This window comes from Pseudonocardia sp. P-1 (assembly GCF_058111925.1).
Window position 1 is genome coordinate 4743292 of record NZ_CM176614.1, and the last position, 452106, is coordinate 5195397.

The 452106-nt window shown below is 74.6% G+C and carries 424 protein-coding genes, 7 tRNA genes, 3 rRNA genes, 8 pseudogenes and 1 riboswitch (1 of these 443 only partly in view); of the genes and pseudogenes, 238 read left to right on the forward strand and 204 right to left on the reverse strand.

What is annotated here, in order from left to right; all coding sequences use genetic code 11:
- Positions 1–94 precede the first annotated feature (94 nt).
- The 3 genes from AC0GKK_RS23335 to AC0GKK_RS23345 form a co-directional block, all read right to left on the reverse strand.
- On the reverse strand, positions 95–1258 hold the full coding sequence (locus AC0GKK_RS23335; protein ID WP_482638005.1) for a DUF1990 family protein: 1164 nt from the start codon (positions 1256–1258) through the stop codon (positions 95–97).
- 44 nt (positions 1259–1302) lie between these two features.
- On the reverse strand, positions 1303–1425 hold the full coding sequence (locus tag AC0GKK_RS23340; RefSeq protein ID WP_489882521.1) for a DUF4177 domain-containing protein: 123 nt from the start codon (positions 1423–1425) through the stop codon (positions 1303–1305).
- 97 nt (positions 1426–1522) lie between these two features.
- Entirely contained in the window at positions 1523–2248 is a 726-nt protein-coding gene (locus tag AC0GKK_RS23345) for a MerR family transcriptional regulator (RefSeq protein WP_489882522.1), read from the reverse strand.
- Between the two features lie 138 nt (positions 2249–2386).
- Between AC0GKK_RS23345 and AC0GKK_RS23350 the strand changes: the two genes are divergently transcribed.
- From AC0GKK_RS23350 to AC0GKK_RS23390, 9 genes are all read left to right on the forward strand, one after another.
- The gene (locus AC0GKK_RS23350; protein ID WP_100878273.1) at positions 2387–3022 is read left to right on the forward strand and encodes a DUF3159 domain-containing protein; all 636 of its coding nucleotides are present in this window, start codon (positions 2387–2389) and stop codon (positions 3020–3022) included.
- Positions 3019–4299, forward strand: a complete 1281-nt coding sequence (locus tag AC0GKK_RS23355; protein ID WP_357439729.1) for an MFS transporter — start codon at positions 3019–3021, stop codon at positions 4297–4299. Before AC0GKK_RS23350 ends, AC0GKK_RS23355 begins: the two co-directional genes overlap by 4 nt.
- Positions 4300–4345: 46 nt before the next feature.
- Positions 4346–6262, forward strand: coding sequence for a S9 family peptidase (locus tag AC0GKK_RS23360; RefSeq protein ID WP_489882523.1), 1917 nt, complete (start codon positions 4346–4348; stop codon positions 6260–6262).
- Between the two features lie 61 nt (positions 6263–6323).
- Positions 6324–6782, forward strand: coding sequence for a GyrI-like domain-containing protein (locus AC0GKK_RS23365; protein ID WP_489882524.1), 459 nt, complete (start codon positions 6324–6326; stop codon positions 6780–6782).
- Positions 6783–6869: 87 nt separating this feature from the next.
- The gene (locus tag AC0GKK_RS23370; protein ID WP_489882525.1) at positions 6870–7832 is read left to right on the forward strand and encodes a DUF8129 domain-containing protein; all 963 of its coding nucleotides are present in this window, start codon (positions 6870–6872) and stop codon (positions 7830–7832) included.
- A 10-nt stretch (positions 7833–7842) separates the two neighbouring features.
- The gene (locus AC0GKK_RS23375; protein ID WP_489882526.1) at positions 7843–8493 is read left to right on the forward strand and encodes a HemK2/MTQ2 family protein methyltransferase; all 651 of its coding nucleotides are present in this window, start codon (positions 7843–7845) and stop codon (positions 8491–8493) included.
- Positions 8483–8698 carry a CDGSH iron-sulfur domain-containing protein gene (locus tag AC0GKK_RS23380; RefSeq protein ID WP_489882527.1) on the forward strand — a complete coding sequence of 72 codons (216 nt, stop codon included), beginning with the start codon at positions 8483–8485 and terminating at the stop codon, positions 8696–8698. The genes AC0GKK_RS23375 and AC0GKK_RS23380 overlap by 11 nt, the downstream gene beginning before the upstream one ends.
- Entirely contained in the window at positions 8695–9717 is a 1023-nt protein-coding gene (locus AC0GKK_RS23385; protein ID WP_251786521.1) for an iron-containing redox enzyme family protein, read from the forward strand. The genes AC0GKK_RS23380 and AC0GKK_RS23385 overlap by 4 nt, the downstream gene beginning before the upstream one ends.
- Positions 9714–10565 (forward strand): L-histidine N(alpha)-methyltransferase, encoded by an 852-nt coding sequence (locus tag AC0GKK_RS23390; protein ID WP_489882528.1) that lies wholly within the window; start codon positions 9714–9716, stop codon positions 10563–10565. The genes AC0GKK_RS23385 and AC0GKK_RS23390 overlap by 4 nt, the downstream gene beginning before the upstream one ends.
- Before the next feature lie 113 nt (positions 10566–10678).
- Here AC0GKK_RS23390 and AC0GKK_RS23395 read toward each other — a convergent pair whose 3' ends face one another.
- A complete protein-coding gene (locus AC0GKK_RS23395; protein ID WP_405416064.1) occupies positions 10679–11578 on the reverse strand; it encodes an NADP-dependent oxidoreductase in 900 nt (299 codons plus the stop codon).
- A 90-nt stretch (positions 11579–11668) separates the two neighbouring features.
- Here AC0GKK_RS23395 and AC0GKK_RS23400 point away from each other — a divergent pair, with 90 nt between their 5' ends.
- Entirely contained in the window at positions 11669–14155 is a 2487-nt protein-coding gene (locus AC0GKK_RS23400; protein ID WP_489882529.1) for an FUSC family protein, read from the forward strand.
- Positions 14156–14315: 160 nt separating this feature from the next.
- On the opposite strand, the gene AC0GKK_RS23405 is transcribed toward AC0GKK_RS23400, so the two are convergent.
- On the reverse strand, positions 14316–15050 hold the full coding sequence (locus tag AC0GKK_RS23405) for a helix-turn-helix domain-containing protein (RefSeq protein WP_489882530.1): 735 nt from the start codon (positions 15048–15050) through the stop codon (positions 14316–14318).
- Positions 15051–15105: 55 nt separating this feature from the next.
- Complete coding sequence (locus tag AC0GKK_RS23410) at positions 15106–16068, reverse strand: helix-turn-helix transcriptional regulator (RefSeq protein ID WP_489882531.1); 963 nt, start codon at positions 16066–16068, stop codon at positions 15106–15108.
- Between the two features lie 86 nt (positions 16069–16154).
- Here AC0GKK_RS23410 and AC0GKK_RS23415 point away from each other — a divergent pair, with 86 nt between their 5' ends.
- From AC0GKK_RS23415 to AC0GKK_RS23425, 3 genes are read left to right on the forward strand one after another with little or no spacing between them, the layout of a single operon-like run.
- The gene (locus AC0GKK_RS23415) at positions 16155–16598 is read left to right on the forward strand and encodes a cupin domain-containing protein (RefSeq protein WP_489882532.1); all 444 of its coding nucleotides are present in this window, start codon (positions 16155–16157) and stop codon (positions 16596–16598) included.
- 44 nt (positions 16599–16642) lie between these two features.
- Entirely contained in the window at positions 16643–17578 is a 936-nt protein-coding gene (locus AC0GKK_RS23420; RefSeq protein ID WP_489882533.1) for a ketopantoate reductase family protein, read from the forward strand.
- Positions 17575–18879 carry an aspartate aminotransferase family protein gene (locus AC0GKK_RS23425; protein WP_489882534.1) on the forward strand — a complete coding sequence of 435 codons (1305 nt, stop codon included), beginning with the start codon at positions 17575–17577 and terminating at the stop codon, positions 18877–18879. The genes AC0GKK_RS23420 and AC0GKK_RS23425 overlap by 4 nt, the downstream gene beginning before the upstream one ends.
- A gap of 45 nt (positions 18880–18924) precedes the next feature.
- Here AC0GKK_RS23425 and AC0GKK_RS23430 read toward each other — a convergent pair whose 3' ends face one another.
- Positions 18925–20460: an acetyl-CoA acetyltransferase gene (locus AC0GKK_RS23430; RefSeq protein WP_489882535.1), complete on the reverse strand. Its 1536-nt coding sequence runs from the start codon at positions 20458–20460 to the stop codon at positions 18925–18927.
- The gene (locus tag AC0GKK_RS23435) at positions 20457–21584 is read right to left on the reverse strand and encodes an NAD(P)H-dependent flavin oxidoreductase (RefSeq protein ID WP_357440680.1); all 1128 of its coding nucleotides are present in this window, start codon (positions 21582–21584) and stop codon (positions 20457–20459) included. The genes AC0GKK_RS23430 and AC0GKK_RS23435 overlap by 4 nt, the downstream gene beginning before the upstream one ends.
- 77 nt (positions 21585–21661) lie before the next feature.
- Between AC0GKK_RS23435 and AC0GKK_RS23440 the strand changes: the two genes are divergently transcribed.
- Entirely contained in the window at positions 21662–22276 is a 615-nt protein-coding gene (locus AC0GKK_RS23440; protein WP_208826650.1) for a TetR/AcrR family transcriptional regulator, read from the forward strand.
- Here the strand turns inward: AC0GKK_RS23440 and AC0GKK_RS23445 are convergent.
- A complete protein-coding gene (locus tag AC0GKK_RS23445; protein ID WP_357440677.1) occupies positions 22261–22953 on the reverse strand; it encodes a DUF899 domain-containing protein in 693 nt (230 codons plus the stop codon). The two genes, AC0GKK_RS23440 and AC0GKK_RS23445, sit on opposite strands and share 16 nt — an antisense overlap.
- Positions 22954–23192: 239 nt before the next feature.
- On the opposite strand from AC0GKK_RS23445, the gene AC0GKK_RS23450 reads away from it, so the two are divergent.
- Positions 23193–25148: an ArnT family glycosyltransferase gene (locus AC0GKK_RS23450; RefSeq protein ID WP_489882536.1), complete on the forward strand. Its 1956-nt coding sequence runs from the start codon at positions 23193–23195 to the stop codon at positions 25146–25148.
- Positions 25149–25330: 182 nt separating this feature from the next.
- Here the strand turns inward: AC0GKK_RS23450 and AC0GKK_RS23455 are convergent, their stop codons facing one another.
- The 7 genes from AC0GKK_RS23455 to AC0GKK_RS23485 all read right to left on the reverse strand — a co-directional run bounded on the left by AC0GKK_RS23455 (position 25331) and on the right by AC0GKK_RS23485 (position 31410).
- On the reverse strand, positions 25331–26638 hold the full coding sequence (locus tag AC0GKK_RS23455) for an HNH endonuclease (protein ID WP_489882537.1): 1308 nt from the start codon (positions 26636–26638) through the stop codon (positions 25331–25333).
- 376 nt (positions 26639–27014) lie between these two features.
- On the reverse strand, positions 27015–27464 hold the full coding sequence (locus AC0GKK_RS23460) for a VOC family protein (RefSeq protein ID WP_405416089.1): 450 nt from the start codon (positions 27462–27464) through the stop codon (positions 27015–27017).
- A gap of 9 nt (positions 27465–27473) precedes the next feature.
- Entirely contained in the window at positions 27474–28679 is a 1206-nt protein-coding gene (locus AC0GKK_RS23465) for a CoA transferase (RefSeq protein ID WP_476652105.1), read from the reverse strand.
- 35 nt (positions 28680–28714) lie between these two features.
- Entirely contained in the window at positions 28715–28924 is a 210-nt protein-coding gene (locus AC0GKK_RS23470) for a hypothetical protein (RefSeq protein WP_405416094.1), read from the reverse strand.
- A 221-nt stretch (positions 28925–29145) separates the two neighbouring features.
- Positions 29146–29376 carry a hypothetical protein gene (locus AC0GKK_RS23475; protein WP_208825390.1) on the reverse strand — a complete coding sequence of 77 codons (231 nt, stop codon included), beginning with the start codon at positions 29374–29376 and terminating at the stop codon, positions 29146–29148.
- Positions 29373–30638: a S8 family serine peptidase gene (locus AC0GKK_RS23480; RefSeq protein WP_357440673.1), complete on the reverse strand. Its 1266-nt coding sequence runs from the start codon at positions 30636–30638 to the stop codon at positions 29373–29375. The genes AC0GKK_RS23475 and AC0GKK_RS23480 overlap by 4 nt, the downstream gene beginning before the upstream one ends.
- An 88-nt stretch (positions 30639–30726) precedes the next feature.
- Complete coding sequence (locus AC0GKK_RS23485; protein WP_405416098.1) at positions 30727–31410, reverse strand: ANTAR domain-containing protein; 684 nt, start codon at positions 31408–31410, stop codon at positions 30727–30729.
- A gap of 350 nt (positions 31411–31760) precedes the next feature.
- Between AC0GKK_RS23485 and AC0GKK_RS23490 the strand changes: the two genes are divergently transcribed.
- Entirely contained in the window at positions 31761–33386 is a 1626-nt protein-coding gene (locus AC0GKK_RS23490) for a long-chain fatty acid--CoA ligase (protein WP_224401926.1), read from the forward strand.
- On the opposite strand, the gene AC0GKK_RS23495 is transcribed toward AC0GKK_RS23490, so the two are convergent.
- Positions 33301–35532 (reverse strand): WD40 repeat domain-containing protein, encoded by a 2232-nt coding sequence (locus AC0GKK_RS23495; protein WP_489882538.1) that lies wholly within the window; start codon positions 35530–35532, stop codon positions 33301–33303. The genes AC0GKK_RS23490 and AC0GKK_RS23495 overlap by 86 nt on opposite strands.
- A 168-nt stretch (positions 35533–35700) precedes the next feature.
- Here AC0GKK_RS23495 and AC0GKK_RS23500 point away from each other — a divergent pair, with 168 nt between their 5' ends.
- The 4 genes from AC0GKK_RS23500 (at position 35701) to AC0GKK_RS23515 (ending at position 38824) form a co-directional block, all read left to right on the forward strand.
- Positions 35701–35976 (forward strand): hypothetical protein, encoded by a 276-nt coding sequence (locus AC0GKK_RS23500; protein WP_346103426.1) that lies wholly within the window; start codon positions 35701–35703, stop codon positions 35974–35976.
- Between the two features lie 67 nt (positions 35977–36043).
- Positions 36044–36673, forward strand: coding sequence for a TetR/AcrR family transcriptional regulator (locus tag AC0GKK_RS23505; RefSeq protein WP_489882539.1), 630 nt, complete (start codon positions 36044–36046; stop codon positions 36671–36673).
- 124 nt (positions 36674–36797) lie between these two features.
- Positions 36798–37403: a TetR/AcrR family transcriptional regulator gene (locus tag AC0GKK_RS23510; protein WP_489882540.1), complete on the forward strand. Its 606-nt coding sequence runs from the start codon at positions 36798–36800 to the stop codon at positions 37401–37403.
- Positions 37400–38824 carry a DHA2 family efflux MFS transporter permease subunit gene (locus AC0GKK_RS23515; RefSeq protein ID WP_357440657.1) on the forward strand — a complete coding sequence of 475 codons (1425 nt, stop codon included), beginning with the start codon at positions 37400–37402 and terminating at the stop codon, positions 38822–38824. Before AC0GKK_RS23510 ends, AC0GKK_RS23515 begins: the two co-directional genes overlap by 4 nt.
- Here the strand turns inward: AC0GKK_RS23515 and AC0GKK_RS23520 are convergent.
- From AC0GKK_RS23520 to AC0GKK_RS23550, 7 genes are all read right to left on the reverse strand, one after another.
- Positions 38817–39404: a L,D-transpeptidase gene (locus AC0GKK_RS23520; protein ID WP_489882541.1), complete on the reverse strand. Its 588-nt coding sequence runs from the start codon at positions 39402–39404 to the stop codon at positions 38817–38819. The two genes, AC0GKK_RS23515 and AC0GKK_RS23520, sit on opposite strands and share 8 nt — an antisense overlap.
- Positions 39405–39519: 115 nt before the next feature.
- Positions 39520–39957, reverse strand: coding sequence for an MOSC domain-containing protein (locus tag AC0GKK_RS23525; protein ID WP_489882542.1), 438 nt, complete (start codon positions 39955–39957; stop codon positions 39520–39522).
- On the reverse strand, positions 39954–41774 hold the full coding sequence (gene glmS / locus AC0GKK_RS23530; protein ID WP_489882543.1) for a glutamine--fructose-6-phosphate transaminase (isomerizing): 1821 nt from the start codon (positions 41772–41774) through the stop codon (positions 39954–39956). The genes AC0GKK_RS23525 and glmS overlap by 4 nt, the downstream gene beginning before the upstream one ends.
- Before the next feature lie 21 nt (positions 41775–41795).
- Entirely contained in the window at positions 41796–42053 is a 258-nt protein-coding gene (locus AC0GKK_RS23535; RefSeq protein WP_083658930.1) for a hypothetical protein, read from the reverse strand.
- Positions 42054–42115: 62 nt separating this feature from the next.
- The gene (locus AC0GKK_RS23540) at positions 42116–44002 is read right to left on the reverse strand and encodes a maleylacetate reductase and hydroxyquinol 1,2-dioxygenase domain-containing protein (protein WP_489882544.1); all 1887 of its coding nucleotides are present in this window, start codon (positions 44000–44002) and stop codon (positions 42116–42118) included.
- Positions 43999–45762, reverse strand: coding sequence for an FAD-dependent oxidoreductase (locus AC0GKK_RS23545; protein ID WP_489882545.1), 1764 nt, complete (start codon positions 45760–45762; stop codon positions 43999–44001). The genes AC0GKK_RS23540 and AC0GKK_RS23545 overlap by 4 nt, the downstream gene beginning before the upstream one ends.
- Positions 45763–45783: 21 nt before the next feature.
- Positions 45784–46569, reverse strand: coding sequence for a MerR family transcriptional regulator (locus AC0GKK_RS23550; protein ID WP_357547671.1), 786 nt, complete (start codon positions 46567–46569; stop codon positions 45784–45786).
- A gap of 174 nt (positions 46570–46743) precedes the next feature.
- On the opposite strand from AC0GKK_RS23550, the gene AC0GKK_RS23555 reads away from it, so the two are divergent.
- Complete coding sequence (locus AC0GKK_RS23555) at positions 46744–47868, forward strand: ferredoxin reductase (protein ID WP_489882546.1); 1125 nt, start codon at positions 46744–46746, stop codon at positions 47866–47868.
- A gap of 39 nt (positions 47869–47907) precedes the next feature.
- On the forward strand, positions 47908–49056 hold the full coding sequence (locus AC0GKK_RS23560; protein WP_489882547.1) for a fatty acid desaturase family protein: 1149 nt from the start codon (positions 47908–47910) through the stop codon (positions 49054–49056).
- 1 nt (position 49057) lies between these two features.
- Here the strand turns inward: AC0GKK_RS23560 and AC0GKK_RS23565 are convergent, their stop codons facing one another.
- From AC0GKK_RS23565 to AC0GKK_RS23580, 4 genes and pseudogenes are all read right to left on the reverse strand, one after another.
- On the reverse strand, positions 49058–50077 hold the full coding sequence (locus AC0GKK_RS23565; RefSeq protein ID WP_489882548.1) for an ABC transporter permease: 1020 nt from the start codon (positions 50075–50077) through the stop codon (positions 49058–49060).
- 661 nt (positions 50078–50738) lie between these two features.
- On the reverse strand, positions 50739–52262 hold the full coding sequence (locus tag AC0GKK_RS23570; RefSeq protein ID WP_251786479.1) for an ABC transporter substrate-binding protein: 1524 nt from the start codon (positions 52260–52262) through the stop codon (positions 50739–50741).
- 34 nt (positions 52263–52296) lie between these two features.
- A complete protein-coding gene (locus AC0GKK_RS23575) occupies positions 52297–52971 on the reverse strand; it encodes an ABC transporter ATP-binding protein (RefSeq protein ID WP_489882549.1) in 675 nt (224 codons plus the stop codon).
- A gap of 391 nt (positions 52972–53362) precedes the next feature.
- Positions 53363–53851, reverse strand: a pseudogene (locus tag AC0GKK_RS23580) (ATP-binding cassette domain-containing protein); the annotation flags it as partial.
- Positions 53852–54367: 516 nt separating this feature from the next.
- Here AC0GKK_RS23580 and AC0GKK_RS23585 point away from each other — a divergent pair.
- The 5 genes from AC0GKK_RS23585 (at position 54368) to AC0GKK_RS23605 (ending at position 61140) form a co-directional block, all read left to right on the forward strand.
- Positions 54368–55887: ribosomal RNA gene (locus AC0GKK_RS23585) — 16S ribosomal RNA — on the forward strand.
- A gap of 324 nt (positions 55888–56211) precedes the next feature.
- Positions 56212–59294 (forward strand): 23S ribosomal RNA (locus tag AC0GKK_RS23590).
- 143 nt (positions 59295–59437) lie between these two features.
- A 5S ribosomal RNA gene (gene rrf, locus AC0GKK_RS23595) occupies positions 59438–59554 on the forward strand.
- The 16S, 23S and 5S rRNA genes sit together here, the layout of an rRNA operon.
- Positions 59555–60063: 509 nt before the next feature.
- The gene (locus AC0GKK_RS23600; protein WP_405416140.1) at positions 60064–60465 is read left to right on the forward strand and encodes a zf-HC2 domain-containing protein; all 402 of its coding nucleotides are present in this window, start codon (positions 60064–60066) and stop codon (positions 60463–60465) included.
- A gap of 159 nt (positions 60466–60624) precedes the next feature.
- Complete coding sequence (locus tag AC0GKK_RS23605; RefSeq protein WP_346106103.1) at positions 60625–61140, forward strand: Rv2732c family membrane protein; 516 nt, start codon at positions 60625–60627, stop codon at positions 61138–61140.
- A 9-nt stretch (positions 61141–61149) separates the two neighbouring features.
- On the opposite strand, the gene AC0GKK_RS23610 is transcribed toward AC0GKK_RS23605, so the two are convergent.
- Together AC0GKK_RS23610 and AC0GKK_RS23615 are read right to left on the reverse strand one after the other, a co-directional pair.
- Complete coding sequence (locus AC0GKK_RS23610) at positions 61150–62373, reverse strand: glycosyltransferase (protein WP_489882550.1); 1224 nt, start codon at positions 62371–62373, stop codon at positions 61150–61152.
- A 39-nt stretch (positions 62374–62412) separates the two neighbouring features.
- The gene (locus tag AC0GKK_RS23615; protein ID WP_179762271.1) at positions 62413–62856 is read right to left on the reverse strand and encodes an Lrp/AsnC family transcriptional regulator; all 444 of its coding nucleotides are present in this window, start codon (positions 62854–62856) and stop codon (positions 62413–62415) included.
- A gap of 151 nt (positions 62857–63007) precedes the next feature.
- On the opposite strand from AC0GKK_RS23615, the gene AC0GKK_RS23620 reads away from it, so the two are divergent.
- Both AC0GKK_RS23620 and AC0GKK_RS23625 read left to right on the forward strand, forming a co-directional pair.
- The gene (locus AC0GKK_RS23620; RefSeq protein WP_489882551.1) at positions 63008–66466 is read left to right on the forward strand and encodes an indolepyruvate ferredoxin oxidoreductase family protein; all 3459 of its coding nucleotides are present in this window, start codon (positions 63008–63010) and stop codon (positions 66464–66466) included.
- A gap of 64 nt (positions 66467–66530) precedes the next feature.
- Positions 66531–68717 (forward strand): transglycosylase domain-containing protein, encoded by a 2187-nt coding sequence (locus AC0GKK_RS23625; RefSeq protein WP_489882552.1) that lies wholly within the window; start codon positions 66531–66533, stop codon positions 68715–68717.
- A 6-nt stretch (positions 68718–68723) separates the two neighbouring features.
- On the opposite strand, the gene AC0GKK_RS23630 is transcribed toward AC0GKK_RS23625, so the two are convergent.
- Positions 68724–69239, reverse strand: coding sequence for an isochorismatase family protein (locus AC0GKK_RS23630; protein WP_489884054.1), 516 nt, complete (start codon positions 69237–69239; stop codon positions 68724–68726).
- A 37-nt stretch (positions 69240–69276) separates the two neighbouring features.
- Positions 69277–69783 (reverse strand): MarR family winged helix-turn-helix transcriptional regulator, encoded by a 507-nt coding sequence (locus AC0GKK_RS23635; RefSeq protein ID WP_405416150.1) that lies wholly within the window; start codon positions 69781–69783, stop codon positions 69277–69279.
- 47 nt (positions 69784–69830) lie between these two features.
- Between AC0GKK_RS23635 and AC0GKK_RS23640 the strand changes: the two genes are divergently transcribed.
- The 3 genes from AC0GKK_RS23640 to AC0GKK_RS23650 are packed head-to-tail and all read left to right on the forward strand — an operon-like array spanning position 69831 to position 73374.
- Positions 69831–70217, forward strand: coding sequence for a DUF5313 family protein (locus tag AC0GKK_RS23640; RefSeq protein ID WP_224401945.1), 387 nt, complete (start codon positions 69831–69833; stop codon positions 70215–70217).
- Between the two features lie 26 nt (positions 70218–70243).
- Positions 70244–72121, forward strand: coding sequence for a helix-turn-helix domain-containing protein (locus AC0GKK_RS23645; RefSeq protein WP_489882553.1), 1878 nt, complete (start codon positions 70244–70246; stop codon positions 72119–72121).
- The gene (locus AC0GKK_RS23650; RefSeq protein WP_489882554.1) at positions 72118–73374 is read left to right on the forward strand and encodes a kynureninase; all 1257 of its coding nucleotides are present in this window, start codon (positions 72118–72120) and stop codon (positions 73372–73374) included. Before AC0GKK_RS23645 ends, AC0GKK_RS23650 begins: the two co-directional genes overlap by 4 nt.
- Before the next feature lie 211 nt (positions 73375–73585).
- On the opposite strand, the gene AC0GKK_RS23655 is transcribed toward AC0GKK_RS23650, so the two are convergent.
- Both AC0GKK_RS23655 and AC0GKK_RS23660 read right to left on the reverse strand, forming a co-directional pair.
- On the reverse strand, positions 73586–73819 hold the full coding sequence (locus AC0GKK_RS23655) for a hypothetical protein (RefSeq protein ID WP_405416156.1): 234 nt from the start codon (positions 73817–73819) through the stop codon (positions 73586–73588).
- Between the two features lie 49 nt (positions 73820–73868).
- Positions 73869–74117, reverse strand: coding sequence for a three-helix bundle dimerization domain-containing protein (locus tag AC0GKK_RS23660; RefSeq protein ID WP_489882555.1), 249 nt, complete (start codon positions 74115–74117; stop codon positions 73869–73871).
- 193 nt (positions 74118–74310) lie between these two features.
- Here AC0GKK_RS23660 and AC0GKK_RS23665 point away from each other — a divergent pair, with 193 nt between their 5' ends.
- The 4 genes from AC0GKK_RS23665 to AC0GKK_RS23680 all read left to right on the forward strand — a co-directional run bounded on the left by AC0GKK_RS23665 (position 74311) and on the right by AC0GKK_RS23680 (position 77541).
- Positions 74311–74517, forward strand: coding sequence for a hypothetical protein (locus AC0GKK_RS23665; RefSeq protein WP_350591249.1), 207 nt, complete (start codon positions 74311–74313; stop codon positions 74515–74517).
- A gap of 131 nt (positions 74518–74648) precedes the next feature.
- On the forward strand, positions 74649–76067 hold the full coding sequence (locus AC0GKK_RS23670) for a fatty acid desaturase (protein WP_476652069.1): 1419 nt from the start codon (positions 74649–74651) through the stop codon (positions 76065–76067).
- Positions 76067–76258: a ferredoxin gene (locus AC0GKK_RS23675; protein WP_062396337.1), complete on the forward strand. Its 192-nt coding sequence runs from the start codon at positions 76067–76069 to the stop codon at positions 76256–76258. The genes AC0GKK_RS23670 and AC0GKK_RS23675 overlap by 1 nt, the downstream gene beginning before the upstream one ends.
- A 71-nt stretch (positions 76259–76329) precedes the next feature.
- Positions 76330–77541 carry a PucR family transcriptional regulator gene (locus AC0GKK_RS23680; RefSeq protein WP_405416165.1) on the forward strand — a complete coding sequence of 404 codons (1212 nt, stop codon included), beginning with the start codon at positions 76330–76332 and terminating at the stop codon, positions 77539–77541.
- A gap of 172 nt (positions 77542–77713) precedes the next feature.
- On the opposite strand, the gene AC0GKK_RS23685 is transcribed toward AC0GKK_RS23680, so the two are convergent.
- The 8 genes and pseudogenes from AC0GKK_RS23685 to AC0GKK_RS23720 all read right to left on the reverse strand — a co-directional run bounded on the left by AC0GKK_RS23685 (position 77714) and on the right by AC0GKK_RS23720 (position 85348).
- A complete protein-coding gene (locus tag AC0GKK_RS23685; RefSeq protein WP_489882556.1) occupies positions 77714–78619 on the reverse strand; it encodes a hypothetical protein in 906 nt (301 codons plus the stop codon).
- A 298-nt stretch (positions 78620–78917) separates the two neighbouring features.
- A complete protein-coding gene (locus AC0GKK_RS23690; protein WP_157818271.1) occupies positions 78918–79100 on the reverse strand; it encodes a hypothetical protein in 183 nt (60 codons plus the stop codon).
- Between the two features lie 80 nt (positions 79101–79180).
- Positions 79181–80281 carry an MSMEG_0565 family glycosyltransferase gene (locus AC0GKK_RS23695; protein ID WP_489882557.1) on the reverse strand — a complete coding sequence of 367 codons (1101 nt, stop codon included), beginning with the start codon at positions 80279–80281 and terminating at the stop codon, positions 79181–79183.
- A 3-nt stretch (positions 80282–80284) separates the two neighbouring features.
- A complete protein-coding gene (locus AC0GKK_RS23700; protein ID WP_178374015.1) occupies positions 80285–81127 on the reverse strand; it encodes a carbon-nitrogen hydrolase family protein in 843 nt (280 codons plus the stop codon).
- 1 nt (position 81128) lies between these two features.
- Positions 81129–81995 carry a carbon-nitrogen hydrolase family protein gene (locus AC0GKK_RS23705; protein WP_208824309.1) on the reverse strand — a complete coding sequence of 289 codons (867 nt, stop codon included), beginning with the start codon at positions 81993–81995 and terminating at the stop codon, positions 81129–81131.
- Between the two features lie 292 nt (positions 81996–82287).
- Positions 82288–83550: pseudogene (locus AC0GKK_RS23710) on the reverse strand (MSMEG_0567/sll0787 family protein); the annotation flags it as partial.
- Positions 83520–84668: an MSMEG_0568 family radical SAM protein gene (locus AC0GKK_RS23715; protein WP_489882558.1), complete on the reverse strand. Its 1149-nt coding sequence runs from the start codon at positions 84666–84668 to the stop codon at positions 83520–83522. The pseudogene AC0GKK_RS23710 and the gene AC0GKK_RS23715, both read right to left, overlap by 31 nt.
- Before the next feature lie 161 nt (positions 84669–84829).
- Complete coding sequence (locus tag AC0GKK_RS23720) at positions 84830–85348, reverse strand: MSMEG_0572/Sll0783 family nitrogen starvation response protein (RefSeq protein WP_178374012.1); 519 nt, start codon at positions 85346–85348, stop codon at positions 84830–84832.
- 293 nt (positions 85349–85641) lie between these two features.
- Between AC0GKK_RS23720 and AC0GKK_RS23725 the strand changes: the two genes are divergently transcribed.
- The 5 genes from AC0GKK_RS23725 to AC0GKK_RS23745 all read left to right on the forward strand — a co-directional run bounded on the left by AC0GKK_RS23725 (position 85642) and on the right by AC0GKK_RS23745 (position 89423).
- A complete protein-coding gene (locus tag AC0GKK_RS23725; RefSeq protein ID WP_489882559.1) occupies positions 85642–86976 on the forward strand; it encodes an MSMEG_0569 family flavin-dependent oxidoreductase in 1335 nt (444 codons plus the stop codon).
- A complete protein-coding gene (locus AC0GKK_RS23730) occupies positions 86977–87699 on the forward strand; it encodes an SH3-like domain-containing protein (protein ID WP_489882560.1) in 723 nt (240 codons plus the stop codon). It begins immediately after the preceding gene.
- The gene (nthA, locus tag AC0GKK_RS23735) at positions 87696–88283 is read left to right on the forward strand and encodes a nitrile hydratase subunit alpha (protein WP_337825846.1); all 588 of its coding nucleotides are present in this window, start codon (positions 87696–87698) and stop codon (positions 88281–88283) included. The genes AC0GKK_RS23730 and nthA overlap by 4 nt, the downstream gene beginning before the upstream one ends.
- Positions 88280–88678 (forward strand): nitrile hydratase accessory protein, encoded by a 399-nt coding sequence (locus tag AC0GKK_RS23740; RefSeq protein WP_489882561.1) that lies wholly within the window; start codon positions 88280–88282, stop codon positions 88676–88678. The genes nthA and AC0GKK_RS23740 overlap by 4 nt, the downstream gene beginning before the upstream one ends.
- 184 nt (positions 88679–88862) lie before the next feature.
- A complete protein-coding gene (locus AC0GKK_RS23745) occupies positions 88863–89423 on the forward strand; it encodes a hypothetical protein (protein ID WP_489882562.1) in 561 nt (186 codons plus the stop codon).
- 6 nt (positions 89424–89429) lie between these two features.
- On the opposite strand, the gene AC0GKK_RS23750 is transcribed toward AC0GKK_RS23745, so the two are convergent.
- Positions 89430–89957 carry a PaaI family thioesterase gene (locus AC0GKK_RS23750; protein ID WP_489882563.1) on the reverse strand — a complete coding sequence of 176 codons (528 nt, stop codon included), beginning with the start codon at positions 89955–89957 and terminating at the stop codon, positions 89430–89432.
- The gene (locus tag AC0GKK_RS23755; protein ID WP_405416192.1) at positions 89954–90436 is read right to left on the reverse strand and encodes a winged helix-turn-helix transcriptional regulator; all 483 of its coding nucleotides are present in this window, start codon (positions 90434–90436) and stop codon (positions 89954–89956) included. Before AC0GKK_RS23755 ends, AC0GKK_RS23750 begins: the two co-directional genes overlap by 4 nt.
- A 158-nt stretch (positions 90437–90594) precedes the next feature.
- Here AC0GKK_RS23755 and AC0GKK_RS23760 point away from each other — a divergent pair, with 158 nt between their 5' ends.
- A complete protein-coding gene (locus AC0GKK_RS23760) occupies positions 90595–91173 on the forward strand; it encodes a type 1 glutamine amidotransferase domain-containing protein (protein ID WP_346106007.1) in 579 nt (192 codons plus the stop codon).
- 64 nt (positions 91174–91237) lie between these two features.
- Here the strand turns inward: AC0GKK_RS23760 and AC0GKK_RS23765 are convergent, their stop codons facing one another.
- A complete protein-coding gene (locus AC0GKK_RS23765) occupies positions 91238–91597 on the reverse strand; it encodes a TraR/DksA family transcriptional regulator (RefSeq protein WP_208824327.1) in 360 nt (119 codons plus the stop codon).
- A gap of 279 nt (positions 91598–91876) precedes the next feature.
- Between AC0GKK_RS23765 and AC0GKK_RS23770 the strand changes: the two genes are divergently transcribed.
- Entirely contained in the window at positions 91877–92674 is a 798-nt protein-coding gene (locus AC0GKK_RS23770; protein ID WP_073574461.1) for an SDR family oxidoreductase, read from the forward strand.
- A 40-nt stretch (positions 92675–92714) separates the two neighbouring features.
- Here the strand turns inward: AC0GKK_RS23770 and AC0GKK_RS23775 are convergent, their stop codons facing one another.
- Together AC0GKK_RS23775 and AC0GKK_RS23780 are read right to left on the reverse strand one after the other, a co-directional pair.
- Entirely contained in the window at positions 92715–93530 is an 816-nt protein-coding gene (locus tag AC0GKK_RS23775; protein ID WP_489882564.1) for a sigma-70 family RNA polymerase sigma factor, read from the reverse strand.
- Positions 93531–93825: 295 nt separating this feature from the next.
- Positions 93826–94008 (reverse strand): YegP family protein, encoded by a 183-nt coding sequence (locus AC0GKK_RS23780; RefSeq protein ID WP_178374004.1) that lies wholly within the window; start codon positions 94006–94008, stop codon positions 93826–93828.
- A 206-nt stretch (positions 94009–94214) separates the two neighbouring features.
- Between AC0GKK_RS23780 and AC0GKK_RS23785 the strand changes: the two genes are divergently transcribed.
- Positions 94215–94487 carry a hypothetical protein gene (locus AC0GKK_RS23785; RefSeq protein WP_226357961.1) on the forward strand — a complete coding sequence of 91 codons (273 nt, stop codon included), beginning with the start codon at positions 94215–94217 and terminating at the stop codon, positions 94485–94487.
- Here AC0GKK_RS23785 and AC0GKK_RS23790 read toward each other — a convergent pair.
- The gene (locus tag AC0GKK_RS23790) at positions 94484–94888 is read right to left on the reverse strand and encodes a MerR family transcriptional regulator (protein ID WP_226366344.1); all 405 of its coding nucleotides are present in this window, start codon (positions 94886–94888) and stop codon (positions 94484–94486) included. The two genes, AC0GKK_RS23785 and AC0GKK_RS23790, sit on opposite strands and share 4 nt — an antisense overlap.
- 122 nt (positions 94889–95010) lie before the next feature.
- On the opposite strand from AC0GKK_RS23790, the gene AC0GKK_RS23795 reads away from it, so the two are divergent.
- On the forward strand, positions 95011–96153 hold the full coding sequence (locus AC0GKK_RS23795; RefSeq protein ID WP_489882565.1) for an SDR family NAD(P)-dependent oxidoreductase: 1143 nt from the start codon (positions 95011–95013) through the stop codon (positions 96151–96153).
- Between the two features lie 299 nt (positions 96154–96452).
- A complete protein-coding gene (locus AC0GKK_RS23800; protein WP_489882566.1) occupies positions 96453–97541 on the forward strand; it encodes a TerC family protein in 1089 nt (362 codons plus the stop codon).
- On the opposite strand, the gene mgtE is transcribed toward AC0GKK_RS23800, so the two are convergent.
- Complete coding sequence (mgtE, locus tag AC0GKK_RS23805; RefSeq protein ID WP_489882567.1) at positions 97505–98830, reverse strand: magnesium transporter; 1326 nt, start codon at positions 98828–98830, stop codon at positions 97505–97507. The genes AC0GKK_RS23800 and mgtE overlap by 37 nt on opposite strands.
- Positions 98831–98971: 141 nt before the next feature.
- On the opposite strand from mgtE, the gene AC0GKK_RS23810 reads away from it, so the two are divergent.
- On the forward strand, positions 98972–99370 hold the full coding sequence (locus AC0GKK_RS23810; RefSeq protein ID WP_168172112.1) for a DUF3040 domain-containing protein: 399 nt from the start codon (positions 98972–98974) through the stop codon (positions 99368–99370).
- 39 nt (positions 99371–99409) lie between these two features.
- Here AC0GKK_RS23810 and AC0GKK_RS23815 read toward each other — a convergent pair whose 3' ends face one another.
- The 6 genes from AC0GKK_RS23815 to AC0GKK_RS23840 form a co-directional block, all read right to left on the reverse strand.
- Positions 99410–100753, reverse strand: coding sequence for an NtaA/DmoA family FMN-dependent monooxygenase (locus tag AC0GKK_RS23815; RefSeq protein ID WP_405416213.1), 1344 nt, complete (start codon positions 100751–100753; stop codon positions 99410–99412).
- 108 nt (positions 100754–100861) lie between these two features.
- Positions 100862–102097 carry an acyl-CoA dehydrogenase family protein gene (locus AC0GKK_RS23820; RefSeq protein ID WP_405416216.1) on the reverse strand — a complete coding sequence of 412 codons (1236 nt, stop codon included), beginning with the start codon at positions 102095–102097 and terminating at the stop codon, positions 100862–100864.
- A 152-nt stretch (positions 102098–102249) separates the two neighbouring features.
- A complete protein-coding gene (locus AC0GKK_RS23825) occupies positions 102250–102348 on the reverse strand; it encodes a putative leader peptide (protein ID WP_376772675.1) in 99 nt (32 codons plus the stop codon).
- 167 nt (positions 102349–102515) lie between these two features.
- Positions 102516–103412, reverse strand: coding sequence for an ABC transporter permease (locus tag AC0GKK_RS23830; protein WP_357439653.1), 897 nt, complete (start codon positions 103410–103412; stop codon positions 102516–102518).
- On the reverse strand, positions 103402–104202 hold the full coding sequence (locus tag AC0GKK_RS23835) for an ABC transporter ATP-binding protein (RefSeq protein ID WP_489882568.1): 801 nt from the start codon (positions 104200–104202) through the stop codon (positions 103402–103404). Before AC0GKK_RS23835 ends, AC0GKK_RS23830 begins: the two co-directional genes overlap by 11 nt.
- A gap of 28 nt (positions 104203–104230) precedes the next feature.
- Complete coding sequence (locus AC0GKK_RS23840; protein WP_489882569.1) at positions 104231–105325, reverse strand: ABC transporter substrate-binding protein; 1095 nt, start codon at positions 105323–105325, stop codon at positions 104231–104233.
- A 669-nt stretch (positions 105326–105994) separates the two neighbouring features.
- Between AC0GKK_RS23840 and AC0GKK_RS23845 the strand changes: the two genes are divergently transcribed.
- The 8 genes from AC0GKK_RS23845 to AC0GKK_RS23880 all read left to right on the forward strand — a co-directional run bounded on the left by AC0GKK_RS23845 (position 105995) and on the right by AC0GKK_RS23880 (position 114300).
- On the forward strand, positions 105995–106093 hold the full coding sequence (locus tag AC0GKK_RS23845) for a putative leader peptide (protein WP_350667701.1): 99 nt from the start codon (positions 105995–105997) through the stop codon (positions 106091–106093).
- Between the two features lie 142 nt (positions 106094–106235).
- Positions 106236–107492, forward strand: coding sequence for an LLM class flavin-dependent oxidoreductase (locus AC0GKK_RS23850; RefSeq protein WP_489882570.1), 1257 nt, complete (start codon positions 106236–106238; stop codon positions 107490–107492).
- Complete coding sequence (locus tag AC0GKK_RS23855; protein ID WP_489882571.1) at positions 107489–108862, forward strand: NtaA/DmoA family FMN-dependent monooxygenase; 1374 nt, start codon at positions 107489–107491, stop codon at positions 108860–108862. The genes AC0GKK_RS23850 and AC0GKK_RS23855 overlap by 4 nt, the downstream gene beginning before the upstream one ends.
- Positions 108859–110490, forward strand: a complete 1632-nt coding sequence (locus AC0GKK_RS23860) for an ABC transporter substrate-binding protein (RefSeq protein WP_489882572.1) — start codon at positions 108859–108861, stop codon at positions 110488–110490. The genes AC0GKK_RS23855 and AC0GKK_RS23860 overlap by 4 nt, the downstream gene beginning before the upstream one ends.
- A complete protein-coding gene (locus AC0GKK_RS23865; protein WP_346104032.1) occupies positions 110487–111434 on the forward strand; it encodes an ABC transporter permease in 948 nt (315 codons plus the stop codon). The genes AC0GKK_RS23860 and AC0GKK_RS23865 overlap by 4 nt, the downstream gene beginning before the upstream one ends.
- On the forward strand, positions 111431–112345 hold the full coding sequence (locus AC0GKK_RS23870) for an ABC transporter permease (protein WP_489882573.1): 915 nt from the start codon (positions 111431–111433) through the stop codon (positions 112343–112345). Before AC0GKK_RS23865 ends, AC0GKK_RS23870 begins: the two co-directional genes overlap by 4 nt.
- Positions 112327–113967, forward strand: a complete 1641-nt coding sequence (locus AC0GKK_RS23875) for a dipeptide ABC transporter ATP-binding protein (protein WP_489882574.1) — start codon at positions 112327–112329, stop codon at positions 113965–113967. The genes AC0GKK_RS23870 and AC0GKK_RS23875 overlap by 19 nt, the downstream gene beginning before the upstream one ends.
- A 129-nt stretch (positions 113968–114096) precedes the next feature.
- Positions 114097–114300 carry a hypothetical protein gene (locus AC0GKK_RS23880; RefSeq protein WP_208821978.1) on the forward strand — a complete coding sequence of 68 codons (204 nt, stop codon included), beginning with the start codon at positions 114097–114099 and terminating at the stop codon, positions 114298–114300.
- Positions 114301–114367: 67 nt separating this feature from the next.
- Here the strand turns inward: AC0GKK_RS23880 and AC0GKK_RS23885 are convergent, their stop codons facing one another.
- The 7 genes from AC0GKK_RS23885 to AC0GKK_RS23915 form a co-directional block, all read right to left on the reverse strand.
- Positions 114368–114619, reverse strand: coding sequence for a hypothetical protein (locus AC0GKK_RS23885; RefSeq protein WP_489882575.1), 252 nt, complete (start codon positions 114617–114619; stop codon positions 114368–114370).
- Positions 114620–114692: 73 nt separating this feature from the next.
- Positions 114693–115091, reverse strand: a complete 399-nt coding sequence (locus AC0GKK_RS23890) for a VOC family protein (RefSeq protein ID WP_208821987.1) — start codon at positions 115089–115091, stop codon at positions 114693–114695.
- 85 nt (positions 115092–115176) lie between these two features.
- Positions 115177–118341, reverse strand: a complete 3165-nt coding sequence (locus tag AC0GKK_RS23895) for an arabinosyltransferase domain-containing protein (protein ID WP_489882576.1) — start codon at positions 118339–118341, stop codon at positions 115177–115179.
- Between the two features lie 50 nt (positions 118342–118391).
- Positions 118392–119933: a molybdopterin-dependent oxidoreductase gene (locus tag AC0GKK_RS23900; protein ID WP_489882577.1), complete on the reverse strand. Its 1542-nt coding sequence runs from the start codon at positions 119931–119933 to the stop codon at positions 118392–118394.
- A gap of 69 nt (positions 119934–120002) precedes the next feature.
- On the reverse strand, positions 120003–120677 hold the full coding sequence (locus AC0GKK_RS23905; protein WP_405416248.1) for a fasciclin domain-containing protein: 675 nt from the start codon (positions 120675–120677) through the stop codon (positions 120003–120005).
- A gap of 129 nt (positions 120678–120806) precedes the next feature.
- Entirely contained in the window at positions 120807–122333 is a 1527-nt protein-coding gene (locus tag AC0GKK_RS23910; RefSeq protein WP_489882578.1) for a molybdopterin-dependent oxidoreductase, read from the reverse strand.
- Between the two features lie 136 nt (positions 122334–122469).
- Entirely contained in the window at positions 122470–123420 is a 951-nt protein-coding gene (locus AC0GKK_RS23915) for a LysR family transcriptional regulator (protein ID WP_489882579.1), read from the reverse strand.
- A 326-nt stretch (positions 123421–123746) separates the two neighbouring features.
- On the opposite strand from AC0GKK_RS23915, the gene AC0GKK_RS23920 reads away from it, so the two are divergent.
- Positions 123747–124889, forward strand: coding sequence for a Glu/Leu/Phe/Val family dehydrogenase (locus tag AC0GKK_RS23920; protein WP_489884055.1), 1143 nt, complete (start codon positions 123747–123749; stop codon positions 124887–124889).
- Between the two features lie 94 nt (positions 124890–124983).
- Here AC0GKK_RS23920 and hepT read toward each other — a convergent pair whose 3' ends face one another.
- The 5 genes from hepT to AC0GKK_RS23945 all read right to left on the reverse strand — a co-directional run bounded on the left by hepT (position 124984) and on the right by AC0GKK_RS23945 (position 127274).
- A complete protein-coding gene (gene hepT / locus AC0GKK_RS23925) occupies positions 124984–125370 on the reverse strand; it encodes a type VII toxin-antitoxin system HepT family RNase toxin (protein WP_405416253.1) in 387 nt (128 codons plus the stop codon).
- Positions 125370–125771: a type VII toxin-antitoxin system MntA family adenylyltransferase antitoxin gene (mntA, locus tag AC0GKK_RS23930; protein ID WP_489882580.1), complete on the reverse strand. Its 402-nt coding sequence runs from the start codon at positions 125769–125771 to the stop codon at positions 125370–125372. The genes hepT and mntA overlap by 1 nt, the downstream gene beginning before the upstream one ends.
- 94 nt (positions 125772–125865) lie before the next feature.
- Positions 125866–126288, reverse strand: a complete 423-nt coding sequence (locus AC0GKK_RS23935; RefSeq protein ID WP_062396199.1) for a DUF5313 family protein — start codon at positions 126286–126288, stop codon at positions 125866–125868.
- Positions 126289–126321: 33 nt separating this feature from the next.
- Positions 126322–126987, reverse strand: coding sequence for a DUF1990 family protein (locus AC0GKK_RS23940; protein ID WP_251785197.1), 666 nt, complete (start codon positions 126985–126987; stop codon positions 126322–126324).
- 56 nt (positions 126988–127043) lie between these two features.
- The gene (locus AC0GKK_RS23945; protein ID WP_062403384.1) at positions 127044–127274 is read right to left on the reverse strand and encodes a hypothetical protein; all 231 of its coding nucleotides are present in this window, start codon (positions 127272–127274) and stop codon (positions 127044–127046) included.
- 103 nt (positions 127275–127377) lie between these two features.
- On the opposite strand from AC0GKK_RS23945, the gene AC0GKK_RS23950 reads away from it, so the two are divergent.
- The gene (locus AC0GKK_RS23950) at positions 127378–128085 is read left to right on the forward strand and encodes a DUF1990 family protein (RefSeq protein ID WP_224402004.1); all 708 of its coding nucleotides are present in this window, start codon (positions 127378–127380) and stop codon (positions 128083–128085) included.
- A gap of 11 nt (positions 128086–128096) precedes the next feature.
- On the opposite strand, the gene AC0GKK_RS23955 is transcribed toward AC0GKK_RS23950, so the two are convergent.
- Complete coding sequence (locus AC0GKK_RS23955; protein WP_405416255.1) at positions 128097–128783, reverse strand: hypothetical protein; 687 nt, start codon at positions 128781–128783, stop codon at positions 128097–128099.
- Positions 128784–128928: 145 nt separating this feature from the next.
- Here AC0GKK_RS23955 and AC0GKK_RS23960 point away from each other — a divergent pair, with 145 nt between their 5' ends.
- The 5 genes from AC0GKK_RS23960 (at position 128929) to AC0GKK_RS23980 (ending at position 135171) form a co-directional block, all read left to right on the forward strand.
- Positions 128929–129837 carry an enoyl-CoA hydratase-related protein gene (locus AC0GKK_RS23960; RefSeq protein ID WP_251785194.1) on the forward strand — a complete coding sequence of 303 codons (909 nt, stop codon included), beginning with the start codon at positions 128929–128931 and terminating at the stop codon, positions 129835–129837.
- A gap of 204 nt (positions 129838–130041) precedes the next feature.
- Positions 130042–130806: a 23S ribosomal RNA methyltransferase Erm gene (gene erm, locus AC0GKK_RS23965; protein WP_489884056.1), complete on the forward strand. Its 765-nt coding sequence runs from the start codon at positions 130042–130044 to the stop codon at positions 130804–130806.
- A gap of 177 nt (positions 130807–130983) precedes the next feature.
- The gene (locus AC0GKK_RS23970; protein WP_346009826.1) at positions 130984–132321 is read left to right on the forward strand and encodes an MFS transporter; all 1338 of its coding nucleotides are present in this window, start codon (positions 130984–130986) and stop codon (positions 132319–132321) included.
- A complete protein-coding gene (locus tag AC0GKK_RS23975) occupies positions 132318–133685 on the forward strand; it encodes an LLM class flavin-dependent oxidoreductase (protein ID WP_405416259.1) in 1368 nt (455 codons plus the stop codon). Before AC0GKK_RS23970 ends, AC0GKK_RS23975 begins: the two co-directional genes overlap by 4 nt.
- Positions 133686–133917: 232 nt before the next feature.
- Positions 133918–135171: a phosphodiester glycosidase family protein gene (locus tag AC0GKK_RS23980; RefSeq protein ID WP_476652034.1), complete on the forward strand. Its 1254-nt coding sequence runs from the start codon at positions 133918–133920 to the stop codon at positions 135169–135171.
- Here the strand turns inward: AC0GKK_RS23980 and AC0GKK_RS23985 are convergent.
- The 6 genes and pseudogenes from AC0GKK_RS23985 to AC0GKK_RS24010 form a co-directional block, all read right to left on the reverse strand.
- Positions 135129–135779: a TetR/AcrR family transcriptional regulator gene (locus tag AC0GKK_RS23985; protein ID WP_246352729.1), complete on the reverse strand. Its 651-nt coding sequence runs from the start codon at positions 135777–135779 to the stop codon at positions 135129–135131. The two genes, AC0GKK_RS23980 and AC0GKK_RS23985, sit on opposite strands and share 43 nt — an antisense overlap.
- A 27-nt stretch (positions 135780–135806) precedes the next feature.
- A complete protein-coding gene (locus AC0GKK_RS23990) occupies positions 135807–136856 on the reverse strand; it encodes a PDR/VanB family oxidoreductase (protein WP_476652033.1) in 1050 nt (349 codons plus the stop codon).
- Positions 136853–137767 carry a metal-dependent hydrolase gene (locus AC0GKK_RS23995; protein WP_489884057.1) on the reverse strand — a complete coding sequence of 305 codons (915 nt, stop codon included), beginning with the start codon at positions 137765–137767 and terminating at the stop codon, positions 136853–136855. Before AC0GKK_RS23995 ends, AC0GKK_RS23990 begins: the two co-directional genes overlap by 4 nt.
- Before the next feature lie 20 nt (positions 137768–137787).
- Positions 137788–138723 carry an SDR family NAD(P)-dependent oxidoreductase gene (locus AC0GKK_RS24000; protein WP_489882581.1) on the reverse strand — a complete coding sequence of 312 codons (936 nt, stop codon included), beginning with the start codon at positions 138721–138723 and terminating at the stop codon, positions 137788–137790.
- 79 nt (positions 138724–138802) lie between these two features.
- Positions 138803–139573 (reverse strand): annotated as a pseudogene (locus tag AC0GKK_RS24005) (alpha/beta fold hydrolase); the annotation flags it as partial.
- A 167-nt stretch (positions 139574–139740) separates the two neighbouring features.
- A complete protein-coding gene (locus AC0GKK_RS24010; protein ID WP_405416264.1) occupies positions 139741–139941 on the reverse strand; it encodes a hypothetical protein in 201 nt (66 codons plus the stop codon).
- Between the two features lie 495 nt (positions 139942–140436).
- Between AC0GKK_RS24010 and AC0GKK_RS24015 the strand changes: the two genes are divergently transcribed.
- Both AC0GKK_RS24015 and AC0GKK_RS24020 read left to right on the forward strand, forming a co-directional pair.
- Complete coding sequence (locus tag AC0GKK_RS24015; protein WP_489882582.1) at positions 140437–141327, forward strand: alpha/beta fold hydrolase; 891 nt, start codon at positions 140437–140439, stop codon at positions 141325–141327.
- A 9-nt stretch (positions 141328–141336) separates the two neighbouring features.
- Positions 141337–142140: a crotonase/enoyl-CoA hydratase family protein gene (locus AC0GKK_RS24020; RefSeq protein ID WP_489882583.1), complete on the forward strand. Its 804-nt coding sequence runs from the start codon at positions 141337–141339 to the stop codon at positions 142138–142140.
- 1 nt (position 142141) lies between these two features.
- On the opposite strand, the gene AC0GKK_RS24025 is transcribed toward AC0GKK_RS24020, so the two are convergent.
- From AC0GKK_RS24025 to AC0GKK_RS24045, 5 genes are all read right to left on the reverse strand, one after another.
- Positions 142142–143410: an Nramp family divalent metal transporter gene (locus AC0GKK_RS24025; RefSeq protein WP_073574325.1), complete on the reverse strand. Its 1269-nt coding sequence runs from the start codon at positions 143408–143410 to the stop codon at positions 142142–142144.
- 95 nt (positions 143411–143505) lie between these two features.
- The gene (locus AC0GKK_RS24030) at positions 143506–143991 is read right to left on the reverse strand and encodes a GNAT family N-acetyltransferase (RefSeq protein ID WP_489882584.1); all 486 of its coding nucleotides are present in this window, start codon (positions 143989–143991) and stop codon (positions 143506–143508) included.
- Between the two features lie 4 nt (positions 143992–143995).
- On the reverse strand, positions 143996–144622 hold the full coding sequence (locus AC0GKK_RS24035) for an IMPACT family protein (RefSeq protein WP_482637934.1): 627 nt from the start codon (positions 144620–144622) through the stop codon (positions 143996–143998).
- Between the two features lie 311 nt (positions 144623–144933).
- Positions 144934–145230, reverse strand: a complete 297-nt coding sequence (locus AC0GKK_RS24040) for a hypothetical protein (protein WP_251785183.1) — start codon at positions 145228–145230, stop codon at positions 144934–144936.
- Positions 145231–145243: 13 nt separating this feature from the next.
- On the reverse strand, positions 145244–146929 hold the full coding sequence (locus AC0GKK_RS24045) for a sodium:solute symporter family protein (protein WP_251785182.1): 1686 nt from the start codon (positions 146927–146929) through the stop codon (positions 145244–145246).
- 315 nt (positions 146930–147244) lie between these two features.
- Here AC0GKK_RS24045 and AC0GKK_RS24050 point away from each other — a divergent pair, with 315 nt between their 5' ends.
- A complete protein-coding gene (locus tag AC0GKK_RS24050; protein WP_208822112.1) occupies positions 147245–148036 on the forward strand; it encodes a DeoR/GlpR family DNA-binding transcription regulator in 792 nt (263 codons plus the stop codon).
- A gap of 35 nt (positions 148037–148071) precedes the next feature.
- Positions 148072–149130 (forward strand): galactose-1-phosphate uridylyltransferase, encoded by a 1059-nt coding sequence (gene galT / locus AC0GKK_RS24055; RefSeq protein WP_489884058.1) that lies wholly within the window; start codon positions 148072–148074, stop codon positions 149128–149130.
- Between the two features lie 191 nt (positions 149131–149321).
- On the opposite strand, the gene AC0GKK_RS24060 is transcribed toward galT, so the two are convergent.
- The gene (locus tag AC0GKK_RS24060) at positions 149322–150446 is read right to left on the reverse strand and encodes a C40 family peptidase (protein ID WP_489882585.1); all 1125 of its coding nucleotides are present in this window, start codon (positions 150444–150446) and stop codon (positions 149322–149324) included.
- Between the two features lie 742 nt (positions 150447–151188).
- Between AC0GKK_RS24060 and AC0GKK_RS24065 the strand changes: the two genes are divergently transcribed.
- Positions 151189–152523 carry a glycosyltransferase family 2 protein gene (locus AC0GKK_RS24065; protein ID WP_489882586.1) on the forward strand — a complete coding sequence of 445 codons (1335 nt, stop codon included), beginning with the start codon at positions 151189–151191 and terminating at the stop codon, positions 152521–152523.
- A gap of 111 nt (positions 152524–152634) precedes the next feature.
- On the opposite strand, the gene AC0GKK_RS24070 is transcribed toward AC0GKK_RS24065, so the two are convergent.
- Both AC0GKK_RS24070 and AC0GKK_RS24075 read right to left on the reverse strand, forming a co-directional pair.
- The gene (locus AC0GKK_RS24070; RefSeq protein WP_489882587.1) at positions 152635–153303 is read right to left on the reverse strand and encodes an enoyl-CoA hydratase-related protein; all 669 of its coding nucleotides are present in this window, start codon (positions 153301–153303) and stop codon (positions 152635–152637) included.
- 87 nt (positions 153304–153390) lie between these two features.
- On the reverse strand, positions 153391–153603 hold the full coding sequence (locus AC0GKK_RS24075) for a hypothetical protein (protein ID WP_345652137.1): 213 nt from the start codon (positions 153601–153603) through the stop codon (positions 153391–153393).
- Between AC0GKK_RS24075 and AC0GKK_RS24080 the strand changes: the two genes are divergently transcribed.
- A complete protein-coding gene (locus AC0GKK_RS24080) occupies positions 153587–154603 on the forward strand; it encodes a heterodisulfide reductase-related iron-sulfur binding cluster (RefSeq protein WP_405416279.1) in 1017 nt (338 codons plus the stop codon). The genes AC0GKK_RS24075 and AC0GKK_RS24080 overlap by 17 nt on opposite strands.
- A 4-nt stretch (positions 154604–154607) precedes the next feature.
- Positions 154608–155378: a fumarylacetoacetate hydrolase family protein gene (locus AC0GKK_RS24085; RefSeq protein ID WP_489882588.1), complete on the forward strand. Its 771-nt coding sequence runs from the start codon at positions 154608–154610 to the stop codon at positions 155376–155378.
- A 26-nt stretch (positions 155379–155404) separates the two neighbouring features.
- On the opposite strand, the gene AC0GKK_RS24090 is transcribed toward AC0GKK_RS24085, so the two are convergent.
- Entirely contained in the window at positions 155405–156592 is a 1188-nt protein-coding gene (locus tag AC0GKK_RS24090) for a glycosyltransferase family 4 protein (protein ID WP_251785173.1), read from the reverse strand.
- Between the two features lie 211 nt (positions 156593–156803).
- Between AC0GKK_RS24090 and cobF the strand changes: the two genes are divergently transcribed.
- The 4 genes from cobF (at position 156804) to AC0GKK_RS24110 (ending at position 161364) form a co-directional block, all read left to right on the forward strand.
- Positions 156804–157610 (forward strand): precorrin-6A synthase (deacetylating), encoded by an 807-nt coding sequence (gene cobF / locus AC0GKK_RS24095; protein ID WP_489882589.1) that lies wholly within the window; start codon positions 156804–156806, stop codon positions 157608–157610.
- A gap of 30 nt (positions 157611–157640) precedes the next feature.
- Complete coding sequence (locus AC0GKK_RS24100) at positions 157641–158132, forward strand: SRPBCC family protein (protein ID WP_251785172.1); 492 nt, start codon at positions 157641–157643, stop codon at positions 158130–158132.
- Positions 158133–158534: 402 nt separating this feature from the next.
- Positions 158535–160340, forward strand: coding sequence for a hypothetical protein (locus tag AC0GKK_RS24105; protein ID WP_489882590.1), 1806 nt, complete (start codon positions 158535–158537; stop codon positions 160338–160340).
- A gap of 40 nt (positions 160341–160380) precedes the next feature.
- Positions 160381–161364, forward strand: coding sequence for an SDR family NAD(P)-dependent oxidoreductase (locus AC0GKK_RS24110; protein WP_489882591.1), 984 nt, complete (start codon positions 160381–160383; stop codon positions 161362–161364).
- On the opposite strand, the gene AC0GKK_RS24115 is transcribed toward AC0GKK_RS24110, so the two are convergent.
- Entirely contained in the window at positions 161354–161938 is a 585-nt protein-coding gene (locus AC0GKK_RS24115; protein WP_405416288.1) for a TetR/AcrR family transcriptional regulator, read from the reverse strand. The two genes, AC0GKK_RS24110 and AC0GKK_RS24115, sit on opposite strands and share 11 nt — an antisense overlap.
- 172 nt (positions 161939–162110) lie before the next feature.
- Between AC0GKK_RS24115 and AC0GKK_RS24120 the strand changes: the two genes are divergently transcribed.
- Positions 162111–162650: a DUF5709 domain-containing protein gene (locus tag AC0GKK_RS24120; RefSeq protein ID WP_174525494.1), complete on the forward strand. Its 540-nt coding sequence runs from the start codon at positions 162111–162113 to the stop codon at positions 162648–162650.
- A gap of 77 nt (positions 162651–162727) precedes the next feature.
- Here AC0GKK_RS24120 and AC0GKK_RS24125 read toward each other — a convergent pair whose 3' ends face one another.
- Positions 162728–163153 carry an SsgA family sporulation/cell division regulator gene (locus tag AC0GKK_RS24125; protein WP_062396127.1) on the reverse strand — a complete coding sequence of 142 codons (426 nt, stop codon included), beginning with the start codon at positions 163151–163153 and terminating at the stop codon, positions 162728–162730.
- 243 nt (positions 163154–163396) lie between these two features.
- Entirely contained in the window at positions 163397–164053 is a 657-nt protein-coding gene (locus tag AC0GKK_RS24130; protein ID WP_476652009.1) for a hypothetical protein, read from the reverse strand.
- A gap of 217 nt (positions 164054–164270) precedes the next feature.
- Between AC0GKK_RS24130 and AC0GKK_RS24135 the strand changes: the two genes are divergently transcribed.
- Complete coding sequence (locus tag AC0GKK_RS24135; protein ID WP_251785168.1) at positions 164271–165968, forward strand: AMP-binding protein; 1698 nt, start codon at positions 164271–164273, stop codon at positions 165966–165968.
- Positions 165969–165985: 17 nt separating this feature from the next.
- On the opposite strand, the gene AC0GKK_RS24140 is transcribed toward AC0GKK_RS24135, so the two are convergent.
- The gene (locus AC0GKK_RS24140) at positions 165986–166618 is read right to left on the reverse strand and encodes a flavin reductase family protein (protein ID WP_208826306.1); all 633 of its coding nucleotides are present in this window, start codon (positions 166616–166618) and stop codon (positions 165986–165988) included.
- Positions 166619–166677: 59 nt separating this feature from the next.
- Here AC0GKK_RS24140 and AC0GKK_RS24145 point away from each other — a divergent pair, with 59 nt between their 5' ends.
- Positions 166678–167640, forward strand: a complete 963-nt coding sequence (locus AC0GKK_RS24145) for a cobalamin biosynthesis protein (RefSeq protein ID WP_346103487.1) — start codon at positions 166678–166680, stop codon at positions 167638–167640.
- 444 nt (positions 167641–168084) lie between these two features.
- On the opposite strand, the gene AC0GKK_RS24150 is transcribed toward AC0GKK_RS24145, so the two are convergent.
- Entirely contained in the window at positions 168085–169008 is a 924-nt protein-coding gene (locus AC0GKK_RS24150; protein ID WP_489882592.1) for an SURF1 family cytochrome oxidase biogenesis protein, read from the reverse strand.
- Positions 169009–169066: 58 nt separating this feature from the next.
- Between AC0GKK_RS24150 and AC0GKK_RS24155 the strand changes: the two genes are divergently transcribed.
- The 9 genes and pseudogenes from AC0GKK_RS24155 to AC0GKK_RS24195 all read left to right on the forward strand — a co-directional run bounded on the left by AC0GKK_RS24155 (position 169067) and on the right by AC0GKK_RS24195 (position 179323).
- Positions 169067–170596: a cobyric acid synthase gene (locus AC0GKK_RS24155; protein WP_489884059.1), complete on the forward strand. Its 1530-nt coding sequence runs from the start codon at positions 169067–169069 to the stop codon at positions 170594–170596.
- Positions 170593–172832 (forward strand): annotated as a pseudogene (locus AC0GKK_RS24160) (putative cobaltochelatase). Before AC0GKK_RS24155 ends, AC0GKK_RS24160 begins: the two are co-directional and overlap by 4 nt.
- 12 nt (positions 172833–172844) lie before the next feature.
- Positions 172845–173459: a cob(I)yrinic acid a,c-diamide adenosyltransferase gene (gene cobO, locus AC0GKK_RS24165; RefSeq protein ID WP_251785163.1), complete on the forward strand. Its 615-nt coding sequence runs from the start codon at positions 172845–172847 to the stop codon at positions 173457–173459.
- A pseudogene (locus AC0GKK_RS24170) lies at positions 173453–174815 on the forward strand (cobyrinic acid a,c-diamide synthase CobB). The gene cobO and the pseudogene AC0GKK_RS24170 overlap by 7 nt, the downstream one beginning before the upstream one ends.
- 14 nt (positions 174816–174829) lie before the next feature.
- Positions 174830–175369: a cobalamin biosynthesis protein gene (locus tag AC0GKK_RS24175; RefSeq protein ID WP_489882593.1), complete on the forward strand. Its 540-nt coding sequence runs from the start codon at positions 174830–174832 to the stop codon at positions 175367–175369.
- Positions 175366–176585, forward strand: a pseudogene (gene cobA / locus AC0GKK_RS24180) (uroporphyrinogen-III C-methyltransferase). The gene AC0GKK_RS24175 and the pseudogene cobA overlap by 4 nt, the downstream one beginning before the upstream one ends.
- A 51-nt stretch (positions 176586–176636) precedes the next feature.
- Positions 176637–177146: a MarR family winged helix-turn-helix transcriptional regulator gene (locus AC0GKK_RS24185; RefSeq protein WP_489882594.1), complete on the forward strand. Its 510-nt coding sequence runs from the start codon at positions 176637–176639 to the stop codon at positions 177144–177146.
- Positions 177143–178732, forward strand: a complete 1590-nt coding sequence (locus AC0GKK_RS24190; protein ID WP_489882595.1) for a chloride channel protein — start codon at positions 177143–177145, stop codon at positions 178730–178732. Before AC0GKK_RS24185 ends, AC0GKK_RS24190 begins: the two co-directional genes overlap by 4 nt.
- A riboswitch (cobalamin riboswitch) is annotated at positions 178730–178916 on the forward strand. Its footprint overlaps the gene before it by 3 nt.
- Positions 178917–178951: 35 nt before the next feature.
- Positions 178952–179323, forward strand: a complete 372-nt coding sequence (locus tag AC0GKK_RS24195) for a hypothetical protein (protein ID WP_251785157.1) — start codon at positions 178952–178954, stop codon at positions 179321–179323.
- Positions 179324–179342: 19 nt separating this feature from the next.
- Here the strand turns inward: AC0GKK_RS24195 and AC0GKK_RS24200 are convergent, their stop codons facing one another.
- The 3 genes from AC0GKK_RS24200 to AC0GKK_RS24210 all read right to left on the reverse strand — a co-directional run bounded on the left by AC0GKK_RS24200 (position 179343) and on the right by AC0GKK_RS24210 (position 181851).
- On the reverse strand, positions 179343–180803 hold the full coding sequence (locus AC0GKK_RS24200) for a DNA polymerase IV (protein ID WP_482637914.1): 1461 nt from the start codon (positions 180801–180803) through the stop codon (positions 179343–179345).
- 7 nt (positions 180804–180810) lie between these two features.
- Positions 180811–181518 (reverse strand): 4'-phosphopantetheinyl transferase family protein, encoded by a 708-nt coding sequence (locus AC0GKK_RS24205; RefSeq protein WP_489882596.1) that lies wholly within the window; start codon positions 181516–181518, stop codon positions 180811–180813.
- A 123-nt stretch (positions 181519–181641) separates the two neighbouring features.
- Positions 181642–181851, reverse strand: coding sequence for a hypothetical protein (locus tag AC0GKK_RS24210; protein ID WP_489882597.1), 210 nt, complete (start codon positions 181849–181851; stop codon positions 181642–181644).
- A gap of 254 nt (positions 181852–182105) precedes the next feature.
- Here AC0GKK_RS24210 and AC0GKK_RS24215 point away from each other — a divergent pair, with 254 nt between their 5' ends.
- A complete protein-coding gene (locus AC0GKK_RS24215) occupies positions 182106–183236 on the forward strand; it encodes an NAD(P)/FAD-dependent oxidoreductase (protein ID WP_489882598.1) in 1131 nt (376 codons plus the stop codon).
- Between the two features lie 35 nt (positions 183237–183271).
- On the forward strand, positions 183272–184480 hold the full coding sequence (locus tag AC0GKK_RS24220; protein ID WP_489882599.1) for a cytochrome P450 family protein: 1209 nt from the start codon (positions 183272–183274) through the stop codon (positions 184478–184480).
- Positions 184481–184600: 120 nt separating this feature from the next.
- Here AC0GKK_RS24220 and AC0GKK_RS24225 read toward each other — a convergent pair whose 3' ends face one another.
- The 4 genes from AC0GKK_RS24225 to AC0GKK_RS24240 form a co-directional block, all read right to left on the reverse strand.
- Complete coding sequence (locus AC0GKK_RS24225; protein ID WP_251785152.1) at positions 184601–185227, reverse strand: 3-oxoacid CoA-transferase subunit B; 627 nt, start codon at positions 185225–185227, stop codon at positions 184601–184603.
- 2 nt (positions 185228–185229) lie between these two features.
- Positions 185230–185973 carry a CoA transferase subunit A gene (locus AC0GKK_RS24230; RefSeq protein WP_062396104.1) on the reverse strand — a complete coding sequence of 248 codons (744 nt, stop codon included), beginning with the start codon at positions 185971–185973 and terminating at the stop codon, positions 185230–185232.
- 304 nt (positions 185974–186277) lie between these two features.
- Positions 186278–187174: an MOSC domain-containing protein gene (locus AC0GKK_RS24235; protein WP_251785151.1), complete on the reverse strand. Its 897-nt coding sequence runs from the start codon at positions 187172–187174 to the stop codon at positions 186278–186280.
- Positions 187175–187318: 144 nt separating this feature from the next.
- Positions 187319–187969: an HAD hydrolase-like protein gene (locus AC0GKK_RS24240; protein ID WP_489882600.1), complete on the reverse strand. Its 651-nt coding sequence runs from the start codon at positions 187967–187969 to the stop codon at positions 187319–187321.
- Positions 187970–188044: 75 nt separating this feature from the next.
- Between AC0GKK_RS24240 and AC0GKK_RS24245 the strand changes: the two genes are divergently transcribed.
- The 6 genes from AC0GKK_RS24245 to AC0GKK_RS24270 all read left to right on the forward strand — a co-directional run bounded on the left by AC0GKK_RS24245 (position 188045) and on the right by AC0GKK_RS24270 (position 194601).
- Complete coding sequence (locus tag AC0GKK_RS24245) at positions 188045–189196, forward strand: lyase family protein (protein WP_476651994.1); 1152 nt, start codon at positions 188045–188047, stop codon at positions 189194–189196.
- Complete coding sequence (locus tag AC0GKK_RS24250; protein WP_224402033.1) at positions 189193–189996, forward strand: IclR family transcriptional regulator domain-containing protein; 804 nt, start codon at positions 189193–189195, stop codon at positions 189994–189996. The genes AC0GKK_RS24245 and AC0GKK_RS24250 overlap by 4 nt, the downstream gene beginning before the upstream one ends.
- 67 nt (positions 189997–190063) lie before the next feature.
- Positions 190064–191200, forward strand: coding sequence for an LLM class flavin-dependent oxidoreductase (locus AC0GKK_RS24255; protein ID WP_489882601.1), 1137 nt, complete (start codon positions 190064–190066; stop codon positions 191198–191200).
- Positions 191201–191216: 16 nt separating this feature from the next.
- A complete protein-coding gene (locus tag AC0GKK_RS24260; RefSeq protein WP_476651990.1) occupies positions 191217–192278 on the forward strand; it encodes a winged helix DNA-binding domain-containing protein in 1062 nt (353 codons plus the stop codon).
- 14 nt (positions 192279–192292) lie between these two features.
- Positions 192293–193156 (forward strand): PaaI family thioesterase, encoded by an 864-nt coding sequence (locus AC0GKK_RS24265; RefSeq protein WP_405416320.1) that lies wholly within the window; start codon positions 192293–192295, stop codon positions 193154–193156.
- Positions 193157–193215: 59 nt separating this feature from the next.
- Positions 193216–194601 carry an FAD-dependent oxidoreductase gene (locus AC0GKK_RS24270; RefSeq protein ID WP_489882602.1) on the forward strand — a complete coding sequence of 462 codons (1386 nt, stop codon included), beginning with the start codon at positions 193216–193218 and terminating at the stop codon, positions 194599–194601.
- 30 nt (positions 194602–194631) lie between these two features.
- Here the strand turns inward: AC0GKK_RS24270 and AC0GKK_RS24275 are convergent, their stop codons facing one another.
- Positions 194632–194949, reverse strand: coding sequence for a hypothetical protein (locus AC0GKK_RS24275; protein WP_482637905.1), 318 nt, complete (start codon positions 194947–194949; stop codon positions 194632–194634).
- 309 nt (positions 194950–195258) lie between these two features.
- Here AC0GKK_RS24275 and AC0GKK_RS24280 point away from each other — a divergent pair, with 309 nt between their 5' ends.
- Positions 195259–195537: an Lrp/AsnC family transcriptional regulator gene (locus AC0GKK_RS24280; RefSeq protein ID WP_476651985.1), complete on the forward strand. Its 279-nt coding sequence runs from the start codon at positions 195259–195261 to the stop codon at positions 195535–195537.
- 16 nt (positions 195538–195553) lie between these two features.
- Here AC0GKK_RS24280 and trpD read toward each other — a convergent pair whose 3' ends face one another.
- Together trpD and AC0GKK_RS24290 are read right to left on the reverse strand one after the other, a co-directional pair.
- The gene (gene trpD / locus AC0GKK_RS24285) at positions 195554–196597 is read right to left on the reverse strand and encodes an anthranilate phosphoribosyltransferase (RefSeq protein ID WP_251785143.1); all 1044 of its coding nucleotides are present in this window, start codon (positions 196595–196597) and stop codon (positions 195554–195556) included.
- A 23-nt stretch (positions 196598–196620) separates the two neighbouring features.
- Complete coding sequence (locus AC0GKK_RS24290) at positions 196621–197016, reverse strand: response regulator transcription factor (RefSeq protein WP_373324244.1); 396 nt, start codon at positions 197014–197016, stop codon at positions 196621–196623.
- A 249-nt stretch (positions 197017–197265) separates the two neighbouring features.
- Here AC0GKK_RS24290 and ctaE point away from each other — a divergent pair, with 249 nt between their 5' ends.
- The 4 genes from ctaE (at position 197266) to qcrB (ending at position 201650) form a co-directional block, all read left to right on the forward strand.
- On the forward strand, positions 197266–197874 hold the full coding sequence (gene ctaE, locus AC0GKK_RS24295; protein ID WP_489882603.1) for an aa3-type cytochrome oxidase subunit III: 609 nt from the start codon (positions 197266–197268) through the stop codon (positions 197872–197874).
- Between the two features lie 64 nt (positions 197875–197938).
- Positions 197939–198805, forward strand: a complete 867-nt coding sequence (gene qcrC, locus AC0GKK_RS24300) for a cytochrome bc1 complex diheme cytochrome c subunit (RefSeq protein WP_489882604.1) — start codon at positions 197939–197941, stop codon at positions 198803–198805.
- Positions 198802–199938 (forward strand): cytochrome bc1 complex Rieske iron-sulfur subunit, encoded by a 1137-nt coding sequence (qcrA, locus tag AC0GKK_RS24305; protein ID WP_489882605.1) that lies wholly within the window; start codon positions 198802–198804, stop codon positions 199936–199938. The genes qcrC and qcrA overlap by 4 nt, the downstream gene beginning before the upstream one ends.
- Entirely contained in the window at positions 199935–201650 is a 1716-nt protein-coding gene (qcrB, locus tag AC0GKK_RS24310; RefSeq protein WP_489882606.1) for a cytochrome bc1 complex cytochrome b subunit, read from the forward strand. Before qcrA ends, qcrB begins: the two co-directional genes overlap by 4 nt.
- A gap of 84 nt (positions 201651–201734) precedes the next feature.
- On the opposite strand, the gene AC0GKK_RS24315 is transcribed toward qcrB, so the two are convergent.
- The gene (locus AC0GKK_RS24315; protein WP_489882607.1) at positions 201735–203480 is read right to left on the reverse strand and encodes a DEDD exonuclease domain-containing protein; all 1746 of its coding nucleotides are present in this window, start codon (positions 203478–203480) and stop codon (positions 201735–201737) included.
- Between the two features lie 151 nt (positions 203481–203631).
- Between AC0GKK_RS24315 and AC0GKK_RS24320 the strand changes: the two genes are divergently transcribed.
- Positions 203632–205188: an NYN domain-containing protein gene (locus tag AC0GKK_RS24320; RefSeq protein WP_489882608.1), complete on the forward strand. Its 1557-nt coding sequence runs from the start codon at positions 203632–203634 to the stop codon at positions 205186–205188.
- Positions 205189–205192: 4 nt separating this feature from the next.
- Here the strand turns inward: AC0GKK_RS24320 and AC0GKK_RS24325 are convergent, their stop codons facing one another.
- Positions 205193–205525 carry a hypothetical protein gene (locus AC0GKK_RS24325; protein ID WP_251785139.1) on the reverse strand — a complete coding sequence of 111 codons (333 nt, stop codon included), beginning with the start codon at positions 205523–205525 and terminating at the stop codon, positions 205193–205195.
- Between the two features lie 385 nt (positions 205526–205910).
- Between AC0GKK_RS24325 and AC0GKK_RS24330 the strand changes: the two genes are divergently transcribed.
- Positions 205911–207053 (forward strand): glycosyltransferase family 4 protein, encoded by a 1143-nt coding sequence (locus AC0GKK_RS24330; protein WP_489882609.1) that lies wholly within the window; start codon positions 205911–205913, stop codon positions 207051–207053.
- 29 nt (positions 207054–207082) lie between these two features.
- Here AC0GKK_RS24330 and AC0GKK_RS24335 read toward each other — a convergent pair whose 3' ends face one another.
- Positions 207083–208927, reverse strand: a complete 1845-nt coding sequence (locus AC0GKK_RS24335; protein ID WP_489882610.1) for an AMP-dependent synthetase/ligase — start codon at positions 208925–208927, stop codon at positions 207083–207085.
- A gap of 205 nt (positions 208928–209132) precedes the next feature.
- On the opposite strand from AC0GKK_RS24335, the gene AC0GKK_RS24340 reads away from it, so the two are divergent.
- From AC0GKK_RS24340 to AC0GKK_RS24365, 6 genes are read left to right on the forward strand one after another with little or no spacing between them, the layout of a single operon-like run.
- The gene (locus AC0GKK_RS24340; RefSeq protein WP_489882611.1) at positions 209133–209549 is read left to right on the forward strand and encodes a polyketide cyclase / dehydrase and lipid transport; all 417 of its coding nucleotides are present in this window, start codon (positions 209133–209135) and stop codon (positions 209547–209549) included.
- Positions 209550–209551: 2 nt separating this feature from the next.
- On the forward strand, positions 209552–210346 hold the full coding sequence (locus AC0GKK_RS24345; RefSeq protein ID WP_251785136.1) for a metallophosphoesterase family protein: 795 nt from the start codon (positions 209552–209554) through the stop codon (positions 210344–210346).
- 20 nt (positions 210347–210366) lie between these two features.
- A complete protein-coding gene (locus AC0GKK_RS24350; protein ID WP_020623841.1) occupies positions 210367–210804 on the forward strand; it encodes an SRPBCC family protein in 438 nt (145 codons plus the stop codon).
- Between the two features lie 43 nt (positions 210805–210847).
- On the forward strand, positions 210848–212095 hold the full coding sequence (locus AC0GKK_RS24355) for an ArsA family ATPase (RefSeq protein WP_482637901.1): 1248 nt from the start codon (positions 210848–210850) through the stop codon (positions 212093–212095).
- On the forward strand, positions 212092–212472 hold the full coding sequence (locus AC0GKK_RS24360) for a hypothetical protein (protein WP_489882612.1): 381 nt from the start codon (positions 212092–212094) through the stop codon (positions 212470–212472). Before AC0GKK_RS24355 ends, AC0GKK_RS24360 begins: the two co-directional genes overlap by 4 nt.
- Positions 212473–212480: 8 nt before the next feature.
- Entirely contained in the window at positions 212481–213455 is a 975-nt protein-coding gene (locus AC0GKK_RS24365; RefSeq protein ID WP_489884060.1) for an ROK family protein, read from the forward strand.
- Between the two features lie 5 nt (positions 213456–213460).
- On the opposite strand, the gene AC0GKK_RS24370 is transcribed toward AC0GKK_RS24365, so the two are convergent.
- On the reverse strand, positions 213461–213958 hold the full coding sequence (locus tag AC0GKK_RS24370) for a DUF308 domain-containing protein (protein ID WP_489882613.1): 498 nt from the start codon (positions 213956–213958) through the stop codon (positions 213461–213463).
- 187 nt (positions 213959–214145) lie between these two features.
- On the opposite strand from AC0GKK_RS24370, the gene AC0GKK_RS24375 reads away from it, so the two are divergent.
- The 5 genes from AC0GKK_RS24375 (at position 214146) to AC0GKK_RS24395 (ending at position 218045) form a co-directional block, all read left to right on the forward strand.
- Positions 214146–214901: a lysophospholipid acyltransferase family protein gene (locus AC0GKK_RS24375; RefSeq protein WP_062396084.1), complete on the forward strand. Its 756-nt coding sequence runs from the start codon at positions 214146–214148 to the stop codon at positions 214899–214901.
- 431 nt (positions 214902–215332) lie between these two features.
- Positions 215333–215644 (forward strand): nucleotidyltransferase family protein, encoded by a 312-nt coding sequence (locus AC0GKK_RS24380; RefSeq protein ID WP_251785132.1) that lies wholly within the window; start codon positions 215333–215335, stop codon positions 215642–215644.
- A gap of 24 nt (positions 215645–215668) precedes the next feature.
- Positions 215669–216025, forward strand: coding sequence for a HepT-like ribonuclease domain-containing protein (locus tag AC0GKK_RS24385; protein ID WP_345652295.1), 357 nt, complete (start codon positions 215669–215671; stop codon positions 216023–216025).
- An 87-nt stretch (positions 216026–216112) separates the two neighbouring features.
- Positions 216113–216613, forward strand: coding sequence for a polyadenylate-specific 3'-exoribonuclease AS (locus AC0GKK_RS24390; RefSeq protein ID WP_489882614.1), 501 nt, complete (start codon positions 216113–216115; stop codon positions 216611–216613).
- A 28-nt stretch (positions 216614–216641) separates the two neighbouring features.
- Positions 216642–218045 (forward strand): class II 3-deoxy-7-phosphoheptulonate synthase, encoded by a 1404-nt coding sequence (locus AC0GKK_RS24395; RefSeq protein ID WP_405416341.1) that lies wholly within the window; start codon positions 216642–216644, stop codon positions 218043–218045.
- Between the two features lie 175 nt (positions 218046–218220).
- Here the strand turns inward: AC0GKK_RS24395 and AC0GKK_RS24400 are convergent.
- Positions 218221–219111 (reverse strand): annotated as a pseudogene (locus tag AC0GKK_RS24400) (LacI family DNA-binding transcriptional regulator); the annotation flags it as partial.
- A 119-nt stretch (positions 219112–219230) separates the two neighbouring features.
- On the opposite strand from AC0GKK_RS24400, the gene uriH reads away from it, so the two are divergent.
- From uriH to AC0GKK_RS24415, 3 genes are read left to right on the forward strand one after another with little or no spacing between them, the layout of a single operon-like run.
- Positions 219231–220214: a uridine-preferring nucleoside hydrolase UriH gene (gene uriH / locus AC0GKK_RS24405; protein WP_489882615.1), complete on the forward strand. Its 984-nt coding sequence runs from the start codon at positions 219231–219233 to the stop codon at positions 220212–220214.
- Positions 220211–221635 carry a uridine transporter UriT gene (uriT, locus tag AC0GKK_RS24410; protein ID WP_251785129.1) on the forward strand — a complete coding sequence of 475 codons (1425 nt, stop codon included), beginning with the start codon at positions 220211–220213 and terminating at the stop codon, positions 221633–221635. Before uriH ends, uriT begins: the two co-directional genes overlap by 4 nt.
- The gene (locus tag AC0GKK_RS24415; RefSeq protein WP_405416346.1) at positions 221632–222495 is read left to right on the forward strand and encodes a PfkB family carbohydrate kinase; all 864 of its coding nucleotides are present in this window, start codon (positions 221632–221634) and stop codon (positions 222493–222495) included. The genes uriT and AC0GKK_RS24415 overlap by 4 nt, the downstream gene beginning before the upstream one ends.
- Before the next feature lie 73 nt (positions 222496–222568).
- Here AC0GKK_RS24415 and pknB read toward each other — a convergent pair whose 3' ends face one another.
- On the reverse strand, positions 222569–224434 hold the full coding sequence (pknB, locus tag AC0GKK_RS24420) for a Stk1 family PASTA domain-containing Ser/Thr kinase (RefSeq protein WP_489882616.1): 1866 nt from the start codon (positions 224432–224434) through the stop codon (positions 222569–222571).
- Positions 224435–224557: 123 nt separating this feature from the next.
- Between pknB and AC0GKK_RS24425 the strand changes: the two genes are divergently transcribed.
- Positions 224558–224911, forward strand: a complete 354-nt coding sequence (locus tag AC0GKK_RS24425; RefSeq protein ID WP_062396076.1) for an Rv2175c family DNA-binding protein — start codon at positions 224558–224560, stop codon at positions 224909–224911.
- Between the two features lie 18 nt (positions 224912–224929).
- Here AC0GKK_RS24425 and AC0GKK_RS24430 read toward each other — a convergent pair whose 3' ends face one another.
- The 4 genes from AC0GKK_RS24430 to AC0GKK_RS24445 form a co-directional block, all read right to left on the reverse strand.
- Complete coding sequence (locus AC0GKK_RS24430; RefSeq protein WP_489882617.1) at positions 224930–225925, reverse strand: phytoene/squalene synthase family protein; 996 nt, start codon at positions 225923–225925, stop codon at positions 224930–224932.
- Complete coding sequence (gene mptB, locus AC0GKK_RS24435) at positions 225906–227438, reverse strand: polyprenol phosphomannose-dependent alpha 1,6 mannosyltransferase MptB (RefSeq protein ID WP_489882618.1); 1533 nt, start codon at positions 227436–227438, stop codon at positions 225906–225908. Before mptB ends, AC0GKK_RS24430 begins: the two co-directional genes overlap by 20 nt.
- A 158-nt stretch (positions 227439–227596) precedes the next feature.
- Entirely contained in the window at positions 227597–229156 is a 1560-nt protein-coding gene (crtI, locus tag AC0GKK_RS24440) for a phytoene desaturase family protein (protein ID WP_073574433.1), read from the reverse strand.
- Positions 229157–229161: 5 nt separating this feature from the next.
- A complete protein-coding gene (locus tag AC0GKK_RS24445; protein WP_489884061.1) occupies positions 229162–230262 on the reverse strand; it encodes a polyprenyl synthetase family protein in 1101 nt (366 codons plus the stop codon).
- Between the two features lie 189 nt (positions 230263–230451).
- Here AC0GKK_RS24445 and AC0GKK_RS24450 point away from each other — a divergent pair, with 189 nt between their 5' ends.
- Positions 230452–231375: a methylenetetrahydrofolate reductase gene (locus AC0GKK_RS24450; RefSeq protein ID WP_489882619.1), complete on the forward strand. Its 924-nt coding sequence runs from the start codon at positions 230452–230454 to the stop codon at positions 231373–231375.
- 125 nt (positions 231376–231500) lie between these two features.
- Here the strand turns inward: AC0GKK_RS24450 and AC0GKK_RS24455 are convergent, their stop codons facing one another.
- Entirely contained in the window at positions 231501–231923 is a 423-nt protein-coding gene (locus AC0GKK_RS24455; RefSeq protein ID WP_346104343.1) for an ATP-binding protein, read from the reverse strand.
- A gap of 551 nt (positions 231924–232474) precedes the next feature.
- Here AC0GKK_RS24455 and AC0GKK_RS24460 point away from each other — a divergent pair.
- Positions 232475–232666 carry a hypothetical protein gene (locus AC0GKK_RS24460; RefSeq protein WP_489882620.1) on the forward strand — a complete coding sequence of 64 codons (192 nt, stop codon included), beginning with the start codon at positions 232475–232477 and terminating at the stop codon, positions 232664–232666.
- The gene (locus tag AC0GKK_RS24465) at positions 232654–233217 is read left to right on the forward strand and encodes a glycosyltransferase (RefSeq protein WP_489882621.1); all 564 of its coding nucleotides are present in this window, start codon (positions 232654–232656) and stop codon (positions 233215–233217) included. Before AC0GKK_RS24460 ends, AC0GKK_RS24465 begins: the two co-directional genes overlap by 13 nt.
- Here AC0GKK_RS24465 and AC0GKK_RS24470 read toward each other — a convergent pair.
- Positions 233130–233648: a hypothetical protein gene (locus tag AC0GKK_RS24470; RefSeq protein ID WP_489882622.1), complete on the reverse strand. Its 519-nt coding sequence runs from the start codon at positions 233646–233648 to the stop codon at positions 233130–233132. The two genes, AC0GKK_RS24465 and AC0GKK_RS24470, sit on opposite strands and share 88 nt — an antisense overlap.
- A gap of 151 nt (positions 233649–233799) precedes the next feature.
- On the opposite strand from AC0GKK_RS24470, the gene AC0GKK_RS24475 reads away from it, so the two are divergent.
- Positions 233800–234669 carry an SAM-dependent methyltransferase gene (locus AC0GKK_RS24475; protein WP_489882623.1) on the forward strand — a complete coding sequence of 290 codons (870 nt, stop codon included), beginning with the start codon at positions 233800–233802 and terminating at the stop codon, positions 234667–234669.
- A gap of 9 nt (positions 234670–234678) precedes the next feature.
- On the opposite strand, the gene AC0GKK_RS24480 is transcribed toward AC0GKK_RS24475, so the two are convergent.
- Positions 234679–234864 (reverse strand): helix-turn-helix domain-containing protein, encoded by a 186-nt coding sequence (locus AC0GKK_RS24480; RefSeq protein ID WP_489884062.1) that lies wholly within the window; start codon positions 234862–234864, stop codon positions 234679–234681.
- 297 nt (positions 234865–235161) lie between these two features.
- Positions 235162–236166, reverse strand: a complete 1005-nt coding sequence (locus tag AC0GKK_RS24485) for a PucR family transcriptional regulator ligand-binding domain-containing protein (RefSeq protein ID WP_489882624.1) — start codon at positions 236164–236166, stop codon at positions 235162–235164.
- A gap of 214 nt (positions 236167–236380) precedes the next feature.
- Here AC0GKK_RS24485 and AC0GKK_RS24490 point away from each other — a divergent pair, with 214 nt between their 5' ends.
- From AC0GKK_RS24490 to AC0GKK_RS24515, 6 genes are all read left to right on the forward strand, one after another.
- The gene (locus AC0GKK_RS24490; protein WP_489884063.1) at positions 236381–237703 is read left to right on the forward strand and encodes an aspartate aminotransferase family protein; all 1323 of its coding nucleotides are present in this window, start codon (positions 236381–236383) and stop codon (positions 237701–237703) included.
- Between the two features lie 103 nt (positions 237704–237806).
- Positions 237807–240203 (forward strand): glycerol-3-phosphate 1-O-acyltransferase, encoded by a 2397-nt coding sequence (locus AC0GKK_RS24495; RefSeq protein WP_489882625.1) that lies wholly within the window; start codon positions 237807–237809, stop codon positions 240201–240203.
- Entirely contained in the window at positions 240190–241707 is a 1518-nt protein-coding gene (locus tag AC0GKK_RS24500; RefSeq protein ID WP_346103608.1) for an HAD-IB family hydrolase, read from the forward strand. The genes AC0GKK_RS24495 and AC0GKK_RS24500 overlap by 14 nt, the downstream gene beginning before the upstream one ends.
- The gene (locus AC0GKK_RS24505) at positions 241704–243140 is read left to right on the forward strand and encodes a wax ester/triacylglycerol synthase domain-containing protein (protein ID WP_489882626.1); all 1437 of its coding nucleotides are present in this window, start codon (positions 241704–241706) and stop codon (positions 243138–243140) included. Before AC0GKK_RS24500 ends, AC0GKK_RS24505 begins: the two co-directional genes overlap by 4 nt.
- Entirely contained in the window at positions 243137–243931 is a 795-nt protein-coding gene (locus AC0GKK_RS24510) for an alpha/beta fold hydrolase (protein WP_489882627.1), read from the forward strand. Before AC0GKK_RS24505 ends, AC0GKK_RS24510 begins: the two co-directional genes overlap by 4 nt.
- Entirely contained in the window at positions 243928–244803 is an 876-nt protein-coding gene (locus AC0GKK_RS24515) for an HTD2 family dehydratase (protein WP_489882628.1), read from the forward strand. Before AC0GKK_RS24510 ends, AC0GKK_RS24515 begins: the two co-directional genes overlap by 4 nt.
- A 47-nt stretch (positions 244804–244850) precedes the next feature.
- On the opposite strand, the gene AC0GKK_RS24520 is transcribed toward AC0GKK_RS24515, so the two are convergent.
- The 4 genes from AC0GKK_RS24520 to AC0GKK_RS24535 are packed head-to-tail and all read right to left on the reverse strand — an operon-like array spanning position 244851 to position 248951.
- Positions 244851–245591 (reverse strand): Clp protease N-terminal domain-containing protein, encoded by a 741-nt coding sequence (locus tag AC0GKK_RS24520; protein ID WP_489882629.1) that lies wholly within the window; start codon positions 245589–245591, stop codon positions 244851–244853.
- A 49-nt stretch (positions 245592–245640) separates the two neighbouring features.
- Entirely contained in the window at positions 245641–245979 is a 339-nt protein-coding gene (locus tag AC0GKK_RS24525; RefSeq protein WP_489882630.1) for a DinB/UmuC family translesion DNA polymerase, read from the reverse strand.
- Complete coding sequence (gene dinB, locus AC0GKK_RS24530; protein WP_489882631.1) at positions 245880–246923, reverse strand: DNA polymerase IV; 1044 nt, start codon at positions 246921–246923, stop codon at positions 245880–245882. The genes AC0GKK_RS24525 and dinB overlap by 100 nt, the downstream gene beginning before the upstream one ends.
- 54 nt (positions 246924–246977) lie before the next feature.
- Positions 246978–248951, reverse strand: coding sequence for a hypothetical protein (locus AC0GKK_RS24535; protein WP_489882632.1), 1974 nt, complete (start codon positions 248949–248951; stop codon positions 246978–246980).
- On the opposite strand from AC0GKK_RS24535, the gene AC0GKK_RS24540 reads away from it, so the two are divergent.
- Complete coding sequence (locus AC0GKK_RS24540; RefSeq protein WP_489882633.1) at positions 248950–249777, forward strand: hypothetical protein; 828 nt, start codon at positions 248950–248952, stop codon at positions 249775–249777. The two genes, AC0GKK_RS24535 and AC0GKK_RS24540, sit on opposite strands and share 2 nt — an antisense overlap.
- Positions 249778–249824: 47 nt before the next feature.
- Positions 249825–250628 (forward strand): DUF1684 domain-containing protein, encoded by an 804-nt coding sequence (locus tag AC0GKK_RS24545; protein WP_224402059.1) that lies wholly within the window; start codon positions 249825–249827, stop codon positions 250626–250628.
- A 102-nt stretch (positions 250629–250730) separates the two neighbouring features.
- On the opposite strand, the gene AC0GKK_RS24550 is transcribed toward AC0GKK_RS24545, so the two are convergent.
- The 4 genes from AC0GKK_RS24550 to AC0GKK_RS24565 form a co-directional block, all read right to left on the reverse strand.
- Positions 250731–252107: an Nramp family divalent metal transporter gene (locus AC0GKK_RS24550; protein WP_489882634.1), complete on the reverse strand. Its 1377-nt coding sequence runs from the start codon at positions 252105–252107 to the stop codon at positions 250731–250733.
- Positions 252108–252198: 91 nt separating this feature from the next.
- The gene (locus AC0GKK_RS24555) at positions 252199–253170 is read right to left on the reverse strand and encodes a TAXI family TRAP transporter solute-binding subunit (protein ID WP_489882635.1); all 972 of its coding nucleotides are present in this window, start codon (positions 253168–253170) and stop codon (positions 252199–252201) included.
- On the reverse strand, positions 253167–254627 hold the full coding sequence (locus AC0GKK_RS24560; protein WP_489882636.1) for a sensor histidine kinase: 1461 nt from the start codon (positions 254625–254627) through the stop codon (positions 253167–253169). Before AC0GKK_RS24560 ends, AC0GKK_RS24555 begins: the two co-directional genes overlap by 4 nt.
- Positions 254628–254631: 4 nt before the next feature.
- Positions 254632–255288 carry a response regulator transcription factor gene (locus AC0GKK_RS24565; RefSeq protein WP_208821864.1) on the reverse strand — a complete coding sequence of 219 codons (657 nt, stop codon included), beginning with the start codon at positions 255286–255288 and terminating at the stop codon, positions 254632–254634.
- A gap of 158 nt (positions 255289–255446) precedes the next feature.
- Between AC0GKK_RS24565 and AC0GKK_RS24570 the strand changes: the two genes are divergently transcribed.
- Genes AC0GKK_RS24570 through AC0GKK_RS24580 form a run of 3 tightly spaced genes read left to right on the forward strand, consistent with a single transcriptional unit; the run spans position 255447 to position 259226 of the window.
- Positions 255447–257252 carry an NAD(P)/FAD-dependent oxidoreductase gene (locus AC0GKK_RS24570; protein WP_489882637.1) on the forward strand — a complete coding sequence of 602 codons (1806 nt, stop codon included), beginning with the start codon at positions 255447–255449 and terminating at the stop codon, positions 257250–257252.
- Positions 257253–257307: 55 nt separating this feature from the next.
- On the forward strand, positions 257308–258186 hold the full coding sequence (locus AC0GKK_RS24575) for an SCO6745 family protein (RefSeq protein WP_489882638.1): 879 nt from the start codon (positions 257308–257310) through the stop codon (positions 258184–258186).
- Entirely contained in the window at positions 258183–259226 is a 1044-nt protein-coding gene (locus tag AC0GKK_RS24580) for an LLM class flavin-dependent oxidoreductase (protein ID WP_489882639.1), read from the forward strand. Before AC0GKK_RS24575 ends, AC0GKK_RS24580 begins: the two co-directional genes overlap by 4 nt.
- 13 nt (positions 259227–259239) lie before the next feature.
- Here AC0GKK_RS24580 and AC0GKK_RS24585 read toward each other — a convergent pair whose 3' ends face one another.
- From AC0GKK_RS24585 to AC0GKK_RS24595, 3 genes are read right to left on the reverse strand one after another with little or no spacing between them, the layout of a single operon-like run.
- Positions 259240–260745 (reverse strand): tripartite tricarboxylate transporter permease, encoded by a 1506-nt coding sequence (locus AC0GKK_RS24585; RefSeq protein ID WP_489882640.1) that lies wholly within the window; start codon positions 260743–260745, stop codon positions 259240–259242.
- Positions 260746–260748: 3 nt separating this feature from the next.
- Positions 260749–261291 carry a tripartite tricarboxylate transporter TctB family protein gene (locus AC0GKK_RS24590; RefSeq protein WP_489882641.1) on the reverse strand — a complete coding sequence of 181 codons (543 nt, stop codon included), beginning with the start codon at positions 261289–261291 and terminating at the stop codon, positions 260749–260751.
- Positions 261288–262286, reverse strand: a complete 999-nt coding sequence (locus tag AC0GKK_RS24595) for a Bug family tripartite tricarboxylate transporter substrate binding protein (RefSeq protein ID WP_405416390.1) — start codon at positions 262284–262286, stop codon at positions 261288–261290. The genes AC0GKK_RS24590 and AC0GKK_RS24595 overlap by 4 nt, the downstream gene beginning before the upstream one ends.
- 150 nt (positions 262287–262436) lie before the next feature.
- Between AC0GKK_RS24595 and AC0GKK_RS24600 the strand changes: the two genes are divergently transcribed.
- Together AC0GKK_RS24600 and AC0GKK_RS24605 are read left to right on the forward strand one after the other, a co-directional pair.
- Positions 262437–262856 (forward strand): universal stress protein, encoded by a 420-nt coding sequence (locus tag AC0GKK_RS24600; RefSeq protein WP_489882642.1) that lies wholly within the window; start codon positions 262437–262439, stop codon positions 262854–262856.
- 127 nt (positions 262857–262983) lie between these two features.
- A complete protein-coding gene (locus AC0GKK_RS24605) occupies positions 262984–263475 on the forward strand; it encodes a Dps family protein (RefSeq protein WP_405416394.1) in 492 nt (163 codons plus the stop codon).
- A gap of 75 nt (positions 263476–263550) precedes the next feature.
- On the opposite strand, the gene AC0GKK_RS24610 is transcribed toward AC0GKK_RS24605, so the two are convergent.
- Positions 263551–264045, reverse strand: a complete 495-nt coding sequence (locus AC0GKK_RS24610) for a hypothetical protein (RefSeq protein ID WP_161152389.1) — start codon at positions 264043–264045, stop codon at positions 263551–263553.
- Positions 264046–264153: 108 nt separating this feature from the next.
- Here AC0GKK_RS24610 and AC0GKK_RS24615 point away from each other — a divergent pair.
- The 7 genes and pseudogenes from AC0GKK_RS24615 to AC0GKK_RS24645 form a co-directional block, all read left to right on the forward strand.
- A pseudogene (locus AC0GKK_RS24615) lies at positions 264154–264606 on the forward strand (DUF1275 family protein); the annotation flags it as partial.
- A gap of 186 nt (positions 264607–264792) precedes the next feature.
- Positions 264793–265668 carry an alpha/beta hydrolase gene (locus AC0GKK_RS24620; RefSeq protein ID WP_373324246.1) on the forward strand — a complete coding sequence of 292 codons (876 nt, stop codon included), beginning with the start codon at positions 264793–264795 and terminating at the stop codon, positions 265666–265668.
- Positions 265669–265850: 182 nt separating this feature from the next.
- Positions 265851–267071, forward strand: coding sequence for an MFS transporter (locus AC0GKK_RS24625; protein ID WP_489882643.1), 1221 nt, complete (start codon positions 265851–265853; stop codon positions 267069–267071).
- Between the two features lie 199 nt (positions 267072–267270).
- The gene (locus AC0GKK_RS24630; RefSeq protein WP_100878118.1) at positions 267271–267672 is read left to right on the forward strand and encodes a transglycosylase family protein; all 402 of its coding nucleotides are present in this window, start codon (positions 267271–267273) and stop codon (positions 267670–267672) included.
- 17 nt (positions 267673–267689) lie between these two features.
- On the forward strand, positions 267690–268118 hold the full coding sequence (locus AC0GKK_RS24635) for a pyridoxamine 5'-phosphate oxidase family protein (RefSeq protein WP_489882644.1): 429 nt from the start codon (positions 267690–267692) through the stop codon (positions 268116–268118).
- 75 nt (positions 268119–268193) lie between these two features.
- Positions 268194–269423, forward strand: a complete 1230-nt coding sequence (locus tag AC0GKK_RS24640) for a DUF418 domain-containing protein (protein ID WP_489882645.1) — start codon at positions 268194–268196, stop codon at positions 269421–269423.
- 79 nt (positions 269424–269502) lie between these two features.
- Positions 269503–270522: a hypothetical protein gene (locus AC0GKK_RS24645; RefSeq protein WP_489882646.1), complete on the forward strand. Its 1020-nt coding sequence runs from the start codon at positions 269503–269505 to the stop codon at positions 270520–270522.
- A 64-nt stretch (positions 270523–270586) separates the two neighbouring features.
- On the opposite strand, the gene AC0GKK_RS24650 is transcribed toward AC0GKK_RS24645, so the two are convergent.
- Positions 270587–271885, reverse strand: a complete 1299-nt coding sequence (locus AC0GKK_RS24650; RefSeq protein ID WP_489882647.1) for an MFS transporter — start codon at positions 271883–271885, stop codon at positions 270587–270589.
- 180 nt (positions 271886–272065) lie between these two features.
- Between AC0GKK_RS24650 and AC0GKK_RS24655 the strand changes: the two genes are divergently transcribed.
- The 3 genes from AC0GKK_RS24655 to AC0GKK_RS24665 all read left to right on the forward strand — a co-directional run bounded on the left by AC0GKK_RS24655 (position 272066) and on the right by AC0GKK_RS24665 (position 273979).
- A complete protein-coding gene (locus tag AC0GKK_RS24655; protein ID WP_405416421.1) occupies positions 272066–272209 on the forward strand; it encodes a GNAT family N-acetyltransferase in 144 nt (47 codons plus the stop codon).
- A gap of 63 nt (positions 272210–272272) precedes the next feature.
- The gene (locus AC0GKK_RS24660) at positions 272273–272470 is read left to right on the forward strand and encodes a GNAT family N-acetyltransferase (RefSeq protein WP_489884064.1); all 198 of its coding nucleotides are present in this window, start codon (positions 272273–272275) and stop codon (positions 272468–272470) included.
- Between the two features lie 129 nt (positions 272471–272599).
- On the forward strand, positions 272600–273979 hold the full coding sequence (locus AC0GKK_RS24665) for an amino acid permease (protein WP_489882648.1): 1380 nt from the start codon (positions 272600–272602) through the stop codon (positions 273977–273979).
- Here AC0GKK_RS24665 and AC0GKK_RS24670 read toward each other — a convergent pair.
- The 3 genes from AC0GKK_RS24670 to AC0GKK_RS24680 form a co-directional block, all read right to left on the reverse strand.
- Positions 273948–274166: a hypervirulence associated TUDOR domain-containing protein gene (locus AC0GKK_RS24670; protein ID WP_062396049.1), complete on the reverse strand. Its 219-nt coding sequence runs from the start codon at positions 274164–274166 to the stop codon at positions 273948–273950. The genes AC0GKK_RS24665 and AC0GKK_RS24670 overlap by 32 nt on opposite strands.
- A gap of 50 nt (positions 274167–274216) precedes the next feature.
- Entirely contained in the window at positions 274217–276199 is a 1983-nt protein-coding gene (locus tag AC0GKK_RS24675; RefSeq protein WP_489882649.1) for a M13 family metallopeptidase, read from the reverse strand.
- A gap of 152 nt (positions 276200–276351) precedes the next feature.
- Positions 276352–277518: a hypothetical protein gene (locus AC0GKK_RS24680; protein WP_405416429.1), complete on the reverse strand. Its 1167-nt coding sequence runs from the start codon at positions 277516–277518 to the stop codon at positions 276352–276354.
- Between the two features lie 93 nt (positions 277519–277611).
- Here AC0GKK_RS24680 and AC0GKK_RS24685 point away from each other — a divergent pair, with 93 nt between their 5' ends.
- The 7 genes from AC0GKK_RS24685 to AC0GKK_RS24715 all read left to right on the forward strand — a co-directional run bounded on the left by AC0GKK_RS24685 (position 277612) and on the right by AC0GKK_RS24715 (position 284760).
- Positions 277612–278250, forward strand: a complete 639-nt coding sequence (locus AC0GKK_RS24685; RefSeq protein WP_489882650.1) for a hypothetical protein — start codon at positions 277612–277614, stop codon at positions 278248–278250.
- 67 nt (positions 278251–278317) lie between these two features.
- Positions 278318–279250 carry a TauD/TfdA dioxygenase family protein gene (locus AC0GKK_RS24690; protein ID WP_251785077.1) on the forward strand — a complete coding sequence of 311 codons (933 nt, stop codon included), beginning with the start codon at positions 278318–278320 and terminating at the stop codon, positions 279248–279250.
- Positions 279251–279471: 221 nt separating this feature from the next.
- On the forward strand, positions 279472–280137 hold the full coding sequence (locus AC0GKK_RS24695; RefSeq protein ID WP_489882651.1) for an HAD family hydrolase: 666 nt from the start codon (positions 279472–279474) through the stop codon (positions 280135–280137).
- Positions 280138–280259: 122 nt separating this feature from the next.
- Entirely contained in the window at positions 280260–281489 is a 1230-nt protein-coding gene (locus tag AC0GKK_RS24700; RefSeq protein WP_476651936.1) for a sedoheptulose 7-phosphate cyclase, read from the forward strand.
- Complete coding sequence (locus AC0GKK_RS24705) at positions 281486–282262, forward strand: O-methyltransferase (RefSeq protein ID WP_251785074.1); 777 nt, start codon at positions 281486–281488, stop codon at positions 282260–282262. Before AC0GKK_RS24700 ends, AC0GKK_RS24705 begins: the two co-directional genes overlap by 4 nt.
- Positions 282259–283716, forward strand: a complete 1458-nt coding sequence (locus AC0GKK_RS24710; RefSeq protein ID WP_489882652.1) for an ATP-grasp domain-containing protein — start codon at positions 282259–282261, stop codon at positions 283714–283716. Before AC0GKK_RS24705 ends, AC0GKK_RS24710 begins: the two co-directional genes overlap by 4 nt.
- 3 nt (positions 283717–283719) lie before the next feature.
- The gene (locus AC0GKK_RS24715; RefSeq protein WP_476651933.1) at positions 283720–284760 is read left to right on the forward strand and encodes a D-alanine--D-alanine ligase family protein; all 1041 of its coding nucleotides are present in this window, start codon (positions 283720–283722) and stop codon (positions 284758–284760) included.
- Positions 284761–284864: 104 nt separating this feature from the next.
- Here AC0GKK_RS24715 and AC0GKK_RS24720 read toward each other — a convergent pair whose 3' ends face one another.
- From AC0GKK_RS24720 to AC0GKK_RS24730, 3 genes are all read right to left on the reverse strand, one after another.
- Positions 284865–285650: a TauD/TfdA dioxygenase family protein gene (locus AC0GKK_RS24720; protein ID WP_489882653.1), complete on the reverse strand. Its 786-nt coding sequence runs from the start codon at positions 285648–285650 to the stop codon at positions 284865–284867.
- Between the two features lie 62 nt (positions 285651–285712).
- Positions 285713–286195, reverse strand: a complete 483-nt coding sequence (locus AC0GKK_RS24725; protein WP_062396040.1) for a hypothetical protein — start codon at positions 286193–286195, stop codon at positions 285713–285715.
- A 40-nt stretch (positions 286196–286235) separates the two neighbouring features.
- Positions 286236–287462: a threonine synthase gene (locus tag AC0GKK_RS24730; RefSeq protein ID WP_476651930.1), complete on the reverse strand. Its 1227-nt coding sequence runs from the start codon at positions 287460–287462 to the stop codon at positions 286236–286238.
- 147 nt (positions 287463–287609) lie between these two features.
- Between AC0GKK_RS24730 and AC0GKK_RS24735 the strand changes: the two genes are divergently transcribed.
- The 3 genes from AC0GKK_RS24735 to AC0GKK_RS24745 are packed head-to-tail and all read left to right on the forward strand — an operon-like array spanning position 287610 to position 289351.
- Entirely contained in the window at positions 287610–288065 is a 456-nt protein-coding gene (locus AC0GKK_RS24735; RefSeq protein WP_405416441.1) for a DoxX family protein, read from the forward strand.
- A 28-nt stretch (positions 288066–288093) separates the two neighbouring features.
- Positions 288094–288930, forward strand: coding sequence for an Fpg/Nei family DNA glycosylase (locus AC0GKK_RS24740; RefSeq protein WP_489882654.1), 837 nt, complete (start codon positions 288094–288096; stop codon positions 288928–288930).
- A gap of 52 nt (positions 288931–288982) precedes the next feature.
- A complete protein-coding gene (locus AC0GKK_RS24745; RefSeq protein ID WP_405416445.1) occupies positions 288983–289351 on the forward strand; it encodes a hypothetical protein in 369 nt (122 codons plus the stop codon).
- Positions 289352–289356: 5 nt separating this feature from the next.
- Here AC0GKK_RS24745 and AC0GKK_RS24750 read toward each other — a convergent pair whose 3' ends face one another.
- The 4 genes from AC0GKK_RS24750 to AC0GKK_RS24765 all read right to left on the reverse strand — a co-directional run bounded on the left by AC0GKK_RS24750 (position 289357) and on the right by AC0GKK_RS24765 (position 292187).
- Positions 289357–289617: a hypothetical protein gene (locus tag AC0GKK_RS24750; protein ID WP_405416447.1), complete on the reverse strand. Its 261-nt coding sequence runs from the start codon at positions 289615–289617 to the stop codon at positions 289357–289359.
- A 93-nt stretch (positions 289618–289710) separates the two neighbouring features.
- A complete protein-coding gene (locus tag AC0GKK_RS24755; RefSeq protein WP_489882655.1) occupies positions 289711–291066 on the reverse strand; it encodes an MFS transporter in 1356 nt (451 codons plus the stop codon).
- A gap of 26 nt (positions 291067–291092) precedes the next feature.
- Positions 291093–291449 carry a hypothetical protein gene (locus tag AC0GKK_RS24760; RefSeq protein ID WP_073574423.1) on the reverse strand — a complete coding sequence of 119 codons (357 nt, stop codon included), beginning with the start codon at positions 291447–291449 and terminating at the stop codon, positions 291093–291095.
- Positions 291450–291620: 171 nt separating this feature from the next.
- Positions 291621–292187 (reverse strand): hypothetical protein, encoded by a 567-nt coding sequence (locus tag AC0GKK_RS24765; protein WP_489882656.1) that lies wholly within the window; start codon positions 292185–292187, stop codon positions 291621–291623.
- Between the two features lie 285 nt (positions 292188–292472).
- Here AC0GKK_RS24765 and AC0GKK_RS24770 point away from each other — a divergent pair, with 285 nt between their 5' ends.
- From AC0GKK_RS24770 to AC0GKK_RS24780, 3 genes are all read left to right on the forward strand, one after another.
- The gene (locus AC0GKK_RS24770) at positions 292473–292898 is read left to right on the forward strand and encodes a hypothetical protein (protein ID WP_345652480.1); all 426 of its coding nucleotides are present in this window, start codon (positions 292473–292475) and stop codon (positions 292896–292898) included.
- Between the two features lie 186 nt (positions 292899–293084).
- Positions 293085–293393: a hypothetical protein gene (locus AC0GKK_RS24775; RefSeq protein ID WP_073574211.1), complete on the forward strand. Its 309-nt coding sequence runs from the start codon at positions 293085–293087 to the stop codon at positions 293391–293393.
- Positions 293394–293479: 86 nt separating this feature from the next.
- Positions 293480–294445, forward strand: coding sequence for an NADPH:quinone oxidoreductase family protein (locus AC0GKK_RS24780; RefSeq protein ID WP_308819733.1), 966 nt, complete (start codon positions 293480–293482; stop codon positions 294443–294445).
- Between the two features lie 6 nt (positions 294446–294451).
- On the opposite strand, the gene AC0GKK_RS24785 is transcribed toward AC0GKK_RS24780, so the two are convergent.
- The 5 genes from AC0GKK_RS24785 to AC0GKK_RS24805 all read right to left on the reverse strand — a co-directional run bounded on the left by AC0GKK_RS24785 (position 294452) and on the right by AC0GKK_RS24805 (position 301150).
- Positions 294452–296188, reverse strand: coding sequence for a hypothetical protein (locus AC0GKK_RS24785; protein ID WP_489882657.1), 1737 nt, complete (start codon positions 296186–296188; stop codon positions 294452–294454).
- A gap of 285 nt (positions 296189–296473) precedes the next feature.
- On the reverse strand, positions 296474–298279 hold the full coding sequence (locus tag AC0GKK_RS24790) for a BCCT family transporter (RefSeq protein WP_489882658.1): 1806 nt from the start codon (positions 298277–298279) through the stop codon (positions 296474–296476).
- Positions 298280–298413: 134 nt separating this feature from the next.
- Positions 298414–299763 carry a serine hydrolase domain-containing protein gene (locus AC0GKK_RS24795; RefSeq protein WP_489882659.1) on the reverse strand — a complete coding sequence of 450 codons (1350 nt, stop codon included), beginning with the start codon at positions 299761–299763 and terminating at the stop codon, positions 298414–298416.
- A 26-nt stretch (positions 299764–299789) separates the two neighbouring features.
- Positions 299790–300611: a DNA/RNA non-specific endonuclease gene (locus tag AC0GKK_RS24800; RefSeq protein WP_489882660.1), complete on the reverse strand. Its 822-nt coding sequence runs from the start codon at positions 300609–300611 to the stop codon at positions 299790–299792.
- Complete coding sequence (locus AC0GKK_RS24805) at positions 300608–301150, reverse strand: Lrp/AsnC family transcriptional regulator (protein ID WP_405416463.1); 543 nt, start codon at positions 301148–301150, stop codon at positions 300608–300610. Before AC0GKK_RS24805 ends, AC0GKK_RS24800 begins: the two co-directional genes overlap by 4 nt.
- Positions 301151–301323: 173 nt before the next feature.
- Between AC0GKK_RS24805 and AC0GKK_RS24810 the strand changes: the two genes are divergently transcribed.
- The 6 genes from AC0GKK_RS24810 (at position 301324) to AC0GKK_RS24835 (ending at position 308464) form a co-directional block, all read left to right on the forward strand.
- Positions 301324–303624, forward strand: a complete 2301-nt coding sequence (locus AC0GKK_RS24810) for a transketolase-like TK C-terminal-containing protein (protein ID WP_405416465.1) — start codon at positions 301324–301326, stop codon at positions 303622–303624.
- Between the two features lie 68 nt (positions 303625–303692).
- A complete protein-coding gene (locus AC0GKK_RS24815; protein ID WP_476651918.1) occupies positions 303693–304481 on the forward strand; it encodes a sugar phosphate isomerase/epimerase family protein in 789 nt (262 codons plus the stop codon).
- Positions 304478–305545, forward strand: a complete 1068-nt coding sequence (locus AC0GKK_RS24820; protein WP_489882661.1) for an ABC transporter substrate-binding protein — start codon at positions 304478–304480, stop codon at positions 305543–305545. Before AC0GKK_RS24815 ends, AC0GKK_RS24820 begins: the two co-directional genes overlap by 4 nt.
- Entirely contained in the window at positions 305542–306609 is a 1068-nt protein-coding gene (locus tag AC0GKK_RS24825) for an iron chelate uptake ABC transporter family permease subunit (RefSeq protein WP_489882662.1), read from the forward strand. The genes AC0GKK_RS24820 and AC0GKK_RS24825 overlap by 4 nt, the downstream gene beginning before the upstream one ends.
- Positions 306606–307670, forward strand: a complete 1065-nt coding sequence (locus tag AC0GKK_RS24830) for a FecCD family ABC transporter permease (protein ID WP_489882663.1) — start codon at positions 306606–306608, stop codon at positions 307668–307670. The genes AC0GKK_RS24825 and AC0GKK_RS24830 overlap by 4 nt, the downstream gene beginning before the upstream one ends.
- A gap of 2 nt (positions 307671–307672) precedes the next feature.
- Entirely contained in the window at positions 307673–308464 is a 792-nt protein-coding gene (locus AC0GKK_RS24835) for an ABC transporter ATP-binding protein (protein WP_489882664.1), read from the forward strand.
- A gap of 207 nt (positions 308465–308671) precedes the next feature.
- On the opposite strand, the gene AC0GKK_RS24840 is transcribed toward AC0GKK_RS24835, so the two are convergent.
- Positions 308672–309913 carry an MFS transporter gene (locus AC0GKK_RS24840; protein ID WP_489882665.1) on the reverse strand — a complete coding sequence of 414 codons (1242 nt, stop codon included), beginning with the start codon at positions 309911–309913 and terminating at the stop codon, positions 308672–308674.
- A 158-nt stretch (positions 309914–310071) separates the two neighbouring features.
- Between AC0GKK_RS24840 and amiA the strand changes: the two genes are divergently transcribed.
- The 5 genes from amiA to AC0GKK_RS24865 all read left to right on the forward strand — a co-directional run bounded on the left by amiA (position 310072) and on the right by AC0GKK_RS24865 (position 315196).
- On the forward strand, positions 310072–310191 hold the full coding sequence (amiA, locus tag AC0GKK_RS24845; RefSeq protein ID WP_020625778.1) for a streptamidine family RiPP: 120 nt from the start codon (positions 310072–310074) through the stop codon (positions 310189–310191).
- 100 nt (positions 310192–310291) lie between these two features.
- On the forward strand, positions 310292–311128 hold the full coding sequence (locus AC0GKK_RS24850; protein WP_489882666.1) for a hypothetical protein: 837 nt from the start codon (positions 310292–310294) through the stop codon (positions 311126–311128).
- Positions 311125–312732: a CocE/NonD family hydrolase gene (locus AC0GKK_RS24855; RefSeq protein ID WP_489882667.1), complete on the forward strand. Its 1608-nt coding sequence runs from the start codon at positions 311125–311127 to the stop codon at positions 312730–312732. The genes AC0GKK_RS24850 and AC0GKK_RS24855 overlap by 4 nt, the downstream gene beginning before the upstream one ends.
- Positions 312729–314090 carry a YcaO-like family protein gene (locus AC0GKK_RS24860; RefSeq protein ID WP_405416481.1) on the forward strand — a complete coding sequence of 454 codons (1362 nt, stop codon included), beginning with the start codon at positions 312729–312731 and terminating at the stop codon, positions 314088–314090. The genes AC0GKK_RS24855 and AC0GKK_RS24860 overlap by 4 nt, the downstream gene beginning before the upstream one ends.
- Positions 314087–315196, forward strand: a complete 1110-nt coding sequence (locus AC0GKK_RS24865; RefSeq protein ID WP_489882668.1) for a nitroreductase family protein — start codon at positions 314087–314089, stop codon at positions 315194–315196. Before AC0GKK_RS24860 ends, AC0GKK_RS24865 begins: the two co-directional genes overlap by 4 nt.
- Positions 315197–315223: 27 nt before the next feature.
- Here the strand turns inward: AC0GKK_RS24865 and AC0GKK_RS24870 are convergent, their stop codons facing one another.
- Positions 315224–316198: a proteasome assembly chaperone family protein gene (locus AC0GKK_RS24870; protein ID WP_062396020.1), complete on the reverse strand. Its 975-nt coding sequence runs from the start codon at positions 316196–316198 to the stop codon at positions 315224–315226.
- A 147-nt stretch (positions 316199–316345) separates the two neighbouring features.
- Here AC0GKK_RS24870 and AC0GKK_RS24875 point away from each other — a divergent pair, with 147 nt between their 5' ends.
- Positions 316346–317644, forward strand: coding sequence for an MFS transporter (locus tag AC0GKK_RS24875; RefSeq protein ID WP_489882669.1), 1299 nt, complete (start codon positions 316346–316348; stop codon positions 317642–317644).
- A 136-nt stretch (positions 317645–317780) separates the two neighbouring features.
- On the opposite strand, the gene AC0GKK_RS24880 is transcribed toward AC0GKK_RS24875, so the two are convergent.
- Entirely contained in the window at positions 317781–318482 is a 702-nt protein-coding gene (locus AC0GKK_RS24880; RefSeq protein WP_405416486.1) for a PadR family transcriptional regulator, read from the reverse strand.
- A 290-nt stretch (positions 318483–318772) separates the two neighbouring features.
- Between AC0GKK_RS24880 and AC0GKK_RS24885 the strand changes: the two genes are divergently transcribed.
- Positions 318773–319123, forward strand: a complete 351-nt coding sequence (locus AC0GKK_RS24885) for a hypothetical protein (protein ID WP_489882670.1) — start codon at positions 318773–318775, stop codon at positions 319121–319123.
- 16 nt (positions 319124–319139) lie between these two features.
- On the opposite strand, the gene ybiA is transcribed toward AC0GKK_RS24885, so the two are convergent.
- Complete coding sequence (gene ybiA, locus AC0GKK_RS24890; RefSeq protein WP_489882671.1) at positions 319140–319568, reverse strand: riboflavin biosynthesis intermediates N-glycosidase; 429 nt, start codon at positions 319566–319568, stop codon at positions 319140–319142.
- 136 nt (positions 319569–319704) lie between these two features.
- Entirely contained in the window at positions 319705–320169 is a 465-nt protein-coding gene (locus tag AC0GKK_RS24895) for a MarR family transcriptional regulator (protein WP_405416488.1), read from the reverse strand.
- 120 nt (positions 320170–320289) lie between these two features.
- On the opposite strand from AC0GKK_RS24895, the gene AC0GKK_RS24900 reads away from it, so the two are divergent.
- Both AC0GKK_RS24900 and AC0GKK_RS24905 read left to right on the forward strand, forming a co-directional pair.
- On the forward strand, positions 320290–320733 hold the full coding sequence (locus tag AC0GKK_RS24900) for a CBS domain-containing protein (RefSeq protein WP_208824165.1): 444 nt from the start codon (positions 320290–320292) through the stop codon (positions 320731–320733).
- 78 nt (positions 320734–320811) lie between these two features.
- On the forward strand, positions 320812–321207 hold the full coding sequence (locus AC0GKK_RS24905) for a YkvA family protein (RefSeq protein ID WP_062396014.1): 396 nt from the start codon (positions 320812–320814) through the stop codon (positions 321205–321207).
- Here the strand turns inward: AC0GKK_RS24905 and AC0GKK_RS24910 are convergent.
- From AC0GKK_RS24910 to AC0GKK_RS24920, 3 genes are all read right to left on the reverse strand, one after another.
- Complete coding sequence (locus AC0GKK_RS24910; RefSeq protein ID WP_145983027.1) at positions 321183–321653, reverse strand: hypothetical protein; 471 nt, start codon at positions 321651–321653, stop codon at positions 321183–321185. The two genes, AC0GKK_RS24905 and AC0GKK_RS24910, sit on opposite strands and share 25 nt — an antisense overlap.
- Before the next feature lie 113 nt (positions 321654–321766).
- The gene (locus AC0GKK_RS24915) at positions 321767–322591 is read right to left on the reverse strand and encodes a glycerophosphodiester phosphodiesterase (protein ID WP_346108372.1); all 825 of its coding nucleotides are present in this window, start codon (positions 322589–322591) and stop codon (positions 321767–321769) included.
- Positions 322592–322702: 111 nt separating this feature from the next.
- Complete coding sequence (locus AC0GKK_RS24920) at positions 322703–323521, reverse strand: SGNH/GDSL hydrolase family protein (RefSeq protein WP_405416492.1); 819 nt, start codon at positions 323519–323521, stop codon at positions 322703–322705.
- 492 nt (positions 323522–324013) lie between these two features.
- Between AC0GKK_RS24920 and AC0GKK_RS24925 the strand changes: the two genes are divergently transcribed.
- Positions 324014–324997 (forward strand): M23 family metallopeptidase, encoded by a 984-nt coding sequence (locus AC0GKK_RS24925; protein WP_476651898.1) that lies wholly within the window; start codon positions 324014–324016, stop codon positions 324995–324997.
- A gap of 1 nt (position 324998) precedes the next feature.
- On the opposite strand, the gene sthA is transcribed toward AC0GKK_RS24925, so the two are convergent.
- Complete coding sequence (gene sthA / locus AC0GKK_RS24930; protein ID WP_062396008.1) at positions 324999–326429, reverse strand: Si-specific NAD(P)(+) transhydrogenase; 1431 nt, start codon at positions 326427–326429, stop codon at positions 324999–325001.
- 57 nt (positions 326430–326486) lie between these two features.
- Positions 326487–327980: an FGGY-family carbohydrate kinase gene (locus AC0GKK_RS24935; protein ID WP_489882672.1), complete on the reverse strand. Its 1494-nt coding sequence runs from the start codon at positions 327978–327980 to the stop codon at positions 326487–326489.
- A gap of 103 nt (positions 327981–328083) precedes the next feature.
- Here AC0GKK_RS24935 and AC0GKK_RS24940 point away from each other — a divergent pair, with 103 nt between their 5' ends.
- Together AC0GKK_RS24940 and AC0GKK_RS24945 are read left to right on the forward strand one after the other, a co-directional pair.
- Positions 328084–329343, forward strand: a complete 1260-nt coding sequence (locus AC0GKK_RS24940; protein ID WP_251785039.1) for an FAD-binding domain-containing protein — start codon at positions 328084–328086, stop codon at positions 329341–329343.
- 69 nt (positions 329344–329412) lie between these two features.
- Positions 329413–330555, forward strand: a complete 1143-nt coding sequence (locus tag AC0GKK_RS24945; protein ID WP_489882673.1) for a DUF4192 domain-containing protein — start codon at positions 329413–329415, stop codon at positions 330553–330555.
- Positions 330556–330577: 22 nt separating this feature from the next.
- Here the strand turns inward: AC0GKK_RS24945 and galE are convergent, their stop codons facing one another.
- Positions 330578–331546 (reverse strand): UDP-glucose 4-epimerase GalE, encoded by a 969-nt coding sequence (gene galE / locus AC0GKK_RS24950; RefSeq protein WP_062396005.1) that lies wholly within the window; start codon positions 331544–331546, stop codon positions 330578–330580.
- 15 nt (positions 331547–331561) lie between these two features.
- Positions 331562–332278, reverse strand: coding sequence for an iron-dependent transcriptional repressor DtxR (locus tag AC0GKK_RS24955; RefSeq protein WP_405416501.1), 717 nt, complete (start codon positions 332276–332278; stop codon positions 331562–331564).
- Positions 332279–332350: 72 nt separating this feature from the next.
- Here AC0GKK_RS24955 and AC0GKK_RS24960 point away from each other — a divergent pair, with 72 nt between their 5' ends.
- The 3 genes from AC0GKK_RS24960 to AC0GKK_RS24970 are packed head-to-tail and all read left to right on the forward strand — an operon-like array spanning position 332351 to position 337219.
- Positions 332351–333289, forward strand: a complete 939-nt coding sequence (locus AC0GKK_RS24960) for a sulfurtransferase (RefSeq protein WP_489882674.1) — start codon at positions 332351–332353, stop codon at positions 333287–333289.
- A 34-nt stretch (positions 333290–333323) separates the two neighbouring features.
- A complete protein-coding gene (locus AC0GKK_RS24965; protein WP_208826907.1) occupies positions 333324–334496 on the forward strand; it encodes an acetoin utilization protein AcuC in 1173 nt (390 codons plus the stop codon).
- A gap of 8 nt (positions 334497–334504) precedes the next feature.
- Complete coding sequence (locus AC0GKK_RS24970; protein ID WP_489882675.1) at positions 334505–337219, forward strand: bifunctional acetate--CoA ligase family protein/GNAT family N-acetyltransferase; 2715 nt, start codon at positions 334505–334507, stop codon at positions 337217–337219.
- Between the two features lie 166 nt (positions 337220–337385).
- Here AC0GKK_RS24970 and AC0GKK_RS24975 read toward each other — a convergent pair whose 3' ends face one another.
- Positions 337386–339035 (reverse strand): fumarate hydratase, encoded by a 1650-nt coding sequence (locus AC0GKK_RS24975; RefSeq protein ID WP_073574184.1) that lies wholly within the window; start codon positions 339033–339035, stop codon positions 337386–337388.
- Between the two features lie 111 nt (positions 339036–339146).
- Between AC0GKK_RS24975 and AC0GKK_RS24980 the strand changes: the two genes are divergently transcribed.
- The 3 genes from AC0GKK_RS24980 to AC0GKK_RS24990 all read left to right on the forward strand — a co-directional run bounded on the left by AC0GKK_RS24980 (position 339147) and on the right by AC0GKK_RS24990 (position 343541).
- On the forward strand, positions 339147–341522 hold the full coding sequence (locus AC0GKK_RS24980; protein WP_489882676.1) for a xanthine dehydrogenase family protein molybdopterin-binding subunit: 2376 nt from the start codon (positions 339147–339149) through the stop codon (positions 341520–341522).
- Positions 341523–341919: 397 nt separating this feature from the next.
- Entirely contained in the window at positions 341920–342759 is an 840-nt protein-coding gene (locus AC0GKK_RS24985) for a fumarylacetoacetate hydrolase family protein (protein ID WP_489882677.1), read from the forward strand.
- Positions 342756–343541 carry a maleylpyruvate isomerase family mycothiol-dependent enzyme gene (locus tag AC0GKK_RS24990; RefSeq protein ID WP_489882678.1) on the forward strand — a complete coding sequence of 262 codons (786 nt, stop codon included), beginning with the start codon at positions 342756–342758 and terminating at the stop codon, positions 343539–343541. Before AC0GKK_RS24985 ends, AC0GKK_RS24990 begins: the two co-directional genes overlap by 4 nt.
- On the opposite strand, the gene AC0GKK_RS24995 is transcribed toward AC0GKK_RS24990, so the two are convergent.
- Genes AC0GKK_RS24995 through AC0GKK_RS25005 form a run of 3 tightly spaced genes read right to left on the reverse strand, consistent with a single transcriptional unit; the run spans position 343524 to position 344498 of the window.
- Positions 343524–343664, reverse strand: a complete 141-nt coding sequence (locus AC0GKK_RS24995; RefSeq protein WP_489882679.1) for a hypothetical protein — start codon at positions 343662–343664, stop codon at positions 343524–343526. The genes AC0GKK_RS24990 and AC0GKK_RS24995 overlap by 18 nt on opposite strands.
- Positions 343665–343699: 35 nt before the next feature.
- Entirely contained in the window at positions 343700–344326 is a 627-nt protein-coding gene (locus AC0GKK_RS25000; RefSeq protein WP_489882680.1) for a hypothetical protein, read from the reverse strand.
- A 4-nt stretch (positions 344327–344330) separates the two neighbouring features.
- On the reverse strand, positions 344331–344498 hold the full coding sequence (locus AC0GKK_RS25005) for a hypothetical protein (protein WP_179762406.1): 168 nt from the start codon (positions 344496–344498) through the stop codon (positions 344331–344333).
- Between the two features lie 182 nt (positions 344499–344680).
- Between AC0GKK_RS25005 and AC0GKK_RS25010 the strand changes: the two genes are divergently transcribed.
- Positions 344681–345835: a glutamate-cysteine ligase family protein gene (locus AC0GKK_RS25010; RefSeq protein ID WP_489882681.1), complete on the forward strand. Its 1155-nt coding sequence runs from the start codon at positions 344681–344683 to the stop codon at positions 345833–345835.
- Between the two features lie 58 nt (positions 345836–345893).
- On the opposite strand, the gene panB is transcribed toward AC0GKK_RS25010, so the two are convergent.
- On the reverse strand, positions 345894–346748 hold the full coding sequence (gene panB, locus AC0GKK_RS25015) for a 3-methyl-2-oxobutanoate hydroxymethyltransferase (RefSeq protein ID WP_224402110.1): 855 nt from the start codon (positions 346746–346748) through the stop codon (positions 345894–345896).
- Between the two features lie 178 nt (positions 346749–346926).
- On the opposite strand from panB, the gene AC0GKK_RS25020 reads away from it, so the two are divergent.
- The 3 genes from AC0GKK_RS25020 (at position 346927) to AC0GKK_RS25030 (ending at position 350474) form a co-directional block, all read left to right on the forward strand.
- Positions 346927–348555 carry an alpha/beta hydrolase gene (locus tag AC0GKK_RS25020; RefSeq protein ID WP_482637848.1) on the forward strand — a complete coding sequence of 543 codons (1629 nt, stop codon included), beginning with the start codon at positions 346927–346929 and terminating at the stop codon, positions 348553–348555.
- A 93-nt stretch (positions 348556–348648) separates the two neighbouring features.
- Positions 348649–349992 carry a type I glutamate--ammonia ligase gene (gene glnA / locus AC0GKK_RS25025; RefSeq protein WP_073574178.1) on the forward strand — a complete coding sequence of 448 codons (1344 nt, stop codon included), beginning with the start codon at positions 348649–348651 and terminating at the stop codon, positions 349990–349992.
- On the forward strand, positions 349989–350474 hold the full coding sequence (locus tag AC0GKK_RS25030) for a cupin domain-containing protein (RefSeq protein ID WP_226357711.1): 486 nt from the start codon (positions 349989–349991) through the stop codon (positions 350472–350474). The genes glnA (AC0GKK_RS25025) and AC0GKK_RS25030 overlap by 4 nt, the downstream gene beginning before the upstream one ends.
- On the opposite strand, the gene AC0GKK_RS25035 is transcribed toward AC0GKK_RS25030, so the two are convergent.
- Positions 350471–351685 (reverse strand): FAD-dependent monooxygenase, encoded by a 1215-nt coding sequence (locus tag AC0GKK_RS25035; protein ID WP_489882682.1) that lies wholly within the window; start codon positions 351683–351685, stop codon positions 350471–350473. The genes AC0GKK_RS25030 and AC0GKK_RS25035 overlap by 4 nt on opposite strands.
- Before the next feature lie 68 nt (positions 351686–351753).
- On the opposite strand from AC0GKK_RS25035, the gene AC0GKK_RS25040 reads away from it, so the two are divergent.
- Positions 351754–354789, forward strand: a complete 3036-nt coding sequence (locus AC0GKK_RS25040) for a bifunctional [glutamine synthetase] adenylyltransferase/[glutamine synthetase]-adenylyl-L-tyrosine phosphorylase (protein WP_489882683.1) — start codon at positions 351754–351756, stop codon at positions 354787–354789.
- Here the strand turns inward: AC0GKK_RS25040 and AC0GKK_RS25045 are convergent.
- On the reverse strand, positions 354768–355733 hold the full coding sequence (locus AC0GKK_RS25045; protein ID WP_482637845.1) for a MerR family transcriptional regulator: 966 nt from the start codon (positions 355731–355733) through the stop codon (positions 354768–354770). The two genes, AC0GKK_RS25040 and AC0GKK_RS25045, sit on opposite strands and share 22 nt — an antisense overlap.
- 97 nt (positions 355734–355830) lie before the next feature.
- Here AC0GKK_RS25045 and AC0GKK_RS25050 point away from each other — a divergent pair, with 97 nt between their 5' ends.
- The 6 genes from AC0GKK_RS25050 to AC0GKK_RS25075 all read left to right on the forward strand — a co-directional run bounded on the left by AC0GKK_RS25050 (position 355831) and on the right by AC0GKK_RS25075 (position 360495).
- A complete protein-coding gene (locus tag AC0GKK_RS25050) occupies positions 355831–356664 on the forward strand; it encodes a TIGR03619 family F420-dependent LLM class oxidoreductase (protein WP_489882684.1) in 834 nt (277 codons plus the stop codon).
- A 27-nt stretch (positions 356665–356691) separates the two neighbouring features.
- Positions 356692–357405, forward strand: a complete 714-nt coding sequence (locus AC0GKK_RS25055) for a M50 family metallopeptidase (protein WP_083474181.1) — start codon at positions 356692–356694, stop codon at positions 357403–357405.
- A gap of 12 nt (positions 357406–357417) precedes the next feature.
- A complete protein-coding gene (locus AC0GKK_RS25060) occupies positions 357418–357840 on the forward strand; it encodes a nitroreductase/quinone reductase family protein (RefSeq protein ID WP_489882685.1) in 423 nt (140 codons plus the stop codon).
- A gap of 67 nt (positions 357841–357907) precedes the next feature.
- Positions 357908–358342 (forward strand): GlcG/HbpS family heme-binding protein, encoded by a 435-nt coding sequence (locus AC0GKK_RS25065; RefSeq protein ID WP_476651875.1) that lies wholly within the window; start codon positions 357908–357910, stop codon positions 358340–358342.
- A 727-nt stretch (positions 358343–359069) separates the two neighbouring features.
- The gene (locus tag AC0GKK_RS25070) at positions 359070–359336 is read left to right on the forward strand and encodes a GlsB/YeaQ/YmgE family stress response membrane protein (protein ID WP_073574171.1); all 267 of its coding nucleotides are present in this window, start codon (positions 359070–359072) and stop codon (positions 359334–359336) included.
- Positions 359337–359556: 220 nt separating this feature from the next.
- Positions 359557–360495, forward strand: a complete 939-nt coding sequence (locus AC0GKK_RS25075; protein WP_482637843.1) for a cold-shock protein — start codon at positions 359557–359559, stop codon at positions 360493–360495.
- 85 nt (positions 360496–360580) lie between these two features.
- Here AC0GKK_RS25075 and glnA (AC0GKK_RS25080) read toward each other — a convergent pair whose 3' ends face one another.
- Positions 360581–362002: a type I glutamate--ammonia ligase gene (gene glnA / locus AC0GKK_RS25080; protein WP_489882686.1), complete on the reverse strand. Its 1422-nt coding sequence runs from the start codon at positions 362000–362002 to the stop codon at positions 360581–360583.
- Positions 362003–362185: 183 nt separating this feature from the next.
- On the opposite strand from glnA (AC0GKK_RS25080), the gene AC0GKK_RS25085 reads away from it, so the two are divergent.
- On the forward strand, positions 362186–362656 hold the full coding sequence (locus AC0GKK_RS25085) for an RDD family protein (protein WP_350662720.1): 471 nt from the start codon (positions 362186–362188) through the stop codon (positions 362654–362656).
- 11 nt (positions 362657–362667) lie between these two features.
- Here the strand turns inward: AC0GKK_RS25085 and AC0GKK_RS25090 are convergent, their stop codons facing one another.
- Positions 362668–363345 (reverse strand): GntR family transcriptional regulator, encoded by a 678-nt coding sequence (locus AC0GKK_RS25090; RefSeq protein WP_208822377.1) that lies wholly within the window; start codon positions 363343–363345, stop codon positions 362668–362670.
- A gap of 123 nt (positions 363346–363468) precedes the next feature.
- On the opposite strand from AC0GKK_RS25090, the gene AC0GKK_RS25095 reads away from it, so the two are divergent.
- The 9 genes from AC0GKK_RS25095 to AC0GKK_RS25135 all read left to right on the forward strand — a co-directional run bounded on the left by AC0GKK_RS25095 (position 363469) and on the right by AC0GKK_RS25135 (position 372063).
- Complete coding sequence (locus AC0GKK_RS25095; protein ID WP_489882687.1) at positions 363469–364512, forward strand: LuxR C-terminal-related transcriptional regulator; 1044 nt, start codon at positions 363469–363471, stop codon at positions 364510–364512.
- A 219-nt stretch (positions 364513–364731) separates the two neighbouring features.
- Positions 364732–365184 (forward strand): GlcG/HbpS family heme-binding protein, encoded by a 453-nt coding sequence (locus AC0GKK_RS25100; RefSeq protein ID WP_224402122.1) that lies wholly within the window; start codon positions 364732–364734, stop codon positions 365182–365184.
- Positions 365181–366041 carry an MIP/aquaporin family protein gene (locus AC0GKK_RS25105; RefSeq protein WP_489882688.1) on the forward strand — a complete coding sequence of 287 codons (861 nt, stop codon included), beginning with the start codon at positions 365181–365183 and terminating at the stop codon, positions 366039–366041. The genes AC0GKK_RS25100 and AC0GKK_RS25105 overlap by 4 nt, the downstream gene beginning before the upstream one ends.
- Positions 366038–366463, forward strand: coding sequence for a diol dehydratase small subunit (locus AC0GKK_RS25110; protein ID WP_062395983.1), 426 nt, complete (start codon positions 366038–366040; stop codon positions 366461–366463). Before AC0GKK_RS25105 ends, AC0GKK_RS25110 begins: the two co-directional genes overlap by 4 nt.
- A gap of 3 nt (positions 366464–366466) precedes the next feature.
- A complete protein-coding gene (locus AC0GKK_RS25115) occupies positions 366467–368188 on the forward strand; it encodes a propanediol/glycerol family dehydratase large subunit (RefSeq protein ID WP_208822371.1) in 1722 nt (573 codons plus the stop codon).
- Positions 368185–368760: a propanediol/glycerol family dehydratase medium subunit gene (locus tag AC0GKK_RS25120; RefSeq protein WP_489882689.1), complete on the forward strand. Its 576-nt coding sequence runs from the start codon at positions 368185–368187 to the stop codon at positions 368758–368760. Before AC0GKK_RS25115 ends, AC0GKK_RS25120 begins: the two co-directional genes overlap by 4 nt.
- An 11-nt stretch (positions 368761–368771) precedes the next feature.
- Complete coding sequence (locus tag AC0GKK_RS25125; RefSeq protein WP_489882690.1) at positions 368772–370640, forward strand: diol dehydratase reactivase subunit alpha; 1869 nt, start codon at positions 368772–368774, stop codon at positions 370638–370640.
- A gap of 220 nt (positions 370641–370860) precedes the next feature.
- Positions 370861–371022, forward strand: coding sequence for a hypothetical protein (locus tag AC0GKK_RS25130; protein ID WP_489884065.1), 162 nt, complete (start codon positions 370861–370863; stop codon positions 371020–371022).
- Positions 371023–371274: 252 nt separating this feature from the next.
- A complete protein-coding gene (locus tag AC0GKK_RS25135; RefSeq protein WP_405416533.1) occupies positions 371275–372063 on the forward strand; it encodes a (2Fe-2S)-binding protein in 789 nt (262 codons plus the stop codon).
- A 29-nt stretch (positions 372064–372092) separates the two neighbouring features.
- On the opposite strand, the gene AC0GKK_RS25140 is transcribed toward AC0GKK_RS25135, so the two are convergent.
- From AC0GKK_RS25140 to AC0GKK_RS25150, 3 genes are read right to left on the reverse strand one after another with little or no spacing between them, the layout of a single operon-like run.
- Complete coding sequence (locus AC0GKK_RS25140; protein ID WP_062395977.1) at positions 372093–372830, reverse strand: DUF4191 domain-containing protein; 738 nt, start codon at positions 372828–372830, stop codon at positions 372093–372095.
- Positions 372831–372875: 45 nt separating this feature from the next.
- Positions 372876–373880 carry a lipoyl synthase gene (lipA, locus tag AC0GKK_RS25145; RefSeq protein ID WP_405416535.1) on the reverse strand — a complete coding sequence of 335 codons (1005 nt, stop codon included), beginning with the start codon at positions 373878–373880 and terminating at the stop codon, positions 372876–372878.
- On the reverse strand, positions 373877–374797 hold the full coding sequence (locus AC0GKK_RS25150) for an SDR family NAD(P)-dependent oxidoreductase (protein ID WP_489882691.1): 921 nt from the start codon (positions 374795–374797) through the stop codon (positions 373877–373879). Before AC0GKK_RS25150 ends, lipA begins: the two co-directional genes overlap by 4 nt.
- Positions 374798–374882: 85 nt before the next feature.
- Here AC0GKK_RS25150 and AC0GKK_RS25155 point away from each other — a divergent pair, with 85 nt between their 5' ends.
- On the forward strand, positions 374883–375815 hold the full coding sequence (locus tag AC0GKK_RS25155) for an LLM class F420-dependent oxidoreductase (protein WP_489882692.1): 933 nt from the start codon (positions 374883–374885) through the stop codon (positions 375813–375815).
- An 18-nt stretch (positions 375816–375833) separates the two neighbouring features.
- Here AC0GKK_RS25155 and lipB read toward each other — a convergent pair whose 3' ends face one another.
- The 5 genes from lipB to lpdA all read right to left on the reverse strand — a co-directional run bounded on the left by lipB (position 375834) and on the right by lpdA (position 382108).
- Entirely contained in the window at positions 375834–376556 is a 723-nt protein-coding gene (gene lipB, locus AC0GKK_RS25160; RefSeq protein WP_405416539.1) for a lipoyl(octanoyl) transferase LipB, read from the reverse strand.
- Between the two features lie 10 nt (positions 376557–376566).
- A complete protein-coding gene (locus AC0GKK_RS25165; RefSeq protein WP_405416541.1) occupies positions 376567–377832 on the reverse strand; it encodes an NAD(P)/FAD-dependent oxidoreductase in 1266 nt (421 codons plus the stop codon).
- Positions 377829–378719 (reverse strand): TIGR01777 family oxidoreductase, encoded by an 891-nt coding sequence (locus AC0GKK_RS25170; RefSeq protein ID WP_346102720.1) that lies wholly within the window; start codon positions 378717–378719, stop codon positions 377829–377831. The genes AC0GKK_RS25165 and AC0GKK_RS25170 overlap by 4 nt, the downstream gene beginning before the upstream one ends.
- Before the next feature lie 138 nt (positions 378720–378857).
- Positions 378858–380663: a 2-oxoglutarate dehydrogenase, E2 component, dihydrolipoamide succinyltransferase gene (gene sucB, locus AC0GKK_RS25175; protein WP_405416542.1), complete on the reverse strand. Its 1806-nt coding sequence runs from the start codon at positions 380661–380663 to the stop codon at positions 378858–378860.
- A 53-nt stretch (positions 380664–380716) separates the two neighbouring features.
- Entirely contained in the window at positions 380717–382108 is a 1392-nt protein-coding gene (gene lpdA / locus AC0GKK_RS25180) for a dihydrolipoyl dehydrogenase (RefSeq protein WP_489882693.1), read from the reverse strand.
- A 201-nt stretch (positions 382109–382309) separates the two neighbouring features.
- On the opposite strand from lpdA, the gene AC0GKK_RS25185 reads away from it, so the two are divergent.
- Positions 382310–382717 carry an oxidoreductase gene (locus tag AC0GKK_RS25185; RefSeq protein WP_073574153.1) on the forward strand — a complete coding sequence of 136 codons (408 nt, stop codon included), beginning with the start codon at positions 382310–382312 and terminating at the stop codon, positions 382715–382717.
- A 9-nt stretch (positions 382718–382726) separates the two neighbouring features.
- Here the strand turns inward: AC0GKK_RS25185 and AC0GKK_RS25190 are convergent, their stop codons facing one another.
- The gene (locus AC0GKK_RS25190) at positions 382727–383575 is read right to left on the reverse strand and encodes an SDR family NAD(P)-dependent oxidoreductase (RefSeq protein ID WP_489882694.1); all 849 of its coding nucleotides are present in this window, start codon (positions 383573–383575) and stop codon (positions 382727–382729) included.
- A gap of 80 nt (positions 383576–383655) precedes the next feature.
- On the opposite strand from AC0GKK_RS25190, the gene AC0GKK_RS25195 reads away from it, so the two are divergent.
- Entirely contained in the window at positions 383656–384228 is a 573-nt protein-coding gene (locus AC0GKK_RS25195) for an LURP-one-related family protein (protein ID WP_217266848.1), read from the forward strand.
- 21 nt (positions 384229–384249) lie between these two features.
- Here AC0GKK_RS25195 and AC0GKK_RS25200 read toward each other — a convergent pair whose 3' ends face one another.
- Positions 384250–386286: a serine/threonine-protein kinase gene (locus AC0GKK_RS25200; RefSeq protein WP_489882695.1), complete on the reverse strand. Its 2037-nt coding sequence runs from the start codon at positions 386284–386286 to the stop codon at positions 384250–384252.
- Between the two features lie 48 nt (positions 386287–386334).
- Positions 386335–387843: a leucyl aminopeptidase gene (locus AC0GKK_RS25205; protein ID WP_489884066.1), complete on the reverse strand. Its 1509-nt coding sequence runs from the start codon at positions 387841–387843 to the stop codon at positions 386335–386337.
- 216 nt (positions 387844–388059) lie between these two features.
- On the opposite strand from AC0GKK_RS25205, the gene AC0GKK_RS25210 reads away from it, so the two are divergent.
- The 3 genes from AC0GKK_RS25210 to AC0GKK_RS25220 all read left to right on the forward strand — a co-directional run bounded on the left by AC0GKK_RS25210 (position 388060) and on the right by AC0GKK_RS25220 (position 391760).
- A complete protein-coding gene (locus AC0GKK_RS25210; RefSeq protein WP_489882696.1) occupies positions 388060–389418 on the forward strand; it encodes an APC family permease in 1359 nt (452 codons plus the stop codon).
- 19 nt (positions 389419–389437) lie between these two features.
- Complete coding sequence (gene gcvT, locus AC0GKK_RS25215) at positions 389438–390565, forward strand: glycine cleavage system aminomethyltransferase GcvT (RefSeq protein ID WP_489882697.1); 1128 nt, start codon at positions 389438–389440, stop codon at positions 390563–390565.
- A 73-nt stretch (positions 390566–390638) separates the two neighbouring features.
- Complete coding sequence (locus tag AC0GKK_RS25220; RefSeq protein WP_489882698.1) at positions 390639–391760, forward strand: branched-chain amino acid aminotransferase; 1122 nt, start codon at positions 390639–390641, stop codon at positions 391758–391760.
- A 75-nt stretch (positions 391761–391835) separates the two neighbouring features.
- Here AC0GKK_RS25220 and AC0GKK_RS25225 read toward each other — a convergent pair whose 3' ends face one another.
- The 3 genes from AC0GKK_RS25225 to AC0GKK_RS25235 form a co-directional block, all read right to left on the reverse strand.
- The gene (locus tag AC0GKK_RS25225; RefSeq protein WP_489882699.1) at positions 391836–392615 is read right to left on the reverse strand and encodes a type IV toxin-antitoxin system AbiEi family antitoxin domain-containing protein; all 780 of its coding nucleotides are present in this window, start codon (positions 392613–392615) and stop codon (positions 391836–391838) included.
- A gap of 180 nt (positions 392616–392795) precedes the next feature.
- Complete coding sequence (locus tag AC0GKK_RS25230) at positions 392796–393671, reverse strand: adenosylcobinamide-GDP ribazoletransferase (RefSeq protein WP_489882700.1); 876 nt, start codon at positions 393669–393671, stop codon at positions 392796–392798.
- On the reverse strand, positions 393668–395623 hold the full coding sequence (locus AC0GKK_RS25235; protein ID WP_489882701.1) for a bifunctional adenosylcobinamide kinase/adenosylcobinamide-phosphate guanylyltransferase: 1956 nt from the start codon (positions 395621–395623) through the stop codon (positions 393668–393670). The genes AC0GKK_RS25230 and AC0GKK_RS25235 overlap by 4 nt, the downstream gene beginning before the upstream one ends.
- Positions 395624–395665: 42 nt before the next feature.
- Here AC0GKK_RS25235 and AC0GKK_RS25240 point away from each other — a divergent pair, with 42 nt between their 5' ends.
- Positions 395666–396280, forward strand: coding sequence for a VOC family protein (locus AC0GKK_RS25240; protein ID WP_405416553.1), 615 nt, complete (start codon positions 395666–395668; stop codon positions 396278–396280).
- 24 nt (positions 396281–396304) lie between these two features.
- Here the strand turns inward: AC0GKK_RS25240 and AC0GKK_RS25245 are convergent, their stop codons facing one another.
- Complete coding sequence (locus AC0GKK_RS25245) at positions 396305–396970, reverse strand: DUF3043 domain-containing protein (RefSeq protein WP_073574146.1); 666 nt, start codon at positions 396968–396970, stop codon at positions 396305–396307.
- Positions 396971–397008: 38 nt separating this feature from the next.
- Here AC0GKK_RS25245 and AC0GKK_RS25250 point away from each other — a divergent pair, with 38 nt between their 5' ends.
- The 3 genes from AC0GKK_RS25250 (at position 397009) to AC0GKK_RS25260 (ending at position 399681) form a co-directional block, all read left to right on the forward strand.
- The gene (locus tag AC0GKK_RS25250) at positions 397009–398124 is read left to right on the forward strand and encodes a glycerate kinase family protein (protein ID WP_489882702.1); all 1116 of its coding nucleotides are present in this window, start codon (positions 397009–397011) and stop codon (positions 398122–398124) included.
- 125 nt (positions 398125–398249) lie between these two features.
- Positions 398250–398621, forward strand: a complete 372-nt coding sequence (locus AC0GKK_RS25255; RefSeq protein ID WP_062395963.1) for a HesB/IscA family protein — start codon at positions 398250–398252, stop codon at positions 398619–398621.
- Between the two features lie 124 nt (positions 398622–398745).
- Positions 398746–399681 (forward strand): carbohydrate kinase family protein, encoded by a 936-nt coding sequence (locus AC0GKK_RS25260; RefSeq protein WP_251785340.1) that lies wholly within the window; start codon positions 398746–398748, stop codon positions 399679–399681.
- A 67-nt stretch (positions 399682–399748) separates the two neighbouring features.
- On the opposite strand, the gene asnB is transcribed toward AC0GKK_RS25260, so the two are convergent.
- On the reverse strand, positions 399749–401695 hold the full coding sequence (gene asnB / locus AC0GKK_RS25265) for an asparagine synthase (glutamine-hydrolyzing) (protein WP_489882703.1): 1947 nt from the start codon (positions 401693–401695) through the stop codon (positions 399749–399751).
- A 294-nt stretch (positions 401696–401989) separates the two neighbouring features.
- Here asnB and ctaC point away from each other — a divergent pair, with 294 nt between their 5' ends.
- Positions 401990–402940 (forward strand): aa3-type cytochrome oxidase subunit II, encoded by a 951-nt coding sequence (ctaC, locus tag AC0GKK_RS25270; protein ID WP_489882704.1) that lies wholly within the window; start codon positions 401990–401992, stop codon positions 402938–402940.
- A gap of 16 nt (positions 402941–402956) precedes the next feature.
- Complete coding sequence (locus tag AC0GKK_RS25275; protein ID WP_062395961.1) at positions 402957–403355, forward strand: cytochrome c oxidase subunit 4; 399 nt, start codon at positions 402957–402959, stop codon at positions 403353–403355.
- A 169-nt stretch (positions 403356–403524) separates the two neighbouring features.
- Here the strand turns inward: AC0GKK_RS25275 and AC0GKK_RS25280 are convergent, their stop codons facing one another.
- The gene (locus AC0GKK_RS25280; protein ID WP_489882705.1) at positions 403525–404484 is read right to left on the reverse strand and encodes a hypothetical protein; all 960 of its coding nucleotides are present in this window, start codon (positions 404482–404484) and stop codon (positions 403525–403527) included.
- 196 nt (positions 404485–404680) lie between these two features.
- Positions 404681–405838, reverse strand: coding sequence for an acyl-CoA dehydrogenase family protein (locus AC0GKK_RS25285; protein ID WP_476651848.1), 1158 nt, complete (start codon positions 405836–405838; stop codon positions 404681–404683).
- Positions 405839–405977: 139 nt separating this feature from the next.
- On the opposite strand from AC0GKK_RS25285, the gene AC0GKK_RS25290 reads away from it, so the two are divergent.
- Positions 405978–407432 carry a sensor histidine kinase gene (locus AC0GKK_RS25290; protein ID WP_346106455.1) on the forward strand — a complete coding sequence of 485 codons (1455 nt, stop codon included), beginning with the start codon at positions 405978–405980 and terminating at the stop codon, positions 407430–407432.
- A 20-nt stretch (positions 407433–407452) separates the two neighbouring features.
- Entirely contained in the window at positions 407453–408091 is a 639-nt protein-coding gene (locus tag AC0GKK_RS25295) for a response regulator transcription factor (protein WP_226358027.1), read from the forward strand.
- Here the strand turns inward: AC0GKK_RS25295 and AC0GKK_RS25300 are convergent.
- Positions 408088–409863 carry an NHL domain-containing thioredoxin family protein gene (locus tag AC0GKK_RS25300; protein WP_489882706.1) on the reverse strand — a complete coding sequence of 592 codons (1776 nt, stop codon included), beginning with the start codon at positions 409861–409863 and terminating at the stop codon, positions 408088–408090. The genes AC0GKK_RS25295 and AC0GKK_RS25300 overlap by 4 nt on opposite strands.
- A gap of 77 nt (positions 409864–409940) precedes the next feature.
- On the opposite strand from AC0GKK_RS25300, the gene AC0GKK_RS25305 reads away from it, so the two are divergent.
- Together AC0GKK_RS25305 and AC0GKK_RS25310 are read left to right on the forward strand one after the other, a co-directional pair.
- Positions 409941–410747, forward strand: a complete 807-nt coding sequence (locus AC0GKK_RS25305; RefSeq protein WP_489882707.1) for an Fpg/Nei family DNA glycosylase — start codon at positions 409941–409943, stop codon at positions 410745–410747.
- 24 nt (positions 410748–410771) lie between these two features.
- The gene (locus tag AC0GKK_RS25310) at positions 410772–411350 is read left to right on the forward strand and encodes a hypothetical protein (RefSeq protein WP_489882708.1); all 579 of its coding nucleotides are present in this window, start codon (positions 410772–410774) and stop codon (positions 411348–411350) included.
- Between the two features lie 27 nt (positions 411351–411377).
- Here the strand turns inward: AC0GKK_RS25310 and AC0GKK_RS25315 are convergent, their stop codons facing one another.
- Positions 411378–412049 carry a phosphatase PAP2 family protein gene (locus AC0GKK_RS25315; protein ID WP_405416565.1) on the reverse strand — a complete coding sequence of 224 codons (672 nt, stop codon included), beginning with the start codon at positions 412047–412049 and terminating at the stop codon, positions 411378–411380.
- 45 nt (positions 412050–412094) lie between these two features.
- A complete protein-coding gene (gene pgi, locus AC0GKK_RS25320) occupies positions 412095–413765 on the reverse strand; it encodes a glucose-6-phosphate isomerase (protein WP_489882709.1) in 1671 nt (556 codons plus the stop codon).
- A gap of 473 nt (positions 413766–414238) precedes the next feature.
- Here pgi and AC0GKK_RS25325 point away from each other — a divergent pair, with 473 nt between their 5' ends.
- From AC0GKK_RS25325 to AC0GKK_RS25335, 3 genes are all read left to right on the forward strand, one after another.
- On the forward strand, positions 414239–414706 hold the full coding sequence (locus AC0GKK_RS25325; protein WP_482637818.1) for a DoxX family protein: 468 nt from the start codon (positions 414239–414241) through the stop codon (positions 414704–414706).
- A gap of 144 nt (positions 414707–414850) precedes the next feature.
- On the forward strand, positions 414851–415732 hold the full coding sequence (locus tag AC0GKK_RS25330; protein WP_476651841.1) for a HipA family kinase: 882 nt from the start codon (positions 414851–414853) through the stop codon (positions 415730–415732).
- Positions 415729–416160, forward strand: coding sequence for a DUF3037 domain-containing protein (locus AC0GKK_RS25335; protein ID WP_489882710.1), 432 nt, complete (start codon positions 415729–415731; stop codon positions 416158–416160). The genes AC0GKK_RS25330 and AC0GKK_RS25335 overlap by 4 nt, the downstream gene beginning before the upstream one ends.
- A gap of 70 nt (positions 416161–416230) precedes the next feature.
- Here the strand turns inward: AC0GKK_RS25335 and AC0GKK_RS25340 are convergent, their stop codons facing one another.
- Positions 416231–416707, reverse strand: a complete 477-nt coding sequence (locus AC0GKK_RS25340) for an SRPBCC family protein (protein WP_489882711.1) — start codon at positions 416705–416707, stop codon at positions 416231–416233.
- 140 nt (positions 416708–416847) lie between these two features.
- Here AC0GKK_RS25340 and AC0GKK_RS25345 point away from each other — a divergent pair, with 140 nt between their 5' ends.
- Positions 416848–417921: a phosphotransferase family protein gene (locus tag AC0GKK_RS25345; RefSeq protein ID WP_489882712.1), complete on the forward strand. Its 1074-nt coding sequence runs from the start codon at positions 416848–416850 to the stop codon at positions 417919–417921.
- A 103-nt stretch (positions 417922–418024) separates the two neighbouring features.
- Positions 418025–418510, forward strand: coding sequence for a DUF6069 family protein (locus AC0GKK_RS25350; protein ID WP_405416573.1), 486 nt, complete (start codon positions 418025–418027; stop codon positions 418508–418510).
- Between the two features lie 2 nt (positions 418511–418512).
- On the opposite strand, the gene AC0GKK_RS25355 is transcribed toward AC0GKK_RS25350, so the two are convergent.
- Positions 418513–419814, reverse strand: coding sequence for a cytochrome P450 (locus AC0GKK_RS25355; RefSeq protein ID WP_405416574.1), 1302 nt, complete (start codon positions 419812–419814; stop codon positions 418513–418515).
- Between the two features lie 161 nt (positions 419815–419975).
- Here AC0GKK_RS25355 and AC0GKK_RS25360 point away from each other — a divergent pair, with 161 nt between their 5' ends.
- Both AC0GKK_RS25360 and AC0GKK_RS25365 read left to right on the forward strand, forming a co-directional pair.
- Positions 419976–420851, forward strand: a complete 876-nt coding sequence (locus tag AC0GKK_RS25360) for a metallophosphoesterase family protein (RefSeq protein ID WP_489882713.1) — start codon at positions 419976–419978, stop codon at positions 420849–420851.
- A 57-nt stretch (positions 420852–420908) separates the two neighbouring features.
- On the forward strand, positions 420909–422252 hold the full coding sequence (locus AC0GKK_RS25365; protein WP_202417792.1) for an FAD-dependent oxidoreductase: 1344 nt from the start codon (positions 420909–420911) through the stop codon (positions 422250–422252).
- A 65-nt stretch (positions 422253–422317) separates the two neighbouring features.
- Here AC0GKK_RS25365 and AC0GKK_RS25370 read toward each other — a convergent pair whose 3' ends face one another.
- Entirely contained in the window at positions 422318–422620 is a 303-nt protein-coding gene (locus AC0GKK_RS25370) for a hypothetical protein (RefSeq protein ID WP_489882714.1), read from the reverse strand.
- Positions 422621–422641: 21 nt separating this feature from the next.
- Positions 422642–422896: a type B 50S ribosomal protein L31 gene (locus tag AC0GKK_RS25375; RefSeq protein WP_020624102.1), complete on the reverse strand. Its 255-nt coding sequence runs from the start codon at positions 422894–422896 to the stop codon at positions 422642–422644.
- 75 nt (positions 422897–422971) lie between these two features.
- Here AC0GKK_RS25375 and AC0GKK_RS25380 point away from each other — a divergent pair, with 75 nt between their 5' ends.
- Together AC0GKK_RS25380 and AC0GKK_RS25385 are read left to right on the forward strand one after the other, a co-directional pair.
- Positions 422972–423379, forward strand: coding sequence for a hypothetical protein (locus tag AC0GKK_RS25380; protein WP_405416576.1), 408 nt, complete (start codon positions 422972–422974; stop codon positions 423377–423379).
- Between the two features lie 97 nt (positions 423380–423476).
- Positions 423477–424295, forward strand: coding sequence for an SDR family oxidoreductase (locus AC0GKK_RS25385; protein ID WP_405416577.1), 819 nt, complete (start codon positions 423477–423479; stop codon positions 424293–424295).
- 2 nt (positions 424296–424297) lie between these two features.
- Here the strand turns inward: AC0GKK_RS25385 and AC0GKK_RS25390 are convergent.
- A tRNA-Gly gene (locus tag AC0GKK_RS25390) sits at positions 424298–424373 on the reverse strand.
- Positions 424374–424486: 113 nt separating this feature from the next.
- Between AC0GKK_RS25390 and AC0GKK_RS25395 the strand changes: the two genes are divergently transcribed.
- A complete protein-coding gene (locus AC0GKK_RS25395) occupies positions 424487–425233 on the forward strand; it encodes an SDR family oxidoreductase (RefSeq protein WP_489882715.1) in 747 nt (248 codons plus the stop codon).
- A 68-nt stretch (positions 425234–425301) separates the two neighbouring features.
- Here AC0GKK_RS25395 and AC0GKK_RS25400 read toward each other — a convergent pair.
- From AC0GKK_RS25400 to AC0GKK_RS25425, 6 genes are all read right to left on the reverse strand, one after another.
- Positions 425302–425376: transfer RNA gene (locus tag AC0GKK_RS25400), tRNA-Val, on the reverse strand.
- Between the two features lies 1 nt (position 425377).
- Positions 425378–425449 (reverse strand) — tRNA-Cys (locus tag AC0GKK_RS25405).
- A gap of 30 nt (positions 425450–425479) precedes the next feature.
- A tRNA-Gly gene (locus AC0GKK_RS25410) sits at positions 425480–425552 on the reverse strand.
- Between the two features lie 235 nt (positions 425553–425787).
- A tRNA-Val gene (locus AC0GKK_RS25415) sits at positions 425788–425862 on the reverse strand.
- 19 nt (positions 425863–425881) lie between these two features.
- Positions 425882–425954 (reverse strand) — tRNA-Gly (locus tag AC0GKK_RS25420).
- A 156-nt stretch (positions 425955–426110) separates the two neighbouring features.
- Positions 426111–426539, reverse strand: coding sequence for an SsgA family sporulation/cell division regulator (locus AC0GKK_RS25425; RefSeq protein WP_073574127.1), 429 nt, complete (start codon positions 426537–426539; stop codon positions 426111–426113).
- A 278-nt stretch (positions 426540–426817) separates the two neighbouring features.
- Here AC0GKK_RS25425 and AC0GKK_RS25430 point away from each other — a divergent pair, with 278 nt between their 5' ends.
- The 5 genes from AC0GKK_RS25430 to AC0GKK_RS25450 all read left to right on the forward strand — a co-directional run bounded on the left by AC0GKK_RS25430 (position 426818) and on the right by AC0GKK_RS25450 (position 429084).
- Positions 426818–427495 (forward strand): RNA polymerase sigma factor, encoded by a 678-nt coding sequence (locus AC0GKK_RS25430; RefSeq protein ID WP_251784990.1) that lies wholly within the window; start codon positions 426818–426820, stop codon positions 427493–427495.
- Positions 427496–427515: 20 nt separating this feature from the next.
- Positions 427516–427956, forward strand: coding sequence for a hypothetical protein (locus AC0GKK_RS25435; RefSeq protein WP_489882716.1), 441 nt, complete (start codon positions 427516–427518; stop codon positions 427954–427956).
- Positions 427953–428396 (forward strand): anti-sigma factor, encoded by a 444-nt coding sequence (locus tag AC0GKK_RS25440; protein WP_489882717.1) that lies wholly within the window; start codon positions 427953–427955, stop codon positions 428394–428396. The genes AC0GKK_RS25435 and AC0GKK_RS25440 overlap by 4 nt, the downstream gene beginning before the upstream one ends.
- A gap of 26 nt (positions 428397–428422) precedes the next feature.
- Entirely contained in the window at positions 428423–428950 is a 528-nt protein-coding gene (locus AC0GKK_RS25445; RefSeq protein ID WP_489882718.1) for a TIGR02611 family protein, read from the forward strand.
- 62 nt (positions 428951–429012) lie between these two features.
- Positions 429013–429084 (forward strand) — tRNA-Val (locus tag AC0GKK_RS25450).
- Positions 429085–429411: 327 nt separating this feature from the next.
- Here the strand turns inward: AC0GKK_RS25450 and AC0GKK_RS25455 are convergent.
- On the reverse strand, positions 429412–429621 hold the full coding sequence (locus AC0GKK_RS25455) for a hypothetical protein (RefSeq protein WP_489882719.1): 210 nt from the start codon (positions 429619–429621) through the stop codon (positions 429412–429414).
- 48 nt (positions 429622–429669) lie between these two features.
- On the opposite strand from AC0GKK_RS25455, the gene AC0GKK_RS25460 reads away from it, so the two are divergent.
- Positions 429670–430080, forward strand: coding sequence for a hypothetical protein (locus AC0GKK_RS25460; protein WP_489882720.1), 411 nt, complete (start codon positions 429670–429672; stop codon positions 430078–430080).
- Here the strand turns inward: AC0GKK_RS25460 and AC0GKK_RS25465 are convergent.
- Positions 430077–430319, reverse strand: coding sequence for a GntR family transcriptional regulator (locus tag AC0GKK_RS25465; RefSeq protein ID WP_489882721.1), 243 nt, complete (start codon positions 430317–430319; stop codon positions 430077–430079). The two genes, AC0GKK_RS25460 and AC0GKK_RS25465, sit on opposite strands and share 4 nt — an antisense overlap.
- Before the next feature lie 83 nt (positions 430320–430402).
- Between AC0GKK_RS25465 and AC0GKK_RS25470 the strand changes: the two genes are divergently transcribed.
- Complete coding sequence (locus AC0GKK_RS25470) at positions 430403–430870, forward strand: phage terminase small subunit P27 family (RefSeq protein ID WP_489882722.1); 468 nt, start codon at positions 430403–430405, stop codon at positions 430868–430870.
- Positions 430871–430977: 107 nt separating this feature from the next.
- Positions 430978–431307, forward strand: coding sequence for a hypothetical protein (locus tag AC0GKK_RS25475; RefSeq protein WP_489882723.1), 330 nt, complete (start codon positions 430978–430980; stop codon positions 431305–431307).
- A gap of 86 nt (positions 431308–431393) precedes the next feature.
- On the opposite strand, the gene AC0GKK_RS25480 is transcribed toward AC0GKK_RS25475, so the two are convergent.
- The 8 genes from AC0GKK_RS25480 to AC0GKK_RS25515 all read right to left on the reverse strand — a co-directional run bounded on the left by AC0GKK_RS25480 (position 431394) and on the right by AC0GKK_RS25515 (position 437790).
- Positions 431394–432230, reverse strand: a complete 837-nt coding sequence (locus AC0GKK_RS25480; protein WP_489882724.1) for a phage major capsid protein — start codon at positions 432228–432230, stop codon at positions 431394–431396.
- Between the two features lie 155 nt (positions 432231–432385).
- Positions 432386–432883, reverse strand: coding sequence for a hypothetical protein (locus AC0GKK_RS25485; protein WP_489882725.1), 498 nt, complete (start codon positions 432881–432883; stop codon positions 432386–432388).
- Positions 432880–433176: a hypothetical protein gene (locus AC0GKK_RS25490; RefSeq protein ID WP_489882726.1), complete on the reverse strand. Its 297-nt coding sequence runs from the start codon at positions 433174–433176 to the stop codon at positions 432880–432882. Before AC0GKK_RS25490 ends, AC0GKK_RS25485 begins: the two co-directional genes overlap by 4 nt.
- Entirely contained in the window at positions 433173–433454 is a 282-nt protein-coding gene (locus tag AC0GKK_RS25495; protein ID WP_345644907.1) for a hypothetical protein, read from the reverse strand. Before AC0GKK_RS25495 ends, AC0GKK_RS25490 begins: the two co-directional genes overlap by 4 nt.
- Positions 433454–433789 carry a hypothetical protein gene (locus tag AC0GKK_RS25500; RefSeq protein WP_489882727.1) on the reverse strand — a complete coding sequence of 112 codons (336 nt, stop codon included), beginning with the start codon at positions 433787–433789 and terminating at the stop codon, positions 433454–433456. The genes AC0GKK_RS25495 and AC0GKK_RS25500 overlap by 1 nt, the downstream gene beginning before the upstream one ends.
- A gap of 167 nt (positions 433790–433956) precedes the next feature.
- A complete protein-coding gene (locus AC0GKK_RS25505) occupies positions 433957–435864 on the reverse strand; it encodes a bifunctional DNA primase/polymerase (protein ID WP_489882728.1) in 1908 nt (635 codons plus the stop codon).
- 344 nt (positions 435865–436208) lie between these two features.
- A complete protein-coding gene (locus tag AC0GKK_RS25510; RefSeq protein WP_489882729.1) occupies positions 436209–436412 on the reverse strand; it encodes a helix-turn-helix transcriptional regulator in 204 nt (67 codons plus the stop codon).
- Positions 436413–436617: 205 nt separating this feature from the next.
- Positions 436618–437790 carry a tyrosine-type recombinase/integrase gene (locus AC0GKK_RS25515; protein ID WP_489882730.1) on the reverse strand — a complete coding sequence of 391 codons (1173 nt, stop codon included), beginning with the start codon at positions 437788–437790 and terminating at the stop codon, positions 436618–436620.
- Positions 437791–438156: 366 nt separating this feature from the next.
- Here AC0GKK_RS25515 and AC0GKK_RS25520 point away from each other — a divergent pair, with 366 nt between their 5' ends.
- A complete protein-coding gene (locus AC0GKK_RS25520) occupies positions 438157–440469 on the forward strand; it encodes a GmrSD restriction endonuclease domain-containing protein (protein WP_489882731.1) in 2313 nt (770 codons plus the stop codon).
- Here the strand turns inward: AC0GKK_RS25520 and AC0GKK_RS25525 are convergent.
- Complete coding sequence (locus tag AC0GKK_RS25525) at positions 440441–442513, reverse strand: UvrD-helicase domain-containing protein (protein WP_489882732.1); 2073 nt, start codon at positions 442511–442513, stop codon at positions 440441–440443. The genes AC0GKK_RS25520 and AC0GKK_RS25525 overlap by 29 nt on opposite strands.
- Positions 442514–442645: 132 nt before the next feature.
- Here AC0GKK_RS25525 and AC0GKK_RS25530 point away from each other — a divergent pair, with 132 nt between their 5' ends.
- The 3 genes in view from AC0GKK_RS25530 to AC0GKK_RS25540 are tightly spaced (at most 13 nt apart) and all read left to right on the forward strand, a layout consistent with a single transcriptional unit that may run on beyond the window.
- Positions 442646–444592 (forward strand): N-6 DNA methylase, encoded by a 1947-nt coding sequence (locus AC0GKK_RS25530; protein WP_489882733.1) that lies wholly within the window; start codon positions 442646–442648, stop codon positions 444590–444592.
- Positions 444589–450813, forward strand: coding sequence for a protein kinase domain-containing protein (locus AC0GKK_RS25535; protein WP_489882734.1), 6225 nt, complete (start codon positions 444589–444591; stop codon positions 450811–450813). Before AC0GKK_RS25530 ends, AC0GKK_RS25535 begins: the two co-directional genes overlap by 4 nt.
- A 13-nt stretch (positions 450814–450826) precedes the next feature.
- A protein-coding gene (locus tag AC0GKK_RS25540; RefSeq protein ID WP_489882735.1) for a DEAD/DEAH box helicase crosses the window boundary here: on the forward strand, positions 450827–452106 show its start. 1612 nt of this gene lie beyond the right edge of the window; only the first 1280 of its 2892 coding nucleotides appear in the window; the start codon lies at positions 450827–450829; its stop codon lies beyond the right edge, outside the window.

A 452106-nucleotide genomic window follows, 5' to 3' on the forward strand; every position in this document is an offset into this window, starting at 1 on the left:
CTTGCCGGGTCACCCCGACAGAACGGGGACCGTCGCCCATCGTCGCCGGCCGGCCGGCGTGTCACCCGACCGTGCGCCGCCCCCGCTCGCGGTCTCAGCCCCGCCGCCCACCCCGCGGCGGCCAGGACGCGCGCCGCGTCCGCACCCGCACCCCGTCGGTGACCCGCCCACCCGACAGGTCTCCCGCGCGCAGGCAGAAGTGCGTCCACATGTGTAGCTGGATCTCCTTCCCGACCCGCAGCACGTCGAACACCAGCGCCGATGCGCGGTCCCCGGGGCGTGACCAGGCCTCGATGCGGAACTCGAGCCCCCGGCCTGTGTCGCGGGCCGAGAATTCGATCTGACCGGCCTCCAGGTGCCCGGCCAGGGTCGCGAGGCGGAACGACGTCGCGTCACGGTGCACCACGCGCACCGGGCCGTCCCAGGGCGCGGGCATGTGGACGACGTACTCGTCGCCGGGCGAGACCTCCCCGAGCCGGCCGCGCTTCTTGCGGAAGGTGACGACCTCGGAGGGGGCGGCGCGGTCGAGGTCGGCGCACACCCGTTCCATCAGGGCGGCGGCGTCGAGGTCACTGCCGCGGACGTCGACGGTGAAGGTGCGGTGCAGCAGCGGGCCGGAGCCTTCCCCGACGGTCTTGAGGTGCGCGTCGAGGAACTCCTCGGGCAGCGCCGGTGGCAGGTCGGAGGCGTCGCCGGTCTCCGCGGTGCGGTCGACGTGCGGGAGCCGGCGCAGGTAGCGGGTGGAGGCGAGCGCGAGGCCCGCGGGGTAGCGCGCCACCGCACCGGCGCGGCGGACCGGGCCCGGCTGCGGGGTCGGATCCGCCCGGCGTGCGGTGCTGAGCCGGGTCTGCGAGGCGTGGTGCTCCACCGCCGCGGCCAGCCGCTCCGGGTCGGCGACGGTCACCGTCACCCCGGGGTGGCGCAGCGCGCCGAGTGGGTCGAGTGCCGGGACGGGGCGGTGGAACCGGATGCACACCCCGCGCTCGGTGGCGCTGCCGAACGTCACGCCCCGGTCGGCGAGCGACAGCCGGACGCCGAGCGCCTTCACCGCGCGGAACGGGCCGGTGATCTGCGCCCCCGCGAGGTTGCGGACCGGTGTGACGAGCGAGAAGTGGCCGAAGCGGATCCGCAGGCCGTCGCTGTCGAGGTCGACGTGGGCGTCGGATGCGTCGCACACCCCGAACGGCAGCAGCGCCGCACCGAAGCGCGGGTCGAGGTCGAACGGATGCCGGCGGGGTGGTGGGGCGGAGTCGGACACACGCGCGGGTACCCGGTCCGGCCGGATCGACGCCGGCCGTCCGCTCACCCCCGCGCCCGCTTCATGATCACCACGACCTCGAGCGCCTGCCCGTTGCCCGACGAGGGCACGAGGGTCCCCACCGCCTCCCATCCCTGCGTCCCGAGCTCGTTCAGCTCCTGCTCCATCCCGGCGTAGTCGAAGCCCTTTCAGCCGAGCTTGTACTTCAGCAGCTTGTGGTCGAACATCTCTCTCCCTCTCGATCGATCATGTGATGGACAGCGGTCAGTGGTCGGCCCGCAGCAGCGTCGCGAGCCGGACGAGCACGTCGACCTGGGCCGGGTTGTACAGCTCCTGCATCGCCGCGTTCGTCGTCTCGGCGAGCACCCGGGCCCCGCGCGGGGCGTCGTCGTCCGGGCCGCGCAGCTCCGGGTGGGCCTCCTGCACCCGACGCACGTGCGGCAGCATGCGCTCGGCGAGGTCGCGGCGGACGTCCTCCCCGGCGTCGGCGTGCAGCGTGTCGAACTCGCCGTCGGTGGGGTCGGCCGGCATGTCGCGCAGTAGCGCGCCGTACGCGGCGAGCTTGCGCGGCCCCATGACCCGGGTCATGAGCAGTACCAGCGAGCGGTCCGCGTCGGTCAGCGACGACGCCTGCGCGGGTACCAGCTCGACCGGCAGGTCCGCCGGTGCGCGCCGATCCAGGATCGCGGCGAGCTCGACGCGCGCCCGCTGCAGCCGGTCGACGGTGGCGGCCAGCTCGGCATCGAGTGTGCGCAGCGCCTGCTCGGGGTGGTCACGGTCGTCGAGGGTGTCGGCGATCTGCGGCAGCGAGAACCCGAGGTCGGCCAGGCGCTTGATGCGCAGCAGCCGGACCAGGTGCTCGACGCCGTACTGCTTGTAGCCGTTCGCCCGTCGTGCGGGCTCGGTCAGCAACCCCACCTCGTGGTAGTGCCGCACCGCCCGCAGGCTGGTGCCGGCCAGCTCGGCGATCTCCCGGGTGCTCCACGTCATGGGGCGAGCCCACACCGTGCCGTCGCGGCACGGTCAAGCGGGCAGTGACCTGAACCACAGGATGGGCCCTCGGGCTTGAGTGTGCCGTGGCGGCACGGCCTTCCCTCGTTGCAGCACATCACGACGAGGGAGGACGGCATGACCATGACCGAGCCGCAGCACGACAGGACCCGCGACCGAGCCACCCCGAGCCTGCTCGACCAGATGGGCGGGACCGCGGGGTTCGTCTACTCGACGATCCCGGTGATCGTGTTCGTGACGGCGAACGCGTTCCTGTCCCTGCCGCTGACCATCGGCATCGCCGTCGCGACCGGCCTGGCCCTGTTCGGGTACCGGCTGCTGCAGCGGGAGAAGTTCAGCTCGGCGGTCGGCAGCCTGCTCGGCGTCGCGCTGGCGGCCGGGATCGTCGCCTGGACCGGGTCGGCGCGCGACTTCTTCGTGATCGGCATCTGGGCCTCCCTGGCCGGGTTCGTCGTCACGGCCGGGTCGCTGCTGGCCCGCCGGCCGATCACCGGCGTGATCTGGAACGCCGTCCACGGGGGCACGCACCCCTGGCGCTCGACGCCCGCGGTCCTGCGCGCCCACGACCTCGCCACCGGTGCCGCGGCGCTGGTGCTCGGCGCGCGGTTCGGGATCCAGCAGTGGCTCTACGTCGCCGAGGCGACCGGCGGGCTGGGCATCGCCCGGGTCGCCATGGGCACACCGCTGACCGTGCTGGCCGCGCTGGTGGTCGTCTGGGCGTTCCGGCGCAGCACCAAGGCCCTGGTCCGGTGAGCACGCTGCGACGCAGCCCGGCACTGTGGCTCGCCGCCTACGGGCTGACCCTGCTCGGCGGCGGGATCATGGCGGCGGTCCTGCCGCTGCTGGTCCTGCAGCGCACCGGGGACGTGCTGGCCGCGGGCGTGCTGGCGACGGTGACGACCACGGCGTCCGCGCTGACCGGGCTGGTCTCGGGGCTGGTCGTGGACCGGGTCGACCGCAGGCTGGTCACGGTCGTCGCCGGGGTCCTGGGGGCCGCGGTGGTGGCGGCGCTGCCGGTCGTCGACGCGCTGTGGGGGCTCGGCATGACCGCCTTCCTGGTGCTCGGCGTGCTCGGCGCGGTCGTGCGGGTGCCCGCGATGACCGCGCAGGAGGTCCTGCTGCCGGCACTGGTCCGGCTCGACCCGCGGCCCGGCCGGCTGGACCGCCTGATCGCGCTGCGGGAGAACCTGGCCAACGTGCTGCTGCTGGCCGGCCCGGCGATCGGCGGTCTGCTGGTCGCGCTGGCCGGCCCGGCGTCGACGGTGCTGGTGGTGACCGCGTCGACGAGCCTGCTCGCGGCGCTGACCGCGGCGCTGCTGGACCCGCGGGCCGGACGGGTCGAGGGGGTTCTGCGCACCGCTCCGGGGGGTGCGGTGCGCAGGGCCGTGCGGGATCTCGCGGCGTCGTGGGTGTTCCTCGCCGGGCAGCGGCTGGTGCTCGGGGCGACGCTGGTGTCGGCGGTGCTGGTCGCCGTCATCGCGGCCCTGCAGACGACGCTGATGCCCGCCTACTTCACGGCGCTGGACCTGCCCGCGCTCGCCGGGCTGACGCTGAGTGCGCTCGCCGCGGGCGGGCTGGCCGGCTCCGTGCTGTACGCGGCGCTGGTGAACCGGGTGCGGCGCCGGACCTGGTTCGTGGTCGGGATGCTCGGCTTCGGCACCGGCTTCGCGCTGGTCGGGAGCCTGGCCTCACCGTGGGTGGTGCTCGGCGCCGCCGCGCTCGTGGGGTTCACCAACGCCCCGGTCGGCGCGGTGCTCGGGGTCCTCACCATCGAGGCCACCCCGGACGCCCTGCGCGGCCGCGTCCTCGGGGCGCAGAACACCCTGCTGCTCGCCGCGCCCGCACTGACCGCGGCGCCGGTCGCGGCGCTGGCGTCCGCGGTCGGCCTCGGCGCCGCCGGGATCGCGCTCGCCGCGGTCGCGGTCGGCACCGCGCTCGTCGCGCTGGTGGCGCCCGCGTTCCGTGACCTCGGCGAGCCGGGTACGGGCGACGCCGCCGCCCCGGCCCCGGCGACGGCGGGTGCCCGGTGAGCCGACGGCTGCGGCCGCTGCGCCGCCACCGGATCCCGACCGCGTTGTGACCGCCGCCCCGACCGCCATCCCGACCGCCACCCCGACCCCGGAGACCACCATGGCCCTGCCCGACCGGATCCCCGCCCGCGACCTGCTGCGCATGCCCGACCGCACCGCCGCCACGATCTCCCCGGACGGCACCCGTATCGCCTTCCTGGCCCCGTGGAAGGGACGCCTGAACGTGTGGGTGTCCGATGTGGACGGCAGCGGTGAGCGCTGTGTCACCGCCGACGAGACCCGCACCGTACTGCGCTACCTCTGGACCGACGATCCCCGCTACCTCCTCTACCTGCAGGACACCGGCGGCGACGAGAACTGGCACGTGTTCCGCGTCGACCTGACCGCGCCGGACGCGCCCGCGGTGGACCTCACCCCGTTCGAGGGCGCGACGACCTTCGGCCTCGAGCAGCGCCCGGAGCGGCCCGGGACGCTGCTGCTGCAGAGCAACGCCCGCAACCCCGTGGAGTTCGACCTGTGCGAGCTCGAGGTCGCGACCGGGGAGATGACGGTGCTCGCGCAGAGCCCCGGCGGCGGCGACGGCTGGATCCTCGTCGGCGACGAGCTGCTGCGCGAGACCCTCACCGCGGACGGCGTCGCGCAGGTGTGGCGCGGCGACGACCTGGTCGCGACCGTCGACGGTGACGCCCATCCGATCGGCGTGTACCCCTACGAGCCGACCCCGGACGGCACCGGCATCTGGGTCGGCACGTACGGCGACGGCGACCGGCTGCACCTCGGCCGGCTCGACACCACCACCGGCGAGGTCACCGAGGTCGACCGGCACCCCGAGCACGACATCGACATCCGCGCCCAGATCTTCCCCAGCCTCCCGTCGGCGCTGATCCGGCACCGGGCCACCGGGGAACTGCTCGGCGTCCGCTACCTCGGTGCGCGCCAGGAGATCCGGGCCGTCGACCCGGACTTCGCCGAGGTGCTCGTCGCGTTGCGCGACCTGTGCGACGGCGACCTGTCCAGTGTCTCCGGCGACGTCGAGGGCCGACGCTGGGTCGCGACCTTCGTCCACGACCGCGACCCCCAGACCTGGTTCCACGACCGCGCCACGGGGGAGTCGCGGCTGCTGTTCCGCCCGCGCGCCGACCTCGACCCGGCACAGCTCGCGCCGGTCGAGGCGGTCACGATCACCGCCCGCGACGGACGGGAGATGCCCGCCTACCTGACGCTGCCGGTCGGCGTCGCGCCCGAGGGGCTGCCGCTGGTGCTGATGCCGCACGGCGGGCCGTGGGCCCGGGACTGGTGGGGCTTCGACGCGAGCGTGCAGCTGTGGGCGAACCGCGGCTACGCGGTGCTGCAGCCGCAGTTCCGGGGGTCCTACGGGTTCGGCCGCGCCCACATGGAGGCCGCGGTCGGGGAGTTCGCCGGCGCCATGCACGACGACCTGATCGACGCCGTCGACTGGGCCGTCGCCCGCGGGTACGCCGACCCGGACCGGGTCGCGATGTTCGGCGGCTCCTACGGTGGCTACGCGACCCTGGTCGGGGTCGCGTTCACCCCGGACCGCTTCGCCGCGGCGGTGGAGTACGTCGGCATCTCGAACCTGGCGGACTTCCTGCGCACCGTGCCGGAGTTCACCCGGCCCGGCCTGGTCAACAACTGGTACCGCTACGTCGGCGACCCGGCCGACCCGGCGCAGGAGGCCGACATGCTGGCCCGCTCGCCGATCACCCGGGCCGACGACATCCGCACCCCGCTGATGGTGGTGCAGGGCGCCAACGACGTCCGGGTGGTGCGCGCCGAGTCCGACAACCTCGTCGCGGCGCTACGCGGACGCGGGGTCGACGTCGACTACCTGGTGTTCGACGACGAGGGGCACGCCATCGTCAACCCGGAGAACCTGGCCACCATGTTCGAGGCCGCCGACCGCTTCCTCGCCACCCACCTCGCGCCCCGCGCGGACCGATGAGTCCGCACACCCGGCGCGGTCCACCCCGGTGGACCACCCACCCCGCCGGAAGGACCCGTCCATGACCACCCCCGAGCTCCTCGAGGTCACCGCCTGCCCCACCGCCGTCGTCCGCGGCACGGTCCCGGTCACCGACCTGCCCGCGTTCTTCGACCGCGCCTACTCCGTCCTCCCCGGGACCGTCTCGGGGCAGGGGGTGACGGTGACCGGACCGGCGTTCGCGCTGTACCGGGGGCCGCTGACGACGACCGCCGACCTCGAGACGGGGTTCCCCACCGACCGGGAGGTCACCCCGGACGGCGACGTCGTCGCCGGCTCGCTCCCCGCCTGCCGGGTGGCCCGCGTCGTCCACGCCGGGTCGTTCGACGGGCTCGGCGCCGCCTGGCAGCGGCTGGGGGAGTGGGTCGCCGGCCAGGGCCTGCGCGGCGGCGACGTGTTCTGGGAGGTCTACCTCACCGAGCCGTCGCCGGACATGGACCCCGCCGACCTGCGCACCGAGCTGAACATTCCGGTGACCTGACCGGAGCGGCACCGATCGGGAGGAGTGGGACCGCGGATCGCGGGTAGGCGCTGAGCGACCCTGTCGTCGCCGCAAGAGGACGTGTTCGTGACCGATACCGCCGCCGTGGTCGCCCAGCTCCGTGTGCTGGAGCAGCTGACCCGCACCGAGAACCGGATCGCGGGCCTGCGCACCGTGCAGGCCCGCACCGACGAGACCCGCCGCGAGCTCACCGACAACGCCCGCCGCGCCGAGGCCCGCCTCGGCCGCATCCAGGACGCCCTGCGCGAGCTCGACGCCGTACCCGACCTGGTCGGTGCCGTCGGCGGCCGGATCCTCGCGTTCGTGAAGAGCCAGGTCGAGCAGGCCCAGCGCTTCGACGAGGCGCTGCTCGGCGACCTCGCGCTGGAGCGGCAGCTGCAGGACCGCGCCCGCTACCTGCAGGCGCTGACCGCGTCGGGGCCCGACCGGGTGCACCGCCTCGCCGGCGAGCTCGTCGAGGCCCACACCGAGACCGTCGAGTGGCTGACCACCGTGCTCGCCGAGGAGGCCGTCGGCGGGCCCGCGCCGCTGCGGGCCACCCCGCTGCAGGTCGTGCGCGGCGCCGTCACCGACGTCGTGCGGCTCCCGGCCCGCCTCGGCGCCGTCGGCCTGAACCGGGCCGGGCACGAGCTGTCCCGGGCCGGGGAACGGGTGCGGCGCACCGCGTCGGCACTCGGCGACGGCGCCGACCGCGCCGGGCGCGACGCCGCCGACGTCCTCGGCTCCGGGCTGGACGCCGCGCTGGAGCGCGCCGAGGACATCGCCCGCCGCGAGCGGGCCGGCGACGCCGCCCGGGCGCTGCACGACACCCGCCGGTCCCGCGGCGCGCTCGGCGCCGGCGAACTCCCGGTCGACGGCTACGACGATCTGTCCGTCCCCGACGCGGCCCGCGCCGTCCGCGAGCTCGACGCGCCCGAGGACGTGCAGGCCGTGCTGCGCTACGAGGAGCAGCACAAGAACCGGGCGGGCGTGCTCACCGCGGCCCGCACCCGGCACGCCGAGGTGGCCCGCGAGACGGTCGCGCACTGACGTGGCGCCCATGCTCCTGACCCCGCCCGGGGTCTACCGCCCGCAGTCGGACTCGCAGATGCTGGCCCGCGCCGTCGCCGTCTCCGGGCGGGCCCGCGGGGCCGTGCTCGACCTGGGCACCGGCACCGGGACCGTGGCGCTCGCCGCGGCCCGCTGCGGTGCCGGCGCGGTCACCGCGGTCGACCTGTCACGGCGCGCCGTGCTCGCGGCACGGGTCAACGCCCGGCTGCACCGCACTGCGCTGACCGTGCACCGCGGTGATCTGTTCGGCCCCGTCGACGGCCGGCGGTTCGACCTCGTCACCGCCAACCCGCCGTACGTGCCGTCGCACACCGACCGGCTCGTCCGCCACCGCCGGGCCCGCAGCTGGGACGGCGGCCGCGACGGCCGCGCCGTGATCGACCGCATCTGCGACGGCGTCGCCGCCCACCTCGGACCGGGCGGCGCGCTGCTCATGGTGCACAGCGCGGTCTCCGGGGTGCAGGCCTCGCTGGACCGGCTCGCCGCGGCCGGGCTCACCGTGCGGGTCACCGACCGGTCCCGGATCCCGCTCGGCCCGGTGATGCGGGCCCGTACCGCGCTGCACGAGGCCCGCGGCCTGGTCGAGCCCGGCGCCGCCGACGAGGAGCTCGTGGTGATCGAGGCCGTCCGTGGGTCGTGAGACCGGCGCCGGGCCCGCCCGGGTGCGGCTCACCGACGACGGCCCGGTCCTGGTGACCGGCCCGGTGGAGGTCGAGCTGCCCGACGGCACCCGGGTGACGTCGCGGCGCCCGGTCACCGCGCTGTGCACCTGCCGGCGCACCCGCCGTCCGCCGTTCTGCGACACCAGCCACTGCACCCGCGTGCGACAGGAGGACCCGACGTGACCGCACCCCCGCACCCGGGCACCGGGACCGCGCCGCTGCCGGCGGCGCGCGGCCCGCTGTCCGGCGCCGTCCTGGCCCGGCTGGGCGGGGATCCCGCCGCGCTGCCCGCCGCGGGCGACGCCGACCCGTGGGGCGAGGACCTGCACCTGGCCCTGCACTGCTGCTACGAGCTGCACTACCGCGGCTTCGCCGGGGTCGGCGACGAGCACGAGTGGGACGTGGCGCTGCTCGGCCTGCGCGTGGCGCTGGAGGACCGGTTCCTGGCCGCCCTGCGTGCTGCGGTCCCGCCCGGCGACGACGTCGACGCGACCGTCGCCGAGCTGCTCGTCGAGCCGGTCGGGCCGGGCGCGGAGACCGGCGTGACCCACCACCTGCTGCGCCGCGGCGAGCTGTGGCAGCTGCGCGAGTACGTCGTGCACCGCTCGATCTACCACCTGAAGGAGGCCGACCCGCAGGCCTGGGTGATCCCGCGGCTGCCCCCGGCCGCCAAGGCGGGCTTGGTCACCGTCGAGCACGACGAGTACGGCGCGGGCGACGCCGCGGGCATGCACGCCGTGCTGTTCGCCGGCATGATGCGCGACCTCGGCCTGTCCGACGCCTACGGCGCGCACGTCGACGCCGTCGGTGCCGAGACCCTCGCCGAGGTCAACTTCATGTCGCTGTGCGGGCTGCGGCGCAGCCTGCGCGGCGCGCTGGTCGGGCAGTTCGCGCTGGTCGAGCTGACCTCCTCGCCCGGATCGGAGCGCCTGGTCCGCGCGATGCGCCGGCTCGGCTGCGGCCCCGCCGCCCTCCGCTTCTACGACGAGCACGTGGAGGCCGACGCCGTGCACGAGCAGGTCGTGCGCCGCGACGTCCTCGCCCCGCTGCTGCGGACCGAGCCCGGCCTGGCCGCCGACGTCGTGTTCGGGATCCGGGCCGCCGGGCTGCTCGGCGACCGGCTCGGCGGGCACGTGCTGGCCCGCTGGGCGGCGGGGGAGCCGAGCCTGCGCCGGCCGCTCGACGACGGGCCGGGCCGGTGACCGCCGCCCCGGTCGAGCTGGAACAGGGCTCCTTCTGGGACGACACCGACGAGCTGCGCGCCCGCCTCGCCGAGCCGCTGCCGCGGATCCCGCCCTGGTTCGGCTACGACGCGCTCGGCTCGGAGCTGTTCGAACAGATCACCGAGCTGCCGACCTACTACCTGACCCGGTGCGAGCGGGCGCTCCTGGAGCGGTACGGCACCGACATCGCGGCCCGGCTGGGCTGCCCACGCGTCGCCGAGCTCGGGTCCGGGAGCGCGAAGAAGACGCGGCTGCTGCTCGAACACTGCTCGGCGGCCCGGCCGACGACCTACCTGCCGATCGACGTGAGCCGCGAGATGCTCGTGCTCAGCGCCGAACGCATGGCGGACCTGCCGGGGCTGACCGTCACCGGGCTGTGGGGGCGTTACGAGGCCGGCCTCGACCGGCTGCGCGACGACGGCGGCGCCCCGGTGGCGGTGCTGTTCCTCGGCGCCAACATCGGCAACACCACGGCCGACGAGCGCTCCGCGCTGCTCGCCCGGATCGGCGCCACGCTGCGCCCCGGCGACGCGCTGCTGGTGTCCGCGGACCTCGTCAAGCCCGCCGCGGTGTTCGAGTCCTGCTACAACGACCCGCCCGGACACGACGCCTTCGCCCGGTTCCGGCTCAACCACCTCGACCACCTGGCACGCCGGTTCGGCGGGAGCGTCGCCCTCGACGCGGTGCACCCGGCGGCGCACTACGACGCCGCCGCCGACGTCGTCGACGGGCGGCTGTGGGCGCGCCGGGACCAGACCGTGGTGCTGCCGGGCCTGGACCGGACGCTGGAGCTGCGTCGCGGCGACAGCCTCAACGTCGGGTTCTAGGCGAAGTTCGAGCCCGACCGGCTGCGCACCGACGTGGCCCGGCACGGGTTGCGGGCCGAGGCCGAGTGGGTCGACGACGAGCACCGCTACGGGCTGTTCCTGTTCCGTCGGGACTAGAGCACCAGGACGACCTTGCCGGTCACGTGACCCTGTTCGACCAGGGCGAGCGCCGCCCCGGCCTCGGCCAGCGGCCGGACCTCGCGCACCAGCGGGTCGAGCTCCCCGGCCGCGACGAGGGCGGCGAGCGCGTCGAGCACCGCGGTGCTGCGGTCGCGGGTGACGTCGCGGCCGCCCAGCTGCGCGACCAGCGGCTTGTCCGCGATCGAGTACAGCGTCGCGGGCGGGACGAGCCCGGCCACCGCGCGCAGGGCGTCGCCGCCGACCAGGTCCAGGGCGCCGTCGACGCCGCCGGGCGCGGCCGCGCGGATCCGGTCGGCGACGCCGTCGCCGTAGGCCACCGGGACGGCGCCGAACCCGGCGAGCAGGGCGTGCTTGCCGGGGCTCGCCGTGCCGACGACCGTCAGCCCACGGCGGCGGGCCAGCTGCACCAGCGGCAGGCCGACCCCGCCGCCCGCCCCGTTGACCAGCAGCGTCGCCCCGGCGGGCAGGTCGAGGTTCGTGAGGGTGTCCCAGGCGGTGCCCGCGGCGACCGGCAGCGCCGCCGCCTGCTCGGGCGAGACCTCCGGCGGGCGGTGCGCGGCGAACCCGGCGGTGACCCGCGCCCGCGGCGCCCAGCCGCCCTGCATGTCCGGGCAGCCGCCGAACACCTCGTCGCCGGGGGCGAACCCGGTGACGCCGTCGCCGACCTCCAGCACGGTCCCGGCGACCTCGCGGCCGAGCACCGCGGGCCCGGCGACGCCGTAGTCGCCGTCGCGCATCCGCCAGTCGCCCGGGTTGACCCCGGCCGCCCGGACCCGCACGAGCAGCTCACCCGGCCCGGGCCGCGGCTCTGAGACCTCGACGAACCCCTGCTGCTCCGGGCCACCCGCCGCCACGAACCCGTACCCGCGCACCCGCCACCTCCGTGATCGGTCCTGGGCGCCCACGCTACGTCCGGCGGGCCCGGGATGCGCGAAGATCACGATCCGGTATACCGTTAGCATATGCAACGGACTGTGCCGACCGCGTCCGACCGCCTCCTCCGGGCCCGTGACCGGTTCGTCGCCTCCGACCCCGGCCTCGTCCGGCTCGTCTCGGCGGTCCGCGCCGTGCTGGCGATCGCCAGCACGCTGGGTGTGGAGTACCTCGTCGCGACGACGACGGGCACCCCGCCACTGGTGCCGATGATGCTCGGGGCGGTGGTGGCGATGCTGGCCTCGTTCGGGGTCGTCGACGCCACCCGCGCAGGGCAGGCGGTCACGCTGTGCTTCCTGGCCCTGTCGATGCTCGCCGGGATGGGCGTGGCGCTGCTCGTCGACCGGAACCGGCTCGCGTCGCTGACCGCGTTCGTCGTGGTGGTGTTCGTCGCGGTCTGGGTACGCCGCTTCGGGCTGCGGTACTTCGTGTGCGGCATGGGCGGGTTCATGGGCTACTTCTTCGCCCTGTTCCTGAGCCTGCGTCCGGAGATGCTGCCGGGGGTCGCGTTCGTCGTCGCGGTCGCGATCGTCTGGGTGATGCTGCTGACGCTGGTGCTGCTCCCGATCCGCAACGACCGGGTGCTGCGCCGGATGCTGCGCTCGTTCGAGGCGCGGCTCGCCGGTCTCGCCGGGACCGTGCTGGCCCTCGACGGGCACGCCCTCGGCACCGCGGAGCGGGAGCGCGCCGAGGCCCGGCTGGCGAGCCTTCTGGTCCGGGTGAACGAGGCCGCGCTGGTCATCGACGGGCAGCTGGGGACCCCGGCCGCCGTCGCCGACGACGACGCCGCCCGGATCGTCCGCCGGGCGGTGTTCGACGCCGAGCTGGCCGTCACCGCGCTGACCCGGGTCGGCCCCGGCGCCCTGGACTGCGACGACGCCCGCGCGGTCCTCACCGCGCTGCACGGCGGCCGCTGGGACGCGGTGCGCGAGCGGGCCGGACGGGTCGCCGACCGGGTGGCGGCCCCGGGTCCGCGCCGGCTCGCCGTCGACGCCACGGTGCTCGCCGACGCCCGTGCCGACTGGACCGCCGCCCTCGACACCGCGCCGGAGGGCGCCCTCGACACCGCGCCGGAGGGAGGTCCCGCGACGGTCGGGGAGGCAGCCGCGTTCGCCCCCGCGGTCCAGCTCTTCGCGGGCAACCTGCCCGGCTCGGCGGGCACGGTGACCCGGCTGCACCGCCCGCCGGACCCCGGCCGTCCCGCCTCGCGGCTGTCGCTGACCACCCGCCAGGCCGTGCAGGTCGCGGTGGCCACCGCGGTCGCGATCGCGGTGGGCGACGCGCTGTCCGAGCAGCGCTACTACTGGGCGGTGCTGGCCGCGTTCATCGCCTTCACCGGCACCGCGACCGTCGCCGAGACGGTGCGGAAGGCCGCGCACCGCATCGTCGGCACCATGATCGGCCTGGTCGGCGCGATCGCGCTGGTGCCGGTGCTGGGACCCGACGTCGCCGTGGTGCTGCCGGTGATCCTGCTCAGCATCTTCGGCGCGCTCTACCTGTTCCGGCTCTCCTACGCGCTGATGATCTTCTTCATCACGCTGATGCTCGGCGAGCTCTACGCGCTGCTCGGCACCTTCACGGTGGACCTGATGGTGCTGCGCCTGGAGGAGACCGTGGTCGGCGGTCTGATCGGCTGCGCGGTGTCGGTGCTCGTGCTGCCCACCCGCACCCGGTCCGCCGCCGAGGAGGCCCGCCGCGGGCTGCTCGACGCGCTGGCCGAGCTGCTGGGCACGGTCGACCGGGCGCTGCGCCGGCCCGGCCCGTGCGAGGACCTGCGTGCCGGGGCGCGCGCACTCGACGCCGCGCTGCATCAGACGCTGCTGCTGGGGCGTCCGCTGACCCGGACCTGGCTGGGCTCCACCCACCGCGACGTCGTGCACGGGCTGACCGCCTGCACCGCCGTCGCCGAACACGCGCGGCGCCTGGCCCGCTCCGCCGAAGGGGTGTCGGGGACCCCGGCGCTGACCGCGGGCTGTGCGCGCCTGGCGCAGCTCACCGCGGACGCCGTCGCCGGGCGGCCGGTGCCCGCGGGCAGCTGCGCGGCCGTGCTCGACCTGCTGATCGGCCCGGCCGGCGGGACCGGACGCGGCGCCGCGCTCGCCCGCGAGGCCGGGCTGCTGGCCGCCGAGCTCCCGGCGCTGCTGGAGACCGGCGAGAACGGGCCCGCCCCGGCCACGGTCGGGCGGGTCCGCGGACCCGACGGCGCACCCGCCGCGGCGACGGTCACCGTCGTCGACGGGGCGGGCCGTCAGCTGGACCGCGTCACCACCGGCGACGACGGCGGGTTCGCCGTCCGCGTGCCGGCCGGGACGCACCTGCTCGTCGCCGCACCGGCCGTCGCCGGGCCCGCGCCCTTCGGCGAGCACGTGCACCTGGGGCCGGGGACGGTGCTGCCGGACGTGGTGCTGGCCGCGCCCCTCGCCCGTCCGGTGCCGGTGCCCGTGCCGGCCGGGGTCGGCGCCCCGCTGCGCGGACCGGCGCGGGCGGTCGGGCGGGCGTGCGTCCGGCACGCCTGAGCGCGGGCGGGCTCAGGGCGGCGGGGCCAGCTCCGCGTCGAGCCCAGCGCGGAGATCGCCGTCGACGAGATCGCGCTGACCCCGTCGGGGCAGACACGGAAGCTCCTGCCGGCCGAGCGGGCGGAGCGGGACCTGCAGCCCGGCGGCTCAGGCGGGTGGGTCAGTCCGCGTCGCGCTCCGCGGCGAGTGCCTTCCCTGCGCGCACGAGCACGTCGAGCTGGGCGCGGTTGTACAGCTCCCGCATCGCCCGGCCGAGGGTCTGCTCCGCCCGCTGCTCGCCGACGGGTGCGTCGGTGTTCGGCGCGACCAGGCCGGGATGGGTCTCGTAGAGCGCGCGCATGTAGGGCACCATCCGGTCGGCGAGCTCCTGGCGGGTGGTCTCGTCGGCGTCGGCCGGGAGCGTGTCGAACCGGTTCTGCGTCGGGTCCGGGCGGGCGTCGGCCAGCATGTCCGCGACGGCCTGCAGCCGCTCCGAGCCCAGCACCCGCGGAAGGACGAGGGTGAGCGACCGGTCGGCCTCGGACATCGGCTGGTCGGCGGCCGCGGCGAACTCGGTGGGCAGGTCGGTGGGCGCGGCACCGTCCAGGATCAGGGCCAGCTCGGTGCGGGCCTGCTGCAGCCGCTCGATGGTGGCGGCCAGCTCGGCGTCCAGCGCGCGGGCGGCCTCCTCCGGGTGGGCGTCGGCGTCGTTCATCTCGGAGATCTGGGTCAGCGAGAACCCCAGGTCGACGAGCCGCTTGATCCGCAGCAGCCGGACCAGGTGCGCCACCCCGTACTGCTTGTAGCCGTTCGCGCGCCGATCGGGCTCGGCCAGCAGCCCGATGTCGTGGTAGTGCCGCACCGCCCGCAGGCTGGTCCCCGCCAGCTCGGCCACCTCACGGGTACTCCAGGTCACGACGTCCCCCTCGTCCGGTTCCTGCTCCTTCCTGCAGCCTGCCGTATCCGGCGGGTCAGCGTCCCGAGTGGGCCTCGGCGTAGTGGTCGAAGAACAGTGCCGCGGTCAGCTCGCCGCGCCCGGACACCCCGAACTTCGCGAACAGCCGCTTGACGTGGTCGAGCACCGTGTACTCGCTCATCCCGCACTCGCGGGCGATCCGCCGGTTCGACGCCCCCCGGGCGAGCGCGGCGAGCACCTGCCGTTCACGCGGGGTGAGGCCCTTGCTGCGCACCACGAGGTCGGCGACCTGGTGCGGGCGCACCTCCTCCACGACGACGGCGAGCGCCCCACCCAGCGGCGACGCCCGGAACGACAGCCACCGGCCGTCGGTCAGCGGGACCGTGCCCTCGGCCGGCAGGCCCGCGGCCCGGCGCGCCGCGACCGCCTGCACCACCTGCGGGACGGCGTCGCCGCCGAGCAGGGCACGGGCGTCGTCGGACAGGTCGAGCACCCGGCCGTCGGCGTCGGTGAGGATCGTCCCGGCCGGGGCACCGCCGACCAGGTCGCGCCCCGTCCGCACCAGCGTGTCGCGCAGGGCCTCGCCGAGCGGGCGGGCGACCGCCGAGGCCGCGGCGACGTCCGCGGCGGCGAACGTGCCGCCCGCCCGCAGCAGCACCGCCGCGCCCCAGGTGGTGCGGCCGTCGTGCAGCGGTACCCGCAGCTCGTCGGTGAACCCGCGCGGGGCCAGGACGTCGCGGTAGCGGGCGCTGGCTGCCGGGTCGCCGCCGGTGACGGCGCTGAGCGCCCCGGCCCGGCCGGTCGCGGCGACGTCGGTCAGCTTCAACACGTCGTCGACGCGGTACTCGTTGTCGAACACCGCGTTCTCGAACGCCACGTCGCGCTCGACGCCCACCAGCACGCAGTCCGACCACAGCAGCGTCGCCGGGTCCAGCACCGCCCACACCGCGAGGTCGGCGGGGACCCGGCGGGCGAGCGCCGCGGCGGCACGACGACGCAGCTCGGCGTGGTCGGCCACGGGGCCACGCCCCTGGAAGCAGGGATGGGACCGGCACCTGCCGCTCCCTACCGTCGTCCCAGCAGCACACCCCACAGGAGGCCGCCATGGAAGCCAGGATCATCACGACTGACGACGCCGACGCGTTCGGCATGCCGCACACCCGGGCCGTCCCGCTCGCGACCGGCGCCGACACCGGCGACGCCTGGGAGGCACTCGAGCTGACGCTGGGCCCCGGGGCCGCGTCGCCGCCGCACACGCTGTCCGCGGACAAGGTGTTCTACCTGGCCGCGGGCGAGCTCCATGTGGACCTCGGCGGTGTCACCCACCGGCTGCGCGCCGGGGACGTCGCGCACGTCCCGGCCGGGGTGCTGCACCGCTACCGGGTCGACACCGACGCCCGGCTGGTCGTGCTGGTGACGGGGGCGACGCAGGTGCCGTTCCTGCGCGGGATGAGCGAGCTCGGGCGCTCCGGCCCGCCCGCGCCGGACGCGGTCGCCGCGCACGCCGCCGGGCACGGGGTGCGGATCGCGGCACCGTCGGCGGGCTGACCGGACGGTCCCCGTGATGCCAGACTGCGCCGGAGGAGGTCGGCATGGCGGTGGTGGTGATCGTCGGCTGCGGCGCGATGGGCTCGGTGTACGCCGGGCTGATGGCCGACGCCGGGCACGAGGTGCACGCCGTCTGCCGGCGTGCCGGGCACACCGCGGCACTGCGGGAACGCGGCCTGCGGGTGACCGGGCACAGCGGTGACCGCACGGTCGCACTCGCCTCGGCGGTCCTCGACGCCGCCGACGTCGCCCTCGACCGGCCCGCGGACCTGGTGGTCGTCGCGACCAAGGCCTACGACGTCGCCGTCGCCGCGCGGTCGTGCGCGCACCTGGTCGGCCCGGGCACCGTCGTGCAGACCATCCAGAACGGGCTCGGTTCCCCGGAGGTCGCGGCCGCCGAGCTGGACCCGGGGCGGATCGCGGTCGGCGTCGTCGGCGGGTTCGGGGCGTCGCTGCCCGAGCCGGGCGTCGCGCACCACAACGGCATGGAGATGGTCCGCTTCGGCTCCTACGACGGGCTGCCCGCGGCACAGCTGGAGGCCTCGGCGGAGATCTGGCGCTCGTCGGGCTTCGGGGTCGCGCTCCACACCGACCTGGGCCGGATGGTGTGGGAGAAACTGGTCATGAACGCGGCGTTCTCCGGCTCGACCTGCCTGACCGGGCTCACCATCGGCGGGGTGCTCGAGGACCCCGACGCCTGGGCCGTCGCCCGCGCCTGCGCGGCCGAGGCCGTCGCGGTGGCGGCGGCGTCCGGGGTGACCCTGCAGGTCGGCGACCCGATCGACCACGTCCGCCGGCTCGGCGGCGCCATCCCGCACGCCCGCCCGTCGATGCTGCTCGACGCGCTCGCCCGGCACCGCTGCGAGGTCGACGCCATCAACGGGGCGGTGGCCCGCGAGGGCGCCCGGCTCGGCGTCCCGACCCCGGTCAACGACACCGTCGCCCGGACCGTCCGGGCCCGCGAGAGGACCTGGCTGTGACCGAGCACCTCATCCGCTACTCCGGCCGCGGCGGCTTCACCCCCGGCGTGATCGCCCGGGCCCAGGGGAGCACCGTCACCACCGAGGACGGCCGGGAGCTGCTCGACTTCACCTCCGGGCAGATGAGCGCGATCCTCGGGCACTCGCACCCGGAGATCGTCGCGACCGTCCGCGACCAGGTCGGCCGGCTCGACCACCTCTACAGCGGAATGCTGTCGCGGCCGGTGCTGGAGCTGTGCGAGCGGCTGTGCGCCTCGGTCGGCGGCGGACTGGACCGGGCGATGCTGCTGACCACCGGTGCGGAGTCCAACGAGGCCGCGATCCGGATGGCCAAGCTCGTCACCGGCCGGCACGAGATCGTCTCCTTCACCCGGTCCTGGCACGGCATGACCCAGGCCGCGGCGAACGCGACCTACGTCGCCGGCCGCGCCGGGTACGGGCCCGCCGCCCCCGGCAACTTCGCGCTGCCGGTGCCCGACCGCTACCGCCCCGACCTCGTCGACGACGCCGGGGAGCTCGACTGGCGCCGCCAGCTCGACCTCGGGTTCGCCCTGATCGACGCCCAGTCCGTCGGCAGCCTCGCCGCCTGCATCGTCGAGCCGGTCCTGTCCTCCGGCGGGGTCGTCGACCTGCCGCCGGGCTACCTGGCGGCGCTGCGCGACAAGTGCCACGAGCGCGGCATGCTGCTGATCCTCGACGAGGCCCAGACGGGTCTGTGCCGCACCGGCGACTGGTACGCCCACCAGCGCGACGGGGTGGTCCCCGACATCCTCACGCTGTCGAAGACGCTCGGGGCCGGCCTGCCGCTCGCCGCCGTCCTCACCACGGCCGCGATCGAGAAGGTCGCGCACGAGCGCGGCTTCCTGTTCTTCACCACCCACGTCAACGACCCCCTCCCGGCGGCGGTCGGGCTCACCGTGCTCGACGTGCTCACCCGCGACCGGCTCGACCTGCGCGCCCGCGAGTTGGGCACGCTGCTGCAGGACGGCCTGCGGGACCTGGCCCGCACGACCGGGATGATCGGCGACGTCCGCGGCCGCGGCCTACTGGTGGGCCTGGAGCTGGCGGGCTCCGACACCGACGCGCTCGGGGCGGCCGTCACCGCGCGGTGCGCCGAGCTGGGGCTGCACATGAACATCGTGCAGCTGCCCGGCATGGGCGGGACGTTCCGGATCGCGCCGCCGCTGACCGCGACCGAGGCCGAGATCCGCCGCGGCGTGGACATCCTCGGCACGGCCCTGGGGGAGGTGGCTCAGCCCTCGACGGCGGCCGTGCGCCGGTCCGGTGTCGCAGCGACGTGACGGCTCGCGCTCGGCGACCTCGCGGTCACGGGGCCCGGATACCCGTCAGCGCGGCGTGACGATCGTCAGCTTCCCGTCTGGCCGGACCCGTACCGCCGCCCCGGCCGGGTCGCCGGCGAGCAGCTCCGGCAGCTCGTCGTCGCGACCGCACCCGATGAACCGCGCACCGCCGTCGTCGAGCCTGCCGACGACGACCGCGTGCCGGCTGCCGTCGCGGTCGTGGCGCACCGTCCAGGTCTCGACGGTCGCCGCGCCGTCGGCGGCGGTCGTCGTCGGGACGGTGGGAACGGCGTCGAGCCGGGCCTGGAGCGCGGCGCTGTCGTCGTCGCGCCAGGGGGCGGGGCGGGTGGAGTAGACCCCGGCGGAGTACTTGGACAGGAACCCGCCGTTCGCGCCGACCAGGCCGTACGTACCCGGGTCGGCCCGCAGGCGTCGCACGACCTCGGCGACCGCGTGCATCGAGTAGTCGTTCCCCGGCCCGCCGAAGAACGGCAGCCCACCGGTGACCGTGAGCCCGCGCGGGTCGTCGGCGGCCAGCCCGAGGGGGTCGGCGACCGAGGACACCGCGATCGGGAAGCAGGAGTACAGGTCGATCGCGGCGAGGTCGTCCACGCGGGTCCCGGCGCGGTCCAGGGCGTGCCGGACGGCGGCCTCGGCGGCCGGGTAGGCGCCCAGGTCGGGGCGGTCGAGCACGGCGCGCTCGGTGAGGTCGGCGTGGCCGTGCAGGAACACCCACCGCTGCGGGTCGATCCCCAGGTCGTGGGCGGTGCCGACCGAGGTGAGGACGACCGCGGCGCCCTGGTTGACCTGGTCGCGCGAGACGAGGAACCGCGGGTACGGATCGGTGATCATCCGGTTGCGGTCGTCGGTCGTGACGAGTTCCTCGGGCGTTCGGACCCGCGGCGCGGCGGCGTGCGGGTGCCCGGCGGCGACCCGGGTGAACGGAGCGAACAGCTCGCCCATCCCGTGGGCGTGGGCGTCCCGGCCGAGGCCGAGCCGGGCGCGGCGGGCGTTCTCGCACAGCGCGTAGTAGGCGGCGGGGGAGAGCACGCCGTGCGCCTCGGCGACCGGGCTGCGCAGCTCCGAGCCGTACCCGCGGTCCTCCAGCGTGCCGCCGACGTGCTCGCCGTGGTCGGGCCGCTCGGCCTCGGGGCGCGACATCAGGTCCCGCACGGTCGACATCGCCTCGGCCCCGACGAGCAGCACCGCCCCGGCCTCCCCGCGGGCGATCGCGCCGGCGAACTCGCCGACGAGCCGCTGCGGGGACTGCCCGCCGACGACGTCGAGCACCGCCCGCCGCGGGTCGGCGCCGACGCGGCGGGCGACCGCGCGCGGGTAGTTGTCCGCCCGGCCCAGCGGCGCGACCGCCCCGGGCACCGACATCTCGAACTGCCGCACCCCCGCGACGACGGTCAGCGCCGCCGCCACCGCGGCCGGGTCCGCACCGGTGTCGACGAGCGCCGCGGCGGCCGCGGCGGCACCGAGCCCGACCGGTGACAGCGCGGCGTAACCGGGCTCGCCGATCCGCTCGGAGGCCTCCCCGACCCCGACGACGACGGGTGTCCGCGGGTCGAGGCTCATCCGACCAGCCCCGCGAGCGCGGCGATGCGCTGCTCGCAGTCGTGCGCCATCTCCCGGGTGATCTCGCCCGCGCCGCGCAGCTCGGTGAACGCGCCGACGACCTGCCCGACGAAGAACGACTGCAGCTCTGTCGCGCCGGGGTTCCCGGCGTCGGCGGCGGCGTCGATGCTCGACCAGGCCTGCAGGGTCAGCAGCGGCTGCAGCGGCATCGGCAGCGGCGCCGGCGCGCCGGGTGCGGACCACGCGTCGTGGTAGGCGCTGCGCAGCTGCCGGGCGGGCTTGCCGGTCCGGGCGGGGGAGCGGACGGTGTCGCCGCTGCCCGCGGCGAGGAACTTGCGCTTCACCGACTCCGGCGCCACGTCCTCCACACTGGACAGCCACACCGAGCCGCACCACACCCCGGCCGCGCCGAGCGCGAGCGCGGCGGCCATCTGGTCGCCCGAGGCGATGCCGCCCGCGGCCAGCACCGGCCGGTCCCCGGCGACACCGACGATCTCCGGGGTCAGCACCGTCGTCGCGATGGTGCCGGTGTGCCCACCGGCCTCGGTGCCCTGCGCGACGAGCACGTCGACCCCGGCCGCGAGCTGCCGTTCGGCGTGCCTGCGGGTCCCGACCAGCGCGGCGACGACCGTCCCGGCGTCGTGCGCGCGCTCCACGAGGTGCGGCGGCGCGGTGCCGAGCGCGTTCGCGACGAGCGCCGGCCGGTGGGCGAACACCGCGTCGAGCTGCGCCTCGGCGCCGCGCCGGCTCATCCCCGCCGCGATCGCGTCGCGCCCGGGGTCGACCGGCACCCGCGGGATGCCGTAGCGGTCGAGCAGGTCGTCGACGAAGGCGAGGTGCTCGGCCGGGAGCTGCGCACGCAGCGCGGCGACGAGGTCCTCCCGGTCGGCCCCGGTGTCGGCGGTCTTCTCCGGGACGAGCAGGTCGACCCCGTAGGGCCGCCCGTCGAGCTGCTCCTCGATCCAGGTCAGCTGCGCGTCGAGCTCCTCGGCGGTGTAGGAGACCGCGGCGAGCACCCCGAACCCCCCGGCGCGGCTCACCTCGGTCACCACCGCGGGGGACCGGTTGAACCCGACGATCGGGTGCTCGACGCCCAGCAGATCGGTCAGCGCTGTCCTGATCACACCGGTGAGCGTATTACGGACGGACACCGTCCAGAAGTGGGTCGGTGGTCACAGCACCGTCTGGCAGGATCGCCGCCGTGCCCCCGCCGTCGCGCCGCAGCGGACGTCCGCGCGACCCGGACGTCGACCGTCGCGCCCTCGCCGCCGCCCGCGAGGTCTACGGCGAGCGCGGCTGGTCCGGGCTGTCGCTGGAGGAGGTGGCCCGCCGGTCGTCGATCGGGAAGGGGTCGCTGTACCTGCGCTGGCCGACCCGGGCGGCGCTGCTCGTGGCGGCGGTGCGCGACCGGGCCCGCTTCGTCGCCGACATCGACACCGGCTCGCTGCGCGAGGACCTGGTGACCTTCGCCGAGCTGTGGACGGCGTTCGCCACGAGCGACGACGGCCGGCTGGTCGAGCGGCTGCTCGTCGACTCCCACCGGGTCCCGGAGATCGCGGGGGCGCTCGCCGACGACGCCTATCCCGAGCACGTCCGCGGCGCCCGGACGATGGTGCGCCGCGGTATCGAGCGCGGCGAGCTCCCGGCCGGGACGTCGGTGGCGCTGGTCGCGGACCTGGTCGCGGGGGCGGTGCGCAACCACGTCGCGACCACCCCCGCACACCTTGCCGCCCGCGACGACGCCCGGGGTCACGCGGTGGCGGTCGTCGACACCGTCCTGGCCGGGGTACGGGCGCGGGCTCAGCCCTCGCCGTAGGCGGCGGCGATCTCCTGCGGCCCGGCCCACCGGCTGTAGGTGGGGCCCTGCGGCCAGCCCTGCGGCGAGTCCTGCCAGACCTCCTGGCGGCCGTAGGGCAGCACGTCGACCAGCGGGAACAGGTAGGACAGCTGCTCGGTGCCGCGGCCGTCGGTGTGCCAGGTGCGGAAGACGCGGTCGCCGTCGCGCAGGAACACGTTGACCGCGAAGCCGCCCCCGGGCGGGGCGCCGACGTCGGTGCCGAAGCTGCTGTCGGCCGTCGAGTACCAGGTCATGGTGTTGCCGACGCGACGCCGGTAGGCCAGCGCCTCGTCGATCGGGCCCTGGGTGACGATGACGAAGCGGGCGTCGAACTTCTCCAGACCGGCGAGCCGGGTGAACTGCGAGGTGAACCCCGTGCACCCGCCGCACTGCCAGTCGGCGCCGTCGTGCCACATGTGGCTGTAGACGATCAGCTGCGGGTGGCCGTCGAAGATCTCGGCGAGGCGGACGGGGCCGTCCTCTCCGCGCAGGACGTAGTCGGGCATCTCGACCATCGGCAGCCGGCGACGGGCGGCGGCGATGGCGTCGAGCTCGCGGGTGGCGGCCTTCTCACGGACGCGCAGCGCGGCGAGCTCGCGCTCCCAGGTGGCGGTGTCGACGACGGGGGGCAGGGCGGCGGTGATCGGCTCGGTCATGTGAGGCGTGACCGGCGTCGCGCCCGGAACTCATCGCTCACAGACCGCGCACAGGAACCGGACAGGAGTGCGACAGCGCCGCGGACGACGGTGGTCCGCGTACCTCAACGACTCGAGGAGACCCCCGTGAGCACCGCGACCCCGGTCCGACCAGGACGGCACCGCGACACCCCGCCGCCGTCCGTCCCCCACCCGTCCCGCCCACCGGCTCCGGCCCGTCCGTCGCGCCGCCCGGGCGGGTGGCGCGGCTGCTCCGCGGGCCCCACGACGGTCCGCGCTGGGCGCGGCCGGGGCTGCTGGTACTGCTCGCCGCGACCGCAGTGCTCTACCTGTGGAACCTGTCGGCCTCGGGCCATGCCAACGACTTCTACGCCGCCGCGGTGCAGGCCGGGACGCAGTCGTGGAAGGCATGGCTGTTCGGGTCGCTGGACTCCGGGAACGCGATCACCGTCGACAAGCCGCCCGCGGCGCTGTGGGTGATGGTGGCCTCGGCGCGGCTGTTCGGGTTCTCGTCGTGGAGCCTGCTCGTGCCGCAGGCTCTGATGGGTGTGGCGGCGGTGGGGCTGCTGCACTCCACGGTGCAGCGGTGGGCCGGGCCCGCCGCGGGACTGTTCGCCGGTGCAGCGCTGGCGCTGACACCGTCCGCGGTGCTGATGTTCCGGTTCGACAACCCGGACGCGCTGCTGACGCTGCTGCTGGTCGCCGCGGCCTGGGCCGGCTCGCGCGCCGTCGACGCCGCCTCGGTGCGGGCGTCCACCTGGTGGCTGGTCGCGGCCGGGTCGGCGGTCGGGTTCGCGTTCCTCACGAAGATGGGGCAGGCGCTGCTGGTCGTCCCGGCGCTCGGGCTGGTGTACCTGGTCGCCGGCTCGCCGCGGCTGCGGACCCGGATCGTGCAGATGGGCGCCGCGGTGGCGGGGATGGTCGTCTCCGCGGGGTGGTTCATCGCGCTGGTGGAGCTGTGGCCCGCGTCCGACCGGCCCTACATCGGAGGATCGACGACGAACTCGCTGCTCGAGCTCGCGCTGGGCTACAACGGCCTCGGCCGGCTGCTCGGCGGCACCGGCAACGGTGGCGGCCCCGGCGGGGGAGGCGGTGGTGGCAACACCGGCTTCGGCGGCGCGGCCGGTCCGTTGCGGCTGTTCACCGGTGAGCTCGCCTACGAGATCTCCTGGCTGCTGCCTGCCGCGCTGATCCTGCTCGTCGCGGGGCTGTGGGTCACCCGGCGGGCGCCGCGGACCGACCGGACCCGCGCGGCGTTGCTGCTGTGGGGTGGCTGGACGCTCGTCACGGCGGCGGTGTTCTCGATGATGAGCGGCACGATGCACCCGTACTACACGGTGGCGCTGGCCCCGGGGCTCGCCGGAGTGGTGGCCGTCGGCGGGGCGGCGCTGTGGCGGGAGCGGGGTGCCCGGTGGGCGCGGATCGTCGCCGCGACGACGGTGCTCGTCACCGGTGGCTGGGCGGTCGCGCTGCTGGTGGTGAGCGCGGAGTCGTTCTCCTGGCTGTGCCGGCCGGTCGGGGTGGTCACGGTGGTCGCGGCGGGGCTGATGCTCGCGCCCGGCCGGGGGCGAGCGGTGGTGCGGTCCGGTCTGGTCGCGGTGCTGGTGGCGGGGATGCTCGGGACCGGGGTGTACGCGGTGGCGACGGCGTCGACCGGGCACACCGGCAGCATCCCCTCGGTCGGGACGGTGTCGAGCTCGTTCGGCACCACCGCCGGTTCGTCCGGCGGTCCCGGCTCGGGCCCGGCCGGCCCGGGTGCGGCCGTCGGCGCGGACGGGTCCGGTGGTGCCGGGGCAACGCCCCCGGGGCAGGGCGGTGGCGGGCCCGGCTCCGGCGGTGCGACCTCGGTGGAGCTGACCTCACTGCTCGCCGCGACCCGGTCCTCGTCCGGGACGACCTGGGCGGCTGCGGTCGCCACCTCCCAGACCGCCGCGTCGCTGGAGCTGGCGAGTGGGACCGCGGTCATGTCGACCGGTGGGTGGGCCGGCAGCGACTCCGCCGTCACCCTCGCCGAGTTCCGGTCCTACGTGGAGCAGGGCCGGATCGCCTACTACGTGGCGGGCGGCCAGGGCGGCGGCCCCGGTGGGCAGAGCGACTCGACGAGCAGCCGGATCGCGACCTGGGTCGCCGAGCACTACACGGCGACGACCGTCGGCGGTCAGACCGTCTACGACCTGTCCGCCCCGACCTCCTGACCCGCTCGTCGCCACCTCGCGCACCCCGTCGGATCGGTGGGCTGCGCGAGGCGTTGCCGGTGGGTATGTGCCCGGGCGAGGCTGTATCCACGCCCGGGCCCGGTCCCGGCCCATCCCGGCGCAACGTAGCCCGGCCCGGCGTTCACGCCGGCGCCGCGACGGGTCGGTCGTCGGCGTCGAGGTCAGGTCGGTGCGCGCGGTGGTGGTGCGGCCGGCGGTGGTGGTGCCGGACCGCAGTACCTGTGTCCGGTCGGTGTCACGGTGACCACGATGCCGTCGGGCGCGCGGAAGACGTTCCAGCCGGGTTGTTCGCGGACGTGGTTGTGGAACTCGCACACTCCACGTCCGTTCTCCAGCTCGGTGCGTCCGCCGTCGGCATCCCGCCGGATGTGGTCGAGGTGGCGGACGGGTGCGTCGCAGTAGGGCTCGGTGCACCGGTTCTCCGCGCGTGCTTTCACGAGGGTGGCGAGGAGTCCGGTGAAGGTGCGTCTGCGGGAGTCGCCGCCGATCACGAGGCCCTGGTCGGTGAGCAGGCGGCGCAGGGACGTCGTCCCCTCCGGGGTGGCGAGCAGGTCGGCGGGGACGGGTCCCAGGCCGGGGATCTCGGCGGGCAGCGGGGAGGTGGGGTCGAGCAGGGCCTGGACGGGGACGGTGACCTGGACTTCCAGGTTCACGGCGGTCGCGGTGGCCTGCCCGGTGACGCGTTCGACCAGGGTGTCGGCGAGGACCTGTCCGCGGGTGCGGGTCAGGGGCTGCGGGTCGACCTGGATCTCGACGAACGCCTTCTGCAGCGCGGCCAGGCAGGCGGCGCCCTGCTCGACCGGCACGTACGCGGTCAGGTAGCTCATCGCATCCGGCGCGGGCCGCAGGGTGACCCGGCGCTCGACCCTGGCCGCGTGGACGCGGGCGCGGAACCGGTCGGGAGCGATCTCGGCGACCAGACGCCGCGTCATCGCCCGCAGGCGCCCGATGCCGTAGCGGGTGAGGTCGTGCACGGCAGCGAGCCGGGCGTCGACCCGCGCGCGTTGGGTGGGGTCGAGGTCGCGGCACTCGACGGCGATCGCGGTGACCTTGGCGGCGCTGAGCTGCCCGGTCTCATGGAGGCGCCGGACGTCGTCGAGCCCGGCGTGCAGGTCGCGGGCGTCGGCGACGCGGGTGCGGGCCTCGGTGGTGGAGACCCGGCAGGCCAGTTGGATCTGGGCGACGACGCTGCGGTGGACCTTGTCGACGTCGGTCCGGTCATCGACGCGGTGGCTGTCGACATGGGCCTGGGCGAAGGCGCGGATCCGGCTCGCCTGGAGGGCAGCCAGGCAGGCCTGGAGGGATTCGATCTCCTGGATCTGGTCGATCAGCTCGGCTTCGGACAACGTGGAGGTGTCGGCGGCGAGGGCGTGGTCGAGGTGGAACCGGAGCAGGGTGAGGTCACCCGATGGGAACCCACCTGCGAGCACGCCGGTGGCGTGGGCGGGTGGTTCCTGGGTGGCGGTCACACCATCGAGGATACTCGAACGTGTGTTCGATGACCAGTTTCCGTTCGCGATCGCGAATCCGTGGCCTGCGGTGATGCGGACCGCTCGCGACGGTGCCTCGTGGTGTGGGTGACTGCGCACCGTAAGGGGACAGTGCGATGCCGACCGGCTGCGTCGTGAGGTGACGCGAGAGGGACGGCCGCACCGGGTACCCGTCGTGACGGCGTTGCTGCCACCGGCAGGAGGTGGCGAGGACGGATCGCGCACGGCTCTGGGTACCGGTCCGGGTCGGGGTCCGGCGACCGCGCCGGGGGGCGACGCGCGGACGAGTGCGGCCACCGGAGCGACGCCGCCACCCGGCCGACGTGACCCGGAACCGCGGAGCCCGACAGGGCCCTCAGCCCCACTTCTCCCGCACCGAGGTGAACACCTTCTGCCCGTACGAGAACTCCACGACGTTCCCGTCCGGATCGGTCAGCGCGCAGATGTACCCCACCGGCCCCGGCATCTGCCGCGGCTCCCAGTGCAGGCACCCCGCGTCCCGGGCGCGGTCGGCGGCGGCGTCGACGTCGTCGCGGGTCGGCACCTCGATCCCCAGGTGGGCGAAGGGGCGCAGCAGCCCCAGCTCGCCACTCTGCTCGGCGTCGAACGACACCAGGACCAGCACCATCGGTGTCTCCACCTGACCGGCGTTGGACAGCCAGGCGCTCCGCCCGGCGTCGTCGGAGAAGCGTTCGACGACGGTGAGGGGTGTCATCGTCGTGTAGAAGTCGATGGCGGCGTCGAGGTCGCCGGTGGGCAGCGCGACGTGGGTCCACCGCGCCTCGGTCAGCTGTGCGTCGGTCACGGGGATTCTCTACCCGACGACGCCGCGGTCGTGCAGCCCACCGATGGTGCGCGCGTCGAGACCGAGGACGTCGGCGAGTACCTCGTCGGTCTCCCGGCCCAGCTCGGGGGCGGCGCCGGGGTCACCGTGGTCGGCGTCCCACCGGATCGGCGAGCGCGCGGTGATACCGGTGGCGCCACCGGGCAGAGCCAGATCGGCGAGCAGCGGGTGCCCTCCGGCGCGGTGCTCGGCGACGACGTGGGTCATCCCCTGGTAGCGGCCCCACAGCACGCGGGCCCGGTTCAGCTCGGACTCCACGGTCGCCGAGTCGCGCGCGGCGAACCACGGCCGCAGCACCGCCGCGATCGTCTCGCGCAGCCGGTAGCGCTCGGTCTCCGAGGTCAGGTCGGCGTCGAGGGCGGGCTCCAGTGCGGCGAACACGTCACCGGTCCCGGTGACCGACACCAGGGCGTTCCACTGCGCCGGGGTCAGCGCGACGACCATCACCCGGTTCCCGTCGGAGCAGGCGAAGTCGACGCCGAAGCTGCCGTAGACGTGGTTGCCGTGCCGTGGCCGCTCGTGCCCGCGCTCGTCGGCCTCGGAGAGCCAGCCCAGGTTGGCGACGCCGGCCAGCGCCACGTCGGACAGCGCGATCTCGGAGTACACCCCGGCGCCGGTGCGGGAGCGCTGGTACACCCCGGCGAGCACGGCCGTCGCGACCGACATGCCGGTGACCAGGTCCCACGCGGGCAGTACGTGGTTGACCGGGGCCGCGCCCTCCTCGCTGCCGGTGATCTGCGGGATCCCGACCTCGGCGTTGACGGTGTAGTCGACGGCGGGTCGGCCGTCCGGGTAGCCCTGCACGCGCACGTGCACCAGGTCCGGGCGACGCGCGACGAGCGCGTCGTTGGCCATCCAGCGGCGGCCCACGACGTTGTCGACGAGGACACCGCGGTCCGGGCCCGGGGCCGTCGCCAGGCCCAGGACGAGCTCGCGGCCCTCGTCGGAGCGCAGGTCGATGCTGATCGACCGCTTGCCCTTGTTCAGCGAGGCCCAGTAGTAGGAGTCGCCGGTGCCGTGCCCGGCGGCGGGCCAGCGACCGTGGTCGGGGCCGCCCCCGAGCGGGTCGATGCGGATGACAGAGGCCCCGAGCTGCGCGAGCGTCATGCCACCGGTGGGACCGGCGACGAAACTCGCGCACTCGACGACGTGCAGACCGGACAGCGGACGCGACATGGCGACCATCCTGCCCGGCGACGGGGCCGGACGGATCAGAGGTGTTCGATCAGCCGCTGACGGGCCAGGCGCTCGACCATCTCGGGGAGCGCTGCGGTGGAGACGACGTCGAGGTCGCGGCGGGAGCCGCGCACGACGTGGTCGACGAGGTCGGGGGAGAAACGACCGGCGAACTCGGCGGTGAGCCGGTCGACGGCGCCCCGGACGGTGGGGTCGGTGACGGGTGGGTGGACGGAGGCCTGCACAGGAATGGTCGTTTCGGTCGAGGTGGTGTCCGGTACGCGGCGGAGTGCCGCGCCGCGCGGGATCGCGCGGTGCCGGTACGGGGTCGGTGGCACCGGCCGTGGCCGGGACGCCGGGTGGGCGCCTCCCGGGGACGGTCCGGGCGGTTCGTCGCGGCCGGCGTGTCACCGGGCGCGATCGACTGGCACCACCGTATCGGACGTACGGGTCGCGCGTCGACCGATTACGCGGGCCCCGGCTGATCGCGGTCCAGGTGGACCTCGCGGTCGGGCTCGACCGCGGCGACCCCGGTGACACCCCGCAGGACGTCCGGGTCGTCGCACGTCCCGACGACCACCCCGACCCCCGTGAGCACCTTCTCCACCTGCAGCCCGGCGGCCGCGCAGGCCCGCGCGACGTCGTCGGCGACGTGCCCGTCGGCCACCGACACCAGCAGCCTCCCGGTCGTGCTCATCGGCCCGGGGCCCGGACGAGTCCCGCGCCGACGTCGCCCGAGGGCAGCGCCAGCCGCTGGGCGGCCTGCGTGAGCTGGGTCCACAGGTCGCGCCCGCGGGCCCCGGTGCGCTGCGACCACAGCGCCGCGATCCCGGAGACGTGCGGGGTGGCCATCGAGGTGCCCGAGATCGTGTTGGTGCGCTGGGGCATCGGCCACGACGAGTAGACGTCCACACCGGGGCCGGCGATGTCGACCTGCCCGCCCTCGACCGCGGAGCTGGCCGCGGAGAAGTCGGCGATGGCCAGCGCGGCGTCCACCGCGGCGACCGCCATGATCGACGGGCTGTTCGCCGGGACACCGACGAAACCGACGTTCCCGGCCGAGCGCTCGGCGTTGTTGCCGGCCGCGGCGACGATCAGGGTGCCCGCGTCCAGCGCGCGCCGCCCGGCGTTCTCGTAGGCGGCGGAGACCTCGTCGAGGTCCGCGCCCAGCGACATCGAGACGACCTGCGCGCCGGAGGAGATCGCCCACTCGATGCCCTCGAGGATGCCGGCGTCGGTGCCGGAGCCGTCGTCACCGAGCACCTTGCCGACCAGGATCCTCGCCTCGTGGGCGATGCCGTAGCGGCGTCCCGAACCGGGGGCGAGCGGCCCGCAGGAGGTGCCGATGCAGTGCGTGCCGTGCCCCTGCACGTCGGCGACCTCCTGGCCGTCGACGAACGAGCGCGACTCGATCTGCCGCCCGGCGAAGTCGGGGTGGCCGAGGTCGAGGCCGGTGTCGAGGACGGCGACGGTGATCCCGGCGCCGGTCTCGGCGGCGACGTCCGCGCCGGTGGCCTGCAGTCCCCAGGTGACCTGGTCGTTGTCGGCGAACCGGGCCGCGGCGGGCGCGTCGGCGGTCTCCGACGCGGCGGCGCGCTCGGCCAGGAAGCCCGCCGCGTCGGCGAACCCGCGCAGGTAGTCGGCGCTCAGCCCGGGCCCGGACAGGGCGCGCAGCACGCGTTCGGGCTCCACCGACAGCACCCGGCGGTCGGCCCGCACAGTGCGCAGCCGGGCCGGGTCCAGCTCGGCGACGGCGACGCCGAGCCGGGCGAACAGCGTCGGGTGGGCCCCCGGGGTGTCGTCGCGGCTGCTGGTCACCTCGGACAGGCCGGTCAGCTCCGCCACCGCCGAGCGTGCCGTGTCGTGGTCGGCCACCAGGTCATCGCTGAGCACCAGCAGGTACCGGCCGGTCAGCGTGCCTGCGGTCCGGCCCGGGACGGCCGCGTGCGGCTCCACCATGTCGCCTCCGTCGATCGACTCGTGACCACCCATCGTGCCCCAGTGATCGCGCTCCGGCACGGTCTGCGGGCGAACGGGTGGTGACGACTCAGGGCCGCTGCCCGACCGTGTCCGCCAGCAGCGCCTCGGCGACCACGTGCAGCTTCCGGTTCGTCTCGTGCGAGAGCCGGCGCAGCAGGGTGAACGCCTCGTCGGCGGAGCAGCCGCGCTGGGCCATGAGGGCCCCCTTCGCCTGCTCGATGCTGACGTGCCGGGCGAAGCGGGCCCGCAGGTGGCTGTTCTCGGTGTCCAGGGCACGGGCCAGTGCCGCGGCGGGGAGGTCGCTGCCGTCGGCGCCGGGGCTGATCAACCCGGTGACGTCCTCGATGTGGTGCAGCACCCCGATGACCCGCCCGTCCGGGGCGGTCAGCGGGGAGTTCACCGTGACCCACACCCGTTCGACGAAGCCGGGCGTACCCGTCGCCGCGGGCACGTCGTGACGCTGCACCGGCAGGTGGTCGCGCAGCCCGAGGCGCAGCACCCGCGACAGCGACGCCGTCAGCCTGGCGACGCCGTCGGCGCCGGGCCGGTGCGGGTCGTCCGGCAGCGCGGCCGTCAGCGGTCTGCCGACCAGCTCGCCGGACGCGCGCAGGGTCGCCGCACAGAAGGCCGCGTTCGCCCCCACGACCGTGAGCTCCCCGTCGACGACCAGGTACGGGGAGCGCGTGGCACGGAACACGGGATCGTCGCAGCAGGCGCGCAGGATCTGCGCGTCCGAGGGCCCGGAAAGCATCTGACCTCCGCCGCGCCGGAACGCGACGGTTCGGCGGGTGCCGCGGCGAGCGGCACCGGAGACCTGGCCCGGCGCGTCCGGCAGATGATGTCTGCGGAAACGGTTCCCGGGGTGGACCCCGGGATGCCGGGCCGGTTGCTTGACCCTGCGTGCTCGCGTCCGGAACCTGACGGTTCGCGGACGTCGGGAAGAACGTTAGGACAGTGCGTCACGCCTGCTGACAGCGGGTGTCCGATTACTCCGGACGTCGCGTTCGCGACCCCCGGATGCAGTGACCGGATAGTCCAATCCATATCTCGAGTTACGGTAGGGTCGGGCCGACCCCACCCCGGAAGCCCCCAGGAGCAACGATGCTCGGTCTGATGCAGGACCGTCCCCTGACGCTGCCGCACGTCTTCCACCGTGCCGAGCAGTACTTCGGACACAAGGAGATCGTCACCGCCACCCCGGCGGGGACGGTCCGCACCACCACGGTCGCCGAGTGGGCCGTACGCACCCGCCGGCTGGCCACCGTGCTCGACACCCTCGGCGTCTCCGCCGACGGCCGGGTCGGGACGTTCTGCTGGAACACCGACCGGCACCTGGAGCTGTACCTGGCGGTGCCGTGCACCGGCCGGGTCCTGCACACGCTCAACCTGCGGCTGTTCCCCGACCAGCTCGTCTACGTGGCCGACCACGCCGAGGACGAGGTCGTGTTCGTCGAGCGCTCCCTGCTCGGCCTGTTCTGGCCGCACGTGGACCGGATGACCACGGTGCGCCACGTCGTCGTCATCGACGACGGCGCGCCCACCGAGATCCCCGACGACCCGCGCATCCGGCTCTACGAGGAGCTCCTGGCCGCGGCCGAGCCGTTCGCGGGCCGGTTCGTGGTGGAGGACGAGAACACCGCCGCCGCCATGTGCTACACCTCCGGCACCACCGGCAACCCCAAGGGCGTCGTCTACTCGCACCGCTCGACGCTGCTGCACTCGCTCGCGACCCTGTTCGCCGACGGCGTCGGGCTCTGCGAGCGCGACGTGGTCCTGCCGGTCGTCCCGATGTTCCACGCCAACGCCTGGGGCCTGCCCTACGGCTGCCTGCTCGCCGGCACCTCGCTCGTGCTGCCCGGGCCCGGCATGACCCCGGACGCGGTCCTGACACTGATCCAGGACCACCGGGTCACCGTCGCCGCGGGCGTCCCGACGATCTGGATGGGCCTGCTGCCCAGGCTCGGCGAGTACGACTGCTCGTCGCTGCGGGTCCTGCTCTGCGGCGGCTCGGCGGTGCCGAAGTCGATGTCGGAGGGCTTCCGCACCGCGATCGGCCTGCCGGTCCTGCAGGGATGGGGGATGACCGAGACCTCGCCGGTGGCGACCCTGGGCGTGCTGCGCTCCCAGCACGACGACCTGTCCGACGACGACAAGGCCACCGTGCGCGCCCTGCAGGGCCCCCCGGTCCCGCTCGTCGACCTGCGCATCGCCGACCCCGAGACCGGTGCCGAGCAGCCCTGGGACGGCACCACCAGCGGTGAGGTGCAGGTGGCGGGCCCGTGGATCGCCTCGGAATACTACCGCGGCGAGGGCGGCGGCACGCAGTTCACCTCCGACGGCTGGCTGCGCACCGGCGACGTCGCCGTCGTCGACGGCTCGGGCTACGTCAAGCTCGTCGACCGCACCAAGGACCTGGTCAAGTCCGGTGGTGAGTGGATCAGCTCGGTGGAGCTGGAGAACGAGATCATGGCGCACCCGAAGGTCGCCGAGGCCGCGGTCATCGCGATCCCGCACGAGCGCTGGGTGGAGCGCCCGATGGCCTGCGTCGTGGTGAAGGACGGCGAGACCCTCACCGCCGACGAGCTCCTCGCCTTCCTCACCGACCGGGTCGCCAAGTGGTGGCTCCCCGACGCCGTCGAGTTCATCGACGAGGTGCCCAAGACGAGCGTCGGCAAGTTCTCCAAGAAGACCCTGCGGGAGAAGTTCGAGGGCTACTCGCTGAGCTGAGCGGCCGCCTCGCGGTCCGTGGTCCCGGTGCGTGGCGCCGGGACCACGGCCGCGCCGCCCTGCTCGGGGATGACACCGTCCGGGACGGCCGCGGCGGCCCCGGCGAGCAGGTCGAGGCAGTGCACCTCGCCGCACCCGTCGCCGACGACCACCGTCCCGCCCCCACCGCGACCGCGGTCAGCGGCGCGTCCAGCGGCACCCGGCCGAGCGCCGTCGCCGAGGTCAGGTCCCACAGCACCGCCGTGCCGTCCGAGCCCGCGGTCACCGCGCGGCACCGGCCCGCACCGGCGGCCGCGGTCAGGTGCGCCGCGTCGGCGCGCACCGTCGTCACCGCGGCCGACCCGGCCCGCCAGACGTGCACCCGGCCGTCGGCGTCGCAGACCACGCCGTGGCAGCCGTCGTCGTCGACGGCGACGGCGGTGACCAGCCCGGCCGGCAGCGCCGCCGTGACCACCTCCGCCGAGGCGGGCCGCCAGCAGGCCAGCAGGCCGTCCGCGGCGAGCAGCACCGTCGCCCCGCCGGGGGTCGGCGCGGCCACCCGCGGTGCCGACGGCAGCCGGGTGGTGCGGAAGGCCCGCCCGCTGCGCGCGTCGCGCACGGCGACCGTGCCGTCCGGCTCGCCGGTCACGACCAGCGCGCCCCGCCCGGCCAGCACACGGCCGGGCAGCGACACCGCACCGGCCCGGACCCCGGTCGTCGCGTAGCGCTCCTCGACGGTCGCGGTCCCGGTGACGGCGAACAGCCTCGTGCCGGACGGGTCGAACCACAGCGGGCCCGCACCGGCCGGGGCGCCCCAGCGGCGCGCGCCGGTGGCCGGGTCGTGCGCGAGCAGCCCGTCGGAGCGGCGACCGGCCGAGACGACCAGGCCCGAGCCCGCGGCGACCGCACCGACCGCGGGGGAGACCCCGGCGTGCCCGCCGGCACCCGGCCGGGCCCGTGCCGAGTCCCAGACCAGGACGCGGCCGTGGTCGTCCCCGGTCGCGACGACGGTGCCCGCGGCGTCGGCGGTGACCGCCCGCACCGCGGCGCCGTGCCCGGCGAGCTCGGCGACCGGGCCGGGGCCGCTGGTCGGGACGAGCTGCACGGTCCCGTCCACCCGCCCGACGACGACCCGGCCCTCACCGGCGCACGCTGCCGCGGTGGCGGCGACGCCGTCGCCGGGGACGTCGAGCCGTACCGCGTCCTGCGGCACCCCGTCGACCAGCGCGAACACGTGCAGCGCACCGTCGGCGGTGGCCGCGAGCAGCTGCCCCGCGGTCGGCACCACCACGGCGACCACGGCTGGCCCGCCCTCCAGCAGCCCCAGCGGGGCCCCGGTGGCCGGGTCCCAGGACCGCAGCGTGCCGTCCACCCCGCCGGACACGACGGTGCCCTGGCCGGTCGCAGTCAGTGCGGTCACCGGGCCGGCGTGCCCGCGGGCGACCGAGACGGCCGCGCCGCTGGTCACGTCCCACACCCGCACCGCGCCGTCGGCGCCGCCCGCGACCACCCGGGTCGGGGCGGTCCCGGTCACCGCGAGCGCGGTCACCGGGCCGGGCCGCCCGGCCAGGGTCGTGACCTCGGCGCCGCGGGCCGGGCCGTCGGTGGCCAGCACCCGCACCTCGGGGTCGTCACCGGCGAGGGCGACCAGGCCGCCGTCGGGGGACAGGGCGACCGTCCGGGCGTGGACCGCGGAGGCCGGGGGCCGCGGACCGCCGGGCCCGGCGAGCGGGTCCGGGACCGCGTGCCCGGTCCCGGCGTCCCAGGCACCGCTCTCACCGGAGGCGTCGAGCGACAGCAACAGGCCGTCCGGTCCGGCGAGCAGCGCGACGACCGCGTCCCCGTGGCCCTCCAGGACCCGGCTCAGCGCGGCCGACGGCGGCCGGGTGCGCCAGCGGGTGGTCAGCGCGGGGACGCCCTGGGCGGTGAGCCGGGCCCGGGCGGCCCCGGCCAGCGCGGCCTCCCCGGCCAGGACGGCCCCGGCGAGCAGGTGCTGGGCGACCGGCGCGGTGCCGGAGCGGCGCAGGTGGTGCGCCTCGAGGTCCAGGACGCGGCGCAGCGCCTCGGGTGTCACCCCGTCCGGCGCGACGCCCGGGTGCTCCCCGTACGGCGGTTCGCCGGCGGCGATGCGCCGTTCCAGCCCGTCCCAGAACGTCTCGACGGCCATGCGTGTGAGCCCTCCCCGGGGTCGCGTTCGGTTACCTGTCGTGGCCCCGCGCCCCATCGTTAACGCGGGAGGGGGTGTCGCCACCCGAACCGGCGGTGACCGGCGGCGAGCCCTCGGTGACCGGCGCGCGGCCCGTGGGTGTCGGGGGCAGGGGCTACCGTCCGTCCCGTGCCCGCCACCACTCGTGCCGTCCTCTCGCTCGCCGAGATCGCGGTGTTCGCGCCGCTGGTCATCGCGCGTCGCACCGCCCGGATGCTCACCTCGGGCTTCCCGCCCCCGGCGCGTGAGGTCCGCGAGTTCCACCGGATGTGGGCCGAGAAGGTCGACGGGTTCTCCCGGGCCGCGGTCGTCCTGGTCACCTCGAAGCCGGGGCCGGAGACCCTCGAGCGGGCGCTGGAGCCGATCCGCACCCGGGTGCGGGCCAACGCCCGCCGTCTAGGCTGACCGCCCGGCGAGCACTCGGGGGTGCGGTGTGACGGAGGGGACGGCGGTCCGGCGCGGACGGCGGCCGATGAGCGACCGTCGCCGCACCCTGCAGCGCCTGGAGATCTCCCGGGCCGCGATCCGGCTGTTCCGCGAGAACGGCGTCGCCGCGACCGGCGGGGAGCAGATCGCCGAGGCGGTCGGGCTGTCGGCGCGCACGTTCTGGCGCTGGTTCCGCACGAAGGAGAGCTGCGTCGAGCCGGTGCTGAGCCTGACCACCGACGCGTTCACCGCGAGCCTGGCCCGCTGGCCCGCGGGCGTCGGGCTGACCGAGCATCTCGCCGCGGACTACGCCGAGCACCCCGACGCGGGCCCGGACGACGGCGACCTCGTGCTCGCCGTGATCCGGATGAGCCGCGACGAGCCCGCGCTGCGCGCGATCTGGCTGGTCGTGCAGGAGCGGGCCGAGCCGGTCCTCGCCGGGATCCTCGCCGGCCGGTTCGGCCGTGATCCCGGCGACGTCGCCGTGCGGGTGCAGGCCGCCGCGCTCAACGGGGCGCTGCGGGTCGCGACCGAGGACATCGCCGCCGCCACCGCCGACGGGCGCCGTCCACCGGCCGCGCAGCTGCGCGAGCGGCTGTCGGCGGCCGTCGACGCCGCGACCCACGGCGTCGACGGCGAACGCGCGGCCGGTCAGGGGCCGACCCGCACCGCGTAGGTCTGGCAGACACTGCCAAAAAGGCACTGTGAGACGAGCGTCTCGTGGTCGGTCCCGGCCGATCTCATTACTGTCAGGCAGTGACATGAAGACACTCGACGACACCAGACGCGGGCGGGCGCCGATGAGCGACCGCCGGCGCGAGCTGCAGCGCCTGGAGATCTCCCGTGCGGCTGTGGCGCTGTTCCGGGAGCACGGCGTGCACGCCACCAGCGGCGAGCGGATCGCCGAGGAGGTCGGGCTGTCCGGCCGGACGCTGTGGCGCTGGTTCCGCACCAAGGAGAGCTGCGTGGAGCCGCTCCTCGCCCGCAGCATCGACGCCGTCGTCGCGACGCTGCGGCGCTGGCCGGCGGGGGTGGGCCTCGACGAGCACCTGCTCGCCGAGTACCGCCCGCCGGATGACCCGGTCGACGCCGCCGACGCCGACGCCGCGATGGCCGTCATCGCGCTGTCGCGCACCGAGCCCGGTCTGCGGGCGGTGTGGCTGGCGGTGCACGAGCGGGCCGAGCCGGTGCTCGCCGAGGTGATCGCGGCCCGCGCCGGCCGCGAGCCCGGCGACCTGGACGTCCGGGTGCACGCCGCCGCCGTCGCCGCCGCCCTGCGGATCAGCGGCGAGGACCTCGCCGTCGAGCTCGCCGCGGGCGTCCGGTGCGCCGACCCCGTCGACCGACTCGGCCGCGCCCTGCGCGCGGCCACCACGACCCTTCCCCGGGCAGGAGATCCCGCGTGACCACCACCCCGTCCCGTACCGAACCGGTACCGGCGAACCGGACCGGACCGCTGATCGCCGTCCTCGTCGGCGCCGCGTTCGTGATGATCCTCAACGAGACCGTGCTGAGCGTCGCGCTGCGTGACCTGAGCGTCGACCTCGGTGTCCCCGCCACCACCACCCAGTGGCTGACCAGCGGCTTCCTGCTGACGATGGCCGTGGTCATCCCCACCACCGGCTACCTGCTCGACCGCTTCACCCCGCGGCAGGTCTTCCTCACCTCGCTCGGGCTGTTCACCGCGGGGACCGCGATCGCCGGCTTCGCGCCCGGGTTCGCGGTGCTGCTCGTCGGCCGCATCGTGCAGGCCGGCGGCACGGCGATGATGATCCCGCTGCTGATGACCACGATCCTGCGTCTGGTGCCCGCGGAGCGCCGCGGCGCGACGATGGGCACGATCACGATCGTCATCGCGGTCGCGCCCGCGGTCGGTCCGACGATCGGCGGCGCGATCCTGTCCGGTCTGGGCTGGCGCTGGATGTTCTGGCTGGTCCTGCCGCTGGCCGTGCTCGCCACGGCGGCCGGCGCCCGGTGGCTGCGCATCGACGGTGGCGGCCGCCCGGTCCCGCTCGACGTGGTGTCGGTGCTGCTGTCCGCCGTCGGGTTCGGCGGCCTGGTCTACGGGCTGTCCTCGCTGGGCGGCCACGGCGGCGGGGGGCTCCCGCCGTGGGTGCCGGTCGTCGTCGGGCTGGTCGCGCTGGCGGTGTTCGTGCTGCGCCAGCTGCGGCTGATGCGCTCCGACCGCGCGCTGCTGGACCTGCGCCCGTTCCGGCGCCGCCAGTTCGTCGTGGCGCTGGTGCTCACCGCGCTGGTGCTGCTGTCGCTGATCGGCGTCGCCGCGGTGCTGCTGCCGCTCTACCTGCAGACCGTGCTCGGGACGAGCACGCTGGTCTCCGGGCTCGTGGTGCTGCCCGGCGGGCTGCTGCTCGGACTGCTCGGCCGCCCGGTCGGCGCGCTGTTCGACCGCGTCGGCGCCCGCCCGCTGGTGATCCCCGGCGCGGTGCTGATGGCGACCGGTCTGCTGCTGTTCTCCACCCTCGGTCCGGGCACCCCGCTCGGCGTGGTCGTCGGCTTCCACCTGGTCCTGATGGGCGGGCTCGCGCTGATGATGACGCCGCTGATGACCGAGGCGCTCGGCTCGCTGCCCGACGAGCTGTACTCCCACGGCAGCGCGATCCTGTCCACGCTGCAGCAGGTCGCGGGCGCGTTGGGGACGGCCCTGTTCGTCACCGTCGCCGCGCTGGGCTCCGCCGCCACCGGGGCCTCCCCGGACGCGGCCGGGCTGCACGCCGCGTTCGCCGTCGCGGGCGGGGTCGGTGTGCTGGCCGTCCTGCTGTCGCTGCTGGTCCGCCGCCGGACCGTGGCGGAGGCGCCGGTCAGCTGAGGGCGGCGCGGTGCTCGCGCTCGGTGGCGGCGCGGAGCACCTGCACCTTGTCCCCGACCCGGAGCCCGGCGAAGAACTCCTCCGCCGGCTCCGGGTCGAGCTTGACGCAGCCCGCCGAGGCGCGGTCCCGGTCGCCGCCGTGGAACGCGACGCCGCCGTCGGCGAAGAACACCGACCACGGCATCGGGGCGGGCTCTCCGTCGGGGGTGTCGAACTCGCCGCTGCGGTGGTCGGCGGACGTGCGGTACACCCGGAACGAGTGCCCGACCGGGGTCTCCTGGCCCGCCCCGCCGGACGCGACCGGGACCGGACCGTAGGACACGGTGCCGTCGGTGATCAGCCAGGCCCGCTGCGAGTCCAGGTCCACGCACGCCCGTGCCGACACCGAGCACGGCGTGCCGGGCACCGGCGACTCGGCGTGCGTCTGTCGCGCGACCTGGCTGCTCTCGCCCTCGGCGACGTCCGAGGCGGCGGTCGCGCCGGCGTCGGCCGCGGCGACCCCGGCGCTCGCGACCCCGGCCAGGACGACCAGCCCCGCCATCGTCGCCGCCGTCCTCCGGCGCCTGATCGGTTCCGTCACCGGTGCTCCCCGCTCGTCGACGTCCGTCCCCCTCTCCAACGCACGGACGGGGCTCCCGTGACGGTCCGCCCACATCGGTGTGTCACCGACGGGTGACGGCCGGTGACCGGACGGGTCACGTCCCGTCGGGCATGTGCACCGGGTCCCCGACGGCGATCGCACCGGAGGTCAGCACGCGGCAGACCGCGCCGCCGCGGTCGTGCAGTGCGCGCCGCGCCCCCGGCCCGACGGCGGTCTCCATGACCCGGCACGGTGCGGCCTTCCGCGCCACCTCCACCTCGACGTCGCCGAGCCGCAGCAGGGTGCCGGGCGTCGTCGGGACGGTGCCGTGGTCGACGGTGACGGTGCGCCGGGTGCCGCCCGAGGGCACCGGGGCGCCGAGCGCGTCGGCCGCGGCGTCGAGCTCGTCGCGGCTCTGCACCGAGACGTGCCGGTGCCGGGTGCCGAAGTACCGGTCGCCGACGACACCGCTGCCCGCGACCACCTCCACCCGCTCGACGTCGTGGATCGGCGCACCCCGCTCGGCGGCGACGTGCAGCCCGAGGACCCTCACTCCACCGTCACCGACTTCGCGAGGTTCCGCGGCCGGTCCACGTCGCGTCCGAGCGCGACGGCGGCGTGCCGGGCCAGCAGCTGCATGGGGATCCCGAGCAGGACCGGGGCCAGCTCCGGCTCGGTGCGCGGCACCCGCAGCACGGCGTCGGCGAGCCCGGCGGGCAGCTCGGCGTCGGTCACCGCGATCACCGGCCCGCCCCGGGCCCGGATCTGCTCGATCGTGCCGACGTTCTTCGCGAGCAGCTCGTCGTCGGGCACCACGACGACGCTGGGCATGTCCGGGGTGACCAGCGCCAGCGGGCCGTGCTTGAGCTCCGAGGCGGGGTAGGCCTCGGCGTGGCAGTAGGAGATCTCCTTGAGCTTCTGCGCGCCCTCCCGCGCGACCGGGCTGCACCGCGTGCGCCCGACGAAGAACATCGACGACGCGTGCGCCCAGCGCTGCGCGACCGCGGCGACCGTGCCGTGGGCGGCGTCCTCGGCGAGTACGGCCTCGACGTGGCGGGGCAGCGCCGCCAGGCCGTCGAGGAGCCGCCGCCCGTCGGCCACCGAGAGGTCGCGCACCCGGCCCAGCAGCACCGCGAGCATCGCGAACGACACGCTCATCGTGGTGACGGCCTTGGTCGAGGCGACCGACACCTCCGGCCCGGAGTGCAGGAACACCCCCGCGCCGCACTCGCGGGAGATCGCCGAGCCGATCACGTTCACCGCGCCGATCACCCGGCCGCCCTTGCGCCGCAGCTCCTGCACCGCGGCGAGGGTGTCCGCGGTCTCGCCGGACTGGCTGACCGCGACGTAGAGGCAGTCCGGGTCGACGACCGGGTTGCGGTGGCGGAACTCCCCGGCCGGTTCGGCCGTCGCCGGGATCCGGGCCAGCTGCTCGACCAGCCCGGCGCCGATCTCCCCGGCGTAGTAGGCCGACCCACAGCCCAGGAACAGCACCCGGCGGACCCCGCGCAGCTCGCGCGGGTCCATCCCCAGGCCGCCCAGGCGGGCGGTGGCGAACCGGGTGTCGAGCCGCCCGGCCAGCGCGCGGCGCAGGGCGTCGGGCTGCTCGGCGATCTCCTTGGCCAGGAAGTCCGGGTGGCCGCCGAGCGCGTAGTCCTCGGAACCGGTCTCGACGGTGGTCGGGCTGATGCGGGTCGAGCCCTCGATGCCGTCGGCGCGCACGGTGACGATCTCGCCGTCGTCGAGGAACACGACCTTCCGGGTGTGCCGCACCACCGCGGCCAGGTCCGAGGCGACGACCATCTCGCCGTCGCCGATCCCGAGCACGATCGGGCTGCCGTTGCGCGCGACGACGATCTCGTCGGGGGTGCGGGCGTCGAGCACCGCGAGGCCGTAGGTGCCCTCGACGCCGGCGAGCGCCGTGCGCACCGCGTCGGCGAGGGTCGCGGCCCCGCCGGCGAGGGCCTCGGCGACCAGGTGCGCGAGCGCCTCGGAGTCGGTGTCGCTGCGCAGCACGACCCCGCGGGCGGTGAGCGCGGCACGCAGCGCCTCGGCGTTCTCGACGATGCCGTTGTGCACGATCGCGACCCGTCCGGACGCGTCGGTGTGCGGGTGCGCGTTGGCCTCGCTCGGCTCGCCGTGGGTGGCCCACCGGGTGTGTGCGACGCCCGACCGGCCCGGTGGAGGGGCGTCACCCAGCAGCGTGCGCAGGTCCTCCACCCGCCCGGCGGTGCGCCGCACCGTCACCTTCCGACGGTGCGCCACGGCCAGGCCCGCCGAGTCGTAGCCCCGGTACTCCAGCCGGGACAGCCCGTCGAGCAGCACGCCCGCCGCCTCCCGCGGCCCCACATAACCCACGATCCCGCACATGCACGTTCCCCCGTCGTCCGCTCAGCCGTAGACGATCCGGCGCAGCCGCCGCTGGGAGACGTCACCAGGGCCGACCACCCGCGCGGCGAGCTCGGCCGCGATCCGCGGCCAGATCTCGTCGTTGCGCCGGTCGCGGGCCTGCAGCTCGCGGTGCCGGCGGCGGACGAACTCCTCGGTGGTCTCGCCGAAGTAGGCGACGACGTCGGCGACCACGCGGGCCGCCACCGGCTCGGCGAGCCCGGTGGTGGCGGCCACGTGCCGCACGAGATCCGGATCCACGCCGCCGATCCTGACCGGCCGTGAGGCGGAGGGCCAGGAATCTGCCCGGAATCGGGCAGGGATCAGCGATCGCGGGCGATCCGGAAGGTGAACTCCAGCAGCCGCCACTCCCCGTCGGGCTCGACGCCGTCGGGCATCGGGCCGCTGCGCGGCGCGAAGTCCACGACCAGGTCCTCCTTCACACCGAACACCGTGTCCGAGTCGAGGTGCTCCCCACCGGCGACGAACAGCTGCGTGATCAGCTGCCGGTGCCCCGGCGCCTGGATGAGGAAGTGCAGGTGCGGCGCCCGGAAGGGGTGCCGTCCGGTGGCGTGCAGCATCTCCCCGACCGGTCCGTCGGCCGGGATCGGGTAGGCGGCGGGCAGGATCGAGCGGAACCGCAGCCGGCCCGCGTCGTCGGTGCGGAACCGGCCGCGCAGGACGGGGCCCTCGGTCTCGGGCAGCTGCAGGTCGTAGAAGCCGTCCTCGTCGGACTGCCAGATGTCGACGACCGCCCCGGCGACCGGCTCGTCACCGGTGTCGGTGACGACCACGTCCACCCACAGCGGGGTGCCCTTCTTCCCCGCGGAGACGTCGGTTCCCTGGTCCAGCTCCGGCGGGCCGTCGGTGTAGAACGGCCCGAGCACGGCCGAGGACGTGGTGTCCGGGGTGCGGGAGTTGGTCAGCACGTCCACCACGCTGGACAGCCCGAGGGTGTCCGAGAGCAGCACGAACTCCTGGCGCCGCTCGTCGGTGATATGCCCGGTCCGGGTGAGGAAGTCGATCGCGGCCTGCCACTCGTCCTGGGTCAGGTCGTGCTCGCGCGCGTAGCCGTGCAGGGTGGCCGCGAGCGCGGCCAGCAGGGTGCGGAGCCGCTCGTCGGGCCCGCCGAACGACGCGGTGACCTGCGCGGTCAGCGCGTCCAGGGTGGCGCGCACCGGGTCGCCCGGCCGCTCCCCGGCCCAGGCCCGCCCGAGCAGCGCGCGCACACCGTCGCGGGTCACCGGCACCGGGTTCGGGTACGGGCGGGCGACGGCCTGGTCGGCGAGCCGGTCCAGGTCGGCCTCGTCGACGCCCAGCCCGGCCAGCGACGTCGGCCCGCCGGCGGCGACGAGCAGGTCGAACACCGTCCCGGCCGGGTCCGGTCCGAGCGCCTCGGCGATCCGCGGTGCGGCGGCGGCGTTGTGGGCGATCACGTGCGGCAGCAGCACCGCGTGGGTCGGGGCGTGCGGCAGGTCCAGCGAGCCGCCGACGGTGTGGGCGAGCTTGTGCTGCAGCGCCATGCCGGCCCGGTCCAGGCAGGTCCCGGCCAGCCACGCTCCGCGCAGCAGCGCGTCGGTGTCGCCGTCGCGCAGCCCCGCGGTGAGCAGCCGCACCGACTCCAGGGCGGCGGCGTCGGTCAGCGGGTCGCGGTCGGTGCTCCACAGCGCCTCGACGGCGTGTGCCAGCGCGTTCACCGCGCTCGGCACCCCCACCCGCGACGGCAGGTCGGCGACGAGCGTCGTGTCGTAGACGACGGTCTCCGGCCGGATCGCCGGGTCGGTCCGGGTGGTCTTCACCCCCGGCGTGTCCACCCCCAGCTCGCCGAGCACCGCGGTGCACTCCGAGCCCGAGTACGTCGTGGGGACGACGACCTGGTCCGCACCGGTCCGCACCGCGAGCGCCTTGGACAGCCCGATCTGCGAGCCGCCCCCGATCGCGACGACGCAGTCCGCCCCGGCCGCGGTGAACGCCGCCAGCGCCTCGTCGGTCACCGTCACCGGGGTGTGCACGGCGGCCCGGTCGAACCGTCCGGCGAGCAGCGACCCGAGCGCGGCCCGCGCCCGGTCCGCCGCGCCCGCGGGGTGGCGGCCGCCGACGAGGAACACCCGCGACCGGCCGAGCCGCGTCACCTCCGCGGCGAGGTCGTCGAGCGTGCCGGGGCCGAACACCACCCGCGCGGGGGAGGGGTCGTGGACGAAGCCGGTCATGCGGTCACCTCCGGGGTCCGGTCCAGGATGCTCCCCAGCACCTCGCGCAGCGCGGCCGCCGGGTCGGCGACGAGCGCGTCGCTGCGCCAGGCGACGTGGGCGTCCGGGCGGACGAGGACGCAGCCGTCCTCGCCGACCTCGCGCAGCCGGGCCCAGTCGTCGTAGAGGTCGGTGTGCTCGCGGCCCGGGCCGACCACGTGCGCGGCCAGGTCGATCCCCAGCTCGGCGGCGACGGTGTCCGCGGCCGTGGCCCAGGCACCGCCCGCGATGCCGGTGAGCAGGGCGAACCGGCCCTTGCCGGTGATGTCGTGGGTGGAGACCCGGTGTCCGTCGCGGCCCAGCCAGCAGTGCGGCAGCCGGTGCCCGGGCCGGGTGGTCGGCCGGTAGAACAGCTCCGGGTCGCGCTCGGGCGGCGGCTCGGGCGTGCCGTCGGCGACGACGCCGGGGCCGGTGTAGGCCTGACCCATCTCGACGCCGTGCGCGTTGAACTCGTAGTCCTTGGCCTCCAGCGCCGCCCGCAGCTCGGCGCGCCGCCGGGCCCCGGTGGGGGAGTCGTCGGCGCGGGCCGCCATCGAGGCGCGCATGGCCTCGGGATCGGCACCCGGGGTGAGCCCGAGCGCGGTGAAGATCGGGCCGAACTCCTCCACCGAGCGGTTGGCGCGACGCACGATCTGCTCGCCGACGGGGGCGCGCTCGGCGTCGTAGGAGTCCAGCAGCCCCGGCCCGGCGGTGCCGCGCAGCACCATCGCCAGCTTCCAGCACAGGTTGTAGGAGTCCTGGATCGAGGTGTTGGAGCCCAGCCCGTTCGACGGCGGGTGGCGGTGCACGGCGTCACCGGCGCAGAACACCCGGCCCGACCGGTAGCGGGTGGCCCACTGCTCGTTGACCGTCCACACCGAGGTCGAGCGGATCGTCACCGGCACGGAGTCGTCACCGATCAGGTCGTGGACGATCGCCGTCGCCGCGGCGTCGTCGAGCTCCGGCGGGGGACCGGCGAGGTCGTAGCCCCAGATCGCCATCCAGCGGGTCCACGGCCGCACCATGCGCAGCACGCCCATCCCGATGCCGCCGACGTCGGCACCGGGCTGCAGCACCCAGTACAGGACACTCGGCCGGTGCTCGACCAGCGCGGTGAGGTCGGCGTCGAAGACGATGTTCATGCTGCCCGCGAGCTCGCCGCGGCCGTCGAAGGGCAGGCCCGCGTCCCGGGCGACGGCGCTGCGCCCACCGTCGGCGCCGATCACGTAGCGGGCCCGGATCGTCAGCTCCGCCCCGGTGAGCCGGTCGCGCGCGGTGACGGTGACGCCGTCGTCGTCCTGGACGTGATGGCTGTACTCGGTGTCGAAGCGGACCCGGCTGCCGCGCTCGGCGGCCCGGCCCACCAGGATCGGCTCGAGGATGTTCTGGGGCAGGTCGCAGTGCGACGACGGGCTGGCCACGGTGTAGTCGGCGCGCCGCGCGGGGTGGGTGCCCCAGGTCCGGACCCGGCCGAGCTCGTCGCCGCCGAGCGCGGTGCAGAACACCGTCTCGCCCATGAGGTGCGACGGCGTCCCCTCGGCGACGACGTCGGCCTCCACCCCCTGGTCGCGCAGGATCTCGACGGTGCGCTGGTTGGTGATGTGCGCTCGCGGGGTGTCGGCGGTCCACCGGTACTTGGTGATCACGAGGTGGTCCACGCCGAGACCGGCGAGGAACAGGGCGGCCGAGGAGCCCGCGGGCCCGCTGCCGATCACGAGGACGTCCGTCGTCACGGTGCTCACCGGCGCATCATCGTTGAAGAGTCAACGATCGTCCAGGTCCGTCGTCCGGATCCCCATCGCGCGTCCGGCCTCGGGGGAGATGTCGTCGGAGATCCGGGCGATGAAGGCGTCCATCGCGTCCTGCATGCGCGAGCGGAACGACGACAGCAGCGCCAGTGTCGCGACCGGCTGCAGCTGCTCGACGGTCTGCTGGATCCGGGGCGCGTCGCCGGCGGGCAGCCCGGCCTCGACGTGCTCGTCCCACACCTGCCGGGCGAACAGCTCGACGAACATCTCGGCGACGGCGCCGGTGTGGTCGTCGAGGCGCCGGCGCAGCCCCACCAGCGCGGCGGGCGGGATGCCCAGCCGTACGGCCTCCGCGGCGGCCCGGGCGAGGTCGGGCTGCAGGATGCGCAGCCGTCCGTGCGCCGCGGTCTCGACGACGCCCGTCGCGCACAGGTGCCGGACCAGCTCGTCGGCCGACACCGCGTCCGGGTCGAGCCCGAGGTGGGTGGGCAGCTCCGTCCCGTCGACCTCGACGGGCTCCTCCGGCTGCCACGGGGCGAGCATCCCGCGGTAGAGCCGCAGCGCCTCCTCGGCGGTCCGTCCGGGGTCCTGGGTGACGAGCACCTCGATCGCCCCGAGGGAGAAGCCGCGCCGGCGCAGCCCGTTGACCAGGTCCAGCCGGTCGAGGTGGGTGTCGGTGTAGCGGGCGGCCCGGCCGGCCCGCTCGCCCGGCGGGAGCAACCCGCGCGTGATGTAGGACCGCACCGTCCGCACGGTCATCCCCGCCCGGCGGGCCAGCTCCTCGATCGGGAAGTCCGCCACCCGGACGATCCTAGACAGTCGATCTCGACATCGTTGTTGGAGAAACCGATGTAACGTTCCCGCAGGTCGGAGGCCGACGCCGTCGTCACTGGTGACGGGGGTGTCGCCGTCCCAACTTGCCGTCGTCACCGAGATCGGGTCCGATGGTCCCCGACCGCGACGACGAGGTGGGTCATGACCGACGCCGTACTGCCGAGGGGGCTGCGCCGCGTACGCAAGGCGGCCGCCCGTTTCACCACGCCACTGCTGCCCGACGACTACCTGCTGCTGCTCAACCCGCTGTGGTCGGTACGGGAGCTGCGCGGGCGGGTGGTGAAGGTCGTGCCCGAGACGGCCGACGCCGCGACACTGGTCATCCGTCCCGGCCTGGGGTGGTCGTTCGACCACCGCGCCGGCCAGTACGTCGGGATCGGCGTCGAGGTGGAGGGCCGTTTCCACTGGCGTTCCTACTCGCTGACCTCCGAGCCGCGCCGCGACCGCAGGCACATCTCGATCACCGTGAAGGCGATGCCGGAGGGCTTCCTGTCCCGCCATCTCGTCGACGGCGTCGGCCCCGGCACGGTGGTGCGCCTGGCGCTGCCGCAGGGCGAGTTCGTGCTGCCCGACCCGCCACCGGAGCGGCTGCTGTTCCTCACCGCGGGCAGCGGCATCACCCCGATCATGGCGATGCTGCGGACCCTGGACCGTCGCGACACCGTCACCGACGTGGTGCTCGTGCACTCGGCCCCGCGCGACGGCGACGTCATCTTCGCCGACGAGCTCGACGCCCTGTCCGCGCGGCACCCGTCGTTGCGGGTGCAGCTGCACCTCACCGGTGAGCACGGCAGGCTCACCCCCGACGGGCTGGCCGAGTACTGCCCGGACTGGCGCGAGCGCAGCACCTGGGCGTGCGGCCCGGAGGCGATGCTCGACGAGGCCGAGGACCTGTGGGAGTCCGCGGGCCGGGGCGCGGCGCTGCACGTCGAGCGCTTCTCCGCGTCGTTGCGCGGGGGTGAGGCGGAGGGCGGCACGGTCACCTTCGTCCGCCGCGGCTCCGCCGCCACCTCCTCGGGCGACGCCGACGCCACCGTCGACATCGACGGCGCCACCACCCTGCTCGACGCCGGGGAGCAGGCCGGCCTCGACCTGCCCTACGGCTGCCGGATGGGCATCTGCCTTACCTGCACCGTCGGCCTGCGGTCGGGCTCGGTGCGCGACCTGCGCGACGGCACCGAACGCCGCGGCGACCCCGACACCCCCGCCGAGAGGATCCAGACCTGCATCACCGCCGCCGCCGGTGACTGCGTCCTGGAGATCTGACACCGAGACCCGACACCGCTCACACCCAGGAGGAACGTCGTGGCCATCTCCGACGTCAAGGAGTTCGCCCACCTCACCGAGGCCGACGTGGAGGCGATCGGGCACGAGCTCGACGCGATCCGCGCCGACGTCGAGGAGCGTCGCGGCCAGCACGACGCCGACTACATCCGCACGATGATCACCTGGCAGCGGCGGCTGAACGTCGCCGCGCGGGTCACGCTGTTCGGCAGCCGGATCCCGCCGCTCTGGCTCGCCGGCACCGCCATGCTCTCGGTCGCGAAGATCCTGGAGAACATGGAGATCGGGCACAACGTCATGCACGGCCAGTGGGACTGGATGAACGACCCGGAGATCCACTCGTCGACGTGGGAGTGGGACAACGTGTGCCCCGCCGAGCAGTGGCGGCACTCGCACAACTACCTGCACCACACGTACACGAACGTGATCGGCAAGGACAAGGACGTCGGCTACGAGATCCTCCGGGTCCGCGCCGACCAGCCCTGGCACCCCGCCTACCTGGGGCAGCCGTTCTGGAACGTCCTGCTGATGCTGCTGTTCGAGCACGGTGTGTCGCTGCACGACCTCGACGTCGACGGCCTGCTGAAGATGCAGCTGGAGGACCCCGAGGAGTTCCGCCGCAAGCTGCTCGACGTCGGCCGCAAGCACGCCCGGCAGATGCGCAAGGACTTCCTGCTGTTCCCGCTGCTCACCGGCCCCGCCGCGGTCTCGACGCTGACCGCGAACGCCACCGCGAACGTCGTCCGCAACATCTGGTCCTACGCGATCATCTTCTGCGGGCACTTCCCCGACGGCGCCGAGGTCTTCACCGAGGAGGAGTTGGAGGGGGAGACGCGCGGCGAGTGGTACCTGCGTCAGCTGCTCGGCTCGGCCAACTTCACCGGCAACCGCCTGATGCACGTCATGTCCGGCAGCCTCGGTTACCAGATCGAGCACCACCTGTTCCCCGACCTGCCGTCGAACCGGTACCCGGAGATCGCGGTGAAGGTCCGGGCGCTGTGCGAGAAGTACGACCTGCCCTACACCACGGGCCCGTTCCCGCGGCAGTTCTGGCAGGCCACGCGGTCGATCTGGCGGCTGTCGCTGCCCGCGCGCGGGATCCGCGAGTCCGAGCACCGCCGGGAGCGCCGCGGGCTGCGGCGCCGCCCGGCGGCGGCCCGGGCGGCCTGACTCAGCGCGCTCGCGGCCGCCGTCCGGCGGCCGCGAGCGACACCGCCAGTACCGCGACGAGCACGAGCATCCCGGCCGGTGCCAGCACGGCCCAGGGGGCGCGCTCGACGTAGGGCATGCCGTCGGCCAGCAGCCGTCCCCACTCCGGGCTCGGCGGCTGCGGGCCGAGGCCGAGGAACCCGAGCGAGGCCAGCGCGAGCGCGGTGCCCGGCAGCCGCAGCACCGCGTGCCGCACCAGCGGGCCGGCCGCGGCGGGCAGCACGTGCGCCCCGAGCGCGCGGGCGGGCCCGACGCCCAGCACGGGCAGCACCCGCACGTGCGGCTGCGCCCGGATCTCGGCCACCAGCGACGCCGTGTGCGCGGCCAGCGGCGCCCAGCTCACCAGGGCGACGCCGACCGCGGCCCCGACGGCCGAGGGGCCGAGCACCGCGGCGACGACCAGACCGGCGAGCACCGGCGGCGCCGCGTTCGCGACCTCGGCGAACCCGGTCGCGATCCGTGGCGCCAGCCCGATCAGCACGCCGACGACCAGCGCCACCAGCACGACCAGCAGCGCGGTCCCCGTGGTGAGCAGCGCCCCGTGGGCGACCCGGGCGAGCAGGTCGCGCCCGACGGCGTCGCTGCCGAGCGGCAGGGCCGCCGAGGGCGACGCCAGCCGCGGGTGGGCGGAGGTGAACGGGTCGCGCGGCAGCCCGGCGAGCACGACGAGCGCGAGCACCCCGCCCGCGACCCCGGGCACGACCCAGCGGGAGCGGCGCACCGCCGTCACCGCGGTGGGGACGGGTACGTCACCGGTGCGGGCGGCCCGGCCGAGCACCGCCCGGCGGGCGGCCCCCGCCCCGGCGCCGGCGAGCACCGCGACGGCGAGCAGGGCCAGCACCCCGCCCTGCAGCAGCGGCAGGTCCAGGGTGGCCGCGGCGCCGAGGGTCGTGCGCCCGAGCCCGGGCACGGCGAAGACCTGCTCGACGGCGACGGCCCCGCCGGTGAGCCCGACCAGCACCAGCCCGATCTGGGGCAGCACCGGCGCGGTCGCGCGGCGCAGCACCGCCGCGGCGGTCCGCCGGCGGGCAGGCCCAGCGCCAGCGCGGGCAGGACCGCGTACCGCGGGCCCGCCCAGCCGTAGGGTGGCAGCCAGCCGAGCCAGACCGCGACGACCACCAGCAGGAACGTCGCGAGCAGGAACTCCGGCAGTGCCGTCAGCGCGGCGCCGGCCGCACCCGAGCCCCCCGCCGTCCCGGCGCGCGCGCCGCGCACACCGCGGCGCAGGGCCGGGACGACCAGCACCGCCGCCACCAGCGCGGCGACGACGAGCGCGAAGCCCACCAGGGTCAGCGACACCCCGAGCCCGGACAGCACCAACCCGAGCACCGGCGCACCGGAGGCCCACGAGGTGCCCAGGTCCCCGGTCGCGACACCGGACAGCCAGCGTCCGACGACCACCCACGGCCCGGCGTCGAGCCCGAGCTCCGCGCGGATCGAGGCCAGCGCCGCCGGCGTCGCCTCCTGCTCGGCGGAGCGGGCCCGCAGCACGGCGAGCTCGGGGGAGCGCTGCGACAGCCAGGGCAGCACACCGACGCCGGCGACCACCGCGGCCCCGGCCAGCACCCGCGACAGCGCGACGACGGCGCCGTCGCGCGGTCCGGACCGCCGCGGCCGGACCGGCGCCGGGACGGCCACCGCGGTCACGGCGCCCCCAGCACCGTGTCCGTGGTGACCAGATCGCGTTCGCGGGGGTCGCGGGCGACCCCGTCGACGCGCGCGGACTCGCCCTGGATCACCCGCTCGTGCAGCAGCGGGACGGCGGCGTCGGCGGCGAGGACGGCGGCCTCGGCGCGGGCGGTCGCGGCGCGGCGCTCCGGTCCGGCCTCGGTGCCCGCGGCGCGCTCCAGCGCGGCCTGCACACCCGGATCGCAGAACTGGGAGATGTTGAACCCGCCGCCGCAGCCGAAGTCGCTGGCCAGGTAGGCGACGGGGTCGCCGGAGTCGAGCACGGTCGCGCGGGACAGCACGAACGCGTCGAACGCGCCGTCGAGCGCGTCGGCCTCGATCGCCGCGTACTCGCGCACGTCCTGGGTGACGACGAACCCGGCCGCCTCCAGCTGCTGCTCCAGCAGCACCGCGACCTCGGGCAGCTCGCTGCGGTCGGTGAAGGTGCCCAGCGTGATCGGCACGCCGCGCACCGCGGCGGGCGCGGGGCGGGCGGCGAGCGCCTGCGCGTAGGAGGGGTCGTCGCGCAGCGGCGCGGCCCACGGCAGCGCGGGCCCGAGCAGGCCCTGCGCGACGTCGGCGCGTCCCTCGTAGGCGCTCGCGACCAGTGCGGCGCGGTCGACGGCGGCACGGGCGGCGGCGCGCACGGCGGGGTCCGCGAACGGGCCGCGGGCGGTGTTCAGGTAGAGCGTGTTGGTGCGCGGCATGGGGACCTCGTGCACCAGCGCGGGGTCGAGCAGCGGGTACTGGCCGGGCGGGACGGCCTCGACGACGTCGGCGGTGCCGGTGCGCAGCGCCGCCGCGCGGGCGGTGCCGTCCGGGACGAAGGTGACGTCGACGCCGGCGACGCGGGCGGGCTCGCCCCAGTAGCCGTCGTGGCGGTCGAGGGTGGCCGAGGTGGTGCCCTGCACCGCGGTGAGCCGGAACGGGCCGGAGCCGTGCCCGACCGGGTCCACGCGGTCCCCGGTGTAGGCGGCGGGGGCGAGCACGGACAGCTGCGGGCTGGACAGGCGCTGCGGGACCAGCGGGTCGGCCACGCCGGTGGTGACCAGCACCGCGTCGTCGCCGTCGGCGCGGGCGGCCAGGTCGACGCCGTCGAGGATCCGCGGGGGCGGCGAGGCCCGGGTCGCACGGGTGAGCACGTCGGCGACGTGCGCGGCGGTCAGCGCGGTGCCGTCGTGGAAGACGACGTCGTCGCGCAACGTGAACCGCCAGGTCGTGGGGTCGACGCGGGACCAGGAGGTGGCGAGCATCGGCAGGGCGTCGCCGGCGGCGTCGAGCTGCACCAGGGTCTCGGCGGTGCGCCAGCGGGACAGCTTGAACGCGTCGTCGCTGAAGGGGGTCAGGCCGGAGCGGGGCGGCTGCAGCATCGCGACGGCGACGCGGTCGCCGACCGCGCCCGTCCCGCCGGTCTGCGGTGGGGCGGCGAAGCATCCGGTGAGCAGCAGCGCGGACGCTCCGAGCGCGAGGGCTGCCGCGATGCGGCGGGGTCGGGACACAGGTGTCCTCCGGGTTCGTGGGTGGCGGGACGGTTCAGACGGACAGGGGCGCCGTGGCGCCGACGAGCGCGGCGACGGCGGGGTGCTGCGGCGCGGCGAGCAGCTCGGCGGTCGGCCGGTCCTCGACGACCAGGCCGTCGTGCAGCACGACGGTGCGCGGGCAGAGCGCCGCCGCGACCGCCAGGTCGTGCGACACCAGGAGCAGCCCGGTGCCGCGAGCGGCGCAGGTGTCGGCGAGCAGGTCGACGACCTGGTCGCGCAGCGCCGGGTCGAGCCCGCTCACCGGCTCGTCGGCGAGCAGCAGGCGCGGCCCGACGACGAGCGCGCGCGCCAGCGCGACCCGCTGGGCCTGGCCCCCGGACAGCTCGCCCGGACGCCGGTCGGCCAGCGCCGCGGGCAGGCCGACGTCGTCGAGCGCGGCCGCGGCCGCACGGGTCTGCCCGGCCGCGGACCGGGTGGCCGGGCCCCCGAGGCGGCGCAACGGTTCGGCGACGAGCTCGCGCGCGGTCATCCGTGGGTCGAGCGACCCGGCGGGATCCTGCGGGACGTACTGCACGGCGCGGCGGAAGGCACGCAGCCGCCGCACGGGTCCGGGACGGACGTCCGCGCCGTCGGCGGTGACCGACCCCGCGTCGGCGGGCTCGAGGGCGAGCAGGATCCGGAGGAGCGTGGACTTCCCCGCCCCCCGACGTCCCGGCCAGGGCGACACGCTCGCCCGCGTGCACGGTGAGGTCGACCCCGCGCAGCGCGGCCACCGGCGCCGGGCGACGTCGTCCGGGCCCGGGGTGGACGCGGTGCAGGCCACGGGCGACGAGCAGCGGACGACCGGGACCGGGGGACGCCGCGGGAGCGGGCCGGGGAGTGCGCGCCGGGAGGGGGGCGGGATCGACGACGCGCCCCTCGCGCAGGTGCACGGCGCGGTCGCAGAGCTCGTGCGCGGCGGCGGTGTCGTGGCTGATGAACAGCAGAGCGGTCCCGGTGCCGGCCAGGCCGGACGCCAGCAGGTCGAGCACGCGCCGCCGGTTGACCGGGTCCAGGGCCGTGGTCGGCTCGTCCGCGACCAGCAGGTGCGGGCGGCAGGCCAGGGCGAGCGCCAGCTGCACGCGCTGGCGCTGCCCGCCGGACAGCTCGCCGGGATGCCCGCCCAGGACGCGGCCGGGGTCCTCGATGCCGGTCGCCGCGAGGGCCTCCCGCAGGGCCCCGGGCCGGTCGTCACCCCCGTTGGCCCGCACCGCGGCCCGCAGCTGGGTCCCCACCGCCACCAGGGGGTTGAGCGCGGTGCGGGTGTCCTGCCCGACGGCCGCCAGCCGGACCGCGCGGTCCCGCCGCGCGGCCGTGACCGCGCCCACGTCGGTACCGCCCAGCAGGACGCGGCCCCGCAGCGACGCGACGGCGGGGAGGCGCCCGAGCACCGCGGCAGCGGTCAGGGACTTGCCGGACCCCGACGGGCCGAGGAGCGCGACCCGCTCACCCGGTCCGACCCGCAGGCCCACCCCGTCGACGACGTCGCGACCGCCGACGGTGACCGTCAGCGCCTCGATCGCGAGCAGGGGGGTGGCGGAGCCGGGTCCGTCCGAGTGTGTCGACATCACCGGAACGATAACCACGACGGTTATCGTTTGTCCCCGATGTCCCGATCACACGCGCCGGCCCGGTCCCGGACGGGGTGCGACGACGCCGCGCCTGCGGCCCGTCGGCCCGTCGTGCCGGGGTGGCGGCGCCACGAGCCCGCTGACCTGCGGCGATGCGGAAAACCGACCCCCCTGTGAACGGCGTCCGACGGACCGTGTAACTTTCTTTCCGTCAGCGAGTGAGCCGGACAGAACGGGCCCTGAGAGGCCCGGTCAACAGGCCCCGCGGACGGCGACCCCCGGTGGTTCACCGAGTTTCTCGGTGTGGTTACCTTTGTGGGTCAAGGCGATCCGTCTTCAGGATCCTGCTTCCTTGTTGGGGGTGGGTGAGTGTGGTGCGGGTGTCTTTTGAGAACTCAACAGTGTGTCGAGCTATTTTGATTCGGTTTGGCGTTTTGTGCCAAATTGTTTGTTTGGTTGCAGCATTCGATCCCGTCGGGTGTTGTGGCTAGTTGTTTGTTGCAAGTCAGGGTTTTGTTGGAGAGTTTGATCCTGGCTCAGGACGAACGCTGGCGGCGTGCTTAACACATGCAAGTCGAGCGGTAAGGCCCTTTCGGGGGTACACGAGCGGCGAACGGGTGAGTAACACGTGGGTGACCTGCCCTCCACTCTGGGATAAGCCCGGGAAACTGGGTCTAATACCGGATAGGACCACTGATCGCATGGTTGGTGGTGGAAAGTTTTTTCGGTGGGGGATGGGCCCGCGGCCTATCAGCTTGTTGGTGGGGTGATGGCCTACCAAGGCGGTGACGGGTAGCCGGCCTGAGAGGGCGACCGGCCACACTGGGACTGAGACACGGCCCAGACTCCTACGGGAGGCAGCAGTGGGGAATATTGCGCAATGGGCGGAAGCCTGACGCAGCGACGCCGCGTGGGGGATGACGGCCTTCGGGTTGTAAACCTCTTTCGCCAGGGACGAAGAGCGATTGACGGTACCTGGAGAAGAAGCACCGGCCAACTACGTGCCAGCAGCCGCGGTAACACGTAGGGTGCGAGCGTTGTCCGGAATTATTGGGCGTAAAGAGCTCGTAGGCGGTGTGTCGCGTCGGCCGTGAAAACTTGGGGCTTAACTCTGAGCGTGCGGTCGATACGGGCATCACTTGAGTTCGGCAGGGGAGACTGGAATTCCTGGTGTAGCGGTGAAATGCGCAGATATCAGGAGGAACACCGGTGGCGAAGGCGGGTCTCTGGGCCGATACTGACGCTGAGGAGCGAAAGCGTGGGGAGCGAACAGGATTAGATACCCTGGTAGTCCACGCCGTAAACGTTGGGCGCTAGGTGTGGGGACCATTCCACGGTTTCTGTGCCGCAGCTAACGCATTAAGCGCCCCGCCTGGGGAGTACGGCCGCAAGGCTAAAACTCAAAGGAATTGACGGGGGCCCGCACAAGCGGCGGAGCATGTGGATTAATTCGATGCAACGCGAAGAACCTTACCTGGGTTTGACATGCACCAGACATCCCTAGAGATAGGGCTTCCCTTGTGGTTGGTGTGCAGGTGGTGCATGGCTGTCGTCAGCTCGTGTCGTGAGATGTTGGGTTAAGTCCCGCAACGAGCGCAACCCTTGTTCCATGTTGCCAGCACGTAATGGTGGGGACTCATGGGAGACTGCCGGGGTCAACTCGGAGGAAGGTGGGGATGACGTCAAGTCATCATGCCCCTTATGTCCAGGGCTTCACACATGCTACAATGGCTCATACAGAGGGCTGCGAGACCGTGAGGTGGAGCGAATCCCTTAAAGTGAGTCTCAGTTCGGATCGGGGTCTGCAACTCGACCCCGTGAAGTTGGAGTCGCTAGTAATCGCAGATCAGCAACGCTGCGGTGAATACGTTCCCGGGCCTTGTACACACCGCCCGTCACGTCACGAAAGTTGGTAACACCCGAAGCCGGCGGCCCAACCCTTGTGGAGGGAGCTGTCGAAGGTGGGACTGGCGATTGGGACGAAGTCGTAACAAGGTAGCCGTACCGGAAGGTGCGGCTGGATCACCTCCTTTCTAAGGAGTCCCATCATGTGATGGGGCGCCACGATACTCTGTGAGTTCTGCTCATGGTGAGTCTGTGGTTCCTTCATTGAATCGCATTTGCGGCCTCGTTCGTGGGTCGGGTGCGTTGGGTGGAACGCAGTACGTCGGACCGTTTGGCTTGGCACACTGTTGGGTCCTGAGAGGACACCTTGTGGTTCTTCGGAGCTGGGGTTGTTTTCTTTGGCCGCTCTGGTTGAGGGCTTCCTAACGCCTGCGTGTGTGGGTGGTGGTTGTTTCTTGGTTGGGTGTGGTTGTGGGTTGAGTGTTGCATAGTGGATGCGAGCATCTTGTTGTGGTCAAGTTGTTAAGAGCACATGGTGGATGCCTGGGCATCAGGAGCCGATGAAGGACGTGGGAGGCCGCGATAGGCCTCGGGGAGCTGTCAACCGAGCTGTGATCCGAGGGTGTCCGAATGGGGAAACCCAGCGCCCGTCATGGGGCGTTACCCGTACCTGAATTCATAGGGTGCGTGGAGGGAACGTGGGGAAGTGAAACATCTCAGTACCCACAGGAAGAGAAAACAATAGTGATTCCGTGAGTAGTGGCGAGCGAAAGCGGAAGAGGCTAAACCGTGTCCGTGTCAAGCCGGCAGGCGTTGCGGGTGCGGGGTTGTGAGACGTGTCGTTCATCTTCTGCCGAGGGTGGGACAGCAAGTGCCTGTGTTAGCGGAACGACTCTGGGATGGTCGGCCGTAGTGGGTGATAGCCCCGTACGCGAAAACACTGGGTTCTGTTGTGGGCGTGTTCTCGAGTAGCAGCGAGCCCGTGAAATTTGCTGTGAATCTGGCGGGACCACCCGTCAAGCCTAAATACTACCTGATGACCGATAGCGGACAAGTACCGTGAGGGAAAGGTGAAAAGTACCCCGGGAGGGGAGTGAAATAGTACCTGAAACCGTGTGCTTACAAGCCGTCAGAGCCTTTCGGGGTGATGGCGTGCCTTTTGAAGAATGAGCCTGCGAGTTATGCTTCGTGGCGAGGTTAACCTGTGTGGGGTAGCCGTAGCGAAAGCGAGTCCGAATAGGGCGCCATAGTCGCGGGGTGTAGACCCGAAGCGGAGTGATCTACCCATGGCCAGGGTGAAGCGTCGGTAAGACGTCGTGGAGGCCCGAACCCACCAGGGTTGAAAACCTGGGGGATGAGCTGTGGGTAGGGGTGAAAGGCCAATCAAACTTCGTGATAGCTGGTTCTCCCCGAAATGCATTTAGGTGCAGCGTCGTGTGTTTCTCACCGGAGGTAGAGCACTGGATGGCCTAGGGGGCCGACAAGCTTACCGAAGTCAGCCAAACTCCGAATGCCGGTGAGTGAGAGCGCGGCAGTGAGACTGCGGGGGATAAGCTTCGTGGTCGAGAGGGAAACAGCCCAGATCACCGGCTAAGGCCCCTAAGCGTGCGCTAAGTGGGAAAGGATGTGGGATCGCCCGGACAACCAGGAGGTTGGCTTAGAAGCAGCCACCCTTGAAAGAGTGCGTAATAGCTCACTGGTCAAGTGGTCCTGCGCCGACAATGTAGCGGGGCTCAAGCGCACCGCCGAAGCCGTGGCAATGACACTTAGGTGTTGTTGGGTAGGGGAGCGTCCTGCATCTGGTGAAGCCCGGGAGTGATTTACGGGTGGAGGGTGTGGGAGTGAGAATGCAGGCATGAGTAGCGAATGCAGAGTGAGAATCTCTGCCGCCGGATGACCAAGGGTTCCTGGGCCAGGTTGTTCCGCCCAGGGTGAGCCGGGACCTAAGGCGAGGCCGTCAGGCGTAGTCGATGGACAACGGGTTGATATTCCCGTGCTCGTGATAGTGCGTCCATGCCGAGGCTGGTGATGCTAACCATCCGAACCCACCTTCGTTCCTTCGGGAGTGTTGTTTGTGGGGGAGCGTGGGATCCGATCTGGTAGTAGGCAAGTGATGGGGTGACGCAGGAGGGTAGCTCCGCCACGCGGTGGTTGTCGTGGTGTAAGCCTGTAGCCCGAGTCCTAGGTAAATCCGGGGCTCATTTAAGGGTGAGAGGTGATGCGTAGCCGATTGAGGCGAAGAGGGTGATCCCATGCTGTCGAGAAAAGCCTCTAGCGAGTGCTGTTGCGGCCCGTACCCCAAACCGACACAGGTGGTCAGGTAGAGAATACCGAGGCGATCGAGCGAACTGTGGTTAAGGAATTCGGCAAAATACCTCCGTAACTTCGGGAGAAGGAGGGCCGGTTGTCTTGAGGCTCCTTGCGGGCTAGGGACGGCCGGTCGCAGAGACCAGGCCCAAGCGACTGTTTACTAAAAACACAGGTCCGTGCGAAGTCGCAAGACGATGTATACGGACTGACGCCTGCCCGGTGCTGGAACGTTAAGAGGACCTGTTAGCTCTTCGGGGCGAAGCGGAGAATTTAAGCGCCAGTAAACGGCGGTGGTAACTATAACCATCCTAAGGTAGCGAAATTCCTTGTCGGGTAAGTTCCGACCTGCACGAATGGCGTAACGACTTGGGCGCTGTCTCGACCACAGACTCGGCGAAATTGCACTACGAGTAAAGATGCTCGTTACGCGCGGCAGGACGGAAAGACCCCGGGACCTTTACTATAGCTTGGTATTGGTGCTCGGTTCGGCTTGTGTAGGATAGGTGGGAGACTGTGAAATCGCCACGCCAGTGGTGGTGGAGTCGTTGTTGAAATACCACTCTGGTCGAATTGGGTGTCTTAACCTCGGGCCATGATCTGGTTCAGGGACAGTGCCTGGTGGGTAGTTTAACTGGGGCGGTTGCCTCCCAAAGAGTAACGGAGGCGCCCAAAGGTTCCCTCAGCCTGGTTGGCAATCAGGTGTTGAGTGTAAGTGCACAAGGGAGCTTGACTGTGAGACTGACGGGTCGAGCAGGGACGAAAGTCGGGACTAGTGATCCGGCACCACCTTGTGGAAGGGGTGTCGCTCAACGGATAAAAGGTACCCCGGGGATAACAGGCTGATCTTGCCCAAGAGTCCATATCGACGGCATGGTTTGGCACCTCGATGTCGGCTCGTCGCATCCTGGGGCTGGAGTAGGTCCCAAGGGTTGGGCTGTTCGCCCATTAAAGCGGTACGCGAGCTGGGTTTAGAACGTCGTGAGACAGTTCGGTCCCTATCCGCCGCGCGCGTTGGAGACTTGAGGAAGGCTGTCCCTAGTACGAGAGGACCGGGACGGACGAACCTCTGGTGTGCCAGTTGTCCCGCCAGGGGCACGGCTGGTTGGCTATGTTCGGGAGGGATAACCGCTGAAGGCATCTAAGCGGGAAGCCTGTTCCAAGATGAGGTCTCCCACCACCTTCGAGTGGGTAAGGCTCCCAGTAGATGACTGGGTTGATAGGCCGGAGATGGAAGCCCTGTGAGGGGTGGAGTTGACCGGTACTAATAGGCCGAGGGCTTGCCACAACGAGTTGTTCGCATCCACTGTGTGACCCTGAGTCCACAACCGTCCATGTTCCCGGTGATCCGGGGATCGTGGGGTCGGTTTGTGTGCTCGACCCCCGCCTCTCGGGGTTTTCTGGGGGGTGGGGTGATAGTTGGATAGTGTTGTCGGTGGTCATTGCGGTAGGGAAACGCCCGGTCCCATTCCGAACCCGGTAGCTAAGCCTTCCAGCGCCGATGGTACTGCACTCGCCAGGGTGTGGGAGAGTAGGTCGTCGCCGACATTCAACTTTCATGGGATGTGCCCCGGACTGTCGAGTCCGGGGCATTTCTCATTTCCGGACTATTTAGCATCCGATGCGTGATGCCGGCCCGGCCGGGCATGAGTGTGTCTGTTTGTGGTCCCTGGCGCGGGTCCCCCGGGGCCGGTGGTCGGGGCCGTGGAGCTCTCTCGTGGGAGTCGCATTCGGTCCTGTCGTGCCGGTGGGGTCGGCGCAGTTCGCATGCCTTCCTGTGACCTCGCACCCTCTGCAGGGGCTGCGAGGTCGCAGAAAGGTGTGCGACGTGGGGTGCGAGGAGGGGGCCGGCGGGAACACCGGCCGCCGCAGGCGTCAGAGGTCGGCGCCCACGGCGTCGTCGACGCATGAGAAGCCGTCGGCGCGCAGCAGCGCCGCGAGCTCGCGGTGGCTGCGCAACGTCCTCACCGCGCATGTCGTCGGTGTCGGGACGCGCGGACGGAACACGGACGGGGGTCGGGTGGAACCGGACGGGCCTCGTGTACGACAGTGACGGTATGGACTGTCAGGGCTACCGCGAGGTGCTGTCCGCCCGTCTCGACGGTGAGGCGGGCGACGACGAGCGCGCGGCGGCCGAGGACCACCTCGCCGGGTGCGCGTCCTGCCGCGCCTTCGCCGACGGCGCCGACCGCCTCGGACGGCTCGCGCGGGTCGGTCCGGCGGATTCGGTCCCCGATCTCACCGACCGGGTACTCGCCGCGCTCGGCGTCTCCGCCCCGGCACCGGCACCACCGCTCCCGGCCGTCCCACGGCTGAGCTGCCTCGACGGCGGCTGCTGCAGCGGGTCGGCGGGACGTGCCCCGGTGGGCGCGGCGACCTCGGCCTGCGGGTGCGCGAGTACCTGCGGCTGCGGCTGCCAGCAGGGCGCGCCCTGCCGCTGCGCCGTGCGCGCCGCGTAGGGGAGAGGAGACGGCCGGTCCGGTGCGGCCGGAACCGCCGGGCGGCGGGCTCGCCGACCGGCACCCGGAGCCACCCCGTCGGTGGCGCCGCGGCCGGCGCGGTCGTGATGCAATGGCGGTCCCGACATCCCGGCACCGCAGTGACGACGAGGGAGCCGCATGAGCGCACCGCGTACGCCCGGCCCGGGCGCGCTGTCCCCGCAGGCGTCACCCGAGCTCGCCGACGAGCTCACCCGCATCGCATGGCGGGTCGACCGCTGGATCGACCCCGGCCCCGCCTCGGTCGTCGCCGGCGCGGGGGTCGCCGCCGTCGTCGCCGCCCTGCTCATGCCCTGGTCCACCCGCGGCGCCGGGTGGGAGGTCCTCGTCGGCCGGGCCGCGATGGGCCCGCTGCCGTGGCTGTTCACCGTGGTCGCGGTCGTCGCGGTGGGGGTGTCGGTGCTCGCCCTCCTGACCCGGTTCTGGCCGCTGGCCTGGACCGCGGCCACCGTCACCGGCGTCGGCGCGGTCACCGGGCTCTGGGCGGTGTGGTCGCGGCAGACCGCGGTCACCGGCACCGACGACATCGGGCCGGGCCTGATCGTCACCGTGCTCGGGGTGCTCGTGCTGTTCGGCACCTGGGCGCGCACCGTCGTCGCCTGCGGGCCGCGCGCCCCGCACGGCCCGCCCGCCTGACCCGGCAGGTCAGGCCACGAGCGCGGAGACCCGACGCGCGGCCAGGTCTTCCAGGACGCCGACGGCGTCCTCCACCGGCGGCAGCGCCAGCATCGCGCGCTGGGCCGAGCGCATCCGTGCGCGGACGTCGTCGTCGCCCAGGAGCCGGGTGCACGTCGCGGCGACCTCGGCGGCGTCGGGCGTGCAGTGCGCGCCCAGCCCGAGCTCGGCGATCCGGCGGGCGTTGTGCTCCTGGTCCCCGAACTGCGGCAGCACCGCCAGCGGGACGCCGTGCCGCACGGCCTCGCGGACGCCGTTGTAGCCGCCGTGGGTCAGGAACAGGTCCGCGACCTGCAGGAGCAGCGGCTGCGGCACCCACGGCGCGGGATGCACGTGTGCGGGCAGCGCGAGGTCGTCGACCGGCAGGCCGCCGGTGGACAGCACCACCTCGGCGTCGAGCCGGGACGCCGCCTCGGCCACCGTGCGCAGCGCGGCGTGCGGGTCGACGGGGGCGCGGCGCTCGGCACGCCCGGCCATCGCCGGCATCGCCGTCCCCAGCCCCGCGACGACCAGCGGCCGGCTCCCGGGCAGCGCGCCGACCCAGCCGGGCAGCGTCTCGCCGCGGGAGACCTGGTCGTCCTGGCGGAACGCCCGCGCCGGCGCGATCTGCGGCCCCGCCAGCGAGAACTGCGGCGGCATGCAGTCGAGCCGCCCCCACCGGTGCAGCGCAGCCGGGTCGTCCGGGGCGGCGAAGCCGAGCTCGTCGCGACGCTCCGCCAGCGCGTCGGCCACCACGTCCGGCGAGAGGACGTTGCCCGCACCCGACGGCGCCGCCACGCACGGCACCCCCAGGTGCTCGGCCACCAGGAACCCCGCGGTCTCGCCGCCGTCGCGCAGCACCAGGTCCGGCGTCCCGTGCGACTCCACCAGCGCGAGCAGCGCCCGGGCCGAGCCCGTCACCTGCGGACCGGCGAACAGGGTGGGCAGCAGCGCCGTCGTCACCTCGGTCGCGGTCAGCGTCGCCAGCGCGGCGGGCCCACCGAGCCGGGCGAGGGCCGGGCCGAGGTGCTCGGCGGAGTCGGCCATCGTCGCGAACACCTGCTCGACGACGACCGGCGCACCGTCGAACACCCCCGCGATGTCGGGCGGGCACGCCACCACGACCCGGTGGCCCGCGTCGCCCAGCGCGCGGGCGAAGGGGAGCACGGCCCGGCCGTGCGAGGGGGAACCGGTGACACTGCAGAGGACGAGCACCCGATCATGATCGACCCGATCGTTGCGGTAAGCAAATGATCAGGTGCGGGTCCAGCGGCCCAGCACCATCAGCGTCCGGGTCCCGGTGACCGTGCCGTTGCGCCGCAGCCGGTCGATCACCTCCTGCAGGTGCGCGAGATCGCGGACCCGGACCTGCACCAGGGCGTCGAGGTCACCGGCCAGGGTGTAGACCGCCTGCACCTCCGGCTGGCGCGACGCCGAGTCGACGATCTCCGAGACGCTCGCGGTGCCGGCGTAGCGGATCTCGCTGAACGCCTCGACCGGCCAGCCCAGTCTGGCGTGGTCGACCTGCACGGTGAACCCGGTGATCACCCCGGACTCGCGCATCCGGTCGACCCGGCGCTTGGTCGCGGCGGTGGACAGCCCGACCCGCTCGGCCATGTCGGCGTAGGTGCGGCGCGCGTCCTCGTGCAGCAACCGCAGGATCGCATGGTCCAGGTCGTCGACCTCGGTCTCGGGCACGGCACCTCCAGCGCAACGGATCCACGGTCTCGTGGCCTGCTGACGGTATCCGTTGCGTATCCGCGGCGATCGCTACCACAGGCATTGTGTCGGGGCCGTCGTCGCGCTGTCCTGGTGCGGACGCGCCGCCCGACTCGCCGAGGAGCCGAGAATGACCGTGCTGGACGACAAGTACCTCGCCGCCCACGGTCGGGCCCCGATGAGCGGGATCCAGGCGCTGGTCCGCCTCGTGCTCGAGCAGGCCCGCCTCGACACCGCCCGCGGGTTCGACACCGCCTCGTTCGTCTCCGGCTACCAGGGCTCCCCGCTCGGCACCTTCGACGCCGAGCTCGGCCGCGCCCGTGCCCACCTCGACGCCGAGCGCGTGGTCTTCCGTCCCGGGCTCAACGAGGAGCTCGCCGCCACCGCCGTCGCGGGCACCCAGCTGCTCGACGCCGTCCCCGGTCGCCGCCACGAGGGCGTCGTCGGCTGGTGGTACGGCAAGAACCCCGGCCTCGACCGGGCCGCCGACGCGATCCGGCACGGCAGCCTGGCCGGCACCGCACGGCTCGGCGGCGCCGTCGCCGTCATCGGGGACGACCCGTCCTGCAAGTCCTCCACCGTGCCCAGCTCCTGCGAGCCGATGGCGCAGTCACTGGCGATGCCGCTGCTCGCGCCCGGCTCGGTGTCCGAGGTGATCGAGTTCGGGCTGCACGCCGTGGCGCTGTCCCGGGCCACCGGCCTCTGGACCGGCCTGAAGATCATCGCCGACGTCGCCGACGCGTCCTGCACCGTCGACCTCGGTGCGCTGCGCCCGGAACTGCTCGGCGTCCCCGCCCCGCCCGCCACCGACCGCGCGCAGTCCGGCCCGCTCGTCGGTCCCGCCGCCGTCGAGGCCGAGCACGACCAGCTCACCCGCAGGCTCGACCTGGCCCGCCAGTACGCCCGCGAGACCGGGCTCAACCGCGTCACCTTCACCTCCCGCGACCCGCACCTCGCCGTGCTCGCCTCGGGGACCGGCTACGCCACCGTGCTGCGGGCGTGCGAGGACCTGGGCCTGGGCGAGGCCGAGCTCGACGCGCTCGGGGTACGCCTGATCCGCCTCGCCATGCCGTTCCCGGTCGACGCCGACGCGCTCGCCGGGCTCGTCGGAGGCTGCGCGGAGGTGCTTGTCGTCGAGGACAAGGTGCCGTTCCTGGAGGGCCACCTGCGCGACGCGCTCTACGGACGCGACCACCGGCCCACGGTCACCGGCCGCCGCGACGAGCGCGGCCGCCCGCTGCTCTCCGCCCGCGGCCAGCTCGGCGCCGAGGACGTCGCCCGTGCCCTCGCCGCCCGGCTCACCGCCGCCGGGCGGATCCTGCCCGCCGCGGCGACCGCGCACCTGGAGCGCCTCGCACCGCCCAGGCCGTCGCGGATCGGGCTGGACCTGCTCGGGAACCGGACGCCGTACTTCTGCTCCGGCTGCCCGCACAACACCTCCACCCGCACCGGCGACGACACGCTCGTCGGGGTCGGGATCGGCTGCCACGCGATGATCGCCCTCGACGGCGAGCACCGCGGCCACCAGATCGGGCTGACGCAGATGGGCGGCGAGGGCGCCCAGTGGATCGGCCTGGCCCCGTTCACCGACGACCGCACCCTCGTCCAGAACCTCGGCGACGGCACCTTCCACCACTCCGGCTCGCTCGCGATCCGCGCCGCCGTCGCCGCCGGGGTCACCATGACCTACAAGCTGCTCTACAACGACGCCGTCGCCATGACCGGCGGGCAGCGCGCCGAGGGCCGGATGAACGTCCCCGACATCACGCGCTCGCTCGCCCTCGAGGGTGTGCGCCGGATCGTCGTCACCACCGACAGCCCGCGTGACTACCGCGGCATCGCCCTCGACCCGATCGCGAGCGTGCGTCACCGCGACGAGCTCCCCGCGGTCGAGGAGGAGCTGAAGGCCCTCGACGGCGTCACCGTCCTGATCCACGACGACCGCTGTGCCGCCGAGGAGCGCCGACTGCGCAAGCGCGGGAAGCTGCCGGCCCCGGCCGAGAAGGTGCTGATCAACGAGCGGGTCTGCGAGGGCTGCGGTGACTGCGGCGAGGCGTCCACCTGCCTGTCGGTGCTGCCGGTGGAGACCGAGTTCGGTCGCAGGACCGCTATCCACCAGGCGTCCTGCAACACCGACTACTCCTGCCTGAAGGGCGACTGCCCGTCGTTCCTCACCGTGGTGCCCGGCACCCGGCCCCGCCGGGAGATCCCGGCGCTGCCGGTCACGCTCGTCGCCCCCGAGCCGCGGGTCGACCCGGACGCGACCCTGATCCGGATGCCGGGCATCGGCGGCACCGGTGTCGTCACCGCCTCGGCGATCCTGCAGATGGCCGCCCACCTCGACGGGCTCTTCGCCGCGGGTCTGGAGCAGGTCGGGCTCGCGCAGAAGGGTGGCCCGGTCGTCTCGGACGTCCGGATCTCCAAGCAGCCCCACCACGGGATCCTGCGCGCCTCCCGCGGCACCGCCGACGTGCTGATCGGGATGGACCTCGTCGGCACCGCCTCCGACGCGACACTCGCGGTCGCCCGGCCCGGACACACCGTCGCCGTCGTCAACACCTCGCTCGTACCGACCGCGGCCATGGTCATCGGCCGCGTCGTGCTGCCCGGCTCCACCGACGACGCCGTCGAGCGGATCGGCGCGGTCACCCGGGACCTGCTCGCCGTCGACGCCCAGACGCTGTCCGAGGCGCTGTTCGACGACCACCTCCCGACCAACATGCTGCTGCTCGGTGCCGCCTACCAGCACGGGGTGCTCCCGGTGTCGGCCGAGGCGCTGGAGGAGGCGATCCGGGTCAACGGCGCGGCCGTGGAGACCACGCTGACGGCGTTCCGCTGGGGCCGGGCCGCCGCGATCGACGCCGCCGCCGTGCACAGCGCGCTCGTCACCCCGCAGCCGGCCCCGGTCGCCGTCGACGAGGCGTCCGCGGCGCTGGCCCGCTCGATCGCCGCGGGCACCGGGTTCACCGACCTGCTCGCCACCCGGATCGCCGACCTCACCGGCTACCAGGACGCCGCCTACGCCCACCGCTACGCCGAGGAGGTCCGCCGGGTCGCGGCCATCGCCGCCGCGCGGGCCGGGGACACGGTCGGTGAGCGCGTCGGCGCCGCCTACGCCCGCGGCCTGCACCGGCTCATGGCCTACAAGGACGAGTACGAGGTCGCCCGGCTGCACCTGGACCCGGTGGAGACCGCCCGCCGCGACGCCGCGTTCGGGTCCGACGCCCGGGTGTCGGTGATGCTGCACCCGCCGGTGCTGCGCGCGCTGGGGATGAACCGCAAGATCGCTCTCGACGGACGGCTGGCCGCGCCCGCGTTCCGGGCACTGCGCGCGGCCCGGAGGCTGCGTGGCACCCCGCTGGACGTGTTCGGCCGGGCCGGGGTCCGCCGCGTGGAGCGTGAGCTGGTGGGGGAGTACCAGACACTGGTCCGCGCGGCGCTCGACCACCTGGCACCCGACACCGTCGAGGCGGTGGTCGAGGTCGCCGGGACCGCGGAGCTGGTGCGCGGCTACGAGGACGTCAAGCTCGGCAACGTCGAGCGGTTCCGCGAGCAGGCCCGGGCCGCGCTCGATGCCCTGACCGGCTGACTCTCAGCGACTCGCGCGGGCGGGTCTCAGGCACCCCTCAGCGTTGCGGCGCACAATCGCCCGCGTGGGGGAACGCCTGATCGCACAGCACTGGAACGACCGTCTCCGGGAAACCCGCACCCCGAGGCGGTGGCGGCGCCCGGAGCCGTCGGTGCTGCGGCGGCTCGCGATCGGGATCCTGGCCGGCGGGCTCGTCCTCGCCGGGTGCTCGGCGCCCGCCGCGGTCGGCGTCGCGGCGGTCGCCTCCGTCGTGCCGCCGGGTACGACCGGCGACCTGCCGAGCGCCGCGGCGCTGCCCGCGGCCACCGTCCTCACCGACCGCGACGGCACCCCGATCGCCTACCTCGACGAGCAGTATCGGATCCCCGTGTCCTACGACCGGATCGCCCCGGCGATGGTCGCCGCGATCGTGGACGTCGAGGACCGCCGGTTCTTCGACGAGTCCGGGGTGGACCCCGTCGGCACCCTGCGCGCGCTGGTCACCGACGCCGCGGGCGGCGCGGTGCAGGGCGGCTCCACCATCACCCAGCAGTACGTGAAGAACTGGCTGATCGACGTCGTCGACCGCGACGACCCCGCCGCCCAGCGGGCCGACCACGCCGACACCCCCACCCGCAAGATCCGCGAGGCGGTGCTGGCCCAGCGCCTGGCGCACGGCACGTCCAAGCAGGACGTGCTCGCCGGGTACCTCAACACCGTCGAGTTCACCGGCAACGTCTACGGCGTCGAGGCCGCCGCCCGCGCCTGGTTCGGCACCGACGCCGCGCACCTCACGGTCCCGCAGGCCGCGCTGCTCGCGGGCGCGGTCAACAACCCCACCCTGTTCGACCCGTTCCGCCACCCGCGGGCCGCGACCGACCGGCGCAACACCGTGATCGCGGCCATGCGCGACGCCGGGTCGCTCACCCCCGCCCAGGCCGCCGAGGCCACCGCCGCGCCGCTCGGGGTGCGCGCCGGCGGGCCGCAGGTCCCCGGGCACAACTGCTACGGCGCCACCGACGGCGCCGGGTTCCTCTGCAAGTACGCGGTGTCCGAGCTGGAGCGGGCCGGGTTCACCGAGCAGCAGCTCGACACCGGCGGCTACACGATCCGCACCACCCTCGACCCGGCCGCGACGGCGTCGGCGCAGCAGGCGGTCGACACGAACGTGCCGCGCACCCAGGACGGCGTCGCCAACACCCTGGCGCTGATCCGGCCCGGCCACGGCGACGCCGCCACCGGCGACCACCAGATCCTCGCCATGGTCGCCAACCGGCGGCCCGGCACCGACGCCACGGCCGGCGACACCACCCGCGACCTCGTCGCCGCGCCGTCGAACGTCTTCGGCGCCGGGTCCACCTTCAAGATCTTCACCACCGCCGCGGCGCTGGAGGCGGGCACCGTCGGCTACGACAGCACGCTGCCCGACCCGGCGTCGGCGTGCTTCCCCGGCGCCGGGAGCAGCTGCTACCCCGTCAGCAACGACACGCCGGACTACCCGGACCCGATCCCGCTGCCCGTCGCGCTCGCGACCTCGCCGAACACCGCGTTCGTCGACCTGGAGGAGCGCACCGGCATCGCGAAGGTCGTCGACATGGCGCGCCGGCTCGGACTGCGCGACACCCTGACGTCGAACGCGGCGGGCGGGACGCCGGACCCGTCGTCGCCGGACGCGCGGATCTCCCAGCCGCAGTCGGCCTTCTTCGCCGACCTGCCGTCGTTCACCCTCGGGGTCAGCCCGGTGTCCACCCTGGAGATGGCGAACGTGGCCGCGACCGTCCAGAGCGACGGCGTGTGGTGCGCCCCGGACGCCGTGCTGTCGGTGACCGACCGGGACGGCGCCGCGGTGCCGGTGAACCGGCCCGCCTGCGAGCAGGCCGTCGCCCCCGGGATCGCGCACACCCTGTCCGCCGGGCTCGGCGGGGACACCGTGTCCGGTACCTCGGCGGCCGCGGCGCGGGCCGCGGGCTGGACGCGGCCGACCATCGGCAAGACGGGTACGACCAACGCCTCGGAGTCGGTCGCGTTCGTCGGGGGCACCGGGGGCATCGACGGCGTCGCCGGGTCCTCGATGGTGTTCGCCGACGGCCCGAACCCGTCCGAGATCTGCCCCGGGGACCCCGTGCACCTGGGCGACTGCGAGCACGGCGCGTTCGGCGGGACCGTCGCGGCGCCGCCGTTCTTCGCGGCCGTCGACCCGCTGGTCGCCGGGCGGGCCGACGTGCCGCTGCCCGACCCGGACCCGGCCTACCTGCAGCCCCGCAACGGGTGACCGGGCCTACTTCAGCAGCTTCTGGACCTCGCGGAAGCGCGGATGCGCGGCGTCGCGCAGCCACTCGAACAGCACCATCTCCGAGGTGACGATCTCGGCTCCGGCCGCGCGGGCGCGCTGCAGCGCCAGCTGCTCGTCCTCGACGAAGCGGGAGCCGACCGCGTCGGCGACGAGCACCACCCGGCGGTCGTCGGCGAGCAGCTCCAGCACGGTCTGCAGCACGCAGACGTGCGCCTCCACCCCGGCGACGACGATCTCGCTGCGGCCGGGCGGCAACAGCACGTCGTCGTCGGCGGCGAAGCGGGTCTTGGGCATCACCAGGTGCGGCAGCCCGGCGAGCCGCTCGACGGTCGGGCCCAGCTTCTCCGGGACCTGTTCGGTGGCCAGCACGGGGACCTCGAGCAGGGTCGCGGCCTCGGCGAGCCGGGCGGCCCGGGCGACGACCCGCTCGCCGTCGTGCATCGCGGGGACCAGGCGCTGCTGCAGGTCGACCAGCAGCAGGACGGCGTTGCCTGCGTTCATCAACACGCCTCCGACGGTACGGGCAACGCCGTCGCGGTCAGCTCCGCGACGCGTCGATCACCCGGTCCAGCACCGCCCGCAGCTCCTCCAGCTCGGGCAGCGGCATCCCGAGCCGCTCCACGATCGTCGGCGGGATCGCCTCGGCCCGCGCGCGCAGCGCCCGGCCCGCGTCGGTGAGGGAGACCGCCATCGTCCGCTCGTCGCCGGGGACCCGGCGGCGGTCGACCAGCCCGGCCGCCTCGAGGCGCTTGAGCAGCGGCGACAAGGTGCCCGGGTCGAGGGCGAGCGCGCGGGCCAGCTCGCCCAGCGAGCGGGGGGAGTGCTCCCACAGCGCGAGCATCACCAGGTACTGCGGGTGGGTCAGGCCCATCGGCTCGAGCAGCGGCCGGTAGAGCGCGATCACGTTGCGGGCCGCGACGGCGAGGGCGAAGCAGACCTGACGGTCGAGCCGCAGCAGGTCCCCGCCGGTGTCGCCGTCGGTCGCGGCACCGTCACCCGTGTCACCGTCACGCGTGTCACCCTCGTCCGGGGATGCGCTCGCCATGACGGACATCGTACATTGTTGGTGCACCAAGAATTGGGGGACCAACTGTGAACGAGCGGCCGAACCCACTGCGGTGGCTGGCCTACGTCTACGGCGCCGGGCTGCCCGCCCGGCACCGCGGCTGGGTGCTGCACGACGTCACGACCCGGACCTGGCAGCTGCGCCACCTCGTGCGCACCACCGTGCAGCTGCTGCCGGTCGGGGTGCTGCTGTACCTGCTCATCCCCGGCCCCGTGTACGTCCGGGCACTGTCGGTGCTGGCCGGGGCCATCCTCGGCTACTTCTACTCGGTGGCCTACATGTACGAGTCCGCCGAGCACCGCGTCGCGAAGGCCGGGTACCCGGTCGGGCACGCCGCGGCCGTGCGGGAGCAGGCCGACGCGGGGAATCGGGACGCGGCCCGGGAGCGCTACGAGCGGCGCTGGCGCGGCTGAGCCCGGGCGCACGGCAGGATGGACGCGTGCGCACCGTCCTCGACCTGCTCCGGCTGCTGGCCGACCGGGCCGACGGCGATGCCCGCGACGGTGAGCTGGACCGCGTCGTCGCGGAGCTGGCGGCCTCCGAGCCGGAGGCCGGCGCGCTGACCCTGCGGGTGCGGGCGGCGATGGACGCCGGGCGCCGCCGCGAGTCCGAGCTCGCCGCGCTGGTCGGCATCGCCCGCGACCTCGCCTCGGAGCCCGACCCCGGCTCGGTGCTGCAGGCGATCGTGCGCCGGGCCCGCGGGCTGCTCGGCACCGACATCGCCTACCTGACCCTGCACGACCCCGAGCGCGGGGACACGTTCATGCGGGTCACCTCCGGGTCGGTTTCGCACCGCTTCCAGTCGCTGCGGCTCCCGCTCGGGGCCGGGCTGGGCGGTCTCGTCGCGGCCAGCCGCACCCCGCACTGGACCGGCCGCTACGCCGGCGACGGCCGCTACCGGCACACCGAGGAGATCGACACCGCGGTCGCCGAGGAGGGCATCGTCGGCATCTGCGGCACCCCGCTGCTGGTCGACGACGAGTTCGTCGGCGTCCTGTTCGCCGCCAACCGGTCCGCCCGGCCCTTCACCGCCGAGGACGTCGCCCTGCTCGGCTCGCTGGCCGCGCTCGCCGCGGTGTCGCTGGTGCAGACCCGCCGCCTCGCCGACACCGCCACCACGCTGCGCGAGCTGCGCGGTGCGCACGCCGCGATCGCCGAGGCCGCCGACGCCCACGACCGGTTCGCCGGGGTCGTCCTGGAGGGCGGCGACGTCGGCGACATCGCCGAGGCGCTCGGCAGGCTGCTCGGCGGGTGGGTCGCGGTGCTCGACGGCGACGGCGCCACCGCCGCGGCCCACGGCCCGGTCCCGCCGGGCCTGGACGCCCGCGCCGCGGCCCGCCGCGCCGGGGAGCGCGACGGCGGCGGTCGCCCGGTGCCGGTGCCGTGCGCCGGCGGCGTCTGGGTGACCGCGGTGATCGCCGGTGGTCAGCGTCTCGGGACGCTGCTGCTCGGCGGGCTCGGCGCCGGGGACGCCCTGACCCCCGGCCAGGTCCGCACCGTGGAGCGGGCCGCGATGGTCACGGCGCTGGTGCAGCTGTTCGCCCAGCGCGCCGACGAGGCCGACCGGTCCGACCGCGCCGAGGCCCTCACCGAGCTCCTCGCCGCGTCCGGGGCCCCGCGACCGACGACGCTGACCCGGCTCGCCGCGCTCGGGGTGTCGCCCCGGCGGCCGCACGTGCTGCTGGTCTGCCGCTGCCATCCCGCCCGGCGACGGGCGCTGGCCCGGGAGGCGGCCGCTCTCGGCGGCCGTTCCGGGCTGGTCGGGGAACGGGACGGCGCGGTGGTCGTGCTGCTGCCGGGCACCGACCCGGCCGCGGCCGGTGCCCGGCTCGCGCGTCCGGCGTCGGAGCAGGACCCCGACGGGGCGGTGACGGTCGGCGGTGCCGGCCCGCTGCAGCCGGCCGACGGCGCGGACGCGGCGCTGGCCGAGGCCCGTCGCTCGGCGGAGGCGCTGGTCGCGCTGGACCGGGAGGGGGAGTGCGCGTCGGCGTCGGACCTCGGGTTCGCCGGGCTGCTGCTCGGCGAGCGCCCGGACGTCGCCGGGTACGTGCGCGGCATCCTCGGGCCCGTCGCCGAGCACGACGCGCGCCGCGGCAGCGAGCTGCTGCGCACCCTGGAGGCCTACTACGCCGCGGGTGCCAGCCCGACCCGGGCCGCGGCGGCGCTGCACGTGCACGTCAACACCGTGGCCCAGCGGCTCGACCGGGTCGCGTCGCTGCTGGGCCCGCGCTGGCAGGACCCGGACCACGGGCTGGAGCTGCAGCTCGCGTTGCGGCTGCACCGGCTGGGCACACCGCGACCGGAGGGGACACCGTGACCGACCGCAGCACCGACCCGACCACCGACCTCGGCACCGACCTCGCGGCCGTCGCGGCGGGGCTCGACGCCGAGGACCCGCTCGCCGGGTACCGCGACCGGTTCCTGCCCGCCGACGGCGTCGTCGCCTACCTCGACGGGAACTCCCTCGGTCGTCCGCTGCGGGCGACGGCCGAGCGGATGGAGCGGTTCGTGCGCGCGGACTGGGGCACCCGGCTGATCCGCGGCTGGGACGAGGGCTGGGTCGACCGGCCGCGCAGCCTGGGGGACCGGATCGGGGCGGCCGCGCTCGGTGCCGCGCCGGGGCAGGTCGTCGTCGCCGACTCCACGACCGTGCTGCTCTACAAGCTGGCCCGGGCCGCCGTCGACCACCAGGCGGCGGCGGGGCGCCGCGAGATCGTCGTCGACACCGACAACTTCCCGACCGACCGCTACGTGCTCGAGGGCATCGCCGCCGAGCGCGGCGCGGTCCTGCGGTGGATCACCTCCGACCCGGCCTCGGGCGTGACGCCCGAGCAGGTCGCGGCCGCCGTCGGGCCGGACACGGCGCTGGTGCTGCTGTCCCACGTCGCCTACCGCTCCGGGTTCCTCGCCGACGCGCCCGCGATCACCCGGACCGCCCACGACGCCGGCGCCCTGGTGCTCTGGGACCTGTCGCACTCGGTCGGGTCGGTCCCGGTCCGGCTCGACGCGTGGGGCGCCGATCTCGCCGTCGGCTGCGGCTACAAGTACCTGAACGGCGGCCCGGGCGCGCCGGCGTTCGGCTACCTCGCCGCCCGGCACACCACGACGCTGCGCCAGCCGATCACCGGCTGGTTCGGCCACCGCGCACCGTTCGCGATGGGGCCCGGCCACGAACCGGCGCCCGACGTGCGCGCCCTGCTGTCCGGCACCCCGCCGGTGCTGGCGTCGGTGCCGCTGGAGTGCGGGGTGGAGCTGCTGGAGCAGGCCGGGATCGACGCCGTCCGCGCGAAGTCGGTGCGGCTCACCGGGTTCGCCCTCGACCTCGCCGACACCCTGCTCGCGCCGTACGGCGTCACCGTGGCCTCACCGCGCGACCCGGACCGCCGCGGCGGGCACGTCACGCTGCGCCGCGAGGACCTCGCCCAGGTCAACGCCCGGCTGTGGGCGCGGGGGGTCATCCCGGACTTCCGGGCCCCGGACGGCATCCGGATCGGGCTCGCGCCGCTGTCGACCTCGTTCGCCGAGGTCCTCGCCGGGATGACCGCGCTCGTCGAGGAGGTCGCCCGATGAGCGACGGCCGCACGAACACCCGGCCGCCGAACCTCACCTACTTCCCCGAGCTCTGTGCCGTGCGGCCGACGATGTAGCGGGCCCTCACGGACCTGCGCGCGCCGCCGCGCCGACATCCCCGACCGGTACTGCCGAGGGATCGCGTGTCCCGGAAGTCCTGCCGGGACCCTCCGCGGGGTACGGGGGCGGCGGCCCCGGCGGGGGTGCCGGCTCAGTCGGTCGGGACGTCGACCCCGGTCCCGGCGTCGTCCGGCTCCCCGGCGCCCCCGACCGGTTCCGGCTCGGCCGCGCCCTCCGACGTGGTGTCCGCGGACTCCTCGCGACCGGCCTCGGTGTCCCCGGCGTCGATCCGCCGGCCGAGCACCCGTTCCTCGAGCTCGTCGAGTGCGCGTTCCGGGTCGATCGGGGGGCTCTCGCGTCCGGTGTCGTTCTCGTCGTCGCTCACCCGACGGGGATACCCGGACGCCGCGAGGCCCATACCGGGCGCGGACGCCTCAGAGCCCGACGGTCGGCTGGTCCAGATGGACCCGGGCCAGGCGCTCCACGAGCTCGGGCAGCGCGCCCACCGGGCTGCCCCGCAGGTCGTCGCAGGCCTGCGCGACGGCGGCGGCCACGGCGTCCCGGCTGATGGCCGGGCCGAGTTCGTCGACCAGCCGGCTGACGGCGTCGGTGGCCCGGGCGAGCTCCGGCGTCACCGCAGGCCACCGGCGGACCGGCGGCAGGTGGACGTCCGACGACGACACGAACGGAGTCCGGAACGGATACCCATCTGCGTGTCGGTCATGACGATCCTTCCGTCGATCTTCACCCGGCCGAGGGGTGTGTACCCCGGGAGTGGCGCCTCAATCGCGTCGCGACGGGTGAACCCACGACCACGGAGCACGATCGTGACACCCTGTTCCATTCTGGGGTGGGCCGCACGAGGCACTGTCCGGCATGTTCGGCGACCCGCGGAGACTGCCCGGACCGCTCGCCGAGATCGGCGCGACCCTGCCCTGCGGTGCGACGTCGGAGCTGCTCGGGACGGCGTGGCGCGGGGTCCCGCCGGACACCGGCGCCGTCGTCGGGCTGGTCGTCGCGGTGCTGGTCGGTGTGCTGGTCGGGGTGGTGGGCACGGTCCGGTTGTTCCGCTGGGACCGCTGACGGGCTGCGCGTTCGGTCCGCGGGACCGAACGGGGCGCCGATCTTCGGTCCCGACGACCGAGGAATCGTGCGCCGATCTCCCTACCGTCTGCTCCATCGTTCCGTCAGAGCCGACGCGAGGAGGAAATCCGATGCGGACCTATGCACTGTCCGAACCGGTGAACGGCCACCACACCTGGCACGACGGCAAGCGCTACGCCTGGCTGCTGGGCCTGCTGGTCCCGGTCCTGCCGTTCCTCGCGATCGGTCTGCACCTGGCCACCGGCTGGTCGGTGGCGCTGTGGCTGGGTCCGATCGTCGTGCTCGGCATCGTCCCGACGATCGACCTGTTCGCGGGCAAGGACCCGACGAACCCGCCGGACGAGGTGATGGAGGAGCTGGAGGAGGACCGCTACTACCGCTGGGTCACCTACGCCTACCTCCCGCTGCAGTACGCGGGCCTGTTCGCCGGGATGTTCTACATCGCCACCGCCGGGGCGCCGGTGGTCGGCAACATCGGTCTCGCGATCACGCTCGGCACCGTCGCCGGCGTCGCCATCAACACCGCCCACGAGCTGGGCCACAAGCGCGAGGACGTGGAGCGCTGGGCCGCCAAGATCGCGCTCGCCCCGAGCTTCTACGGCCACTTCTACGTCGAGCACAACCGCGGCCACCACGTGCGCGTCTCCACCCCGGACGACCCGGCCTCGGCCCGGATGGGCGAGAGCTTCTACCGGTTCTGGCCGCGCACCGTGTTCGGCTCGCTGACCAGCGCCTGGCGCCTGGAGCGCAAGCGCTACGCCCGCCGCGACCGGCACCCGTTCCGGATCGGCAACGACGTCCTCAACGCCTGGCTGATGTCGGTGGTGCTGTGGGGCGCGATCATCGCGTCGTTCGGCTGGGGCGTGCTGCCCTACCTGCTGATCCAGGCCGTCTTCGGGTTCACCCTGCTCGAGCTGGTGAACTACATGGAGCACTACGGGATGCTGCGCCAGAAGGTCGGCCCGCCGGACCGCCGCCGCTACGAGCGCGTGCTGCCCGAGCACTCCTGGAACTCCAACAACATCGCCACCAACGTGCTGCTCTACCACCTGCAGCGACACTCCGACCACCACGCGAACCCGGTCCGCCGGTTCCAGACGCTGCGCGACTTCCCGGAGGCCCCGGTCCTGCCGACCGGCTACACCGGGATGATGCTGGCCGCGACCGTCCCGCCGGTGTTCCGCCGGCTGATGGACCCGCTGGTGGTGGCGCACTACGACGGCGACCTGCGCTACGCCAACCTGCAGCCCGGCAAGCGTGACGAGCTGCTCGCCGCCTACCCGCCGCCCGCCGACCCGGCCCCGGTCGCTGACACCGCCGCCGACGTCACCCGCCGCGCGCAGAGCGACGCCGTCACCGCGGCCCGCTGCCCCGGCTGCGGGTACACCTACGAGGTCGCCGCGGGCAACGAGGCCGAGGGCTTCCCGGCGGGAACCCCGTGGTCGCAGGTCCCCGACGACTGGTGCTGCCCGGACTGCGGGGTCCGCGAGAAGGTCGACTTCGTCGCGCTGACCACCGAGGAGGTCTGATGCGCATCGTCGCCGACCTCGACGCCTGCCAGGGCATCGGGATGTGCGAGGCCATGGCCGACGGCTGGTTCGAGGTGGGGGAGGACGACGTGGTCGTCGTCCGCGACGAGCACCCGCCGGAGTCCGAGCGGGCCCACGTCGACGCCGCCGTGCGCGCTTGCCCCGCCCGCGCGCTGGCCCTGGAGAACTGAGCACCTCGCCGCGACGCCCGCCCGGCACCGGATCCCCGGAGCCGGGCGGGCGTCGCGCTACGGTCGGTCCCGTGTCGACGGTGACCGCCCTGCTCGCCCGCCTCGCCACCGAGGTCCACGGCGACGTCGAGGCGCTCGGTGCGCGGGTGCTCGTCGAGATCGACGCCGGGCTGCCCGAGCTCGGCCGCGACCCCCGCGTGCGCGAGCTGCTGGTCGCCACCGTGCAGGGCTCGCTGGAAGGGGCGCTGGTCGTGCTGACCGGCCGGGCCCAGGACGACGTGCCGCTCCCCCCGGTCGCCGGGGAGCTCGCCCGCCGACTCGCCCAGCAGGGGGTCCCGGTCACGGTCGTCCTGCGGGCCTACCGGCTGGGCCAGTCGGTGTTCCAGCAGGAGCTCATCGGCCGCATCGCCGGGTCCGGGCTGGGGACGACCGAGGTCGGGGACGCCGTCCGTGCGCTCACCGCGGTCGCCTTCGGCTACGTCGACCGGGTCTCCGAGGAGATGGTCGCGGTCCACCAGGCCGAACGCGACGGCTGGGTCCGCCGCCGCGACGCGGCCCGGCTCGCGATGGTCGACGCGGTGCTCGCCGGGCGCGGCGGCACCGTCACCGAGGTCGAGGCGGCGCTCGGGCACCCGGTCGCGGGGGAGCACCTGGCCGCGGTGCTCTGGGTCGACCCGGACGCCCCCGATCCCGGCCGGGCCCTGGAACGTGCCGTCGCCGATGTCGGCGCCGCCCTCGGCTGCACCCGCGCCCCGCTCGTCGTCGCCCCGGACGCGGTCACGTCCTGGGCCTGGTACCCCGGCACGGGCGGGCCGGTGACCCTGCCGCCCGGACCGGTGTCGGTCGCGCTCGGCGGGCCCGGCCGCGGCCTCGACGGGTTCCGCGGCGCGCACCGCCGGGCCCGCCGGGTGCAGGAGGTGGTCACCGCCGCCGCTCCCGCCGCCCGGCTCCCGGTCACCACCGCCGACGACCTCGGCCCGCTGCTGCTGCTCGACGCGGGCACCCTGCTCGCCGACCGGGTCGCCGAGATCCTCGGCGACCTCGCGATCGACGACGAGCAGCACGCCCGGCTCCGCGACACCCTCGCCGCCTACCTGCGCGGCGGCGGCAGCCTCGTCGCGGCGGCGGGCGAGCTGCACCTGCACAAGAACACCGTGCAGTACCGGCTGCGCCGCGCCGAGGAGGTCCGGGGCCGGCCCCTCGGCGACGACCGGCTCGACGTCGAGGTGGCGCTCCTGGCCTGCCGGGTCCTCGGGGCGACCGTGCTGCGCCCGGCCGACTGACCGGCTCCGCGCGCCGACCCGTCGGCTGCCCCGGTGATCCGCCGGCTGCGTGCCGGCCGCCGCCCCGGCAGCAATCCCTCCTGCCGCGTGCTGATCCCCTGTCCGCGCGGTGATCCGCTCCGCGCGCGCGTCCGGACACGCGCGGGCAACGGATCACCACGCGGGGTACGGATCATGCTGCCCGCGGGAGCCGGTGCGCGACGGCGGCGAAGTCGTCGAGCTCCTCCCAGGTCCAGCGCACGACCGTCCGCACTCCGGGCCGGGCACGCAGGGCGTCCTCACGCCGTTTCTCCCGGACGACGGCGTCGGCCGCGCTCTCTCCCGGGCGTCGCGACCGCCCGTACTTGCCGAGGCCGTCGAACTCCCCGACCACCCCGTGGTCGGGCCACCAGAAGTCGACGACCCCGATCCGGTGGCCCCGCTCGTCGAGCACGGGATGCTGCAGCACCGGGCTCGCCACGTGCAGGCGGGCCATCCGGACGCGACTGCGTGACTCGCCCGGTCCGTCCGCGCGGGCGTCGGCGAACGCGACGACCGCCCGGGCCCGGCCGACGCCGTGGCGCCCGCAGGCGGCGAGTACCGCATCCCGCAGCCGGTCCGGCGTGACGAGGTGGCGGTGCAGGGCCGCGTCGGCGACGGCCACGGCGGTCTCGAACGGTGCCGTGCGGGCCACGTCGACGACGGTGCGGGCCACCGACGTCGTCGCGATGCCGCGGACGTCGACGACCTCGTCGGCGGACAACGGGGAGGCGTGCACGCGCAGCCGTGGCCCGCCGCGCCCGCCGGACGCGCCGTCCCGGGTGACGTGCACCGTGGTCAGAGGCACTCCCCAGACCGGCAGGCCGTGTCGAACGGCGGCGGACGGACCGCTGACCACGGCCCCGGGGGCGAGCGAGGGGACCGTCGCCTCCACCAGGGTCGCGTGCCGCGTCGAGGCGAACCGCAGACGCTCGTCGCCGGTCTCCAGGTACACACCGGGGCCGATCCCCGTCCATCGCCCGCTGCGCAGGGCGGCGCGGATCTCGGCCTCGGTCGTCCCGAGTCTCAGCAGGTCGCGGCGCAGCAGCGGTTCGTCCACGGCCCCGACCCTGCCCGCGCCCGACGCCCGCGCCGGAGCGGATCCGCCACCTGTGGAGCATTCCCGCGATTGTGGACGGGCACCCGATGATCGCCCTGTCGCGCGGTGATCCGCTCGGCGCGTGCGTCCGGACACGCGCGCCGAGCGGATCACCGCGCGCGCAGCGGATCATGGCTCGGGCGGAGGACCGGCGCGCGGGCGACCGATCAGCGTGTGGGCGGCGGGTCGAGGCGGGGGCGGCGGAGCACTGCGGCGGCGGCGGACCGGCGCGCGCGGAGGGGGCCGGGCGGGCGGTGGGTCAGAGCTCGCCCGCGAGCACCTCGTGGCCGCGCAGCCGGGGCAGCCGCAGCACGACGGCGTCGCGGTCGTCGCGGGTGGGGCGGGTGCAGTGCGGGCAGCGGACCCCGGCGGCGTCGCCGTGGCGGGCGGCGCGGCACAGGGGCACGACGGTGGCCGGAGCGGGTGCCTCGTGAGCAGGCATCGGCGTACCCCCGGGACGTCGTCGTCGTGTGGTCACCCCAGGCTAGCGCAGTCGGTGTGGTCCCCGTCACCCCGTCGTCGTCACGCGCGGTCGGCGAGGTGGATGCGGTAGAGGTCGGCGTGCCGGTCCGCAGCCGCCGTCCAGGTGTGGTCGGCGGCCAGCGCGCGACCGGCGGCCGCCCGCCGCGGGTCGGGGGCGGCCAGCGCGTCGGCGAGCGCGGCGGCGAACCCGGCGGGGTCGCGGGCGAACCGTGCCGCGTCGCCGAACACCTCGCGCAGCACCGGCAGGTCCCGGGTCACCAGCGGGACCCCGGCGGCCAGCGCCTCCATCGCGGCCAGGCCGAAGCCCTCCTTGGCCGACGGGAACGCGAACGCCGCCGCACCCGCCATCAGGCCGGGCAGCGCGTCGTCGTCGACGGGGCCGAGGATGTCCGGGACGACGCCCAGCTCGTCGGCCCGGGCGAGCACCCGGGCGCGGTAGTCGCGGTAGTCGAACAGCGTCTCGCCGCCGCCGATCACCAGGCGGGTACCGGGCCCGAGCAGCGCCATCGCCTCGACCAGGTCGGCGGTGCCCTTGCGCGGCTCGATCCCGCCGACCGAGAGCACGTAGCGGCCGAACCGGGCCCGCCACGGCGCGCCGGCGCCGGCGTCGGCGGCCCGGGCGAACCGGGCGGCGTCGACGCCGTTGCCGATCACCGTCGCCTCCCGGCCCCAGCCGGCGCGCACCTCCGCGGCGACGGCCCGGGAGACGCACACCAGCGCGGCCGGATGCACCAGCGCGCGTTCGTGGCAGGCGGCCAGCTCGGGGGTGCTGAAATCGTCGAGGTGGTGCACGGTGCGCAGCAGCGAGCCGTAGCCGTGCGCGCGGCCCTCGGCGTTGGCGGACAGGCAGTCCTGGGCGTGCCGGACGTCGACCGCGGGGGCGTCGGCCAGCCCGGCGGCCAGCAGGTCGATCGAGCGGAGGATGCGGGCGCCGACCGTCTCGCCGTCGATCTCCGGAACCGGGACCAGATGCACCGCGACGCGGGGGTCGACGGCCCGGAAGAAGCCGGTGTCCCCGCCACGGGCGAGGGAGAACACCGCGACCTCGTGCCCGGCGGCGGCGAGCGCCTCGGCCAGCGCAAGGGTGTGCACGACCCCGCCGCGCGGCTTGGTGGAGTAGGTGGACAGCCGTATCCGCACCGCTCAGCCCCGGTACAGGTCGGGTCGGCGTTCCTTGAGATGGTGCAGCACCGCGCGGGCGGAGGCGATCATCTCGTCGGGTTCGACGTCGGCGACGGCGAGCCCGCCCTTGGACCAGGTGCGGGCCAGGATGTCCCCGCCCGGCCCGACGACCTTCGCCCGGCCCAGGAAGTGCAGGGACCCGTTGCGCCCGCTCTGGTTCGCCGAGAGCAGCAGCACCTGGTTCTCGGCGGCGCGGGACTGGTCGTAGAGGTCGAACAGCCGGGCCTGGCGGTCCTGCGCCATCCGGGGGGCCCGGTTGGTCAGCGAGGTCGGCCAGGCCGACAGGCAGGCCAGCAGCTGCGCGCCGTCGAGCGCGAGCGAGCGGGCCGACTCGGGGAAGGTCTTGTCGTGGTCGATGAGCATCCCCATCCGCCCGGCGGGGGTGTCGAACGCGGTGAACCCGTCCCCGGCGGCGAACAGCCCGGCGACACCCGCGGGCTGGTGCACCTTGCGGTGCCTGCCGAGCACACCGTCCCCGGTCAGACAGACCGCGGAGTTCCACCGCACGCCCGGCTCGGGGCCGGCCTCGCAGAACCCCACGCACACCACCATCTCCCGGGCGAGCGCGGCGACCGCGCGCACCTCGGGCCCGTCCGGGTCGAGCTCGGGCGGCAGCACCGCGCCGTCGTCCGGGTCGGCGGGATCGGGGCTGCGCAGGTCGTGCACGTAACCGCCGAGCGCGCCGTCGGGCAGCACCAGCACACTCACGCCCTGCTCCCGGGCGTGCGCGACGATCACACCGATCCGCTCCAGGTCGAACGCGACGTCGCGGGTGAAGTTCGCGGCCGCCGCGGCGACGCGCACCTCACACCCCCGCGCGGACCGGGCCCGGCCCGTAGGCCGCCGGACGGCGGTCACGCAGGTGCCCCATCACGCGGCGGGCCGCGTCCACCTCCGCGTCCACGTCGACGGTCGCGACGGCGAGTCCGGCCTCGCTGCCGGTCGTCGCCAGCACCTCGCCCCCCGGGTCGACGATCTTGGCGCTCGCCACCAGCTGCATGTCGCCGAACGTACCGGCCTGGTTGGCCGAGACCCAGACGAACTGGTTCTCCAGTGCCCGGGAGCGGTCGTGCAGGTCGAAGCGACGGGCCCACCGGTCCTCGGCGAGGACCGGGGCACGGTTGGTCCGCGACGCCGGCCACGCCGACAGGCACAGCACGGTCCGGGCGCCGTCGTCGGCCAGTGCACGGGCGGCCTCGGGGAACGCCTTGTCGTAGCAGATCATCATGCCGGTCCGGCCGTACGGTGTGTCGAACGCGGCGAACCGGTCGCCCGCGGCGTAGCTGGAGTTCTCGTTGATCGGCTGGTGCACCTTGCGGTGGTGGCCGAGCACCCCGTCCCCGGTGACGGCGACACAGGAGTTGTAGGGCCGCCCGCCGGACGCGTCGTCCCCGGTCTCGCAGTACCCGGCCGCGACGACCATGTCCCCGGCCAGCGCGACCAGCCGACGGATCTCCGGCCCGTCCGGGTCCAGCTGCGGCGGGCGGTCGGCGGGGGTGCCGGGCACGTCGTGCAGCGACGACAGGTAGCCGCCCATCGCCGCCTCGGGCAGCGCGAGCACCTGCACCCCGGCCGCGCGGGCCCGGTCGATCGTGGCGGCGATCCGGGCGAAGTCCTCGTCGAGGTCGCGGACGAAGCCCTGCGCGGCGGCGCCGAACGTCGTGGGCGTCATCGAATCTCCTCGGGGTGGTGGACGGGGGAGCCGGCGCGGCCCATGCCGGTGACACCCGCGGTGACGGCCTCGGTCTGCTCGCCGTCGGGCCAGCGCAGCCGGACCCCGGCACCGGCGACGAGCTCGCCGCACTCGGCGGAGACCGCGGGGCCCGCGTCGGGGGCGGGTGCGCCGGGGTCGTCCGCGGTGAGCAGCCCGAACCCGGGGAAGCAGGTGAACCAGTCGCCGGCGGTGGCGCCGTCCGGCCGGGGACGGCGGCGACGTCGAGCACGGCGCCGACGCCGGAGGCCTCGGCGAGCATGCCGAGGGTCCCGGCGAGCCCCGCCATCGACACGTCCTTCGCCGCGGCGGGGCGGTGCGGCGCGTCCGGACCGATGGCGCCGACGGTCGCGGCCAGCTCGGCGCGGGTGCGCGAGGTCGTCGAGTCCCACTGGCGTCCGGTGTAGCCGGGACGCCAGCCGCCGCCGAGATCGGTGGTGAGCCGCACCCGGTGCCCGGGCCGCCCGCCGCCGGCGGGGACGGGGCTGTCGGTGCGTCCGAGCGCGGTCAGCGACAGCGCCGCGGGCACGTCGAGCTGGGTGTGCCCGCCGAGCAGCGGGACGCCGTAGGCGTCGGCTGCCGCGCGTAACCCGCTCAGCACACGGTGGGCGAAGGAGGCGTCCCGGGCGCCGACGGCGTCGAGCAGCCCGACCGGGGCGGCACCCATCGCCGCAAGGTCGTTGACGTTGACCAGCACCCCGGCCCAGCCCGCCCACTCCGGGTCGCGCTCGACCACCGCCGGCACGATCGCGTCGCAGCAGGCCACGACGTCGGTGCCCGGGACGGGGGCGCCGTCGTCGCCGACGAACCCGGCCGGGCCGAGGCCGCCGACCAGCCCACCCAGCGGTGCCTTGGTGGCGACGACGAGGTCCTGGACGCGGGTCACCGGCCACCGCATCGTCACGTGCGGGGCCCCGGCGACCTCGCAGTCGCGGACCCGGGTCCAGCCGAGCCGGTCGAACAGGACCGCGCCCGCGGCCTGGACGTCGGCGTCGAAACGCAGGACGCCGGCGGCCTCGGCACGCGCGCAGGCGGCGCGGACCAGTGCCGCCCCGACGCGGACCCCGGTGCGGCGCCGCGCGGTGGGGGCGACGACCAGCCTGCTGCCGGTCCACCACCCGATGTCGGGGTGGGCCGCCCGGGCCGGGCCGAGGCGCACCCCGCCGAGCAGGGTCCCGTCGGCGTCGTGGGCGAGCAGGACGACGACGCGCGGGTCGGCGTCGTGGTCGTCGAGGTCGGCGGTGGGCCGGTCGGGGAACAGCCCCTGTTCGACGCAGAACACCGCGCGGCGCAGCGCACGGTACCCGGCGACCCCCGAGTCGCCCGCGTCGTCGGCGCGGGCCTCCCGGATCGTCACCGGCGGGGTGTCGGTGCCGGCGACCGGGCGGCCGCCGAGCAGCTCGTCGGCGATCCAGCGGGGGGCGGGGGTGAGGTGACGGGGTGCCCCGCTCACGAAGCGGGGGCGGGGTCGGTGGTGCTCACGGCTCAGCCCCCCGCCGCCGACAGCGCACTGCACGCCCCGCAGGCCGCGCAGCCCGCCGCCTGGTCGGCGCCGCGCATCCCGGCGGCGCGGAGCACCGCGGCGACCCGGCCGGTGACGTCGGCGAGCAGGTCCGGGTCGGGAGCGGGAACCCCGTCGGCGAAGGCGAGGGTGCCGGGCAGCGGCCGGTAGGGGACGACGAAGGGGTACACCCCGGCCGCGACGAGCTCCGCGGCGCCGGCGACGAGCTCGTCGGGGTCCTCCCCGAGCCCGACGATGAGGTAGGTCGACACCGCGTTCGGGCCGAACACCCGCACGGCCTCGTCCCAGGCCGCCCGGTACTGGGACAGCCCGACGGTGGCCTTGCCGGGCATCCAGCGCCGGCGGACGTCGTCGTCGAGGGACTCGACGTGGATGCCGATCGCGTCGGCGCCCGCGGCGGCCAGCTCGGCGAGCACGCCGAGGTCGTCGGGGGCGGGCGGCTCGCACTGGACCTGGATCGGGAGCCCGGGGACGCGGTCGCGGATCGCGCGCACGCAGCGCAGCAGGTGCCGGGCGCCGCGGTCACGTCCGTTGGAGGTGCCGGTGGTCAGCACCATCTGGCGCACCCCGTCCAGGCGGACCGCGGCCTCGGCGACCTCGGCGAGCTGGTCGGGGGTCTTGACCGCCGTGGTCGCGCCGGACTCCAGGGACTGCTCGATGGCGCAGAACCGGCAGCGGTCGGCCTCGCCGTAGCGCACGCAGGTCTGGACCACGGTGGAGGCGAGCACGTCGTCACCGTGCAGCCGGGCGATCTTCTCGTAGGAGACGCCGTCGGCGGTGGTCAGATCGTAGAAGGCGGGTCGGGCGACGGTGTCGACGGCGAGGCCCATGTCGGTCACGCCCCCGCCGGGTTCGCGGCGCAGCAGCCGCCCGTCCCGGAGTCGGTACGGGGAGTCGGCGACGATCGGGACGGTGGTGGCCAGCCCGTCGACGAGCACGTGGCCGTCGGCGGACGGCCCGGCCCCGCCGGGGCGGCGCAGCGGGATGACCGACCCGAGGTCGGTCACGCCGGAGGGGCGCTCGGGCCCGGTGTCGGGGTCGAGCCCCACGCCGCGGACGGCCAGCTCGGCGCGGGCCCGCAGACCGGGCTCGGTACGGGACGGTGCGGACATGCGGACGGACCTCCGGGGATGTGACGGGCCGGGTACGGCGGGGTGCGACCGGCGCACCCGCCCGCGCCGAGATGCAGCCCACGGCTGCCGCGACGGACGACGCGGCGCCCTGAGCTGCATCTCGGTGCGGATGCGGGACGCGGTGGCGTCCCGCCGTGTCCTCAGAGCTGGTACGTCGAGTTGATGATCGCGCCCTTGCGGGCGTAGTGGATGAGCGCGTCCTGGACGTCGAGCGGGTGCGTCGGGATGACGCCCTCGATCAGGTCCTCCTCACGGGCACCGTGCAGCGACAGCCCGAAGCGGCAGCAGAACACCTTGCCGCCCTCGCTCATGAACGTCTTGAGCTGGTCGTTGATGTTGTGCTCGCCGGGGAACGCGGACGTGCCGGTCGTCGGGAAACCGCGGGTGGCCAGGCAGTTCAGCGAGCCCGGACCGTAGAAGTACATGGCCGACTCGAACCCCTTGCGCAGCGCGCGGGTCGCCTGCAGCACGGCCACGAAGCTGACCGAGGACTCGTGCGCGATGCCGTGCACCAGGGTGAAGTAGGTCTCGCCGTCCTCGGCCTGCAGGTCCGGGAAGACCTTCGTGCCGCCGTAGATGCTCGAACCCTCGGGCAGCGAGGGGTGCGGGATCTCCTCGAGGCTCTTCTTCTCGACGTCGGACAGCTCGGCGCTGGTCATGGGGATACTCCTCGTGGTGTGACGGATCCACGCCGGGAATACGGGTGCGTGGGAGCGCCGGGGCAGGGAGAATGCGATGGAATCGAGTCCCACCGTTTCCGGCGAGCACTACGACACCAGTGATCTGTTGCCGGAACGTTGAGAGCGGACTACGACGACAATTCCGGATCCGCTTTTTGTGACCGTCGTGTTGCGTAACACGGGGCAATGCTCCCGTCGTCCGAACGACACGATTCGGTAATACGACAGGTCGACCGCGGGGCCGTTCCCCTGATCCCCCACGAGGAGGCCCCATGACCGCGGTGATCCGGCGCGAGGACCGGCGCACTCCGCCGACCGAGCTCGACGGCGAGCACCGGACGGTGGTCGTCGTCGGCGGCGGACAGGCGGGGCTGTCGATGAGCCGCTGCCTGGACGTGCGCGGCATCGACCACCTGGTGCTCGAGCGCGACGTCGTCGCGTCGTCCTGGAAGCGGCACCGCTGGGACACCTTCAGCCTGGTCACGCCGAACTGGCAGTGCGACCTGCCGGACTTCCCCTACGCCGGGCCGGACCCGCACGGGTTCATGGTCCGCAGCGAGATCGTCGACTACCTGGAGGCCTACCGGGCGTTCGTCGACCCGCCGCTGCTCGAGGGCGTCGCGGTGACCCGGCTGCACCGCGACGAGCGGGGGACCTTCGTCCTGGAGACCTCCGCCGGGACGTGCACCGCCGACCAGGTCGTCGTCGCCACCGGCGGGTACCACACGCCGCTCACCCCGCCGCTGTCCGAGCCGCTGCCGGCCGGCATCACGCAGATCGGGTCCCAGGACTACCGCAACCCCGGCCAGCTGCCGCCGGGGGAGGTGCTGGTGGTCGGGTCCGGGCAGTCCGGCGCCCAGATCGCCGAGGACCTGCACCTGGAGGGGCGCAGGGTGCACCTCGTCGTCGGCCACGCGCCGCGGGTGGCCCGCTTCTACCGGGGCCGTGACGTCACCGACTGGCTCGACGAGATGGGCTACTACCGGATGCCGGTGACTCGGCACCCGCGCCGCGAGGCCGTGCGCGCCCAGGCCAACCACTACGTCACCGGGCGCGACGGCGGTCGCGACATCGACCTGCGTCGATTCGCCGCCGAGGGCATGCATCTCTACGGTGCGCTGACCGATCACGCGGGCGGCCGGCTCACCTTCGCCCCCGACCTGGAGTCCTCACTGGACCACGCCGACGAGGTCAGCGAGTCCATCAAGGACACCATCGACGGCTGGATCGCCGAGCAGGGTGTCGACGCGCCGGTCGAGGAGCGCTACACCCCGGTGTGGCGCCCGGAGCGCGAGGTCACCGAGCTGGCGCTCGACGGCTCCGGGATCACCTCCGTGGTGTGGTGCATCGGGTTCCGGCAGAACTTCTCCTGGATCGACCTGAGCGTGTTCAGCGGCCGCGGCTCGCCGGTGCACAGCCGCGGCGCGACGGCCGTCCCCGGTCTGTTCTTCCTGGGCCTGCCCTGGCAGTGGACCTGGGGGTCCGGGCGGTTCTCCGGGGTGGGCGCCGACGCGGCGTTCCTCGCCGAACGGATCCGCTCGCAGCGCGGCCTGACCTCGACCGGCGGCCGCGGCGACGTCTGCAACGTCCTCGCTCTGGGGTCCTGAGTGGACGATCCCGTCGACCCGTCCGACCTGGGCGGCACCTCCGGCTGGGGGCGGGTCACGGCGCCGGCCGACGTCGAGCCGGAAGCGCCCTTCGGCCAGCCGTGGCAGGGCCGGGCCTTCGCGCTCACCGCGCTGACCATGGGGCGCATCTCCGGGCGCAACCTGGACGCGTTCCGGCACGCACTGTCCCGGTTGGACCGCGCTCGCTACCTCGACGACGGCTACTACGGCCGCTGGCTGCACGCCGCCGAGCTGATGCTCGTCGACTCGGGCGTCCTGGCGCGCGGTGCGGTGGAGGCACGGGCCCGGCGTGGTCGCGGCGAGGACGTGCCCGAGCCGGCCGACCCACCGGTCGCGAAGCCCGACTACGCGCCCACCGCGCCCGGGTCGCTGCGGACCGTCGACGCCGCGCCGCGCTTCGCCCCCGGCGACCCGGTCCGCGCCCGCCGCGAGCCCCCGGACGTCGCTCCGCCCGCACCGTCGGCGGGCCCGGTCGGCCGCGGGCCGTGCAAGCTCCCGCGCTACCTGCGCGGGACGCCCGGCGCCGTGACCGCGGTGCGGCCCGCACACGTGCTGCCCGACACCCACGCGGTGTTCGCCGGTGAGCACCCCGAGCACGTGTACACCGTCGCGTTCGCCGCGCCGGACGTGTGGGGCCCCGGCGCGGATCCGCACGTCACCGTGCACGCCGATCTGTTCGAGTCCTACCTGGAGCCACGATGACCGACGACGATCCCGGTCCGGCGCTGCGCACCGCGGCGCTGGAGGAGCTGCTGGTCGAACGGGGGCTGGTGGACCCGGCCGTCGTCGACGGGTTCGTGCGCACCTACGAACGCGACGTCGGCCCGCTGAACGGCGCGACGGTCGTCGCCCGTGCCTGGACCGACCCGCAGTTCCGGGAGTGGCTGCTGCGCGACGGCACCGCGGCCATCGCCTCGCTCGGGTTCACCGGACCGCAGGGCGAGCACATGGTGGTGCTCGAGCAGACCGAGCAGGTGCACCACGTCGTGGTCTGCACGCTGTGCTCCTGCTACCCGTGGCCGGTCCTCGGGCTGCCCCCGAGCTGGTACAAGGACCCCGCCTACCGCGCCCGGGTCGTGCGGGAGCCGCGGACCGTGCTCGCCGAGATGGGGCTCGACGTGCCCCCGGAGCGGCGGATCGAGGTGTGGGACTCCTCGGCCGAGGTCCGCTACCTGGTGCTGCCGCGGCGGCCCGCGGGCACCGACGGACTCACCGCCGAGCAGCTCGCCGGGCTGGTCGGGCGGGACGCGATGGTCGGGGTCGCCGAGGCGGTGGAGCCGTCGTGAGCGCTTTGCTGCTCGACGTCGCGGGCCCCGCCGCCCCGCCGCGCGCCAACGGCGAGCTGGTGTTCACCGCGCCCTGGGAGGGACGCGCGTTCGGGCTGGCCGTCGCGCTCGCCGAGGCGGGGGTGTTCACCTGGGACGGCTTCCGCGACCGGCTGGTCGCGCGGATCGCCGCCGACCCCGCCGCCCCCTACTACGGCTGCTGGCTCGCCGCCTGCGAGGACGCGCTCGTCGCCGCGGGTCGGCTGGGCGGGGCCGACGTGTCCACCCGGGCCGCGGGCCTCGCCGCCCGCCCGGCCGGGCACGACCACGCCGGGCACGACCACGCCGGGCACGACCACGCCGGGCACGACCACGCCGGTCACGGCCATGGGCACGGCCACGGTCACGGCCGGTAGGAGAACGTCCACCCGTGGTGACGGAATGGTGCGGTGGACGCATTCCGCGCACTACCCCACGCGAATGCGGAACGGAACCGGGCCGACCCGAACGGGGCCGTGCGCGACCCGGCCGGTGTCACCGCTCGATAACCGATCATGTCTTCGCGGGGCCGATGCCCCGATGCGCGGATAGATTGGGGTCATGAGCGGATCCGGGTCGGTGGTCCTGCGGGCCGTCGCCTGGTGTGCCGGGGTCCTGCTGGTGGGTGCCGGAGTGCTGGCCGCCGTCGTCGTCGGGTTCGGCGCGCTCGTCGCGCCGGGGGAGGCGCGCGCGTCCCGCGAGATCGACCCGGCCACCGAGTTCGCCCGGCTCGCCGTCGACGACCCGGCCGCCGCGCTGCGTTCGTGCACCCCCGCCCGCGGGACCCTCGTCGACGCGCTGTCCGGTGCGCTCCCGGTCGGTGCGGTGCCCGGCGCCGACCGGTTCACCGCGACCGACGGGGACCTCACGTTCGTCTCGGCGCCGATCACCGGCACGCTGCGCGGCGCCGGGGACCGCGCCGTCTGGGTGTGGGGGCGGCAGGGCTTCGCCGTCGTCACCGACGACGCGCTCGCCCTCACCCCCGGGCTCCCCGGGCCGTCGCTCTACGCCACCGGCCCGGACGCGGCCGGCGCGGTCCGCTCCGCGACCTGTGTGGAGGCCGCGCAGCGCGCCGACCGCTCCGGCAGCGCGCCGACCCAGGGCCCGGTCGCGCCGCGCTGAGACGGCTCAGCCGCCGGGCAGGATCAGGCAGCTCGACGTGGCCTCGCCCAGCAGCCGGCCCCCGGCGTCGGTCAGCTCGGCCCGGGCCAGCGCGGTGCGGCGCCCGGCCTGCACGACGTGGCCGGTGCACGTCACGGTGCCGGTGTCGACGGTGATCCGGCGCAGGAAGCGCACCGACAGGTCCAGGCTGGTGTAGCCGGTCCCGGCGGGGAGCGTGGAGTGCACCGCGCACCCGCAGGCGGAGTCGAGCAGCGTGGCGTACACCCCGCCGTGCACCGAGCCGATCGGGTTGTACTGGTGCTCGCCGGGCTCGAAGGCGAACGCGACGCGCCCGTGCTCGGCGAAGACGGCCCGGAACCCGACGAGGCTCGCGATGGGCGCCCCGGGGAGGCGGCCGTCGACGATCCGGCGCAGGTACTCCAGTCCGTCCAGACCGGACGCGGCGGCGGCGAGCACCATCGGGTCGGTCCACTCGTGCTCGCGGCGGCGCGTGGCGGTGGCCGGGCCGGTCGTGGGTTCTGCTGCGGAGGTCATCGTGGCTCCTGCTCGGGGACGGGGGCTCCGGGGCCCGGTTCGAGGTGGACGTCGTCGGCGCGGCCCAGGCGGTGTCCGGCGGCGCACACGCTCATCAGGCGCACCGGGGCACCACAGCCGGTGTGCACGCGGACCACGGGCGGGCCGGCGTCGCCGGCGAGGTGCCGGTCGCCGAAGTCCATGAGCGCGGCCAGGACCACGCCCAGGTCGCGCCCGCGGCGGGTCAGGCGGTACTCGGCGCGGGTCCGGGCGCCGGGCTCGCGGTAGTCCACCCGTTCGACGACGCCGTCGCCGACCAGCTCGGACAGCCGCCGACTCAGGACGGTGCGTGCGACGCCCAGGCCGTGGGCCAGCTCGTCGAAGCGGGCGACCCCGCGGCCGAGGTCGCGCACGATCAGCACCGTCCACGGGTCGGCCAGCAGCGCCGCGGTGCGGGCCACCGAGCACACCTGGGACGCCGCCGCCGTCCGTGCGTCCATCCCCGCCTCCTGGGTATCGCTGCGCTACTCAGATGACAGGGTAGCCCGGCGCGGCGCACGGTGACAGTGCCCGGTCCCGTCGTGCGCGATTGATCGTGCGCACAGCGGGAAGTCGGGAGGGGACAACACACGAGCACGAGACCGAGGAGGAACCCACGGTGGCGAACGAACTACAGGGCCGGACCGTCGCGATCCTGGCCGCGGACGGCGTGGAGAAGGTCGAGCTGGTCCAGCCCCGCGAGGAGCTGCGGAAGGCCGGCGCCCGGGTCGAGGTGGTCTCGCTGTCCACGGACCCGATCCAGTCGATGTCGGCCGACATCAACCCGGACGAGAAGCTCGACGTCGACCGGGCCGTCGCGGACGTGTCCGCCGACGACTACGACGCGCTGGTACTGCCCGGCGGCACCGTGAACCCGGACAACCTGCGCGCCGACGCCACCGCGGTGGCGTTCGTGAAGGCCTTCTTCACGGCGGGCAAGCCGGTCGGCGCGATCTGCCACGGCCCGTGGACGCTGGTCGAGGCCGACGTGGTGAAGGGCCGCACCCTCACGTCGTTCCCGAGCATCCGGACCGACCTGCGCAACGCGGGCGCGACCGTCGTCGACGAGCAGGTCGTCAACGACAGGGGCCTGGTCACCAGCCGCAACCCCGACGACCTCGACGCGTTCTGCGCGAAGCTGATCGAGGAGTTCGCCGAGGGGAAGCACCCGGTGCACCCGGAGGGTGCGACCGCCTGACCCGCCCGCACGACGCCGACGGGCCCGGCACCCCGAGCGGGTGCCGGGCCCGTCCGCGTCCGGGTCAGCCCTCGACGGGGCCGGCCATCTGTGCGGCGTCCTCCGGGTGGTCGCGGCACCGGTCGGTGTCGGGGCGCGCCTCCAGCCGCTCGTCGTCGATCTGCTCGCCGCACACGTCGCAGCGTCCGTACTCGCCCTTGTCCAGACGGGTCAGCGCCGCCCGGACCCGCGCGGTGCGGGCCCGGCGGGTGTTCTCGTCGAGGTCGTGGGCCATGGTCTCGTAGGCCCGCGAGCCCTCGTCGCCGAAGTCGAGACCCTCGCCGACGCGGTCGTCACCCGGCGCCGGCCGCTCGGTCACCGCCGAGCTGTCCTCCAGCTGGTCCAGCTCCTCGGTCAGCAGGGTGCGTGCCCGCTGCGCGTCCATCGGGTCTCCTCTCGTGCCGCGCGACCGGACGGCCGCACGGGGACCGGACTACCCCACCGGCGGGCGCGCACACGCACGCCGTTTCGCCCCGGGCGACGCGGGTAGGCGCGGCGTGGCCGACGGGTGCGGCCGTGGTCCCCTTCGGCCGCACCCGCCGGCGCACCGTCCCGGCCCGTCGGCGGGCTCGTCCCGTCGCCGGTCACGGACCGATCGAGAGGGAGCCCCGTGTCCGACAGCCCGCCCGCCCAGCAGCAGAGCCCGCCCGGCGACACCGGCGCGATGGACCCCGGTCCCCGCGACGAGATGCGCGGTTACCAGGGCCGCGACCTGCTCGCCGGCACCGTCGCCCTGGTCACCGGTGGTGACTCCGGCATCGGGCGCGCGGTGTGCGTCGCGTTCGCCAAGGAGGGCGCCGACGTCGCCCTGGCCTACCTGGAGGAGCACGACGACGCCGAGCACACCGCCGGGCTCGTCCGCGCCGAAGGGAGGCGCTGCCTGACCCTTCCCGGTGACCTCGGGGACGCCGCGCACTGCGCCGACATCGTGCGGCGCACCGTCGAGGAGCTGGGCGCGCTCGACACCGTCGTGAACAACATCGCCACCCAGGAACCGGTCGACGCGCTCACCGACATCGAGGACGACGCCTGGCTGCGGACCTTCGAGGTCAACATCCACAGCTACTTCCGGGTCACGAAGGCGGCCCTGGAGCACCTGCCCGACGGCGGCGCGATCGTGAACACCGGATCGATCAACGGCCTGCGCGGGAACAAGAGCCTCATCGACTACTCGGCCACCAAGGGCGCGGTCCAGTCGCTGACCTACTCGCTCGCGCAGTCGCTGACCCCCCGCGGCATCCGGGTCAACTGCGTCGCCCCGGGTCCGGTGTGGACGCCGTTGATCCCGGCGACGATGCCGCCCGACAAGGTCGACGGGTTCGGCGAGCAGACCCCGATGGGGCGTCCCGCGTCCGCGGACGAGATCGCGCCGTCCTTCGTGTTCTTCGCGGCGCCGCGGCTGTCGTCGTACTACACCGGCGAGGTGCTCGCACCGGTCGGCGGGGAGACCCTGCCGGGCTGAGCGTCCGGGCCCCGCCGCGCCGGCGGCACGGCGGGGCTCCTCAGTCGTCGGCCAGCCGCTCGCGCAGCCGCGCCAGGGTCCGTGACAGCAGCCGCGAGACGTGCATCTGCGAGATGCCCAGCTCGGTGGCGATCTGGGACTGGGTCCGGTCGCCGTAGAAGCGCAGGACCAGCATTCGACGCTCCCGTTCGGGCAGCTCGTTGAGCGCCGCACGCATCCCGGGGCCGTGCGCCGCGAGGTCCAGGGCCGGGTCGTCGGAGCCCATCCGCTCGGCGAGCGACAGGCCCTCACCGGAACCGTCGTCGCCGACCGGCGCGTCCAGGGACTTGGCGTGGTGCGACTCCAGCGCGCCGAGCGCATCGACGACCTCGCCGACCGGCACGCCGACCTCGGCCGCGATCTCCGACGGGCGGGGCGGGCGACCGAGCCGCTGCCCCATCTCGTCGGCGACCCGGCCGACGGTGACGGCGAGCTCCTTCAGGTCACGCGGGACCCGCACCGCCCAGGAGTAGTCCCGCAGGTGGCGCTTCATCTCGCCGCGGATGCTCGGGACCAGGTAGCCGAGCGGGCCGCCGGTCGCCGACGACGGATCGTAGCGGTCGACCGCCTTGACCAGGCCGAGCATCCCGGCCTGCTCGATGTCCTCGACACCCCGGCCGGGGGCGGCGAAGCGCCGGGACAGGTTGCGCACGAGTGGACGGAACTCGCGGATCACGTACTCGCGCAATGCATCGCGGCCCGGCGTGCCCGGCGGGGTCCCGGCCAGCTGGTCGAGATCGGGGATCAGGTCGTCGTAGCCCCGTCGGCCGTCGCGGGAGGTCGTCGCGGGCCGGGTGGGTAGAGTGGGACTCTGCATGGTCCCTCGCAATCGCCGATGGCAGGTGCGGGGTCCGCTGCACGGTTGAACGGATCTCGTGTGGACCGGTGGACGGGCGGAACCGCGTCGGCGGTGTCCTGCGTGCCCGGTGCCGGGAGCCCGACCGTAACCCCGGTCCGGGCGGTCCACAACCCCGGGCGGGGGGACCGCGGTGCGGTTCAGGTCCGGTGTGCGACCGTGTGCGACCACCCGCCGGAGGCGTTCCGACCCGTCTCGGAGCGGACGCGTCCGGCGGCTGCCGGTGGGGCCGCGACACCGGCCCCGGCAGGTCCGCTCAGGCGTCGGTCTCGACGACGGTGGCGCCCTCGGCGGCGCGCTGGACCGCCTCGCAGCCCTTGTGGGCGGCCGACTTGCTCTCGTAGGCCTCGCCGACGGCGACGACCTGCCCGTTGCTCGCCTTCAGCCGGAACCGGAACTTCCCGCCCCGGTCCTCGTACACCTCGAACTTGCCTGCCACAGGGGCCTCCTCGGCTTGATCGACCACCGCTGGTTGGTGTGGATGGCCGCGCACGTCAGCCCAGATGGCGTTGCGACGGGCAACGGAGTGTGCCCCTCGTCGGGGCGGGCCGGGCAACCCTCCCGGCGCGTGAGGGTAGAGTCCGGTCCTCCGGCAGTCCGGCCGGTGTACGTGCCGGGCCGTCCCGGCGGGAAGGGGAGGGTGCCGTGGGTCAGGACGACCGTCCCGCCGACCCCGATCGGGTACCGGTCACCCGGGTCGAGGTGCTGGACTTCGTGGGTGAGCTGTTCGGCCACGGTCCGGTGCCCCGTGCGGCGCTGCTGGCCGCGGCCCGCGCCGAGGACGCCAGGGCCCGCCTGCACGAGGTGCTCGACGCCGCCCTGCCGGACCGCCCGCTGACCGGGCTGGACGACCTGTGGCGCCACGTCGACGTGCCCGAGGACCTCGGCGCGGTGCGCGGACTGCCGTCGCCGCGCTAGTCGTCCGCGTCGCCGGTCCGCGGCTCGGACAGCGCCCGCAGCTCGCGGGAGAGCAGCTCCAGCCCGTGGATCCGGGCGTGCAGCGCCTCGATCCGCGACTCGGCGGCGGTGCGGTAGAGCGCCAGCCGGTCCCGGGCGTCGTCGCCGACCGGGCGGCCCGCGTCGAGGTCGGCGCGGGCACCGTCGATCACCGCCATCAGCGCGCGGATCTGGTCCAGGCCGAGGTCGAGCGGCTTGAGCGTCTTGACGAACCGCAGGCGCTCGACGTCGTCCTCGGTGTAGAGACGGAAGCCGCCGGTGCTGCGGGCCGACGGCGTGACCAGCCCCAGCTCGTCCCAGTGCCGGATGGTGCGCAGCGACAGCCCGACACGCGTGGCCACCTCACCGATCTGCTGCACCACACCACCTCCCCTCGACCGTGCGGCCCCGACCGTACCGCCGGGGCGGGGCCGGTCTCAGCGGGCTCTCAGCGGGGCGGGCCTTCTCAGGGGCGCCACAGCGAACCGTCCCTAGCGTCGTCGACATGCCGACTGCACTGGTCACCGGAGCGAGCCGCGGGCTCGGCGCCGTCTACGCCCACGAGCTCGCCGAGCGCGGATGGTCCGTCGTCCTCGTGGCGCGCGACGCCGCCCGCCTCGCCGACGTCGCCGAGCGGATCGGCCGCGCCACCGGCGCCATCGTCGAGATCCTGCCCGCCGACCTCACCGACCCGGCCGGGCTGGCCGCCGTCGAGCGCCGGATCACCGACCGGGACCTGCCGATCGAGCTGCTGGTCAACAACGCGGGCGTCGAGACCGACGCGGTCTTCGCCGAGGCGCCGGTCGAGGCGCTGACCGGCGAGATCGACCTCAACGTGACGGCCCTGATGCGCCTCACCCGCGCCGCGGTCCCGGCGATGACCGCCCGCGGCCGCGGCGGCGTGCTCAACATCGCGAGCTTCGCCGGGTACCTGGCCTCGGGCGGCAACGCCTACGGCGCGTCGAAGTCCTGGGTGCTGGCGTTCAGCGACACCGTCGCGGCGTCGCTGCACGGCACCGGCGTCACCGTCACCGCGGTCGCCGCGGGCCGGATCCGGACCGACGACGACCCGCAGGGCCCGCTGTGGCTCGACCCCCGCGATGTCGTGCGCCGCTCGCTCGACGACCTCGCCCGCGGCCGCACGCTGTCCGCGCCGGGCTGGGTGTACCGGGCGCTGGTCGGCTACCTGGAGGCACCGCGCACCGCGCTGCGGCTGGCCGCACGGGTGACGGGCCGGGGCCGGGAGCGCTGCGAGCGCCTGGAGCGGGGGAGCGGGCACACCCGGCCGTCGCCGGTCCCGACGCCGTTCCGTGACGCGCCCGCCCCGGCCCGGCAGCCGGCTGTCACGGTGCACGAGGTGGGCCCGGCGACGCCGGTGCCGCCGGTCCTGCCCGAGGAGCCGGCGCGGCCCGCGCACGTCGCCGCCGCGACCTTCCCGGCGCCGCGCGTGTCGGGTACCGGCCCGCTGCCCGTCGTGACCCGTCCGGCCGGGACCGGGACCGGGACCGGGGCCGCCCCGGTCCGCCCGGCCGCCGCGCGGGCGGCCGCCTCCGCGACGGCCCGCGCCGCCGTCCGCAGGTTGCCCGCCGCCCCGCGTCCGGTGCAGCCGGCCCGCGACGCCGCGACCGTCCGGCTCGCCGCGGGTTGAGGACCGCGCCACGCTCGCCGGTCCCGCGGCCACCCTGCGGGCCCACGACGACGGCGCCGCCCGCCCGGGAGGTCATCGGCGGAAACGGACAGATGTGACGAGGCTCGCGTACCCCCCACTGTCGGAACCCTGGGCCATGCCCTAGCGTTCTGCACAGTCGAAGGGGAGTACTCCCGAACACGGCGTCGCCGTCATCACGGCACCGGCCCGAGCCGGTCCCGGTTGCGCCGGTCCACCGCGGTCACCGCGGCGGGCGGAGGAGACCTTCAGCGCCCCTACCTGCGCTGGAGGACCCCGCCGTGAACGTTCCCCTCTGGGTGTGGCTGGCCACGCTCGCCGTCGTCGCCGGCATGCTCGTGTTCGACTTCGTCGGGCACGCCCGTGACCCGCACGAGCCCACGCTGCGCGAGTCGGCGATCTGGTCGGCCGGCTACATCGCGATCGCCCTGCTGTTCGGCGTCGGCGTCGGCGTCTTCTCGGGCTGGCAGTACGGCGGCGAGTACATGGCCGGCTGGCTGACGGAGAAGGCCCTGTCGGTCGACAACCTGTTCGTCTTCCTGCTGATCATGACCAGCTTCGCGGTGCCGAAGGTGCACCAGCAGAAGGTGCTGCTGATCGGCATCGCGATCGCGATCGTCATGCGCGGTGCGTTCATCGCGGTCGGCGCGGTGATCATCGAGCAGTTCGTCGCGGTTTTCTACCTGTTCGCGGTCATCCTGTTCTGGCTCGCCTGGTCCCAGATCCGCGAGGCGATGTCCTCCGACGACCACGAGCAGGCCGACGCCGGTGACTCGAAGCTGATCCGCCTGGTCCGCAAGGTGCTGCCCACCTCCACCGAGTACGACGGCGCGAAGCTCGTCACCCGCGTCGACGGCAAGCGGCTCCTCACCCCGATGGCGCTGGTCATCGTCGCCATCGGGCTGACCGACCTGCTGTTCGCGTTCGACTCGATCCCGGCGATCTTCGGCCTCACCCAGGAGCCGTTCCTGGTGTTCACCGCGAACGCCTTCGCCCTGCTCGGCCTGCGCCAGCTGTACTTCCTCATCGGCGGCCTGCTGGAGCGCCTGATCTACCTGGCGCACGGCCTCGCGGTGATCCTGGCGTTCATCGGCGTGAAGCTCACCCTGCACGCACTGCACGAGAACAACGTGCCGTTCATCAACGACGGGCAGCCGGTGCCGGTGCCCGAGGTGCCGATCTGGCTGTCGCTGCTGGTCATCACCGGGACGATCGCCGTCGCCGCCGTCGCGAGCCTGGTCGTCTCCCGGCGCCGCGCCGCGGCCGCCCCGGCAGCCCCGGAGGTCGCCGGACCCGACACCGACGGCGCGGACGACGCGACCGTGGACGCGGATCAGATCCCCAGCACCACCCGGGCGACCGAGAAGTAGATCAGCAGCCCGGTCGCGTCGACGAGCGTCGTGACCAGGGGAGCGGACACCACCGCCGGGTCGATCCCGACCCGGCGGGCCAGCAACGGCATCGTCGCGCCCACCGTCGCCGCCCAGCCGCAGATCGCCACCAGAGTCACCGCCACCACGACGGCGACCTGGACCCCGACCAGCAGCGACGCGACGGCCAGCCCCAGCGCACCGAGCAGGGTGCCCAGCAGCAGCCCGACCCGCAGCTCCCGCCACACCACGGCGGGCAGGTCGGCCAGGCGCACCTCCCCGACGGCGATCGCCCGGACCGCAGCCGACGCCGACTGGGCACCCGCGTTGCCGCCGGTGCCCACGAGCAGCGGGATGAACAGCGCCAGCGCGGTGACCTGCTCGAGTGCGTCCTCGAAGATCTGCAGCACGTTGACCGTCAGCACCGCGGCGAGCAGCAGCACCGCCAGCCACACCGCGCGGGTGCGCGCCAGCTTCGTGACCCGCACGTACATGTAGTGGCCCGACCACGGCGCCGCACCGGACTGGCGGGCGACGTCCTCGGTGTCGGCGCGCTCCAGGATCTCGACGGCGTCGTCGATCGTCAGCAGACCCAGCAGCCGGTCCTCCGAGTCGACGACCAGCAGGTCGAGCAGGTTCGCCTCACCCATCAGGCGTGCGGCGTCCTCGGCGGCGTCGGTGGCCCGCACCCGCGGCGCCCCGTCGTCGACGAGGTCGGCGACGGCGACGTCCGGCCGGGCCAGCACCAGGTCGCGCAGCGAGACGGTGCCGGTCACCCGGCGCCCGGCGTCGGTGACGGCGAGGGTGTACACCGTCTCGGCCTGCGCGCCCTTGCGCCGCACGACGGCCAGCGCCTCGGTCACGCTGCTGTGCAGCGGCACGGCGACGGTCTCCGGCGTCATCACCCGCCCGACCGAGCCGTCGGGGTAGCCGAGCAGCGCCGCGGTCATCGACCGTTCCCCGGCCGACAGCCCGGCCAGCACCCGGTTGGCGACCTTGGCCGGCGCCTCGCCGAGCATCCGGGCGCGGTCGTCGGGGTCCATGTCCTCGACCAGGGCGGTCACCGCGTCGCCGCGCAGCCCCGCCAACAGCTCCTGCTGGTCGACCGGGTCGAGCTCCTCGAACACGTCGAGCGCGCGGTCCTTGCCGAGCAGCCGGAACACCCAGCCCGCGTCGACCGGTTCCATCCGGGCCAGCGCGTCGGCGATCTCGTGGGCGGGCCGTCCGTCGAGCCGGTCGAGGACTCCGGCGGGGTCGTGGCGTTCGACGAGATCGGTCCAGCGTTCCATGCGGACGATCCTGCCGCCGGGTCCTGCCGCGTGCAGCGGCGGGACTATGTCCGTTTCGGTAGGATCGGTGACGTCTACCGCACATCCCGGATGACTGCCCCCGGGAGCGGGAACCCGGTCGGTGGCACCGAGGAGGTCACGATGTCCGTCACACCCCCGCCCCTGCCGCCCCCGTCGCCCGGCGGCGGGACCGGCGACCCCGACCCGCGCCCGGTGGCGCGCCCCCTGGACCGCGACGAGGAGCTCCGGCTCTCCGGCCTCGAACAGGAGCTGCGCCGCTCCGACCCGGACCTGGACACCGAGCTGACCGCACCGCACCGGCCCGCGCGCGCCGCGGGTGGCCGCGCGGACCGGATCCTGCAGGCCGTCGCGATCACCGTGATCGTGCTGGTGATCGTGCCGGGCGACTGGGTCGCCGGGCTGCTGTCGTTCGGGCTGCTGCTCGGGATCCCGGCCGCGATGGCCTGGATCGCCGTCCGTGCACACCGCGAGAACGTCGCCCGGGAGCAGGCCGAGGGCCGCGACGACGAGCGCGCCTGACCCGCACCCGGTGCCGCGGCGCCGGTCACGGGAGCGCGGTCAGGTCGTGGACGGGGCCGCCGTCGCCGCCTCGGTCGGGTCGGTCGTCGAGCGGACGGCCGGCAGCCCGAGGTGCTCACGCAACGTCGTCCCGGTGTACTCGGTGCGGAACGACCCGCGCTCCTGCAGCAGCGGCACGACCCGGTCGGCGAACTCGTCGAGCCCGCCCGGGGTGACGTGCGGGACCAGCACGTAGCCGTCCGCGGCGTCGGACTGCACGGCGTCGTCGATCGCGTCGGCGACCGTCCGCGGGCTCCCGACGAAGGTGTGCCGCCCGGTCACTTCGATCACCGTCTCGCGCAGGGACAGGTTCTTCTCCGCGGCGAGGGCACGCCACTGGTCGGCGACGGCCTTCGGGTCCCGGTACTGGCGCACGCTGGCGCGGCCCTTCGAGACGAGCTCGCCCTCGACCGGGTCGAACTCCGGGAGCGGGCCGTCCGGGTCGCGCCCGGACAGGTCGGTGTTCCACAGCTGCTCGGCGAACACGATCGCGGTCTGCGGGCTGACCTGCTGGGAGCGGATCACCTCGGCGCGCTCGGCGGCCTCCGCGTCGGTGTCGCCCAGCACGTACGTCGCGGCGGGGAGGATCTTCAGGTCGTCCCACGCCCGGCCGTAGCGGGCGAGGCGGCCCTTCACGTCGGCGAGGAACGCGCGTCCGGCCTCCGGCTCGGCGTGCCGGGAGAAGATCGCGTCGGCCGACGCGGCGGCGAACTCGCGACCCTCCTCGGAGTCACCCGCCTGCAGGATCACCGGGCGGCCCTGCGGGCTGCGCGGCAGCGAGAACCGGCCGTGCACGTCGAACTGGTCTGAGGTGTAGGCGAACTCCCCGCGGTCGTCGGGACCGGTGCGCGAGTCCCAGATCGCGGCGGTCGCGGCCAGCTGCTCCTTGGCCCGGGAGTAGCGCTTCTCCTTCGGCAGGAAGCCGCCGCGGCGGAAGTTCTCGCCGGTGAACGCGTCCCACGAGGTCACCACGTTCCAGGCGGCCCGGCCGCCGGACAGGTGGTCCAGCGACGCGAACTGGCGGGCGACGTCGTAGGGCTCGGTGAAGGTCGAGTTGATCGTCCCGGCCAGGCCGAGCCGGTCGGTGACCGCGGCCAGCGCGGACAGGACCGTGAACGTGTCCGGGCGGCCCATCACGTCGAGGTCGTAGATCTCGCCGCGGTGCTCGCGCAGGCGCAGGCCCTCGGCGAGGAACAGGAAGTCGAACCTCGCCCGTTCGGCCGTTCGCGCGAAGTGCGCGAACGACTCGAACTCGATGTGGCTGCCGGACGCCGGGTCGCCCCACACGGTGGTGTTGTTGACGCCCGGGAAGTGTGCGGCCAGGTGGATCTGCTTGCGCGCCATGAACGGCCTCCCGAGGGGTTCAGCGGTCTCCTACCGGTGCAACACCGTGCGGCCGGTCGTGTTCCCGCCCGGCGTGGTCGCGGACGACGGAGGCCCCGACCCCGCGGGTCATCGCTTGCCGGCGCTCCAGGCGTAGGGCAGGTCGGTGCCGTTGAGGACGTGGTCCCCGACCGTCTGCAGCTTGTAGATCAGCGGGTTGTGCGTGGAGATCACCCGGGCGTTGCGCCAGTGCCGGTCCAGGCGCAGCTTCTCCGAGGTGATCGACGCGCCGCCGACCTCGAACAGCTGGGTGGTGGCGTCGAGCACGGCCGGGATGACGGCGGCCTGGGCGTGGGCGACGTCGAGCTCCACGCGGTCGAGCAGATCGGGGTCCTCCCCGCCCGCGTCGAGCAGCCGGTCGAGCTGGTCGGCGATGGTCAGCACCAGGGCCCGCGACGACCACGCCGCGGCGGACAGCCGCCCGACGACCTGCTGGACCAGGGGGTCGTGGCGGGGCAGGTCGGCCGCGGCGTGGGTGAAGGTGCGGGTGCGCTCCCGCACCCAGCCGGCGACGTCGTCGGTGGCGCGACGCGCGATGCCGGCGAGCACGGCGAGCTGGACGAGCTGCAGGTAGGACGTGCCCCAGGACCGGCCGGCGGAGCCGTAGCCCGGACCGAGGACCCGGTCGGCGGACACGGCGACGTCGGTGAACACGGTGGTACCGCTGGCGGTGAGGCGCTGGCCGAAGCCGTCCCAGTCGTCGTGCTGGACGACGCCCTCGGCGTCGCCGTCGACGAGCACCGAGACCCGCTCGCCGTCGAGGTCGGCGGCGACGAGGATGCGGTCGGAGTAGAGGCTGCCGGTCGAGTAGTACTTCGTGCCGTTCAGACGGTAGCCGCCGTCGCCGTCCGGGGTCAGCGCGGTCCGGTAGCGGTCGATCGCGCCGACGCCGGGCTCGGTGATGGCGTTGCCGACGAGCTCACCCCCGGCGACGGCGGCCAGCCGGGCGTCGCGGTCCGGGCCCGGGGTGGCGAGCAGCAGGTCGTCGACGTACCACCAGTGCACACGCAGCGCCTGGGGCAGGTTCGACTCGGCGGCGGCCAGGTCGACGAGCAGCCGGAACTGCTGGCGGACGGTGGCGCCGTAGCCGCCGAGGGCGACGGGCAGCCGCAGCGCACCGAAGCGTTCGGCGCGCAGGGCGGCGACCTCGTCGTGGGCGAGGGTGCGGCCCTGCTCGCGGGTCACCGCGCCCTCGGCGATCCGGGCGAAGACCGGTGCGAAGACGGCGTCGAGCTGCTCGTCGGTCCAGGCGGTCCGGCCCACGACGCCGTCGGTGCCGGCGGGGGCGGGGGAGGTGGTGGTCATGAACGGTCCTTCCGGAGAGGGGCGCGCGGCGGTGGGCGACGACGGCGGGGACGCCGGGCGGGGCCACGGCGGGGTGCGCGGGCCCGACGGGCGCGCGGAGCGGGACGGGTGCCGCCCGGGGACGACTCGGGAGGTCGCCTCGGGACGACGGCTCAGGGTCGACAGAGTGCCGACGCCACGCGCGCGAGGTCGACATGCCCCCGCGTGGTCAGCAGCACCGATCCGGTCACGGTCGCCACGCTAGCCGCCACCCCGGGTGCCGCCCAAGCCTCCGGCGACCCGGATCACTCGCATCCTGCCTGGTGGGAGCCGTGATCGCGGCCGTCCGGACAGGTGTCCCGAGGTGTGAGAGATCTACTGTGGACAGGTCGTGGTCGATGGGTGGGACGTCGTGCCGATCCTGCGGGCGCCGCCCGGGTCAGACGGTGAGCGCCAGCCCCCGGGCGCGCAGCACCCGTCGCTCCAGCGGGCGGAACACCAGCAGCTCGATCCCGATGCCGACGATGAGGATCAGCAGGATCGCGGCGAACACCTGCACGATGTCGTTCACGTCGGCACCGTTCTTCAGGTAGGCGCCCAGTCCGACCCCGAGCGCGGGTCCGGCCGCGATGATCTCCGCCGCCATGAGCGACCGCCAGGAGAACGCCCAGCCCTGCTTGCAGCCGGCGAGGTAGCCGGGCAGCGCCGCGGGGAGCAGGACGTGGCGGGCCATCCGGTACCCCGTCGCGCCCAGGACCTGGCCGGCCCGGGGCAGGATCGGCGGCACCTGGTCGATGCCCGCGACCAGGCCGTTCGCGATCGAGGGGACCGAGCCGAGCAGCACCACGAAGAAGATCGTGGCGTTGGTCAGCCCGAACCACAGCACCGCGGCCGGCACCCAGGCCACCGAGGGCAGCGACTGCAGACCGGTGAGCAGCGGGCCGATCGCCGCACGCACCACCGGCACCTTCGCGACCACCACACCGAGCGGGGTGGCGATCACCAGGGCGAGCAGGAAGCCGAGGGCGGCCCGGCTGACCGAGGTCCACAGGATCGACCAGATCTCGCCGCTGGCGACGGTCTCGCCGAACGCCTCGGCCACGGCGCCGGGGGCCGGCAGCTTGTACTCGGGCGTGACCGCCGAGGCCCAGACGAGCTGCCAGACCACGACGATCAGGGCGAGTGCGACGAGCGGCGGCAGCCAGGTCCGCAGCAGCCGCTGCCACCACGGGGTGGTGCGCTCGACCGGCGTGTCGAGGGCGTCGAGCCCGGCGACCGCGGCGGCGGAGTCCCGGTCGTTCTCGACGACCGTGATCGAGGTGTCCTCACGCGGCATGGCTGGTGATCACCTGCCGCAGTCGTCCGGTGATGTCGTCGTGCAGCTCGGCCTGGGCCTCGGCGTCGTGGCCGTCGGCGGGCACCGTCCACTCCCGCACCACGGTGCCGGGCCGCGAGGACAGCAGCACCACCCGCTCGGCGAGCCGGACCGCCTCGCGGACGTCGTGGGTGACGAACACGATCGTGGTGCCGGTGGCCCGCCAGACGCGCAGGAGCTCGCCCTGCAGGACGTCGCGGGTGATCGCGTCGAGCGCCGCGAACGGCTCGTCCATCAGCAGCAGCCCGCCGGTGGCCTGGTCCTCGCCGAGACCGGTCGCGGCGGCGAGTGCCCGGGCCAGTGACACGCGCTGGCGCATGCCGCCGGACAGCTCGTGCGGACGCTTGCCGCCCATGCCCTCCAGGCGCACCAGCGACAGCAGCTCCTCGGCACGTTCCTGCCGGGCCGACCGGCCGTGCCCGGCGAGCTTGAGCGGCAGCTCGACGTTGCGCAGCGCGGTCAGCCACGGCATGAGCGCGGCCTCCTGGAACATGAACGACGGCCGGGCGGACCCCACTGTGACCTCGCCCGCCGTCGGGGCGTCGAGCCCGGCGAGCAGGTTCAGCAGCGTCGACTTGCCGCAGCCGGACGCGCCGAGCACGCAGACGAACTCGCCGGCGCCGACCTGCAGGTCGATCCCGTTGAGCGCGGTCACCGCCCCCGGCCCGGTGCCGAAGGTCTTGGCGACCCCGGACAGCGCCACCGCGGTGTCGCGGGTCGGGGGACGTCGGGTGGTGAGGTCGACGGTCATCGGTGGGTTCCCCTCGTGGGTGGTGGTGTCAGTTCCGGGAGGCGAGGCCGGCCGTGTCCACGGCGGCCTCCCCGGAGCTCGTCCGGACCGCGTCGACCGCGGTCGGGTCGAGGAAGCCGGTCAGGTCCGCCTCGCTCTTCGCGATGCCCGCCGTGACCGAGTCCTTCGCCAGCTGCGGGAAGGTCGAGGCGAGCGGGTCGGAGTCGAAGGACAGCTCGGTGAACGCGCGGTCGAGGATGTCGGCCGCCAGCGGCTTGCCGGTGATCTCGCCGATCGCCTCGTTGGAGACGGTCTTCGCCTGCGCCGGGTCGTCACGGATGAGGGCGATGGCCTTCTGTTCGCCGCGCAGGATCGCCTCGACGGTCTCGGGGTGCTGCTGCAGGAACTCGGTCCGGACGATGACGACGGTCGTCGGGAACTTCCCGCCGGGCCACAGGGACTTCTCGTCGACCAGGACCTTCGCCCCGGCGTCGACCAGGCGCGAGCTCCACGGCTCGGGCAGCCAGCCGCCGGCCACCTTGCCCTGCTTGAACAGATCGAGGGTCTGCGGGTTCTCGATGTTCTGCACGGTCACCGCGTCCGGGCCCTGCCCGATCGGGAGCGTGTTCTCCGACAGCCAGGTCTTCAGCGCGATGTCCTGGGTGTTGCCCAGCTGGGGCGTCGCGATGATCGTGCCCTTGAGCTGCTCGGGCGAGGTGATGTCGGGCCGGGTGACCAGCTGGGCGCCGGCCGAGGTGGAGCCCGCGACGAGGCGCACGGCCTCGCCGCCCGACTTGGTGAACGCGTTGATCGCCGGGCCGGAGCCGATGAACGCGACGTCGATCGAGCCGCCGAGCAGGGCGTTGACCTGGTCCGGACCCGCGTTGAACGTCTGGGTGGTGAGCGTCGTGCTCCCCAGCTCGGCGGCGAACAGGCCCTGCTTCACACCGACCAGGGCGGGGGCATGGGTGATGTTCGGGAAGTAGCCGAGGCGGACCTCGGTCGCGGGGGAGGTGGCGCCCGCGGCGGTGGTGCTCTCGTCGGCGCGCGAGCAGCCGGCCAGCAGCCCGAGCGCGGTGAGGAGCGCGAGCAGGACGGCGGCGGTGCGCGCCCGGGATCCGGGGCGCAGGACGTGCGGGGACATCGCGGAACGGGGTCCTTCCGTGGGGGCGGGCGGTCGGGGACGACCGCGGCGCGCCGGGGCCGGCCGGCCCTGGGAGGGGCGTGCCGGGGTTCGGGACGGGTGGCGGGCCGGAGTGGTGTCCGGCGGGCGGTTCCCGGTCCGGCGGGTGCGTCGCACGCCGGGGGCGTGGCGTGACGGCCTGCGGGACGGGGACCGGTCAGCGACAGAGTTCGCTGTAGGCGGGGGCGCGCCGGCTCGGCCAGAACGGCTCGAGGCCGGTCGGGCGCAGGGGCACCGCGTGCCACGCGGTGCGCGTCTGCCGCTGGGGGACGGGGGCCGTCGCGTCCCCCACGAGCCGTGCGGTGCGCGAGGGCCGCCGCTGGCTCGTCGTCACCCGTCCAGGGTGCGCGGTGGTCACCTCTCCGGACAACCCGGAGTCCACCAACCAGGAACGGTCGTGGGCTGTCCGGACACCTTTCGCGGCATCCGGGTGGTGATTCCGCAGGTCGGGAGGTCTGCTGCGGTGCGGGTCACTCGATCGCGATGCGGGTTGACACCGTCGGGCACCGGATACCTACAGTCGGGACGCACACCATCCGGAGCGGCCGAGAGACCCGGCTCGACGACGCCGCAGCAACCCCCCGCAGCACGCGGGTGCGGGTGCTCCAGCCGGGTCCGATGGAGGATCCCATGCGCACGGTCGCCGAGCAGGTGCGCGCCGCGCACCATCCCCGGTACCGCCGCCACGTCGACCTGATGCGGGTCGCGGGCGCCACCTGTCGGGTCTGACCGGCGTCCTGCCGGGCGCCCCCGCCCACCCGACCCGCCCCGGCCGTCCACGACGGCCCCCGTCCCGGCCGCCGCGTTCCGCGCCGCCCCGACGTCCTCTTCGTCCCGTCGTGCCCCCCGGGCGACGAGAAAGCGATGCCGTATGTCCACATCGGACACCACTACCGGCGGCCCCCTGCACCTGGCCGTCGCCCTCGACGGCGCCGGCTGGCACCCCGCCGCCTGGCGCGACCCCGCCGCACACCCCCGTGGGCTGTTCACCGCCCGCTACTGGACCGACCTGGCCCGCACCGCCGAGCGCGGGCTGCTGGACCTGGTGACGATCGAGGACGCACTCGGCCTGCAGTCCGGGGACCACCTGAGCGGCGCCGACCGGCGCACCGACCGGGTGCAGGGACGCCTCGACGCCTCGCTGGTCGCCGCCTTCCTCGCCCCGACGACGTCGCGGATCGGGCTGGTCCCGACCGTCACCACCACCCACACCGAGCCGTTCCACGTCGCGTCCGCGCTGTCGACGCTCGACCACGACAGCCACGGCCGCGCCGGGTGGCGGGTGCAGACCTCGGTCCGCGCCGACGAGGCCGCCCACTTCGGGCGCCGCAGCGTCCCCGGCCTGCGCCGTGCCGACCTCGGCACCCCGGCCGCCCGCGAACTCGTCGCCGAGCTGTTCGGCGAGGCCGCCGACGCCGTCGAGGTCGTGCGCAGGCTCTGGGACTCCTGGGAGGACGACGCCGAGATCCGCGACGCCCTGACCGGGCGCTTCGTCGACCGTGACAAGCTGCACCGGGTCGACTTCGCCGGGGAGCACTTCGGCGTCGCCGGGCCGTCGATCGTGCCGCGCCCGCCGCAGGGCCAGCCGCTGGTCGTGTCGCTGGCCCACGGCTACGACCCGGCGCTGCTCGCCGCCCGGGTCGGCGACGTCGTGTTCACCACACCGCACGACGCCGACGACGCCGCGCGCATCGTCGCCCAGGTCCGCTCCGCGGAGGCCGCCGCGGGCCGCACCGCGCCGCCGCTGCGGATCCTCGGCGACGTCGTCGTGGTGCTGGCCGGCACCGAGCGCGCCGCCCGCGAGCGGCTCGCCCGGCTGGACGCGCTCGACCCGCTCTCCTCCGACGCCGCGATCCTCGCCACCACCCCCGCCGCGCTCGCCGACACCCTGCTGTCCTGGCGCCGCGCCGGGCTCGACGGCTACCGGCTGCGCCCCGCCGTCCTGCCGACCGACCTCGACGCCGTCGTCGACGGCCTGGTCCCCGAGCTGCAGTCCCGCGGCGTGTTCCGCACCGCCTACGGCGAGACCACCCTGCGCGAGCGCTTCGGGCTGCCCAGGCCCGCCAGCCGCTACGCCGCCGGGGCCGGGTCCGCCGCCGTCCCGACCTTCTCCGGAGCCACCGCATGAGCAACAGGAAGCAGATCGTGCTCGGCGCCTACTTCCCGGGCGTCAACCACGACACCGTCTGGAGCGACCCGGCCTCGGGCAGCCACATCGCCTGGGAGTCGTTCGAGCACTGGGCGCGCACCGCCGAGCGCGGGCGCCTCGACCTGCTCTTCCTCGCCGAGGGACTGCGGCTGCGCACCCGCGGTGGGGAGATCTTCGACCAGGACGTCGTCGGACGCCCGGACACCTTCACCGTGCTCGCCGCGCTGGCCGCGGTCACCGAGCACATCGGTCTGGCCGGGACGATCAACTCGACCTTCAACGAGCCCTACGAGCTGGCCCGGAAGTTCGCGACGCTGGACATCCTCTCCGGCGGGCGCGCGGCGTGGAACGTCGTCACCAGCTCAGACGCCCCCACCGGTGAGAACTTCCGCCGCGGTGCCTACCTCGGCCACCACCAGCGCTACGAGCGCGCCGGGGAGACCCTCGCCGCGGTCCGCGCGCTCTGGGACTCCTGGAGTTCCGACGCCGTCGTCGCCGACCCCGCGTCGGGCACCTTCCTGCGCGACGGCCACGTCGGCGACTTCGCGGTCTCGGGGAACCAGTTCGACATCGCCGGGCGCTTCACCACCCCGCGCAGCCCGCAGGGCCACCCGGTGGTGCTGCAGGCCGGCGAGTCCCCGGCCGGTCGCGACTTCGCCGCCGCGTCCGCCGACGCGATCTTCTCCCGGTACCAGAAGTTCGACGAGGCCCGCGCCTTCTACGACGACGTCAAGGCCCGGGTCCGCACGGCCGGCCGGGACCCCGACGAGGTGCGGATCCTGCCCAGCGCCGGCGTCGTGCTCGGCGACACCGACGCCGAGGCCCGCGAGCGTCACGAGCACATCCACGACCGGCAGGTCGACCCGTGGACCTCGATCGTGCTGGCCGAGATGGTCTGGAACCGCGACCTGTCCGGCTACGACCCGGACGGGCCGCTGCCCGACGTCGAGCCCACCCCCGAGGCTCCGACGTGGATCGAGGGCCGGGCCCCGCTGACCCAGGACGCGCACGCGACCGTCGCCGCCTGGCGCGAGCTCGCGCAGGCCCACGGGTACTCGCTGCGCGAGACGGTCAAGCACGTCTTCGACCGCGCGGTGTTCGTCGGGACCCCGGAGCACGTGGCCGACGAGATCGACCGCTACGTGCAGAACGACGCCTCCGACGGGTTCATCCTCGGCTCCCACGTCAGCCCGTCCGGGCTCGACGAGGTCGTCGACCGGGTCGTGCCGATCCTGCAGGAGCGCGGGGTGTTCCGGACCGACTACACCCCGGGCGCCACGCTGCGGGAGAACCTCGGGCTCGCGCACCCGTCGCGTTTCGGCGAGCGCCGTGCGGCGGTGGCGTCGTGAGGCGCCGGTTCCGGCTGTGGCGGGACCTGCCCGCCGGCCGCTCGGCCGTGCTGCTCGCCGCCACCGCGCTCACCCTGACCGCCTGCGGCTCCGGCGCCGGTGGCGCCGCCGCCGACGCGGGCCCGCCGCAGCCGGGCGGGACGCTGGTGTTCGCGGTGTCCTCGGACCAGGGCTGCGCCGACCCGCAGCAGGTGCAGAGCAACGACTCGATCTACTCGCTGCGCCAGGTCGTCGACTCGCTCACCGACCAGGACCCGTCCACCGGCGCGATCGTGCCCTGGCTGGCGACCCGCTGGTCGTCGAACGCCGACGCCACCGCCTGGACGTTCACCCTGCGCCCCGGCGCCACCTTCTCCGACGGCGCGCCCGTCGACGCGGCCGCGGTGAAGACGAACCTCGACCGGGCGGTGCAGCTGGGCGCCCGCGGCAGCCTCCCCAAGGGCTACCTGGCCGGGTACACCGGCACCGACGTCACGAGCCCCACCGAGTTCACCGTCCGGTTCTCCAAGCCCAACGTGCAGTTCCTGCAGGGCACCTCCACCCACAGCCTCGGCCTGCTCTCCCCGGCCGGCGCCGTCCGCTCCGACGACGAGCGCTGCGCCGGCGTCGTCGGCTCCGGTCCGTTCACCCTCGAGCGCTACGCCAAGAACGACGTCACCGTGCTCGTGAAGCGGGCCGGCTACGACTGGGGCTCGCAGCTGTTCACCCACCCCGGCGAGGCCTGGCTCGACCGGGCCGAGTTCCGCGTCGTCCCCGAGTCCGGGGTGCGGGCGGGCAGCGTGCAGTCCGGCGAGGTCGACGCGATCGCGAGCGTCGGCCAGCAGGACGAGGCCCCGCTCACCGGGGCCGGGGTCCAGCTCCCGGCCCGGCCGAACCCGGGCCTGCCGTTCGGGATCACGTTCAACCAGGGCACCCCGCTCGGCGCCGACGCCGCCGTCCGCGAGGCGGTGAGCCGGGGCATCGACCGCAACGAGGTCGTCGCCGCGGTCTACCCGACCCAGACGCGGGCGGCGACGAGCCCGCTGGCGTCGACGACGCCGTCCTACGCCGACCAGTCCGCGCTCGTCGGCTACGACCCGGCCGCCGCGACCGCCGCGCTCGACCGCGCCGGGTGGGTGCCCGGCCCGGACGGCATCCGCGCCAAGGGCGGGCAGCGCCTGACCGTGCCGTTGACGTTCGCCCAAAACATCGGCACCACCAAGCCCGCGCTGGAGCTGATCCAGCAGCAGCTGCGCCGGATCGGGATCGACGTGGCGCTCCGCGAGATCCAGATCGCCGAGACCCAGGCCGTCCTCGACGGCGGGGACTTCGTCGCCGCGTGGGGCAACCTGACCCGGGCCGACCCGGACATCCTGCGGTCGACCTACGGCACCGACGGGACCAACCGCTACCGGCTGCCCGCCGGGCCGCTGCAGGCCCCGCTGGCGGAGCAGGCCGCCACGGTCGACCCGGCGCGACGCGCGGCACTCGCCGGGCAGGCGCAGAAGCTGCTCGCCGAGCGGTTCGACTCCGCGCCCGTCGTCGAGCTCACCACCGTGCTCGGCGTCGGCCCGGACGCCCACGGCGTCGCGTTCGACGCGTCCTCGCGCATCCAGCTGCACGACGCCTGGAAGTCCGACGCGCGATGACCGTCCCCTACCTGCTGCGCCGCCTCGGGCTCGCCGCCGTCGTGCTGTGGGCGGCGTGGACGGTCAGCTTCATCGTGCTCTACCTGCTGCCCGGCGACCCGGTCGCGACCATGGCCTCGGGCGACGGCGAGCCGGTGTCGCCGTCCGAGCTGGACGCCCTGCGTGCCCGCTACGGCCTCGACCAGCCGCTGCCGGTGCAGTACGTGACGAAGCTCTGGGCGGCGCTGCACGGCGACCTCGGCACGTCGTTCGCCAGCGGGCAGGACGTGCGGACCGCGGTCGCGCAGGCCCTCCCCCCGACCCTGCAGATCGCCGCCGCCGGGCTGCTCGTCGCCGTCGTCGGCGGCACCGCGGTCGCGCTCGCCGCGACCTGGGCCCGGACGCCGTGGCTGCGACAGGTGCTGGCGTCGCTGCCGTCACTGGCCGTGTCGCTGCCGGTGTTCTGGGTCGGGCTGATGCTGGTGCAGCTGTTCTCGTTCTCCCTCGGCTGGCTGCCCTCGGTCGGCGACCGCGGACCGGAGTCGCTGATCCTCCCGGCGGTCACCCTCGGCCTCCCGACCGGCGCGCTCGTCGCCCAGGTGCTCGCGAAGAGCCTCACCCAGGCGCTGGACTCGCCGTACGTCACGACCGCCCGCGCCAAGGGGGTCGGCGCGGCCGCGGTGCACCTGCGCCACGCGCTGGGCAACGCCGCGATCCCCGCCCTCACCGTGCTCGGCTACGTCGTCGGGAACCTGCTCGCCGGGTCGGTCGTCGTCGAGACGGTGTTCACCCGGCCCGGCCTGGGCCGGCTCACCGTCGCCTCGGTCGGGGCGCAGGACATCCCTGTCGTACAGGGCATCGTGCTGTTCGCGGCGCTCGCCTTCGTCGTGGTCAACCTGCTCGTCGACCTGGCCTACCCGCTGCTCGACCCGCGGGTCGCCGTCGCCTCCGGGAGTACCCGATGACCCTGCTCGACCGCGCCCCCCTCGCCGCGCCCGGCGTCCGCGACACACCGCCCCCGGCCGGTCGACGGCCGCGGGCACGGCTCGGGCGGTTCCTGCGCTCCCGGCCCGGGCTGGTGCTCGCCGGGGCGGTCGTGCTGCTCGTGCTGACCGCGGCGTTCGTGCCGTCGCTGCTCGCGCCCGGCGACCCCGCGGTCGGTGACACCGCGCGCCGGCTCGCCCCGCCCGGGCCCGGCCACTGGTTCGGCACCGACCACCTCGGCCGCGACGTCTGGACCCGGGTCGTGCACGGCGCCTCGCTGTCGCTGCAGGCCACCGTGATCGCGGTCGCCGTCGCGCTCGTCGCGGGCGGGCTGATCGGGCTGCTCGCCGGGTTCGCCGGCGGCTGGGTCGACGAGGTCCTCATGCGCGGCGTCGACGTGCTGCTCGCGATCCCCGCGATCCTGCTGTCTCTGGCCCTGATCACCGCGCTCGGCTTCGGGACGGTGAAGGTCGCGATCGCGGTCGGCGTGGCGAGCGTCGCGAGCTTCGCCCGGGTGATGCGCGCCGAGACCCTGCGGGTGCGCCGCGCCCTCTACGTCGAGGCCGCCCGCGCGGTCGGCACCCGCTGGTACGTCTCGCTGTGGCGGCACGTGCTGCCGAACGCGGCCGGGCCGGTCGTCGTGCTCGCGGTGCTGGAGTTCGGCCTGGCGATCCTGGCGGTGTCCGCGCTGAGCTTCCTCGGCTACGGCGCCCCGCCGCCCGCCTCGGAGTGGGGCTCGCTGGTCGCCGACGGCCGCAACTACCTGGCCGTCGCCTGGTGGGTGTGCGCGATGCCCGGCCTGGTCATCGCCGCGACCGTGCTGTCGGTCAACCGCATCTCCCGCGCCCTGGACGGCGAGTGGGGGCGGTCAGGATGGGGGCGGACACGGTGAGCGCCCTGCTGCAGGTCGAGGGCCTGGAGGTCACCTACGCCGGGAGCGGCGGGCCGGTCCACGCCGTGCGCGGGGTCGACCTGACCGTCGCACCCGGGGAGGTCGTCGCCGTCGTCGGGGAGTCCGGGTCGGGCAAGACCACCCTCGCCGCCGCGGTGCTCGGGCTGCTGCCCGCCGCCGGCGCCGTCACCGCGGGCACCGTCTCCCTCGACGGCACCACCCTCACCGGGCTGTCCGAGCGCGCGTACCGGTCGGTGCGCGGCGCCCGGATCGGGCTCGTCCCGCAGGACCCGGGCGTCGCGCTGAACCCGGTCCAGAAGGTCGGCGTGCAGGTCGCGGAGGTGCTGCGCACCCACGGGCTCGCGGACCGCCGCTCCGCACCGGCCCGTGCCGTCGAGCTCCTGGGGCAGGCCGGTCTCGACGAGCCGGGGACCCGCGCCGGGCAGTACCCGCACCAGCTGTCCGGCGGGATGCGCCAGCGCGTGCTCATCGCGATCGCCATCGCCGCCGGGCCCGCGCTGGTCGTCGCTGACGAGCCGACCAGTGCGCTGGACGCGGCCGTCGCCCGGCGGATCCTCGACCACCTCGACGCGCTGCGCCGCGACCTCGGCACCGCGCTGCTGCTGATCACCCACGACCTCGCCGTCGCCACCGACCGGGCCGACCGGATCGTCGTGATGCGGCACGGGCGGGTCGTGGAGCAGGGCACCCCGGCCGAGCTGCTCGCCGGGGCGCAGGACCCCTACACCCGGGAGCTGCTCGCCGCCGCCCCCGGTCTCGCGCTCACCGCCCCGCCGGTGCTGCCGCCCGTCGACACGGCGGGGACCCCGGTCGCCGAGGTCCACGACCTGGTGAAGGAGTTCCCGCTGCCCCGCGCCCGCGGCTCCTGGACGCGGCGGACCCACCGCGCCGTCGACGGGGTGTCGTTCACGATCGCCCGCGGCGAGACCGTCGCGCTGGTCGGGGAGTCCGGATCGGGCAAGTCGACGACGGCGCGGCTGCTGCTGCGCCTGGAGGACCCCACCTCCGGGCAGGTGCTGCTCGGCGGCGACGACGTGACCCGCGTCCGCGGTGAGGCGTGGCGGGCGTTGCGCCGCCGCGCCCAGCTGATCTACCAGAACCCCTACGCCTCGCTGGACCCCCGGTTCGCCGTCCGCGAGATCGTCACCGAGCCTCTGCGGGCGTTCTCCGTCGGTTCGGCCGCCGAGCAGGCCGACCGTGCCGCGGAGCTCGTCGACCGGGTCGCGATCCCGTCGGGGACGCTCGACCGGCGGCCGGGGGAGCTGTCCGGCGGGCAGCGTCAACGCGTCGCGATCGCCCGGGCGCTGGCGCTGTCGCCGGACCTCGTCGTCGCCGACGAGCCGGTGTCCGCGCTCGACGTCTCGGTGCAGGCCCAGGTGCTGGAGCTGCTCGCCGAGCTGCAGGAGCGCGACGGCCTGTCCTACCTGTTCATCTCGCACGACCTCGCCGTGGTCCGGCGGGTCGCGCACCGTACCGGCGTCCTGCGCGACGGACGGCTCCGCGAGCTGCGGCCCACCGCGGAGCTGTTCGACGACCCGCGCGACGAGTACACCGCAGAGCTGCTCGCTGCGATCGCCGGTAGGAAAGCCGGGGTGTCGTGAGCCGATACATCGACACCGTCCTGTCCCGGCGGCGTCACATCGACTACGTGCGGATCTCCTCGACGCTGTGTCGGCCGGTCGATCGTCCCGACGGATCGACACCGACACCTCGTCACCAGGAGACATCCCATGAGCGTTCCGACCCTGCCCACCGCTGATCCGGGAACCCAGCTGCTCGACGGGCTCGACGCCCTCGTACGTCGCCACCGCGCGCTGCGCGGTGGTGGCGACCCCGGCAACGACGCCCTGCACGCCGAGCTGATCACCGCCGAGGTGGCCCAGCAGCTCGCGGCGGCCCGTTCCGCGTTGCGCCGCCGCCCGCGCGTCGCCTGACCCGTCCCGCCGGGACGCGGCACGCCCGTCGCGTCCCGGCGGACCCGGGACGACACCGGTATGCAGGTCAGGGGGTGCAGGGTGACCCGGGCGCCCGCCGGGCTGCATCTCGGCGGGCGCGGGAGCGCGGCACGGTGCCACCGGGCCGTCCGGCGTGCGGGCCACCGCGCACCCGGGCGTCGGCGAGATGCCGCTGCCGCACCGCGACGGCGGCCGTCGCACCCGTCGCGGCGGGTGCGACCACCGCACTCGGGGTGCGACGGCCCTGCTTCACCGCGGTCAGCCGCCCGGTCGCGACGTCGAACACGAAACCGCGCACGGCGTCGGTGTGCGGGAGCCGTCACCCCGGGTGGCGTGCGGCGGGGCGTGTCCGGACACCCCCCCGCACCGGCTCACTCCGGCCCGGTGAAGAACTCCAGGGCGATGTTGTCCGGGTCGCGGAAGGAGACGCCGCTGCCGTAGTGCGCCTTCTTGACGCCCTCGTGGGCGATGCCCAGGTCGGTCAGCTTCTGCGCCCACTGCTCCAGCTCGGCGTGCGAGCCGACCGCGAAGCCGACGTGGTCGAGGCCGGTGCGCTCCTCGTCGAACGGCTCGCCGGACTCGCGGCCCTGGTGGGTGTGCAGACCGAACAGCATCCCACCGTCGAGGGCGAAGACGGTGTGGTGGAAGCGGCCGCCCTCCTCGTCCTCGTCCAGGACGGGCTCGGCGCCGAACAGCGCCGCGTACCAGCGCGTGCTGCGTTCGAGATCACTGACGGTCAGGGCGACGTGCTGCAGACCGGGGAAGGCCACGGTGTCCCTCGCTTCGTTGCGTGCGGGTGTCCGCATGTGTCTATCAGCCGGATGCGGCCGCGGGGCCCCTCCGACCGGAGGGTCGTCACGGTGCCGGAAGGGCCGGGTACCCGATCGGGGTCCGGTCGCCCTCCCAGCCCCAGCGGCGCACCGGGACCGAGGTGACGTCGTAGGCGTCGACGGCGAGGTCGGTGTCGATCCGGGTGATCGAGCCCCAGTCGGCCTGGTCCGGGTCGTCGGCGGTGTCGATCCGGGTCGCGACGACCTGCTCGGTGGTGGTGCGGCGCATCGCCGCGAAGCTGCCCCCGGCGACGTCGGCGAACGACACGTCCACGGCGAACCCGAGCGACGACGGGCCCAGCACCAGGTAGCGCGGGGTCTGCACCAGCCCGGCCCGGACGGCGGGCAGGTCGCGCAGGCAGGGCGCCGACCAGAGGATCGACCAGTCGACGTAGACCGGGCCGTCGGCGTCGCGCAGCATCGGCACCACCGGCGCCGGGGTGATCATCCGCGGGGCGGCGGCGGCCACCCAGCCACCCGGTCCGACGGCGGTGTCGACGGCGTGCACCCGCACCCGGTCGACGTCCGCCGGGAACGCGGAGACGGGCACCCGCACGGTGCGCCAGCCCGGCCGGTCCAGCGGCACGGCCTCCTGCACCCGCTCGGTGGGGTAGGTGCCGCGGGCACCGGTCGCGGTGTCGTCGAGCGACACGCGCCCGTCCGGGCCCGGCGACCCGGCCCGGGCGTACTCCAGCTCCAGGGTGTTGCCCTGCCCGGTCCGCCCGGCGACGTCGACCGACAGCACCCGGTCGCCCGGCCCCGGCGCGACGGCGAACCATCGGGTGCGGAGCTCGCCGGTGGTGCCCGGGCCGCCGTCGAGACTGCCCCAGGCGAGCCCGCCGCGCGGCGGGTCGTCGACCCAGCCGCGGCCCTCGGTGAACCCGGTGAGGGTGTCGGCGCCGCCGGCGGCGGGCAGCGCGCCCGTGTCGACCGGGACCGTGACGTGGTCGAGGATCCCGCAGGTGTCGCGGCCGGTCAGCTCGCTCCACATCTGTCCGCCGACGCTGTAGCCCCCGCCCTGGCGCACCGGGGCGACGACGAAGGACGCCACCACCACCGACACCCCGGTGACCAGGGCGACCACCACGATCCCGGCGGGCAGCGCCGCCGCGGCCCGGGCCGTGGAGTCCCGCCGTGTCCGGTGTCCTCGGCGTCCCGACCGGTGTACCGCGACGGCGGACACGGCCAGCACCGCCGCCGCCGCCACGGCCCACACCGCGGGCGAGTTCAGCGGCGCGAACGGCCCGTCTGCGCGCGGCACACCCCAGCCCGACCACAGAAACCACTCGTTGCGTCCGGAGAAGGCCAGCGCGACCAGCACGACCGCCGCCAGGGTGCCGGCGGCGGCCGCGCCGCGCACGGTCGGGTCGGCGGGCCGCCGGGCCGCGGTCACCACCAGCACCGCCCCCGCGGCGACGGCGAGCGCCCCGGTCCCGGCGAGCGTCCCGAAGTAGTGGGTCCACTTCGACGGCGCCGGGGTGAGCAGCACGAACCCGAGTGCGAGTCCGGCCAGGGGGACCGGTGTCCACCGCAGACCGGGGCCCCACCGGTGCGCGCCGCGCGCGACCAGCGGCAGCGCCGCGACCAGCATCGCGACGGCGAGCAGCACCGGCACCCGGCGGCCGAGGCCGCCCTGCTCGGTGCCGAACCCCAGCAGGTAGCTCCAGCGGCGCAACTCCTGGAACCACGGTGTGGCCGGGCCGTAGAACTGGTGCATCTCGGTGGCGCGCGCGACCGTGTACAGGCTCTGCCCGGTGAAGACGGGGGTGAGCCCGGCCGCGGCGATCCCGGCCGCGGCGACGGTCGCCGCGACCCCGACGGCGAACCCCCCGCCGCCGTGGCGGGTGACCCGCCGCCACAGCGCCGGGAGCAGCAGCACCAGCGGACCGGCGACGGTCACCGCCGACGGAGTCACCGCCAGTGCCAGCCCCGAGGCCAGGGCGGCGGCCGCGATCCACGTCCCGCCGCGGCGCCCGGGCCGGGCGGCGGCGCGCAGCGCACAGCACAGCGCCGCGGTCGTCGCGAGCGCCGCGAACGGCTCCGGGCGGACCCCGAGGTTCAGCGGCAGCCACCACGCCAGCAGCGCGACGCCGAGCGTGCCCCGCACCCACGCCCGGCGGTGGTGGCGTGCCAGCACCGCGGGCAACGCGACCCGCGACAGCAGCAGCCACACCGCGATCCCGGCGAGCACCGAGGGCACGCGCAGCACCAGCGGCCCCACCCCGGTCTCGGCCAGCGCCCGCACCAGGCGGATCACCAGCGTGTACGGCGCCTCCGAGGCGTTGCCCCAGCGGTAGACGTTGCCGAAGTCGCCGGTCGCGGTGCCCGTCGCGTTGCGCGCGATCGCCTCGGTGAAGCCGTCGTCGGTGGACAGCGGCCCGAGCACCGTCCACACCGCCAGGGTGACGACGACGAGCACGTCCGCGGCGGCCCGTCCGATCCCGGCCGGGGTGGCCACCGCGGCCAGCCGGGCCCGCCGGAGCCGGGCCGCGCCACGGCGGCGCCGGAACCGGTCACCGGCGAGGCGGGCCAGCAGCACCGCGGCGAGGGCGGCGGCGAGCCACTGGGACCCGATCAGCACGGTCTTGGCCGGCGACGACGCGGCGGCGAACCAGTCCGCGGTGCGCGCGGTGACCCGCAGGCCGTCGGCGTCGGCGGGGGAGAGCTGGGTGGTGAACGCGGCGACCGCGCGCACGACGTCGCCGGGGAACGCGAGCGGGGCGGCGTCGCCGAGGGTGACCCGGGACCCGGCCTCGTCGGTGTCGAGGACGAGCCCGCAGGCGTCGCCGGGCGGGACGGGGGCGCGCAGCAGCTCACGGCCCCCGACCAGGACCCGCAGCTCCCCGCCCGGTCCGGTGAGCACGGCGAACCCGATCCCGGTGGCACCGGGCCGCTCCGAGCCCACGACGGTCGTCGCCGTCCCGGTGTCGGTGGAGCGGGCCTGCGCGGTGCGCAGCACCCGGCAGCCGACGTCGACGCGCACCGCCTCCGGCGCGTAGGGCTGGAACGCCGCCGTCGTCGACACCGGCTGCTCGCCCGCCCGGGGCCAGGTCACGGTCGTGCTGCGGGTGTCGACGGGGGCGAACGGCACCAGCGCCGCGAGCAGGCCCGCGAGCAGGCCGGCGAGCAGGGTCGCGACCACCAGGCGGCGGGGGACGGACGGCGGGGCGGGGTGGTCTGAGGGGTGCATCGACTTCCGGATCGACTCGGCGGGGGAGCGCGGCGGGGCCGGCCCGCCCGTCAGACCGCGGTGACCGGCACCGTGTGCCGGCCGGTCGCGCCGTCGGGGATCGAGACCTGTTCCCGTTCCGTCTGCACCGTGCCGGTCCGGTCGGTCGCGCGCACGCGCAGGGTGTGATCGCCGGGTCCCAGTTCGATCTCGGTGCGCCACATCCGCCAGGTGTCGGCGCCGACGTCGGCGCCGAGGCGGGCCGGGACCCAGGTCCCGCCGTCGACGGCGACCTCGACCCGGGTGATGCCCACGTGCGGCGCCCACGACGTCCCGGCGACGACGACCCGCCCGGCCGGGACCGACGCCCCGGCGACCGGGGTGTCGATGCGGGACTGGGTCTTCACCGGGCCCTCGCGGGCCCAGCCGCGTTCGGCCCAGTACGCGGTGGCCGCATCCCAGGTGGTCACCTCGATGTCGGTGATCCACTTGCAGCCGGAGACGTAGCCGTAGAGGCCGGGGACGACCATGCGCACCGGGAAGCCGTGCTCGACCGGCAGCGCCTCGCCGTTCATGCCGAACGCGAGCAGGGCGTCGCGGCCGTCGGTGACGACGTCGACCGGGGTGCCGGTGGTGAACCCGTCGACGCTGGTGGACAGCAGCTGCTCGGCCCCGGGCCCGATCCCGGCCTCGGCGAGCAGGTCGGCCAGGCGCACCCCGGTGAACCGCGCGTTGGAGATCAGCGCGCCGCCGACCGGGTTGGACACGCACACCATCGTGATCGGCACCTCGACGACCCGGCGGGCCCGCAGCTGGTCCAGGGAGAGGGTCAGCTCGCGCTCGACCATGCCGTGCACCCGCAGGGTCCACGAGGCGGTGTCGACCCGCGGGACCTGCAGCGCGGTGTCGATCCGGTAGAAGTCCGCGGTCGGGGTCAGCCAGGCCGGTGCGCCCGGCAGGGTCGCGTCCGGCGGGAGCGCCGGTACCGGCGGGGCGGGCGGCAGCGCGAGTGCCGCCGGCCCCGACGTCGACGGCGCGGCGGCGAGCAGCCGCCCGGCGACGGTCGCCCCCAGGGACACGACGGCGACCCCGCCGGCCAGCGAGAGGGCCTGCCGGCGCGACAGCGGGGCGGCGGCGCCCAGGCCGTCCCGGGCCGCCCGGGTGAACGCGGCGTGCACCGCGAGGAACACCGTCGGCCCGACGAGGAGCGCCACGGTGGGGGCGAGCAGGTCGACCGGCCGGTACGCGGGCGCGAGCACCGTGGTGACCAGGGCGGTCACCCCCATCGCGACGAGGACCGCCACGCCCGGGGCGGGCCGTCGCCGGGCCAGGAGCCCGGCGGCCACGCCCAGCCCGGTGATCACCAGCGCCATCCCGGTCAGCAGCGCGAGCTTGTCGGCGGTGCCGAACGTGGCGATCGCGAACTGCTTCAGCCACTCCGGGGTCAGCCGGACGAACTGGTCGCCGACGGTCAGGAACGGCGACGACGCCGGCGCCACCAGCCCCGCGACGAGGTCACCCACGGCGAGGGCCGAGCCGACGCCGAGCAGACCGGTGACCACCGCCCGCGGCCGGGTGAGGGACGCGGCGGGGTGGATCGGGGTCGCGGTCACAGCAGGGTGTTCGTACGACGACGGGCCCGGGGTTCGCACCCCGGGCCCGTCGTGTCGTGCCGTCGGTCGTCAGCTCGTGGGCATGAGGACCTTGTCGATCACGAACACGGTGGCGTTCGCGGTCGGGATGTTGCCGCAGAGGATGTTGGCGGTGTTGCCCTGCCCGTCGGTGACGGTGGGGGCCTCGGCGGTGCCGCCGATGGTGAGGTCGCCGCCGGCCAGCTCGGTCAGGGTCTTCTTCTCCACGATGCCCGCGGCGTCCAGACGCTCCGGGGTCACGTGGTAGGAGAGCAGGCCCTGCAGCTGGGTGGTGTCGGCGAGCAGGGCGTTGAACTTCTCCTCGCCGAGCTGCTTCTGCACCGCGGCGAAGGCGTCGTTGGCCGGGGCGAAGACGGTGATGCCCTGCTGCTGGTTCAGAGTGTCGGCCAGGCCGGGGACCTTGCCGACGGCGGTGACCAGCGTGGTCAGCAGCGGGTTGGTGCTCGCGGCGGTGGCGACCGGCTGCGGGCCCATCGAGTTCAGCGAGCCGGGCTCGTCGCCCTGCGGCAGCTGGCTGCAGGCCGGGCCGAAGACGTCGTCGTTGGTGGTGACGCCGTCGGCGGCGGCGGTGGTCGCCGGGGCGGAGGAGGAGGCCGGGGCCGCCGCGGGCGGTGCGGAGGTGTCGCTGCCGCCGCCACAGGCGGTGAGGCCGAGCGAGAGGGCGGCGAGCAGGCCGACGGTGGCGAGGGTGCGAGAGGCGCGCATGGCTGATTCCCTTTCGAGGAAACTGTCTGTCCTGTATGGACTTCACTGAATTGTTCGGGCGTTGGGTCCGGGCGGTTCGGCGGTTCCGGAAGTTTTCTCGGATATTTCTTCCGGGCGGGGTGGAACGATTCAGACGACGGTGATGATCGTGCTCGGCCACCCCGTCGCGCCGTCCGGGATCGGGTCGACGCGGACGTCGGTCTGGACGAGCCCGCGGCGGTCGGTGGCCCGGGCGGTGAGGGCGTGGCTGCCGGGGGAGAGGTCGAGCTCGGCCCGCCACATCCGCCAGGTGTTCGGGTTGACCTCGGTCGCCAGCTCGGCCCGCACCCACGGGCCGTCGTCGGCGCGGACCTCGACGGCGGTGATCCCGACCGGCTGCGCCCACGCGACCCCGGCGACCTGCACACGTCCGGCCGGGAGCTTTGAGAAGCCGACCGGGGCGTCGATGCGGCACTGGGTCTTGATCGGGGCGCGCTCGGCCCAGCCCCGATCGCGCCAGTACACGCTGCGCTCGGCGAAGGTCGTCAGCTCGATGTCGGCGAGCCACTTGGTGGCCGAGACGTAGCCGTAGAGCCCCGGGACGACCATGCGCACCGGGAAACCGTGCTCGACCGGCAGCGCCTCGCCGTTCATGCCGAGCGCGAGCAGCGCGCCCCGGCCGGGTTCGAGCACGGTCGCGGTCGGGGTGCCCGCCGTCCAGCCGTCGCGGCTGGTGGAGACGATCTGGTCCGCGGACGGGTCGACCCCGGCCTCCAGCAGCAGCGGGGCCAGCTCGACGCCGACGAAGTCCGCGGTGGACACCAGGTTCCCGCCGACCGTGTTGGACACGCAGGTCATCGTGATCGTGCGCTGCACGAGCGGCCGTCGCAGCAGGTCGTCGACGGTGAGGACGAGCTCGCGCCCGACCCGGCCGTGCACCCGCAGCGACCAGTCCTCGGCCCGCACGGCCGGGATCGTGAGGGCGACGTCGATGCGGTAGAAGTCGGCGTTCGGCGTCACGAACGGGACGGTGCCGAGCTGGGGGAACGCGGCCGACGCGGGTACCGGCGGGGCGGTCTCGGCGAGCGTCGCCGCGGCCAGCCTGCCGGTCAGCGCGGCCCGCGAGGCCGCGATCCCGCTGCCGGAGGAGGACCGCGCCAGGCCGGCCCCGCCCGCGACGAGCGTCCCGGCGGCGACGGCGGCCGAGGCCCCCGCGAGCACGGTGCGCCGGGGGACCCCGTCACCGCTCCCGCCGCTCCCGGTGCGGGTCCCACCGTGACGGCGGGCGAGGCGGTCCAGCCCCCGCTGCACCGCCACGCCCACCACCAGCGCGACGACCGGGGCGGCCAGGTCGGTCGCGGTGGGCACCGGACCCGTCAGCACCGCGGCCACCGCGAGCAGCCCCAGCGCGGCGACGACCGCGGTCCCCACCGCGGGCCGTCGGCGCGCCGCGAGCCCGGCCAGTGCGCCGAGCAGCACCAGCAGCACACCGATCCCGGCGAGCAGGACCGGCTTGTCGGCCGTCCCGAACGCGGACTTGGCGAACTCCACGACCGGCTGCGGCGAGAGCCGCACGACCGCGTCGCCGACGGCCACGAAGGGCGACGACGCCGGTGCCACCAGGGCCGCCACGAGATGCCCCGATGCCACTGCCGCGGCGATCGCCAGCAGTTCCACCAGGATCACCACGGAACGCGACGGAAGGGCCAGGGGCCCGTTTCCCTCGGTCCGGTTCTCGGTCAGCACGACCGTTCTTCGGAACCGGCGGCGGAAACGGTTCGACCGGGTTCCGACGATTCCGCCGCGGAACGGGTCAGGCCAGGCCGAGCGAGTCCGGCTGCACCGGGATCGGGGCGTCGGCGCCGAGCCCCTTCTGCGCCGCCGCGGTCCGGACGGCCTCGATCACCAGCGGCAGCGCGGCCCGTCGTGCGGTGGTGGTGCGGTAGGCCAGTGACACCGTGCGGGTCAGGGCGTCGCCGAGCGCGACGATGTCGACCCCCGGCGGGCGCAGCGCCAGGCCCAGGTCGGTCACCAGGGTGACGCCGAGCCCGGCCGCGACCATCGCCATCGCGGTGGCCTGCTCCTCGACCTCGTGGTCGATCCGCGGCTCGAAGCCCGCGCTCTGGCAGGCCAGCCGGGCCGCCTGCCCGAAGTGCGACCGGGCGGGCGACACGATCCACGGGTGCTCGGCCAGCTCCGCCAGCATCACGCTCGCGGCCGGCACGGCCCCGGCGGGCACCGCCGCGTAGACCCGCTCGACGGCGATGACCGCCCGCTCCAGGCCCTTGTCCCACGTCATCGGGTAGTTCGAGTAGTCGATGACGAACGACAGGTCGAGCTCGCCGTCGCGCACCGCGGCCGCGGTCTCCTCCGGGGCGAGCTCGCGGGTGCGGACCTCGACACCGGGGTGGGTACGGGCCAGCGCGGTCAGCGCGTCGGGCAGCAGGCCCGAGGCGACCGAGGCCCACACCCCGGCGGTGAGCTTGGCCGCAACGGTCTCGCCCGCCTCCTCCAGGGCCTGGGTGGCGCGCTCGACCGAGGCGAGGATCTCCTCGGCGTGCTCGGCCAGCAGGACCCCGAGGTCGGTGAGCTGGACCCGGCGACCTCTCCGTTCGAACAGGCGGGTCCCGACGTCGCGCTCGAGCTGCGCGAGCTGCTGGGACACCGCCGACGCCGTGTAGTGCAGCGCGGTCGCCGCCGCCGTGATGGTTCCCCGCCGGTGCAGCTCGCGCAGCATCCGCAGCCGAGACAGGGACAGCTCCATGTCGCTGAGCCTATTGCGCTGTGCAGGAACGGTGAACAGCGCCGTGAATGATCCGTAAATGGACGCGGGGCCGGGTGCGACCCCAACCTGGGGCCACCGGTCGGGAACGACGGCGGCCGGGGGACGACGAGGTCCGCGATGTCGACGAGACCGGAACGGCCCCTGGCGGCGACGACCGGTGCAGCACGAGCAGGAGGTGGGTCGCCATGACGACGATGCAGAACCCGGCCGGGAGCACCCCGCAGACGGCGGCCACGGCCGCCCCGTACGTCGCCGGCGCCCCGGCGCCCACCGTCGCTCCGGTCGTCCGCCGCCCCGAGCCGTACATGCGCCTGCAGTGGAACGACGCCGTGACCGGCGCCGTCGGCTACCTGGTCGTGCACACCCTGCGGGCGGGCCTCGCCACCGGCGGCACCCGGATGCGGGCCGGCTGCACGTTGTCCGAGGTCGAGGACCTCGCACGCGGCATGGCCAACAAGACCGCCACCTTCGACCTGCCGATCGGCGGGGCCAAGGGCGGCATCGACTTCGACCCGAAGGACCCGCGCGCCGTCGAGGTGCTCGAGCGGTTCTGCGAGGCCATGCGCCCCTGGATCGACGCGCACTGGGTGACCGCGGAGGACCTCGGCGTCCCGCAGCACCTGATCGACGAGGTCTTCGAGAAGATCGGCCTCGGCCAGAGCTACCACGCCGCGATCAGCCGTGCCGCCGACCCGGCCGCCACCCTGGAGCGGGTGCGCACCGGGCTGACCGCCGAGGTCGACGGCGGGTTCGAGCTGGGCGACGTGATCGGCGGCTACGGCGTCGCGCACGCCTGCCTGGCCTCCGCGGTGTCCTGGGGCCAGATCCCGGCCGACACCACGGTCGCGATCCAGGGCGTCGGCACGATGGGCGGTGCGGCCGCCTACTACCTGTACGAGGCCGGGATGAAGGTCACCACGCTGGCCGACGCCGCGGGCACCCTGCACTGTGCCGACGGGCTCGACGTGCCCGCGCTGCTGGACCTGCGCGACGGCTTCAGCGAGATCGACCGCACCCGGCTGCCCGCCGGTGTCGAGCAGCTCCCGCGCACCGCGATCCTCTCCGCCGAGGTCGACATCCTGGTGCCGGCCGCGATCTCCTACGCGATCACCCCGGACAACTCCTACGACGTCCGCGCCCGCGTGGTCGTCGAGGCCGCGAACGCCGCGACCACCCCGGAGGCCGAGGCCATGCTCGCCGCCCGCGGCGTGCCGGTGCTGCCGGACTTCGTCGCCAACGCCGGTGCGGTCGCCTGGGCCTGGTGGCTGCTGCTCGGTGAGGTCGACGACGACCCGCAGAACTCCTTCGACCGGCTGCGCACCGTGATGCACGCCAAGGTCGCGCAGCTGCTGGCCGCGTGGACCGAGGACGGCGTCACCCCGCGCGAGACCGGGCACCGCTGGGCCGACGACCCCGCCCCGACCACCGGGCCGGTCGTCATCCCCTGACCCGCTCCACCCGCGGCGCCCCGTGACGCCGCGCGGCACCCGTGCACCGGGGCCGCGCGCCGGGACGGGGCGCCGCGGCGTACCCGGGGGCCCGTCAGCCGGCGAGGGCGGCGATGCGGGCGGCGAAGGCGCCCAGATCGTCGAGACCGCCGTCCCGGATGCTGCGGGCGAGCAGGTCGTCGTCGACCTCGGCGTAGAGGTGCACGATGAGGTTGCGCGCCCCGGCGAGCGCCACCATCCGGCCGGCGAGCCCGTCGTCGAGCACCCCCACCTCGGCGAGCACGCGGAAGGCGTCGCCGTAGTCCCGCGGGGTCCGGTGGCCGTCGGCGGCGATGACGTGGTTGGCCAGGTCGATGCAGATCTGCGCGGCCGTCTGCACCAGGTGACGACGGCGGAACGGGTCGGGGGCGTCCTCGGCGAGCAGGTCCCGGTAGTGCTCCAGCATCACCAGCAACCGGCGCACGCGGTCGGCGTCGACCATCAGCGCAGCCCTTCCCTCGCGACACGGGCGAGGAAGGAACGGGTCGTCTCCTCCAGGACGGGGCGGAACTCGATCCAGCGCATCCGGGCGTCCACCTCGAACCGGACCCGTGCGACCTCGTCGGCGCTGAACAACAGCCGGCCGGACTCCGCGACCCGGCCGCGCAGCTCGAGGCCCGCCCGCCCGAGGTCGACGACGTCCACCCCGGTCCCGAGCAGGGCGGTCAGGTCGGCGGCGAGCAGCTCGGTGGCGACGGGAGCGGGCTCACCGGCGAACAGCACCGCCACGTCGTGGTCGCTGTCCGGCCGCGCGGTCCCGGTGGCGCGCGACCCGAACAGGTAGGCCACCGCGACGTCGTGCGCGGTGAACACCGGGCCGAGATCGGGATCCACGACGGTCATCGTGGCACACCCCCGCGCCCCGACGTGGGCATCGACCCGGCCCGGCCCGACGGCGCGGCGGGACCGCGGCCGGGGCGCGCCGCGGCGGGGGTGCTCAGCCCCGGCGGTCGTCCCGGTCGCGGTCCGCCCCGAACTCCCGGTCGTGGCGCAGCCGGGCGTCGACGTGCTGCTCGGCGCGTCGCGCCTCCCGGGTCGACGCGGCCGCCCCCACCGGGTAGCCGGCCTTCATCACCCGGGTCTCGCACGCCTCGACCACGTAGACCATCGAGTAGAAGTAGCCGATCACCGCGCCGGAGGCGATGGCGCCCAGCCGCACCCACGCCGGTCCGGGCACCACCAGGAACAGCAGGACCAGCAGCGGGATCAGCTGGACCGTCGTGCGGAGGAGGTGGCGCAGCACCCAGGTGCGGGTCGTGACGTCGTGCAGCACCCAGCGCCGGTTCCGGACCGGCAGCCGGGCACCGAAGGCGTAGGCCACCCAGCGGAACGGGTTCGGACGGCGGATCCGGTCGTCCATCGGACGTTCCCCTCATCGGATCGCGCACCCGGGTCAGACACCCGGATGCCGGACGAGCACGGCGAACGGGTCCGTCCAGTGCCGCCCGCCGTTCTGCGGGGCGACGGTCACGCCGTCGGCACCCGGCAGCGGCTGCGGCAGCGGCCTGCCCGCCGCCGCGTCGGCCACGAGCTCGCGGACCCGCTGCCCGGCCCGATGGTAGAACTCGAGCTGCACCGCGCGGCCGAACAACCCGAAGCCGAGCCGGAACAGGGGGTTCGGGATGTGCGCGGGCCGGGAGAACGCGCGGATGACGAACTCGACGTCGCCGGTCGCGAGGTCCTTGACCACCTCGTAGGTGAGCCGGCCCTCCTCCAGGTGCCCGTGCAGCGTCTCGTAGGTCCAGCCCCAGACGCGCCGGCCGTCGACGGTCTCGTCGACGAGACCGGTCACGCGGACGCCGAGGTGGAAGCGCATCGGCCCGAACCGGCCCTCCAGCAGCATGTCCCGCCCCAGCAGCGGGTCGGACGGGCGGAACACGCCGCGCAGCCGGTTCGGGGCGGTGAACTGGTAGTCGCGCAGCACCGCGCAGGCACGTTCCCAGGGGCCGTCGGGGACCGGGTCGCCGGGCGGCTCGGTGCCGACCAGGGCCCGGCCGTGGTCGACGTGCCAGCGCGGGTCACGGGTGTCGGTGGGGGTCTCGGCGTCGTCGAAGTTCACGCCGCGTGCGGCGAGCCCGTCCAGGTCGGCGCGACGGTCCCCGGGGGCGGGGCGCTTCAGGACCGACGGCCCTTCTCCTCGCGCCGCATCGAGTCGCCGATCAGCCAGAACATCGACGGCCACAGGCCGACGAAGACGGCGCGGCGTTCGGCGTTGCCGCGCTCGTCCTGGTCCACGGTCTTCGCGCGCAGCCACAGCGCGATGGAGAAGCCCACCGAGCCGAGGGAGAACCACTGGAGCTGGGCACCGCGCAACCCGACCCGGTGCAGGACACGTCCGACCGTCATGGCGGTTCCTTCCCCGCTCCCGGCGGATGTAATCCCGCAGAGGGGGTACGTCCACGCCGTGCGGACTTCCAGGACGGCCACGACGAGAGATCGGACCACCCCGGTGACGGGGGACCGGCGGTCCCGGCGGGTGTCGGCGGTGCTGCGCTGGCCGGTGGGCCTGGCGCTGGTGTCGTGGCGCTACTTCTGGCGCACCACACCGATCCACCGCAGCGACGTCGTCGGGGACCTGGGGGACCTGCCACCCGCCTCGCCGCAGGGCGCCGAGGGCGACGACGTCCAGCGCCCGTCGGACGGGGTCGGGACCCTGCTGCACCGGCGCTACAGCGTGCGCATCCGCGGGTCCCGGCTGAGCCCCGAGGAGCTCATGACGCGCCTCGCCGCGGACCCCGACCGCTGGTCACCGGAGTTCGCGGTGTTCCGCCGCACCCGTGGTGAGCCCGGCGGGATGGCGGTCGGCGACGAGTTCCTGATCCGCATGCCCGGCCCGTGGGACGGCCCGGTGCGGGTGGCCGCCGCCGGGCCGAGCGCGTTCTCCTTCGTCACCCTCGACGGGCACCTGGAGGCCGGCCGGATCGAGTTCCGCACCCGTCGCGACCCGGACCACCCGGAGATGCTGCGCTTCGACATCGAGTCCTGGGCGCGGCCCGGGGACCGGCTGTCGCATGTGCTCTACAACACCCTGCGGGTGGCCAAGGAGGTGCAGTTCAACATGTGGACGCACGCCTGCATCCGGGCGGCCGCCATCGCGGGCGGCCGCCCGGACGGCGGCGTGACGGTGCGCACCCGGCGGTTCGCGACCGCCGGATGACGCGGCGGGCCTCACCGGGCGGCCCGCACCTCACGGATCATGACGACCCCGAGCCCGGCGACGGCGATCCCGCGCAGCAGCTCCACGTGCAGCCCGCTGAGCACCGGGGCCTCCGGCAGCGGCACGAACAGCAGCAGCGCCCCGGCCAGCGCGGCTGCGCCGATCCAGCGCGGCACCCCGGCGGTGCGCAGCAGCGCCACACCCGTCAGCGCCAGCCCGGCCAGGAAGACCAGCCCGCCGACCATCTGCAGCAGCGCGAAACCGGGGGCGGCGAGGATGCTGCCGTCGTCGGGGACCAGCTCCGGGGCGGCACGGGCGATCGCGGGCGCCACCAGCCCCTCGACGACGAGGTGGCCCTGCGCGCTCAGCGCGTTGCCCAGGAAGTACAGACCGAACCCGAGCGTGCCGAGCACACCGGCCCGCGGGGCGAACCAGCCCCAGGCCGCGGGCAGGCCCATCATCAGCGCGAGCGCGCCGGCGTAGATCGACAGCTGCGCCCACGGCGAGCCGGGGGCGAGCAGGGACGCGACGGAGTGGGCGTTCCCGTCGACGACGGGGTGGGCGACGCCACCGGCGAGCGACAGCACGGCGGAGGCGAGCAGCATCACGCCGCCGCCCACGACCAGGCGTCGCCGGGCGGGGTCGACGGCGGGGACGGCCGGGGCGGTGGTGGCGGTGGGGGCGTCCTGCAGAGTCACGGTGGGTCCTTCCGGAGGGGCGCGTCCGGTCGGTCCGGCGCGACGGGACCACCGTGCGCCCGGCCGCTTGCAGCCCGCTTGCGGGCGGGCTGCGGGCGCCGCGGGCACTGTCGCCCGGGCGCGGGGCGGGGCAGACTCGCCGATCATGAGCACCGACGCTCCCGCCTTCACCCAGATCTCCTACGACGTCGACGACCGGGTCGCCACGATCACCCTCGACCGCCCGGACCGCCTCAACGCGTTCACCCCGACGATGGCCCGCGAGCTGATCGCCGCCTACGACCGCGCCGACGCCGACGACGCCGTCCGCGCGATCGTGCTCACCGGCCGCGGACGCGGCTTCTGCGCCGGCGCCGACCTGGGCCGCGGCGGGGCGTCGTTCGACCCCACCGACCCGCAGCGCGCCGCCGACCGGGCGGGCGTCGGCACCATCGGCGGCGTCGTCCGCGACGGCGGCGGCACCGTGACCATGCGGATGGCGGCGCTGCGCACCCCGGTGATCGCCGCCGTCAACGGGCCGGCGGTCGGCATCGGGGCGACGATGACGCTGCCCGCCGACATCCGGCTGGCCGGGGCCTCGGCCCGGTTCGGGTTCGTGTTCGCCCGCCGCGGGCTCGTCCCCGAGGCCGCGTCGAGCTGGTTCCTGCCGCGCATCGTCGGCGTCTCCCGGGCCATGGAGTGGGCCGCGACCGGCCGGGTGTTCGACGCCGCCGAGGCCCTCGACGGCCGGCTGGTCTCCCGTGTCCTGCCCGACGACGAGCTGCTCGGCGCGGCGTACGCGATCGCCCGCGAGATCGCCGACAACACCTCCGCGGTGTCGGTCGCGCTGACCCGCCAGCTGCTGTGGGGGATGCTCGGCGCGCCCACCCCGTGGGACGCCCACCGCGCCGACTCGGCCGCGATCGCGCACCTCGGGCAGGGCCGCGACGTCGCCGAGGGCGTCACGTCGTTCCTGGAGAAGCGCCCGCCCGCCTTCCCCGACACCGTCTCCGACGACTACCCCGGCCACGTCCTGCCGCACTGGCCCGCGCCGCCCGCCGACCTGACGGACTGAAATCCGGGTGCGCCGGCGACCCCGTCGCCCCTACCGTCGCCCCGTGGCCTCGATACGCCTGCGCGTCGCCCGACGGCGGCGCCACACCTGATCCCTGCCGATCTCCTGGCGCCGCCGTCCGAGCAGCCGGTCCTCGTACCCCTGCCGGGCGGCGCCCCGCCGCGCCCCCGGCTCCCACCCCGGGAGCCTCCTGTGCGATCCCCCCTGCCCCGCCCGTTCGGCCGTCACGAGCACGGTCAGAACTTCCTCGTCGACGCCTCCGTCCCGGCCGCGCTGGCCGCCGTCGTCGCCGGGTACCCGCCCCGGCCGCTGCTGGAGCTGGGCCCCGGCGACGGCGCGCTGACCGCCGCGCTGCTGCGGCTGCCCGGCAGGCCGCTGACCGCGGTCGAACTCGACCCGCACCGGGTGGCCCGGCTGCGACGGCGGTTCGGCGACGCCGTCACCGTCGTCCACGGCGACCTGCTCGACACCCGCCTGGACCGGCCCGTCGACGTGGTGTCCAACGTCCCGTACGCGGTGACCACCCCGCTGCTGCGACGCCTGCTGGGCGCCCCGCGCTGGGCGCACGCGCTGCTGCTGGTGCAGTGGGAGGTGGCGCGCAAGCGGGCGGCGGTCGGCGGCACCAGCGCGCTCACCGCCCGCTGGTGGCCGTGGTTCACCTTCACCCTGCACGACCGTGTCCCGGCCCGGGCGTTCCGGCCGGTCCCGGCCGTCGACGGCGGGGTGCTGGAGATCGCCCGCCGCGACGTGCCGCTGCTCGACGCCCGGCCCCGGGACCACCACCGGATGGTCGACGCGGTGTTCACCGGCCGCGGCCGCGGGGTCGTCGACGTCGTCGGGCGGCGGTTCGGCCGCGCCCTCGCCCGGGACTGGGCGCGCGAGTGCGGTCTCGGGCCGCGGACACTGCCACGCGACCTCGACGCCGGGCAGTGGGTCCGGCTGCATGCCCGGGTGGCCGGGCGGGGGTGACCCCGGTCCCGCTCCGTTGCGCCGGGCGGGGGTCGTCTGTTCGGGTGGGTGGCGTGGAGCACTCGGAGCTGACCCGCCGGCGGTGGCTGGACCACGGCCGCCTGTCGTCGCACGCCTGTCGCTGACCCCGGCCCCGCGCACCGACTCCCCGCTCCGCCTCACCCACCGGCAGGTCCCGTGTCCAGCTCCGCCGTGTCCGATCCCGCCCCGACGTCCGGTGCCACACCGCGCCGCGCCGCCGTCGCGAGCCTCGTCGGCACCACCATCGAGTGGTACGACTTCTACCTCTACGCCACCGCCGCGGCGCTGGTCTTCGCCCCGCTGTTCTTCACCGACGCCGATCCGGCAACCGGTGTGCTCGCCTCGTTCGCGACCTACGCCGCCGGGTTCGGGGCGCGGCCGATCGGCGCCGTCGTCGCCGGGCACCTGGGCGACCGGATCGGCCGCCGCGCCGTCCTGGTCGGGTCGCTGGTGCTGATGGGCGTCGCGACGACGCTCATCGGGCTGCTGCCGACCTACCCGACCGTCGGGCTGCTGGCCCCGGTGCTGCTCGTGGTGCTGCGCCTGGCCCAGGGGCTCGCCGTGGGCGCGGAGTGGGCCGGTGCGGTGCTCATGGCCGTCGAGCACGCCGAGACCGAGCGCCGACGCGGCCTGTTCGGCAGCTTCCCGCAGATCGGCTCCTCGGCCGGGATGCTGCTCGCGTCGGGTGTCTACACCGCGGTGCTCGCGATCGCGGGCAAGGAGGCGTTCCTCGCCGGGGCCTGGCGGATCCCGTTCCTGCTCAGCGCGGTGCTCGTCGTGGTGGGGCTGGCCATCCGGCTCACCCTCGCCGACCCCGCGGTGTTCACCGCCGCCCGCGACGCCGGGACGCTGTCCCGCCGCCCGGTGCTGGAGGTGCTGCGCACCGACTGGCGCACCGTGCTGCTGACCGTCGGCAGCCGGATCGCCCAGAACTCCGTCTACATCCTGGCGACGACGTTCGCGCTGACCTACCTGGCCCAAGGCGACTCGGGCGCCGCCGAGGGCGCCGGTCTGACCGCGGTGATCATCGCGTCGGCGATCGGGCTGTTCTCGACGCCGTTGTGGGCGGTCCTGTCCGACCGGGTCGGCCGCAAGCCGGTCTACCTGGCCGGCGCGATCGGGGCGCCGCTGTTCCTCGGGGCCTTCTTCCTGCTGCTCGACACCGGGTCCACCGTGCTGGTCGTGGTCGGCATGGTGGTGCTGGTCAACCTCTTCCACGACGCGATGTACGGCCCGCAGGCGGCCTGGTACGGCGAGCTGTTCGACACCCGGCTGCGCTACAGCGGGGCGTCGCTGGGCTACCAGATCGGGTCGGTCATCGGCGGCACGACGCCGCTGGTCGCCACCGCGCTGCTCTACGCCGGCGGCGGGACCCCGTGGCTGATCTGGGGGTATTTCGGGGTGCTGTTCGCGATCTGCGTCGTCTCCACCGTCCTGCTCCCCGAGACCCACCGCGGCGGGCTGCGCACCGCCCGGGAGAAGGTGTCGGCATGACCGGCCGCATCCTGCTCAACGCCTTCGACATGGCCTGTGTGGGCCACCAGTCCGCCGGGCTGTGGCGCCACCCGTCCGACGAGGGGCACCGCTACACCGACCTCGACCACTGGACCTCGCTGGCCCGCATGCTGGAGGACGGCGGCTTCGACGCGCTGTTCCTCGCCGACGTCCTCGGCGTCTACGACGTCTACGGCGGCTCCCGTGACGCCGCCGTCCGCGCCGCCGCGCAGGTCCCGCTCGCCGACCCGCTGCTGCTCGTCCCCGCGATGGCGGGGGTGACCTCGCGGCTCGGGTTCGGGGTGACCGTCTCGGTCGCCTACGAGCACCCCTACGCGCTGGCGCGGCGGCTCACCACCCTCGACCACCTCACCCGTGGCCGGGTCGCCTGGAACGTCGTCACGTCCTACCTGGACTCCGCGGCGCGCAACCTCGGCCGGTCCGGGCAGATCCCGCACGACGAGCGCTACGAGCTCGCCGAGGAGTTCCTGGAGGTCTGCTACAAGCTGTGGGAGGGCTCCTGGGACGACGACGCCGTGGTCCGCGACCGTGCCCGCGGCGTGTTCACCGAGCCGGACCGGGTGCACGACATCGCCCACCACGGCCACTGGTTCGACGTGCCCGGCCCGTTCCTGTCCGAGCCGTCCCCGCAGCGCACCCCGGTGATCTTCCAGGCCGGCGCGTCGCCGCGCGGTGCCCGGTTCGCCGGCACCCACGCCGAGGCCGTGTTCGTGTCCGGCCCGTCGCCCGCGGTGGTCCGCCGCTCGGTCGACGCCGTGCGTGCCGAGGCCGCCCGCGCCGGGCGGGACCCGCGCTCGGTGAAGGTCTTCGCGATGCTCACCGCGATCGCCGGGGAGACCGACGCGGCCGCCCGCGCGACGCTGGCCGAGTACCTGGAGCTGACCGACCCGTCCGCGGCGCTGGCGCTGTTCGGCGGCTGGTCCGGCGTCGACCTGGCGGGGGCCTCGCCGGAGCAGAAGCTCGAGTACGTGCAGACCGACGCGACCCGCTCGGCGCTGGCGTCGTTCACCGGGCCGGACCGCGACTGGACGGTGGGGGAGCTCGCGGAGTTCATCACCGTCGGCGGGCGCGGGCCGCTCGTCGTCGGGTCGGGGGCGGGTGTCGCCGACGAGCTGGAGCGCTGGGCCGACGAGGCCGACCTCGACGGCTTCAACCTGGCCTACGCCGTCACCCCGGGGACGATGGCCGACGTCGTCACCCACGTCGTGCCCGAGCTGCGCCGCCGCGGCCGGATGCCCGCCGCCGCCGACGCGGGCGGCCCCACCCTGCGCGAGCGCTACGGCACCGGCGACGGCGCCCGGCTCGCGAAGGACCACCCCGGGTCGGCGCACCGTACGCTCTGACGCCGTGATCACCGGGAGCGGAGCGCGGGGAGCAGCTTCCGCACCCGGCCGCTCCACTCCCGGTGGTCATGGTGCCGACGGTCGCGTTCCGCGCTGCCGGGTCACCCCGCAGGGGACGTCGCGCCCCCCGACCAGGTGGCACTGCACCACCGACGCGTGACGCCCCGCGCCGTCGCCGTACCGCCGTGTTCACCTCGGTCCCGGCCGGGGTGGCGATCGGGGGAGTGCGGGCATGGTGGGGTGGACGGGCAGCCGGGGCGCGGCGGTGGCGGCGGCGGTCGTGATCGGGGTACTGGTACCGGCCACCCAGCAGGCGTCCGCGGCCCCGGCCCCGCAGGCGCACCCCGTCGCGGCCACCGCGCCCGCGGCAGGGGCCGGGTCCGCCGTACCCGGTGCCGCCCCGGGCCCGGCCGCGGCGCCCGTCGCCCCGGCCCCGCAGGCCCCCGCGATCACCCACCGCGAGGAGCGGGTCGACACCCCGGCCGGGCCGGTGACCGTCGACATCGTCGTCGCCGACCTGAACCGGTCGGAGCTGCGCGCCACCCTGCTCACCGGCGCAACGGTCGGGGAGCGGTCGTCGGTGCCCGCGCACGCCCGGCGCGGCGGCGCCGTCGCCGCGATCAACGGCGACTTCTTCGACCTGGCCCGCAGCAACGCCCCGGCCGGCCCCTCGGTCCGCGACGGCCGGGCACTCACCTCCGCCGTGCCGCCCGGGCGGCGGCTCGCCCCGGGCGTCCCCGGCGCCCGGCAGGGCGACGTCCTCGCCATCGACGACGACGGCACCCCCCGCCTGGACCGGCTCACCCTCGACGCGTCCGCGACCGGGCCGAAGGGCCGCCTGCGCATCGACACCCTCAACGCCTACGCCGTGCCCGTCGGCGGGATCGGGCTGTTCACCTCCGACTGGGCGGGCGACCGGGCCGCCACGCTGTGCGGCAGCGACACCGACCGGGACGCGCCGTGCGCACCGGACCGGTTCGAGGTCGTGGTCCGCGACGGCGCGGTCACCGCCGTCGGCCCGCCCGGCGGGGGAGCGATCCCGGCCGGGGAACAGGTCCTCGCCGGCCGCGACCAGGGCGCCGCCGCGCTGCGCGGGCTCGCCGTCGGCGACCGGGTCACCGTGCGGCAGGCGCTCACCGCCGCGTCGGGGACCGTGCCGCGGACCGCGGTCGGGGCGTCACCGATCCTGCGCGACGGCACACCCGTCGCCGGGCTGGACGCCCGCTCGCGCGACCCGCGCAGCGCCGCGGGCCTCACCGCGCAGGGACGGCTGATCCTGCTCACCGCCGACGGCCGCGAGTCGACCTCGGTCGGGATCACCCTGGCCGAGACCGCCGAGCAGTTGCGCCGGGCGGGCGCCGTCGACGGCGTCAACCTCGACGGCGGCGGCTCCTCGACGATGGTGTTCCGCGACCAGGTCGTGAACAGCCCGTCCGAGGACGCCTACCGGCTGGTGCCCAACGCGCTCGGCGTCGTGGAGAACTGAGCGTCCGGGTCGCGGGCGACGGTGACCCCGAGCATCGCGAACAGCTGCTCCACCAGCCAGTCCCGCAGCTCGGCGTGGGCGGGCACCCGGCCCGCCTCCAGCCACACCAGCACCGAGCCCTCGACCAGCGCGACCCAGCCGCGCAGGGTCATCAGCTGCAGCGGGGTCGGGTCGGGGACGCCGCCGCGCACGCACAGCAGGTCCACGATGTGGTCGCGCACGCCGTCGACCATGGCGTCGGTCTCCCCGGTGGAGACGACCGAACCGCTGCGCAGCAGCGCGATGTAGGCCCGCGAGTGCCGGCCGACGACGTCGAGGAACACGTCCAGCGCGTCGGCCAGCTGCCCGTCCAGCGGACCGTCGGTGGGCAGCGCGACCCGGTCGATGAGCTCCTCGGCGACGCTGCCCAGCGCCGCGACGTGCAGCTCCTCCATCCCGGAGAAGTACCGGTAGAACAGCGCCCGGGACACGTCCGCGGCCCGGGTGACGTCCTCGACGGCCACCTCCTCCGGCGAGCGGGCGCCGTAGAGGTCGAGCGCGGCGGACACGAGCTGTGCGCGGCGGGCCTCGGGCGTCATACGCCGGGGTGGACGTGCGGGTGAGGTCATCACCGACGAGGGTACGGACCCCACGCCTCAGCGCCCGAGATCGACGACGATCGTCCCGTCCGTGGCCCGCCCGACACACAGCGCGGTCAGGCCCGGCCCGGCCGGGTCGCCCACGGTGGTGCCCTCCACGAGCCGGACGTGGCAGGTCCCGCAGAACCCCTGCCGGCACGAGTACGGCACGTCCGGGCGCAGCGCGCGGACCGCGTCCAGCGCGGTGCGGTCGGCGGGGACCGCGACGTCCGGGCCACCGGCGATCCGGACGGTGAACGGGCGGCCGTCGCGGATCGGGGGCGGGGAGAACCGCTCGGAGTGGAACCGCTGCCCTGCGGGGAGCGCCCGACGCAGAGACTCGATCATCGGCGGCGGGCCGCAGCAGTAGACGGCGGCGTCGGCGTCGGTCCCGGACAGCAGCTCGGCCGCCGACGGGACACCCGCGACGTCGTCGGGGCGGCGCAGGACCCGGTCCGGGGCCAGCACGGCCAGTGCGTCCGACAGTGGCATCGACGCCCGGTCCCGGCCGGTGTGCACCAGCCGCCACGGCACCCCGGCGGCGTGCGCGGCCCGGACCATCGGCGCGATCGGGGTGATCCCGATGCCGCCGGCGACGAACAGGTACGACGGCGCCGTGGCCAGCGGGAAGGCGTTGCGCGGGCCGTGCAGCCGCAGCCGCACCCCGGGGCGCAGGGCGTGCATCTCGTGCGAGCCGGTGCCCCCGGGCACCTGCCGTACCGCGATCCGGTACACCGACCGGTCGTCCGGGTCGCCGCACAGCGAGTACTGGCGCATGACCCCCGAGGGCAGCTCGACGTCGACGTGCGCGCCGGGCCGCCAGCCCGGAAGCGGCTCGGCGCCCGCCGGGACGAGGTCGAGCTCGGCGACGTCGGGGCAGGGACGGCGCACGGCGTGCACCTCGACGAGCAGCGTGCGGTCCACCGGGGTGACCGGGCGGCGGCGCCGGGCACCGGCCGTCGCGAGGGTCTGGGTCAGGGCGGTGAGCACCGACAGCGCGGTGGCCCCGCGGTTCGGGTGCGGCGGCGGCGCGGTCGAGCCCGTGCCGGGCAGCAGCGCGGGACTCATGCCGCGGACCCCTCGGCCGGGCCGGCGTGACCCGCCTCGGCGGCGCGGGCGGCGGGGGAGATCGCGAGATAGGCCACCGCGGCGTCGGTGTCGCCGTGCGCGGCCGGGTGGAACCGCGGGCTGAGGTAGGTCAGGACGGCGCGGGTGAACAGCCACGGCCCGGGCACCAGCCCGCGCCGGGAGTCCCGCAGGTAGTCGCGCAGCCGGGCCCGGCGCTGCGGTGTCCCGCGCAGGTGCGGGTCGCGGGCGCACAGGTGCCGGGTGCCGTCGACCCACAGCTTCGCCAGCGCTGGGCCGGCCACCGCCATCGCCCGGATCCGGCGCAGCCAGCGGCCGTCGAGGTGGGTGTAGAGGTCGTGCGCGACGTTGCGGTGCTCGACCTCCTCGGCGCCGTGCCAGCGCAGCATGTCCAGCATGTGCGGGTCGGCCCCGGCCGCGTCCAGCGCGGCGGAGTCGAGGATCCAGGAGCCGAGGACGGCGGTGAAGTGCTCGATGGCCGCGATCAGCCCGACCCGCTCCACCAGCCACTCCCGGGCCGCGTCGCCGGTCAGGCCGCGGTCGCCGAGCAGCTCCTTGAAGATCCACTCGACCTGCTCGACGAAGCGGGTCACGTCGACGCCCGCCTCGACGAGGTGGTCCAGCGCGCCCTGGTGCGAGGTCGCGTGCACGGCCTCCTGGCCGATGAACCCGCGGACGTCCTCGGCCAGCGCCTCGTCACGGACCATCGGCAGCGCGCGGGAGAAGACGTCCACGAACCAGCGCTCGCCCTCGGGCAGCAGCAGGTGCAGCACGTCGATCAGGTGCGAGGCGAACGGCTCGCCGGGGATCCAGTCGGTCCGCAGCTCGGTGAAGTCGAAACGGACGTCGCGGGCCTGGAGTGCGATCCGGTCCTCGGTCGGGTCGGCGGTCATCGTGGACGCTCCTCTCGTACTCAGCGGGTGCCGTCGACGCGGGCGAGCGCGCGGACGAGGCCGGGGGACAGCCGGGACGCGAGCAGCCCGACGTGCGCCTCGGCGGTGACCGGGGCGATCGGCAGGTCCTGCTCGACGGCGCGGACCAGCCGGGCGGCGACGCGCTGCGGGGTGTACCCGCGCCGGGTGTAGGCGGCCGCGGCGTCGCGGCGGCGGACGGCCTGGGTGGCGTCGTCGGTACCGGCGAAGCGGGTCGCCCCGGTGATCGGGGTGTCGACGAACCCGGGGCACAGCGCGGTGACCCCCACCCCGGCGCCCGCCAGCTCGGCGCGCAGGCACTGCGACAGCATCAGCACCGCCGCCTTGGTCGTGGCGTAGGCCGGCAGCGAGCGCGACGGGAGGTACGCCGCCGCCGAGGCGGTGTTGACGATCGTGCCGCCCTCGCCGTGCGCGGCGAGCAGCGCGCCGAAGTGCCGGCAGCCGTGCACGACGCCCCACAGGTTCACGTCGACGATCCGCTGCCACTCCTGCGCCGTGGTGTCGGCGAACGATCCGGCGACGGCGATCCCGGCGTTGTTGACGACGAGGTCGGGCACCCCGTGCTCGGCCGCGACCCGCTCGGCGAGGGCGGCGACGGCGGCCTCGTCGGCGACGTCGACGACCGCGGCCACCGCGCGTCCGGGCCCGTGCTGCCGGGTCACCAGGTCGACGGTCTCCGCGGCGCCGGCCTCGGAGACGTCGGCGACGACGACCCGGCCCCCCAGGTCGGCGACCTGGCGGGCGATCTCGCGGCCGATCCCGCTGCCCGCCCCGGTGACGACGGCGAGCCCGCCCTCCCAGCGCGACGCCCGGCCCGGCCGCCCCCGGTGCGGACCAGGGCTGCGCCCCGGGCCCCGCCCGGGCCAGCGCGGGCGCGGCGGTCCCGCCGCTGCGCTCGGCGACGAGCTCGCGGACACACCGGGCGATCACGCCCGCGCGCTTGCGGACGATCCAGTGCCCGCCGGGCAGGTAGCGGACCCGCAGGTCGGGGGCGTACCCGGCGGCACTCGTCGCCATCGCGGGGGAGACGTAGGCGTCGCCGAGCGGAGCCAGGATCTGTACCGGGACGTCGGTGCGGCGCGGCTGCGGGCGGCCGAGCCGCCGCGGCAGGTTCCGCCGGTAGAGCTCCAGGCCGTTGACCGCGTCGCGCACCGAGGGGCGCGGGATCCGCTCGGTCCGCGCCACCAGCGCGCCGAGCAGCCCGCTGCGGATCATCAGCTCGGGCAGCACCGGCACCCGGAACGCCAGGGTGTACCAGGAGTGCAGCGCCTGGGTGAGCACCGGCCGCAGGTCGCGGAGCCCGCGGCGGCGCAGGAACAGCGCCACGTGGTCCAGGCACGGGCCGGAGATCGAGGTGAACGACGCGACCCGGCCGTCCATCGCCGAGGGGGTGCCGTCCTCGCGCGTGACGGCGTGCCAGGTCTGGATCGAGCCCCAGTCGTGAGCGAGCAGGTGCACCGGGGCGTCGGGGGAGACGGCGTCGGTCACCGTGCGCAGGTCGGCGGCGAGGAGCTCCAGGTCGTAGCCGGCCGGGGCGCCGGGCGCGGCCGAGCCCCCGTGGCCGCGCACGTCGTAGGTGACGACGTGGTGGTCGGCGGCGAGGTCCGCGGCGACGCGGTCCCATACGTGCCGGTCGTCGGGGTAGCCGTGCACCGCGACGACCGTCGGGTGCGACGGGTCGCCCCGCTCCTCCACGACCAGCTCCAGGCCGTCCTGCGTGGTCACCGTCCGGGTGCGGCTCGCGGACTCCACCTCGTTGTGAGACACGCCGTCATCGTAGAAAACGTGTCAACAAGGCGCCACCCCTGGCCCGTCACCCGTCCCGGGCGGCCGGGCGGGACCGGTGATCGCGACGAGCGAGGGGTGCGGTGCCGGATCCGGCACCGCACCCCTCGCAGAAGACGATCACCGCGCCGCCGACGGCTGCGCCCGGGTCAGCCCCGGTCGTCGGCAGTGCGGGTGGGGTGCGGCGCCCGACCGGCCGCCCACATCGTCCCGACCCGGGCGGCCACCGCCTCGTGCGCGGCTGCGGTCGCGGTCCCCGTGGTGCGGACCCCGGCCAGCGCGTAGAGCAGCTCGCCGTCGGCGCCCAGGTCGAGGTCCAGGACGCCGTGCACCCGGGCGAGCTCCAGCACGAGCGCCGGGGCCGTGGTGCCGGCCGCGGCGGCCGCCCGGCGCAGCGGCCCCCGTCGGCGCCGGGCAGCGTCCGGGCGCCCAGGGCGGCGGCGAGCAGGCCGAGCGCGGCGACGTCGGCCGACCCGACCGGGACCAGGCACAGGTCCGGGCACGGCCCCGGGCCGTACCCGGGGCGGTGCTGGGCGGCGCGCAGCGGACCGGCCATCCGGCGCCAGCCGCGCACCGCCGCCGCGGTCCCGGCCGGGGCGTCGACGTCGCGCGCGAGCGACCCCAGCGCACACCCCAGGCGCCGGTCGGTGCGGTCCCACGCCCCGGGGTCGCGTGGCACGGCCCGCACCACCGTCCCCGTCGCCGCACCGGTCATCGCGCCTCCTCGTCGGCCCCTCGGTGACGCAGGTCGCCCGGCCCCGGTACCTCGTTACCCGGCGTGGTCAGAACTGACGAGGGGCGTAGGTTCGAACGGTCGTCCCCGTCCCACGAACAGAGGTCCCCGCGTGTCCACCGCTCCGCCCACCTGGTTCACCGACGCACTCGCCGAGCCGGGGGAGCCCGGCCGCACCGAGAGCGACGGCGTCGAGATCCGCTTCCGGAGCTGGGGCACCCCGGGCGGGCCCGGTGTGCTGCTGGTGCACGGCGGCGCGGCGCACCTGCACTGGTGGGATCACATCGCCCCGCTGCTGGCCGAGGGCACGCGCCGGGTCGTGGCGGTCGACCTGTCCGGGCACGGCGACTCCGGGCGGGCACCGTCCTACGACCTGGACCGCTGGGCCGTCGAGCTGCGCGCCGTGATCGACGCCGCGGGTCTCGGCCCCCGGCCGACGGTCATCGGGCACAGCATGGGCGGGTTCGTGACGCTCACCGCGGCGCTGCGCTACGGCGACGAGCTGGCCGGCGCCGTCGCCGTCGACTCCCCGGTCCGGGACCGGTCGCCGGAGGAGCGGGCCGCCCGTGAGCAGCGGGCGTTCGGCCCGGCGAAGGTGCACCCCGACCGCGATGCGCTGATCGCGCGGTTCCGCACGATCCCCGAGCAGCCCGGCGACCTGCCCTACGTGCACCGCCACATCGCCGAGCACAGCGTCCGCGCGGTCGACGGCGGCTGGAGCTGGAAGTTCGACCCGGCCATCTTCGCGGGCATCTCGCTGACCCCCGGCGATCTCGGGCGGCCCGGTTGCCGGATCGCCCTGTTCCGGGCCGAGCACGGCCTGGTCCCGGCGGACATGGGGGAGATGGTCGTCGACCGGATGGGCCGGGCGGCGCCGGTCGTCGAGATCCCCGGGGCCGGGCACCACGTGATGATCGACCAGCCGCTGGCCCTGGTGACCGCGCTGCGGACGCTGCTCGCGGACTGGGAGCACTCGGTTCCGGTGGTGGCCCCCGCGATCTAGGGTGGCCCCATGACAGAGCAGTCAGAGCTGACTCCTTCCGGACCGGCCGCTTCCGAGGAGGAGGTGCTGGTCGAGCGGCGGGACGGCGTCCTGCTGATCACGATCAACCGGCCGCGGGCCAAGAACGCGCTGAACGAGAACGTCGCGCGCTCGGTCGCCGCGGCCGTCGACGAGCTCGACGCCGACCCGGACCTGCGGGTCGGCGTGCTGACCGGGGCGGGCGGGGTGTTCTCGGCCGGGATGGACCTCAAGGCGTTCCTGCGTGGCGAGCGTCCGTCGGTGCCCGGGCGCGGGCTCTGCGGGATCACCCAGGCTCCGCCGGTGACGCCGATGATCGCCGCGGTCGAGGGCTGGGCCCTGGCCGGCGGGTTCGAGATCATGCTGGCCTGCGACCTCGTCGTCGCCGGGCGCGGCGCCCGGTTCGGGGTGCCGGAGGTGAAGCGGTCCCTGGTCGCCGCCGCGGGCGGTGCGCTGGAGCTGGCGAACCGGGTGCCCCGGGCGCTGGCGCTGGAGATGCTGCTGACCGGCGACCCGATCGACGCGACGCGCGCCGAGGCCGCCGGGCTGGTCAACCAGGTCGTCGACGACGGCGGCGCGCTGGAGGCCGCGCTGGAGCTGGCCGCGCGGATCGCGGTGAACGGGCCGCTCGGCGTCGCCGCATCGAAGCGGATCGTGCGGGAGAGCCCGGACTGGGGCGCCGACCGCTGGGAGCGCCACGACGCGGTCGTCGGCCCGGTCCTGACCTCGGAGGACGCCCGCGAGGGCGCGACCGCGTTCGCCGAGAAGCGCGACCCGGTCTGGCGCGGCCGCTGACTCAGGCGACGAACGCCTCCCAGATCAGGAAGGCGTTCAACCCGACCACGACCGCGGCGACGACGACCGCCGCGGTCGTGGTGACGCGGTGGTTGACCAGGTCGCCCATCACCTCGCGGCGGGCGGTCAGCCACACCAGCGGGACCAGCGCGAACGGGATGCCGAACGACAGCACGACCTGGGAGAGCACCAGCGCCTGCGTCGGGTCGATCCCGATGCCCAGCACGAGCAGGGCGGGCGCGAGGGTCAGCAGCCTGCGCAGCAGCAGCGGGATCCGGCGGCGCAGGAACCCGGCCATGATGACCTGCCCGGCGTAGGTCCCCACGCCCGAGGACGCGAACCCCGAGGCGAGCAGTGCGATCGCGAACCCGTACGCGGCGACGGCGTCGAGCTCGGTGCCCAGCCCGGCGAAGATCCCCTCCAGGGTGTCGGTGCCGGGGACGTCGGTCCCGGCGAACAGGGCGGCCGCCACGACCAGCATCGACAGGTTGACCAGCCCGGCCACGCCCATCCCGAGCGCGATGTCGGTGCGCCCGACCCGCAGCAGGAACCGGGTGTCCTCGGGCCCGCGGGCGACCAGACGGCCCTGGGTCAGCGCGGAGTGCAGGTAGATCACGTGCGGCATCACGGTGGCGCCGAGGATGCCGGTGGCGAGCACCAGCGAGCCGACGCCGTCGAAGCCGGGGACCAGACCCGCGGCCAGCGCGGGCCCGTCGACGTCGGTGCGCAGCAGGGTCGACACCAGCCCGACCAGGATGATCGCGAGCAGGAACACGATCGCCCGCTCGAACGGCCGGTGCCCGCGCGACTGCAGCCCCAGCAGCACGAAGGCGATCACGCCGGTGATCACCCCGCCGGTGAACAGCGGGATCCCGAACAGCAGGTGCAGGGCGACCGCGCCGCCGATCACCTCGGCCAGGTCGGTCGCGATCGCGACGAGCTCGGCCTGGGCCCACATGAACCGGTTCCGCCACGGGGTGAGGTGCTCGCGGCACAGCTCGGGCAGGTTCTTCCCGGTTGCGAGCCCGAGCTTGGCCGAGAGCGACTGGATGAGCATCGCCATCAGGTTGGCGACGACGATCACCCACACCAGCAGGTAGCCGTAGCCGGCGCCGGCGGAGAAGTTGGTCGCGAAGTTGCCCGGGTCGACGTAGGCGACGGCGGCGACGAACGCGGGCCCGAGGACGGCGAGCCTGCCGCGCCAGCCGCGCCTGCGCAGCTGCTCCACGGTGAGCGGTGCCGCCGACGCGGCCGTGTCCGTGCTCGTCATGTGCGCCCCCGCGAGGTGATGAGGTCCGGCGAAGACGCAGTGTAGGCACGACTAACTCCGCTGGTACAGACCTGCGACGGTGCGGGCCGTGCGGCTCACAGGTAGCGGTGCATCACGTGCAGGCCGGTGGTCGTGCCGTCGGGCAGGGTGAAGGCGTCGGGCACCGTGCCGACCGTGGCGAAGCCCAGCGAGTGCCACAGCGCGACCGCGCGGGTGTTGGTCGCCACGACGGCGTTGAACTGCATCGCGGAGTAGCCGTCCGCGCGGGCGAGGGCCAGCACGTGCTCGCCGAGCGCGCGTCCGGTGCCGCGCCCGGCCTCGCCCGCCTCGACCGCGAAGCTCGCGGTCGCGACGTGCGAGCCCGGCCCGGCCTGGTTGGGTCCGGTCTTCGCGGTGCCGACGACCCCGCCGTCCCGCACCGCCACGACGACCCGCGCCGGCGGCGGGAGCATCCACATGCGGGTGACCCAGGCGTCGTCGGCGTCGGGCGGGACGGTGTAGGTCCGGCCCTCGGCGAAGATCGGGCGGAGTACGTCGAGGACGGCGGGGAGGTCGTCGTCGGTGGCGGCGCGGATGTGCATGCGCTCAGGGTAGGTAGAGGTCGCGCGGGCCGGTGTCGAGCGCCTCGACGTCGCCGCCGGTGTGCTCGGCGAGCCAGTCGGCGAAGGCGCCGGTCTCCGGCTCGGCGACGGCCACGGTCAGCGTGACGTCCGTGCCGTGCGTGACGTCGCACAGCCGGTACGGGGAGTGGCGAAGGTCGTGCTCCAGGCGGCCGGCGCGGTCGTGGCCGACGGCGAGCAGCAGCTCCCGGTGCCGGACCCGGCGCAGCTCGCCGACCGCGTCCAGGGCCGCGGTCAGGGCGCCGGAGTACGCGCGGACCAGCCCGCCCGCGCCGAGCTTCGTCCCGCCGAACCAGCGCGAGACGACGGCGACGACGTCGGTCAGCCCGCGCCGGGTGAGCACCTCCAGCATCGGGACGCCGGCGGTGCCCGAGGGCTCGCCGTCGTCGCTGCTGCGGGCGGTGAGGTCCCCGGTGCCGGGGTCGCCGATGCGCAGTGCGGTGCAGTGGTGGGTGGCGTCCGGCCCGGCCCGGCGGACCCGGTCGATCACGTCCTGGGCGGCCCCGACGTCGGCGACCCGGGCGACGGTGCAGCGGAAGCGTGACCGGGCGATCTCGGTCTCCGCGCTCCCGTCGCGGGCGATCACCCGCACGCCGCGACCGGCCTCACACCGTGACCGCGCTCGCGATCGGCAGCGCGTCGGGATCGATTCAGTGCATCCTGGGCGTGTCCGGTGACGAGGCCGCCCGCCTCACCCGGCGGGCTCCCTCGTCCACACCAGGTGGTTCCACCGCCGACATCGAAGGGACCCCCGTCCATGAGCGACACCCTCCGCGTCCTGCGTTCCGGTCTGACCCGCGTGGCGCGCCGGATCGACGACTACACCCTCGCGGCGTTCAACCCGGTCTACCCGACCCCCGCCGACCGGGAGCGCTGAGGGCGCCCCCGGTCGGGGGAGTGCGGTCAGTCCTGCTGCTCCGGTGCGGCCAGCTTCAGCGGTCGCAGGTACACCCACAGCACGAACAACGCCCCGATGACCAGCATGCCGATGCCGGTGTCGAGGTTGAGGTTCGTCCCGCCGGTCTTGGCGAGGTTCTCCGGGTCGTCGCCCGACACGATCCCCATGACCAGCAGGACGATGCCGTAGACCCCGAACAGCAGGGCGATCACCGAGCGCAGGTCGAACAGGTTCGCCGCGGTCGAGGAGACCGGGGCCTCGGTCCCGTGGTGGTCGGGGTGGTTCTCACTCTTCGAGCTCATCGCAGGTCTCCGCTCAGCCGAACACGACGTAGAGGACGACGGTCAGGGCCAGCACCAGCGCGCCGAGGACGTTCGGACTGCGGTACCAGCCCGCGTCGTCACCGTCGGTGGAGTGGGTGCGCGCCTCCTTCGGGGTCAGGCTCCAGGTCAGGCCGACCAGCTCGGCGTCCGGCTTCGGGGTGGTCACCATCGAGACCCCCGCGGACACGCCGACACCGACGACGAACGCCGCGATGGCGCCGACGAAGCTGCCCGCCTGGCTGGACATCGTCCAGACCTCGGTGCGGACCAGGATGTCGACCAGCACCGCCGCGGTGGTGCCGGAGAGCAGGCCGATCCAGGCCGACGGCCCGGTCATCCGCTTCCAGAACAGGCCGAGGATGAAGATCGCGAACAGCGGCGCGTTGAAGAAGCTGAACAGCGACTGGATGTAGTCCATCAGGTTCGCCGACCCGGACGCGATGAACGCGGTGCCGATCGCGAGCACACAGCCGATGATCGTGACCAGCCGGCCGACGCCGAGGTAGTAGCGGTCGGCGCGGCCCGGGCGCACCCAGTCCTGCCAGATGTCGTAGGTGAACACCGTGTTGAACGAGCTGATGTTCGCCGCCATGCCGGCCATGAACGCGGCCAGCAGACCCGCGATCGCGACGCCGAGGATCCCGTTGGGCAGGACCTCCTTCATCAGCAGCGACAGCGCGTTGTTGTAGGTGATGCCCTCGACGGCGTCGCCGCCGCCGGACTTCACCGCGGCGATCTGCGGGACCAGGATCCCGGCGATCATGCCCGGGGTCACGATGACCAGCACGACCAGCGCCTTCGGGAACGCGCCGATGATCGGGGTGCGCCGCGCGGCGGACATCGACTTGGCCGACAGGGCGCGCTGGACCTCGGCGAAGTTCGTCGTCCAGTAGCCGAAGGACAGCACGAACCCGAGACCGAACACGATGCCCAGCACCGACAGGAACGGGTTCGCGATCTCGGTGAGCGGGGTGCCGGGCCAGGCGTTCAGGTCGGCACCGGCGCTGGGACCCTCGGTGACCGCACGGGTCAGGCCGTCCCAGCCGCCGACCCGGTTGAGCCCGGCGACGGTCAGTGGGATCAGCAGCGCGAGGATCACGAAGAACTGCAGGACCTCGGTGTAGATCGCGGCCGACAGCCCGCCGAGGGAGATGTAGCCCAGGACGACGACGGCCGCGACCGGGATCGCCAGGTACAGCGACCAGCCGAGCAGCGCCTCCAGGACCAGGCCCAGGGAGAACAGGTTGACCCCGGCGATCAGGATCGAGGCGACCGCGAAGATCACCGCCTGCACCCGCTGGGTGGTCTTGTTGAACCGCTTGAGCAGGAACTCCGGGACGCTGCGGGCCTTGGAGCCGTAGTAGAACGGCATCATCACGATGCCGAGGAACACCATCGCCGGGATCGCGCCCAGCCAGTAGTAGTGCACCGTCGGGATGCCGAACTGGGCGCCGTTGGCCACCATGCCGATCAGCTCGATCGCACCCAGGTTGGCCGAGATGAACGCCAGACCGGTGATCCAGGCCGGCATCGACCGGCCGGACAGCAGGAAGTCGAGACTGGAGGACACCGAGCGCCGCGCCGCGAAGCCGATGCCGAGCACCAGTACGAAGTAGAACGCGACCAGCAGGTAGTCGACCAGGTTCGGGTTGAGGCGCAGGACCTCCTGGGCGGTCATGCCGCGTCCTCCCGGGACGTCCCCGGGGCCCGCCGGGCCGTCTCGTGATGATCCATCTCGGGTAGCTCCTCGCCGTCGAGTGCGTGTGCTGCCGGTCCGCCGGCCGGTGGTGCACGACGGCACGTTGCGCGGACCAACGCACAAGCTAGACCGCACTCGATCAGAAGTGAACACTTTCGCTCGAATTCGAGACCGCTCGGTGACCTCCGCGCACGGTTCGACCGGGTCCCGACACGCAGGGTCGACCCTTGCCGCACGTTCGGTTGTGTTGCATTCTGTGCGGGTGAAGTCCCGACGGTGTCCGGCCCGGACGCGATGAGCCTGCTCGCCGAGCAGCGGCGCGAGGTGATCGTGGAGCAGGTCCGCACCCGCGGCGCGGTGCGGGTGTCCGAGCTCGCCGACCACCTCGGCGTGTCCGAGATGACCGTGCGCCGCGACCTCGACGTGCTGGCCCGGCGACGCCTGGTGGACAAGGTGCACGGCGGCGCGACGGCCGTCGGCGAGCACACCACCTCCGAGCCCGGGTTCGCCGCGAAGTCGGTGTGCGAGCTGGAGGAGAAGGACGCCATCGCCGCCGCGGCCGCCGAGCTGGTGACCCCCGGCGCCGCGATCGGCCTGTCCGCGGGCACGACGACCTGGCGGCTCGCCCAGCTGCTCGCCGCCGTGCCGCGGCTGACCGTGGTGACCAACTCCGTCGCCGTCGCCGACGCGTTCCACACCGGTGGCGCCGACGCCCGCGGGACCACGGTGATCCTCACCGGGGGCGTGCGGACGCCCTCGGAGGCACTGGTCGGCCCGGTCGCGATCACCGCGCTGCGCTCGCTGAACCTGGAGACGGTGTTCCTCGGGGTGCACGGCATGAGCGCCGCGGCGGGCTTCTCCACCCCGAACCTCACCGAGCGCGACACCAACCGCGCCCTCATCGAGTCCGGCAGCAGGCTCGTGGTCGTCGCCGACCACACCAAGTGGGGCACCGTCGGGATCTCGACGATCGCCGAGCTGTCCGAGGCCGACGTCCTCGTGACCGACTCCGGTCTGGCCGACGCCGACCGTGCGGTCCTCGAGGGCGAGGTCGACCACGTGATCATTGCCCGCCCCGGAAGGTGACGTCCGTGCAGAAGGTGCAGAAGCTGACCACCCGGATGGCCGACGGCCGGGAGGTCATCTGGTTCGACGGCCCCGACCACGCCCCCCGCGACCCGGCCGATCTCGTCGACGCCCGCGACCTCCCGCGGGTCGTGCCCGCCTCCCAGCTGCGCTACGACGCGCTGGCCGGGGAGTGGGTGACGATCGCCGCGCACCGCCAGGACCGGACCTACAAGCCGCCGGCCGACCAGTGCCCGCTGTGCCCCAGCCGCGACGGCCGCCACACCGAGGTGCCGAGCCCGGAGTACGGCGTCGTCGCGTTCGAGAACCGGTTCCCGTCGTTCGGGTCGGCGCCCGGCGCCCCGCTTCCCGAGCCGGGCGCGGTGCCGCAGGCGGCGTCGGGCCGGTGCGAGGTCGTCTGCTTCACCGACGACCACGACACCCCGTTCTCCCGGCTGACGCCCGGCCGCGCCCGCCTGGTGCTGGAGGCCTGGGCCGACCGGACCGCCGAGCTGGGCGCCCGGCCGGGGGTCCGCTACGTCTTCCCGTTCGAGAACCGGGGCGCCGAGATCGGCGTGACGCTGTCCCACCCGCACGGCCAGATCTACGCCTACCCCTACGTCCCGCCGTTCCCGCAGCGGATGCTCGCCCACGTCGCCGCGCACCGGGAGGCGACCGGGGAGAACCTGTTCGACACGCAGCTGGCCGCCGAGCGGGCGGGGGAGCGGGTCGTCGTCGCGGGGGAGCACTGGACGGCGTTCGTGCCGCAGGCGGCGCGCTGGCCGGTCGAGGTGCACCTGTACCCGCACCGTCCGACCCCGGACCTGCCCGCCCTCGACGAGGCCCAGCGCGCCGAGTTCGCGACCCTCTACCTCGACGTGCTGCGCCGCCTCGACGCCCTCTACGACGACGAGCTGCCCTACGTCGCGGGCTGGAACCAGGCCCCGGTGCTGGAGTCCGACGGTCGCTCCGACGCCCGGCTGCACCTGCGCCTGCACTCGATCCGCCGGGCGCCCGGGAAGATCAAGTACCTGGCGGGGTCGGAGTCCGGCGCGGGCGCGTTCATCTCCGACGTGCTGCCCGAGGCGGTCGCGGAGCGGCTGCGTTCGCTGTAGCCGGGGTCGGACGGCGGCTGCGGAACGCGCGGTGATCCGTCGTCCGCGCGCGTCCGGAAGCGCGCGTCCGGCGGATCTGCGCGCGGATCATCGAGCGGGACGTGGACCGCGGACGTGCTCCGCCCCGACGTGCGTCGAGGCCGGTACCCCTCCCCAGGGGCACCGGCCTCGGACGTCGGTGACGCGGTCGGTCAGACCCGGACCGCGTTGTGGAACGGCATCGCGTCGATGTCGGAGTACTTGACCGGCTCGCCGCTGGTGGAGGCGTGGAGCACCTTGCCGTTGCCGGCGTAGATGCCGACGTGGCTCACCGGCGAGTAGAAGAACACCAGGTCGCCGGGCTTGAGCTGGCTCTTGGAGACCGGGGTGCCGTCCATCTGCGACTGCGCGCTGGAGGTGCGCGGCAGGTCGACGCCGATCTGCTCGAACGCCCAGACCATCAGACCGGAGCAGTCGAACGCGCTCGGGCCGGTGGCGCCCCACTTGTAGGGCTTGCCGAGCTGCTGCTTGGCCTGGGCGAGCGCCTGGGCGCCGTCCGAGGAACCGGTCAGACCGCCGACGATGTCACCGAGGCCGCCGCCGTCACCGTCGTCGTCACCGCCGCCGCCGTTGCGGGCGGCCGCCTCGGCGGCCTTCGCACGGGCCTCGGCCGCCTTCGCGGCGGCCTCCTTCTGGGCGACCGCGGCGATGCGGGCCGCGTCGGCCTTCTCGAACGCCTGCGGGACCGACGCGGTGACGTGCTCGAAACCGCTGGTCAGGGTGGACGCGGCGTCGCTGGTGCCGGTGCCGCCGTGCTCGGAGCCCGCGGCCGGGACCAACAGCTTCATCGTGGCCTCGTTGGCCGCGCCGGTGAGGTCCATGTCCGCGGAGGTCTCGGGGGACTGCTCCGGCGAGCTGAGCGTCGACACGACGCCCATGACCGCGGTGGCGCCGACCAGGGTGGCCGACATGGTCGCGACGACCGCGCGCGGGTGACGCCCGAGCGGCCCGGTGTCCGAGGTGCCGCGGAGCAGGCCGATGGCGGTCCGCGAGGTGACGCCGGCGGGGGTGTCCGGCACGTCGCGGGTGATGACGGTGTCGACGCCGGACGCGGCGGGGAGGCCGGTCGCGGGGGTGTCGATGCGCTCCAGGTCCGGGCCGGGGGCCTCGGAACGGCGGGCTCGGCGGCTGCCGGGCGCGGGGGTGTCGAAACCGGCCTCGGAGTACCGCGCGAGCAGATCGGCGGCGGAGATGCCAGCGCCGGCGTCACGGTCCCGGCGACGCCGGGGGACGTCGCTCTCGGATGTATGGAGGTCCGGGGTGAGTGCAGTGGTCATTCGGGGGTCCTCGCCACCCCGGATCCGCCCCGGTCCTCGTGACCGGACACGGCTCCGCCCGCTGCGTGCTGGGTGGGCGCCAGGGGGAGTGTCGGCCAGCGGGGAGCGGGGGACCGACCAGGCGCACCAGCCGACATCTCGTCGACCAGCCAGGAGGGACCGTAACCGCTCCGTGACACGCACACCGACCGGGCTCGCCGGGTGTGCGGCGAACGGCCGGTCCGGAGCGACCCACGCACCGGACCCACGTCCAACGGTGGGTGCGGTGCGCCGTTCGGGTCGTACGGTCGGTGTGCTGCGCCGAACGGTGCGTCCGGGCCGGTGTCGCGGTGCGCACCGTGACCGGGAAAAGCCCCGGACGGACCAGCTCGTCACGAACCCGGCACACCCGCCGGCGGCGCCCGGGCGGCACCCCGTCCGGTGACTGCGCCGGGAGGCGGTCCGGACCGTGGCGGACGGAGCAGCACGCGGGAGGCGTCCCGTGCCTGGTGAGCGCGGGTGCCGGGTGCTCTGGGACGATCGGGGCGCGTGCCGGCCGTGACCGGTGCGGCGCGCACCGGCCGGCTCGACGCCGTGGTCCGGTGCCCGGTGCGGCGCAACGTGACGTCGGCCGCACACGGTGAACCGGGCGGCGGTCCGCGACGTAGGCACACGGGGTCACGTCCGCGGGCGGACGGGTCCCGGGGCCGGACCACCGACACGGACCCACCGACGAGGACCCACGACCCGGGAGGTCGCAGCAGTGCCGGACCGAGCAGGCGGCCCCGTCTGGGTGGGCGAGCTCGCCCACCACCGTGCCGTGCACGGCACGGGTCGTGTGGCCGGTGACCTCGTCGTCCCGCCGCGGTTCGGCTCGGCCCGGCTGCTGGTGACCGACGGCGGCGTGCCCGTCGGGCAGGCCGACGTCCCGCTGCACGAGGGCCGGGCGCGCGCCGCCGACCTGGCCCGCGCCGCCGCGGCCGTCGCCGGGCGTGAGCCGCCGGGGGAGCCTGCGGTGTCGGCCGAGCCGCTCACCGTCGTGGTCGCGACGCGGGGGCGGCCGGAGAGCGTGCGCCGCTGCCTGGCCGCGGTGCTGGCAGGCGACCACCCGGACGTGACCGTGCTCGTCGTCGACAACGATCCGCCCGACGAGCGCACCCGCGAGGTCGTCCGTGACTGCGCGGACCCGCGGGTCCGCTACGTCCGCGAGCCGCGCCGCGGTGTCTCGGTCGGGCGCAACCGCGGCCTCGCCGAGGCCCGCACCGCGGTCGTCGCGTTCACCGACGACGACACCGAGCCCGACCCGCGGTGGGCGTCGCGGATCGCCGGGTCCTTCGCCGAGGACCCGGGGCTCACCGCGCTGAGCGGGCCGGTGCTCGCCGCGCGGCTGGAGACCCCCGAGGAGCGGGCCGCCGACGTCGCGCTGGCCTGGAACAAGGGCTTCCTGCCGCGCCGGTTCCGGCTCGACGACCCGCCCGCGGACTCCCCGGTGTTCCCGTTCTCCCCGGGCCTGTTCGGGATCGGCGCCAACCTGGCGGTGCGCGCCGAGCCGGTCCGTGCGCTCGGCGGGTTCGACGAGGCGCTGGGACCGGGCCGGCCAACCCGGGGCGGTGAGGACATCGAGCTGCTGGTCCGGATCGTGCTCGACGGCGGCACCCTGGCCTACCTGCCCTCGGCGTGGGTGTGGCACCACCACCGGCCGTCGCCGGGGGAGCTGCGCGAGCAGATGGGCGGCTACGCGCTGGGCCTGGGCGCGTTCCTGGGCAAGGTCGCGCTGGACCCGCGGGCGCGCCGGCTCGCGGTGCGCCGGTTCCCGGCCGCGGTCGGGCGCCTGCGTGACATCGTGCGCCGCGAGTCCTCGACGCCGGCGACGGTCGCGCGGGCCCGGCAGGAGCCCGCGCCCGCCGCGGTCGGCGCGCCCGGCCCGACCCCGGGCCGGTCCCGATCGCGACCGAGGAGCGCCCGGCGCCGCAGGACGTCGCCGCGCTGCCGGGCGGCGCGGGCGCCCGCAAGCTGCGCGGGCTGGTGTCCGGTCCGGCGCTCTACCTCCAGGCGCGCCGTCAGGTGCAGGCCGAGGGCGGGACGACCCCGCCGCTGACCGGCCCGGCCCGGCCGCTGCGGCGGCGCTGACCGCGGTCCGGGCCCGGCGGGCCCGCCACCGGGCGCCGGCCCCGGGGTCGGCGGTCCGACGGCGGGCCGGAGCCCGGGATCAGGTCCCGGTCCAGCTCGGGGTGCCGCCCTGCCCGAACCCGGCGACCGTCGTGCGGAAGTCGGTCGATCCGTAGACCCGGTCGACCACCGCGGTGTCGTCGGCGGACCGGTCGTCCAGCAGCCGTTTGGTCGCCCAGATCGTCAGCGGTGCGCCGGTGGTGAGCCGCTCGGTGAGCGCGTCCAGTCCCGCGTCGAGGTCGTCGACGACGGCGTGCAGGAACCCCGGCACCCGCGCGGCCTCCACTGTCTCCAGCATCCGCGCGGTGAGCAGCAGGTCCGCCGTCAGCGGTCGGCCCAGGGCCTCGACCATCAGGTCCAGGGTCCGCGCGGACAGGCAGTTGCCCAGCGTGCGGGCGATCGGCACGCCGAACCGGGACCCGGGCGTCGCGATGCGCAGGTCGGCCGCGCAGGCGATGCCCAGCCCGCCGCCGACGCAGTACCCGGCGACCGCGGCCACGGTGGGCACGCCGACGGCGCGGACCCGGTCGAGCACGGCGGTGACCCGGCGCTCGTAGGCCACCCCGTCGGCGCCCGAGGCGAACGCGCGGAACTGGCCGATGTCGGTGCCCGCGGCGAAGGCCCGGCCGCCCTCGCCGCGCACGACGAGCGCCCGGACCTCCGGGTCGGCATCGGCCCGCTCGCACGCCGCCACCAGCCCCTCGTACATGTCCCAGGTCAGTGCGTTGCGCCGCTCGGGACGGCGGAAAGGTCACGGTGAGCACCCCGGCCGCGAGCTCCGCGGTCACCTCCGGGCTCACGCGTGGCCCCCGCGGGCGGGGTCGGACAGCTCGGCGAGGACGTCGTCGGTCGCCGCGCCGAGCGGGGGCCCGGCGGTGCCCCGCCGCGCGGGGGTGCGGGAGAAGCGCATCGGCGACCCCAGCTGGCGGACCGCGGGCAGGGTCGGGTGCGGGGCGTCCCAGAAGAAGTCCCGGCCGGTGAGCAGCGGATCGGTGAAGACCTCGCCCAAGGCCGAGGCGCTCCACCAGCAGCACGCGGTGCACGGCACGCCGCTGCGCTCGCGGCTGTTCGGCGCGATCCGCACGCTGAACCGGCTCGGGTCGGCGACCGCGCCGCTGTCCAACCTGCCCGGCCGGGTCGGGGTGCTGCGCCGGCTCGCCGAGCGGACCGTCGGGATCACCGCGCGCCGCCCGCTGCCGCGCTTCGACCGGGACAACCTGGTGCGGTGGTTCCGGCGCCGTGACCCCGCGCGGGCCGCCGCACCGGCCGGGACCGTCGTGTGGCTGGCCGACTCGTTCACCACCTTCACCGAGCCGCACATCGGGCGGGCCGCGATCGGCCTGCTGGAGCGTGCCGGGTGGCGGGTCGAGCTGGCCGGCGGCGGCTGCTGCGGCCGGTCCAGCCTGTCCAAGGGACTGCTCGACGACGCCCGTCGCAAGGCGACCGGCCTGGTCACCTCGCTCGCCCGGGACACCCCGGCCGACGCGCCGATCGTCGGCTGCGAGCCGTCGTGCGTGTTCACCCTGCGCGACGAGACCCTCGCCCTGCTCCCGGACAGCGCCGAGGCCCGGTCGGTGGGCGAGCGGGTCCGCCAGGTCGAGGAGCTGCTCGTCGAGGCCCTCGACGACGGCCGCCTGGTCCTGCCGGAGCGGTCGGCGCTGAGCGGGCGGCGCGTGGTCTACCACGGGCACTGCCACCAGAAGGCCGAGGTCGGGACCGCGGCGACGCTCGCGCTGCTGCGCCGCATCCCCGGGCTGGAGGTCTCCGAGATCGACTCCGGCTGCTGCGGGATGGCGGGCTCGTTCGGCTTCGAGGCCGAGCACTACGCGACCTCGATGGAGGTCGGCCGGGACCGGCTGCTCCCGGCGATCGACGCCGAGCCCGCCGACACCCTGGTCGCCGCGACCGGCGTCTCCTGCCGCCAGCAGATCTTCCACGGCGCCGGGCGCACCGCCTGGCACCCGCTGGAGCTGGTGCGCGAGGCACTCGGCCCGGCCGGGACGGTGTGAGCGGATGCGACTGGTCCGCTACGACTCCGGCCAGGGCCCCCGCACGGGGCGGGTCGAGACCGGCGGCGACGGCGACGTCGTCCGCGAGCTGGGCCCGTCCGGGCCGGGGGCGGTCGCCGGGCGGCTCGCCGAGGTCGTCCTGCTCGCCCCCTGCGACCCCCGCACCATCGTGTGCGTCGGGAGCAACTACCCCTGCCAGCTCGCCGAGAAGGGGCGCCCCCGCCCGGAGCGGCCCGCGTTGTTCCTCAAGGCGCCCAACGCCGTCGTCGGGCCGGGGGAGCCCGTGCTGCGCCCGGCCGGGGTGCAGCGGCTGGAGTACGAGGGCGAGCTCGCGGTGGTGATCGGTCGCCGGGCCCGTGACCTGGACGAGCGCGCCGCCTGGTCGCACGTGCTCGGCCTGACCTGCGCCAACGACGTCACCGCGCACGACTACCGCGCCGACGGGCAGTGGGCGCGGGCGAAGAGCGCGGACACCTTCTGCCCGCTCGGGCCGTGTATCGAGACCGAGCCGGGCGCGGGGCCGTGGGGGCTGCGGACCACGCTGAACGGCCGCACCGTCCAGGAGTCCGACACCGGGGCGATGATCTTCGACGTCGCGCGGATCCTCGCCCACGTGACCCGCTGGACCACGCTGCAGCCCGGCGACGTCGTGCTCACCGGCAGCCCCGGCGGGGTCGGGCCGATGACCGCGGGGGACCGGGTCACCGTCGAGATCGACGGCGTCGGGACCCTGGAGAACCCGGTCGCCGACCGGCCCGCGCCCGTCCCGCACTGAGCCGGCCCGGCCCGCCGCAGCTCGGCTCAGCCCCGGCCCACTGGCTCCGGCGTGTCCAGCTCGGCGGGAGCGGGCGCGCCCGCCACCCCGGCGGCGCTGCGGTAGACGTCGCCGAGCCGGGCCGCCCACGGCGCCGCCGCGAACCGGTCGAGGAACCGCCGCCGGGCCCCGGCCCCGAGCCGGGCGCGCAGCTCGGCGTCGCGGGTCAGCCGCACCAGCTCGTCGGCGATCCGGGTGGCGTCGACCGGGGCCAGCAGCCCGGTCTCGCGGGTCACGATCTCCGGGATCCCGCCGACCCGCGTCGCGACCGCCGGGGTCCCGGTGCCGTGGCCGAGCAACAGCATGCGGGGCATCGTGTCGTGCCGGGTCGTGTGCAGCTGCACGTCGGCGGCGCGGAGCAGCGCGACCGGGTCGGTGCTGCGGCGGAACGCCACCCGGCCGGACAGGGCCTCGTCGGCGGCGACGCGCGACTCCAGCCACGGCCGCAGCGGCCCGTCGCCGCCGAGCACCACGGTGAGCGGCTCGTCCGGTCCGATCCCGGCGACGGCGTCGAGCAGCATGTCCTGCCCCTGGCCGCGGCGCATCGGCGCGACCGAGACGGCGACGACCTCGTGGTCGTCCACGCCGAGCCCGCGCCGCAGACGCTCCCGCTCCTCGGGCGTGCCCTCGCCCGGGTCGGCGGCGCCGTCCGGGATCACCGACAGGCCCTCGGTGGACCCGGCGGCGCGGCGGTACCAGTCGCGCTGCAGGGCGGACGTCGCGATCGTGCGATTCATGAACCGCTTGCGCGCCAACGTCTTCGCGGTCCGCCGGAGCTGGTCGCCGCGGTCGGCGGGGTGCTCGTGGATGTGGTGCAGCGTGGACACCGCGGGCACCCGCAGCCGGGCCGCGGCGGCCGAGCCCACGACGTCGGGCCGGGCGCCGTGGGTGTGCACCAGGTCGACACCGTGCTCCCGGAACGCGGCGAGGACCTTCAGCACGGCACGCGGGTCCCACGGCGCGACGTTCAGCTCGACCGGTGGCGCCCCGGCGCGGGCCATGCGCTCGGCGACGTCGGAGTGCCCGGACGGGGCCAGCGCGACGACCACCACCCGGAACCCGGCGTCCGGGGCCGCGGCGGCGAGGTCACCGAGCGCGGCGGCGACGCCGCGGTCGTCGAGCGACTCGACGAGGTGTCCGATCGTCAGGGTCCTGCTGTGTTCGCTGGTGGGCACGGTGACGTGGCCTCCCGGGGTGGCGCTGCGGGGTCGGTCGTCGGCGGTCGGCCGGTGACCCGGTCGTGGCTCGCCGGTCACCATGACACTACCGAGTGACGACGTCGCGTGACGGGGTCGGACGCTGCGCGCATCGGGCGACACCGGGCGGGGGGTACCTGCCGATCGGGGGAGTGCCGGGGAGCGCCCGGGGTCCGTTACGGTCACTCCGGTGCGCACGGTTCTCGTGATCGGGATCGGGGCCGGTGACCCCGACCACCTCACCCTCCAGGCGGTCCGCGCCCTGCGCCGGGCCGACGTCGTGTTCGTCATCGACAAGGGCCTCGACGGCGGGGGGTCGCAGGACGACCTGCTGGCCCTGCGCACCGAGCTCCTGCGGCGGCACCGCCCGGACGGCGGGTACCGGCTGGTCACCGCGCCCGAGGTGGGCCGGGACCGCGGCGCCGAGGTCGAGCGCGACGACGAGCGCTACCGCGACGTCGTGGTCGACTGGCAGGACCGCCGTGCCCGGCTCTACCGCGAGATGCTCGACGCCGAGCTGGCCGACGGGCAGACCGGCGCCTTCCTGGTCTGGGGCGACCCCTCCCTCTACGACGGGACGCTGCGCCTGCTCGACCGGGTCCTCGACGGCGCGGGGGAGCAGTGGTCGGTCGAGTCGGTCGCCGGGATCTCCAGCGTCGCCGCCCTCGCCGCCGCCCACCGGCTGATCCTCAACCGGGTCGGGCACCCCGTCCTGATCACCACCGGGCGCCGGATCGCCGAGGGGATGCCCACCGACGTCGACGACGTCGTCGTGATGCTCGACGGCCGCACCGCCTTCGCCACGCTGCCCGACGAGCAGCGCCGTGAGCTGCACATCTTCTGGGGCGCCTACCTGGGTACGCCCGACGAGCTGCTCGTCGCCGGGCCGCTCGTCGAGGTGACCGACGAGATCCTGAAGGTCCGGGCCGAGGCCCGGGAGAACAAGGGGTGGATCATGGACACCTACCTGCTGCGCCGGGGTGCCGACGAGCGCTGACCCGCCGCGGCCCGACGACGAGGAGGTCGCATGCGCTACGCCGACGGACCCACCACCGAGGCCACCGCCCGGGTCGCCGCACCGCCCCAGGCGGTGTGGGAGCTGGTGACCGACCCGGAGTTCCTGGCCCGGGCGTCGACCGAGATGCAGCGCGCCTCGTGGGGCGAGGGTGACGAGCCGGGCCTCGGCGCCCGGCTGCACGGCCACCACCGCCACGACGCGATCGGGGAGTGGAGCACCGTCTCCACCGTCACCGGATGGGAGCCGGGGCGGCTGTTCGAGTGGACCGTCGAGCCCGGTGGCGACGGGGGAGCGACCGCCGTGTGGCGGTTCGAGCTCACCCCCGACGGCGACGGCACCGTGCTGCGCCAGTGGGCCCGGATGGGTCCCGGGCCGTCGGGCCTCTCGCAGGCGATCGAGCGGTGGCCGGACAAGGAGGAGCGGATCGTCGAGGGCCGGCTGCGCGAGTGGCGGACCGGGATGGAACGCAACCTCGACGCCGTCCGCGAGCGCCTCGGCTAGTTCCCGTCCGGGTGGCAGCCACGCGCCGGGACGTACGAGCGGTGGCCGTTCTGCGACGACCCGTCACCCCGGCGTCGCCCGCTCGTTGAACGGAGGGGACCTCCCGCGATCCTGAGAACACGGAGGGTGTTCGTCGTAGATCGTTGAGCCGTTCGGTCCAGCCGACCTGTCACTCGGCGTCCGGTGCCGACCCGTGATCGCCCGGGTCGCCGAGGTCCTCTCAGGAAAGCAACCTCGACGGGTCACCGTTTCGTACCGTCCCGAACCGGACGAGCCGGGTGACCCGGCACGATCCGGCCGCTCCCCAGGGGTGCCCCCGCACCCCGGCCACGCCGGTGCCCGCGCCGTCCTCCACCGCTCCCCAGCACCCTCGCCCACGGCGAGGCGGAAGGACCGCTCGAGATGGGCAAGCACACCCGGACCGGCCACCGTTCGACCGGCGTCGCCGCGGCGGTGGCCGCCGGCCGGTCCCTCCGCGGACGGCGCAGGCACGCCGCTCCCCCCGCGGGCACCGCGCGCCGGATCGCCGCCCCCGCCGCGCTCGCGGCGCTGCTGCTGACCTCCGGCGGGACGGCCGGGACGGCGTTCGCCGGGACGGGCTCCGACGACGACTCGTCGGGCGCCGCGGCGGACTGCCCCGACGGCACCACCCCGGTCGGCGGGTCCTGCTCCGACTCCCCGGGCTCGTCGGGGTCCTCCTCCGGGGGGCTGGGTGACCTCATGACCGGCGCGGACGTCGTCGGCTCGGTGCTGGGACAGGGCGGCTCGGGATCGGGCTCGCCGGGTTCCTCGGCGGACGGCGGCCCGGGCAGCGACACGTCGGACACGGCCTCGGGGACGTCGGGGAAGGGCTCCGGGAAGTCGGGGAAGGGCTCCGAGAAGTCGGAGAAGGCCTCCGGGAAGTCGGAGAAGTCGGATAAGGCCGCCGGGAAGTCGGAGAACTCCGGGAAGTCGGACCAGGACTTCGAGGAGCCGGACCGGGACTCCGCCGGCTCATCCGGTTCGAAGGACTCCGCCGGCTCGGCCGGTTCGAAGGACTCCGCCGGCTCGGCCGGTTCGAAGGACTCCGCCGGCTCGGCCGGTTCGAAGGACTCCGCCGGCTCGGCCGGTTCGAAGGACTCCGCCGGCTCGGCCGGTTCGAAGGACTCCGCCGGCTCGTCCGGCTCGAAGGACTCCGCCGTCCCCTCGACCGGTCCGCTCGACGCGGTCCCCGGCCTCGGCGACCTCACGAGCGGCCTCGGCACGGGCGTCGACCTGAACACCCCGACGAAGCCCCTGACGTCGCTGCCCGACCCGGCGCAGACCCTGTCCGACGCCGGTTCCTCGGTGCCCGGCGCCGGGCAGGCCGGCTCGCTGGTCGACACCGCGGTGGGCGCCGCGGGCACCGTCGTCGGCACCGACACCGGCAACAGTCCGCTGGCCGGCCCGACCGACACCCTCACCGGTCTCGGCGACGTCGTGCCGGAGCTGCCGTCGGTCCCCGGCGTCACCGACGGCAGCACCGACGAGCTCCCGGACGTCCCCGGCCTCACCGCGGGCGGACCGCTGGAGGGCCTCAACGAGATCGCGGGCCTGCCCGACACCACCCCGCTGACCGGCAGGGACGGCCCACTGCCGGACCTGTCCGGCGTCGCGCGCACGGCGGGCCTGCCCGACTACTCGGGTCTCGGCGGCCTGCCGGACGTGGCCGGGGTCGTCGGCGGCCCGAGCACCGGACCCACGCAGGTCGACCTGGCGTCGAAGAACACCGACGGCGTGGCAGGGACCGCCACCGTCGACTCCGACACCGTCTCCGGCACCGCGACCGGAATGGACCCGGACGCCCGCTACGTGTCGTTCTTCTACGGCGCGACCTCCAGCGCCACCAACAACAACCCCTGCATCCTCGACGGCACCAACCCGCTGCCCGGCGGCCAGACCGTCGGCGAGTGGGAGGTCGACGAGAACGGCAACGGCACCCTGGAGGCGCCCAACCCGTCGGGGAACATGTACAAGCTCACGGGCGGCACCATGTCGATCCGCAAGGTCGAGCACGGCTTCGACAAGGCCACCGCCCCGCCGGTGAACCCGCTGTCGTACTCGCTGTCCAGCTGCGGCGCGATGGAGCGGATCTCCACCGCCGACCCGGTCACCGACGCCGTCCCGAAGCTCCCGACGGCGAACGTCCCCGGCACCCCCTACGTCTCCGGTCCGGGTCTGCAGGGCTGATCGACGCGCGGGCGGCGCGGTGCTGTGGTCGGATCGGTCCGTGCTCGGCAGCGCTCTGGATACCGTCCTCGACCGCACCCTGGTCCCCGGCTACTCACGGATCGGGTACCTGCTGCGGCGCCCGGGGTGGAGCGGTGACCGCGCCGACCCGCCGCGCGGCGCCCTGACCGGGCGCACCGCGCTGGTGACCGGCGCGGGCGGCGGGCTGGGGGAGGCGATCGCGACCGGGCTCGTCCGGCTCGGTGCGACGGTGCACCTGCTCGTCCGCTCCCGGGACAAGGGGGTCGCCGCGCAGGACCGGATCCTGGCCGCCGTCCCCGGCCTGTCCCGCGACCGGCTCCCGGTGCAGGTCTGCGACCTGGGTGAGCTCGCCGACGTGCGCGCGTTCGCGACCCGGTTCGCCACCGAGGTCGACGCGCTGGACGTCCTGGTGCACAACGCCGGGCTGCTCCCGCCCGAGCGCAGCGAGACCTCCGAGGGCAACGAGCTGACCCTGGCCGTGCACGTCCTCGGACCGCTGCTGCTGACCCGGCTGCTCACCGACACCCTCGCGACCGGCGCCGAGCGGTCCGGAACCGACTCCCGGGTCATCATCATGTCCTCGGGCGGCATGTACGCCCAGCCCCTGCGTGACGACGACCTGCAGTTCCGCACCGGTGACTACGGCGGCACCGCGGCCTACGCCCGCACCAAGCGGATGCAGGTCGTCCTGACCGGTCTGCTCGCCGACGAGCTGGCCCCCCGGCACGTCACCGTGCACGCACTGCACCCCGGGTGGGCCCGCACCCCGGGCGTCACCGGGTCGCTGCCGTTGTTCGACAAGGTCGTCGGCCCCGTGCTGCGCACCCCGGCGCAGGGCGCGGACACCGCGGTGTGGCTCGCGGCCGCGCCGTCGTCGGCGGTCGGGACCGGCCGGTTCTGGCACGACCGCGCCCCGCGCCCGGCGCACTACCTGTCGCGGACCCGGGAGACCCCGGCCCAGCGCGAACGGTTCCGCGCCGAGGTGGACCGGCTCACCGGCTGAGCCCGGGCGCCTGCAGCAGGGTGCGGGCGGCGCGCGTGACGTGGTCCAGCACCGTGTCCGGGTCGGCCCGCCCGACCGCGCCGCCGGGCAGCAGCGGCTGGACCAGGCTCAGCCCGAGCAGCCAGGTCAGGACCAGCTCCGCGCGCAGTTCGGCGTCGGCCCGGTCGGCGGCGCCGGTGGCCTGCGCGGCGAACGCCTCGGTGAACGCCCCGGCCAGCTCCACCCGCACGGCCGCGGCCGCCTCCGACGTCCCGGCCGAGCGCACGACGGGCCCGAACAGGTCGCGCTCGGGCCCGTCGCCGCCGTCGAGGATCGACCGCAGCAGGCGGGTCAGGAGCTCCTCGGGCGGGCCGTCGTGCAGCACGGCGAGGGCGCGCTCGGCGGCGACCCGGGCGAACAGGGCGTCCTTGCTGCCGAAGTAGCGGAAGAGCAGCGCCTGGTTCACCCCGGCCCGGTCGGCGATCGCGCGGACCGAGGTGCGGTCGTAGCCGTGCTCGGTGAACAGGTCCGCGGCCGCGGCGAGCAGGGCGCTGCGGGTGCTGTCACCGGAACGGGCGGACGGGGCGGCGGTCACGGGGGAGTGCTCCTTCGTACGACGGGTGCGGCGCGGGAACCGGCCGCGGCGGATCCGGTGTCGGCGACCGTAGCGTCCGGGCGCCGGCGCATGGCGCGGCGCGACGCGGGGTACGCACGGTCGATACCGCACACCGCCCGACACACGGCCACACCGAGGAGACCCGCGACCGATGGCATCCGCTTCAGGTGACGAGAACGAGTTCCAGCCGGAGGCGCCGGACATGGCGTCGGCGATGCAGCTGGACACCGACGAGGCGCTGACCGGTCCGTCGGACACCGACCCGCTGGACTCCGGCTACGTCCCGCCGGACCGTCCCTACGGCGTCGAGGACAACGCGGTGACCGCGGCGGGGCAGGAGGAGGGCGAGTCGCACGAGGCGCGACTGGCCCGGGAGCTGCCCGACGAGCTGCCCGAGGGCGACCCGGGCCGCTCCGGCCGGTTGACCGCCGCCGCCGACTCCGCGGCGGGCGACCCGGCGGTCGACGGCGCCGGGACCGACGTGGGCATCGACGGCGGCGCGGCCAGTGCCGAGGAGGCCGCCGTGCACGACGTCGACGAGGGCATCGTGCCGGTGGTCGACGAGTCCCCGGTCGGGGATCCAGAGGTCAGCGACCAGCTCGCGCGCGACGCCGACCACGCCGACGAGGCGGCGGCCGACGCCGAGTGGGACGCCTCGACCGACCCCGAGTGGGCCGAGCAGAACAGCTGAGCGGCACCCGGCACACACGAGGGCCCCGGTACCGCGTCGTGCGGTCCGGGGCCCTCGTCGTGGGTGGGAGCGTGCGCTCAGGGGGTGGTGGGGCCCGCCGCGCTGCCGGTCAGCCGGGCGATGGCGCCGTCGAGGTCGAGGTGGTCGTGCTCCTCGCCGAGGTCGACGATCTCCAGCGTCGAGTCGACGAACTGGGCCAGCAGGTCGCGGTCGACCTCCAGGACGGCGGACCCGCCGTCGGAGCGGATCTCCAGCTCGACGACGTCGTAACCGTCGATGCGCCGGGGCGCCATCCGGATGTCACCGATGCCGGTGGGCGTGGTCAGGCCCTCGATCACGAGGTCGCGGGCGACGAGCCACTCGATCCAGCGGTCGGAGGACCGGCGCACCGAGAACGAGATCGCGAACGGGTCCGAGGCGCGGTACGCCCAGCGGCTCACGATCGGCGACGCCTGCCCGTGCAACACGGTGAAGACGTCCTGCTGGACCGACTCGCTGGCCATCGTGCTCCGCCTCTCCTGGACCCCCCGACCGCCGCGGTACCGCGACGGCCTCACACGGAACATCGTCGGAACGGCCCCGGACGCTGCACCCGGCGCCGGGTTTCACCCGTTCGCGCCAACTGTCATTCACCTCACGGTACCCAAGGCGCGCAAAGGGTGTAACGCGAGGCCGGGTTCCGCCGAAGGACGCCGTCCGGTACGAGACCCGGTGACGCTGGGTGCCGGTGCGGGCCGACCGTCCCGTCAGCCGCGGTCGACGCGGTCGACCACCCAGATCCCGCCGGTGCCGGAGCGGACCGGCTGGGTGAGCCGGATCGTCGAGCGCTGCGCCGACCGGCCGTCGGTGGCGGCGTACACGCCGTTGCCGAGGCGGGTGACGGTCGGGTTCCGGTAGCCGAGCTCGCTGCCGACGTAGGAGATCGTGACCTCCTCCGGGTCGAGCAGCCACGGGTCGCCGCCGGCGTCGGACTGCTGCTGCATCCGCTTCGCGGTCGCCGCGTCGCCCGCGGGCCACATCGGCGACGCCGCCGCGGCCGCCCCCGGGGCGCCGGTGCGGCCCGTCCCGGTGCCGCCGCCGTCGGTGCCGCCGCGCCCGGGTGCGGGCGCGGCCGTCGTGCGGGACGGGTCGGCGGTGCGGCTCGGCGCGGGGGTCGTCGTCGGCGTGGGCGTCGGGGTCGGAGTCGGGGTGGCGGTCGGCGCCGTCGTCGGGACCGGCGACGGGGTGCGCCACGCCGCGGGGATCTCGCCGTTGCCGCAGCCGGCCAGCAGCAGCACGAGGACCAGCAGCGCCAGCCCCACCAGCACGCCGCGCAGCAGCAGCCGCGGCCCGTACCGGCCCACCCGCAGGCGGGACACCGACACGTCGGGGGTCGGCACCTTCGGCAGGTTCGGCACGGTCACGCGGGCACCTTACGATCACCGGCCCGCCCGGGCGGGCCGACCTCGCCGCCACCATCGCGTGATCGGCACCGCACGGTCGGTGCCCGGCCGGCGGCGGCCGTCGCGCACTGCCGGGGCGCCGGAGGAGTGACTAGGGTCGCGGTACGGCCGCACGGGCGGCCCCGCACGACGGGCCCGGGGCACGGGCCCCCCGCACGAGCCCACCGAGGTGCACCCCATGGCGACCGGCAGCCCGGCGACGGAGAAGTTCCTCGCCGCCCGCGACTTCCTGCTGACCCACCGCGAGGACTACGACACGGCCTACCGCGACTTCCGCTGGCCGGAGCTCGAGGAGTTCAACTTCGCGCTCGACCACTTCGACGTCGTCGCCGCCGATCCCGAGCGGGGCGCGCGGAAGGCGCTGTGGATCGTCGAACAGGACGGCTCGCAGGCGCACTGGACGTGGGCGGAGCTGTCCGAGCGGTCCAACCGGGTCGCGAACTGGCTGCGTGCGCAGGGCGTCGCCCGGGGCGACCGGATCATCCTGATGCTCGGCAACCAGCTGGAGCTGTGGGAGACACTGCTGGCGGCGATGAAGCTGGGCGCCGTCGTGATCCCCGCGACCACCCTGCTCACCCCGGCCGACCTGCAGGACCGGGTGGACCGCGGGCGGGCCGCGCACGTCGTCGTCGGGGCGGACGACGCCGGCAAGTTCGACGACGTCGACGGCGACTACACCCGCATCGCCGTCCGCGGCGCCGTGGCGGGCTGGCGCGACTACACCGGCGAGGCCTACTCGGCCGCCGCCGAGTTCACCCCGGACGGCGCCACGAAGGCGTCGGACACGCTGCTGCTGTACTTCACCTCCGGCACCACGGCGAAGCCGAAGCTGGTGGAGCACACGCACACGTCCTACCCGGTCGGGCACCTGTCGACGATGTACTGGATCGGCCTCGAGCCCGGCGACGTGCACCTCAACATCTCCTCGCCCGGCTGGGCCAAGCACGCCTGGTCGAACGTGTTCGCGCCGTGGATCGCCGAGGCGACGGTCCTCGTCATGAACTACGCCCGGTTCGACGCCGAGTCCGTCCTGTCGGTCCTGGACTCCTGCGGCGTGACCAGCTTCTGCGCCCCGCCGACGGTGTGGCGGATGCTGATCCAGGCCGACCTGTCCGGGCTGGCGACGCCGCCGACCAAGGTCGTCGGGGCGGGGGAGCCGCTCAACCCCGAGGTCATCGAGCAGGTCGAGAAGGCGTGGGGCCTGCGCATCCGCGACGGGTTCGGCCAGACCGAGTCCTCGGTGCAGATCGGCAACCCGCCCGGGCAGCCGGTCAAGCCGGGCTCGATGGGCAGGCCGATCCCCGGGTTCGTCGTCGCACTGGTCGACCCGGCCACCGGGAAGGTCGCCGACGAGGGCGAGATCTGCCTGGACCTCGACCACCGCCCGACCGGGCTGATGGTGGGCTACGCCGACGACCCGGAGCGCAACGCCGAGGCCATGGCCGGCGGGTTCTACCACACCGGCGACGTCGGCTCCCGCGACGAGTCGGGCTACATCACCTACGTCGGCCGGGCCGACGACGTGTTCAAGGCCAGCGACTACCGGATCAGCCCGTTCGAGCTGGAGAGCGTGCTGATCGAGCACCCGGCGGTCGCCGAGGCCGCGGTCGTGCCGTCCCCGGACCCGGTCCGCCTCGCCGTGCCGAAGGCCTACGTGGTGCTCGCCAAGGGGCACGAGCCGACCGAGGAGACGGCGACGGCGATCCTGCGGTTCGCCTACGACAACCTCGCGCCCTACAAGCGGATCCGCAGGCTCGAGTTCTTCGAGCTGCCGAAGACGATCTCCGGCAAGATCCGCCGGGTCGAGCTGCGCGGCCGGGAGGGCGAGATCCACGCCGACCCGGCCGCGACGCCGCCCACCGAGTACACCCTGTAGACCCGGCGGGGGCCGGGTCACCCGTCGCCGAAGTGACCCGGCCACTGCTGGTAGGGGATGCGGGTGATCTCGAGGACCTCGCCCATCCGCGACCACTCGTTGCGGCCCAGGCGGGCCAGCGGGGCGAGCCGGTGGATGTCGGGCAGGGAGTTGCCGCGCTCGTCGGTGACGAACACGCTCTCCTCGATCGCGGCGTGCACGACCCGGCCGATGACGACGGTCGAGTTGCCGAGCTCGATGTTCGCGTGCAGCACGCACTCCAGGGCGACCGGTGACTCGGCGACCCGCGGCGGCGCCACGACCGACGACGCCTCGGCCGTCAGCCCGACCGAGGAGAACTCGCTGATCTCGGCGGGGAAGTCGGTGCCGGTCGCGTTGATCTTCTCGAACATCGGCTCGTTCGCCAGGCAGACGACGAACTCGCGGGTCTCCGACACGTTGCGCAGGGAGTCCTTCTTCCCGACCGACGTGAACTGGATCATGGGCGGGTCCACGCAGGACACCGTGAAGAACGAGTGCGGGGCGAGGTTGTCGACGCCGTCGGCCGAGCGGGTGGAGACCCAGGCGATGGGTCGGGGGACGACGACGCTGGTCAGGAGCTTGTAGAACGGGCCGCTGCCCATCTCGTCCGGCTTGAGGTCCGTGCGCATGCCCATGATCCTGCCCGGCCTGCCCGCACCCTGCGCGCGCGCCGCTCTAGGTTCGGCGCATGGGAACACGTGGCCGCGCGGCCGGACTGGCCGCCGGGATCGTCGCCGACGCACTGCTCGGCGACCCGCGCCGGGGCCACCCGGTCGCCGGCTTCGGCACGCTCGCCGCCCGGCTGGAGGGCCGGATGCACCGCGACGCCGTCGCACCCGGGGTGGCCTACACCGCGATCCTGGTCGGGTCCGTGGTCGCGGCGGGGGTGGTCGCCGAGGCGGCCGCGACGCGTGCGGGGGCCCGGGCCGAGCCCGTCGTGCGGGCCGGGCTGACCGCCGTCGCCACCTGGGCCGTGCTCGGCGGGACCTCGCTGGTGGGGGAGGGCGCCGCGCTGGCCGCGTCGCTCGACTCCGGTGACCTGGCCGCCGCCCGTGCCCGGATCCCGCACCTGTGCGCGCGCGACCCGGAGCTGCTCGACGCCGACGGCATGGCCCGCGCGGGGGCCGAGTCGCTGGCCGAGAACACCTCCGACGCCGTCGTCGGGCCGCTGGTGTGGGGCGCGGTCGCCGGCATCCCGGGGCTGCTGGGCTACCGCGCGGTGAACACCCTCGACGCGATGGTCGGCTACCGCTCCGCCCGGCACGCCCGCTTCGGGTGGGCCTCGGCCCGTCTCGACGACGTGGTCAACCTCGCCCCGGCCCGGGTCACCGCGGTGGTCACGGTGGCCGTCGCACCGCTGGTGGGTGGCTCGCCCGCGTGCGCGCTGCGGGCCTGGCGCCGCGACGCCGCCGGGCACCCCAGCCCGAACGCCGGCCCGGTCGAGGCGAGCGCCGCCGGTGCGCTCGGGCTGCGTCTGGGCGGGCCGACGGTCTACGCCCACGGCACCGAGGACCGCCCGTCGCTCGGCGACGGGCACCCGCCCCGGGTGGCCGACCTGCACCGCGTCGCGCGGCTGTCCCGGCTGGTGGCCGGGGCGGCCGGTCTGCTCGCCGTCGCGACGGCGGCGGTGCTGGGGCGGCGGCGCGGCTGAGCCGGTCGCCCCGTACCTGCCCCCGTCGGCCCGGTCCCGGTGCCGGTTCCGACCGACGTGGCCGTATCCGTCGCCCCGGTCTCCACACCTACCCGGTCGGAGAGGGTGGATCGCCGGGAGTTCGCTTACCGGGTGAGCGAGTCGGGAGAGAGATCGTCCCGGAGGGTGGCGGCCCTGGGCACCGCTGACCGAGCACGGCCGGCGGGATACGACCGACGGGGCCACCCTGTCGGACGGGTGGGTTCGCTTACCGGGTGAGCGAACTCGGCCGGGGCGAACAGGCGGAGGGGACCCGCGCCCTCGGTGAGCGGGTCCGGCGACGCAGTGCTCCGGCGCGGGGAGCCGGGAGCCCGGCGCAGCATCCGGGGAGCCCGGCACGGCACCCCGACATGGCACCGCACCCTGCAGGGCGGCGGCCCGCGACGGGTGTGGCGCGGTGCGGGATCAGCCCGAGCCCGAGCCCGAGCCTGAGCCCGGACCGGACCCGGCGGCGGCGTCGCGGGTGGTGCCGGGGGCGCTGTCGTCGGCACGGTCGGCGGCACGGTCGGCGGCACGGTCGGCGGGGACGGGCTCGTCGCCGAAGCCGTCGCGGCCGGAGAGCTGGTCCCGCAGGCTGCCCGCCTTCTCGCGCTTCCCGCTGCGCTGCAGCAGTTCCAGCCGGATGAACAGCACCAGGGCGACCAGGGCGACGGCGCCGAAGGTCAGCCACTGCAGGGCGTAGGAGAAGTTGCTGAACGGCGCTCCGCCCCCGACCGGCTCGACCGGGATCGGGTCCAGCACGCCGGGCTGGCCGGCCTCCAGCACGACGACGCCCTCGACCGGGGTCAGGCCGGTGGCGGCGGCGACCGAGCGGGAGTCCGACACGTAGACCTGGCGGGTGCCGTTCTCGACCAGCGGGGGGCGGCCCTGCGGGTCGGTCTCGTCCAGGCGCAGCCTGCCCTCGACCGTCACCGGGCCGGCGGGCGCGGCGGCGTAGTCGGGCACGGCGCCCCGGTCCGCGGCCGGGACCGACCCCCGGTTCACCACGACGGTCCGGCCGTCGGTGAGCCGCAGCGGCGTCAGCACCTCGAAGGCGGGCGCGCCGTCGACGACCCGCAGGCGGACCAGGGTCTCCGCGGCACGGTCGAAGGTGCCGGCCAGGGTGACCCGGCGCCACTGGTCGTCGGCGCCGATCGCCGTACCGGGCGGGACGAGCGTGTCGAACCCGACGGCGGGCGTCGCGTCGGCGGTGGCGATGGCCCGGCTCTGCGCGGAGCGCTCGGACTCACGGTCGAACTGCCACGGCGCGAGCAGCGTGTAGCAGGCGACGGCGAAGGCCAGCACCGCGACGACGAACGCGATCCACCCGGGACGCAGCAGGAAACGCACGCGGCCCAGGGTAGCCGCGCCCGCGGGCGGTCCCGCCGGGGCGATACTTCCGGCCGTGGTGGTTCAGGGAGCGGTCCTCGTCGCGGGGACGACGTCGGACGCGGGCAAGAGCGCCGTCGTCGCCGGCATCTGCCGGTGGCTGCACCGGCGCGGCGTCTCGGTGGCGCCGTTCAAGGCGCAGAACATGAGCAACAACTCGGTCGTCACCCCGGACGGCGGCGAGATCGGCCGCGCGCAGGCGATGCAGGCCTTCGCCAGCGGCATCGCCCCCTCGGTCGATCTGAACCCGGTGCTGCTCAAGCCCGGCGGGGACCGGACCTCGCAGGTCGTCGTGCGCGGCCGCGCCGACGGCCAGGTGTCGGCGCTGTCCTACCGGCACCGCACCGCGGCGCTGTCCGACGTCGTCGCCGACTCCCTGGCCCGGCTGCGCGCCCGCCACGACGTCGTGGTCTGCGAAGGAGCGGGCTCGCCCGCGGAGATCAACCTGCGGGCCACCGACCTCGCCAACATGGGCTTCGCCCGGCGCAACGACCTGCCGGTGCTGGTCGTCGGCGACATCGACCGCGGCGGTGTGCTCGCGCACCTGTTCGGCACCCTCGCCGTGCTCGACCCGGCCGACCAGGCGCTGATCGCCGGTTTCGTGATCAACAAGTTCCGCGGGGACCCCCGACTGCTCGACCCCGGCCTCGACCGGCTGCGCGAGCTCACCGGGCGGCCGACGCTGGGCGTGCTGCCCTTCGCCGAGGGCCTCTGGCTCGACGCCGAGGACTCGCTCTCGGCCGTCGCCGACGGGGTGCTCGGACGCCCGGCCCCGCCGCGCGGCGGGCAGTGGCTGCGGGTCGCCGTCGTCCGGTTCCCGCGGATCTCCAACGCCACCGACGCCGAGGCGCTGGCCTGCGAACCGGGCGTCGCCGTGCGGTACGTGACCGAGCCGTCGCGGATCGCCGACACCGACGTCGTCGTGCTGCCCGGGACCAAGGCGACCGTGTCGGACCTGGCCTGGCTGCGCGCGTCCGGGATGGCCGATGCGGTGCGCGCGCACGCCGCGGCCGGGCGCCCGGTGCTGGGGATCTGCGGCGGGTACCAGATGCTCGGGCACACGGTCTCCGACCCGGACGGCGCCGAGGCCGCTCCCGGTACGACCGTCGACGGGCTGGGGCTGCTGGACCTCGAGATCGCGTTCGACCCGGTCAAGCACCTCGCCACCCCCACCGCGACGGCGTGGGGCGAGACCGTCACCGGCTACGAGATCCACCACGGCCGTGTCGTGCGCTCCGGCGACCCCGGCCTGATCGGGGACGAGGGCAGCGACCGCGGCAACGTCCTGGGCACGCACTGGCACGGCCTCGCCGAGAACGACGGCTTCCGGCGGCTGCTGCTCACCCGCCTCGCCGACGAGGCAGGGCGGACCGGGTTCGTGGTGGCGCAGGACACGTCGTTCGCGGCCGAGCGCACCCGGCAGGTGGATCTGCTGGCCGACCTGGTTGAACACCACCTCGACACGTCGTCACTTGAACATGTGATCGGACACGGTGCGCCGCCGGACCTCCCGGTGCTGACCTCCGGTCTGGCAGCCTCACCCGCGTGAGCACGAGCACCGCCCCCGCCGCCGGACCTCCCCGTTTCCCGTTCTCCGCCGTCGTCGGCCACGACGACCTGCGGCTGGCGCTGCTGCTCAACGCCGTGCACCCGGGTGTCGGTGGTGTCCTGGTGCGCGGGGAGAAGGGCACCGCGAAGTCCACGGCGGTGCGCGCGCTGGCCGCGCTGCTGCCCTCGCACGAGGTCGTCGACGCCTGCCGGTTCGGCTGCGACCCCGCCGCACCGGACCCGTCCTGCCCGGACGGGCCGCACCCGGCGGGCGCAGCGGGCGGTCCTCGCCCGGCCCGGCTGGTCGAGCTGCCCGTCGGCGCGACCGAGGACCGCCTGGTCGGCTCGCTCGACCTGGAGAAGGCGCTGTCCGAGGGCCGCCGCGCCTACCAGCCCGGCCTGCTCGCCGACGCCCACCGCGGGGTGCTCTACGTCGACGAGGTCAACCTCCTGCACGACCACCTCGTCGACCTGCTGCTCGACGCCGCCGCGATGGGCCGCGCGCACGTCGAGCGCGACGGCGTGTCCGTCTCGCACGCGGCCCGGTTCCTGCTGGTCGGCACGATGAACCCGGAGGAGGGCGAGCTGCGCCCGCAGCTGCTCGACCGGTTCGGGCTGACCGTGGAGGTGCGGGCCAGCCGCGACGTCGATACCCGGGTCGAGGTGACCCGGCGGCGGATGGCGTTCGAGGACGACCCGGCCGGGTTCGTCGCCCGCTTCGCCCCGGACGAGACCGCCACCGCGGCCCGGCTCCGCGCCGCGCAGGCCCACGTCGCCGCCGTCGCGGTGAGCGACCGGGAGCTGCGGCGGATCGCGTTCGTGTGCGCCCGGTTCGACGTCGACGGCATGCGCGCCGACCTGGTCATCACCCGGGCCGCGGCCGCGCACGCCGCCTGGGAGGGCCGCGACGCGGTCACCGCCGACGACGTGCGCGTCGCCGCCCGGCTCGCGCTGCCGCACCGCCGTCGTCGCGACCCGTTCGACGAGCCCGGCCTGGACCCGGCCGAGCTGGACCGCGCCCTCGCCGACGCCGAGGACCACCTGGGCCCCGAGGACGACCCGGACCCCGACGACGACCCGGACCCCGGCGGCCCGGCCCCGACGACCCGGCCGGGCCGCAGGACGGTCCGGACGGCCCCGACGCCGGCGACGAGCCCGGCGACGCCGACCCGACCGGGGACACGCCCCCCGCCGGCGGCGACCCGCGCGGCGACGGCGGGACCGGCACCGGTGCGCGCGCCGAGGCTCCCGGCACCGACGGCACCGACGGCACCGGCGGCACCGACGGCGGGGACGACGCCACCGACCCGGCGACGCCCGGCGACGACCGGGCCCCGGAGACCGCCGAGGCCCCGGCCGGTGGCGACGGCGGGGACGGCCGGGCCGTCGTCGTCGGGGACGCCGCGCGGCTGCACCGGGCGACGGTCCGGAAGTTCACCGTCCCCGGGCTGGGCGCGGGCGCGCCGGGCCGCCGCTCCCGGGCCCGCACCGACGCCGGTCGCGTCGTCCGTCCGTCCGGGGCCGGGACCACCCGTGCCGCGGACCTGCACCTGCCCGCGACCGTGCTCGCCGCCGCGCCGCACCAGGCCGGGCGCGGGCGCCGCGGGCCGGGCCTGCTGGTCCACCGCGACGACCTGCGCCGCGCCGAGCGGGAGGGCCGCGAGGGGAACCTGGTGCTGTTCGTCGTCGACGCGTCCGGCTCGATGGCCGCGCGCACGCGGATGACCGCCGTCTCGGGGGCCGTGCTGGGGCTGCTCCGCGACGCCTACCAGCGCCGGGACAAGGTCGGGCTGGTCACCTTCCGGGCCCGGTCCGCGGAGCTGGCGCTGCCGCCGACGTCGTCGGTGCCGACCGCCCAGCAGCGCCTGTCCCGGCTGCGCACCGGCGGGCGGACCCCGCTGGCCGGTGGCCTGCTCAAGGCCCGCGCCGTGCTCGACGCCGAGCGCCGCCGCGACCCGCGCCGCCGCCCGCTGGTCGTGCTGCTCACCGACGGGCGGGCCACCGTCGCCGCCCGCGACGGCGGGGACCCCGTCGCCGACTCCCGCCGCGCCGCCGGGCTGCTGGCCGCGGACGGGGTGCACACCGTCGTCGTCGACTGCGAGGCGGGCCACGTCCGCCTCGGGCTCGCCGCGCCGCTCGCCGCCGCCGCGGGCGGCGAGCTGGTGACCCTCGACGAGTTGACCGCCGACAGCGTGGGCGACCTGGTCCGGGAGACCCGGTCCGCCCGCGCCGCCTGAGAGGAGACCACCGTGCCGCAGGGACAGGTGTCCGTCACGCCCACCGACGGGCTCACCACCCGCCAGCGTCGCAACCGGCCGCTGCTGGTCGTGCACACCGGGGTGATGAAGGGGAAGTCGACCGCCGCGTTCGGGATGGCGCTGCGCGGCTGGAACCAGGGCTGGTCGATCGGGGTGTTCCAGTTCGTGAAGTCCGCGAAGTGGAAGGTCGGCGAGGAGGAGGCGTTCCGCGCCCTGGGCGAGGTCCACTCCCGGACCGGGCAGGGCGGGCCCGTCGAGTGGCACAAGATGGGCTCGGGCTGGTCCTGGTCGCGCAAGGCCGGCACCGAGACCGACCACGCCGCCGACGCCGCCGAGGGCTGGGCCGAGATCCGCCGCCGGATCGGGACCGAGGCGCACCGCGTCTACGTGCTCGACGAGTTCACCTACCCGCTCAAGTGGGGCTGGATCGACGTCGACGAGGTGGTCGACGTGCTCACGAACCGGCCCGGGCAGCAGCACGTCATCATCACCGGCCGCGACGCCCCGCAGGCCCTGGTCGACGCCGCCGACCTGGTCATGGAGACCACGAAGGTCAAGCACCCGATGGACGCCGGACAGAAGGGCCAGCGGGGGATCGAGTGGTGAGCACGGCCCGCGCGCTGGTCGTCGCGGCGCCGTCGTCGGGGAGCGGGAAGACCACGGTCGCGACCGGGCTGATGGCCGCGCTGTCGCGGCGCGGCACCCGGGTCGCACCGTTCAAGATCGGGCCGGACTACATCGATCCCGGCTACCACACCCTCGCCGCGGGCCGCCCGGGCCGGAACCTCGACGTCGTCCTGCAGGGCGCCGACCGGCTCGCCCCGCTGGCCCGGCACGGCGCGCGGGATGCCGACGTCGCCGTCGTCGAGGGGGTGATGGGCCTGTTCGACGGCCGCATCGCCGACGGCGCCGGGTCGACCGCCCAGGTCGCGGCGGCCCTGGGGGCGCCGGTGGTGCTGGTCGTCGACGTCCGGGGTCAGTCCCGGTCGCTGGCCGCGCTGCTGCACGGTTTCCGCAGCTTCGACGACTCCGTGCAGGTAGCCGGGGTGATCCTGAACCGGGTCGGGTCCGACCGGCACGCGCAGGTCTGCCGGGCCGCGGCCGAGGAGGTCGGGCTCCCGGTGCTGGGCGCGGTCCCGCGCCGCGCCGAGCTGGCGGTGCCCTCGCGGCACCTGGGCCTGGTCACCGCCGCCGAGCACGGCTCCGCCGCGACCGCCGCGGTGGACGCGATGGCCGCGCTCGTCGCCGAGCACGTGGACCTCGACGCCGTCCTCGCGCTCGCCCGCCCGCTGCCCGGCGGACCCGTCTGGGACCCGGCGGCCGAGCTCGGGACGGACCCGGTGCCGGGTCGTCCGGTGGTCGCGCTCGCGGGGGCCCGGCCTTCGGGTTCGGCTACGCCGAGCACGCCGAGCTGCTCAGCGCGGCCGGTGCCGACGTGACGACCTTCGACCCGCTGCGCGACCCCGCGCTCCCGGCGGGCACGGCCGCGCTCGTGCTGCCCGGCGGCTTCCCCGAGGAGCACGTCGGCGCGCTCGGGGACAACGCGCCGCTGCGGGCGCAGGTCGCCGCGCTGGCCGCGTCCGGGGCGCCGGTGCACGCCGAGTGCGGCGGGCTGCTGTACCTGTGCCGCGACCTCGACGGGACGCCGATGTGCGGGGTCCTCGACGCGTCGGCGGGGATGACACCGCGGCTCACCCTCGGCTACCGCGACGCGGTCGCGGTGTCGGCGTCGCCGCTGTTCGCGGCGGGTGAGCGGGCCGGGGCGCACGAGTTCCACCGGTGCGCGGTCACCCCGCGGGCCGGGGCCGCCCGGCCTGGGCGTGGCGCGGCGGCGAGCCGGAGGGCTACGTCGACGCCCGGGTGCACGCGTCGTTCCTGCACACCCACCCGGCCGGGGTACCCGGCGCCGTCGCCCGGTTCGTCGCGGCGGCCCGCGCCGGGGCCCCGGCCGCGCTCGCATGATCACCGGTCGTGGAGTGGAGCGTCCGCGGGCCGAGCGCTCCGCTCCACGGCCGGTGGTCACCGTCGGGGTGGGGCTGCGGCCGGGCACGTCCGAGGCCGCGGTGCGCGCGCTGCTGGACCGGGTGGCCGCCGCGCACGGGCTGGAGCTCGGGGACGCCGTCGTCGCCACCCTGGACCGGCGGGTGTCGGAACCGGGGCTGCGGGCGGCCGTCGCACCGCGGGAGCCGCACGGGTTCGCGGCCGCCGCGCTGGCCGCGGTCGCGGTGCCGAGGCCGGATGCCCGGGTGGCCGCGGCCGTCGGGACCCCGTCCGTCGCAGAGGCCGCCGCGCTGCTCGCCGCCGGCGACGGGGCCCACCTGGTCGTCGGTAAGACCGCTGGTCAGGGCGTCACCGTCGCCGTGGCCGCCCGATCGGCGGATGTGGGATTGCCCTCCGGGGTCTCCTCCGAAACATGCGGGCCCGGCTATCGTCCGGCGTCGCCGTCGAGCGGGGGGCCCGCGCAGGGAACCGCTGCCACCGCCGGGCGTCGGAGTCCGGGAGAGGAACGTCGTTGAACGCGCACCACGAGCAGTACCTGGTCGGGCTGGACCTGGCCGGCCGCCGGGCCGTCGTCGTCGGTGGGGGACAGGTCGCCCAGCGCCGTGTCGCCCGCCTGATCGCCGCGGGAGCGGTCGTCGAGGTCGTCTCGCCCGAGGTCACCCCGGCGGTCGAGGGCATGGCCTCGGCCGGGGAGATCACCTGGACGGCCCGCCGCTGGACCGACGGCGATCTCGCCGACGCCTGGTACGCGATCGCGGCCACCGACGAGGCCGCGACCAACGCCGCCGTCGTCGCCGAGGCCGAGCGGGACCGCGTGTTCTGCGTCCGCGCCGACGACGGCGACAAGGGCACCGCGGTCACCCCCGCCACCGGCGGCTACGACGGGCTCACCGTCGGCGTGCTGGCCCGGGGCGCGCACCGGCGGTCCGCGGCCGTGCGCACCGCGCTGGTCGAGGCGCTGGCCGCCGGTGTCGTCGACGAGTCGGCCGAGCCCCGCGGGCGGGGGTCGCGCTGGTCGGTGGCGGCCCGGGCGACCCGGAGCTGATCACCGTGCGCGGCCGGCGGCTGCTGTCCCGCGCCGAGGTCGTCGTCGCCGACCGGCTCGGCCCGCGCGACATCCTCGACGAGCTGTCCCCCGAGGTCGAGGTCATCGACGCCTCGAAGATCCCCTACGGCCGCGCCATGGCCCAGGAGCGGATCAACGAGCTGCTCATCTCCCACGCCCGGGCCGGGAAGTTCGTGGTCCGTCTCAAGGGCGGTGACCCGTTCGTCTACGGCCGCGGGTTCGAGGAGGTCCAGGCGTGCGCCGCGGCCGGGGTGCCGGTGACCGTCGTCCCGGGCATCACCAGCGCCTTCGCCGCACCGGCCGTCGCCGGGACGCCGGTGAGCCACCGCGGGGTCGCGCACGAGATCGTCGTCGTGTCCGGGCACGTCGCGCCGGGTGACCCGCGCAGCCTCACCGACTGGACCGCGCTGGGCCGGATGACCGGCACCATCGTGCTGATGATGGCCGTGGAGCGGCTCGGGAAGTTCGCCGAGGCGCTGATCACCCACGGCCGCCCGGCCGACACCCCGGTGCTGATCGTGCAGGACGGCACCACCCGGATCGAGCGGTCGGTCCGCGCGACGCTGGAGACCGCCGAGCAGGTCGCGGCCGAGCAGGAGATCAGCCCGCCGGCGATCGTCGTGATCGGGCCCGTCGCGGGGCTGCAGGCGCCCGTCGGGGGGTGACCCGACAACCCGTTGCACACTGCAAGTTTGCAATGTGCAACGATCGCGGGCGTGACGGACGAGATCGATGACGTCGTCGATGCGGTGATGACCGCGAGCCGGGCGATGCTCTCCGTGGTGGCCCGGTCCCTGGCCGCCGCGGGCGAGCGCACCGGCGGTGACACGGCCGGCGACGTGACCCTGCCCCAGTACCGCGCGCTGGTCGTGCTGGCCCAGTACGGCACCCGGCGACCGGCCGACCTGGCCAGGGCGCTGACCGTGTCGGCGTCGACGGCGACCCGGATGTGCGACCGGCTGGTGACCCGCGGCCTCGTCGCGCGCACCCGCACCGGTGACGACCGCCGCGAGGTCGCCGTCGCGCTCAGCCCGGCCGGGCGGGCGCTCGTCGACGAGGTCACCCGGCTGCGCCGCGCCGAGATGCACCGGCTGCTCGCGACGCTGCCCGCCGCCGAGCGCGCCGCGGTCCGCGACGCGCTGCGCCGCTTCGCGGAGGCCGCGGGCGAGGTCGGCGAGACCGACTGGGCCGTCGCGCCCGTGCCCGCCGAGGACGGTGCCCGGTGACCGCGGTCCGCGCGATGCACCGCGCGCTCGTCGGCACCCGGCCGGGGCTCGTCGGCCTGGCGACGGTCATCGGGATCGGCGCCGGCATCGGGTCGGTGCTGTTCCACGAGCTGATCCTCGGGGTGACCTGGCTGGTCACCGGCCGGGAGGACTTCTCCGACGCCGGCCGGGTCGCCTCGCCGCACCTGCCCGGGCTGGGGGTCTGGTTCCTGCTCGTCGCCCCGGTGCTCGGCGGTCTGGTGTACGGCCCGCTGGTCCAGCGGTTCGCGCCGGAGGCCCGCGGGCACGGGGTTCCGGAGGTGATGCTCGCCGTCGCGCGCCGGGGCGGGCGGATCCCGGCCACCGTCGCCGCGGTGAAGGCGCTCGCGTCGGGGATCTGCATCGGCACCGGTGGCTCCGTCGGCCGGGAGGGCCCGATCGTGCAGATCGGCTCCGCGCTCGGCTCGGCCATCGGGCAGTGGCTGCGGGTGCCCGCCACCCGGCTGGTCCTGATGGTCGCCTGCGGCGCCGCGGGCGGGATCTCCGCGACGTTCGACGCCCCGATCTCCGGGGTGGTGTTCGGCCTGGAGCTGATCCTGCGGTCGTTCAGCGCCGAGGCGTTCGGCGTGCTGGTGATCAGCTCGGTGGTCGCGAACGTCGTCGCCGAGGTGATCGCCGGGGACCGCGCGATCCTGACCCTGCCGCACTTCGACCTGGGCAGCCCCGCCCAGCTGCCGCTCTACGCGCTGCTCGGGCTGCTCGCGGGGCTGCTGGGCTGGGCCTTCGCCCGCATCCTCTACGTCGTCGAGGACGCCTGCGACGCCGTCTGGCGCGGCCCGGAGTGGCTGCGCCCGGCCGTCGGCGGGCTGCTGCTCGGCGCGCTGCTGCTGGCGCTGCCCCAGATGTACGGCGTGGGCTACCCGGTGCTGGAGGCCGCGATCGGCGGCCGGTACGCCGTCGGGTTCGTGCTCCTGCTCGTCGTCGGGAAGATCCTCGCCTCCAGCCTCACGATCGGCATCGGCGGGTCCGGCGGCGTCTTCGCGCCGTCGCTGTTCGTCGGCGGCACCGCCGGGACCGCCTTCGGCTACGCCGCCGCGGCCCTGTTCCCGGCGCTCGACCTGCACCCCGGCGCGTTCGGCCTGGTCGGCATGGCGGCGGTGTTCGCGGGGGCCGCGCACGCCCCGATCACCGCGGTGCTCATCGTGTTCGAGCTCACCGGCGACTACGCCCTGATCCTGCCGCTGATGGCCGCCGTCGTCCTGGCCACCGGCCTGTCGAACCTGGTGTCGCGGGACAACATCTACACGCTCAAGCTGCTGCGACGCGGGATCGACCTCGCCGCCGACGCCCCGACCGACGAGGCGCTGCGCCGGGTCGTCGTCGCCCAGGTCATGCGGCCCGCCGACGGCACGACGCCCGACCCGGAGCTGCCCGCCCTGGACCCGGACGGCTCCGTGCACGACGTCCTCGGGGTGCTCGCCGCGCACCGGGGCGCCGCGCTGCCCGTGCGGGAGGGGCCGGACGGGCCGCTGCTCGGGACGCTGACCGAGCACGACCTGCTCGACCATCTGCGGGGAGTGGCCGGGCGGGGGACGGTTGACCGCTGACCCGGTCGCGTGATGGGCTCCGGCCGACGACGGAACAGGAAGCCGGTGCGAGTCCGGCGCGGTCCCGCCACTGTCACCGGGGAGTGCCCTCCCCACACCGGCGCCACCGCCCGCGAGGGTGGGAAGGCCGGGGAGGGCGTACCGATCCGGGAGCCAGGACACTGCCCGTCGTCGCGGATTCCCACTGATGAGGGCGCGGACCCTCGAGGAGGACATGCGATGAGCCACGACCTGGTGGTGCTCGGTACCGATCCGTCCGGCGACGACGCGTCCCGCACGGGTGCGCACGACCTGCTGGCCGAGGCCGGGACGGTCTTCGCCTTCCCGCAGGCCGAGTCGACCGCCCTGTTCTACGCCGAGGCGTGGCGGGTCGAGCCGGTCACACCGCGCGACGCCGTCGCCCGGATCGGGGCCTGGGCCGCCGCCGGGCCCGCCGATGCCGCGGTGCTGCTGGTCGGGGGCGACCCCGCGGGCGACGCCGCGCTCGGCGCCGTCCTCGACGGTCTGGCCCGCACCGCTCCCACGCTGCGCGTCCGGATCGCCGAGGGCAGCCGCGTCGCACCGCCGCACCGCAGCCCGCTGATCGGCTGAACCCACCCGGGGCCCGGGCTCAGCCCCGCCAGCTGCCCAGCGGGTCGGCCCGGGTGAGGTCCGGGTCGGCGGCGTCGAGCGTGCGGGTGCGGCCGGGGCCGGTGAGCGCGGTCTCGAACCGCACGGTGACCCGCCCGTGCCCGGCGCCCTGGACCCAGCCGTGGCCGTGCTCGGGGTGGGCGACGTCGTCGCCGGCGCGCCAGGGCCGGTCCGGGTCGGGTTCGCGGTCGGGCCGGTCCGGGCGGAGCGGGCCGGGCGCGTCGCCGGACTCCTCGATCGCGCCGGGCCCGGTGGCCGCGTCGTTCTCCGGAGCTGCGTCGAGCACGGTCACCCCCGCCGCGGCGGCCGGGCGGGTGGCCGCGGGCGGGGCGTCGGGGGCCGGGGCCGTCGTCCACCCGCTCTCCGACGGCACCGCGTCGAACAGCGCCAGTGGCGGCTCGTCGCCGAAGCCGGACACCGACACCCCCAGCAGCCGCACCCCGCCCTCGCCGACGGCGCCCTCGGCCAGCCGCCGGGCCACCGCGACCAGGGTCGCCAGGTCCCGGGTCCCGAAGGGGGTCGTCTCGGACCGGGTGTGGGTGGTGAAGTCCCCGGTCCGCGCCTTCACCGTGACGGTGCGGGCGGTCCGGCCGTCGGCGACCAGGCGCCGGTGCACGGCGACGCAGATCGACTCCACCGCGGTGTGCACCGCGCTCATCGCGGTCAGGTCGGCGTCGAACGTCGTCTCCGCGCTGATCTGCTTGGCCGCGCCGCGCGGGGCGACCGGACGGTCGTCGACACCGCGGGCCAGGCGGTGCAGCTCGGACCCGACGGCACCGCCCAGCACCCCGGCGACCTCGCGGGCGTCCATCGCGGCGAGCTGTCCGATCGTCTCGATCCCGATCTTCCGCAGCGCCTCGCCGGAGACCGGCCCGATGCCCCACAGCGACCGCACCGGGAGCGGGTCGAGCACGGCGGCCTGCTCGGCGTGAGCGATCACCCGCAACCCGTCCGGCTTGGCCAGCTCGGAGGCGATCTTCGCGACCTGCTTGCCCGACCCGGCACCCACCGAGGCGGGCAGCCCGGTGCGCTCGCGCACCGCGCCGCGCAGCCGGGTGCCCCACTCCCGCACCCGGTCCGGGGAGGCCCCCACGAGGTCGGGCGGCTCCACGAACGCCTCGTCGACCGACACCGGCTCGAGCACCGGGGAGAACTCGCCGAGGACGGCCATGACCTCCTCGGACAGCGCCTTGTACAGCGAGAACCGGGGCGGCAGGACGGTCGCGTGCGGGCAGCGCCGCCGCGCCTGCCCCATCGGCATCGCCGAGCGGGCCCCGAACACCCGCGCCTGGTAGCTCGCCCCCGCGACGACGCCGCGCGGTCCCGCGCCGCCGACCAGGACCGGCCGGTCGGCCAGGGTGGGCCGGGTCAGCTGCTCGACGGAGGCGAAGAACGCGTCCATGTCGAGATGCAGCACCCAGCGGTCGGCCGCCGCGGTCACCTCACCATCACCCGTGCATCGTGCCCCGGCGCACCGACAGGACCGCGTCGCCGTCGGCGACGGTGACGACCGGGGCCACCGGTCCCGCCCCGGCGACGGCGCCCGGGTGGTCGTCGAGGCCGGTGGCGACGTCGGCGACCCACCAGCTCCCGCCGGTGCCGGTCCAGCCCAGCACCCGGGCCGGGGCGTGCGGCGGGGACAGCGTGATCGCGTCCATCGGGCTCGACAGGCCCTCGCCGGTGGCCTTGAGCAGCGCCTCCTTGCGGGTCCAGGTGACCAGGAACCCGGTGCCGTCGGGCGTGCCCGCGGCGAGCTCGGCGGGGGAGAGGGCGTGCCGGACGAGGCCGTCGAGGCCGGACAGCGGGCGGTGCGCCTCGACGTCGACGCCGACCGGGCCGGTCCCGACCGCGACGCCGACCAGCGCGCCGGAGTGGGTCAGCGAGAAGCCGGGGTCGTCGCCGCGCCCGGCCAGGCGCGGCTTGCCGTGCGGCTCCCCGCAGCGACAGGTCCGGTCCAGGACGAGCGCGGCGGGGTCGGTGTCGAGCCGCTCGGCGAGCACGAGCCGGGCCAGGGCGTGCGCGGCGAGGTAGCGGGCGCGGTCCTCGTGCCTGCGCAGTGCGAGGAGCCGCTCGCGTTCATGGGCGTCCAGCAGCGCGACGAGGTCGGCGCGGTCGCCGGGATCGGCCGGGGCGGCCCACCAGACGGTGACGGTCACGGCGTCCAGCCTTGCACGTCGCCCCCGCGCCGGGCCGCACCGCCGGGAGTGATCACGGATCGGGCACGCGGAGGGTCGCCCGCCGACGTCCCCGGTGCCCGATCGGTGATCGTGCCCGTGCCCTCAGTCGCTGCGGCGGGCGGCGAAGTCCGTGCGGACGTGGGCCGGGCGGGCCTGCGGGGCCGGCCCCGCCGTGCGCGGTGCCGGCGGGCCGCCCGGCGCGCCGGACCGGCCGCGCCTCGCCGCGCGACGCTCGGCGCGGTTGGCGGGGGTGGGCGCCCCGGCGGGACCGGTGTCGGCGGTGGGGACAGGGGTGTGGCGGGTCGTGGGCATACGACCTCCTCGGAGCATCGGATCGGACTCGGACCGGGTGCGGAGGGCCGGTGACGCGCGGGGACGCCGGAAGGGCCGCACGAGGGCGGCGACGGTTCCGGGCCCGGTGGACGTCACGGGCCGGCGGCGGAGGGCGCGGAGGTCGACTCCGCGGGCCGCTCAGAGGAACCGGATCAGCATGGCGGCGACGCTACGACGACCGCCCGGCCGGGGCCACCGGTTTTCCCCGGGGCCGCCGACCTATCGTCGCGGGCATGGAGACGGCGGACGTGCTGGTGGTCGGCGGCGGCATCGCCGGGGTGTCGGTCGCGTGGGAGCTGGCCGCGCACGCCCGCGTCGTGCTGACCGAGGCCGAGCAGGACCTGCCGGTCCACGCCACCGCCCGCTCGGCCGCCACCTACATCCCCGGTCACGGTTCCGGCCCGTTCCGCGCGCTGATCGACGCCTCCGGGCCGCGGTTCGCCGCGCTGCCCGAGCAGCTCGGCACGCCGCCGCTGCTGTCCCCCCGCCCGGTCCTGCACCTCGCCGACGACGAGCAGGCCGCCGACCGCCTCGCCACGACGCTGCGCGAGCAGCACGGCGAGCCCGGCGCCCCGGTCGCCCTGGACCCCGCGCAGGCGTGGCGCCGCGCGCCGGTGCTGCGCCGTGCCCCGCGTGCGGCCGCGTGGACCGCCGGCGCCTGCGACGTCGACACCGCGGCCCTGCACGACGGCTACCGGCGCGGGCTGCGCGCCCGCGGCGGCACCGTGCTGCGCGGCGCCCGGGTGGCCGCGCTGGACCGGGACGGCTCCGGCTGGAGCGCGACGACGACCGGCGGGCACCGGGTGCGGGCGGGAGTGGTCGTCGACGCGGCCGGGGCCTGGGCCGACGCGGTGGCGGCGCTGGCCGGCGTACCCGGCGCCGGGCTGACCCCGTACCGGCGCACGATCGCCGCCTGCCCGGTCGGCGACCCGTCGGTGCTCACCGTCGACGGTGCCGTCCTGCCGATGATCGCCGACGCCGCCGAGCGCTGGTACCTCAAGGCCGAGGCGGACGTCGTGCTGGTCTCCCCGGCCGACGAGACCCCGGCCGAGCCGGGCGACGCGCGGCCCGACGAGCTCGACGTCGCCCTCGCCCTGGACCGGGTGGGCTCGGCGACCACGCTCGGGCTGCGGTCGGTCCGGACCGCGTGGGCGGGGCTGCGGACCTTCGCCCCCGACCGCGCCCCGGTGCTGGGCGCGCGACCGGAGCACCCGGGGTTCTTCTTCGTCGCGGGGCAGGGCGGGTCGGGCATCGAGTCCGCCCCGGCACTGGCGGCGCTGGCCGCGTCGGTCGTCCTGGGCCACCCGGCCCCGGCCGACGTCGAGCTCGACCCGGCTGTGTGCTCGGTCACACGGCTGATGTAAGCGGTCGCTTACCCATGGCTGGCACCATGGTCCCCATGGCGCTGACCACCACCGGCACCGAGACGCACGACCTGTTCTCGGGCGACTTCTGGACCGACCCGCACCCCGCCTACGCGGCCCTGCGCACCGAGGAGCCGGTGCGCGAGCTTGCGCTGCCGGACGGGAAGGCGTGGCTGATCAGCCGCTACGCCGACGTCCGTGCGGCGTTCGTCGACCCGCGGCTGAGCAAGGACTGGCGCTGGACGCTCCCCGCCGACCAGCGCGAGGGCCAGCCGGCCGCGCCGATCCCGATGATGATCCTGATGGACCCGCCGGACCACACCCGGCTGCGCAAGCTCGTCGGTCGCTCGTTCACCGTGCGGCGGATGAACGACCTGCAGCCCCGGGTCGAGGAGATCACCCAGGAGCTGCTCGACGCGCTGCCCGCCGAGGGCCCCGTCGACCTCATGCGCCAGTACGCGTTCCTCGTCCCGGTGCTGGTCATCTGCGAGCTGCTGGGGGTGCCCGCCGAGGACCGCGACATGTTCTCGGCGTGGTCGTCGGTGATGGTCGACGACTCCCCGCAGGAGGAGAAGTTCGCCGCGATGGGCAGCCTGAACGGCTACCTCGCCGAGCTGATCGAACGCAAGCGCACCGAGCCCGACGACGCCCTGCTGTCCGGCCTGCTCGCGGTCAGCGACGCCGACGGCGACCGCCTCTCGTCCGAGGAGCTCGTCGCGATGGCGACGCTGCTGCTCATCGCCGGGCACGAGACCACGGTCAACCTGATCGGCAACGGCGTGCTCGCCCTGCTGACCCACCCCGAGCAGCGCGCCCGGCTGCAGGCCGACCCGTCTCTGATCACCTCGGCGGTGGAGGAGTTCCTGCGCTTCGAGTCCCCGGTCTCCAACGCCCCGATGCGGTTCGCCAGCGAGGACGTCGAGTACTCCGGGGTGACCATCCCGGCCGGGTCGACCGTCATGCTCGGCCTCGCCGCGGCGAACCGGGACCCGGAGTGGCTGGCGGACCCGGAGCGGCTCGACATCACCCGGGACTCGTCGTCCGGGGTGTTCTTCGGCCACGGCATCCACTTCTGCCTGGGCGCGCAGCTCGCCCGCACCGAGGGGCGGGTGGCCATCGGCAAGCTCATCGCCCAGCGGCCGGACCTGGCGCTGGCCGTCGACCCGTCCGAGCTCGTGTACCGCGAGTCGACGCTGGTCCGGGGCCTGTCCCGGCTGCCGGTCACACCGGGCGAGCCCGCCTGAGGGCGCCGCGGCCGGGCGCGACCGAGGGGTGCGCCCGGCGGGCGGTGCCGGACCGGCGGCGGCCGTCGGCGCAGCGGGGCGGTGACGGCGCAGCGGGCGGTGTCAGCGCAGCGGGCGGTGTCAGCGCAGCGGGGCGCCGGTCTTCTCCCGCACCTCGTCGGCGCCGACGCCGGGCGCGGTCTCGACCAGCTCGAGCCCGTCCGGCGTCACGTCGATGACCGCCAGGTCGGTGACGATCTTCGTGACGCAGCCCAGGCCGGTGATCGGCAGCGAGCACCGCTCGACGATCTTGGGGGACCCGTCCTTGGAGACGTGGTCCATCATCACGATCACCGAGCGCGCGCCGTGGACGAGGTCCATCGCCCCGCCCATCCCCTTGATCATCTTGCCGGGGATCGCCCAGTTCGCGAGGTCGCCGTTCGCGGCGACCTCCATCCCGCCCAGGACGGCGACGTCGAGCTTCCCGGCCCGGATCTGACCGAAGCTCTCCGCGGAGCCGAAGAAGGCGGCGCCGTCGGCGACGGTGACGGTCTCCTTGCCGGCGTTGATGAGGTCGGCGTCGACCTCGTCGTCGGTGGGGTAGGGGCCGACGCCGAGGATCCCGTTCTCCGAGTGCAGGACGACCGTCCGGCCCTCGGGGATGTGTCCGGGCACCAGGGTCGGCATGCCGATGCCGAGGTTGACGTACGCGCCGTCGGGCAGCTCGGCCGCGACCCGGGCGGCCATCTCGTCACGGTTGAGGGCCATGGTCAACGCACCGTCCTGAACTCGACCGGCTTCTCGACGCCGGGGACGTGCAGCACGCGGTGCACGTGGATACCGGGGGTGTGCACCGCGTCGGGGTCGATCTCCCCGGGCTCGACCAGGTGCTCGACCTGGGCGATCGTGGTCCGCCCGGCTGCGGCGCAGTCCGGGTTGAAGTTGCGCGCCGCGCGCCGGAACACCAGGTTGCCGTGCCGGTCGCCCTTCCAGGCGTGGACCAGCGCGAAGTCCGGGGTGAGGGCGCGCTCGAGGACGTAGGTCACGCCGTCGAACTCGCGGGTCTCCTTCGCCGGGGACTCGACGGCGACCGAGCCGTCGGACGCGTAGCGCCAGGGCAGCCCGCCCTCGGCGACCAGCGTCCCGACCCCGGCCGGGGTGTAGAACGCCGGGATGCCCGCGCCGCCGGCCCGCAGCCGCTCGGCGAGCGTGCCCTGCGGGGTCAGCTCCAGCTCCAGCTCACCGGCCAGGTACTGGCGGGCGAACTCCTTGTTGTTGCCGACGTAGGAGCCGATCGTCCGCCGGATGCGCCCGGCGGCGAGCAGGGTGCCGAGGCCGAAGCCGTCGACGCCCAGGTTGTTCGAGATCGTCTCCAGGTCCGTCGCGCCCTGCTCCAGCAGTGCCGCGATCAGCACCGTCGGAACCCCGGACATGCCGAACCCGCCGACCGCGAGCGACGCCCCGTCGCCGATGTCGGCGACCGCGTCCGCGGCGGATGCCACCACCTTGTCCATCACGCACCTCCGTCGCCGACGACAGTACGCGGCGTACGACAGACGCACAAGCGTTCGCTATGCGAACACAACTCGACGGGTCGGGACCCACGCTCCGCGCGCCGAGGTGCAGCTCAGGGGTATCCGAGAGGCCGACCCGGGAGCTCCGAGTTGCATCCCGGTGACGTTCCAGGGGCAGGGGTGCCCTCTCACGGTGTCGAGATGCAGCTCAGCGGGGCCCGAGGGTGCCCCGCACCCCGCTGAGCTGCATCTCGGCGACCGCCGCCGTCGCGGCGCACCGTCGGCGGGGCGGGCGCGGCGTGGGTCAGGCGGGGGCGGTGTGCGGGTCCCCGACGGCGATCTCCCCGCCTGCGGCGACCTCGGCGTAGACCCCGGCGCACGCCCAGACCCCGCCGACCTGCGGGATCTCGATGCGGTTGTTCTTCGCGATCGTCCGCAGGGTGTCCGGGTCGTCGGGCAGGTCGCCCTGGGGGAGCGTGGTCATGACACAGCGCATGGTGGCGAAGGAGAACGTGATCCGGGCGTCGTCGCCCAGGGCGCTGGTGCTGCCGGGCCAGTCGTTCTCGACGAAGCCCGTCCCCTCGTCGCGCAGCACGATGTTGGGGCGGTAGCGGAGCGGGTCGAAGGTCGCGTCCGGGTTCAGCTCCCGGAGCCGGTCCAGCGTCGACTCGGTGAGCACGTGCAGCGACGACAGGTCGAAGAACGTGCCCGGCGCCCCGAACGCGGAGATGTCGAACCGGCTGATGACCTCGCCGGAGTCCTCGTGCCGGGTCGTCGTGTCCTCGATGAGCTTGCGCGGCGCGAGCTGCTGCGGGGTGAGGCCCTCGATGTCGGGCCACAGCTCCTCGAAGTAGCTCCCCTCCGGCGGGACCGAGATCAGTGAGACGTCGCGGCCCAGCGCCGCGGAGAGCGCGGTGTCGAGGCCCTCGTCGTCGCTGCGCAGCACCGAGCCGTCCGGGAAGGTGATCTCCACCGGCGGGGTGGGCTCCCCGACGACCGGCTCGGCCACGAACCGCGCGGAGAAGCTCAACAGTCCCAGCCAGCGCTTGGGCACCTTGGCGCTGGCGATGATGCCGGTCCCGTTGTCGAGCACCGCGTAGGCGCGGTCGCCGAGCAGCCCCCGTTCGGTGATGGTGGCCCGGGTCAGGGACTCCCCGAGCATCGACTTGACCGGATAGCGGTAGAGCGCGGCGACCGTCATGTCCGGTGTATATCGGCCCGTCCGTTCGACGTGCACGGCCCGAACGGACGGGCCCGCGGGAGCGGTCCTCAGCTGAGGACGCACCTCCGGTCGACGGCCGCAGATGCGCGGCCTCCGGCGCCCGGTTCACCCGGACGTCGCAGCTCAGCGGCCGAGCAGTGCCGCCCGCAGCTCGTCGGCGGTGGGGTACACCGTCGTGGCGCCCGCGGCCTCCAGCTCGCCCGGCTCGGCGTAGCCCCAGCCCGCTCCGGCACAACGGAGGCCGTGCTCGGCGGCGCCCTCGACGTCGTGCAGCCGGTCGCCGACCATCAGCGGCTCGTCCGCGCCCGCGGGGGACCCGAGCCGGCGCAGCGCCTCGGCGACGACGGCGCCCTTGGTCGGCCGGTCCGCGGCGCGGGTGTCACCGACGATCTCGGTGAACAGGTCGGTCCAGCCGTGGTGGGCGAGGATCTTGCGGGCCGAGGTCTCGCCCTTGCTGGTGGCCAGGGCCATCGTCACGCCGGCCGCGGACAGGGCACGCAGCAGCTCCGCGACGCCGGGGTAGGGCGTGCAGTCCAGGCAGCCGTCCTCGTCGCCGTAGAGGCGCCGGTACACCGGCAGCACGGCGGCGGTGCCCTCGTCGCCGAGGATCGGGGGCAGGCTGCGGTAGAGCGGCGGGCCGAGCAGGTGCGTGCCGAGCGCGGACTCGGGGACGTCCAGGCCCACCTCGTCGATAGCGCGGCGCATCGAGCCGAGGATGCCGGGGGCGGAGTCGACGAGGGTGCCGTCGAGGTCGAGCAGGATGTGGGTCAGCACGTCGGGTCATTCTGCCTCCCGGGAGACCCGGCCGTCCCTTCTCCCTGAACGGTCGCAGGTCGTACACTTGTACGCATGGCGAACACACTGCTCGGGCCGCTGTCCGGCACCGACCGGGTCGACGGTCTGCTCGACGACGGCGCGTGGATCGCCGCCCTGCTGGAGGTCGAACTGGCGCTGTCGGCGGTCGCCGCCGAGCAGGGCGCGGTCACCGAGCACGACGCCGACGCGGTGGAACGCGCCGTCGCCGCCGTCGCGGGCGTCGACCCGCACGCGCTGGCCGCCGAGTCGGTCGAGGGCGGCAACCCGGTGATCCCGCTGGTCAAGCGGCTCAAGGCGGCCGCGGCGCGGATCCAGCCCGGCGCCGAGCGCGCGGTGCACCCGGGCGCCACCAGCCAGGACGTCATGGACACCGCGCTGATGCTGCTCACCCGACGGGCCGGGCACCGCGTCGTCGCCGACCTCACCGCCTGCGCCGACGCCGCGGCCGCGCTCGCCGCCACCCACCGCGACACCCCGTGCGCCGCCCGCACCCTCGGCCAGCAGGCGCTGCCCACCACCTTCGGCCTCGTCGCCGCCACCTGGTGCACCGGGCTGGACCGGGCCCGCACCGGCCTCGACCGGGTGCTCACCGCGCTGCCGGTCTCCTACGGCGGCGCCGCGGGCACCCTCGCGGCCGTCCACCCGTTCGGCCCGGCCGTCGCCGACGCGCTGGCCGCGCGGCTCGGCCTCGCCCCGCAGGGCGTACCGTGGCACACCGAACGCAGCCGTATCGGCGAGCTCGCCGGGGCGCTCGGCGTCGCCGCCGGGGCCTGCGCCAAACCCGCGGGCGACGTCGTGCTGCTGTCCGCCACCGAGCTCGGCGAGGTGTCGGAGTCCGCGCCGGGGGACTCGTCGTCGATGCCGCACAAGCGCAACCCGGCCGCGGCCGTCACCGCCCGTGGCGCCGCGAAGCGCGCCCCCGGCCTGGTCGCGACGCTGCTCGCCGGCGCCGAGCAGGAGTTCCAGCGTGCCGCCGGGGCCTGGCACGCGGAATGGGAGACTCTCGTCGCGCTGCTGCGGGTCACCGCGGGCGCCGCGGCCCGGTTGCGGGTGAGCCTGGAGGGGCTGCAGGTGCACCCCGAGGCGATGGCCCGCAACCTCGACCTCGCCGCGGGCACCCAGGGCCACGGCACCGGGCACGCCGCCGACCTGGTCGACACCGTCCTCGCCGGGCGGCCGGCGTGAGCACCCCGGAGGACGTGGGCGCCCCGCGCACCGAGCAGGTCCGCTCGCTGGCCCGGGGGCTGGCCGTCATCCGGTCCTTCGACGCGCAGCGCCCGCAGCAGACCCTCGCCGACGTCGCCCGTGCCACCGGGCTCACCCGCGCCGCGGCGCGCCGGTTCCTGCTCACCCTGGCCGAGGAGGGCTACGTCCGCACCGACGGCAGGCTGTTCACCCTCACCCCGCGGGTGCTCGAGCTCGGCTGGTCCTACCTGTCCGCGATGGGCCTGCCCGAGATCGCGGCCCCGCACCTGGAGCGCCTGGTCGCCACGGTGCGCGAGTCCGCGTCGGTGTCGGTCCTCGACGGCGACCCGCACACCGGCTACGACGTCGTCTACGTCGCCCGCGTCCCCACCTCGCGGATCATGACCGTCACCATCACCATCGGGACCCGCTTCCCGGCCTGGGCGACGTCGATGGGCCGCGTCCTGCTCGCCGCGCTCCCGCCCGCGACCCTCGACTCCTACCTCGGCGCGCTGGAGCCCGCGGCACTGACCGCGCACACCGTCTCGACGCCCGGGCAGCTGCGCACCGAGCTGGACCGGGTCCGCACCGACGGGCACTGCGTCGTCGACCAGGAGCTGGAGGCCGGGCTGCGCTCGGTCGCGGTGCCCGTCCACGACCGCGCCGGGAGGGTCGTCGCGGCCGCGAACGTCTCCACCCACGCCTCCCGCAACGACGCCGACGGCCTGCGCGCCGACATCCTGCCCGAGCTGCGCGCCTGCGCCGCCGCGATCGAGGCGGACCTGCGCGCCGCCGGGTGACCGGGAACAGACCGCGCCCGCGGTGGGTTGGCCCTCCCAGGAGCTGATCACGAGCGACGGAGGCACGGTGAGCGGACGTCTGCACCTGGCGGTCGAACTCGGAGCGGCGGGGCGTCACCCCGGCGCGTGGCGGCTCGGCGGCGCCGACCCGGCCCGGCTGTTCACCGCCCCGTACCACCTGGACCTGGCCCGCACCGCGGCGCGCGGCGGCCTCGACCTCGTCGCGCTGCCCGACTCGCTGCAGCCGCCCGGGGCCGACCCGGCCGCACTGCCCGGCACCCTCGACGCCGTCGCCGTCGCCGCGCGGGTCGCGCCCGCCGTCCCCGGTATCGGGATCGTGCCGACGGTGACGGTCACCCACACCGAGCCGTTCCACCTGTCCAAGGCCGTCGCCACCCTGGACTTCGTGTCCACCGGGCGGGCCGGCTGGCAGCCCGACGTGTCGCGCACGCAGGCCGAGGCCAACCTGTTCGGCCGTGCGCGCGCCGACCGCGACGCGGCCTCGCTCTGGCGGGAGGCCGGCGAGGCGATCGAGGTCGCCGCCCGGCTGTGGGACTCCTGGGAGGACGACGCCGAGATCCGCGACGCCGCCACCGGCCGCTTCGTCGACCGCGACCGGCTCCACCACATCGACTTCACCGGCGAGTTCTTCTCCGTGACCGGACCGTCGATCACCCCGCGCCCGCCGCAGGGGCAGCCCCTGACCGTGCTGCGCGGCGACGAGACCGAGGCGCTGGCGACCGTGGGCCGCTACGCCGACGTCGTCCGGGTCGCGGCCGACACGGTCGCCGGTGCCGCCGAGGCCCGGGACCGGGTGCGTGCCGCCGTCGCCGACGCCGGGCGCCACCCCGACCAGGTCACCGTGCTGCTCGACGTCGAGACCCTGCTGGGCGACGACGCCGCCGCGCGGCTGCGCGAGCTCGACGCACTCGCCCCCGCCGACGCCGACACCGTCCCGGCGACGCTGCGCCACGTCGGCGACCCGGCCGCGCTCGCCGCCCTGCTGCGCGACGCCGCCGAGGAGCGCGCCGCCGACGGGTTCGTCCTTGTCCCGCTGGCGCTGCCGTCCGGGGTGGACGAGATCGTCGACGGCCTGCTGCCCGCACTCGGCGACGCCTGGACGCCCGCCCCCTACGACGGCACCCTGCGCGACCGCTTCGGGCTCGCCCGCCCCGCGGACCGGTACACCCCGACGGCGGGCTGACCGGCACACTCGCCGGGTGCGCGTCCTCACCGCCGACGACCGGCTGCGGGCCCTGCTCGCCCGCCAGCTCCTCACCGGGCGAGCCGCCCTGACGGTGCCGCGCGCCCTGGAGCGCATCGGTGGGTTGCAGACCCAGCACGCCCCGTCGGGCTACCTCGGGCTCTGGTCGCGGCTCATCGGCTTCGAGCGGTCCGCACTGACCGCGATGCTGCACGACGGACGCGTCGTACAGGCCTGGGCGATGCGCTCGACCATCCACATGCTCAGCCGCCGCGACCACCGGGTGTTCACCGCCGCCGTCCGCGCCGAGCAGCGCGCGGACTGGCTGCGGCTGTCCCGCGACGTCACCGACGCCGACATGACCGCCGCCGCACGCGTCGTCGGCGGGCTGCTGGCCGACGGGCCGCGCCGGCACGCCGAGATCACCGCCGCACTCGCCGACGCGGGCCTGCCCGCGGGTGTCTTCCCCGGCGTGCAGCACTGGGTCGGGCTCGTGCGGATCCCGCCCGCCGGCACCTGGGCGACCCCGCGCGCCCACGTCTACGGCCTGGCCGCGCCCGGCCCGGAGCCCGGCCCCGCCGCGGCACGGGCCGCGCTGGCCCGCCGCTACCTGCGGGCCTTCGGGCCCGCGTCCGCGCCGGACGTCGCGCGGTTCGCCGGCTGGCCGGTCCGCGTCGCCCGCGCAGCCCTGGCGGGGGAGGACCTGCGCCCGTTCGCGGCCGAGGACGGCACCGCGCTGCTCGACGTGCCGCGCGCCCCGCTGCCCGGGCCCGGCGCCCCGCTGCCGGTGCGCTTCCTCGGCCCCTACGACGCGGTGCTGCTGCTCGGGCACGCCGCGGCCACCGGGATCGTGCCCGCCGAGCACCGCCACCACGTGTTCGCCACGACCCGGCCCCGCTCGGCGCCGGTGTTCCTGCTGCACGGCCGGGTCGCCGGCACCTGGGAGCACCGCGACGGCCGCGTCGCCACCACCCCGTTCACCCCGCTCGACGCCGCCGACCGGCGCGCCGTCGACGACGAGGCCGAGCTGCTCACCGCCTGGTACCGGGACCCGGGGCCGGGAGCGTCCCCGGGGTGACGCACGATGGGATCATGACCGGCACGACGCAGCCGAAGCCGACCAGGCCCGCACCGGGCACCCGGGAGCGGCTGCGGCGCGCGCCGGTCGAGTCGGGTCTCGGGATGGCTCCCGACCCGTCGTCGACCCCGGAGCGCGTGGTGGTGCGCGCCCCGCTGCACGACGGCGTCCGCACCGCCGACGGCCGGGTCCTCCCGGTGCTCCCGGCGCTGCTGGCCGACGCGGGCCTCGGCTACCTCGTCTTCTCCACGGCGCGGCTCACCGGAGGCGCGCCCACCGTCGACCTGCGCCTGGACGCGGCCGGGGTCCCCGCACCGGACGCGCGGTGGCTGCGCGCCGAGCTGATGCTGCTGCACCTCGACGACGAGGTCGGCGTCGGCCGGGCCGAGATGCGCGACGACACCGGGGTCGCCGTCGCGCACGTCGTCGCCACCTTCGCGCTGACCGGTGCCCCCGCGGGCCCCGGCGGGCTCGCGACCGCGCCCGCGACGGGGACCACCGCCGCCGGCACCGACGCCCGGGCCGCGCTGCCGCCGTTCGACGCCACCCGGCTGCGGACCGAGCACCTCGAGCGCGACGCCGACGGCGACGTCGTGTTCACCCCCGGCCCGTCGACGACGAACCTCAACGGCACCACCCACGGCGCGGTCCTGTCCGGGCTCGCCGCCGCGGTCCAGTCCGCGCACCCCGGCGCCGCGGACGCCCGGCCGTTGTCCACGACGGTGGAGTTCCTGCGTCCGGTGCAGGTCACCGACCGGCTGCGGGCCCGCACCGTCGCGATCCGCGACGGCCGCCGGTTCCGCACCCTGGGCACGGAGCTGCTGCTGCCCGACGGGCGGACCGCGGTGCGCGCCGTCGGCACCGCGCTGCGCCGATGATCGCCCGGACGGGTCGTCGCTGTTAGCGTCGTCACCGTCCCCGGCTCGGAGGTGCGCACGTGTCGACCCCGCAGGTCCCCGCCCCACGACCCCACCGGATCGCCGTCATCGGGTCCGGACCGTCCGGTCTGTACACGGCCGAGGCGCTGCTGGCGGGTGACCCGTCGGTGCACGTCGACGTGATCGACCGGCTGCCCGCGCCCTACGGTCTGGTCCGCTACGGCGTCGCCCCCGACCACGTGAAGATGAAGTCGGTCATCCGCGCGCTGGTGCGGACCTTCGACGACAGCGACCGTGTCCGGTTCCTCGGCAACGTCCACGTCGGCCCCGGCGGCATCCCGGGGGAGGCGCTGCGGGAGCACTACCACGCCGTCGTGCACGCGACGGGCAGCGCGGTCGACCGCGACCTCGGCGTCCCGGGGGAGGACCTCGCGGGCTCGGTCGGGTCCGGCGCGTTCGTGTCCTGGTACTGCGGGCACCCCGACGCGGTCGGTCCCGGCCCGCTGCTCGACCGCCCCGGCGTGGTCGTGGTCGGCGCGGGGAACGTCGCCGTCGACGTCGCGCGGGTCCTGGCCCGCCCCGCCGACGACCTCGCCGCCACCGACGCGCACGACGCGGTGCTCGACGCGCTGCGGGCGAGCGCGGTCACCGACGTGCACGTACTGGTCCGGCGCGACCCGCTGCACGTGAAGTTCACCCCCGCCGAGCTGCGCGGTCTCGGCGGCCTCGACGACGTCGACGTCGTGGTGCACGACGACGGCCTGCTCGCCGCGGGCGTGGCCGAGCCGGAGGAACGCCGGATGCGCCAGAACATCGAGATGCTCACCGAATGGGCCCGCCGGTCCTCCACCGGCGCGCCCCGGCGGATCCACCTGCGGTTCCTGCGGTCCCCGGTCCGGCTCGTCGACGACGGCACCGGCCGCGTCGGCGCCGTCGAGATCGAACGCAACGCCCTCGGCGACGACGGCCGGGTGCGTGGCACGGGGGAGCGGGAGACCCTGGACGCGGGCCTGGTCGTGCGGGCCATCGGCTACGCGGGCGAGCCCATCGAGGGGCTGCCGTTCGACGCGGCCACCGGCACCGTCCCGCACGACGCGGGACGGGTGCTGCTCGGCGGGGAGCCGGTGCGCGGCAGCTACGTGGCCGGGTGGATCAAGCGGGGCCCGACCGGCGTGATCGGCACCAACAAGGGCGACGGCGCGCAGACCGCGGAGTCGGTGCTGGCCGACCTGCCGACCCTGTCGACGCCGCCGCGGCCGGGCGGCGACGCCGTCGTCGAGCGGATGCGCTCCTACGGCGTCGACCCCGTGCTGTGGGAGGACTGGCTGCGTCTCGACTCCGCCGAGCTCGCCCTGGGGGAGCGGCGCGGCGGCACCGACCGGGTCAAGATCGCGGACCGGGCGGAGATGCTGGACGCCGCCCGCCGCCACAGCTCGCGGTCGTAGCGGCCGGTTCCCGCACGGCCGCCGTACGGCTCAGTACGGGTCGACCGCCATGACGCAGGACATCGCGCCCATGCCGCGGGAGAAGTCGTCGGCCTCGTCGGGGGTCATCGACATGGTGCAGGTGACCGAGCTGTAGGCGACGCCCTCACGGACGTCGACGCAGAACTCGCGCAGCGTGCGGCCGCAGCTCTGCAGCGCCGAGGCGATCTGCATGACCCCGGCCATCCCGTCGCCGGTGACGACGGTGTGCCGGCGGGGCATCCGGGACGCGATGTCCGCGGCGCCACCGGAACCGGTGGGGAAGGAGAAGGTGGTGGTGGTCGTGGGACGGTCGGCGGTGATGCTCATGATCGTGTGGCTCCATGCGTTGCGCGAGAGAGAAGCGGGAACGCGAGCCAGGTCTCGTGGATCCTCACCGCGGTGTGCGGGAGGGAAGCGCCGGGATTGCGGCGCGGGCGCGTCGGCGGCCTGGATCAGCCGACGCGCAGTGCTACTACCGCGAGAAGTCGTGCGGGCAGCGCTGCGGCCGGAGCAAGGGTGTGCTCGACGGTGCGCATGACGATCACAGTAGCAACCGGATGCGGCCTGCGCCACAGGGGATGCCCCCACTAGCCTCATCGGTGTCCGCCACGCCCTGACCCGAGGGGGAGCCCCACCGTGATCACCGCGATCGTCCTGGTGCACACCGCCGCCGACCGGATCCCCGAGACCGCGCAGGCCATCGCGGACCTCGACGGCGTCTCGGAGGTCTACTCCTGCGCCGGTGACGTGGACCTGATCGCGATCGTCAAGGTGCGCGAGCACGAGCAGCTCGCCGACGTGATCGCCAACCGGCTCAGCCGGATCGACGGCGTCGTCGGGACCGACACCCACATCGCGTTCCGGTCCTACTCCAAGGCCGACACCGACGCCGCGTTCGCCATCGGGCTCGACTGAGCCCGGCCCCCGCGGGTCAGGCCGACGCGAGCTCGGTCGAGAGCGCGGCCCAGCGGGCCAGCAGGTCCGCGGCGGCACCGGAGTCCACCGCCTCGGCGACGGCGTCGAGCGCCGCCCCGACCGACGCGGTGAGGTCCGCACCGACCCCGCGGTGCGCGGCGAGCGCCCCGGCGGCGTTGAGCAGCACGGCGTCGCGCACCGGTCCGGTCTTGCCGGCCACCAGGTCGCGGACGACGGCGGCGTTGACCTGCCGGGTGCCGCCGCGCAGGTCCTCGGCGGTGGCCACGCCGACCCCGAGGTCGGCCGGGTCCAGCCGCTCCTCGCGGACGGTGCCGCCGTCGCTGATCCAGACCGTGCTGCGCCCGGTGGTGGTCAGCTCGTCGAGCCCGTCGTCGCCGCGCACCACCAGTACCGACTTGCCGCGCCGGGCGAAGACCTCGGCCATCGTCGCGGCGTGCCGGGGGTCGGCGCAGCCGATCAGGCCGGTCTCCGGCTGGGCCGGGTTGGACAGCGGCCCGAGCAGGTTCATCGCGGTCGGGACGCCGAGCTCGCGACGGACACCGCCGGCGTAGCGCATGGCGGGGTGGAAGGACTGCGCGAAGCAGAACGCGATCCCCAGCTCCGCGGCGCACCGCTCGACCGCGGACGGGGTCAGCTCGATCGCGACGCCCAGCTCCTCCAGCACGTCGGCCGTCCCGCACTGCGACGACGCCGCGCGCCCGCCGTGCTTGACCACCGGCGCACCCGCCGCCGCGACGACGATCGCCGCCATCGTGGAGATGTTCACCGTGTGCGCCTGGTCCCCGCCGGTGCCGACGACGTCGACCGAGCGCCCGGGCACGTGCACCCGCAGCGCGTGGGCCAGCATCGCGTCGGCCATGCCCGAGATCTCCGCGGGCGTCTCGCCCTTCGCACGCAGCGCCACGAGGAACCCGGCGAGCTGCGCCGGGGTCGCGTCGCCGGCGAAGACCTGACCCATCGCCCAGGTCGCCTCGTCGGCGGTGACGTCCTCGCCGCGCATCAGGCGGCCGATCACGGAGGGCCAGGTGGGTGCGCTCACGACGTGAGGTGTCCTCTGTCTCGCTACTGCTGCGGGGTCAGGGTGCCGGGCCGGTGGTCGCGCAGGACCTGCGCGACGACCTCGGCCGCCTCGATCGGGTCGAGCGGGTGCACGAGCACCGCGTCCGCCTCCGACCAGGTGGCGAGCCAGCGGTCGTCGCGGCGGCGGACGGTCAGCACGATCGGGGGGCAGTCGACGATCTCGTGACGCAGCTGCTTGGCCACGCCCATCCCGCCGGTCGGCTGCGCCTCGCCGTCGAGGACCAGCAGGTCGGCCTCGCCCGCGTCGCAGGCGGCGAGGACCTCGGCGATGCCGGCCGCCTCCACCCAGCGCACCCGGCCCACGTCCGGCGCGGGCCGCCGCCCGACCGCCTCGATGATGCTCTCGCGGACCTCGGGACGGTGGCTGTAGACCAGCACCGTGCTGGTCCCCGTCACCGATCCGGCCGCGCTGCCGATCTCTGCCGCTCGTCCGCTCACGCCGGGGATACTAGGGGAACCCTCCGTCGCCCCCGAACGTTGTCGTGCCGGCGGTCCGGGACGGGGCCGTCCGGCGGCCCCCCGGTCGCCCCGACCAGGCGAAGAGTTCGGTGATCATGGGGTCCGTTCGCCGATCGTGATGTGGCGAGGGGTATCCCGACAAGCCGTAGAAGTTCGGCTCGGGTCATAATGCCCGACGTGACGACAGCGGCACCCAACATCAGCGCGCGGATCCATTCGCTGAACCGCCCCAACCTGGTCAGCATCGGCACCATCGTCTGGCTCTCCAGCGAGCTGATGTTCTTCGCCGGGCTGTTCGCGATGTACTTCACCGCGCGGGCGCAGAACGACGGCCCCTGGCCGCCGCCGCCCACGGAACTCAACGTCCCCTACGCGCTCACGATCACGATCATCCTGGTCGCGTCCTCGTTCACGTGTCAGTTCGGCGTGTTCGCGGCCGAGCGCGGCGACGTGTTCGGACTGCGCCGCTGGTACGCGGTGACGCTGGTCATGGGCACGATCTTCGTGCTGGGGCAGGCCTACGAGTACTACGAGCTGGTGCACTCGGGCACGACGATCGCCTCCAGCGCCTACGGATCGGTGTTCTACCTGGCGACCGGCTTCCACGGGCTGCACGTGGTCGGCGGCCTGGTCGCGTTCGTGTACCTGATCATCCGCACGAGGCTCAGCAAGTTCACGCCCGCCCAGGCCACCGCGGCGATCGTGGTGTCGTACTACTGGCACTTCGTCGACGTGGTGTGGATCGGGCTGTTCGCCACGATCTACTTCATCCGCTGACCGATCGCGCCGCCCGTTCCCTGACAGCACCCGCCACGACGTCGAGGTTGGAAGTCCCCCAGCGATGACCGAGAACCAGAACCCACCACCGGCCGCCCGGCCGGACGAGAAGGCCGGGGGCCGCACCCGTCCGCACGGCAAGTTGAAGCGCCGCATCGCCGGCGCCCTCGCCATCGGGCTGGGCCTGCTGTCCGTCGGTTTCCTCTACGCCGCCTTCGCGCCGCAGCCGCAGGTCGCCCAGGCGCAGCAGGACACCGCGCTGATCGCCAAGGGCGAGCAGCTCTACAACAACACCTGCATCACCTGCCACGGTGCGAACCTGCAGGGCGTCGAGAACCGCGGCCCGAGCCTCATCGGCGTCGGTGACGCGGCGGTCTACTTCCAGGTGTCCTCGGGGCGTATGCCGATGGCGCGCCAGGAGGCCCAGGCGGCCCGCAAGCACCCGCTGCCGATCTTCGACCCGGAGACCCAGGAGGGCCGGGCGAACCTCGAGGCGCTGGGCGCGTTCGTGCAGGCCAACGGCGGCGGGCCGGTCACCCCGGCCGCGACCGGCGAGGCCCTGCGCGGCGACGACCCGGGTCGCGGCGGCGTGCTGTACCGCCTGAACTGCGCCTCGTGCCACAACTTCACCGGTGTCGGCGGCGCGCTGTCGTCCGGCAAGTACGCTCCCGCGCTCGAGCCGGCCAGCGAGGAGCAGATCTACACCGCGATGCAGACCGGTCCGCAGAACATGCCGCGCTTCTCCGACCAGCAGCTCACGCCGCAGGAGAAGCAGGACATCATCGCGTACATCAAGTCGGTGAACAACGCCAACGACCCGGGCGGCTACTCGCTGCTGGGTCTCGGTCCGACGGCCGAGGGCATCTTCATGTTCGCCGTCGTGATGTCCGGTCTGGTCGGGTTCGCCATCTGGTTGGGGGCGAAGAGTTGAGCAGCGATGTCAGCACCGGGTCGGACCGTCGTCCGACCAAGGAGGAGCTCGACGCGATGTCGCCCGAGCAGCTGGCCCTTCTGGCCGGCGAGCTCGACGAGGTCGAGGTCGTGCACAACACGCCGGCGTTCCCGATCCCGGGGACCCGCGCGGAGAAGCGCGCCGAGCGTTCGGTCGCGCTGTGGTTCATCATCTCGGCGATCTCCATGATCGCCTTCGTGGTCGCGTTCATCGCGTGGCCGTGGGAGTACGTCAACGCCGGCGAGCCCGGCGTGGAGCTCTACAACCTCTACACCCCGGTCATCGGCTTCACCTTCGGGTTCTCGGTGCTCTCCATCGGCATCGCGGTCATCCAGATGGTGAAGAAGCTGTTCCCGGAGGAGACCTCGGTCCAGCAGCGCCACGACGGTCCGTCCACCGACGTCGACCGCGCCACCTTCCTGGCCCAGGTCGCCGACGCGGGCAAGGGCACCACGATCGGGCGCCGCAAGCTGATCATCCGCAGTGCGGGTCTGGCCGCGGCCGTGGCCGGTATCGGCACCGGTGTCGTCGCGCTCGGCGGCATCATCCGCAACCCGTGGGCCGAGGGTGACGACTCCCCGCTGTGGCACACGGGCTGGCGTCCGGAGAGCGGCGAGACGGTATACCTGCGCACCGACACGGGTATCCTGTCCGAGATCGCGCGCGTGCGACCCGAGGACATGGAGCCGGGTGCCATGATGACCGTCTTCCCGTACCGCGAGAGCGAGCGGGGCAACGAGGAGGAGCTCCTCGCGGCGCAGCGCGCCTCGGACGCGCCGGTCATGCTCATCCGTCTCCGCCCCGGGACCGAGGTCACCAAGCGTCCCGGTCAGGAGAACTTCAACTATGGTGACTACTACGCCTGGTCGAAGGTCTGTACCCACCTCGGGTGCCCGACCTCGCTGTTCCAGGCGCAGGACAACCGCATTCTCTGCCCGTGCCACCAGTCGCAGTTCCTGGCCACGCAGGACGCCGAGCCCGTCTTCGGGCCGGCCGCCCGGCCGTTGCCCCAGCTGCCGATCACGGTGAACGAGGAGGGCTTCTTCGTCGCCCGCAGCGACTTCGTGGAGCCCGTCGGACCCGCGTTCTGGGAGAGGCCGAAGACGACATGAGTTCGATCACGACACCCACCACCTCCTCGGGTGGCCTCGCGGCCAAGGGCGGCGCGGCACTCGACCAGGCGGACCAGCGGTACCACGCGGCGGCGGGGCTCCGGAAGCAGTTCAACAAGGTCTTCCCGACCCACTGGTCGTTCATGCTGGGCGAGATCGCCCTGTACAGCTTCATCATCGTGCTGCTGTCGGGCACCTACCTGGCGCTGTTCTTCGACCCCTCCATGCAGGAGGTCGTCTACAACGGGCCGTACGACCCGCTGCGCGGCGTCCACATGTCGCGGGCCTACGAGTCCGCGCTGGAGATCTCGCTCGAGGTCCGCGGCGGCCTGTTCATGCGTCAGCTGCACCACTGGGCGGCGCTGCTCTTCGTCGCGGCGATGATCATCCACATGTTCCGGGTGTTCTTCACCGGCGCGTTCCGCAAGCCGCGCGAGGCCAACTGGACCATCGGCGTCGTCCTGATCCTGCTGGGCACCTTCGCCGGCTTCACCGGCTACTCCCTGCCGGACGACCTGCTCTCGGGCGTCGGGCTGCGGATCGCCTCGGGCATCACGCTGACCGTGCCGATCATGGGCACCTGGGTGCACTGGGCGCTGTTCGGCGGCGAGTTCCCCGGGACCGAGATCATCCCGCGGCTCTACATCATCCACGTGCTGATCCTGCCCGGCATCATCCTCGCGCTGATCGCCGTGCACCTCGGCCTGGTGTGGTACCAGAAGCACACCCAGTTCCCCGGCCCGGGCCGGACCGAGAACAACGTCGTCGGTGTGCGGATCATGCCGCAGTTCGCGGCGAAGGGCGGCGCGTTCTTCTTCGTCGTCGCCGGTGTGCTGACGCTGATCTCGGGCCTGTTCCAGATGAACCCCATCTGGCACCTCGGCCCGTACGACGCCTCGCACATCTCCGCCGGGTCGCAGCCGGACTTCTACATGCTGTGGTCCGAGGGCATGGGCCGGATCTTCCCGCCGTGGGAGTTCTACCTGTTCGGGACGTACACGATCCCGGCGGCGTTCATCCCCACCGCGGGCTTCCTGCCGGTGCTGTTCGTGCTGGCCGGGGCCTACCCGGCCATCGAACGGCGCTTCACCGGCGACGACGCGCTGCACAACCTGCTGCAGCGTCCGCGCGACGTCCCGGTCCGGACCGCGCTCGGCGCCATGGCGATCTCGTTCTACCTGTGGCTCGTGATGTGCGGGTTCAACGACTGGATCTCGTACTTCTTCCACATCTCGCTGAACGCGACCACGTGGGCCGGCCGCATCGGTCTGCTCGTCGTGCCGCCGATCGTGTACTGGGTGGCCTACCGCTGGTGCATCGGTCTGCAGCGGTCGGACCGCGCGGTGCTGGAGCACGGCATCGAGACGGGCATCATCAAGCGGCTCCCGCACGGTGAGTTCATCGAGGTGCACCAGCCGCTGGGCGGTGTCGACGCGCACGGTCACGCGATCCCGCTGGAGTACCAGGGCGCCTCGGTGCCCAAGCGGATGAACCAGCTCGGGTCGGCAGGTGAGCCGGTGTCCGGTTCGCTGCTCACGCCGGACCCGGTCGAGGAGTCCCGTGCGCTGGCCGTGGCCCGCCACGAGGCCCACGAGCGGGAGCTCGAGGAGTCCCGCCGGCGCCACGAGGCGCGGGCGGAGCTCGAGTCCCGCAGCGGTGAGCTCGCGGGCCGCCCGGACGACGGCGGTCGTCCGCAGCAGCCGCGCGACTGAGCACGGTCCGGGCCCCGGCCCGGAAGCACTCCACGGCGGCCCCGCCGGAGACACGGTCTCCGGCGGGGCCGCCGTCGTACGTCCTCAGACCCCGGCGGGCTCGTCCGGGGAGCGGTCACCGGTGCGGTGCGACGCCTCCCGGGCCCGGTCGGCCCACTCCCGCCAGGCACCCCCGCCCCGTGCCGGCTCCGCCCAGGGCGGGTCGCAGTACACCAGCCGGGTCCCGCCGGTGGTGAGCCAGCGGTGCAGGATCCGGACCTCCTCCGACGGGGCCCCGCGCAGCGGCCCGTCGCCGGGCAGGACCGTCTGCGCGCCGGTCCGCAGCGCCTCGACGACCGGCATCGGCCGCACCCCGCGCGGGGCGTTGCCCGCCGCGGCGAGCCGTCCGTGGCGCAGGACGGCGAGCTCCCAGCCGCCCCGGCCGTCGGGCCGGGCACCGACCAGCTCGTCGATGCCCGCGAGCGCGGCCAGGGTGCCGCCCCGGTCGACCCCGGCGGCCAGCGTGGCCAACCGGTCCCGGGCCCGTGCGGCCGCCTCGTAACGCCCGCCGGCCGACCGGTCGTCGACCTCCGTGGCCAGCACCCGCAGCGGGCCGTCGTCCCGCCCCGCGACGAGGTCGCGCCAGGCGTGCACGGCGGGCGCGTAGTCCTCGACGGGCTGCAGCCCGGCGCACGGGGCCGCGCAGCGGCCCAGCTCGTGCAGCGCGCACGGCGTCGCCGACGGGTTCCGGGCCGGGATCCGGATCGTGCACCGGCGCAGCGGCAGTGCGTCGAGTGCCGCGTCGAGCACGTCGGTCGCGGCCCGCTGCGACCCGAACGGGCCCAGGGCACCCGCCCGCGGGGTGGCGACGACCGACAGCCGCGGGAACGCCTCCGCCGTCGGCGCCACCCAGTAGGCCCGGCCGGGGTTGCGCGAGCGCCGGTTGTACGGCGGGCGGTGCGCGGCGATGAGCGCCAGCTCGCGCACAGAGGCCTCCAGGGCGTGCGCGCAGACCACCGTGTCGACCTTCTCGGCGCGGGCGAGCATGTCGCGGACCCGGCGGCGCTTCTCCCCGGCCGTGAAGTACGACCGCACCCGCCGGTGGAGGTCGCCGCTGGTGCCGACGTAGAGCACCTGGCCGTCGCCGCCGCGGAACAGGTACACACCGGGCTCCGAGGGCACGTCGTTCGCCAGGTGCCTGCGGCGCCGCTGGGTGGTGGTGGGCCGGTGCGGGGCCCGGTCACGGACGAGCTGCAGCAGCTCCTCCAGGCTCTGCACACCCAGGTTCCCGATCCGCTCCAGCAGGTGGTGCAGCACCTCGACGGTCGCCCGGGCGTCGGTCAGCGCCCGGTGGTCCGGGGTGGTGGCGCAGCCGAAGTGCCGGGCCAGCGCGCCCAGCTTCACACTGGGGCACTCGGCGTGCGGGAGCACGGCCCGGGCGAGCCGGGCGGTGCACAGGACCGGCGGGCCGGGCCAGGGGCGTTCGAGGCGCTCGCAGGCGGCCTTGAGGAACCCCGTGTCGAACGGGGCGTTGTGGGCCACCAGCACCGCGCCGCGGAGCATGTCGAGCACCGAGGGCAGGACCGCACCCAGCGGTGGCGCGTCGTGCAGCATCGCGTTCGTGATACCGGTCAGCCGGGTGATGTCGGCCGGGACCCGTACACCCGGGTCGACGAGGGTGCCGAGCTCGGAGATCCGGCTGCCGCCGCGCACCGCGACGGCGCCGACCTCGGTGATGGCGTCGGTCCGGTGGCTGCCGCCGGTGGTCTCCAGGTCGACCACGCAGAAGGTGACGTCACGCAGTGGCGTGCCCAGCTCGTCGAAGGTGAGCTGCGGGGAGCAGGAGGTCACGCCCTGCACCGTAGCCGTGGGGTCCGACAGTATGTTCGAACACCCGGCCCCGGTCCGGGGGAGCCGGGGCGCGGACACCGATCCGGGGACGTCCCGGCTGCGGACGGGCACGCCGACGGCGATCCGGGCCGGGCGGGGATAACCTGGACCGATGGCGTACGACGACACGGAGCGACCGGAGCCCACGTGCTCCGGGGTCCCGTCGTGCGCCGCGGACCCGGCCGCGAGCGACTGGCCGGAGCTGCCCGCCCCGCTGCGGGCCCGGCTCGCCGAGATCGCGGGTACCGCGCTGGGCGGGCTGCCGCCCGGGGACGTCCCCACCCCGCTACGCCGCTTCGCCCGGTTCACCCCCGCCAAGCGGGCCCGTCTCGGCGGGCAGGTACTGGTGGCCCGGTTGCAGCAGGACACGGCGTTCCGGGCGGCCGTGGTGGCGTGGTGGGCCGAGAACCGGCCCGGTGAGCTGGAGCTGCCCGAGCCCGCCACGACACGACCCGCCGGCGACCCGCCCGCCCCCCCGGGCGGACCCGGGGCATCCACCGGGGACACCGGAGCCGCGGAGGCAGCCGGCCCGTCCGGCCGTCCCGCGGCGCAGCACGCAGCCGCATCACCGATGGACGGGTCGGCCCCCGCCGCGGAGGCCGCGTCCGTCGCGGATCCGCTGCCCGCACCCGTCGACAAGCTCGACGCGGCCGCGGTCGCGCTGCTCACCGCCGATCCGCTCGCGCACCGGCGGGTCGCCGAGGTGGGGCAGACCGCGGACCTGGCGAACCTGCGCGCCGAGCGCGACGAGGCCCTGGCCAAGGTCGACAAGCTCACCGCCGAGCTCGAACGGGCCCGGGCCGAGCTGGTCGAGGAACGGGAACGCGCACGGGCGCTCGTCGGGGAGCGGGAGACCGAGTACCAGCAGATGCGCCGCCGGGTCAGCGACCAGGGCGCGCGGCTGCGTGCCGCACTCGACGCCCGCACCGAGCTGGAGGAGGAGGTCGCGCGGCTGCGCGGCGGCGTCGACGACGAGCTCGCCCGCTCCCGTGCCGAGACCGCCGCCGAGCGCGAGCGGGCCGACCGGGAACGCCGCCGGGCCGACGCCGCGGCCGGTCAGGTCGCCGCCGCCCGCCAGGCCGCCCGCGAGGCCCGGCGCGGCGACGAGGTGCGCCTGGAGCTGCTGCTGGACACCGTCAGCGGCGCGATCTCGGGCCTGCGCCGCGAGCTCGACGTCGGCGCGGGCGGACCGCGGCCGGCGGACCTCGTCGCGGGAACGGGCGACCGCGGGACCGGCGCACGCGTCGCGGCCCCCGTCGACGGGCTGGCCGCGCTGGACGCGCTGCTGACCGTGCCGTCGGTGCACCTCATCGTCGACGGCTACAACGTCAGCAAGACCGGCTACCCGGACCTGCCGCTGGCCGACCAGCGCTCCCGGCTGGTGGCCCAGCTCGGCGCACTGGGTGCCCGCACGGGGGCCGAGATCACCGTGGTGTTCGACGGGGCCGCCGTGATCGCCGCGCCGGTGCGCGGCAGCCGCGGGGTGCGGGTGCTGTTCAGCGACGCCGGGGTGATCGCCGACGACGTCGTCCGCGACCTCGTCGCCGCCGAGCCGGCGGGCCGGCCGCTGCTGGTCGCGACGTCGGACCAGGAGATCGTGCGCTCGGTGCGCCGCCGGGGCGCGCACACCGTGGCGTCCGCGGTGCTGCTGCGCCGCCTCGGCGGGTGAGCGCTCACCCCACGTCACGGTGCCGGGGCCCGTGCCCGGCCGGCGGGACCACCGGCATCGGCAGCGCCGTACGCCCGGCTCGACCGGGCGCCGGTGCGCCCGGCTCGACCAGGCGCAGGTGCGGGATGAGGCCGCCCTCGGCCAGCACCTGCAGTGCCCGGCGCTCCGGCTCGGCGAACTCCAGCGGGGCGACGGTCGTGGCCACCGTGCCGGCCGGCAGGTCGACGGGAAGGTAGGGGATCGGCCGGTCGTCCTCCGGGACCTCCAGCAGCACCCCGATGACGCAGACACCGCACGCGGCACCGCGGACCTCGCAGCGATCGCAGTCGACGATCATGGCTCCTCCTTCGTCGGACCCGAGGTGGTCGAGCACCGCGGACGCTAGGGGAGGGGTCCGACAGAATGGCCGCGCCGGAGAAAAACCGGGGCGGGGCCGTCACCGCGGGCCGCCGCGCTCGTTCACCTGAACAGCACGACATCCTCACCAACTGTGCCGTCGAGCGAGCACCACCACTCGTACGGAGCAGTGCCACCCCGGCGGGCGACCGATCCGGTCACGCAACGGTGAGGACGCGGAACTCGTCCGCTCCCCGGAGTGTCGGACGGCGGCCCGCATCCCCGACGCGCAGCGCGCGTGCGGAGCCGCCGTCCCGACCCCCGCCGCCCCGTCCGCCGGTGACCACCGGCGGCCGGCGCCCCGCCGAGGACTAGCGTCGCCGACCGTGGCGCGCACGCTGCTGGTGACCAACGACTTCCCGCCCCGGCCCGGCGGCATCCAGTCCTACCTGTCCGACCTCGCCCGCGCGCTCCCGCCGGACTCGCTCGCGGTCCACGCGCCCGCCTGGCGCGGCGCCGCCGACCACGACGCCGCGCTGCCGTTCCCCGTGCACCGGCACCGGTCGTCGCTCATGCTGCCGGTCCCCGAGGTCGCCCGGCGCGCCGCGGAGCTGGCCCGCGAGCACGACGCCGGGACCGTCTGGTTCGGCGCGGCCGCGCCGCTGGGGCTGCTCGGCCCGTACCTGCGCCGCCGGGCCGGGGTGGAGCGGGTCGTCGCCACCACGCACGGCCACGAGGTCGGCTGGTCGATGCTGCCCGGCGCGCGCCGGGCGCTGCACCGGATCGGCCGCGACGCCGACGTCGTCACCACGGTGTCGCGCTGGACCCGCGGCCGGCTCGCCGGCGCGCTGGGCCCGGACGCGGCGCTGGAGGTCCTGCCGCCCCCGGTGGACACCGTCCGCTTCGCACCCGACCCGGACGCCCGCGCCGCGGTCCGGACCCGGTACCGGCTCGGCGACGCACCCGTCGTGACGTGCGTGTCCCGGCTGGTGCCGCGCAAGGGCCAGGACGTGCTGGTCGCGGCGCTGCCGCGGATCCGCCGCCGGGTGCCGGGCGCCCGGCTGCTGCTCGTCGGCGGCGGACCCTACCGGGACCGGTTGCGCACACTGGCGGCACGGGCCGGGGTGGCCGACGCCGTCGTGCTCACCGGCGGGGTCCCGGCCGCCGAGCTCGCCGCGCACCACGCCGCCGGGGACGTGTTCGCCCTGCCGTGCCGCACCCACCTCGGCGGGCTCGACGTCGAGGGGCTGGGGATCGCGCTGCTGGAGGCCGCGGCGTCGGGGCTGCCCGTCGTCGCGGGGGACTCCGGCGGCGCGCCGGAGACCGTCGAGGAGGGTGTGACCGGCCACGTCGTGCCGGGACGTGCCGTCGCCGCCGTCGCCGACCGGGTCGCCGACCTGCTCGCCGACCCCGCCCGGGCGACGGCGATGGGCCGCGCCGGACGGGCCCGCGTCCGGCGGGTCTGGGGCGGGCCGTCGTCGGCGGCGCGCCTGCACGGCTTCCTGACCGGCCACGACGGGCCGCGCTGAGTGCACGACCCGTCGTCGACGGCGGGGGGTCAGCCCTTGTCGGCGGTGGTCCCCGCGTAGAGCGCCTCGATCTCGCCGGAGTAGGACTCCACGACGACCTTGCGCTTGACCTTCATCGTCGGCGTCAGCTCGCCGCCGGCCTCGCTGAAGTCGTGCGGCAGGATCGTGAACTTGCGGATCTGCTCGGCCCGCGAGACGGCCTGGTTGGCGTCCTCGACCGCGGCCGCGATCTCGCCGCGCAGCTCCGGGTCGTCGACGAGGTCGGCGGCCGAGCTGCCGTCGCCCGCGGGCTTGCCGTTGCGCTCGCGCCAGCCCGGCAGGGCGTCCGGGTCGATGGTGACCAGCGCGGAGATGAACGGCTTCTGGTCGCCGATCACGATGCACTGCCCGACCAGCGGGTGCGCCCGCAGCCGGTCCTCGAGCACGGCCGGCGCGACGTTCTTGCCGCCGGCGGTGACGATGATCTCCTTCTTGCGGCCGGTGATCGTGAGGAAGCCGGCGTCGTCGAGCTCGCCGATGTCGCCGGAGTGGAACCAGCCGTCGGACTCCAGGGCCTCCTTCGAGGCCTCCTCGTTCTTCCAGTAGCCGCGGAAGACGATGTCGCCGCGCAGCATGATCTCGCCGTCCGAGGCGATCCGGACCGCGCAGCCGGGGACCGGGCGGCCCACCGAGCCGACGCGCTGGGCGTCGACGGTGTTCAGGGTGATGCCCGCGGAGGTCTCGGTCAGGCCGTAGCCCTCCAGCACGGGCAGCCCGATGCCGCGGAAGAAGTGCCCGAGCCGGCCCCCGAGCGGGGCCGAGCCGGACACCGCGGCCTTGACCCGGCCGCCGACGGCGGCGCGCAGCTTGCCGTAGACGAGCTTGTCGAACAGCGCGTGCCGGGCCTTGAGCAGCAGGCCGGGCCCGCCCGCGTCGAGCGCCTCGGAGTAGGCGATCGCGGTGTCGGCGGCCGCGTCGAAGATCTTGCCCTTGCCGTCGTTGTGGGCCTTGAGCCGCGCGCCGTTGTAGACCTTCTCGAACACCCGCGGCACCGCGAGCAGGAAGGTCGGCCGGAAGTCCGCCAGGTCGGGCAGCAGGGTCTTCACGTCGGGGGAGTGGCCGACGACCGTGCGGGTGGACAGGCAGCCGCACTGGATGGCCTTGCCGAACACGTGCGCGAGCGGCAGGAACAGCAGCACCGAGTCCCCGGGCTCGAACAGGTGCGGGATCGTCGCCGCGATCGTGCGGATCTCGGCGATCAGGTTGCGGTGGGTCAGCTCGCAGCCCTTGGGGCGACCGGTGGTGCCCGAGGTGTAGATCAGGGTGCACAGGTCGTCGGCGCGCACCCCGCCGCGCCGGGCGTGCACCACGTCGTCGGGGGTGTCCGCGCCGAGGCCGCGCAGCTGCTCGACCGCCGAGGGGGCGTCCGGGGCCGACGCGGCCGGCTCGATCTGCCAGACGGTGCGCAGCTCGGGCAGGTCTCCGCGGACCTTCTCCACCGACGCGGCGTGCTCGGCGGTCTCCACGACGATCCCGACGGCGCCGGAGTCGGACACGATCCAGGAGATCTGGTCCGGCGACGACGTCTCGTAGATCGGCACGGTGACCCCGCCCGCGGCGAGGATCGCGTAGTCGAACAGGGTCCACTCGTACCGGGTCCGCGACAGCAGCGCGACCCGGTCCCCGGCCTGCACACCCGCGGCGACCAGCCCGGCGGCGATCCGGGTGACCTGCTCGCCGAACTCGGCCGCGGTCACCTCCGACCAGTTCCCGTCCGCGCCCTTGCGGCGGTAGAGCACGTCCGACGGGTGCTGCGCGGCGTTGTCGAACACGGCGTCCGAGAGCGATTCCTCATCTCCCACGGACACCGCGGCGGGAACGCTGTACTCACGCACGGGGATCGACCTCCTGGCGGCCTCGACAGGCTGAACGCGGTCGCCGCGACGGCTGCGGCGACACCTCGGAGCAGAACCTACCGGAGAGTAGGGTCCACGTACATCGATTCGGACATAACGGATCGGTCGGTGGTGCCGCCGGTCCGGTCCGGGCCGCGACGGTACCCGTGACCGGCGCCGTCGCACGGGGTGGCACGCTGACCGGGTGCCCGCGATCGACGTGATCGACGAGACCTTCCTGGCCGTGCCCCGCGAGCGGGTCGCGGCGGAGTTCGCCGACCCGGCCCGGTGGCCGTCGTACTGGCCCGACCTGCGCCCCGAGGTCGCGCACGACCGCGGACCGGCCGGGCTGCGCTGGACCGTGACCGGCGCGCTCGTCGGGACCATGGAGGTCTGGTGCGAGCCGGAGGGCGACGGCACCGTCCTGCACTTCTTCCTGCGCGCGGACCCGGACGGCCCGCCGCCCGGTGGCCGGTTGCGGCGCCGCCGATGGCTGCACGCGGAGTCCGACCGGCGGCACCGCGCGTTCAAGGCGCACGCCTTCGCGCTCAAGCGGCGCCTGGAGGGCGGGCGCCCGGCGGGCGTCGCGCCGTCGGCGTTCCGGCCGGACCGGACGGCCTGAGCGTGCGGCTGCACGTCGTCACCGACGTCCACGGCGCCACCGTCCCGCTCGCCCGCGCCGCCGAGGGCGCCGACGGGGTGCTGGTGCTCGGCGACCTGCTGGAGTTCATCGACTACCGCGACCCGACCAACGGGATCATCTCCCGGCTGCTCGGGCCCGAGGTGGCCGCGGAGTTCGGCCGGATGCGCCGGATCGGGGCGCCGCGCGCGCAGGTGCTGGGCCTGCTGGAGCGCTCCTGGGCCCGGTTCACCGACCCGGCCGCCGCCGTCGCCGAGGCCGTCGCCGCGCAGTACGCCGAGGTCTTCGGGGTCCTGGGCGGGCTCGGGGTGCCGGTCTGGGCGATCCCGGGCAACGTCGACGTCCCCGACGCCTGGCCCGACACCGACGGCGTCACCCGCGCCGACGGACGGGTGGTCGAGATCGGCGGTCGCCGGTTCGGCTTCCTCGGCGGGGTGCCGCTCCCGCCCGGGGTCGACCCGCGCCGCACCGGCCCCTGGCGGCCGCACTTCGTGACCCACGAGGACTGGACCGCGCGCCTGGACGCGCTCGGCCCGGCCGACGTGCTGTGCACCCACGTCCCGCCGGCGCACCCGGGCCTGACCTACGACGTCGTCACCCGCCGCGCCGAGATCGCCAGCGCGCCGCTGGCCGCGCGGATCCGGGCCGAGCAGCCGTCGCACGCCCTGTTCGGGCACGTGCACCAGCCGCTGCACCGCCGCGCGCGGATCGGCCGCACCGAGTGCGTCAACGCCGGACACTTCCGCGCGCACGGCACGCCCTACGTGCTCCGGTTCTGACCACCGGATAGCCTCCCGCCATGGCCGACGCGACCTCGTCCTCGATCCACATCGACGCCCCGCCGGAGCGGGTCATGGCGGTGATCGCGGACTTCGCGTCCTACCCCGAGTGGACCGACCAGATCACCAGCGTCGAGATCCTCGACGCCGGTGCCGACGGCCGCGCCCGCCAGGTCCGCTTCGCGATGGACGCCGGGGCCATCAAGGACACCTACACCCTCGACTACGACTGGGCCGCCGACGACCGCTCGGTGTCCTGGACGCTGGTCAAGGGCGGCATCCAGCGCGCCCAGGACGGCGCGTACCGGCTGGTCGGCGACGCCGGCGGCACCACCGTCACCTACGAGCTCAGCGTCGAGGTCAACTTCCCGATGATCGGGATGCTCCGTCGCAAGGCGGAGAAAGTGATCATCGACGCCGCGCTGAAGGGCCTCAAGCGCCGCGTCGAGAAGGGCTGAGCCGGTCGGCGGCGACCCGGACGCGATCGTTAGGCTCCGCGCTGTGCGCGTCGTGCTCTTCACCGGCAAGGGCGGGGTCGGCAAGACGACCCTGGCCGCCGCGACGGCCGCGCACGTGGCCGGGACCGGCCGGTCCGCGCTGGTCGTGTCCACCGACCCGGCGCACTCCCTCGGCGACGCGCTGGACGCCGAGCTGGGCGCCGAGCCCACCGAGGTCACCGAGAACCTGTGGGGCGCCCACATCGAGGCCCGGCACCTGCTCGAGGGCGCCTGGGGCGACCTGCAGGGGCACCTGCGCACGATGCTCGCCGGGGCCGGGGTGGACGAGCTCGTCGCCGACGAGCTGACCGTGCTGCCCGGCGTCGAGGACCTCCTCGCGCTGGTCGAGGTGCAGCGCTACGCCGAATCGGGCCGCTTCGACGTCGTCGTCGTCGACTGCGGGCCGACCGCGGAGACGCTGCGGCTGCTCACCCTGCCCGAGGCGCTGTCGGGCTACCTGGAGCGGCTGTTCCCCGCGCACCGCCGCGCGGTGCGCGGCCTGGTCGCCGGGCTGGCCGGGGCCAAGGCCGACGGCGCGGGCTGGGACCGCACGATCGACGCGCTCGGGGTGCTGGCCGAGCAGCTGCGCGGGCTGCGCGGCCTGCTCGCCGACCGCTCCCGCACCTCGATCCGGCTGGTGCTGACCCCGGAGCGGGTGGTCGCGGCCGAGACCCGCCGCACCCTGACCGCGCTCGCCCTGCACGAGCTGCGGGTCGACGGGCTGCTGGCGAACCGGGTGATGCCCGGCCCGCCGCCGTCGCTGCGCGGGCCCGCGGCGCGCTGGCTGCGCGAACGCGCCACCGAGCAGCAGTCCGTGCTCGCCGAGCTGGGCGAGCTCGGTGCGGACGTGCCGGTGACCGCGGTCCGCTACACCGCCGCCGAGCCGACCGGTGTCGGTGCGCTGCGCGAGCTGGCCCTGTCGGTCTACGGCGACGACGACCCCGCGGGCGCCGCCGACGGCGCCCCGCCGCGGCCGTTGATGGAGCTGCGCCGCACCGCAGGTCACGGCGTCTCCGCCGACACCGAGTTCGAGCTCGACGTGGCGCTGCCCGGCGCGCAGGACGCCCCGCTGGACCTCGCCCGGGTCGGCGACGACATGGTCGTCGGCATCGGGTTCTCCCGGCGCGTGGTCTCGCTGCCGTCGGTCCTGCGCCGCTGCGAGGCCACCGGTGCCCGGCTGGAGGGCCGCGGCTCCGACGCCCGCCTGGTGATCTCCTTCGTGCCCGACCCGGGCACCTGGATGACCTCGTGAGCGGCCGTGACGCGCGGGGCGGCACCCACTGCGGCGATCACGGCGGCATTCCGGAGGACCTGCGGGTCACCGCGGTGGCGCTGCTCGACCGGCTGCGTGCGGCCACCGAGACGATGTCGGACTCGCTGCGGGCCGGCGGGAGCGACCCCGGCCCCGGCGACGCCGGCTCCTGCACCGCCTGCCCGGTGTGCGCGCTGATCGCCGTCGTGCGGGGGGAGCGGTCGGAGCTGGTCACCCGGCTCGCCGCCCACGCCGGCGGGCTGCTCGCCGTGCTCGTCGCGGTGCTGGAGGAGGCCGCCCCGCCCGCGCGCCAGGAGCCCCGCCGCCCGCACGGCGGCGGACGCTCCGTGCAGCGGATCGCGGTGCACCGGACGTGAGCCCCCGGATGTCCGACGTCCGCACCATCGGGGTGGACGTCGGGGGTACCAGCGTGCGCGCGGGCGTCGTCGACGCCGAGGGGGAGATCCTCGACTCCGCCTCCGCGCCGACCCCGCGCACCGACGACGCGCTGGAGGCGGCCATCGCCGGCGCCGTCGACGAGCTGCGGCGCAGGCACACCGTCGCCGCCGTCGGGCTCGCGCTCGCCGGGTTCGTCGACGCCCCGCGGGGCCTGGTCCGCTACGCGCCGCACCTGTCCTGGCGCGACGCCCCGGTCGCCGAGCGGATCGGCGACCGGCTCGGCGGGATCCCGGTCGTCGTGGAGCACGACGCGAACTCCGCCGCGCTCGCCGAGCGGCGCCACGGCGCCGCGGCCGGTGCCTCGGTGGCGCTGGTGATCGCGCTGGGCACCGGGATCGGTGGCGCCCTGCTGCTCGACGGCGAGCTGTTCCGCGGCGCGCACGGCGTCGCACCCGAGCTGGGGCACCTGCGGGTCGTCCCGGACGGACGGGCCTGCCCGTGCGGCAAGCGCGGCTGCTGGGAGCGCTACTGCAGCGGGACCGCCCTCGGCGCCACCGCGCTGGAGATGCTCTCGGGCGGCGACGTGCCGGGCCCGTCCGGGCTGGCCCGCGAGGCCGCCGTCGACCCGGGGCGGGTCACCGGCAAGCGGGTCGCCGCGGCCGCCCGCGAGGGGGACCCGGTCGCCCGCGCCGCCGTCGACGACATGGGGCGCTGGCTGGGGGAGGGGCTCTCGCTCGTCGCGGACGTCTTCGACCCGGGCCTCGTGGTGATCGCGGGCGGGGTGTCGGCGTCGGCGCCGCTGTTCCTCGACGCCGCCCGCGAGCACTACGCCCGCATCCTCACCGGGGCGGGCAACCGGCCGCTGGCCAGGATCCGGACCGCGCAGCTCGGCGCGGCCGCCGCCGTCGTGGGCGCGGCGACGCTGGCCCGCGAGAGCCTGCGGTCCGGCGCCCGGCGCTGAGCGCGCTACAGCCGCGAGCCGTCGTCCCAGGGGTCGGGGCCCTCGTCGGGGTCGGGGCTCCACAGCCGCAGCAGCAGCCAGCCCAGGCCGGCCGCGATGAGCACCAGCCCCAGCGGCAGCGGCCAGGTCCCGCCGACGCCGATCAGCCCCGGCGCGATGCACAGCAGCAGCCCCACCGCGATCAGCCCGCCACCCACGACGGCCGGTGGTCCCGGCCGCGGCAGCGGCGGCGGCTCCGGCGGGTGGTAGTGGTCGTCCGGGTCGGCACCCGTGCCGGTGCCCGGAGGCGGGGCGGCCGGGCCGGGCCGGTGCGCGGGCCGGTCGGCGCCGCCCGCCGCGCCCGCGGCGTCACCGGCGTCGCCGCGGTCCGTGCGGTCGGCGCGCTCCACGGGCTCGGCGGGCCAGTCCGGGACCGAGCCCTCGTCGCGCCAGGCGGCGACGATCGCGTCGAAGTCGTCGTCGGGCCGGTCCTCGCGGTCACGCGAGGGGTCTGCGGAGCTCATACCGGTCCGTCCCTCCCCGCTCGCGGCGGCTCTCATCCTGTCACGGCCCGTGTCCCGCCCGACACCGCCCACGGGCCCGCGCGGGCGCTGCGCGGGGACCGCCCGACCCCGGTGACCACCGCCCCGTTGTGAGGAGGTGTCGACGCTCCGTAGGCTGTCGCCGAAGTCGGTAGGGAGGCAGCGCAGGGTGCTGTACTGGTGGTCCAAGTTCGTGCTGCTCGGCCCGTTGATGAGGCTGTTCTGCCGGCCGGAGGTGCGCGGTGCCGAGAACGTGCCCGGTGGTGCCGGCGCGATCCTCGCCAGCAACCACCTCGCGGTGGCCGACTCCTTCTTCCTGCCGTTGATGCTGCCGCGCCGGGTGACCTTCCTCGCCAAGCGCGAGTACTTCACCGAGCCCGGGATCCGCGGCTGGTTCAAGAAGCAGTTCTTCACCGGCGTCGGGCAGGTCCCGGTGGACCGTTCCGGTGGGTCCGCGGCGCGCGCCGCGATGGACACCGCGGTCCGGCTGCTGAACGAGGGCAAGCTGCTCGGGATCTACCCGGAGGGCACCCGCTCGCCCGACGGGCGGCTCTACAAGGGCAAGACCGGCGTCGCCCGGATGGCCCTGGAGGCCGGGGTGCCGGTCATCCCGGTCGCGATGGTGGGCACCGACAAGGTCAACCCCATCGGCTCCAAGATGTGGCGCCCGCGCAAGGTGAAGATCGTGATCGGCGAACCGCTGGACTTCTCCCGGTACGAGGGCATGGCCGGGGACCGGTTCATCGAGCGCTCCATGACCGACGAGATCATGTACTCGCTGATGGAGCTGTCCGGACAGACCTACGTCGACCTCTACGCGGCGTCTGTCAAGGAGAAGGCCGCGGCCGGTGCTCCACCGCCCGCGCCGTCGCGTCCCGCCCCGCAGCGGCCGGACGCGAACGTGCCCGACTCCCGCGCCTCCTGATCGACTCCGGAAGTGCGTCCCGGCGATCTGACCCACCGATGTGGAGCTGGGCGAAGGCTCCTCTGTCGGTGAGAGCCCGTGGTGGACCGACCTGTCGCCCGGCAGAATCCGGCGGTCGGTGACCTCTCGGGAGGCGAAGCAGGCGACCGAGTCGGCCGGAGCCGGACGGCGGCCCGCTCACCTGTCCGGTCAGTGGAGCTTCCGGCTTGCGACAAGGGCGTCGAGCATGCTCGTTTCGATCCGGTAGGTGGACGACCTCCTCTACGATCGAAGGTCGTCGAGCCGTGGCGAAGCTCAGTGCCGGTTCTTCAACTCGGCGGCGGGGCGGCTGCCGGTGTCGTCCGACGGATGAGCTCGATGCCCGGGCTCGGCCGGTCCCGATATCGCGCGAGCGCAGTACGATCGCCGCACTGTTTCGTATGGGAGGCGCGATGACCGCCGGAACCCACCAGGCCGTCACGCTGGCCGACGTGAGTGCACGTCGGGACTACATCGTGGACGTCGGGCGCCGTCATGGTGTTTACAACATCCGTGTCTTCGGTTCCGTCGCGCGTGGCGAATCGACCCCCACCAGTGATCTCGACCTGCTGGTCGACCTGGAACCCGGCCATGGTTATGTCGACATGGTTTCCTTCGCCCTCGCGGTCGAGGACTCACTTGGGGTTCTTACACAGGTCGCCACGGTGAACGGTCTCAAACGACGTGTCCGTGATCAGGTTCTCGCCGAGGCGGTGGCAGTGTGACTGTCTTCTCGACGATCGCTCGTGATGGAGGGATCCCTGTTGGTCCGACGTGACCGGGAGCGGATCGCGGACATGTTGGAAGCCGCTGAGAAGATCCGGGTCCGGGTTGCGCGCGGCCGCGCGCGGTTTGATGCCGACGAGGACCTGCAGATCGTCTTGACGCATCTGATCCAGGTGCTCGGTGAGGCTGCTGCACGCGTGAGCCCCGAGCTGGCTGCTGCTCATCCGCACCTGCCGTGGCGGGCACTGGCGGGAATGCGCAATCGTGTCGTGCACGAGTACTTCGAGATCGACCTCGAAATCCTCTGGGCTGCTGCGTCTCAGGAAGTCCCGGCGCTGGCGGTCCAGCTGCGTGCGGTTCAGACAACGGAGGACGCCTGACCCGGAGCGGTCCCGATCACGGCAGCAGAGGCACGTACGCTCGTCGGGCGGCACAGCTCAACGACCGAACCCGAGCCCAGGACGGCAATGCGCTTCTTCTACGACACCGAGTTCATCGAGGACGGCACGACGATCGACCTGGTGTCGATCGGGATCGTCGGCGAGGACGGCCGCGAGTTCTACGCCGTGTCCACCGAGTTCGACCCGGACCGGGCCGGCAAGTGGGTGCGGGCCAACGTGCTGCCCAAGCTGCCCTCGCCCAGCGACCGGGCCTGGATGTCGCGGTCCCGGATGCGCTCCGAGATCCTCGACTTCTGCACCGGCGCCCCCGGCGACGTCGAGCTGTGGGCCTGGATCGCCGCCTACGACCACGTGGCGCTGTGCCAGCTGTGGGGTGCGATGCCCGCGCTGCCGCGGCCGATCCCGCGCTTCACCCGCGAGCTGCGCCAGCGGTGGGAGGACGCGGGTCGCCCGGCGCTGCCCCCGCCGCCCGCCGAGGCGCACGACGCGCTCGCCGACGCCCGGCACAACCTGCGGCGCTGGGAAGTGATCGCCGAGACCCTCGCGACGGGGGCCGCGCCCCGGTAGGGATCGGCCGCGGCCTAGGCTGGGCCGTGTGAACTGGTCCGTCGACGCGCCCATCGACGTCCTCCCGGAGCTGCCGCCGCTGCCCGCGGACCTGCGCTCCGCCCTGGACGATGCGCTCTCCCGCCCTGCCGCCCAGCAGCCCGAGTGGCCCGACCCGTCGCAGGTGGGCGACGTGCGGAAGGTCCTCGAGTCCGTCCCGCCGGTGGTGCTGCCGCCGGAGGTCGACCGGCTGCAGTCGCGGCTCGCCGACGTCGCGAACGGTGAGGCGTTCCTGCTGCAGGGCGGCGACTGCGCCGAGACCTTCGTCGACAACACCGAGCCGCACATCCGGGCGACGATCCGCACGCTGCTGCAGATGGCCGTCGTCCTGACCTACGGCGCCTCGATGCCGGTGGTCAAGGTCGGCCGCATCGCCGGTCAGTACGCCAAGCCGCGCAGCTCGCCGGTCGACGCGAGCGGGCTGCCGTCCTACCGCGGGGACATCGTCAACGGGCTCGCCCCGGACGCGCAGGGCCGCATCCCGGACCCGTCGCGGATGGTGCGCGCCTACGCGAACGCCTCGGCGGCGATGAACCTGGTCCGCGGGCTGACCGCGACCGGGCTGGCCGACCTGTCCAAGGTGCACGACTGGAACAAGGACTTCGTCCGCACCTCCGCCGCGGGCGTGCGCTACGAGGCCGTCGCCGCCGAGATCGACCGCGCGGTCCGCTTCATGGACGCCTGCGGGGTGCGCGACCACAACCTGCACCAGGTCGAGTTCTACGCCAGCCACGAGGCGCTGCTGCTCGACTACGAGCGCGCGATGCTGCGCCTGGACCTGGAGCGCGACCCCACCGGCGGGGAGTCGCCGAAGCTCTACGACCTGTCCACGCACTTCCTCTGGATCGGGGAGCGGACCCGTCAGCTCGACGGCGCGCACGTCGCCTTCGCGGAGCTGCTGGCCAACCCGATCGGCATGAAGATCGGCCCGACGACGACGCCCGACCAGGCCGTCGAGTACGTCGAGCGGCTCGACCCGCACAACCGCCCGGGCCGGCTGTCGCTGATCTCCCGGATGGGCAACGACAAGGTCCGCGACGTGCTCCCGGCGATCGTCGAGAAGGTGACCGCCTCCGGGCACAAGGTCATCTGGCAGTGCGACCCGATGCACGGCAACACCCACGAGGCCTCGACCGGCTACAAGACCCGGCACTTCGACCGGATCGTCGACGAGGTGCAGGGCTTCTTCGAGGTGCACCGCTCGCTCGGCACGCACCCCGGCGGCATCCACGTCGAGGTCACCGGCGAGGACGTCACCGAGTGCCTCGGCGGTGCGCAGCGGATCTCCGACACCGACCTCGCCGGCCGGTACGAGACCGCCTGCGACCCGCGGCTGAACACCCAGCAGAGCCTGGAGCTGGCGTTCCTCGTCGCGGAGATGCTGCGCGGCTGACCCGTCCGTCCCCGGGGCGGCTCCACCCGGAGCCGCCCCGGTGGTGTGTCTCAGGCCCCGGTGCTGGCCCGGGCCGCGAGCCGCGAGGGCAGCAGGGGGCGACGGCGCCGTCGCCGTCCCCGGCGAGGACGGCGGCCAGCCGCTGGGCCGCGGCCCGGCCGAGCTCCTCCGCCGGCAGCGCCACACTCGTCAGCGACGGCGCCGTGACCTGCGAGTACGGCAGGTCGTCGAACCCGGCGACGGCGATGTCCCCCGGCACGGCCAGCCCGAGCCGGTGCGCGGCGGCCAGCACGCCGTAGGCCATCGTGTCCGCCGCCGCGACGACCGCGGTGGCCCCGGCCGCCCGCCAGCGCGGCAGCGCCTCGGTGCTGACGTCGGCGGCGGCGTCGAGGGTCAGCCCGGCCCGGGTGCCGTCGTCGAGGACCCGCAGGCCGTGCTCGGCGGCGACCCGGGCGAGCAGCTCACGGCGCACGGTGAAGGTGGCCGAGGGCGTCGAGCCCTCCAGGTAGGCGAGGACCGTGTGCCCGGCCTCGGCGAGGTGCGCGACCAGCGCGCGCACGCCCGGCTCCAGGTCGAAGGTCACCGTGGCCGCGCGGCCCTCGAAGCCGGGGGCGTCCATCAGCACCAGTGGCGGGCCGCCCGGTTCGAGGTCGTCGAGGAACGTCGGCGACGGCGCGTGCACCAGCAGCCCGGCCGGGCGGAACGCCGCGACCCGGCGGACGTCGTCGGCGCCGGGCTGTTCGCCGCCCTCGATCACCGACAGCATCAGCTGGTGCCTGCTGCCCAGCGCCTCCCGGATCCCGGTGGTGACCCGCCCGAAGTAGGGGTTGGGGAGGTCGGGGGCGAGCAGCACGACGAGGTCGGTGGTCCCGCGGGCGAGCGAGCTCGCCGCGTGGTCGACCACGTAGCCCAGCTCGTCGACCGCGGCGCGGACCCGCTCGGTGATCACCGCGGACACCCGTCCGCGCGACTTGCCGTTCACCACCAGCGACACGGTGGACACGCTCGTCCCCGCCCGCCGGGCCACCATCGCCGCGGTCACCCGCCGGCCCACCGGTCCTGCCATCCGGCGAGCCTACCCGGACGCGCCACACATCAAGCGCTTGACGTCATGCGCTTGACAAGTCACAGTCGACACGTCCGGACCGCCCCGGACGACCGCGACGACGAGGTGGGACACCGGAGATGACCGAGAAGATCGTCCTGGACTGCGATCCGGGCCACGACGACGCGATCGCGCTGCTGCTCGCTCACGGCGACCCGCGGATCGAGCTGCTCGCCGTCACCACGGTCGTCGGGAACCAGACGCTGGACAAGGTGACCCGCAACGCGCTCTCGGTCGCGACCCTGGCCGGGATCACCGGCGTGCCGTTCGCGGCCGGCGCCGACCGCCCGCTGCTGCGGGAGATCTCCGTCGCCGCCGACATCCACGGCGAGAGCGGCCTGGACGGCCCGGAGCTGCCCGCACCGGCGTTCGCCGCGGTGGACACCCACGCCGTGGACCTCATCGTGGAGACCGTGCTGGCCCACGAGCCGGGCACCGTCACCCTCGTCCCCACCGGCGGGCTGACCAACATCGCGCTCGCCGCCCGGCGCGCCCCCGAGATCGTCGACCGGGTCAAGCGGGTGGTGCTGATGGGCGGCGGCGTCGCCGTCGGCAACCGGACCCCGGTGGCCGAGTTCAACATCGCCATCGACCCCGAGGCCGCCGCGATCGTGTTCGAGGCGGGCTGGGAGGTGGTCATGGTCGGTCTCGACCTGACCCACCAGGCTCTGGCCGGTCCCGAGGTGCGCCGCGCGATCCGCGCCGTCGGGACCGGTCCGGCGCGCTTCGTCGACGAGCTGCTGGACTTCTTCGCCGCCACCTACCGCGACGTCCAGGGCTTCGACGCCCCGCCGGTGCACGACCCGTGCGCCGTCGCCCACGTCATCGACCCGACGATCGTGCGGGCGTTCCCGATGCCGATCGTCGTCGAGACCGCGGGCCGGCACACCACCGGGATGACGGTCGCCGACCGGCGCGGGCCGGCCCCGCAGGGATGCCGCACGCACGCCGCGCTCGAGCTCGACCACGCCCGCTTCTGGGGGCTCGTCGTGGACGCCCTGCGCGCCATCGGCGACCCCGCCCTCCCGGCCACCACCGTCGCCGCAACGGAGCAGATCGCATGACCACCCCCGACCGCCGCCCGGTCGTCACGCTCGTCGTGGCGGTGCTGGCCGCCTGCGTGGCGTTCCAGCTCAACGCCTCGATGCTCAGCCCCGCGCTGGTCACCATGGCCCGCGAGCTGGGCACCGACGACGCCACCGTCGGCCTGTCCCAGACCATGTTCTTCACCCTCGCGGCGATGTTCTCGCTGTTCCTGCCGCGGCTGTCCGACATCGCGGGGCGCCGGCGGGTGCTGCTGGTGATGCTCGCGGTCATGCTGGTCGGCAGCGTCGTCGCCGCCCTCGCCGTCAGCGTGCCGATGCTGTTCGCCGGCCGGGCCCTGCAGGGCATCACCGGGCCGGTCGTCCCGATCTGCCTGCTCATGCTGCGCAGCGAGATCGCCGACCCGCGCCGCTACGGCATCGTGCTCGGCCTGATCACCGCCGTGAACGGCGGCGTGGCCGGTCTCGACGCGCTGCTCGGCGGCTGGCTGGCCACCCACCACGGCTTCCGCTCGATCTTCTGGGTCATCGCCGCGGTCACCGTCGTCGCGCTGGTGCTCGTCGCCGTGTGGGGCGTGGAGTCCCGCCCCTCGCAGGGCACCCGGATGGACTGGCGCGGGGTCGTCCCGCTGGTCGTCGCGGTCGGCGCGCTGCTGCTGGCCTTCGACGAGGCCGCCGCGCTGTCCGACGCGCGCTGGGGCCGGGTCGCCGGGTACGCGCTGCTCGCCGTCGTCGCCGCGGTGGTGTTCTGGCGGCTGCAGGGCCGCACCGCCCAGCCGCTCGTCGCGCCCGAGGACCTGCGCCGGCGCGCCACCTGGGCCACCCTCGGCACCACGCTGCTGACCATGACCGGCGTGTTCGCCGTGGTCAACGGCCTGGTCGCGTCGATCGCGCAGAACCCGGCGGCCGGGTTCGGGCTCGGAGCGGACCTCACCGCGCTCGCCCTGCTCGCCCCCTACGCGCTGATCGGCTGGCTGGTCGGGCCGTTCGCCGGTCGCCTGGCCCCGGTGCTCGGCTACCGCACCGTCCTGCGGGTCGGTCTGGCCGGGAGCGTCGTCGCCACCGTGCTGCTGGCGGTCGTGGGCGTGCACTCGTTCGCGGTGCTGGTCGTCGCGACGCTGCTGCTCGGCGTCACCTACGCCGGCATCGCCAACATCATGCTCAACGGCCTGGGCGTGCTGCTCTCGCCCGCCGACCGGCCCGGCATGCTGCCCGGGCTCAACGCCGGCGCGTTCAACCTCGGCGCCGGGATCAGCTTCGTGGTGCTGCCCGCGGTGCAGGTCGCCGTCGGCGGGGCCGGGCAGACCGGGGTCGGCGGCTACACCGCGGGCATGCTGGTCGGGGCCGCGTGCACCGCGGGCGCGTTCGCGCTGTCGCTGCTCATCCCGCGCCCGGCCGCCGCCGAGACCGGCGCCGCGCACGACGTGGTGGACGCCCGATGAGCCGGGTGCTGGTCGTCGGCTCGCTCAACGCCGACCTGGTGGTGCGCACCGAGCGCTTCCCGGGGCCGGGGGAGACCGTGGCCGGGTCGGACCTGACCGTGGGCCCCGGCGGCAAGGGCGCCAACCAGGCCGTCGCCGCCGCCCGGCTCGGGGCCGCCGCGGGCGTCGGCGTGGGGATGGTCGGCGCGGTCGGCGACGACGACCACGGCCGGACCGTCCGCGACGCCGTCGCCGCCGCCGGTGCCGACGTCGACGGGGTCACGGTGCGGACCGGCACGGCCACCGGCACCGCGGTCATCACCGTCGACGCCGCGGGCGACAACACGATCGTCGTCTCGCCCGGCGCCAACGCCACCCTGGAGCCGGGGGACCTGCCCTCCTTCGACGACGTCGCGGTGCTGACCCTGTGCCTGGAGATCGGTGTCCCGACGGTGCTGGCCGCCGCCCGGGCCGCCCGGGCCGCCGGGACCACGGTGGTGCTGAACCTCTCGCCCTACGCCCCGGTGCCCGCCGAGCTGCTCGCCGCCACCGACGTGCTCGTGGTCAACGAGCACGAGGCTGCGCTGCTGGGGGAGCACCCGGTGCCCCGGTCGGTCGTGACACGCGGGGCCGCGGGCTGCGAGGTGCACGACGCGGGAGCGGCTACGGTGTCCACAGTGGATGCGATGCGGGCGGACGTGGTGGACACCACCGGGTCGGGCGACGCCTTCCTGGCGGCCGTCGCCGTGCGGCTCGCCGCGGGGGACGACCTGCCGGACGCCGCGCGCTACGCCGTGCGCGCCGGTGCCCTCGCGGTCACCGTCGCCGGGGCGCAGCTGCCCGCGATCGGCGACGCCGAGCGCACCCGCTTCGGGCTGTAGGGCCCCTCGAACGCCGGTGTCCCGGCCGGGCCGCCATCCGGCCGGGGCGCCGGCTCCCACCCGCGACGCGGGCTCAGAGCACGGTCAGGGTGATCGTGTCGCCGGGCTCGGCGTCGCCGCCCGACCCCGGGTCCTGACCGACGACGTGGCCGTCGCGGCGGCCGAAGGGGAAGCTGCGCTCGATGTCGACCTCGAAGCCGTCCTGACGCAGCAGCGCCTCCGCCTCGTCGGCCCGCATGCCGATCACGAACGGCACGGAGGTGGGCGCCGCGGGCTCGGCGGTCGGCGCCGGGAGCGGCGGTGCCGGCTCGGCGCCCCGGCTGATCACCAGGGTGACCGCGGCACCACCGGCGAGCCGGGTCCCGGCGGGCGGGTCGGTGCGGATCACCGCACCGGCGGGGACCTCGGTGCTGAACTCCTCGGCGCTCGTCGAGCGCACCGGGGTCAGCCCGGCGCGGCGCACGGCGTCCTCCGCGGTGTCCACGGCGCTGCCCGCGGGCACGTCGGGCACCGCGGGACGGCCGGTCGACACCACCAGGGTGACCGTGGTCCCGCGCAGCACCCGGGTCTCCGGGGCCGGGTCCACCTGCGCGACGAGGTCGGGCGCCACGTCGTCGTCGGCCCGTTCGGTGACCGTGGGCGTCAGGTCGGACTCGGCGACGAGCGCGGTCGCCCGCTCGCGGTCCAGACCGGTGACCGCGGGCATCGTGGTCCAGCGGCCCGACCCGAGCCACCAGGCTCCCGTCCCGGCCAGCGCGGCCAGCAGCAGGAGCAGCACCATCCACAGCGCGAACACCCGGCGGCCGCGACGGCGGCGCCCGGCCAGCTCCTCGCGGGTCATCGGCTCCGGCTGCCCGGCGGGGGTGACGGCGGTGCCGTGCGCGCCGCGGGCCCGGGTCTGCACCCGGGTGCCGCCGGGGCCCGGCGCTGCGGCATCGAGCGGCCGGTGGCGCAGGGGGCCTGCGGGGAGGGTGGGGCCGTCGTCGGGCGGGGGCGGGCCGGGCGGACGCGGCGTCGCGGTCCGGGGCAGGCCCAGCCGGTCGGCCATGTCCAACAGCTCGCGCCGGAAGTGCTCCGCGTCGACCGGGCGCTGCTCGGGGTCCCGCGAGGTGGCCCGGGCGACGAGCGCGTCCACGGCCGGCGGCAGCCCCGGGACCAGCGCCGACGGCGGCGGCACGTCCTCGTTCACGTGGCGGTAGGCCACCGACAGCGGGTTGTCGGCGGTGTAGGGCGGCTGCCCGGTCAGCATCTCGTAGAGCACGACACCGGCCGCGTAGACGTCGCTGCGGCCGTCGGCGCGACCGGACACGACCTGCTCGGGGGAGAGGTAGGCCATGGTCCCGAGGATCATCCCGGCGTGGCTGACCCCGGCCTCGGCGGCCGCGGTGAGCAGGCCGAAGTCGGCCACCTTCACCTCGCCGCCGGAGGAGATCAGCACGTTCTCCGGCTTCACGTCGCGGTGCACCATGCCGAGCCGGTGCGCGCGGGCCAGCCCGGCGAGGACCGGTTCGAGCACCCGGACCGCGGCCGGGAGCCCCAGCGCACCGCGGGCGCGCAGCACGTCGCGCAGGGTGCCGCCGTCGACCAGCTCCATGACGACGAACAGGCTGGCCTCGCCCAGGGGCCCCGCGGGGACGGTGCCCCGGTCGTAGACGGCGACGACGCACGGGTGGTCGATCCGGGCCGCCAGCCGCGCCTCCCGGTCGAACCGGGTGCGGAAGGCGTGGTCCCCGGCCATCCGCGGGTCCATCACCTTGATCGCGACGGCGCGTTCGAGACGGGTGTCGGTGCCGTGGTGCACCGTCGACATGCCGCCGCGGGCCAGTACCGGGCCGACCCGGTAGCGGCCGTCGAGCAGCACCTCGCCGGGGCCGTCGGCGGCGAGCCGCCCGGCCCCACCCGGGGCGCCGGGATCGACCGGACCGGACGGTGAGCTCATCGCGGGTCAGGTTACCGGTGGGGATCGGGTCGGTCGTGCAGGTGGTCGGCGTAGGACCACACCGCGTCGGCCGGTCCGGTGGGAGTCGGCGCCGCCCGGGGCGGTGTGGGACAGTGTCCGGCTGTGAACGAGTCCCTCCCCGCCGCTGTCACCGAGGAGACGCTGAGCGTCGCCGAGGTGGCCGACCGCCTGTCGATCCCCGTCTCCCGGGTGCACCAGCTCGTCCGCGACGGGCAGCTCCTGTCGTTCAAGAACGGGCACGACGTCGTCGTCCCGACCGCGCTGCTCGACGACGACGGTGTCGTGCGCGGGTTGCCGGGCACGATCGTCGTCCTCCGCGACGGCGGCTACGACGACGACGCCATCCTGAGCTGGCTGTTCACCGAGGAGGAGTCGCTCTCCGGTGCCCCGATCACCGCGCTGCGCGCGGGCCGGCACAAGGAGATCAAGCGCCGCGCCCAGGCCATGGCCTTCTGAGGTTCTCCCCGGCCCGGCTCACCCGCGGGACGGGCGCCCGGCGCGTTCGCGCGCCAGCTGGGTACCGCGGGCGGCCAGCGCCCGGCCGAGCCGGGGCAGCGCGACGGCGGCCCGGCGCCGGTTCGGCACCGCGACCCGGTGGGTCAGCACGTCGTAGCCGGCGTCGGCGATCTCGTCGAGGATCTCCGCGTACAGCACCCGGGCGGCGCCGACGCAGGCCCGCGACACCGGCTCCAGCATCGGGATCCCCGGGTCGGCCCGCCGGTAGGTGGCCCGGGTCCGGGCGACCAGGTGGGCCAGGGCGCGGCGGATCCGCGGGTCCGGGCGCCCGGTGCGCCGGCTCCAGGTCAGCAGCTCCCGGTCGACGCCGAACGCGGCGAGCTCGTCGGCGGGCAGGTACACCCGGCCGCGGTCGAGGTCCTCGCCGACGTCGCGCAGGAAGTTCGTGAGCTGGAACGCCACGCCCAGCAGCGCGGCGTGCGGCTCGGCCTCCGCCCGCGGGACGACCGTCCCGAGCACCGGCAGCGTCTGCAGCCCGATCACGGCGGCCGAGCCGTGCACGTAGACGGCCAGCTCGTCGTCGGTGGCGTAGTCGGAGACGGTGAGGTCCATCCGCATCGAGACCATGAAGTCCCGGAACAGCGACGCGTCGAGGTCGTGGCGGCGCGCGGTCTCGGCGACGGCGAGCACCTCGGGCCTGCTGCCGGGCAGCGGGGCGCCCGCCAGTGCGGCCGCCAGCTCGGCGTCGAGCGCGTCGAGCCGGGTGTGCGGGTCCCCGCCGCCCGCGCCGTCGGGGTCGTCGACGATCTCGTCGGCGAAGCGGGCGAAGCCGTAGAGGGCGTGGATGTCGACCCGTCGTGCCGGGGGCAGCAGCCGGGTCGCCAGGAAGTAGGTGCGCCCGTGCTCGGCGTGCAGCGCGCGGCAGGCCGCGTAGGCGGCGCGCAGCTGCGGGTCGGTCAGGCCGGCGGCGTCGAGCTCGACGCGCCCGGCCCGCTCAGCCGCGGACGCCCGCATCGGTGGTGGGCGCGGTCGACGGTGCCTCCGGGGCGCCCCGGCGCAACCCCAGCGGGTCCGGGCGGAGCAGCGACACCGCGGCCAGGACACCGGCCAGGGCACACGCCAGCAGGTAGTGCGGCACGTAGAGGGCGGTCTCGCCGTCGGGGAAGTACACGATCATCAGCCAGATCGAGCCGACGACCACCCACTGCAGCCCGCGCGCGCTCCACGGGGTCATCGCGAGCAGGCAGAACCCCCAGCTCAGGTACCACGGCAGCGTGGTGGGGGAGAGCACGGCGGCCAGCGCGAGGGCGATCGCGGCGTTGCGCACCGCGGCCCGCGGGTCGTCGCGGCCGCGCCACCACAGCAGGGCGATCAGCAGGCCCATCACCAGCGCGCCGAGGAACCGGAACGTGTCGACGAACGCCTGGGTGTTCACCTCACCGGCGAACATCCCGGCCACGCTCGCGGTCGCCTGACCGAACGCGGTCGGCACCGACAGCCAGTTCACGATCATCGACGGGGCGCTGAGCGCGGGCAGCCAGCCCAGCCCGAGCCCGGTGAGCCAGGTGGCGCCGCCGAACACGACGCCGAACACGGCCACCGACGGCACCCCGGCCCGGACCAGTCGCGACCAGAACCCGCCGGACAGCTTCGCGGCCCACACCAGCACCAGGAACGGCAGCACGATCCCGGCCGAGGCCTTCACCGCCATCGCCAGCGACGCGACGACGATCGCCCACACGAACCGCTGCCGCAGCGCCAGCAGCGCCGCCAGCGGCAGCAGGCCGACGACCAGCAGGTCGTTGTGCACCCCGCCGACCATGTGCACGACCATCACCGGGTTCGCCACGGCCAGCCACAGCGCGACCGCCGGGCGCCCGCCGAGGCGCCGGGTCAGCGCGGGCAGCACCGCCACGAGCAGCAGCAGTCCGGTGACCAGGGTCAGCCGCATCAGCACGACGCCGAGCAGCACGTTCTGGCCGGCCAGCAGGACCACGCCCTGCGCGAGCAGGATGAACAGCGGCCCGTAGGGGGCGGGGGTGTCCTGCCAGAAGAAGTGGACGTTGTCGGTGAAGATCCCGCCCATGGTGTCCGGCCCGACGACGTACGGGTCGTACCCGGCCAGCGGCAGCGCGCCCTGGGCGAGGTAGCTGTAGGGGTCGCGGGTGAACAACGGCGCCGTGACGAGCATCGGCAGCATCCACACCGCCGCCGTCGTCAGCACCGCGCGGCCACCGGCGCGCCGGGCGAGCACGGCGCGGCCCAGCCGCACCCACGCCCACACCATCAGCACCAGGCCGACGTAGATCACGATCGTCGCGAGCATCGCGCCGTGGCCGTAGCGCCAGAACGACAGCGAGGAGTTGCCGATCACCGGGTCCCGCATCGGGATCCCGCCGCCGCCGAACGAGCCGAGGAACATCAGCACGGTCCCGGCCAGCCCCAGCAGCAGGACACCCCGCGGCGGCGAGCCGAGCCGCTCGACCAGGCCGGGGCCCGCGGGCTCCGGTGCGGGTGGCGGGGGCACGACCGCGCCCGTGCCGGGGTCCGGCGTCACCGTCTCGGGTGCCGCCGGGCGGGGGAGCGGGGGCGAGGGCTGAGCCGTCATCGTGTCCGTGTGTGCTGGTCGGGCATCGTCGGGAGCATGATTCCACGCCCCCCGGCACCCGCCCTCAGTGCCCCGTGTCAGTGCCCCGTGCGCGCGGCGGCCCCGCGCCCGGCGTGCTCGGCCGGGCGCGGACCGGTGATCCGCTCGGCCGCCAGCCGCCCGGAGATCAGGACCGGGGGGATCCCGACGCCCGGGGTCGTGCCGCACCCGGCGAGCACCGCGTTCGCCGTCCCGCGGACCAGGTTGCGCGGCCGGAACGGGCCGGTCTGGGCCAGCGTGTGCGACGCCGAGAACGGCGTGCCCGCGGCCATCCCGGCGGCCGCCCAGTCCTGCGGGGTCCACATCCGGGTCCAGCTCGGCTGCGCGGAGGGGTCCACCAGCCCGCGGTCGGCGAGCACACCGAACAGCTCCTCGGCGTACGCCGGGCCGACCCGGTCCCAGTCGATGCCGGGCGCGACCGCGGTGTTCGGACACGGGGCGAGCACGCTCATGACCTCGCGTCCGCCGGGCTGCAGCGACGGGTCGGTCAGCCCGGGCCGGGTGACCAGCAGCGACGGGTCGGACATCAGTCGTCCCTCGTCGATGATCTCGCGGAAGGTGCCCGCCCAGGAGCCGCCGAAGGAGATCGTGTGGTGGTGCTGCGCGGTGCCGGGGGCGGGCGTGGGCATCCCGGCGTGCACGACGACGGCGCTGGGCGACCAGCGCAGCCCGACCGGACGCCGCGGGGCCCCGCCGAGCAGGGCGTAGGCCGCGGGCAGCTCCGGGGTGAGCACGACCGCGTCGCACGGGGTCAGCGACTCGTCGGCGCCGTCGGGACCGGTGTGCCGGACCGCGGTGACCCGGTCCCCGGAGCGGTCCAGGCCGGTGACGGTGCGGCCGTAGTGGATCTCGGCTCCCGCGTCGGCGGCGGCGCCGGCCAGTGCGGTGCCCATCATCCGCATGCCGCCGCGCGGGAAGTAGACGCCCGCGACGGTGTCCATGTAGGCGATCACGCCGTAGGCGCCGAGCGCGTCGCGCGGGGAGACACCGGCGTAGAGCGCCTGGAAGGAGAACACCCGGCGCAGCCGCTCGTCGGGCAGGAAGCGGTCGATCCGCTTCCCGAGCCGCCCGAAGCCGCCGAGGGCGGCGAGCCGGGCCAGGTCGGGGCCGAGCAGCGACAGCGGCGAGTCCATGTTCGCGCCGATGAAGTTGTCCATCTCGGCGCGGTAGAGGTCGGTGAGCCAGTGGCGCAGCCGCCGGTACCCGGCCGCGGAGTCCGGGCCGCACTGCTCGCGTATCTCGTGCTCCATCGCGGCGGCGTCGGTGTGTACCGCGATCGCCGAGCCGTCGGCGAACTCGGCCCGGTAGGCCGGGTCGAGGCGGACCAGGTCGAGCCGGTCCGCGGTCGTCTCGCCGACGGCGGCGAACGCGGAGTCCAGCAGCTCCGGCATGGTCAGCACGGTGGGGCCGGTGTCCAGGGCGTAGGTGCCGTGGTCGTCGGTCACGTCGAGCCGCCCGGCGCGCCCGCCGGGGAAGCTCTCCCGCTCGACGATCGTGACGCGGCGGCCCGCGCCGAGCAGGTGCAGTGCTGTCGACAGCCCGGCCAGCCCCGCCCCCACGACGACGACGTGGTCGGTGTGCCCCTCGATCCGCCGCACCCCGCTCACCAGGCCCGCCGGGTCGCGCGCTCGGCCAGCTCGAACAGGTGCGAGCGGCCCGGTTCGGCGACCGGTGCGGAGTCGAGCGCGTCGAGCGCGGCGCCGGTGAGCGCGGCGATCCGCTGCTCCACCGACTGCACCGCGCCCAGCTCCGACAGCGCGGAGCGGGCCCGGTCCAGGCTCGCGGCGTCCAGGTCGGGGTCACCGAGCGCGGAGAGGACGACGTCGGCTGCGGCCCGGTCCCCGCGCTGCTCGGCGCGCTGCAGGGCCGCGGCGACCAGCAGGGTCCGCTTGCCCTCACGCAGGTCGTCCCCGGCGGGCTTGCCGGTGACCCGCGGGTCGCCGAACACGCCCAGCAGGTCGTCGCGCAGCTGGAACGCGACGCCGATGTCGGCTCCGTAGCGCCGGTAGGCCGCGACGACCCGCGGGTCGGCCCCGGCGATCGCCGCGCCCAGGTGCAGCGGCCGCTCCACGGTGTAGGCGGCGGTCTTGAACCGGTCGATGGTCAGTGCGGTCGACTCGGCGGTGTCCCCGGAGGCCTGGGCCAGCACGTCGAGGTACTGGCCGGACAGCACCTCGGTGCGCATCGCCCGCCACGGCTCGGCGGCGCGGGTGTGGGCGCCCTCGGGGAGCGCGGCGGCGTGGAACATGTCGTCGGCCCACACCTGGGCCAGGTCCCCGACGAGGATCGCCACGGCGGCGCCGAACCGCGCCGGCGGTCCGGACCAGCCGTTCGCCGCGTGCATCCGGGCGAACTCCACGTGCACCGTGGGCCGGCCGCGGCGGGTGGAGGAGGCGTCCATCAGGTCGTCGTGGACCAGGGCGCATGCCTGGATCAGCTCCAGCGCGGCGATCGCGCTCAGCACGCCCTGGGCGTGCGGGTCGGCCGGGTCGCCGCCCGCGCCGCGCCAGCCCCACCAGGCGAAGGTGGGCCGCAGCCGTTTGCCGCCGCCCAGGACGAACCCGGCCAGCGCGTCGGCGGCCGCCGCGACGACCGGGTCGATGCCCAGCACCTCGGTGCGGCGGCGGTCCAGGTACCCGGCCAGCACCCGTTCCACGTGCTGGGGCAGCGCGTCGTCGAGCGGCGCCGGACCTGCCGTGGACAGGCCCGGGGATCCGGACGGACCGGACGGTGCGGACACGGGGGAGACGGGGTCGGCCACGACGACCAGGCTATCGGTGCACCCGGGACCCGGCCCGTCGATGCCGCCGTGGTGCACGTCATGGCGGGGCGCGGGCGGTGCGCGCCGGTCGGTGGACGACCGAACGGCGGTGCGCACCGTAAGGTCGTCGGGGTGACGACGACCTTCGCATCCACGGTGACCGAACGGATCAACGTCGACCGCCCCTTCTTCGCGGTGGAGTTCTTTCCCCCCAAGGACGATCGGGGCGAGGCGGAACTGTGGCGCGCCATCCGCCGCCTGGAGGTGCTCGACCCGGCCTACGTGTCGGTGACCTACGGCGCGGGCGGCTCCAGCCGCGACCGCACCGTCCGCACGGTCGAGCGGATCGCCACCGACACCACGCTCTGCTCGATGGCGCACCTGACCGCCGTCTCGCACTCGACCGACGAGCTGCGCCACGTGATCGGGTCGCTGGCCGCCGCGGGCGTCCGCAACATCATGGCGCTGCGCGGGGACCCGCCCGGCGACCCGCTCGGCGAGTGGGTGGCCCACCCCGACGGGCTCGAGTACGCCGACCAGCTCGTCGCGCTGATCAAGCGGTCCGGCCCGTTCTGCGTGGGCGTCGCCGCGTTCCCCTACGGCCACCCGCGCTCGGCCGACCTCGACGCCGACACCGAGCGGCTCGTCGGGAAGTTCCGGGCGGGGGCGGAGTTCGCCGTCACCCAGCTGTTCCTGGAGCCCGACGGCTTCCTGCGGCTGCGCGACCGGGTCGCCGCCGCCGGTTTCGACCAGCCGATCATCCCCGGCATCATGCCGCTGACGTCGGAGAAGACCTTCCACAAGGGGCCCGAGCTGTCGGGCTCACCGCTGCCGGCGGCGCTCGTCGAGCGGCTCGCGCCCTACTCCGGTGACACGGCGGCGTTCCGCGCCGCGGGCATGGAGGTCACCGGTGAGCTGTGCGAGCGGCTGCTCGCCGAGGGTGTCCCCGGGATCCACTTCTACTGTCTCAACCGGTCGACGGCGACGACCGAGCTGGTCGAGCGTCTCGGGCTGGCGCCGCGCGACGAGGGCACCCGGCTCTCCACGCCGGCCTGACCGTCCACGGCGGGGCCCGCACCGGCCCGTCGCGGTGGGCCCGCCCCGGTGGGCAGGGTCCGGCCACCCGGTCCCGGGCGGGACCGCCCGGCCCGGTGGTTCCGGCCCGCCGGACGGGCGGATGGTCAGGAGGCCGGGCGCACCACGTGCAGGTCCGGGGCCGGGCGGGCGCCGACCGGCCCGACATCGGCCCAGGTCGTCTTGCCGCCGCGGTGCCGGCGCACCCCCCAGCGCTGCGAGAGCCTGCCGACGATCTGCAGCCCGCGTCCGCGGGTCGCGGTGGGGTCGTAGGGCTGCTCGCGTCCGCACACGACCGAGCCGTCGCGCACGCGCAGCCGCACCGCGCCGTCGCGCACCCGTGCGGTCACCAGCATCGGGGTGTGCGCGTGGTCGACACCGTTCGCCACCAGCTCGTGCAGCACCAGCGTCGCGTCGCCGACGGTCACGTCGTCCACCAACGGGGTCAGGAACCGCGTCAGCTCGTGCCGGGCCGTGCGGCACGCGGCCGCGTCGGGCTCCACTGTGAGGATCCAGGACTGCGCGGTCACGGGCCCGCCCCCTCCACGTCCTGCCGGGCCGGCCCGCCCGACGCGACCCGATTACCCGATGTGCCCGCCTCGCACACTCCCGCAGTCGCCCACCCGTGGGCGGAGCGGAGCGGGTACGGTCACGGGTCCGACGCGTAGAGCCAACTGCGCGTGCCCGCAGCCGCGAGCACGACGTGGAGGCTCCGCTTGCGCATCGCCGTCATCCGTACCCCCGAGGTCCCGCGAACGTGCGGCGCGGGGATCACCGCCGCCTCGCTGGCCGCCGCCGGTCACGCGGTCCGGGTGTTCACCGACGTCCCCGACGACCCCGACCTGACCGCCCCGGCCGGAGGCGGCACGCTGCGCGTGCAGCCGTGGGAGGCCGGGCAGGACACCGCACTGGCCGCGGCCTGGTCCGACGACCCGCCCCAGGTGGTGCACGCCATCGGACCGCGCGCCGGGGCCGCCGCCGTCGCGACCGGGGTGCCGGTCGTGCAGGTCTATCCGGCCGACTGCCCGGGCCCGGCCGCGATCCCCGCGGCCCGGACCGGGTCCGCGCAGGGGCGGCCCGCGTGCTGGCCTCCAGCGAGGAGCAGCACACCGCCCTGCTGCGCCGCGGGGTGCCGCGGGCGGTGCTGCGGACGGTGCCCGCCGCCGTCGACACCGACGTGTTCACCCCGACGGCCCGGCGCTGCGCCGGGACGACCGGCCGCGGCTGCTCGCGGTCGGCTCGCTGGCCGACGGCGCCGGGATGGACACGGTGATCCGTGCGCTGTCCCGGATCCGCAGCGCCGAGCTGCTCGTCGCCGGCGGCGCGGCGGACCCGGATCCCGACCGCGCACGCCTGTTCGGCATCGCCCGCGAGGCCGGCGTCGCCGGGCGCGTCCGGTTCCTCGGGCCGGTCGAGGGCGGCCTGATGCCGCGGCTGCTGCGCTCGGCCGACGCCGTGGTCGCCGCACCGGAGCGCGACGTCGGGGTCGGGCCGGTCCTGCAGGCGATGGCCTGCGCGCGGGCGGTCGTCGCGACGAGCGTGGGCGGGCTGCAGGACGTCGTGGTCGAGGGGGTGACCGGGGTGCTGGTCCGCCCGTCCCGGCCCGCCGAGCTGGCGGTCGCGCTGCGCGGCGTGCTCGGCGACGACGCCCTGCGCGCCGGGCTCGGGATCGCGGGCCGGGACCGCGCGGTGTCGCGGTTCGACCGGGCGCGGATCGCCGATGCCCTGACCGTCGTCTACGGCGAGCTGGTCGGTGAGCCGGCCGCCGAGCCCGCCGAGGAGGACGACCCCGAGGACCGCACTCCGGTCGGCGCCGCGGGCTGACCCGACGGCCACGCCGGGGCGCGGAGGTCCCGGACCGCGCCCTCGACGGCCGCGTGCCGGTGCGGCCCGGGTGCCCCGGGCCGGCGGATGACCTGGAAGTGCCCGGTACGGCGGACCCGCCGGGCCAGCGCGACGCGGTGCCGGGGCGGGGCGACCAGGCGGCGGTGCACCCGCTGCAGCCCGGCCCCGCCCGCGAGCGCGACCGGCAGCGCCACGACCACGTGCCACCACGACGTCGCCCAGAAGTGCACGGTCGCGACGAACAGCGCGGTCCAGCCGAGCGCGGCCGTCCGGAGCAGCGTCAGCCGCAGGCGCAGCGGCCGGTCGCGGCAGCCGCGTCGCAGGACCGGGGCGGTGCGCGTGAGCACCCACAGCCAGTACAGCGCGAGCAGGGTGAGCGCGAGGTAGCCGGTGACCCGTCGGAGGTCCATGTGGCCCCCCTCGCCCCTGATCTACGCGGTGTTACAGCTCACACACGCAGTGTCGGTATGGGATGCGGTGTCCGGTACCGCCTGCGCCGTGCGAGTGATCATCCGCGTGACTGATGAGCAACGCTAACCGTCTGCTCCTAGCGTGATCGTCATGCGCACAGCCGACGATCAGTGGGACATCACCAGCAGCGTGGGCGCCACCGCTCTGGCCGTCGCCGCGGGGCGGGCGCTGGAGACCCGCCGCGCCGACCGGCTGGTCGACGACCCCTACGCCCAGCGGTTCGTCGACGCGGCCGGGACGCTGTCGGCGGCGCCGCGGGACCCGGACGACGCCACCGACCCGTGGGTCGTGCAGGCCGGCTACCAGGGCGTGCGCTCCCGGTTCTTCGACGAGGCCCTGACCGGCGCCGGGACGACCCAGGTCGTGCTGCTCGCCGCGGGCCTCGACGCGCGGGCCCTGCGCCTGCCGTGGCCCGCCGGGACCACGGTGTTCGAGGTCGACCAGCCCACGGTGCTGGACTTCAAGGACGGGGTCGTCGCCGAAGCGGGGATCACGCCGACCGCGCGCCGGGTCACCGTGCCGGTCGACCTGCGCCACGACTGGCCCGCCGCGCTCACCGCGGCCGGCTTCCACCCGGACCGGCCGACCGCCTGGCTGGCCGAGGGCCTGCTGCCCTACCTGCCCGCCGCCGCCGAGCGGCTCCTCTTCGAGCGGGTGCACGCGCTGTCGGTGCGGGGCAGCCGGATCGCCGTCGAGCACTTCGGCGACCAGGTGGAGCGCATCGCGGACGATCCGTCGTTCCGCGAGGCGGCCCAGGAGATGCTGCACACCACCGACGTCCGCGAGCTGTTCTTCCCCGAGCCCCGGGCCGAGTCCTGCGACGACTGGCTCCGCCACCACGGCTGGACCGTCACCGCCCGCCCGGTCCGCGAGGTCGCCGCGGGCTACGGGCGGCCGCTGCACGACACGGTCACCGACACCCTCGGCTCGGCGACGCTGCTGTGGGCCGACCGGCCCTGAGCGGCGGGCTCAGCGGGCGGCACGGGCGTCGACGAGCAGGGCCAGGTGCAGCGCGGTCCGCACCTCGGGGTCGGTGAGCTCGAGGCCCAGCAGGCCGGACAGGCGGCGCAGCCGGGCGTAGGCGGCGGGGCGGCCCACCCCGAGCCTGCGGGCGACGTCGGCGACGACCCCGCCCGCCCCGACCAGGGCCCACAGCGTGTCCCGGGCGTCGGCGCGCGCCGGGCGGGCAGCGCCGCCACCGGGCCGAGCACGTCCGCGGCGAAGCCGAGCAGGGCCGGGTCGTCGCCGAGGCGGTGCACCAGCCCGCGCAGCGCGGGTACCCGGACGGGGCCGCGGCCGCCGGTCGCGGCGTGCGCGGCCGCGTCGTCGCGGGCCCGGCGCAGCAGATCCGTCACGGCGGCGAACGGGCCGGGCCCGGCCGTCGCCGCGGCCACCGTGGCGGGCAGCGCGGCGAGCAGCGGGCCGCCGTCGCCGGGCACGAGCACGACCAGCTCACCGGGTGCGGGGGAGACCACCGTCGCCCCCGGCGCGACGACGGCGAGCGCCGCGTCGACGGCCTGCTCCGGGTCGGCGGCCCGACCGGGGCGTCGTCTTCGGCCGGGCGCAGCGCCACCACCGACAGCGGACCCTCGGTGTCCAGCCCGGCGGCGCGGGCCCGCACCGCCAGCCGTCCGGCGTCGGACGGCACCGCGACGGCCAGGTCGGCCACCACCGCGTCGCGGGCGGACCGCAGCAGGCCCTCGGGCGACGGGTCGAGCAGCGACACCGCGTCCGCGGCGGCGTCGAGCAGTGCGCGGACCCGGTCGGCGGTGCCCGGCGTCGGTCGCGACGGCACCGCCAGCCGCCCCACCGTGCGCCGGGCCGCCCGACCGGCGCGGTCGCCCAGCCCTCCGGCCCGGCGGGCCCGGCCAGCCGTGAGCGTGCCGCCCAGTCCCGCAGGTCCGGTCCGCCCGCGGTGAGCAGCACCCGGTGCGCGAGGTCCTCGCACACCACGGGCGCGTCGATCCGGCGGGCCAGCTCGCCGACCACGCGCGCCGGCGGCACCCGGTGCAGGGCGAGCGAGCGGAACGCGGCCTCGACGCCCGGCGGCCCCGGGTCGTCGTCGCGGTGGGTGACCTGCCCCAGCACGCCCGCGACGATCTCGGCGAAGCGCACCGTGCGCCGCAGCTCCACCAGCGGGAACCCGGCCGCCCGGGCGGCCTGCACCAGCCCGGCGGGCAGCGACGGCAGCTGACGGCCGATCTCCACGACCAGCCCGACCGCCCCGGCGGCCCGCAGCGCGTCGACGTAGCGGGCGGGGACGGTGGTCGGGTCGGCCACCGGCACCCCGACCGAGAGCACCAGCACCCCCGGCGGCAGCGTCCCGGCCGGGTCGGCGACCTCGCTGACGTGCACCCAGCGCACCGGCGTGCCCAGCGCCGCCCGCCCGGCCCGTACGGCGGGCGCCCCGGCCCGGACCTCCGGACGGGCCAGCACGTCGGCGATGGTCGGGTGCACCGGGATCCACTCCGTCCGCCGCGCGGTCGAGGACGATACGGATCGTATCCCTGACCGGGGTCGCCGTGGCGCCGACGATCAGAGGCGTACCGCGCCGCTACCGAGGGAGCCCCACGTGACCGCCGTCGAGAACGCGACCCGGACCGAGGCCGGAGCCACCCCGGACGCGCCCGTCCTCTCACCGCACGCCGACGCCGCCGGGCGGCATCTCTGGATGCACTTCGCCCGGATGCACGGCCGGGACGGCGCTGCCCCGATCCCCGTCATCACCCGCGGCGACGGCGTGCACCTGTGGGACGACCGCGGCCGCCGCATCCTCGACGGCCTCGCCGGCCTGTTCGTCGTGCAGGCCGGCCACGGGCGGCGTGAGCTGGCCGAGGTCGCCGCGAAGCAGGCGTCGGAGCTGGCGTTCTTCCCGGTCTGGGGCTACACGACCCCGCCCGCGGCCGAGCTCGCCGAGCGGCTGGCCCACCTCGCCCCCGGCGACCTGAACCGGGTCTTCTTCACCTCCGGCGGCGGCGAGGCCGTCGAGAGCGCCTGGAAGGTGGCCAAGCAGTACTTCAAGCTCCGCGGCCGCCCGCTCAAGCACAAGGTGATCTCCCGGGCGACGGCGTACCACGGCACCACCCACGGGGCGATGGCCGTGACCGGGCTGCCCGCGATGAAGAAGGACTTCGAGCCGCTGGCGCCCGGCGGGTTCCGCGTACCCAACACCAACCTCTACCGCCACCCCGAGTTCGACGGCGACGCCGAGGCCCTGGGCCGCTGGGCCGCCGACCGGATCGAGGAGGCCATCGCGTTCGAGGGCGCGGACACCGTCGCCGCGGTCGTGCTGGAGCCGGTGCAGAACTCCGGCGGCTGCCTGACCGCGCCGCCGTCGTACTTCGCCCGGGTCCGCGAGATCTGCGACCGGCACGACGTGCTGCTCGTCGCCGACGAGGTGATCACCGGCTTCGGCCGCCACGGCGTCCCGTTCGCCAGCGCGAAGTTCGGGTTCACCCCGGACATCATCACCTGCGCGAAGGGCATGACCTCCGGCTACGGGCCGCTGGGCGCGATGATCGCCTCGGAGAAGGTGATCGAGCCGTTCCTCGCCCCCGGCGTCACGTTCCCGCACGGCTACACCTGGGGCGGGCACCCGGTCTCGGCCGCCGTCGCGCTCGCGAACCTCGACCTCATGGAGCGCGAGGACCTCTACGGCAACGTCCTGGCCCACGCCGGCGCGTTCGGCGCGACCCTCGACCGGCTCCGTGACCTGCCGATCGTCGGCGACGTCCGCGGCGACGGCTACTTCTGGGCGATCGAGCTCGTGCGGGACCGCGACACCCGGGAGTCCTTCGGCCCGCAGGAGCGGGAGCGGCTGGTGCGCGGGTTCCTGCCCGGGGCGCTGTTCGAGGCGGGCCTGTACTGCCGCCCCGACGACCGCGGCGACGTCGTGATCCAGCTGGCGCCGCCGCTGATCGCCGGGCAGCCCGAGTTCGACGAGATGGAGCAGATCCTGCGGCACGTGCTCACCGAGGCGCAGAAGATCGTGTGAGTCGGCGGTCGACCGCCGCGTCGGGTTGTTGCCGAACCCGCGGGTAACTAGGTTGACCCCCGCAGGCGCCGCACCGCGGCGGGGCATGCCGACGGGGGGCTCCATGACGACCGACGACCTCACCGGCGGACGCGAGGTCGTGGTGACCCAGGCGCGGTCGCACACCGAACGCGGCATCCTGCGGCGCTGGGCCGAGGAGCGGCACCCGGGCGCGGCGGTCGTCGGGATCGGGGCGAACGGCGAGGTCCCGTCCGAACTGGGAGAGGCCCTGCACGGCGACGACACGGTGATCGTCCCGGCCCGCGTGGCCTGGGTGACCCCCGAGCCCGAGGACGGCGGCCCGGTCCGCAAGCTCACCGGGCTCGCGACGTCGGCGGTGATGCGGATGGCGTGGTCGCCGCTGCACCCGTCGATGGCCCGGCACCGCCCGGACGCGGCGCGCGTCGTGGCGGGGGAGCCGGCGACCGTCGCCGACCTGGTGTCGCGGTTCGTCGCCCAGGAGAGCGGTCGGCCGGGCAGCAACGGCTTCACCCGGTTCGTCGCCCGCCAGGCCGTGCTGGCCTGCGACCGCGCGGAGCGGCGCATCCTCGGCGACCGCTACAAGGTGCCGCGCCGGATGGTCGAGCAGATCACCTCCTCGGCCCGGTTCCCGGCCCTGGTCGAGCGGCTCGCGCGCCAGACCGGCAGCCCGGCCACCGAGGTCGAGCAGCGCCTGGAGTCCTGCCTGCACGAGATGGCCGCCGTGCAGAGCCCGCCCGCCATCGACCTCTTCCGGGCGATGATGGGGCCGATGCACGCCAAGGCCTGGGACGTGCAGGTCGACGAGTCCGGGCTGGAACGGCTGCGCGAGCTGAACAAGGAGCACGCGCTGGTGTTCCTGCCCAGCCACCGCTCCTACGCCGACCCGCTGCTGTTCGCCGAGGTGCTGCACGACCGCAACTTCCCGCGCAACCACGTCCTGGGCGGCAACAACCTGTCGTTCTGGCCGATGGGATCGCTGGGGCGCCGCGCCGGGATCGTGTTCATCCGCCGCACCTTCGGCGGGGACACCGTCTACAAGGCCGCGATCCAGGAGTACCTGGGGCATCTGCTCGCCAAGCGCTTCAACCTGGAGTGGTACATCGAGGGCGGCCGCAGCCGCACCGGCAAGCTGCGCAAGCCCCGCATCGGGCTGCTGCGCTACCTGGTGTCCGCGCTGGAGGAACGCCCCGAGCTCGACGCGGTGCTCGTCCCGGTGTCCATCGTCTACGACCAGCTGCACGAGGTCGGCGCGATGGCCGCCGAGCAGCGCGGCGGGCAGAAGAAGGCGGAGGGACTGGGCTGGCTCTACGGCTACTTCCGCGACCAGCGCCGCCACATCGGCACCGCCCGGGTGCGCTTCGCCGAGCCGTTCGCGCTGCGCCGTGCGCTCGCCGACGCCGGCCCCGGCCGGGCCCAGCTGGAGAAGGTCGCCTTCCGGGTGTGTGCGGGTATCAACCGCGTCACCCCGGCGACGGCGACCTCGCTCGCGACGTTCGCGCTGCTCTGGGCGCAGGACCGGGCGCTGACCCTGCAGCAGGTCCGGGAGGTCGTCGCGCCGCTGGCGGACTACCTGGAGGCCCGCGGCATCCCGGTGCCGATCGCCGAGCTGCGGACCCGGCACGGCCTGCGGATGACACTCGACCGGCTCGCCGAGGCCGGGGTCGTCACCGTCTACGACGGCGGCACCGAGCCGGTCTTCGCCGTCAGCACCGGCCGCCATCACGTCGCCGCGTTCTACCGCAACGGCGCGCTGCACCACCTGCTCAACCGGGCGATGCTGGAGATCGCGCTGCTACGCGTCGGCGACGCCGCCCCCGACGAGGACATCGTCGAGGTCGCGTGGCGCGAGCTGGCCCGGCTGCGCGACCTGCTCAAGTTCGAGTTCTTCTTCTCCACCCGCCGCGAGTTCCGCGCCGAGATCATCGGCGAGCTGGACCTGGTCGACCCGCAGTGGCGGACCCGGGCGGCCGACCCGGCCGACGTGCGCGGTGCGCTCCGCCAGGCTCCGCTGCTGGTCGCGCCGGGCGTGCTGCGGTCGTTCCTCGACGCCCAGCTCGTCGTCGCCGACCGGCTGGTCGCGCTGGGCGAGGAGCCGATGGCCGAGGAGAAGGAGTTCCTGGAGGACTGCCTCGGCGTCGGCCGGCAGATGCTGCTGCAGCAGCGGCTCGACCGCGCCGACTCGGTGTCGCGCGAGCTGTACGCCACCGCCGTGCGTCAGGCCGACAACCGCGACCTGCTCGGCGAGCCGGGGTCCGGCGCGGCCGGGGCGTCGCTGGGGGAGCGGCGCGCCGCCTGGCTGGCGGAGGTCACCGCGGTGATCCACGATCTGGGACGGCTGGGCGAGCTGCAACGCGCCCGCCTCGAGGTGGTCCTCGGCTCCGGCGGGACGACGGCGTCCGAGGCGGTCCCGGCGTCACCGGTGGTCCCGCCCTCCGGGGCGAAACAGCGTGCGGAAGGGGATACGGGTGTCGCCAGCTGACGGGACGCCGGCCGGGGACACCCGGGACCGGCTCCGGGCCATCCGGGAGGCGGAGCCGGGACCGGGGACGGTCGCGTACTTCGACTACGACGGCACCGTCATCGACGGCTACTCCGCGGGGGCCTTCTACCGCAAACGGCTGCGCGAGTTCGACGTCGGGCCGGTCGAGATGGTCCGCACCGTGCTGTCGGGCATGCGCGGGATCCGCACCGACGACGACTTCAAGGAGTTCCTCTCCATCACGCTCGCGACCTGGAAGGGCCGCAGCGAGGACGAGCTCCACGCCCTCGGGCGGACGCTGTTCCGCGACGAGATCGCGGGCTCGCTGCACCCGGAGGTGTGGGAGCTGGTCGCCGCGCACCAGGAGCAGGGCCACCAGGTCGTGATGGCGTCCTCGGCGACGCGGTTCCAGGTGCAGCCGATGGCCGACGAGCTCGGCGCGGACCGGGTGCTGTGCACCGAGCTGGAGGTGCGCGACGGCGTGCTCACCGGCCGGGTCGCGGGCACCTCGCTGTGGGGCACCGGCAAGGCCGAGGCGGTCCGCGCCGACGCCGCCGCGCACGGTGTCGACCTGGCGGGCTGCTTCGGCTACGCCAACGGCACCGAGGACGCGGAGTTCCTGTCCGCCGTCGGCCACGCGGTCGCGGTGTCACCGACCGACTCGCTGCGCGCGCTCGCCCGCGAGCGGGGCTGGCCGGTGCTCGACTGCGCACCCCGCGGCGGGCTGTTCCCCAGCGTCACCGACGTCGCCCGCACGGCCGTCTTCTACGGCGGCATGGCCGGCGGGCTGGCCGCCGCGGCCGGGGCCGGGCTGCTGCACGGCTCGCGCCGCCGGTTCGTCGACATGGCCGGCTCGGTCGGTGCCGACGTCGCGTTCGGGCTCGCCGGGATCGACGTCGAGGTGACCGGCGCGGAGTACCTGTACTCCGCCCGTCCGTGCGTGTTCGTGTTCAACCACCAGTCCAAGTTCGACGTGCCGGTGCTGATGAAGCTGCTGCGCGAGAGCTTCACCGGCGTCGCCAAGAAGGAGGCCGCGCAGATCCCCGTGTGGGGGCAGCTGTTCTGGGCCGCCGACGTCGCGTTCATCGACCGCTCCAACTCCCGCGCCGCCCGCGCGGCGCTGCAGCCGGCCGTCGACAAGCTGCGCGACGAGGGGATCTCCCTCGCGATGGCGCCGGAGGGCACGCGCTCGCCGACGCCCCGGCTCGGCCCGTTCAAGAAGGGCGCGTTCCACATCGCGATGCAGGCCGGGGTGCCGATCGTGCCCGTGGTCATCCGCAACGCCGGGGAGATCATGTGGCGCGGCGCCCAGACGTTGCGCGGCGGGACCGTGCAGGTCGCCGTGCTGCCCCCGGTGGACACCTCGTCCTGGGTCCCCGAGGACGCCGGGAAGTACGCCGAGGAGGTCCGCGGCCGGTTCCTCGACACCCTCGCCGCGTGGCCGGAGCGCCGCATCGCCCAGCAGTACGACCGCAGCGACCACAGCCAGGAGGACCCGGCATGAGCGACGCCCCGGCGGGCTGGGGTTCGGCCCGCGAGATGTCGCCGTTCGAGGTCATGATGTGGCGGGCCGAGGGCGACGACCCCCGTTTCCGGTCCCCGGTCCTGGCGGTCGAGCTGCTCGACGCCAAGCCCGACTGGGACCGGCTCGTCGCCGCCGTGGACTGGGCGACGCGGATGGTCCCGCGCTTCCGCGAGCGCATCCGGGAGCCGCTGGGCGGGCTCGGTACGCCGTACTGGATCCACGACCTCGAGTTCGACCTGCACTACCACCTGCGCCGGGTGCGGATCCCCGGCGCCGGACCGGGCTTCTGGGCGGAGCTGTCCCCGATCGCCGAGCAGTTCATGATGACCCCGTTCGACCGCGAGCGGCCGCCGTGGGAGGCCATGCTCGTCGAGGGGCTGCCCGGCGGGCGTGCGGCGTTCCTGCTGAAGCTGCACCACGTGCTCACCGACGGCCTGGGCGTGGTCCAGCTCCTGTCGCAGCTGCACAGCCGCAAGCGGGAGCACGACGACACCAAGCCGCAGCCCGCCGCGCCCGAGCCGACCTCGCCCGACCCGCTCGCCGAGGTCGACCGGCTGGTCCGCCGCGAGGCCGGGATCGTCCCGGCGGCCGCCCGTGCCGCCCGCGACGTCGTCGGCGCCCTCACCCACCCGCTGTCGGCGGCCCGCGACACCGCCCGCTACCTGGACTCGGCGCTGCGGGTGCTGTCCCCGCCCCCGGGCAGAGGTTCGGAGCTGCTGCGACCGCGGGGCATGTCCTGGCGGTTCGTGGCGCTCGACGTCGACTTCGCCGACCTGCGGGCGGCGGGCAAGTCGGTGGGCGGCTCGTTCAACGACGCCTTCGTGGCCTCGCTGCTCGGCGGGTTCCGGCTCTACCACGAGGCGATGGGGCACCCGGTCACCGGCGACGCGACGCTGCGCACCTCGGTACCGGTGTCGGTGCGCCGCGAGGGCGACGCCGCAGGCGGCAACCGCTGGGCACCGGCCCGGCTCGCCGCGCCGATGGGCATCGTCGACCCGGCCCGGAGGATCCGGGAGGTGGGGGAGCAGATGCGTGCGGCCCGCGAGGAGCCCGCACTGGAGAGCCCCGACGTCGTCGCGCCGCTGCTGGCCCGGCTGCCCGGCCCGCTGCTGACCCTGGTCGCGGGCGGGTCGACGCAGGGCAACGACCTCCAGGCGTCGAACGTACCGGGGCTGCGGTCCGAGGCGTTCCTCTGCGGCGCTCGGATCGACCGCGTCTACCCGTTCGCGCCGCTGCCCGGCTGCGCCGCGATGATCTCCGTGGTCACCCACGGGGACCAGTGCTGCGTCGGCGCGAACGTCGACGCGGCCGCCATCACCGATCGCGAGGAGTTCGCCCGCTGCCTGGCCGGCGGTTTCGCGGAGGTCCTCGCGCTGCAGCCCGGGGCCGCGGAGCCCATGATCGTCGGATGAGCGCGTACCACGTCGGCGGCTCGGGGGAGCCGCTGCTGCTGCTCCACGGGATGACCTCGTCGTGGCGGGCCTGGAAGCCGTTGCTGCCGATGCTGGAGGAGCACCACGAGGTCTGGGCGGTGACCATTCCCGGCCACCTCGACGGCCCGCCGATGCCCGAGGGCGAGTTCAGCGTCGACCTGCTGGTCGACGGCCTGACCGAGCAGCTCGACGCGATCGGCGTGCCCGAGCGGCCGCACGTGGTCGGCAACTCCCTCGGCGGCTGGGCCGCGCTGGAGCTCGCCCGTCGCGGCCGGGCCCGGTCGGTCGTCGCGCTGTCCCCGGCCGGGGCCTGGTCGGTGCCCGCGGACCTGTACCGGCTGCTCGCGACGTTCCGGATCGGGGCGCTGCTCGCCGGCTGGGCACCGGTGCGCGCGCTGGCCTCGTGCGGGGTGATCCGCAGGCTGCTGCTGCTCACCCTGGCCGAGCACACCGACCGCTACACCCCCGAGGAGGTCGCGGAGCTGTTCGACGACCTCGCCGGCTGCACCATCCTGGAGCCGCTGCTGTCCGCGGCCCGGATGGACACCGCGATCGCCCCGTTCGAGCAGCTGCCCTGCCCGGTGCGGATCGCCTGGTCCGGCTCCGACCGCACCATCCCCTACGGCCGCTACGGCCGCCCGATGATGGACGCCGTCCCCGGCGCCGAGCTGGTGGTGCTCCCCGGCGTCGGGCACGTGCCGATGGTGGACAACCCGGCCCTGGTGGCCTGGACGATCCTGCAGCACACCCGCTACCAGGTCGCGTCGTGACCGGCTCCGGCAACGCCCCCGCCGACCTCTCCGCCGCCCTCGACGGCTGGGCCCCCGGACCGCTCGTCGGCACCGACACCGTCACCCCGTGGTCGGTCGCCGCGTTCTCCGGGCTGCTCGACCTCGACCCGGTCGCTGCCGACGGGGACCCGCTCCCGCCGCTGTGGCACTGGCTCGCCTTCCTCGACACCCCGCCGATGTCCGCGCTCGGCGAGGACGGCCACCCCCGCGAGGGCCACTTCCTGCCGCCGGTCCCGGACCGGCGACGCATGTTCGCCGGCGGACGCCTGACCTGGCACGCCCCGTGGCGGGTCGGCGAACCGGTGACCCGGCGCCAGGAGCTCGGCCCGGTCCGGGTCAAGCAGGGCCGCAGCGGCGAGATGGCGTTCGTGACGACGCGGGCGGAGTTCCGCCGCGGCGACACGCTGCTCTGCGTCGAGGAGCAGGACATCGTCTACCGCTCGCAGCCGGCCGGCACCGTCCGGGGCACGGTCGCGCCGGACCCGGCGCCGCGCCCGGAGCACGAGTGGGCCTTCACCGTGCCGACCGGCCCGGAGCTGCTGTTCCGGATGTCGGCGCTGACCTACAACACCCACCGCATCCACTACGACCTGCCCTACGTCACCGGCGTCGAGGGTTACCCCGGCCTGGTCGTGCACGGCCCGCTGTTCGCCCTGCTCGGCCTGGAGATCGCGCGCCGCCACCGCCCGACGGCGTTCGTGCGCGGCTTCGGGTACCGCCTCACCGCACCGGCCTTCGCCGGCGCCGACGTCTGGGTCGGCGGGACCCCGGACGGGGACCGCATCGACGTCGCGGCCGGGTCCGACGGGGCACCGGAGTCGGTGCGGGGGAGCATCGAGCTCGCGACCTGAGCCTGCCCCGGCCCGGCTGCCGGATCCGGTGCGCCACGGCTGCGCAGTCAGCTCTCCCCGGCCCCGGCCCCGGCCCCGGTCATCGCGGCGATCGCCTCGGTGACGGCCTGCTCCACCCGCTCACCGTCGACTCCCGACCGGGTCAGGACACCGTCGCCGTCCTCCTGCTCCAGCAGGGCCAGCAGGACGTGCTCGGTGCCGACGTAGTTGTGCCCCATCCGCAGTGCGTGCCGGAAGGTCAGCTCCAGTGCCTTCTTCGCGGCCGGGTCGAACGGGATGAGGGCGGGCACCGTCGTCGCCCGTTCCGGGAGCGCGGCGACGGCGGTCCCGCGCAGCGCCGTGGTGTCGGTCCCCAGTCCGGTCAGCAGTGCGACGGCCAGCCCCTGCGGCTCGGCGAGCAGCCCGAGGACCAGGTGCGCCGGGGTGATCCGGTCGTTCCCGGCCGTACGGGCCTCGTTCTGCGCGGAGACCACGACGTTGCGCGCCCGCGGGGTGAACCGCTCGAAGCCCTGGGCCATGTTCTCCGGGGCGTCCGGACGGGGGACGAACCGCTTCTGCGCGGCCTGCTTGGAGACCCCCATGCTGCGGCCGATGTCGGTCCACGACGCCCCGGCCCGGCGGGCCCGGTCCACGAAGTGGCCGATCAGGTGGTCGGCGACCTCGCCGAGGTGGTCCCCGGCGAGCACGGCGTCGGAGAGCTGCTCCAACGGGTCCTGGTGGACCGAGGTGATGGCCTGGATGAGGTCGTCGAGGCGGACGGTGCCCCCCAGGGGCGTCGGTGACGTCATGCGTCAACCGTAAGTTGACGACAGTTGTTCGTCAACCTCGGGTTGACGATCATTCGTGTTCGGGCAGCAGGGGCACCTGCAGTCCCTCGTCGTGGCCGAGGCGGCTGGCGCGGCCCACCGAGGCCGAGCCGAACCGGCTCCGGACGGCGTCGAGTGCGGTGTCCAGGGCCGGACCGGCGTGGGCGTCGAGGGGGAGCTCCAGCTGCAGGGCGTCGTCGCGGTCCAGGTTGGTCAGCGACAGGCCGAGCAGGGTGATGCCGCGGGCGTGGATCTCGGGAAGGGCGTCGCTCAGCAGCCGGCGGGCGGCGGAGAGGATCGTCGGCGTGTGCGCGGTCGCGACCGGCAGCGTGTGCGACCGCGTGATCCGGGCGTAGTCGCCGAACCGCACCCGCAGCACGACGGTGCGGCAGACCCGGCCGCCCGTCGCGGCCCCACCCGCGTCACGCGGCCCGGACGTGCCGTCGATGTCGAGGGTCTCGTCCGGCTCGTCGCGGTCGGACCCGCGGGGGCGCGCAGGCGCCGGGCCAGCCGGTCGACGGTCGAGGCCAGGATGCCGTCGAGCTCGGCGTCGGTGCGCGGGCGGCGCCCCAGGGCCCGCTGCGACCCGATCGAGCGGCGTGTCCGGTGCGTGTCCACCGGGCGGGGGTCCCGCAGGTGCGCGAGCGCGTGCAGGTGCCGTCCCGCGGCAGGCCCCAGGTAGGACACGAGCGCGGCCTCGCCGAGCGCGGCGACGTCGGCGACGGTCCGCACGCCCACCTCGTGCAGCCGCCCCGCCGTCACCGCCCCGACGCCCCACAGGCTGCGCACCGGCAGCGGGTGCAGGAACTCCCGCTCCCGCGCCGGGTCGACGACGAGCAGCCCGTCCGGTTTCGACGCCCCACTGGCCACCTTGGCGAGGAACTTGGTGCGGGCCACGCCGACGCTGATCGGCAGCCCCGCCTCCCGGGCCACCCGCTCGCGCAGCCGCGCGGCGATCTCCCGGGGCGTGCCCGCGACCCTCGCCAGACCGCCGACCTCCAGGAACGCCTCGTCGATCGACAGTCCCTCGACCTCCGGGGTCGTGTCGCGGAACAGCGCGAACACCCGGCGGCTCGCCTCGGAGTAGGCCGCCATCCGCGGCGGGACGACGATCGCCTGCGGGCACAGCGCCCGCGCCTGGCGGCCGTTCATGGCCGTCCGCACGCCGTGCGCCTTCGCCTCGTAGCTCGCGGCCAGCACGACACCGCCGCCCACGACCACCGGCCGCCCCCGCAGGCGCGGGTCGTCGCGCTGCTCGACCGACGCGTAGAACGAGTCCAGGTCGGCATGCAGGATGGTGGCCAGGCCGCGCACGAACACATGTTCGCATGCGTCGGGGTCCGCGGCGAGCGGCTGCGGCCCGACGGCTCAGGCGCCCCCGGTCCGGCTGCGCCAGCGTTCCCGGGCCCGGCGTGCGGCCTTGGCCACCGCGGCGTCCGGGTGGTGCTCGCCGAGCGCGGCCAGCACCTCGCCGACCCGCGGGTGGTCCAGCTGCCACACGGCGTCGAACACCTCGAGGGTCTCGGGCGGGAACTCGGCGGCGAACGCGTCCGGCCAGTCCTCGGCGTCGACGGTGTCCAGCGCGACGGCCAGCACGTCGATCGAGGCGGTGAGCAGCAGCTCCGGCTCGACGGCGTCGGCGTCGATCTCGCCGCGCGCGACCAGCCGGCGCGCCACCATGCCGCGGTGCGGGCCGTCGAGGTGGTCGTGCAGCAGGGTGTCGACGACCTCGGCGCCGAAGCGGTCCGCGGCCACGCCGGTCGCGGTGAGGGCGACGAGCAGGGTCTGGCCCGGTGCGAGTGCCGCCGCCACGAACTCGGCCACCGCCCGCGCCGGATCGGGCTGCGCGGCGTGCCAGGCGTCGATGTCGCGGCGCCACTCGTCGGGCGGGACCTCCCCGGCCAGCTCGACGATCTCCGCGGCCGAGGCGACCGCCGGGTCCGGCCGGGTCGGGTAGTGCAGGTCCTCCGCGGCGAGCAGCAGCAGCGCGCACGCGACCCCGCCCGGGGTGAGCTGCACGATCCCGCCGACCCGGACCCCGTCCGCCCCGTCGGGCTCGTGGCGCGACCCGGCCCATTCGACCAACCCGAGCCGCTCCAGCTGCTCCAGCAGCGTCGCGGTCCGGAGCGAGGCGACGTCGGCGTCCCCGTCCGCGTCCTCGGTCCAGTCGAGCAGCACGTCCAGGGCGTGGCGCAGGTCGTCGTGGTCGACACCGTCGTCGACGTGGCGCAGCAGGAACAGCAGGGCCGGGGTCGCGTCCTCCGACGGCGGACCCTCCTCGGCGCGCAGCAGCGCCTCGATCGCCTCGTCGTCGATCTCGCCGGTGAACACCACGTCCGCGTCGGGTGCGGTGTCGTCGACCGGCGCCGGCGCGGCCTCCCGGACGGGCAGGTCCGGGTCCGCGGTGTCCTCGGCGGCGACGTGCGGCCAGCCCGTCGACAGCGCGCCCACCTCGCGGGCGGCGAGCACCAGGTCCTCGTGGGCGGAGGTGTCGTCCAGCCCGGCGAAGCGCGGCACCGCCACCAGCCGACCCGACTCCCGCCGGACGGCGCCGGCGCGCACGCTCGTCTCCAGCACCCAGGTCAGGGTCCGCAGCCGGGTCGAACGGTCGAGGCGGACGACACGGTCCGGCTCGTCGCCGGTGCCGAGCAGACCGACCAGCTCGCGGGCGTCGGCCAGGCGCAGGTTGCCCGTCGCGGTCAGGGACCGGCCGCGCGGGCCGCACCAGCCGGCCAGTGCCCGCGCGTCGTGCAGGATCCGGGCCTGCGCCGCGGACGCCGCCCGGTCGGCGGGCGAGGGGATCCGCACCGGGTCCGGGTCGTCGCCCAGCTCGGTGAGCAGCGGCGACCCGGCCCCGGCCTCCAACTCGTCGTACTCCTCGACGTACTCGCCGCACAGCCGCCGCACCTGCGACGGCCGCGGCGAGCCCGGGGCGAGCAGCCCGCGCTCGTCGAGGAACTCCACGAACGCGGCCACGCTGGCGGGCACCAGCCGCACCGGCAGCCGGTGCTCCAGCACGATGTGCGGGCACCAGCCGTCGAGGAAGGTCTCGACGTGCTCCAGCGGCCAGTCGGCGAGGTCGCCGTCGCCGGCGAGCCACTTGTACTGCAGCAGCAGCTCCGCCGACATCGGTTCGGCGACCACCTCGTTCTCGGTCAGCCACGCCGCGAACCCGTCGAGGAGCTCCTGGGCGGCCGCGTGGAACTCGTCGTCGGAGTCCGGGCCGAACCGCATGCGCATGGCCAGAGTGTGCACGCCCGGCACCGGCCACCACACCCACGGGCGCCGATCGGCGTGTCCGGAGCAGGTCGTGCCGCGGGCGGGCAGGATGGGCCCGGACATGACCACACTGTTCGCCCTGCTGATCGCCGCGACCGCGATGGTCGGCAACACCGTCGCCGCCCTCTGGGAGGCCCGCGGCAGCAGGCTGGCGAAGTACGGGCGCCCGGTGTGGCTGCAGCCGTGGTTCCTGGCCGGGCTGCTCGCCGACGTCGTGGCCTGGGTGCTCACCGTCGCCGCGCTGCGGTACCTGCCGGTCTTCGCGGTGCAGTCGATCCTGGCGGGCGCGATCGCGCTGACCACGCTGGCCGACCACGGCTGGAACCCGTGGAACCTCGTCCGGCGCGACCGGTGGGCGGTCGCCGCGGTGCTGGCCGGGCTGGTCGTGGTCGCCGCGAGCGCCGAGCCGGACCGCCCGGACGCGCTGCCCCCCGTGGCCACCCCGGTCCTGCTGGTGTCGTTCGTGGTGATCCTGGCCGTCGCCCCGTTCGTGTGGCGGGCCGGGCGGCCGATGCTGCTGGCGCTGCTGGCCGGGCTGGGCTTCGGCGGGACCGCGCTGGCCGTCCGCGCGATCCACCCCGGCCCGCTCCGGTGGGAGACCGCGGGCAGCCTGCTGCTCGACCCGTTGGTGTACGGCGTCGTCGCGATGGGGGTGCTCGGGGTGCTGGCCTTCGCCCGCGCCCTGCAGGACGGCGCCGTCGGCCCGGCGACGGCGGTGCTGTCGGTGACCGAGGTGGTCGTGCCCGGTCTCGTCGGGATCGCCCTGCTCGGCGACCGGATCCGGCCCGGCTGGGAGGGGGCGGCGCTGGCCGGGGTCCTCGTCGCGCTCGGCGGGGTGATCGCGCTGACCCGCCCGGACCCGGAGTCGGTCCGCCGCCGCGTGCACTGAGCCGCGGCCCGGGGAACAGCTCCGCCCGGCTGGGGTGTTGCCCCCACATGACGAGCACCCTCACCGCCCACGACGCGTGGCGCGCCGCGCGCGAGCAGACCCTCCGCGAACCGCACGGCTGGCTGTCGCTGACCGCGCTGCACTGGCTCGACGACGGTGACGGTGCCGTCCCCGGGCTGCCCGGGACCTGGCGCGCCGCGGGTCCCGACGAGGTCGCGGTCACCGCCGTCGCGGCCGACGGGGTCGTGCTGCCCGGCGCGACCGGCCCGCTCGACGGCACCGCGCACGTCCGGCCCGTCGACGGCGCCCCCGGCGTGATGGTCGCGGTGGGGGAGCGGGTCGTCGAGATCGCGCGGCGCACCGACTCGTGGGCGCTGCGCGTGCGCGACCCGCAGGCCCTCACCCGGACCGCGTTCACCGGGGTGCCCGCCTGGCCCTACGACCCGGCCGCCGTCGTCGACGCCGTGTTCACCCCCTACGACGCGCCGCGGACGGTGACGGTCGACGCCGTCGTCGCCGGGTTGCAGCACTTCCCGACCGCGGTCGGCGAGGTCGCGTTCACCTGGGCCGGCGCTCCGCAGCGGCTCGTGGCGCTGGCCGGCAAGGACGGCGGCCTGTCGCTGCACTTCCGCGACGCCACCTCCGGGGACACCACCTACGGCGGCGGCCGCATCGTGGCGACCGACGACCCGGCGCCGGACGGGACGCTGGAGGTGGACCTGAACCGGGTGGTGAACCTGCCGTGCGCGTTCACCGCCCACGCCACCTGCCCGCTGCCGCCCGCCGGCAACACCCTGGACGTGCCGGTCGAGGCGGGCGAGCGGACCCCGTCGTCCCCCGGCGCGGCCTGACGGGGCGGACGTCCGGCAGGTCCTGCCCTGCCCGAACCGCCCCGCGCGGGATCGCGGACCTGCCGGCGGCCGGCCGGCCGACGCCGCGACCCCGCGACCCGCTCAGGAGAAGAAGCGCTGGTGGAGGTCGGTCACCAGGAGCGTCAGGAACAGCGCCGAGGAGGAACCGAGCAGCACGTTCGACAGCCACCCGGACCGGCCCGCGGCCGGGATGCGCCGCGAGTTGAGCAGCAGCATCAGGGTGACCGCGAGGAACGGCATGAACACCGAGCCGAGCACCCCGTAGACCAGGGTCAGCCCGAAGGGCCGGTCGATGAACAGCAGCATCATCGGCGGGAAGGTCAGCCAGAGCAGGTAGCCGCGGAAGGGCCGCGACCGCTCGACGACGGTGGAGACGAACGCGCCCTCGCGGCTCCCGCCCGCCGCCTCGCCGTCGGCCGCGACGGTCGCCGTCCCGCCCACGGCGGCCTCGGTGCCGGCGGTCGCGGCGGCCTTCCCGTGCGGCAGGCGCAGCGTGCGGACCAGGTCGGCGAACAGCAGGCTCACGCCGTTCCAGACGCCGAACAGCGAGCTGGAGGTGACCGCGAGGAAGCCGACCAGGAACAGGATGCGGGCCCACTCGCCGTAGCTCGCGCCGAGCGCCTCGCCCAGGGTCAGCAGGCCGCGGTCGTTCTCGGTGAGGTCCTGGCCGAGCAGCATCGTGGAGCCGACGACGAGCATCGCGACGACGAAGACGCCGGTCATTGTGTAACCGACGGCGTTGTCCAGGCGCATCATCGACAGCCAGCCGGTGCCCTTCCAGCCCTTCGCGAACATCCAGTACCCGTAGGCGGCCATGGTGATGGTCCCGCCGACGCCGCCGATCAGGCCGAGGACGTAGACCGTCGACCCGGCGGGCAGCGTCGGGACCAGCCCGGTCGCGAGGTCCCCGAGGTCGGGGGACACCAGCACCGCCACCGACACCACGGACACGAACTTGACCAGCACCAGCACGGTCATGAACTTCTCGAACACGTGGTAGCGCTGCGCCCACACCAGTGCCAGGCCGACGACGCCGGCGATCATCGCCCAGTAGCGCACCGACAGCCCGCCGAACAGCGCGTTGAGCGGCAGCCCGACCGCCGACATCGCGGTGGCCCCGTAGACGAAGCCCCAGATCACGATGTAGGCGGCGAAGAAGCCGGTCGCCCAGCGGCCCAGGTGCCGCCAGCCGTCGAGCAGCGTCGAGCCGGACGCGAGGTGCCAGCGCCCGACACCCTCGCCCAGCGCCAGCTTCAGGACGGTGCCGAGCACCGCGGCCCAGAGCAGCGCCGTGCCGTACTGGGCGCCCGCGACCATCGTCGCGACCAGGTCGCCCGCGCCGACGCCGGTCGCCGCGGCCAGCAGACCGGGGCCCAGGCTGCGGAACCGGGCGCGCCCGGTCGGTGGGATCAGGGGTTCGGACGGGTGTCGCTGCAGTCCGGTGGCGTCGTTGCTCATGCTCGGGCTCCTCGTTGCGCCGGAGGTGGTGACGCGACGGTAGGAGCGCGCCCGGCGCCGCCCGGCGGTTCTTAACCGGGTCTTGGGAGTCTCATCCGTGCAGCTCGCGGTACGCGGCCGCGGCCCCGGGGTGCAGCGGCACGTCGCCGGTGTCGACCAGCGCCGGCTGGTCGAGGTACTGGGTGCCCAGCGCCGAGGCGGGCACGAGGTCGGGGGCACGCTCGACGAGCAGGCGGGCCACGGCGCCGGCGTCGACGTCCGGCAGCCGCGGCGCGGCGACCAGCAGGTTCGCCACCCCGACGGTGGCGACGGGGCCGGGTGCGCCGTACGCCCCGGCGGGGACGGCCGCCGCCGTGTAGGGGCCGGTGCCGAACCGGGCCCGCAGGGCGGGCAGGTGCTCGGCGAGGGGCAGCAGCCGGATCGCCCGGCGTGCCGCGAGCTCCCCGACGGCCGGGGTCGGCACCCCGCCGGACCAGAGGAAGCCGTCGATCCGGCCGTCGGCCAGCGACGCCGTCGCCGTCGCGAGGTCGAGCTCGCGGGCCCGGACCCGGGTGCCGGACACGGCGAGCAACCGGGCCCCGGTCAGGGCGGCGCCGGACCCGGGGGCGCCGAGCGACACCGGCCGGTCGGCGAGGTCGGCGAGCCGGGTGAAGGGCGCGTCGGCCCGCACCGCGAGCTGCAGGTAGTTCTCGTAGACGCGGCCGATCGCGCGCAGCTCCAGCGGCGCGGTGAACGGGGCGGCCCCGGCCCGCGCGGCCAGCACGAGGTCGGTCAGCGCGAGCCCGACGGCCGCCCCGCCGCGGGCGACGAGCACGGCGTTGTCCCGCGACCCGCCGGTGACGACCGGGCGCAGCGCCGGTCCGGCCGCGGCGGCGACCCCGGCGAGCAGCGCGGAGAACTCGGCGTAGAACCCACCCGGCTCGCCGGCGGCCAGCGGCAGCGCGGCGTCCGGGCCGGGGGAGCACGCGGCGAGCAGCCCGAGCAGCCCGAGCCCACCGAGGACCGTGCGCCGGGGGAGCCGGGCGGCCGTGTCCCCCGGGGACGCCGCCCGCGGCCCGGTCACCGCGCCCGCCCCAGGACCAGGGTGGCCAGCAACCCGCCACCCGCGGCGGGGCCCAGGTCGAGGCGCCCGCCGTGCGCCGCGGCGAGCCGGTCGGCGATCGCCAGCCCCAGCCCGGAGCTGCCACCGGCGCCGGGGGAGGCTCCCTGCCAGAACCGCTCCCGGGCCCGGCCGAGGTCGGTCCCGGCGATGCCGGGGCCGTCGTCGGCGACCGAGACCGTGACCCCGTCCGGGCCGCCCGCCCAGCGCACCCGCACCGTCGTGCCCGCCGGGGTGTGCCGGACCGCGTTGTCCAGCAGCACGTCCAGCACCTGTTCCAGGTCGGTGTCCGGCCAGTCGACGTCGGCCCCGTCGTCGGCCCCGTCGTCGGCCCCGTCGTCGGCCGCGTCGTCGGCCGCGTCGTCGGGCCCCCCGTCGAGGCGGCCGGCGCGTCCGTCGAGCACGACCCCGGCGGCGTCGGCGGCCGGGCGCCACGCGTCGACCCGGCCGGCGGCGACCAGCCCGGCGTCGCACCGGGCCGGGTCCGCGGCACCGGCCGCGACCGCCGAGGCCGTCGCCTCCGCGGAGGCCAGCCCGAGCATGCCGTCGAGCAGCCGTTCCAGCCGGTCGACCTCGCCGAGCGTCGAGTCGTAGGCGGCGCGCCCGCCCGGCCCGACGTGCGGGTCCAGGCCGTCCGCGCGCAGCCGCAGCGCCGCGAGCGGGTTGCGGATCTGGTGCGAGGCGTCGGCGACCAGCCGCCGCTGCTCCTCCGCACCGGCCCGCACCGACGCCGACATCCGGTTGAACGACTCGGCGAGCGCACGCAGCTCCACCGGCCCGTCGGACACCGTGATCTGCTCCCCGGCCCGGCCCTGCGCGACGGCCCCGACCCCGCGGGCCAGCGCCCCGACCGGGCGCAGCACCCAGCGGGCGAGCAGCAGCGCGATCGCGGCGAACACCGCCGCGGCGGCCAGCGCCCCGGCCAGCACGAGCACCCACGTCACGGTGACGTCGGACGCGGCCCGCGACGGGTCGGCGCGCAGCAGCACGGCGCCGTCGGCCCTGGTGCCGGTGCCGACCGGCTGCCACAGCAGCACCGGGTCCCGGTCGAACGGGGTGAGCCGGGCGGGCGCGTCGGCGGGCTGGTTGCGCAGTGCCGCGTCGAGCGCCGCGGGCACACCGGGGTCGCCGGGTCCCAGCCCGGCGGACACCACGGTGCGGCGCTGCGCGTCCACGACGAGCACCCCCTCGCCGTACAGCTCGGCGTGCCGGCGGGCGCCGCGGTCCAGGTCGTCGCGCACCGTGTCGTCGCCCCCGGCCACCAGCGCGGCGAGCGCGACGAAGCGGTCCAGGTCGTCGGACCGGGTCAGCGTCCACACCTGGGCCCGCGCGGTGGCGCGCTGGTCGAGCAGGGGGGCGACGAACGCGGCCACGGTCAGCAGGGAGAACAGCGACAGCACCAGCAGCAGGCGGCGGCGCACGCCGTCACCGGCCCAGCCGGAAGCCGAACCCGCGCACCGTCGCGAGCAGCCCGGGCCGGTCGAGCTTGGCGCGCAGCGCGGCGACGTGCACGTCCAGCGACCGGGACGCGGCCATGCTCCCGTCGCCCCACACCTCCTCGAGCACCTGGCGGCGGCTCACCGCGACCCCGGGGCGGCGGGCCAGCGCGGCCAGCACCGCGAACTCCGTCGCGGTCAGCGCGGTCTCGGTGCCGCCGACGGTGACCCGCCGCGCGTCGAGGTCGACGCGCACGTCGTCCGCCTCGACCACCCCGGGGGCCGCCGTCCCGGCCGGGACGCGGCGGGCGACGGCGTCGATCCGGGCCAGCAGCTCGCGCAACCGCACCGGCTTGACCAGGTAGTCGTCGGCGCCCAGGTGCAGGCCGCGGACGACGTCGTGCTCGGCCGAGCGCGCCGTCAGGACGATCACCGGCACCGCCGAGGTCCGGCGCAGGCGGTGAAGCAGGCCCAGGCCGTCGCCGTCGGGCAGGCCCAGGTCGAGCAGCACCAGCTCGGCCTCGCCCAGCAGCTCGGCGGCCTCGGCCGCGGTGGCCGCGTGCAGCACGCCGTGCCCGCGGGCCCGCACGGCGTCGACCACCGCGCCGGCCACGCCCGCGTCGTCCTCGACCACCAGCACCCGCACAGGGCACGAGCTTGCCGCACCGCGCGGCGGTTGCAACCTCCCCGCAACCGGTGTCGCGGATCACGCGTGTGGTGTTCACTCGGCTCCGTTGCCCCGACGACCGCGGCAGGACGGCGAGCGCCGCCCCGGTCGTGGCGAACCGCTCGCAGGAGGTGCCCGTGACCACCACGCAGGAGAAGACGGCGGCACGCACGACCGCGGAGGGCTGGCTCACCGCCTTCGCCGACGCCCTGTCCGCCCGTGACATCGACCGCGCCGTCGCGCTGTTCGCCGACGAGAGCTACTGGCGCGACCTGGTCGCGTTCACCTGGAACATGAAGACCGTCGAGCACCACGACGGCGTCCGCGACCTGCTGACCCACACCCTGGACGCGACCGACCCGTCGCACTGGGAACTGTCGAAGGAGCCGACCGAGGCCGGTGGCGTCACCGACGGGTGGTTCACCTTCGAGACCGCCGTCGGGCGCGGCTCCGGGCACGTCCGCATCGTCGACGGGAAGGCGTGGACCTTCCTCACCACCCTCGACGAGCTCAAGGGGCACGAGGAGCCCCGCGGGGAGAACCGGCCGTTCGGCACCGAGCACGGCGCCAACCCGGACCGGGTCACCTGGAAGGAGCGCCGCGAGGCCGAGCTGGCCGAGCTGGGGCGCACCCGCGACCCCGAGGTCGTGATCATCGGCGGCGGCCAGGGCGGTATCGCGCTGGGCGCCCGGCTGCGCCAGCTCGGCGTCGACACGATCATCGTCGAGCGCAACGAGCGGCCCGGCGACTCGTGGCGCAAGCGCTACAAGAGCCTCGCCCTGCACGACCCGGTCTGGTACGACCACCTGCCGTACCTGAAGTTCCCGGACAACTGGCCGGTGTTCGCGCCGAAGGACAAGATCGGCGACTGGCTGGAGTTCTACACGCGGATCATGGAGCTGAACTACTGGGGCTCCACCACCGCGCGCAGCGCCGAGTTCGACGAGTCGTCCGGCCGATGGAGCGTCGTCGTCGACAAGGCGGGCGAGCAGATCACCCTGCGCCCGCGTCAGCTGGTGATCGCGCTCGGCGTCTCCGGCAAGCCGAACATCCCCGACTTCCCGGGCAGGGAGCAGTTCCGGGGCGAGGTGCAGCACTCGTCGCAGCACCCCGGCCCGGACGCCTACCGGGGCAAGAAGGTCGTGGTCATCGGGTCGAACAACTCCGCGTTCGACATCTGCGGGTCGCTGTGGGAGGTCGGCGCCGACGTCACCATGGTGCAGCGCTCGTCCACCCACATCATCAAGTCCGACACGCTGATGGAGTACGGCCTCGGGGACCTCTACTCCGAGCGCGCGGTCAAGGCGGGCGTCGACACCCACACCGCCGACATGATCTTCGCGTCGCTGCCGTACCGGATCATGCACACCTTCCAGAAGCCCGCCTACGACAAGGCCCGCGAGGTCGACGCGGACTACTACCGGCGGCTGGAGGAGGCCGGGTTCGAGCTGGACTTCGGCGACGACGACTCCGGCCTGTTCATGAAGTACCTGCGCCGGGGCTCGGGCTACTACATCGACGTCGGTGCCGCCGAGCTCGTCGCCGACGGCAAGGTGAAGCTGGTCCGCGGGCAGATGCAGGAGTTCACCGAGAAGGGTGTGCGGCTCGCCGACGGCACCGAGCTCGACGCCGACCTCGTCGTGTTCGCGACCGGCTACCGGTCGATGAACGGCCTCGCCGCCGACATCGTCGGCCAGGACGTCGCGGACAAGGTGGGCAAGGTGTGGGGCCTCGGCTCGGACACGACCAAGGACCCCGGTCCCTGGGAGGGCGAGCAGCGCAACATGTGGAAGCCCACCCAGCAGCAGAACCTGTGGTTCCACGGCGGCAACCTGCACCAGAGCCGGTTCTACTCGCTGTACCTGGCGTTGCAGCTCAAGGCGCGTGAGGCGGGCATCGACACCCCCGTCTACGCGCTGCAGGAGCGCCACCACCTCTCCTGACCGCCGAGCGGGAGAGACCTGTCGGGGACGGTCACCGCCGCACTACGGTGCGGTGGTGACCGTCCCCGACATCGCGGTGCAGGCCGCGCGGGCGCTCTGGGCCGAGCTCGAACCGGTCCACGACGTCGTGTACTTCGCCCCCGAGGCGCGGGCGGCCGCCGAGGCGGCCGGGTTCCGCGGGTTCTGGCGCGGCTACTTCGCGATGCGCGCCGCCCCGCTGGGGCCGGTGGGCGCGGCTCCGGTGACGGCCGCGTTCCACGGCTTCCACCCGTCGATGGTCGCCCGTGCGCTGCCCGGGGTCTGGTCGCTCGGGACCCCCGACGGGGCGCTCGCGGCCCGGCTCGCCGGTTCCGCCGCCGCGCTGCGCCGGTCCGGGCTCGACGGCGCCGAGCCGGCCGCGCTGCACCGGGCCGCGGAGCTCGCCTGGGCCGCCGCCGGGGAGGTCGACGCCGACGGCCGCGTCCTCGCCGCCGCGAACGCCGCGCTGCCCCGCCCCGACGGCGATCTCGAGGCCCTCTGGCAGGCGACGACGACGCTGCGCGAGCACCGCGGGGACGGCCACGTCGCGGTCCTGGTCGCGCGGGGTGTCGGCCCGGTCGCCGCGCACCACCTCAAGATCGCCGCCGGGGAGACCGACGGCGAGTGGCTGCGCACCGCCCGCGGCGTCGACCCGGACGCCTGGGCGGCCGGCGCGGAGGACCTGCGGGCCCGCGGCTGGGTCGACGCCACCGGCGCGCTCACCGCCGCCGGCGCCGAGGAGCACGACGAGATCGAACGGCTGACCGACCGGGCCGCCGCCCGCCCGTGGGACGCCCTGGGCCCGGAACGGACCGCCGAGCTCGCCGCGCTGCTGGCGCCGATGGCCACGGCGGTGCTCGCCGCCGGGGACGTGCCCGTACACGGACCGGTCGGGCTCGTCCGGGACGGCCGATGAGGACGGCCACGACGGTCGAGGCCTCCGGCGGTGACTGGCGCGAGACCGTCGAGTTCGTCGTCGAGGCCGAGAGGCTGGGCCTCGACGACTGCTGGGTCGCCGAGGCGTGGGGGTCCGACGCACCGTCCGCGCTGGGCTACCTCGCCGCGAGAACCGAACGCATCCGGCTCGGTTCCGGGGTGATCCAGGTCGGCACCCGCTCGCCGGTCGCGATCGCCCAGGCCGCGCTGACCCTGCACGACATGTCGCAGGGCCGGTTCCTGCTCGGGCTCGGCCCGTCCGGCCCCCAGGTGATCGAGGGACTGCACGGGGTGCCGTTCGCCCGCCCGCTCACCCGGCTGCGCGAGACGTTCGAGGTGGTCCGGGCCGCCTGCGCGGGGGAGCGCATCGCCTACGACGGCGAGACCGTCGCGATCCCGCTGCCCGGCGGTGAGGGCCGCCCGATGCGGCTGTCGGCCACGCCGGTGCCGGACCTGCCGGTGTTCGTCGCGGCGCTGTCCCCGCGGATGCTGGAGCTCACCGGGCGGGTCGCCGACGGCTGGCTGGGCACGAGCTTCGTCCCCGAGGGCGCCGACGCCTACCTCGCCCACCTCGACACCGGTCTGCGCGCCGCCGGGCGGGACCGGTCGGTGATCGAGATCTGCCAGGGCGCCGAGGTCGCCTTCGCCGCCGACGAGGCCGACCAGGCGGCGATGGTCGACGCCCGCCGCCCCGGCATCGCGTTCAGCCTCGGCGGGATGGGCACCGCCCAGCGGAACTTCTACTTCGACGCCTACCGCCGCCAGGGCTGGGGCGAGCGCGCCGACGCCGTCCGCGCCGCCTGGCAGGGCGGGGACCGGGCCGGCGCCGCGGCCCTGGTCACCGACGAGATGGTGCTGGGGACGACGCTGGTCGGCACCGAGGAACGGGTCGCCGCGCGGTTGCGGGACTGGGCCGCCGCCGGCGTCGGCACCGTCCGGCTCTACCCCGCGGGCGACACCCTCGACGAGCGCCTCACCACCCTGGCGCGGGCCGTCGAGCTGGCCCGCGCCGCGGGGTGATCACACGCCGCCGTCACACGTCGGCGGCGCGCTTCTCGGCGAACCGGCGCCACGCCGTCCAGCCCAGGCCGGCGAGGAGCAGCAGGTACAGCACCACGGTGATCGGGCTCGACACCAGCACCGCCGGGTCGTTGTCGGAGTTGCCCATCGCGTCGCGCAGCGAGTACTCCGCCAGCGGCCCGAGGATCACCGCGATCAGCACCGGCGCGACGGGGATGTCGTAGAGCCGCATCGCCAGCCCGAGCACGCCCACCACCAGCATGATCACCAGGTCGACCTGGCTCGCCCCGGAGGCGTACACGCCGAACGCGGCGAACACCGCGATGCCCGCGTACAGGTAGGACTTCGGGACCCGCAGCAGCTGCGCCCACAGCGGCGCGAACGGCAGGTTGAGGATCAGCAGCACGATCATCGCCAGGAAGAACCCGGCGAGCAGTGCCCACACGATGTCCCCGGAGCGCTCCAGCAGCAACGGGCCCGGCTGCAGGCCGTACTGCTGGAACGCGGCGAGCAGGATCGCCGCCGTCGCGGAGGTGGGCAGGCCCAGCGCGAGCAGCGCGCCCATCGCGGTGCCCGCGGTGGCGTTGCCCGCGGCCTCCGGCGCCGCGACGCCCTCGATGGCGCCCTTCCCGAAGGTCGGCTCGGCCTTGCGCCGGTCGAGCCTGCGCTCGGTCCCGTAGGCCAGGAACGTCGGCACCTCGGCGCCACCGGCCGGGATGACACCGAACGGGACACCGATCGCGGTGCCGCGCAGCCACGCGGGCAGCGCCTGGCGGAACTCCGCCTTCGACAGCCACCATCGGCCGGTCGGCATGACGGCCCTGGTCTCCTCGGCCCGGCCGACCTTCGCGGCCTGGCTGAACACCTCGCCCAGCGCCAGCAGCGACACCGTGATCACGACGATGGAGACGCCGTCGAGCAGCGGGGAGAACCCGAAGGAGAATCGCGGCGTGCCGGTCGGCTGGTCGATCCCGACCAGGGCCAGGGTGAGTCCGATCGCGAGCGCGGCGACGCCGCGGATCGCGGAGTCGGCGACGACGGCGGAGATCGCGACGAAGGCGAACACCGCGAGTGCGAGGAACTCCGCGGGGCCGAACCCGGTGGCGAGCGAGGCCAGGGTGGGCGCGAAGAACACGACGAGCGCCGAGGCGACCATGCCGCCGATGAACGCGCCGATCGCGCCGGTGGCCAGCGCCTGGGCGGCCCTACCGCGCAGGGCCATCCGGTGGCCCTCGAAGGTGCTGGCGATGGCGGTGGAGTTGCCGGGGGTGTTCATGAGGAACCCGGCGATGGAGTCGCCGAACAGGCCACCGAAGTAGATGCCGGTGAACATGATCAGCGCGCTGGTCGGTTCGAGGACGAAGGTCAGCGGCAGCAGCAGCGCCACCGCCATCGCCGAGCCCAGCCCCGGCAGGACCCCGACCGCGGTGCCCATCAGCGCACCGAGGAACACGAACAGCAGTGCGGACGGGCTGAGGACATCGGCGAAGCCGCCGAGCAGGTTGGTCAGCTGTTCCATCGCTCAGAACCCCCCGACGAAGCCGGCGGGCAACGAGATCCCGAGCAGCATGCTGAACACGACCTGGACCGCGGAGGACACGGCGAGCCCGCCGAGCGCCATCGCCGGCCAGCGCCGGTTGCCCAGGGCGGCGGCGACGGCGACGAACAGCCCGGTCGCGGACAGGATCCAGCCCAGGTAGGGCAGGACGACGATGAACGCGGCCACGCCGCCGACCGCGGTCAGCACGGCCGGGGCGTTCACTCCGGTGTCGGCCGGCGCGTCCCCGCCTGCGGCGCCCTCGCCGTCGCCATCACCGGTGCCCGCCGCGGCGGGAGCCGGGGCGTCGAACTCCGGCCGCGGCCGCAGGATGTCGAACGCCAGCAGCGCCGCGACCACATAGCACAGGATCGCGACGATCCACGGCATCGTGGTCGGGCCGAACAGTCCGCCGTCGCCGACGACCTGCATGGTCAGCGTGCCGTAGGTGAGGAAGATCCCCAGCGCGGCGAGGATCGCGGGGACGACGAGCGCGCCCCGGGACAGATGTGCAGGACGGCCGCTCATGCCAGCCCCAGCTCCTTCAGGAGGTCGTCGATGCGGGACTGCTCGGAGACCAGGTAGCGGTCGTAGTCCTCGCCGTAGGTCTCGCTGCGCACCCAGCGGTTGCGGGTCACGGCCTCGCCCCAGGACTCGGTCCCGACCATCTCGCGGGCGATCTGCTCCAGCTCCGCGCGGGCCTCGGGGGTGATCCCGGCGGGGGCGACGAGCCCGCGCCAGTTGACGAGGTCGACCTCGGGCATGCCCAGCTCGACCATGGTCGGGGCGTCGACGCCCTGCAGGCGTTCGGGCGAGACGACGGCCAGGACCCGCAGCTGCCCGGACTCCACCAGGTCGCGGAAGTCGTTGTAGCCGGAGATCCCGACGCCGACGGTGCCGGCCGCGGTCGACAGCAGGCTCAGCGTGAGCTCGCCGCCGCCGGGGTGCGGGGTGTAGACCATCCGCTCGACGGGGATGTCGCGGGCCTGTGCGAGCTGGGCGGCGACCATGTGGTCGATGCCGCCCGCCGAGCCGCCGCCGACCGGCAGCGCGGCCGGGTTCGCGGCCCAGGCGGTGAGCATGTCGTCGAGCGTCCGGAACGGCGACTCCGCCGGGACCGCGACGACCTCGAAGTCCTCCGCGAGCCGGGCGATCGGCGTCGTGTCCTGCAGGCTGATCGCGCTGCCGGACTGGCTGATCCCGCCGAGCATGACGGTGCCGGTGACCATCATGGTGGTCTCCTCGCCGGCGAGACCGGCGAGCTGGTTGAGGCCGATGGTCCCGGCGGCACCGGGGATGTTGACCACCTGCACGGTGTTGACGATGTTCCCGGTGCGCATGGCCTGCTGCGCCTCGCGGGCGACCAGGTCCCAGCCACCACCGGCGGCCGCGGGGGCGATGAGGGTGAGATTGGAGCGCGCCGCCTGTCCCTCCCCGGACCGGGCGGCGTCGGCGAAGGCGGTCACCGCGAGTGCGGCGACGAGGAGGATTCCCAGGGCTGCGATGACCTGCCGTCGTGGCATGAGCGCAGACGTTGGCACACGTCCGCTCCGTCCTCCACTGTCCGGATCGGAAACTCTACGACCTCTGTGACCACAACGAACTTTTCTCCGGTATGTCGGTTCGGCGTGGTTAGTCTCCGTCCCGTCCGCGAACGCCTGATGGGGAGCGACATGACGATCTGTGTGGCCTACGGCCCGACGCCCGAGGGCGACGCCGCCCTGGACCTGGCGGTCCGCGAGTCCCGCCTGCGGGGCGCCCCGCTGACGGTGCTGGCCACCGGGCGTCAGGAGCTGTTCGACGCCGACGGCACCGGGACCCACGACCACGCGGCGCTGGACTCGGCCATCGGCTCCATGCTCGCCGGTCTGCGCGCCGACGGCGACCCGGTCACCGCGGTGCGGGTCGTCGACGACGGCGGCGACCCCGCCGAGGCGATCCTCGACCTGGCCGCGCAGGAGAACGCGCAGCTGCTCGTGGTCGGGGTGAGGCGGCGCAGCCCGGTCGGCAAGCTGCTCACCGGCAGCACCGCGCAGCGGATCATCCTGGACTCCCCGATCCCGGTCCTCGTGACCCACGCGGCGCGCTCGTAGGCTCGACTCTCCCCAGGTCAGGCACGCCTCACCAGGTGTCGGGCGGATCACGAACGGGTGTGGGCGCCCCGAGGGCGGGGCACTCCCGGTACGTCCCGAACCGACATCGGAAGGAGCGGTGGGCACCATGGCCACCCCGATCACGAGCCCGCTCGACAGCGGCGCCACCGACATCACCGGCCGCGTGCTGCAGGAGACCCTCGTCGACCTCGTCGACCTGTCCCTGGTCGCCAAGCAGGCGCACTGGAACCTGGTCGGCAGGCAGTTCCGCGACATCCACCTGCACCTCGACGAGCTCGTCGACCTGGCCCGCGAGCACGGTGACAATGTCGCCGAGCGGGCCGCTGCGATCGGTGTCGCCCCCGACGGCCGGGCGCGGACCGTCGGCCGCGACACCGGGCTGCCCGAGTACCCGGCGGGCTACGTGTCCGACTCCGACACCGTGCTCGCCATCTCGGCGACCGTCGACGCCGCCGTCGACCGGCTGCGTCCGCGCATCGAGCAGGCCGGCAAGGCCGACCCGCTCACCGAGGACCTGCTCATCGAGCTGGGCCGCGCGCTGGAGGAGGCCCGCTGGATGTGGCAGGCGCAGGCCGCCGGCTACCGCGGCGAGGTCTGAGCACCACCCGCACGACCACCGGCCCCGGGCGTCCCCACCACGACGCCCGGGGCCGTGGTGTGTCCGGGGCCCGGCTCAGCGCACCGCCGTTGCGGCCGCGGTGACCGTGGCCCGCCAGATCGCCATCGCCGCCCAGAGCACGAACACCCCGACCGGCAGGGGCAGGGCGTCGGGAAGGTCCGCACCGTAGGACGGCCGTAGTCCGCCGGTCCGCCACACCCGTCCGGCCTCGTTGACGGCGTCGGCCGTGGTGAGCAGAGCGAAGCGGCGCCCGATCCCCGAACCGGTGAGCCGGTAGGTCAGGTCGCCGAGCTCGACGGTCCACCGCGGGCGGGAGAGCGGCCCGTCCGGGTGGTCGACCGATCGCTGGATGTGCGCCCGGATGTCGCCCTCCAGCGCGAACCGGGCGATCCCCTCCGACCGCAGCGCGTAGGGGTGTCCGTCGATGACGAGGTCCCGGTGGGAGTGCCAGGCCCGCGCGCTCCACCCGGTGACGGCCCGGCCGTCGGCGGTGACCTCGTAGCGCACACGGAGCAGGCCCGCCGGGGTGGAGGTCGCACGCAGCTGCACCCGCCCAGCGTGCCACCGGCGCCACCGCCGCGGGAGGATCACGCGGTGAATCGTGCGGTGGTCCTCGCATTGCTGGCCGCGTGCGCCGGGGTGGTGGACGTCTGGGCCGTGGTCGCACTGGGCGGCGCGTTCGCCGGCGTCGTCACCGGCAACCTCGTGACGGCCGGGCACGCCCTCGCCGTCGCCGAGCCGGCCCGGCTGCTGCCGCCTGCGGTCGCGGTGGCCGGGTTCGTCGTCGGCGTCGCGCTGTGGTCGTTGCTGCGACGCCGGTGGCCGACGGCGGTGTCGGTCCCGCTCGTCGCCGAGCTGGTGGTGCTCGTCGTGCTCGCGGTGGCCTGGCCGCTCGCCCCGGGGGCGACGCTCCCGCTGCTCGCCGGTGCCGCACTCGCGATGGGCGGGCAGAGCAGCGTCGCGCAGCTGCTCGGACAGTCCACGACCTACATGACCGGCACGCTGACCGGCGCCGTGTCCGACCTGGCCACCGGCGACGGGCGGCGGTGGGCGGCGCTGCGCCAGCTCGCGGCGATCGTGCTCGGCGCCGTCGCCGGCGGGCTGGCGCTGGCGCACCTGCCGGCCGTCGTCCCGGCGCTGGCGGCACTGCTGGCCGCGGCCGCGGTCGTTGTCCGTGCCGTCGGGGACCGGCGGGTGCAGGATGATCCGGTGGGGCCCTCCGCCCCGCAGGACGACGACGTCGAAGGAGCACCGACCGTGCCGCTGCACCCGCAGGTGGAAGCCCTCCTGAACCTCATGGCCGAACAGGGCGGGGCGCCGCCGGAGACCATGACCGTCGCGCAGAACCGCGCGATGATCCGGGAGATGGCCGCGGTGTCCGGTCCGCCCGAGCCGGTCGCGGCGGTCCGCGACGACCGCGCCGGCGACGTGCCGGTGCGCATCTACACACCCGAGGGCACCGGCCCGTTCCCGGTCCTGGTCTTCTACCACGGCGGCGGCTGGGTGATCGGCGACCTCGACAGCCACGACCCGGTCTGCCGGTCGCTGGCCAACCGGTCCGGCGCCGTCGTCGTCGCGGTCGACTACCGGCTCGCCCCCGAGCACCGGTTCCCGGCCGCCGTCGAGGACGCCGTCGCCGCCCTGGAGTGGGTGCACGCCCACGCCGCGGAGTTCGACGGCGACCCGTCCCGCATCGCCGTCGGTGGCGACTCCGCGGGCGGGAACCTCTCGGCCGTCGTCGCCCAGCACGCCCGCGACCACGGCCCAGCCCTGCGGTTCCAGCTGCTGGTCTACCCGGCCGTCGACGCCGCCGACCAGAGCCCGTCGATGACCGAGAACGCCCAGGGCCCGCTGCTGACCGTCGCCTGGATGGAGTGGTTCATGGGCCACTACCTCACCGGCGACCAGGACGCCCTGGACCCGCGCATGTCCCCGGCCCGCACCACCGACCTGTCCGGGCTGCCGCCCGCGCTCGTCGTCACCGCCGAGTTCGACCCGCTCCGCGACCAGGGCGCCGCCTACGCCGCGGCGCTGAACGCCGCGGGCGTGAAGGCGGAGCTGCGCGAGTCGCCGGGCATGATCCACGGGTTCCTGCAGTTCGGTGCCGCGGTCGACGACAGCCGCGCCCTGCTCGACGAGGCGGGGGCCGCCCTGCGCGCCGCCCTGGCCTGACCCGCTGCGCCCCGACCCCGGGGTTGCCCCCAGGGGAACTTTCGTGGCTTAGAGGGCTACGAGGGTGCCCCTGGGAGCAGCCCGGGCGGGGTGGGGGTGGCCGGCCACGCAGCGGCGTGGGAATGCCCGTCGCGGGCCGGTCGTTGCCGATGCTCAGAAGGCCGTCCGACCCGAGGAGCACCGTGCCCCGCCTGTCCCCGCCGGTGGCGTTCGCCGCCGTCGCAGCGACGTTCGTCTGGTTCCTCGCCGCGTCGTCCGCGCCGTCCCCGCTCTACGTCCTCTACCAGGAGCGGTTCGCCTTCACCGAGTTCACGCTGACCACGGTCTTCGCGGTCTACGTCCTCGCGCTGATCGCCGCCCTGCTCGTGGCCGGGTCGCTGTCCGACCACATCGGACGCAAACCGGTGCTGCTCGGTGCGATCGCGCTGGAGGTCGTGTCCCTGGTGCTGTTCCTGCTGGCCGACGGCGTCGGCTGGCTGCTCGTCGCGCGCGTCGTCCAGGGCGTCGCGACCGGTGCGGCGACGGCGACGCTGCCCGCGACGCTGGTCGACCTCGCCGCCCGCGGTGACCGGCCGGACCGGGCGGGTGCGATCAACGGGACCGCTCCGCTCGCCGGGCTGGCGCTCGGTGCGCTCGGCTGCGGCCTGCTCGTCGAGTACGCGCCCGCCCCGACCCGCCTGGTCTGGGCGCTGCTGCTCGCCGGCCTGGTCCTGGCCGCCGTGCTGGTCGCGCTGATCCCGGAGACGATCGACTGTCGGCCCGGGGCGCTCGCGTCGCTGCGGCCGCGGGTCGGGGTGCCGCCACGGGTGCGGGCCGGCTTCGTCGCGATCGTGCCGATCCTGCTGGCCAGCTGGGCGCTCGGCGGGCTCTACCTGTCGCTCGGGGGCTCGGTCGTCGCGCAGGTGTTCGGGGTGCACGACCACCTGGTCGGCGGGCTCACCGTCGTCGCGCTCGTCGGGACCGGCGCGGTGACGGCGTTTGCGCTGCGCGGGCGGGTGCCGTCGACGCTGCTCGTCCCGGCGGCCGGGCTGCTGGCCGCCGGCACCGTCGTCACCCTGGCCGGGGTGTCGACCGGGCTGCTCGCGCTCGCCGCCGTCGGTGCGGTCGTCGCCGGGCTCGGATTCGGTGCGGCCGCCTACGCCACGTTCGGGACGATGTCCACGCTCGCGGCCCCGCACGAGCGCGGCGAGCTGTTCGCCGCCCTCTACACACTGGCCTACCTGGCGTTCTCGGTGCCGGCGATGGTCGCGGGCGTCGCCGCGACGCTGGGGGAGCTGCGCCCCACGGCGCTGGTGTACGGCGGCGTCGTCGCGCTGCTGGCCGTCGTCGCGGCCGTGCTGGGCCGCCGTGTGCCGGTTCCCGCGAGCGGAGAACCGGTCCCCGCGCCGACCTGCGGAGCCTGATCGGCGGACGGCGCGAGCGGTATGCGTTACCCCGTCCGTCGGTGAACGCGGGCAGGCGACCACTCGTCGCGTACTCCGCGGTGGGCGGGTGTCACGGGTTGTGACCGATGGTCTCGGCGTGGTTACGGTGTCGGCCGCTCCGGGTCCTCCCCGCACTCCGGTCCGGGCGGTACCTGCTCCCCGAGGTAGAGGAACGACCATGGCTGGACGACACCGCAAACCCACCGAGACCGGCCGCCAGGTCGCCCGGATCAGCGCGTTCGCCGCGATGGCGGCCGCCCCGCTGGGCGTCGCCGGGACCGCCTCGGCGGCCGAGTCGACCTCGTCGGCCCCGTCGGCCCCGTCCGTCGAGCGCTCGGCCACCTGGGAGAAGCTCGCGCACTGCGAGAGCACCGGCAACTGGGACGCCGACACCGGCAACGGCTTCAAGGGCGGCCTGCAGTTCACGCCGTCGACCTGGAAGGAGTTCGGCGGCCGCCAGTACGCGCCGAGCGCGGAGCAGGCCACCAAGGCCCAGCAGATCGAGATCGCGAAGAAGGTGCAGGACGAGCAGGGCTGGAAGGCCTGGCCGGCCTGCACCAAGAAGCTCGGCTGGCGCTGACGCGCCACACTGGCGGCATGGATCTGGACGCGGTACGGCGGATCGTCGCCGAGGACTCCGGGCTGTGCACCGTGGCGGTCGTACGCGCCGACGGCCGCCCGCACACCTCGCTGGTCAACGCCGGTGTGCTCGACCACCCCGTCACCGGCGCCCCGGTGGCCGCCTACGTCACCTACGGCCCCGTCAAGCTGACGGCGTTGCGTGCGCGACCCGCGACGTCGCTGCACTGGCGGGCCGGGTGGCGCTGGGCGGCCGTCGAGGGCAGCTCCGAGATCATCGGGCCGGACGAACCGCGGGACGGCGTCGACGTACCGCAGCTCCTCCGGGACGTGTTCGTCGCGTGCGGCGGGACCCACGACGACTGGGCCGAGTACGACCGGGTGATGGCCGAGCAGCGGCGGGCCGCGGTGCTCGTCGTGCCGGAGCGGGTGGTCGGGAACCACTGACCGGACGGCCCACTGCCCGATTTCCACTTGCCTGTCCGGTACGTCACGCGGTGCGATGGTCCGCGTGAGGATGTCGTGACGGCCGGGCAACCGGGCCCGCAGCCGGTCGGCCCGCTCGGGACGGCGGAGCGCGCACCGGCGCCGGACCTCGCCCGCGGGGCGATGCTGTTGCTCATCGCGCTCGCGAACACGCCGTTCTACCTGTACGGACGGGCCCACTCCGAGGCCGGTTTCCACCCGGTCGACGGTTCGCCCGTCGACCGGGTCGTGCAGGCCGCGCTGATCATCGGCGTGGACATGCGGGTGTACCCGATGTTCGCGTTCCTGTTCGGCTACGGCCTCGCGGTGATCCGTCGGCGTCAGGCCGAGGCCGGGGCGCCGGACGCCCGGGCCTTCGCGGTGCTCCGCCGCCGCAACCTGTGGCTGATCGCGTTCGGTCTCGTGCACGCGCTGCTGCTGTGGGGCGGCGACGTCCTGGGCGCGTACGGCCTGTGCGGGCTGGTGCTGACCTGGCTGTTCCTGCGACGCTCCGACCGGACCCTGCTGGTGTGGTCGGCGCTGGGCACCGTCGTCCTCACGGCGTTCGCCGCGTTCTCGCTGTACGGGGCCTGGGCGGTCGTCGTCGGGGGAGTGCCGGTGCAGGCCGGCGGGCTCCCCGCCTTCGTGACCGCGAGCGCCTCGGCCACCGACCCGCTCACGGCGGCGCTGGACCGGATGCTGCTGTGGCCGTTCATTGTGCTCGGCCAGGGACTGTTCGGGCTCGCGGTACCGGTCGCGATGCTCCTCGGGGTCTGGGCCGCCCGGCGCAGGGTGCTGGAACGGCCGGCCGAGCACCGGCGGCTGCTGTGGCCGGTGGCCGTCGTGGGGGTCGCGGTCGGCTGGCTCGGCGGGCTGCCGCACGCGCTCGCCCACGTCGGCGTGCTGCCGGAGCTCGGCACGGTGGTCTGGGCGTTCACCGCCGTCCAGATGGTCACCGGTCTGGCGTGCGGGATCGGCTACGTCGCGGTGTTCGGTCTGCTCGCCGCCCGGCTCGAGGGGCGGCCACCGGGGCGGGTCGGGTCGGCGGTGACCGCGCTGGGCAGGCGGTCGATGACCGGCTATCTGGGACAGTCCGTGCTGTGCGCGCCGGTCCTCGCGGCCTGGGGGCTCGGGGTGGGTGGACTGCTGGGCAGCGCCGGGATGGCCGTCTACGCGGTCGGGGTGTGGGCGGTGACCGTCGTCGTCGCCGTCGGACTCGAACGGGCCGGCCGCACGGGCCCGGCCGAGCAGCTGCTGCGACGGTTGGTGTACCGGCCGGGCCGGTGACCCGGCGGTCGGGAGCGGCCGTCGGTGCCCGACCGCGGACCCGGCGGAACCGCCGCGGCGCGGGCCTCGTCCAAGCCGCATGACCACCTACGCCCACGACCCGGTCGCCTCGACGATCGTCGCCTGCTGGCCCACCGGCGACGGCGCCGTCGCCCACCGGGCCGCCCGCGTCCCGAAGTCCCTCGACCACTCCCTGGCCCGCCGCACCGCGAAGGCGCTGAGCGCCCTGTCGACGCACCTGTGGGCCACCTACGCCGACCAGGCCGCGCACGAGCTCGACCCGGAGGCGCTCGCCGCGGCGGTGCGGCACCCGAACCAGCCGGTCGGGGACCTGCTGCGGGTCATGGAGGACGGCTGTGCCGAGACCGCGCACCTGCTGGGCCGGATCGTGGCGCGGGCACCGGGGCGGGCGTTCCGCGACGCCGTCGCCGCCGACGTCCGCGCCGAGACCGACGCCGTGCTCGACGCCGACGACGGCGTCCTCACCGGACGCTCCGCCCAGGCCGTCGTCCACCCCCGGTGCGACGCCCCGGCCGAGCAGCTCCTCGTCGCCCACGCGCTGCTGCACGACGACCCGCTCGGCCCGCCCGCGATCGTGACGTCGGTCGAGCCGAACGCGGCCGCCGTCGCGACCCTGCGCTGGCTGCGGGCCTCGGCCGCGCTCGTCGCGGAGCGGGTCGGGCACACGGTGCCCGACGTCGTCGCGCTCGCCGAGGCGATCGGGCACGAGGACCTCGCGGTGACCCGGCACGTGCTCTGCACCCTCGCCGGGACCGGTGAGGCGGAGGTGGTCCTCGACCTGCTCCAGGAGGCCGTCCTGGCCCGGCAGGGCTGGTTCGTCGTGTGCCCGGAGCCGGTGCCGGACCCCGAGCGGGGCCACCGGGCGGTCTCGACCGTGCTGGACCCGCTGGACCCGGCGTCGTGCCTGCTCGACGGCCTGGTCCGCGGGCTGCACGGCTGTTTCCGGGTGTGGCTCGACGACGTCGTGGCCCGGGAGACCCCCGGCACCGAGCCGCGTGCGGCCGGGGCCGCCCGGGCCGCGGCGCTGCGCCTGCGCTACGCCGACGAGGTGCGGCGCTCGGTCCGGGCGGGCCGCTGAGCGGCTCGGCCGGCGACGACCGGCCCGGCCGGCCACCGGGCGTCGCCGGGGTGCGGGTGGACGGTCACGCCGTTCCGGGCCGGCGCCCCGCGAGCATCTGTACCGCGGTCCCGGCGACGGGCAGCACCAGCAGCAGCGCGAGCGCCGCGCTCAGCCCGACGACGGCGGCGAACCCGCCGATCACCGCCGCCCCGATCCCGGCGCCGGTGAGGAAGCACAGCGTCGCCACCCCGATCGCGCCGCTGCGCCGGTCCTGCGGCACCGCGGTGCCGACGGCGGCGATCATCGCGGGCTGCCCGGTGCCGAACGCCAGCGTCACCAGCATCGGCGCGAGCGCGAGCACCCACGGCAGGTGGCTCGCCACCCCGGCCACGGCCACGACCAGCCCGACGACGGTCGTCGCGCACGCGCACGTGAGGGTCTGCCGCGGCCCGATCCGGGCCTGCAGGAACGCCGACGCCGCCGGGCACACCAACGCCACCACCGCCGAGGGCACCAGCACCAGCCCGGTGGCCAGCGGGCTCCAGCCGCGCTCGGCGAGCTCCAGCGGGATGCCCAGCAGCAGGGCGAACCAGCTGGCCGGCACCGCCGAGGCGCACAGCGAGCTGCGCACCACCGTCGCGTTGCCGACCACCCCGCGCGGCAGGAACCCGTCGGGCCGGGCCCGCACCCACAGCGCCGTCACCGGGACACCGACCGCGAGCAGCACCCCACCGGCGACGGCCGCGACCGCGCCCGCGCTGGGCGACTGCACCAGCAGCACCAGTCCGGTGACCGCCGTCGCGACGATCACCGCACCCACCAGGTCCACCCGGGCGCCGTCGCCGCGGACCACCGAGTGCCGCCACAGGTAGGGGACCGCGAGCAGCGCCAGCACGGGCAGCGCGACCGCGGCCCGCCAGCCGCCGACCGTCGTCAGCGCCCCGCCGATCAGCGGGCCGAGCGCGGACAGTGCGGCCGAGATCCCGGCCAGCCGCCCGAGCACGCCGCCGCGTCGTTCCGGTGGGGTCCTGGCGGCCAGCAGCGCCGAGGCGAGCACCGGGACCGACGCCGCGCCCAGCCCCTGCACGATCCGGGCGGCCATCAGCAGACCGAAGCTCGGAGCGGCCGCCGCGGCGAGCGCTCCCAGCCCGAGCAGGCTTACCCCGACACACAGCGGCACCCGGATGCCGACGGCGTCGGCGAGCCGTCCGTGCACCGGCGTCGCGACGGCCAGCGCGACCGCGTACCCGCTCACCATCCAGGTCGCGACCGCGGTGTCGACGCCGAGCCCGTCGGCGAGCAACGGCAACGCGACCGTCATCCCCGACGTCGAGGTGCCGGCGAGGCCGAAGAGGAGTCCGAGCACGATCGACAGGAGCACACGTCGATCCTCACCCCCGGACGCGACCGGTGCACCGTGATTGGCTGTGAACCGTGCCGAACCGACCCGTCATCCGCCCGGCGACCGCCGAGGACGCCGACGCCTGCGCCGCCGTCTACGCCCCCCTACGTCCGGGACACCGCGATCAGCTTCGAGGCCGAGCCGCCGGGCCCGGTGGAGATGGCCGAGCGGATCGCCGCCGCCCGGGAACGGCACGCCTGGCTGGTCGCCGTCGGCCCCGGCGGTGAGGTGCTCGGCTACGCCTACGGCGGGCCCTGGAAGTCCCGCGAGGCCTACGCGTGGACCTGCGAGGTATCGGTCTAACTGGCCCCGTCGGCGCAGGGACGGGGGCTGGGCCGGGCGCTGTACGAGGCGCTGTTCGCCGAGCTGGTCGCGCGCGGCATGGTCGTCGCCGTGGCCGGGATGACCGTGCCGAACGAGGCGAGCGCCGCGCTGCACCGCGCCCTGGGGTTCAGCGAGGTCGGGACGTTCCGCGGTGTCGGCTGGAAGCACGGGGCGTGGCGCGACGTGACCTGGTTCCGCCGGGCACTGGTCGAGGCGCCGCCGGACGGCCCCCGAAACTGACACCGCCGGACGCGTGCGAGGATCACCGCCCGTTGCGCCCCGCACCGCTCCGGCCCACCGGCCGGGACCGGCGCCGGCGCGCCCCGCCCGTGACCCGGGCCGGGGGAGCGGTACCGCACGGGGAGCACCATGGACGGCCTGCGCCGTGAACTCGACGGACGCCAGATCGGCATGATCGCCGTGGGCGGCGCAATCGGGACCGGGCTGTTCCTCGGCTCCGGGCTCGCCATCTCCATCGCCGGGCCGGCGGTGATCGTCGCCTACGTCGTCGCCGCCGTCGTCGCGCTGGTCCTGGCCTACGCATTGGCCGAGATGGTGGTGCGCCACCCCGAGGCCGGGGGATTCGGGCCCATCACCCAGCGCTACCTCGGGCACGGTGCCGGGTTCGTGCAGCGCTGGATGTACTGGGCCGCGCAGGTCGTGAACATCGGCAGCGAGGTCGTCGCGGCCGGGCTCTACCTGACGTTCTGGTATCCCGACCTGCCGCTGTGGATCCCGGTCGTCGGGTTCTCGGTGGTGATGCTCGCGGTCAACGCGGGCGCGGTCCGCTTTTTCGGCGAGACCGAGTACTGGTTCGCGATGATCAAGGTCGTGACGATCGTGGCGTTCATCGCCGTCGGCCTCGTCGCGATCGTGTTCGGTCTGCCCGGGCAGCAGCCCGTGGGCCTCGGCGCGCTCACCGCGCACGGCGGGTTCGCCCCGAACGGCCTCGGCGCTATCTGGCTCGCCCTGACCGTGGTGACCTTCTCGTTCCTCGGCACCGAGGCCGTCGCCGTCACCGCGGCCGAGTCCTCGGACCCGGTCCGCGACATCCCGCGCGCGGCCCGGCGCACCGTGGTGCGCCTCGCGGTTTTCTACGTCGGGGCGATGCTGGTGGTGGTGACCCTGTTGCCGTGGAACACCGTGACGACCGGCGACGACGTCACCGAGTCGCCGTTCGTCCGCCTGTTCGCCCTGGCGGGGGTGCCCGCGGCGGCCGCGGTGATGAACGTCGTGGTGCTGACCGCGGCGCTGTCGGCGATGAACACGAACCTCTACGTGACCGCGCGCATGACCTACTCGCTGGCCCGCGACGGCTACGCACCCCGCTCGCTCGCCCGGGTCAACCGGCACGGCGCCCCGCAGCGGGCGCTCGCGCTGTCCGCCGTCGGGCTGGCGCTCGCCTCGCTGGTCTCGGTGTTCGCCGAGGCCACCGCCTTCCCGCTGCTCGTCGGGCTGGCGCTGTTCGGGGCGCTGGTGACCTGGCTGCTGATCTTCGCCGCGCACCTGGCGTTCCGCCGGTCCGGCGCGGGGCAGGAGTCCCCGGTACGGCTGTGGGGCGCCCCGTACACGACCGTCGCGGCGATGCTGTTCGTCGCCGCGGTGCTGGCGACGACGCCGTTCACCACCCAGTTCGCGACGGCGGCGCAGGCGGGTCTGCCCTTCCTGGCCCTGCTCGTCGTGGTCTACCTGGTGGTGCGGCGCCGCCGCCGGCGGGTCACGCCTTCTTCAGTTCCGAGTGGAGCTTGAGGACGGTCTGGCCGTCCTCCTGCTCCAGCACGTAGGCCGGGTTGTCCTCGGTCCCGTTGCGGGACTGCTTCGACCCGTCGATGGTCTTCTCGATGCGGTCGGTGGAGTGGTCCACGACCTTGCCGGTCGGGGTGCCGTTGCCCCAGTTCCACGCGACCCACGTGCCCTTGGCGAACTTCTGCGTCATGGGACCGGATACCCCCGCGCCGGCCGGTCAACCCGGCGCGGGGGAATGCCTCACCAGATCCGGACGCGCCGGTCCGGGTCGGTGTAGAGCCCGTCGTCCTCGGTCACCCCGAACGCCTCGTGGAACGTGTCGAGGTTCGTGACGACCGCGTTGCACCGCAGGTCCGGCGGCGAGTGCGGGTCGGTGGTGAGCCGCCGGATCGCCTCGGCGTCGCGGGTCACCGCCCGCCACACCTGCGCCCAGCCGAACAGCACCCGCTGCTCGCCGGTCAGACCGTCGATCACCGGCGGCTCGGAGCCCTCGTGCGCGATCCCGTAGGCCTTCAGCGAGATCGTCAGCCCACCCAGGTCGCCGATGTTCTCGCCGACCGTCAGCGAGCCGTTGACCTTGTGGTCGGGCAGGCCGGCGGGGGACAGGCCGTCGTACTGGTCGATCAGCATCTTCGCGCGGGACTCGAACTCGGTCCGGTCGGCGGCCTCCCACCAGTCGGTGAGGTTGCCGTCGCCGTCGTAGCGGGAGCCCTGGTCGTCGAAGCCGTGCCCGATCTCGTGGCCGATGACCGCACCGATTCCGCCGTAGTTCGCGGCGTCGTCGGCGTCGGCGTCGAAGAACGGCGGCTGCAGGATCGCGGCCGGGAACACGATCTCGTTGAGCCGCGGGTGGTAGTAGGCGTTGACCGTTTGCGGGGTCATCAGCCACTCGCCGTGGTCGACGGGGCCGCCGAGCTTGGCGTACTCGAAGTCGTGACGCCACTCCGCGGCCCGGCCCGCGTTGCCGAGCAGGTCGGCCGGGTCGATCTGCAGGTCGGAGTAGTCCTTCCAGGCGTCCGGGTAGCCGACCTTCGGGGTGAACTTGCCGAGCTTGTCCAGCGCCCGCTCCCGGGTGGCCGGGCTCATCCAGTCCAGGGTGGAGATCGACCGCCGGTAGGCCTCGACGATGTTGTCGACCAGCTCGGTGATGCGCTCCTTGGCCCGCGGCGGGAAGTGCCGCTCGACGTAGATCTTCGCGACTGCCTCGCCGAGCGCGCCCTCCACCAGCGACACCCCGCGCTTCCACCGCTCGCGCAGCTCCGGGGTGCCGGACAGGGTGCGGCCGAAGAAGTCGAAGTCGGCCTCGACCAGGTCGGCGGACAGGAACTCCGCGCACGACCCGGCGACGGTCAGCGCCAGCCACGCCTGCCACTGCTCCAGCGGGCGCCCGGCCCACAGCTCACCGGCCGCGGTGACGAAGCTCGGCTGGCGGACGATGACCTCGTCGTAGGCGTGCGCGGGCACCCCCAGCGCGGACTCCCACTCGGCCCAGTCGAAGCCCGGGGCGGCGGCGCGGAGCTCGTCGCGGGTCATCAGGGTGTAGGTCTTCTCGGCGTCCCGGTTGAGGACCCGGTCCCACGACGCGTCGGCGAGCGCGGTCTCCAGGTCCATGACCTGCTCGGCGACGCGCTCCGGCTCGGCCAGCCCGACCAGCTCGGCGAGGCGCCGGAGGTACTCGACGTACTTCGTGCGGATCTCCGGGTCGCCCTCCTCGCCGTAGTACGACTCGTCGGGCAGCCCCAGCCCGGCCTGGTTGAGGTTCACCAGGTAGCGGGACGAGTCCTTGAGGTCGGTCGCGATGAACTCGCCGAACAGCGCGGCGCGGCCCTCGCGCTGGCGCCGGCCGAGCACGGTCGCGAGCGCGGCCCGGTCGGTGGCGGCGTGGATCTCGTCGAGCAGCGGGCGCAGTGGCGCGGTCCCGAGCTCCTCGGCCCGCTCGACGTCCATGAAGGACCGGTACAGGTCCCCGACCTTGCGGGCCTCGGTGCCGGGCTCGGACGACGAGGCACATTCCTCGACGATCTCGTGGACCTGGTCCTCGGCCCGGTCGCGCAGGACGCGGAACGCGCCGTCCTGCGAGCGGTCGTCGGGGATCTCGTGGGTCGCCAGCCACCGGCCGTTCACGTGGGCGAACAGGTCGTCCTGGGGGCGGACGTCCGGGTCGACCCAGTTGAGGTCGAGACCGGACGGTCGCGAGTTCGGGGCGGACTCGGTGGTCGTCATGGGTCCATCCTGCCTGTCGGGTCCGACGGTTTCGAGCAGCCGACGACGACACGCCCGCGCCGCCCGGTCCGCTGCGGAAGTGGGAGTGCTGCGCCGGTGGTACCCGGAGGGCGATCCGGCAATCGTGATTCCGGCCGATTCCTCGGGCCGCGTCAGACAGGACGGATCAGACGCATGGTCCCGTCGGGGCGCGAGTCCATCGTGATGGTGTCGGCCTCCACGGAAGTCGGTAGAGCGACCTGTGGTGCCAACGCCGCGGACAGATGGGCGAACAGAGCCTGACTCCGACCGTTCTCGGCGGCCTCGTCGCTGGCGAACGCGGGCAGGAACCGGCCGGAGAAGGTGCTCGCCGTCAGAGGAGTCGAGGCCAGGCGGGTGAACAGCATCCGCATCCGGCGGACCTCGTCGGCGCGTGCCGCCAGATCGGCGTCGACAGTGGCTCGGAATGCCGCGAGCGGCGCGCCGGGGTTACGCAGCTGGGCCTCGGTCGCGGTGAGGACGGTCCGGCGGCTGTCCAGAGCGATCGCCCGGTAGGCGGTGTGGACGGCCAGCCCGAACGAATCCCAGCCGAGTGAGCCGACGTTGCCCAGCTTCTCCCGCAGCTCCGAGCCGGACGTCGTTGCCGCGCACTCCCTGGCGACCTGCTCCCACCCGTCGAGGAGCGCCACGGAGCGGTTGCGGATGACCTGGAGGTCCCGCATCGCGGCGCCGAGCCCGACGCTCTCGGGAATGGACGCACCGTCGAGCAGCGCGGCGTGCGCGGTCTCGATCGTCTGCTCGGCCGTCCTGAGCTCGGCCTCGTCGTCGAGCTCCAGCCGCACGGCCAGCCGGTCGACGCCCTTCTTGATCTCGCCGAGGGTGCGGGTCTGCTCGTCGCCGCCCAGCATCTCCGCAGCGACGGTGAGTGCGAGCAGCCCGACGCCGACCGGGCTCATCGACTTCGCCAGCGCTCCGGGACTCATCGGCAGGAGCCGCACCTGACCGGTGATGCGCCCGGCACCGTTCGTGGTCATCCCGCGATAGCCGCCGCTGACGGCCTTCATCAGCGAGTCGGTGCTGCCGCTGGGCATCTGCAGGATGAAGCGCTGACCGGTGGCGGTGACGGCCTGTCCCGTGCCGGCGACCGCCTTCGCCACGCCGTCGGCCAGCGCGCTCGTCGCGCGCAGGGGCTTGCGCCAGTCCGTGCCCGTCCCCGGGCTGGGCTCGGACCGCAGGATCGCGCCTTCCCCGCGGGCCAGGAGCTCCCACGGGTCGGTCGTGGCCGAGTCCCCCAGCGGGAGGACGACGGCGGTCGGCTCGGACGCTCCGGCGCTGCTCATACTCGGTCAACGGCCGCAGCCGCCCGGGGCAACGCGTCCCTCCGGGTGGTGGCGCGGACCGGAGCCCGCGGCACGCGTGTAGAACCGTCACCGATGACCGACATGTGGGACGACCTGTTCGAACCCCCGGACCCCGCCGACGTCCTCGGGGACCTCCACGAGGTCGCGACGAGCGTCTTCGACCTCTGCTACGACGGCTCCGAGCCGGAGTGGGCGGCGTGGGCCTGGTCGATCCTCACCCGGGCCGGACTGGCGGCCGCCGGCACCGAGTACGAGCGCGGCGAGCTGGTCCTGCGGCTGCTCGCGCTGAACATGTTCCACCGCGAGTTCTGCTCCCGCGCCCTCGACCTGGGCGTGCCGGGGGAGTGGGACGTCGACCCCGACCGCGTGCTGGGCGACCACCCGCGGCTGCACCCGGTGCTGCTCGGGATCATCGCGGAGCGGCGCAGCCTGGACCTCGCCGACTCCACCGACCCCGGGGACCTGGACTTCGACGTCTCGGTCGCCGCGACCGCGCTCGACGCGCTGGTGCGTTCGGAGTACCGGCGGGTGGTTCCGCTGCTGGTACAGGCGGCCGGTCCGGTGGACCTGGCCGCGTCGGTGTGGGCGTCCACCCGGGAAGGGGCGCGGTTCCCGCTGCCCGACACCGCGGTCCGCGAGCTGACGGCCGCGCTCACGCCCGCCGGGCACGCCGCGCTGGAGTGGGTCCGGGGCGGCGCGCGCCGGAGTTGACCGGACAGGACTCCGCCGGGTGGACCCCGCATTGTCGGCCACCGGAGCCGGCGCGCACCATCGCGGTGTGACGATCAACTTCGACGCGCCGGTCACCCGGCCCCGCACCACTCCCGCCATCGACCTGCTGGAGGGCGAGCGCCTGCTCGCCCGTCTGCCGGGCGACGGGCCGGACCGGAGCAGCGCGCGGTACGAGGCGTTCACCGTCACCCCGCTCGGACGCACCCTGGGCGCCGAGATCACCGGGATCGACCTGCGGGAGCAGGTCGACGAGCAGCTGCGGGCCGAGCTGCACCGGGCCCTGCTGGAGTGGAAGGTCCTGTTCTTCCCCGGCCAGCACCTGACCAGCGAGCGGCAGCGTGAGCTCGCACTGCTCTGGGGCGACCTGGAGACCAACCCGATGCTCGACACCGGTGACTCCGCCGACGTCGTCCGTTTCGGCACCGGGAAGCGCACCTACGAGAACATCTGGCACGCCGACACCACGTTCCGCACCGCTCCGGCGATGGGCGCCATGCTGCGGATGGTGCAGACGCCGCCGTTCGGCGGGGACACGATGTGGGCCGACATGGCCGTCGCCTACGACAACCTCACCGACGAGGTGAAGGCACGCATCGACGACGCCGTCGCGGTGCACGACATGGTGCCCGGCTTCGCCCGGTTCCTGGACCCGGAGCGGCTGGCCCGCGGCCACGAGCTGTTCCCGCCGGTGACCCACCCCGTCGTCCGGACCCACCCGGAGACCGGGCGGCGCACGCTGTTCGTGAACGCCTCGTTCACCACCGCGATCGTCGGTCTGCCGCGCGAGGAGTCCGACGCGCTGCTGCGGCACCTGTTCGCCCAGGCCCACGTGCCCGAGTTCCAGGTCCGCTACCGCTGGTCGGAGGGGACGCTCGCGTTCTGGGACAACCGGGCGACCCAGCACTACGCCGTCGGCGACTACCACCCGCACACCCGGGTCGCCGAGCGTGTCGCGATCGCGGGTGACCGACCCTTCTGAGGCTCGGCCGGCCGAGTTCGAGTTGCCGAACACGGGGGCCCCTCGATACTGGGAGGAGGCGGTCCACCAGAGCGGCCGCCACCGCGAACCGGTCGGTCCGGCGTGTCCACACGCAGCAGGATCGGCGCCTCCCACGAGCGTCCGTACGCGCATCCCGCCCCGCCGCCGCCACCCGCGGCGGGGCGTGCGTCGGCATGCTCCGACCGCGAAGGAGCACCCCCGTGCCCGCGATCCTGTTCGGCTCCATCTCCACCCTCGTCGACACCTCCGAGCTGCAGCGCGAGGCGTTCAACGAGGCCTTCTCCCGGCACGGCCTCGACTGGCACTGGGACCGCGACGACTACCTCGCCATGCTGGAGTCCAACGGCGGCGCCCAGCGCATCGCCGAGCACGCCGCGTCCACCGGTGAGACCGTCGACGCCGACGCCGTGCACGCCACCAAGTCCGAGGTCTTCCGGACGAAGCTGCGGGAGTCCGGCGCGACCCCGCGCCCCGGTGTCCGCGAGACCATCAAGGCCGCGCACGGCCGCGGGGTCACCGTCGGGCTGGTCACGACGACCTCCCGCGACAATGTCGACGCGGTCCTCGACGCGCTCGGACCGGACGTGACGCGCGCGGACTTCGCGCTGCTCGTCGACCGCGCGATCGTGTCCGCACCCAAGCCCGACCCGGCGGCGTACACGCACGCGATCGCCGCGCTCGGCGAGACCGCCGACAGCGTGGTCGCCATCGAGGACAACGTCGGTGGCGTCGCCTCGGCGACCGGTGCGGGTGTGCGCGTCGTCGCCTTCCCGAACGCCAACACCGCGGGTCACGACTTCTCCCAGGCCACCGAACGCGTCGAGTCGCTCGACGACGGTGCGCTGCTCGCCGACGTCACCCGCTGACGCCCGGCCGCACCCCTCCCGCACGGCCCCGACGGGCCCGGTCGTACCGACCGGGCCCGGCACGGGCGTGCCCACGAGTCCCATGCCCCGCCCCGGATCGACCTGATCGGAGACCAGAGGACATGAGCAATCCCCAGGCAGCGCAGACCCTGCCGCCGAGCCCCACACTGACCACGACCGACACCGCGTTCCGGGTCGAGAGCTGGGAACGGATCGAGTTCACCCTCTCCTACGTCGACGGCGCCTTCGCCGCGGAGAACACGCACGTCGCGGACCTGTACCGGGACCGGGGCCGCTGCCTGATGGTCGTCGACGAAGCGGTGCACGAGCTCTACGGCGACCGCATCCGCGCCTACTTCGACCACCACGGCATCGCACTGACCACGGTCCCGCTCACGATCGCCGAGACCGCGAAGAGCCTGCGGACGCTGGAGAGGATCGTCGACGCGTTCGCCGAGTTCGGGCTGAACCGCACCGAGCCGCCGCTCGTCGTCGGGGGTGGGCTGACCACCGACGTCGCCGGGTTCGCCTGCGCGTCGTACAAGCGGGGAACGCCCTACATCCGCATCCCCACCACGCTGATCGGCCTGATCGACGCCAGCGTCGCGATGAAGGTCGCGGTCAACCACGGGAAGCACAAGAACCGGCTCGGTGCCTTCCACGCCTCGCACGACGTGCTGCTGGACTTCTCGTTCCTGGCGACGCTGCCCGAGGCGCAGGTCCGCAACGGTGTCGCCGAGATGATCAAGATCGCGACGGTGGCGAACGCCGACCTGTTCGACCTGCTGGAGAAGTACGGCGAGGACCTGCTGGCCACCGGGTTCGGGCACCGGGACGGCACGCCGGAGCTGCGCGAGATCTCCCACCGCGCCACCTACGACGCCGTCCGCACCATGCTCGAGCTGGAGCACCGCAACCTGCACGAGCTCGACCTCGACCGGGTCATCGCCTTCGGCCACACCTGGAGCCCCACCCTGGAGCTGGCGCCGGAGACGCCGATGCTGCACGGGCACGCGATCAGCGTCGACATGGCGTTCTCCGCGACCCTCGCCGAGCGGCGCGGCTACATCTCCACCGGCGAGCGGGACCGCGTCCACCGCCTGTTCAGCGGGCTCGGGCTCACCGTCGACAGCCCGTACCTCACCCCTGAGCTGCTGACCGAGGCCACCGAGTCGATCACCCAGACCCGGGCCGGGCTGCTGCGCGCGGCGGTGCCGAAGCCCATCGGCACCTGTCACTTCGTCAACGACGCCACCCCCGCGGAGCTGACCGCGGCCCTGGCCGCGCACAAGGAGGTCGTCGCCGACCTGCCGACGGCGGCGGGCGGGGTGGACATGTGGTCGCTGAAGTGACCGGCGCACCGACCCGGCCCGCCCGCCCGGTCACACCGACGACGATCCTCGCCGAGCTGCTCGACGACCTCGTCACCCGCGCCGGGGCGGGCGCCGACCCCGACCTCGTCCGGGCCCGGGACCTGGCCGCGGGCCTCGACCCCTACCTCGACGAGCACACCTCGCCGGCGTCGTCGGCGCTGGTCGAGCTGGAGGCGCGCACCCGGTCCGCGGCGTGGACCGGGACCCTGGAGCAGGAGATGCTGTCCGGTCACGTCGAGGGCCGGTTCCTCGCGTTCCTCGTCGCCATGACCGGCGCCCGGCGGGTCCTCGAGGTCGGCATGTTCACCGGCTACTCGGCGCTCGCGATGGCCGAGGCCCTGCCCGACGACGGCGAACTGGTCGCCTGCGAGCTCGACGCCGACGTGGCGGCGTTCGCGCGGGACCGCTTCGCCGCGTCCCCGGCGGGACGCCGGATCCGGGTCGAGGTCGGCCCGGCCGCGGACACCCTGGAACGGCTGCGGGGCACCGCGTTCGACCTGGTGTTCGTCGACGCCGACAAGGCCGGATACGCCGGGTACCTCGACACCGTCCTCGACGGCGGCCTGCTCGCCCCGGGCGGGGTGGTCTGCGTCGACAACACCCTGATGCAGGGCCTGCCCTGGACCGGGGACCGGACGGCGAACGGCGACGCCATCGCCGCGTTCAACCGCCGGGTCACCGACGACCCCCGCGTGGAGCAGGTGCTGGTGCCGCTGCGCGACGGGCTGACCCTGATCCGACGGTCCGCATGAGCCGCACCACCGCCGTGAGGGGCCGGGCCCGTTCGTCGGGCCCGGCCCCGGCGCGGCTCGCCTCGGGCGTCGTCGCGCTCGCCGCCGCCGGGCTCGCCGGGCGTGCGCTGGGCACCGGCCGCGACGGCGCCCCGCGCGAGGGCACGGCGGCGACCCGGGTCCGTACCGCGGGCACCCTCGCCCTGCTCACCGCCGCCCTGCCCGCCGATCTGGCGATCACCGGCGTCGCCGCGCTGGCCGGGCTCCTGCGCCGTCGTGAGCGGGCCCGGCCGCACCGGCCGCTGACCGTGCTGCTCAGCGGCGGGAAGATGACCAAGGCGCTGGAGCTGGCACGGGCCTTCCACCGTGCCGGGCACCGGGTCGTGCTCGTCGAGCAGGCCCGCTACCGCTTCACCGGGCACCGGTTCTCCCGGGCGGTCGACGCGTTCCACGTCGTCCCCGCCCCGGACGCGCCGGGCTACGCCCACGCGCTCGCCGACATCGCCCGCCGGGAGGGCGCCGACGTGTACGTGCCGGTGTGCAGCCCCGTCGCGAGCTGGTACGACGCCGACGCCAAGCGGCTGCTCGAACCGTTCTGCGCGGTCGTGCACCCCGACGCCGACGTCGTCGCGATGCTCGACGACAAGCACCGGTTCACCGCGACCGCCGCCGGGTTCGGCCTGACGGTGCCCGCGGCGCGGCGCATCACCGACCCGGCGCAGGTCGTCGACCACGACTTCGCCGCCACCCCGGGGCGCACCTGGATCCTCAAGTCGCTGCGCTACGACCCGGTGCGCCGCCGCGACCTGACCCGGCTGCCGCTCCCGACCCGCGCCGAGACCGCGGCGTTCGTGGCGACCCTGCCGATCTCACCGGACAACCCCTGGATCCTGCAGGAGTTCGTCGAGGGCACGGAGTACTGCACCCACGCCACCGTCCGCGACGGCGACGTCCGCCTGTACTGCTGCTGTCCGTCGTCGAGCTTCCTGCTCAACTACGACCACGTCGACCACCCGGCGATCGAGGACTGGGTGCGGCGGTTCTGCGGCGAGCTGGGGGTGACCGGGCAGCTGTCGTTCGACTTCATCGAGGCACCCGACGGCCGGGTCCTGGCCATCGAGTGCAACCCGCGCACCCACTCCGCGATCACCCTGTTCCACGACCACCCGGGCGTCGCCGCGGCCTACCTCGACGCCGGTGCCGGCACGCTCGTGCCGGCACCGGCCACCCGGCCGACCTACTGGCTGCACCACGAGCTGGGCCGGCTCCTCGGCGACCCCGGGTCGTGGCGGGAGCGGCTGCGGATCGTGCGCGACGGACGGGAGGCACTGCTCGACGTGCACGACCCGTTGCCGTTCCTGCTGGTCCCGCACCTGCAGATCACCTCGCTGCTGCTCGGCAACCTCCTGCGTGGACGGCCGTGGGTGACCGTCGACGTGAACATCGGCAAGCTCGTCGAACCGGCGGGGGACTGAACCGTGCTGCGTGTCCTGCACCTCGTCGGCTCGGGCGTCGACGAGTTCTTCTGCGACCTGTCCCGGCTCTACGCCGCGGACTGCCTCGACGCGACCGCCGACCCGGCGCGCTACGAGTTCGTCGTCGCGTACGTGACGCCGCAGGGCTGGCGGTTCCCGGCCGGGCTCGACCCGGAGCAGATCGCCGCCGCGCCACTGCGGACCCTCCCCGAGGCGGTCGCCGAGATCGCCCGGGCGGGCGTGGACGTGATGGTGCCGCAGATGTTCTGCCGGCCCGGGATGACCCACCACCGGGCGCTGTTCGAGCTGCTCGGGATCGGCTACGTCGGCAACACCCCCGAGGTCATGGCGCTGGGCGCGGACAAGGCCCTGGCCCGCGCGGTCGTCGCCGAGGGCGGGGTCGCCGTCCCGGCGGGGGAGACGGTGCGCGCCGGGCAGGTGCCGACGGTCCGGCCGCCCGCCGTCGTCAAGCCGGTGGACACCGACAACTCGGTCGGGGTCACCCTCGTCCACGACCCGGACGGGTTCGGGGTGGCCGTGAAGGCCGCCCTGGTCCACGGCGACCGCGCCCTGGTCGAGGAGTTCGTGCCGCTGGGCCGCGAGGTCCGGTGCGCGGTGGTGGAACGCGACGGCCACCTGGTCGGGCTGCCGCTGGAGGAGTACCGGATGGACGCGGTCGACAAGCCGGTCCGCCTCGCCGACGACAAGCTCGCCCGCACCGGCGACGGCGACCTGCGCCTGGTCGCGAAGGACGCCCGGTCCTGGATCGTCGACGCAGGCGACCCGGCCACCGGGCCGGTGCAGGACGCCGCCCGCGCGGCGTTCCGCGCCCTGGGCTGCCGCGACTACGGGCTGTTCGACTTCCGCATCGACCCGGACGGCCGGCCCTGGTTCCTGGAGGCCGGGCTGTACTGCTCGTTCGCCCGCACCTCGGTGGTCGTCACGATGGCCGAGGCCGCGGGGATCGGCGTCGCCGACCTGTTCGCCGACGCCGTCACCCGCGCCGCCGCCCGCACCACCGCCCCACCCGGCTCCGACCGCTGATCCCGGCTCCCGCCGCCGGTGGGGCGCGCCGTCGCACCCCGCAGGTGGCCCGCGCACCCTCCGCGGCGGGTGCGGCGACCGCGTCCGGGGTGCGCGGCGGGAGCTCAGCGGGCGGCGCGGGGCCGGACGTGGTCGCGCACCATGCCGCGGTGCATGACCCGGTCCCCGACGACGCCGGAGTGGTCGGCGCGGTGCAGCACGCAGGCGTTGTCCCAGATCACGACGTCGCCCGGTGCCCACCGGTGGTCCAGCACGTTGTCCGGCCGCGTCGAGTGCTCGATCAGCTCCCGCACGGTCGCCGCGGACTCCTCGGCGTCCATCCCGCCGACCTCGGCGCAGCGGGCCGCGGTCGAGAGGTAGAGGGCGGTCCGGCCGGTGCGCGGGTGCGGGCGGAACACCGGGTGCCAGGCCTCGGTCTCGGTACCGGCGTCGTCGGGGGACAGCCCGGTGACGACGTGGCGGATGCTGCGGCCGTCGAGCCGGGTCCGCAGCGGCTCCGGGAGCGTCTCGTAGGCGCGGTACTGGTTGGAGAACTGCGTCGCGCCGCCCCGGGAGGGGACGGTCACCGCCCGCAGCGCGGTATAGGCGGGCGGGGCCGCGACGTAGCTGGTGTCGACGTGGAACGAGCTGCGCGGCGGGGTGTCGCGGCCGACGTTGGAGATCACGTTGAGGTCCGGGTGGGTCTCCAGCGGCGTCTCACCGGTGGTGAACGCCAGCGGGCCGAGACCTCGGAGGAACGCGAGGAAGCCGTCGTCGCCGACGTCGTCCTGACCGGGCAGGACGAGGACGCCGTGCTCGGCGAGCAGCGCCCCGAGCGCGTCCGGGTCGAGGTCGGGCAGGGACGTCCCGGTGACGCGGGCGCCGACCGGGTGCAGGGCCTCGATGTCCATCACCCGAGTGTGCGGGCGCCCGCGGTCACCCGCGCGCCGGACGCGGGGGCCGGACGCCGGGGTCAGGACGCCGTGCGGCCCCACCGGCGGCGACGCGGGCGGTCGGCGGGCTCGTCCTCCATCGGGGCGGCGATCGCGAGCCGCCCGACCTGCTCGTTGAGGACCTTGAGGTGCACCCGGACGTCGTCGTGGGTCGGGTCCAGCACCGCCTGCTCGGCGATCTCCGCGGCCTGGTCGACCGACTGCTTCAGCGACGCCTTGGCCTTGTTCAGCCGGGCGGCGATCCGCTTCGCGGGCGGCTCGGTGAGCCGGAACCGTGCCGGCTCGATCGAGTCGCCGACGGCGGCCAGGCGCTGCACCGCCTCCAGCTCGGAGTCCAGCCGCTTGCCGATCTCGGTGAGCCACGTCCGCACTTGCATCGCCGAGATCACCGTGGTGATCCGGTGGAAGCGCTGCACCTGCTCGGTGCACTCGGCCACGTAGGTCCGCCAGTACCGCGAGAGCGGTGCGGGTGACGGCTCGGATCCGGGTCGCAGGAGTGACACGTGCGCAGGCTACCGGTGATCACGACGAGGTCGCCGTGGGTCACGGGATGCGCCCGTCCGTCGCCAGCACCGGCGCGTCGGCGGTCACGGTGTCGGGGTAGATCAGGCCGCTGCCGGTGTTCAGCACGACGACCGTCTCCGACCCGTCGAGCCACCCCGACTCCCGCAGCCGGCCCGCCGCGGCGACACAGGCCGCGCCCTCCGGGCAGATCCAGGTGCCCTCGTCGCGGGCGAGGGCGTGCTCGGCGGCGAGCAGCTCGTCGTCGGAGACGGCGACGGCGGTCCCGCCGGTGTCGTACACGGCGTCGAGGACGAGGAAGTCGCCCAGCGCCTTGGGCACGGTGATCCCGAACGCGACCGTGTGCGGGTCGGCCGGGGCCGTCGACTCGCGCAGCCCGGCCTCGAACGCGTCGACGATCGGCGCGCAGCCGGTGGCCTGCACCGCGACCAGCCGGGGCAGGGGGCCGGAGATCCAGCCGAGCTCCCGCATCTCCGCCAGGGCCTTGTGGATCGCGATGATCCCGACGCCGCCGCCGGTGGGGTAGAGGATGACGTCCGGGCAGCGCCAGCCGAGCTGCTCGACGATCTCGTAGCCCATCGTCTTCTTGCCCTCGATGCGGTAGGGCTCGCGCAGCGTCGAGGTGTCCTGGTACCCCGCCCCGACGGAGTTGCGGCGGGCGACGGCGTCGGCCACGAGCCTCCCGGCGTCGCCGATCAGGCCGTCGACCAGGTACAGCTCCCCGCCGGAGACGACGACCTCGCGCCGGGTGATCTCCGGGGCGTCGACCGGCATCGCGATCAGCGCACCGAGCCCGGCGCGCGCGGCGTAACAGGCCCAGGCGGCACCGGCGTTGCCGTTGGTGGGCATCGCGACCGCCCGGACTCCGAGCTCGGCGGCCCGGGACACCCCGACGGCGGCGCCGCGCGCCTTGAACGCCCCGGTCGGGACCAGCCCCTCGTCCTTCATCCGCAGGCCGGGCAGCCCGAGGCGGGCGCCGGCACGGGGGAGCGGGAGCAGCGGGGTCATGCCCTCGCCCATCGTCACCACGTGCGCGGGGTCCCGCACGGGCAGCACCTCGTGGTAGCGCCACAGGTCCGGCGGGCGGGCGGCGATGTCGGCCGGGGTCACCAGCGTGCGGGCCCGGTCGAGGTCGTAGCGGGCGAGCAGCGGGGCACCGGAGGCCGAGGTGCCCTGCACCGTGTCGGCGTCGAGGACCTCGCCGGTACGGGAGCACTCCAGGTGGGTCAGCGTCGAGAAGTCGGGCACGGGTCCAGCTGATCTCCCGCCGTGCCGTGGCGCAACCGGAGGGGTGCGGCGACGCGGGCAGGAGCAGGCCGCCACGACTACGCCGTTGCGACGATCCTGTTAGCCTCGGGAGCGTAAGCGTGAAAGTTCAACAATCGAGAGGAACCCATGCGCCCGCTCCCCGCGCCGCTCTCCGACATCGCACTCCTGCTCGTCCGGCTGCTCGTCGGCGTCGTCCTCGTCGCCCACGGCCTGCAGAAGCTCTCGGGTGGTGTCGGCGGGGTCGCGTCGGGCTTCGCCGGCATGGGCATCCCGCTGCCCACGGTCTCCGCGCTGTTCGTCATCGCGGCCGAGCTCGGAGGCGGTCTGCTGCTGATCGCCGGTGCCGCGACGACCGTGGCGGGGCTCGCCGTCGTCGTCGCGATGGCGGGGGCCTACCTCTTCGCGCACGTGGGCCTGAACCCGTTCGTCGACTCGGGCGGCTGGGAGCTGGTCGGCGTGATCGCCGCCGGTGGACTCGCGCTGGCCGCGACCGGGCCGGGCCGGTTCTCCGTCGACGCGCTCGTCGCCGGACGCCGTCGCACGCCCGCCCGGCACGCGGTGGGTGTGTCCGCGGGGGAGTAGTACCCGCCCGCACGGGGGATCCCTCCGCATGCCCGAGGGACACACCGTGCACCGGCTCGCGCGGCTGCAGCGCCGCCGCTACGCCGGACGGCCGGTGGCCGTCTCCAGCCCGCAGCGCCGCTTCACCACCGGCGCCGAGATCGTCGACGGGCGGGTGCTGGTCGACGTGCAGGCCCACGGCAAGCACCTGTTCCAGCACTACGGGCCGGACACCACCGTGCACGTCCACCTCGGGCTGTGGGGCCGGTTCCCGAACCGGAGGCTCCCCGAGGAGCCGCCCCGCGGCCAGGTCAGGATGCGGATGGTCGGCGAGACGCACTACGCCGACCTGCGCGGCCCGGCCGCCTGCGAGCTGCTCGACGACGTGGGTGTGAAGGAGCTGCGGGCCCGCCTCGGCGAGGACCCGTTGCGCGACGACGCGGACCCGGCGCGAGTCCGGAAGCGGTTCGCCCGCTCCCGGGTCCCGCTGGCCGCCCTGCTCATGGACCAGACGGTGATCGCGGGCATCGGCAACGTCTTCCGCGCCGAGACGCTGTTCCGCACCGGACTGGACCCGATGACCCCGGCCCGCGACCTCGACGACCGGTCCTTCGCCCTGCTCTGGGACGACCTGACCGAGATGCTCCGCGACGGCGAGCGGCGCGGCCGGATCGAGACGCTGCGCCCCGAGCACGACCCGGCCCTGCTGGCGCCCCCCGACCGCGGCGCGGTCTGCGCCAGCGTCGTCTACGCCTACCGCCGCACCGGACAGCCCTGCCTGGTCTGCGGCGCCCCGATCGCGCACGCCGAGGTCCGCACGCGGAACCTGTTCTGGTGCCCCGGGTGCCAGGCCGGAGGCAGCGCCCGGCCGCTCACCGAACGGTGACGATGGATGTCCGATCTGTCCTGTACCGGGCGGTAGCGGTACCGTTGACGTCATGCTGTCGACCGGTCCCGCTCGTCCGGAAGCGGGGCGTCGGCCGATCGTCCGCTGGGACGCCGCGCTGTCCGGGGCCGCGCTGGCCGTGACCGGCATGCTGGTCGCCCTGGGCGTGTTCGGTGCCGTCTTCCTCGTCGCGTTCCTCGACTACTGCCCGCCGCGGACGTGCAGCTCCTCGGCCGTGCTCGTCTCGGTCGGCGGGTCGCTGGTGGTTGCGGCCGCCGCCGGGATCGCCGGTCTCGCCATGACCGTGCTGCGGGTCGTCGAACGACGCCCGGCCTGGCCGTTCGCGCTGGCCACCCTCGTCGTGACCGGCTCCGCCGTCGTCTTCGGGGCGGTCCACTACGCGAGTGCGATCGGGTACTGACGCATTCACGGGTCGATTCCCAGAATGCGTGCGCCGAGCCGGACCTCGCGGCCGGAACCGTTGCACGCGCCGCAGTGCCGCCACGATTTCGTGGCCAGTGCGCCGTACTGCCGCGGGGTGCCCTTGCAGCGCCCGCACCGGGTGAAGGGGTGCAGGTAGAGTGAGCCGATGTACAGGAACAGGGCCACCGCACCGATGATCACCAGAATGGTCGTGCCGCTCGCCCCGCTCTGTTCCTCGGCTGCGGACAGCAGAAACTCCGTCATTCTCGTCGCCCCCCGGTGAATGGAGCGCGACCCCCTGTCGCCGCCCCGGTCACCGAGGTTACGTCGCCGTTTACGGAATCTTTGACCGGTTAATCACTGTTGACGATCGCCGGTCCGCTCGGCTGCGTCCGCCGCCGCAGCGCGCTGCGCCGTCCGGCGGAAACCGACCGCGATCGCCGCCGACATCAGCATCATCACCGCGACCACCCACATCCCGGCGCGGGAGTCGCCGGTCAGGTCCTTCAGCCACCCCGCGACGAACGGCCCGGCGAACCCGGACAGGTTGCCGAAGGAGTTGATCAGCCCGATCCCGGCGGCGGCCCCGGCCCCGGTGAGGAACGCGTTCGGCAGCGCCCAGAACGGCGGGATGGCGGCGAAGACCCCGATCGCGCAGACGGTCACGCATGCCATGACCAGCAGCGGTGAGTCCATGTACAGCGCGCCCGCGATCGCGACCGCCCCGACGACGGCGGGGACGGCCACGTGCAGCCCCCGCTCGCCGCTGCGGTCGGAGTGCCGGGCCCACAGCACCATCGTCACCGACGCGATCGCGTACGGCACCGCGGTGATCAGACCGACCTCGACCAGCGAGTAGTCGGCGCCGAACTGCTGCTCGAAACCCGCGACGACCTGGGGCAGGAAGAACGCCAGTACGTAGAGCCCGAACACGATCCCGAAGTAGACGATCGAGAGGGCCACCACCCGGCCGTCGCGCAGGGCGGCGGCGACGCCGCGGTCCTGCCCGGCCGCCGCCGCGTCCTCGGCGGCGATCCGCTCCTCCAGCGCGACCGCCTGGTCGGCGGGCAGCCACCGGGCCCGGGTCGGGCGGTCCGGCAGCAGCCACAGCACCGCGATCCCCAGCAGCACCGCCGGGATGCCCTCGACGAAGAACATGAAGCGCCAGCCGGCGTCGAAGCCCAAGGCACCGTCGCCGACCGAGATCAGCCACGTCGACAGCGGCCCGCCGACCACCGAGGACAGCGGCACGGCCAGGAAGAACAGCGCGACGATCCGTGCCCGCTCGACCCTCGGGAACCAGTAGGTCAGGTACAGGATGATGCCGGGGAAGAAGCCGGCCTCGGCGATGCCGAGCAGCACCCGCACGACGTAGAAGCCGATCTCGCCCTGGATAAACGCCGTCGACGACGCGACGATGCCCCAGGTCACCATGATCCGGGCGATCCAGATCCGGGCGCCGACCCGGTGCAGGATCACGTTGGACGGGACCTCGAAGAAGAAGTACCCGATGAAGAACAGCCCGGCGCCCAGGCCGTAGGCGGCCGCGGACAGGCCCAGGTCGGCGTTCATCGTCAGCGACGCGAACCCGACGTTGACCCGGTCGATGTAGTTCAGCAGATAGGCCAGGGCGAGCAGCGGGATGAGCCGCTTCGTCGCCGTCCGTACGGCCGTCGAGACCAGCACGCCTTCCCCCTCCGTTGCGGTGCGCACGCCCGCGCAGTCTCTCCGCCGGAAGGTCAGTCCTTCAACCAGGCGTAGGCGGTGTGCCGGGAGACACCGAGCGCCGCCGCCATCGCGCTGACCTCGCAGCCGGCCTCGCGCCCGGCGCGCAGCAGCGCGCGGCGACGTTCGCGCGGCGCGTCCGCCGCCGCCCGCAGTTCCTCCAGCACGGCCGCGGACTCGGCGGATCCCCGGCGGCGGCCCACCCCGGGCCGGGAGAACGCGCGGACGGCGTCGGCGTCCCAGACCTTGCGGCCGCCCGGGCCGGGGTCGGGCAGCGGGGCCGGCGCCTGGCCGCGGGAGACGTAGGAGTTCCAGGTGCCCACCTGCACGCCCCAGTGGGCGGCGCACTCGTCGCTGGTCCATGTCGTCACGAGGGCCGAGCCTGTCACGGGGCGCCGGGTGCGTCGCCGCCGGACGATGTGTCGATCTCGGTAAGCCGTTGTCGACGGACCGCCGGGGTCATCACATTCGATGATCAGGTCGTCACGGTCGGCGCCGGTCGAACCGGACGAGGTGTACGGGCGCGCGCGATTCTGCGCGCCCTACGGCCGCAGTGCGGTGACCACCCAGCGCAGCGACGTCCGGTCGGTGCAGGTGGCGAGCAGCTCGGCCTGCTCGGCGCTCCCGGTGTCGCGGCGACGGGTGTCGAACAGGTCCTCGACCAGGCCGGGCACGTCGCGGTGCTCTCCGGGCAGCGGCTCGTCGCCACCGGGCAGTCCGAGGCGGGCGACGACCAGGCGCAGCGTGCGGTGCCCGATCAGTCGCATACCCGGGGACAGCAGCGCGGAGTTCCGCGGGGGAGTGGTGCCGGCGGCGGGCTCCTGCCCGGGCAGCGGCACCGCACCGGGCGGCGTGCCGGGCAGGCTCACCGCGGACACGGCGATCACGCCGCCGTCGAGCAGGGCCCAGGCGTCGATCGCGGGACGGTGCGTCTCGCGACCCGACGCGGTGGCCAGTCCCTGGTCGGCCAGCCACCGGCGCAACCGCGGCCGCAGGTCCCAGCGCACGTCGAACACGCCCTCGGCCAGGTCGGACGGGGTGAATACCTCGTCCCACCGCGGGCCGCCGGACGCCCCGTTCCCGACACCCGTCTCGGGCTGGATCGCCATCTTCATCCCCCGACCCGGGGCACGCGCGTTCCCGGGGAACCAGGATAGGACGGTCCGGACGGGCGTACAGGCTGGTGCACACGGCCGTACCCACAGGTGTGATGACACGACCGACGCGGCGGTGAACGGCGTCCCCGGAACGCCGATCAGCAGGCGATGTCACACTGTGTGAGCGATTATGCCGGTGTCTGCGTGACAGATGACACGATCGAGCGAGTCCGCCGCAGGCGGTAACGAGGCAGGATGAGTCGAGCGATCCACAAGTGACGGCGGCGTGGAGGCGACATGGACGGGCAGTTCGACAGGGTTCCGGCGGTGCACCCGGGGATGATCCCCGCGGCACGGCGCTCGGTGGAGAACCTGCCGTCCGGACGAGGTGTGGTCGACGGCGAGCGGGGCCGCGTGCTGGCCCGCTACGCGCGGCTGATGCGGTCCGGCCGGCCGGAGGTCTGCCTGCCCGGGCGGCGCGAGATCTCCGAGCGCGAGCGGTTCGGCGCCTCCGCGACCGGCAGCGACGGCAAGGTCATCTACCCGGACCGGGACGCGGCCGAGTGCGCCGCCCGTGAGCTGGAGGCCCTCGGCGGTCGCCCGCAGCGGGCCTACCTGTGCCGGCGGTCCCGCCGCGGGCACTACCACCTGACCACCGACGCCGTCGCCCAGCGCCGTCGCGGCCCGGCGGAGCTCATCCCGCAGCCGCGCCGCGGCGACTGACCCGACCCGACATCCGACGACCCCCGGTGCCCGAGGCGCCGGGGGTCGTCGCGCGTCCGGGGCCGGTTCCCCACGGATGTCACACCGATGTGATGCGCGGCACACGCTGATCGTCTAGCGTGGGATGTGGCGGCGGTCACGTCACCGCCGAGCCGACGTTCCCACCACCACGCATCGGAGGGCCCCGTGAACCCGCACCTGCTGGAGGAGCGCGTCGCCACCGTCAACGGCGGCCGCGATCTCGCCGACCCCGCCCGTGCCCGCCTGCGCGCCCACAAGGCCACCGCCGACGCCTGCCGTCGGCGCGCCGCCGAGCGCCGTGCCGAGCTGGAGCGCGTCCTCTCCGGAGGCACCACCGGTGACGCCCTGGACCTCATGCTGGAGCTCGACGCGCTCGAGCGGGTGCAGGACCGCATCGACAACCGGCTCTCCGAGCTGTGCGACGCGCTCACCGAGCCGCGCACCCCGCGCTACGGCGACGCCCAGCCCGTGTAGCGGCGCCCCGCGGCCCGTGTGGATCACCCGCGCCCGTGGTTCGATGACCGGCGGACACCGCCGTCGGACCACGAGGGAGAGCACACGTGCGTGCAGTGCAGGTCAGCGAGCTGGACGGGCCGTCCGCGGTCCGCGTCGCCCAGGTCGAGCCGCCGGTCCGCGGTGACGGCGAGGTTCTGATCGACGTCGCCGCGGCCGGGGTGAACTTCCCGGACGTCCTGCTGACCAAGGGGATGTACCAGTACAAGCCGGAGCCGCCGTTCACCCTCGGCTCCGAGTGCGCCGGCACGGTGCGCGAGGCGGGCCCGGACAGCCGGTTCGCCGCCGGGGACCGGGTCGTCGCGTTCACCATGTCCGGGGTGTTCGCCGAGACCGTCTCCGCTCCGGAGCAGCACGTCTTCCCGCTGCCCGACGAGGTGGAGTTCGCGGCGGGCGCCTGCCTGCCGATGAACTACCTGACCGCGCACTTCACCCTCGACACCCGCGGTGGCCTGCGGGCGGGGGAGACGGTGCTCGTCCAGGGCGCGGCCGGGGGCATCGGGACCGCGGTGATCCAGCTGGCGGCCGCGATGGGGGCCACCGTCATCGGCGTCACCTCCACCGAGGCCAAGGCAGAGGTCGCCCGGCGCGCGGGCGCGGCGCACACCGTCGGCGTCGACGGGTTCAAGGACGCCGTGAAGGAGTTGACCGGCGGTGCGGGCGTCGACATGGTCGTCGACCCGGTCGGCGGGGACCGCTTCACCGACTCGGTGCGCTGCCTCGGCCCGCTCGGCCGTCTCATGGTCGTCGGATTCACCGCGGGGGACATCCCGACGGTGAAGGTGAACCGGCTGCTGCTGAACAACGTCGACGTCCGCGGGGTCGGCTGGGGTGCCTACGCGCTGGGCCGCCCGGACTTCATCCGCTCGGAGTGGGACGCCCTGCTCCCGCACCTGCGTTCCGGCGCGCTCGACCCGCTGATCAGCGAGCGCTTCGGCCTCGACGACGCCGCGACCGCCCTGTCCCGCATCGACGACCGCACCGTCACCGGCAAGGTCGTCCTGCTGACCTGATCCGGGTCAGCCTGCCGGCTCGAGGTTGTGCCGGACCGCGGTGCGCGGCAGCGGCGCCGTGGTCTCGGCGGCCGCCGCGCGGGGCGCCGGGGTGGGGCCGACGTGGCGGTGCGGCGCCGGCACCACCACGGGCTCGGCGACGTGCAACCGGTGGCGGGCGGCGACCGCCCGCCCGGCCGGGCCGGTCGCGGTCAGCGCGTGCAGCGCGAGGGCCCGGTGCGCCGGGACCTCGCAGCGGCGCAGGAAGCGGTCCAGCTCGCGCACGGCGTCCCGGGGGTGGCGCGCGAGCGCCCACGCGGCGAGCTCGGCCTCGGCGACGTCGGCCCGCACCCCGCTCATCCGCACGCACACGTACTCGACGTCCTCGTCGGCCAGCTCTCCCGGCGCGGGCAGGTGCATGCCCTGCTCGGTCAGGTACTCGTGCACCGCCCACAGCCCCATCGGGGTCAGCGCGACGACCGTGGGGTCCGGGTCGTCGCGGTGCGCGACCCGGGACAGCTCGTCGAGCTCGTCGGCATCGAGGGTCTCGGTCAGCTCGATCGCGCCGAGCAGCTCGCAGGCGTCCAGCAGGGCCGTGACGTCGCGGCGCCACAGCCGCTGCTCGACGTCGCCTGCGAGGTCGTCGACCACGCAGCCGGCCTCGTCGTTGACGGCGTCGCGGACCTGGCGGTGGAAGTGCTCGAGCGGGACCTGCCCGCCGCCGGTGGCGTAGAGGCCGACCCACAGCATCGGGAACGCCTGCGACATCGACATCCCGAACAGCGACGGTGCGCCGAACACGTCGGTCCCGCCCAGGCTGTCGCCGAGGCGTCCGACCGACTCGAACACCCGGCGCCACAGCTCGATCGGCCGGTTCAGCAGCGGGCCCGCGCTCTTGACCGGCAGCAGCCGGCCGCGCACCACGCGGACCAGGCGCGCCGAGCGGGCCCAGCGCAGCAGCAGCGACACCTCGGGCAGGTCGTCGCTGGTGCGGGCGGTCTCGCGGTAGATGTGGTCGAGCTGCAGGTGCGCGGCGAGGTCGAGCGCGTCGGTGCGGTCGAGTCGGCCGTCGGAGGTGAGTCGGCGCCCCGCCCGCACCCACAGGGTCAGCTTGCGGAGGAGCTCGAGGGCCTCGGAGCGCTCCGCGGCGTCGACGAGCGCCGCGGCGCCGGGCATCGGTACCGGCGGCAGCTCGGGGTTCCACTCGGTGCGGGTCGGACGCTGCGCCTCGCGCCGCATGATCTCGGCGAGCGCGTGCCGGTCGACGTCGGTCTGCCCGGCGCCGGCGCGGTCGAGGAACCGCTGCACGGCGGCCGGGTCCGCGGGGTCGACGCCGTGGCGGTGCAGCTGCACGCCCCAGAACTTGCCGAGGTCGTAGTTTCGCTCGTCGGCGAGGCCGTCGTGCAGGGCGGGGGTGGAGTCGAGGACCTGACGGTGCAGCGCGTCCGCCGGGTGCGACTGCGGGTCGAACCAGTCGTGCTCGTCGACGAAGTCGATGAGTGCGTGGAAGGCGGGGGCGACGTCGTCGGGCTCGAGCACGGTCACCTTGCGCGGGAACCACATGCCCAGCGCGTCGGCGATGTGCGAGCGCGTCCAGCGGCCCAGCCTGCGGTCGCGCGCGTACTTGTAGTCCAGCACGGCGGCGACGAGCGCGGTGTCCACCTCGACGCGACGGCGGCGGGCCCAGAGGGAGAACTGCTCCAGCAGGCGGCTGCGGGCCTCGGCGTACCCCTGGTCGTCCCCCGGGGTGAAGACGAGACGCATCCGGCCCACTGTGTCAGGTCCCTCCCATCCGCTCCGGCTGCGGCGCAGCACTTTCCGATGATCGTCGGTGCGCGCGGGGGCCGTGCACCGGGGGGTCGCAGGAGGTCCAACGAGCGCGGTCGGCCCGGGTCACTCCCGACCGCTCACCGTCGGTGGGCGGTCGGTCACGGGCCGTCCGATCGTCCGGCCGTCCCCGCGACCGTGAGCCCTCGACCCTGCCACGGACGGCGACGGCCGGACACCCCGGGAGGGTGTCCGGCCGCCATTGTGTGCGACGAGAGGTGGTCAGTCGCCGCCGACCGGGCTGTCGCGCCGTTCGGCGGTCGCCCGCGGCGACTCGTCGCCGGTCCGCCCGTCCGGCCCGTCGGCCCCGGCCGCGACGGAACCGTGGCCGTTGCCGGAGCTGCCGTTGCCGTCGGCCGGTGCGTTCCCGCCGGTCGTGTCGAACGCACCGACCTTGACGTAGAAGTTCTCGCCGTGGTTGTCGGTGGCCCAGTCGACGGCCTGCTCCAGCACCTGCGCGCCCTTCTCGTCCCGCAGCACGATCTTGTCGCGGCGCAGGTCCTTGAACAGCGCGAAGCACAGCAGCACCATGATCACGACGAACGGCGCGGCGACCAGGATCGTCAGGTTCTGGATGCCGTCCAGGGCGTTCTCGCCGCCGGTGACGAGCATCAGCACGGCGACCGCGCCCATGACCGAGCCCCAGAAGACCACGACCCACTTGCTGGGCTCGATGGTGCCGCGCTGGGACAGCGTGCCCATGACGATCGACGCGGCGTCGGCGCCGGACACGAAGAAGATCGCGACCAGGAGCATGACCAGCAGGCCGGTGAAGGTCGCCCACGGGTAGGCGCCGAGCATCTGGAAGAGCTGGACGTTGGAGTCGTCGGAGAACTGCGTGCCCTGCTGGGCCTGGGTGATGGCGGTGCCGCCGAAGATGCAGAACCAGACCAGCGAGACCAGGCTCGGCGCGAGGATGACGCCGCCGACGAACTCACGGATGGTGCGCCCGCGCGAGATCCGCGCCAGGAACATGCCGACGAACGGCGTCCACGAGATCCACCACGCCCAGTAGAAGATCGTCCAGCCGGAGAGCCACTCGAGCATCGGCTCGCCGCCGACGGCCTCGGTGCGCCCGACCATCTCGAAGAACTGGGAGAAGTACGCGCCGATCGACGTCGGGATCAGGTCCAGGATGATCACCGTCGGGCCGACGACGAACACGAAGAACGCCAGCACCGCCGCCAGCACCATGTTGGTGTTGGACAGCCACTGGATGCCCTTCTCGACGCCGGAGACGGCGGAGAGGATGAACGCGGCGGTCAGCACGATGATGATCGCGGCGAGCACCCAGGGGCTCACCTGGCCGTCCACCCAGCCGACGGTCTGCATGCCGCCGCCGATCTGGAACGCGCCCAGCCCCAGCGAGGCCGCGGAGCCGAACAGCGTCGCGAAGATCGCGAGGATGTCGATGCCCCGGCCGATGGAGCCCTCGGCGGCCTTGCGCCCGATCAGCGGGATGAAGGCCTGGCTGATCAGCTGCCGGCGGCCCTTGCGGAAGGTGGAGTAGGCGATGGCGAGGCCGACGACGGCGTAGATCGCCCACGGGTGCAGCGTCCAGTGGAACAGCGAGGTCGCCATCGAGGTCTGCAGCGCGTCGATGGTGCCGGGCTCGGCGGCGCCGGGCGGCGGCGACTGGAAGAAGGTCAGCGGCTCGTTCACGCCGAAGAACATCAGCCCGATGCCCATGCCGGCGGAGAACATCATCGCGATCCAGGAGACCGTGCGGAACTCGGGCTCCTCGTCGTCGGCGCCGAGCTTGATGCGGCCGAAGCGGCTGAAGGCCAGGAACAGCGCGAAGGCCACGAAGGCGGTCGCGGCGAGGATGAAGCCCCAGCCGCCGCCGCGCATCAGCCCGCCGAGCATCGCCTCGGCGGTGGCGCCGAGGGTGTCGGCGCTGAGCAGCCCCCACAGCACGAACAGCAGCGCGAGCGCGGCGCCGACGCCGAACACGATCCAGTCGGTGCGGGGCCGGCCGTCCCCGGTCGTGTCCGGACGGCCGTCCGGTGGTGATTGGGCCTGTGTCATACGTGGTCACGCCCGTATGCCGGGCGCATCCCCCCTCCGCTCTCGTTCGTGCAGAAATGGTGCACAAGTCGGTTGTGTGCCGAAAGTGTAGGTACTGGGCCGTCCCATGTCGCTGTGCAGGCCGAACCGTGATGTCAGGAGGTGGTCCAGCCCTCGTCGGAGACGCCGCCGGGGACCGGTGCGGCCGGGTCGTAGGGGGTGCGGGTGAAGACGAACGTCGCCAGCCACAGGTGGTCGCGGGCGATCCGCAGGGTCTCCCCGGCGAAGTAGCCGTCCAGGCCGACCCAGGTGCCGTCCGGGCCGGGCCGGAACCGCGACGCGCGTCCGGGGCGCCCGAGGCCGCCGAGGTGCAGCAGCCCGCCGCCGACCGAGCGCAGCGCGTAGGGGGAGGGGCCCCAGAACCACGGTCCGAGCAGCTCGGGGTCGACCGGGCAGGGCTGCGGGGTCCACGGCGCGACGAGGCGGGGCTCGGCGACGCGCAGGTCGTTCAGCAGCCCGGCGGCCAGCCCGCTGTCCATCCCGGAGGTGGTGTTGCCCATCGCCAGGGCCCCGGCGCCCTCCTCGCGGTCCACCCAGAGCCCGGCGAGGAATCCGGGCATGGATCCGCCGTGCCCGACCAGCGTCGTCGTGCCGCCGCCCTCGGGCCGCTCGAGCCGCAGGACCTGCACGCCCAGGCCGTAGCCTGCCCAGACCGGCGACGTCGGGTCGACGCCCGCGGGCAGCGTCATCTCCTCGACCGTCGCCGGGGAGAGCACGTCGCCGGTGTCGCCGAGCAGCAGGGCGCCGAGCCGGGCCAGGTCCGCCGCGGTGCACCACAGCTGCCCGGCGGCGGCCATCACCCCGGCGTCGTGCTCGGGCTCGGCCAGCACGAGGTCGGCCCACGGGTGCACCGCCCGTCCCGCGGCGGCGGGCTGCTGCGGTCGGGTGGAGGTACGGGTCATGCCCAGCGGGAGCAGCACCTCGTCGCGGGCGACGTCGGCCCAGGCGCGGCCGCGGAGGCGGGCGACGACCTCACCGAGCAGCCCGAACCCGAGGTTGGAGTAGTGGAAGCGGCGCGCGGCGGGCAGCACCCGGTCGGCGTCGCCGAGGCCCAGCTCCTCGAGGGTGCCGCCGGGGGTGCGCTCCCACCACCGGCCGGGGCTCTCCGAGCCGGCCCCGGCCAGGTGGGACAGCAGCTGGCCCAGGGTGCGGTCGCCGAGCGGGGTGCCGGGGAGGTGCCGGTCCAGCGGGTCGTCGAGGTCGAGCAGCCCCTCGTCGCGCAGCCGCAGGACGGTGACCGCGCAGACGGTCTTGGAGATGGAGCCGATCCGGTACTGGACGTCGTCCTCGGCGGCCCCGTCCGGCAGCGCTCCGCGCCCGGCGTGCCAGACGAGGGCGCCGTCCCGGACCACCCCGGCGACGAGGGAGGGGACGCGGCCGTCGCGCTGGGCGCGGGCGACGCGGGCGAGCAGGGTGCGCTGGGTGCTGGGGAGCAGCTCGGTCACGGGGCGACCCTAGATCCCCGGCGCGCTCACAGTCCGCGGATGTCGGCGAACGAGTGCAGCCGCACGGCCCGCTCCGACAGCGCGGCGGGCACCGGCTCGGGTACCGGCATCCGGTCCGCCGCGGTCAGCGGGCCCAGGTCGAGCCCGGTCAGCTCGCCGATCCGGGCCACCGGCACCTGGAAGGTGCGGTACGGGCCCAGCGGCGGCGGGTCCCCCGGCGCCGGCTCGGCGAGGTCGCCGAGCAGGGGCGTCTGGTCCAGCAGGTACGCGGTGGTGCCGAGCGCGCCGCCGACGACGAAGGCGCCGATCTTCCAGAACAGCCGCGGGATGCGCACACCGCGGTACTCCGGGTCGTCGTCGGCCAGCACCGGGCCGGTGAACACCACGAGCCGCCGGTCGTTGTCGCCCGCGTTGTCGAGCAGGTAGTCCTCCAGCCCGCCCCAGGTCTGCTTGTCCTGGTTGAACGCGGCGGCCTGCGGGGCGGCGTTGGTGTAGTGGAACGTGTCGGACTCCGCCGTCGCAGCCTCGGCGGCCCCGCCCCACACCGGGTCCTGGCGGCGGACCAGGTGGCCGCGGTCGAGGTCGTTGTCGGCGTAGAGCTCGGCGCCGGCCTGCTGCCCGGCGGGCAGCCGGTCGTCGAGGCGCCAGTCGTCGGAACGTTCGAGCTGCCGCAGGGTCGCCCCGTCGATCGCGACGGCGGTGGCCGCGGCCAGGCGCCGGTCGGGCCGGTGCAGCGTCGCGAAGTGGGTGTAGGGGAGCAGCAGGGTGTCGGTCCCGGGCAGCGTCGGCATCGGCGTCGCGACGCCGAGGAAGTCCGGGTCGAAACCGGGGGCGGCGGGGGCGCTCATCGGCGTGACGGTAGCGGCGCCGGGTGAACGACGGGTGCGCCTGCGCCGCCGTCGGTCAGGCGGTGCAGCAGCGGGGCGGTGCGGAACCCGACCAGCGAGCGCATGACCAGCGACGTCGACGTGCGCTCCACCCCGTCGATCGCGAGGAGGTGGCCGGCGATCCGGTAGAGGTCGTCGGCGTCGCGGGCGACCAGGTGCACCAGCAGGTCCTCCGGTCCGGAGACGCCGTGCACCTCCAGCACCTCCGGTACCCGGTCCAGTGCGTCGGCGACGGCGGCGAGCTCGCGCTGCACCACCCGCACCGTCACGAACGCGGTCAGCGGATAGCCGAGCGCCGCCGGGTCGACCCGGCGCTCGAAGGTGTCCAGTGCGCCGAGCCGGTCCAGCTTGGCCAGCCGGGCCTGCACGGTGTTGCGGGACAGGCCGACCTGTTCGGCGAGGGCGAGCACCGTCGCGCGGGGGTCCTGCGCCAGGGCCAGCAGCAGCCGGGCGTCGTGGCCGTCGAGCGCGGCCCGCCCGTCGCCGGTCGTTCCCGTCACGTGGTGCCCCCTCCTCGTGTCCGCGGGTGCGCATTATGCCGCCCCGACGCGCGTCCTGCCCGGCCCGGGGCGTGCACTCTGCTCAGTCATGCGGTCTGTGGTTGTGCACTCGTCGATGTGATGGTGGGCTGGGTGGGCAGGCTGCATGAGCGACGAGGCTGGAGTGGTGGGCGATGGGCACGCAGACGGTGACGACGGACACGCTCGTCGAGATCGAGAAGCGGGTGCTGTGGCTGTCCACCGCGATCGTCGACGCGGCCAACCGGCGCGGCGACCCCAGCGGGCTGAAGGTGGGCGGGCACCAGGCGTCGTCGGCGTCGATGACGACGATCATGACCTCGTTGTGGTTCGAGCACCTGCGGGCCGGGGACCGGGTCTCGGTCAAGCCGCACGCCTCGCCGGTGCTGCACGCGATCAACTACCTGCTCGGCGAGCTCGACGAGCGCTACCTGGGCACGCTGCGCGCCTTCGGCGGGCTGCAGTCCTACCCGTCGCGGTCCAAGGACCCCGACCCGGTCGACTACTCGACCGGCTCGGTGGGGATCGGCGCGACCGCCCCGATCTGGGGTGCGCTGGCCCGCCGCTACGTCGACACCCACTTCGGCGGCGCCGGACAGGGCAGGCAGTACTCCCTGGTCGGCGACGCCGAGCTCGACGAGGGCGCCGTCTGGGAGGCCATCCTCGACCCGATGGTCGGTGAGCTGGGCGAGGTCGTGTGGATCGTCGACCTGAACCGGCAGTCCCTGGACCGGGTCGTCCCCGCGATCGGCGCGCCGCGGATCGAAGGCATGTTCTCCGCGGCCGGCTGGCAGGTCCTCACCGTCAAGTACGGCAGGCTGCTGCACGAGCTGTTCGACCGCCCCGGCGGCGACGCGCTGCGCGCCCGGATCGACACCATGCAGAACGCGGAGTACCAGCGGCTGCTGCGCTGCGACGCCGACGAGGTCCGCACCCGGCTCCCCGACGGGCACGCCGGCCTGGAGGAGCTCGTCGCCGGCCTCGACGACGACACCCTGCTCGCCGCGGTGCGCAACCTCGGCGGGCACGACACCGCCGCGCTGCGCGACGCGTTCTCCGCGATCGACGACACCCGGCCCACGGTGATCCTCGCCTACACGGTCAAGGGCCACGGCCTCGCGACCGCGGGCCACCCGCAGAACCACGGCTCGATCCTGAGCGCCGACCAGGTCCGCGAGCTGGCCGACGCCGTCGGCGCCGACCCCGACGACCCCTGGCGGTGTTTCGATCCGGAGTCCCCGGCGGGCGAGGTGGTGGCCGCCGCGGCGCAGCGGCTGCACCGCGACCCGGTCGACGACCAGCCGGTCCCGCCGCTGCCGACCGACATCGGACGCACCCCGACCGGGCGGGCCACCACCCAGGCCGCGCTCGGCCGGGCGCTGCTCGACCTCACCCGCGAGGCCCCCGAGGCGGCCGGCCGGGTGGTCACGCTCTGTCCGGACGTGTCGTCGTCGACGAACCTGGGCGGCTGGGTGAACAAGGTCGGCGTCTGGTCCACCGCGGAGCGCAAGGACTGGTTCGACGACGATCCCGAGACGATCCTGCACTGGCGCGAGCGGCCCACCGGCCAGCACCTGGAGCTGGGCATCGCCGAGGGGAACCTCGTCGGGGCGCTGGGGGAGCTGGGTGCGACCTGGTCGCGCTGGGGCCGTCCGGTGCTGCCGATCGGGGTGCTCTACGACCCGTTCGTCGAGCGTGCGCTGGAGCCGTGGTCGTTCGGCATCTACGCGGGTGGCCAGTCGATCCTCGTCGGCACGCCCTCCGGGGTGTCGCTGGCCCCCGAGGGCGGTGCCCACCAGTCGGTGACGACGCCGTCGGTCGGGCTGGAGCAGCCCGGCTGCGTCACCTACGAGCCGGCGTTCGCCATCGACACCGAGTGGACGCTGCTCGCCTCGCTGGCCCGGCTCGGCCGGCCGGACGGCACCAGCGCCTACCTGCGCCTGTCGACCCGGCCGGTGGACCAGACCCTCGCGGCGGTCCCGGCCGACCCGGCCGCGCGCGAGCGGCGCCGGCGCCAGGTGGTCGCCGGGGCCTACCCGCTCCGCCGCGCCGCGGGCACACCGGCGCTGACCATCGCGGTCGCCGGTGCGCCGACGACCGAGGCACTCGCCGCGGCGGACCGGCTCGCCGAGCTCGGCCACGACGTCGACGTCGTCGTGGTGACCAGCCCGGGGCTGCTGTTCGACGCCCTGCAGGCCCGCGCCGGACGCCCCGCCCGTCCGCAGGCCGAGCCGTGGATCCTGGAGTCGGCGTTCCCCGCGCGCCGGGCCGCGCCGCTGGTCACCCTGCTCGACGGGCACCCGCACACCCTCGCGTTCCTCGCCGGGGTCAACCGGGTCCCCGCGACGCACCTGGGCGTGCACCGCTTCGGTCAGTCCGGTGACCTCGCCTCGGTCTACGCCCACCACGGGCTCGACGCGGACACGGTCGTGGCGGCCGGACTCGACCTGCTCTAGGCGGAACCGGACATCGGGTGACGTACATCGCTGGATCGTGCAATCGACAATGACTACGGTTACCGACCATGCTGCTTCTGGGGTTGGCGTCGGTCACCTTCCGTGAGAGGTCCGTTCCGGACGTCGTGCGCCTGGCGGTCGACGCCGGGTCCGAGGTCGTCGAGTGGGCCGGGGACCGGCACGTCCGCCCCGGTGACCGGGCGGCGGCGTCGGCGGCCCGCGGTGCCTGCGCGGGCGCAGGGCTGCGGATCGGCACCTACGGCAGCTACCACAAGGCCGGTGCGTCCGACCCCGGCGAGTTCGACGCCGTCGTCGCGACGGCGGCCGAGCTCGGCGCCCCGCGGGTACGGGTCTGGGCCGGGACGGCGGCCTCGGCCGACGTGTCGCCCGCCGGGCGCGCCGCCACCGTGGACGCGCTGCGGCGCTGTGCCGACGCCGTCGCCGAGCGGGGGATGGGGCTGCTCGTCGAGCACCACGTCGAGTCCCTCACCGACGGCCTCGACACCGCGCTGAGGCTGCGCGCCGAGGTCGGCCACCCCGCCCTGGTCACCCACTGGCAGCCGCGCGAGCTGCCCGACACCGACGTCTGCCTGGCCGAGGTCCGCGCGCTGCGCCCGGCCACCGTGCACGCGTTCTCCTGGGGCGCCGACGGATACACCGAGCGGCTGCCGCTCGGCGACCGCGCCGACCTGTGGGCCCCGGTGCTCGCCGAGCTCACCGCGCAGTCCCGCGACGACGGCACCGACACCGAGGTGCTGCTGGAGTTCGTCCCCGGCGACACCGCCGCCTCGCTGAGCCGCGACGCCGCCGCGCTGCGCGACCTGCGGGCCGGTCGCGACCTGGCCGGTGCGCGATGAGCGCCCGTCGCCTGCCCGCCGATGCCGATGCCGGCTCCGCCGCAGCCGCTCGCACCGCCGCCGCCCGGTCCCGTGCCTCCCGGATCGCCGCCCTGCTGCCGGTCGCGCTGGTCGCCCTGCTGCTCGCCGGGTGCGGTGGGACGGCCGCGCCCGCGCCGGAGGCGGCCGCCGGGCGGCCCGCCGTCAGCCGGGACGTCGCACCGCTGGAGCCGGCACTCTCGGTCACCGACCCGCGCGGCACCGCCGTCGCCGTGCCGGCCCCGCCGACGCGCATCGTCTGCCTGACCGGCCTGTGCGACGACATGGTCGTCGAGCTGGGGCTCACCCCGGCCGGCACCTCCACCCCGGCCCTGCTGAAGAACCCCGTCCTGCTCGGCGAGCGCGCCGCGCAGGTCCCGACCGTCGCCGGCAGCTTCGGCAGCGAGGACGTCGAGTCCATCGCCGCGCTGCGTCCCGACCTGGTGATCGGGCTCGGCGGAGTGCACGAGCCGCTGCGTGCAGCGATCGAGCGGTTCGCCCCGCTGTGGCTGGTGCAGCCGACGACCTGGGAGGAGTCGGTCGGCTACCTGCGGGACCTGGGGTCGCTCACCGGACGCACCGCCGAGGCCACCGCGGGCGAGCGGCGCTTCCGCACGACGCTGGCCGACGGCGTCGAGCAGGCGCGCGCCACCGGCCAGGCCGACCGGAAGGTCCTGCTGATGTACGGCAGCGCCGACACGATCGGCGTCGACACCACCGACACGGTCAACGGGAACCTGCTCGCGACGCTCTACGACTACCCGTTCGTCCCGCGCGGCGCCGACGTCGAGACCGCGAGCACCTACAGCGTCGAGGAGATCCTCGCGCAGGCCCCGGACGTGGTGTTCGCGTTCTCGCTGCTGTTCTCCTCCGCCGACCGCACCCTGACCGACCAGCTCGCCGCGAACCCGGTGTGGGCCCAGGTCCCCGCGGTGCAGCAGGGGAACGTGCACGAGATGGACCCGCGGCTGTGGGGCAGCGGGCGCGGCACGCGCAGCCTGGGCGCGATCGTCACCCAGTCGCTCGCGGTGGTCCCCGGCCGGTGAGACGGGCCCTGCTGCTGCTCGCCGTCGCGGCCGGGGCGGTGCTGCTCGCCGCGCTGGTCCTCGGGACCGGCACCCCGGCCGTCGCGCCGCACCGGCTGCCCGCCGTGCTGGGCGCGGCGGGCGGGATCGAGCACGTCGTCGTCACCGAGCTGCGGGTGCCGCGGCTGCTGCTCGGTGTGCTCACCGGCGCCGCGCTCGGGCTGGCCGGGTTGCTGCTGCAGGACGGTCTGCGCAACCCGCTCGCCGTCCCCGAGCTGCTCGGGGTGTCCTCCGGTGCGGCGGCCGCGGTGGCGGTCACGGTCGTCACCGGGGCCGCGGTCCCGTTCGCGCCGCTGCTGCCCGCCGTGGTCGGCGCGGTGACCGGGGGAGCGCTCACCCTGCTCGCCGTCCGCGGCGCCGTCGGCCCGGCCGCGGTCCTGCTGATCGGAGCCGGGGTGGGCGCGGCGCTGCAGGCGCTGCTGCTCGCGGCGGTCGCCATGACCGGCTCCTCGGAGCAGGGCGTGCTGGTGCGCTACCTGCTGGGCTCGCTGACCGGCACGACGTGGGCGACGGTGACGCCGGTGCTGCCCGCGCTGGCGGTCGCGTTCGTCGCGGGGGTCGCGGTGCTGCCGCTGCTGGGGCCGCTGCGTCTCGGCGACGACGCCGCCTCCGCGCTGGGCCTGCGCACCGGTGCGGCCCGGGCGGCGGTGCTGGGCGTGGCCTGCCTGCTCGTCGCGGCCGTCGTCGGCCCGGCGGGGCCGGTCGCCTGGGTCGGGTTCCTCGCCCCGCAGCTGGTGCGGGTGCTGCTCCCCGCGGCCCGGCCGCTTCCCCGCGCCGCGGCCTGCGCCGGGGCGGGTGCGGCCGTGGTCGTCGTCGCGGACCTGCTGGCCCGCACCGTGCTCTACCCGGTGGAGCTGCCGGTCGGCGGCTTCACCGCGGGGGTCGCGGTCGTCGCGGGCGGGCTGCTGCTGGTGTGGCGACGCCCGCGGGCCGCCCGCACGGCCGGTCCCGCCCGCACGGCCGGTCCCGTCCGCACGGCCGGTCCCGTCCGCACCGACGGTCCCGCCGCGGCGGTGGACCGGTGAACCGCCCGGTGGGCCGGGGCGTGCCGCTCGTGGCCCGGTTCGGGCTGCTCGGACTGTGCGTGGCGGTCGCGGCCCTGGCCGGGCTCCTGGTCGGCACCGCCGTCGGGCCCGGCACCGCGCTCGCGGCGCTGGCCGGGGTCGCGGACCCGCTGTCCACCGACCTCGTCCGGGAGCTGCGGGCACCGCGGGTCCTGGTCGGGCTCGCGGCCGGTGCCTGCCTCGGCGTCGCCGGGACGGTGCTGCAGGCGGTACTGCGCAACCCGCTCGCCTCCCCGGAGGTGACCGGTGTCGGCTCCGGCGCGGTGCTCGGCGCGGTGCTGGGGACCGTGCTCGGCGGACCGGTCGGCACCCCGCTCGGCGTGCTCGGCGTGGCCCTGCTCGGCGGCACGCTCGGCGGCGGGGTGCTGTGGCTGCTCGCCGGTCGGGCCGCGGGGCCGGGCACCGCGGACCCGCTGCGGCTGGCCGTCGTCGGGGTGCTGGTGTCGGCGGTGCTCGGCGGGACGACGTTGCTGCTGCTCACCGCCCGCCCGCAGCTGGCCGGGTCGATGGTCCGGTGGCTGGTCGGCTCGCTCAACGGGCGTGGCTGGGAGCACTGGGACGCGCTCTGGCCGGTCGCACTGACCGCGGTGGTCCTCGCGGTGCTGCTCGGACCGGTGCTCGCCGTCCTCGGCGTCGACGACGACCACGCCCGCGGAGTCGGCCTCGCCGTGTCCGGGTGGCGCTCGGCCGCGGTGCTGCTGGCCGTGCTCGCCACCGGCGGGGCGGTCGCGGCGGTCGGGGCGCTCGCGTTCGTCGGGCTGCTCGCCCCGCACCTGGCCCGTGCGGTGCTCGGGGTACGGGGCGCGGCCGACCCGCGGCTGCTCGTTCCCGCGGCGGCGGCGGCCGGGGCGGGCACGGTCGTCGCGGCCGACGTCGTCGCCCAGACGCTGACGGCGCTCGCCCCGGCCGGGGACCGGCCGATCGGGGTGCCCGCGGGAGCGGTGACGGCGGTCGCCGGCGCGGTGGTGCTCATCGGGATCGTCCGCCGACGGTCCCGTACGACGGTGGGAGGTGCGCTGTGACGGTGCTCAGGGCCGAGGGGGTGACGGTGCGCTTCGACGGGCGCACCGTGCTCGACGGCGTCGACCTGGCGGTCGACCGCGGGCAGTGGCTGTCGCTGGTGGGGCGCAACGGCTGCGGGAAGACCACGCTGCTGCGGGTGCTCGCCGGGCTGCACCGGCCCGACGCGGGCGCGGTGCACCTGGCCGACCGGCCGCTGGCCGGGACCCCGCGCCGGGAGGTCGCGAAGCGGGTCGCGGTGCTGCCCCAGGCCCTGCCGCCGCTGGGCGGGGTGACCGTGCGGGCGCTCGTCGCACAGGGCCGCTACGCCGTCCGCGGGCCGCTGGGCATGCTCGGCGGCGGCGCCGACGCGGCGGTCTCCGACGCGTTGGCGGCCACCGGCACGCAGGCGTGGGCCGACACCCCGGTCGAGCTGCTGTCGGGCGGGGAACGCCAGCGGGTGCGGATCGCGCTCGCCCTGGCCCAGGACGCCCCGGTGCTCCTGCTCGACGAGCCCACCACCTACCTCGACGTCCGCCACCAGCTGGAGGTGCTCGACCTGGTCCGGGAGCTGCAGGAGCAGCGCGGCCTGACCGTCGTCGCGGTGCTGCACGACCTCGCCCAGGCCGCGCGGTGCGCGGACCGGATCGTCGCGCTGCGCGACGGGCGGGTGCACGCCGACGGCGCACCCGGCGACGTCGTCGACGACCGGCTGCTGGCCGAGGTGTTCGGCGTGCGCGGGGTCGTCTCGACCCACGAGGGGCGGCTGACCTGCAGCTACCTCGACGCCGACCCGGCCCGCAGCGTCAGCGCCTGAGCCCGGCGTCGGCGCCTGGTCCGGAGTCGGCGCGCCGACCCCGGCAGCTGCGTCCGACCCCGGCCGCGGCGCCCGCGTCGCCGGGCGTCGCGTTGTCGTGGTTCCGGCCACCGTGTCGTCACCGCCGGCGGCCGGCCGACGATCGAGATGCACGTTCCGGCCCTCTCCGGGGTGGAAACGTGCATCTCGCGGGACCCGCGACGGGCCCTACCCGCGGGCGGCCCGGCGCAGCGGCGGGGTGAGCCACGCCAGCGCGACCCCGGCGGCCAGCACCGCGGCCCCGGCCGCCAGACCGCCGCGCGGGCCCGCCGGTGTCGTCGCCACGACGCCGGCCAGGGCCGCCCCGGCGGGGGTGCCGAGGCCCCAGGACAGCATCCGTGCGGTCGTCGAGACCCGGGCGCGGGCGTGCTCGGGCGTGACCTGCAGCCGGTAGGTGACGGCGTTGAGCACGACCGTCGAGTACGCCGCCCCGAACGCCGTCGCGGCGAGGAGTGCGGGGACCCAGTGCGTCGCCGACACCACCGCGACCGCGCAGGCCAGCGACACCGGCAGCCCGGCCAGCGCGAGCCGCGCCCCGCCCCAGCGCTCCGACAGCCGCGGGACCAGCCGGGCCGCGGCCAGCCCGCCCACACCCCAGCAGGCGAACAGGAGGCCGAGCCGGGCGTCGCCGTCGGCGCGGATGCCGAGCACCCGGTCCGCCCACGGCACGGTCATCGCGAGCCAGGCACCGCCCGCGACGGCCTGGGTGGTGCCGACCAGCGTCAGCGTGCGGACCACCGGATGGCCCATGAGCAGTGCCAGGCCTTCGCGCACGTCGGCGAGGATCCGGGTCGGCGCGCGGGTGCCGGGCCCGGGGGACAGGCTCCCGGCGACCGACCGGATCAGCAGTGCCGACGCGACCGCGGTGAGCGCGGTGACCGACAGCAGCCCGGCCGGGGCCAGGGTCGCGACGGCCAGCCCGGCGAGCGGCGGCACGACCAGCTCGACGACGGTCGTCGCGCCGTAGAGGGTGGAGAACGCCGCGGTGATCCGGTCGGGCCCGACCAGCGTGGGCAGGGCGCCGAAGTTCGCGGCGTCGAAGAAGACGAAACCGGTCTGCACCGCGACCGCCGTGCCGAGCACCTGCCACGGGGTGAGTACCCCGGCCCACCAGGCGAGCGGGATCCCCGCGAGCACCGCGCCGCACGCCAGGTCGACGCCGACCATGAGCCGCCTGCGGTCGACCCGGTCGGCCAGCGCTCCCGCGACCAGCCCGAACAGCAGGTAGGGGAGTGCCTCCGCGGTCGCGATCGCCGCCGTCCACGCGGGCGAGCCGGTCAGCCGGTAGACGAGCACGGGCAGGGCGACCGCGGCGACCAGGGAGCCGGCGACCGAGACGACCCGGGCGGCGAGGTAGCGGCGCAGGTCGTTGCGTTCCTGCTCGGGGGCGGTCGGGGCCGTCTCGCTCACGGGGTCCTTCCGTCGGGGATGCGCGAACCATAGTGTGAAACGACAGTCATCACCAATAGTGGGTAACGAGACTTGACCACTGTTGAAAATCGATGTCGTTTGTGATCACGATGGAGTGGTCCGGAACCGGACGATGTCACCCACTGGAGGAGAAAACGATGAAGGACATCTTCACCGAGCTCGAGGCCGAGCGCGCCCTGCCGCACAACTCCGCGAGCCACTCCAACGCCCTCGTCGAGAACCCGTTCGCGACCGAGCAGGCCGCCGAGCAGGAGTGACACCCGCCGCGGGCCCGGCACCGGTGACGGTGCCGGGCCCGCGGTCTGCCGTGACCGACCGACGGACCAGGGAGTGCCAGTGGAACGACTGCGACCGGGCGTGAGCGTGTTCGAGGTCCCCGGGCGGGGCTCGGCGCTGCGGGAGGCCTCCGGCCGGTTGCGTGGGGTCGAGCTGCCCCGCGGCACGGTCGAGGCGCTGACCCGCTGGTTCGACGGCGCCGACCCCACACCTCCGCCGGGACTCGACCCGGAGCGCGGCGCGTTCGCCGCGGCCGGGTACCTCGACGACACCCGCCCGGCCCGGACGGCCACCGTGACCGTCGCCGGTGACGGCGCGCTGGCCGACGCCGTCGCCGCCGCGCTCGCCGGGCCCACCGTGCGGGTGCTGCGCGGGACGGTCGGAGAGCTCGCGGCCGTCCCGGCCCGCCCGGACCCCACGCGCCCGGCGACCGGCGTCGACGCCACGGGGGGCGCGGATGCGTCCACGACGCCGACCGCGGTCTGCGTCGTCGCCGACGGGCCGGCACCCGCGTCCTGGACCGCGCTGGACCGGCTGCCGGACCGCGGGACGGCCGTGTTCCGGCTCGCCGTCGAGGGCCGGCACGGGATCCTGGAACCTCCCGCCGTACACCCCGGCGACGCCGGGCACGCCGACGTCCGCGCCCGCCGTCTCGCCGCGGCCGGATCCGGGCACCCGCACCTGCTCGCGTACTGGGAGGCCGCCCCGGCCGCCCCGACCGGGCCCGGCGACCACGCCCTGCTGGCCGCGCTGCTCGCCGCCGACGTGCGCGCCTGGGCCGCCGGCCACGACGTCCCGGCGGTCGGTGACCTCGTCCCGTCCGCCCTGCCGGCCCGGCGCCGTCTGCGGGTGGTCGACCTCGACACCGCCGCCATCGCCGACCACCCACTCCTGCCGGTCCCCGACAGCGCGCCGTGACCGACCCCGCCCGGCCCGGCCCGGCCGCCCAGGGCACCGACGACCTCGACCTGACCGCGCCCGACGGGGCGCGGCTCGCCGCCACCCTCGTCCGCCCCGCCGCAGCGACCTGGCCCGCGGTGCTCATCCGCACCCCCTACGGCCGCGGGCGGCTGCTGCCCGAGGCCCGCGGCTGGGCCGCGCACGGGTTCGGCTGCCTCGTCGTCGACGTCCGGGGGCGCGGCGGCTCGACGGGGGAGTTCCGGCCCTACGCCCACGAGACCGGCGACGGCGTCGCCGCGCTCGCCGCGCTGCGCGCGACCCCCGGCTGCGACGGCCGGGTCGTGCTGGCCGGCGCCAGCTACGGGGCGCACTGCGCGGTCGCCGGTGCCCTCGCCGACCCCGGCGTGTGCGGGGTGCTCGCCGCGGTACCGGCACTCGGGCCCGGCGAGACCGCCCGCGAACCCGGCGGCGCCGCCCGGCTGGCCTGCCGGATCGGCTGGTGGTCCGAGCACGGTGCGGGCGCGCGTCCCGCCGCCCCGTCGGCGGCCGCGACCCTGCCGGTCTCCGGAGCCCTGACACCCGCCCCGGACGGGTGGGCCGACCTGTGGGACGCACCCGAGGAGACCCCGTGGCTGTGGTCGGGGATCGCGCGGGCCGCGATGCCGCTGCTCGCCGTCGGGGGCACCGCGGACCCGTTCGCCGCCCGGACCCGGGAGCTCGCCCGGCGCTGGGGCGGGCCGTCGAGACTCGTCCTGGGGCCGTGGGGGCACGAGCTCGACGCCCCCGCACCCGGCGCGGTCCTGGCCGGGCGGCGGATCGGCGCGGTCTACGCCGCCTGGGCCCGTGCCGCGGTGCAGGGCCGGCCGCGGGGGCGCGGGGCACTCGTCGCGGTGGGGGAGTCGGGGCGCTGGGTGCGGGCCGGGGACGGGCCGGCACTCACGGTCGCCGCGTCGCCGCCGGACGGGTTCCCCGCCGGCTTCGTCGCCGACCCCGAGCGGCCCGTCCGGTCCCGCCCGCCCGGCGCACCCACGCCGGCTCTCGCGCCGACCGACGGCGCCGCTCCCGCCGCTACGCCCCCTGCGGCGACCACCGCCACCAGCACCGGGACGACCGCCGCAACCACCAGCGCGACGATCGCCGCAAACACAAGCGCGACCACCGCCGCGACCACCGAGTCGGCCGCCGCGGGCCGTCCTGCCGACCGGGTCGTCGCCCACACCCCGCCCCTGCCGGCTGGGGTGCTCGCCGGGCCCCTGGTCGTCACCGTCACCGGTGACACCGACGCCCCGGACGCCGACTGGGTCGTCCGGGTCGGGCTCCGCGGCCACGACCTGGTCACCGCCGTGCACCGGCGCCGCGGTCCGGCGTCGCGGGAGGTCGTCGTCACCACCCCGCCGGTCGGCGCCGCCGTGGACGAGGGCGACCGGCTGCGCATCGAGATCGCCGGGCACCACTGGCCCGCACACGCCCGCAACCCGCACACCGGGCGGGACCCGGCGCACGCGACCGAGCTGCGCGCCGACCGCCGCACCGTCCACGCGCTGCGCCTGGACCTGCCGCACGTCCGACCCGGCCGCGACGAGGTCGCCGCGGCCGCCATCCCCGAGGAGGTCACCCTGTGACGGCACCGACCGTTCCCGTACTGCCGGTGGAGGCGCTGGTCGACCCGCTGGGCGGGATCGTCCGCCGGCTGGTCGACGTCGCCCCCGTGCCGGGGCTGCCCGCCGCCTACACCGCCGTCACCGCGGAGGTGTCCGACGCGCGCCGGCTCGGCGCCTGGCCCGCGGACCGGGTCAGCCTCGGCACCACCTTCGGCGACCGCGACGGCGCCCGCACCGCCGCACTCGGCGAGGCGGTCGAGCGCTACTGCGGCAACCGCGTCCCGCGCGACCTGCCGCTGACCACGGCCGCGGAGCTGCGCGCCGCGGGACACCGGTGCTGGGGACCCGAGGAGCTGCCGCTGCTCGCGCACTGGCAGGACGGCCGTCCCTACCAGCGCTTCACCGAGGACCTGCCGATCCGCTGGATCGCCGGCGTCGAGGCCGACGAGGAGCCGACCTGGCTGCCCGCCTCCTGGGCGCTGCTCAACCACCACAGCGGGGCCCGTCGCGACGAGCCCCGCTTCCACCACCTCAACTACGCCGGCATCGCCACCGGCGACGGCGCCGTCGACGCCCACCGGCGCGGCCTGCTCGAGCTCGTCGAACGCGACGCGCTGGAACGCTGGTGGCACCTCGGGCTGCCCTCCCACGGCATCGACCGGGCCTCGGTCCCCGGCCTCGACGCCGCGCTGGCCGGAGCCGCGTTCGACGTCCATCTCGTCGAGCTGCCCACCGAGTACCCGGCGGCCGTGGTCGGTGCCGTCGTCGTCGACCCGGAGACCGGGATCGTCGCCGGGGGCGGCGCCGCCCGTTTCGACGCCGCCGAGGCCGCCACCAAGGCGGTGCTGGAGGCCGTCCACACCTGGGTGTTCACCCGCGGACTGCTCGACCCCGACGGCTGGGTGTACGCCTCGATCGACGCCGGTGTCCTCGCCCGCGGCCTCTACCTCGACCACCGCGCCGACCGCCGCTACCGCGACGACGCCGGCGGGCGCTACGCCGCCGTGCGCGACCTCGGCGCCCAGGTGCAGGTGTGGCTCGACCCGCGCGTGCAGGAGGAGCACCTGCCCCGGTTCACCGCGCCCGCGACCCGCGGCCCGCTGCGCACCGGGCCGGCCGGGGACCTCGCGTCGCTGACCGCCGCGCTGCTCGCCGACGGGCACCGCATCGCCCGCGTGGACCTCACCACTCCCGACGTCGCCGAGACCCCCTGGCGGGTGGTCCGCACCTGCGCCACCGGGCTCGTCCCCAACGCGCCCGCCGCGTTCCGGTACTGGGGGCTGCCCCGCTGGCGCGACACCGCCCGCGCCCACGGGCTCGACCTCGACCCGGCCGCCGGTCCCGACGGGCTCGTGCACTGCCCGCCGCCGTTCCTGTGACGGTGCCGCCCCCGGGCCGGGCCGCACCGCCCCCGGGCCCGGCCGCACCGCCCCCGGGCGGGGCCGCACCGGGGCCCGGACCGGAGGGGCAGCGGCACCGGACCGGCGGCGCCGAGGAGGCCCGGACCGCCGCGGCGTTCCGGCTCGCCTGGTCCGGCGCCGACCCGGGCCCCACCGACCACACCGCCCGCCCCGCCGAGGCGACCACGGCGGCCCGGCCGGTGCCCCTGCCCCGCGACGGCACGGGGACCGGTGCACTGCTGGCGCTGTCGCTGGCCGCCACCCCGGACCGGGTGGTCGGCGGGGTGCGGCTGCGCCGGGTGCCGTCGGCGGGCGGCCGCTACCCGGTCGACGCCCGCGTCCACGACCCGACCACGGGCGGCCGCGACGGCGGTCGCGTCTACGACCCGCTCGCCCACGCCCTCGACGGCGGTCCCGCCGACCCGGGTCCCGACGACCACGCGGACCTCGTCCTCCACCTCGCACCGGAGCGGACCACGTGGCGCTACGGCCCCCGCTCGCTGCCGGTGCTGCTGCTCGACCTCGGCCACGCGGCCGCCGCCGTCCTCGCCGCCGCGGCGACGCTGCGCCGACCCCGCACGGCCCACCTCGTCCCCGACGGCGACCGCTCCCGTGTCGTGCTCACGAGCGGACCCGGCCCCGACGGCGCCGTCCCGCTCGGTGCGAGCGCGGACCCGCACCCGGCGGACGTGCTCCGCGCACGCCGCTCGGCGCCGTTCGCGAGCCTCCGTCCGCCGGTCGCGGACCCCGGGCTCGACCGGGTCGCCCGGACCCGGCTCGGCGCGGGACAGCACGCGGCCCTGCTCGACGCGGGCCACCCGCTCGCGGCCGCGCTGACCCGGCGGGCCTGCGGCCTGCCCGACCTCACCGGCGTCGGCGGGCTGCTCGTCGTCACCGGGGACGTCGACCCCGGCCCGGACACCGTCGCCCAGCACGTCCGGGCCGGCCTCGCCGTCCACGACGCCTGGCTGACCGCCACGGCGGCCGGGCTCACGGCCCGGCCGGTCGGCTGCTGGGTCGAGGCGGTGCTGCACGGACCCGGCGGCCGGGGCCGGGTGCACCACGCCCTCGCGCTCGGCGCCTGACCCGCCGGCCCGCCGGGGGAGGACCGGTCAGGTCGCGGGCGGCAGCGGGGGAGCGGGCGGCTCGTGCGGCGGCTCGTCGCCGGACTTCCCGCCCGGCTTGTCGTCGCCACCGCCGGCGAGGAAACGCTCGAACTCCGCGGCCAGCTCGTCGCCGCTGGGCAGCTCGCCGCCCTCCAGGCCGTCCCGCAGGTCACCGGACTCCCGGGCCGCGACGACCTGGTCGTACTGCTCCTCCAGCGCCGAGACGACCTGGCCGACCTCCTCCGACGCCGCCATCTGCTCGGCGATCTCGGACTCGGCCTGTTCGGCGGCACGGGTCAGCGTCTCGGTCGGCAGGTAGAGCCCCGCCGACAACCCCGCGTGGTCCAGCAGCACCCGCGCGGCCTGCGGGTACGCCGAGCGCGACAGGTAGTGCGGCACGTGCACGGCGTAGCCCACGACGTCCTGCCCGGCCTGCCCGAGGCGGTACTCCAGCAACGCCGCGGCACTGCCCGGGACGTCCGCGGTCGCGAACCACGGGGTGTGACCCTCCACCAGCTCCGGGCGGGTGCCGTGCGCGGTCACCCCGATCGGACGCGTGTGCGGCACGGCCATCGGGATGCCCTGCAACGTGATCACCAGCCGGATCCCGAGCTGCTCGACCAGCAGCCCGACCGCGGCGACGAACCGCTCCCACTGCATGTCCGGCTCCGGACCGGCGAGCAGCAGGTACTGCGTGTCCCCGGTGTCGGTCAGCGCGACGACGTCGAGCTCCGGCGGGTCGTAGTCGGCCCAGCGGTCGGTCTCGAACCGCAGTGGCGGGCGTCGCGACCGGTAGTCCACGAGCTGGTCGACGTCGAACCGGGCCACCCGGACCGCCTCGCGTTCGTCGGTCAGCGCGCCGACCGCGAGCGCACCCGCGTTGCCGGCGTCGACGAAACCGTCCAGCACGACGATCAGGACCGGCTCGTCGAGCGCCGGCGCGGCCGGATCGACCTGGTACAGCTGAGCGGGATCGAGCACCGGCGTCCTCCGAGTCGTGGCGTGCACCGCGACCCTATCCGGAGCCCGCGTCGGCCTGCCCGGGCGCGGTGTGACCACCGACCCCGTGTGACACGGCCCCGCCGGTACACCCCGCCCGCCCGGGATGGACCAGAATGGTCGTTCGTCATGCACACGTCACGTCGCGCTTACCTCGTCTGGTCCGCCGGTCTGTTCGCCTACGTCGTGGCGGTGCTGCAACGCAGCTCGTTCGGCGTCTCCGGGCTGGAGGCGGCGGAGCGGTTCGGTGCGTCCCCGACCGTGCTCGCCGGGTTCCTCGTCCTGCAGCTGCTGGTCTACGCCGCCCTCCAGGTGCCGGTCGGGCTGCTGCTCGACCGGTTCGGCGCCCGCACCATGGTCCTCGCCGGCGCCGTCACCATGACCGCGGCGCAGGTGCTCGTCGCACTCGCCACCTCGCTGCCGCTGGCCATCGCCGCCCGCGTGCTCGTCGGCGTCGGCGACGCCCTGACCTTCATCTCGGTGCTGTCGGTGCTGTCCACCTGGTTCGCGCCGCGCCGGGTGCCGCTGATGACACAGATCACGGCGCTGCTCGGCCAGTTCGGCCAGGTGCTCTCCGCGATCCCGCTCGCCACCGTCCTGCACGCCTACGGCTGGACGACCGCGTTCCTGTCCGCCGCCGGGATCGGCGTCGTCGCCACGGTCGCGGTGCTCGCCGTGTTCCGCGACCGCCCGCCCGGCAGCCCCGCCCCGGCCCCGGCGAGCAGCCCCCGCGAGGTCGTCGACGGCCTCAAGGGCGCCTGGGCGCACCCGGGCACCCGCCTCGGGCTCTGGTCGCACGCCGGCACCCAGTTCTCCGGCCTGGTGTTCGCGCTGCTGTGGGGCGTGCCCTACCTCGTCGCCGGGCAGGGGATGACCCCCACCGGCGCCTCGGTGATGCTGACCGTGCTCGTCCTCGCCGGCGCCGTCGTCGGCCCGGTGTTCGGCGAGTTCACCGCCCGCCACCCGCTGCGCCGCTCCTGGCTCGTGCTGTCGGTCATCGGCGCGACCGCGCTCGTGTGGACGGTCGTGCTGCTCGTCCCGCCGCCCGCGCCGCTGTGGCTGCTCGTGCTGCTCGTGGTGGTGCTCGCCGCGAACGGCCCCTGCTCGGCCGTCGGCTTCGACTACGCCCGCACCTTCAACCCCGCCCACCGGCGCGGCACCGCCGTCGGGATCGTCAACGTCGGCGGGTTCACCGCCTCGCTCACCACCACACTGCTGGTCGGGCTCGTGCTCAGCGTGTCCGGCGGCTACACCCCCGAGGCGTTCCGGCTGGCCTGGCTCGTGCAGTTCCCGATCTGGGCGCTCACCGCCGTCGCGGTCGTCCTCGCGCGGCGCAAGGCCCGCCGGGTGATGGCCGCCGAGGGCACCGTCGTCCCGCCGCTGCGGGAGGCGCTGCGCCGCAACCGGCGCCGGCGACAGACCCGGTAGACGACGACGGGGGCGGGACCATCGCGGTCCCGCCCCCGTCGCCCACATCCGGCCCTCACCGAGAACCGGGTGCTCTCACCGAGCGTCTGCTCGTTCGGCGAGCCTCACCCGGTGTGGTCTGCTCGTTCGGCGAGCCTCACTCGGCCAGCAGCCGGTACAGCGCCTTGCGGGCCTCGGTCAGCGCCTCGGTCGCCGACGCCACCTGCGCCTCGGAGCCGGCCTCGGCGACCTGCCGCGCGGCGGCGGCGAGCCGGCCGAGCTCGGTGACCAGGCCGGTCGCCGGGTCCGACTCGGCGGCCTCGGCGTCCTCGGCGAACGGCGCCCACACCGCGTCGAGCTCGGCGCGGTGCTCCTCGACGTGCCGGGTGCCCTCCTCGGTCAGGTGGACGACCCGACGGCCCTCGGTCTGCTCGGACCGGACCAGGCCCTCGTCCTCCAGCTGGGACAGCATCGGGTACACCGAGCCGGGGCTCGGCTTCCACTGCCCGCCGGAGCGGCCGGTGATCTCCTGGATGATCTCGTAGCCGTGCCGCGGGCCGTCGGCGACGACCGCGAGCACCGCGGTGCGCACGTCGCCGCGGGCACGCTTGCCGCGCCGGCCACGGGGCCCGCCGGGACCGAACCCGCCGGGACCGAACCCGCCCGGGCCGAAGCCTCCGGGGCCGAACGGGCCTCCGGGACCGAACGGGCCGCCGGGGCCGAACCCGCGGCCGGGACCGAAGCCCCGCCCGCCGGGCCCGCGTCCGTGGCGGTGGGCGCGACCGCGGCGGTGGCCGGGTCCGCCCTCGTCGCGGGGATCGTCACGGTCGTCGCCGTGGACGTCGGGGGTGTCGTGCATGGCTGCCTCCTCCGGGCCGCAGGGGAACCCGGCGCCGCGGTGGCCCCGGGGGTGTCGGTGGGTGCGGGGCCCGAAGGGGCTCCGGAACATGTCGCGCGTGGTCATGACGCGTGGTCCTCTCGTCGTGAGCCTCCTCGTCGATCGGCTCGTGTGCCATCACGATATATCGCGACTGCTCTACGTTGCAACGGCGATGTTCTGAGAATGTCCTGAGGGTGCGCGGAGCGGCCCGTGGCGGGTTGACTGTCCCGGCGGGCCGGCGGGCGGTCCGCCGGATGTGAGGGGGAGTCGTGGGGCGTCACGACGCAGGAGCCGGCCCGGCCGGCGAGGCACCGGAGGACACGGCCGAGGAGCTCGACCTCAGCGATGTCTCCGCGGCGCAGCTGCGGGACCGGCTCTCCGCGCGGTCCGACGGCCGCGACGACCAGGTCGTCGACGCCGCTCGCGAGCTGCGGGCGAGCCTGGACCGGCTCGGCGCGGGTCTCGCGGCGCGGCGTGCGGCGCTCGTCGGACGGGCGGGGGAGATCGCCCGGGCCGCCGTGCCCTACGTCGGCGGCGTCGTCGCGACCGGGGTGGGGGCGGTGCTGGTGGCGCGCCGGGCCCGCCGTCCGCGCCGCTCCCGGTACCCCGGGGCGGTCTGACCGGGGCGGGTCGGGGTCAGTGGCTCCCGAGCCCGGCGCGCACCCGCATCAGGGCGAAGCCCAGCAGGTTCCGGCCGGGCCAGCGGTCCGGCGCGCCGAGGTCGGGGTCGTCGGCGGCCAGGCCGATGCCCCAGATCCGGTCGACGGGGGAGGCCTCGACGAGCACCGCGTCGCCGGTACCCAGCAGGGCCGCGGTGAGCCGCTCGGCGGAGCGGAACTTGGCCCGGTTGCCCTCGACGACGACCTCGACCCGGTGCGCGGCCCACACCTGCGAGTCGAAGCCCCGGACCTCGCGCCCGGCCCGCTTGGCGGTGTCCGGGTCGTCGTCGGACAGGAGCGGGCGAGCGCGTCGTCGTCGCCGAAGGTGCGGGCCTTGGCCGCCATCATCCAGTGCTCGGCGGTGGCGTAGCGGACCCCGTCGACGACGAACGGCGACGGATGCCACTGGCTCAGCACGTGCACGTCGCCCGGTGCGGGCTCGGAGCCCCAGAACGGGACGAACCGCGGGCGCGCCCCCGCCGCGACGGCGGCCCGCAGGGAGGCGACGTCGGTCGGGGCGTCCTCGCTCACGCCCTCCGATCCTAGGGCGTCGGCGGGGCCGCCGCGTCGGCCAGCGCGGACAGCAGCTCGGCCGCACCCACCCGTCGCTCGGGCGGTACCCGGCCCAGCAGGTCGGCGACCGCGGCGCGACGGTGGGCGTCGACCTCGCCGATCAGCTCCCGGCCGGCCGGGGTCAGCTCGACGAGCAGGTGTCGCCGGTCGTCCGGGTCGGGGCGGCGTTCGACCAGGCCGGCCCGCCCGAGGCGCACGAGCACCCGGGTGGCGTTCGACGGGTGGACGTCGAGTTCACGCCCGACCGCGGTGACGTTGGTGCGCCCCGCGTCCGCGATCAGCATGAGGACCCGCAGCTGGGGCACGGTCACGGCGTCCCCGGCCGCCGCCACCGCGCGCACGCTGATGCCGGTGAACGCGCGCGCGAGCGCCAGGCCCGCCTCCACCGTCGCGCCGTCCGGGTGATCCCGCTCTCGGCCGTGTGCGTCGGTCATCCCCGTCCACCCTCCCTCACCAGCGATCTTTACTCCGCGCTGACCGTTGCGGCGATCAATCTCTGCCATTGCACAACTACTGCGCAAGCGCAACAATAGGGACGTCGAAGGGAGAGTTCCATGAAGGTGTCGGACATCCTGCGGATCAAGGGCGACACGGTGCACACCGTGTTGTCGTGGAACACCATCGCCGAGGCCGCGACCCGGCTCGCCGGTCCGCCGGCGATCGGCGCGCTCGTCGTCTCCGACGACGGCCGTCGCGAACGCGTCGACGGCATCGTCTCCGAACGCGACATCGTGCGCCGGCTCGCCACCGACGGCGCGGGCCTGCTGGATCTCACCGTCGCCGACGTCATGACCCGCCACGTCGTGACCTGTTCGCCGGAGGACTCGCTGACCGAGGCCATGGGTCTGATGAACCGCTGGCGCCACCGCCACCTGCCCGTCGTCGACGGCGGACGGCTCGTCGGGATGATCAGCATCGGTGACGTCGTCAAGCAGCGGCTGGCCGAGATGAGCACCGAGGCCGGGGTGCTGCGCGACATCTACCTCGCCTCGCACTGACCCCGCCCCCGGTCGTCCCCGGTGTGACGTGACCGTTTCGCCGGGAACGACCGGGGTGCGCCGTGCGTTGGACCGGACATGACTGCAGCGAGTGCCACCGCAGGTCGCCGCGCCGGCCGCACGGCCGCGTTCGCGACACTGTTCCGTGCCCTCACCCGTCGCGGCCGCCCCGGCGAGCCCGGCCCCGTCGAACGGTTCCGGGCACTGCCCGCCATGGCCGGCGACGCCTGGCGCGGCACCTACCCGCACCTCGGCAAGGGCCGGGTCGCGCTGTTCCTGATGGCCCTGGCCTACCTGGTGTCGCCGGTCGACCTGGTGCCCGAGGCGTTCCTGACCGTGTTCGGCCTCGGCGACGACGCGGTCGTCGCGATGTGGCTGGGCGGGGCCCTGCTGGTCGAGGCCGACCGCTACCTGGGGTGGCGGCGTACCGCACCGGTCGTCGTCGACGGTCAGGTGCAGGTCGACCGCACGTAGTCCCGGATCCGCTGCGACGCGGCCTGGTACTCCGGGTCCGCCCGGTCCTGCGCGATCCCCGGGTCACGGGCGACGGCGAGGGTGTCCCCGCCGTTGGCCTCCAGCAGGGCGAGCTGACGCTCGACGAGCTGGTCCACCCGCTCGAAGTCCGCGCGGATCTCCTGCGGTGCGAGCGAGGTGACCTGCTGGTTCGCCTGCCGGACGTTCGCGGTGACCTCGCCGACGTCGGAGATCGAGCGGCCGATGCCCACCCCGTTGAACGGTTGGGTGGCGGTCCGGCTCGCCTCGACGGCGTCGCAGAAGGGGCTGGAGGGGCGGTTCTGGGTCGTGACGACCGTGCGGGACGACGAACCCGGCTGGGTCGCCAGCGAGCTGCCGCAGCCCCCCACCAGGAGCAGGGCCAGTGCCGCCGGGACGAGCAGTCCTGGCCGCCGTACAGCCGTCATCCCCGATCCTCCGCTCACCGGCGGGGAAGGTGTCCGCGCCGCGAGGAGAAGTCTAGGGCGCGTGGTGTGAGGTGGATGTCGGCGGTGGGTCGGCGGCGCGGACGCGGATCGGGTCAGCCCGCGAGGACCGTCCGCAGCACCGCGGGCCGGTCGGTGATGATCCGGTCTACCCCGGTGTCCGCGATCCGCCGCATGTCGTCGGGGGCGTCGACCGTGTACGTCCCGGTCTGCATCCCGCGCGCCGCGACCTCGGCGACCAGTGCCGCGTCGACGACCTCGAACGACGGGTTGATCTGGGTGACCCCGTGGGCGGCGGCGTCGTCGAGCTGCGCCGCGGTCGGGCGCCCGTCGAACAGCCATCCGGCCGGGACGTCCGGGGCGGCCTCGGCGAAGCTGCGCATCACGTCGTGGTCGAAGGACTGCACGACGACCCCGCGCCGGCCGTCGACCTCGTAGGCGACCTCCTTCTCCACTCCCGGGTACCGCGCCGGGTCCTTCAGCTCGACCAGCAGGTCCGCGCGGCCGCGGAGCCGGTCGGCGAACTCCCCGAGGGTCGGGATGCGTTCCCCGGCGGAGGCGGGGGAGAACCAGGACCCGGCGTCGAGACGGCGCAGCTCGGCGAGGGTGAACGCACCGACCGGTGCCAGGGCGCGGGTGGGGAAGACCCGTGCGACGTCGGTGGTGCGGGCCAGCGTGGCGTCGTGGACGAGCACGAGGTGGCCGTCCGCGGTGCGCTGGACGTCGACCTCGACGGCGTCGGCCCGCTGGACCAGTGCCTCGTCGGCGGCGGCGAGGGTGTTCTCCGGGGCGTCGGCGGAGGCGCCGCGGTGCGCGACGACCTCCGGACCGGACCGGGGACGGTCGGTGTCGGCGAGGGCGGACGTGGCCGTCGCGAGGAGGGCGGCCGGGACGAGGAGGGTGCCGAGCAGGCGTCGCACGAGGTGGGTCCTCAGGATCGGGGGCGGTGCCTGGGAACCATCGTGGCGTGGCCGGTCCGGCCGGTGTCGAGCGGGTGTCCGCCGGGGGACGAGCGGGCGAGGACCTGGTGGTCAGGGGAGGGTGACCGCCGCCTCGAACGCGGGCAGGTAGCCGTCGCGGTAGCCCTGGGCGGTCGGGTGGTAGACCGCCGGGGCCGACGCGGGCGGGGGAGTGATCCACGGGTCGGCGGAGCAGACCCCGTGCCCGGCGAAGGCGGCGCGGACGTCGACGAACCGGCCCCGGAACCGCCCTGCCGCGTCGGCGAGGGCGGCGTCGAGGGTGTCCGCCGCCCGGTTCAGCGCCTCGCGGCGGACGGCGTTCGGGACGCCGGGGACGTCGCAGTCGGCGCCCGGCTCGAACAGCCGCGGGTAGCCCAGGACCAGGATCGTCGCGCCGGGGGCCTGCAGCCGGACCCCGACGATGGTCGAGATCAGCCCGCCGGGCGCGACCCAGCGGGCGGCACGCTCCCCGCCCCGGACGGCGCGCAGGCAGGTCTCGTCGTCGCGGGCGGTGCTGCAGGCGGCCAGGACCGGACCGAACCCGGTGTCGTTGCCGCCGACGGTGATCGTCACCAGGGTGGTGTCCGCGGAGACGGTGCGCACCTGCCGGGCGATCACCTCGCCGCTGGTGGCGCCGCTGCAGGCGACGCTGACGAACGACGCCGGGTCGTGCCGGGCCGCCCACAGTGCCGGGTAGGACGCGGTGCTGCGCCGGCAGTCGCCGGTGGCCGGGTCCGGCCGGGCCCCGACGCCCGCGGCGTAGGAGTCACCGAGCGCGACGTACCGGACGGGGGCGGCGGCCGCGGTGGCCGGTGCCGGGTCGGCGAGGGCCGCCGGCGCCAGGACGACCAGCAACGCGCACGTCAGCAGGGGGACCAGGAGGCGGCGCACCCGTCCAGACAACCCGCGCGACACCGTGACGGCAATCCGGGCACCGGGTGAGCGGGTGCACGCGCCGTCGACGACGGGGTGCGCCGAACGGGTCCCGGGCCGGCCGCCTGCGCGGAGCGCGCGTCGCGGAGCCACCGCGCACGCGTCCTCACCGTGGGTGAGGGCGTGGACCGCGACGCCCCCGGCCATGACCACTCGGCCGCCGCGCGCGGCCGACGGAAAGCCCAGCTCAGGGCCCTGTCCGAGGTGGACCGGCCGGGCCGGCGCCACGGTGAACGGCAGGTGGCCGGGGCGAGTGGCCGGCGGCGTCCGCTCACCGCCCGCAACGTCCCGTCGGTCTCGTGATCACCCGATCGGGTTCTTCCGTCCGTTGCGTCCGGCTAGCGTCGGTGCCAGATCACGGAACGGTCACGAACCGGACGCGGCTCCTCCCCAGGGGGCCGCCCGCTCCCCACGGGTTGTCCGCCGTTCCGGGATCCGGAAGGAAGGGTCGTGGCACGGCATCGCTCCCCCCGGAGCCGTCAGGCGAGCCTCGCGCTCCTGGCCCCGCAGTTCGCGGTGGCCGGGATCGGGGTCCCGGTCGGCTCGTTCCCCGCAGGTCCGCACGTCCGGCGCGCCCGTGACGCCGGGGCCGAGGACGGCTCACGCTGGGCGGCCTCGACCCGGATCACCGCCGCCGTCGTCGCGGTGGGCGGCATCGCCGCCACCGCCCACGCGGGTGTCGGCTCCGGCGACCTGTCCGCGACCGTGACGTCCTGGTTCGACACGGCGGGATCGTCGTCGGTGTCGAGCCAGGACGCCGCGCTCCCCGCCGCCGTGCCCGCCCCGCGGGCCGCCGCGGACGACGCCGCCTCGCCGATCGCGGACCCGGCCACGATCGCCTCGCTGGCCGCTCCGGCCGCCGCCCCCTCGGCGGCCGCGCGCACCGTCGCCGTCGCCGACACCGGCCGCGCCAGGGCCGCCTCCGCGGTCCAGGCCGCCACCGCCTCGGTCGACCAGGTCCGCAAGGCCGCCGAGGAGCGCGCCCGGGCGGTCGAGGCCGCCCGCGCCGCGGGTGCCACCGGCGCGCTGCAGTCCGCCTCCGCAGGCGGTGCGGTGTCGATCGTGACCGGCCGGGTCACCTCGGGCTTCGGTTCCCGCTGGGGCACGAAGCACATGGGCCTCGACATCGCCGCCCCGATCGGTACCCCGATCCACGTACCGATCGCCGGCACCGTCATCAGCTCCGGCCCCGCCAGCGGGTTTGGTATGTGGGTCCGGGTCCGGCACGCCGACGGCACGGTCACCGTCTACGGCCACATCAACCGCTCGCTGGTCTCGGTCGGCCAGAAGGTGGCGGCAGGCCAGCAGATCGCCGAGGTCGGCAACCGCGGCCAGTCCACCGGCCCGCACCTGCACATCGAGGTCGTCGATCCGAGCGGAACCAAGATCAACCCGAAGCCGTGGCTCGACGCGAACGGGTTCCGCTACACCTGAGTCAGGAGTTCTGGACCGACTCCAGCGCACGGATCTTGTTCGTGGCGTCCAGCGCGGCGACCTTGTACGCCTCCGACAGCGTCGGGTAGTTCAGGACGGTGTCGACGAGGTAGTCCACCGTCCCGCCACAGCCCATGATGGCCTGCCCGATGTGCACGAGGTCGGTGGCGTTCGTGCCGAACACGTGCACCCCGAGCAGCCGGTGGTCCTCGGGCGACACCAGCAGCTTGAGCATGCCGTAGGAGTCGCCGACGATCGCTCCGCGCGCGAGCTCGCGGTAGCGCGACAGCCCGGTCTCGTACGGGATCGACGCCGCCGTCAGCTCGGCCTCGGTCCGCCCGCAGAACGAGATCTCCGGGATCGTGTAGATGCCGATCGGCTGCAGCTCGTGCAGCTCGCGGACGGGCTCGCCGAACAGGTGGTAGGCGGCGAGCCGGCCCTGGTCCATGCTCGTCGACGCCAGGGCCGGGAACCCGATCACGTCGCCGACCGCCGCGATGTGCTCGACCGAGGTCCGGTACTGCTTGTCGACCTCGATGCGCCCCCGGTCGTCGGCCCGCACACCGGCCGCGTCCAGGCCCAGCTCCTCGGTCATGCCCTGGCGGCCCGCCGAGTACATGACCATGTCGGCCGGGATCTTCTTCCCGCTGGCCAGGCTGGTCACCGTGCCGCGGCCGTTCACCTCGACCGAGGACACCTCCTCGCCGAACCGGAACGTGACCGCCGAGTCGCGCAGGTGGAACTTCAGCGACTCCACGACCTCCGGGTCGCAGAACCCGAGCATCGAGTCCCGCTTCTCCACCACGGTCACCCGCGTGCCGAGCGCGGCGAACATCGAGGCGTACTCGATGCCGATCACCCCCGCGCCGACGACGACCATCGAGCCCGGCACCCGGCCCAGCTGCAGCACCTGGTCGGAGTCGACGACCCGCTCGCCGTCGAACGCGACGGTGTCCGGGCGGGCCGGGCGGGTCCCGGTCGCGACGACGAAGTTCGAGGCGGTGACCTGGTTGTGGTCACCCCGCCCCGTCCCCTCGACGACGACGGTGTGCGGGTCGGTGAAGCGCGCCGTCCCGGTCAGGATGTCGACGTGGTTGCGCAACAGCTGGCTGCGCACGATCTCGGTCTCGCGGCCGATCACGTGCCGGGTGCGGGCCAGCAGGTCGTCGATGGTGATCTCGGACTTGACCCGGTAGCTGGCGCCGTACATCTCGCGCTGGCTGAACCCGGACAGGTACAGCACCGCCTCGCGCAGCGTCTTCGACGGGATGGTGCCGGTGTTGACGCAGACCCCGCCCATCATGTGGCCGCGGTCGGCGATCGCCACCCGCTTCCCGAGCTTCGCCGCGGCGATCGCGGCCTTCTGCCCCCCGGGACCGGAGCCGATCACCAGCAGGTCGTAGTCGTGGGCGGGTGACTCGTCGGCACTCACCCGCCCAGCGTGGTGGCCGCCGCGCCGCGCGGCAACCACGCCGGTGTGAACAGCGTGTCACGCGCGGTAGGAGCGTCTCCGTTCGTCGGCGAGGAAGTGCGCGGTCTCCCGGGTGGCGGTGTAGAGCGAGCGGTAGTGCGGGTGGAAGCGGTCGTAGACCTCGCGGGCCGCCGGGTCCGGCTCGACCGTGCGGGCGACCGGGTTCCAGTCGCGCAGCCGCGGCTCGGCCCCGGTCGCGACGGCGGCCAGCCACGCGTCGCCGAGCGCGGCGCCGACGGTCTGCTCCGGCACGTCCTGCGGGACCCCGGTCACGTCGGTGACGATCCGGGTCCACAGCCCGCCCTGCACCCCGCCGCCGACGGCGACCAGGCGCTTCGTGCCGCCGCCCGCGGACCGCATGACCTCCAGGTTGTGCCGGACGCCGTGCGCGATGCCCTCCAGCGCGGCCCGGTAGACCTCGCCGCGGGTGTGCCCGGTGGTCAGCCCGGCGAGCACGCCGCGGGCGTCCGGGTCGAACAGCGGGGTCCGCTCCCCGGCGAAGTAGGGGAGCAGCAGCAGCCCGCCGCTGCCCGGCGGCACCTCCGCGGCCTCGGCGACGAGCCCGGTGAAGCCCTCCCCGGTGAGGTCGCGCAGCCAGTTCGTGATCGCCCCGGACGTCGCCATCCCCGCGGCCAGGGTGAACGACCCCGGTACGACGCCGCGGGTCGTCCACATCGCCGGGTGCGGGTGCGGGCGGTCGATGACCTCGATGAGGAACATCGTCGTCCCGTACATGACCATGACCTCCCCGGCGCCGGTGACGCCGGCGCTGGTGGCCTCGGCCCAGGCGTCGACGGTGCCGGCGGTGACCGGCAGCCCCTCCGGCAGCCCGGTCGCGGCGGCCGCCGCCGCGCTCACCCGCCCGGCGACCTCGGTCGGCCACAGCAGCCGGGGCAGCGTGATGCCCGGGGCGGTGCGCTCGGCCCAGTCGGGCGCCCAGTCCGCGGCGGCCAGGTCGTACATCGGGTCGCACTGGCTGGCCGAGTGGTGGTCGAGCACGTACTCGCCGGTGAGCCGGTGCACCAGGTAGGACGAGCACATCAGGAACATCTCGGTGCGGTCGAACACCTCCGGCTCGTGCCGGGCCAGCCACCGCCACTTCGGCCCCACCGCCTGCGAGGACAGCGGTGTCCCGGCCCGGGCCAGGATCGCGTCCTCGCCCAGCTCCGCGTTCAGCTCGTCGATCTCGGTGCTGGCGCGGGTGTCGACGCCGTAGAGGATCGCCGGGCGCAGCGGGCGGCCGTCGCCGTCGGCGGGGAGCAGGGTCGGCCCGATCCCCGATACCCCCAGCCCGGCGAGCTCGGTGCCGTCGTCGAGGGCGGGCAGCAGCTCCCGCACGACCGCGACGAAGTCGCCCCACCAGACGGCCTCGGCGTCGTGCTCCACGTGGCCGGGCAGCGGCTGTGCGGTCTCGTGCGCCCGGTCGGCCCGGGCCAGTACCCGGCCGCGGGCGTCGACGAGGACGCCCTTCGAACCCGACGTACCGATGTCGACGCCCAGATACACGTGCATGGGACGTTCCTACCGTCCCCCGCCCGCGGTGCACACAGAACGGGCGCAGAACATTCGTGCAGGGCGACGCGCGCGGTGGGCCGGGGCGCCGCAGACTTCTCCGGTGCAGCTGCCCACACCCCACCCGGACACCGCGACCGACTGGGTGCGCGAGCACCTCGGTGACCTCTGCCGCGACGAGCCCGTCGCCTCCGGAGCGTTCCGGGGCGGGCAGACCGCGGCCGACGCCGCCGTCGCGGCACTGGACCTGACCGGCTATGCGAAGCGGCGCAACGAGGTGCTGCCGGTGTCGCGGCGCGGTGCGACGGCGCTGTCGCCGTGGATCCGGCACGGGCTGGTCGACCTGCCGACCGCCTGGGACGCCGCCGCCGACGCCCCGCCGCGCGACCGCGCCAAGTTCCGCGACGAGCTGTGCTGGCAGGAGTACGCCCGCCACCTCTACGCCCGGCTCGGTACCCGCACCCGCTCCGCCCTGCGCGCGGCCCCCGCCCGCGCCGAACAGGGATGGGACGAGCCGTGGCCCGCCGAGATGGCCTGCGTCGACGCCTGCCTCACCGAGCTGCACACCGACGGCTGGCTGGTGAACCAGACCCGCATGTGGCTGTCCTCGCAGTGGACCGTGCGCGCCGGGCACGAGTGGGCGGGCGGGGAGAGCGAGTTCTTCGCGCACCTGCTCGACGGCTCCCGCGCGGCGAACCGGCTCGGCTGGCAGTGGACCGTCGGCGCCGGCACCGGCAAGCCCTACGGCTTCTCCCGCTGGCAGGTCCGCAAGCGCGCCCCGCAGCTGTGCGGGAGCTGCGCGCTGTCCGACGCCTGCCCGATCGAGCACTGGCCCGCCGATCCGCCGTCGCGCCCGGCCCCCGAGCACGACCCGCGGCTGCGCTCGGACCCCGACCCGGAGACGACCGGGGGGCCGGCCGCCCCGGTCTCCACCGGCGCCGCGCCGGAGGCGGTGTGGCTGACGGCGGAGTCGCTCGGCGACGCCGACCCCGCCCTCGACGCCCACCCGGACCTGCCCGCGGTGTTCGTGTTCGACGAGCCGCTGCTGCGCCGGCTGCGGCTGTCCGGCAAACGGCTGGTGTTCCTCGCGCAGACCCTCGCCGACCTGGGTGAACGCCGTGCCGTGCTGGTGCACCGCGGCGTCGTCGCCGACGAGCTCGACGGCACGCCCGTCGCGGTCACCCACGCCCCGGTCCCCGGGTTCACCACGCGCTCCGCCGCCGTCCGCCCGGTCGTGGTGCACCCCTGGCCGTGGCTGTACCGCCCGCACGCCGGTCCGGTCACCTCGTTCACCGCGTGGCGCAGGCGACTGCCCCGGCGTGGGGGGAAACCATCCACGACACCCCCTCGGCAAGGGGTGTGAGGCGGGACCGTCCACAGCCGGTCGGGTGACGGCGTTCCGCACGTCCCGGCCCGCGACGACGGTGGCGGTATGACCGCCTGCCCCCAGCCCGACCCCCTCCCCGGCCCGTCGCCGGGGTCGGAGGACCTGCCCGCCACCGGATGGCCCCCCGGCACCGCGTCCGGTCCCGGTCTGCGGCTCGACCGGCCCGCCGAGCTGATCGCCGCGGTCCCGGTGCTGCTCGGCTTCCACCCCCGGGACTCGCTGGTGCTCGTCTCGGTCACCGGGCCGCACCTCCACGACCGGCTGGGGCTCACCGTGCGGGTCGACCTGCCGCGCTCGTCGGCGTCGGCCCGCCGGGTGTGCCGGGAGGCGGTCGGGGTGCTCGCCGGGGAACGGCCCGCCCGGGCACTGGCGCTCGTCGTGCGCGACCCGGGCCCCGCCGGGCCGGGTCCCCGGCGGAGCCGCCGGGACGTGGGGGCCGCCGCGCGGCGGGAGCTGCTCGACGCCGGGATCGAGCCGATCGCGGCACTCTGGGCGACCGGTACCCGGGCGGGGGACCGGTGGGGCTGCTTCGACCTGCCCTGCACCTGCGGCGGGCTGCTGCCCGACGCCGCGTCGACCACGTTCGGGGTCACGGCCGCGGTCCGCGACGGCCGGGTCGTCCTGCCCGACCGCGCCGCGGTGCTCGCCCCGCTCGACTCCGACGCCGGCACCCGTCGTCGCCGGGCCCGGTTGCGCGACACCGGCGCCGCACCGGCCCGGGTAGGTGCCGCGACCGGCACCGCCCTGCTCGACGCCTGCCTGGACGAGGCCGCGGCGAGCCGGCTCGTCGTGGACGACGGGCTGGCGCTGGCCCTGTGCGGCGCCCTCGACGTCGGCGACGTGCGCGACGAGGCGCTGCGCCGCTGCCTGGGCCCCCGCGCGGCGGACGCCGAGCAGCTGTGGGCGGTGCTGGTCGCGGCCCTGCCGTCACCGCAGCGGGCGCACCCGCTGGCCCTGCTCGCGGTGTGCGCCCTGCTGCGCGGCGACGGCGCGCTCGCGACCGGGGCGACGGAGCGGGCGCTGGCCGAACGGCCCGACCACGTCCTCGCCGGGGTGGTGGCGGCGAGCCTGCACGGCACCCGCGACCCGCGCTCACCCGCCGCACGGTGGGCGGGCCCGGGCGGGCTGCGGCGGCTGCTCACCGCGATGCTCGACCCGGACGCGCCCGACGACACGGCCGCCCGGTGAGCCGGCCCCGGGCCGCGCAGGTTCAGCGGGACCGGGCGAACTCCCAGGCGTCGCCGACGATCTCGGCGATCGCGGTCCGCGACGGCTTCCAGCCCAGATGCTGCGCGGCCTGCTCGCTCGAGGCCACCAGCACCGCGGGGTCACCGGCGCGGCGCGGCGCGACGACGGCCGGGATCGGGTGCCCGGTCACCGCGCGGCAGGCCTCGACCACCTCGAGCACGGAGAACCCGTGACCGCTGCCGAGGTTGTAGATGTCGTGCCGCCCCGCGACGGCGTGGGTCAGCGCGAGCAGGTGGGCCTCGGCGAGGTCGTCGACGTGGATGTAGTCGCGCACGCAGGAGCCGTCGGGGGTGGGCCAGTCGTCGCCGTAGACCGAGATCGACTCGCGGGTGCCGGCGGCGACCTGCAGGACCAGCGGGATCAGGTGGGTCTCGACCGCGTGCCGCTCCCCGAGCGGGGTGTCGCCGGACAGGTGCGCCCCGGCGACGTTGAAGTACCGCAGGCTCGTCGCGGCCAGGCCGTGCGCCGTCGCGTAGGAGGTGATCATGTGGTCGATCGCGAGCTTGCTCGCCCCGTAGGGGTTGGTCGGCCGGGTCGGCGCGGTCTCCGGGATCGGGACCTGCTCCGGCTCGCCGTACGTGGCGGCGGTGGAGGAGAACACCAGCCGCGGTACCGCGTGCTCCCGGACGGCCTCGAGCAGCCGGAACGACGCCACGACATTGCCGTCCCAGTACTTCTCGGGCTTCTCGACGGACTCCCCGACCAGCGAGCGGGCGGCGTAGTGCAGCACGCCGTCGAACCCGCCGCGGCCCAGGACCTCCCCGGCGCGGGTCCCGAGCTCACCCTCGACGAACTCCGCGCCCGCGGGCACGGCGTCGCGGTGGCCGGTGGACAGGTCGTCGAGCACGACGACCTCGTGGCCGGCGTCGAGCAGGTGCGCGGCGCACACGCTGCCCACGTAGCCCGCGCCGCCGGTGACGAGCAGCTTCACGTGTGCGGATCCTCCTCAGACGGCGCGGACGAGCACGGCGTGCGCGACCGGCGGAGCGACGGTCGACTTCTCGTCGTCCGAGCTCACCGGCACCGGGTCGCCGAAGCGGGAGATCGGGCCGACGTCGATCGCGTTGCCGGGCACGATCCCCGCGAGCTTCAGCTCGCCCATGAGGTCGGAGTCCAGCTGCACGTGCTCGGCGATCCGCCGGATCTCGACGCGACCGCCACCGCGGCGGGCCAGTTCGTCGAGCCGCTGCAGGCCGACCTCGAGCGTGGGCGGCACCGACGACGACGTCGATGCGTCGTCCCCGCGCTCCAGCTCCTCCAGACCCGGGATCGGGTTGCCGTAGGGCGACACGGTCGGCTTGTCGAGCAGGCGGAGCAGCTTCCGCTCGACGTCCTCGCTCATCACGTGCTCCCAGCGGCACGCCTCGGCGTGGACGAGCTCCCACTCGAGCCCGATCACGTCGATCAGCAGCCGCTCGGCGAGGCGGTGCTTGCGCATGACGGCGACGGCACGGCCGCGGCCCTCGTCGGTCAGCTCGAGGTGGCGGTCCCCGGCCACGACGACGAGTGCGTCGCGTTCCATTCGGGCCACCGTCTGGCTGACGGTCGGCCCGCTCTGTCCGAGGCGTTCGGCGATCCGCGCGCGCAGCGGGACGACGCCTTCCTCCTCGAGTTCGTAGATGGTGCGGAGGTACATCTCCGTGGTGTCGATGAGGTCGTTCACGTGGGGCCCCTTCGTTCGACGTCCAGTCTACCCAGCGCGGCTCCCGCGCACGGCGAGCCCGTCCGGGGCAGGATGGGCCGCGTGTCCGGATCCATGATCCCCCCTGCCGAACTCGCCGGCCTGCTGGGACCCGCCCCGGCCGCCGGCACCGTGCGGCCCGTGGTGCTCGACGTCCGGTGGCGTCTGGTCGGCCCGCCCGGACGCGAGGACCACGATGCCCACCGGATCCCCGGTGCGGTGTTCGTCGACCTCGACACCGAGCTGTCCGCGGGCCCCGCGCGCCCCGGCCCCGGCGGGCGCCACCCGCTGCCGGAACCCGCTGCGCTGCAGGAGGTCCTGCGCCGGGCCGGGATCCGGGACGACGCCGGCGACCAGCTCGTCGTCGCCTACGACGACCTCGACGGCTCGGTCGCCGCGCGCGCCTGGTGGCTGCTGCGCTGGGCCGGCGTCGCGCCCGGCCGGGTCCGGGTGCTCGACGGCGGGTTCGCCGGCTGGCAGGCCGCGCGGCTGCCGATCGCCGGCACCGGCCCGGGTGCCGGGGCGCCGGAACCGGAGCCCCTGCCGCCCGGCGATCTGGTGGTCCGGCCGGGCGGGATGCCCGTCGTCGACGCCGACGGGGCCGCCGCGCTGGCCCGCGACGGCGTGCTCCTCGACGCCCGCGCCGCCGCCCGCTTCCGCGGTGAGACCGAGCCGGTCGACCCGCGCGCCGGGCACGTCCCCGGTGCCCGCAGCACCCCGGCCGCGGCGAACACCGGCCCGGACGGGCGCTGGCAGCCCGCCGGCACGCTGGCCGAGCGCTTCCGCGCCGCCGGCGTCGCACCCGGTGTCGCGACCGGCGCCTACTGCGGGTCCGGCGTCAACGCCTGCGCCCTGGTGCTCGCGCTGGAGGAGTCCGGCCTCACCACCCCGGACGCCCCGGCCGCGCTGTACCCGGGGTCGTGGTCGGAGTGGAGCGCCGACCCGGCCCGCGCGGCCGAGACAGGGGACCGGCCGTGGGCCGCGCGGGAGTGACCGCGCCCGCCGGCCTGGCATACGGTTCCGGCCCATGAGCGCTCGCACGTCGGTGGTGTGGACTCCGGAGTTCCTGACCTACCAGCTGTCCGACGACCACCCCCTCAACCCGGTGCGGCTGGAGTTGATGATGGAGCTGTCCCGCGGGCTGGGGGTGCTCGACGGCGTCGACCCGGTCGTCCCGGACCCGGCGGGCGAGGTGGATCTGACCCGGGTGCACACCCCCGGTTTCCAGACGGCGGTGAAGTCCGCGCCGGAGGCGCCGTTCGGCGTCGGCCACGGGCTGGGCACCGCCGACAACCCGATCTTCTTCGGCATGCACGAGGCGTCCGCGCTGATCGCGGGCGGCTCGGTCGCCGCCGCCCGGGAGATCGCCGAGGGCCGCGCGGACCGCGCGGTGAACATGGCGGGCGGGCTGCACCACGCGATGCGCGACCGCGCCGCGGGCTTCTGCGTCTACAACGACTGCTCGGTCGCGATCGCCTGGCTGCTGGAGCAGGGCTACGAGCGCATCGCCTACGTCGACGTCGACGTCCACCACGGCGACGGCGTGCAGGACTGCTTCTACGACGACCCCCGGGTGCTGACGATCTCGCTGCACCAGCACCCGCTCACGCTGTGGCCGGGCACCGGCTGGGCGGGGGAGATCGGCCGCGGTGCCGGCGAGGGCTACGCCGTCAACGTCTCGCTGCCCCCCGGCACCGGCGACGCGGGCTGGCTGCGGGCCTTCCACGGCGTCGTCCCGTCGCTGCTGGAGTCGTTCCGTCCGCAGGTGCTGGTCACCGAGTGCGGCGCGGACACCCACTCCGAGGACCCGCTGGCGAACCTGGAGCTGTCCGTCGACGGCCACCGGGCCATCTACCACGCGTTGCGCGAGATGGCCGAGACCACCGCGGGCGGCAAGTGGCTCGTGCTCGGCGGCGGCGGGTACGCGCTCTACCGGGTGGTCCCGCGCTCGTGGACGCACCTGATGGCCGTCGCCCTGGACCGCGACCTGGACCCGGACACCTCCATCCCCGCGGACTGGACCGCGCTCGCGGCGACCCGGACCCGTTCGCCGCTGCCGGTCTCGATGTCCGACGGTGCCGACCCGGCCTTCGAGCGGTGGGGCGGCTCGTTCGGCGAGCGCGTCGACTCCGCGATCCTGGAGACCCGTCGTGCGGTGTTCCCGCTGCACGGCCTCGACCCCGACGACCCGCGGGACTGAGACCGACCATGACCGAGAAGACCGGCGAGACCCCGGCCGACGCCCCCGGGCACCCCTACCCGCGGCACTGGGAGGCCGACGTCGTCGCCTCCGACGGCGGGATCGTGCACCTGCGCCCGATCCTGCCCGGCGACGCCGACGCGCTGCTCGCCTTCCACGCCAAGCTGTCCGACCGCACCCGCTACCTGCGCTACTTCGGCCCGTACCCGCGGATCTCGGCGCGGGACCTGGAGCGGTTCACCGTCGTCGACCACCGGACCCGGGTCGCGTTCCTGGCGCTGCTCGGCGACGAGATCATCGCGGTCGGCCGCTACGAGGGGCTGACCCCCGGCGGCGGGGCGGCCGCCCAGGAGGGAGCGGGCACCGACAAGCCGGTCACCTCCGCGGAGGTCGCGTTCGTCGTCCGCGACGACCACCAGTCCCGCGGCCTCGGCTCGATCCTGCTCGAGCACCTCGCCGCCGCGGCCCGGGAGAACGGGCTGTCCCGGTTCGAGGCCGAGGTGCTGGTGGAGAACCACGCCATGGTGCGGGTGTTCCGCGAGGCCGGCTACGGCGTCACGCGGGCCTTCGCCGAGGGCGTCCTGCACCTCGAGTTCGACATCGACCCCACCGAGAAGTCGATCGCGGTCCGCTACGCGCGCGAGCAGGCCGCCGAGGCCCGCAGCGTCGCGAACCTGCTGCACCCGACCTCGGTGGCGGTGATCGGTGCGTCGGCGGACGAGACCAAGATCGGCCACGCCGTCCTGCTGAATTTGCTGCGCGCCGGGTTCACCGGCCCCGTCTACCCGGTCAACCCCGACGCCCGCTCGGTGCGGGGCGTGCGCGCCTACCCGTCGGTGATCGACATCCCGGACGAGGTGGACCTCGCGGTCGTCGCCGTCCCGGCCGCGAACATCGACGAGGTCATGGACTCCTGCCTGGCCAAGGGCGTGAAGGTGCTGGTCGTGATCAGCTCCGGCTTCGCCGACGGCGGCACCGTCGCCGAGCGCAGGCTGGTCGCCGAGGCGCGGGCGCACGGGATGCGGGTGGTCGGGCCGAACGCACTCGGCGTCGCCAACCCCGACCCGTCGGTGCGGCTCAACGCGACCCTCGCCCCGCGGATGCCCGGGTACGGGCGCACCGGGTTCTTCTGCCAGTCCGGCGCGCTCGGCAGCGCCATCCTCGCCAACGCCCGCACCCGCGGGCTCGGCCTGTCGTCGTTCGTGTCGGCGGGCAACCGCGCCGACGTGTCCGGCAACGACCTGATGCAGTACTGGCAGACCGACCCGAGCACCGAGCAGGTGCTGCTCTACCTGGAGACCTTCGGCAACCCGCGCAAGTTCGCCCGGGTCGCCCGCAGGCTGGCCCGCACCAAGCCGGTGATCGCGGTGAAGTCCGGCCGGCACACCGGGACGCTGCCGTCGCTGGCCTCGGTCGGGGCGCCGATCGACGAGTCCAGCGTGCAGGCGCTGTTCGAGCAGTCCGGGGTCATCCGGGTGCAGACACTGCCGCAGATGTTCGACACCGCCCTGCTCATCGCCCACCAGCCGCTGCCGAAGGGCCGCCGGGTCGCGGTCGTCGGCAACTCCACCGCGGTGAACCTGCTGGTCCTCGACGGGCTGCTCGACGAGGGCCTGGAGCTGGCGGGGGACCCGGTCGACGTCGGCACCCAGGCCTCCCCGGAGGCGTTCGCCGGCGCGGTCCACGCGACGCTCGACGGCGACGCCCGCCCGGACGCGCTCATCGCGGTGTTCGTCCCGCCGGTCGCGGTGGCCGGCCGGGACCACGCGCACGCCCTGCGCGACGCCGCGGGCGGCGCCGGCGTCCCGGTCATCGCGGTGTTCCTCGCCGCCGAGGGCATCCCGGCGGAGCTGTCGGTCGCCGGCGCCGACGGCACGCCCGGCCGCGGGTCGGTGCCGAGCTTCGCCAGCCCCGAGCGGGCCACGTCGGCGCTGGGCCGGGTCAGCCGCTACGCGCAGTGGCGTGACACCCCGGTCGGGGAGTTCGTCGTGCCCGAGGGCATCGACGCCGCCCGCGCGCGGGAGCTCGTGGCGTCGTTCGGGCCGGACACCCGGCACGCCCTCACCGACGACGAGGCCGTCGACCTGCTCGCCTGCTACGGCCTGGAGGTGATCACCTTCCGCCGGGCCAAGGGCGCCGACGACGCCGTCGCCGCCGCCGAGCAGCTCGGCTACCCGGTGGTCATCAAGGCGACCGCGGACCAGTGGCGGCACCGCGGCGACTTCGTCGGGGTGCGCCTGGACCTGGTCTCGGAGGAGGCCCTGCGCGTCGCGCACGCGGAGCTGTCGCGGGTGACCGGGTCCGACGAGGTCTACGTGCAGCGGATGGCCCCGAAGGGCACGTCGTGCACGGTGGAGGTCGTCGACGACCCGTCGTTCGGGTCGCTGGTCGCGTTCGGGCTGTCCGGGATGGCGACCGAGCTGCTCGACGACCGCGCCTACCGGGTCCTGCCGGTGTCGACCGAGGACGCGGCCCGGCTGGTGCGGGCCCCGCGGGCGGCGCCGCTGCTCACCGGCTACCGCGGCACGGACCCGGTCGACCTCGCCGCGCTGGAGGACGTCGTGCTGCGGATCGGGCGGCTCGTCGAGGACCTGCCGCAGGTCCGCTCGCTCGCCCTCGACCCGGTGCTGGCCTCGCCGCAGGGCGCGTTCGTGGCCGGGGCCCGGGTGACGATCGGCCCGGTTCCCGACCGCCGCGACGCGGGCCCCCGCCGCCTGCGCTGACCCGCCCGCCCACCCCCGGGAGCCCCCGGTGCCGTCGCCGGGCACCCGCCGGGTGGCCCCCAGGGGAACCTTCGTGGCTTAGAGCGCTACGAGGGTTCCCCTGGGTGCACGGCGCGCCGTGCACGGGGGCCGCGGGCACACCCCCGGGGGGCGGGCGTCGCAGCGGTCAGGTGCGGAAGGTGACCTGCAGGGTCGGGGCGCTGGTGTCGGCGAAGAAGTCGTTGCCCTTGTCGTCCATCACGACGAACGCCGGGAAGTCCTCGACCTCGATCTTCCAGACCGCCTCCATGCCGAGCTCGGGGTACTCGAGCACGTCGACCTTGCGGATGCAGTCCTGGGCCAGGCGGGCGGCCGGGCCGCCGATGGAGCCCAGGTAGAAGCCGCCGTTCGCGGCGCAGGAGTCCACGACCTGCTTCGACCGGTTCCCCTTCGCCAGCATCACGAGGGACCCGCCGGCCTCCTGGAACTGCTGGACGTAGGAGTCCATCCGGCCGGCCGTCGTCGGACCGAAGGAGCCCGAGGCGTAGCCCTCGGGGGTCTTGGCCGGTCCGGCGTAGTAGACGGCGTGGTCCTTGAGGTACTGCGGCATCGGCTCGCCGGCGTCGAGCCGCTCGGCGATCTTGGCGTGCGCGATGTCGCGGGCGACGACCAGCGGCCCGGTCAGCGACAGCCGGGTCTTCACCGGCAGCTGCGACAGCTGCGCGCGGATCTCGTCCATCGGCCGGTTCAGGTCGACCCGCACGACCTCGTCGGACAGATCGGCGTCGGTGGCCTCGGGCAGGTACTGGGCCGGGTCGCGCTCCAGCTGCTCCAGGTAGACCCCGGACGGGGTGATCTTCGCCTTGGCCTGGCGGTCCGCCGAGCAGGACACCGCGACGCCGACCGGCAGCGAGGCGCCGTGCCGGGGCAGCCGGATGACGCGCACGTCGTGGCAGAAGTACTTGCCGCCGAACTGGGCGCCGATCCCGAAGTTGCGGGTCAGCTCCAGGACCTGCTGCTCCAGGTCGGTGTCGCGGATGGCGTGCCCGAGCGGCGAGCCCTCGGTCGGCAGGTTGTCCAGGTAGCGGGCCGAGGCCAGCTTGGCGACCTTCAGGTTGAACTCCGCCGACATGCCGCCGACGACGATCGCCAGGTGGTACGGCGGGCAGGCCGCGGTACCGAGGCTACGCAGCTTCTCGTCCAGGAACGCCGCGAGCCGCTTCGGGTTCAGCAGCGCCTTGGTCTCCTGGTAGAGGAAGGTCTTGTTGGCCGAGCCGCCGCCCTTGGCCATGACCAGGAACTCGTAGTACGGGTCCCGGCCCGGCTTGGCGTACAGCTCGACCTGCGCGGGCAGGTTGGTGCCGGTGTTCTTCTCGTCCCAGAAGCTGATCGGCGCCATCTGGCTGTAGCGCAGGTTCAGCTCCTGGTAGGCCTCGAAGACCCCGCGCGACACCGCGGCCTCGTCGTCGCCGCCGGTCAGCACGGTCTCGGTCTTCTTGCCGACGACGATCGCGGTGCCGGTGTCCTGGCACATCGGCAGCACCCCGCCCGCGGACACGCAGGCGTTGCGCAGCAGGTCGGTGGCGACGAACCGGTCGTTGCCGGAGGCCTCGGGGTCGTCGATGATGGCGCGCAGCTGCTTCAGGTGCGAGGGTCGCAGCAGGTGCTGGATGTCGGTGACGGCCGCGCGGACCAGTCCGGTGATCGTCTCCGGAGGGACCTCGAGGAAGGTGCGGCCCGCGGCCTCGGTCACGGTTCCCGCGGGCAGGTCGAGCTCGCGGTACTCGGTGTCGTCCGGGCCGAGCGGGAGCACGTCGGTGTGGTGGAACTCGGGCATGGCGGGGACGCTACCGGCCGTTGCCGGGCAGGCACCGCAGGTGGAGACGCAGGCGACGTGTGACCGGCGCTAAGCGGACGAGCCTCCGGTTACTGCTGTAGTGTGGGCCACATGCCTGGCTCGATCCTGGGAACCTCCGTCCGCCGCGTCGAGGACGCCGACCTGATCACCGGTGCGAGCACCTTCGTCGGCAACCTGGTCCACGGTGCCGACGCACCGGCGGGCCTGGCCCACGTGGCGTTCGTCCGCTCGCCGGTGGCGCACGCGCTGCTCACCGGCATCGACACCACCGAGGCCGCGGCCGCGCCCGGCGTCCTCGCCGTGTACACCGCGGCCGACCTCGACCTGCCCGCCCACCACGGCCTGATGGTCCTCAACCCGGCGCTGCCGCGCCCGCCGCTGGCGACCGACCGGGTGCGGTTCGTCGGCGAGGCGGTGGCGCTGGTCGTCGCCGAGAGCCGCGCCGCCGCCGTCGACGCCACCGAGCTCGTCGAGGTCGGCTACGACCCGCTGCCCGCGGTCACCGACATCGAGGCCGCGCTCGCCGACGACGCCCCGCTGCAGTTCCCCGACCAGGGCAGCAACCTGGCCGCGGGCGAGCGGGGGACCGGCGACCCGCTCGACGGCGCCGAGGTCGTCGTCCGCGCGCGGATGGTGAACCAGCGCGTCGCGGCCGTCCCGATGGAGGGCAACGCGATCGTCGCCGACCCCACCACCACCGACTTCCCGCTCACCGTGCACGTCTCCACCCAGATGCCGCACGGCTTCCGCACCCAGCTCGCCGGACTGACCGGTCTGGAGGCCGACCAGGTCCGGGTGATCGCCCCGCACGTCGGCGGCGGGTTCGGCGCGAAGGCCGGTGTGCTCGCCGAGCACACCGCCACCGTCGCCGCCGCCCGGGCGCTGGGGCGGCCGCTGGCCTGGGTCGAGACCCGCTCGGAGAACCTCGTCTCGATGCCGCACGGCCGCGGCCAGGTCGGCTACTACGAGCTCGGCCTCACCCGCGACGGCCGGATGACCGGCCTGCGCGTGCGGGTCGTCGGGGACGCCGGGGCCTACGCCGGCTTCGGCGGCGCGCTCCCGCTGCGCACCACCTACCTCATGGCGACCGGCGTCTACGACATCACGGACCTGCGCTACGACGCCGTCTCCGCGCTGACCAACACCACCCCGATGGGCGCCTTCCGCGGCGCGGGACGCCCCGAGGCCGCCGCCCACCTGGAGCGCCTGGTCGACGTCGCCGCCGCCGAGCTGGGCATCGACCCGGTCGAGCTGCGCCGGCGCAACCTGCTCGCGCCCGACGTCTTCCCGTACACCACCCCGACCGGTGCCCGCTACGACGTCGGCGACTACGACCTGCCGCTGCGCGAGGCCCTGCGCATCGCCGGCTACGACGAGCTGCGCGCCGAGCAGGCCCGCCGCCGCGAGGCGGGCGACCCGGTGCGCCTGGGCATCGGCATCGCGGTCTACGTCGAGGTCACCGCCGGGGGCGGGGGCGGCGAGTACGGCTCGGTGACCGTGCACGACGACGGCTCGGCGACGGTGTCGGCCGGCACCTCGGCGCACGGTCAGGGGCACGCGACGTCGTTCGCGATGCTGGTGTCGGACCGGCTCGGCATCCCGATGGACCGGATCCGCTACGTCCAGTCCGACACCGCGCTCGTCCCGCGCGGCGCCGGGACCGGCGGCTCGCGGTCGCTGCAGCTCGGCGGGACCGCGGTGTCCGAGGCCGCGCACGAGCTGTACGAGCGGGCCCGCAAGCTCGCCGCGCACCTGCTGGAGGCCGCCGCGGAGGACGTCGAGATCACCGACGAGGGCATCTTCGGCGTCGCCGGTGTGCCCGGCGGCCCGACCGCGACCTGGAGCGACGTGCACCGCCAGGCCGCCGCCACGGGGGAGGAGCTGCACGTCGGGCTCGACTCCGCGCAGGACGGGGCGACCTTCCCGTTCGGGGCGCACCTGTCGGTGGTCGAGGTCGACACCGACACCGGCCGGGTCACCCCGCGCCGGCACGTCGCCGTCGACGACTGCGGGCGGATCCTGAACCCGCTGCTCGTCGAGGGCCAGCAGCACGGCGGGCTCGCCCAGGGCGTCGCCCAGGCGCTGCACGAGGAGGTCCTGTTCGACGACGAGGGCCAGCCGCTGACCTCCAGCCTCGCCGCGTACACGATCCCGACCGCGGCCGACCTGTTCTCCTTCGAGACCGCGACGACCGAGACCCCGACCCCGCTGAACTCGCTGGGGGCCAAGGGGATCGGCGAGTCCGCGACGATCGGGTCGACCCCGGCGGTGCAGAACGCCGTGGTCGACGCACTGTCGGACCTGGGTGTGCGGCACATCGACCTGCCCTGCACCCCCGAGCGGGTGTGGCGGGCGGTCGCCGCGGCCCGCGCCGGGGCGCCGGAGCAGGCGTGGCGGGAGCCGCCCGCGGTCTTCGACGACCTGCCCGTGCGCGGCGGTGGCGCCGAGGACGATGCCGCGATCTGACCCGGGTGCCGGCCCGGGTCGGTCACCGCCGGGCCGTGGGAGTGCCGTGGCGGATCCACACCCGCTGTCCGGCATCCACACCTGCTGCAACGGGTGTGGTCACCGGACAGCGGGTGTGGCTGCGGACCGCTACGAGGCCGGGTCGGCGAGGGCGGGCGGTCACCTGCGGGCGGGACGGGTGGCGCCGCACCGGCGGGGCGGATGCCCGGACGGGGCCGCCCCGTCGCCGTGGTGGCGGAACGCGTGTCGCGGTCCGTCGACGGTGTCAGCCGTACGGGTGAGTTCGGCCCGTCCACCGGCCGGGACGCGCGGTAACCCACCCCCTGACTGTCCCGCGGGCCCCCGGTGGCGCAGACTCTCCGCCGGACGGCAACCGATACCGGGAGGCACCCGCACGATGAGGCTCGCGACGATCCGGACCGCGACCGGGCACCGGGCGGTGCGCGTCGACGGCGACACCGCCCTCGAGACGGGGGAGGCCGACGTGCGGGCGCTGCTGGAGCGCCCCGACTGGGCCGAGCACGCCGCGGGCGCGGCGGGCCCGGTCCACGAGACCGCCGGCCTGGACTACGCGCCGCTGGTGCCGTCGCCCGAGAAGATCATCTGCATCGGGCTGAACTACCGCGACCACGTGCTCGAGATGGGCAACGAGCTGCCCGAGTACCCCACGGTCTTCGGCAAGTTCGCGCCCGCCCTGGTCGGCGCCCACGACGAGATCGAGCTGCCCGAGCAGTCCGACCGGGTGGACTACGAGGCCGAGCTGACCATCGTCATCGGGCGTTCGGTCCGGCGCGCCGACCGCGAGGCGGCGACGGCCGCCATCGCCGGGTACACCGTGCTCAACGACGTGTCGATGCGCGACTACCAGCGGCGCACCAAGCAGTTCCTGCAGGGCAAGACCTGGGAGCACTCGACGCCGCTCGGGCCGGTGCTGGTCACCCCCGACGAGCTGCCCGCCGACCCGGCCGCCGGTGGCGCGCTGCGGATCTCCTCGGAGCTGTCCGGGGAGACCATGCAGGACTCCACGACCGACCAGCTCGTGTTCGGCGCGGTGGACCTGGTCGTCTACCTGTCGGAGATCCTCACGCTCAACCCGGGCGACGTCATCGCCACCGGCACCCCCGGCGGCGTCGGCGACGCGCGCACGCCCCCGCGCTACCTCACCGACGGCGCCGAGATCGTCACCGCCGTGGAGGGGATCGGCGAGTGCCGCAACGTGTGCCGGGCGGTGCGGTGACCCCCGCGCGCACCCCCGGCGACGGCCGCGCCCTCGTCCCGCCACCGGTGGGCGAGGCGCTGGCCTGGGCCGGCGACGGCCAGGCCCACCTGCGCGGGCTGATGACCCGGATGGCGGGCGAGGCGTTCCGCGCCCCGTCGGCGCTGCCGGGCTGGACCCGCGCGCACGTGCTCACCCACCTGGCCCGCAACGCCGACGCCATGGTGAACCTGCTGACCTGGGCGCGGACCGGCGTCGAGACCCCGGCCTACCCCGATCCCGCGTCCCGCGACGCCGACATCGAGGCCGGCGCCGGGCGCAGCTCCGACGAGATCCGCGCCGACGTCGTCGCCGCCTCCGACCGGCTCGCCGACGCGGTCCGGGCGATGCCCGAGAAGGCCTGGTCGGCGACCGTGCGCAACCCGCAGGGCGTCGAGATGCCGGTGACGGCGGTGCCCTGGAACCGGGCCCGCGAGGTGTGGATCCACGCCGTCGACCTCGACGTCGGCGCCTCGTTCAAGGACCTGCCGATCCCGATGCGGGAGGTGCTGGTCGCCGACGTGGTCGCGCGGCTGGAGCGCAAGCCCGGCTGCCCGCACGTGCGCCTGGAGGAGGTCCGCACCGGCGCGACGCTGGAGTTCGGGCCGGGGCCCGCCGGGCCGGACGGCGCCGAGCCGCGCGACCTCGGCACGGTCCGCGGCAAGGCGCACGACATCATCGCCTGGCTGCTCGGCCGCCCGTTCGACAAGGGCCTGCGCGACGCCGACGGGAAGCTCCCGCCGCCGCTACCGGTCTGGCTCTGACCCCGGCTCCGCCGCGGGCCGGTCGCGGCCCTCGAGCGTGTCCAGGCGTGCGGTGGCCCGGCCGAGCTGGCGGGCCATCTCGTCGAGCCGGGCCTGCAGCAGCGCCATCTCCGCGGTGAGCACGGCGACCGCGCCCGCCGCGGCGACCGGGTCGCCGATCAGCCCGTCGGCCGCCTCGGTGCCGTGCGGGTCGGGGTGCTCGGCGAACCCGCCGCGTCGCCGGGCGTGGTCAGCGGGCCCGTCGCGACGTCGTCGGGCAGCAGGGTGAGCTCGGCCAGCTCGGCGAAGCGCTGCGCCGACAGCACCGGACGCGCCCCGGCGCACCGCAGGCACACCGGTTCCAGCCGGCGCCAGCCGTGCTGCCCGGAGCCGGTGTCGGCGAGCACCGCGACCCGCGCCCCGCAGCGGCAGGGCCGCATCCGGATCGTGCGCACCCGCTGCCGGGCGTAGCGCAGGCCCAGCTCGTAGCGACGGAACCGGCCGGAGACGGCCACCTCGAGCAGGATCGCGCCCTGGTGCTCGGGCGCGCACGCCAGCTCGCGGGCGTCGTCGGCGGTGTGGAAGCAGTAGAACCCGCAGTCGCACCACCGCGACGGGCAGGCGTGCCGGCAACCGTGCGCGCACACCGCGTCGTCGACGGTGCGGTAGACGTGCGCCCGCCCGAGCGTCACACCGCTGAAGCCCGCCGTCGTGCCGTCCGCGGACAGCATCGGGAACGCCAGCTTGTGGCCCTCCAGCGGGCCGGTCGGGTACTCCAGCGGGGTCCGGCGGAACAGCCCGCGCACCCGGTCAGTCCTCGCGGGACCCCGAGTGCGCCGGCTGCGGGGCGGCCGGCGTCCACTCGGTGAACTCGGGCTCGACGGTGCGCGCCGGGCGCGGGCGCTCCTGGGCGTCGGCCACCCGGTCGGCCTCGTGGTCCACGGCGAATCCCTCGGAGATCTTGCGGCCCAGCCTCATGACGCCTCCCGTGTGCTCCGGGTCCCGGCCACCTGGTGGAGTGGCCGCCGTCACCAGGCTGACCGTTCGTCGCGGGGTTGTCCAGGGCGGAACGGGTGAGGAAGGTGCGGGGACGGATCACAGCCGGCGCCGGGCCCGGCCTCGGTAACGTCCTGTGCCCGGACGGGGACCGGGGGTGGTCGATGCGGGGCGAGGCGCGCTACGGGCTCGAGCACGAGCTCGCGCTGCTGCGGGACGACGGGACGGTGGCCGACCACCGGTCGCTGACCCACGCGCAGGTCGCGGCGGTCGTCGACGAGCTGCCGGAGCTGCCCGGGGACCAGACCGACCTGCGGATCGGCGACGCCGGCATCCGCCGCAAGCGCTGGTACGCCGAGGGCTACGAGCGCCTCGACGAGAACGGCGGGCTGCTCCGGTTCGACCCCAAGGGCATCGAGATCCGGACCCGCGTGCACGACTCGGTCGAGGCCGCCGCCGACGCGCTGGCCGCCGACGCGGTCACCCTGGCCGCGGTGGCCGCCCGGCACGGACTGCGCCCCGTCGCGTTCGCCCACCACCCGCAGCTGTCGGCCTACCGGCTGGACCCCCCGCCGAACGCCCACGAGCGGGCGCTGATGGCGGCCTCGCCCGAGGAGCGGACCTCGCACCTGCACATGGTGACCTGGGGGCCGGACCTGAACCTGTCTTTCCCCGAGTCGGGCACCGACCCCGCCGTGCTGGCCGACGCGGCGGCGAAGCTGACCTTCTACAGCCCCTACCTGGTGCCGTGGTCGTTCTCCTCGCCGTTCCGCGACGGCCGGGTCTGGGGCGGGCTGTCGGCGCGCACCGCGCGTCGCACCGGGGCGCGCCCGGCGGCGCTGGCCTACCTGCCGCCCGACGCCCCGCTGCTGGTGACCGACCCCACCCTGGTGCGGCACGCGGGATCCCCGGGAGGTGGGGCGGATCGAGTTCAAGGCGTTCGACGCCGTCCCGGCGGTCGCGGGGGAGGAGCCCGCCGACGGTGTGGGCACCGACCTGCCCGCGGCGCTGCTGAGCCTGCTGACCGGCCTGCTGCGCGACGACACGCTGCCCGGCCGGCGTCGGACCCCGGACGCGACGGCGCACCGCCGCTCGGCGCTGCGGGGCTGGGCCGACCCGGCGGTGCGGGCGGGGTCGCAGGCCGTCCTCGACGCCGCGACCGCCGCGCTGGCCGGCGACGACGCCCACGGCGCGCGGCTGGCGTCGCTGGCCCGGCGGCTGGCGCGCCGCGAGACCCCGCGGACCGGATGCTGGCCCGCCACCGCGCGGGCGGCGGCATCCCGGGGCTGGGGCACCCGGCGACGCACGGCGCAGGCTGAACCGGTCCCGCCCGGCCGGCCGGGGCCCCGGCGACGCGCGCCGGGGCCCCGGTCGGGCTCAGCGGTAGCTGTGCTCCTCGGCGGGGTACTCGCCGTGCGCCACGTCGGCGGCGAACGCGGCCGCCGCGTCGTGCAGGGCCGAGCCGAGCTCCGCGTACTTCTTGACGAAGCGCGGCACCTTCCCGCGGTTCATCCCGGCCATGTCGGACCAGACGAGGACCTGGGCGTCGCAGTCGGGCCCGGCGCCGATGCCGACGGTCGGGATGCGCAGCTCCCCGGTCACCCGCTTGGCGACGTCGGCGGGCACCATCTCCAGCACGACGGCGAACGCGCCCGCCTCCTGCACGGCCAGCGCGTCCTCGACGAGCCGGTCGGCGGCGTCGCCGCGGCCCTGGATGCGGAACCCGCCCAGCGCGTGCTCGCTCTGCGGGGTGAACCCGAGGTGGCCCATCACCGGCACGCCGGACGCGGTGAGCGCCTCGACCTGCGGCGCGAAGCGCGCACCGCCCTCGAGCTTGACCGCGTGCGCCCCACCCTCCTTCATGAACCGGAACGCCGTCTCCTGCGCCTGCGCGGGGGAGATCTGGTAGCTGCCGAACGGCAGGTCGGCGACGACGAGCGCGCTGCGGGCGCCGCGCACCACGGCGCGGGTCAGCGGGACCAGGTCGTCGACCGTGACCGGGATGGTGTTGTCGTGGCCGAACACGTTGTTGCCCGCGGAGTCGCCGACGAGCAGCACCGGGATGCCGGCGTCGTCGAAGATCTCGGCGGAGTAGACGTCGTAGGCGGTCAGCATGGGCCAGCGCCGGCCCTCCTGCTTCCACTGCAGCAGGTGGTGGACGCGGGTCCGCTTCGGCGGGGTCGCGGGCGCCCGGTACGGGGCCGCCACCTCTCCGCTCTCCTGTGTGCTCACCGGTGAGCTCCTTCCGTGCCTCGAGGCCCACGCTGGTCGTGGGTCCCCGGGTTCGCCGTCGATGGCGGACGCCAGGGTGGCAGCGCACGGGCCCCGACCGCCCCGTGGTGTGGGCACCCTCACCCGGGCCGTGACCCGCGACCGGTCACCGTCGGGGGTCGGTGGCATGCTCACGGTCATGCTCCCTCGGCTGTTGCGACGACGTGCCCACCGACGAGAGACACCGGCCCCGGCCCGCCGGCGGGCGCGTCCGGCCGCGCTCGCCGTGCTCGGTGCGGCGACCCTCGTCCTGGTCGGCGCGTGCGCCGACGCGGGCACCGGCGACCAGCCGCAGGCCGCGCAGAACCCGCCGGAGCTGGCGCAGTTCTACGACCAGCAGCTGCAGTGGGGCCCCTGCGCGGACTACGCCCCCACCGCGGACGACGCGCAGACCTACGCCGACCCGCAGTTCGACTGCACCCGGGTGACCGTCCCGCAGGACTACGCCCGGCCCGGCGACGGGAAGACGATGCAGATCGCGCTGCTGCGCAAGAAGGCGACCGGAGCGAAGATCGGCTCGCTGTTCGCCGACCCGGGCGGCCCCGGTGCCTCGGGCACCTCGTTCGTCGCGCGCCAGGCCGCCACCTGGGCCACCAACGGTCTGGGGGACCGGTTCGACCTGGTCGGGTTCGACCCCCGTGGCACCGGTGCGAGTCTGCCGAAGATCCAGTGCCTCACCGACGCGGAGAACGACGAGGAGCGCACCAAGGTCTTCGCCGACCCCTCGCCCGCCGGGGTCGCCGCCGCCGAGGCCGACAGCCGTCAGTTCGCCGAGCGCTGCACCCAGCGCACCGGGGCCGACGTGCTGGCGAACGTCGGCACCCGTGACGTCGCGAAGGACATGGACGTCATGCGGGCCGCCGTCGGCGACCAGAAGATGACCTACGCCGGCTTCTCCTACGGCACCGAGCTCGGCACCGCCTACGCCGAGGCGTTCCCGCAGAACGTCCGCGCGCTGCTGCTCGACGGCGCGATCGACCCGACGCAGTCGACCATCGACTCCACGGTCAAGCAGAACGCCGGGTTCCAGCTCGCGTTCGACAACTTCGCCGAGGACTGTACCAGCCGCCCCGGCTGCCCGCTGGGCACCGACCCGGCGAAGGCGACCCAGGCGTTCCAGACGGTGATGCGGCCACTGATCGACACGCCCGCGAAGGTCGGCGACGGGCGCGTCCTGAGCTTCTCCGACGCCCAGACCGGCGTCAGCCAGGCGCTCTACGTCTCCCAGCTGTGGCCCGCGCTGCAGCAGGGGATCTCGCAGGTCGCGAACGGCAACGGCGACCTGCTGATGCGTCTGGCCGACCTCTACTACGAGCGCGACGACCAGGGCCGCTACTCGAACATGCTGCAGGCCTTCCAGTCGATCAGCTGTGTGAACCAGCCGGCGCTGAAGGAGCCGTCGGAGGCCCTGGAGCTGGCGACGCGGGCCGACGAGGCCGCCCCGTTCCGCTCCACCGGCCGCGGCCCGGTCGGTGCCCGCGACGCGTGCGCGTTCTGGCCGGTCCCGCCCACCAGCGAGCCGCACACGCCGAAGGTCGACGGACTCCCGCCGGTCGTCGTGGTGTCGGTCACCGGTGACCCGGCCACGCCGTACCAGGCCGGGGTCGACCTGGCCCAGCAGCTGAACGGCAGCCTGATCACGGTCAACGGCAACCAGCACACCGCGTCACTGCAGGGTGACGCGTGCACCGACAAGCTCGCGATCGACTATCTGGTGAACCTCACGCTCCCGCCGCAGGGCGCGGAGTGCACGCTCGCGCCCAGCTGAGGGCCGTCGTCGGGGGTGTGCGGGCGACCACGACCGGGTCGCCCGCACACCCCGGTAACTTCCGCGTAACACGGGGTTCCTAGGCTCCGCCGCATGGACCGCCAGCAGGAGTTCGTGCTCCGCACGCTCGAGGAACGCGATATCCGTTTCGTCCGTCTCTGGTTCACGGACGTGCTCGGATACCTCAAGTCGGTGGCGGTGGCCCCGGCCGAGCTGGAGGGCGCCTTCGCCGAGGGCATCGGCTTCGACGGCTCGGCCATCGAGGGCTTCGCCCGCGTCTACGAGTCCGACATGGTCGCCAAGCCCGACCCGTCGACGTTCCAGGTGCTGCCCTGGGAGACCGCCTCGGGCGAGCACTACTCGGCGCGGATGTTCTGCGACATCGCCATGCCCGACGGGTCGCCGTCCTGGGCCGACCCGCGGCACGTGCTGACCCGCGCGCTGAACAAGGCGGGCGAGGCCGGGTTCACCTGCTACGTGCACCCGGAGATCGAGTTCTACCTGCTGCGCGACCTGCCCGGCGACGGCACCCGGCCCGTCCCGGCGGACTCCGGCGGCTACTTCGACCAGGCCAGCCACGACGTCGCCCCGCACTTCCGGCGCAACACCATCGAGACGCTGGAGTCGATGGGCATCTCGGTGGAGTTCTCCCACCACGAGGGCGGCCCCGGCCAGCAGGAGATCGACCTGCGCTACGCCGACGCCCTGACCATGGCCGACAACCTCATGACGTTCCGCTACGTCGTGAAGGAGGTCGCGCTCACCCAGGGCGTGCGGGCCTCGTTCATGCCCAAGCCGTTCTCCGAGCACCCCGGCTCGGCCATGCACACGCACTTCTCGCTGTTCGAGGGCGACCACAACGCCTTCCACGACCCGGACGATCCCTACGAGCTGTCCGCGACCGGCAAGGCGTTCGTCGCCGGCGTGCTCAAGCACGCCCGGGAGATCACCGCGGTCACCAACCAGTGGGTCAACTCCTACAAGCGCCTCATCACCGGCGGCGAGGCCCCGACCGCGGTGTCCTGGGGCCACGCGAACCGCTCCGCGCTGGTCCGGGTCCCGATGTACTCGCCGGGCAAGTCGTCCTCGCGCCGGGTGGAGGTCCGGACGCTGGACTCCGCGTGCAACCCCTACCTCGCCTACGCGGTCATCCTGGGCGCCGGCCTCACCGGCATCCAGAAGGGCTACGAGCTGCCCCCGCCCACCGAGGACGACGTGTGGGCCCTGACCGACACCGAGCGCCGGGCGCTGGGCTACGAGCTGCTCCCGCAGAACCTCACCGAGGCCCTCGACGTCATGGAGAAGAGTGAGCTCGTCGCCGAGTACCTCGGCGAGCACGTGTTCGACTTCTTCCTGCGGAACAAGCGGGCCGAGTGGGACGCCTACCGCCGGAACGTGACGCCGCACGAGCTCGCGACGTATCTTCCCGTGCTGTGACCGACTTCTCGGACGAGATCATCCTGGGCCCGCTGCCCAAGGGCATCACGCGGGCCGGTGAGGGCCAGTACAAGCGGGTGTGGAACGTGCTGGGCCACACCTACTGGGCGAAGGCCGTCAGCGAGACCAGCTTCGCCTTCGAGACCCTCGACCCGCCCGGCACGGGCGTCCCGCCGCACGTGCACCCGACCCAGGACGAGCACATCCACGTCCTCGACGGCGTGTTCACGCTCTACCTGGACGGGCAGTGGGAGAAGGCCGGGCCGGGCGACACCGTCCTCATGCCCAAGGGCCTGCCGCACGCCTACTACAACAAGGAGCAGGGCAACGCCCGCGCGCTGTTCTGGGTCAGCCCGGCCGGCCGGCTGGCGTCGCTGTTCGACCGGCTGCACGACCTGACCGACCCGGCCGAGGTCGTGCGGCAGTCGGCGCTGCACGACGTCGACTTCCTGCCGCCGGGCAGCGTCCCCGGCGCCGACTAGCGGGTGTTGCCCGACGCCCGGTGGTAGCCGGCGAAGATCTCCTCGAGCTCCCCGCCGGTGATCACCGCGTCGAGGTCGTCGAAGCCGTCGGGTGCGCGGCGCTCGACCTCGTCGATGACCCGTTCCGGGCCACCCACGCGGTTGCGGAGCACGACGTCGGCGGTCATCGGCAGCCGTTCGGCCTCGTACGCGGCCAGCGCCGCCGCCGGGTCGCCGCCCGCGGCCAGGTGCCGGGCGAGCGACTCGGCGTCGAGGATCGCCTGCCCGGCGCCGTTGGAGCCCATCGGGACCATCGGGTGCGCGGCGTCGCCGAGCAGGGTGACCCGCCCGTGCGACCAGCGCGGCAGCGGGTCCCGGTCGCACATCGGGAACTCGAAGATCTCCGGTGTCGCGGCGACCAGCGCGAGGTGGTCGACGTCGTCGAGGTGGAAGCGGCGGGCGTGGGCGAGGGTCTCGTCGCGGTCGGCGGGCCGTGACCAGTCCTGGCGCTGCGGGGCGGGGTCGCCGTCGGCGCCGGTCGCGATGCACACCGCCCAGTTCGTGAGGACCGTGCCCGGCGCGCTGCCGGCGCCGACCGGGTAGACCACCAGCTTGGCCGCGTTCCCGCCCGCGACGACCATCGAGCGGCCCCCGCGGAACGCCGGCCAGTCCGTCGCACCGCGCCACATCGACACCCCGTTCCAGCGCGGCGGTCCCTCGCCCGGGAACAGGCCCGCCCGCACCGCGGAGTGGATGCCGTCCGCGCCGACCAGCACGTCGCCGGTCGCCTCCGGCAGGGCGTCGTCGGCGAAGCGGACCCGGACACCCCCGTCGGAGTGCTCGACGCCGGCGACCCGGTGCCGGGTGCGGATCGCGTCGGACCCCAGCCGAGCGCGCACGGCGTCGGTGAGCATCCGGTGCACCCGGCCGCGGTGCCCGGCGACCTGCGGGAACGCGAAGCCGGCCGCCACCCCGCAGGGTCTGCGCAGGATCGGCTGCCCGAGCCGGTGGGCGTAGGTGAGGTCGGTGGTCGCGATGCCGACGTCGGCCAGCTCCGCGGACAGGCCGAGCCCGTCGAGCACCCGCACGGCGTGCGGCAGCAGGTTGAACCCGACACCGAACTCGCCCGCGCCGGACCCCTGCTCCAGGACCGTGGACCCGATCCCGGCCCGCTCCAGGGCCAGGGCCGTGGTCAGTCCTCCGACACCCCCACCGACGATCACGACGTGCATGCCCCCGAGCCTGACCGCTGGACGCCCCTGAGGGAAGGGCGGCCCGCGATGGGGCAGGATCACCGGTCATGGACCGTCGCACGGGGACCTCGCTCGCCCGGCTCGGCCTCACCGGTGAGGACGCGGCCACGACCCTGCGCGGTCTGGGCTGGTGGGCGACCGACGGGCCGGCGCCCGGCTGCGAGGAGATCATGTGGGCGCTGGCCCGCAGCCCCGACCAGTCCCTCGCCCTGCGGGCGGTCGAGCGGCTGGCGCAGACCGCCCCGTGGCCCGCGATCGACCGGGCGCTGCGCACCGACCGCGGGCTGCGGGGGCGGCTGCTGGCGACCCTGGGGTCGTCGACGGCGCTGGGCGACCACCTCGTCGGCCACCCGGACCGCTGGCCGCTGCTGGCCGACACCGCCGAGCGCGGGAACCCGCCGCCGGACCTGGCCCGGCGCACCGCGAACCTGCTGCGCGCGGTCGGGGCCGACCCGGCCGCGCCGCCGCCGGGGACGGCCGGCGGAGCGCGGGCGTCGCTGACCGGCGCCGAGGCCGTCGCGGCGCTGCGCACGGCCTACCGCGACGAGCTGCTCGGCCTCGCCTCGGCCGACCTGGCCGCCGTCGGCGACCCGGGTCTGCCGGTGATGGAGGTCGACGACGTCGCCGCCCAGCTCGCCGACCTCGCCGAGGCCGCGCTGTCGGCGTCGCTGGCGGTGGCCGCGGCCGAGCAGGACCCGCCCGAGGAGCTGCGGCTCGCGGTGATCGGGCTCGGCAAGTGCGGTGGCCGGGAGCTCAACTACGTCTCCGACGTCGACGTCGTGTTCGTCGCCGAACCCGGCGGGGAGCTCACCCAGGCCGCGACGAAGCTCGCGTCGCGGGTCATGCGCATCGCGGGGGAGGCCTGTTTCGAGGTCGACGCGAACCTGCGCCCCGAGGGCCGCCAGGGCGCACTCGTGCGGACCCTCGACGGGCACGTGGCGTACTACAAGCGGTGGGCGAAGACCTGGGAGTTCCAGGCGCTGCTCAAGGCCCGCCCGATCGCCGGGGACCGCGAGCTCGGCGCCGCCTACGTCGAGGCGCTGTCGCCGATGGTGTGGCAGGCCTCCACCCGCGACGACTTCGTCACCGACGTGCAGGCCATGCGGGCCCGGGTCATCGAGAACATCCCCTCCGAGCAGCGCGAACGCGAGCTGAAGCTCGGCCGCGGCGGGCTGCGCGACGTCGAGTTCGCCGTCCAGCTGCTGCAGCTGGTGCACGGCCGGGGCGACGACTCGCTGCACTCGGGCAACACCCTGGTCGCGCTGGCCGCGCTGTCGGAGAGCGGCTACGTCGGCCGCGACGACGGCGCCAACCTCGCCGCGTCCTACCGGTTCCTGCGCCTGCTGGAGCACCGGCTGCAGCTGCAGAAGCTGCGCCGCACCCACCTGCTCCCGGCCGCCGACGACGTCGACGGACTGCGCTGGCTCGCCCGGGCCGCGCGGATCCGCCCGGACGGGCGCCGCGACGTCGTCGGGGTGCTGGTCGACGAGTGGCAGCGCAACGCGCGCCGCGTCACCCGGCTGCACGAGAAGCTGTTCTACCGGCCGCTGCTGTCGGCGGTGTCCCGGCTGGCCGCCGACGGCGCCGACGCCGTGCTGTCCCCGGAGGCGGCGAGGGCACGGATGAAGGCGCTGGGCTGGGCGTCGCCGGAGGGGGCGCTCGGGCACCTGCGGGCGCTCACCGGCGGGGTGTCACGGGCCGCGTCGATCCAGCGGGCGCTGCTGCCGGTGCTGCTGGACTCGCTGTCGCGCAGCCCCGACCCCGACCGCGGCCTGCTCGCCTACCGGCGGGTGTCCGAGGCGCTCGCCGACACCCCCTGGTACCTGCGGCTGCTGCGCGACGAGGGCGCGGTCGCGCAGCGGCTGATGACGCTGCTCGGGACGTCGGCCCTGGTCCCGGACCTGCTGGCCCGCGCGCCGGAGGTGCTGCGGATGCTGGCGACCTCCTCGGGGGTGCAGAGCCCGGAGCTGACCCGGGACCCGGCCGAGGTGTCGATGGCGCTGCGCACCACCGTCGCCCGGCAGAGCACGCCGGAGGCCGCGGTGGCGTCGGCGCGGTCCTACCGCCGCCACGAGATGCTGCGGATCGCCTGCGCCGACCTGCTCGGCCTGCTGCCCGTCGACGCGGTGTGCACGGCGCTGAGCTCGGTCAACGAGGCGGTGCTGGCCGCGACCCTGGACGCGGTGCTGCGCGCGGAGCCCGAGCGCCCGGCCGTCCTGTCGGTGATCGGGATGGGCCGCCTCGGCGGCGGCGAGTCCAGCTACGGCAGCGACGCCGACGTGATGTTCGTCTGCAGGCCCGCCGAGGGCGTCGACGACCACACCGCGGTGAGGTGGGCGACCCGGGTGGTGGAACGCGTGCGGCGGCTGCTCGGCTCCCCCAGCCCGGATCCGGAGCTGTCGGTCGACGCGGACCTGCGCCCGGAGGGCCGGTCCGGGCCGATGGTGCGCACCCTGGCCTCCTACCGCGAGTACTACGCCCGCTGGGGCGAGGTGTGGGAGGCCCAGGCGCTGCTGCGGGCCCGCCCGATCGCGGGGGACCGGACGCTGGGCCGCGAGTTCACCGCGCTGGTCGACCCGATCCGCTACCCGGCCGACGGCGTGTCGGCGGCCGCGGTGTCGGAGATCCGCCGGATCAAGGCCCGGGTCGACGCCGAGCGGCTGCCCCGCGGCGCGGACCGCACCACCCACACCAAGCTCGGCCTGGGCGGGCTGGCCGACGTCGAGTGGACGGTGCAGCTGCTGCAGCTCCAGCACGCGGGCGACGTCCCCGAGCTGCGCACCCCGTCGACGCTGCACGGGCTGCACGAGGCCGCGGAGGCCGGGCTGATCAGCGCCGGGGACGCCGCCGAGCTGGAGGAGGGCTGGCGCACCGCGACCGCGGCCCGCAACGCGATCATGCTGGTCAAGGGCAAGCCCGGCGACCAGCTCCCGCGTTCGGGGCGGGAGCTGGCCGCCGTCGCCGTCGCGCTCGGGTACCCGGCGGGCGGCGACCCGGGGGAGTTCCTCGACGACTACAAGCGCGTCACGCGGCGGGCCCGCGCGGTCGTCGAGCGGGTGTTCTACGGCTGGTCCGAGGACTGACCGGCCGGTGCCGAGCGCAGCGCCGTGGCGAACCACTCGAACGCGGGGATCGCCGGCTCCCGGGCCGGCCAACCGTTGAGCACCCCGAGCAGCGTCCAGTAGCGCTCGACGCGGCGGTCGGCGAACAGGTCGACCGTGTCCGCCCAGGCGGTCCGCTCGCCCATCGACAGTCCGGCGACGCCGGGGATCCGTGCCAGCGCCGCGGCGGCCGCGGGCGAGGCCGGGTCGACGCCCGCGGCGAGCGCGCCACCGGCGTGCTCGGCCACCGCGGCCGGGTCGGCCTGCCGCTCGCGGTGCGCCGGGACGGTGGCGCCGGCGACGGCCATCTCCCGGCAGCGGGCCCGGAAGCCGGGGTCGCCGACCAGCTCGGCCAGCTCCACCCAGGCCCCGACCTGTTCCGGGGTCGGGTCGTCGGGCAGCTCGGCGGGCATCGACCGCATCGCGGTGGCGATGCCCGCGCCGGGCGCGTCGGCGTCGATGCCGGCGAAGGCCTCGTTCACGAACTCGTCGATCAGGTGCTGCCGCTGCGCCGCGGACAGCCGGGCGAGGTCGTTCATCAGGGTCACGCTCCGTTCGTCGGGTGGGGTGTCACCGGTTCCGTTGCGGGCGAGCAGGGCGCACACCGCGCGCTGCGCCCGCAGCTCCCGGATCCGGTCGTCCAGGGCCCGGACGTGTGCCGCCGCGATCTCGCCGACCCCCCGTCGGCGGGACAGCACGGCGCGCACGTCGTCCAGGCCCAGGCCGAGCTCGCGCAGGGTGCGCACGAGGTCGAGCCGTGCGACCGCGGCCGGTCCGTAGACCCGGTGGCCCGCACCGTTGCGGTCGGCGGGGACGAGCCCCTCGTCCGACCAGAAACGGAGCGTGCGCACGGGGACCTCGCTGCGCCGGGCGAGCTGCCCGATCGTCAGCGTGACAGGGTGATCATCGGTAGGTGGTGCGGTCACGGGGACAGCGTCGGGTGTTCCAGCGGCTGGAGGTCAAGTGCGAATCGGTTTCGGGATCCCGCAGTTCGGTGCGTCCGCGGCCCACGTGGACGGGACGATGCGGTTCGCGGCGGGCGCCGAGGAGCGCGGCGCGGCGAGCCTGTGGACGGGCGACCGGCTGCTGGTGGCCGTCGACCCGACGGTCGGCTACGGCGGCGGGCCCGGCGGCCCGGGCAGCGTGCCCGAGCAGTTCACCGCCGCGCACGACCCGCTGGCGCTGCTGACCGCGGCGGCCGCCGTCACCGCGCGGGTGCAGCTCGGCACCAGCACGCTCAACGCGCCCTGGTACCCGGCGGCGCTGCTGGCCCGGCAGGCGGCGACGATCGACAACCTGTCGGGCGGACGGCTGCTGCTGGGCCTCGGCATCGGCTGGTCGCCCGAGGAGTACGACGCGGTCGGGGTCCCGATGGGTGAGCGCGGCGCCCGGCTCGACGAGACCCTCGACCTGTTCGACACCTGGTGGCACGACGACCCGGTGGAGTTCACCGGGCGGTTCGCGAGCGTCGCGCCGTCGTACGTGCACGCCGTGCCGCGGCACGTGCCGGTCTACCTGGGCGGCTTCAGCCCCCGGGCGCGCCGCAGGATCGCGGAACGGGCCGACGGGTTCCTGCCGGTCGTCACCTCCGACGTCACCGACCTCGACGCCGCGGTCTCCGCGCCCTGGGCGGACCTGCGTGCCGCCGCGGCCGAGGCGGGCCGCCCCGCCGACGCGGTCGGCGCGGTGCTGCGGGTGAACCCGAAGCCGGGGGAGACCGCCGCCGACGCCGCCGCGCTGGTGCGCCGGGCGGCCACCGACACCGACGTCGACCACACCTTCGTCGACCTCATGTACCTGGCGGACGACACCGACTCGGCGCTGGAGGCGGTCGAGGAGATCCTCGGCGCGGTGTGACCGGACCCCGCTGGTTCACTGGGGTCCGTGGCAGACCTCGACGTGATCACCCGCGGGTACGAGCTCGTCGCGGCCCGGCCGGCGTCGCTGCTGGCCGCGCTGCTGGCCCTGACGGTCGTCGCGTGGCGGCCGACCTGGCGGCTGACGCGCACCGCGGTCACGATCGCCCACGAGGGCGGGCACGCACTCGTCGCGGTCCTGGTCGGGCGGGGCCTGGCCGGGATCCGGCTGCACGCCGACTCCTCCGGCGTCACGCACTCCACCGGCGCGGGGCGCGGGCCCGGGGTGGTCGCGATGTTCTTCGCCGGCTACGTCTTCCCGCCGCTGCTGGGCCTCGGCGGTGCGGTGCTGGTCGCGGCGGACGAGGCGCAGGCGATGCTGTGGATCGCGGTGGTGCTGCTGGCCGCGACGCTGCTGCAGATCCGCAACCTCTACGGCGGGCTGGCCGTCGTCGCGACCGGGGCGGTGCTCGTGCTCGTCGCGCTGCGTGCCCCGGCCGACCTGCGGACCGGGTTCGCCGCCGCGCTGACCTGGTTCCTGCTGTTCGGCGGGGTGAAGGCCTGTCTGGAGCTGCGCCGCGGCCGTCGCGGGGGCCGGCTGCGCCACTCCGACGCCGACCGGCTCGCCGAGCTCACCCCGCTCGGCGGCGGGGCGTGGGCAGCGGTGTTCGTGCTCGTCGCGTTCGCCGCGACGCTCGCCGCCTGCTGGGTCGTGTTCGCCCCCGGCGGGGCGCCCGCCTGACAGCATGGGGCCATGGCAGAGGACTTCAACACCAGGGTGATCCGTGAGTTCCGCGAGAACGACGGCCGGGTCGGCGAGCCGTTCACCGGCCTGCCGATGATCCTGGTCCACCACGTCGGCGCGAAGAGCGGCGCCGAGCGGATCGCGCCGCTGCGCTGGTTCGCCGACGGTGACCGCTGGGTCGTCGTCGCCTCCGCGGCCGGCGCGCCGCGCCACCCCGCGTGGTTCCACAACCTGATGGCGAACCCGGACGTCACCGCCGAGATCGCCGACGGCGAGGGCGGGGTCGAGACCGTGCCGGTGCATGCGGCCGAGCTCGACGAGGCCGACCGCGACCGCGTCTGGACCTGGATCAAGGAGAACAACCGCGGCTTCGCCGACTACGAGCGCAGGACCGACCGGACGATCCCGCTCGTGGGCCTCACCCGGCGCTGACCGCCGCCCACCCGCCGTGTGAGGCCGGGGTGGGCGTGCGCGGCGCGGTGATGGCAGGGTTCGCGGTATGACGATCTCCCTCGAGCAGGCCCAGACCATCGCCGCCGCTGCCCTGGCCCACGGCACCGAGCAGGGCTTCAACCCGCTCACGGTCGCGGTGCTCGACCCGGGCGGCGCGATCGTCGCCCTGGCCCGCCAGGACGGCTCGGGCTTCCTGCGGCCCGACCTCGCCGTCGCCAAGGCCAGCGGTGTGCTCGCCCTCGGCATGACCAACCGCGCGATCGCCGCCCGCGCCGCGGACTCCCCGGAGTTCTTCACCTCGGTGGCGAACCTCGCCGGCGGCAAGATCCTCTCCGTGCCCGGCGGGGTCTTCGTCAAGGACGGGGCCGGCGCGCTGCTCGGCGCCGTCGGGGTGACCGGCGACGCGTCGCTCAACGACGAGGCCGCCGCCCTCGCGGGGATCGAGGCCGCCGGTCTGGTGGCGGTCACCGGCGCCGAGTAGTCCCACCGTCCCGCAATGTGCCGCACCCCCGGGCGACGAGGTCAGCCCGGGGGCGCGGAGGGGACACGATCCTGCCGCCGAGGAAGGACCGTGCACGTTCGTGGTCGCGCCGAGGGCGCAGGGTGACGCAGGGGGTCGCGCGTGGCCGGTGCCGTTCCGTGGACACCCGGGCGGTGTCACCGAGCGGAGTGGACGGGCCGGTGCGACCCTCACTCAATGTGACCTGGAACACGATACCTCTGAGTCAAGCATTCGCGTCCCACCGTTGTCAACGAATCCGCGGACGCGGGCGATGAGATGATCTCTGCACCGATTCCGCGTGCGGGATGCTCCGAGCGGACCTGACCCCGAGCGGGGGTCGCATCCGTCCGCGGTGACCGCCTCGTGACGCGTCCGCATCCGGGAAGACCCCGACCGTGCGAACTCCGGCACCTGATGGTGGGGCAGGGGTGTTCTGCGATGTTTCCGTGACCGGCAGTGGTTAGCGTCGGCGACGTCCTACACGACATCGGGAACCGCGTGGTGCCGACGGCCGTACACCGGTCGGCGGACGGGCGTCTCCACGGTGCCGTTCGGAGCAGCCGGAGCGGGCCGATGTTCCCCCGTCTCCTGATCGCATCCGAACGGTGACCACCGGGGACGTTTCGCCACGACCCCCACGGGTCACTCGGTGCCGACCGGTCAGATTCGGTTCGTCACGAACGGACCGTGAGCGAGGGAGACAGACATGGGCATCATCGCGTGGATCGTGCTGGGGCTGATCGCGGGCGCCATCGCCAAGGCCATCATGCCGGGCAAGGACCCGGGCGGAATCATCGTCACCCTGATCCTGGGTGTCGTCGGCGCGCTGCTCGGCGGCTGGATCGGCAGCGCGGTGTTCGGCGTCGGCCTCGGCGGCTTCTTCAACATCTCCACCTGGCTGCTCGCCATCGTGGGGTCGCTGATCCTGCTGGGGATCTACCGCGTGATCGTGGGCCGCAAGGTCCGCGCCTGACACGCGCGTAACACCCTCGTCGGCGCCCGCCCGGAGACTCTCCGGGCGGGCGCCGACGTATGTCCGGACCCGTCCGCCGGCGCCCGCGCGGCGGGTGGCCGGGGGAGCAGCCGGACCGCCGGCCCGCCCCGCACCGCAGGCCCGCGGGCCCGGCCCGACGGACCGCGAGGTCCGTCGGGGAGACTGGGGCCAGTACCCGACCACCGATCTGGAGTTCTCGATGCCGCAAGGGACCGTCCGCTGGTTCGACGCCGAACGGGGTTTCGGCTTCCTCGCACCCGAGGACGGCTCGCCGGACGTGTTCGTGCACGCCTCCGAGATCGTCGGGGGCGGCGGTGCGCCGGTGCTCCGCGAGGGCCAGGTCGTCGAGTTCGAGGTCGGCGAGAACGACCGCGGACCCCAGGCGCTGCGGGTGCGCGTCACGGGCGAGGCGGCCGACAGCGCCGTGGGCCTGCTCGGCACCGTCACCTGGTACGAGCCGGGGAAGGGGTACGGCTTCGCGACCCCGGACGGCGGCGGCGCCGACATCTTCGTGCACAGCTCCGCCATCGTGACCGGCGGCGTGGTGACCGAGGGTCAGCGGGTGGCCTTCCTGGTGGTGGAGGGCGAGCGTGGCCCGCAGGCCGGGCACGTGGTCCCGCTGGGAGCGGGGGCCGGCCTGCCCGCCACCGACGACACCGCGGACGACGCCGACGGCACGGTGGCCTGGTACGACGAGGACAAGGGCTTCGGCTTCGTCACCCCCGACTCCGGCGGCGACGACGTGTTCGTCCACGCCCGGGCCCTGGCCGAGGGGCTGACCTGGCTCGCGGAGGGCGACCGTATCGCCTTCGAGGTGGCCCAGGCGGAGAAGGGGCCCCAGGCCCGTGACGTGCACCTGGTCCGGGCCGGCGAGCCCTCGACGGCGCCGAAGCGGTCGGCACCCGCCGCGGGGCCGGCGGCGCGCGAGGTCCCCGCGCGGGGCGGTGAGGGCGTCGTCGTGCGCTACGACGAGGACCGCGGCTTCGGGTTCATCTCCCCGGATGCCGGCGGGGACGACCTGTTCGTCCACGTGTCCGTGATCCGGGACGCGGAGCCGCTGCAGAAGGGCGACCGCGTCCGCTACGCCGTGCGTCAGAGCGACCGGGGCCCGCAGGCCGACCGCGTCGAGCGCCTCTGACGGGGCGGCCGACGACCCGCAGCACGCGCCGAGGCCCGGCTCCCTGACGGGGCCGGGCCTCGGTGTGACGTGGGTCAGGTGCGGATCACACGTCGTAGTACAGGGCGAACTCGTACGGGTGCGGGCGCAGCCGCAGCGGGTCGATCTCGTTCTCCCGCTTGTAGGAGATCCAGGTCTCGATCAGGTCCGGGGTGAACACGCCACCCTCGAGCAGGTAGTCGTGGTCCTGCTCCAGCTTGTCGATGACCGCACCGAGCGAGGCCGGGACCTGCGCGATGTCCTTGGCCTCCTCCGGCGGGAGCTCGTAGAGGTCCTTGTCGATCGGCGCCGGCGGCTCGATCTTGTTCTTGATGCCGTCGAGACCGGCCATCAGGATCGCCGAGAAGGCGAGGTACGGGTTGCCGGACGAGTCGGGGCAGCGGAACTCGACGCGCTTGGCCTTCGGGCTGTCACCGGTCAGCGGGATGCGGATGCATGCCGAGCGGTTGCGCGCGGAGTAGACCAGGTTGACCGGGGCCTCGAAGCCCGGGACCAGGCGGTGGTAGGAGTTCACCGTCGGGTTGGTGAACGCCAGCAGCGACGGCGCGTGGTGCAGCAGGCCGCCGATGTAGTAGCGGGCGGTGTCGGACAGACCGCCGTAGCCGGACTCATCGTGGAAGAGCGGCTGCCCGTCCTTCCACAGCGACGAGTGCACGTGCATGCCCGAGCCGTTGTCGCCGAACAGCGGCTTCGGCATGAAGGTCGCGGTCTTGCCGTTCTGCCACGCGACGTTCTTCACCAGGTACTTGAAGAGCATGACGTCGTCGGCCGCACGCAGCAGCGTGTCGAACTTGTAGTTGATCTCGGCCTGGCCGGCGGTGCCGACCTCGTGGTGCTCGCGCTCCACCTCGAAGCCCGACCCCTGCATCGCGGTGACGATGTCGGCGCGCAGGTCGGCGTAGTGGTCGACCGGCGGGACGGGGAAGTAGCCGCCCTTGTAGTTGACCTTGTAGCCCAGGTTGCCCCCGACCTCTTCGCGGCCGGTGTTCCACCAGCCCTCCGCGGAGTCGATGTGGTGGTAGGCCTGGTGCGGGTCGGTGCCGAACCGGATCGAGTCGAAGACGTAGAACTCGGCCTCGGGCGCCATGTACGCGGTGTCGGCGATGCCGGAGGCGGTCAGGTACTCCTGCGCCTTGCGGGCGACGTTCCGCGGGTCCCGGGAGTAGGGCTCACCGGTGATCGGGTCGTGCACGAAGAAGTTGATGTTCAGCGTCTTGTGCTTGCGGAACGGGTCGAGACGGGCGGTCGTCGTGTCCGGGTGCAGCGCCATGTCGGACTCGTTGATCGCCTGGAAACCGCGGACGGAGGAGCCGTCGAAGGCGGCACCGTTCTCCAGGAGGTCGCCGGCCGTCTTGGCGGGGACGGTGAGGTGCTGCATGACGCCGGGCAGGTCGCAGAACCTGATGTCGACGTACTCGACCTTCTCGTCCGAGATGTACTTGAGTACCTCTTCGGCGTTGCTGAACACTCTCTGGGCTCCTTCATTCGCTGGTGGAGATCGTGGGTGACGGTAGGAGTGCCGTGTTGCTCACCCATCACTCACCTGTTTCACCGACGTTAACTGACCCGACCGCGACATCGATCACGTTCGTCATCGGTGTCCGGTCCGGTCCCGCTCGGTGGTGCGGCTACGGCGCCTACGCTAGAGAGCATGGCCCGTTGGATCGAGTCCTGGCTCCCCGGTTCATCCGCCGGAGGCTCCGCCCCGGCCGGACACCCCGGCGAGCGTTTCGGGCTGCCGGCGGCCGGCCACTACTCCGTCGCCGGGTTCGGCCGCCGCGTCGCCGGCGTCTGCCTCGACTGGTTCCTGTCCTACCTGCTGGTGCTGCTGGTCGCCGGGGTCGACGCGCTCGGCACCCCGGAGTTCAGCTGGTGGGTACTCGGGACCTGGTTCGTGATCACCGCGCTGTCCGTGTCGGTGCTCGGCACGGCACCGGGGCACCTCGCGCTGGGGATGCGGGTCGCGCGCACCGACATGGCGACCCACGTCGGTGTCCCGCGGGCGCTGCTGCGCACCGCGATGATCGCGGTGGTGCTGCCGCCGTTCCTGCGCGACACCGACGGCCGCGGCTGGCACGACCGCGCGAGCCGCACGGTCGTGGTGCGGGTGCTGCGGGGCTGAGGCCCGGCGGCTCAGGCGCTCGCCGGGGGAGCGCCCAGAACCGACGCCCGGGTGCCCGCCAGGTGCACCCGGAGCACGGCCACCGCGCCCTGGCGGTCCCGGGCGCGCAGCCCGGCGAGCAGCTGCCGGTGCTCGGCGACCAGGCGCTCGGCCCGGCCGGGGAAGCGGCCGCCCAGGGCGCCCATGTTCATCCGCAGCTGCCGGTCGCGCAGCGTCCCGTAGACCTCCAGCAGGATGCTGCGGCACCCGGCCCGCACCAGCACGGTGTGGAACTGGCGGTCGGCCTCGACGAAGGCGAGCTCGTCGCGCGCGGCCACGGCGGCGAGCTGGTCGTCGATCGCGGCGTCCATCGCGGCGGCGATGTGCTCCAGGGTCTCGTCGTCGACCCCCACGACGGTGGCGATCGCGTGCGACTCGATGACGTCGCGGGCCTCGACGACGGCGTCCACTTCACCGGGGGAGACCGGCACCACGAGCGCGCCGCGCTTGGGGTAGAGCTTCAGCAGACCCTCGGCCTGCAGCTGCAGGAACGCCTCGCGGACCGGCGTGCGGCTCAGCGCCAGCGGCCGCGCGACCTGACCCTCGCTGATCAGCTCGCCCGCGGGCAGGGAGCCGTCGAGGATCCCGGCCTTGGCGAACCGGTACGCCCGTTCGGTGGCGCTACCGCTCGCCCGTGACCCGTCGTCCACATCCGAAATGATGCCTGAACACGTCCGGCCCGGGTTCGCGAGGCTTGCCCACCCCGGTCGACATCCCTACCGTTCCCCTCCAGGAATGCGGCATAGATGCAAGATGGATACCGGGAGGACCGGGTGATCCTCGCTCACGGTGCGGCGCAGGACCGGGGTGTGACGACGCTGCTCGACGACCTCGTCCGGCGCACGACCAGCAGGCTGGGCGGTGGTGGCGGCACCGTCGCGTTGCTGGGCGACCCGGCACCGGTCGTGCACCGCGATCCCCTGCCTCCGGTCGAGGACGTCCTGGCCCGCCTGGTCCGGGAGCCCCGCACCCTCCTTGTGGAGGGGGACGGCCCTGGCGCACCGGACGTGCTCGGAACCCCCCTCTGGTGGGACGACGAGTTGCTCGGAGCCTGTGCTTTCGGTGGGGGTGGGAGCTTCCGCGATTCCGACGTCGCCGCGGTCGAGGGGTTCGCCGAGCAGGCGGCCGTCGCGGTGATGGCGGCCCGGCTGCTCGCCGACGTCCCGGCGGTCGCGACCGCCCCCGCCGCGCCGCGGCTGCTGCCGGAGCTGCGGGCCGAGCTGGACCGCGCGCTGCGTGCGCTCGGTGCCCGCGGCGGCGTGGTCACCCTGGGTACCGAGCGGGTGCCGGCCCCGGTCGTCGCGACGGGGGTGCACGAGGTCGCGCGGCTGCTGCTCGACAACGCGGTGCTGCACTCCGGTGCGTGCACGCTGCGGGTGGGGCTGGCGTTCGAGACGGGGACGGTCCGCCTGCTCGTCGAGGACGACGGCCGCGGTTTCGACCCCGGCACCGCGCCCCGGTCCGGGCTGCACCGGGTCGAGTCCACCGTGCGCGCCGCCGGCGGCCGGCTGGAGATCGACAGCGTCCCCGGGTGGGGGACGCGCGTGCGGGCCTGCTGGCCCGACCCGCCCACCCCCTGCACGGCGGGTCCGCCCGTCGCGCCGCCCGCCGGCCACCAGCCGGCCCGCGGCCAGCACACGCTGACCCTGCGGGAGCGGGAAGTTCGCGCACTCGTCGAGCAGGGGCTGGCCGACAAGCAGATCGCCACCCGGCTGGCCATCTCGGTCAAGACGGTGGAGAAGCACGTCGGAGCGGTGCTGCGGAAGACCGGTGCCCGCAACAGGACCATGCTCGCCCGCTTCGGCGCGGGCAACTGAGCGAGGGCCGCCCCCGAGCCGCACGCAGGACGGCGTGGCCGCCGTCGCTGCGGCCGGCGGGGCCACCTGGTCGACGCCGCGTCGGCGACCGGCCCAGTCGACGCCGCCGCACCGGCGCCGACTGGGCCGTACGGCCCTCTCCGGAGGGTGTGGGGGTGGGGGTGAGGTAGGGAGAGTCCTCATATCTGTACGGGTGACCGCGCTCATAGCGTCCTCGTCGTGGCCCGGTACGGACCCGGGCAGCTCGACTCGACGAGGAGTGAGGCCCGGATGCAGCGACTGACCCTCCAGGACGCAGAGAAGGCGCTGGCCGCCGGACTGGCGAAGGCGACCGAGATCGGCCAGCCGATGAACGTGGCGATCGTGGACGACGGCGGCCACCTGCTCGCCTTCGCCCGCCAGGACGGCGCGATCCGCGCGAGCATCGACATCGCCCAGCGCAAGGCGCGCACCTCGATCCTGATGAACCTGCCGACCGCGGCGCTGACCCCGCTGGTACAGCCCGGTGCCGAGCTCTACGGCCTGGAGCACACCGCCGGTGGCATGGTCATCTTCGGCGGCGGCATCCCGATCCACCGCGACGGTGAGCTCGTCGGCGCGGTCGGGGTCAGCGCCGGCTCGGTGGAGCAGGACGTGACGGTGGCCGAGGCCGCCGTCGCGGCACTCGCGTGAGCCGCGGGGACGCCGGCGAGCTCGCAGCCGAGTTCGCCGGGACCTTCGTCCTGATCCTCATCGGCTGCGGCACCGTCGCCCAGGTCGTGACCTCCGAGGGCGCCAACGGCGACTGGGGCACCCTGGTCTGGGGCTGGGGCGTCGCGGTCACCATGGGCGTCTACATCGCCGGCCGCGTGAGCGGGGCCCACCTCAACCCGGCCGTCACCCTGGCGCTGGCCGTGTTCAAGGGCTTCGCCTGGCGCAAGGTCGTGCCCTACTGGCTGGCCCAGACGGTCGGCGCCTTCCTCGCCGCCCTCGTCGTGCGGGCCGTCTACGCCGGCCCGATCGCGGCGGTCGACCCCGTCCACACCGTCGCCACGCAGACCATCTTCTCGACCCTGCCCGGCGAGCACGTCACGATCTTCGCCGCGTTCGGCGACCAGATCGTCGGCACCGCCCTGCTCGTCTTCGTGATCTTCGCGCTGACCAACGCGCTCAACAACCCGCCCGGCGCCAACATGGCGCCCTTCATGATCGGTTTCCTGGTCGTCGGCATCGGCATCGCGTTCGGTGCCAACGCCGGCTACGCGATCAACCCGGCCCGTGACCTGGGCCCCCGACTCGCCTCGTTCGTCACCGGCTACGACACCGCGTTCGTCACCGCCGCCGGCGTCCCGTACTGGTGGCTCCCGATCGTCGCCCCGCTGCTCGGTGGCCTGATCGGAGGCGGCGCCTTCGTCCTTCTGGTCGAGCGCTTCCTCACCCCGGCCGAGCTGGAGGCCGCCGCGACCGGCGAGACCCCCGTCGGCCGCGTCCCGCACCCGCAGGCCCCGGTCGAGCAGCCCGTGGCGTCCCGCCTGGAGGAGACCCGATGAGCACCACCCTCGGCCCCACCGACTACCCGCTGTCCGTGCAGCGGCCCGACCTGCTCCGTACCCCGACCGGCCGGCCGCTGGCGGAGGTCACCATGGCCGCCGTCGTGTCCGGGGAGATCCGCAACGAGGACCTCCGCATCTCGCCCGAGACCCTGAAGCTCCAGGGCGAGATCTCCGACTCGGTCGGCCGCCGGCAGCTCGCCGAGAACATGCGGCGCGCCGCCGAGCTCACCGCCGTCCCCGACGAGGAGGTCCTCGCGATCTACAACGCGCTGCGGCCCCGCGCCTCGTCGGCCGCCCGGCTCGCGGAGATCGCCGACCGGCTGGAGAACGACTACGCCGCCGCCACCTGCGCCGCGCTCGTCCGCGAGGCCGCGCAGGTCTACGCCGCCCGCGACCTGCTCGCCCGCGAAGGAGACTGACCGATGACCAGCACCCTCCCCGAGGCGGGCACCCCGGCGACCGGGGCCCGGACCTCCAAGCGCACCGACATGCTCGAGTCCCGCCCGGTCAACCTCGACGGCTTCGTCGAGGAATGGCCGGAGAAGGGTCTCGTCGCCATGGAGAGCGACTTCGACCCGCAGCCGAGCGTCCGCGTCGAGAACGGCGTGATCGTGGAGATGGACGGGCGCGAGCGCTCCGAGTTCGACTTCATGGACACCTTCATCGCCGACCACGCGATCGACGTCGAGGTCGCCGAGCGGGCCACCGCGATCCCCTCGACCGACATCGCGCGGATGCTCGTCGACCCGGGCGTGACCCGGGCCGATCTGCTCGACATCACGCGCGGCCTCACCCCGGCCAAGCTGCTCGACGTCGTCAAGCTGCTCAACGTCGTCGAGATCATGATGTCGATGCAGAAGATGCGGGCCCGTCGCAGCCCGGCCAACCAGGCGCACTCCACCAGTGCCCGGGACAACCCCATCCAGGTCGCGGCCGACGCCGCCGAGGCCGCGCTGCGCGGCTTCGCCGAGATGGAGACGACCCTCGGCGTCCTGCGCTACGCCCCGCTCGTCGCCATCGGCCTGCAGGTCGGTGCCCAGTCCGGGCGCGGCGGTGTCATCACCCAGTGCGCGCTGGAGGAGGCCACCGAGCTCGACCTGGGCATGCGCGGCATCACCGGCTACGCCGAGACGATCTCGGTCTACGGCACCGAGTCGGTCTTCGTCGACGGCGACGACACCCCGTGGTCGAAGTCGTTCCTCGCCAGCGCCTACGCCTCCCGCGGCATCAAGATGCGCTTCACCTCGGGCACCGGGTCGGAGGTGCAGATGGGCAACGCCGAGGGCCGCTCCATGCTGTTCCTCGAGATCCGCTGCATCCTGATGGCCAAGGGCGCCGGCGTCCAGGGTCTGCAGAACGGCTCGATCAGCTGCATCGGCGTCCCGGGCGCGGTCCCCGGCGGCATCCGGGCCGTCGCCGCGGAGAACCTGGTCTGCAACATGGTCGACCTGGAGTGCGCGGCCGGCAACGACCAGTCGTTCTCGCACTCGGCGATGCGCCGCACCAGCCGGCTCATGCCGCAGCTGCTGTCCGGCCAGGACCTGGTGTGCTCCGGCTTCTCCGGCGTGCCGAACTCGGACAACATGTTCGCCGGGTCGAACCTCGACGTCGAGGACTACGACGACTGGAACACCATCCAGCGCGACCTGCAGATCGACGGCGGCCTGCGCCACGTCCGCGAGCCGGAGATCCTCGCGGTGCGCGAGAAGGCGGCCCGCGCGATGCAGGCCGTGTTCGCCGAGCTGGACCTGCCGCGGATCACCGACGAGGAGATCGAGGCGGCCACCTACGCCAACTCCAGCGCCGACTACCCGCTGCGCGAGGTCCTCGAGGACCTCAAGGGCGCCCAGTCGGTCATGGACCGCGGCATCACCGGCCTCGACCTGGTGAAGATCCTGGAGCGCACCGGCTTCCACGACGTCGCGGAGAACCTGCTGCAGGTCCTGCGCCAGCGCGTGTCCGGCGACCTGCTCCAGACCTCGGCGATCCTCGACGAGAACTTCGTCCCGCAGGCCGCCATCAACGACGCCAACGACTACGCCGGTCCCGGCACCGGCTACCGCCTGACCGGCGACCGGTGGAACGCCCTGAAGAAGCTGCGCCACGTCACCAGCGCCGAGAACCCCGAGGAGGAGGTCTCGTGAGCACCGCTACCGAGAACCCGTTGTCGCTCACCGAGATCGGGCCCGCCGAGCGCGGCACCCGGCCCGACGAGGTCGTCATCGCGGTGTCCCCGGCGTTCGCCGGGTTCTTCACCCGCACGATCGTCGACGTCCCGCACGCCGAGGTGCTGCGCCAGCTCATGGCGGGCATCGAGGAGCAGGGCGTGACGTCGCGGCTGATCCGGGTGTGGGACACCGCCGACCTGGCGGCCATCGCCCACACCGGCGCGAAGCTGTCCGGCTCCGGGATCTGCGTGGGCCTGCTGTCGCGGGGCACCACGATGATCCATCAGAAGGACCTCGCCCGGCTGTCGAACCTGGAGCTGTTCCCGCAGTCCCCGCTGCTCGACTCCGAGGTGTTCCGCGGCATCGGTTCCAACGCCGCGCAGTACGCCAAGGGCGAGTCGCCGCAGCCGGTGCCGACCCGCAACGACCAGATGGCCCGCCCCCGCTGGCAGGCCAAGGCGGCGCTGCTGCACCTCAAGGAGTTCGAGCAGATCCGCAACGGGGTGCGTCCGGTCGAGGTCGCCCTCGGCGCACCGGTCGCAGGCTGAAGGAGACACAGGTGCACGGGACGGACGGCTCGCGGCTGGTCGTGGGCGTGGACATCGGCAACTCGACGACCGAGGCCTGCGTGGCCTCGATCGACGCCGGCGGCCGGGTCACCTACCTCGGGACCGCCCTGACCCGCACCACCGGGGTCAAGGGGACCCCGGACAACACCGACGGCGCGGTGACGGCGGTCCGCCGGGCCCTGGAAGGGGCCCGGCGCTCCGCCGACGAGCTGGACGAGGTGCTGCTCAACGAGGCGACACCGGTGATCAGTGGCCTCGCCATGGAGACGATCACCGAGACGATCATCACCGAGTCCACGATGATCGGGCACAACCCGGCGACGCCGGGCGGCAGCGGGATCGGGGTCGGCGTCACCGTCGCGGTGGAGGAGCTCACCGGCCCCGGTCCGGTCCCCGGGGGACAGGTGATCGCCGTCGTCGGGCGCGGGTGGGACTTCGACCGCGTCGCGCGGGTGCTGAACGACGCGCTCGGACGCGGCCTGGAGCTGGTCGCGGCGGTGCTGGCGCAGGACGATGCGGTGCTCGTCGCGAACCGGATCGACGTCTCGATCCCGATCGTCGACGAGGTCGGCGCCGTCGAGCGGGTGCCGCTCGGCATGTCCGCGGCGGTGGAGGTCGCCCTGCCGGGGCGCACCATCCGGACCCTGTCGGACTCCTACGGCCTGGCCACGGTGTTCGGGCTCGACCCCGACCAGACCCGGCAGGTCGCGCCGGTGGCGCGGGCGCTGACCGGGAACCGCTCGGCCGTCGTCGTCCGGACCCCGGCCGGGGACGTGACCGACCGCCGCGTCCCGGTGGGGGAGCTGGTCCTGACCGGGGCCGGCAAGACCCTGCGGGTCGACGTCGACGCCGGCGCCGACGAGATCATGGAGACCCTGGCCCGGGTGCAGCCGCTCGACGACGCGACCGGCCAGCCCGGCACGCACGTCGGCGGGATGCTCGCCCAGGTCCGGGACACGATGACCGACGTGACCGGGCAGCCGGCCGGGGAGATCCGGATCCGCGACGTGCTGGCCATCGACACGTTCGTCCCGCGCGAGGTGCGGGGCGGGCTGGCCGGTGAGGTGTCGCTGGAGAACGCCGTCGCGCTCGCCGCGATGGTGCGCACCAGCCGCAGCCGGATGCAGGTCGTCGCCGACCAGGTCGCCGAGACGCTCGGCTGCTCGGCCCGGATCGGCGGCGTCGAGGGCGAGATGGCGGTCCGGGGGGCGCTGACCACCCCGGGCACCGACACGCCGATCGCGATCCTCGACATGGGCGGCGGCTCCACCGACGCGGCGCTGCTGCTGCGGGACGGCACGTGCACCGCGGTGCACGTCGCCGGCGCGGGCGAGCTGGTCACCAAGCTGATCGACTCCGAGCTGGCGCTCGACGACCGTGAGACCGCCGAGCAGGTCAAGTGGTTCCCGCTGGCCAAGGTGGAGAGCTTCTTCCACATCCGCCACGAAGACGGCTCGGTGCAGTTCTTCACCGAGCCGCTGCCCTCGCACGTGTTCGCCCGGGTCGTCGTCATGACCCCGGACGGGCCCGTCCCGGTGACGACGCGGCACTCCATCGACCACGTCGTGCGGGTGCGCCGGGAGGCGAAGCGCCGGGTGTTCGTGGTGAACGCGCTGCGGGCGCTGCGCCAGGTCGCCCCGAGCGGGTCGCTGCGCATGCTCGACTTCGTCGTGCTGCTCGGCGGGTCCGCGCTGGACTTCGAGATCCCGCAGATGATCGCCGACGCGCTCGCCGGGTCGGGCGTGGTCTGCGGTACCGGCAACGTGCACGGCACCGAGGGCCCGCGCAACGCCGTCGCCTCCGGTCTGGTCGACGCGCACGCGAGCTCGCTGGTCGGCAGCGGGGAGCCGGCGGCATGAGCCACCCGGGCCCGGCCTCGGCCCCGGAGCCGCCGTCGGTCGTCGTCGGGCACCACCCGGACATCCCGGACCCGGTGCTGCGCGAGGTGCTGGCCGGCGCCGAGGAGGAGGGCGTCCCGGTCACGACCTGGCCGGACCCGGACGCCGTCGGGGCCCCGACGGCGTCGTCGCGCTGGCCCACCGGGCGGCGCAGCGGTCCCGGCTCGACGTCGGCGTCGGGATCGACGCCGACGGCTCCGTGGTCGTGCACCACACCACGCTGCCCGCAGACCGGCCCGCCTTCACCGAACCCGGTCCGGGGCCGGCCGTGCCGGCCGGCCCGGAGGGGCCGGGGGCCGGCCGCACGGGCGCCGCGCGGGCGCGGCGGCGGCCCGGATCGTGACCGGGCTGCCGCTGCCCGGGCCGGCCGGTGCCCGGCCGTGACGCGCCTCCCGGCCGCGGCGACGGCGACGGGACGGGCGACCGCGCGGAGCCTCCTCTGGCTGACGGTGCTCGCCGCGCTGGTGGCGTCGTCGACGGCGGCGCAGGCGCTCGCCGTCGTCGCTGCTGCGGGGGTGGTGCTGTGGGTCGGACCGGTCGCCGGGACCCTCACGAACGGCTCGACCGGGACGATCCGGGATGCGAGGCTTCCCCGGTGACCACGGAGCACACCGACATCGCGCGTCCGGCCACCACCCCGCCGGTGAGCGACGTGCTGGCCGGGCTCGCGGCGGTCGGGCCGTTCTTCGAGCTCCTCGACGTCACCGAGGAGCGGGCCGGCGGACGGTCGGTCCGCCCGTTCGCCGCGGTCCTCGCCCCCGACGCGCTGCTGGAGCGGGTCGAACGGACCCGGGTGGCGCTCGGGGCCGAGCCGCCGCTGGGCCGGCGGATCGCCGCGTCGATCGCGGTGCAGGGGCTCGCGGCGAAGCTGCTGTCCGGGCCGGTCGCGGCGCTGGCCCTGCACGGTGTCCTGGTCGACCTGCGGCCGGAGACGCTGTGGTGGTCGGCCACGCCGCTGGGCGACGTCGTCGCGCTCGACCCGCCCCGGGTGGTGCGCTGCCCGTTCCCCGGGCCGGACGCGCTGGCCCCGCTGGTCGACGACGTCCTCACCCCGCTCGTGGAGATCGCGGGCGAGCGCTTCGGGGTGTCCGGGACGGTGCTGTGGGGCAACGTCGCGTCGTCGGTCGCGGGGGCCAAGCGGGTGCTCGACATCCAGCGCCCCGACGCCGCGGACGCCGTCGCCGCCGTCGCCGCGGACCTGCTGGAGCACCCCCGGCTGACCGGTACGGGGGAGCGGCGGGCCCCGGTGGCGCCGGACCACGCCTGGACGTTCCGGCGGCGGTCCTGCTGCCTGTACTACCGGGTGCCCGGCGGCAGCACCTGCGCGGACTGCGTCCTGGCGGACCTGCGCGGCGAGCCGGCGTCCGGCGACCCGACCGACTGACCCGGCGGGCCGGCCGGCCGGCGGCGGGGTCAGCGGCGGCGGACGGTGCGCTGGATGCTGCGCATCTTGGCGCCCTGGGGCATCGGCCCCTTGGGCATCGCGGCCGAGCGGCTGCCGAGGGCGTTGAGCTTGCCCTCCAGGGAGTCCATCTCGGCGGCGGAGATGTTGCGGGGCAGCTTCATGAGGTGGCGCTGCAGGCCCTTGAGCGGGACCTGGCCCTCCTCGTTGCCCACGATCACGTCGTAGATCGGGGTGCTGCCGGCGACCCGCGCGGTGCGCTTCTTCTCCTGTGCGAGCAGGGTCTTCACCCGGTGCGGGGCCCCCTCGGCGACGAAGATGATCCCGGGCCGCCCGATGACCCGGTGCACCGCGTCGAGGTGGGTGGTGCCCGCGATGCCCTGGGTGATCCGCCACTGGCCGCGCATGTTGTCCAGCGCCCAGCCTGCGGCGCCCGGCTGCCCGTCGGCCTTCACGTAGATCGACTTCTGGACGCGGCGGCCGAAGATGCTGAACGCGGCCAGCGCGCCGATCAGGATGCCGAAGGGCACGAAGAACCAGACCAGGCCCAGCAGCCACCCGATGAGCGTGACGACCACGATCGACCCGACGAACACGCCGATCATGATCGGGAGGAGCTTGGAGTCCTCCTTGCGCTGCATCTGGAACGCCTGCCAGATCTGCTGGCGACGCTGCTTCGACGCGGCCTTCTTCTGGGCCTTGAGCGCCTTCTTCTCTTCGGGCGAGGGCTTACGGGGCTTGCCGGGCATGTGACCAGCCTACTTCCGACCGGTGATCGACGGTGCGAGGAGGTCTCAGCCGCGTGCGAGCAGGGAGCTGGCCTCCTGCGCGGCCGGGCCGGAGTCGGCCAGGTGCGCCAGGGCGGGGGAGAGCTCCTCGCCGCGGTGGGCCACGGTCTGGGCGTAGAGCCGGCCGGCCCGGTAGGACGAGCGCACCAGCGGCCCGGCCATCACGCCGGCGAAACCGATCTGCTCGGCGGCCCTCGAGTGCTCGACGAACTCCTCGGGCTTGACCCAGCGCTCCACCGGGTGGTGGCGCTTGGTCGGGCGCAGGTACTGGGTGATCGTGATGATCTCGCAGCCCGCGTCGTGCAGGTCCTGCAGCGCGGAGGTGACCTCGTCGGGGGTCTCGCCCATGCCGAGGATCAGGTTCGACTTGGTGACCAGACCGAACTCGCGGGCCTTGGTGATGACCTCCAGCGACCGGTCGTAGCGGAACGCCGGGCGGATCCGCTTGAAGATCCGCGGGACGGTCTCGAGGTTGTGCGCGAACACCTCGGGTCGCGACTCGAAGACCGGGGTCAGCTGGTCGTCGATCGAGTTGAAGTCCGGGGCGAGCAGCTCGACGCCGGTGCCCGGGTTCAGCTCGTGGATCTTGCGGACGGTCTCGGCGTAGAGCCAGGAGCCGCCGTCGTCGAGGTCGTCGCGCGCGACGCCGGTGACGGTGGAGTAGCGCAGCCCCATCTGCTGCACCGACTCCGCCACCCGGCGCGGCTCGTCGGTGTCCAGGTCGGCCGGCTTGCCGGTGTCGATCTGGCAGAAGTCGCAGCGACGGGTGCACTGCTCCCCGCCGATGAGGAACGTCGCCTCCCGGTCCTCCCAGCACTCGTAGATGTTGGGGCAGCCGGCCTCCTCGCACACCGTGTGCAGGCCGCCCGACCGGACGAGACCCTTCAGCTCGGTGTACTGCGGACCGGTCTTGGCGCGGGTGCGGATCCAGGACGGCTTGCGCTCGATCGGGGTCTCGCTGTTGCGGACCTCGAGGCGGAGGAGCTTGCGGCCTTCGGGTGCGATGGTCACGCGCCCAGCCTACGCCCGGGGTCCGGTGTGATGCCGGTCGCGGCGGCCGTGACCTGCCACAACCTGCCCGCGAGCACCGGGTCCTGCGCGGCCGCCGAGCGCCGTGCCGGACCGGCCGGGCCGCAGGCCTCCCCGAGCCCGGTGGGGCCCAGGTAGTCGCCGCCGTGGACCGGCCCCGTCACCGCGGCGAGCTGCGGCCCGACACCCTCGGACACCGGGGAGGTGAGCCAGCGCTCCCACGGTGCGAACAGCCGCGCCTGCAGCGTCGCGCCCCGCCGGAAGGAGTTCGCGAGCAGCGACGACTCGGTCATCCCCGGGTGCGCGGCCACCGAGAGCACCGGGTCCCCGGACAGCCGCAGCCGCCGGTCCAGCTCCGCGGCGAACAGCAGGTTCGCCAGCTTCGACGCGCCGTAGGCCGCGTTCGGGGACCAGCGCCGGCGCCGCCACCCCAGGTCGTCGGGGTCGAGCCGGCCGGTGCGGTGGCCCAGGCTGGACGTCGTGACGACCCGCGACGGCCGCTCCGGGTCGCCGGCGGCCCGCAGCGCGGGCATCAGCAGCCAGGTCAGTGCGGCCGGCCCGAGGTGGTTGGTGCCGATCTGCAGCTCGAAACCGTCCGCGGTGTCCGCACGCGGCCCCATCGCGACGCCCGCGTTGTTGACGAGCACGTCCACCCGGTCCCCGGTGCGTTCCCGGATCTCCGCCGCAGCGGCCCGCACCGAGCCGAGGTCGGCGAGGTCCAGCAGCACCAGCTCACCACCGGCCCCGCGTGCCGCGGCGCGGCCGCGGGTCACGTCGCGGGCGGTCATCAGCACCCGGGCCCCGGCCCGGGCCAACGCGGTGGACAGCGCGAGACCGAGCCCGGAGGTCGTGCCGGTGACGACGACGGTCCGGCCGGTCTGGTCGGGGATCGGGTGCACGACGCGACCGTAGCGAGCGGGCCCCCGCGGCCGCCGCCGGTGGTCGGGCGGCGCGGGCGGGCCGGTGCGGCTAGCGTCGCGCCCCGTGGACTTCCGGATCTTCACCGAGCCCCAGCAGGGCGCCCGCTACACCGACCTCCTGCGGGTCGCCCGCACCACGCAGGACGCCGGCTACGACGCGTTCTTCCGCTCCGACCACTGGGTCGCGATGGGCGACGGCAGCGGTCTCCCCGGCCCGACCGACGCCTGGGTGACCCTCGCCGCGCTCGGCCGTGAGACCGAGCGCATCCGGCTCGGCACCCTGGTCACCAGCGCGACGTTCCGGCTGCCCGGGCCGCTCGCCGTCGCCGTCGCGCAGGCCGACGACATGTCCGGCGGCCGCGTCGAGGTCGGGCTCGGCTCGGGCTGGTTCGAGGCCGAGCACCGGGCGCTCGGCATCCCGTTCCCGCCGCTGGCCGAGCGCTTCGAGATCCTCACCGAGCAGCTGGAGATCCTCACCGGGCTGTGGGCGACCCCGCTCGGCGGGCGCTTCACCCACCAGGGACGGCACTACACCGTCACCGACTCCCCGGCGCTGCCGCGCCCGGTGCAGGACGCGCCGCCGGTGATCGTCGGCGGGATGGGGAAAAGGAAGACCCCGGCGCTGGCCGCCCGGTTCGCCACCGAGTTCAACGTGCCGTTCCAGCAGCCCGAGGCCGTCGCCGCGCAGTTCGGCCGGGTCCGCGACGCGTGCACCGCCGCCGGGCGCGACCCGGGCTCGCTCACCTACTCGGTGGCGCAGATGCTGTGCCTGGGCAAGGACGACTCGGAGGTCGACCGCCGCGCGGCCGCGGCGGGCCGCGACGCCGCCGAGGTCCGCGCGAGCAGCCTCGCCGGCACCCCCGGCGAGATCGTCGACCGGCTCGGCCGCTGGGCCGAGATCACCGGCACGACCCGGGTCTACCTGCAGGTCCTCGACCTGTCCGACCTCGCCCACATCGAGGACTTCGCCGCGACGGTGGTGCCCCAGCTCGCCTGAGGCACCGGGGCCGGGGGATCAGCCCAGGCCGGACATCAGGTCGACCTGGCGGACGACCGGGTGCTCGGCCACCGGCAGCCGGCCGTCGAGCGCGTCCAGCACGGCGGCGGCCGCCGGGCCGGCGACCTCGTCGACGGTCACCTCCCGGTCCAGCTCCGCGGTCAGGGTGGTGACGCCGGCGTCGGCGATCCCGCACGGCACGATCCTGCCGAAGTCGCCCAGGTCGGCGTCGCAGTTGATCGCGAATCCGTGCTGGGTGACCCCGCCGGCGATCCGGACGCCGATCGCGGCGACCTTCCGCTCGGGGGTGAAACCCTGCGCGGGCAGCCAGACGCCGGAGCGCCCCTCGACCCGGCCGGCGCTCGTCACACCGAGGTCGTGGCAGACCCGGATGAGGGCCTCCTCCAGGCGGCGGACGTAGTCCACGACGTCCATCGGCTCACCGAGGGCGACGATCGGGTAGCCGACGAGCTGCCCCGGCCCGTGCCAGGTGATGCGCCCGCCGCGGTCGACGTCGACGACCGGGGTGCCGTCGGTGGGCCGGTCCTCCGGCCGGGTGCGCCGCCCCGCGGTGTAGACGGGCGGGTGCTCGAGCAGCATCAGCACGTCCGGCCCGCCGTTCTTGCGGGCCTCGGCGTGCGCCTTCTGGGTGTCCCACGCCGCCTGGTACTCCACGCGCCCGAGCCGGTCGACCCGGACGTCGTCGGTTCCGGCGCGGCAGGACAGATGCGGTGCGGGCATGGCGGCGAGCTTACGCCGCGCCCAGCCGGGCGAGGACGGCCTGCGCGGCCCGGCGGCCGCTGACCAGCGCACCCTGGGTGGACGGGGTGTCGCGGTGGTCGCCCGCGACGAACAGGTTCTCCCCGAGGTCGACGTCGCGGCGCACCGGGCGCCCCGCCTCGAACAGCGGCAGCGCCTCGTCGACCTGCGCGGTGTGCAGGTGCGCCCAGTCGTCGGTGCCGGCACCCCAGATCCGGGCCAGCTCGCGGCGCACCGCGGGCTCGTCGACCCCGGTGGACCCCGGGGTCCCGACGATCGAGGACGCCACCAGCGGGCGCCCGTCGGCGGAGTAGCCCGGCGCGGCCGCGGTCATCACCATCGTGTTGACGACCGGCCCGCCGGTGCCGTCCAGGTGCAGCAGCGGGGAGGCCGTCGGGGCCTGCGGCGGGACGTGGAAGAACGTGGTCAGCGCGTTCATCCGCGGCTCGGCGACCCCGGGCAGCAGCGCGGCGGCCGTCCTCGGGTCCGCCGCGACGACGACCGCCCGCGCGGACAGGGTGCCGTCGTCGGTGTCCAGGGCGGGTGCGGGCCCGCCGCGCACGGCGTGCACCCGGGTCCCGAGCGTCACGGTGCCCTCGGGCAGGGCCGCGGCCAGCCGCCGGGGCAGCGCCTCCATGCCGTCGTCGGGCACGACGATCGTGCCGAGGGCGAAGCTGCGCCACACCAGCCGCACGAACGCGGCCGAGGTCTCCAGCGCGGTCTCGGCGAGCACACCGGACAGGAAGGGGCGCAGGAACCGGTCGGTGACCGCGCCGCCGAGCCCGGCGGCGTCGAGGTCCCGGGCGGCGGAGGAGTCGACCAGCGTCGCGGTCCGCGACGGCGGCGAGGCCAGCACCTTCGCCGTCCACGCGACGAGCTTGGCCTTCTCGATCGGGCCGAACAGGTCGTCCAGCGCGGTGGCCGGGGCGGACGCCGGGCGGCGCAGCGGGTTGACGAAGCGGTGCAGCTCGCCGTCGCCGGCCCGGATGGCGGCACCGGGCTCGAAGGGCCGCGCGGCCAGGGTGTCGAGCCCGTGCGGGGCGAGCGCGGCGTGCAGCGCCGGGTAGGAGGTGTTGAGCACCTGGAACCCGCGGTCGCAGCGGAACCCGTCGACGACGTCGGTCGCCATCCGCCCGCCGACCCGGTCGGCGGACTCCAGCACGCGCACGGTCAGCCCGTGCCGGTGCAGCACGGTGGCCGCGCGCAGGCCGGACAGGCCCGCCCCGACCACCAGGACGTCGACGTCGGACGGGGTCATGACCCGACCGCGGCCGAGAGCGCGTCGCCGACGGTGTGGTGGCGGAACTGGAACCCGGCCTCGAGCAGCGCCGCAGGCACCGCCCGCTGGCCGCCGAGCAGCATCTCGCGGCCCATCTCGCCGAGCACGGTGGAGACCACCGGGCCGGGCACCGGGAACGGCGCGGGCCGCCCGACCGCCGCGGCCATCTCCTTGGTGAACTCGGCGTTGGTGACCGGCACCGGGCCGGTCACGTTCGCCGGGCCGGACAGGGCCTCGGTCTCGACGGCGAACCGGATCGCCGCGACCTGGTCGTCGAGGGAGACCCACGGCATGAACTGGGTGCCCTTGCCGATGCGCCCGCCGAGGAACCCCTTGAACAGCGGGCGCAGCATCGCGAGCAGCCCGCCGGAGGGGGACAGGACCAGGCCGGTGCGGACGAGCACCACCCGGGCGCCGGCGTCCACGGCGGGGGCCGCGGCGGCCTCCCAGTCCCGGCACACGTCGGCGAGGAACCCCGAGCCCGACGGCGCGGACTCGTCGACGACGACCTGGCCGGTGTCGCCGTAGTAGCCGACGGCCGACCCGCTGACCAGAACCGGGACCTTGTGCCGGGCCACGGCCTCGGCGAGGACGTCGGTGGGGACGTTGCGCGAGTCGCGGATCAGCTGCTTGCGGGCGCCGGTCCACGGCCGGTCGGCGATGCCGGCGCCGTTGAGGTTCACGACCGCGTCGGCGCCGTCGAGGGTGCCGTCCTGGACGGTGCCGGCGGGCGGGTCCCAGCCGCGCTCGTCGGGGGCGGCGGGGGTGCGCCGCACCAGGCGCAGCACCTCGTGCCCCGCGCCCCTCAGGTGGGCGACCAGGGCTGTTCCGATCAGTCCGGACGAACCGGCCACGACGACTCGCACGGCCGCGATCCTTCCCGGTCCCGGGCGGACGCGCGAGCCGGACATGCCGCGACCATCGTCACCCGTTCACCCGGACCGGTGACGACGGCGGCCCGCCCCGGGTGGACCGGGACGGGCCGACGTGTGTCGCGGGGGTGCCTACAGGCCGAGCTCGGCCTCGAAGGCGCCCTCCTCCAGCCGGGCCTTGACCGCGGACAGGAAGCGGCCGGCGTCGGCGCCGTCGACCAGGCGGTGGTCGTAGGTCATCGGCAGGAAGCAGACCGAGCGGACGGCGATGACGTCGTCGCCCTCGGGGCCGGTGACGACCTTCGGCTCCTTCGAGATCGCGCCGGTGCCCAGGATGGCGACCTGGGGCTGGTTGATGATCGGCGTGTCGAACAGCGCGCCCGCGGACCCGATGTTCGTGATCGTGAAGGTGCCGCCCGACAGCTCGTCCGGACCGATCTTGGAGTCGCGGGTGCGGGCCGCGACGTCGGCGATCTTCTTGGCGATCCCGGCCAGCGACAGGTCGTCGGCGTCCTTGATCACCGGCACGAGCAGGCCGCGCGGGGTGTCCACGGCGATGCCCATGTGCACCGAGCCGTGGTAGGTGACCTGCTTGTTGTCCTCGGAGATCGAGGCGTTCAGCGACGGGAACGCCTTGAGCGCCTCGATGGTGGCCTTGGCGATGAACGCCAGGAAGGTGAGGTTGGCGCCCTCACGCTTCTTGAAGTCCTCCTTGACCCGGTTCCGCAGCTTGACGATGCGGGTGAGGTCGACCTCCTGGACGGTGGTCAGCTGCGCCGAGGTCGCGAGCGACTCGTTCATCCGCTGCGCGATGACCTGGCGCAGGCGCGGGAGCTTGACCGTGGTGCCCGGCTCCGGCGCGTTGTCCGCGCGGGTCGGGACGGCCTTCGGCTCCTGGGGCGCACCACCGGAGGCGGGCTGCGCCGCCGGGGCGGACGGCTTCTCCTGCGCCGGGGCCTTCGCCTGCTCGGCGGCGGCGAGGACGTCCTGCTTGCGGATGCGGCCGCCGACGCCGGAGCCGGTGACCGAGTCGAGGTCGACGCCGTGCTCCTGGGCCAGCTTGCGCACCAGCGGGGTCACGTAGGGCTTCTCGCCCGAACCCGAGCCCGAGCCGTTCGAGGAGGGCTCGATCCTCCCGGCGGGGGAGTCCTCGGAGCCGGCCGGGGCCTTCTCCTGCTTCTCCTCGGCCTTGGGGTGCTCGGCCTTCGGCTCCGGCTTCGGCTCGGCCTTCGGAGCCTCCTTCTTCGGCTCCTCCTTCTTCTCCGGGGCCTTCTCCTGCTTCGGCGCCTCGTCCTGCGCCGGGGCGGCGGAGCCGTCGCCGACCAGCGCGAGCTGCGCGCCGACCTCGACGGTCTCGTCCTCGGCGACGGTGTGCTCGAGCACGGTGCCCGCGACCGGCGAGGGGATCTCGGTGTCGACCTTGTCGGTGGAGACCTCGAGCAGCGGCTCGTCGACCTCGACGGCGTCGCCGACCTGCTTGAGCCAGCGGGTCACGGTGCCCTCGGTGACCGACTCGCCGAGCTCGGGCATCGTGACCGGGGTGCCGGAGCCCCCACCGGACGACGAGCCACCGGAGGACGGCTCCGGGGCCTCCTCCTCGGCCTGCTCCGGCTCGGGCTCGGGCTCCGCCTCGGACTCCGCGGGCTCCTCGGCCTTCCCGGAGGAGCCGGAGTCGGACGAACCGGCGTCGTCGGCCTCGTCGGCGTCGCCGATGACGGCGAGCTCGCCGCCGACCTCGACCGTGTCGTCCTCGCCCGCGATGATGCGCTTCAGGACGCCCGCGGCGGGCGACGGGATCTCCGTGTCGACCTTGTCGGTCGAGACCTCGAGCAACGGCTCGTCGACCTCGACGGTGTCGCCCTCGGCCTTGAGCCAGCGGGTGACGGTGCCCTCGGTGACACTCTCGCCCAGGGCGGGCATCTCAACGGTGACGGCCATGTCGGGTGGAGCTCCTCTTGTTCCGCGTGGGTGTTCGGGTTGTGGGGCCGGGATCAGCCGTGGGTGTGCAGCGGTCTCCCGGCCAGCGCGAGGTGGGCCTCTCCGAGGGCCTCGCTCTGTGTGGGATGGGCGTGGATCAGGGCGGCGACGTCGGTGGGCAGAGCCTCCCAGTTGTAGACGAGTTGCGCCTCTCCGACGAGCTCCCCGATCCGGGAGCCCACCATGTGCACGCCGAGGACGGGTCCGCCCTGTCCGGCGGGCCCCTGGGCGACGAGCTTGACCGCGCCGGAGGTCTGCAGGATCTGCGACTTCCCGTTGCCGGCCAGGTCGTAGGTCAGGGTGTGCACCTCGCCGTGGAGGTCCCGCGCGGCCTGCTCGGTCAGCCCGACCGAGGCGACCTCGGGGTCGCAGTAGGTGACGCGCGGGATGCCGTCGTCGGTGACGGGGCGGGGTGCGAGCCCCGCGACGTCCTCGGCGACGAAGATCCCGTGGGCGAAGCCGCGGTGGGCGAGCTGCAGGCCGGGGGTGACGTCCCCGACGGCGTACACGCCGTCGAGATTCGTGCGCAGCCGCTCGTCGACGGTCACGACGCCGCCGTCCATCGCGACGCCGGCCTCGGCGAAGCCGTGACCGGTGGTGTTGGGGCCGCGGCCGACCGCGACCAGCAGCAGGTCGGCCTCGATCTCCTCACCGGACTCCAGCGACACGGTGACGGTGTCGCCGCTGCGGGTCGCCTTCGCGAACCGCACCCCGGTGCGGGTGGTGATCCGGCGCCGCCGGAACGCCCGGGCCAGCTGGGTGGAGCAGAACTCGTCCTCGTTCGGCACGAGCCGCGGCAGCGCCTCGACGATCGTGACCTCGGCCCCGAACGAGCGCCACACACTGGCGAACTCGACGCCGATCACGCCGCCGCCGAGCACGACGACCCGGCGCGGGGCCTCGTCGAGGGAGATCGCGGCGTCGGAGGTGACGACGCGGTCGTCCAGCTCCAGGCCGGGCAGCGACCGGGCGTAGGAGCCGGTGGCGAGCACGACGTGGCGGCCGGTGATGCGCTCGTCGCCGACCCGGACGGTGCCGGGGCCCTCCAGGGTGCCGGCACCGGGCACCACGGTGATCCCGCGCGAGGCGACCAGGCCCTGCAGTCCCTTGTACAGCCGGGAGACCACGCCGTCCTTGTAGGCGTTCACCCCGGCCATGTCGACGCCGTCGAACGTGGAACGGATACCGACCTGCGCGCCGTCGCGGGCGTGGTCGGCCACCTCGGCCGCGTGCAGCAGCGCCTTGGTGGGAATGCAGCCGCGGTGCAGGCAGGTGCCGCCGAGCTTGTCCTTCTCGACCAGGACCACCGACAGGCCCAGCTCCGCGGCCCGCAGCGCGCAGGCGTAGCCGCCGGAGCCGCCGCCCAGGATCACCAGGTCGGCGGAACGAGCGTCCGGGTCGGACACCGATCAGCTCCCTCCGGGGGTCACCGCCGGTGGACCGGCTCCGCCGGACGGGACCCCGCTACGCGGCGACCATCTTGTCATCCGGCCGCGACTGCGCCACTGGGGTGTCGGGAGCAAATCCGTGATCCCGGTCGTTGGGCACTCGGAGCTACCGTGTCCGGTTCGTAGGGGTGCGACCGGATCGACGAGAGGAAGACGCGCATGGGTCTGCTCGACCTGTTCCGGTCACGTGGACCGTCGGGCCCCAGGTCCGGCCGGGGATCCGGCTCCGGCGGGAGGCGTGGCGCGTACGCGGAGGGCGAGGCCCACCTGCGTGAGTGGTCGGCCGCCCGGATCGGGGTCGAGGCCTTCGTCGAACCGCGCACGACCGTGACGGAGACGACGGTGGTCTTCGTCGCCCACGACGGCGAGTGGACCCGCAGGCGGGTCGCGAACCCGAACGCGGCGAAGAAGCTGGCCCGCTCGCTGCAGATGCCGATCTACGACGTGCAGCTCGTCGGGTACCCGAACCGGATGCGCGAGCACGACGCCCGTGACCGCGCCCTGCGCAAGCGCGAGCGCCAGGAGCGGATGCTGCGCGAGCTGCGGGCCAAGGACCGCGACGCCTGACCCGTCTGGTCAGGGGCGCAGCGAGCGGGCGCGCCGCTCGCCGAGCGCGCGCATCGCGGGCTCCAGGCGCAGCGCGGGTCCGGGGGCCAGCGCGGTGAGGCGCAGCAGCGCACCCCGCCAGGCGGGAAGCGTCCGGTAGACCCGGCCGGTGCCGAACATCCCGACCAGCGCCGTCGCGACCTGCTCGGGGGTGACCAGCACCCCGGACCGCACGAGCGCCTGGCCCTGGCCGCCGGGCGTCATCGAGCGCAGCAGCTCGGTGTTCACCCCGTCCGGGCAGACCGCGTGCACCCCGATGCCCTCCCGGCGCACCTCCGGGGCCAGCGCGGACACCATCGACAGGGCGCCCGCCTTCGACGCCGCGTACACCGACAGGCCCGGAACCGGGCCGAGGCCGGACAGCGACACGGTCACGCCGATCTCGCCGCCCCGGGCGGTCCCCGCCGCCGCCTGCTCGCGGAACGCGGCCACCGCGGCCCGGGCACCCCAGATCGGGCCCAGCAGGTTGACCTCGACCAGAGCGCGGGCGCGGGCCTCGGCGATGTCGGTGACGGTGCCGTCGAAGCCGACGCCGGCGTTGCTCACCCAGGCGCCCAGCGGCGCGAGCTCGCGGGCCCGGGCCACCGCCGCCGCGGACGCGGCCGGGTCGGTGACGTCGCAGGCGGTGCCGGCGGCCGCCCCGATCCGGGTCGCGGTGGCCTGCGCCGCGGCCTCGTCGAGATCGGTGACCAGCACCCGGTAGCCGCGCCCGACGAGCTCGCGGGCGATCTGCTCGCCGATGCCGCGGGCCGCGCCGGTGACCACCGCGGAACGGGGGGTGTGCGCGGGGACCTCGTGTCGACGACGCTGCCGGCTCATGAGCGGCAGTATGCCCTACCCGTGGGTAACCCCCGGTCCGGTGTCGCCGCCCGGATCCGGTCCGGCCAGACTCGGGCCCCGTGACGGCCGCGATGCACCTGCCCCGCTTCCTCGTCCGCCAGCGGATCACCCTCGGCGTGAACCGCTATGACGTGCACGCCGCGAACCCCGACGGCAGCGCGGGCGCGCTCATGGCGTTCGCGCAGCAGAAGCGGTTCGCCTTCAAGGAGCAGGTGACCTTCTGGTCCGACGACAGCCGCTCCCGCGCGGTGTTCTCCTTCCGCGCCCGCCAGCGTCTCGACGTCCGCGCCGAGCACGACGTCCTCGACGAGCACGGCCGGGTGATCGGAACCTTCGGCAAGCGGTTCGGGGCGAGTCTGCTGCGCTCGACCTGGACGCTGACCGCGCCGGGCGTCGCCGCGACCGGGCGCGAGCGCAGCCTCGGCGTCGCCCTGCTGCGCCGGGTGGCCGAGAACCTGCCGCTGCCGTACCACTTCGACGTCACCGAGGACTCCGGCGGCTCGCTGCTGATGAGCAGCGACCGGCGGTGGTCGCTGCGCGACTCCTACGACGTCTCCGTCCCGGACCCGCGCATCGACTTCCGCCTGGCCGCCGCCTTCGCCGTCGCGCTGGACGCGTTGCAGGACCGCTGACGCGATAGGAGGCGTCGCGCCTCAGCTCAGATCGACCTCTGTCAGTTCGGGGGACTCGGGGCTGAGGAGGAACGCGGATCGGCCGTCCGGGGCGATAGCGATGGCCGTCATCTCTCCCGTACCCGTCAACACGGGTAGCGGTCGGTTCGTCCGCACGTCCAGAGCGGCGGCCCCGCTGTCGGATCCAGCGACGTAGATCCTGCCACCGTGCGCTACGACGCCTGAGGGACTTCCGCCGACCGCGACGGTCGTGACCACCGCGAGATTCCCGACATCGACGACCGTGACCGTCCCGGAGTCCTGATCGGCCACGTAGCCGAGGCGACCGTCCGAGGATATGGCGACGCCCTGCGGAGTCTCGCCGACCGGGATTTCGCCTCGTGTCCGACCTTCCCCGATGTCGAGCACTGCGACGGTGTCGCTCTGCAGGCTGCTGTCGACGGTCACCAACACGGTTCGACCCGCATCGTCCACCGCGAGCCCTTCGATAGTCGTCCACGGCATGAATCCCACCGAGATCGTGTCGACGACCGCATTCGAGCGGGTGTCCACGACGGCGACATCGGCGGATTGTTCGTTCCCGACGAACAGTCGGGCCCCATTCCCCTGGAGGGCGAGTGCGGTGGGTCGATCTCCTACCGGTATCGACGCGGTCACCGTCCGGGAACGCAGATCTACGACTGACACCGTGCCTGTACCGGCGTTCGCAATATAGGCGCGCCGTCCCGTGGCATCGATGGCCACGGCACGCGGATCGGTGCCAACCCGTATCTCGGCGGTGACCCGACGTTCGGCGAGATCGATGACGTTGGCGGTGCCATCCTGTGGGTCCGAGACGACCAGCGTCTCACCGTCAGGAGCCACAGCGAGTGAGTCGGGCGCGGCGCCGACGCGGATCGCGGGCACTACGGCGGGCGTAGGAGTTCCGCTGGACGGAATCCCCTGTGTCGCGAGATACACGATGCCGGCGAGCACGAAGGCTGCCGTGACCCCGATGACACCGGGTAGGAGGCGTGGCCGCCCTGGGGGCCTCGACACCGACGGCCGTGGCGGGGCTTCGCGGTCCCGGTGCGCGGCGAGGGGATCCGGTCGAGTGCGTGGCGGTTCGTCTCGAGTGCGTGGCGGTTCGTTGTCGCCTATCGGGCCCCGCGGGTGGGACTTCCCGCCGCCCTGAGCCCGGCCGTCGGGAGGGTGTGTCTTCGGCTGGGCATCAGTTCGGCGCCGTGGGAAGGAGTCGCGTAGTGCACGCTCCGCCATCTCGGACAGAGCTAGGGCAGATGCCGGACGATGGGCTGGATCGTGCGCGAGGCCGAGCGCGAGCACGTTGTCGAACTGCCGTGGCACGGCTGGACGGAGAGAGTGCGGTCGCGGTCGTTGTCCACCGATGTCAGCCCCGCTGAATGCCTTGGTCCCGGTGAGCAGTTCGAACAGGACGCAGGCCAGGGAATAGACATCGCCGCGCACTGTGTCGGGTTCTCCTGCGAGTCGCTCCGGCGGGATGTAGCCAGGACTGCCCCAGAGGTCGCCAGGACGGGTCAGCCCGCCGGAGGTGTGTGCGTCGATGCTCCGGCCCAGTCCGAAATCAATCAGGTAGACGAAGTCATCCGACGTGATCATGATGTTCGACGGTTTGACGTCACGGTGCAGCAGTTTGAGCCGATGAGCGGCCTCGAGGGCCGACGCGACCGACCGGATGATCTCGACGGCCCGCGCCGGATCGAATCCGGCGGAGGGAAGTGCCGACGTCGCAGTCCGTCCGTCGATCCACCGCATGTCGATGAACAGACGGCGGTCGATCTCGCCGGTCTTGTGCACCGGCACGCTGTGCGGTTCGGCCAGCCGCGCCGCCAGGATCGCTTCCTGCTCGAAGCGGGCCCGGAACTCCGGCAGGTCGGAATAGTGGGGAAGCAACAACTTGAGAGCGACCTCGCGGCCGCCCTCAGTCGGGTCGACGGCCTTCCAAACCTCGCCCATGCCGCCGTTGCCGACCCGCCGGATCAGCCGGTAATGGCCGAACAGCTCCCCGGGCTCAGTCTCCCCGTCGTACGTGCTTGTCAACGGCCCCCCTGACGATCAGGGCACATATGATCTCACGAACGGGTGATCTCAGCCGTTCGCGGCCACGTCCTCGAGGAACGCCAGCAGGGTGCGCACCGGCACCCCCGTGCCGCCCTTGGTGGTGTAGCCGCGCGGCCCGCCGGTGTTGAACGACGGCCCGGCGATGTCGATGTGCGCCCACGGCAGCCCGGCGGGCACGAACTCCTTGAGGAACACCCCGGCCAGCAGCATCCCGGCGAACCGCTGCCCGCTGACGTTGCTGATGTCGGCCACCCGCGAGTCCAGCTCGCCGCGCAGGTACTCCGGCAGCGGCATCGCCCAGGCGTCCTCGCCGGCGGCGGTGCCGAGCGCGGCGACCCGGTCGCGCAGCTCGTCCGACCCCATCACCCCGGCGGTGCGCATGCCGAGCGCGACGAGCTGGGCGCCGGTCAGCGTCGAGGTCTCCACCAGGTAGTCGGGGTCGTCCTGGGCGGCGCGGACGATCGCGTCGGCGAGGATCAGCCGTCCCTCGGCGTCGGTGTTGAGCACCTCGACGGTGGTCCCGCCGAACATGGTCAGCACGTCGCCGGGCTTGTACGCCGTCGACGACGGCATGTTCTCCGCCATCGGCACGGTCGCGGTCACCGTGACCGGCAGCTCCAGCTTCGCGGCGAGCACGACGGTCGCGACGACCGCGGCCGCCCCGCCCATGTCCGAGGTCATGTCGGCCATGCCGGCGTTGGGCTTGAGCGAGATGCCGCCGGTGTCGAAGGTGATGCCCTTGCCGACGAGCGCGACCCGCTTCGACGCGTCCGGGCCGCCGTTCCAGGTCAGGCGCACCAGCCGGGGTGGGTTCGCCGACCCCTTCCCGACGCCGGTGACGCCGCCGTAGCCGTTCTCCCGCAGCCCGGCGTCGTCGAGGACCTCGGTGACCAGCCCGGCACGCTCGCCCAGCGCCACCGCGTGCGCCGCGAAGGTCTCCGGGACCAGCACGTTCGGCGCGGTGTTGACCAGGTCCCGGGCGGTGACGACGGCCTCGGCCACGAGCGTCGCCCGCCGCACGGCCGCGTCGTCGGCGCCGGTGAACGACCAGCTGCCGACCGGGGCGGCCGCGGCGTCGGTGGAGGTCCGGTGCCGGTCGAAGCGGTAGCCGCCCAGGACGGCGCCGACGACCGCGGCCTCGGCGTCGACCGCGGACAGCGTGCTCAGCACCGAGCCGGTCCCGGCCAGCGTGCGGGCTGCGGCACCGGCGGCGCGGCGGACCGCCTCGGACGCCTTCGGCCCCTCGGCCGGGCGGCCCAGACCGACCGCGACCAGACGCGGCGCGGACAGCGCGCCGCGGGTCGGCAGCGACACGACCTGCTCGGCCTTCCCGGTCGCGCCGACGGTGGTGAGCAGCTCCAGCAGCTCCCCGGAGAACGCGGCGTCGACGCCGGCGGCGCCCGCGGCCAGCGCCGGGCCGGTCCCGTCGGCGGCGTCGGCCGCGGGGGCGTGCAGACCGACCACGACGGCGTCGACGACCGCCTCCGTCTCGGCACCGCGGTGTGCGGCGGTCTGCGGGAGGGTCGGGACGTCGATCGGCACGGGTGGCACTCCTCGGGGTCGGACGGGAACGGTGGGTATCGGACGAGTGGTTCCGGGTCGCCCGATCTCACCCTGCGTGGCCGGTGCACACGTCCCGTGCGCCGGGTGGGTGGGGAGCCGGGTGGCGGGCGGGACGACGAGACCGGACCGAGATGGTAATGACACCCCCGCGGCGCCGCGCGGCACAGGGGTGGATGGGAAGGTGAACGGGTGCCCCGCCCCCCGTACCGGATCCCGACCGTGACCGCGGTCGTCGTCGCCCTCTCGGCGACGTTCGGTACCGGGCTGTACGCGGCGCTCGGCCCCGCGGCCGCGTCGGCGGGCACCTGGTTCCCGCTCGGGGTGCTCCTCGCCGCGCTGCTCGCGCTCGGCGTGGTCGGGTCGACCGCGCACCTGTCGCTCGCCCGTCCGGCCGGTCCCGAGCTGGCCCGCGGTGACCTGCCCGCCCCCGCACTACGGCTCGGGGCGGTCGCGCGGGTGACCTCGCGGGCCGCCGCCGGGTCGGCCGCGGCGCTGGTGTTCGGCGCCTACGTGCTGCCCACCCAGCCGGTGCCGATCGCGGTGGTGGCGGTGCTCGCCGTCGTCGCGGTGAACGCCTTCGGGGTGCGGATCTCGCCCGGTGCGGCGCGCGGGCTGGTGGTGGGCACGCTGCTCGCCCTGACCGTCGCGATCGTGGTGGGGCTGCGGGCGGACGGCCCGCACGCGGTGCTGTCCTCGGCGATGCCCGCCGCGGCCACCGGAGCCGGCATCGCCGGCGACGGCGCCGGGACGCCCGACGACCCGGCCGTCGCCACGCTGCAGGCCGCGATCGAGCCGGGCCCGCTCGGCGTGCTCGCCGCCGCCGGGTTCGTGTTCCTCGCCTTCACCGGGCTGTCCCGCGTCGCCGAGCTCGGGGGCAGCCTGCGGGACCCGGTGCGGGCGATCCGCCGGGCCCCCGCACTCGCCGTCGTGATCACGACGGTGCTGCTGCTCCTGCTGTCGGCGGCCCTGCTGCGCGGGCTCGGTGCGTCCGGGCTGGCGTCGGCGTCGGCCCCGCTGGCCGCGCTGATGGACACCAGCAGCAGCGCCCAGGTGGGGGTGCTGGTGCGGGTCGGTGCCGCCGCAGCGACGGTCGCCGCACTGCTCGGGGCGCTGTCGCGGGCCGCGGCCGGAGCCGCCCGGCTGTCCCGGGAGGGAGAGCTGCCCGCGTTCCTGGGCCGGGGCGGGTCGCGTGGCACGCCGTGGGTGGCCGACCTGACGCTGGGGGTGCTGACCCTGGCGATGACCCTGCTGCTGTCCGCGACGACCGCGATCGTCGTCACCGTCGTCGCGGCCCTGGTCCACCACGCCGTGCTGCACGCCGCGGTGCTCCGCCTGCCGGGACGCCCGGTGCGGGCGGCGGTCGTCGCCGTCGCCGGTGGGGTGGGGTGCCTGGCCGTCGCCGCGTCGATGCCGCCGTGGCCGCTGGTCGCGACGGCCGGGGCGCTCGCCGCGGGCTGGGTGCTGTGCGCCGTCACCGCGCGGTCCCGCTCCCGCGCGGCGGCCGAGGAACCCGTGCGCCGCAGCGATCCCGAGGAACAGGCGGCCTGAGGCCGATAGGGTCGCGGGCGTGACCGACGAGCTCCTGCCCAGCCCGCTGCACGACCGGCACGTCGCCCTCGACGCCACCCTCGGCGAGTTCGGGGGGTGGTCGATGCCGATCTCCTACCCGGGCGGCACCGTCGCCGAGCACACGTCGGTCCGCGAGACGGCGGGCCTGTTCGACGTCAGCCACCTCGGCACCGTCCCGATCTCCGGGCCGGGCGCGGCCGCGCACCTGAACGCCTGCCTGACCAACGACCTCGACCGCATCGGCCCGGGTCGCGCCCAGTACACCCTGGCCTGCGACGACCGCGGCGGCGTCGAGGACGACATGATCGTCTACCTGGCTGCGGACGACGACCTGCTGCTCGTCCCGAACGCCGCGAACTCCACCCGGATCGTCTCCGCGCTAGCCGCCGACGCCCCGCCCGGTGTCACGATCACCGACCGGCACCGCGAACTCGCCGTGCTCGCCATCCAGGGGCCCCGCTCCGCCGAGGCCCTGAGCGCGGCGCTCGGTGCCGTGGGGGAGGGCGTCGCGGACCTGGACTACATGGCGTTCACCGACCTCGAGGGCGGTCTGAACGACGGCGGTGTGCGGATCTGCCGCACCGGCTACACCGGCGAGCTCGGCTACGAGGTCGTCCTCGCCGCGGAGGCCGCCCCGGCGATGTGGGACGCCCTGCTCGACGCCGTCCGCGGCGTCGGCGGCGGACCGTGCGGTCTCGCGGCGCGCGACACCCTGCGCACCGAGATGGGCTACCCGCTGCACGGCCACGAGCTGTCCACCGAGATCAGCCCGGTCCAGGCCGGGAGCAGCTGGGCGGTCGGCTGGGACAAGCCGGCGTTCTGGGGCCGCGACGCCCTGCTCGCCGAGCGCGCGGCGGGCCCGGCACGGCGCCTGCGTGCGCTGCGGGCGACCGGGCGGGGTGTCCCGCGGGCGGGGATGACCGTCCTCGACGGCGAGGGGGGCAGCCCCGTCGGCGTCGTCACCTCGGGGACGTTCTCCCCGACGCTGCGCACCGGCGTCGCGCTGGCCCTGGTCGACACCGCGGGCGGGGTGGCCGTCGGCGACGCGTTGGTGATCGACGTCCGGGGACGTGTGCTGCCGGTGGAGGTCGTGAAGCCGCCGCTGGTGCCCTCGCACGTCCGCTGAGCGGGCCCACCGGCTCCCGTTCCTCGGGAATCCGACTGTTTGCCCCGTGGACAGCGGGGATACCGTCTGGGCCATGAGCGCGCCGAAGTTCTCCGTGACACGCAACCCCGCCCCGGCGTCCCCGCAGCGGCGCGCCGACGTACTGGCCGCCCCCGGCTTCGGGCGGTACATGACCGACCACATGGTGACGATCCGGTGGACCGCCGGGACCGGCTGGCACGACCCGGCGGTCGTGCCCTACGGCCCGATGACACTGGACCCGTCCTCGATGGTCCTGCACTACGGGCAGGAGATCTTCGAGGGGCTCAAGGCCTACCGCCAGCCCGACGGTTCGATCGCGTCGTTCCGGCCCGACGCCAACGCCGCCCGGTTCGCCGGCTCCGCGCGCCGGCTCGCGATGGCCGAGCTCCCCGAGGACCTCTTCCTCGCCTCGCTGTCCGAGCTCCTCGCGGTCGACTCCGAGTGGGTGCCCGAGGCCGGCGGCGAGGACTCGCTCTACCTGCGGCCCTTCATGATCGCGACCGAGGTCGGGCTGGGGGTGCGGCCGTCGTCGGAGTACCTGTACTCGGTCATCGCGTCGCCGGCCGGGCCGTACTTCGCCGGCGGGGTCAAGCCGATGGACGTGTGGCTGGAGACCGAGTACACGCGCGCCGCGCTCGGCGGCACCGGCACCGCCAAGTGCGGCGGGAACTACGCGGCGTCGCTGCTGCCGCAGTCGGTCGGCGCCCAGCACGGCTGTGCCCAGGTCGCCTACCTCGACGCCGAGGAGCGCCAGTGGATCGACGAGATGGGCTCGAACAACCTGTTCTTCGTCTTCCGCTCCGACGACGGCTCGGTCGAGGTCGCGACGCCGGACCTGCGCGGCTCGGTGCTCGCCGGCATCACCCGGGACTCGCTGATCACGGTGGCGAAGGACCTCGGGATCTCCGTGGTCGAGCGCCGCATCTCCGGCCAGGAGTGGCTCGGTGGCGCCGCGAGCGGCGTGCTGACCGAGGTGTTCGGCTGCGGCACCGCCGCGGTGATCACCCCGATCGGGACGGTCAAGCACAGCGGCGGCGAGGTGACCGTCGGCGACGGTGAGCCCGGCCCGGTCACCCTGCAGCTGCGCGAGGCGCTGACCGCGATCCAGCGCGGCGCGGCCCCGGACCCGCACGGCTGGATGCACACCCTGGTGCCGGCCCCCGCGTCGGTCTGAGCCGTCCCACCCGCTTGATCACCGGTTGTGGAGTCCTCCGCCCGCCTGGCGGACGTTCCGCTCCACAACCGGTGATCACCGACGCAGGGCCCGCCTGATCGCGGCGACGGTGCCCTCGGGTGCGTCGTGCACGTCGTGCCAGGTGAAGCGCAACAGCGTCCACCCCTGCGCGACGAGAGCATTCCCCTTCGCCCGGTCGGCCCGGAACCGGTCGGGGTCGGTGTGCCAGGCCCACCCGTCCAGCTCGATCGCCACCCGCTCGGCGGGGAAGGCCAGATCGATCTCGCGCCCGCCGCCCACGGGCAGCCCGCGGACGGCGCCGCCGATCCCGGCGGCGCGCAGCAGCGCCGGGTGCACGACGCGGCGCTGCAGGACCCGGTCGAGGAACGCGGCCCCGTCGGGCAGCACGGCGCAGGTCTCCAGCACGGTCAGGTGCGCGGCGGTGACGGCGACGCCCCGGATCCAGGCCCGGTCGGGACCGGGCACGTCGCGCCGCCGCAGCGCGATGCCGCCGGGCGCGAGCCGCCGGGTGCCGCGGGGGAGCGTCACCCCGACGTCGCGGGGCCACCGGTCGGTCATCCCGCTCCAGCACGCGGCGGCCGGCCCGTGGACCAGCCCGGAGGGTCCGGCCCAGAGCGCCGCGGCCCGGACGCGCATCGCCGCGGTCGGGACGCGGGTCGCCTCGGCGAGGACGCCCGGGTGCAGGTCGACCCACTCGCCGCGGGTCACCCGTCGTCGAACGGACTGCCGGGACAGCCCGGTGGCCCGGGCCTGGGCCGCGGACAGGACGCCGTCCTGCGCGAGGAGCAGGTCACGCAGCGGGACCGGCGAACGGACGGGGGAGGGCGGTGGCATCCCCGCAGGGTGGCGGGACCCGCTCCCCAACGGTCCTGATCCCGCACACCCCGTCGCAGGTGCGAATCCCGTCCATGATCACCGGTTGTGGAGTCCTGCGCCCGCCTCGCGAACGGAATGCTCCACAACCGGTGATCATGGGGCCGCCTGCCGCGTGGACCGGCTCGATCAGGCCCCGGGTCACCCGGTGAGCGCGGCCGCCAGGACGACGAGGACCGCGGTGGCGCCGAGCTCGCAGGCCGCACCCAGGACGTCGCCGCTCATCCCGCCGAAGCGTCGCCGGGTGTGCCGGGCCAGGCCCACCACGAGCACCGCCGCGAGCAGCACCGCCCCGGCGACGGCGAGCACCACCCCGGCTGCGCCGAGCGTCCCGGCCCCGGCCGTGCCCGCCGCCAGGACGGCGGTGTCCCGCTGCGGCTCGACGGTGACGACCAGCGCGGCGGCCGCGGCCGCCGCCAGACCGGTCCACCACAGCGGCGCCACCCACACCGGCTGCGACCCGGCGACCGTCGCGCCCAGACCACCCGGGCGCGCGGCGGGCGTCCCGCGCCGCGCGACCCAGCAGAACCCGGCCCGCCCGGCCGCCGCGGCCAGCGCGCAGACGACGAGCACGACGGCGGGCGGCGCGGACGCCAGCTGCGCGAGGGCGGCGGCGCGGGCGCCCAGCACCACCAGCAGCGTGACGACGGCGAACGGTCCGGCCCCGCCGTCGGCCATGATCCGCAGCGCCCGCTCCGGCGGGCCGTAGCTGCCCAGGCCGTCGGCGGTGTCGGCGATGCCGTCGACGTGCATCCCGCGTGTCGCGAGTGCGCCCGCCCCGACCGTCAGCAGGCCCGCGACCAGCGGGGACACCCCGGCGGCGGCCAGACCGGTGAGCAGTGCCCCGCCTGCGACGCCGAGCCCGGCGCCGACCAGCGGCGCCCAGCGCAGGGCGGCCGCGGCGACGCCGTCGGGCAGCGCGCCGTCGTCGGAGGTGCGGACCCGGGCGGGCACGACGGTCAGCCAGCTGACCGCCAGCGCGAGCCCCGCGAGGGGACCGGGCCGGGGTCCGCTCACCGGCCGGCGCCTGCCGGCACCGTCACGTCACCCGGGACGACGCCGGTGTCCTGCGCGGTCCCGGTCTCGGCGAGCAGCCGCGCCGCGGTGACCAGCAGCGGCAGCGCCGTCACCGCGGCGGTGCCGTCCTCGGTGCGCACCGCCAGGTCCAGCAGCGGCACCAGCGACAGGTGCTCCAGGACGAGCGTCGCGGCCGGTTCGGTCGACGGCTGCGCGGCGACCCACCAGTCCTTGGCTCCGGGGGCCAGCTCGTCGGCGAGCAGGGCCGCCGCGCCGACGGCCAGACCGTCGAGCACCGTGGGCACCTTGCGCTCCGCGGCCCGGGCGAGGAACCCGGCGAGCACGATCAGGTCCGTGCCGCCGACCGTGCGCAGCAGCGCCAGCGGGTCGCGCAGGTGCGGACGGGCCCGGCGCAGCGCGTCGCGGATCGCGACGGCCTTGCGCATCCAGGCGCGGTCGTCGATCCCCGAGGCCCGCCCCACGACGGCGACGGGCTCGGCCCCGGTCACGGCCGCGACGAGCGTGGCGGCGGGGGTCGTCACGCCGACGGCGAGCGTCGCCGGGATCAGCAGGTCCGCGCCGGCGTCGATCTCGGCGTCGGCCAGCCGCCGCCCGGTCAGCCACGCCGCGGTGGCGCGCTCACCGTCCAGGGCGTCCTCGCGGTCGATCCGGCCGGTGCCGTGCGCGACGAGCCAGCCCGGCTCGGCGCCGTCGGCCCCGGACACGAGACCGACGTCGACGACCCGCACGGTCGCCCCGGCGGCCCGCGCGGCGACGGTGACCGGCAGCCGTCCGGCCGCGGCGGCGGTGGCGCGCACCGCGGACACCTGCGGCGGGTAGGCCGAGACGCCGTTCCCGGCGATGCCGTGGTCGGCGGCGAGCAGCACCACCCGGGCGCGCACGGGCGCCTGCGGGGGACAGGTGCCCTGGCAGGACGCCAGCCACACGCCCAGCTCGCCGAGCCTGCCGAGCCCGCCCGTGGGCATCGCGAGCCCCTCGACCAGGGCGACGGCCGCACGGCGGCTGCGGGAGTCCGGCCGCCCGACGGTGACCGGGACGATCTCCACGTCGGACTCGGTGACCGAGGCGGGGGTCGTCGCGGCTCCCGCGACGGCGCCCGCGGCCGCCCCGGTCGTGGGGAGGACCGCACCCGGGACCCCGGCGGGGGTGCCCGCGACGTCGCCGTCGGGGTCGGCGACGTCGGTGCCGACGGGCCCGCCGGCTCCGGCAGCCGGGACACCGGTCCTCTCGGGAGTCGCGGACCCGCCGGCGGGGCCGGGCGCGCCTGCTCCCGCGGCGTCGAGCCCGGAGGTGGGGCCCGCCAGGACGGGACCGGCGGGTGGTCCCGCGGCCGACGCCGTGGGGACGGGTGTCGGGGCGACACCGGCGCCCGGCTCGGTGACGGCGGGAGTCGGCAGGGTGAGCGCCCGCCCCGCCACCACCAGCACGACGTCGTCGCACACCCGCGCGACGGCGGCGTTCAGCTCACCCAGCCGGTCCCGGAACAGCCGCCCGGCGCGGGTGTCCGGCACGACCCCCAGCCCGGTCTCGGCGGAGACCAGCACCAGCGGTCCCGGTGCGGCGGCGACCGCGGCGACCAGGCCGTCGACGGCGGCGTCGACCGTGGCGGGCACGACCGGGGCGTCCCAGGCACCGGCGTCGTCGAGGACCCCGGTCAGCCAGGTCGCCAGGTCGTCGACCAGCACCGGGCCGGGCCGGGCGAGTGCGGCGGACAGCTCGGTGCCGCCGACCTCCTCGGTGGTCCAGTGGGCGGGACGCCGGGCGGTGTGCGCGGCGATGCGCGCGTCCCAGTCGGTGTCGCCGGGGATCCGCCGGCCGGTCGCGAGGTAGCGGACCGCCGCGTCGTCGCCGAGCAGTTCCTCGGCGTGCCGCGACTTGCCGGAGCGCGTGCCCCCGAGCACGAGCGTCCGCAGTTCGACGGGAGGAGTCACGCCGCACATCGTGTCCTACCGGTCCCCGGTAGCGTCGCGAAGGTGCTCGATCATCTGGTCCTGGCCACCCCCGACGTCGACGACACCGCCGCTGACCTGGCCGGACGTCATCTCCACACGCTCGAGGGCGGGCCGCACGTCGGTGTCGGCACCCGCAACCGGCTGGCCGGGATCGGGCCGGGCCGGTACCTGGAGGTGGTCGGCCCCGACCCCGCGCAGGACGAGCCGGACGCACCGCGCCCGTTCCGGATCGACACCCTGACCGCGCCCGCGCTGGTGACCTGGGCGGTGCGTGTCGACGACCTCGACGCCGCGCTCGACGCGGCCCGCGCCGCCGGGCACGACCCGGGACCCGCCCGGGACATGTCCCGCAGGCGCCCGGACGGCACGCTGCTCGCGTGGCGGCTCGCGTTCCCGCCCGACGACGCGGGCGGGGTGCTGCCGTTCCTCATCGACTGGGGCGCCACCCGGCACCCGTCGTCGGACCTGCCGGTCCCGGCGAGCCTGCGCACGCTGCGCCTGACCCACCCCGAGCCGGAGCGGGTGACCGCACTGCTCGACGCGGTCGGTGCGGGTGGGGAGGCCGAGGTCGTCGCGGGGGAGTCGCCGTCGCTGCAGGCCGTGCTGGACCTGCCCGGCGGGCCGCTCGTGCTCTGAGAGCAGGGGCCCGCCGGGACGGTGTCAGACCGTGTCGCCGCGCTTGACGCGCGGCTTGGGCACCCGCATGCGGCGCGGCTGGGTGGCGCGGGAGAACGCGTACCACCCGGTGCCGAGGCCCTTGATCTCCTCGTCGGGGAACTTCGCGCGGGCCTTCTTCAGGACCTGCATGCCCAGCAGCGTGCCCTCGACGACCATCACGATCAGCATCAGGAACGTGAACAGCGTGACGTACTGCTGGATCACCGGGTTCTGGATGAGCGCGGCGACCAGCACGAGCGCGGCCAGCGGCAGGAACAGCCCGATGACGTGCGGGCGCGAGTCGACGATGTCGCGCACGTACGCCCGCACCTTGCCGCGGTCGCGGGGGAGCAGCACGCGGTCGTCGCCGGCGTCCATCCGCTTGCGGCGCTCCAGCGCCTTCGCCCGGCGCTCGTCCTTCGACGGCCGGGTGGCGCGGGCCAGCTTCGCGGCCTCCCGCTGCGTACGCGGCGGGGGCGGCGCGGGACCGCGCCGCCTGCCCTCGGCGTCACGGCGCTTCGGTGTCGCCCGGCCCTTGCCGGGGGTGGTGTGGGGACGCGAGCGGGTCGCGCCCTCGTCCTCCGTCTCCGCAGCGTCCGTGCCCGCCGGGGACTCGACGGCCGTCTGACCGGCCTGGTCGGAGCTCTCGGAGCGGCGCAGGAACCTCACAGGTGTCCACACTACGGGCCGCCGCTAGCCTGCCCCGCATGCGCATCGTGGTGGCTCCCGACTCCTTCGGCGGAACCCTCAGCGCACGGGAGGCGGCCGAGGCGATCGCCGCGGGCTGGCGGCGCGGCGTGCCCGGAGCCGACGTCGCGATCGTCCCCCTCGCCGACGGCGGCACCGGCTTCGCCGAGGTGCTGCACACCGCGCTCGGTGGGACCGTGCACGAGCTGGAGGTCACCGGCCCGCTCGGTGACCCGGTGACCGGGTCCTGGCTGCGCGTCGGCGACACGGCCTACCTGGAGTGCGCCTCGGCGTGCGGGCTGCACCACGTCCCGCGCGAGGACCGGGTCCCCGGGGTCGCCCGCACCGCGACGACGTCCGGGGTGGGGGAGCTGCTCGCCGCCGCCCGCGACGCCGGCGTCACCACCGCCGTCGTGGGGCTCGGCGGGTCCGCCACCACCGACGGCGGCGCCGGTCTGCTGGCCGCGCTCGGCGCCGTCCCCGTCGACGACGACGGCCTCCCGCTCCCGCCCGGCGGCGCGGCCCTGGACTGCTGCGCCCGTCTCGACGGGACCCCCGACCTGGGCGGGATGACGCTGGTCGCGGCGAGCGACGTCGACAACCCGCTGCTCGGACCGCACGGCGCCGCCACCGTGTTCGGCCCGCAGAAGGGCGCCGACGACGCCGCCGTCACCGAGCTGGACGCCGCGCTGACCGTGTTCGCCGGGGTCCTCGCCGACCTGGCCGGGCGCGAGGTGCGCGACCTGCCCTCGGCCGGCGCCGCGGGTGGTCTCGGCGCCGCGCTGCTCGCCCTCGGGGCGCGGGTCGAGTCCGGTGCCGGGCTGGTCCGCGGCCTGGTCGGGCTCGACGCCGAGCTGGACGCCGCCGACGTCGCCGTCACCGGGGAGGGCAGCTTCGACTGGCAGTCGCTGCGCGGGAAGCTCGTCACCGCCGTCGCCCGGGGCGCGGCCGACCGCGGGACGCCGTGCGTGGTGCTGGCCGGTCAGGTCAGCGTGGGCCGCCGGGAGGCCGCGGCGGCCGGGGTCGACGCGGCGTTCGGGGTCGCGGAGGAGTTCGGCCTGGAGGCCTCGATGGCGGACCCGGCCGGGACACTCGCCGACCTGGCGGAACGTGTCGCACCGCGCTGGAGCCGGTGAGCCCCGTCACCCGCCCGTCGGCGATTCGCACGGTCTCCGCACGGATGCGGACCGGCCCGACGTCGTACTATGGATTCCGACGCCCGGTGGGAACAGGGCGGACCACGCACGTTGTTGGGAGAGTCATGACCGTTGACAACACCTTGGACGCGGGCGCGACCACGGAGCAGACGCACGGCGTGGAGCTGACCGACTCCGCTGCCGTCAAGGCGCGCACCCTGCTCGAGCAGGAGGGCCGCGACGACATGCACCTGCGCATCGCCGTGCAGCCCGGTGGCTGTGCCGGCCTGCGCTACCAGCTCTTCTTCGACGACCGGTCGCTCGACGGTGACCTCTTCCGTGACTTCCACGGTCTCAAGGTCGGCGTCGACCGGATGAGCGCCCCGTACCTGCAGGGCGCCACGATCGACTTCGTCGACACCATCGAGAAGCAGGGCTTCACGATCGACAACCCGAACGCGGGCGGCTCCTGCGCCTGTGGCGACAGCTTCAACTGACGTCGCACAGCAGCACCTCCGAAGGGCCCCGCCGGTGATCTCCGGCGGGGCCCTTCGCCGTCGGTGACGTAGGGTCCCCGGTGTGCCTATTGCCGTGACGGGTTCGATCGCCTCCGACAACCTCATGCATTTTCCGGGGAAGTTCTCCGAGCAGATCCTGGCCGACCAGCTGGACCGGATCTCGGTCAGCTTCCTGGTCGACGACCTGACGGTCCGCCGGGGCGGCGTGGCCGGCAACATCGCCTTCGCGCTCGGTGTGCTCGGCCAGAACCCGGTGCTGATCGGCGCCGTCGGTGCCGACTTCGCCGAGTACAAGCAGGTCCTCGACGACCTGGGTGTCGACACCTCCGGGGTGCACACCCACGACGACGTCCACACCGCCCGCTTCGTCTGCACCACCGACGACGACATGCGTCAGATCGCGTCCTTCTACACCGGCGCCATGGCCAAGTCGAAGGAGATCGAGCTCGCCCCGATCGCCGAGCGCGTCGGCGGGTTCGACCTGGTGCTCATCGGTGCCAGCGACCCCGAGGCCATGCTGCGCCACACCGACGAGTGCCGCACCCAGGGCTACCCCTTCCTCGCCGACCCCTCCCAGCAGCTCGCCCGGATGGAGGGCCCCGAGGTCCGCCGCCTCATCGAGGGCGCGACGTACCTGGTCACCAACGACTACGAGTTCGAGCTGCTGCTCAAGAAGACCGGCTGGACCGCCGAGGAGATCGGCGCCAAGGTCGGCACCCGCATCACCACCTTCGGCGAGAAGGGCGCGCTGATCGTCGAGGCCGACGGCACCGAGACCCGGATCGACGTCGTCCCGCCGACCGAGCTGGTCGACCCGACCGGCGTCGGCGACGCCTGGCGCGCCGGATTCCTGACCGCGCTCGGTGCCGGGCTGTCGCTGGAGCGTTCGGCCCAGCTGGGTGCGCTCATCGCGACCTACGTCCTGGAGTCCGACGGCCCGCAGGAGTGGACCTGGGACCGCGACGCCGCGCTGACCCGCCTGGCCGACGCGTTCGGCGAGGCCGCGGCCGACGAGCTGCGCGCCGTCCTGCCCGCCTGACCCCCTCCGGACGCCGACGGGCCGGCACCCCTCAGGGGTGCCGGCCCGTCCGTCGTGCGGGGACCGCTCAGATCTTGACCGGGTAGGTCGGGGTCGGGACCTCCGGCACGATCCGCTTCTCGACGAAGATCCCGTGCCACAGCAGGAAGACCAGCACCGCCCAGATCCGGCGGGAGTGGTCGACCGGGCCCTCGCGGTGCGCGTCGAGCATGCGGTGCACGGCCTGCAGGTCGATCAGGTGCCCGGCACCGGAGTTCTGCAGGATGTCGCGCGCCCAGGCGTACATCTCGTCGCGCAGCCAGTGCCGGATCGGCACCGGGAAGCCGAGCTTCGGCCGGTTGAGCACGTGCGACGGGATGATGCCCTCGCAGGCCCGGCGCAGCGCGTACTTCGTCGTGCCGTTCGAGCCGTGGGTGATCTTCTGCGACTGCGGCAGCGACGAGGCGATGTCGAAGACCTCGGGGTCGAGGAACGGCACCCGCAGCTCCAGCGAGTGCGCCATCGTCATCTTGTCGGCCTTGACCAGGATGTCGCCGCGCAGCCAGGTGAACAGGTCCACGTGCTGCATCCGGGCGACCGGGTCCCAGTCGTGGCTGGCGAAGTAGTGCGGCGCCGTCACGTCCTGGTGCGACACCCGCGGGTCGTAGCCGCGCAGGACCTCGTGGAGCTGGTCGTCGCGGAAGATGCGGGCGTTGCCGTAGTAGCGCTGCTCCATCGACAGCGACCCGCGGCGCAGCAGGTCCTTGCCCCGCATGCCCTCGGGCATCTTGCGCGACGCCCGGCGCATGAGCGGCTTGAGCGTGCCGGGGACCTTCTCGAACGGCGACAGCGACAGCGGCTCGCGGTAGATCGAGTACCCGCCGAACAGCTCGTCGGCGCCCTCGCCGGACAGCACGACCTTGACGTGCTGGCGGGCCTCGCGGGCGATGAACCACAGCGGGACCAGCGCCGGGTCGGCGACCGGGTCGTCGAGGTACCAGATGATGAGCGGCAGGGCCTCCATCATCTCGTCCGGCTTGACGGTGCGGACCACGTGCCGCACGCCGATCGCGGCGGCGGACTCCGCGGCCACGTCGACCTCGGAGTAGCCCTCGCGCTCGAACCCGGTGGTGAAGGTGATCAGGTTCGGGTTGTGCTCCTTGGCGAGCGCCGCGATCGCGGTGGAGTCGATCCCGCCGGACAGGAACGCACCGACGGTGACGTCGGCCCGCATGTGCTTGGCGACCGAGTCGCGCAGCACGTCGGCGATCTCGCCGTGCACGATCGCCTCCGCCTCGGCGCTGGCCGGGGCGTGGCTGGGCAGCGAGATGAACTTCGGCGCGAAGTAGCGCTGGTGCAGCGGCTCCTCGCCGGGGCGCACGGTGACGTGCGTGCCGGACTCGACGCGCGAGATCATCCGGTGCAGCGACATCGGCTCGGGCACGTACTGCAGGGTCAGGTAGTGCTGCAGCGCGGCCGGCTCCAGGTCCAGCCCGATCTCCAGCTCACCGGCCAGCGACAGCAGCGACTTCTTCTCGCTGGCGAACGCGGTGCCGACCGGGGTGGTGGCCAGGAACAGCGGCTTGATGCCGAACGGGTCGCGGGCCAGGAACAGCTCGCGCTCCACGACGTCCCAGATGGCGAAGGCGAACATGCCGCGCAGGCGCTGTACGGCGTCGGGGCCCCAGTAGTGGAACGCCGCGACGATGACCTCGCCGTCGCCGTCGGTGGCGAACGCCGCGTCGTAGGTCTCGATCAGCTCCTCGCGGAGCTCGAGGTAGTTGTAGATCTCGCCGTTGAAGACGATGGTGTAGCGGGTGTCCTCGCCCGGCACCGGCCCCCAGTGCAGGGGTTGGTGGGAATGGTCCACGTCGATGATCGACAACCGGTTGAACCCGAGGACGAGGTCGTGGTCGTTCCACGTCTCGCTCTCGTCGGGTCCCCGATGCCGCGCACAGCGTAGCCCGTCGGCGATCGGGTCGACCCGGGTCGCGGCGTCCGCCCCGGCGGTCAGCAATCCCAGCAGTCCGCACACACCGGTCAGTATGCCGAGTCAGCCGGACGGGTCTCGCGCGCCCCGGTGCGAAACGGTCTTCCCGCTGCGAGACTGCCTGTTTCCCCTGCGGCGGTGACGACGTTCACGCCCTGTCCGGGAACCCCCGGGGGGCGCGGCCCGACCGGGGTTCGTCTAGGCTCTACGCGAGGTCGAAGACGGTGCTCCATACGGGTGGCACATGATCCCCTTCGACCGCGGTGTCGTGACGGCGGAGCAAGGAAGAACGTGCTGGCAGTGCGGCGTACGCAGGAGACGACAGGAAGGCGGCGTGCAGTGGCCCGAACCGAAGGCCGCTCCCGGATCGCCCGGGCGGCGAAGGTGGCCGTGGTCGGCCTGCTGGCGGCTCCGGCTCTGGCCGGTTGCTCGGTCCAGGAGGTCATCCGGTTCGGGTGGCCCGAGGGGGTGACCCCCGAGGCCGAGTCGATGCGCAACCTGTGGACCTGGTCCGCGATCGCGGCGCTGGTCGTCGGTGTCATCACCTGGGGCGCCATGTTCTGGGCGATGATCCTGCACCGGAAGCGCAAGGACGACGACGGCTCGCTGCCGCGCCAGACGCAGTACAACCTGCCGGTCGAGCTCGTCTTCACGGCGATCCCCACCGTCATCGTCGCCGTGCTCTTCGGCTTCACGGTGAACGTGCAGAACTACATCGACAAGGAGAACCCGACCGCGGCCGGCCCGGCCGACCTGCGGGTCGACATCGTCGGGTTCCAGTGGAATTGGGAGTTCTCCTACCCCGACGAGGCCGGCCAGGGCGGACGCCCGGTGAGCACGCTGGGGACGAGCGACACGATCCCGATCATGGTCCTCCCGACCGACCGGTCGATCCAGTTCACGCAGCGCTCGCCCGACGTGATCCACTCGTTCTACGTGCCGGAGTTCCTCTTCAAGCGCGACGTCTTCCCGTTCCCGGAGCGGAACGAGCAGGACAACAGCTACATCATCGACCGGATCGACCGTGAGGGTGCGTTCGTCGGTCGTTGCGCCGAGCTGTGCGGCACGTACCACTCGCAGATGAACTTCGAGGTGCGTGCCCTGGAGCCCGCGCTGTTCGACCGGTACATCCAGCTCCGCAAGGAGACCAACCCGCAGACCGGGCAGGCCTACTCGACCGGCGAGGCGCTGCAGGCGCTGAACTGCGGCGAGTGGTGCGCGCCGGAGGCGATCAGCACGCAGCCGTTCTCGACCGACCGTGGCCAGCTGGCCGCGCAGGTCACGGGCTGAGGGAGGACGCGCACCCATGAAGATCGAGTCCCGGCTCTTCGAGATCGTCACCGGCTTCTTCATCCTGGCCGCGCTGGCGTACATGTTCATCGCCGGTGAGGTCGTCGGCGTGACCGCGCTGTGGCTGACCGCCGGTCTGTCGCTGATCGTCGGCACGTACTTCCGGTTCGTCTCCCGCCGCCTCGAGGAGCGCCCCGAGGACAACCCCGAGGCCGAGGTCTCCGACGGTGCCGGCGAGGTGGGATTCTTCTCCGCCGGCAGCTACTGGCCGCTCGGCCTGGCCGCCGCGGCCGCCTTCGCCGCCCTGGGTGTGGCCTTCTGGTACGCCTGGATGATCGTCATCGGCATGACGCTGGTGCTGATCGCCGTCGGCGGCCTGGTGTTCGAGTACCACCGGGGCCCCGCCGCCCACTGATCGACCGCAGCCCACGACGGCCCCGCCCGGGATCCCCGGGCGGGGCCGTTCGTCGTCCCAGCTGCTGCCTTTCACGTCCGCGGGCCCCCCGGCCTGCCCCCAGGGGAACTCTCGTAGCGCTCTAAGCCACGAGAGTTCCCCTGGGGGCACCCCGGGGTCGCCCCGCGGCTCAGGCGGCGTCGTCGAGGTGGACGACGTCGGGGCGGGGCTGGGCGAGAGCGCGGGCGTGACATCGGCGTAGCTCGTCGACGATCTCGGCCGGTCGTCGTCGCAGGTCCGAGGGCAGCGTCTGCACCACGACGACACCGTGCCTGCTGAGGGCGGCCCGCCTGCGCACGGTGCGCGCGTAGTCCTCCGGAGAGAGGTGGAACTCGATTGAGTCGATCTCCCAGGCGAGACCCGCGTCCGGCCACCAGAAGTCGACGACGGCGATCAGGACGCCACGCCGGTCGGTCAGGCGGACGTTGGACCGCGGCACCGGCAGACCGCTGCGGAGCACCAGCTTCCGCGCCCTGGCCTCGGCCACGGAGCGCACTCCCGCGGTCATCTCGCCGAGGACCGCCCGGGGCAGGGCGGCTCCCCGGCTGCTGCAGACAGCCAGCTCCTCCCGGAGCTCGTCGATCGTGCCGTGCCCGTGTTGCAGGAGATCGGCGAACAGGTCCCGGACGAAGTCGCGATCGCGGGAGCACCGAGCCGCGTCTACTGCCGCGCGCACCACCGGTGCGACCGGGTGCCGGCGTGCTCCCGGGACCGGCAGACGCCGCGTCCGTTCCGTCCGCACCACCGACCACCTTCCGCGGCGACGGTCGTGCGGGACGAGCACGTGCACCGGGCCGTGGGGCGGCGGCGCGGTGCGCACACCGTGCAGGTGCAGGGCGTCGAGCCCGGTCAGCATCGCGTCCGGCCCGGCGACGATCAGGGCTGCCCGCTGCCGGTCGTCTCGGACCACGGAGCCGTTGGACAGCTTGACGACCCCGGGACAGAGACTGCGCCACGGCCCGCCCGGCCGGCAGCGGCGGGCGATCGTCCTGCGGTCCAGGCCCAGCCTCTCGAGCTCACGGACCGGGACGACGGGTTCGCGGAGCTCGGACAGGACCTCAGCGGGTGAGGGGGCGCTGCGTCGGGGCACCCGACCAGCGTGCCCCCGTCCGGCCCCGCAACCGGGACGACTTCCTCCCCTGTGGACAACCATCCTCGCGCCGCTCCCGACCGGAGCTGCCCCGAGTGTCACTTTCGTGGCTTAGAGCGCTACGAGAGTGACCCTGGGAGCTACCCGGAGGGCGGGGGCGGAGCGGTGCGGGGGCGGTGTGGGGCGCGGGGCGCGGTCAGCCCCGGGCGGCGCGGCCGAGCGCGTCGCGGGCGATGATGACCTGCTGGATCTGGCTGGTCCCCTCGTAGATCCGGAAGAGCCGGGCGTCGCGGTAGAACCGTTCGACGGCGACGCCGCGCATGTAGCCCGCCCCGCCGTGCACCTGCACCGCGCGGTCGGCGACCCGGCCCACCATCTCCGAGCAGAAGTACTTCGCGGCGGCGGGCCCGGAGACCATGTCGGTGCCGTCGTCGAAGCTGCGGGCGGCGTCGAGGACCAGGCCGCGGCCCGCGCGGGCGTCGGTCACCGAGTCCGCGACCAGGCCCTGGACCAGTTGGAACCGGGCGATCGGCTTGCCGCCCTGCTCGCGGGTGCGGGCGAACTCGACGGTCTCGTGGACCAGCCGGTCGGCCATCCCGACGCAGACCGCGCCGATGTGCAGCCGGCCGTGGGCGAGGCACTTCGCGGCGACGAGGAAGCCCCTGTCGATGCCCTCCTCGCCGCCGACGACGTTCTCGAACGGGACGCGGACGTCGTCGAGGTACACGTCGGCGGTCCAGGCGCCGAACTGGCCCATCTTGTGGTCCTTCGGCCCGACCGAGAGGCCGGGGGTGCCCTTCGGGACGAGGAAGGTGGAGATGCCGCGGTTGCCGGGGGCGTCCGGGTCGGTCCGCGCGAACACCATGATCACGTCGGCGACGGGGGAGTTGGTGATGTAGCGCTTGGATCCGTTGAGGACCCAGCCGTCGCCGTCGCGGACGGCCCGGGTGGTGAGCGAGGAGGGGTCGGAGCCGGCGTCGGCCTCCGTCAGCCCGAACGAGGCGGTGACCTCGCCGGAGGCGAGCCGGGGCAGCCACTGCTTCTTCTGCTCCTCGGTGCCGCCCTCCAGCAGCACGTGCCCGGCGATGCCGTTGTTGGTGCCGAACAGCGAGCGCAGCGCGGGGGTCGTCCAGCCGAGCTCGAACGCGAGGCGGACCTCCTGCGAGGCGGTCAGGCCGAGGCCGCCGTACTGCTCGGGGATGGTGAAGCCGTAGAGGCCCATCTCCTTGCACTGGGCGACGATGCGCTCGGGGACGGCGTCCTCGGCGTCGATCCGCTCCTCCTGCGGCACCACCTCGGTGCGGATGAAGTCACGGACGGAGTCCAGGACGTCGGTGAGGTCGGCGGGGTCCACGGGCACACCTTCTCGCGTCGTCGCGTCTGTTACCGAGGGGTAGCTCACCATGTCGCCCCCGTCCCACGCGACCCCGGCGGGGTGTTCGTCACCGCCTATCCTCGGGGTGCACCCGTGCCGCGCCGAGCAGGAGGACCGCATGTCCGAGGAGCCGGCCGACCGCGACCTCGCCACCCGCCCCCGCCCCGCCCCCGACGAGCCGGGCGGCAGCCACCTGGACCCGCACCTGGTCCGCGCGCTGGAGGGCTGGGGCAACGGCGCGCTGCGCGAGTACCTGCTGCGCGACGGCGGCCTGCACCTGCCGCACCCGCCGGGCTGGCCGTCGTCGTGGCCGGGGCGCACCCGGCTCGGCGCCCAGATGGCCTACCTGCTGACCGGGCTGCCGCTGGCGGTCGTCAGCGGGGTCGTGGTCCTGGTCGGGCTGGTGCTGGGCGCGGGGACGTTCGTGATCTGGATCGGGCTGCCGATCACCGTCGGGCTGCTGGCCGCGGCGCGCGGGTTCGCCGAGCTGGAACGCCGGGCCACTGAGGCCGCGACCGGCGGCCCGCTCCCGCCGCACCACTACCGGCCCAACCGCGGGCGCTCGCTGATGGGGCGGCTGTTCCGGGCCCTGGCCGACCCGCAGAGCTGGCGCGACGTCGCGCACGCCGTCACCGCGCTGCCGGTGCGGACGGTGACCGCGGCGATCGCGCTGGTGTGGTCGGTCACCGGCCTGGGCGGGCTGTTCTACGTGTTCTGGCAGTGGTCGCTGCCGCGCGGGCCGAACAACTGGACGCTGTTCGGCTCGATCACCGGCATCGACTCCACCCTCGGCGACGTCGCGCTCAACACCGGGCTCGGTGTCCTGCTGCTGATGACCCTGCCGACGGTCGTGCGCTGGCTGACCGACGTGCGCGCGCTGCTCGCCCGAGGCCTGCTCACCAACCAGACCGCCGCGCTGCGGGCCCGCGCGCTGGCGCTGGCCGCCGGCCGCCGGGCGGCCGTCGCGGCCGAGGCGCAGACCCTGCGCCGGCTCGAACGCGACATCCACGACGGGCCGCAGCAGCGCCTGGTGCGGCTCGGCATGGACCTGGAGTCCGCCGTCCGGCGCCTCGACGATGACCCCGAGCGCGCCCGCCCGCTGCTGCACGAGGCCCTGGAACAGAGCCGCGAGGCGCTCTCGGAGCTGCGTGCGCTGTCCCGGGGCATCGCGCCGCCGATCCTGGCCGACCGCGGGCTCGGACCGGCGCTGCGGGCCGCCGCGGGGCGCTGCCCGGTCCCGGTCGACCTCGACGTGGGCCTCGACGACGGCGCCCGGCTGCCCGCCCTGGTCGAGAACACCGCGTACTTCGTGGTGACCGAGGCGCTCACCAACATCGCCAAGCACGCCGGCGCGACCGCGGTGACGGTCACCGTGACCGTCGACGAGACCCTGCTGCGGGTCTGCGTCCGCGACGACGGCCGCGGCGGCGCCCACCCGGGCAAGGGGCACGGTCTGGCGGGGCTCGCCGACCGGCTGGAGATCGTCGAGGGACGCCTGGAGGTCGACAGCCCGCCCGGTGGCCCGACCGTCCTGACCGCGGAGGTCCCGGTCGCCGGCCTGGGGGACGCGTGACCCAGGATGGGTCCATGACGATGCGGGTGGTCCTCGCCGAGGACTCGGTGCTGCTGCGCGAGGGCCTGGTCCGGCTGCTGGAGGAGGCGGACGCGACGGTGCTCGCCGCCGTCGGGGACGGCACCGCCCTCGTCGCCGCGGTGGAGGAGCACCAGCCCGAGGTGGCCGTCGTCGACGTCCGGATGCCGCCCTCGTTCACCGACGAGGGGCTGCGGGCCGCGCTGGAGATCCGCAGGCGGTTCCCGTCGGTCGGCATCCTGGTGCTGTCGCAGTACGTCGAGGAGTCCTACGCCACCGACCTGCTGGAGGCCGGCGGCGGGGTCGGGTACCTGCTCAAGGACCGTGTGTCCAAGCTCGCCGACCTCTCCGACGCACTCGGCCGGGTCGCCGCGGGCGGCACCGTGCTGGACCCCGAGGTCGTCTCCGCGCTGCTCACCAAGCGCCGCCGGCGCGACCCCCTGGCCGAGCTGTCCCCGCGCGAGCGCGAGGTGCTGGAGCTCATGGCCCAGGGCCGCACCAACATCGCCATCGGGCGGCTCATGGTGATCACCCAGGGCGCGGTGGAGAAGCACATCTCCTCGATCTTCACCAAGCTCGGGCTGCCGCCGTCGTCGGACGACCACCGCCGCGTGATGGCGGTCCTGGCCTGGCTGGGCTAGACCGAGCGCAGGTCCAGCGCCAGCTCGGCGGACCCGCCGTCGTCGACGGTCACCGGGATGCCCCAGTCCTGCTGGTAGCGGTGGCAGGCGGCGAACCCGTCCGACGGGTCGTCGCAGGCCGCCGCGGTCACCGCGACCTGCAGCACCCCGGCGCCGACGCCCGGGTCCAGGCGCAGCTCGCGGGTCAGCCCGGTCGCGGTGCCCCCGCCGGACAGCAGCAGCGACGGCGGGTCGGCCGCCACGGTCAGCGACGTCGGGTCGCCGTACCGGTCGTCCAGGTGCTGCCCGGTGGGCGGGGCGAACCCGATCCGCAGCGCCACGCCGGGGGCGAGGGCCGTCGGGGTCCGCCGGACGACGTGGGCGTCGCCGGACACCAGCGACCCGGCCGGGACGGGCAGCCGCACCAGCCGGTGCGCCGCGGACTCGACGACGACCAGCGTCTCGCCGTCGACGAGCAGGTCCGACGGTTCGGCGAGCCCCTCGGCCAGGGTGGAGACCAGGTTCGTCGCGGGGTCGAACCGGCGTACCGCGCCGTTGTAGGTGTCGGCGACGGCGACCGAGCCGTCGGGCAGCACGGTCACCCCGAGCGGGTGCTGCAGCAGCGCCTGCGCGGCCGGGCCGTCGCGGTGCCCGAACTCGAACAGCCCCTGCCCGACGGCCGTCGCGACCGCGGCCCCGGGGCCGTCGCCGACCCGGCGCAGCGCGGAGATCTCGGAGTCGGCGACCCACAGCGTCCCGTCGGGGCCGGCGGCCAGCCCGGACGGCTGGGCGAAGAACGCCTCGTCGAACGCGCCGTCGCGCAGTCCCTCGTTGGTGGTCCCGGCCAGGGCCCGGGCCTCGCCGGTGGCGGGGTCGAGGGTCCACAGCTGGTGCGGTCCCGCCATCGCGACGACGACCGTCCCGCTCCACCACGCCAGGTCCCACGGCGAGGACAGCAGCGCCGACGCGCCACCGACGGCGACCCGTTCGCGCAGCTGCTCACCGGTCCCGGCCAGGGTGGACACGGTGCCGTCGGCCAGGTCGACCCGCCGGACCGCGTGGTTGACGGTGTCGGCGACCAGTACGGCGTCGCCGGAGGGGAGGACCAGGAGTCCCTGCGGCTCGGAGAACCGGGCCGCCGCCGTCGCGCCGTCGGTGAGCCCGCGCTCCCCGGACCCGATCCGCCGCACCTCGGTCTCCAGGTCGGACTCCAGCTCGACGAGCTGGTGGTGGGCGGTGTCGGACACGAGGAACGTGCCGCCGGGCAGCGCGACGACCTTCCCGGGGAACCGCAGCGCGGTGTCCGGCGCGGGCGGCGGGACGTACGGGTCGTCCCCGCGGCGCAGCCGGTCGCCGTGTGTGCCGACCAGCTCCCGGACCAGCGCGGCCAGCCCGGGGCCGTGGCCCTCGCCCGCCATCCGGGCGACGACGAACCCGTCCGGGTCGATGACGGCCAGGGTCGGCCAGGCGCGGGCGGCGTAGGCGTCCCAGGTGGTGAGCTCCGGGTCGTCGAGGACGGGGTGGGTGACGTCGTAGCGCTCCACGGCGGCCTCGACGGCGGCCGGGTCCGCCTCGTGCAGGAACTTCGGCGAGTGCACCCCGATGATCGTCAGGACGTCACCGAACTCGGCTTCCAGGGGCCGCAGCTCGTCGAGGGCGTGCAGGCAGTTGACGCAGCAGAACGTCCAGAAGTCGAGCACCACGATCCGCCCGCGCAGCCCGGCGAGGGTCACGTCCTCGCCGCCGGTGTTGAGCCACCGCCGTCCGCGCAGTTCGGGCGCCCGCACCTTCATCCGTTCACCAGCAGTCACACCGGCCCCAACGACGGACCGGCGCGCGCGTGTTCCCCGGCCACGCCACACTGACCGTCATGCCCGAGCTGCCCGAGGTGGAGAACGCACGCACGGTCCTCGCCGAGGCCGTCGGCCGCACGATCACCGTCGTCGACGACCGCGACGACTGGGTCTGCCGCCCGCACCGGCCCGGTGACATCGCCTCGGCGCTGAGGGGCGGGCGGCTCACCCGGGCGAACCGGATCGGCAAGACCATGTGGTGCGACACCGAGACCGCCGACGGCGAGGCGGGGCCCGCGCTCGGCGTGCATCTCGGGATGGGCGGACGGATCGTCGTCACCGACTCCGACGGCGAGCGCATCGGCGGCGGCCCCGCCCGCCCCGACCGGCAGCCGCGCAAGGCCGAGTGGGACCGGTTCACCATGACCTTCGACGACGGCGGGCAGTTCCGGCTGTTCGACAAGCGCCGTCTCGGCCGGGTCCGGCTCGACCCCGACCTGTCCGGTCTCGGCCCCGACGCGGAGGGGATGAAGCCGGCCGAGTTCCGCGACCGGCTGCTGCGCGGCACGTCGGCGGTGAAGGCACGGCTGCTCGACCAGTCCGTGCTGGCAGGCGTCGGGAACCTGCTGGCCGACGAGACGCTGTGGCAGGCGCGGATCTCGCCGAAGGCCCCGGTGCGCGACCTGACCCGCACCGACCTGGACCGGCTGCACCGCAACCTCGACCGCGCGCTGGAGCGGGCCGTCGCGAACGGTGGCGTGCACACCGGTGAGGTCGTCGAGCACCGGCACCCGGGTGGGCACTGCCCGCGCTGCGGGGCCGAGATGGTGCACGGGACCGTCGGCGGGCGGTCGACCTGGTGGTGCCCGCAGGAGCAGGTCTGACCGGGGGCCGTGCACAATCACCCCATGCCGGACACGTCCGACACCGCTCTGCTCTTCCTCGACCGCGGCCTCGTGCGCGCCGACGACGCCCCACCCGATCCCGCGGCCCAGCGCCGCGCCCACACCCTGGTGCGGACCGCCCGCGGTGCGCGATGGGTCGTCCCGGTGCTGCTGCTCGTCGTCCTGGTGCTCGCGTTCACCCCGGTGGTGGGGGCGGCGTTCTGGGTGGCGGCCGTCGTCGTGCTGGTCGGGGTCGTGGCCGTGGTGCTGCTGCTGACCCGCGCGGCCGCCGTCGCGCACGCCACGGCGGGGCTCCCGGTGCCGATCGAGATCACCGGGAAGGTCGCGACCGCGATGCGTGCCGTGCTCGCCATGACCGGCGCGCTGCGCACCCACCGGAGGGCCGGCGGTGCCGCCGAGGGGGTCGCGCTGCTGCGGCAGTGGACGACGGCGACCGAGGCGTTGCGCGCGGCGTGGCTGCGCGACGACATCGGTGCCTGGCACGACCACGCCCGCACCCTCGCCGCGGCGGGGGAGCGGGCCACGCGCATCACCGGCGGCCTGACCGGCGCCGCGACGCCGGACGGGGACGCCGCGGGCTGACCGGCGCCCTGGTGGGGCCGCGCGGGGTCAGGCCGCGGCGGTGTCCGGTCGCCGGGTCCGCCGGGCGAGCACCAGCGACAGCACCGTCACCCCGGTGAACGCCAGCGCCGCCCCGAGCGTCCACCCGGCGAGCACGTCGGAGAGCCAGTGCACACCCAGATAGATGCGGGTGAACCCGACGGCCCCCGCCCACAGCACCGCGAACGCGGTGAGCAGCACCCGGCCGCGTGACCGCAGCACCGGCCACAGCACGAGCACCAGCGTCGTCCATGCGGCGGCGGCCATTGTCGCGTGCCCGGACGGCAGCGACTCGTTCGCCACGGCCATCACCTGCAGGTCTGCCGGCGGACGGGCCCGGTCGAGGATCCGCTTGACCACCGTGAACACCACGCTGGCGACGAGCGGGACCGCGGCCAGGCACAGGCCCTCCGCGACCCGGCCGCGCACCGCGAGCACGGCCCCGCCGACGAGCGCGACCGCCGTGCTCCCGACGGTGTTGCCGAGCTCGGTGACGACCAACGCGACCACGGTGACGCCGGGGATCCGGTCCGCGGCCAGCCCGACGGCGGTCTCGGTGTCACCGCCCTGCAGCACTCCCGTCCACGCCAGGGCGATGAGCACCCCGGCGAGGACGAGCAGGGCCGCAGCGACCGGACCGGTGACGCGGGCCCGCAGCGGGGCCGACGGTTGGTCGTTCACCGGGCGATTCTCCCCCTGGCGACGCTCCTCCGCCGGAGAGGTGCCTCAGCGACCACGCCAGGCGCGGTAGCGGCCGATCAGCGCGGCGGTGGAGGTGTCGAGACCGGCCTCGGCGGCGTCCGGCGGGTTCGGGTCGTGGAGCGCGGGGCCGAACTGCTTGGCCATGACCTTGCCGAGCTCCACGCCCCACTGGTCGAAGGAGTCGATGCCCCAGATCGTGCCCTCGACGAAGGTGACGTGCTCGTAGAAGGCGATGATCTGCCCCAGCACCGACGGGGTCAGCTTCTCGGCCAGGATCGTCGACGACGGCCGGTTGCCCGGCATCACCTTGTGCGGCACGACGTCGGCCGGGGTGCCCTCGGCCTCGATCTCCGCGGCGGTCTTGCCGAACGCCAGCGCCGCGGACTGGGCGAACAGGTTCGCCATGAACAGGTCGTGGGAGTCGGCGGCGTCCTCGCCGGGCAGGTCGTGGTGCGGGCGGGCGAATCCGATGAAGTCGCACGGCACGAGCCGGGTGCCCTGGTGCAGCAGCTGGTAGAACGCGTGCTGGCCGTTGGTGCCCGGCTCGCCCCAGAAGATCTCGCCGGTGGTCGTGGTGACCGGGGTGCCGTCGCCGCGCACGGACTTGCCGTTGGACTCCATGGTCAGCTGCTGCAGGTAGGCGGGCAGCCGGTGCAGGTACTGGGAGTACGGCAGCACCGCGCGGGTGTCGGCGCCGAAGAAGTTCGCGTACCAGACGCCGAGCAGCCCGGAGATCACCGGCAGGTTCTGCTCGAGCGGGGTGCGCCGGAAGTGCTCGTCCATGGCGTGCATGCCGGCGAGGAACTCCGCGAAGTGCTCGCGGCCGATCGCGCACATCAGCGACAGCCCGATCGCGGAGTCCAGCGAGTAGCGGCCGCCGACCCAGTCCCAGAACCCGAACATGTTGTCGGTGGAGATGCCGAACTCCGACACCTTCTCCGCGTTCGTGGAGACCGCGGCGAAGTGTTTCGCGACGACCCCGGTGTCGTCCGTCCCGAGCCCGGACAGCAGCCAGGACCGCGCGTTGCGGGCGTTGGTCAGCGTCTCCTGCGTGGTGAACGTCTTCGACGAGACGACGAACAGCGTGGTCGCCGGGTCGAGGTCGCGGGTCTTCTCGTACAGGTCGGTCGGGTCGATGTTGGACACGAACCGGCACTCGAGGTCGCGCTGGGCGTAGTCGCGCAGCGCCTCGTAGGCCATGACCGGCCCCAGGTCGGAGCCCCCGATGCCGATGTTGACCACCGTGCGGATCCGCTGCCCGGTGGACCCGGTCCACGCCCCGGAGCGCACCGCGTCGGTGAACTCGCCCATCCGGTCCAGGACGGCGTGCACGTCGGCGACGACGTCCTGGCCGTCGACGGTGAGCGACGCGTCACGCGGCAGCCGCAGCGCCGTGTGCAGCACGGCCCGGTCCTCGGAGGTGTTCACGTGCTCACCGGTGAACATCGCCTCGGTGCGGGCGGGCAGCCCGGCCGCCCGCGCCAGGTCCGTCAGCAACCCGACGGTGTTGCGGGTGATGCGGTGCTTGGAGTAGTCGAGCACCAGGTCGGCCCCGGTGGCGGTGAGCGCACCGGCGCGGTCGGGGTCGTCGTCGAACAGCGACCGCAGGTGCCGCGGCTCGACCTCCGCCGCGTGCTCGGTCAGCGCCGTCCATTCCGTGGTCGCCGTGATGTCGTGGCTGTTCGTGTCGGACACGACGGCCATCATGGCGCAGCGCCGGGGCCCGAGCGCGACGGCACGACCCGGCGGCGCGTCACTGGGCCGCTCGGGCGTACCGCCCGGCGCGCGCAGGGTCGTGCGGGACGAGCGGTCTGTCCGAATCGACGGGCTGCACGTGGCCCCGACGGTCGGTGACCCCCGGGTGGGTGAGTCGCCGGTCACTGCGACGTCCGGGTGATCTCCGCTCCGACAGGGACACGCAGCGTGCCCGCGACCTGCGACGACGCCGGATCGGGGCGACCGCTCGACCGGTCGTGCCGTGTGGGCCACCGGCCACAGCGCTCCCCGGTCGGGTGACACGCGGTGGCGTACATCTCGTCGCGTGCTGCGGCCGTCTCGTCGCGCAGGGTGGCTGAACCGGGCGGCGTAGCGCGTTCGTGCCTCTAGGATCTTGTGCAGTCCGTGGTGACGAGCTCACCCGCGGTGATCATCTCGTACCTGGAGGAACCGTGTACCGCTCCCTGACCGGAACCCCGCGCGACGTCGCGCTGCTCGTCGCCCGCCTGCTGCTGGCCTACATCATGGTCATGCACTCGTGGAAGAAGATCGACGCCGGTCTGTTCGACACCGCCGCCGTGTTCGCGAAGTTCGGCATCCCGCTGGCGATCGGCGCGGCGTCGTTCACGATCGTGGTCGAGCTCGTGTTCTCGGTCTCGGTCGCCCTCGGTGTCCGCATGGTCCTGCCCGGCGCGATGATGACCTTCGTGATGGCCGGCGCGATCTGGTTCGTCCACGGCAAGAACGGCCTGTTCATGGCCGACAACGGCTGGGCGCTCGTCGGCACCATCATCTGCGCCACGCTGATCCTCATGTCCACCGGCCCGGGCCGGCTCAGCGTCGACGAGCTCCTGTCCCGCCAGGCCGCCCGCCGCATGGAGCAGACCCAGGCGATCCCGCGCCAGACCGTCTCGGTCTGACCCGCACCTCCCGGTCCGCCCGCGCGCCCCGGAGCCGGGCGGGCCGGTGACCCTCCTCCCGGACCGCCCGCGAGCGCGACCACGGCCCGCACCCCGACGCCACGGGGTGCGGGCCGCATCCGTGCTCGGCGCTAACCTCCGCGGGTGAGCCACGAGCGGACGACCGAGGGGCGGGCGCTGCCCCGGCTGACCGCGATCCGGTACGTGACCCCGCTGCGCGAGGGCGGGTCGCTGCCCGGGCTGATGGAGGCCGACGACCTCGGCACCTACGCGGTCAAGTTCACCGGCGCCGGGCAGGGCCGCGCGGTGCTGGTCAACGAGATCGTGTCCGGGGAGCTCGCCCGCGCGCTGGGCCTGCCCGTCCCGCGGATCGCGACGATCGTCGTCGACGGGACGCTCGGGCGCACCGAGCCGGACGAGGAGGTCCAGGAGCTGCTCCGGAACTCCCACGGGCTCAACCTGGCCGTCGACTTCCTGCCCGGGGCACTCGACCTGGACCCGGTCGCGTTCGACGTCGGGCCCGGGTTCGCCGGTCGGGTGCTCTGGTTCGATGCGCTCGTCGGCAACGTCGACCGCTCCTGGCGGAACTCGAACATGCTGCTCTGGCACCGCAGGCCCTACCTGATCGACCACGGAGCGACGCTCACCTTCGCCCACGACTGGTCGGCCGCGCCACGGTTCGCCCACCGCCCGTTCGACGCCGGCGACCACGTGCTGCTCGGCGCCCACCCCGACCTCGACGCCGCGGACGGCGCACTCGCCCCGCTGGTCACCCCGGACCTGCTCGAGGGGGTGCTGGCGCTGGTGCCCGACGAGTGGATCGCCGACGTCGACGGCGTCGGGGGCCCCGACGCCGTGCGCGCCGCCTACGTCCAGGCGCTCGCGGCCCGGGTCGCGGCGCGCGGGGAGTGGCTGCCGGGCGTCGCCGCGACGGTGGCGGCGGGCAGGCCGCGGCCGGTCGACCGTGCCCCACGCCGTCCGCCGTGGCTCCGGATCGGCGGCGTCGGCGGCGGTGAGGGCCGGTGAGCGGCCTCGTCGCCTACGACTACGCGCTGCTGCGGGTCGTGCCGCGGGTGGAGCGTGGGGAGTCGATGAACGCCGGGGTGCTGCTGCACTGCCGGGCCCGCGACGTCCTCGCGGTGCGGGTCCACCTCGACCGCGCCCGGCTGGCCGCGCTCGACCCGACCGCCGACGCCGACGCCGTCGACGAGCTGCTGGCGACGGTGGCCGCGGTGGCCGCGGTGCCCGAGCCACCGCGCTCGGACCGGCACGCCACCGGCGCACTGGCCGCCCGCGGGCCCGGCGCGGGGGAGGACATCGGACGCCGCTTCCGGCGTCTCACCACCGCACGCAGCACCATCGTGTGCCCCGGCCCGGTCCACACAGGACTCACCGAGGACCCGGCCGCGGAGGCCGAGCGGCTGCTCGCCCGCCTCGTCCTGCCGCTGTCCTAGGGCGACCCCGGCCGGAACGCACGACGGCGCCGCCCGGTGACCGGTGCGGCGCCGTCGGGTGTGGACGGTCTCAGGAGGAGGCGGCCCGTCCGGCCTTCTCGATCGAGTCCGCGAGCTGGTCCTCGCTGAGCATCGGGAAGAAGCCGCGGAAGCCCTGGTCCTGCACGCCGCTCCAGTCGTAGACCTGGGTGACCGTCGTGCCGTCGCCCTCGGGCGCGAGGTGCCAGGTGTAGGTGTGGCCCTCGGCGCGCACGTCGCCGATCGTGTCCTTCTTCGCGTCCATCGGGTGCATCGACGGCGCCCAGCCGATCACGCGGTCCTGCTCGAAGGACGTGACGGTGTTCTTCATCTGGTAGTCGCCGAGGTCGCCGTTGTGCATGTTCATCACGAACTCGTCGCCGACACCACTGATCTCCGTCGAGCCCTCGACGCCCCGCAGCATCCCGGCGCCGTCGATCTCCTGGTGCCGGGTGGGGGTGGACAGCAGCGCGAACAGCTGCTGCGGGGTGGCGGACACGGTGCGGGTGACGGTGATCTGGTCGCTCACGGGTTCCTCTCCCACCGGTCGTCGTCGACGGCGCCGGGGTGCGCCGGACGCGACCGGTCATGATCAGGGGAGAGGTGCCCGCAATCGTCGCGCCCGAAACGGGGGTGGTCGGCGCGGGGGCGATCATGTTGCATCGGGGGATGACCGACGCACACGACGGGGTGGACCCGGTCGCCCTGACCCGCTGGCTGGCCGCCGAGGTGCCGCGGGTCGAGCTCGGCGACGGCCCGGTGGCCGTGGAGCGGATCTCCGGCGGGCACTCCAACCTGACCTTCCGGGTCACCGACGCCCGCGGCACGCCGTACGCGCTGCGTCGCCCGCCGACCGGGGGCGTGCTCGCCACCGCGCACGACATGGGCCGGGAGTGGCGCTTCCTGACCGCGCTGGCCGGTACCGCGGTCCCGGTGCCGGAGCCGGTCGCCCTGTGCTCGGACACCGCGGTGCTGGGCGCCGGCTTCTACCTGATGGGCTGGGTGGACGGCGTGGTCCCGGGGGACCGCGCCGCGGGCGAGGCCGTCCCCGAACCGGAGCGGCGGGCCTGCGGTCTCGACACCGCCGAGGTGCTCGCGGCGCTGCACGCCGTCGACCCGGCCGAGGTGGGGCTCGGCGACCTGCAGCGGCCCGGCCGCTACCTGGAACGGCAGCTGCGCCGCTGGCACCGGCAGGCGCACGCGGGCGCGTTCACCGACCTCGCCGCGCTCGACGCCGCGCACGCCGCGCTGGTCGAGGCGATGCCGCCGGAGCCGGACGGCGGGCCGCGGATCGCCCACGGCGACTTCCGGCCGGGGAACCTGTCGTTCCGCGGCGGCCGGATCACCGGCGTCTTCGACTGGGAGCTCGCGGCCCTGGGGGAGCCGCTGGCCGACCTGGGGTGGCTGCTGGCGTCCTGGGAGCGTCCGGGCGACACGCTGCCCGCGATCACCAGCGGCCCGACCGCGGCGCCCGGCTGGCCCGACCGCGACCTCGTCGCCACCCGCTACGCCGAGCGCTCCGGGCGCGCGCTGGACCAGCTGCCGTACTGGGTGGCGTTCGCGCACTGGCGCTGTGCCTGCATCGGGACCGGGGTCTGGACGCGCTACGCCCAGGGCAACATGGGCTCGGGCGCCGAGTCCGGGGAGGCCCTGGAGCGCCGTCGCGAGCGCGTGGTCGCCGACGCGGAGGCCGCGCTCGCCGCGTTGCGGCGCGGGCCGACGGGGCATCCTCGCGGGGCGTAGTCTGCTGCCCACCACAGGTGATCACCCGGGCCCGGGTGGTCCCCGTCGCGCCGCGCCACACCGACGCCGCGCACGGCCCGTCCGCGACCGGGGGAGTACTACGATGTCCGAGGCCGACGACCGCACCCGAGAGATGAGCCGGGAGGCCGCCCGGCCGCGTCCCCGCAGCGGGGTGAACCCCGGTCGGCTGTGGGCCGGCGGTGTGGCGACGGCGGTGATCGCCGCGTTGATCGCCCTGGTGGGGCTGCTGATCCTGCAGGTCCTGCTGCAGATCCCGTACCTGGCCCCGGCCGTCTCCGAGCCGCTCGACGGCTGGGCCGCGGCGCAGAGCCTCGCGATCTGGGCGGCGGTCGCCGGGCTGGCGGCCACCGGGCTCGCGCACCTGCTGCTGGTCGCGGTGCCGAGCCCGATGTCCTACTTCGGCTGGATCGCGGGGCTGCTCACCGCGCTGGCCGCGGTGTCCCCGCTGATCCTCACCGAGCAACCCTGGACCGTCCGCATCGCCACCGCGGTGATCCACCTCGTGATCGGGATGTCGATCATCAGCCTGGTGACGACGACGGTCACCAGCGCCACCAACCGGGCCTGAGCTCAGGCGTCGACGGGGACCCGGGCGTCGCCCAGGCGGACCGGCAGCGTCCGGTAGCCGCGCAGCACCCGGGTCCCGCGCAGCTCGGCCGGGCCGTCGGCGCGCAGGTCGGGGTAGCGGTCGAACAGCGCCCGCAGCCCCACCTCGCCCTCCATCTTCGCCAGCGCCGCGCCCAGGCAGTAGTGGATCCCCTGGCTGAACGCCACGTGCCGGTCCGCGCCCGCGCGCCCGACGTCGAACCGGGCGGGGTCGGGGAACACGTCCGGGTCGCGGTTCGCGCCCCCGAGGTGGGTGAGCACCAGCGCGCCCCGCTTGACCGGGAACCCGCACACCTCGGTGTCGCGCGCGGCGACGCGCCCGGTCCGCTGGACGGGGGAGTCGTAGCGCAGGACCTCGTCGACGGCGTTCGGCCACAGCGCCGGGTCGGCCTGCAGCCGGGCGAGCTCGTCGGGGTGGGTCAGCAGCAGCCGGGTGCCGTTGCCGATGAGGTTGACCGTCGTCTCGAACCCGGCGGCGAGCAGCAGCATCGCCAGCGACAGCAGCTCGTCGTGGGTGAGCCGGCCCTCCTCCTGGTCGTAGGCGGCGACCAGCGAGGACAGGATGGAGTCGTTGGGCTCGCGGCGCAGCCGCTCGAAGTGCCCGGCCATCCAGTCGGTGAGGGCATCGATGTCGCGCTCGGTGCGGTGGAACGTCGCGTAGTCCAGGCCCATGTCGAGGGAGTAGGCGCCGCCCTCGCCCCACTCCAGGAACTTCTCCCGCATCTCCACCGGCGCCCCGAGCATCTCGGTGATGACGGTCGCGGGCAGCAGTGAGGCGTAGCCGGAGATGACGTCGGCCCGCCGGTCGGCGCCGGTGCGGGCCTCCAGGTCGGCGAGCAGCTGTGCGGCGACCTCCTCGGTGCGCCCGCGCAGCGACGAGATCGCCTTGGCGCTGAACGAGCGGGTGACCAGCTTGCGGACCCGGTTGTGGTCCGGCGGGTCGATCGACAGCAGCGACGGCGGCTCGGCCGGCCCGAGCGGCCAGGTCCCGCCCGCGGCGAGCAGCGCGCGCAGCAGGCCCGGCGCGTTCTCCGGCATGCGCAGGCCGACGCAGAAGTCGGAACTGCGCAGCACCTCGGTGGTGATCTCGTGGTCGACCGTGGTCCAGGTCAGCGCGGAACGCACCATCCGGCCCTGCTCACGGATCTGCTCGTAGGCCGGGTACGGGTCCCGGACCGCGTCCGGGTTGATGATCATGTGCGCGCCCAGGTCACCCTTGGCCGCCTGACGGGTCACCTCCCGCCGCATCGCCCCGTGCCGCAGCACCCACCGGATCCACCGTCGTACTCCCCGCGATGCCGCCATCCCGGCCTCCCCGCCTCGTCGTCGAGCTCGGTTCCGAAGCTACCAGCAGTAAGTTACCGCGGGTAGGTACGTTTCCGGCCCCGGCGGACGGTGGGCCGGACCCCACCGGGTACCAATGGCGGGTGACCGCCGTCGGGGAGCCGCGCCTGCTCGCGGTCAGTGACCTGCACGTGCGGCACGCGGAGAACGCCGACATCGCCGCGGGGCTGCACCCGGGTCACCCGGGGGACTGGCTGATCGTCGCGGGTGACGTCGACGAGCGGATCGAGAGCGTCGTCGCCACGCTCGCCGTGCTGCGGGAGCGTTTCGCGCAGGTGCTGTGGACCCCGGGCAACCACGAGCTCTGGACCCGCGCCAAGAACGCCCGGGCCGACGCGGTCGAGCAGCTCGCCGGCGTCGCCCGCTACGACGAGCTGGTCCGTCGCTGCCGGGACGTCGGGGTGCTGACCCCGGAGGACGCGTGGCCGGTGTGGGACGGCCCGGGTGGACCGGCCGTCGTCGCGTCACTGTTCGTGCCCTACGACTACTCGTTCCTGCCCGCCGGCACCACGACGTCGGAGGAGGGGCTGGCCGCGGCGTACGCGGCCGGTGTCGTCTGCACCGACGAGTACCTGCTCCATCCGGCCCCGTACGCCACGCGGGCCGAGTGGTCCGCGGCCCGGGTGGCGTCGACGGCGGCCCGCCTGGACGCGCTCGACCCGGACCTGCCGACGGTGCTGGTCAACCACTGGCCGCTGGTCCGCGAGCCCTGCGACGTCCTCTGGTACCCGGAGTTCGCGCTCTGGTGCGGTACGACGGCGACGGCCGACTGGCACCGCCGCTACCGGGCGCGGGTGGTCGTGCACGGCCACCTGCACATCCCGCGGACGGTCACGGTCGACGGCGTCCCGTTCGTCGAGGTGTCGCTGGGCTACCCGCGGGAGTGGCGACGCCACTCCGAGCGGGTCGGCGGCCACTTCCCGGATCTGTTGCCGCGCACGGTGTTGCCTGTGTCATAGTTAGGTAAGGCTTACCTTGCTATAGCCTCGGGGGTCCGTCGACACCCGAGGAGAACGATGACTGCGCTGCGCGTCGCCGTGATCGGCGCCGGTCCGGCTGCCGTCTACGCCGCCGACACCCTGCTGAAGTCCGATGCCGACGTCGCCGTGGACCTGTTCGAGAAGCTGCCCGCCCCGTTCGGGCTGGTCCGCTACGGCGTCGCCCCGGACCACCCGCGGATCAAGCAGATCGTGCACGCCCTGCACCGCGTGCTGGACCGCCCCGGCGTGCGGCTGTTCGGCAACGTCCACTTCGGGACCGACATCACCCTGTCCGACCTGCGCGACCACTACGACGCGGTCATCGCGGCCACCGGCTGCGAGCGGGACCGGGATCTCGACGTCCCCGGCGTCGACCTTCCGGGCAGCCACGGCGCCGCCCGCTTCGTGCAGTGGTACGACGGCCACCCCGACGTGCCCCGGGACTGGACGCTCGACGCGTCGTCGGTCGCGGTGATCGGCGCCGGGAACGTGGCCCTGGACGTCGCCCGGATCCTGGCGAGCACCGCCGAGGGGCTGTCGGGCACCGAGATCCCGGACTCGGTCCACGCCGGGCTCGCGGTCAATCCGGCCACGGACGTGCACGTGTTCGCCCGCCGCGGGATCGCGCACGCCCGGTTCAGTCCGATGGAGCTGCGCGAGCTGGACCACGTGCCGGGCGTCGAGGTGGTCGTCGACCCGGCCGACGTCGAGTTCGACGACGTCGCCGCGGCCGAGGTCCGCTCGGCCAAGCACGTCGAGATGGTGGTGCGGACCCTGCAGGGGTGGGCGCTGCGGGACCGGCGCGGCGACCCGCGCCGGGTGCACCTGCACTTCCTCTCGCGCCCCGAGCGGATCCTCGGCACCGACCACGTCGAGGGCATCCGGATCGAGCGCACCGAGTACACCGGCCACGGCGACGTCCGCGACACCGGCGAGTTCACCGACTTCCCGGTCGGTGCGGTCTACCGGGCGATCGGCTACACCGGCTCGCACCTGGCCGGGTTGCCCTTCGACCACGAGCACGGCGTGCTGCCGCAGCGCGAGGGACGGGTACACGACATCGACGGCCAGGAGATGCCCGGCGTCTACGCCGTCGGCTGGATCAAGCGCGGCCCGGTCGGGCTGATCGGGCACACCAAGGGCTGCGCCTCGGAGACCGTCGCGAGCCTGCTGGCCGACGCGCCGCAGCTGCCCCGGGCGCCCCGTCGCGACCCGGCCGAGGTCGACGCGCTGCTGGAACGCCGGGGCGTGGCGTACACCACCTGGACCGGCTGGCTCGCGCTCGACAAGCACGAGCGCGGCCTCGGCGAGGCACGCGGCCGCGAGCGGACGAAGGTCGTGCCGCGCGAGGACATGGTGGAGATCAGCAGGACGGGATGACCCTCCGGCCCACGACGCCGGATGCCGGGGTGGGTGGTCGCGGAACCCCGCGGCCGCCCACCCGATCACTCCCGCAGGTCCCGCGGCCCGGGCAGTGCCCGTGGGGGCCGGCGCCCGACCGGCTCGCGCCGTCCCCGCTCCCGGGGCGGGACGAACAGCCACCACAGGATCCACAGCCCCGGGCCGCTGGTCAGCAGGATCGCGGTGGCCAGCCAGCCGTCGCGCCACAGGGCGCCGGCGACGATCCAGCCCGCGATCCACACCACCATCGCGACGAGCCGGATCCGGATGCGACGACCGTGCTCGACCGTCAGCGGCTCGGTCAGGTCGGTGACGACCCGGACCTGTTCGCGACGGCGGCGGCGCATGCCTCCCGACGCTACGCGGGCCTACCCGCGCGTGCGCTCCCCGAAGCGGCGGCGGAACTTCTCGACCTGGCCCGCGGCGTCGAGCACCCGGGCGTTGCCCGTCCAGAACGGGTGCGACGCCGAGGTCGTGTCCACCTTGATCAGGGGATAGGTGTTCCCGTCCGACCACTCGACGGTCTCGCGCGAGGTCTCGGTCGACCGGGTCAGGAACTCGTCGCCGGTGGACGTGTCGCGGTAGACGACCGGACCGTACGGGGGGTGGATGCCGGGCTTCACGGTGTTCCTCCTGCGTCGCGGGTGTTACCGTCGACTGTAATCGACAACGATTACTGTTTGCAGGAAGGGGTGCCGGTGGACGGGTTCACGGTGGTCCGGTGCGGGGCCTGCGCCCACGCGCCGTCGGGGTTCGACGAGGACGCGCACGGCACCGTCGCGGCCCTGCCCGGCGTCGACGAGGTGCTGGTCGAGGGCCTGCGCGCGGTGGTGCAGGACAGCACCCAGGGGGTGCTCGTGACCGCGGGGTGCCGGCTCGGGCCGGGTGTCTGCGCGGCGCGGCGGCCCGGGCTGATGGTGCTGGTGCAGGCGTGCGACGCCGCCCGCACGCGTCCCGAGTCGCCGGTGGTCGCGGTCGGCCCGGTCCGCGGCACCGACGACGTCCGTGCGGTGACCCGCTGGCTGCAGGACGGCGGCGCCCCCGACCCGCAGGCACTGCCCGCTCGGCTGCGCTGCGCGATCACCCCGGAGACCGCCCGCGGCTGACGCACGCGAAGCGCCTCCCCGGGCCGCCGGCCGGTGACGTCGGCGCGGGGCGACAACTCCCTCGCGCGGGCGCGCCCCGGTCGGGCAGGGTCGGGGAGTGAGCACGCTGCGCCGGGACCCGATGCCGTTGCGCGGCCGGACCGCGCTCGTGACCGGAGGCGGCCGGCGCGGCGGGATCGGGCACGCGACCGCCTGCCGGCTCGCCGCCTACGGCGCGGCCGTCGTCGTGCACCACTTCGCCCCGCACGACGCGACGCAGGAGTGGGGCGCCGACGACGTCGACGCCGCTCTCGCGGAGGTCCGGGGACACGCGACGGCACCGGTCGCCGGGGTGCACGCCGACCTCGCCGACCCGGCCGCGCCGCAGCGTCTGCTCGACGCCGCCCGCGAGCTCACCGGGCCGGTCGACCTGCTCGTCGCCAACCAGGCCCTGTCGGGCTCCGACGGTCCGCTGGGGGAGCTGTCCGAGGAGCTGGACCGGCACTGGGCGGTCGACGCCCGCGCGTCGATCCTGCTGGTCCAGGCGTGGGCGAACGCGCACGACGACACCCGCCCCGGCGGCGCGGCCGTCCTGCTCACCTCGGGGCAGGCACGCGGGCCGATGCCGGGCGAGGTGGCCTACGCAGCGGCGAAGGCGGCCGTCGCGGGCATCACCCCGACGCTGGCCGACCAGCTCGCGGACCGGCGGCTGCGGGTCAACACGGTGAACCCGGGGCCGGTCGACACCGGCTACCTCGGCGCGCAGGCGTTCCGGGCGATGGCCCCGATGTTCCCGTTCGGCCGATTCGGTGAGCCCGACGACCCGGCCCGGCTGATCGCGTGGCTGTGCACCGACGAGGCGGCCTGGATCACCGGACAGGTGATCGACTCGGAGGGTGGGTTCGCCCGGCATCGCAACGGGTGGCGACCGTGGTGACGTGGAGCGGACGACGGGATTCGAACCCGCGACCCTCACCTTGGCAAGGTGATGCGCTACCAGCTGCGCTACGTCCGCAGTCGCACCGTCTCCGGCGCGTGCTGCCCCACGATAACGCACCCGCTCCCGGGAGCTGCGCCGCACCCCGGCGATGATCACTACGTCGCCGGGTCCGCGGGTACACCGCTGTCATGAGCGGACGGTTGGACGGGACGACGGTGATCGTGACGGGCGCGTCGAGCGGTATCGGCGAGGCGACCGCCCGGGCGCTGGCCGCCGAGGGGCCGACGGTGGCGCTGCTGGCCCGGCGCCGGGAGCGCCTCGAGGCGCTGGCGACGGAGCTGCCGAGGGCGTCGGTGCACCCGGTGGACGTCACCGACGACGACGCGCTGCACGCCGCCGTCGCGGCGGTGGTCGAGCAGCACGGCGGGCTGGACGTCCTCGTCAACAACGCCGGCTTCGGGTCCTGGGGCCCGGCGGCCGAGTCCGACGTCGCGGACTGGCGTACGATGATCGACGTCAACCTCACGGGCGTCCTGTCGACGACGCACGCGGCCCTGCCGCACCTGGCGACGGCGGCCGGTGGGCCGCGCGGCGTCGCCGACGTGGTCACGATCAGCTCGGTGGCCGGGCGGCGGGTCCCGTCGCCGGAGAGCAACGTCTACGCGGCCACCAAGCACGGGGTCGGCGCGTTCTGCGAGGCGCTGCGCCAGGAGTACGCCGAGCGCCACGTACGGGTCGGCCTCGTGGAGCCCGGCCTGGTCGCCTCGGAGATGACGACCTCGGGTGCGGAGTACGCACCGGATGCGACCTCGAAGGGCGGGCGCGGGGTGCTGAAGCCCGCCGACATCGCCGACGCCGTCGTCTACATCGTGACCCGCCCGCGGCACGCGGCGGTCAACGAGATGCTCGTGCGCCCGGTGGAACAGGTGCGCTGAACCGCGGCGGGGGAGGCCCGGAAAGCAGAATCCCCGGGGCCGGACTTCCGGCCCCGGGGATCCGGGAATGGTGCGCGATACTGGGATTGAACCAGTGACCCCTACCGTGTCAAGGTAGTGCTCTCCCGCTGAGCTAATCGCGCGAGGCGGCGGCGGGAATCGAACCCGCGTACAGGGCTTTGCAGGCCCTTGCCTAAGCCACTCGGCCACGCCGCCGGAAACCGGCCTGCTGTCGGGGCCCGGCAGAGCGGACGACGGGATTCGAACCCGCGACCCTCACCTTGGCAAGGTGATGCGCTACCAGCTGCGCTACGTCCGCATGCCGCACCGTTCCCGTAGCGTTTCCGCAAGTTCCCGGTGCGTTGGGAGAACAGTAGCGCACCGTCCGTGGCCGCTGTCGAGGGGGTACCCGGTGATCGTCCGTCCAGGTCAGCGGGGCCACGACCGCCGGACGAGCCCGGGGGAGGGCGCCGTGGGGGGTCGGCGGTGCGCGTCGCCGTACCCGGAAATGCGAAATCCCCGGGGCCGATGTGCGGCCCCGGGGATCCGGGAAATGGTGCGCGATACTGGGATTGAACCAGTGACCCCTACCGTGTCAAGGTAGTGCTCTCCCGCTGAGCTAATCGCGCGTGGGAAGAGAAGTCTCCGAGCGGACGACGGGACTCGAACCCGCGACCCTCACCTTGGCAAGGTGATGCGCTACCAGCTGCGCTACGTCCGCACCGTGCACCGCGTCCCGGGCCGTGAGGCCCGTCCGCGGAGCGGTGAGAGAACACTAGCACCCGCCCCGAGGGGGGTCCGACCGCCCCCTCTCTCCACCACCGGATGTCCTCTCACGTGCGGAGACGGGCTCCGCCCGGTGGTGGGGTACGTCGGGTCAGTCCCGGGCGGTGGTGTCGAGCAGGTCGGCGAGGGCGGCGTCGAAGTCGAGCCAGGAGTACTCGGCGGCGGCCGGCACGGCGTCGTAGGTCGCCTGCAGGAACTCCGACAGCGTCGCCGCGGAGGTGGTGAACAGGGCGTGGCCCGACGGGGAGGTGAGCTCGAGCTCGATCCGGGTCGGGTCGTCGCTCATCGGCTGCACCCGGACGTCGCCGGTGCCGGCGGAGTCGACCAGTCCGTCGCCGAGCAGGTCGCGGGCGAAGACCCAGTCGACCGTGGTGTCGTGACCGGTCTTGAACGAGGCCTGCACGGCGTAGGGGTCGCGGCTGCTGTAGGACAGCTCGACCTTCACGGGAACGACAGGCGCGTCCGGAGCGATGAGCTCGAACATGGCCGTCGCCCGGATCGTCTTGGACTCGTCGCGCATCGGTGATCCTCTTTCGTGGGGGCGTTGCGTGGGGCGTCAGTGTGGGAACGAGACAGAAGGCCTCGGGGTGACGGGTTCGATGCGCAAGAACGTGGATCACCGTGGGATGACCCCCGATCGAGTCACAACGGTGTAACTCGCTGCGTGTGGCGACAGGGCTGAACGGGCTCCGCGCCGTCCTGGCGTGTGAGCCGTGTGACCGGGAACGACTACTCTCGTCGGAGTTCGAACCGGAACGGGTACGGACACCGAACACAGCAATCGTGAGGACAACGCTGGTGGCAGGCATCGCCGATCCGCCGGACCGCCCCGAGCACGGGCGGGCCGCCGGGCCTGCCGCGCGCCGTGACCCGTCGCGTCGTGACGACGCGGGGGACACGCGACTCGTGCAACGGATCGTGTCGGGCGACTCGACCGCACTGGGTGAGCTGTACGACCGCTTCGGGCGTCAGGCCTACTCCCTCGCACGACGTATCTGTGCCGACGAGGGGCTGGCCGAGGACGTCGTGCAGGAGGTCTTCCTGGCCTTCTGGCGCGACCCGTCGCGCTTCGACCCGGCCAAGGGCCGCTTCGGTACCTGGCTGCTGACCCTGGTGCACCACAAGTCCGTCGACGCCGTCCGCCGGGAGAGCGCCATCCGGCGCCGCACCGTCCCGGCGTCGGACGACGGCGCGGAGTGGAACGCCCCGCCCGGCCCGGGCGCCGACGAGGGGGCCATCGGCGCACTCGTCGCCGGACAGGTGCGCGACGCGCTCGGTCAGCTGCCCGCGGACCAGCGGAAGGTCCTCGCGCTGGCGTACTACGGCGGCTACACACAACGCGAGGTGGCTGCGATGACCGGGGTGCCGCTGGGCACCGTGAAGTCCCGCATGTTCACCGGGGTGGCCAAGCTCCGGAACCTGCTGGGCCCGGCGCTCGGGGAGGCCGGGGGAGACCTGGCGGGAGGGCTGTCGTGAACGAGGGGAGGCCCTGTCCGATGAACGAACAGACGGTCGGGTGGGCGCTGCACGCCCTCGAGCCCGACGAGGAGATCGAGGTGGTGCAGCACCTCGAGAGCTGTGACGAGTGCCGACGGCTCGCCGCGGACGTCGCCGGGACCACGACCGTCCTCGGTGGCGCGGTGCCGCAGGTCGAGCCGCCGCCGTCGCTGCGTGAGTCGATCATGGAACAGGCCCGGCAGACCCCGCAGCTCGGACGCGAGTCCGACCGCCCGGTGCCGCGGCACGCCCTCCGCGACGAGACGTCGTCCACCGGCGCCGCGCCCGACGGGGGGCGCGCGCCCGCCCGTCGCGGTCCGAGCCGTCCACCGGGCCCGCGACACGCCCGTCGGGAGGTGCCGGACGCGGTCCGGCCCAGAACGGGTGGCTGCGCCGCCCCGGACGGGTACTGGTCGCGGCGGCCGTCGCACTCGCGGTGATCGTCGGCGGGGGAGCGGCGTTCGGGCAGATCCGGTCCCTGCAGGCGGAGCGGGACGCGAGCCTCGCGCAGGCCCAGGAGCTGCGCGACGTGCTCTCCGCCATCGCGCAGCCCGGGACACCGCACGCCTTCCTCTCCGCGGAGCCGGGGGCGCCGATGGTGGCCGCGGTCGTCGTGAAGGACGGACAGCGCCAGGTCATGCCGATGGGGCTGGGCCCCAACGAGACCGCGGACCAGACCTACGTCCTGTGGGGACTCGACGGTGACGGAACTCCGCGCGCGGTCGGCACGTTCGACGTGCGAGCGGGGCAGTCGGGACCGGTGTCCGTAGAATCGCCCGACAGCGGGACCTACGGGACATACGCCGTCTCGCTCGAGCGCGGAAGGGAGGCTCCTCCCGCGCCGACCAAGGTAGTCGCGGCCGGGCAGGTGGAGACCTGAGTACGACGGAGAAGAACGACGTCGGTGTGCCGGCGTCCGGGAGAACCACCTCCGGGCGCCGGTACACCGGTATCCGCAAGAAGTACCGGCGGGCGAAGGTCCGCTACCGCGTGTTCCGGGCCCGCGTGGCCCACAACCCGGTGCTGGACCTGACCTACCGCATCACCATAGGCGTCCTCGGCACCGCGATCGTGATCATCGGGATCATCGCGCTGCCCGCGCCGGGTCCCGGCTGGGCAATTATCTTCCTCGGCCTGGGCGTGCTCGCCGCCGAGTTCGGCTGGGCGCAGCGGCTCCTGCACTGGGTCCGTGTCCGCTACGACGGCTGGGTGGCTTGGATGGGCCGCCAGAACCGCGTGGTGCAGCTGCTGGTGATGACGCTGATCCTCGGCACGGTCGCCGTGTGCGCGTGGCTGTTCGGGATCTTCGAGACGGCCGGCGGCTGGGTGGGGATCCACTGGGAGTGGCTGCGCTCGCCGCTGCTGCCGCTGATCCAGCCGCCGCCCCCGCCGGTGCCCGTTCCGGGATCGGAGCTGGTCACGGGCCCGCGGTGATCCACGGGTGACCCCCGTGAACGGCGGTGGGACGGGCTGTGTAGAGTTGGTTTCACCGCTGAGGGCGATTAGCTCAGGGGGAGAGCGCTTCGTTCACACCGAAGAGGTCACTGGTTCGATCCCAGTATCGCCCACACAAGAATCCGCAGGTCAGCCCCGGTTTAGAGCCGGGGCTTTCTCATGTCGTGCCAGATATGTGCCAGATGGGTCCGCGTGCCATCGGCCCGTGCCAGTGCCATGCCGGTAGTGATCGGTGATCATGCGTCTGCCCTGCGCGGATGCTGGTTCACTCCGACCGGGCCTCGTGCCAGTGCATGCACACATGACCGGTGATCATGGCTCTGAGCTGCGATAATGCGAGAGCGCAGCGGGTGGGGGGTCCGTCGCTCCCGATCTTGAAATGGCGACCCCGGACCAGGCAGGAATCTCGCGCGGCGTAACCGGCGAGATGGGCTGTGTCCTTACGTCGTGTGGTCGTCGCTCTCGGCGAGCCGTCGGGCGGCTGCGGCTGCTTCGGCGAGGCCGCAGGGCCAGCGCGGCGCCAGCGTCGCCGACCGGCATCCGGCGCACCGGCCGTAGTCGTCGGCCTGGTGCTCGGCGAGCAGCGACCGGTACAGCGTCGGATGATCGGCCAGCATCCGCGCCAGCGGGCCGGGGCAGTCGTCGGACATGACCCCACCCTCTCGTCTAGTGCATAGACATGTCCTAGAGTGAGACAGGTGGGCACAGAGGGCACCAGGGCGCGGGACTGCGCCTGGTGCAGCGAGCCGGGCATGTGGCCCGATCGCTGCTTCGAAGGTCCGGGAGCCGACCCGGTGTGCGCAGAGATCATCGAGGGCAAGTGCTCGATTGATGCCGACCACCGACGATGCCAGCCCGAGACCTGCGAGTGGGCGGCGGACTGGCATGAGCCGGTGCGAGAGGCAGGCCAGCGCGCGGCGGCCGATGCCGGTGCCGTGTGGGCTGTGGTGAGCACCCTCGGCGGCGTGCGGGTTGTCGGGACCACCGACCATCTCGGGCGGGCCAAGAGCCTCCTACGGACTCCTGAGGCCAAGCGACACGGGATCACCGGCGCAGCCGCCAAGGGCGTGGTCTACATCGTGCGCGGGTCCGACGGCGGCTTCTTCTAACCCTCGCGCACGAACCAGCCGATACCGGGGCGCGACTCGATCGCGCCGTCATCGCGCAGGTTCTCCAGCGCCCGCCGAGCGGTCATCCGCGCGACGCCGTAGGTCTCGCAGAGCGTCTTCTCCGACGGCAGCTTCGCACCCGACGGGTAGGCGCCCTTGGCTATCGCGTCGCGCAGCCGGTCGGCGATCTGACGCCACGGAGGGTCCTTCGGCCGCTCAAGCGGCCCGGGGTCGATCACGATCACTCCCTAGACAGGTCTGATGCTGGACAACCTACTAGCGAGTGATCCACGAGCCGGTCCGACGCTCGTAGCCTGCACAGATGGCCCGCCCTCGTAAGCCCGAAGCGCTGCGCCGCCTGCACGGTGACAAGCCGGATCGGTTCAACCCCGACGAGCCGACACCGCTGCGCGGCGACGAGCCGTCGATGCCCGACGCGCTGTCCGAGGCCCAGCGTGCGGAGTGGAACCGGACGACCCACCACCTGCGGGCGATGGGAATGCTGCACGCCGCCGACGGGCCACTGATCCTGGCTTACGTCGTGGCCGTGGAGAAGCTCGACCGGCTGCGGATCAAGATGACGACCGAGCCGGAGGTCGTGCGGAACCCCTCCAACGGGATGCCGATGCAGAACCCGGTGTTTGACCAGTGGTTGAAGGCCACGTCGAAGATGGAGCAGTTGTCCAACAAGCTGGGCCTGAACCCCTCGGCCCGCTCCGGCATCCGGGCGACGATCGCGAAGCCCGCAGCCGTCCCGGTCAGCGGTGGAGATCGGTTCTTCGGGGCCTGACTGTCGGAGGGCGGGGCTACGGTCCCGACCATGGCCGTTGCTGCGCTCGTTGTCTCGATCGTCGCTCTCGTCGTGAGCTTGCTGGCCCTCGGCTGGCAGGTCTACTCGTGGCGACGCAGTGGCCCGGACCTGATGTGGGCCTGACCCACATCAGCGTCGTCGACACGCCGCGCACCATCACTCTGATCCGCGAGTTCTCTTTTCGCACGCCCACCGACTGGAAGTTCGTGCTGTTGAAGCCGATGCCGATCTCGGACTTGATCGAGGCACCACTAGAGCCCGGGCATGAGTGCACGCACTACTTCAGCGCCGCGTGGATACGGGAACGGTGCGTTGAGAAGGAAGTCCGGCTCGACGCTCTACGGCCACAGGTTCGCCTGGGCACCGGCAAGGTCGTCGTGGGCAGGAGGAAGGTCCGGCCCGCTCATCCGGAGTAGCCACCGCCCCGGGCCTTCGACCACGGGACCCGGGGCGGTGGGTCGGCGCTCACCGGCCTGAAAGGGGTAGGGCCGGGAGCGCACGTCTACACGTCGGCGAGGGTGACCTTCTGGATGGCCTCGGCGTGGGGGAAGCCCCAGGAAACCCGCATGATCGCTCGGATGGCGAGGCGGTCGCTGGTGAACAGGGCATCGCGGGAGGTCTCCACGGTGGCGTCCTGGCGGACGACGATGACCGCTCGCTCGGCGGGGATGCCCCAGACGATGTTGTCGGCGATGAACTCCGAGACCAGGATCGGCAGACCCTGCACCGTGCGACGTGTCGGGACGGTGGGGTCCTGGCCGAGCAGCGGGGTGTTGAAGTTCGTCCCGGACTTGATCGTCGCCAGCTTCAGCGCGGTGGCGGGAGACGCGGCGAAGGAGGTCAGCTCGGTGCCGACGACCTGGGCCTGGCTGATCGCGGCTGCGGCCCAGTCGACGTTGTCGTAGCCACCGGCTACGGTGCCGACCCCGGTGACCGCGGGGAGTCCGGGAGGTGCCGGAGCAGACAGTGTGGCGCCGAAGAAGCTGCGGTCGATCTTCTTGGCGAGGTCACGGGCCAGGCCGTTGCCGACGGCCTGCGCGGCCTCCGGTGAGGAGTCACCGGCCAGCTCGGAGGTGATCGCGGTGATCCCGGCCAGCTTCGCCGGGACGATGCGCAGTTCGCCCAGCGCCGGGTCGGACAGCGCGATCTCGTCGCCCTCGTTGACCCACGCCGTGGCGGGGTCGGTGTTGACGATCGGGATGCGGTAGGTGCGGCTGGCGGTGTCGACCACCGTGGCGGCCTGCATCGCGACGGACGCACGCTGGGTGGGCTTGATCAGGAGATCGGCGACGTCCTCAGGACGGAGGATGGGTACACCGGTGGTGCCGTTGACGGTCACAGGGGACTCCGGAATGCGCGATGGGAATCGCGCTTCCGGCCGGGCGAACGTCGCTCCGGACGCCGGTGGCCCCGTCCCGGGGCCGTGGCGAACTACAGGACAGGTGACCGGCCCGGACTACCTCTCGGTAGCGGGCCGGTCACGGACTGATCAGCTCACGATCGCAGCAGCTCCGACCACGTCATGGCCGTCCCCGACCCTAGTGTGGGGCGGTGGCTCATGTCCATCGGGCCGTGCTTGCGTCGCCAGTGCGGACGGCCGTCGAGTGCGGAGTCGATCAGCGCGGCCATGGCCCCCTGGTCGAGGGTGCCGTCGTCGTTCCAGACCTCGGCCCGCTGCTGGGGAGTGGTCACGAGCAGCAGGTCACGCGGCTCGACGAGGTGCCGTTCGGCGTGGCGCATGATCTCGGCGTTCTGCATGGTCTCCACGCGACCGTTGAGGGTGTCGCGTTCGGATCGCAGCTCGTCGCGCTCGGCCCGGACCTGTTCATCGCGGGAGGCCTTGTCGCGGTGCGCACGGCGCTCAGAACGGGTCCCACGGCTGCCGGCATCCTGTTCATCGGCCTGCGGGGCCGGGTCCTCCGCGGACTCGGTGGCGGTGTCGGGCGGGTCGTCGATGCTCCACGCCTGCGCGGTGTCCTCGGCGTCGCTCATGGGGTGTTCACCTCCGCTGCGTGGACCGAGGCGGCGGCGGACAGCATCAGCGCACGGCCCAGCGCCTCGGCCTCGGGTGCTGCCATCTGACGGGTCTTGCCCTCGCCGTAGGTCATGGTCACGACAGGGCGCGGCGCAGTCCACGCGCCGGGCTCGACACCGATGGAGGTCTCGAACCGCTCGATGCCTTGCTCGATCAGCACCGTGCCGGATTCGGTGTCGACGGTCGTGACGGGGCCGACCTGCATGCGCTGGACGGCCTTGTTCGCCGGGTCGGGGGTGGTGCTGGTCATGGGTGTCCCTTCTGCTGAAGCTGTACGAGCAGGCCGCCACCGGTGGGGACGGCTTCGATCCGCACGGCGAAGCCCTCGTTGATCAGCGCGGCCAGATCGCTGACGGCTGTGGTGTCGAGGTGATCGGGCTCAACGGCGTAGGTCCAGGTCATGCCATCGGTCCAGCGCCACGGATCGTGCAGCCAGGAGGGCCGGTCCAGGGGATACAGACGCCGCAGGACCGCCGTCGGACCATCGGGGTCGGTCCAGCCCGGCTGGATCGGGTACGCAGCGGTCATCAGCCCTCCCCGTTGACCACATGCTCGGTGAACCATGCAGAGCGGGCCAGCGACGGGTCGTAGCCACGGGCCATCAGCTCCTGCTCGCGCCGGATGTAGTCATCCTCATCGGACGCGGAGACGGTGAACAGGCCGGCGACCTGGTGGAACCGGCCCAGGCGTCCTGGCTCGTTGCGCTCGACGACGTCCATCGTGAAGGTGCCGTCGCCGTGGTCGGTGATCCTCGGCCGAGCGCTGGCCTCGATGCCGAGGGGGTTGCGCTGTGCGCAGGACTCGCAGTCATCGGGCTCCACAGCGAACGCCTCGGGGGAGCCGCATCGGGTGCATCTGGTCATGTTGGTGATCTCCTTCGTCGGGTCGATCGCTTAGGTCGTGACGGCTTGTCGAGGCTTGGGAAAGGGCACTGCGGCCGACCGCTGCCCACTGCTGCCCTGCAGACGTCTGCGACTGCGGCCCGCGGCCCTCCTCTCTGGAGGGCCGCAGTGGCAGAGGTGAGACGGACTCATTCCGGTTCGTTCTCACCGGCAGCAGTCGCGCCGACTCGGTACCCCTTGGCGTTGCGAGCCCCTCGGTGCTCCACGAGACGACCGGAGGCGAGTAGGTCATCTACAGCGGAGCGGATCGCGGACTCTCGGGCCTGAACCCCGGCGCAACGCATCTGAGCGAACAGCGCCCGCTCGGAACCGACGGTGGCGTCGGTCAGGCCGGAGACCACCTCGACGATGTGGTCGTGCAGCGGAACCACCTCGATCCCGTCGACGACTTCCGGCGGTGGCGGGTAGAGGGTTACGTGCAGGTAGTTGACGAACTCGCGGGAATCGTCGACCACCAGCTCACCCATATAGGTCCGGTTGGGACGCGATGTCGGTCGGCCATGAGTGCGGAGGTGCCCCGGTCGATCCTTGTTGATGAACACCCGGGACCGCCCGCGTCGGCCCCGGCCGAAGGGCTCGACGTTCTCCAGCTCGATCAGTGAACCGGTCAGGCCGTTGCCCTTGTGCACGGTCCCTAGAGCCAGCCCGCCCCGGCGCTCGGGGTCCTTCACGACGTGGTCGGCCTGCAAGACTGCGGCTCCGATCGCGGTGAACGGCTTCACGAGCAGTCGTCGGAAGGCTGCCGCCCCGGTCTCGTCGCGGATGTCGCATCCGTGCAGGGCCATCGCTTCGTTGACCCCATCGATCACCACCAACGATGGCGCCAGGGCGCGCAGCGTTGCCAGGTCTGCTCGGGTCACCGGATGCTCGGGTCCCACGAAGATGAACCGCGCCTCGATCACCTCGCGCCGGATCCCCAGGGACAGCAGTCGACCGACGGTGTCGGCGGGATCGGCTTCTTCGCAGTGGATGTAGACCACGGTGCCGCCGGTGGTCATCTCATGCGCGGCGGAGGCCACACAGAGCCAGGACTTGCCGCCTTCCATCTGCGAGATGACGGCATGCTCCCGCCCGGGATACAGCAGGTGCAGCCCGTCGTCCCGGGGCATCCCCACGGATGGCTCAGGGCGTTCTACGGTGCCGTCCAGGTACGGGACCAGATCCTTCGGCGTCCAGCTCGACGCCTCCTCCTCGGAGAGTTCCGGCGCCATGTCGGCGTAGTCGGTGCCCGAGGGGTACCGGTGCCAGACGTCTTCGAGAACGGCCATCGCGTCGGCTTGCTGGTACGGATTGCCAGGAGGCTGCGCGCAGTCGGCCCATCGCTCTGCCAGCAGTCGTTCAGCTTCGGCCCAGGAGAACCGACGGGCCCGCATCGAGCAGCAGAACGCCAGGATGACGGCATGGCGTCTCCCGGCCGGAACCGGCTCCCCGAACCGCCCATGCGGCTGCCACTCTGACGGCGCGGTCTGAACCGTCGGCGATGGGGGGGAACCGACCTCCTTGACCGCCCCGACTCGGCGCAGCTCCTTGAGCAGCCACGGCGGGCACGGCGCCGGGTCGCGGTCGTCCGCGAACTTGTAGGTACCGGTGTTGGTCGCCGAGCCCGGCCCGACCAGGTACGCGCGGGGGCCGGACTTGACATCGACGCCCTCTCCGAGACGCCCGGGACCGCTGGTGACTTCGATGCCGTCGGGGAGGGTGTAGACGTACTGCACGCCTCCGGTCGGTGTGCTGATCGTCCACGTCGGCGACTCGGCCCGACCGATGGTGAGGGCCGCCCAGGTCGCCACTCCGTCGACACCGTGCCCCTCGACGGAGTCGACGTCGATCCCGACCAGCCCGGGGAGGGTGTAGCCCACGTTGGCCTGCGGGGCGTTCTTGAAATCAGCCTCGATCACGCTCACGTCGTTGGTTGCACGGTGTTGCCACTCGTTGTGCGCCGGGAGCTTGCTCAGACGGCGCAGACGGATCGTCTGCCGGCCCCGCTTCGCCAGAGTCACGGCAGCTTCGATCGGAGGTACTTCCTGGTCAGGCACGTTGTCGGGGTCCTCGTGTCGCGGACCGGACCGATACGCTGGCGATGCTCAGGTGGTAGAGCAGGCAGCACGGTTCCGGTCAGGGGGCGTGTTCGTGTTCTGGCGCGGCGGGTGGGGAGCAGCTACCCCGCCCGCCGTCGCTACGTCAGGGACCGGGAGAGCGCGACTGTCGGGATCGCGCGGATGATCACGTCCAGCTCGTCGAGATCGACCTTGAGCAGACGCGGCCCGACGCGGTAGCCGGTCAACCGACCGTCCGAGATGTACCGGCGGATCGTCTGGGGCGAGACGTCTGCGGCCTCGGCGGCAGCGGAGATGCTCGTGAGTCGGCGGGACGTCATCGCTCACCCGCCGACCTGCGCGTCGCGGATGAAGGCCTCCACGGCGTCGGCGGGCACGAACACCCGCCGCCCGATCTTCACTGTCGGTAGCTGGCTGGCCTTGATCATGCGCTCGATAGTCGAGCGGCTGAGGCCGCCCAGAAGGCGCTGGGCGTCCGGCTTGGACACGAGCCGGGTCTCTTCCGTGGCATCGGGTGGCGTCGTCATGCGTCAAGAGTTGCTGTGCGATCTGTGCAGGTCAAACGCACAATCCGCACACTCCTGTGCGCCGTGTAGCAAAACGTGCCAAGACGTACATGATCATGACGTGGACCTGCGGCGGACACGATGGAGTGGAACCGAGGCGCGCCAGCACGACGCGCAACAGTGCACACAGAGCGTGACAGCCTCTGCTGTCGCTCCCGCCCCTGGGCTAGCTGGCACCACTCTCGTCATCGGACCGGCGCAGCGGCGTCACGTTGTCCGAGAGGAGGCGCGACAGGCTGTCGGCGATCACTCGGTCCCGGTCCTTGGACGCGTGCATGTAGCGCATCGCGGCGCCCGGTGTGGAGTGTCCGAGGCGGGCCATGAGTTCGGCGATCGTCGCGCCGGTGGACGCGGCCAGGACCGACCCGGTGTGCCGCAGGTCGTGGAACCGGAGATCCGGCCGTCCGGCTGCCTCGCGCGCCGGGTAGTAGTGCCGGTAGAACGTGGACGGCGCGAGCTGCTCGCCGGGCTTGGTCGTCGGGAACAGCAACCCGTCCCGGCCCATCGCGGCGTGCTCGCGCAGGTGGGAGCGCACCAGCGGCATCAGGTGCGGCGGGACGTTGACCTTGCGGATGCCTGCCTCCGACTTCGGTCCCTTTATCGTGCGGCCTTCCTTGGTCCGCACGACGCCGCGACGAACGTGCACGACGCCGGTCTCGGTGTCCACGTCGGACCGGCGCAGCTCGGCCAGCTCACCGAAGCGCAGCGCGCACCACGACGCGAACAGCACCATCAGGTGGTACTTCGCGGGCATCGCCGCGGTCAGGACTTCCAGCTCGGCTAGCGTCGCCGGTTCGATCTGGACCGCGCGCTTGGACTGCCCGGCGCCGCGCACTCGGCACGGGTTGGCGGTGATCATGTCGTCGGCGATCGCGGTGTTCATGATCGTGCGAAGTAGACCGTAGGTGTGGGCGCACGCCGTGGGGCCGGTCTGCTGGCTCAACTCGGCGTGCCAGGTCCGGACGGATGCCGGTTCGATGCCGGTCACCGGGGTCGTGCCGAACGTCGGGTACAGGTGGTCGCGGAGGAGCTGCGCGTAGTGCTCCCGGGTTCGGTCGGCCAGCTTGCGACCAGCGAGCCATGCGTCCGCGTAGGTCTGGAACGTGACGGGCGCGGCCTTCTCCGTCGGGGGGAGCCACTCGTTACGGACGACCTCGGACTGGCGCAGCGACAGCCAGCTCTCCGCATCGCGCTTGGTCTGGAATGTGAGCGCTCCGCCGTCCGCGCGCTGGGCTCGGTAGGTCTTCCCGTCGGGCCCCGTGTAGCGAGCCTGGTAGCGGCCGGAGGGCAGCTTGCGGATGTTGCCGAAGCCTCGCTTGCCGCCCCGCTGCCCCGCCATGATCGCTCCTCCGTGCCAGATGCGTGCCAGATGGAGCGTACATCTGTGGGGTATTCGACTCATCTAGGGGCGTCACAGTGAGGCGCACACAGCGCACATCACTCCAGCTCATGGGGCATATGCGCTGATCATGGCGGGATTCGTGATCACTGTGAGGTCACTGGTTCGATCCCAGTATCGCCCACAGTCAAAACCCCTGGTCACGGGCTCAACGAGCCGGATGTGACCAGGGGTTTCGTCGTGTCCGGGTGTGTTGTTCGGCAAGTTGCTTGGTGACGTAGGCGGGAGCCACGCCGGTGCAACAGGTGCTCCTCCCGATAGCGGTGAGACCTCGCTAAGGTCGAATCGTTTGGCGAGGGGAGCACGGTGACCAAACTCAGTACGGTCCTGGATCAGATCGATGCGGGCACGATGAAGCTGCCGGAGTTCCAGCGGGGATACGTATGGAACCGCGACCAGGTCAGAGGACTGATGAAGTCGCTCTACCACGGATACCCGGTCGGAGCCTTGCTTGTCTGGGAGACCGAGGGTAGTGCACAGGCAGTGCGCGGCGGGGCGTCGACACCGGGGCAAAAGCTGATGTTGCTCGATGGGCAGCAGCGGGTAACGACGCTCTACGGCATCATCCGGGGCCGGGCACCCGAGTTCTTCGAGGGCGACCCGGACGTCTTCCGGGGGCTGCGCTTCAACGTCGAGGACGAGACGTTCCAGTTCTACGCGCCGGTGAAGATGAAGGACGATCCCCTGTGGATCGACGTCACCGCGATGTTCACCGGTGAAGACGGAGCCGCGTACGAGCAGCTGCTCGATCTCAAGTGGCTGCGCCCGAAGCTATCGACCTACATCAGCCGGATCTCGCAGCTGCAGGCAGTGCTCGAGCGCGACTTCCACATCGAGCAGATCACTGGGCTCGACAAGACCGTCGACGTGGTGGTCGACATCTTCAACCGGGTCAACTCGGGCGGAACGAAGCTCTCCAAGGGAGACCTCGCGCTTGCTCGGATCTGCAGCGAATGGACGGACGCGCGACCCACGATGCGTCGCAACCTGGAGCGGTGGAAGGAGGCCGGCTTCTCCTTCACTCCGGACTGGTTGCTCCGGAACGCGAACGCCGTGGCGACCGGTCGGGCTCCGTTCTCCGCGCTGGAGGACGTGACCGCTGACGGTTTCCAGGACGGGCTGCACGCCGCGCTGCACAACATCGACCATCTGCTGCATCTGGTCGCCACCCGGCTGGGCCTTGACCACGACCGGGTGCTGATGGGGCGCTATGCGCTGCCGATCCTGGTCCGGCATCTGCACAACCGCGGCGGCCGGTTCGCAGACGGGGCCGAGGCGGACCGCGCGCTGCACTGGTACATCCATGCTGCGTTGAGGGGTCGATTCGCGGGCTCCACCGAGACCTTTCTCGCGAAGGACCTCGAAACCATCGACAAGTCCGGGGTCGAGGGTGTGGCTGCGGCCTTGGCCCGGTCCCGCAAGGGCGTCCTCTCAATCGACGCTCAGGACTTCGAAGGTGTCGGTCGCGGTTCGCGGTCGTACCCTCTGCTCTACCTGCTGACCCGGGTGCGGAGGAGTCGCGACCTGGTCACGGGACACCCGCTCGGGCAGGACGTCTCCGCGCTCCAGGTGCACGAGATCTTCCCTAAGAACGAGCTGGCCAAACTAGGTCGGTATTCCCGCGCCGAGCTCAATGCGATCGCCAACTTCGCGTTCGTGGTGCCGTCGACCGCTGTAGCCCTCAATCGTCGAGACCCTGCGGACTACCTGGCGCAGATCGACCCGGCGGTGCTCGCGTCGCAGTGGATCCCGGTCGACCCCGACCTGTGGAAGCTCGACAACTACCGCGAGTTTCTGGCCGCTCGACGTGAGCTCCTGGGTCGGGCTGCTGATGCGTTCTCCGAAGAGCTGCTCAGCGGCTCCCACCCGTGGACCGCGGGGCAGCAACTCGTGCCCATCGTGGTCGCTCCCGACGACGATGAGCGGGACGCCCGAGTCGCACAGATCAAGGCTCTGGTCGAGGAGTTCAGCGAGATGGGGTTCGCGCCCCCGTCTCTGGACGCGGAGATCTCCGACCCGGACACCGGCCGCGTTCTCGCGGTGGCCGAAGCCTTCTGGGCCGACGGTCTGCAGCCTGGTCAGGACAAGGCCGTCATCCTCGAGCTCGACCCTGACGAAGCGGACCTCCCGCGACTGGCGGAGCTGGAGTGCCTGGTCTTCACCACCGTCGACGCGCTGCGCGGGTATGCCCAGCGACGTAACGAGACCGCCTCCGGCGAACGCGAGGACGATGGCGCCGCGGTGTCGTCGACCGGAGGCGGATCATCGCCCGAGGTCGACATCGAGCTACTGGACGAACCGCCCGTCGAGACCGGTGGCCAGTTCGACCAGGTCGTGTTGGACACCATCGACGCCTGCAAGGTCGACCTCGGCTACAACCCGAAGCAGTTCAAGGTGATGGTCAACCAGTACGGCGCACTCGGCGCCGTCCGACGGATCCTTCACGCTCCAGCGGTGAGCGATGGGTTCGTGACGTTGTGGGAGCGACGCAGGCTCGATCTCACCGTCGAGACCATCGCCACGGACGAGCGCTTCCGCCACCTGTTCACCGAGGAAGAGCTGGCGGTGGCGGAGAAGCGGCTGGCGGACTTCACCGATGCGGTCCCGAAGGCGGGATGAGGGGGCTCGGCTCTCCCGACCAGGAGACCCGCAGCCGCTCCCGAGCCCGGGTGGCGGCGACGAACAGCAGGCAGCGCTCCTGCTGGACGTCGAGCATGTGCCGCACCGGATCGTCAGCCGCAGGCGTGACGGCGCCGGGGGAGGGGAAGTGGTCCGCCCCGACCGCGGCGATCGCCACGCACCGGAACTCGAGTCCCTTCATCCCGTGCATGGTGGCGACGCGTACCCCGGCGTCGCCGGTCGGGATCCCGTGCCGGCCGAGGGCGCCGGTCAGTGCTTCGACCAGCTTGTTCGTCCGCGCGACGACGGCCATGTCCGCCCAGTCCACGCCATCGGTGTTCCACTCCTCCAGGGCGAGTGCGAGGTCCTCGGCCTCCGCGGTCGGAGACGCAGCACCCACCACCGTCGGGGTCTTGCCATGCAGGGCCGAGCGGTAGCCGTCGAGCGAGTCCAGCCCGTCGGACAGGTCGGCAACGGCGACGTCCTCCATCACCCCGAGCGACCAGCGCAGGATCTCGGCGCTGGTCCGATAGTTGATGCGCAGCCGCGTCGAGCGGCCCGCAACGGAGATGCCGACCTGCTTGAGACTCACGTGGTTGCCGTAGATCCGCTGGTGTGGGTCGCCGGTGAGGAAGAGATCGTCGGGGCCGGTGGCCACGGCGGCGCGAAGCAGCCGCCACTGGCTGGGATGGAGGTCCTGGATCTCGTCGACGACGACGTGCCGGAACGGCGGGTGGTCCCGGGCCGCGACGAGCCGCGCGGCCTCGTCCGCGACCGTGTGATGCGTCCAGAGGCCGTCCTCGCGCAGGCGGGAGGCGAACCGCGACAAGATTGCCCACACGGTCTTCTTCTGTGCCTTCGTGAGTCCGCGCCCGCGTCCGCGACGCGGAGCTGCCAGGTAGGCCGCCTCGGACTCGGCGGCGGTGGCGAGGACGACCTCACGCCACTCGTCGAGCAGAAACGTAGACGTGAAACCGGAGCCCCCGGCGGCGGTGTGCATGCGCTTGCGCAGCTCCCGCGTCTGGGCGAACGCCACATTCCCGTGCGTCTCCCGCACTACACCGAGGGCCCAGCGGTCGACGTTGAGGACCTCGACCGCGGCACGCTGCTCGGCTTCGAGGAGTTGGGCGAGGTCGCGGTCGAGTGCCTCGGCGAGCCCACGGGTGAACGTCGTCAGCAAGATGGACCGTGGCGGGAGGTTCTTGGTGCGCACCAGGTGCGTCACCCGATGCAGTGCGACGACCGTTTTGCCGGTTCCCGGACCGCCAGTCACCTGCGCGCTGCCCCAGTAGGTCGGGCGGTAGGCCACGGACTCCTGGGTGGGGTGCAGGAACACCCGCCACATCGCCATGGGCTTGGCGAACAGGGCGAGCAGTTCCTCGGGCCCGTCGACCAGCGCGATCCGGCCCTGGGTGCGCTCCACGGCGGCGTCGAGGTCCGCGGTGTCGATGGGCTCGTCCGGGATGCGGGGCGCGACGACGTCGGCCCAGACCTGCTCGACGGTGTAACCGGCGACGAGAGCCCGCAGTACGTCCGCCTGGTTCTCGGGGACGAGATCGCAGACGGCATCGAGCGCCGGCTCGTCGCGGATAGTGCGGGCGGCGGCGAGCACGGGAGCGGAGATGCCAAGTCGGGTCAGGTCCCCGTCGCCGAACGTGGCGAACAGCAGAGTGTCGGCAGACTCCCGATGCTGCTCGGCCAGTGCCTGAAGAGCCTGGACATCACTGATCTCCAGTACCCCGGTGACCTCGTTGACCGAGAGCGAGTGCGACAGTGCCCAGGCGATCGCGTCGTCGTGCGGCAGGACGTGCAGGAGTGTGTACCGCTCGCCTCTCTCGGGCGCGGCGACGATCCCGCGCCAGAACTTGTCAATGCGGATGGTCCGGACCCGCGGGTCCTTGGACTTGCTGATCTTCTCCAGGTGCAGCCCGGCGTGGGTGTGCTCGGAGAACATCGCCAAGGCCTTGTCCGTGGATTTCTGGACCTTCTTCTCGAGCCTCGCGTACTCGCCGAGGAACGAGACCCCCACCGCCAGCTGCGCCACGCCGCCACCCTTCCGCCGACCGATCCGATCATGCCCGGGTGGCGTATCCCTCCGTCGCCGACCGGGCTGAGGTGCCACGGCCTTCCCGTACGCGCATCCTGCCGCGCTCGCGATGACGGTGACGTCCGCAGAATGCCTGAACTCCTCACGCATCAGCAAGAGTGTCTGTTGACTCTGTTCACGTTAATCCGTACCTTCCCGCTCGGAGGTGAGGGCGTGGATGAGCAAGCTGTCGTGACCGCGGCTGAGGTTGCGCGACTGGCCGGCGTCGGCCGGGCGGCTGTGGGCAACTGGCGTCGGCGGTATGCCGACTTCCCGGCCCCGGTCGCTGGAACCGAGTCCAGCCCGAGCTTCCGCCTAGTCGAGGTTCACTCCTGGCTCCGGTCGAACGGCCGGATCGGCGCCCACGCGGCTGTGGAGCTGGCCTGGCAGGAACTGGAGTCGGCCACAAGCAGTGAGTCCGCCGCTGACGTGCTCGGCGCCGTCGGCACATACCTGACCTCAGGGTGCGGCGACCTGTCCACCGGACTCCGTTCCGCGGTCGACGACCTGGTCGCCGAAGTCGGCGAAGAGATTGCTTTCGAGCAGCTCTGCGGTCGGTATGTCGAGGCGACGTCGCGCCAGCTCGCCGTCACTCCCGCGTCGCTGGCATCCCTCATGATCGAGCTCGCCGAGGTGGGCGTCGGCCCGGTTCTGGATCCGGCATGCGGGACGGGCACGATCCTGCGTGAGGCGGATCCCGAAGTCGAAGTCCTCGGCCAAGAGCTGGATCCAGGACTTGTGGCGCTGGCCCGGGCTCGCCTGGCGTTCACGCATCGCACCTTTCGGGTCGAACTGGGCGACAGTCTCCGGGAGGACTCGTTCGAGGACACCCTTGCGGCTGCTGTCGTCTGCAATCCGCCGTTCAATGTGAGGGCCTGGGGGCGCGAGGACCTTCAGTACGACCCTCGGTGGATCTACGGCCTGCCGGCCAAGGGTGAGTCCGAGCTGGCCTGGGTCCAGCACTGTATGGCGCGAGTTCGTGTCGGCGGAAAGGTCGTGATCGTTCTGCCCCCCGGTGTCGCGTTCCGACGTACAGGCCGCCCTGTACGGGCGGCCCTGGTCCGGCGAGGTGCACTCCGAGCGGTGATCTCGCTGCCTGCGGGAGCCGTTGCACCAGCGCACCTACGGATGCAGCTGTGGGTGCTCTCCACCGACGGAGCTGACCCGGCGAACGCCGTCCGCTTCGTGGATCTCTGCGCCGGGAGTGTGGCGAGGCTCGAAGAGATCGGCTGGGAGGAGGTCGGACGGCGCCTTCGCCGGGCGCTAGGAGGCGACAAGGACCCAGCCCTGCAGCGGCTCGTTCCGGCCATCGACCTCCTCGACGACGACGTCGATCTCAGCCCCACGCGTTACCTGGACTCGCAGCCTGCGACGGCGGACATCGACGGTGATCGAGAGCGCCTACTCGACCTTCTGGGCGGCCTGAGGGACTCATTGCCTCGCCTGGTCACCGTTGACGGCTCACGCCGACCGCCGCGAACCACGATCGGTGATCTGGCAAAGCAAGGCGCGCTGACGATCACGCAGCAGCGTGCGAGCGGGCTCGAAGACGGGGGATCAGTGCCCGTCCTGACCAGCCGCGACGTGGTCGAGGGCCGGGGCCCGTCCGGAATCGCCGCGCACGCGGCCGATGCAGTGTGGCTCGAAGCGGGCGACGTCGTCGTCCCGACCGTCGTTTCTCGGCCGATGGCGTACGTCGCTGAGCGCGACGTCCGAGCGTTGCTCGGACCAGGACTCCAGCTCCTCCGCGTCGTTCCCGAAGTGCTCGATCCACAGTTCCTGGCCGGCGCACTACGCAGTGAGCAGGTGGCCCGGTTGTCATCGACGATGAGCGGACGCCATCGGGTGGACGTTCGCCGCGTCGAAGTAGCGCGACTGCCACTGGCAGAGCAACGCCGACTCGGCCGAACACTCGCGGCCTTGCAACGATTCAGCGCCTCGCTCGACGAGGTGCTCTCCCTCGGACGTGGCCTGACTCAGGCGCTCACCGACGCCGTCGTCGACGGCAACCTCGAGCCGGACGGAGTACAGCGGTGACTGAGACCGACACCCCCATTGCAGGTCGCTTCCAGCTGGCCGGGCCACTCGGCAAGGGGAACATGGGCGAGGTTTACCGCGCCCAGGATCTCACCGCAGCCGCCGAAGCTCGCGACCGCACCGTCGCCGTGAAGCTGATCCTCAGTGGTCGCTACGGCCCGGTCGGAGCCTTGGCCGACACCCCCACCGGGCGTCGCTTCGCCCGGGAGACCCGAATCATGCGCGCGCTCGACCACCCCAACCTGCCTCGCACCGTCGACGGGGGCGTCGATGAGTCGGGTCGGCCGTACCTGGCGATGGAGTTCCTCGACGGTCGCCAGCTCGCCGATCTCGTCGACGAGCACTCGCAGCTGCCGGTGTCCTGGGCGGCCGCGGTGGGTGTGCAGATCGCGGCCGGGCTGGCCGCCGCGCACGCCGACGACATCGTCCACCGCGACCTGAAGCCGGCGAACGTCATGATCGTAGGCGGCGGCCAGGTCAAGGTGCTGGACTTCGGGCTGGGGCAGATCGTCGACGACCCGGACGCGAGCCGCGTGACGAGCACCGGTGTCACCGTCGGCACCGCCCGGTACATGGCTCCCGAGCAGTTCAGGTCCTCGGACGTCACCCCAGCCGCAGATGTCTACGCGCTCGGGTGCGTCCTGTTCGAGTTGCTCGCCGGGGTGCCCCCCTTCTACAGCGAGTCTCCGTACGAGCTTGCCTACAAGCACCAGAATGACGAGCCGCCGCCCCTGCGCGGCTTGCGTCACGACGTGCCTCGCGATCTGGAGCTGCTGATCGAGCGGCTCCTGGCCAAGGACCCGGCCGACCGACCCGAGAGCGCGGTGTTCGTCCGGGAGGCGCTCGCGCCTTTCGCTGACGGTGACGATCGCGTACCGGGTTGGGACGACCGCAACCCAACGGCATGGCTGAAGAGGGCCGACGCCCCGTCGCTCAGTGCCATGCGCCCGGTGCAGCCCCGCCCGAGCGGGCTCGGCATGGACATGTTCGAGGTGCACCGCACTCTCATCCAGGACTATCGCTCCTTCACCGTGGCGGGCACGGTGATCAGGAACAAGAGGATCGCCACATTCGTCGAGCAGGACCTCGACAGCAAGTCGCAGTGGCCAGATCCCTGGGTCTCGCTGAACCCGTTCTTCGCCTCCGGCGGGTCGATGCTGGAACTGACGAGGGCGGGCGTGCTTCACGAGGAGTGCGCCAAGATCTTCCAGGCGGGCAAGGGCGAGAACGACACGATCTGCACGGGCCGGCCGTTGGTGCTGCACCAGCACCAGCGCGAGGCAATCGACGCGGCGCAATCTCGCGAGTCCTACGTCCTCACCACGGGAACCGGCTCCGGCAAGTCGCTGTCCTACATCGTACCGATCGTCGACCGCGTGCTCCGTGAGCGGGAAGCCGATGGCCCCAAGGCCAAGAAGCGAGTCCGGGCGATCATCGTCTATCCGATGAACGCGCTGGCAAACAGCCAGCTCGGCGAGCTCGACAAGTACCTGCGCCACGGATACGGCGCCGGACGTGAGCGCGTGACCTACGCCCGCTACACCGGGCAGGAGAACGACGAGCGGCGTACCGCCATCCGGGAGAACCCGCCGGACATCCTGCTCACCAACTACGTGATGCTCGAGCTGATGCTCACGCGGCCGGACGACCGGAAGTCTCTGGTCAGGATGGCCAAGGGGCTGGACTTCCTCGTGCTCGACGAGTTGCACACCTACCGCGGTCGGCAGGGTGCGGATGTCGCTCTCCTCGTCCGCCGCGTCCGCGAGGCGTGCGAGGCGCCTGCGCTCCAGTGCATCGGCACCTCGGCGACCATGTCCAGTGAGGGCGGTCACGACGAACGTCGTCGCGTCGTCGCGGGCGTCGCGGGCACACTCTTCGGCACGGCTGTGCGGCCGGAACGCGTCATCGGGGAGACCCTCGTTCGCGCGACCGACGACGCTCCCGCTCAGGTTCCCGCGTCCCGGCTCGAATCCGAGTCCCCGCGCACCTACGCCGACCTCAAGTCGGACCCACTCGCCCGGTGGATCGAGACCCGCTTCGGCCTGAAGACCGAGGACGACCGCCTCGTCCGAGCCGCTCCGGCCCAGGTCGAGGCTGCCGCCAAGGAGCTCGCGAAAGCCAGTGGTGTGTCCGAGGAGCGCTGCATCGAAGCCATCCGCAGCACGCTCAGAGCCGGTTCCGAGGCCCGTCATCCCGTCACGACACGGCCTCTCTTTGCGTTCCGCATCCACCAGTTCCTCTCCAAGGGCGACACCGTGTTCGTCACCCTGGAGTCCGAGGACGACCGGCACCTCACCCGCGACTACCAGCTCGTCCAGCCGGGCTCGGACCGCAAGATCCTCTTGCCCTTGGCCTTCTGCCGGGAGTGCGGCCAGGAGTACCTGACGGTCTGGCGGAAGGTCGGCGACGACGGCGTCGTCCGGTACGAGGCCCGCCGGGACACCACCGCCACAGGCGGCAAGACGGAGGACGGGTACCTCTTCGTCGACAAGCGGATCACCTGGCCGCGCACGGTCGACCAGGCCGTTGAGGAGCGTCGGCTGCCCGACTCCTGGTTGGAGACCGACGACCACGGCAACGAACGCGTCCGCGACTCCTACCGGAAGCGGTTCCCGCTCGCGGTGACGGTCGACCCCCGCGGCACGGAGGGCCGCGGCGAGCTGGCAGCGACGTTCATTCCGGCGCCGTTCCTCTTCTGCCTGCACTGCGGTGTCAGCTACGAGCAGGTGCGCGGCCGGGACTTCGCCAAGCTCGCGACACTCGATCAGGAGGGGCGGTCGTCTGCCACGACGCTGGTCTCCACCTCCATCGTGCGGTCCCTTCGCAGTGTCCCCGCGGACGCGTTGGACCCGAAGGCACGCAAGCTGCTCACCTTCGTGGACAACCGCCAGGACGCCTCACTGCAGGCCGGGCATTCCAACGACTTCGTCCAGGTCACGCAACTTCGTGGGGCTCTCGTCAAGGCGATGGCTGAGGCACGTGACACCGGAGAGGACGGCATCCGGCACGAGGACGTCGCCAACCGCGTCGCGGGCGTGCTCGGTCTGGACCCGCGCGACTACGTGCAAGCCGAGGACCCCCCGCCCACGATGCTCGCCTCCGCCACGAAGACCCTGCGCGATGTCATCGCGTTCCGGCTCTACCGGGACCTGGAGCGCGGCTGGCGAGTGACCATGCCCAACCTGGAACAGACCGGCCTCCTGGAGATCCACTACGCCGACCTGGACTGGATCGCGGGCCGTGAGGACAGGTGGGCCGAGACCATTCCCGAGCTGCAGGCTGCCACTCCCACGCAGCGCAGCGAGATCATGCGGGCAATGTTGAACGAGATGCGCCGCGCGCTGGCCATCGACGTCCAGTACTTCCGCGAGGACTTCGACATCCTGCAGCGGGCGAGCGAGGAGCGGCTGCTGGACCCGTGGGTTCTCACAGCCACCGACCGGCCCAAGGTCTCGACCGCATACCCGCAGGGCTCCAAGCCGGGTATCGACCGGGCAGGGGTCTTCCTCTCCGGTCGCGGCAAAGTCGGCAAGTACCTGCGGCGCACACACTTCAAGGACCTGTCGGCGGACGACGCCCAGCTGGCGATCGAGCAGATCCTCAAGCTTCTGACGAGGGCAGGTCTGGTGGAGAGCCTCACCACGGCCCCTCAACAGGCCGGTCGCCGCCGCGGAGCCGCCGGTCCGAGCCGGACCGGATATCGGGTGAAGGCGTCGGCGATGATCTGGAAGGCCGGGGCGGGGGAGAAGGGCGCGCTCGACCCGCTGACCCGCACCTACGCCAGCGGCGACGGGCCGCGGGTCAACAGGTTCTTCCAGCAGCTCTACCGCGAGACGGCTGCCGCACTGGGCGGGCTCGTCGCCCGCGAGCACACCGCCCAGGTGGACCCGCAGACCCGCCAGGAGCGCGAGGACGACTTCCGTGAGGCCAGGCTGAAGCTCCTGTACTGCTCGCCCACGATGGAGCTGGGTGTCGACATCGCGGACCTGAACGCCGTGATGATGCGCAACGTCCCGCCGACACCGGCGAACTACGCCCAGCGCAGTGGTCGTGCCGGTCGGTCGGGCCAGCCGGCGCTCGTCACCACCTACTGCGCCACCGGCAACAGCCACGACCAGTACTACTTCCGACGTTCCGAGCGCATGGTCGCCGGTGCCGTGGCCGCGCCAAGGCTCGACCTCACGAATGAGGACCTCGTCCGCTCCCACGTGCAGGCCGTGTGGCTGTCGGCGGTCGAACTGAAGCTGGGCAACGCGATTCCCCGGCTCGTCGACATCAGCTATGACGAGCACCGCCGCCCACCTGCCCCGTCGCTGGGCCTCTACGACGAGGTCACCTCGAAGATCAGCGACAAGACGGCGCAGACCCGGGCGGTGGCGGGTGCCCACGCCATCCTGTCCGGTCTCAAGGCTGAGCTGGACGAGACGACCTGGTGGCACCCCCTCTGGATCGAGGACGTCGTTCGCGCGGCGCCGACCAGGTTCGACGAGGCGTTCGACCGCTGGCGGCAGCTCTACACCGATGCTCTCGTCGACCAGGCCGAGCAGAACCGACGGCGTCTCGACCACACCTTGTCCGAGCGGGACAGCAAGCTCGCGGCTCGGCGTCGTCGGGAGGCCGAGACCCAGCTCGACCTCCTGAAGAACGAGAGCGCGGAAGGTCGGTCGGTGCTCTCCGACTTCAACCCGTACCGCTACCTAGCCAGCGAGGGCTTCCTCCCCGGCTACTCCTTCCCTCGGCTGCCTCTGGCCGCGTACATCCCGACGACTGGACGCCGTTTCGGTGAGGGGGACTACCTCCAGCGCCCCCGGTTCCTGGCCATCCGCGAGTTCGGGCCCGGTGCGCTGATCTACCACGAGGGCTCCCGCTACCAGGTCGACCGGATCCAGCTCCAGGCGAGCAGCACCGGCGATCTAGTGACGTCGAGCGCCAAGCGCTGCGAGGCCTGCGGCTACCTCGGGGCGGATGACGAGGACACCTGCACCATGTGTAGGGCGCAGCTCCCGCCTGCCACGGTGGGCATGTTGCAGCTGCACACCGTCTACACCAGCCGTCGCGAGCGGATCTCCTCGGACGAGGAGGAGCGCCGCAGGGCCGGCTTCCGGCTCGTCACCTCCTACCGGTTCCATGACCATGGGGCCCGCCCCGGCCGGCGGGACGCCACCGTGGGGGATGCGGCCGGCGACCTCGCGATTCTCACCTATGGCGACTCGGCCACGGTGCGGATCACCAATATCGGCCGCGTCCGGTCCAAGGAGAACGAGCCTCCGGGCTTCTGGCTCGACCCCGCCGACGGCCGCTGGATGAACGAGCAGGCCGCGTCGGATGCGTCCGGAGACTCCAGTGAGATGCCGGTCGTCGACCGTGACGGCAATGAGAAGCGCCGCAAGAGGCGGGTCATCCCCTTCGTCGAGGACCGCCGAAACGTCCTCGTCCTGCAGCTCAGCGAGGAGCTGGACGAGTCGGTGGCGCTGTCGTTGATGTTCGCGCTGGAGCGTGGCATCGAGGCGACCTTCGAGCTGGAGGACAGCGAGCTGACCAGTGAGCTCCTCCCGCCCAGCGAGGGCCCCCGAGACCGCATGCTGTTCACCGAGGCCGCCGAGGGTGGCGCCGGCGTCCTCCGACAGCTGCAGTCCGACCCGGATGCGATGGCTCGTGCAGCCGCCACGGCGCTGGACATCTGTCATTTCGCTCCGGACGGGACCGACCGCGGCGGGCCGCACCCGGACCGTCCGTGCGCCCTGGGCTGCTACGATTGCCTGCTGACCTATGGGAACCAGACCCATCACTCCGCGATCGACCGCCACTCGGTTCGGGACATCCTTCTCAGGCTGGCGGGGGCCCGGAGCGAGGCGGCTGGCCGAGGGGAGACCCGGGAGGAGCAGCTCGCGCGGCTCATGGGCCAGACGGACTCTCAGCTCGAGACCCGCTTCCTCAACTGGCTGAAGGATGGCGGTCTCCGGCTGCCGGACGAGGCCCAGCACCTGATCGCCGACGCAGGGGCGAAGCCGGACTTCGTCTACCGGCTGCCCGGATCGAGTGTCGCGGTGTTTATCGACGGCCCTGTACACGACTACCCCAACGTGGCCGAGCGTGACATCGAGGCGGAGGAGCGGCTCCTCGACCTCGGCTGGGACGTCGTGCGCTTCCCCTACAACGTCGAGTGGGAAGCGATCGTGAAGCCGCGCACCGCGTACTTCGGCGCCCTCGCCAAGATCTGATCTGGAAGTGAGCATGACGACCTACACGGCCGGTTCCCTCGTCGCCGCCCGCGGCCGCGAGTGGGTGGTGCTGCCCGAGAGCGCGGCGGACATGCTCGTCCTGCGCCCGCTCGGTGGCGGCGAGGACGACATCGCAGCGGTCTTCCCGGCCCTGGAGGAGGTGAGGAGCGCTCGGTTCGAGCCGCCGTCGGCGAGCGACGCCGGCGACGCCCACGCCGCCGGGCTCCTCCGCACTGCCCTGCGGATCGGCTTCCGCACCGGCGCCGGGCCCTTCCGCTCCCTCGCGGGCATCGCTGTCGACCCACGGGCCTACCAGCTCGTCCCGTTGATGATGGCGCTCCGGCAGCAGGTCGTCCGTCTGCTGATCTCGGACGACGTCGGCATCGGCAAGACCGTCGAAGCCGGCCTCATCGCATCGGAGCTGCTGGCCCAGGGAAGTGCCGAGCGGCTCGCAATCCTCTGCTCGCCCGCACTCGCAGAGCAGTGGCAGAAGGAGCTGCGCGAGAAGTTCGGGATCGACGCCGAGCTCGTCCTCTCCTCCACGGTGTCCCGACTGGAGCGCGACCTGGACCTCGGCCAGTCGCTGTTCGACCGACACCCACATGTCATCGTGTCCACCGACTACATCAAGTCCACTCGCCACCGCGACGACTTCGTGCGGCACTGCCCCGACCTGGTGATCGTCGACGAGGCGCACACCTGCGTCGCCGCCGACGACCTGTCGTCGAAGCAGAACCAGCTCCGCTTCGAGCTGCTTCAGAAGGTGGCCGCGGACTCCGAACGGCACCTGCTCCTGGTGACCGCGACACCCCACAGCGGTAAGGAGAGCGCCTTCCGCAACCTCCTCGGTCTGCTCACCCCGTCGCTGGAGAACGTCGACCTGGAGTCCGACAAGGGCCGGATCGAGCTGGCCAATTACTTCGTCCAGCGCAAGCGCGCCGACGTGCGGCAGTTCCTCACCACGACCGACGGCGCGCCGGACGACAGCCTCACCGAGAACACGGCGTTCCCCTCCGACCGGCTGTTCACGGACAAGACCTACGCACTGTCTCCCGAGTACCGCGCGCTGCTCGACGACGCCATCGCCTTCGCGGGCGACCGCGTCGACGCCGCGGGGGCCCGCGGCAAGCGGGAGTCACGCATCGCATGGTGGTCGGCGATCGCGCTGCTCCGTTCGCTCGTCTCGTCGCCCCGCGCGGCTGCCCAGACGTTACGGACGCGCTCGGCGACAGCGGATGCGGACTCCGCGGAGGACGCCGACCGGCTCGGTGCGACGGTGACCCAGGATGGCGC

What these genes read in the sequence shown, in the direction of transcription:
- AC0GKK_RS24580 (WP_489882639.1), top strand. Translation starts at nt 258,183, where the DNA reads ATGAGGACGGCCACGACGGTCGAGGCCTCCGGCGGTGACTGGCGCGAG.
- AC0GKK_RS23475 (WP_208825390.1), bottom strand. Translation starts at nt 29,376, where the DNA reads ATGAGCACGACCGGGAGGCTGCTGGTGTCGGTGGCCGACGGGCACGTC.
- AC0GKK_RS24195 (WP_251785157.1), top strand. Translation starts at nt 178,952, where the DNA reads ATGAGCCACGACCTGGTGGTGCTCGGTACCGATCCGTCCGGCGACGAC.
- AC0GKK_RS23820 (WP_405416216.1), bottom strand. Translation starts at nt 102,097, where the DNA reads ATGACCACCACCTCCCCCGCCCCCGCCGGCACCGACGGCGTCGTGGGC.
- AC0GKK_RS25250 (WP_489882702.1), top strand. Translation starts at nt 397,009, where the DNA reads ATGCGCATCGTGGTGGCTCCCGACTCCTTCGGCGGAACCCTCAGCGCA.
- AC0GKK_RS23635 (WP_405416150.1), bottom strand. Translation starts at nt 69,783, where the DNA reads ATGGCGAGCGCATCCCCGGACGAGGGTGACACGCGTGACGGTGACACG.
- AC0GKK_RS24585 (WP_489882640.1), bottom strand. Translation starts at nt 260,745, where the DNA reads ATGGAACAGCTGACCAACCTGCTCGGCGGCTTCGCCGATGTCCTCAGC.
- AC0GKK_RS25275 (WP_062395961.1), top strand. Translation starts at nt 402,957, where the DNA reads ATGAAGATCGAGTCCCGGCTCTTCGAGATCGTCACCGGCTTCTTCATC.
- AC0GKK_RS24745 (WP_405416445.1), top strand. Translation starts at nt 288,983, where the DNA reads ATGCTGTCGACCGGTCCCGCTCGTCCGGAAGCGGGGCGTCGGCCGATC.
- AC0GKK_RS23600 (WP_405416140.1), top strand. Translation starts at nt 60,064, where the DNA reads ATGGACTGTCAGGGCTACCGCGAGGTGCTGTCCGCCCGTCTCGACGGT.
- AC0GKK_RS25065 (WP_476651875.1), top strand. Translation starts at nt 357,908, where the DNA reads ATGACGATCTCCCTCGAGCAGGCCCAGACCATCGCCGCCGCTGCCCTG.
- nthA (WP_337825846.1), top strand. Translation starts at nt 87,696, where the DNA reads ATGACCGACGACGATCCCGGTCCGGCGCTGCGCACCGCGGCGCTGGAG.
- AC0GKK_RS25075 (WP_482637843.1), top strand. Translation starts at nt 359,557, where the DNA reads ATGCCGCAAGGGACCGTCCGCTGGTTCGACGCCGAACGGGGTTTCGGC.
- AC0GKK_RS23670 (WP_476652069.1), top strand. Translation starts at nt 74,649, where the DNA reads ATGCGGACCTATGCACTGTCCGAACCGGTGAACGGCCACCACACCTGG.
- qcrB (WP_489882606.1), top strand. Translation starts at nt 199,935, where the DNA reads ATGAGTTCGATCACGACACCCACCACCTCCTCGGGTGGCCTCGCGGCC.
- AC0GKK_RS24790 (WP_489882658.1), bottom strand. Translation starts at nt 298,279, where the DNA reads ATGACACAGGCCCAATCACCACCGGACGGCCGTCCGGACACGACCGGG.
- AC0GKK_RS24135 (WP_251785168.1), top strand. Translation starts at nt 164,271, where the DNA reads ATGGCGACCGGCAGCCCGGCGACGGAGAAGTTCCTCGCCGCCCGCGAC.
- AC0GKK_RS24980 (WP_489882676.1), top strand. Translation starts at nt 339,147, where the DNA reads ATGCCTGGCTCGATCCTGGGAACCTCCGTCCGCCGCGTCGAGGACGCC.
- AC0GKK_RS24750 (WP_405416447.1), bottom strand. Translation starts at nt 289,617, where the DNA reads ATGACGGAGTTTCTGCTGTCCGCAGCCGAGGAACAGAGCGGGGCGAGC.
- AC0GKK_RS24680 (WP_405416429.1), bottom strand. Translation starts at nt 277,518, where the DNA reads ATGAGCAGCGCCGGAGCGTCCGAGCCGACCGCCGTCGTCCTCCCGCTG.
- AC0GKK_RS24710 (WP_489882652.1), top strand. Translation starts at nt 282,259, where the DNA reads ATGAGCCGCACCACCGCCGTGAGGGGCCGGGCCCGTTCGTCGGGCCCG.
- AC0GKK_RS23505 (WP_489882539.1), top strand. Translation starts at nt 36,044, where the DNA reads ATGAGCGACCGTCGCCGCACCCTGCAGCGCCTGGAGATCTCCCGGGCC.
- AC0GKK_RS24050 (WP_208822112.1), top strand. Translation starts at nt 147,245, where the DNA reads ATGAGCCTGCTCGCCGAGCAGCGGCGCGAGGTGATCGTGGAGCAGGTC.
- AC0GKK_RS24550 (WP_489882634.1), bottom strand. Translation starts at nt 252,107, where the DNA reads ATGAGCAACGACGCCACCGGACTGCAGCGACACCCGTCCGAACCCCTG.
- AC0GKK_RS24895 (WP_405416488.1), bottom strand. Translation starts at nt 320,169, where the DNA reads ATGACCGACGCACACGGCCGAGAGCGGGATCACCCGGACGGCGCGACG.
- AC0GKK_RS23945 (WP_062403384.1), bottom strand. Translation starts at nt 127,274, where the DNA reads ATGACGGTCGGACGTGTCCTGCACCGGGTCGGGTTGCGCGGTGCCCAG.
- AC0GKK_RS25035 (WP_489882682.1), bottom strand. Translation starts at nt 351,685, where the DNA reads ATGCACGTCGTGATCGTCGGTGGGGGTGTCGGAGGACTGACCACGGCC.
- AC0GKK_RS25140 (WP_062395977.1), bottom strand. Translation starts at nt 372,830, where the DNA reads ATGCCCGGCAAGCCCCGTAAGCCCTCGCCCGAAGAGAAGAAGGCGCTC.
- AC0GKK_RS23720 (WP_178374012.1), bottom strand. Translation starts at nt 85,348, where the DNA reads ATGACCAGCGCCGAGCTGTCCGACGTCGAGAAGAAGAGCCTCGAGGAG.
- AC0GKK_RS24060 (WP_489882585.1), bottom strand. Translation starts at nt 150,446, where the DNA reads ATGACCACTGCACTCACCCCGGACCTCCATACATCCGAGAGCGACGTC.
- AC0GKK_RS23665 (WP_350591249.1), top strand. Translation starts at nt 74,311, where the DNA reads ATGTTCGGCGACCCGCGGAGACTGCCCGGACCGCTCGCCGAGATCGGC.
- AC0GKK_RS24785 (WP_489882657.1), bottom strand. Translation starts at nt 296,188, where the DNA reads ATGCGTCTCGTCTTCACCCCGGGGGACGACCAGGGGTACGCCGAGGCC.
- qcrC (WP_489882604.1), top strand. Translation starts at nt 197,939, where the DNA reads ATGACCGAGAACCAGAACCCACCACCGGCCGCCCGGCCGGACGAGAAG.
- AC0GKK_RS24620 (WP_373324246.1), top strand. Translation starts at nt 264,793, where the DNA reads ATGGCCGAACAGGGCGGGGCGCCGCCGGAGACCATGACCGTCGCGCAG.
- pknB (WP_489882616.1), bottom strand. Translation starts at nt 224,434, where the DNA reads ATGAGCTCACCGTCCGGTCCGGTCGATCCCGGCGCCCCGGGTGGGGCC.
- AC0GKK_RS24120 (WP_174525494.1), top strand. Translation starts at nt 162,111, where the DNA reads ATGGCATCCGCTTCAGGTGACGAGAACGAGTTCCAGCCGGAGGCGCCG.
- AC0GKK_RS24590 (WP_489882641.1), bottom strand. Translation starts at nt 261,291, where the DNA reads ATGAGCGGCCGTCCTGCACATCTGTCCCGGGGCGCGCTCGTCGTCCCC.
- AC0GKK_RS24935 (WP_489882672.1), bottom strand. Translation starts at nt 327,980, where the DNA reads ATGCACGTGTATCTGGGCGTCGACATCGGTACGTCGGGTTCGAAGGGC.
- AC0GKK_RS24370 (WP_489882613.1), bottom strand. Translation starts at nt 213,958, where the DNA reads ATGAGCTCCGCAGACCCCTCGCGTGACCGCGAGGACCGGCCCGACGAC.
- AC0GKK_RS23770 (WP_073574461.1), top strand. Translation starts at nt 91,877, where the DNA reads ATGGACCCCGGTCCCCGCGACGAGATGCGCGGTTACCAGGGCCGCGAC.
- AC0GKK_RS24700 (WP_476651936.1), top strand. Translation starts at nt 280,260, where the DNA reads ATGAGCAATCCCCAGGCAGCGCAGACCCTGCCGCCGAGCCCCACACTG.
- AC0GKK_RS23975 (WP_405416259.1), top strand. Translation starts at nt 132,318, where the DNA reads ATGACCGGCCGCATCCTGCTCAACGCCTTCGACATGGCCTGTGTGGGC.
- AC0GKK_RS23980 (WP_476652034.1), top strand. Translation starts at nt 133,918, where the DNA reads ATGGTGGGGTGGACGGGCAGCCGGGGCGCGGCGGTGGCGGCGGCGGTC.
- AC0GKK_RS24645 (WP_489882646.1), top strand. Translation starts at nt 269,503, where the DNA reads ATGACCACCTACGCCCACGACCCGGTCGCCTCGACGATCGTCGCCTGC.
- AC0GKK_RS25310 (WP_489882708.1), top strand. Translation starts at nt 410,772, where the DNA reads ATGCCGGACACGTCCGACACCGCTCTGCTCTTCCTCGACCGCGGCCTC.
- AC0GKK_RS24810 (WP_405416465.1), top strand. Translation starts at nt 301,324, where the DNA reads ATGGGCACGCAGACGGTGACGACGGACACGCTCGTCGAGATCGAGAAG.
- AC0GKK_RS23795 (WP_489882565.1), top strand. Translation starts at nt 95,011, where the DNA reads ATGCCGACTGCACTGGTCACCGGAGCGAGCCGCGGGCTCGGCGCCGTC.
- AC0GKK_RS24220 (WP_489882599.1), top strand. Translation starts at nt 183,272, where the DNA reads ATGGCGCTGACCACCACCGGCACCGAGACGCACGACCTGTTCTCGGGC.
- AC0GKK_RS23810 (WP_168172112.1), top strand. Translation starts at nt 98,972, where the DNA reads ATGTCCGTCACACCCCCGCCCCTGCCGCCCCCGTCGCCCGGCGGCGGG.
- AC0GKK_RS23750 (WP_489882563.1), bottom strand. Translation starts at nt 89,957, where the DNA reads ATGACCTCCGCAGCAGAACCCACGACCGGCCCGGCCACCGCCACGCGC.
- AC0GKK_RS24020 (WP_489882583.1), top strand. Translation starts at nt 141,337, where the DNA reads ATGACAGAGCAGTCAGAGCTGACTCCTTCCGGACCGGCCGCTTCCGAG.
- AC0GKK_RS23835 (WP_489882568.1), bottom strand. Translation starts at nt 104,202, where the DNA reads ATGACCGTCGACCTCACCACCCGACGTCCCCCGACCCGCGACACCGCG.
- AC0GKK_RS23485 (WP_405416098.1), bottom strand. Translation starts at nt 31,410, where the DNA reads ATGCTTTCCGGGCCCTCGGACGCGCAGATCCTGCGCGCCTGCTGCGAC.
- AC0GKK_RS25510 (WP_489882729.1), bottom strand. Translation starts at nt 436,412, where the DNA reads ATGACGACGCCACCCGATGCCACGGAAGAGACCCGGCTCGTGTCCAAG.
- AC0GKK_RS24350 (WP_020623841.1), top strand. Translation starts at nt 210,367, where the DNA reads ATGGCCGACGCGACCTCGTCCTCGATCCACATCGACGCCCCGCCGGAG.
- AC0GKK_RS24125 (WP_062396127.1), bottom strand. Translation starts at nt 163,153, where the DNA reads ATGGCCAGCGAGTCGGTCCAGCAGGACGTCTTCACCGTGTTGCACGGG.
- AC0GKK_RS23745 (WP_489882562.1), top strand. Translation starts at nt 88,863, where the DNA reads ATGAGCGGATCCGGGTCGGTGGTCCTGCGGGCCGTCGCCTGGTGTGCC.
- AC0GKK_RS23985 (WP_246352729.1), bottom strand. Translation starts at nt 135,779, where the DNA reads ATGACCTCACCCGCACGTCCACCCCGGCGTATGACGCCCGAGGCCCGC.
- AC0GKK_RS23715 (WP_489882558.1), bottom strand. Translation starts at nt 84,668, where the DNA reads ATGTCCGCACCGTCCCGTACCGAGCCCGGTCTGCGGGCCCGCGCCGAG.
- AC0GKK_RS24215 (WP_489882598.1), top strand. Translation starts at nt 182,106, where the DNA reads ATGGAGACGGCGGACGTGCTGGTGGTCGGCGGCGGCATCGCCGGGGTG.
- AC0GKK_RS23690 (WP_157818271.1), bottom strand. Translation starts at nt 79,100, where the DNA reads ATGCCTGCTCACGAGGCACCCGCTCCGGCCACCGTCGTGCCCCTGTGC.
- AC0GKK_RS24470 (WP_489882622.1), bottom strand. Translation starts at nt 233,648, where the DNA reads ATGGACCTCCGACGGGTCACCGGCTACCTCGCGCTCACCCTGCTCGCG.
- AC0GKK_RS25225 (WP_489882699.1), bottom strand. Translation starts at nt 392,615, where the DNA reads ATGCCACCGCCCTCCCCCGTCCGTTCGCCGGTCCCGCTGCGTGACCTG.
- AC0GKK_RS24465 (WP_489882621.1), top strand. Translation starts at nt 232,654, where the DNA reads ATGGACACGGTGATCCGTGCGCTGTCCCGGATCCGCAGCGCCGAGCTG.
- AC0GKK_RS25305 (WP_489882707.1), top strand. Translation starts at nt 409,941, where the DNA reads ATGCCCGAGCTGCCCGAGGTGGAGAACGCACGCACGGTCCTCGCCGAG.
- AC0GKK_RS25165 (WP_405416541.1), bottom strand. Translation starts at nt 377,832, where the DNA reads ATGACCCCGTCCGACGTCGACGTCCTGGTGGTCGGGGCGGGCCTGTCC.
- glmS (WP_489882543.1), bottom strand. Translation starts at nt 41,774, where the DNA reads ATGTGCGGGATCGTGGGTTATGTGGGGCCGCGGGAGGCGGCGGGCGTG.
- AC0GKK_RS24510 (WP_489882627.1), top strand. Translation starts at nt 243,137, where the DNA reads ATGAGCGCGTACCACGTCGGCGGCTCGGGGGAGCCGCTGCTGCTGCTC.
- AC0GKK_RS24275 (WP_482637905.1), bottom strand. Translation starts at nt 194,949, where the DNA reads ATGAGCATCACCGCCGACCGTCCCACGACCACCACCACCTTCTCCTTC.
- hepT (WP_405416253.1), bottom strand. Translation starts at nt 125,370, where the DNA reads ATGGTCGACGCCGACCGCGTGCGCCGGTTGCTGGTGATGCTGGAGCAC.
- AC0GKK_RS23420 (WP_489882533.1), top strand. Translation starts at nt 16,643, where the DNA reads ATGGCGGTGGTGGTGATCGTCGGCTGCGGCGCGATGGGCTCGGTGTAC.
- AC0GKK_RS23875 (WP_489882574.1), top strand. Translation starts at nt 112,327, where the DNA reads ATGGGGGCGGACACGGTGAGCGCCCTGCTGCAGGTCGAGGGCCTGGAG.
- AC0GKK_RS24800 (WP_489882660.1), bottom strand. Translation starts at nt 300,611, where the DNA reads ATGAGCGCCCCCGCCGCCCCCGGTTTCGACCCGGACTTCCTCGGCGTC.
- AC0GKK_RS23865 (WP_346104032.1), top strand. Translation starts at nt 110,487, where the DNA reads ATGACCGTCCCCTACCTGCTGCGCCGCCTCGGGCTCGCCGCCGTCGTG.
- AC0GKK_RS25500 (WP_489882727.1), bottom strand. Translation starts at nt 433,789, where the DNA reads ATGACCAGATGCACCCGATGCGGCTCCCCCGAGGCGTTCGCTGTGGAG.
- AC0GKK_RS23990 (WP_476652033.1), bottom strand. Translation starts at nt 136,856, where the DNA reads ATGAGTCCCGCGCTGCTGCCCGGCACGGGCTCGACCGCGCCGCCGCCG.
- AC0GKK_RS23675 (WP_062396337.1), top strand. Translation starts at nt 76,067, where the DNA reads ATGCGCATCGTCGCCGACCTCGACGCCTGCCAGGGCATCGGGATGTGC.
- AC0GKK_RS24495 (WP_489882625.1), top strand. Translation starts at nt 237,807, where the DNA reads ATGACGACCGACGACCTCACCGGCGGACGCGAGGTCGTGGTGACCCAG.
- AC0GKK_RS23960 (WP_251785194.1), top strand. Translation starts at nt 128,929, where the DNA reads ATGAGCACCGACGCTCCCGCCTTCACCCAGATCTCCTACGACGTCGAC.
- AC0GKK_RS25435 (WP_489882716.1), top strand. Translation starts at nt 427,516, where the DNA reads ATGAACGAACAGACGGTCGGGTGGGCGCTGCACGCCCTCGAGCCCGAC.
- AC0GKK_RS23895 (WP_489882576.1), bottom strand. Translation starts at nt 118,341, where the DNA reads ATGCACCCCTCAGACCACCCCGCCCCGCCGTCCGTCCCCCGCCGCCTG.
- AC0GKK_RS24655 (WP_405416421.1), top strand. Translation starts at nt 272,066, where the DNA reads ATGGCCGAGCGGATCGCCGCCGCCCGGGAACGGCACGCCTGGCTGGTC.
- AC0GKK_RS24540 (WP_489882633.1), top strand. Translation starts at nt 248,950, where the DNA reads ATGACCACACTGTTCGCCCTGCTGATCGCCGCGACCGCGATGGTCGGC.
- AC0GKK_RS24030 (WP_489882584.1), bottom strand. Translation starts at nt 143,991, where the DNA reads ATGCACATCCGCGCCGCCACCGACGACGACCTCCCCGCCGTCCTCGAC.
- AC0GKK_RS24945 (WP_489882673.1), top strand. Translation starts at nt 329,413, where the DNA reads ATGACCGCCTGCCCCCAGCCCGACCCCCTCCCCGGCCCGTCGCCGGGG.
- AC0GKK_RS25255 (WP_062395963.1), top strand. Translation starts at nt 398,250, where the DNA reads ATGACCGTTGACAACACCTTGGACGCGGGCGCGACCACGGAGCAGACG.
- AC0GKK_RS25425 (WP_073574127.1), bottom strand. Translation starts at nt 426,539, where the DNA reads ATGCGCGACGAGTCCAAGACGATCCGGGCGACGGCCATGTTCGAGCTC.
- AC0GKK_RS24900 (WP_208824165.1), top strand. Translation starts at nt 320,290, where the DNA reads ATGAAGGTGTCGGACATCCTGCGGATCAAGGGCGACACGGTGCACACC.
- AC0GKK_RS25050 (WP_489882684.1), top strand. Translation starts at nt 355,831, where the DNA reads ATGCGGTTCGCGGCGGGCGCCGAGGAGCGCGGCGCGGCGAGCCTGTGG.
- AC0GKK_RS25185 (WP_073574153.1), top strand. Translation starts at nt 382,310, where the DNA reads ATGGGTCTGCTCGACCTGTTCCGGTCACGTGGACCGTCGGGCCCCAGG.
- AC0GKK_RS24225 (WP_251785152.1), bottom strand. Translation starts at nt 185,227, where the DNA reads ATGGCCCTCAACCGTGACGAGATGGCCGCCCGGGTCGCGGCCGAGCTG.
- AC0GKK_RS23995 (WP_489884057.1), bottom strand. Translation starts at nt 137,767, where the DNA reads ATGACCGCCGACCCGACCGAGGACCGGATCGCACTCCAGGCCCGCGAC.
- AC0GKK_RS23775 (WP_489882564.1), bottom strand. Translation starts at nt 93,530, where the DNA reads ATGCAGAGTCCCACTCTACCCACCCGGCCCGCGACGACCTCCCGCGAC.
- AC0GKK_RS25070 (WP_073574171.1), top strand. Translation starts at nt 359,070, where the DNA reads ATGGGCATCATCGCGTGGATCGTGCTGGGGCTGATCGCGGGCGCCATC.
- AC0GKK_RS23365 (WP_489882524.1), top strand. Translation starts at nt 6,324, where the DNA reads ATGACCACCCCCGAGCTCCTCGAGGTCACCGCCTGCCCCACCGCCGTC.
- AC0GKK_RS24105 (WP_489882590.1), top strand. Translation starts at nt 158,535, where the DNA reads ATGGGCAAGCACACCCGGACCGGCCACCGTTCGACCGGCGTCGCCGCG.
- mntA (WP_489882580.1), bottom strand. Translation starts at nt 125,771, where the DNA reads ATGACCGTCGTGGATCCCGATCTCGGCCCGGTGTTCACCGCGCACGAC.
- AC0GKK_RS23340 (WP_489882521.1), bottom strand. Translation starts at nt 1,425, where the DNA reads ATGGAGCAGGAGCTGAACGAGCTCGGGACGCAGGGATGGGAGGCGGTG.
- AC0GKK_RS25485 (WP_489882725.1), bottom strand. Translation starts at nt 432,883, where the DNA reads ATGAGCGACGCCGAGGACACCGCGCAGGCGTGGAGCATCGACGACCCG.
- AC0GKK_RS24960 (WP_489882674.1), top strand. Translation starts at nt 332,351, where the DNA reads ATGGGCCGCGTGTCCGGATCCATGATCCCCCCTGCCGAACTCGCCGGC.
- AC0GKK_RS24740 (WP_489882654.1), top strand. Translation starts at nt 288,094, where the DNA reads ATGCCCGAGGGACACACCGTGCACCGGCTCGCGCGGCTGCAGCGCCGC.
- uriT (WP_251785129.1), top strand. Translation starts at nt 220,211, where the DNA reads ATGACCACCCCCGACCGCCGCCCGGTCGTCACGCTCGTCGTGGCGGTG.
- AC0GKK_RS24505 (WP_489882626.1), top strand. Translation starts at nt 241,704, where the DNA reads ATGAGCGACGCCCCGGCGGGCTGGGGTTCGGCCCGCGAGATGTCGCCG.
- AC0GKK_RS24490 (WP_489884063.1), top strand. Translation starts at nt 236,381, where the DNA reads ATGCACTTCGCCCGGATGCACGGCCGGGACGGCGCTGCCCCGATCCCC.
- AC0GKK_RS23935 (WP_062396199.1), bottom strand. Translation starts at nt 126,288, where the DNA reads ATGGACGACCGGATCCGCCGTCCGAACCCGTTCCGCTGGGTGGCCTAC.
- AC0GKK_RS23490 (WP_224401926.1), top strand. Translation starts at nt 31,761, where the DNA reads ATGCTCGGTCTGATGCAGGACCGTCCCCTGACGCTGCCGCACGTCTTC.
- AC0GKK_RS25115 (WP_208822371.1), top strand. Translation starts at nt 366,467, where the DNA reads ATGACCAGCACCCTCCCCGAGGCGGGCACCCCGGCGACCGGGGCCCGG.
- sucB (WP_405416542.1), bottom strand. Translation starts at nt 380,663, where the DNA reads ATGGCCGTCACCGTTGAGATGCCCGCCCTGGGCGAGAGTGTCACCGAG.
- AC0GKK_RS23510 (WP_489882540.1), top strand. Translation starts at nt 36,798, where the DNA reads ATGAGCGACCGCCGGCGCGAGCTGCAGCGCCTGGAGATCTCCCGTGCG.
- AC0GKK_RS25260 (WP_251785340.1), top strand. Translation starts at nt 398,746, where the DNA reads ATGCATTTTCCGGGGAAGTTCTCCGAGCAGATCCTGGCCGACCAGCTG.
- AC0GKK_RS23830 (WP_357439653.1), bottom strand. Translation starts at nt 103,412, where the DNA reads ATGCCGCGTGAGGACACCTCGATCACGGTCGTCGAGAACGACCGGGAC.
- AC0GKK_RS25040 (WP_489882683.1), top strand. Translation starts at nt 351,754, where the DNA reads ATGGACCGTCGCACGGGGACCTCGCTCGCCCGGCTCGGCCTCACCGGT.
- AC0GKK_RS24675 (WP_489882649.1), bottom strand. Translation starts at nt 276,199, where the DNA reads ATGACGACCACCGAGTCCGCCCCGAACTCGCGACCGTCCGGTCTCGAC.
- AC0GKK_RS25300 (WP_489882706.1), bottom strand. Translation starts at nt 409,863, where the DNA reads ATGAAGGTGCGGGCGCCCGAACTGCGCGGACGGCGGTGGCTCAACACC.
- AC0GKK_RS24975 (WP_073574184.1), bottom strand. Translation starts at nt 339,035, where the DNA reads ATGCCCGAGTTCCACCACACCGACGTGCTCCCGCTCGGCCCGGACGAC.
- AC0GKK_RS25370 (WP_489882714.1), bottom strand. Translation starts at nt 422,620, where the DNA reads ATGCGCCGCCGCCGTCGCGAACAGGTCCGGGTCGTCACCGACCTGACC.
- AC0GKK_RS23415 (WP_489882532.1), top strand. Translation starts at nt 16,155, where the DNA reads ATGGAAGCCAGGATCATCACGACTGACGACGCCGACGCGTTCGGCATG.
- AC0GKK_RS23400 (WP_489882529.1), top strand. Translation starts at nt 11,669, where the DNA reads ATGCAACGGACTGTGCCGACCGCGTCCGACCGCCTCCTCCGGGCCCGT.
- AC0GKK_RS23755 (WP_405416192.1), bottom strand. Translation starts at nt 90,436, where the DNA reads ATGGACGCACGGACGGCGGCGGCGTCCCAGGTGTGCTCGGTGGCCCGC.
- lipB (WP_405416539.1), bottom strand. Translation starts at nt 376,556, where the DNA reads ATGCCCGCACCGCATCTGTCCTGCCGCGCCGGAACCGACGACGTCCGG.
- AC0GKK_RS24235 (WP_251785151.1), bottom strand. Translation starts at nt 187,174, where the DNA reads ATGACGGTCGCCGCGCTCTACCGCTATCCGGTCAAGTCGATGCTCGGG.
- AC0GKK_RS24475 (WP_489882623.1), top strand. Translation starts at nt 233,800, where the DNA reads ATGCGCACAGCCGACGATCAGTGGGACATCACCAGCAGCGTGGGCGCC.
- AC0GKK_RS24265 (WP_405416320.1), top strand. Translation starts at nt 192,293, where the DNA reads ATGACCGGCACGACGCAGCCGAAGCCGACCAGGCCCGCACCGGGCACC.
- AC0GKK_RS24735 (WP_405416441.1), top strand. Translation starts at nt 287,610, where the DNA reads ATGCGCCCGCTCCCCGCGCCGCTCTCCGACATCGCACTCCTGCTCGTC.
- AC0GKK_RS25365 (WP_202417792.1), top strand. Translation starts at nt 420,909, where the DNA reads ATGACTGCGCTGCGCGTCGCCGTGATCGGCGCCGGTCCGGCTGCCGTC.
- AC0GKK_RS23840 (WP_489882569.1), bottom strand. Translation starts at nt 105,325, where the DNA reads ATGTCCCCGCACGTCCTGCGCCCCGGATCCCGGGCGCGCACCGCCGCC.
- AC0GKK_RS24100 (WP_251785172.1), top strand. Translation starts at nt 157,641, where the DNA reads ATGCGCTACGCCGACGGACCCACCACCGAGGCCACCGCCCGGGTCGCC.
- AC0GKK_RS25295 (WP_226358027.1), top strand. Translation starts at nt 407,453, where the DNA reads ATGCGGGTGGTCCTCGCCGAGGACTCGGTGCTGCTGCGCGAGGGCCTG.
- AC0GKK_RS24880 (WP_405416486.1), bottom strand. Translation starts at nt 318,482, where the DNA reads ATGCACGACACCCCCGACGTCCACGGCGACGACCGTGACGATCCCCGC.
- AC0GKK_RS24025 (WP_073574325.1), bottom strand. Translation starts at nt 143,410, where the DNA reads ATGACGAGCACGGACACGGCCGCGTCGGCGGCACCGCTCACCGTGGAG.
- AC0GKK_RS24815 (WP_476651918.1), top strand. Translation starts at nt 303,693, where the DNA reads ATGCTGCTTCTGGGGTTGGCGTCGGTCACCTTCCGTGAGAGGTCCGTT.
- AC0GKK_RS23465 (WP_476652105.1), bottom strand. Translation starts at nt 28,679, where the DNA reads ATGTCGCGTCCGCTGTCCGGTCTGCACGTCGTCGAGTGCGCGAGTTTC.
- AC0GKK_RS23445 (WP_357440677.1), bottom strand. Translation starts at nt 22,953, where the DNA reads ATGACCGAGCCGATCACCGCCGCCCTGCCCCCCGTCGTCGACACCGCC.
- AC0GKK_RS24545 (WP_224402059.1), top strand. Translation starts at nt 249,825, where the DNA reads ATGACGAGCACCCTCACCGCCCACGACGCGTGGCGCGCCGCGCGCGAG.
- AC0GKK_RS25495 (WP_345644907.1), bottom strand. Translation starts at nt 433,454, where the DNA reads ATGACCGCTGCGTACCCGATCCAGCCGGGCTGGACCGACCCCGATGGT.
- AC0GKK_RS24970 (WP_489882675.1), top strand. Translation starts at nt 334,505, where the DNA reads ATGACCGAGAAGACCGGCGAGACCCCGGCCGACGCCCCCGGGCACCCC.
- AC0GKK_RS24770 (WP_345652480.1), top strand. Translation starts at nt 292,473, where the DNA reads ATGGACGGGCAGTTCGACAGGGTTCCGGCGGTGCACCCGGGGATGATC.
- AC0GKK_RS25530 (WP_489882733.1), top strand. Translation starts at nt 442,646, where the DNA reads ATGCCTGAACTCCTCACGCATCAGCAAGAGTGTCTGTTGACTCTGTTC.
- uriH (WP_489882615.1), top strand. Translation starts at nt 219,231, where the DNA reads ATGACCGAGAAGATCGTCCTGGACTGCGATCCGGGCCACGACGACGCG.
- AC0GKK_RS24965 (WP_208826907.1), top strand. Translation starts at nt 333,324, where the DNA reads ATGAGCGCTCGCACGTCGGTGGTGTGGACTCCGGAGTTCCTGACCTAC.
- AC0GKK_RS23855 (WP_489882571.1), top strand. Translation starts at nt 107,489, where the DNA reads ATGAGCAACAGGAAGCAGATCGTGCTCGGCGCCTACTTCCCGGGCGTC.
- AC0GKK_RS25395 (WP_489882715.1), top strand. Translation starts at nt 424,487, where the DNA reads ATGAGCGGACGGTTGGACGGGACGACGGTGATCGTGACGGGCGCGTCG.
- AC0GKK_RS23630 (WP_489884054.1), bottom strand. Translation starts at nt 69,239, where the DNA reads ATGAACGCAGGCAACGCCGTCCTGCTGCTGGTCGACCTGCAGCAGCGC.
- ctaE (WP_489882603.1), top strand. Translation starts at nt 197,266, where the DNA reads ATGCCCGACGTGACGACAGCGGCACCCAACATCAGCGCGCGGATCCAT.
- AC0GKK_RS23375 (WP_489882526.1), top strand. Translation starts at nt 7,843, where the DNA reads ATGCTCCTGACCCCGCCCGGGGTCTACCGCCCGCAGTCGGACTCGCAG.
- AC0GKK_RS24535 (WP_489882632.1), bottom strand. Translation starts at nt 248,951, where the DNA reads ATGTCCGGGCCCATCCTGCCCGCCCGCGGCACGACCTGCTCCGGACAC.
- AC0GKK_RS24685 (WP_489882650.1), top strand. Translation starts at nt 277,612, where the DNA reads ATGACCGACATGTGGGACGACCTGTTCGAACCCCCGGACCCCGCCGAC.
- AC0GKK_RS25060 (WP_489882685.1), top strand. Translation starts at nt 357,418, where the DNA reads ATGGCAGAGGACTTCAACACCAGGGTGATCCGTGAGTTCCGCGAGAAC.
- AC0GKK_RS24430 (WP_489882617.1), bottom strand. Translation starts at nt 225,925, where the DNA reads ATGCGGGCGTCCGCGGCTGAGCGGGCCGGGCGCGTCGAGCTCGACGCC.
- AC0GKK_RS24045 (WP_251785182.1), bottom strand. Translation starts at nt 146,929, where the DNA reads ATGACCGCCCAGGAGGTCCTGCGCCTCAACCCGAACCTGGTCGACTAC.
- AC0GKK_RS23870 (WP_489882573.1), top strand. Translation starts at nt 111,431, where the DNA reads ATGACCCTGCTCGACCGCGCCCCCCTCGCCGCGCCCGGCGTCCGCGAC.
- AC0GKK_RS24670 (WP_062396049.1), bottom strand. Translation starts at nt 274,166, where the DNA reads ATGACGCAGAAGTTCGCCAAGGGCACGTGGGTCGCGTGGAACTGGGGC.
- AC0GKK_RS23905 (WP_405416248.1), bottom strand. Translation starts at nt 120,677, where the DNA reads ATGCGCGCCTCTCGCACCCTCGCCACCGTCGGCCTGCTCGCCGCCCTC.
- AC0GKK_RS23705 (WP_208824309.1), bottom strand. Translation starts at nt 81,995, where the DNA reads ATGACGCCCACGACGTTCGGCGCCGCCGCGCAGGGCTTCGTCCGCGAC.
- AC0GKK_RS23765 (WP_208824327.1), bottom strand. Translation starts at nt 91,597, where the DNA reads ATGGACGCGCAGCGGGCACGCACCCTGCTGACCGAGGAGCTGGACCAG.
- AC0GKK_RS24910 (WP_145983027.1), bottom strand. Translation starts at nt 321,653, where the DNA reads ATGACGGCTGTACGGCGGCCAGGACTGCTCGTCCCGGCGGCACTGGCC.
- AC0GKK_RS24365 (WP_489884060.1), top strand. Translation starts at nt 212,481, where the DNA reads ATGTCCGACGTCCGCACCATCGGGGTGGACGTCGGGGGTACCAGCGTG.
- AC0GKK_RS24385 (WP_345652295.1), top strand. Translation starts at nt 215,669, where the DNA reads ATGGAGGGATCCCTGTTGGTCCGACGTGACCGGGAGCGGATCGCGGAC.
- AC0GKK_RS24595 (WP_405416390.1), bottom strand. Translation starts at nt 262,286, where the DNA reads ATGCCACGACGGCAGGTCATCGCAGCCCTGGGAATCCTCCTCGTCGCC.
- AC0GKK_RS24070 (WP_489882587.1), bottom strand. Translation starts at nt 153,303, where the DNA reads ATGTACGAGGGGCTGGTGGCGGCGTGCGAGCGGGCCGATGCCGACCCG.
- galT (WP_489884058.1), top strand. Translation starts at nt 148,072, where the DNA reads ATGGCCGACGGCCGGGAGGTCATCTGGTTCGACGGCCCCGACCACGCC.
- AC0GKK_RS24320 (WP_489882608.1), top strand. Translation starts at nt 203,632, where the DNA reads ATGGCGTACGACGACACGGAGCGACCGGAGCCCACGTGCTCCGGGGTC.
- AC0GKK_RS25010 (WP_489882681.1), top strand. Translation starts at nt 344,681, where the DNA reads ATGCGGGGCGAGGCGCGCTACGGGCTCGAGCACGAGCTCGCGCTGCTG.
- AC0GKK_RS23495 (WP_489882538.1), bottom strand. Translation starts at nt 35,532, where the DNA reads ATGGCCGTCGAGACGTTCTGGGACGGGCTGGAACGGCGCATCGCCGCC.
- AC0GKK_RS24085 (WP_489882588.1), top strand. Translation starts at nt 154,608, where the DNA reads ATGCGACTGGTCCGCTACGACTCCGGCCAGGGCCCCCGCACGGGGCGG.
- AC0GKK_RS25455 (WP_489882719.1), bottom strand. Translation starts at nt 429,621, where the DNA reads ATGTCCGACGACTGCCCCGGCCCGCTGGCGCGGATGCTGGCCGATCAT.
- AC0GKK_RS24630 (WP_100878118.1), top strand. Translation starts at nt 267,271, where the DNA reads ATGGCTGGACGACACCGCAAACCCACCGAGACCGGCCGCCAGGTCGCC.
- AC0GKK_RS23880 (WP_208821978.1), top strand. Translation starts at nt 114,097, where the DNA reads ATGAGCGTTCCGACCCTGCCCACCGCTGATCCGGGAACCCAGCTGCTC.
- AC0GKK_RS23345 (WP_489882522.1), bottom strand. Translation starts at nt 2,248, where the DNA reads ATGACGTGGAGCACCCGGGAGATCGCCGAGCTGGCCGGCACCAGCCTG.
- AC0GKK_RS23850 (WP_489882570.1), top strand. Translation starts at nt 106,236, where the DNA reads ATGTCCACATCGGACACCACTACCGGCGGCCCCCTGCACCTGGCCGTC.
- AC0GKK_RS25515 (WP_489882730.1), bottom strand. Translation starts at nt 437,790, where the DNA reads ATGGCGGGGCAGCGGGGCGGCAAGCGAGGCTTCGGCAACATCCGCAAG.
- AC0GKK_RS24140 (WP_208826306.1), bottom strand. Translation starts at nt 166,618, where the DNA reads ATGCGCACGGACCTCAAGCCGGACGAGATGGGCAGCGGCCCGTTCTAC.
- AC0GKK_RS24145 (WP_346103487.1), top strand. Translation starts at nt 166,678, where the DNA reads ATGGGAACACGTGGCCGCGCGGCCGGACTGGCCGCCGGGATCGTCGCC.
- AC0GKK_RS25345 (WP_489882712.1), top strand. Translation starts at nt 416,848, where the DNA reads ATGACCGACGCACACGACGGGGTGGACCCGGTCGCCCTGACCCGCTGG.
- AC0GKK_RS25005 (WP_179762406.1), bottom strand. Translation starts at nt 344,498, where the DNA reads ATGAGGCTGGGCCGCAAGATCTCCGAGGGATTCGCCGTGGACCACGAG.
- AC0GKK_RS23915 (WP_489882579.1), bottom strand. Translation starts at nt 123,420, where the DNA reads ATGGAGCTGTCCCTGTCTCGGCTGCGGATGCTGCGCGAGCTGCACCGG.
- AC0GKK_RS23350 (WP_100878273.1), top strand. Translation starts at nt 2,387, where the DNA reads ATGACCATGACCGAGCCGCAGCACGACAGGACCCGCGACCGAGCCACC.
- AC0GKK_RS24600 (WP_489882642.1), top strand. Translation starts at nt 262,437, where the DNA reads ATGACGATCTGTGTGGCCTACGGCCCGACGCCCGAGGGCGACGCCGCC.
- AC0GKK_RS24390 (WP_489882614.1), top strand. Translation starts at nt 216,113, where the DNA reads ATGCGCTTCTTCTACGACACCGAGTTCATCGAGGACGGCACGACGATC.
- AC0GKK_RS23430 (WP_489882535.1), bottom strand. Translation starts at nt 20,460, where the DNA reads ATGAGCCTCGACCCGCGGACACCCGTCGTCGTCGGGGTCGGGGAGGCC.
- AC0GKK_RS24765 (WP_489882656.1), bottom strand. Translation starts at nt 292,187, where the DNA reads ATGGCGATCCAGCCCGAGACGGGTGTCGGGAACGGGGCGTCCGGCGGC.
- AC0GKK_RS24635 (WP_489882644.1), top strand. Translation starts at nt 267,690, where the DNA reads ATGGATCTGGACGCGGTACGGCGGATCGTCGCCGAGGACTCCGGGCTG.
- AC0GKK_RS24415 (WP_405416346.1), top strand. Translation starts at nt 221,632, where the DNA reads ATGAGCCGGGTGCTGGTCGTCGGCTCGCTCAACGCCGACCTGGTGGTG.
- AC0GKK_RS24380 (WP_251785132.1), top strand. Translation starts at nt 215,333, where the DNA reads ATGACCGCCGGAACCCACCAGGCCGTCACGCTGGCCGACGTGAGTGCA.
- AC0GKK_RS25220 (WP_489882698.1), top strand. Translation starts at nt 390,639, where the DNA reads ATGAGCGCGCCGAAGTTCTCCGTGACACGCAACCCCGCCCCGGCGTCC.
- AC0GKK_RS24520 (WP_489882629.1), bottom strand. Translation starts at nt 245,591, where the DNA reads ATGACGTCACCGACGCCCCTGGGGGGCACCGTCCGCCTCGACGACCTC.
- AC0GKK_RS25290 (WP_346106455.1), top strand. Translation starts at nt 405,978, where the DNA reads ATGTCCGAGGAGCCGGCCGACCGCGACCTCGCCACCCGCCCCCGCCCC.
- AC0GKK_RS24820 (WP_489882661.1), top strand. Translation starts at nt 304,478, where the DNA reads ATGAGCGCCCGTCGCCTGCCCGCCGATGCCGATGCCGGCTCCGCCGCA.
- AC0GKK_RS25490 (WP_489882726.1), bottom strand. Translation starts at nt 433,176, where the DNA reads ATGACCAGCACCACCCCCGACCCGGCGAACAAGGCCGTCCAGCGCATG.
- AC0GKK_RS24245 (WP_476651994.1), top strand. Translation starts at nt 188,045, where the DNA reads ATGGCGAACACACTGCTCGGGCCGCTGTCCGGCACCGACCGGGTCGAC.
- AC0GKK_RS24325 (WP_251785139.1), bottom strand. Translation starts at nt 205,525, where the DNA reads ATGATCGTCGACTGCGATCGCTGCGAGGTCCGCGGTGCCGCGTGCGGT.
- AC0GKK_RS24985 (WP_489882677.1), top strand. Translation starts at nt 341,920, where the DNA reads ATGAGGCTCGCGACGATCCGGACCGCGACCGGGCACCGGGCGGTGCGC.
- mgtE (WP_489882567.1), bottom strand. Translation starts at nt 98,830, where the DNA reads ATGGAACGCTGGACCGATCTCGTCGAACGCCACGACCCCGCCGGAGTC.
- AC0GKK_RS25470 (WP_489882722.1), top strand. Translation starts at nt 430,403, where the DNA reads ATGGCCCGCCCTCGTAAGCCCGAAGCGCTGCGCCGCCTGCACGGTGAC.
- AC0GKK_RS23845 (WP_350667701.1), top strand. Translation starts at nt 105,995, where the DNA reads ATGCGCACGGTCGCCGAGCAGGTGCGCGCCGCGCACCATCCCCGGTAC.
- AC0GKK_RS25110 (WP_062395983.1), top strand. Translation starts at nt 366,038, where the DNA reads ATGAGCACCACCCTCGGCCCCACCGACTACCCGCTGTCCGTGCAGCGG.
- AC0GKK_RS23555 (WP_489882546.1), top strand. Translation starts at nt 46,744, where the DNA reads ATGACCGACGCCGTACTGCCGAGGGGGCTGCGCCGCGTACGCAAGGCG.
- AC0GKK_RS25020 (WP_482637848.1), top strand. Translation starts at nt 346,927, where the DNA reads ATGCTCCCTCGGCTGTTGCGACGACGTGCCCACCGACGAGAGACACCG.
- AC0GKK_RS24605 (WP_405416394.1), top strand. Translation starts at nt 262,984, where the DNA reads ATGGCCACCCCGATCACGAGCCCGCTCGACAGCGGCGCCACCGACATC.
- AC0GKK_RS23620 (WP_489882551.1), top strand. Translation starts at nt 63,008, where the DNA reads ATGACCGTGCTGGACGACAAGTACCTCGCCGCCCACGGTCGGGCCCCG.
- AC0GKK_RS24230 (WP_062396104.1), bottom strand. Translation starts at nt 185,973, where the DNA reads ATGGACAAGGTGGTGGCATCCGCCGCGGACGCGGTCGCCGACATCGGC.
- AC0GKK_RS24720 (WP_489882653.1), bottom strand. Translation starts at nt 285,650, where the DNA reads ATGGACATCGAGGCCCTGCACCCGGTCGGCGCCCGCGTCACCGGGACG.
- AC0GKK_RS23480 (WP_357440673.1), bottom strand. Translation starts at nt 30,638, where the DNA reads ATGGTGGAGCCGCACGCGGCCGTCCCGGGCCGGACCGCAGGCACGCTG.
- AC0GKK_RS24040 (WP_251785183.1), bottom strand. Translation starts at nt 145,230, where the DNA reads ATGAGCTCGAAGAGTGAGAACCACCCCGACCACCACGGGACCGAGGCC.
- AC0GKK_RS24875 (WP_489882669.1), top strand. Translation starts at nt 316,346, where the DNA reads ATGCACACGTCACGTCGCGCTTACCTCGTCTGGTCCGCCGGTCTGTTC.
- AC0GKK_RS23540 (WP_489882544.1), bottom strand. Translation starts at nt 44,002, where the DNA reads ATGACCGGCTTCGTCCACGACCCCTCCCCCGCGCGGGTGGTGTTCGGC.
- AC0GKK_RS23920 (WP_489884055.1), top strand. Translation starts at nt 123,747, where the DNA reads ATGCGCCTGCAGTGGAACGACGCCGTGACCGGCGCCGTCGGCTACCTG.
- amiA (WP_020625778.1), top strand. Translation starts at nt 310,072, where the DNA reads ATGAAGGACATCTTCACCGAGCTCGAGGCCGAGCGCGCCCTGCCGCAC.
- glnA (WP_073574178.1), top strand. Translation starts at nt 348,649, where the DNA reads ATGGACCGCCAGCAGGAGTTCGTGCTCCGCACGCTCGAGGAACGCGAT.
- AC0GKK_RS25350 (WP_405416573.1), top strand. Translation starts at nt 418,025, where the DNA reads ATGTCCGAGGCCGACGACCGCACCCGAGAGATGAGCCGGGAGGCCGCC.
- AC0GKK_RS23815 (WP_405416213.1), bottom strand. Translation starts at nt 100,753, where the DNA reads ATGGCGCGCAAGCAGATCCACCTGGCCGCACACTTCCCGGGCGTCAAC.
- AC0GKK_RS25085 (WP_350662720.1), top strand. Translation starts at nt 362,186, where the DNA reads ATGGCCCGTTGGATCGAGTCCTGGCTCCCCGGTTCATCCGCCGGAGGC.
- AC0GKK_RS24905 (WP_062396014.1), top strand. Translation starts at nt 320,812, where the DNA reads ATGACTGCAGCGAGTGCCACCGCAGGTCGCCGCGCCGGCCGCACGGCC.
- AC0GKK_RS24665 (WP_489882648.1), top strand. Translation starts at nt 272,600, where the DNA reads ATGGACGGCCTGCGCCGTGAACTCGACGGACGCCAGATCGGCATGATC.
- AC0GKK_RS25190 (WP_489882694.1), bottom strand. Translation starts at nt 383,575, where the DNA reads ATGAGCCGGCAGCGTCGTCGACACGAGGTCCCCGCGCACACCCCCCGT.
- AC0GKK_RS24210 (WP_489882597.1), bottom strand. Translation starts at nt 181,851, where the DNA reads ATGCCCACGACCCGCCACACCCCTGTCCCCACCGCCGACACCGGTCCC.
- AC0GKK_RS23605 (WP_346106103.1), top strand. Translation starts at nt 60,625, where the DNA reads ATGAGCGCACCGCGTACGCCCGGCCCGGGCGCGCTGTCCCCGCAGGCG.
- AC0GKK_RS23725 (WP_489882559.1), top strand. Translation starts at nt 85,642, where the DNA reads ATGACCGCGGTGATCCGGCGCGAGGACCGGCGCACTCCGCCGACCGAG.